This window comes from Bartonella alsatica (assembly GCF_013388295.1).
In the GTDB taxonomy this organism is placed as follows: Bacteria; Pseudomonadota; Alphaproteobacteria; order Rhizobiales; family Rhizobiaceae; genus Bartonella; species Bartonella alsatica.
Genome location: NZ_CP058235.1, coordinates 717,672 through 1,179,044 on the forward strand (window position 1 = coordinate 717,672; position 461,373 = coordinate 1,179,044).

Annotated in this window: 346 protein-coding genes, 6 tRNA genes and 19 pseudogenes (1 of these 371 cut by a window edge); 177 read left to right on the plus strand and 194 right to left on the minus strand. The window is 37.3% G+C overall.

From position 1 onward, the window contains the following. Positions 1 to 48: 48 nt before the first annotated feature. The 7 genes from HWV54_RS02985 (at position 49) to HWV54_RS03010 (ending at position 8,892) form a co-directional block, all read left to right on the plus strand. Complete coding sequence (locus HWV54_RS02985; protein ID WP_005866870.1) at positions 49 to 645, plus strand: hypothetical protein; 597 nt, start codon at positions 49 to 51, stop codon at positions 643 to 645. 3,614 nt (positions 646 to 4,259) lie between these two features. Beyond that, entirely contained in the window at positions 4,260 to 4,817 is a 558-nt protein-coding gene (locus HWV54_RS02990; protein ID WP_005866868.1) for a hypothetical protein, read from the plus strand. 1,321 nt (positions 4,818 to 6,138) lie between these two features. Beyond that, positions 6,139 to 7,071, plus strand: coding sequence for a YopJ/AvrA family T3SS effector serine/threonine acetyltransferase (locus HWV54_RS02995; protein WP_005866866.1), 933 nt, complete (start codon positions 6,139 to 6,141; stop codon positions 7,069 to 7,071). A 584-nt stretch (positions 7,072 to 7,655) separates the two neighbouring features. After that, positions 7,656 to 8,318 (plus strand): lysozyme, encoded by a 663-nt coding sequence (locus HWV54_RS03000; RefSeq protein ID WP_005866864.1) that lies wholly within the window; start codon positions 7,656 to 7,658, stop codon positions 8,316 to 8,318. After that, positions 8,315 to 8,542 carry a hypothetical protein gene (locus HWV54_RS03005; RefSeq protein ID WP_005866862.1) on the plus strand — a complete coding sequence of 76 codons (228 nt, stop codon included), beginning with the start codon at positions 8,315 to 8,317 and terminating at the stop codon, positions 8,540 to 8,542. The genes HWV54_RS03000 and HWV54_RS03005 overlap by 4 nt, the downstream gene beginning before the upstream one ends. Further along, a complete protein-coding gene (locus HWV54_RS07005) occupies positions 8,475 to 8,693 on the plus strand; it encodes a hypothetical protein (protein ID WP_040296419.1) in 219 nt (72 codons plus the stop codon). Before HWV54_RS03005 ends, HWV54_RS07005 begins: the two co-directional genes overlap by 68 nt. Continuing rightward, positions 8,674 to 8,892 carry a hypothetical protein gene (locus HWV54_RS03010; protein WP_005866861.1) on the plus strand — a complete coding sequence of 73 codons (219 nt, stop codon included), beginning with the start codon at positions 8,674 to 8,676 and terminating at the stop codon, positions 8,890 to 8,892. The genes HWV54_RS07005 and HWV54_RS03010 overlap by 20 nt, the downstream gene beginning before the upstream one ends. Positions 8,893 to 10,174: 1,282 nt before the next feature. Here HWV54_RS03010 and HWV54_RS03015 read toward each other — a convergent pair. Both HWV54_RS03015 and HWV54_RS03020 read right to left on the minus strand, forming a co-directional pair. Beyond that, on the minus strand, positions 10,175 to 10,387 hold the full coding sequence (locus HWV54_RS03015; protein WP_005866859.1) for a hypothetical protein: 213 nt from the start codon (positions 10,385 to 10,387) through the stop codon (positions 10,175 to 10,177). Positions 10,388 to 11,420: 1,033 nt separating this feature from the next. Then, positions 11,421 to 11,505 (minus strand) — tRNA-Leu (locus HWV54_RS03020). 219 nt (positions 11,506 to 11,724) lie between these two features. Between HWV54_RS03020 and HWV54_RS03025 the strand changes: the two genes are divergently transcribed. The 7 genes and pseudogenes from HWV54_RS03025 to dut (HWV54_RS03055) all read left to right on the plus strand — a co-directional run. Then, the gene (locus HWV54_RS03025) at positions 11,725 to 12,333 is read left to right on the plus strand and encodes a YqaA family protein (protein ID WP_005866857.1); all 609 of its coding nucleotides are present in this window, start codon (positions 11,725 to 11,727) and stop codon (positions 12,331 to 12,333) included. Between the two features lie 12 nt (positions 12,334 to 12,345). Further along, positions 12,346 to 12,933, plus strand: a complete 588-nt coding sequence (locus HWV54_RS03030; RefSeq protein ID WP_005866854.1) for a disulfide bond formation protein B — start codon at positions 12,346 to 12,348, stop codon at positions 12,931 to 12,933. Positions 12,934 to 14,307: 1,374 nt separating this feature from the next. Then, complete coding sequence (locus tag HWV54_RS03035) at positions 14,308 to 15,117, plus strand: VIT1/CCC1 transporter family protein (protein ID WP_005866852.1); 810 nt, start codon at positions 14,308 to 14,310, stop codon at positions 15,115 to 15,117. Positions 15,118 to 15,408: 291 nt separating this feature from the next. Then, positions 15,409 to 15,951, plus strand: coding sequence for a dUTP diphosphatase (gene dut / locus HWV54_RS03040; protein WP_176953556.1), 543 nt, complete (start codon positions 15,409 to 15,411; stop codon positions 15,949 to 15,951). A gap of 26 nt (positions 15,952 to 15,977) precedes the next feature. Further along, on the plus strand, positions 15,978 to 16,337 hold the full coding sequence (gene dut / locus HWV54_RS03045) for a dUTP diphosphatase (protein ID WP_246271238.1): 360 nt from the start codon (positions 15,978 to 15,980) through the stop codon (positions 16,335 to 16,337). A 16-nt stretch (positions 16,338 to 16,353) separates the two neighbouring features. Continuing rightward, positions 16,354 to 16,724: pseudogene (gene dut / locus HWV54_RS03050) on the plus strand (dUTP diphosphatase); the annotation flags it as partial. A gap of 16 nt (positions 16,725 to 16,740) precedes the next feature. Continuing rightward, a pseudogene (gene dut, locus HWV54_RS03055) lies at positions 16,741 to 17,101 on the plus strand (dUTP diphosphatase); the annotation flags it as partial. A gap of 73 nt (positions 17,102 to 17,174) precedes the next feature. Here dut (HWV54_RS03055) and HWV54_RS03060 read toward each other — a convergent pair. Continuing rightward, positions 17,175 to 17,702 (minus strand): biopolymer transporter ExbD, encoded by a 528-nt coding sequence (locus HWV54_RS03060; RefSeq protein ID WP_005866846.1) that lies wholly within the window; start codon positions 17,700 to 17,702, stop codon positions 17,175 to 17,177. Next, positions 17,686 to 18,585 (minus strand): MotA/TolQ/ExbB proton channel family protein, encoded by a 900-nt coding sequence (locus tag HWV54_RS03065; RefSeq protein WP_005866844.1) that lies wholly within the window; start codon positions 18,583 to 18,585, stop codon positions 17,686 to 17,688. Before HWV54_RS03065 ends, HWV54_RS03060 begins: the two co-directional genes overlap by 17 nt. 767 nt (positions 18,586 to 19,352) lie before the next feature. Between HWV54_RS03065 and HWV54_RS03070 the strand changes: the two genes are divergently transcribed. Next, entirely contained in the window at positions 19,353 to 19,679 is a 327-nt protein-coding gene (locus HWV54_RS03070; protein WP_005866842.1) for an ElaB/YgaM/YqjD family protein, read from the plus strand. Positions 19,680 to 19,682: 3 nt separating this feature from the next. Then, the gene (locus HWV54_RS03075) at positions 19,683 to 20,126 is read left to right on the plus strand and encodes a hypothetical protein (RefSeq protein ID WP_005866840.1); all 444 of its coding nucleotides are present in this window, start codon (positions 19,683 to 19,685) and stop codon (positions 20,124 to 20,126) included. A 1,517-nt stretch (positions 20,127 to 21,643) separates the two neighbouring features. Here HWV54_RS03075 and glmM read toward each other — a convergent pair. The 6 genes from glmM to HWV54_RS03105 form a co-directional block, all read right to left on the minus strand. Continuing rightward, positions 21,644 to 23,023 carry a phosphoglucosamine mutase gene (gene glmM / locus HWV54_RS03080; RefSeq protein WP_176953557.1) on the minus strand — a complete coding sequence of 460 codons (1,380 nt, stop codon included), beginning with the start codon at positions 23,021 to 23,023 and terminating at the stop codon, positions 21,644 to 21,646. 453 nt (positions 23,024 to 23,476) lie between these two features. Beyond that, complete coding sequence (gene ftsH / locus HWV54_RS03085) at positions 23,477 to 25,663, minus strand: ATP-dependent zinc metalloprotease FtsH (protein ID WP_005866836.1); 2,187 nt, start codon at positions 25,661 to 25,663, stop codon at positions 23,477 to 23,479. Positions 25,664 to 25,777: 114 nt separating this feature from the next. Then, positions 25,778 to 27,229 carry a tRNA lysidine(34) synthetase TilS gene (gene tilS, locus HWV54_RS03090; RefSeq protein WP_005866834.1) on the minus strand — a complete coding sequence of 484 codons (1,452 nt, stop codon included), beginning with the start codon at positions 27,227 to 27,229 and terminating at the stop codon, positions 25,778 to 25,780. After that, positions 27,219 to 28,934 (minus strand): hypothetical protein, encoded by a 1,716-nt coding sequence (locus HWV54_RS03095; protein ID WP_176953558.1) that lies wholly within the window; start codon positions 28,932 to 28,934, stop codon positions 27,219 to 27,221. Before HWV54_RS03095 ends, tilS begins: the two co-directional genes overlap by 11 nt. Positions 28,935 to 28,961: 27 nt before the next feature. Next, positions 28,962 to 29,483 carry a peptidoglycan-associated lipoprotein Pal gene (gene pal, locus HWV54_RS03100; protein WP_005866828.1) on the minus strand — a complete coding sequence of 174 codons (522 nt, stop codon included), beginning with the start codon at positions 29,481 to 29,483 and terminating at the stop codon, positions 28,962 to 28,964. A 206-nt stretch (positions 29,484 to 29,689) separates the two neighbouring features. Further along, positions 29,690 to 30,382 carry a DUF1013 domain-containing protein gene (locus tag HWV54_RS03105; RefSeq protein WP_005866827.1) on the minus strand — a complete coding sequence of 231 codons (693 nt, stop codon included), beginning with the start codon at positions 30,380 to 30,382 and terminating at the stop codon, positions 29,690 to 29,692. 393 nt (positions 30,383 to 30,775) lie between these two features. On the opposite strand from HWV54_RS03105, the gene HWV54_RS03110 reads away from it, so the two are divergent. Beyond that, positions 30,776 to 31,522, plus strand: coding sequence for a YebC/PmpR family DNA-binding transcriptional regulator (locus HWV54_RS03110; protein ID WP_005866825.1), 747 nt, complete (start codon positions 30,776 to 30,778; stop codon positions 31,520 to 31,522). Between the two features lie 413 nt (positions 31,523 to 31,935). Here HWV54_RS03110 and tolB read toward each other — a convergent pair whose 3' ends face one another. The 10 genes and pseudogenes from tolB to HWV54_RS03160 all read right to left on the minus strand — a co-directional run bounded on the left by tolB (position 31,936) and on the right by HWV54_RS03160 (position 41,275). Continuing rightward, entirely contained in the window at positions 31,936 to 33,258 is a 1,323-nt protein-coding gene (tolB, locus tag HWV54_RS03115) for a Tol-Pal system beta propeller repeat protein TolB (RefSeq protein WP_176953570.1), read from the minus strand. Between the two features lie 46 nt (positions 33,259 to 33,304). Then, entirely contained in the window at positions 33,305 to 34,762 is a 1,458-nt protein-coding gene (locus HWV54_RS03120) for a cell envelope biogenesis protein TolA (protein WP_176953559.1), read from the minus strand. 84 nt (positions 34,763 to 34,846) lie between these two features. Next, entirely contained in the window at positions 34,847 to 35,299 is a 453-nt protein-coding gene (tolR, locus tag HWV54_RS03125) for a protein TolR (protein ID WP_005866816.1), read from the minus strand. 12 nt (positions 35,300 to 35,311) lie between these two features. Further along, entirely contained in the window at positions 35,312 to 36,025 is a 714-nt protein-coding gene (gene tolQ / locus HWV54_RS03130) for a protein TolQ (RefSeq protein WP_005866814.1), read from the minus strand. 141 nt (positions 36,026 to 36,166) lie between these two features. Then, on the minus strand, positions 36,167 to 36,607 hold the full coding sequence (gene ybgC / locus HWV54_RS03135) for a tol-pal system-associated acyl-CoA thioesterase (RefSeq protein WP_005866812.1): 441 nt from the start codon (positions 36,605 to 36,607) through the stop codon (positions 36,167 to 36,169). Between the two features lie 401 nt (positions 36,608 to 37,008). Continuing rightward, a complete protein-coding gene (ruvB, locus tag HWV54_RS03140; protein WP_005866810.1) occupies positions 37,009 to 38,103 on the minus strand; it encodes a Holliday junction branch migration DNA helicase RuvB in 1,095 nt (364 codons plus the stop codon). 12 nt (positions 38,104 to 38,115) lie between these two features. Then, complete coding sequence (ruvA, locus tag HWV54_RS03145) at positions 38,116 to 38,733, minus strand: Holliday junction branch migration protein RuvA (protein WP_005866808.1); 618 nt, start codon at positions 38,731 to 38,733, stop codon at positions 38,116 to 38,118. Positions 38,734 to 38,746: 13 nt separating this feature from the next. Continuing rightward, complete coding sequence (ruvC, locus tag HWV54_RS03150; RefSeq protein WP_005866806.1) at positions 38,747 to 39,262, minus strand: crossover junction endodeoxyribonuclease RuvC; 516 nt, start codon at positions 39,260 to 39,262, stop codon at positions 38,747 to 38,749. A 167-nt stretch (positions 39,263 to 39,429) separates the two neighbouring features. Then, positions 39,430 to 39,948, minus strand: a complete 519-nt coding sequence (locus tag HWV54_RS03155) for a DUF1465 family protein (RefSeq protein WP_005866804.1) — start codon at positions 39,946 to 39,948, stop codon at positions 39,430 to 39,432. Between the two features lie 165 nt (positions 39,949 to 40,113). Beyond that, positions 40,114 to 41,275 (minus strand): annotated as a pseudogene (locus tag HWV54_RS03160) (OpgC family protein). A gap of 93 nt (positions 41,276 to 41,368) precedes the next feature. On the opposite strand from HWV54_RS03160, the gene HWV54_RS03165 reads away from it, so the two are divergent. The 4 genes from HWV54_RS03165 to HWV54_RS03180 all read left to right on the plus strand — a co-directional run bounded on the left by HWV54_RS03165 (position 41,369) and on the right by HWV54_RS03180 (position 44,782). Then, positions 41,369 to 42,022 carry a thiamine phosphate synthase gene (locus HWV54_RS03165; RefSeq protein ID WP_005866799.1) on the plus strand — a complete coding sequence of 218 codons (654 nt, stop codon included), beginning with the start codon at positions 41,369 to 41,371 and terminating at the stop codon, positions 42,020 to 42,022. 16 nt (positions 42,023 to 42,038) lie between these two features. Further along, positions 42,039 to 43,088 (plus strand): tetratricopeptide repeat protein, encoded by a 1,050-nt coding sequence (locus HWV54_RS03170; RefSeq protein WP_005866797.1) that lies wholly within the window; start codon positions 42,039 to 42,041, stop codon positions 43,086 to 43,088. Between the two features lie 315 nt (positions 43,089 to 43,403). After that, the gene (gene efp / locus HWV54_RS03175; RefSeq protein ID WP_005866795.1) at positions 43,404 to 43,979 is read left to right on the plus strand and encodes an elongation factor P; all 576 of its coding nucleotides are present in this window, start codon (positions 43,404 to 43,406) and stop codon (positions 43,977 to 43,979) included. A gap of 11 nt (positions 43,980 to 43,990) precedes the next feature. Beyond that, positions 43,991 to 44,782, plus strand: a complete 792-nt coding sequence (locus tag HWV54_RS03180; RefSeq protein WP_005866793.1) for an inositol monophosphatase family protein — start codon at positions 43,991 to 43,993, stop codon at positions 44,780 to 44,782. Between the two features lie 91 nt (positions 44,783 to 44,873). Here the strand turns inward: HWV54_RS03180 and HWV54_RS03185 are convergent, their stop codons facing one another. Then, a complete protein-coding gene (locus tag HWV54_RS03185; RefSeq protein WP_005866792.1) occupies positions 44,874 to 46,664 on the minus strand; it encodes an ABC transporter transmembrane domain-containing protein in 1,791 nt (596 codons plus the stop codon). Positions 46,665 to 46,853: 189 nt separating this feature from the next. Between HWV54_RS03185 and rpmE the strand changes: the two genes are divergently transcribed. Beyond that, positions 46,854 to 47,075, plus strand: a complete 222-nt coding sequence (gene rpmE / locus HWV54_RS03190) for a 50S ribosomal protein L31 (protein ID WP_005866790.1) — start codon at positions 46,854 to 46,856, stop codon at positions 47,073 to 47,075. Positions 47,076 to 47,387: 312 nt separating this feature from the next. On the opposite strand, the gene HWV54_RS03195 is transcribed toward rpmE, so the two are convergent. The 4 genes from HWV54_RS03195 to tkt form a co-directional block, all read right to left on the minus strand. Then, positions 47,388 to 48,419, minus strand: a complete 1,032-nt coding sequence (locus tag HWV54_RS03195) for a class I fructose-bisphosphate aldolase (protein WP_005866788.1) — start codon at positions 48,417 to 48,419, stop codon at positions 47,388 to 47,390. Positions 48,420 to 48,527: 108 nt separating this feature from the next. Further along, positions 48,528 to 49,721 carry a phosphoglycerate kinase gene (locus tag HWV54_RS03200; protein ID WP_005866786.1) on the minus strand — a complete coding sequence of 398 codons (1,194 nt, stop codon included), beginning with the start codon at positions 49,719 to 49,721 and terminating at the stop codon, positions 48,528 to 48,530. Between the two features lie 337 nt (positions 49,722 to 50,058). After that, complete coding sequence (gene gap / locus HWV54_RS03205; RefSeq protein ID WP_005866784.1) at positions 50,059 to 51,066, minus strand: type I glyceraldehyde-3-phosphate dehydrogenase; 1,008 nt, start codon at positions 51,064 to 51,066, stop codon at positions 50,059 to 50,061. A gap of 168 nt (positions 51,067 to 51,234) precedes the next feature. Continuing rightward, the gene (gene tkt, locus HWV54_RS03210; RefSeq protein ID WP_005866782.1) at positions 51,235 to 53,241 is read right to left on the minus strand and encodes a transketolase; all 2,007 of its coding nucleotides are present in this window, start codon (positions 53,239 to 53,241) and stop codon (positions 51,235 to 51,237) included. 311 nt (positions 53,242 to 53,552) lie between these two features. On the opposite strand from tkt, the gene HWV54_RS03215 reads away from it, so the two are divergent. Together HWV54_RS03215 and HWV54_RS03220 are read left to right on the plus strand one after the other, a co-directional pair. Then, entirely contained in the window at positions 53,553 to 53,828 is a 276-nt protein-coding gene (locus HWV54_RS03215) for a DUF4164 domain-containing protein (protein ID WP_005866781.1), read from the plus strand. A gap of 12 nt (positions 53,829 to 53,840) precedes the next feature. After that, a complete protein-coding gene (locus HWV54_RS03220) occupies positions 53,841 to 54,218 on the plus strand; it encodes a cell division protein ZapA (RefSeq protein ID WP_005866779.1) in 378 nt (125 codons plus the stop codon). Between the two features lie 770 nt (positions 54,219 to 54,988). Here HWV54_RS03220 and pyk read toward each other — a convergent pair. Together pyk and HWV54_RS03230 are read right to left on the minus strand one after the other, a co-directional pair. After that, on the minus strand, positions 54,989 to 56,425 hold the full coding sequence (pyk, locus tag HWV54_RS03225) for a pyruvate kinase (RefSeq protein WP_005866777.1): 1,437 nt from the start codon (positions 56,423 to 56,425) through the stop codon (positions 54,989 to 54,991). Further along, positions 56,422 to 56,955 carry a DUF1036 domain-containing protein gene (locus HWV54_RS03230; RefSeq protein WP_040296416.1) on the minus strand — a complete coding sequence of 178 codons (534 nt, stop codon included), beginning with the start codon at positions 56,953 to 56,955 and terminating at the stop codon, positions 56,422 to 56,424. The genes pyk and HWV54_RS03230 overlap by 4 nt, the downstream gene beginning before the upstream one ends. A 224-nt stretch (positions 56,956 to 57,179) precedes the next feature. Here HWV54_RS03230 and HWV54_RS03235 point away from each other — a divergent pair, with 224 nt between their 5' ends. Together HWV54_RS03235 and HWV54_RS07010 are read left to right on the plus strand one after the other, a co-directional pair. Continuing rightward, entirely contained in the window at positions 57,180 to 57,437 is a 258-nt protein-coding gene (locus HWV54_RS03235) for a DUF2312 domain-containing protein (protein ID WP_005866773.1), read from the plus strand. 951 nt (positions 57,438 to 58,388) lie between these two features. Further along, positions 58,389 to 58,882: pseudogene (locus HWV54_RS07010) on the plus strand (GNAT family N-acetyltransferase); the annotation flags it as partial. 130 nt (positions 58,883 to 59,012) lie between these two features. Here HWV54_RS07010 and HWV54_RS03240 read toward each other — a convergent pair. From HWV54_RS03240 to HWV54_RS03250, 3 genes are all read right to left on the minus strand, one after another. Further along, complete coding sequence (locus HWV54_RS03240) at positions 59,013 to 60,875, minus strand: ABC-F family ATP-binding cassette domain-containing protein (RefSeq protein WP_040296415.1); 1,863 nt, start codon at positions 60,873 to 60,875, stop codon at positions 59,013 to 59,015. 11 nt (positions 60,876 to 60,886) lie between these two features. After that, complete coding sequence (locus HWV54_RS03245) at positions 60,887 to 61,273, minus strand: glycine zipper domain-containing protein (protein WP_005866768.1); 387 nt, start codon at positions 61,271 to 61,273, stop codon at positions 60,887 to 60,889. A 96-nt stretch (positions 61,274 to 61,369) separates the two neighbouring features. Beyond that, positions 61,370 to 62,005, minus strand: a complete 636-nt coding sequence (locus HWV54_RS03250; RefSeq protein WP_005866767.1) for a thiamine diphosphokinase — start codon at positions 62,003 to 62,005, stop codon at positions 61,370 to 61,372. Positions 62,006 to 62,151: 146 nt separating this feature from the next. On the opposite strand from HWV54_RS03250, the gene HWV54_RS03255 reads away from it, so the two are divergent. After that, positions 62,152 to 63,687 carry a M48 family metalloprotease gene (locus HWV54_RS03255; RefSeq protein WP_005866764.1) on the plus strand — a complete coding sequence of 512 codons (1,536 nt, stop codon included), beginning with the start codon at positions 62,152 to 62,154 and terminating at the stop codon, positions 63,685 to 63,687. A gap of 456 nt (positions 63,688 to 64,143) precedes the next feature. Here the strand turns inward: HWV54_RS03255 and HWV54_RS03260 are convergent, their stop codons facing one another. After that, the gene (locus tag HWV54_RS03260; RefSeq protein WP_005866763.1) at positions 64,144 to 65,055 is read right to left on the minus strand and encodes an RNA polymerase factor sigma-32; all 912 of its coding nucleotides are present in this window, start codon (positions 65,053 to 65,055) and stop codon (positions 64,144 to 64,146) included. 563 nt (positions 65,056 to 65,618) lie between these two features. Between HWV54_RS03260 and HWV54_RS03265 the strand changes: the two genes are divergently transcribed. From HWV54_RS03265 to HWV54_RS03275, 3 genes are all read left to right on the plus strand, one after another. Continuing rightward, the gene (locus HWV54_RS03265) at positions 65,619 to 67,178 is read left to right on the plus strand and encodes a hypothetical protein (protein WP_005866761.1); all 1,560 of its coding nucleotides are present in this window, start codon (positions 65,619 to 65,621) and stop codon (positions 67,176 to 67,178) included. Positions 67,179 to 67,199: 21 nt separating this feature from the next. Continuing rightward, positions 67,200 to 67,538 (plus strand): ferredoxin FdxA, encoded by a 339-nt coding sequence (fdxA, locus tag HWV54_RS03270; RefSeq protein ID WP_005866759.1) that lies wholly within the window; start codon positions 67,200 to 67,202, stop codon positions 67,536 to 67,538. 303 nt (positions 67,539 to 67,841) lie between these two features. Next, positions 67,842 to 68,426: a CarD family transcriptional regulator gene (locus HWV54_RS03275; RefSeq protein ID WP_005866757.1), complete on the plus strand. Its 585-nt coding sequence runs from the start codon at positions 67,842 to 67,844 to the stop codon at positions 68,424 to 68,426. Between the two features lie 499 nt (positions 68,427 to 68,925). On the opposite strand, the gene rpmF is transcribed toward HWV54_RS03275, so the two are convergent. Beyond that, complete coding sequence (gene rpmF, locus HWV54_RS03280; protein ID WP_005866754.1) at positions 68,926 to 69,105, minus strand: 50S ribosomal protein L32; 180 nt, start codon at positions 69,103 to 69,105, stop codon at positions 68,926 to 68,928. A 373-nt stretch (positions 69,106 to 69,478) separates the two neighbouring features. Here rpmF and HWV54_RS03285 point away from each other — a divergent pair, with 373 nt between their 5' ends. Beyond that, the gene (locus tag HWV54_RS03285) at positions 69,479 to 70,381 is read left to right on the plus strand and encodes a polyprenyl synthetase family protein (RefSeq protein ID WP_005866752.1); all 903 of its coding nucleotides are present in this window, start codon (positions 69,479 to 69,481) and stop codon (positions 70,379 to 70,381) included. A 147-nt stretch (positions 70,382 to 70,528) separates the two neighbouring features. Continuing rightward, positions 70,529 to 70,875: pseudogene (locus HWV54_RS03290) on the plus strand (polyprenyl synthetase family protein); the annotation flags it as partial. Positions 70,876 to 71,211: 336 nt separating this feature from the next. On the opposite strand, the gene HWV54_RS03295 reads toward HWV54_RS03290, so the two are convergent. From HWV54_RS03295 to ispG, 4 genes are all read right to left on the minus strand, one after another. Beyond that, on the minus strand, positions 71,212 to 72,372 hold the full coding sequence (locus HWV54_RS03295; RefSeq protein ID WP_005866748.1) for an MFS transporter: 1,161 nt from the start codon (positions 72,370 to 72,372) through the stop codon (positions 71,212 to 71,214). Positions 72,373 to 72,431: 59 nt separating this feature from the next. Then, positions 72,432 to 73,541 carry a HesA/MoeB/ThiF family protein gene (locus HWV54_RS03300; protein ID WP_005866746.1) on the minus strand — a complete coding sequence of 370 codons (1,110 nt, stop codon included), beginning with the start codon at positions 73,539 to 73,541 and terminating at the stop codon, positions 72,432 to 72,434. A gap of 248 nt (positions 73,542 to 73,789) precedes the next feature. Next, positions 73,790 to 74,047 carry a hypothetical protein gene (locus HWV54_RS07015; protein ID WP_245256323.1) on the minus strand — a complete coding sequence of 86 codons (258 nt, stop codon included), beginning with the start codon at positions 74,045 to 74,047 and terminating at the stop codon, positions 73,790 to 73,792. Positions 74,048 to 75,014: 967 nt separating this feature from the next. Next, positions 75,015 to 76,256 carry a flavodoxin-dependent (E)-4-hydroxy-3-methylbut-2-enyl-diphosphate synthase gene (gene ispG / locus HWV54_RS03310; RefSeq protein ID WP_005866738.1) on the minus strand — a complete coding sequence of 414 codons (1,242 nt, stop codon included), beginning with the start codon at positions 76,254 to 76,256 and terminating at the stop codon, positions 75,015 to 75,017. 515 nt (positions 76,257 to 76,771) lie between these two features. On the opposite strand from ispG, the gene HWV54_RS03315 reads away from it, so the two are divergent. After that, a complete protein-coding gene (locus HWV54_RS03315; protein WP_005866737.1) occupies positions 76,772 to 77,056 on the plus strand; it encodes a hypothetical protein in 285 nt (94 codons plus the stop codon). A gap of 499 nt (positions 77,057 to 77,555) precedes the next feature. On the opposite strand, the gene HWV54_RS03320 is transcribed toward HWV54_RS03315, so the two are convergent. The 8 genes from HWV54_RS03320 to HWV54_RS03355 all read right to left on the minus strand — a co-directional run bounded on the left by HWV54_RS03320 (position 77,556) and on the right by HWV54_RS03355 (position 88,164). Continuing rightward, complete coding sequence (locus tag HWV54_RS03320) at positions 77,556 to 78,563, minus strand: HlyD family secretion protein (RefSeq protein WP_005866736.1); 1,008 nt, start codon at positions 78,561 to 78,563, stop codon at positions 77,556 to 77,558. Continuing rightward, positions 78,560 to 80,221, minus strand: a complete 1,662-nt coding sequence (locus tag HWV54_RS03325) for an MFS transporter (protein ID WP_040296414.1) — start codon at positions 80,219 to 80,221, stop codon at positions 78,560 to 78,562. The genes HWV54_RS03320 and HWV54_RS03325 overlap by 4 nt, the downstream gene beginning before the upstream one ends. A gap of 23 nt (positions 80,222 to 80,244) precedes the next feature. Further along, positions 80,245 to 80,661, minus strand: coding sequence for a F0F1 ATP synthase subunit delta/epsilon (locus HWV54_RS03330; RefSeq protein WP_005866732.1), 417 nt, complete (start codon positions 80,659 to 80,661; stop codon positions 80,245 to 80,247). 67 nt (positions 80,662 to 80,728) lie between these two features. Further along, entirely contained in the window at positions 80,729 to 82,345 is a 1,617-nt protein-coding gene (gene atpD, locus HWV54_RS03335) for a F0F1 ATP synthase subunit beta (protein WP_005866730.1), read from the minus strand. 19 nt (positions 82,346 to 82,364) lie between these two features. Then, complete coding sequence (locus HWV54_RS03340; RefSeq protein ID WP_005866728.1) at positions 82,365 to 83,276, minus strand: F0F1 ATP synthase subunit gamma; 912 nt, start codon at positions 83,274 to 83,276, stop codon at positions 82,365 to 82,367. A gap of 19 nt (positions 83,277 to 83,295) precedes the next feature. Further along, a complete protein-coding gene (gene atpA / locus HWV54_RS03345; RefSeq protein ID WP_005866726.1) occupies positions 83,296 to 84,831 on the minus strand; it encodes a F0F1 ATP synthase subunit alpha in 1,536 nt (511 codons plus the stop codon). Next, on the minus strand, positions 84,831 to 85,415 hold the full coding sequence (gene atpH / locus HWV54_RS03350; protein ID WP_005866724.1) for an ATP synthase F1 subunit delta: 585 nt from the start codon (positions 85,413 to 85,415) through the stop codon (positions 84,831 to 84,833). Before atpH ends, atpA begins: the two co-directional genes overlap by 1 nt. A 526-nt stretch (positions 85,416 to 85,941) precedes the next feature. Beyond that, complete coding sequence (locus HWV54_RS03355) at positions 85,942 to 88,164, minus strand: primosomal protein N' (RefSeq protein ID WP_005866722.1); 2,223 nt, start codon at positions 88,162 to 88,164, stop codon at positions 85,942 to 85,944. Between the two features lie 710 nt (positions 88,165 to 88,874). Here HWV54_RS03355 and fsa point away from each other — a divergent pair. Next, positions 88,875 to 89,531 (plus strand): fructose-6-phosphate aldolase, encoded by a 657-nt coding sequence (gene fsa, locus HWV54_RS03360; RefSeq protein ID WP_005866720.1) that lies wholly within the window; start codon positions 88,875 to 88,877, stop codon positions 89,529 to 89,531. Here the strand turns inward: fsa and lptE are convergent. Beyond that, entirely contained in the window at positions 89,525 to 90,115 is a 591-nt protein-coding gene (gene lptE / locus HWV54_RS03365; RefSeq protein WP_005866718.1) for an LPS assembly lipoprotein LptE, read from the minus strand. The two genes, fsa and lptE, sit on opposite strands and share 7 nt — an antisense overlap. Further along, positions 90,102 to 92,744, minus strand: a complete 2,643-nt coding sequence (gene leuS, locus HWV54_RS03370; RefSeq protein WP_005866717.1) for a leucine--tRNA ligase — start codon at positions 92,742 to 92,744, stop codon at positions 90,102 to 90,104. Before leuS ends, lptE begins: the two co-directional genes overlap by 14 nt. A 161-nt stretch (positions 92,745 to 92,905) precedes the next feature. On the opposite strand from leuS, the gene HWV54_RS03375 reads away from it, so the two are divergent. From HWV54_RS03375 to HWV54_RS03395, 5 genes are all read left to right on the plus strand, one after another. Further along, entirely contained in the window at positions 92,906 to 93,595 is a 690-nt protein-coding gene (locus HWV54_RS03375) for a YggS family pyridoxal phosphate-dependent enzyme (protein ID WP_005866715.1), read from the plus strand. Between the two features lie 2,077 nt (positions 93,596 to 95,672). Then, positions 95,673 to 97,631 carry an acetate--CoA ligase gene (gene acs / locus HWV54_RS03380; protein WP_005866713.1) on the plus strand — a complete coding sequence of 653 codons (1,959 nt, stop codon included), beginning with the start codon at positions 95,673 to 95,675 and terminating at the stop codon, positions 97,629 to 97,631. 733 nt (positions 97,632 to 98,364) lie between these two features. Then, positions 98,365 to 99,024, plus strand: a complete 660-nt coding sequence (gene ftsE, locus HWV54_RS03385) for a cell division ATP-binding protein FtsE (protein WP_005866711.1) — start codon at positions 98,365 to 98,367, stop codon at positions 99,022 to 99,024. Further along, a complete protein-coding gene (locus HWV54_RS03390) occupies positions 99,017 to 99,970 on the plus strand; it encodes a cell division protein FtsX (protein WP_005866709.1) in 954 nt (317 codons plus the stop codon). Before ftsE ends, HWV54_RS03390 begins: the two co-directional genes overlap by 8 nt. Beyond that, positions 99,957 to 100,637 (plus strand): YdcF family protein, encoded by a 681-nt coding sequence (locus tag HWV54_RS03395; protein WP_005866707.1) that lies wholly within the window; start codon positions 99,957 to 99,959, stop codon positions 100,635 to 100,637. Before HWV54_RS03390 ends, HWV54_RS03395 begins: the two co-directional genes overlap by 14 nt. Positions 100,638 to 101,397: 760 nt before the next feature. Here HWV54_RS03395 and HWV54_RS03400 read toward each other — a convergent pair. The 6 genes from HWV54_RS03400 to HWV54_RS03425 form a co-directional block, all read right to left on the minus strand. Next, complete coding sequence (locus tag HWV54_RS03400; RefSeq protein ID WP_005866705.1) at positions 101,398 to 103,380, minus strand: MacB family efflux pump subunit; 1,983 nt, start codon at positions 103,378 to 103,380, stop codon at positions 101,398 to 101,400. A 2-nt stretch (positions 103,381 to 103,382) separates the two neighbouring features. Beyond that, the gene (locus HWV54_RS03405) at positions 103,383 to 104,606 is read right to left on the minus strand and encodes an efflux RND transporter periplasmic adaptor subunit (protein WP_005866704.1); all 1,224 of its coding nucleotides are present in this window, start codon (positions 104,604 to 104,606) and stop codon (positions 103,383 to 103,385) included. Further along, positions 104,603 to 106,087 (minus strand): efflux transporter outer membrane subunit, encoded by a 1,485-nt coding sequence (locus tag HWV54_RS03410; RefSeq protein WP_005866702.1) that lies wholly within the window; start codon positions 106,085 to 106,087, stop codon positions 104,603 to 104,605. Before HWV54_RS03410 ends, HWV54_RS03405 begins: the two co-directional genes overlap by 4 nt. A 66-nt stretch (positions 106,088 to 106,153) precedes the next feature. Continuing rightward, positions 106,154 to 106,963 (minus strand): exodeoxyribonuclease III, encoded by an 810-nt coding sequence (locus tag HWV54_RS03415; protein ID WP_005866700.1) that lies wholly within the window; start codon positions 106,961 to 106,963, stop codon positions 106,154 to 106,156. A gap of 29 nt (positions 106,964 to 106,992) precedes the next feature. Beyond that, positions 106,993 to 107,601, minus strand: coding sequence for a LolA family protein (locus HWV54_RS03420; RefSeq protein ID WP_005866698.1), 609 nt, complete (start codon positions 107,599 to 107,601; stop codon positions 106,993 to 106,995). 115 nt (positions 107,602 to 107,716) lie between these two features. After that, entirely contained in the window at positions 107,717 to 110,155 is a 2,439-nt protein-coding gene (locus HWV54_RS03425) for an FtsK/SpoIIIE family DNA translocase (protein WP_005866695.1), read from the minus strand. Between the two features lie 451 nt (positions 110,156 to 110,606). On the opposite strand from HWV54_RS03425, the gene HWV54_RS03430 reads away from it, so the two are divergent. After that, on the plus strand, positions 110,607 to 111,869 hold the full coding sequence (locus HWV54_RS03430) for a ubiquinone biosynthesis hydroxylase (protein WP_005866693.1): 1,263 nt from the start codon (positions 110,607 to 110,609) through the stop codon (positions 111,867 to 111,869). Between the two features lie 965 nt (positions 111,870 to 112,834). Here HWV54_RS03430 and HWV54_RS03435 read toward each other — a convergent pair. After that, complete coding sequence (locus HWV54_RS03435; RefSeq protein WP_005866691.1) at positions 112,835 to 113,122, minus strand: H-NS histone family protein; 288 nt, start codon at positions 113,120 to 113,122, stop codon at positions 112,835 to 112,837. 748 nt (positions 113,123 to 113,870) lie between these two features. On the opposite strand from HWV54_RS03435, the gene HWV54_RS03440 reads away from it, so the two are divergent. The 17 genes and pseudogenes from HWV54_RS03440 to virB11 all read left to right on the plus strand — a co-directional run bounded on the left by HWV54_RS03440 (position 113,871) and on the right by virB11 (position 127,248). Then, entirely contained in the window at positions 113,871 to 114,500 is a 630-nt protein-coding gene (locus HWV54_RS03440; RefSeq protein ID WP_005866688.1) for a lysozyme family protein, read from the plus strand. A gap of 127 nt (positions 114,501 to 114,627) precedes the next feature. Next, on the plus strand, positions 114,628 to 114,927 hold the full coding sequence (gene korA, locus HWV54_RS03445) for a KorA family transcriptional regulator (protein ID WP_005866686.1): 300 nt from the start codon (positions 114,628 to 114,630) through the stop codon (positions 114,925 to 114,927). Continuing rightward, complete coding sequence (trwL, locus tag HWV54_RS03450) at positions 114,890 to 115,213, plus strand: VirB2 family type IV secretion system major pilin TrwL (protein WP_005866684.1); 324 nt, start codon at positions 114,890 to 114,892, stop codon at positions 115,211 to 115,213. The genes korA and trwL (HWV54_RS03450) overlap by 38 nt, the downstream gene beginning before the upstream one ends. Before the next feature lie 127 nt (positions 115,214 to 115,340). Continuing rightward, on the plus strand, positions 115,341 to 115,649 hold the full coding sequence (gene trwL, locus HWV54_RS03455; RefSeq protein ID WP_005866683.1) for a VirB2 family type IV secretion system major pilin TrwL: 309 nt from the start codon (positions 115,341 to 115,343) through the stop codon (positions 115,647 to 115,649). A gap of 475 nt (positions 115,650 to 116,124) precedes the next feature. Then, positions 116,125 to 116,433, plus strand: coding sequence for a VirB3 family type IV secretion system protein TrwM (gene trwM, locus HWV54_RS03460; protein WP_005866680.1), 309 nt, complete (start codon positions 116,125 to 116,127; stop codon positions 116,431 to 116,433). A 2-nt stretch (positions 116,434 to 116,435) separates the two neighbouring features. Continuing rightward, the gene (locus tag HWV54_RS03465; RefSeq protein WP_040296412.1) at positions 116,436 to 118,907 is read left to right on the plus strand and encodes a VirB4 family type IV secretion/conjugal transfer ATPase; all 2,472 of its coding nucleotides are present in this window, start codon (positions 116,436 to 116,438) and stop codon (positions 118,905 to 118,907) included. Beyond that, positions 118,904 to 119,692, plus strand: a complete 789-nt coding sequence (locus HWV54_RS03470) for a TrbJ/VirB5 family protein (protein ID WP_176953560.1) — start codon at positions 118,904 to 118,906, stop codon at positions 119,690 to 119,692. Before HWV54_RS03465 ends, HWV54_RS03470 begins: the two co-directional genes overlap by 4 nt. 242 nt (positions 119,693 to 119,934) lie before the next feature. Next, the gene (locus HWV54_RS03475) at positions 119,935 to 120,819 is read left to right on the plus strand and encodes a TrbL/VirB6 family protein (protein ID WP_005866676.1); all 885 of its coding nucleotides are present in this window, start codon (positions 119,935 to 119,937) and stop codon (positions 120,817 to 120,819) included. Positions 120,820 to 120,985: 166 nt separating this feature from the next. Further along, entirely contained in the window at positions 120,986 to 121,129 is a 144-nt protein-coding gene (locus HWV54_RS03480) for a hypothetical protein (RefSeq protein WP_005866670.1), read from the plus strand. Beyond that, positions 121,126 to 121,239, plus strand: a pseudogene (locus tag HWV54_RS06825) (TrwG protein); the annotation flags it as partial. The gene HWV54_RS03480 and the pseudogene HWV54_RS06825, both read left to right, overlap by 4 nt. Positions 121,240 to 121,314: 75 nt before the next feature. Next, positions 121,315 to 122,100, plus strand: coding sequence for a TrbJ/VirB5 family protein (locus HWV54_RS03485; protein WP_176953561.1), 786 nt, complete (start codon positions 121,315 to 121,317; stop codon positions 122,098 to 122,100). 242 nt (positions 122,101 to 122,342) lie between these two features. Further along, complete coding sequence (locus HWV54_RS03490; protein ID WP_005866676.1) at positions 122,343 to 123,227, plus strand: TrbL/VirB6 family protein; 885 nt, start codon at positions 122,343 to 122,345, stop codon at positions 123,225 to 123,227. Positions 123,228 to 123,393: 166 nt separating this feature from the next. Continuing rightward, the gene (locus tag HWV54_RS03495) at positions 123,394 to 123,537 is read left to right on the plus strand and encodes a hypothetical protein (RefSeq protein ID WP_005866670.1); all 144 of its coding nucleotides are present in this window, start codon (positions 123,394 to 123,396) and stop codon (positions 123,535 to 123,537) included. Then, the gene (locus tag HWV54_RS03500; RefSeq protein ID WP_005866668.1) at positions 123,534 to 124,232 is read left to right on the plus strand and encodes a VirB8 family type IV secretion system protein; all 699 of its coding nucleotides are present in this window, start codon (positions 123,534 to 123,536) and stop codon (positions 124,230 to 124,232) included. Before HWV54_RS03495 ends, HWV54_RS03500 begins: the two co-directional genes overlap by 4 nt. 13 nt (positions 124,233 to 124,245) lie before the next feature. Then, on the plus strand, positions 124,246 to 125,052 hold the full coding sequence (gene virB9 / locus HWV54_RS03505) for a P-type conjugative transfer protein VirB9 (protein ID WP_005866666.1): 807 nt from the start codon (positions 124,246 to 124,248) through the stop codon (positions 125,050 to 125,052). Next, on the plus strand, positions 125,052 to 126,212 hold the full coding sequence (gene virB10 / locus HWV54_RS03510; protein WP_005866664.1) for a type IV secretion system protein VirB10: 1,161 nt from the start codon (positions 125,052 to 125,054) through the stop codon (positions 126,210 to 126,212). Before virB9 ends, virB10 begins: the two co-directional genes overlap by 1 nt. Beyond that, entirely contained in the window at positions 126,184 to 127,248 is a 1,065-nt protein-coding gene (gene virB11, locus HWV54_RS03515; protein ID WP_198001859.1) for a P-type DNA transfer ATPase VirB11, read from the plus strand. Before virB10 ends, virB11 begins: the two co-directional genes overlap by 29 nt. Before the next feature lie 1,632 nt (positions 127,249 to 128,880). On the opposite strand, the gene HWV54_RS03520 is transcribed toward virB11, so the two are convergent. The 7 genes from HWV54_RS03520 to rimM form a co-directional block, all read right to left on the minus strand. Then, positions 128,881 to 129,660 carry a succinate dehydrogenase iron-sulfur subunit gene (locus tag HWV54_RS03520; RefSeq protein ID WP_005866660.1) on the minus strand — a complete coding sequence of 260 codons (780 nt, stop codon included), beginning with the start codon at positions 129,658 to 129,660 and terminating at the stop codon, positions 128,881 to 128,883. 14 nt (positions 129,661 to 129,674) lie between these two features. Continuing rightward, the gene (sdhA, locus tag HWV54_RS03525) at positions 129,675 to 131,519 is read right to left on the minus strand and encodes a succinate dehydrogenase flavoprotein subunit (protein WP_005866659.1); all 1,845 of its coding nucleotides are present in this window, start codon (positions 131,517 to 131,519) and stop codon (positions 129,675 to 129,677) included. Positions 131,520 to 131,524: 5 nt separating this feature from the next. Next, positions 131,525 to 131,911 (minus strand): succinate dehydrogenase, hydrophobic membrane anchor protein, encoded by a 387-nt coding sequence (gene sdhD / locus HWV54_RS03530; RefSeq protein WP_005866657.1) that lies wholly within the window; start codon positions 131,909 to 131,911, stop codon positions 131,525 to 131,527. Between the two features lie 3 nt (positions 131,912 to 131,914). After that, entirely contained in the window at positions 131,915 to 132,331 is a 417-nt protein-coding gene (sdhC, locus tag HWV54_RS03535) for a succinate dehydrogenase, cytochrome b556 subunit (RefSeq protein ID WP_005866655.1), read from the minus strand. A gap of 477 nt (positions 132,332 to 132,808) precedes the next feature. Continuing rightward, positions 132,809 to 133,249, minus strand: coding sequence for a 50S ribosomal protein L19 (rplS, locus tag HWV54_RS03540; protein WP_005866653.1), 441 nt, complete (start codon positions 133,247 to 133,249; stop codon positions 132,809 to 132,811). 212 nt (positions 133,250 to 133,461) lie between these two features. Then, a complete protein-coding gene (gene trmD / locus HWV54_RS03545; RefSeq protein ID WP_005866651.1) occupies positions 133,462 to 134,160 on the minus strand; it encodes a tRNA (guanosine(37)-N1)-methyltransferase TrmD in 699 nt (232 codons plus the stop codon). A 253-nt stretch (positions 134,161 to 134,413) separates the two neighbouring features. Next, complete coding sequence (rimM, locus tag HWV54_RS03550; protein WP_005866649.1) at positions 134,414 to 134,959, minus strand: ribosome maturation factor RimM; 546 nt, start codon at positions 134,957 to 134,959, stop codon at positions 134,414 to 134,416. Positions 134,960 to 135,080: 121 nt separating this feature from the next. On the opposite strand from rimM, the gene HWV54_RS03555 reads away from it, so the two are divergent. Continuing rightward, positions 135,081 to 135,902: a SapC family protein gene (locus HWV54_RS03555; RefSeq protein WP_005866647.1), complete on the plus strand. Its 822-nt coding sequence runs from the start codon at positions 135,081 to 135,083 to the stop codon at positions 135,900 to 135,902. Between the two features lie 3 nt (positions 135,903 to 135,905). Further along, positions 135,906 to 136,874, plus strand: a complete 969-nt coding sequence (locus tag HWV54_RS03560; RefSeq protein ID WP_005866645.1) for a tyrosine recombinase XerC — start codon at positions 135,906 to 135,908, stop codon at positions 136,872 to 136,874. Positions 136,875 to 136,896: 22 nt separating this feature from the next. On the opposite strand, the gene HWV54_RS03565 is transcribed toward HWV54_RS03560, so the two are convergent. Next, a complete protein-coding gene (locus HWV54_RS03565; RefSeq protein ID WP_005866643.1) occupies positions 136,897 to 137,175 on the minus strand; it encodes a BolA family protein in 279 nt (92 codons plus the stop codon). A gap of 122 nt (positions 137,176 to 137,297) precedes the next feature. On the opposite strand from HWV54_RS03565, the gene HWV54_RS03570 reads away from it, so the two are divergent. The 3 genes from HWV54_RS03570 to cobT all read left to right on the plus strand — a co-directional run bounded on the left by HWV54_RS03570 (position 137,298) and on the right by cobT (position 140,991). After that, positions 137,298 to 137,918, plus strand: coding sequence for a J domain-containing protein (locus HWV54_RS03570; RefSeq protein ID WP_005866642.1), 621 nt, complete (start codon positions 137,298 to 137,300; stop codon positions 137,916 to 137,918). A gap of 182 nt (positions 137,919 to 138,100) precedes the next feature. Continuing rightward, positions 138,101 to 139,087, plus strand: coding sequence for a cobaltochelatase subunit CobS (gene cobS, locus HWV54_RS03575; protein WP_005866640.1), 987 nt, complete (start codon positions 138,101 to 138,103; stop codon positions 139,085 to 139,087). Between the two features lie 14 nt (positions 139,088 to 139,101). Further along, positions 139,102 to 140,991 (plus strand): cobaltochelatase subunit CobT, encoded by a 1,890-nt coding sequence (cobT, locus tag HWV54_RS03580; RefSeq protein ID WP_005866638.1) that lies wholly within the window; start codon positions 139,102 to 139,104, stop codon positions 140,989 to 140,991. 835 nt (positions 140,992 to 141,826) lie between these two features. Here the strand turns inward: cobT and HWV54_RS03585 are convergent. Continuing rightward, on the minus strand, positions 141,827 to 142,480 hold the full coding sequence (locus HWV54_RS03585) for a VUT family protein (protein WP_005866636.1): 654 nt from the start codon (positions 142,478 to 142,480) through the stop codon (positions 141,827 to 141,829). 115 nt (positions 142,481 to 142,595) lie between these two features. After that, complete coding sequence (gene rpmB, locus HWV54_RS03590) at positions 142,596 to 142,883, minus strand: 50S ribosomal protein L28 (RefSeq protein WP_005866634.1); 288 nt, start codon at positions 142,881 to 142,883, stop codon at positions 142,596 to 142,598. Positions 142,884 to 143,154: 271 nt separating this feature from the next. On the opposite strand from rpmB, the gene HWV54_RS03595 reads away from it, so the two are divergent. Further along, positions 143,155 to 143,940, plus strand: a complete 786-nt coding sequence (locus HWV54_RS03595) for an SURF1 family protein (RefSeq protein WP_005866632.1) — start codon at positions 143,155 to 143,157, stop codon at positions 143,938 to 143,940. Between the two features lie 583 nt (positions 143,941 to 144,523). On the opposite strand, the gene purH is transcribed toward HWV54_RS03595, so the two are convergent. From purH to htpX, 4 genes are all read right to left on the minus strand, one after another. Further along, complete coding sequence (gene purH, locus HWV54_RS03600; protein ID WP_005866631.1) at positions 144,524 to 146,140, minus strand: bifunctional phosphoribosylaminoimidazolecarboxamide formyltransferase/IMP cyclohydrolase; 1,617 nt, start codon at positions 146,138 to 146,140, stop codon at positions 144,524 to 144,526. A 130-nt stretch (positions 146,141 to 146,270) separates the two neighbouring features. Continuing rightward, positions 146,271 to 147,974: a heparinase II/III family protein gene (locus HWV54_RS03605; protein ID WP_005866629.1), complete on the minus strand. Its 1,704-nt coding sequence runs from the start codon at positions 147,972 to 147,974 to the stop codon at positions 146,271 to 146,273. A gap of 63 nt (positions 147,975 to 148,037) precedes the next feature. Then, positions 148,038 to 149,405, minus strand: coding sequence for an RsmB/NOP family class I SAM-dependent RNA methyltransferase (locus tag HWV54_RS03610; protein ID WP_005866627.1), 1,368 nt, complete (start codon positions 149,403 to 149,405; stop codon positions 148,038 to 148,040). Between the two features lie 42 nt (positions 149,406 to 149,447). Beyond that, positions 149,448 to 150,488, minus strand: a complete 1,041-nt coding sequence (htpX, locus tag HWV54_RS03615; protein WP_005866625.1) for a zinc metalloprotease HtpX — start codon at positions 150,486 to 150,488, stop codon at positions 149,448 to 149,450. Positions 150,489 to 150,571: 83 nt separating this feature from the next. Between htpX and HWV54_RS03620 the strand changes: the two genes are divergently transcribed. After that, a complete protein-coding gene (locus HWV54_RS03620; RefSeq protein WP_005866623.1) occupies positions 150,572 to 150,787 on the plus strand; it encodes a DUF1674 domain-containing protein in 216 nt (71 codons plus the stop codon). 318 nt (positions 150,788 to 151,105) lie between these two features. On the opposite strand, the gene rpsP is transcribed toward HWV54_RS03620, so the two are convergent. The 4 genes from rpsP to HWV54_RS03640 all read right to left on the minus strand — a co-directional run bounded on the left by rpsP (position 151,106) and on the right by HWV54_RS03640 (position 154,301). Further along, complete coding sequence (gene rpsP / locus HWV54_RS03625; protein WP_005866622.1) at positions 151,106 to 151,489, minus strand: 30S ribosomal protein S16; 384 nt, start codon at positions 151,487 to 151,489, stop codon at positions 151,106 to 151,108. Between the two features lie 33 nt (positions 151,490 to 151,522). Next, positions 151,523 to 151,837: a chorismate mutase gene (locus tag HWV54_RS03630; protein WP_005866620.1), complete on the minus strand. Its 315-nt coding sequence runs from the start codon at positions 151,835 to 151,837 to the stop codon at positions 151,523 to 151,525. A 21-nt stretch (positions 151,838 to 151,858) separates the two neighbouring features. Further along, positions 151,859 to 153,427, minus strand: a complete 1,569-nt coding sequence (gene ffh, locus HWV54_RS03635; protein WP_005866618.1) for a signal recognition particle protein — start codon at positions 153,425 to 153,427, stop codon at positions 151,859 to 151,861. A 223-nt stretch (positions 153,428 to 153,650) separates the two neighbouring features. Next, positions 153,651 to 154,301 (minus strand): carbonic anhydrase, encoded by a 651-nt coding sequence (locus HWV54_RS03640; RefSeq protein WP_005866616.1) that lies wholly within the window; start codon positions 154,299 to 154,301, stop codon positions 153,651 to 153,653. Between the two features lie 254 nt (positions 154,302 to 154,555). Here HWV54_RS03640 and HWV54_RS03645 point away from each other — a divergent pair, with 254 nt between their 5' ends. Beyond that, positions 154,556 to 159,265 (plus strand): NAD-glutamate dehydrogenase, encoded by a 4,710-nt coding sequence (locus HWV54_RS03645; protein WP_040296474.1) that lies wholly within the window; start codon positions 154,556 to 154,558, stop codon positions 159,263 to 159,265. A gap of 148 nt (positions 159,266 to 159,413) precedes the next feature. Here HWV54_RS03645 and HWV54_RS03650 read toward each other — a convergent pair whose 3' ends face one another. The 4 genes from HWV54_RS03650 to HWV54_RS03665 form a co-directional block, all read right to left on the minus strand. Continuing rightward, positions 159,414 to 160,400 (minus strand): DUF2125 domain-containing protein, encoded by a 987-nt coding sequence (locus tag HWV54_RS03650; protein WP_005866612.1) that lies wholly within the window; start codon positions 160,398 to 160,400, stop codon positions 159,414 to 159,416. 211 nt (positions 160,401 to 160,611) lie between these two features. Then, entirely contained in the window at positions 160,612 to 161,364 is a 753-nt protein-coding gene (locus HWV54_RS03655; protein ID WP_005866610.1) for a glutamine amidotransferase, read from the minus strand. A 96-nt stretch (positions 161,365 to 161,460) separates the two neighbouring features. Then, positions 161,461 to 163,020: a heme biosynthesis protein HemY gene (locus HWV54_RS03660; RefSeq protein ID WP_005866608.1), complete on the minus strand. Its 1,560-nt coding sequence runs from the start codon at positions 163,018 to 163,020 to the stop codon at positions 161,461 to 161,463. Further along, complete coding sequence (locus HWV54_RS03665; RefSeq protein WP_005866606.1) at positions 163,017 to 164,216, minus strand: COG4223 family protein; 1,200 nt, start codon at positions 164,214 to 164,216, stop codon at positions 163,017 to 163,019. Before HWV54_RS03665 ends, HWV54_RS03660 begins: the two co-directional genes overlap by 4 nt. Positions 164,217 to 164,594: 378 nt before the next feature. On the opposite strand from HWV54_RS03665, the gene tsaD reads away from it, so the two are divergent. The 4 genes from tsaD to HWV54_RS03685 all read left to right on the plus strand — a co-directional run bounded on the left by tsaD (position 164,595) and on the right by HWV54_RS03685 (position 167,882). Further along, the gene (gene tsaD, locus HWV54_RS03670) at positions 164,595 to 165,689 is read left to right on the plus strand and encodes a tRNA (adenosine(37)-N6)-threonylcarbamoyltransferase complex transferase subunit TsaD (RefSeq protein ID WP_005866604.1); all 1,095 of its coding nucleotides are present in this window, start codon (positions 164,595 to 164,597) and stop codon (positions 165,687 to 165,689) included. Between the two features lie 473 nt (positions 165,690 to 166,162). Continuing rightward, complete coding sequence (locus tag HWV54_RS03675) at positions 166,163 to 166,597, plus strand: EVE domain-containing protein (protein ID WP_005866602.1); 435 nt, start codon at positions 166,163 to 166,165, stop codon at positions 166,595 to 166,597. A 191-nt stretch (positions 166,598 to 166,788) separates the two neighbouring features. Continuing rightward, positions 166,789 to 167,079: a hypothetical protein gene (locus tag HWV54_RS03680; RefSeq protein WP_156785833.1), complete on the plus strand. Its 291-nt coding sequence runs from the start codon at positions 166,789 to 166,791 to the stop codon at positions 167,077 to 167,079. A 119-nt stretch (positions 167,080 to 167,198) separates the two neighbouring features. Beyond that, a complete protein-coding gene (locus tag HWV54_RS03685) occupies positions 167,199 to 167,882 on the plus strand; it encodes a response regulator transcription factor (RefSeq protein WP_005866597.1) in 684 nt (227 codons plus the stop codon). Between the two features lie 386 nt (positions 167,883 to 168,268). Here HWV54_RS03685 and HWV54_RS03690 read toward each other — a convergent pair whose 3' ends face one another. The 5 genes and pseudogenes from HWV54_RS03690 to argH all read right to left on the minus strand — a co-directional run bounded on the left by HWV54_RS03690 (position 168,269) and on the right by argH (position 174,947). Then, positions 168,269 to 169,030 carry a class I SAM-dependent methyltransferase gene (locus tag HWV54_RS03690; protein ID WP_005866595.1) on the minus strand — a complete coding sequence of 254 codons (762 nt, stop codon included), beginning with the start codon at positions 169,028 to 169,030 and terminating at the stop codon, positions 168,269 to 168,271. Positions 169,031 to 169,288: 258 nt separating this feature from the next. Next, the gene (locus HWV54_RS03695) at positions 169,289 to 171,718 is read right to left on the minus strand and encodes a TIGR02302 family protein (protein ID WP_005866593.1); all 2,430 of its coding nucleotides are present in this window, start codon (positions 171,716 to 171,718) and stop codon (positions 169,289 to 169,291) included. A 396-nt stretch (positions 171,719 to 172,114) separates the two neighbouring features. Further along, positions 172,115 to 173,389, minus strand: coding sequence for a diaminopimelate decarboxylase (gene lysA, locus HWV54_RS03700; protein WP_005866591.1), 1,275 nt, complete (start codon positions 173,387 to 173,389; stop codon positions 172,115 to 172,117). 9 nt (positions 173,390 to 173,398) lie between these two features. Beyond that, positions 173,399 to 173,578 (minus strand): LPS translocon maturation chaperone LptM, encoded by a 180-nt coding sequence (gene lptM / locus HWV54_RS03705; RefSeq protein ID WP_005866588.1) that lies wholly within the window; start codon positions 173,576 to 173,578, stop codon positions 173,399 to 173,401. A gap of 36 nt (positions 173,579 to 173,614) precedes the next feature. Continuing rightward, positions 173,615 to 174,947, minus strand: a pseudogene (gene argH, locus HWV54_RS03710) (argininosuccinate lyase). A 95-nt stretch (positions 174,948 to 175,042) separates the two neighbouring features. On the opposite strand from argH, the gene HWV54_RS03715 reads away from it, so the two are divergent. Next, positions 175,043 to 175,738: a TlpA disulfide reductase family protein gene (locus HWV54_RS03715; protein WP_005866584.1), complete on the plus strand. Its 696-nt coding sequence runs from the start codon at positions 175,043 to 175,045 to the stop codon at positions 175,736 to 175,738. 18 nt (positions 175,739 to 175,756) lie between these two features. Here HWV54_RS03715 and HWV54_RS03720 read toward each other — a convergent pair. From HWV54_RS03720 to HWV54_RS03750, 7 genes and pseudogenes are all read right to left on the minus strand, one after another. Beyond that, a pseudogene (locus HWV54_RS03720) lies at positions 175,757 to 176,205 on the minus strand (YaiI/YqxD family protein). Positions 176,206 to 176,243: 38 nt separating this feature from the next. Beyond that, positions 176,244 to 177,098, minus strand: coding sequence for a YihY/virulence factor BrkB family protein (locus tag HWV54_RS03725; protein WP_005866582.1), 855 nt, complete (start codon positions 177,096 to 177,098; stop codon positions 176,244 to 176,246). A gap of 630 nt (positions 177,099 to 177,728) precedes the next feature. Continuing rightward, complete coding sequence (locus HWV54_RS03730) at positions 177,729 to 178,661, minus strand: prephenate/arogenate dehydrogenase family protein (RefSeq protein ID WP_005866579.1); 933 nt, start codon at positions 178,659 to 178,661, stop codon at positions 177,729 to 177,731. Between the two features lie 735 nt (positions 178,662 to 179,396). After that, entirely contained in the window at positions 179,397 to 180,440 is a 1,044-nt protein-coding gene (gene holA / locus HWV54_RS03735; RefSeq protein WP_005866577.1) for a DNA polymerase III subunit delta, read from the minus strand. Positions 180,441 to 180,444: 4 nt separating this feature from the next. Then, positions 180,445 to 181,239, minus strand: coding sequence for an ABC transporter ATP-binding protein (locus HWV54_RS03740; RefSeq protein WP_005866576.1), 795 nt, complete (start codon positions 181,237 to 181,239; stop codon positions 180,445 to 180,447). Next, positions 181,232 to 182,128, minus strand: a complete 897-nt coding sequence (locus HWV54_RS03745; protein WP_005866574.1) for an ABC transporter permease — start codon at positions 182,126 to 182,128, stop codon at positions 181,232 to 181,234. The genes HWV54_RS03740 and HWV54_RS03745 overlap by 8 nt, the downstream gene beginning before the upstream one ends. Positions 182,129 to 182,197: 69 nt before the next feature. Continuing rightward, positions 182,198 to 183,175, minus strand: a complete 978-nt coding sequence (locus tag HWV54_RS03750) for an ABC transporter substrate-binding protein (protein ID WP_005866572.1) — start codon at positions 183,173 to 183,175, stop codon at positions 182,198 to 182,200. 184 nt (positions 183,176 to 183,359) lie between these two features. On the opposite strand from HWV54_RS03750, the gene HWV54_RS03755 reads away from it, so the two are divergent. Next, positions 183,360 to 183,434: transfer RNA gene (locus HWV54_RS03755), tRNA-Gly, on the plus strand. Positions 183,435 to 183,826: 392 nt separating this feature from the next. Here the strand turns inward: HWV54_RS03755 and thiD are convergent. Beyond that, positions 183,827 to 184,690 carry a bifunctional hydroxymethylpyrimidine kinase/phosphomethylpyrimidine kinase gene (gene thiD / locus HWV54_RS03760; RefSeq protein ID WP_005866570.1) on the minus strand — a complete coding sequence of 288 codons (864 nt, stop codon included), beginning with the start codon at positions 184,688 to 184,690 and terminating at the stop codon, positions 183,827 to 183,829. A gap of 115 nt (positions 184,691 to 184,805) precedes the next feature. On the opposite strand from thiD, the gene HWV54_RS03765 reads away from it, so the two are divergent. The 3 genes and pseudogenes from HWV54_RS03765 (at position 184,806) to HWV54_RS03775 (ending at position 188,280) form a co-directional block, all read left to right on the plus strand. Continuing rightward, positions 184,806 to 185,612, plus strand: a complete 807-nt coding sequence (locus tag HWV54_RS03765; RefSeq protein WP_051011399.1) for a lysophospholipid acyltransferase family protein — start codon at positions 184,806 to 184,808, stop codon at positions 185,610 to 185,612. 499 nt (positions 185,613 to 186,111) lie between these two features. Continuing rightward, positions 186,112 to 187,216 (plus strand): annotated as a pseudogene (locus HWV54_RS03770) (D-alanyl-D-alanine carboxypeptidase family protein). A gap of 5 nt (positions 187,217 to 187,221) precedes the next feature. After that, positions 187,222 to 188,280, plus strand: a complete 1,059-nt coding sequence (locus HWV54_RS03775) for a CobW family GTP-binding protein (protein WP_005866565.1) — start codon at positions 187,222 to 187,224, stop codon at positions 188,278 to 188,280. Positions 188,281 to 188,729: 449 nt separating this feature from the next. Here HWV54_RS03775 and HWV54_RS03780 read toward each other — a convergent pair whose 3' ends face one another. From HWV54_RS03780 to HWV54_RS03795, 4 genes are all read right to left on the minus strand, one after another. Further along, complete coding sequence (locus HWV54_RS03780; protein WP_005866563.1) at positions 188,730 to 189,479, minus strand: L,D-transpeptidase family protein; 750 nt, start codon at positions 189,477 to 189,479, stop codon at positions 188,730 to 188,732. 38 nt (positions 189,480 to 189,517) lie between these two features. Next, positions 189,518 to 190,474, minus strand: a complete 957-nt coding sequence (locus HWV54_RS03785; protein WP_005866562.1) for an acetyl-CoA carboxylase carboxyltransferase subunit alpha — start codon at positions 190,472 to 190,474, stop codon at positions 189,518 to 189,520. A gap of 87 nt (positions 190,475 to 190,561) precedes the next feature. After that, positions 190,562 to 191,491 carry a site-specific tyrosine recombinase XerD gene (locus tag HWV54_RS03790; protein ID WP_005866560.1) on the minus strand — a complete coding sequence of 310 codons (930 nt, stop codon included), beginning with the start codon at positions 191,489 to 191,491 and terminating at the stop codon, positions 190,562 to 190,564. Between the two features lies 1 nt (position 191,492). Beyond that, positions 191,493 to 191,654 carry a hypothetical protein gene (locus tag HWV54_RS03795; RefSeq protein WP_005866558.1) on the minus strand — a complete coding sequence of 54 codons (162 nt, stop codon included), beginning with the start codon at positions 191,652 to 191,654 and terminating at the stop codon, positions 191,493 to 191,495. Positions 191,655 to 191,752: 98 nt separating this feature from the next. Between HWV54_RS03795 and HWV54_RS03800 the strand changes: the two genes are divergently transcribed. The 4 genes from HWV54_RS03800 (at position 191,753) to HWV54_RS03815 (ending at position 194,701) form a co-directional block, all read left to right on the plus strand. Continuing rightward, positions 191,753 to 192,385: a shikimate kinase gene (locus HWV54_RS03800; protein ID WP_005866556.1), complete on the plus strand. Its 633-nt coding sequence runs from the start codon at positions 191,753 to 191,755 to the stop codon at positions 192,383 to 192,385. Next, entirely contained in the window at positions 192,360 to 193,493 is a 1,134-nt protein-coding gene (gene aroB / locus HWV54_RS03805) for a 3-dehydroquinate synthase (RefSeq protein WP_005866554.1), read from the plus strand. The genes HWV54_RS03800 and aroB overlap by 26 nt, the downstream gene beginning before the upstream one ends. Positions 193,494 to 193,900: 407 nt before the next feature. Beyond that, positions 193,901 to 194,290, plus strand: coding sequence for an MliC family protein (locus tag HWV54_RS03810; protein ID WP_005866553.1), 390 nt, complete (start codon positions 193,901 to 193,903; stop codon positions 194,288 to 194,290). A gap of 18 nt (positions 194,291 to 194,308) precedes the next feature. Next, complete coding sequence (locus HWV54_RS03815) at positions 194,309 to 194,701, plus strand: MliC family protein (protein WP_005866552.1); 393 nt, start codon at positions 194,309 to 194,311, stop codon at positions 194,699 to 194,701. Positions 194,702 to 194,756: 55 nt separating this feature from the next. On the opposite strand, the gene mnhG is transcribed toward HWV54_RS03815, so the two are convergent. The 7 genes from mnhG to HWV54_RS03850 form a co-directional block, all read right to left on the minus strand. Then, positions 194,757 to 195,128 (minus strand): monovalent cation/H(+) antiporter subunit G, encoded by a 372-nt coding sequence (mnhG, locus tag HWV54_RS03820; RefSeq protein ID WP_005866551.1) that lies wholly within the window; start codon positions 195,126 to 195,128, stop codon positions 194,757 to 194,759. Beyond that, positions 195,125 to 195,406 (minus strand): K+/H+ antiporter subunit F, encoded by a 282-nt coding sequence (locus HWV54_RS03825; protein ID WP_005866550.1) that lies wholly within the window; start codon positions 195,404 to 195,406, stop codon positions 195,125 to 195,127. The genes mnhG and HWV54_RS03825 overlap by 4 nt, the downstream gene beginning before the upstream one ends. Next, positions 195,403 to 195,888 (minus strand): Na+/H+ antiporter subunit E, encoded by a 486-nt coding sequence (locus HWV54_RS03830; protein WP_005866549.1) that lies wholly within the window; start codon positions 195,886 to 195,888, stop codon positions 195,403 to 195,405. The genes HWV54_RS03825 and HWV54_RS03830 overlap by 4 nt, the downstream gene beginning before the upstream one ends. After that, positions 195,888 to 197,507 (minus strand): monovalent cation/H+ antiporter subunit D, encoded by a 1,620-nt coding sequence (locus HWV54_RS03835; RefSeq protein WP_005866548.1) that lies wholly within the window; start codon positions 197,505 to 197,507, stop codon positions 195,888 to 195,890. Before HWV54_RS03835 ends, HWV54_RS03830 begins: the two co-directional genes overlap by 1 nt. Continuing rightward, positions 197,507 to 197,848 carry a Na+/H+ antiporter subunit C gene (locus tag HWV54_RS03840; RefSeq protein ID WP_005866546.1) on the minus strand — a complete coding sequence of 114 codons (342 nt, stop codon included), beginning with the start codon at positions 197,846 to 197,848 and terminating at the stop codon, positions 197,507 to 197,509. Before HWV54_RS03840 ends, HWV54_RS03835 begins: the two co-directional genes overlap by 1 nt. Then, positions 197,848 to 200,769 carry a monovalent cation/H+ antiporter subunit A gene (locus HWV54_RS03845; protein WP_005866544.1) on the minus strand — a complete coding sequence of 974 codons (2,922 nt, stop codon included), beginning with the start codon at positions 200,767 to 200,769 and terminating at the stop codon, positions 197,848 to 197,850. Before HWV54_RS03845 ends, HWV54_RS03840 begins: the two co-directional genes overlap by 1 nt. 186 nt (positions 200,770 to 200,955) lie before the next feature. Further along, positions 200,956 to 201,417 carry a BA14K family protein gene (locus HWV54_RS03850; protein WP_005866542.1) on the minus strand — a complete coding sequence of 154 codons (462 nt, stop codon included), beginning with the start codon at positions 201,415 to 201,417 and terminating at the stop codon, positions 200,956 to 200,958. A gap of 169 nt (positions 201,418 to 201,586) precedes the next feature. Here HWV54_RS03850 and HWV54_RS03855 point away from each other — a divergent pair, with 169 nt between their 5' ends. Then, entirely contained in the window at positions 201,587 to 202,684 is a 1,098-nt protein-coding gene (locus tag HWV54_RS03855) for a carboxynorspermidine decarboxylase (RefSeq protein WP_005866540.1), read from the plus strand. A 58-nt stretch (positions 202,685 to 202,742) separates the two neighbouring features. Beyond that, complete coding sequence (locus HWV54_RS03860) at positions 202,743 to 203,981, plus strand: saccharopine dehydrogenase family protein (RefSeq protein ID WP_005866538.1); 1,239 nt, start codon at positions 202,743 to 202,745, stop codon at positions 203,979 to 203,981. Positions 203,982 to 204,125: 144 nt separating this feature from the next. Here HWV54_RS03860 and lpdA read toward each other — a convergent pair whose 3' ends face one another. The 8 genes from lpdA to HWV54_RS03900 form a co-directional block, all read right to left on the minus strand. Next, positions 204,126 to 205,532 (minus strand): dihydrolipoyl dehydrogenase, encoded by a 1,407-nt coding sequence (lpdA, locus tag HWV54_RS03865; RefSeq protein ID WP_005866536.1) that lies wholly within the window; start codon positions 205,530 to 205,532, stop codon positions 204,126 to 204,128. A gap of 32 nt (positions 205,533 to 205,564) precedes the next feature. Next, positions 205,565 to 206,797, minus strand: coding sequence for a 2-oxoglutarate dehydrogenase complex dihydrolipoyllysine-residue succinyltransferase (gene odhB, locus HWV54_RS03870; protein ID WP_005866534.1), 1,233 nt, complete (start codon positions 206,795 to 206,797; stop codon positions 205,565 to 205,567). Between the two features lie 32 nt (positions 206,798 to 206,829). Then, the gene (locus HWV54_RS03875) at positions 206,830 to 209,829 is read right to left on the minus strand and encodes a 2-oxoglutarate dehydrogenase E1 component (protein ID WP_005866531.1); all 3,000 of its coding nucleotides are present in this window, start codon (positions 209,827 to 209,829) and stop codon (positions 206,830 to 206,832) included. A 155-nt stretch (positions 209,830 to 209,984) separates the two neighbouring features. Next, entirely contained in the window at positions 209,985 to 210,887 is a 903-nt protein-coding gene (sucD, locus tag HWV54_RS03880) for a succinate--CoA ligase subunit alpha (protein ID WP_005866529.1), read from the minus strand. A gap of 3 nt (positions 210,888 to 210,890) precedes the next feature. Continuing rightward, complete coding sequence (gene sucC, locus HWV54_RS03885; RefSeq protein ID WP_005866528.1) at positions 210,891 to 212,087, minus strand: ADP-forming succinate--CoA ligase subunit beta; 1,197 nt, start codon at positions 212,085 to 212,087, stop codon at positions 210,891 to 210,893. 90 nt (positions 212,088 to 212,177) lie between these two features. After that, positions 212,178 to 213,140, minus strand: coding sequence for a malate dehydrogenase (mdh, locus tag HWV54_RS03890; protein WP_005866526.1), 963 nt, complete (start codon positions 213,138 to 213,140; stop codon positions 212,178 to 212,180). Between the two features lie 287 nt (positions 213,141 to 213,427). Beyond that, complete coding sequence (gene zapE, locus HWV54_RS03895; RefSeq protein ID WP_005866524.1) at positions 213,428 to 214,609, minus strand: cell division protein ZapE; 1,182 nt, start codon at positions 214,607 to 214,609, stop codon at positions 213,428 to 213,430. Positions 214,610 to 214,708: 99 nt separating this feature from the next. Then, a complete protein-coding gene (locus tag HWV54_RS03900) occupies positions 214,709 to 215,254 on the minus strand; it encodes an AprI/Inh family metalloprotease inhibitor (protein ID WP_005866522.1) in 546 nt (181 codons plus the stop codon). 232 nt (positions 215,255 to 215,486) lie between these two features. Between HWV54_RS03900 and dapF the strand changes: the two genes are divergently transcribed. The 5 genes from dapF to gloB all read left to right on the plus strand — a co-directional run bounded on the left by dapF (position 215,487) and on the right by gloB (position 220,380). Next, positions 215,487 to 216,338 (plus strand): diaminopimelate epimerase, encoded by an 852-nt coding sequence (dapF, locus tag HWV54_RS03905; protein ID WP_005866520.1) that lies wholly within the window; start codon positions 215,487 to 215,489, stop codon positions 216,336 to 216,338. Beyond that, on the plus strand, positions 216,338 to 217,621 hold the full coding sequence (gene mtaB, locus HWV54_RS03910; protein WP_005866519.1) for a tRNA (N(6)-L-threonylcarbamoyladenosine(37)-C(2))-methylthiotransferase MtaB: 1,284 nt from the start codon (positions 216,338 to 216,340) through the stop codon (positions 217,619 to 217,621). Before dapF ends, mtaB begins: the two co-directional genes overlap by 1 nt. A 13-nt stretch (positions 217,622 to 217,634) precedes the next feature. After that, a complete protein-coding gene (gene ftsY / locus HWV54_RS03915) occupies positions 217,635 to 218,855 on the plus strand; it encodes a signal recognition particle-docking protein FtsY (protein ID WP_005866517.1) in 1,221 nt (406 codons plus the stop codon). After that, on the plus strand, positions 218,852 to 219,541 hold the full coding sequence (locus tag HWV54_RS03920) for a septation protein A (protein WP_005866515.1): 690 nt from the start codon (positions 218,852 to 218,854) through the stop codon (positions 219,539 to 219,541). The genes ftsY and HWV54_RS03920 overlap by 4 nt, the downstream gene beginning before the upstream one ends. Before the next feature lie 68 nt (positions 219,542 to 219,609). Then, positions 219,610 to 220,380: a hydroxyacylglutathione hydrolase gene (gloB, locus tag HWV54_RS03925; protein WP_005866514.1), complete on the plus strand. Its 771-nt coding sequence runs from the start codon at positions 219,610 to 219,612 to the stop codon at positions 220,378 to 220,380. Between the two features lie 466 nt (positions 220,381 to 220,846). Here gloB and HWV54_RS03930 read toward each other — a convergent pair whose 3' ends face one another. The 6 genes from HWV54_RS03930 to rho all read right to left on the minus strand — a co-directional run bounded on the left by HWV54_RS03930 (position 220,847) and on the right by rho (position 227,829). Then, positions 220,847 to 221,752: a ParB/RepB/Spo0J family partition protein gene (locus HWV54_RS03930; protein ID WP_005866512.1), complete on the minus strand. Its 906-nt coding sequence runs from the start codon at positions 221,750 to 221,752 to the stop codon at positions 220,847 to 220,849. A 47-nt stretch (positions 221,753 to 221,799) separates the two neighbouring features. Further along, positions 221,800 to 222,597, minus strand: coding sequence for a ParA family protein (locus HWV54_RS03935; RefSeq protein ID WP_005866510.1), 798 nt, complete (start codon positions 222,595 to 222,597; stop codon positions 221,800 to 221,802). Between the two features lie 6 nt (positions 222,598 to 222,603). After that, the gene (rsmG, locus tag HWV54_RS03940; protein WP_005866508.1) at positions 222,604 to 223,251 is read right to left on the minus strand and encodes a 16S rRNA (guanine(527)-N(7))-methyltransferase RsmG; all 648 of its coding nucleotides are present in this window, start codon (positions 223,249 to 223,251) and stop codon (positions 222,604 to 222,606) included. Then, positions 223,252 to 225,120 (minus strand): tRNA uridine-5-carboxymethylaminomethyl(34) synthesis enzyme MnmG, encoded by a 1,869-nt coding sequence (mnmG, locus tag HWV54_RS03945; protein ID WP_005866507.1) that lies wholly within the window; start codon positions 225,118 to 225,120, stop codon positions 223,252 to 223,254. Positions 225,121 to 225,230: 110 nt separating this feature from the next. Next, positions 225,231 to 226,535, minus strand: a complete 1,305-nt coding sequence (gene mnmE, locus HWV54_RS03950) for a tRNA uridine-5-carboxymethylaminomethyl(34) synthesis GTPase MnmE (protein ID WP_005866505.1) — start codon at positions 226,533 to 226,535, stop codon at positions 225,231 to 225,233. 28 nt (positions 226,536 to 226,563) lie between these two features. Next, entirely contained in the window at positions 226,564 to 227,829 is a 1,266-nt protein-coding gene (rho, locus tag HWV54_RS03955; RefSeq protein ID WP_005866504.1) for a transcription termination factor Rho, read from the minus strand. Positions 227,830 to 228,463: 634 nt separating this feature from the next. On the opposite strand from rho, the gene HWV54_RS03960 reads away from it, so the two are divergent. From HWV54_RS03960 to polA, 6 genes are all read left to right on the plus strand, one after another. Beyond that, positions 228,464 to 229,288, plus strand: a complete 825-nt coding sequence (locus tag HWV54_RS03960) for a pyruvate, water dikinase regulatory protein (RefSeq protein WP_005866503.1) — start codon at positions 228,464 to 228,466, stop codon at positions 229,286 to 229,288. A 12-nt stretch (positions 229,289 to 229,300) separates the two neighbouring features. Then, the gene (locus HWV54_RS03965) at positions 229,301 to 229,897 is read left to right on the plus strand and encodes a Maf family nucleotide pyrophosphatase (protein ID WP_005866502.1); all 597 of its coding nucleotides are present in this window, start codon (positions 229,301 to 229,303) and stop codon (positions 229,895 to 229,897) included. After that, on the plus strand, positions 229,890 to 230,771 hold the full coding sequence (locus HWV54_RS03970; RefSeq protein WP_005866501.1) for a shikimate dehydrogenase: 882 nt from the start codon (positions 229,890 to 229,892) through the stop codon (positions 230,769 to 230,771). Before HWV54_RS03965 ends, HWV54_RS03970 begins: the two co-directional genes overlap by 8 nt. Continuing rightward, complete coding sequence (coaE, locus tag HWV54_RS03975; protein ID WP_040296409.1) at positions 230,768 to 231,355, plus strand: dephospho-CoA kinase; 588 nt, start codon at positions 230,768 to 230,770, stop codon at positions 231,353 to 231,355. Before HWV54_RS03970 ends, coaE begins: the two co-directional genes overlap by 4 nt. Before the next feature lie 4 nt (positions 231,356 to 231,359). Then, a complete protein-coding gene (gene dnaQ / locus HWV54_RS03980) occupies positions 231,360 to 232,067 on the plus strand; it encodes a DNA polymerase III subunit epsilon (protein ID WP_005866499.1) in 708 nt (235 codons plus the stop codon). A gap of 317 nt (positions 232,068 to 232,384) precedes the next feature. Beyond that, positions 232,385 to 235,291: a DNA polymerase I gene (gene polA, locus HWV54_RS03985; RefSeq protein WP_005866498.1), complete on the plus strand. Its 2,907-nt coding sequence runs from the start codon at positions 232,385 to 232,387 to the stop codon at positions 235,289 to 235,291. On the opposite strand, the gene HWV54_RS03990 is transcribed toward polA, so the two are convergent. The 7 genes from HWV54_RS03990 to HWV54_RS04020 all read right to left on the minus strand — a co-directional run bounded on the left by HWV54_RS03990 (position 235,288) and on the right by HWV54_RS04020 (position 243,032). Beyond that, a complete protein-coding gene (locus HWV54_RS03990; RefSeq protein ID WP_005866497.1) occupies positions 235,288 to 236,163 on the minus strand; it encodes an endonuclease/exonuclease/phosphatase family protein in 876 nt (291 codons plus the stop codon). The genes polA and HWV54_RS03990 overlap by 4 nt on opposite strands. A 111-nt stretch (positions 236,164 to 236,274) precedes the next feature. Beyond that, entirely contained in the window at positions 236,275 to 237,048 is a 774-nt protein-coding gene (locus HWV54_RS03995) for a Bax inhibitor-1/YccA family protein (RefSeq protein ID WP_005866496.1), read from the minus strand. Between the two features lie 2,955 nt (positions 237,049 to 240,003). Then, positions 240,004 to 240,507 carry a signal peptidase II gene (gene lspA, locus HWV54_RS04000; protein WP_005866495.1) on the minus strand — a complete coding sequence of 168 codons (504 nt, stop codon included), beginning with the start codon at positions 240,505 to 240,507 and terminating at the stop codon, positions 240,004 to 240,006. Between the two features lie 2 nt (positions 240,508 to 240,509). Next, positions 240,510 to 241,352: a TrmH family RNA methyltransferase gene (locus HWV54_RS04005; RefSeq protein WP_005866494.1), complete on the minus strand. Its 843-nt coding sequence runs from the start codon at positions 241,350 to 241,352 to the stop codon at positions 240,510 to 240,512. Positions 241,353 to 241,354: 2 nt separating this feature from the next. Continuing rightward, on the minus strand, positions 241,355 to 242,287 hold the full coding sequence (locus HWV54_RS04010; protein WP_005866493.1) for a class I SAM-dependent methyltransferase: 933 nt from the start codon (positions 242,285 to 242,287) through the stop codon (positions 241,355 to 241,357). 161 nt (positions 242,288 to 242,448) lie between these two features. After that, entirely contained in the window at positions 242,449 to 242,745 is a 297-nt protein-coding gene (locus tag HWV54_RS04015; protein WP_040296472.1) for a lipopolysaccharide assembly protein LapA domain-containing protein, read from the minus strand. 8 nt (positions 242,746 to 242,753) lie between these two features. After that, entirely contained in the window at positions 242,754 to 243,032 is a 279-nt protein-coding gene (locus tag HWV54_RS04020; protein WP_040296471.1) for an integration host factor subunit beta, read from the minus strand. A gap of 188 nt (positions 243,033 to 243,220) precedes the next feature. Between HWV54_RS04020 and HWV54_RS04025 the strand changes: the two genes are divergently transcribed. From HWV54_RS04025 to rlmN, 6 genes are all read left to right on the plus strand, one after another. Then, positions 243,221 to 243,865: a hypothetical protein gene (locus HWV54_RS04025; RefSeq protein ID WP_005866490.1), complete on the plus strand. Its 645-nt coding sequence runs from the start codon at positions 243,221 to 243,223 to the stop codon at positions 243,863 to 243,865. Between the two features lie 120 nt (positions 243,866 to 243,985). Further along, positions 243,986 to 244,558 (plus strand): LptA/OstA family protein, encoded by a 573-nt coding sequence (locus HWV54_RS04030; protein ID WP_005866489.1) that lies wholly within the window; start codon positions 243,986 to 243,988, stop codon positions 244,556 to 244,558. A gap of 6 nt (positions 244,559 to 244,564) precedes the next feature. After that, positions 244,565 to 245,359 (plus strand): LPS export ABC transporter ATP-binding protein, encoded by a 795-nt coding sequence (lptB, locus tag HWV54_RS04035; RefSeq protein WP_005866488.1) that lies wholly within the window; start codon positions 244,565 to 244,567, stop codon positions 245,357 to 245,359. Positions 245,360 to 246,474: 1,115 nt separating this feature from the next. Then, complete coding sequence (ptsN, locus tag HWV54_RS04040) at positions 246,475 to 246,939, plus strand: PTS IIA-like nitrogen regulatory protein PtsN (protein WP_005866487.1); 465 nt, start codon at positions 246,475 to 246,477, stop codon at positions 246,937 to 246,939. Between the two features lie 1,295 nt (positions 246,940 to 248,234). After that, entirely contained in the window at positions 248,235 to 248,738 is a 504-nt protein-coding gene (locus tag HWV54_RS04045; protein WP_005866485.1) for an invasion associated locus B family protein, read from the plus strand. Positions 248,739 to 248,778: 40 nt separating this feature from the next. Then, positions 248,779 to 250,008, plus strand: a complete 1,230-nt coding sequence (gene rlmN, locus HWV54_RS04050) for a dual-specificity RNA methyltransferase RlmN (RefSeq protein WP_005866484.1) — start codon at positions 248,779 to 248,781, stop codon at positions 250,006 to 250,008. Positions 250,009 to 250,010: 2 nt separating this feature from the next. On the opposite strand, the gene HWV54_RS04055 is transcribed toward rlmN, so the two are convergent. Continuing rightward, positions 250,011 to 250,649: a LysE family translocator gene (locus HWV54_RS04055; RefSeq protein WP_005866483.1), complete on the minus strand. Its 639-nt coding sequence runs from the start codon at positions 250,647 to 250,649 to the stop codon at positions 250,011 to 250,013. 225 nt (positions 250,650 to 250,874) lie between these two features. Between HWV54_RS04055 and HWV54_RS04060 the strand changes: the two are divergent. The 3 genes and pseudogenes from HWV54_RS04060 (at position 250,875) to HWV54_RS04070 (ending at position 255,470) form a co-directional block, all read left to right on the plus strand. Next, positions 250,875 to 251,834, plus strand: a pseudogene (locus HWV54_RS04060) (argininosuccinate synthase domain-containing protein). A gap of 397 nt (positions 251,835 to 252,231) precedes the next feature. Then, entirely contained in the window at positions 252,232 to 253,893 is a 1,662-nt protein-coding gene (locus HWV54_RS04065) for a lysine--tRNA ligase (RefSeq protein ID WP_040296469.1), read from the plus strand. Then, complete coding sequence (locus tag HWV54_RS04070) at positions 253,893 to 255,470, plus strand: peptide chain release factor 3 (protein ID WP_005866481.1); 1,578 nt, start codon at positions 253,893 to 253,895, stop codon at positions 255,468 to 255,470. Before HWV54_RS04065 ends, HWV54_RS04070 begins: the two co-directional genes overlap by 1 nt. 100 nt (positions 255,471 to 255,570) lie before the next feature. Here the strand turns inward: HWV54_RS04070 and trxA are convergent, their stop codons facing one another. The 14 genes and pseudogenes from trxA to gyrB form a co-directional block, all read right to left on the minus strand. Then, entirely contained in the window at positions 255,571 to 255,894 is a 324-nt protein-coding gene (gene trxA / locus HWV54_RS04075; protein WP_005866480.1) for a thioredoxin, read from the minus strand. A 109-nt stretch (positions 255,895 to 256,003) separates the two neighbouring features. Then, positions 256,004 to 259,477, minus strand: coding sequence for a double-strand break repair helicase AddA (gene addA / locus HWV54_RS04080; RefSeq protein ID WP_005866479.1), 3,474 nt, complete (start codon positions 259,475 to 259,477; stop codon positions 256,004 to 256,006). Next, on the minus strand, positions 259,474 to 262,596 hold the full coding sequence (gene addB / locus HWV54_RS04085) for a double-strand break repair protein AddB (RefSeq protein WP_005866478.1): 3,123 nt from the start codon (positions 262,594 to 262,596) through the stop codon (positions 259,474 to 259,476). The genes addA and addB overlap by 4 nt, the downstream gene beginning before the upstream one ends. 754 nt (positions 262,597 to 263,350) lie before the next feature. Next, positions 263,351 to 264,077: pseudogene (tsaE, locus tag HWV54_RS04090) on the minus strand (tRNA (adenosine(37)-N6)-threonylcarbamoyltransferase complex ATPase subunit type 1 TsaE); the annotation flags it as partial. Positions 264,078 to 264,128: 51 nt separating this feature from the next. Beyond that, a complete protein-coding gene (locus HWV54_RS04095) occupies positions 264,129 to 266,594 on the minus strand; it encodes a sensor histidine kinase (RefSeq protein WP_040296408.1) in 2,466 nt (821 codons plus the stop codon). Between the two features lie 31 nt (positions 266,595 to 266,625). Then, positions 266,626 to 268,023, minus strand: a complete 1,398-nt coding sequence (ahcY, locus tag HWV54_RS04100) for an adenosylhomocysteinase (RefSeq protein ID WP_005866475.1) — start codon at positions 268,021 to 268,023, stop codon at positions 266,626 to 266,628. A 782-nt stretch (positions 268,024 to 268,805) separates the two neighbouring features. Next, positions 268,806 to 269,804, minus strand: coding sequence for a complex I NDUFA9 subunit family protein (locus HWV54_RS04105; RefSeq protein WP_005866474.1), 999 nt, complete (start codon positions 269,802 to 269,804; stop codon positions 268,806 to 268,808). 43 nt (positions 269,805 to 269,847) lie between these two features. Continuing rightward, the gene (locus tag HWV54_RS04110; RefSeq protein ID WP_005866473.1) at positions 269,848 to 271,167 is read right to left on the minus strand and encodes a bifunctional folylpolyglutamate synthase/dihydrofolate synthase; all 1,320 of its coding nucleotides are present in this window, start codon (positions 271,165 to 271,167) and stop codon (positions 269,848 to 269,850) included. A gap of 4 nt (positions 271,168 to 271,171) precedes the next feature. After that, positions 271,172 to 272,092: an acetyl-CoA carboxylase, carboxyltransferase subunit beta gene (gene accD, locus HWV54_RS04115; protein WP_005866472.1), complete on the minus strand. Its 921-nt coding sequence runs from the start codon at positions 272,090 to 272,092 to the stop codon at positions 271,172 to 271,174. Positions 272,093 to 272,652: 560 nt separating this feature from the next. Beyond that, positions 272,653 to 273,375, minus strand: a complete 723-nt coding sequence (locus HWV54_RS04120; protein ID WP_005866471.1) for a sulfate transporter family protein — start codon at positions 273,373 to 273,375, stop codon at positions 272,653 to 272,655. Positions 273,376 to 274,112: 737 nt separating this feature from the next. Next, positions 274,113 to 275,510, minus strand: a complete 1,398-nt coding sequence (gene coaBC, locus HWV54_RS04125; protein WP_005866470.1) for a bifunctional phosphopantothenoylcysteine decarboxylase/phosphopantothenate--cysteine ligase CoaBC — start codon at positions 275,508 to 275,510, stop codon at positions 274,113 to 274,115. A gap of 69 nt (positions 275,511 to 275,579) precedes the next feature. After that, positions 275,580 to 277,166, minus strand: coding sequence for a 2-polyprenylphenol 6-hydroxylase (ubiB, locus tag HWV54_RS04130; protein WP_005866469.1), 1,587 nt, complete (start codon positions 277,164 to 277,166; stop codon positions 275,580 to 275,582). 2 nt (positions 277,167 to 277,168) lie between these two features. Further along, on the minus strand, positions 277,169 to 277,951 hold the full coding sequence (ubiE, locus tag HWV54_RS04135; protein ID WP_005866468.1) for a bifunctional demethylmenaquinone methyltransferase/2-methoxy-6-polyprenyl-1,4-benzoquinol methylase UbiE: 783 nt from the start codon (positions 277,949 to 277,951) through the stop codon (positions 277,169 to 277,171). Positions 277,952 to 278,067: 116 nt separating this feature from the next. Then, on the minus strand, positions 278,068 to 280,500 hold the full coding sequence (gene gyrB, locus HWV54_RS04140; RefSeq protein ID WP_005866467.1) for a DNA topoisomerase (ATP-hydrolyzing) subunit B: 2,433 nt from the start codon (positions 280,498 to 280,500) through the stop codon (positions 278,068 to 278,070). Between the two features lie 1,207 nt (positions 280,501 to 281,707). On the opposite strand from gyrB, the pseudogene HWV54_RS04145 reads away from it, so the two are divergent. Continuing rightward, positions 281,708 to 282,578 (plus strand): annotated as a pseudogene (locus HWV54_RS04145) (ABC transporter substrate-binding protein). 12 nt (positions 282,579 to 282,590) lie between these two features. Here HWV54_RS04145 and HWV54_RS04150 read toward each other — a convergent pair. Then, complete coding sequence (locus HWV54_RS04150) at positions 282,591 to 284,123, minus strand: YifB family Mg chelatase-like AAA ATPase (RefSeq protein ID WP_005866464.1); 1,533 nt, start codon at positions 284,121 to 284,123, stop codon at positions 282,591 to 282,593. Between the two features lie 394 nt (positions 284,124 to 284,517). Between HWV54_RS04150 and HWV54_RS04155 the strand changes: the two genes are divergently transcribed. Both HWV54_RS04155 and HWV54_RS04160 read left to right on the plus strand, forming a co-directional pair. Further along, on the plus strand, positions 284,518 to 286,479 hold the full coding sequence (locus tag HWV54_RS04155) for an autotransporter assembly complex protein TamA (RefSeq protein ID WP_005866462.1): 1,962 nt from the start codon (positions 284,518 to 284,520) through the stop codon (positions 286,477 to 286,479). After that, complete coding sequence (locus tag HWV54_RS04160) at positions 286,479 to 291,125, plus strand: translocation/assembly module TamB domain-containing protein (protein WP_005866460.1); 4,647 nt, start codon at positions 286,479 to 286,481, stop codon at positions 291,123 to 291,125. The genes HWV54_RS04155 and HWV54_RS04160 overlap by 1 nt, the downstream gene beginning before the upstream one ends. A gap of 1,269 nt (positions 291,126 to 292,394) precedes the next feature. On the opposite strand, the gene HWV54_RS04165 is transcribed toward HWV54_RS04160, so the two are convergent. After that, the gene (locus HWV54_RS04165; protein WP_005866458.1) at positions 292,395 to 294,161 is read right to left on the minus strand and encodes an ABC transporter ATP-binding protein; all 1,767 of its coding nucleotides are present in this window, start codon (positions 294,159 to 294,161) and stop codon (positions 292,395 to 292,397) included. Between the two features lie 213 nt (positions 294,162 to 294,374). Next, positions 294,375 to 294,893, minus strand: coding sequence for a translation initiation factor IF-3 (gene infC, locus HWV54_RS04170; RefSeq protein WP_040296407.1), 519 nt, complete (start codon positions 294,891 to 294,893; stop codon positions 294,375 to 294,377). Between the two features lie 191 nt (positions 294,894 to 295,084). Between infC and HWV54_RS04175 the strand changes: the two genes are divergently transcribed. The 3 genes from HWV54_RS04175 (at position 295,085) to dapE (ending at position 298,033) form a co-directional block, all read left to right on the plus strand. Beyond that, positions 295,085 to 295,864 carry an alpha/beta hydrolase gene (locus tag HWV54_RS04175; RefSeq protein ID WP_005866453.1) on the plus strand — a complete coding sequence of 260 codons (780 nt, stop codon included), beginning with the start codon at positions 295,085 to 295,087 and terminating at the stop codon, positions 295,862 to 295,864. Between the two features lie 33 nt (positions 295,865 to 295,897). Beyond that, on the plus strand, positions 295,898 to 296,644 hold the full coding sequence (locus tag HWV54_RS04180) for a M48 family metallopeptidase (RefSeq protein ID WP_005866451.1): 747 nt from the start codon (positions 295,898 to 295,900) through the stop codon (positions 296,642 to 296,644). 216 nt (positions 296,645 to 296,860) lie between these two features. After that, positions 296,861 to 298,033, plus strand: a complete 1,173-nt coding sequence (gene dapE / locus HWV54_RS04185; RefSeq protein ID WP_005866449.1) for a succinyl-diaminopimelate desuccinylase — start codon at positions 296,861 to 296,863, stop codon at positions 298,031 to 298,033. A 100-nt stretch (positions 298,034 to 298,133) separates the two neighbouring features. Here dapE and hemW read toward each other — a convergent pair whose 3' ends face one another. Both hemW and HWV54_RS04195 read right to left on the minus strand, forming a co-directional pair. Then, positions 298,134 to 299,333, minus strand: a complete 1,200-nt coding sequence (hemW, locus tag HWV54_RS04190; RefSeq protein WP_005866447.1) for a radical SAM family heme chaperone HemW — start codon at positions 299,331 to 299,333, stop codon at positions 298,134 to 298,136. After that, positions 299,330 to 299,980 (minus strand): non-canonical purine NTP pyrophosphatase, encoded by a 651-nt coding sequence (locus HWV54_RS04195; RefSeq protein WP_005866445.1) that lies wholly within the window; start codon positions 299,978 to 299,980, stop codon positions 299,330 to 299,332. Before HWV54_RS04195 ends, hemW begins: the two co-directional genes overlap by 4 nt. A gap of 312 nt (positions 299,981 to 300,292) precedes the next feature. Here HWV54_RS04195 and hrcA point away from each other — a divergent pair, with 312 nt between their 5' ends. Next, positions 300,293 to 301,363 carry a heat-inducible transcriptional repressor HrcA gene (gene hrcA, locus HWV54_RS04200; RefSeq protein WP_005866443.1) on the plus strand — a complete coding sequence of 357 codons (1,071 nt, stop codon included), beginning with the start codon at positions 300,293 to 300,295 and terminating at the stop codon, positions 301,361 to 301,363. Positions 301,364 to 301,486: 123 nt separating this feature from the next. Next, positions 301,487 to 302,149 carry a nucleotide exchange factor GrpE gene (grpE, locus tag HWV54_RS04205; protein ID WP_005866441.1) on the plus strand — a complete coding sequence of 221 codons (663 nt, stop codon included), beginning with the start codon at positions 301,487 to 301,489 and terminating at the stop codon, positions 302,147 to 302,149. A 109-nt stretch (positions 302,150 to 302,258) separates the two neighbouring features. On the opposite strand, the gene thpR is transcribed toward grpE, so the two are convergent. The 6 genes from thpR to HWV54_RS04235 form a co-directional block, all read right to left on the minus strand. Further along, positions 302,259 to 302,798: an RNA 2',3'-cyclic phosphodiesterase gene (gene thpR / locus HWV54_RS04210; RefSeq protein WP_005866439.1), complete on the minus strand. Its 540-nt coding sequence runs from the start codon at positions 302,796 to 302,798 to the stop codon at positions 302,259 to 302,261. Between the two features lie 649 nt (positions 302,799 to 303,447). Next, positions 303,448 to 303,744 carry an HPr family phosphocarrier protein gene (locus HWV54_RS04215; RefSeq protein WP_005866437.1) on the minus strand — a complete coding sequence of 99 codons (297 nt, stop codon included), beginning with the start codon at positions 303,742 to 303,744 and terminating at the stop codon, positions 303,448 to 303,450. A 25-nt stretch (positions 303,745 to 303,769) separates the two neighbouring features. Further along, positions 303,770 to 304,159 carry a PTS sugar transporter subunit IIA gene (locus HWV54_RS04220; RefSeq protein WP_005866435.1) on the minus strand — a complete coding sequence of 130 codons (390 nt, stop codon included), beginning with the start codon at positions 304,157 to 304,159 and terminating at the stop codon, positions 303,770 to 303,772. Between the two features lie 132 nt (positions 304,160 to 304,291). Continuing rightward, positions 304,292 to 304,756 carry an HPr kinase/phosphatase C-terminal domain-containing protein gene (locus HWV54_RS04225; RefSeq protein ID WP_005866433.1) on the minus strand — a complete coding sequence of 155 codons (465 nt, stop codon included), beginning with the start codon at positions 304,754 to 304,756 and terminating at the stop codon, positions 304,292 to 304,294. 23 nt (positions 304,757 to 304,779) lie between these two features. Next, positions 304,780 to 306,564, minus strand: a complete 1,785-nt coding sequence (locus HWV54_RS04230; protein WP_005866431.1) for a sensor histidine kinase — start codon at positions 306,562 to 306,564, stop codon at positions 304,780 to 304,782. Between the two features lie 39 nt (positions 306,565 to 306,603). Beyond that, positions 306,604 to 307,326 carry a response regulator transcription factor gene (locus HWV54_RS04235; protein WP_005866429.1) on the minus strand — a complete coding sequence of 241 codons (723 nt, stop codon included), beginning with the start codon at positions 307,324 to 307,326 and terminating at the stop codon, positions 306,604 to 306,606. 376 nt (positions 307,327 to 307,702) lie between these two features. Between HWV54_RS04235 and lysM the strand changes: the two genes are divergently transcribed. Then, complete coding sequence (gene lysM, locus HWV54_RS04240; protein ID WP_005866427.1) at positions 307,703 to 308,158, plus strand: peptidoglycan-binding protein LysM; 456 nt, start codon at positions 307,703 to 307,705, stop codon at positions 308,156 to 308,158. Positions 308,159 to 308,266: 108 nt separating this feature from the next. On the opposite strand, the gene HWV54_RS04245 is transcribed toward lysM, so the two are convergent. Further along, positions 308,267 to 308,824, minus strand: coding sequence for a copper chaperone PCu(A)C (locus HWV54_RS04245; protein ID WP_005866425.1), 558 nt, complete (start codon positions 308,822 to 308,824; stop codon positions 308,267 to 308,269). 855 nt (positions 308,825 to 309,679) lie between these two features. Here HWV54_RS04245 and dnaK point away from each other — a divergent pair. The 5 genes from dnaK (at position 309,680) to lepA (ending at position 319,517) form a co-directional block, all read left to right on the plus strand. Continuing rightward, positions 309,680 to 311,572, plus strand: coding sequence for a molecular chaperone DnaK (dnaK, locus tag HWV54_RS04250; protein ID WP_005866423.1), 1,893 nt, complete (start codon positions 309,680 to 309,682; stop codon positions 311,570 to 311,572). A 158-nt stretch (positions 311,573 to 311,730) separates the two neighbouring features. Then, positions 311,731 to 312,876: a molecular chaperone DnaJ gene (dnaJ, locus tag HWV54_RS04255; RefSeq protein WP_005866421.1), complete on the plus strand. Its 1,146-nt coding sequence runs from the start codon at positions 311,731 to 311,733 to the stop codon at positions 312,874 to 312,876. Positions 312,877 to 314,883: 2,007 nt separating this feature from the next. Then, positions 314,884 to 315,789 (plus strand): acetylglutamate kinase, encoded by a 906-nt coding sequence (gene argB, locus HWV54_RS04260; protein WP_005866417.1) that lies wholly within the window; start codon positions 314,884 to 314,886, stop codon positions 315,787 to 315,789. Between the two features lie 32 nt (positions 315,790 to 315,821). Further along, a complete protein-coding gene (locus HWV54_RS04265; protein ID WP_005866415.1) occupies positions 315,822 to 316,736 on the plus strand; it encodes a DMT family transporter in 915 nt (304 codons plus the stop codon). Between the two features lie 975 nt (positions 316,737 to 317,711). Beyond that, a complete protein-coding gene (gene lepA, locus HWV54_RS04270; RefSeq protein WP_005866413.1) occupies positions 317,712 to 319,517 on the plus strand; it encodes a translation elongation factor 4 in 1,806 nt (601 codons plus the stop codon). A 70-nt stretch (positions 319,518 to 319,587) separates the two neighbouring features. Here lepA and dapD read toward each other — a convergent pair whose 3' ends face one another. Further along, positions 319,588 to 320,436 carry a 2,3,4,5-tetrahydropyridine-2,6-dicarboxylate N-succinyltransferase gene (gene dapD / locus HWV54_RS04275; protein ID WP_005866411.1) on the minus strand — a complete coding sequence of 283 codons (849 nt, stop codon included), beginning with the start codon at positions 320,434 to 320,436 and terminating at the stop codon, positions 319,588 to 319,590. Between the two features lie 107 nt (positions 320,437 to 320,543). On the opposite strand from dapD, the gene HWV54_RS04280 reads away from it, so the two are divergent. Further along, positions 320,544 to 321,407, plus strand: coding sequence for an LOG family protein (locus HWV54_RS04280; protein ID WP_005866409.1), 864 nt, complete (start codon positions 320,544 to 320,546; stop codon positions 321,405 to 321,407). Between the two features lie 32 nt (positions 321,408 to 321,439). Here HWV54_RS04280 and truA read toward each other — a convergent pair whose 3' ends face one another. From truA to def, 3 genes are read right to left on the minus strand one after another with little or no spacing between them, the layout of a single operon-like run. Continuing rightward, positions 321,440 to 322,183, minus strand: coding sequence for a tRNA pseudouridine(38-40) synthase TruA (truA, locus tag HWV54_RS04285; RefSeq protein ID WP_005866407.1), 744 nt, complete (start codon positions 322,181 to 322,183; stop codon positions 321,440 to 321,442). Between the two features lies 1 nt (position 322,184). After that, positions 322,185 to 323,114 carry a methionyl-tRNA formyltransferase gene (fmt, locus tag HWV54_RS04290; protein ID WP_005866405.1) on the minus strand — a complete coding sequence of 310 codons (930 nt, stop codon included), beginning with the start codon at positions 323,112 to 323,114 and terminating at the stop codon, positions 322,185 to 322,187. Next, on the minus strand, positions 323,114 to 323,650 hold the full coding sequence (gene def, locus HWV54_RS04295; protein WP_005866403.1) for a peptide deformylase: 537 nt from the start codon (positions 323,648 to 323,650) through the stop codon (positions 323,114 to 323,116). Before def ends, fmt begins: the two co-directional genes overlap by 1 nt. A gap of 93 nt (positions 323,651 to 323,743) precedes the next feature. Here def and HWV54_RS04300 point away from each other — a divergent pair, with 93 nt between their 5' ends. Further along, entirely contained in the window at positions 323,744 to 324,928 is a 1,185-nt protein-coding gene (locus tag HWV54_RS04300) for a DNA recombination protein RmuC (protein ID WP_005866401.1), read from the plus strand. Positions 324,929 to 325,038: 110 nt separating this feature from the next. Beyond that, positions 325,039 to 325,626 carry a transglycosylase SLT domain-containing protein gene (locus HWV54_RS04305; protein ID WP_005866399.1) on the plus strand — a complete coding sequence of 196 codons (588 nt, stop codon included), beginning with the start codon at positions 325,039 to 325,041 and terminating at the stop codon, positions 325,624 to 325,626. Positions 325,627 to 326,487: 861 nt separating this feature from the next. Here the strand turns inward: HWV54_RS04305 and HWV54_RS04310 are convergent. After that, positions 326,488 to 326,739: a BQ00720 family protein gene (locus tag HWV54_RS04310; protein ID WP_005866397.1), complete on the minus strand. Its 252-nt coding sequence runs from the start codon at positions 326,737 to 326,739 to the stop codon at positions 326,488 to 326,490. 4 nt (positions 326,740 to 326,743) lie between these two features. Continuing rightward, positions 326,744 to 327,199, minus strand: a complete 456-nt coding sequence (locus tag HWV54_RS04315; protein WP_005866395.1) for an Hsp20 family protein — start codon at positions 327,197 to 327,199, stop codon at positions 326,744 to 326,746. A gap of 110 nt (positions 327,200 to 327,309) precedes the next feature. On the opposite strand from HWV54_RS04315, the gene nth reads away from it, so the two are divergent. From nth to HWV54_RS04365, 10 genes are all read left to right on the plus strand, one after another. Then, complete coding sequence (gene nth, locus HWV54_RS04320; RefSeq protein ID WP_005866393.1) at positions 327,310 to 328,050, plus strand: endonuclease III; 741 nt, start codon at positions 327,310 to 327,312, stop codon at positions 328,048 to 328,050. A gap of 151 nt (positions 328,051 to 328,201) precedes the next feature. Further along, on the plus strand, positions 328,202 to 328,405 hold the full coding sequence (gene rpmI / locus HWV54_RS04325; protein WP_005866391.1) for a 50S ribosomal protein L35: 204 nt from the start codon (positions 328,202 to 328,204) through the stop codon (positions 328,403 to 328,405). Between the two features lie 33 nt (positions 328,406 to 328,438). Beyond that, positions 328,439 to 328,840 carry a 50S ribosomal protein L20 gene (rplT, locus tag HWV54_RS04330; protein WP_005866390.1) on the plus strand — a complete coding sequence of 134 codons (402 nt, stop codon included), beginning with the start codon at positions 328,439 to 328,441 and terminating at the stop codon, positions 328,838 to 328,840. 94 nt (positions 328,841 to 328,934) lie between these two features. Then, entirely contained in the window at positions 328,935 to 330,008 is a 1,074-nt protein-coding gene (pheS, locus tag HWV54_RS04335) for a phenylalanine--tRNA ligase subunit alpha (RefSeq protein WP_005866387.1), read from the plus strand. Between the two features lie 42 nt (positions 330,009 to 330,050). Next, a complete protein-coding gene (gene pheT, locus HWV54_RS04340) occupies positions 330,051 to 332,465 on the plus strand; it encodes a phenylalanine--tRNA ligase subunit beta (protein ID WP_005866385.1) in 2,415 nt (804 codons plus the stop codon). A gap of 286 nt (positions 332,466 to 332,751) precedes the next feature. After that, positions 332,752 to 333,660, plus strand: a complete 909-nt coding sequence (locus tag HWV54_RS04345) for a metal ABC transporter substrate-binding protein (protein ID WP_005866384.1) — start codon at positions 332,752 to 332,754, stop codon at positions 333,658 to 333,660. Next, a complete protein-coding gene (locus HWV54_RS04350; RefSeq protein ID WP_005866382.1) occupies positions 333,657 to 334,487 on the plus strand; it encodes a manganese/iron ABC transporter ATP-binding protein in 831 nt (276 codons plus the stop codon). Before HWV54_RS04345 ends, HWV54_RS04350 begins: the two co-directional genes overlap by 4 nt. After that, positions 334,484 to 335,350 (plus strand): metal ABC transporter permease, encoded by an 867-nt coding sequence (locus tag HWV54_RS04355; protein ID WP_005866380.1) that lies wholly within the window; start codon positions 334,484 to 334,486, stop codon positions 335,348 to 335,350. The genes HWV54_RS04350 and HWV54_RS04355 overlap by 4 nt, the downstream gene beginning before the upstream one ends. Next, on the plus strand, positions 335,347 to 336,252 hold the full coding sequence (locus HWV54_RS04360; RefSeq protein WP_005866378.1) for a metal ABC transporter permease: 906 nt from the start codon (positions 335,347 to 335,349) through the stop codon (positions 336,250 to 336,252). Before HWV54_RS04355 ends, HWV54_RS04360 begins: the two co-directional genes overlap by 4 nt. A gap of 395 nt (positions 336,253 to 336,647) precedes the next feature. Continuing rightward, entirely contained in the window at positions 336,648 to 337,034 is a 387-nt protein-coding gene (locus HWV54_RS04365; protein WP_040296406.1) for a YbaN family protein, read from the plus strand. Positions 337,035 to 337,744: 710 nt separating this feature from the next. Here HWV54_RS04365 and pncB read toward each other — a convergent pair. The 5 genes and pseudogenes from pncB to aroA form a co-directional block, all read right to left on the minus strand. Continuing rightward, complete coding sequence (pncB, locus tag HWV54_RS04370; RefSeq protein ID WP_005866374.1) at positions 337,745 to 339,049, minus strand: nicotinate phosphoribosyltransferase; 1,305 nt, start codon at positions 339,047 to 339,049, stop codon at positions 337,745 to 337,747. Positions 339,050 to 339,179: 130 nt separating this feature from the next. Next, positions 339,180 to 341,254 (minus strand): annotated as a pseudogene (locus HWV54_RS04375) (glycoside hydrolase family 94 protein); the annotation flags it as partial. Positions 341,255 to 341,431: 177 nt separating this feature from the next. After that, positions 341,432 to 343,132, minus strand: a complete 1,701-nt coding sequence (rpsA, locus tag HWV54_RS04380) for a 30S ribosomal protein S1 (RefSeq protein ID WP_005866363.1) — start codon at positions 343,130 to 343,132, stop codon at positions 341,432 to 341,434. Between the two features lie 132 nt (positions 343,133 to 343,264). After that, positions 343,265 to 343,912 (minus strand): (d)CMP kinase, encoded by a 648-nt coding sequence (cmk, locus tag HWV54_RS04385; RefSeq protein WP_005866361.1) that lies wholly within the window; start codon positions 343,910 to 343,912, stop codon positions 343,265 to 343,267. Next, entirely contained in the window at positions 343,909 to 345,237 is a 1,329-nt protein-coding gene (gene aroA / locus HWV54_RS04390; RefSeq protein WP_005866359.1) for a 3-phosphoshikimate 1-carboxyvinyltransferase, read from the minus strand. Before aroA ends, cmk begins: the two co-directional genes overlap by 4 nt. A 185-nt stretch (positions 345,238 to 345,422) precedes the next feature. On the opposite strand from aroA, the pseudogene HWV54_RS04395 reads away from it, so the two are divergent. From HWV54_RS04395 to ilvD, 3 genes and pseudogenes are all read left to right on the plus strand, one after another. Then, positions 345,423 to 345,668 (plus strand): annotated as a pseudogene (locus HWV54_RS04395) (TIGR02300 family protein); the annotation flags it as partial. A gap of 129 nt (positions 345,669 to 345,797) precedes the next feature. After that, a tRNA-Ala gene (locus HWV54_RS04400) sits at positions 345,798 to 345,873 on the plus strand. Positions 345,874 to 346,400: 527 nt separating this feature from the next. Then, positions 346,401 to 348,239, plus strand: a complete 1,839-nt coding sequence (gene ilvD, locus HWV54_RS04405) for a dihydroxy-acid dehydratase (protein WP_005866356.1) — start codon at positions 346,401 to 346,403, stop codon at positions 348,237 to 348,239. A gap of 325 nt (positions 348,240 to 348,564) precedes the next feature. Here the strand turns inward: ilvD and mutS are convergent, their stop codons facing one another. Beyond that, positions 348,565 to 351,309 (minus strand): DNA mismatch repair protein MutS, encoded by a 2,745-nt coding sequence (gene mutS, locus HWV54_RS04410; RefSeq protein ID WP_005866354.1) that lies wholly within the window; start codon positions 351,307 to 351,309, stop codon positions 348,565 to 348,567. Positions 351,310 to 351,527: 218 nt separating this feature from the next. On the opposite strand from mutS, the gene HWV54_RS04415 reads away from it, so the two are divergent. After that, entirely contained in the window at positions 351,528 to 353,825 is a 2,298-nt protein-coding gene (locus tag HWV54_RS04415) for an NADP-dependent malic enzyme (protein ID WP_040296405.1), read from the plus strand. A 63-nt stretch (positions 353,826 to 353,888) separates the two neighbouring features. On the opposite strand, the gene secB is transcribed toward HWV54_RS04415, so the two are convergent. Both secB and HWV54_RS04425 read right to left on the minus strand, forming a co-directional pair. After that, entirely contained in the window at positions 353,889 to 354,362 is a 474-nt protein-coding gene (secB, locus tag HWV54_RS04420) for a protein-export chaperone SecB (protein ID WP_005866350.1), read from the minus strand. A gap of 143 nt (positions 354,363 to 354,505) precedes the next feature. Beyond that, entirely contained in the window at positions 354,506 to 355,012 is a 507-nt protein-coding gene (locus HWV54_RS04425; RefSeq protein WP_005866348.1) for an FxsA family protein, read from the minus strand. Between the two features lie 203 nt (positions 355,013 to 355,215). Between HWV54_RS04425 and HWV54_RS04430 the strand changes: the two genes are divergently transcribed. Both HWV54_RS04430 and HWV54_RS04435 read left to right on the plus strand, forming a co-directional pair. Further along, positions 355,216 to 355,908 carry a Tim44/TimA family putative adaptor protein gene (locus HWV54_RS04430; protein WP_005866346.1) on the plus strand — a complete coding sequence of 231 codons (693 nt, stop codon included), beginning with the start codon at positions 355,216 to 355,218 and terminating at the stop codon, positions 355,906 to 355,908. 55 nt (positions 355,909 to 355,963) lie between these two features. Further along, positions 355,964 to 356,563: a Smr/MutS family protein gene (locus HWV54_RS04435; protein WP_005866344.1), complete on the plus strand. Its 600-nt coding sequence runs from the start codon at positions 355,964 to 355,966 to the stop codon at positions 356,561 to 356,563. A 949-nt stretch (positions 356,564 to 357,512) separates the two neighbouring features. Here HWV54_RS04435 and HWV54_RS04440 read toward each other — a convergent pair. Both HWV54_RS04440 and HWV54_RS04445 read right to left on the minus strand, forming a co-directional pair. Continuing rightward, a complete protein-coding gene (locus HWV54_RS04440) occupies positions 357,513 to 358,514 on the minus strand; it encodes an Hsp33 family molecular chaperone (RefSeq protein ID WP_005866342.1) in 1,002 nt (333 codons plus the stop codon). Positions 358,515 to 359,452: 938 nt separating this feature from the next. Further along, positions 359,453 to 360,661: an aspartate aminotransferase family protein gene (locus HWV54_RS04445; protein WP_005866340.1), complete on the minus strand. Its 1,209-nt coding sequence runs from the start codon at positions 360,659 to 360,661 to the stop codon at positions 359,453 to 359,455. 473 nt (positions 360,662 to 361,134) lie between these two features. Here HWV54_RS04445 and HWV54_RS04450 point away from each other — a divergent pair, with 473 nt between their 5' ends. Then, positions 361,135 to 361,662 carry a GcrA family cell cycle regulator gene (locus HWV54_RS04450; RefSeq protein ID WP_005866338.1) on the plus strand — a complete coding sequence of 176 codons (528 nt, stop codon included), beginning with the start codon at positions 361,135 to 361,137 and terminating at the stop codon, positions 361,660 to 361,662. A 680-nt stretch (positions 361,663 to 362,342) separates the two neighbouring features. Here HWV54_RS04450 and HWV54_RS04455 read toward each other — a convergent pair. The 5 genes from HWV54_RS04455 to ccmA are packed head-to-tail and all read right to left on the minus strand — an operon-like array spanning position 362,343 to position 365,274. Continuing rightward, on the minus strand, positions 362,343 to 362,945 hold the full coding sequence (locus tag HWV54_RS04455) for a DsbE family thiol:disulfide interchange protein (protein ID WP_005866334.1): 603 nt from the start codon (positions 362,943 to 362,945) through the stop codon (positions 362,343 to 362,345). Next, positions 362,920 to 363,171, minus strand: a complete 252-nt coding sequence (locus tag HWV54_RS07025) for a hypothetical protein (RefSeq protein WP_005866332.1) — start codon at positions 363,169 to 363,171, stop codon at positions 362,920 to 362,922. Before HWV54_RS07025 ends, HWV54_RS04455 begins: the two co-directional genes overlap by 26 nt. After that, positions 363,159 to 363,938 (minus strand): heme ABC transporter permease, encoded by a 780-nt coding sequence (locus HWV54_RS04460; protein WP_005866330.1) that lies wholly within the window; start codon positions 363,936 to 363,938, stop codon positions 363,159 to 363,161. The genes HWV54_RS07025 and HWV54_RS04460 overlap by 13 nt, the downstream gene beginning before the upstream one ends. A gap of 47 nt (positions 363,939 to 363,985) precedes the next feature. Next, positions 363,986 to 364,651 (minus strand): heme exporter protein CcmB, encoded by a 666-nt coding sequence (gene ccmB, locus HWV54_RS04465; protein WP_005866328.1) that lies wholly within the window; start codon positions 364,649 to 364,651, stop codon positions 363,986 to 363,988. Further along, positions 364,648 to 365,274 (minus strand): heme ABC exporter ATP-binding protein CcmA, encoded by a 627-nt coding sequence (gene ccmA, locus HWV54_RS04470; RefSeq protein WP_005866326.1) that lies wholly within the window; start codon positions 365,272 to 365,274, stop codon positions 364,648 to 364,650. Before ccmA ends, ccmB begins: the two co-directional genes overlap by 4 nt. A gap of 298 nt (positions 365,275 to 365,572) precedes the next feature. Here ccmA and acnA point away from each other — a divergent pair, with 298 nt between their 5' ends. From acnA to gpsA, 11 genes are all read left to right on the plus strand, one after another. Continuing rightward, positions 365,573 to 368,260: an aconitate hydratase AcnA gene (gene acnA, locus HWV54_RS04475; RefSeq protein WP_005866324.1), complete on the plus strand. Its 2,688-nt coding sequence runs from the start codon at positions 365,573 to 365,575 to the stop codon at positions 368,258 to 368,260. Between the two features lie 234 nt (positions 368,261 to 368,494). Continuing rightward, a complete protein-coding gene (rpsT, locus tag HWV54_RS04480; RefSeq protein ID WP_005866322.1) occupies positions 368,495 to 368,761 on the plus strand; it encodes a 30S ribosomal protein S20 in 267 nt (88 codons plus the stop codon). 697 nt (positions 368,762 to 369,458) lie between these two features. After that, positions 369,459 to 371,030 carry a chromosomal replication initiator protein DnaA gene (gene dnaA, locus HWV54_RS04485; protein WP_005866320.1) on the plus strand — a complete coding sequence of 524 codons (1,572 nt, stop codon included), beginning with the start codon at positions 369,459 to 369,461 and terminating at the stop codon, positions 371,028 to 371,030. 190 nt (positions 371,031 to 371,220) lie between these two features. Further along, a complete protein-coding gene (gene dnaN, locus HWV54_RS04490; protein ID WP_005866319.1) occupies positions 371,221 to 372,342 on the plus strand; it encodes a DNA polymerase III subunit beta in 1,122 nt (373 codons plus the stop codon). Positions 372,343 to 372,362: 20 nt separating this feature from the next. Continuing rightward, positions 372,363 to 373,496: a DNA replication/repair protein RecF gene (gene recF / locus HWV54_RS04495; RefSeq protein WP_005866318.1), complete on the plus strand. Its 1,134-nt coding sequence runs from the start codon at positions 372,363 to 372,365 to the stop codon at positions 373,494 to 373,496. A 51-nt stretch (positions 373,497 to 373,547) separates the two neighbouring features. Continuing rightward, entirely contained in the window at positions 373,548 to 374,012 is a 465-nt protein-coding gene (locus HWV54_RS04500) for a type II 3-dehydroquinate dehydratase (protein WP_005866316.1), read from the plus strand. 114 nt (positions 374,013 to 374,126) lie between these two features. Then, entirely contained in the window at positions 374,127 to 375,098 is a 972-nt protein-coding gene (gene cyoA / locus HWV54_RS04505) for a ubiquinol oxidase subunit II (RefSeq protein ID WP_040296468.1), read from the plus strand. Between the two features lie 73 nt (positions 375,099 to 375,171). After that, positions 375,172 to 377,190, plus strand: a complete 2,019-nt coding sequence (gene cyoB, locus HWV54_RS04510) for a cytochrome o ubiquinol oxidase subunit I (RefSeq protein ID WP_005866312.1) — start codon at positions 375,172 to 375,174, stop codon at positions 377,188 to 377,190. After that, on the plus strand, positions 377,187 to 377,852 hold the full coding sequence (locus HWV54_RS04515) for a cytochrome (ubi)quinol oxidase subunit III (protein ID WP_005866310.1): 666 nt from the start codon (positions 377,187 to 377,189) through the stop codon (positions 377,850 to 377,852). Before cyoB ends, HWV54_RS04515 begins: the two co-directional genes overlap by 4 nt. After that, entirely contained in the window at positions 377,852 to 378,226 is a 375-nt protein-coding gene (gene cyoD / locus HWV54_RS04520) for a cytochrome o ubiquinol oxidase subunit IV (RefSeq protein ID WP_005866308.1), read from the plus strand. Before HWV54_RS04515 ends, cyoD begins: the two co-directional genes overlap by 1 nt. 546 nt (positions 378,227 to 378,772) lie before the next feature. Next, complete coding sequence (gene gpsA / locus HWV54_RS04525) at positions 378,773 to 379,795, plus strand: NAD(P)H-dependent glycerol-3-phosphate dehydrogenase (protein ID WP_005866306.1); 1,023 nt, start codon at positions 378,773 to 378,775, stop codon at positions 379,793 to 379,795. A gap of 289 nt (positions 379,796 to 380,084) precedes the next feature. Here gpsA and fabI read toward each other — a convergent pair whose 3' ends face one another. Genes fabI through fabA form a run of 3 tightly spaced genes read right to left on the minus strand, consistent with a single transcriptional unit; the run spans position 380,085 to position 382,744 of the window. Continuing rightward, positions 380,085 to 380,903: an enoyl-ACP reductase FabI gene (fabI, locus tag HWV54_RS04530; protein ID WP_005866305.1), complete on the minus strand. Its 819-nt coding sequence runs from the start codon at positions 380,901 to 380,903 to the stop codon at positions 380,085 to 380,087. A 52-nt stretch (positions 380,904 to 380,955) separates the two neighbouring features. Further along, on the minus strand, positions 380,956 to 382,176 hold the full coding sequence (fabB, locus tag HWV54_RS04535; protein WP_005866303.1) for a beta-ketoacyl-ACP synthase I: 1,221 nt from the start codon (positions 382,174 to 382,176) through the stop codon (positions 380,956 to 380,958). 58 nt (positions 382,177 to 382,234) lie between these two features. Then, complete coding sequence (gene fabA / locus HWV54_RS04540; RefSeq protein WP_005866301.1) at positions 382,235 to 382,744, minus strand: 3-hydroxyacyl-[acyl-carrier-protein] dehydratase FabA; 510 nt, start codon at positions 382,742 to 382,744, stop codon at positions 382,235 to 382,237. A 239-nt stretch (positions 382,745 to 382,983) separates the two neighbouring features. Here fabA and irrA point away from each other — a divergent pair, with 239 nt between their 5' ends. Continuing rightward, positions 382,984 to 383,523 carry an iron response transcriptional regulator IrrA gene (gene irrA / locus HWV54_RS04545; RefSeq protein ID WP_005866299.1) on the plus strand — a complete coding sequence of 180 codons (540 nt, stop codon included), beginning with the start codon at positions 382,984 to 382,986 and terminating at the stop codon, positions 383,521 to 383,523. Between the two features lie 24 nt (positions 383,524 to 383,547). Here the strand turns inward: irrA and HWV54_RS04550 are convergent, their stop codons facing one another. The 4 genes from HWV54_RS04550 to HWV54_RS04565 form a co-directional block, all read right to left on the minus strand. After that, a complete protein-coding gene (locus HWV54_RS04550; RefSeq protein WP_005866297.1) occupies positions 383,548 to 384,105 on the minus strand; it encodes an SH3 domain-containing protein in 558 nt (185 codons plus the stop codon). Positions 384,106 to 385,294: 1,189 nt separating this feature from the next. Beyond that, entirely contained in the window at positions 385,295 to 385,528 is a 234-nt protein-coding gene (gene rpsU, locus HWV54_RS04555; RefSeq protein ID WP_005866295.1) for a 30S ribosomal protein S21, read from the minus strand. Between the two features lie 202 nt (positions 385,529 to 385,730). Beyond that, complete coding sequence (locus HWV54_RS04560) at positions 385,731 to 387,404, minus strand: formate--tetrahydrofolate ligase (RefSeq protein ID WP_005866293.1); 1,674 nt, start codon at positions 387,402 to 387,404, stop codon at positions 385,731 to 385,733. A gap of 615 nt (positions 387,405 to 388,019) precedes the next feature. Next, positions 388,020 to 388,096: transfer RNA gene (locus HWV54_RS04565), tRNA-Arg, on the minus strand. A gap of 374 nt (positions 388,097 to 388,470) precedes the next feature. Here HWV54_RS04565 and HWV54_RS04570 point away from each other — a divergent pair. From HWV54_RS04570 to pgi, 3 genes are all read left to right on the plus strand, one after another. Next, positions 388,471 to 389,610, plus strand: a complete 1,140-nt coding sequence (locus HWV54_RS04570; protein WP_005866291.1) for an efflux RND transporter periplasmic adaptor subunit — start codon at positions 388,471 to 388,473, stop codon at positions 389,608 to 389,610. Continuing rightward, complete coding sequence (locus HWV54_RS04575; protein WP_005866289.1) at positions 389,607 to 392,741, plus strand: efflux RND transporter permease subunit; 3,135 nt, start codon at positions 389,607 to 389,609, stop codon at positions 392,739 to 392,741. The genes HWV54_RS04570 and HWV54_RS04575 overlap by 4 nt, the downstream gene beginning before the upstream one ends. A 191-nt stretch (positions 392,742 to 392,932) precedes the next feature. Next, positions 392,933 to 394,597: a glucose-6-phosphate isomerase gene (pgi, locus tag HWV54_RS04580; protein ID WP_005866286.1), complete on the plus strand. Its 1,665-nt coding sequence runs from the start codon at positions 392,933 to 392,935 to the stop codon at positions 394,595 to 394,597. Positions 394,598 to 394,867: 270 nt separating this feature from the next. Here pgi and HWV54_RS04585 read toward each other — a convergent pair. The 5 genes from HWV54_RS04585 to rplU form a co-directional block, all read right to left on the minus strand. Then, positions 394,868 to 394,957: transfer RNA gene (locus HWV54_RS04585), tRNA-Ser, on the minus strand. A 476-nt stretch (positions 394,958 to 395,433) separates the two neighbouring features. Beyond that, positions 395,434 to 397,938, minus strand: a complete 2,505-nt coding sequence (ptsP, locus tag HWV54_RS04590) for a phosphoenolpyruvate--protein phosphotransferase (protein ID WP_005866284.1) — start codon at positions 397,936 to 397,938, stop codon at positions 395,434 to 395,436. Positions 397,939 to 398,754: 816 nt separating this feature from the next. After that, positions 398,755 to 398,937 (minus strand): hypothetical protein, encoded by a 183-nt coding sequence (locus HWV54_RS04595; RefSeq protein ID WP_156785832.1) that lies wholly within the window; start codon positions 398,935 to 398,937, stop codon positions 398,755 to 398,757. Positions 398,938 to 399,289: 352 nt separating this feature from the next. After that, on the minus strand, positions 399,290 to 399,559 hold the full coding sequence (rpmA, locus tag HWV54_RS04600) for a 50S ribosomal protein L27 (protein ID WP_005866282.1): 270 nt from the start codon (positions 399,557 to 399,559) through the stop codon (positions 399,290 to 399,292). 12 nt (positions 399,560 to 399,571) lie between these two features. Further along, positions 399,572 to 400,051, minus strand: a complete 480-nt coding sequence (gene rplU, locus HWV54_RS04605) for a 50S ribosomal protein L21 (protein WP_005866280.1) — start codon at positions 400,049 to 400,051, stop codon at positions 399,572 to 399,574. Positions 400,052 to 400,342: 291 nt separating this feature from the next. Here rplU and HWV54_RS04610 point away from each other — a divergent pair. After that, positions 400,343 to 400,432, plus strand: a tRNA-Ser gene (locus tag HWV54_RS04610). A gap of 227 nt (positions 400,433 to 400,659) precedes the next feature. Here the strand turns inward: HWV54_RS04610 and HWV54_RS04615 are convergent. From HWV54_RS04615 to HWV54_RS07035, 5 genes and pseudogenes are all read right to left on the minus strand, one after another. Further along, a pseudogene (locus HWV54_RS04615) lies at positions 400,660 to 402,096 on the minus strand (replicative DNA helicase). Positions 402,097 to 402,562: 466 nt separating this feature from the next. Next, positions 402,563 to 402,721, minus strand: a complete 159-nt coding sequence (locus tag HWV54_RS07240; RefSeq protein ID WP_156785831.1) for a hypothetical protein — start codon at positions 402,719 to 402,721, stop codon at positions 402,563 to 402,565. A 288-nt stretch (positions 402,722 to 403,009) separates the two neighbouring features. Further along, positions 403,010 to 403,266 (minus strand): annotated as a pseudogene (locus tag HWV54_RS07030) (tail protein X). A gap of 26 nt (positions 403,267 to 403,292) precedes the next feature. Then, a pseudogene (locus HWV54_RS04625) lies at positions 403,293 to 403,671 on the minus strand (phage tail protein). A 64-nt stretch (positions 403,672 to 403,735) separates the two neighbouring features. Further along, a complete protein-coding gene (locus HWV54_RS07035) occupies positions 403,736 to 403,930 on the minus strand; it encodes a hypothetical protein (protein WP_005866274.1) in 195 nt (64 codons plus the stop codon). 1,485 nt (positions 403,931 to 405,415) lie between these two features. Here HWV54_RS07035 and HWV54_RS04635 point away from each other — a divergent pair. From HWV54_RS04635 to HWV54_RS04715, 18 genes and pseudogenes are all read left to right on the plus strand, one after another. Then, positions 405,416 to 409,801, plus strand: a complete 4,386-nt coding sequence (locus HWV54_RS04635) for a Vomp family autotransporter (RefSeq protein ID WP_176953562.1) — start codon at positions 405,416 to 405,418, stop codon at positions 409,799 to 409,801. 686 nt (positions 409,802 to 410,487) lie between these two features. Next, on the plus strand, positions 410,488 to 411,714 hold the full coding sequence (locus HWV54_RS04640) for a Vomp family autotransporter (protein WP_425483880.1): 1,227 nt from the start codon (positions 410,488 to 410,490) through the stop codon (positions 411,712 to 411,714). A gap of 638 nt (positions 411,715 to 412,352) precedes the next feature. Continuing rightward, complete coding sequence (locus tag HWV54_RS04645) at positions 412,353 to 424,202, plus strand: Vomp family autotransporter (protein WP_176953563.1); 11,850 nt, start codon at positions 412,353 to 412,355, stop codon at positions 424,200 to 424,202. A 22-nt stretch (positions 424,203 to 424,224) separates the two neighbouring features. Beyond that, positions 424,225 to 424,797 carry an invasion associated locus B family protein gene (locus HWV54_RS04650; RefSeq protein ID WP_005866261.1) on the plus strand — a complete coding sequence of 191 codons (573 nt, stop codon included), beginning with the start codon at positions 424,225 to 424,227 and terminating at the stop codon, positions 424,795 to 424,797. Positions 424,798 to 425,418: 621 nt separating this feature from the next. Continuing rightward, positions 425,419 to 425,978: pseudogene (locus HWV54_RS07245) on the plus strand (Ppx/GppA phosphatase family protein); the annotation flags it as partial. A 119-nt stretch (positions 425,979 to 426,097) separates the two neighbouring features. Beyond that, complete coding sequence (locus HWV54_RS04655) at positions 426,098 to 426,826, plus strand: RlmE family RNA methyltransferase (RefSeq protein WP_005866257.1); 729 nt, start codon at positions 426,098 to 426,100, stop codon at positions 426,824 to 426,826. 168 nt (positions 426,827 to 426,994) lie between these two features. Next, positions 426,995 to 428,008, plus strand: coding sequence for a GTPase ObgE (gene obgE / locus HWV54_RS04660; protein WP_005866255.1), 1,014 nt, complete (start codon positions 426,995 to 426,997; stop codon positions 428,006 to 428,008). A gap of 14 nt (positions 428,009 to 428,022) precedes the next feature. Further along, positions 428,023 to 429,162 carry a glutamate 5-kinase gene (gene proB, locus HWV54_RS04665; RefSeq protein WP_005866253.1) on the plus strand — a complete coding sequence of 380 codons (1,140 nt, stop codon included), beginning with the start codon at positions 428,023 to 428,025 and terminating at the stop codon, positions 429,160 to 429,162. Positions 429,163 to 429,211: 49 nt separating this feature from the next. Beyond that, positions 429,212 to 430,468 (plus strand): glutamate-5-semialdehyde dehydrogenase, encoded by a 1,257-nt coding sequence (locus tag HWV54_RS04670; RefSeq protein WP_005866251.1) that lies wholly within the window; start codon positions 429,212 to 429,214, stop codon positions 430,466 to 430,468. Between the two features lie 29 nt (positions 430,469 to 430,497). After that, complete coding sequence (locus tag HWV54_RS04675; protein WP_005866249.1) at positions 430,498 to 431,082, plus strand: nicotinate-nucleotide adenylyltransferase; 585 nt, start codon at positions 430,498 to 430,500, stop codon at positions 431,080 to 431,082. Between the two features lie 353 nt (positions 431,083 to 431,435). Beyond that, entirely contained in the window at positions 431,436 to 431,879 is a 444-nt protein-coding gene (gene rsfS / locus HWV54_RS04680) for a ribosome silencing factor (RefSeq protein ID WP_040296401.1), read from the plus strand. A 1-nt stretch (position 431,880) separates the two neighbouring features. Continuing rightward, entirely contained in the window at positions 431,881 to 432,363 is a 483-nt protein-coding gene (gene rlmH / locus HWV54_RS04685; RefSeq protein WP_005866245.1) for a 23S rRNA (pseudouridine(1915)-N(3))-methyltransferase RlmH, read from the plus strand. A gap of 96 nt (positions 432,364 to 432,459) precedes the next feature. Then, a pseudogene (locus tag HWV54_RS04690) lies at positions 432,460 to 433,744 on the plus strand (murein hydrolase activator EnvC family protein). Further along, positions 433,734 to 435,044 (plus strand): S41 family peptidase, encoded by a 1,311-nt coding sequence (locus tag HWV54_RS04695; protein ID WP_005866242.1) that lies wholly within the window; start codon positions 433,734 to 433,736, stop codon positions 435,042 to 435,044. The pseudogene HWV54_RS04690 and the gene HWV54_RS04695 overlap by 11 nt, the downstream one beginning before the upstream one ends. Before the next feature lie 48 nt (positions 435,045 to 435,092). After that, positions 435,093 to 435,614, plus strand: coding sequence for an RNA pyrophosphohydrolase (locus tag HWV54_RS04700; protein WP_005866240.1), 522 nt, complete (start codon positions 435,093 to 435,095; stop codon positions 435,612 to 435,614). Positions 435,615 to 435,720: 106 nt separating this feature from the next. Further along, positions 435,721 to 436,281 carry an invasion associated locus B family protein gene (locus HWV54_RS04705; RefSeq protein WP_005866238.1) on the plus strand — a complete coding sequence of 187 codons (561 nt, stop codon included), beginning with the start codon at positions 435,721 to 435,723 and terminating at the stop codon, positions 436,279 to 436,281. Positions 436,282 to 436,628: 347 nt separating this feature from the next. After that, entirely contained in the window at positions 436,629 to 436,922 is a 294-nt protein-coding gene (locus tag HWV54_RS04710) for a YggT family protein (RefSeq protein ID WP_005866236.1), read from the plus strand. Positions 436,923 to 436,946: 24 nt separating this feature from the next. Beyond that, positions 436,947 to 437,264 carry a DUF167 domain-containing protein gene (locus HWV54_RS04715; protein ID WP_005866234.1) on the plus strand — a complete coding sequence of 106 codons (318 nt, stop codon included), beginning with the start codon at positions 436,947 to 436,949 and terminating at the stop codon, positions 437,262 to 437,264. Positions 437,265 to 437,302: 38 nt separating this feature from the next. Here the strand turns inward: HWV54_RS04715 and ppa are convergent, their stop codons facing one another. From ppa to mgtE, 3 genes are all read right to left on the minus strand, one after another. Then, positions 437,303 to 437,833 (minus strand): inorganic diphosphatase, encoded by a 531-nt coding sequence (gene ppa, locus HWV54_RS04720; protein WP_005866232.1) that lies wholly within the window; start codon positions 437,831 to 437,833, stop codon positions 437,303 to 437,305. Between the two features lie 68 nt (positions 437,834 to 437,901). Further along, a complete protein-coding gene (gene typA, locus HWV54_RS04725) occupies positions 437,902 to 439,728 on the minus strand; it encodes a translational GTPase TypA (RefSeq protein ID WP_005866230.1) in 1,827 nt (608 codons plus the stop codon). 1,433 nt (positions 439,729 to 441,161) lie between these two features. Continuing rightward, a complete protein-coding gene (gene mgtE, locus HWV54_RS04730) occupies positions 441,162 to 442,538 on the minus strand; it encodes a magnesium transporter (RefSeq protein WP_005866228.1) in 1,377 nt (458 codons plus the stop codon). A gap of 337 nt (positions 442,539 to 442,875) precedes the next feature. Between mgtE and HWV54_RS04735 the strand changes: the two genes are divergently transcribed. Beyond that, entirely contained in the window at positions 442,876 to 444,900 is a 2,025-nt protein-coding gene (locus tag HWV54_RS04735) for a M3 family metallopeptidase (protein WP_005866226.1), read from the plus strand. Between the two features lie 162 nt (positions 444,901 to 445,062). Here the strand turns inward: HWV54_RS04735 and HWV54_RS04740 are convergent, their stop codons facing one another. Further along, entirely contained in the window at positions 445,063 to 446,130 is a 1,068-nt protein-coding gene (locus HWV54_RS04740; RefSeq protein ID WP_005866224.1) for an SGNH/GDSL hydrolase family protein, read from the minus strand. 15 nt (positions 446,131 to 446,145) lie between these two features. Continuing rightward, entirely contained in the window at positions 446,146 to 447,402 is a 1,257-nt protein-coding gene (locus HWV54_RS04745) for a lytic murein transglycosylase (protein WP_005866222.1), read from the minus strand. Between the two features lie 254 nt (positions 447,403 to 447,656). Here HWV54_RS04745 and galU point away from each other — a divergent pair, with 254 nt between their 5' ends. Both galU and HWV54_RS04755 read left to right on the plus strand, forming a co-directional pair. Further along, positions 447,657 to 448,547 carry a UTP--glucose-1-phosphate uridylyltransferase GalU gene (gene galU, locus HWV54_RS04750; protein ID WP_040296400.1) on the plus strand — a complete coding sequence of 297 codons (891 nt, stop codon included), beginning with the start codon at positions 447,657 to 447,659 and terminating at the stop codon, positions 448,545 to 448,547. A gap of 39 nt (positions 448,548 to 448,586) precedes the next feature. Beyond that, a complete protein-coding gene (locus HWV54_RS04755) occupies positions 448,587 to 449,582 on the plus strand; it encodes a KpsF/GutQ family sugar-phosphate isomerase (RefSeq protein WP_005866218.1) in 996 nt (331 codons plus the stop codon). A 241-nt stretch (positions 449,583 to 449,823) separates the two neighbouring features. Here the strand turns inward: HWV54_RS04755 and omp10 are convergent, their stop codons facing one another. After that, on the minus strand, positions 449,824 to 450,183 hold the full coding sequence (omp10, locus tag HWV54_RS04760; protein ID WP_005866217.1) for an outer membrane lipoprotein Omp10: 360 nt from the start codon (positions 450,181 to 450,183) through the stop codon (positions 449,824 to 449,826). A gap of 253 nt (positions 450,184 to 450,436) precedes the next feature. Here omp10 and HWV54_RS04765 point away from each other — a divergent pair, with 253 nt between their 5' ends. From HWV54_RS04765 to guaB, 3 genes are all read left to right on the plus strand, one after another. Beyond that, positions 450,437 to 451,822: a sigma-54-dependent transcriptional regulator gene (locus HWV54_RS04765; protein WP_040296464.1), complete on the plus strand. Its 1,386-nt coding sequence runs from the start codon at positions 450,437 to 450,439 to the stop codon at positions 451,820 to 451,822. Between the two features lie 422 nt (positions 451,823 to 452,244). Further along, the gene (locus HWV54_RS04770) at positions 452,245 to 453,816 is read left to right on the plus strand and encodes a phospholipase D family protein (protein ID WP_040296463.1); all 1,572 of its coding nucleotides are present in this window, start codon (positions 452,245 to 452,247) and stop codon (positions 453,814 to 453,816) included. Positions 453,817 to 453,959: 143 nt separating this feature from the next. After that, a complete protein-coding gene (guaB, locus tag HWV54_RS04775; RefSeq protein ID WP_005866211.1) occupies positions 453,960 to 455,459 on the plus strand; it encodes an IMP dehydrogenase in 1,500 nt (499 codons plus the stop codon). A 145-nt stretch (positions 455,460 to 455,604) separates the two neighbouring features. Here the strand turns inward: guaB and HWV54_RS04780 are convergent, their stop codons facing one another. Continuing rightward, complete coding sequence (locus HWV54_RS04780) at positions 455,605 to 455,754, minus strand: hypothetical protein (RefSeq protein WP_176953564.1); 150 nt, start codon at positions 455,752 to 455,754, stop codon at positions 455,605 to 455,607. 520 nt (positions 455,755 to 456,274) lie between these two features. Between HWV54_RS04780 and HWV54_RS04785 the strand changes: the two genes are divergently transcribed. The 3 genes from HWV54_RS04785 to HWV54_RS04795 all read left to right on the plus strand — a co-directional run bounded on the left by HWV54_RS04785 (position 456,275) and on the right by HWV54_RS04795 (position 460,150). Next, the gene (locus HWV54_RS04785) at positions 456,275 to 457,561 is read left to right on the plus strand and encodes an RsmB/NOP family class I SAM-dependent RNA methyltransferase (protein ID WP_005866209.1); all 1,287 of its coding nucleotides are present in this window, start codon (positions 456,275 to 456,277) and stop codon (positions 457,559 to 457,561) included. 132 nt (positions 457,562 to 457,693) lie between these two features. After that, positions 457,694 to 459,250, plus strand: coding sequence for a glutamine-hydrolyzing GMP synthase (gene guaA / locus HWV54_RS04790; RefSeq protein ID WP_005866207.1), 1,557 nt, complete (start codon positions 457,694 to 457,696; stop codon positions 459,248 to 459,250). Positions 459,251 to 459,427: 177 nt separating this feature from the next. Continuing rightward, on the plus strand, positions 459,428 to 460,150 hold the full coding sequence (locus HWV54_RS04795; protein ID WP_005866205.1) for a glycerophosphodiester phosphodiesterase: 723 nt from the start codon (positions 459,428 to 459,430) through the stop codon (positions 460,148 to 460,150). Positions 460,151 to 460,266: 116 nt separating this feature from the next. Here the strand turns inward: HWV54_RS04795 and HWV54_RS04800 are convergent, their stop codons facing one another. Together HWV54_RS04800 and ugpE are read right to left on the minus strand one after the other, a co-directional pair. After that, the gene (locus HWV54_RS04800) at positions 460,267 to 461,313 is read right to left on the minus strand and encodes a sn-glycerol-3-phosphate import ATP-binding protein UgpC (protein WP_005866203.1); all 1,047 of its coding nucleotides are present in this window, start codon (positions 461,311 to 461,313) and stop codon (positions 460,267 to 460,269) included. A 2-nt stretch (positions 461,314 to 461,315) separates the two neighbouring features. Beyond that, positions 461,316 to 461,373: the end of a sn-glycerol-3-phosphate ABC transporter permease UgpE gene (ugpE, locus tag HWV54_RS04805; RefSeq protein WP_005866201.1), read on the minus strand. 794 nt of this gene lie beyond the right edge of the window; 58 of the gene's 852 nt are visible here — the last part of the coding sequence; its start codon lies off the right edge, out of view; its stop codon occupies positions 461,316 to 461,318.

Here is a 461,373-nt window from a genome sequence, read left to right on the forward strand (position 1 = left end):
TCCAATTTTTTAACATAGAAGCAAACTAACAATTTTTGAGGAGATGATATGAATCATCAAACTAAAAGAGAAAATAAAGATGAACAAAAAAGAGATAGCCGCTCTTCTCTTTTCTCTCGTCACGGTAAAGAACAACCGCACATTGGCCATTTAAAAACACAAGAAATATCCATTGAAACGAACAATCCTTATTTTCAATCGTCTCATCCAGAAAGCTCTAGCAATCCGCGCACTATTAAAGCCATCGCCAATGCACAAAACCGCCCCATTGCGCTTTTATACGCGAAAGGCCATATCAGTAAAACACAATATAAAGCAGCTGAACGTTTTTATGTTTATTGGCGTCAAAGCCAAGCAGACCTTCACATGAGTCCTGACTACACACGTGAAAAAGTTGAATGCAGCCCAGGTTATATACATCCCATTGAACGTCAAATAGAAGCATCCAATCATTTAAAAACGATCAAGGTCCATCTTGGTATTCTTGGTTATTCGCTTGTGGAAAAGGTTGTTTGTTATGGTCAAACGATCAAAGAGTTAAATTCCTCAAAACGCAAACAAAACTCCCTTGCTGATCACTTAAGAGATTGTTTAGACTTGTTAGCATTTCATTGGGGATATACAAATCGCAAGATTTCTGAATAATCTCTCACTCCAAACAATATTTAAAACATCACACAACCAATCATACGGCCCAAACATTGAACAACACAAATATCGTCAACAGAAAACAGTGTAATATCCATGAAACAAATCTAAAGAACAGCAAAAACACTGGAAATCAGCTGCATCGGCAATATTATCCATAGCCACCTCATAGAGAATCATTCTACCAATAACAACCCCAGCAACAAATCTTGTGAGCTCTTCCTTACAAAACCACATTTATTTTCTTAAAAAGAAATGAAAGTGAATTTGAACATATCATATAGCTCTATTTTGTGCAGAGTGTTTTATCGCTCCATATCCCTCTCATCAAAAGCCATCTCACTGAAACCCTCACACCGACATCTACCCTATCAGTAACCACTTCCCAGAAAATACTCTTTATTAGAGAGAAAATACTCTTGATTAGAGTAAGTCCACTTTTATAAAAATTTGTAAAAAGAATCATTCTACCAACAACAACCCCAGCAACAAATCCTGTGAGCGCCTCCTTACAAAACCACATTTATTTTCTTAAAAAGAAATGAAAGTGAATTTGAACATATCATATAGCTCTATTTTGTGCAGAGTGTTTTATCGCTCCATATCCCTCTCATCAAAAGCCATCTCACTGAAACCCTCACACCGACATCTACCCTCTCAGTAATCACTTCCCAGAAAATACTCTTTATTAAAATACTCTTGATTAGAGTAAGTCCACTTTTATAAAAATTTGCAATTTGTTCAGATCTTTATCCAATGTCCTTTAATTGTTCAGATCTTTATTTATCAAATAACATGATATTATTTTGACTATTTTCATCATGCATAAGCAGATTTTCAGACTTATTCTTCTCATCGAAATTCCATTTTCGGCAAAGAACAATTTTTGTAAAGAGTAAAAGTATTTTTTATAATGATAGGCATGTTGCCCAGAACACCCTAAAATACTATTCATAAGGAATATATTTTGAATGAAATATATTACTACCGAAGTTGAGAACAAAATAAAATCAAAAAACAAAACAGTAGCACCAAAATCATCCAAATTACGACAGATTTTTCAGCCTTTTTTCTATTATACTGATTTTCTAAACTATCACATAATTATCTCAAATCTTGAAGTACAAAATAAGTATCCATAGAAAATGTAACAATCAATCAGTATAAAATACAAAAAAAATATATTTTCTTGACTATTTCTATTATCTCACACAAATATCCAATTCTTACGAGGTGCATCCAACCCTCACAGGATGCACCCCGCCTTAGGGTGCATTAAAATCCTCACAAAATGCACCCCAATCCCATAGGGTGCATCCCCAACTCTCACAGGATGCACCCCGCCTTAGGATGCACCAAAACCCGTACAAGATGCACCCCAATCTCATAGGGTGCATCCCCAACTCTCACAGGATGCACCCCGCCTTAGGATGCACCAAAACCCGTACAAGATGCACCCCAATCTCATAGGGTGCATCCAACCCTCACAGGATGCACCCCAGCCCTCACAGGATGCACCCTAACCCTCATAAGATGCACCCCGCCCCTTATAGGGTGTATTCCAGCCCTCATAGGAAGCACCCTATTTACAAGATGCACCCTAACTCACATAGAATGCATCTCACTTCTCATAAGATGTGTTTAGTTGTTATAAGTATTCCGCCCTTATAAACCTCTCCATGGCACAAAACAGAAATTTGCCAGCAGCTATTTTGTCACCCATCATATGAGTCTACGTACTAAAATCTTCAAATCCTCTTTTATAAAATAGGGTTCAAAAGAATTAATTAAGGCAAATAAGAGTAAATTTTGTCAATTTATGGGCAAATTTTATTCTTTTTTATGACTGTTGCATTTTTACTATATTTATTTAAATTAAGTTTTTATATAATACATTTTGATATTTATCAAAAAAAATAAATAATATTAAAAAAAAATAAAAATATTATTTTTTTCATAAAAAATGCAATAAAAATTATATTATATTTAGAATATCAATAATATATTATTATAGTTAATAACTATACATCGAACATTATTCATAATAATACTACCAATTAAAATAATAAATAATTTTATTATTTTAATAATATAACATATAATGTATTACAGTTACCAATAAAAATATTTATCCATCAATAATAAAGATAAATTTAAAATTTATAATAAAAATGGAAATTCATTGCATAAACAAATTGTATTTTTGTAATCTATTACTTATATTTTTATATAAATACTTTTTATATAAAAAATATAATGGAAATGTATAATATTCTTTAAAGTGAATTACAATTATTGTTATATATTAAAAAGTTAAATATTGAAAAAGTCTCTAAAAAAGATGGAGTTTTGTTTTTCTTTTTATTGACAATGATATTACTTTACTTCAAAATTTTTACCAGCTACCTCCCCTGAAGCATCTACTTAGAGCAACCTTACTGTTTTCCCCCTCAACACCAATCACTGTTTCCTCCCACCACTGTATCCCCATGTAACGCCATGTATGAGAAAAAGCCTTACATTACTACAGAATGGATAAATGTTGAAAAACCAAAAAAAAACAGTCCGAACAACACGACATTTTTGCATCTTGATCAACCAACACACATTTGAAGAAATCTGATCATTTTATGCATTAAAGCCTGTATATCAGTCTCAAAGAAAATTGAAATCGCCCTTTCAAGATTTCTTCTAAAGATAACGTAGCGTGTTTTAAACAAAACAACACACATTATTTACAAGCCAATAATCATGTTAAAAAAAAACAGCTTCTTTCAATAAGAAAAACAAGAGATACGAAAGCAGGAGCAACAAAAAAATAGAATTATGTCCCATAATTTCAGAATAGTCTTATGATAAAAACAATTTTTTATAGACAAAAAAGATAGAGAAGTTAAAATTCGTTTATCCCCTACAGAGGATATAATAAAAGATGGACAAACAAGAAAGCAGGAGTGTCAAATAGTCTTTTCATTAAGACTGCACTATTAGAGTATTATCAATATTTATTTGAAAATAAAAGCCATTTTATGATACAATAATGATGAACAAATTTTACTTATACAGATGTATTTTGTTCAATACAAGATAAAATTTCCTCGAAAAAGGATAAAAATATGCTTAACAACATGATGCACATAAAGCTTTTTGATTCTGTAGCCTATAACAAAACAATAGCTTCGCAAGTAAAGCTTAAAAATTTCTGCAAAACCTTCTCGAGCAGAAAGATCAATAAACCACCGCATCGAAACACACAACGCCCTGCCCCCATAATGGGATCCTTTCTATAATAGTCTTCAATATATTTTTGGATTCATATTTGCTAAAAATTACTTTTCAATCTCTTAACACAGGTTCAAAATTCTGTAGCAGGTAAACGGGAACTATCAAAGGAAAGAAAAATGGTGGTGAACAACTTGCAACAGAGATTATTTTGCCATCCATAAAAAACGTTGCACTTATTTGAGGTAAAAAGTCAATTTCACAATGGTTGTTTTTTATCAGTAACCATCATTCCTTATGCATTCCCAATTACAGCATTTACTCAAAAGCTTTTTGCCCCACTATTCTTCTTAAACAAACAGTTTCTTTTAAATGCAAATGGTAAATTCATGACAACACGTAAAAAACGCGGTAGACCTAGAATAACAGGGAAACTAAGAGAACCAAATGGCCGTATTTCACGTGCCAAAAACCCACGGATAGGGCCTTTTCAACATACAATTGAAATGCGTGCTAAACACTTTGGCTTAACTATAGAAGAAGCAAAAAATCCACTTTCGAGTTCCTATATTGGGCGTCTTTGTTTACTTGGATATAAGCAAGATGCATTGAGCATCAGTAAAGAGCAATATGATACTGCGCAACGATATTTGCAAATCAGAAACGACTATTTATGTGCCAAAGGTTTGCCAAACGGCTATTATGATGATTTTATGCACGCATCAGATGAAAAAGCACAAAAACAATGGCTTCAAAAAGCAACCAATCATTATGAGGATATGAAAGAAGTGATTAAGGAAGCACAACATCTGCATCGCCAACATAACTTTCATGCCGCGTTACAATATCTTGTTGTAGAAGATCAATCGCTTCCCTATCTTGTCTGTTCATTACGTATTATTCTGAATGCGCTTCGTAAACATTTTGAAGGTTCAACGAAAGAATGATCCTCCAATGTAAGCACAGATGCGGAAATATTTCTGTATTATGATTCTATATCTAGATAGCATTACACTCTATTGTTCATACAGCGACACCCTGAAAATTTAGTGCAAAAAATAAACGCTATAGTGCTAAAGATAACAAAACTGCCCCACCAACATCTTCTCACCTAAATGCTTTCTGCCAAATCAGCCTCAAGGTTTTACTCAGCCTCAAGGTTTTACCTTGGCAAAAATATATTTTTCTTCTTCCCACAAAGGGCATTAATTTTGAGCATGTCACTCAACGCTGTTTTGTGTAGAGATTTTATAGAGCAAAAGTTCTACATTGGCATCCAGCCACATCAATCAACCTAGCAACCAACCATCTACTATGCCAGCCTTTACAAAACCCCGTTATCAACAAGCCTAACTTCAAAGTTTCATCTTGGAAAAATCACACTTTTGTTTTCCAAAAGAAAAAAATCGTTTTTCTGCATTAAAAAAACTTCTCAACTGAAACAGCAGAATTTCCTGCACGATCAGCAAATCCACTTTAAAAAAACACTAAGTTACACTTTTATGTTGACAGTGTGTGAAAAATCCTATTTAATGACGGGTGCGGGAGAGGTTTTTTTGTATCTATATCTCAGTATTGTTCGTTTATAGAATTATAAATATTACACTCTCCGAGAATGATAAAAGATTATAAAAATACAATGTTCTCTGTGTCTCATTTCAGCTTTCTTTCACATAAAAAGCATTTACCGTTGGAATATTAATCTGACCTGTTAAAAATGTAATATATCTTTAGCGTTAAACCATCAGCAATAACCATAATTGCTCTATTCACCTGTGCTACTCCCATCATGAAGTAGAAGCTTGAAGGAGATATAAGGAAAATACTTGCCTAGTATATCTATGAACTAAATTATACAAGTTATCAAAAAATCGAACAAAACAAGAAAATTAGGTTAGGTTTTTAGAAATTAGGAATTTTAGATCTTTAAGGCAGAAGAAACTAACATGAAAAAATGTGATTATCAAACGCAGTATAAAAGCATAACAAGTGTAAATAATGCAAAAAGCTTTTATTTTAAAATACCACGATGACGTTACAAATACACGCCTTACTTTCCATAATTTTTTAAGATGCAGAAGACACCCATATTTTAAATACTAGAAGATTAAAATTTTAGTTTAGAAAACTTTTTTACGAAAATTTCTAAAACTTAAAGAATGATCTTATAACTTTGCTTTTTAAGGTAAAAAGAAATCAATATAAAACACTATTTAGCCAAAATTGAAAAAAATAATGAATGCCGATTTTCAACACGGAGATTCATTTATGAAACCACAAGCTTCACAAAACGACGCCCAAAATTCATCACTAACACAAGAAAGTGATAGTAAAAATGAGTCATTAGAAAGTCCTCTTGCACGATTAGAGAAGAGCGGCATCCAAAAAGAAAAGGCCCCATTCAGCCAAGAGAAATTAAAAGGCATTATTACAGACTTAGAAAATGACATCACCAGTGGTCATTGGATTAATGCTTATTATGCAGATATAGACCTTAGAATGATGCCAGCTTTGGTAGACCACGCCAATTGTAAATATCCAGAAATGAATCTTAAACTTGCTCTAACACCTGAAGATCTTTCTCGCTCAATAAAAGAAACTATCGATGCCGGGATTAAATCTTCCAGATACATAATAAACTCAGGAAGTAGCAGAATCCATTTTGCGGTCATTGATCATCAAACGATCGATAACAAGACATCCATGATATTATATGAACCTACAACATTCAGCAATATGTTTGCAGCCCTGTTAGAATTGAGTACAAAACAAGCCATTAAAGATTGCCAATTGCCTAATTGTCATTTTTCCATGGTAGAATTAGATATTCAACGAAGCTCCTCTGAATGCGGGATATTTAGTTTAGCTCTCGCCAAAAAGCTTTATCGTGAATCGAATAAATTAGAAAGAATGCACAAAGATAATATTAATGGTGTGTTATGCGAACCAGACACCCCGTTATCTTCTGAGAAATTAGATAAGTATCTTCCTGTTACTTTTTACAAACACGCACAAAGCAGAACACGTCTTGAAGAATATATAAAAACAAATCTGGAAGCTATAAACGAAAAAGTTAATAAAAAAGATGAAACTATTATCGAGAGATTTGATAAAAACTTAGTTAAAATAAACGACAAAACTGTCTCTGTTTCGTCCCATAGGAAAAGGATTTCTGAATATAAATCCATACTTACATTATGATGATTTGTTAATGTTTTTGCCAATATGTTTTGAAAATTAAGCACTGCATTTAGGTCTAGGAAAGATGACAAGTTGATTTATGATAGCAAATTCACTTCGTAATTCGATTTGTAAGATGCAAACAGCATAAACAGCTTGTCTATTAAGAAAAAACTCAATTGTTATCTCAAAAACAAACGCATCTTATTTAAAAGCAAATCAAAAATTTTAAGGATTTTTAGCAATAACCACATATTTAGCTGAACAGAGAAAACAACACTTTCTCAAAAGCATAAGGAAGGGTAGCATATGTTTTTAAAAGCCCTTTCCATAGAGTTTTTCCAGGATATCATTTTTTCATCAAAAAGAAAATTCTTATGCATTAATCCCACTCAACAATTCTAACTTTACAGGTGCTGTTAAAACGCTATCACCACACACCACCAGAACTGGACTATTCACCACCGAAACCGTTCTACATACAACCAGTCTCACAGTTTGATCAAAGTTTCACCTCTCACTCGTTTTTGAAAACCAGGAAAGAAGTTCATTTTTAATATGTCAATCTGCCCCACTAGTGGGGCTTTTTTTTAATGGAGAAGCATATGCGAAAAATATCATCAGAAGGGCTAGCACTTATCAAACAATGGGAAGGTTTGCGTTTGAATGCCTATAAAGATGCCATTGGTGTGTGGACAATAGGTTACGGACATACAAACAGTGCCGGAAAACCTTTTGTTCATAAAGGCATGACAATCACTGAAAAACAAGCAGAAGAACTGCTTTGCCAAGATTTAAGACAATTTGAAAATGCTGTAGAACAAGCGGTTCAAGTTCCCTTAACAGATGAACAATTCGCGGCATTAGTTTCTTTTTGTTATAATGTAGGAACAACAGCTTTTTGCAACTCAACCCTATTAAAGAAACTCAATAACGGTGAATATGAAGCAATACCATCCGAATTACAAAAATGGACCAAAGCCGGTGGTAAACGTTTGCAAGGTCTTGTGCACCGGCGTGTAGCAGAAGCAGGATTGTGGGCGAAAGGTGCGTTTGTTTCCTCCAACTATCAAACAGTGGAAACGCAAGCACCAACGGGACTTTTTAAGGCAGAAGCCCTTGCACCAATCATTGGATCTTTTTCGGGACTTGGTGGTTTTTTGGCAGGCAATGGTCCCATCCAATGGGCTTTGGCAACCATTATGATTTTAGCCGCATGTGCTGGTATTTTCTTTGTTGCTAAACGCTTTCAGGAGCACCGCCTATGATCTTATGGATGAAAAAAAATCTGATACTAACAGGTGCAGTTTTAGCTGCTTTTTTTATTACTTTAGCTAGAGCCTTTACCTTTGGAAAGAAGGTGGAACAGCAAAAACAAACAGAAAATACTTTAAAAGCAGCAAAAACACGACTGGAAGTGGAAAATGAAATTAATCAAAAAAGTGATGCTGATGTGCGTACTGCTCTCTCTGACTGGTTGCGGGATCCATAAATATGCTTCTTCTTGTGTTGGTTGGTTACCAATTTACTTAAGTCGACAAGATTTAAACGCCATCAGTTCAAACTTAGCAAGAGAGATTCTAAAGCATAACAAGCAGGGTGAACGCTTATGTGGGTGGAAACATGGCCAGAAGAAAAACTGAAAAATACACAGAACTTACAGAAGCAGAAAAAGAGATGCTTCAGGAAATGATCATTACCTACCAAACTATGAAAATGATGTCTCGTTTTATGAAGTGGATAGCCTTTTTTATCTTTTTGCTTATCCTCGATTTTGCCCGCTTCATAGAAGCGATAGATAATATCTATGCACATTTAAAACAGTGGTTTTCAAAGAATTAAAGACTTATTCAAAATATGGTAAAGAGCGTTCTTTAAAACAAGAAACACATTAAGCAAGATATCAAGAAAAATGCTTGAGAAGCATACCACACTTATTGTAACCAATTGCACTATATAATAAGCTTGGAAAACTTTTTTAATTGTTTACAACCATAAAACTTGCATAGTGTTTTATACCCTCCATAGTCATAGACTTCTAATTAAAAAGTATATAATGCATCGCCTATTTAAAAGAAACTAAGGGGAAAGAGAGTATATGATGAATAGAAATATTTCATTGCGATGTTTGTTATCACTTTAATGATACTACTATAGTGCAAGCAACCGGTACCGTAACTCTTCTAGAAACAAAATCAAGTCTTTCATCCATTATTATGCCTACCCTTTGTCCTAGATTAGCTTTTATCTTGTAGGATAAATTGGTAGTTTTTTTTAATAAAGACACCTTAAATTCTTCTAAAGATGTAACTACTGAAACATGAGCTTGAATGATAAAAATTTATTATCTCAATCATCAAAGTTTGTAGAAGGCCTTTTAATATGGATTTTAATATTAATCTGGAAAACAACCTTATTTCGGTGTTGATATGAACGTAGTCTAAAAAAACACAAGAATGAATAACAGAAAAAGAACTCGAGATGATGTGCCATAAATTCTATTAACGTCGTACTAAAAAAGCTGAATTCCAGTTATAAATTTACAGCTCCAGATGAAACGATAGTCAATATTAGTGATATTGTTGTGAAAAGCATCACTTTGAAAGAAAAAATGAGCTGGTGTACACGAGTACGTATTGGTTTTACTTCTGATCGTATTATACCGTATATCACTGAAGCGTATAATCTATGCAAAGATGCAATATACAGCCCATGCAAAGATGCAATCTATATATAGCCTATGCAAAGATGTAATCTATATAGCCTATGCAAAGATGCATATATCATATGAATTTTGTAAAATTACCGGAAGATCAATTTATATTTGCTTCAACCAATATGTTAGATGAAACAAACAATGATCAGTTATAATTTGATGGGAGAATTAACTTTGCAATAATTAATAGTGTTATTCTGCACACAGAACATTGCTATTTGGCTTTTAGCAAAAAGAATTTTGTGAGGGATAGCTTGCAATTATTTACAAAACTAATAATTTCCACATTGTTGTAATTTATAAATTTTAAATTGTTAAAAAACCTGCCAAAAATAGGGGATTATTTTTCATCCGTTGGGCTGTTAAACACCATCCCTCAGAGCATGCAAAGAGACCAACAAATCGAGTTTACATGCACATTTGTACGATAGTATGATAGAAATAAACACTATGCCATTTAAAATTTTTATCAATATGTTTTGTATTAATGTAATTCATTGATAATATTCCCTTTTTTAAAATCTCTTGCATATAAACTTTTGGAACCCCAATCTCTATTGGGTGAGCAAGAAGAGTTTCGGCAATTGCAAACGATAGAAGATACTCTTTTTTACCTTCCACTTTGGTAAGCCTGAGCAAAAACTGTAAGAATAATAAGCAAAATTACAAAGTTTCATGTATTATTTTGCTCTGATTGTTTCCAAAAGAAAGCGTGATGCAATTTTGCACACATTCCAGCTTCACCTGATAATATAATATCAGCCTTACACAAGACGGCAGATTATTTAATTTTAAGATTTTCCCTTCCCTTCACTCCCAAAAACGAAGATTTTTTTCACAAAACAATAATAAAATTGGTATCTCTAAAGATTAACATATTGATCTATAATGATAATTTATCGATTAGCTCTCATAAGATTTTCTCATTTCAATCTCTCATATATTGAATCAATTAAAACCATTTCCGCACAACACAGATATGATGAGGATTAGACAAAAATTATTTAAGATAGGAATAAAATGCCTCTTATGAACTGTCTCAAGACAAGAGCGGTGTAACATTGAGAGCTGGTAAATATTAAATTAATGACAAAACCAATTTGCACCTTCACAAGCGTTAAAGATGGTAATTCCCAATGAATTTTAGATCATACCATCACGGACAGTGTCATAAAATGAGCTTGAGAATATTAATAAATGTTTCTTTAAGCAAAGGCATCAATTTGCAATACAATAACGTTCTGTTTTTGAAAGAAGCATAGCCCCGTTACCTTCAAGCTTTTGCTGATTACTGATATAACCCTCTCCCCAAAACACTGGCTAAGACCTGCTTTAAATATTCTATTCAACTTTACTTTACACCTCTTTACGCCAACAATACACGCAGAGTATGTGAGTGATTAATTGTGGTTGTTTTGATGTTGTTGAACAGATATTTTAACGCCACAAAGCACATTTACGAACATATCCAATGTGTTTCAATGATTATTGTTTTCTTATATTTTAGTTAATACAAAAAATATTTTAGTTAATACAAAAAAATTGAAAAGACAGAACCGACACTGTATTTAATTTTACGAATATAACCTTGTTTTAAAGGAGAATGTTATTAGCATTACAAATAACTTACTGTAAATAAAAAAAATTCTCAAAGTGGTGCGGGTGGTCGGACTCGAACCGACACTCCTCTCGGAACCAGATTTTGAGTCTGGCGCGTCTACCAGTTCCACCACACCCGCATGTTGTTATAGAGAACAGGCTTGTCCCTTATTTCACTGCAGTATATAAAGAGAATAGATTCGTCAACAGCAGATTTTTTTGTTTTTAAGAATCCAAATTATTTTTACCTTATCAACAGTACAATATATTTTTCTATAGAATTTTTGGATTCTTTGTTCCATCGAATTTCTGGTGAATAATTTGCAAAGTTTTTACCTCTTAGACTTACAAGAGACGTCATGATATTGAACAAGTTAAAGCTTTGGACTATTTCTTTAGCAAATCGGCGTACAGCGCCACATTGGCTTGGGGTCATTGCTTTTATTGAAAGTTCTGTTTTTCCAATTCCGGCAGATGTTCTGTATATTCCGATGTCCCTTGTTCATCCCAAGCGGGCTTATTGTTATGCTTTCATTGCAACTGTATGTTCTGTTTTAGGTGGTATTGCCGGTTGGTTTATTGGACATTTTGCCTATGACACACTGGCCAAACCGATTTTAGAATTTTATGGTAAAATTGAAAGTTTTCAAGCGCTAAAAAACCGAGCAACATTGCAATTTCTTGTCGTTTTACTAATCACTTCAGGCTTTTTACACCTACCACCTATCAAGATTGTAACGATTTTGGCAGGTGTTATGGGCGTACATCTCGGACTCTTTACGATAACCTGCATTTTTGCACGAGGGATGCGTTTTTACCTTTTTGCATGGCTGATTCAACATTTCGGGCATAAAGCAATAAATTTTCTTGTCCACCATTTAAAATGGATAGTCTTGTTTGGTTGTGTTAGTCTCTTACTAGTTTATGGTGCTTTCATAGCTTTGCTAAACAAGTACCTTTTGTTTTAAGGAACATGCACAATGACATGCATTTTGTCTTTTCAGCCTATTTTAAACAAGCATCTTTATCTTCAACCCAGTAGAAAAGAACAAAGCTTATGGGCTTTTTTTCTAACCTTTTGTCTATCTGGCACAATAGGTCTTGCACTTGGTTTTGAACATATTGGAGGGTATATTCCTTGCGATTTATGCCTCATTGAGCGTTTTCCGTATTATGGTGCTATACCATTTTTAATTTTAGCAGGTTTAGGAGCATGTTTTTTTCGCATGTCTTCTGGGATACAACTTTTATTTTTTTGTGTTTTTGTTTTAATGACTATCAGCTTTGTCTTAGCAATTTATCATACAGGTATTGAATATGGCTTTTGGCCTGCTCCTCCCAGTTGTGGTTCAAATGCAGGAAGGATGATAACAGATGTCAACCAACTGTTTAACCACTTAAACAACATCCATCCTCCTTCTTGCTCTGAAGCACCAAAACGGTTTCTTTTTCTCTCATTTGCTGGTTGGAATATGGTTGCCAGTTTATTTTACATGTTTAGCAGCCTCTATATTGCTTCAAAAGGGCTTCTTTCAGGGCGCCCCCCAATTATAGCGGAAAAGCAGTAGAAACGAGACCCCACCAATGCTTACCAGCCCCACTGTACTTAGCCAACTTTTACCATACTTAATTCTCACTCTCCTGCTCATTTTTTATCAGCATCACTATAATTTTTTCACACATGTAGATTGCCCTGGAATGAAACGAAAAAAATAAAAAAGCGCGCATATTCTACCGTTTCAACCTGGTTTATTTATTTGCAATATTTTTACCCAAAACTGCTTCAAAATAGTGTAGGATATAGAGGCCCGATAAACACAAATGGTTTCTACCCAAAAATAAAAATGCTCCGCTTTCTCTTTCAATCCGGTTGCCTTCCTGAAATGAAGAATGACGTGATATGTTGGAGCATAACAGGTAACAAAAAATGATACGGGAAGAAAAGATCGAAACGCACATCACAAAAAATCACCTTGCATAAAGCTGATTGTAAATTGTGCTTTATGCATGAAACAAGATTTCCTATGCGATTTCCCCATGAAGCAATCCGGTTCAAATTTTGAAAAAACGACCTATTTTGGAAATCTCTCAAAATATAAAGCTAGATGGTAATATTGCGGTTTTACTTTTTACGAGGGACTCACAACACAATAATCCAGTTCTTTACATAATCCCCTCTCCTATAAAATATCAAAAAACATGGATTATCTGTAATTATATCCCCAAAGTCTCGCTAAACTGCTTAAATACCTCACATGACATTCCAAGATTACCTAAAGAGAATGTAACTATTATACTATATCAAAGCATTTTTCACATTTAGGCCATTGACTTTATATCAAAATGTGTATATGAATAATTTACTTACAGTTTAGAACTCCACGATTTCTATCCCTTCGAAGGGATGATCAAGTGGTGTGGCTGGTTTGCCTTCCCGCGAGGGAAGGCAATCAATGTCTCCCCGCGAGGGGAGACCGCCCTTCCTCCCCGCGAGGGGAGGAAGAGCGTTATTTTGTTATAATGCTCTATGTGAGCCAACTTTTCCCTCTTAAAAAGGCTTTTCCCTCTTAAAAAGACTTTTTTCTTTAAAAAAAAGACATTTTCCTTTTAAAAATTGTGAACCATTGAAACAAAGCAGGAGCTTTTGCGTTAAAGACTGGGATTTTCGAAACATTCTGCAATAATTGAGAGAGAAAAAAGCTTTCTAAAACCTCTCCAGAAAACATGTTAGAATTGTTAGTTTTTCCCTTTTTGGATAGGAATGCATAGTCTTACGGACTATAATTCTGCGTATTCCCACACTTGTTTACGCACAATAAGTTGTTTCTAACCATCCACATGTCTTAGTCACCATAAAGCCTTTTGGCGTTATAATTTTGGATTGACTTTCACTTTTTTTATCTTATATCTTAGAATTATTCTAAAAACATGAGTAGATAACAATGTTAAAAACTTTCTTTTCATTTTGGCAAAAGCTTTTTTTTCCTTCTTATTCAATAAGAAAAATAATAAACCGTGCTCTAAAATTAAAAGAACAGCATGCAGCTCTTTATTTAAGATACGCAAAAAGTTTAAAGCCTTATTCCTCTAAGGAAGCTGCATTTTTTACAGCAATGGGCCACCAAGAGCTTGAAAATTATAAACGACTTCTTTGTCTTTTTTATCAAAGTCATGCAAAAACTGTAAACGCATTGTATTATCGGCCTTCTTTTGCAACCAATAAGAGTCATTATGCCCCTTCACGAACCAAAACGCCAAAGCAAACCACAAAAAAGCCAACAAAAACGAACAAAGAGTTGCTTTTAACATGGATTCAACCTGGTCTTGCAGGCTTAATGGATGGCTCTGTGTCCACCCTTGCACCAATTTTTGCAGCAGCTTTTGCAACAGGTGATACCCACCAAACCTTTTTGATAGGGCTCTCTGCTTCGGTTGGAGCAGGTCTTTCTATGGGTTTCACAGAAGCAGCCCATGATGACGGGAAATTATCAGGCCGTGGTTCTCCACTTAAAAGAGGCCTTGCCAATGGTATCATGACAACACTAGGAGGATTAGGGCACACACTTCCCTATTTGATCAATTCCTTTTATATCGCAACAGTTATTGCATCTATTATCGTTTTCTTCGAACTGTGGGCCATCGTGTGGATTCAAAATAAATTCATGTCGACCCCTTTTTGGCGTGCATCTTTACAAGTTATCATTGGTGGAGCTCTTGTTTTTGCTACGGGTATTTTTATTGGCACTATCTGAAACAAACACGCAACAATCAAACACTGGGGCTTTACTTACAAATTTTTTATTATCGTGATTCAAAAATAGACTTATATTATTCTTCTTTTTGACAAATTATCATTGGAAAGATTTTTGTTTTAGCCACAGATATTCTTATAAGTAATATCTGAAACCAGTGTTCGACCAATCAGCATTGGGGACAACTTCCATCCATGGATTTTTATCAGCTTGTTTTACAGGAAGCTTTTGCTAAAGTAATATTCGTTTTATTATTTTAAACCTGCCTCATACTTTGGAAATGCCTTGATCATGCCCCACACTCAAGCTAATGCGCACTTAAACACCCCCAAAAACTCTATTTCTTCTCACCCATTACAGCCAGTGACATTGTCAATTCAGCGCCTTAAACATGGACAAGGCTTAGAGCTTCCACACTATGCGACAGCTGGTTCTGCTGGTCTTGATCTACGAGCAGCGCTTGGTGAAGAAGAAACGGTTATCCTTGCACCCGGACAACGCGCACTTATTCCAACAGGCCTCATCTTTCACCTCTTGCCTGGTTATGAAGCACAAATACGCCCACGTTCAGGTTTAGCCTTAAAACACGGGATCACATGCTTAAACACACCTGGAACAATTGATAGTGATTATCGTGGTGAAGTTAAAGTTCTTCTTATCAATTGTGGACAAGAAGACTTTTCCATTGAGCGGGGTATGCGCATCGCACAAACGGTGATCGCACCGGTTGTTCAAGTTAATGTTCGCGCCATTGAAGTGGATCAACAAGAAAGTGTCCAAAGAGATGAGAAAACCCGAGGGACAGGAGGATTTGGATCAACAGGACACGACTAAACAGCACATTGCGTAAAAGAGAACTATTGTCCTTGCACCCAGACAACGCGCACTTATTCCAACAGGCCTCATCTTTCTTTCACCTCTTGCCTGGTTATGAAGCACAAATACGCCCACGTTCAGGTTTAGCCTTAAAACACGGGATCACATGCTTAAACACACCTGGAACAATTGATAGTGATTATCGTGGTGAAGTTAAAGTTCTTCTTATCAATTGTGGACAAGAAGACTTTTCCATTGAGCGGGGTATGCGCATCGCACAAACGGTGATCGCACCGGTTGTTCAAGTTAATGTTCGCGCCATTGAAGTGGATCAACAAGAAAGTGTCCAAAGAGATGAGAAAACCCGAGGGACAGGAGGATTTGGATCAACAGGACACGACTAAACAGCACATTGCGTAAAAGAGAACTATTGTCCTTGCACCCAGACAACGCGCACTTATTCCAACAGGCCTCATCTTTCTTTCACCTCTTGCCTGGTTATGAAGCACAAATACGCCCACGTTCAGGTTTAGCCTTAAAACACGGGATCACATGCTTAAACACACCTGGAACAATTGATAGTGATAGCCGATAGTGAAGTTAAAGTTCTTCTTATCAATTGTGGACAAGAAGACTTTTCCATTGAGCGGGGTATGCGCATCGCACAAACGGTGATCGCACCGGTTGTTCAAGTTAATGTTCGCGCCATTGAAGTGGATCAACAAGAAAGTGTCCAAAGAGATGAGAAAACCGGAAAGACAGGAGGGTTTAGATCAACAGGACACGACTAAACAGCACATTGCGTAAAAGAGAACTATTGTCCTTGCACCCAGACAACGCGCACTTATTCCAACAGGCCTCATCTTTCACCTCTTGCCTGGTTATGAAGCACAAATACGCCCACGTTCAGGTTTAGCCTTAAAACACGGGATCACATGCTTAAACACACCTGGAACAATTGATAGTGATAGCCGATAGTGAAGTTAAAGTTCTTCTTATCAATTGTGGACAAGAAGACTTTTCCATTGAGCGGGGTATGCGCATCGCACAAACGGTGATCGCACCGGTTGTTCAAGTTAATGTTCGCGCCATTGAAGTGGATCAACAAGAAAGTGTCCAAAGAGATGAGAAAACCGGAAAGACAGGAGGGTTTAGATCAACAGAATAGATTTAAGCAAAACCTTATATTGATAGCCTACTATTCTAGAAGAGAAACTGTTCCTATTACAGAATATTGGCGTTTACTGTTCGCTTGCCACCGTTGCAGCTGCATCACCTGTAACGTTCAATCTTGCCGCCCCCGGAGCACCTGCATCACTTGTTGCACCTCTTCCCGCGATATCGGACGATTTTTGCAACCCTATAAGACCAATTTTGGTATATCCAGCAACTCGTATTTGATTGAGCAAGTCCATCACAGCCCCATAATTGATTTCACTATCGGCTTTAATCAAAATCTTTGTTTCTAGATTTTGGTTTGTTCCCTTCAACAAAGATTCCACAAAGGTTGTTTTGTTAACAAGATGATCACCGACATAAAGAGAATGATCTTTTTGCAAAGTCACATAAAGAGGCTCATCAGCTTGTACCACAGAAGATGCTTGACTTATGGAAGGAAGTTGAACCGGAATAACAGATGTTGCCAAAGGTGCAGCAACCATAAAAACAATAAGCAATACCAGTACAACATCAATAAAAGGGGTAACATTAATCTCATTGTGCAACCCACTCTCATCAAGTTCCCAATCATCATTAAAGTCTGTTTTCATTTTTTTTGACTTTTCGTTGTCTGTGTTTATCGAGCTCACGACTCAAGAGTCTTTCAATTGCAGCAGCAATATCACCTAAATCGTTGCGATAACCATTCAAAGCGCGCATCAAGGTATTATACATAACAACAGCAGGAATAGCCACAAAAAGCCCGATAGCCGTTGCAAGCAAGGCTTCGGCAATTCCAGGAGCAACCACATCAAGCCGCGTTGTCTGAGTTTTAGCAATACCGACAAAAGAATTCATGATTCCCCAAACGGTTGCAAAAAGTCCAACAAAAGGAGCAATAGCACCAATGGTCGCAAGAACAGCGCTCCCACATGCAACACGCCGCGTAGCAGCTAACAAACAGCGTGATAAAAGAGAATGAACTCTTTCCTTTACGCCTTTATTCATATCGCGAATATCGTGCGCAACCTCACCATCCCGATCGATCTCTTCATAGAAGAGGGGATCTTCATCAGCAATGATATGTGTTCCTTTTTGTATTCCTTGTCTTGCACCCGCTCTTTCATAAGAAGCTCCACCAATTCCTTCAGTACCAACAAAATCAATCTGTTGTGTAGAAAGATACACCTCTTTAAGAACTTCCTTAAGAAAATCCACACCAGCTCCTTTGCTTTCCTTCAAGCTAGCGGCCAAACGGGTAAGGGTCTGAGCATTAAGAACCAACTGAAGCTCACGACGCACTCTTCGTCTTGCAACAGTGATCTCAACGATTTTAACAAAAGCGATTGTCCAAGATGCAAGAGAAGCGAGCAATAAAAGAACAATAACAGTTTTCACCACAAAATCAGCCGCCATAAACATAGAAAAGGGGGAAAGATCATGCGCTGCAAATACAGCAGACGTATTCTCTAAGGATATTGTCTCAGATTCCATTTTTGTCTCACACGGTTGTGGTTTTCACTTTTTGATTTACAGCTGTGTCATCAATTCCCCTCTCGTAGCATCACTCGTCCATAACGCTACGTCCTTGTTAACATCACTCTGTTTAGCACTAAAAAATAAAACTTGATAAATCAAGCATAGTTTTATTTCAAAGAACATCTCTTTCAAGAGGAACTTTGAAGAAATTTTTCTCTAGCAAATCTAAATAACTTTATCGGACAAAACAGTTTATTAGGCAAAACAACTTAACAAACAACTGCATATTACATTCAAGTTTGATTTATAACGATAATTTATCAAATATTATCCAAATAACTGCACCAAAGAAAAGGAATATTTTCACTTTAACACTTCTACCTCAAAATCAGAAGGAACTATTTGCTTGCACACTAAAAGAAAAACGCACAGATGGATAATAACTGCTAGAAAAAAGACCATATACCACACCGCCCTCATACAAGACCAGAAGCACCATTGAAATCTGATAAAGCTTATGAAAGCATAGATTTATTTTTTTTCATAAAGTGTAAAGATACCAATACTCAATAGATTTTTTATTATCACATCGACAAACTAAAGTGATCTTACAGTCAAATAAGCTTCGTTGTATCAAAAATATTTTTAAATTGAACAAAGAAATGGAACTAAAAAAAACGTTTGACGTTATCCAGGCAGTGAAAATTTTTACTCTTAAAAAAACGATCACTATGAACATACAAATACTGACTAATAATGAATCAAGAGAAAGAAAAAGCATCATGGCAAATAATAAAATAACAGGGAATAATAAAACGGGAGAAGAAAAAGATCTACACGGACACTTAGAGAAGTTACACACTGAAATTTCAGGAATAACTTCAACATTAACAGATCTTGGAGCAAGCAAATTGAACGCAGCCAAAAACAAAGCAGAAAAACTGTATAACTCTGCCAAGGAAAACAGTGAAGACATTCTATCTCAAGCAAAAGATAAAATCGGCGAACTTGAACAAACCATGAATCAATGTGTTCGTAAAAATCCTGGCAAAAGCGTTCTGTTTTCAGCAAGTGTTGGTTTTATTCTTGCTCAATTATTGCGTCGTTAAATAATGCATAAGCTTATCGCACCTCTTTTAAATCATCTTGTCGGTGGAGGGCTGAAAAGCACTGTCAAGCGAGTACGCCTTCAAGCAATTTGCTATGGATTTATCGTCATTTCATTGTTCATGTCACTGCTTTTTTTATGCATCATCGGTTTTATTGCCTTATGTTCGGTAATGAAGCCTCTCGCAGCAGTCAGCACAATGTTTTTCATTTGGCTTTTTCTTGCAGGCTTAGGTGTTTTGATTAGCCGTATTCTCAAAGCTTACCAAAATTATGATCAACAAAAGAAATCGGAAGAACAACGCCATAAGCTTATGACAGATGCAACACTTTCCAGCATTGGGTTTTTAAGGCAACATCTCCCTTTTGCTAAATGGAGTGTTCCAATACTTGGATTTGCAACCTTTTTTCTGTGGAAAAAAGATAAAAAAAACCGATTTTCAGATTAAGATATGTCATTTTGTGTTTTTAACCCCCACGGTGTTTTCTTTCTCTTGAAAGAAAACACCTTTTTTGTTCTTCTCTCAGTAATGTAGAAAGATTAATCCTAAAAAGTTAGTCTTTATGACCGAAAAGCGAATAATAAAAGCATAACACGTTCAGCATTTTACGCGCAGTAAAATTGCTTTTATTATTGTATAATGATAAAAATAATAAAGATGTTCTAAAAGGATACAACTTAGCAATCATATATTCCAAAGCATCTGCCTCTTCTTCAACAGTGATAGCAAGTATTAACAGCCGAACTCTGTAGAAATACCCATCTAAAAGAATTTCCTGATAATAACATCAATCATCTCTATCACGCCAGCATACAGAACTTTTCGTTCAATCGCCTTCAGCCATAAGCCAGATAACCGCTTGGTTCCAGAAAAGCAGATTACCAACCCTATTTTTGCTAAAGATAAAAACACCCTTGATTATCGGTTCTGCTTTCCACTCTTCTCTTCAAGCAGTAAATTTGCTAAATTCTGCTCCCTGAAGAGCTTGCTCCTAAAGACACTTTTCCTCAAAATACCTTATAAAGTTCCCTCTGATAGTTTCAGTCATCATGTAAATAATTAATCAACTTGATTTAAGAAACTCTTTCACGGTTATCTCTAAAAATATGAATTAATTTTTTCATAGATCTTCTAAAATCATTTATGATTTCTCAAAAGAAGTAGCTACTTTTGAAAGTGCATCATGATGCATAATAACATCAATCATCTCTGTCACGCCAGCATACAGAACTTTTCGTTCAATCGCCTTCAGCTATAAGCCAGATAACCGCTTGGTTCCAGAAAAGCAGATTACCAACCCTATTTTTGCCAAAGATAAAAACACCCTTGATTATCGGTTCTGCTTTCCACTCTTCTCTTCAAGCAGTAAATTTGCTAAATTCCGCTCCCTGAAGAGCTTGCTCCTAAAGACACTTTTCCTCAAAATACCTTATAAAGTTCCCTCTGATAGTTTCAGTCATCATGTAAATAATTAATCAACTCGATTTAAGAAACTCTTTCACGGTTATCTCTAAAAATATGAATTAATTGTTTCACAGATCTTCTAAAATCATTCATGATTTCTCAAAAGAAGTAGCTACTTTTGAAAGTGCATCATGATGCATAATAACATCAATCATCTCTGTCACAACAGCATCCAAAACTTCATGTTCATCGCCTTCAGCCATAAGCCAGATAACCGCTTGGTTCCAGAAAAGCAGATTACCAGCCCTATTTTTGCCAAAGATAAAAACACCCTTGATTATCGGTTCTGCTTTCCACTCTTCTCTTCAAGCAGTAAATTTGCTAAATTCTGCTCCCTGAAGAGCTTGCTCCTAAAGACACTTTTCCTCAAAATACCTTATAAAGTTCCCTCTGATAGTTTCAGTCATCATGTAAATAATTAATCAACTCGATTTAAGAAACTCTTTCACGGTTATCTCTAAAAATATGAATTAATTGTTTCACAGATCTTCTAAAATCATTCATGATTTCTCAAAAGAAGTAGCTACTTTTGAAAGTGCATCATGATGCATAATAACATCAATCATCTCTGTCACAACAGCATCCAAAACTTCATGTTCATCGCCTTCAGCCATAAGCCGGATGACCGGTTCAGTTCCAGAAGCACGGACGACCAATCGTGCTTCTTTTCCCAAACGTTGCATTGCTTGATCTATTGCTGTTTTGACCGGAGTCTTTTTCAAGACATTTTTGTTTTTAATCGTTACATTTTTTAAAATTTGTGGCACAGGTACAAATCGCTTACACAATTGACTCATAGGGCTTTGATTTTCTTGCATACAAGCTAAAACCTGCAAAGCAGCCACCAGCCCATCACCAGTTGTGCCAAAATCACTCAATATAATATGCCCAGAAGCTTCCCCACCAACATTATACCCTTTTTGCCGCATAGCTTCGACCACGTAGCGATCCCCAACATTTGTCCGAATAAGCTCCACCCCTCTACTATTCAAGAAGCGCTCAAGCCCAAGATTTGACATAATAGTTGTAACAACGCCATTACACTGTAACCGTCCGGTTTTATGCCAATTTTCAGCAATGACAGCAATCAACTGATCCCCATCAATCGTTTGCGCTTTTTCGTCAACAAGAAGAACACGATCTCCATCGCCATCAAGAGCAATTCCCACATCGGCGCGTACTTCATGAACTTTCTTTTTTAAAGAAGCCAAATCGGTTGATCCACATTTTTGATTAATATTGGTACCATTCGGTGTATCATTAATAGCAAAAACCTCAGCTCCCAATTCCCACAAAGCGAGCGGAGCAGCTTTATAAGCAGCGCCATTGGCACAATCCACAACGATACGCAAAGCATCCAAACGAACATCACGGGGCAAAGTTCGTTTAGCATATTCGATATAACGATAAATATCGCCCTCAACCCGTTTTACATAGCCAATTTCACTACAACTTGCTAAAGATTTTGAAAGATCTGTATCGATCAATTGCTCAATTTTTGTCTCGACCTCATCTGAAAGTTTAAAACCATCAGGACCAAAAAGTTTAATTCCATTATCATAAAAGGGATTATGAGAAGCAGAAATCATTACCCCAAGATCAGCGCGCAATGAGCGACAAAGCATAGCAACAGCAGGAGTTGGCACAGGTCCCAACAAAAAAACCTCCATCCCTGCAGCTGTAAATCCTGAAACCAAGGCATTTTCCAACATATAACCAGATAATCGGGTATCTTTACCAATCACCACACGACGCAACTGATGTTGTGATCGCAACAAAACACCCACAGCCATTCCCACTTTCATGGCAAAATCTGGTGTCATGGGAAAAGCATTGGCTTTTCCCCGAATTCCATCTGTACCAAAATATTTCTGCACCATCGCTATTCCTTTATATACACTTTTTCTCTTGCAACCCTGTTAGAGCAGAATTTCTGGTACAGTAAAATCTCCTCATGTCGTGAGAGCATTCTTGACCCCTTCATTGTCAAACCTTCATCTAAACAAGATTCCCCCACTCCACCATCTAAAACTAATCTCTCATTTCTACAATAACCACTCCAACTCCACTAATTATGCTTCTCCATCCCACCGCATCAAGCAATATTATCCTCTTACATGCTTTACATATACGATTTCCCTTAAACAAAACTAAAGGACAGCGTCTCTGTTAAAAGACCAACGCTCCTCCCCTAATGTTCCAGCTCTCACACCGCAAGTATACAGTATCAAAGCCTCTACTCTCATATTCTCGCCACATTGCTGAAGGCGCAAGCTCTGCCTGCGCCTTTCTCAAAAAACCTTTGTTTAAAATTTTCCCTAAAACAAGGCTATTCAAGCATCGTCAGAAGCTTTCTGTTTTTCTTTACCAGATTCTGTAAAATTTGACTTTTTTTCAGCATTGGCTTTATGTTCAGGACGATTTATAGCTTTGGTTGTATTTTTTGCACTTTGTGTTTTTTTCTTAACCCCACGAGAGTGCACCTTTTCAAATTCAGCATCATTGGGTTTGGCATCAATGGATTTTTTTACTCCCTTTCCAACGTCTGCCTTTACTTTACTGAAATCGGTTTTATCTGCCTCTTTTTTATTGGGACCGATTTTATCAGTGTTTGTTTTCTTAACTGTTGTTGTAGAAGATTCTGCCTTAATTACCCCGGCCTTAGGCACAGAAGAAGCGCGCGGAGAAACACTATCATCTTTCTGAGTTCGTGAAGGAGGCTTTCCTGCAATGACTTCGTTAATTTCAGCGCCAGTTAAAGTTTCATATTCCAACAAACCCTGCGCCAAAGCAAACCATTCTTTCTTTTTTGTTTTCAAAATTTTGGTAGCATTTTTATAAGCATCATCAATGAGTTTACGCACTTCAGCATCGATCATACGCGCTGTTTCTTCAGAGACATTCTGTGTCCGCGTAACGGAATGCCCTAAAAAGACTTCATCTTGATTATCACCATAAGCAACGTTGCCTAAGAGATCAGAGAAACCCCATCGTGTAATCATTGCTCGTGCTAACTTTGTCGCTTGTTCAATATCGGATGAAGCACCGGATGTAATATTTTCCTTACCAAATTTCAATTCTTCGGCGACACGCCCTCCCATCATGATGGACAGACGAGAAATCATCCATCGATAGCTCATAGAATAGCGATCACCTTCAGGCAATTGCATTACCATTCCCAAAGCTCTTCCTCTTGGCACAATTGTTGCTTTATGGACAGGATCTGCAACTGGCACATTAAGAGCCACGATAGCATGTCCAGCCTCGTGATAAGCAGTGAGTTCTTTTTCTTCTTGTGTCATAGCAGTTGAACGGCGTTCAGCCCCCATCATCACTTTATCTTTTGCATCTTCAAACTCTTGCATAGTCACGACTCTTTTATTGCGGCTAGCAGCCATAAGAGCAGCTTCATTCACCAGATTCATCAGATCAGCACCAGAAAACCCTGGCGTTCCCCTTGCCAAAATTTTCAGATCGACATTAGGTGCTAAAGGTACGTTGCGTACATGCACTTTCAAGATCTGTTCACGACCGGAAACATCAGGGTTTGGCACAACGACCTGCCGATCAAACCGTCCTGGTCTTAATAAAGCAGGGTCGAGGACATCAGGACGGTTTGTTGCTGCAATAAGAATAATACTTTCATTGGGCTCGAAACCATCCATTTCGACAAGCAGTTGGTTTAAGGTTTGCTCACGTTCGTCGTTTCCACCTCCCAACCCAGCACCACGATGGCGTCCAACAGCGTCGATTTCATCAATAAAGATAATACAAGGTGCATTTTTTTTAGCCTGTTCGAACATATCGCGCACACGGCTCGCACCAACACCCACAAACATCTCGACAAAATCGGACCCTGAAATGGTAAAGAATGGCACATTGGCTTCGCCAGCGACAGAGCGTGCAAGCAAAGTTTTACCGGTTCCTGGAGGACCAACAAGCAAAACACCCCGTGGAATACGTCCTCCTAGACGTTGAAATTTCTGTGGTTCACGTAAAAATTCAACAATTTCTTGTAGATCTTGCTTTGCTTCTTCAACGCCAGCAACGTCCTGAAAGGTAACACGCCCCTGTGCTTCATTGAGCAATTTTGCTTTTGATTTGCCAAATCCCATCGCCCCACGTGATCCATTTTGCATTTGCCGCATAAAGAAGACCCATGCTCCAACGATAATAATAACAGGTAGCAAAGAAAAGAGGAGATTGAGGAAGATACTATTGCCAGAGCTTTCAGGAATAGCTTTGACATTAACATTTTTATTTTCCAATTTTTGTATCAAGCCTGGATCTCGTGGAGCATAGGTTGAAATAATTCTATGCTCAATGGTTTGTCCTGTTAACTTTTGACCTTGAATAGTCACAGATCTCAGTTCATTATTCTCAACTTTTTGCAAAAATTCAGAATAAGAGATCTCTCCGCCTCCGGAACGTTGGCTATCTCCATTAAAGAGAGAAAACGACACAATCAAAATCAAAGCAATAACTCCCCAAATAAGGAGAGAGCGGTAATTGGAATTCATATTCAGCCCACTTAGTCAAATACAGATTTTAAATAGTTTCTCCTAACATATAACCTTGTCTGCTCCTTGCCAAGAGATGAGAGAATGTTTATTGTCTTTTAAAGTGATTTTTCTTTATCTTTTTACCTCAATATTAAAAAAAGGTTCCACAACATTAACAAGAGCAGCATCTTCGCGCAAGAAAAGCCAATCGAAAGGAGCCATAATCCGCTTAACAATGATATTTTGATGAAAAACAGCTTGAGAAGTCAACTCTGGAATATCGTAACCTTTATCAGTTGAGATCATCAACAGCGATTGTAAAGAAGGAAAATGGGGAGAATCAAGAACGAAGTGAGTGTTTTGGAATAAAGATTTCAGCTGCTTTAAACCTGCTGCACCAACCTTTATAGCATTAGCTCCACAGTTGGTAATCTGATAGCGCCCATCCCATAAAAAAGTTTTTCCTGGTGCAATAAGCGCCTCTTTCATGTTTCGAGATTCGCGCCAAAGAGAGATTCCACTTTTGTTATATTCAATAACTGATCCAGCGAAAGTAAAGCGCTGCTTTTCTGAAGAATGGAAACACAACCTTTGGAAAAGAGAGAGCAATTTTTTAGCGGAGAGCAAATACCTCCCCCCTCCCATCAATACTGCGAAGAGCCCAACGACAAAGGGAAAACTTGAGTGCTGCTGTAAAAATGGTGCAGGCTTTGCAATAAAACAACGTCCATATTCAACAACAATATCCAGGGCTAAAATCAAATCGGCAATGACTCGTGCTTGTTGACGACGTTGAAGCGTAGCTTCATGAACCATTTGAGCAATGCTTGCAAACTTTTTGTGATGAAGCGATTGGCGCACACGCACGCGTTCAAAATTGCAATCTTCATTGGTTGGATCATCTATCCATGTTTTACCCTTTAAGCACAAATAAGCACGCAATGTTTTACGATTTACAGCAAGAAGAGGACGAATCAAGCGTATTTTTTGCCGCAACACCGCCTCGCGTGAGATACAAGATAAACCACGGGCATACATCATCCCATAGTTTTTTTCGGCAACGACACTATTTGCTTGCTCAATATTTTCTCTAGCTTCTATAGAACTCACCCCATCACCCACGCCCACAAAAGCCTCAGCTTGCAAAACATTTCTACTTTTAGAAAGACGTTGGTAGCGCATCTGATAGGTTTCCACCTGATCATTAAGCGTATGCCCTGTCATAATAAGCGACGCACCTTGTTTTTGCGCTTCTTTAAACAAGAGATCATAGCGTGCAATACGGGCGCTCGAAGTGATATGCGTTTTTGGTTTTTTGCCTACCCATTGTACAATGACATGTTTAATATCATGAGCATGACAAATTTCTGCAACATTTCCTGCTTCACGAGCTGATTCTTCACGCAATTGATGATCAATGGTAACAGCAATTATTTCCGGAGGAAGAGAGAGAGTTTTTAAATAGTCTTTGACTAAAAATAGCAAAGCTAGAGAATCACTCCCTCCTGAAACCGCAAGGATCAATTTTTGACACTGGATAAAATCCGACGTTTTAAAGAGATTTCCTGCTAGTCTAACGCACACCGCGAACGATTCCACTCCTCTTAAAAGATTTACAAAAGACAGACTCTAACGTTTTAGAGTGCTTTGATTTCTTTGCAAAAAATGTACAAGCCTCTTTATTCTGCTCAAGCGCAACCATACTTCTTGCTAATTTCAGCAAAATCTCAGAGGTATAAAGCCTCTCTTTATCTGCATACCACGCAGCAAGATAAACTTGTGCTGCTTCATGATAACGTTTTTGTCCCAACAAAGCTTCTGCCAACCAAAACAAAGCATCATCACTTAAAGGATCTTTTTTATAACGCTGTTGAAAAGCACAAAAGGCTTTTTCAGCATCAATATAATTGGCAGAAAGAATAAAATCATAGCCTTTTTTATACAATTCTTTGGAAGAAAGAAGAGGGAAATCATTATCCTGATACGGTTTGACATGATCACTTTCTTTATGCGTTTTCTCTAAAAGGTTATCGGCTTTCTGCAAACGGTCCTCTGTCTTTTCCGCATCTTTATACATTGTCTTTAGATATTCACCAGTTTTTTTCAAATGATCACGTATTTCTTGCAAACGGCTTTTATGATCATGGTTTTCCACATTAGCAACATCGCTCTCACCATCTTTTCTGCTATGCTCTACTACCTCTTTCTTTACAGCCGGCTTTTCATCCAAACTAGCATTCTCAAAAACACAAGAATAAACAGAAGAGTCTTTTTTATCAAAAAGGCGGTGGAATTGCTTTTGGATATTTTTCAAATTGTTATGCTCAAGCACGACTCGTATATTATGCAAAAGTTTATCCAAATCATAATCTTTAAACAAAGCCTGCTGATTTTCTAAAATAAACTTTCGACTTTGAGTCATCCCCTTAAAAGAGAGATCCATAGAAGCTTTCTCTGCTACATCAGCAGCTTTATTCACCGCTTCAGAAGCCTTTTTTGAAACACCAGACGCAGCTTTATTTGCTGCCTCAGAAGCTTTCTCTGCTACATCAGCAGCTTTATTCACCGCTTCAGAAGCCTTTTTTGAAACACCAGACGCAGCTTTATTTACTGCCTCAGAAGCTTTCTCTGGCACATCAGCAGCTTTATTCACCGCTTCAGAAGCTTTCTTTGAAGCACCAGACGCAGCTTTATTTGCTGCCTCAGAAGCTTTCTCTGCCACATCAGCAGCTTTATTCACCGCTTCAGAAGCCTTTTTTGAAACACCAGACGCAGCTTTATTTGCTGCCTCAGAAGCTTTCTCTGCCACATCAGCAGCTTTATTCACCGCTTCAGAAGCCTTTTTTGAAACACCAGACGCAGCTTTATTTACTGCCTCAGAAGCTTTCTCTGGCACATCAGCAGCTTTATTCACCGCTTCAGAAGCCTTTTTTGAAACACCAGATGCAGCTTTATTTGCTGCCTCAGAAGCTTTCTCTGCCACATCAGCAGCTTTATTCACCGCTTCAGAAGCTTTTTCTGAAACACCAGACGCAGCTTTATTTGCTGCCTCAGAAGCTTTCTCTGCCACATCAGCAGCTTTATTCACCGCTTCAGAAGTTTTCTCTGAAGCACCGGACGCAGCTTTATTTGCTGCCTCAGAAGCTTTCTCTGCTACATCAGAACCTGAATTATGAGTAAAATATTGAGATACCCACCCTGCTGCACTTTGAACAGGTGAAACAAAACAAGCTAAGAAAACAGCGACACAAAAGGTAGTTTTCCAAGTTTTTTTATGACATATCCACATATTATTTCTCCCCTCAAGAGCTAATTTTTAATCACTTTTTATATTAGTAAGAGTTGTAACAGCACGTCGATTTTGATTCCAACAGGAAATATCATCACACACTGCTACAGGTCTTTCTTTTCCATAAGAAATTGTTTGAATCCGTTGTGCAGACACACCAAGGGAAATCAAATAATTACGCACAGCAACAGCACGACGCTGCCCAAGTGCCAAATTATACTCACGCGTACCACGCTCATCAGCATGACCTTCAATCATAATAGAATAGTAAGGATAATGAAGTAACCATTCTGCTTGGCGCATTAAAATACGTTCAGCATCAGAATTAATTGAAGCAGAGTCGAGATCAAAGAAAACGCGATCTCCAACGTTAACCGTAAACTCCTGTCCTGAACCCGACACCGCATGATTAAAACCAGCTTCATTCAAATAACCACTATTTACACCACGAAGTGCACCAAAATGTCTTTTTCCACAACCAACTAAAGACAATGAGAAAAAAAGGACCATAACAAAGGAATAAAAGATAGTATTTTGGGTAGAGCGCATAATTATTGATTCTCCTTAATTTAGTAAACCTTAAAATTGAAAGGATAGATTCTTTCAAGAGCGCTTCGAGAATAGTTGCTAATTCCTAATGAAGAAAAAATTTTCTCTCATTTTTTATCTATTATCCTTTTGAAGTCTTCAGCCTTTTCTTTTTCCCATAAGCCTTTAGCATCAACGTGAAATCGTGTTTTACAGTTAACCATCTTCTATCTATCATCTTTTTGACGGCTTTTTTGTAGCGCATTCAGTTTTGCAAAAACTTTATCAGCATCAAAGCTCTTATTATGATCATCTTTCACCTGATCTTCATTAAGATCAACATTTTCCGTTACTGAAGCAGGAAGCAAAGATTTATCTTCCTCTGGAGAAACAGGACGATTTTTTGCAGCGCGCTGGAGTTCAAAATCCAAATCAATTTGTGAACACAATCCTAATCCTACAGGATCGAGAGGAACCAAGTTAGCACTATTCCAATGGGTTCTAAGGCGAATTTGTTCAATGGTTGCTTTTGTTGTCCCAATCAATCGTGCAATCTGTGCATCTTTCAACTCAGGATGGTTCATCACCAACCATAGGATACCATTTGGACGATCCTGACGTCGAGACAAAGGAATATAGCGTGCACCTTTACGTTTTTTTTCAGGAATGTGTACCCTAGACTCGGAAATTTTTAAGCGTGCATTTTTATCAGCCTCCACCCGAGCGATTTCACTGCGCGTCAACTGCCCAGAACTAATTGGATTCAGACCTTTAATACCGTGAGCAGCTTCGCCATCAGCAATAGCTTTCACCTCCAACACGTGTAACTTACAAAACTCTGCAATCTGATCAAAAGAAAGAGCAGTGTTATCAACCAACCAAACAGCTGTAGCTTTGGGCATTAAAAGTTGCGTTGCCATCTCTATAATATCCTCTTACTTCGCCTCTTTATTGGACTATTGAGGCAGGTTATTGCCCACCCTGGAGCATTGGAGTCTTTATTCTTATACATCAGGTTTTCTTCACCCCCTTCTTGCCCCTTCTTAAAATTAAAGCGAGTCATGAAATAAACCACTTTTGCCATGAAATTGTATTCTGTTATAGCCTGATTTTTGAAGAACGACAAGAGATCTGTCTCATAATGATCCTCAACAGAGTGTCTTTACCTTTGAAGTGAATTTTCTTATAAGGTGTTTATTCGATCACTTCATTTTGTGTTGCGGCATATTGATTCTGGTAGGATGCGTGTTTCATCGCCTTAAATTCAGGAACCCTCCAACCGGAAGAAAAGTCTTCAAACTGGAAGGAAAATTATGGCAGGTCACTCACAATTTAAAAATATTATGCACCGTAAAGGGCGCCAAGATGCAATACGTTCAAAAATATTTTCTAAGCTTGCACGCGAAATTACAGTTGCAGCTAAACAAGGCGCCCCTGATCCAGCCATGAATCCGCGTTTAAGGCTTGCTGTACAAAATGCTAAGGCACAGTCAATGCCAAAAGACAACATTGAGCGCGCAATTAAGAAAGCTTCAGGCAATGATGTCGAACACTATGATGAAGTGCGCTACGAAGGATATGGTCCAGGTGGTGTTGCAATCATTGTCGAAGCTTTAACAGATAATCGCAATCGCACCGCTTCAAACGTGCGGGCCGCTTTCACCAAATCAGGTGGTGCCCTAGGAGAAACAGGTTCCGTAAGCTTCATGTTTAATCGAATTGGCGAAATAATCTATAAAACGGAAGCAGGAACAGCAGACAGCATCATGGATGCAGCAATCGAAGCTGGAGCTGAAGATGTGCAATCAGAAGAAATCGGACACCATATTACCTGCGCCTTTGAAGATATTGGTGAAGTTTCTAAAATGCTTGAAGCAAAACTTGGTGAAGCAGAATCGATCAAAACAATTTGGAAAGCGAACACCCTTACACCAATAGATGAAGAAAAGGCTTTATCCGTTTTACGGCTTATTTCGACATTAGAAGAAGATGATGATGTGCAAAATGTCTATGCTAATTTTGATGTCAGCGATGAGATTTTAGCAAAACTGTCTGTATAATCTCCACGTCATTAACACTGTATATGCTCTCTTTTCCATGAGAGCTTCACTCTATTGTTTACACAAAAGCATAATCATTGTTTACACAAAAGCATAATCGCTTTTCTTTTTTACCACAACAAACACATAATCCCGTTTCAAAAGCAGGGATCTCACATAAACTTTAAAACACTCTCAACAAAAGCGTAAAGATTTTCTGCCAATTTTTTTTAAAGACTATTTTCTAAAGACATGATCTCCCAAAGAAATTTCATTATCCACAGGCCATAAAAGATGGAGTTAAAACTTACAAAATATTCAGAACAACTGGATTATGAATGCAAGAAACATCTTTTTTAAACTGTAGAAACAATTGCTGTCGCACAAGATTTCATACACTTTTGCATTGTTTATTTTTATTGATAAAATCATTTTCATTGAACATGGAGCAATGGCGACCATGCCGGATCGGAAGCATCATTAGGTGTAGGCAATTGGCGTTCATTGCGTCCAGTAATATCAATCGTATAAAGTTTTGGTCCCATACCGGGATTTTTACGAAAGAACATCAACACCCGTCCATTGGGAGCCCAAGTTGGTCCTTCATTGTGAAAACCCGTAGTTAAAATCCGTTCTCCTTGTCCATTAGGACGCATAACACCGATAGAAAATTGTCCCGCCAATTGTTTTGTAAAAGCGATATAATCACCACGTGGTGACCAAATGGGTGTAGAATAGCTTCCCTCATTTGAAGAAATACGCTGGATATTGCTACCATCGGCATTCATTGTATAGATTTGCGGCTTTCCACTGCGGTCTGATGAAAAAACAATTTGTTTCCCATCAGGCGAATAAGAAGCTGACGTATCAATGGCTGAAGTTGTTGTGAGCCGCATCATTGTGCGAGTACGTAAATCCATGGTATAAAGGTTTGCACTCCCATCATTTTGCAATAAACTCATAATCACTTTTTGTCCATCGGAAGAAAAACGGGGAGCAATGGTCATATTGTTAAAAGTCCCTATCAATTCCCTTTGCCCCATTTCAATTTGTTGAAGATAAACATGAGGCACCTGACTGCGTTCGTAAGCCATATAAGTAATTTCTTGTCGTTTAGGTGAAAAGCGGGGGGTCAAAACTAACTCGGTACCATCAGACATATAAACTAAATTTGCCCCATCTTGATCCATAATCGCTAAGCGTTTAATGCGTGCATTTAAAGGACCTGTTTCATCTATAAAAACAATTCGTGTATCAAAATAACCACTTTCACCTGTCATCTCCCTATAGATATCATCTGCTATCATATGAGCAACACGCCGCCAATGTTCTGTTGCAGTATAAAAACGCCGTCCTTTAAGTTGTCGACGCCCAAAAACATCCCACAAACGAAAATCTACCCTCAATCGTCCATCAGTTTCTCTTAAAACTTGCCCAGTAACCAAACCCTGTGCTTTTATATTTATCCAACTAGAAAAATGCGGTTGCTTATTGGGATGAGAAATTTTTTCAAAAAAAGATGCCTTATTAAGTGGTAAAAAAAGCCCTGACCGTTCAAGATCAGCTGTGATTACAGCCGCTATTTTCAATCCTATCGAATCATTGCAAATAAAATCGGTGATTGCAATAGGAATAGGATTAAAGTCAGCCCTAGAAATAGTGCCTTTCAACTGTGCATAAACTATTGAAAAACTTGAAAGCCACAAACCAAAAGTAACAATCAACCAAGAAAAAAATTTATATCTCGTCGTAGTCATCATGGAATGTATACCTTTCATTGGAGAAAAAATATCTTAGCCTATCTTACCGTATTGTTTCTTGAAGGGGGTCAACATTAAAATCAAACCCCTGCCCCCACAAATTATACTGATCCCGTGGAAGATCTGCATAAGGTTGACATGAAAAAACCGCTGCATACACCTGCCTTATCATAATAGCTTGCTGACTCTCTGCACCGCTTAAAGGATCAATAACTGGATCTCCTATAACCATTCCTTCACGGTTTAGGTAAAATCGCAAACGTACCACCGGACGATTTTTTAAATCACCACCAAGCGCTACAAGTTTAAGCTTCCGTTGAATACACCCCCCAGCAATAGTGACCAATGTTTGTGCCATTTTTGTGGTATTATCGATATTTTTTCTTGCCCCCAAAGCTTCTGGTGTACTGGAACGTTTTGCACCACCTCCTTGCGTGCGTGCACGATTGAGCAGATTATTTTCTTCCATTGCCAAAATATCTTCAACTGTCTGGTTTTTCATTTGTTGTTTTTTCTTTTTCAATACTTGAGCATTCTGAACAGTAGATTCTTTGACAGGTTTTGGTTTAAACTGAGGAAAAAGAAATTTTTCTGGTAAAGCGACTTTAGGAGTCTGCGGATGTATTTTCGTTTGCTCCATAGGTGCTTTTTGTACTGTTTGAGTTAACTCTTGTGGCGATATCACTTTTTCATTTTTGAGCATTTCTAAAGAAGAATCTGGTATAACCTTTGAGGTCCTCTCTTGAGAACTCTCCAAAGGCGTCTCTTTTTTTACATCTGATAATTCTTGTAAAACATCTTTTTGGGGCTTCTCCAAAGAAGGCTCTGGTATAACCTTTGAGGTCCTCCCTTGAGAACTCTCCAAAGGCGTCTCTTTTTTTACATCTGATAATTCTTGTAAAACATCTTTTTGGGGCTTCTCCAAAGAAGGCTCTGGTATAACCTTTGAGGTCCCCTCTTGAGAACTCTCCAAAGGCGTCTCTTTTTTTACATCTGATAATTCTTGTAAAACATCTTTTTGGGGCTTCTCCAAAGAAGGCTCTGGTATAACCTTTGAGGTCCCCTCTTGAGAACTCTCCAAAGGCGTCTCTCTTTTTACATCTGATAATTCTTGCTCTTTAAGTTCTGGCGAAGGCTTTTCCGATACTTCCTTTTTTGCTGATGACGGAGGAATTGTTTCAACAAGTTTCGGTTTTTCCTTTCGTCTAAAGGGCGCAAGATTATCTAACTGTCCTTCTCCAAAATGATGTGCATCTTCTTTTTCTTGTGTATTATTTGTTGGTTTTACTGCTGGAATAGCGCGCACAGGCGCATCTAATGCACCCTGTTGAGAGGAAAACTCTTGGGTGAGAGGAGCAAGAGTGATCGGAATTACTTCTGATTGTTGTGGTAACGAGACAGGCCTGATGAAATGAGCCCCCCCAACAGTAAACAAAAACACATGTGCTGCAAGGGATAAAGCCAAGCCTCGTTTCATGCTATGATAAGAGTCTTTGTTCATCTTCAAACCTTGCATTTTTTATTTTTAAAGACTGTTTATTGTTTTGCATACTTTGCATACAATGTATAATAGTTTATTATCATTTTATTGTGCCAAACTGGCTAAAGCAACTTGCGAAAAACCTGCTTTTTGAATATCAGCAAGTAGTTTTAGTACTTGTTGATATTCAACTGTTTTAGCAGCACGTACAAAAATACGTTGGTTTTTTTGTGTAGGATCAGACTCAAATTTAGCTTTAAGTTGTGCAATCAGAGCTTCAGGTGTATCGTAATATTCTTGATCAATGGCAAGACGTCCTTGTGCATCAAGCGAAACTGTGAGTGGTGTGTGCTGTGTCTGCACGGGACCAGCTTGGCTATGAGGTAAATCAAGAGGAACACCGTTGACCAAAAGTGGAGCAGAAACCATAAAAATAATTAACAACACCAGCATAACATCAACAAACGGTGTCACATTGATCTCACTCATGAGTTGCTTATGTGAATAACGCCTCCTACGTGCATTTTTTCGAGAAGAAGAAGCGACAACAATACCCATAAATAGTCCCTCTTATAATGACGAATTTGCTGTGCGAGTTTCATCAATACGCCGTGATACAATTGTTGAAAATTCATCGGCAAAGTTTTCTATTTGTGCAATGATCCGAACACTTTCATTGCTCAACTTGTTATAGGCAATAACTGCTGGGATTGCTGCAAACAAACCAATAGCGGTAGCCAAAAGTGCCTCAGCAATACCTGGTGCGACAATTGCCAATGAAGTATTTTGAGACGCTGAAATAGAAAGAAATGATCGCATAATACCAACAACTGTCCCAAAAAGACCGACAAAAGGTCCCGCTGACCCAAGTGTTGCAAGAAAGCCTAATTTTGATTCTATTTTCGCGCTCTCGCGTCCCAAAGTAAGATCCATAGCCTTATCAATTCTACTCTGTAAACTTATTGATGTATGAACTCCTTTTTCAAGGGATTTTCTCCATTCCACCATTGCAGCCATAAAAACTGCAGATATGCTGTTGGTGCGCTGACTTTTACATTCTGCATAAAGATCTTCAAGCGCTCTTCCTGACCAAAATAGACTTTCAAATTGTTTTATTTCACGCCGTATTCTCCGATAAGTCAAAATTCTATCAAAAATAATTGCCCAACTCCATACAGAAGCCAGCAGCAACCCAATCATAACAGCTTTAACAATAAAACCCGCTTGCATAAACAAATGCAATATTCCAATCATTTCTGGATTCGTGAGTTCTACATGCGGCATAATTTTATCCCTCTAAACGAAAAGTTTATTTATTAATGGAATAACGCAGATTGTTTTATAGTTTCTAAATTTAAGAAAACAATTCCACTCTTTCCTCTGTCAAAGAGTCCATGTAATATCAATTTTCAATAGAATACACCTTTAAACAACAATTGTCGAAAAAAGCCCTTTGGGTAAACGGCGCGGTTTTCCTATCTCATTAATAAGAGCAATTTCAACTTTTGCTGTTACCAACATCGTATTCTCATATAGAATATATTGCTCCACGAAAAAGCGCGCTCCTTGAATGCGATCAATCCGTGTTTTAATAGTTAAAAGATTATCGATTTGTGCTGGTCGTAAAAAATTGATTTCCATATGACGTACAACAAAAAACAGTTTTTCACCTTCAACACCTGCTGCCAACATCTTGTTATTAAGACCCGTATCCCGTAGAAATTCTGAACGTCCACGCTCAAAAAACTCTAAGTAGCGCGCATGGTAAACCACACCAGAAAAATCTGTATCAGCAACATAAACGCGCAACTGAAAATCATGAAAAACATTTGTAGGATTGCTTTTAAAAAGATTTGTTTCAGCCATCTACTCCAACCTATAAAATCGTCTAAAGTGGTAAATTATTTGTATATGGAGCAGTTGAATGCATTTTTGTGTTGAAGTCGTGAAAATTAGAGCAAAAATTTTTAATACCCCCAAAGCTTTTTCTGTAAGAATTCACCCACAGACAATGCAACTGTTCTAAAAAAGTATTTTACGGTTGCACTTAAAAGAAAATATTTTAATCATCTATTCCATCCCATAAAGACGTCTGAAGTGACGAATTATCTTGCATATCGAGCAGTTGAGCACGTTTTTGTGATGAAGTCGTGAAAATTAGAGCAAAAATTTTTAATACCCCCAAAGCTTTTTCTGTAAGAATTCACCCACAGACAATGCAACTGTTCTAAAAAAGTATTTTACGGTTGCACTTAAGAGAAAATATTTTAATCATCTATTCCATCCCATAAAGACGTCTGAAGTGACGAATTATCTTGCGTATCGAGCAGTTGAGCACGTTTTTGTGTTGAAGTCAGAGAAGCTGGAGCACAAAGTCCTAAATGGCTCCAAGCTTTTTCTGTAAGAATTCGCCCCCGGGCAGTACGCTGCATAAACCCCTGTTGGAGAAGATAAGGTTCAACAATATCTTCAAGAGCATCACGAGGTTCTGAGAGAGCAGCAGCAATGGTTTCAATACCTACCGGACCGCCTAAAAAAGTTTCCGCAATCAGCAACAAATAGCGACGGTCAAGTGGATCAAGACCAAGATGATCAACTTCAAGACGAGAAAGAGCTTCATCAGCAACTTTACGGTCAATTTCCCCTGCTCCTTTGACCAGTGCAAAATCACAAACCCGGCGTAAAAGTCGTCCTGCAATTCGTGGAGTCCCACGTGCTCTGCGTGCAATTTCATGGGCACCATCATCACTGATTTGTACAGAAAAAAGTCGAGCATTGCGTTGAACAATATATTCCAATTCCTCTATGGTATAAAAATTTAACCGAATAGGAATGCCAAAACGGTCTCGTAATGGTGTGGTCAACAATCCCAAGCGCGTGGTTGCCGCAACCAAGGTAAATCTAGCAAGATCAATTTTAACCGAACGTGCAGCAGGTCCTTCACCAATGATAAGGTCTAGTTGATAATCTTCCATGGCAGGATAAAGAATTTCTTCAATTGCTGGATTCAAGCGATGAATTTCATCAATAAAAAGGACATCGCGTTCTTCTAGATTGGTTAAGAGAGCTGCTAAATCTCCTGCTTTGGCGATAACTGGTCCCGAAGTAGAGCGAAAATTAACACCCAATTCTTTGGCCATAATCTGTGAAAGCGTTGTTTTTCCCAAACCAGGGGGACCTACAAACAAAACATGGTCGAGCGCTTCTTGGCGTGTTTTTGCCGCCTCAATAAATATTTTCAAATTTGCCCGAGCCGCTTCTTGACCAATAAAGTCATCGAGCACTTGTGGTCTTAAGGAACGATCTGGATCATTGGGAAGGGGAACGGCACCTAAAAGGCGTTGGTCTTCATCTTTATGCATTGTTACCCTGTGCTAAGTATGAGGAGAAAGCAATTTCAAGCTATGGCGAATAAGTAGTGCAGAGGAAACGGTTTCCCCTTCAAGAGTTTTCATCGCAGAAGTAAGCGCACGAGCTGCTTGATCACGTTCAAAACCAAGCTTGATCAAAGCAGAAAGCGCATCATTCGTTGGTTGATTAGTCACTTCCGGATGAGAAAACGAAATAGGATGAAAAGTATTGTCATTGTAGGGAAGTGCTTTACTTTTTAACTCACGGACAATTCTTTCACTGACTTTTTTACCAACGCCTGGAGCGCGACTTATCATTGCAACGTCATTTAATGCAATTGCTTGTGCAAGTTCATCTGGCGATAGAATACCCAAAATTGCCAAAGCAACCTTCGCTCCCACACCAGGAACATTTTGCAGCAAGCAAAACCAATCTTGTTCAGCTCTTGTAGCAAAACCAAAAAGGCGAATGGCTTCTTCACGAACATGGGTTTCAATAAAGAGACTTATACTCTCACCAAGAACTGGTAAAGAAGAACGCAGCCGATTTGACACAAAAACAACATATCCCACCCCCTGAACATCCACCAGGATATGATCATCAAAGATATGTTCAAGGATACCTTTTAATTTGCCAATCATGCTGTAACCTCGATCATATTGCAACCTTTGAATGATAAGATTGATTGATACTCTTACGGTGCATACTATGGCAAAGAGCAAGAGCAAGGGCATCAGCCGCATCATTACTATCGAATTCAGCACGTGGAAGCAAAACTTTTACCATCATATGAATTTGTTCTTTAGAGCCATGTCCAATACCAATAACCGACTTTTTTACTTTATTTGGAGCATATTCAAAAACTGGGAGCTTTGCTTGCGCTGGAACAAGCAAAGCAACAGCACGCGCTTGACCAAGTTTTAAAGTTGCCGTAGCATCTTTGTTAACAAACACATGTTCTACAGCAGCTTCATGGGGCATAAATTGATGCACAATTTCTGAAAGTCCTTTATAAAGTTGGCATAATCTGGAAGCAAGATCACTCCGTACATCAGAAGAAAGCGTCCCTGCTGCAACGAATTGAAAGCGATTACCAGAGCAATCGATAACGCCCCATCCTGTATGCCGTAGTCCGGGATCAATGCCTATAATACGAATCGCCTCTGCCATAAATCTAAAGTCTATACATTTTTTCCGCACTTGAACAGAGACTAGCCAGCAAAGAAAATAAAAGACGGCCCATAGAATAATAAAACAGAAGGAAGCAAATTGAACAAAATATATCTCAAGAAGGCAGACATGCGGCTAAATGAAAAAGCAACAAGCTGCAAAATTCTCTAAAAACGCCCAAATGCTGTTTTAAGCAACTCGATCTGTTTACCCACCGGATTGTCCTCTTCCAAGAGATAGGGAAAACTACTTTCTCTCCCAGTACGCATATATTTCATACGCGCCTCTAGCCGAAGTGAGCGGGCTACAAAATAGCGGAAAACTTCTGGCAACTCTTGCCAATGAGCACTTTCTAATTTCAACGTTGGTGTATGAAGCGATATTTTCGCAAATTCTCTTTCTATTTGTTCTGATGACATTTCTCCTTCTCGCTCTGCACGAAGAAGAAGAAGTTGAGAAGCGATTTGCATAAGTCGTGTACTTAAATACATAGCTTCTTTCGCATACATCGCAGAAATTTCTGTCGATAGAGAACGCGCAACCAATTTGCCTTCCGTATCAATATAAGTTGCTGTTTCTTCAATCAACGTCATCGTCTCTTCATAGAGGCGATTGAAAGCATTCTCAAAAGCACTATGCTCAATCATGATAATGGGTTCATCACAAGAATGTTTATGTACACTCACGCTTTTATACTCCAAATAACAGCACAAAAATTATGTTATTAACGAAATGAAAATAAAAAAGTTTCTTTTGTTGCTGTATAAAATGCGTTTTTATATTAACTACCTCTTTTAAAACTTTCGCGCAATGCGCTTCTTATGCTAAGGTTAACGTGTCACAAGATAGCATCACAAACGAATAAGTTTCCTTGAAGAAAACTGTTGAAGAGATCGACGTTTTTCACAATAGTAGGCGACCCCAAACTGTAAAGCAATGCCACTTATAATCAAGAAACTATCGGAAAAAAATGTTCCTGTCATTATTGTTTTTAAAACTTGTCCAAACATTGCAAACACCGTCCCCGTTACAAAAACGGGAAGACTGTGTTTACCTAAAATTGCTAAAGGATTTTTTTCTGAAACATGAAACCAATTATGCAAGCGAGGCAAAAAAAGGATCAGCGCTGATAGGGCAATAATATGGAGCAGACGGGGTAAACTCAAAAAGGTTTTATTAAAATTAATTAATGGAGAAGTCCAACCAAGCCACCCTAAAACACCCCACCAATTCAAGCGAACCCATAATAGAGAAAGCAAAAGATACACAGTTGCAACAACAACCCAAAAAGGTTGAAAGGCGATTGTTTTTCCTTGTTTAAGAAATAAAGTGATAGTCAACCCTATTACAAACAAAAATTGCCAAGATAAAGGGTTTAAAAACCACTTTCCCTGTATAGGATAAGAAGGGGGAGCAATTTCATAAAATCCACAAATCAGGTAGAGCATGAAGGAACCCGAAAGCAGCAGCCATTTTTGTTTACAACTCAAATAAAGTGCAAAAGGCGCAAAAAACATGAGAACAATATAAAGCGGAAGAATATTATTATACCCTAATTGGTGTCCAAAGCTTAAGGTACTAAAAACTGCAATGAAAGGCTGTGTGAAAAATAACCCCACATTATTCATTGATAAAAGTTTCTCTACACGCCACAAAAAAAGCACCTAAAAAAAGGCTCAAAGTTATAAATGTGGTAAAAAGATAGGCTCCATAAAGCTGAAAAGCTCTCTGCCAAAGTTTGCGTACAATGAAAGTAAAAGACGCCTGATGTAAACGCGCATGAAAGCTTAGCCCAAGAGATACCCCTGAAAGTAAAACAAAAACTTCTGCTGAATCAGAAAAACCGAAGTTTTTATGTGTTATATATTCATATAAAGTCCCAGGAATATGATTGATGAAAATTGTCAACAAGGCTAAAGAACGAAAAATATCAACGCGTGTATCACGATGAAAAGGATGTGTATTATGGTTAAAAACACTCTGATATCCCATAAATGCCCCCCTACAAATCATAAAAGTACCCGTTTATTTTAACAAAGAAGATTTATAAGAAGAAGCCTTAATTGTAAGAGTCAAATTTTTTATTTTAAGAGTTAAGGATTTTATATGACAAAACAAAAGAATAAACTGATTGATCCACCTTCTCATCCTCAATTGGTTTTAACATTAGACGTACGGCGTGTTTTACAACCTACCTTTTTGGGCCAAATATTGCAAACAAAGTCTTTTGTATGTGTCATTCTCTATGACTCTGAGAAAGATGAAGCTTTTTTACAAAAACAAGCAAAAATCTACACTGAGGATATTCAGCATAATAACATTGCCCTTCTCATTTCTGGTGACAGCCGAATTGTTGAACGCACAAAAGCAGATGGTTTGCATGTGGAGGGTGACCTTAACACTCTTGAACACTTTGCAAATCAAAAAAAAGGACAAAAAATAGTAGGTTTTGGCAATTTGCGTAATCGCCATTGTGCCATGCTTGCTGGAGAAGCAGGGGTCGATTATCTTCTGTTTGGAAAATTAGGGGCCGATAAAAAACCGCACTCTCACCCCCGCAATATCCAATTGGCGCAATGGTGGGCAGAGATTATGGAAATCCCCGCTATTGTTCAAGCAGGAAGCGATTATGAAACTTTTGATGAAGTATTAAAAACCGCCTGCGAATTTATCGCCGTTGAAGAAATCATTTTTGCACACGACAATCCTTTAATTATACTTGAAATGATGAAAGAAAAATGTAAAAATTTTCTCCTGTGATGCAGAGGAAACATCCATGATTAAAAGAAGCATGAAACTGCTTATTGTGGGAGTAATTTGGCTTGCAAGCGTTATCGCTATTGCAAATTCTGCTGGAAGCACTGAAGAATCCTCAAATCTCAAAAACTCTTTGAACACTATTCAAACAGCTTCAAGCACACAAGAGTCTTTCCATCCCTTACAAGCTGGAGAATATGATCAAGCCTACGACTATTACGTTCAAGGCTATTATTTGAAAGCCTTTCGTGAAGCACTCAGACGTGCTGAACAAAATGATCCTTTCGCACAAACTCTTCTTGCTCGGATTTACATGGAAGGATGTGCAGTTCCCGTTGATGGTGCTCGTGCTGCTTTATGGTTTGGACGTGCAGCAAAACAAGGCGAACCACAAGCACAATTGCGCTATGGACTGATGCTATTTGATGGTAATTTTATTACACAAAATCAAGAACTTGGTGAACAATTTATTCAAAAATCCGTAGAAGCCGGAGTAAAAGAAGCCTATTATTATTATGGGCAATTGCTTCTTTATAAAGCTTCACGTGAAAAGCAAATTCTTGCTGGTGTTACGATACAAAGTCGTGAAAATGAAGCGATAGAACAGGCACTAAAATGGTTCTTAAAAGGTGCGTCTCTTGGTGATCCCGAAGCAGCTTTTGCTGCAGCAAAAATTCTTTCTTTAGGAACTTTAACGCGGCCAAAAGATGATCGTAATGCACGCAAACTTATGGAAGTTGCAGCTCAAAACAAACATTCTCTAGCTCAAATTCTTTTGGCACAATGGCTAGTACAAGGTCGTGGGGGAAAAACTGATTTTCAACGTGCTTTTCATTTGCTTTTGAACAATGCGCTCAACATGAGCGCACCAGCACAGATTTCTCTTTCAAGACTTTATCGAGATGGAATAGGCACAACAGGCGATATGATAAAGGCAGCAGCATGGTATATGCTTGCAAAACAAGCAAAAATACAAGCTCCTGATCTTGAAATGATGCTTGATGGGTTAGATAACACACAATTGGAAGAAGCACGAAAAGAAGCAATAAAGCTTCTTCCTGTTTTTTAAAAAATGCTTGAAAAAATGATATCCTTTTCTTCAAAATAGATAAATTCTCACAAAATCCCCATAAAAATCTTTGTGCAAATTGTTAAAAAGCTTGCGTCTGAGCACTTTTTATGGTCTTGCAAAGAACTGAAAAGCAAGAAAAGATAAAAAAGTTCTTTAATTTAGGAGTACTTTCTAGGCTCTTCTCTCTGCAAAAACAACGAAAGAACTCACCATAAAAACAACAAAAGAGCTCGCCACAAAGACAACGAGGGGAATAGCCATACAAGGACAAAAAGAGCTCTCTTTTTGTAGGAATAGAATTGGATAGAAACGATGAAAATTAATGGCAATGAAATTCGCCCCGGTAACGTAATTGAACATCAAGGAAGTTTATGGGTTGCTGTTAAATGCAACGCGGTAAAACCAGGAAAAGGCGGTGCATTTAATCAAGTTGAAATGAAAAATTTGATTGATGGTACAAAACTCAATGAACGATTTCGTGCTGCCGAAACGGTTGAAAGAGTACGCCTTGAACAAAAGGATTTTACGTTTCTTTATCAACAAGGTGATGCTTTGATCTTTATGGATTCTCAATCCTATGAACAACTTGAATTGCTAAAGGATTTTGTTGGTGAACGTGCTGCTTTTCTCCAAGATGGGATGACTGTCACAGTTGAACTTTATCAAGAAAAGCCAATCGGCATATCCCTTCCCGATCAGGTTATTGTAACGATTGCTGAGGCTGACCCAGCCATCAAGGGGCAAACAGTCACAGCCTCTTATAAACCTGCAATTCTTGAAAATGGTATCCGTATTCTTGTTCCACCCTTTATAAATACTGGTGAACGTGTCATTGTCGACACCAACGAGTTGATCTATTTGCGTCGTGCAAATGAAAAGGATAAATAAAGGAATAAAAGATGCCCCATTCTGCAATCATGAATGTTATGGTGCAAGCTGCAATAAAAGCAGGACGCTCGTTGGTGCGTGATTACGGTGAAGTACAAAATTTGCAAGTGTCTTTGAAAGGACCTGCAGATTATGTAAGCCAAGCAGATCGTAAAGCTGAAAAAATTATTTTCCATGAATTAAGCAAAGCACGACCCAAATTTGGTTTTCTAATGGAAGAGTCTGAGGAAATTATTGGAGAAGATTCACAGCATCGTTTCATTGTTGATCCTTTAGATGGCACAACAAATTTTCTCCATGGCATTCCTTTTTTTGCTGTTTCTATTGCTTTAGAAAGTCAAGGAAAAATCGTTGCTGGCGTTATTTATAATCCCGTAAGTGATGAGCTATTTACCGCTGAACGTGGTAGTGGAGCTTTCTTTAATGACCGACGCTGTCGCGTTTCTGCACGACGAAGACTGGAAGATTGTGTCATTGCAACGGGTATGCCGCATTTTGGTCGCCCAGGTCATGGAGCATATCTTATTGAATTGCGCAATGTGATGATGGAAGTTTCTGGACTTCGTCGTTTTGGAGCTGCTGCTCTTGATTTGGCTTATGTCGCAGCTGGAAGAACCGATGGATTTTGGGAAGATAACCTACAAATTTGGGATATAGCTGCTGGAATACTGATGGTCCGTGAAGCCGGTGGTTTTGTCACAGATAAAGAAGGCGGTAATGATATATTTCGCAAAAAAAACATCATTGCTGGCAACGAACACATTCGCATCAAGTTAGAAAAAACTCTTAAGAAAGGAATTTAACTCTCAAAAAAACAGCAATCTGGAAATAGTATTTTGTGTTTCCTAAAGCGCACCGACGATAATTCCCAAAGAATTTATTGATAATATTAGTTTATTCAGGGGAAAATTGCAATTTAGCTAAATAGGCATAAATCCCGTTTTGTGCAATGAGTTCTGTATGTGTCCCTTCCTCAACAAGAGCACCTTTATCCATTACAAGAATACGATCAGCTTTTAAAATTGTTGCTAGACGGTGAGCAATTACTAATGTTGTTCGATTTTGCATCAACCCTTCTAATGCTTCTTGCACTAACTTTTCACTATTTGCATCTAAAGCCGACGTTGCTTCATCAAGCAGTAACAGTGGAGCATTTCTTAAAATCGCGCGTGCAATACCAATGCGTTGTTTTTGCCCACCCGAAAGCATGGTACCACGCTCTCCCACTTTTGTATCCAAACCGTCTGGTAAAGCTTCAATAAACTCAAGTGCGTTGGCTGCTTTAGCGGCAGCGATAATTTGTTCTTCATAAGTATTTTCTGTACCGAAAATAATATTATCGCGTAACGTGCCATCAAAAATGGCGACATCTTGTGGAACATAAGAAATTGCACTGCGTAAATCTTGTAAAGAAAGGCGATTGATCTCCCTGCCATCAAATCGAATTTGACCACTTATAGGATCATAAAAACGAAGGATCAAAGAAAAAATAGTACTTTTTCCTGCACCTGAAGCACCAACAAAAGCAACTGTTTCACCCGCTTTGACAGAAAAAGAAAGAGAGCGTAAAATCTTTTCTTGTGGCCTAGAAGGATAAATAAAATTAACTTGATCAAAAACAATAGCACCTTGAATAGGTTTTGCCAGTGGCAAAGGAACCTCTGGAGCTAAAATAGTAGGCTGTTCCTGCAACAATTCGGCAAGCCGTTCAGCAGCTCCTGCTGCTTGTATTAATTCTGCACCTATTTCCGATAATTGCGCAAAGGTTGAAGCTCCAAAAACCGCATAAAGAACAAATTGACCTAATGTTCCCCCTGTCATAGTCCCATTCAAAACATCCCGTGACCCAATCCATAAAACAGCGACCACACTGCTGAAAACCAGAAAAATTGCAAATCCTGTAAAAAAGGAACGCAAAATCACAGAAGCACGTGCCGTTTGAAAAGCACGTTCTATCAACTGTGAAAAACGTGTAGCAACAAGTTTTTCAGCAGTAAAAGCCTGCACAGTGCGAATAGAGCTTACCTGTTCTGTTGCTAAAGCATTAGCATCTGCTAAACGGTCTTGCGCAGCGCGTGTACGTGCACGAACCCTACGCCCAAAAACAACTAACGGAATAGCAACAAAGGGGATGGCAAGCAAAACAAGCGTGGACAATTTAGCATTGGTAATAACCATCATTACAATTGCTCCAATCACCACAATCAAATGACGCAAAGCGGTAGAGGCAGTTGAACCAACAGCTAATTTTATTTGCGTTGTATCCGTTAAAAGCCGGGAAACAATTTCACCAGAATGAGACTTATCAAAAAAAGCAGGCGAAAGTTTCATAATATGTACAAAAACATCACGCCGTAAATCGGCAACAATCCGTTCTCCCAAAGTGATGACACAATAATAACGGCAAGCAGAAGCAAGTGCGAGAAGCAAAGCCAAAACAAACAAAATAAAGAAATAAAAATTGATATGACCATGACTTGAAGTAGAAAAACCATAATCAAACATTTGGCGGATAGCAACGGGCAAAGCGAGCGTAACAAGAGCAGCAACAGACAAAGCTAAAAAGGCAAATATAAACAACCAACGATAACGTACAAGATAAGGACCAAAAGTTGCAAGCAACGAGAATGAAGACTTTTTTGTGGAAGGCTTTATAAATTTTTTTGAATGATTGAAAAGATTCATAAGGTTTTGCTCACTATATTTGGTTGTTTATAACACTTGCATGCAACGTTGTATCTTGAACACTTGTTTTTTGATGCGTGCTCGGTTATAGGAGTATTACTTTAATCAGTTTTAACAAAAAGACAAAGGAAGCGCACTTAAAAAGTGATAAAGTGCCATTTTACTCTATAAATACAAAAGGTTTGACGCATGAAAGCGAATATTCATCCTGATTATCACAAAATTACCGTCGTTATGACAGATGGAACTCGATATACAACACGTTCCACTTGGGGAAAAGAAGGAGATGTCCTTAATTTGGATATCGACCCCAAATCCCATCCAGCGTGGACAGGCGGGTCTCAAACACTCGTAGACCGTGGTGGACGTGTTTCTAAATTTAAAAATCGTTTTGGTAATCTTGGTATATAAAAGCCTCGCTCTGGTTCTAAAGAGAAAAAACGCCTGATAAGCTGCTTACTATACATTAAAAACGATAAAACTGCTTTGGCTTGTAAAAGGAACACCGTTTAATAGTCCTTTACAGTGGAGTTCTTATAGAAAACACTTTTAAGCTGCTCGTGAAATGCCCCACTCAAAGCAGAGTTTTTTGCATGTTAAAGAAAAATAGAAACTGATTACTTCTATAAACCATGATGATACAAAGAAAAAAGGAGAAGAGGGCTAAAAAGCCCTCGCTCGAAACGATAAAAAGAAATTTGTAAACACAAGATTTAGAGCATTTTAAGCATACGACTTTTCCTGGTCTTTTGTCCATTTTCCCAAAGCAGCAAGATGGTTCATTCGGGCACGATGACAAAAAGCCTTTTGTGCAACAGCAACATTTTCATCTTTTCCAGCCCATGCTTTTAAGGCAGCCGCTTGTAATGCCCGTCCATAAGAGAAAGTTAATTTCCAAGGTAAAGTCCCTAAAGCATTCATAGCAGATAAATGCGCCGTTGCTTCTTCATCGCACTGCCCTCCAGAAAGAAAAGCAATTCCCGGAACAGAAGCAGGTACAGTCTGTTTAAGAACCTGGATCGTCTTTTCAGCCACCTCTTCAACAGAAGCATTGCGCGCATCTTTTCCATCAATCACCATATTGGGTTTTAAAATCATACCCTCGAAAAGCACATGACACTCAAATAATTCTTTAAAAACCGTGTTTAAGACAGCTTGTGTAACCTCAAAACAACGTGCAATTGAATGTTGACGTGATGGCCCATCCATCAGCACTTCCGGCTCAACAATAGGCACAAGACCTACTTCCTGACATAAAGCAGCATAGCGTGCTAAAGCCTGTGCATTTTGACTTATTGCACCTTTTGTTGGCAAAACACGTTCATCAATAGCAATCACCGCACGCCATTTAGCAAAACGCGCTCCCAAAGCATAATAATCTTTTAAACGCTCACGCAGTCCATCCAACCCTTCTGTAATCGTTTCATGAGGAAAAGCGGCCAATGGTTTGGCACCGGTATCAACTTTAATTCCCGGCAAAGCACCCGCATCACGAATAAGATCTGTCAACATCTGCCCCGTAGAAGCTTTTTGACGAATGGTTTCATCAAATAAAATGACACCAGAGATAGCACTTCTCATAGCTTCTTTTGCAGTAAAAAGCATTTCACGATAGGCGCGACGATTATTCTCATTGCATTCAACACCAATGCTTTCAAAACGCTTTCCAATCGTCGCAGTACTTTCATCTGCAGCTAAAATACCTTTCCCTGCACTCACCAGAGTAAGTGCTATATCTTCAAGACGTTCATTCATAAAAATTCCTCTTTATTCTGTCTAATTTCTAAAAATAGCAATATAGCCAGCTACCCTATACAACCTGAGACCATACAGCTTTTTTAACTTTTCCTTCAAATCAAATCTTTAAGCCTGCATGAGAGCGAAAATACCAGGAAGCATCTTGCCTTCCATCCATTCTAAAAAAGCCCCCCCTGCAGTCGAAAGATAAGTAAAATCATTAGCAACACCAGCATGATTAAGTGCAAAAACCGTATCTCCCCCACCTGCAATTGAAATCAATTTTCTTGCCGAGCTCCGTTCTGCTGCATGACGTGCCACTGCTATCGTTCCCTGTTCAAAGGGAGGCACCTCAAAAACACCAAGAGGGCCATTCCACACAAGGGTAGCAGCCTTATCAATCACAGCATTGATATTTGCAATGGAGTTTGTACCAATATCCAGAATCATTCCCTTTTCCGGAATATCTCCAATATCATAAAGACGATGTGGTGCATTTTTTTCAAAGCGAAATCCAACCATCACATCCACAGGGAGTAGAAGCGTACATTGGTACTCTTGCGCTTTTTCAATAACTTTTTTTACAGTTTCCATCAATGCATGTTCACACAATGACTTTCCAACTTGAACACCTTGGGCTGCCAAAAAACTGTTGGCCATACCACCACCAATCACCAAATAATTGACCTTTTCAATCAAATGATTAAGCACAAAAAGTTTACTAGAAACCTTTGCACCTCCAACAATTGCAACTACTGGACGCGTCGGATTGCCAAGCGCCTTTTCTAAAGCCTGCAATTCACACTGCAAAGAACGTCCCGCATAAGAAGGCAAAAAATGCGTTATTCCCTCCACCGAAGCATGAGCACGGTGAGAAACTGAAAAAGCATCATTGACATAGAGATCCCCATGATGAGCTAAGGCTGCAGCAAAAGAACAATCATTCTTTTCTTCACCTGGATGAAAACGAACATTTTCAAGTACTAAAACATTACCGTTTTGCAATGCTTCAACCGCCATTTGCGCTGTTGTTCCAATACAATCTGATGCAAAAGCCACCGACTGATTAATTATTTTCTCCAGTACTTGTACAACGGGGCGTAGAGAAAATTCTGGCTCCCCTTGTCCCTTGGGACGCCCACAATGGGAAAGTAGAATAAGTTTAGCGCCACGTTTTTGAAGTTCAACAAGTGTCTCTTTATGTCGTTTAATACGCGTCTCATCACCCACTTTTCCTTGCACCATTGGCACATTAAAATCTACCCGCACAAGAACACGTTTCCCGGTGACATCAACATCATCAAGTGTACGAAAACCCATCACTGCACCTTCTCCACTTTCTGTGGTTACACATAAAAAGCACACCTCCCTAACTTTCTTTCCACTCAATTCTTTTTGCTTTTACATAAAAAAAACTTGTAACTGTGCTTTCTCAAACTTCGTTTTGTTTAAGCTTCACTTTTTCAAATTTTGCCCTTTCATGAAATTTTAAAACACATATTGTACAAATACAGAAAACCCTATCAATCACTTAAACAGCACCTTTTTTTTAACGTACCAATAGCGATTCTAGGCGTCTTTTTCAAAAAGAATACGCCTTTATTCTTATCATAAAATTTGACTTTGTTAAGATAAAAGAGAGGCTTCAGAACCTCTTTTATATTGTTTTGGCAAAAGCTACTGCCGTATCAGCCATACGGTTTGAAAAACCCCATTCATTATCGTACCAAACCAGAACACGACAAAGCTGACCATCAATTACCTTTGTTTGATCATTATGGAAAATAGCTGAATGCGGATTATGATTAAAATCACAACTCACAAGCTTTTCTTCTGTATAGTCCAAAATTCCTTTGAGTGACCCTCGTGCAGCAGTGCAAATAGCCATATTAATTTCTTCAACCGTTGTGGAACGTTTAGCAGTAAATGTTAAATCAACCACAGAAACATTCGGAGTTGGAACACGAATCGACACACCATCGAGCAATCCTTTTAACTCTGGCAAGACCAAGCCCACAGCTTTCGCCGCCCCTGTCGAGGTAGGAATCATAGAAAGAGCTGCCGCGCGTGTACGATAAAGGTCACGATGCATTGTATCCAACACAGGTTGATCACCTGTATAAGAATGGATCGTCGTCATAAAACCTTTTTCAATGCCAACTGTATTGTGCAAAACCTGCGCAACAGGCGCTAAACAGTTAGTTGTACAAGAAGCATTGGAAACAATCCTATGCTCTTTGCTTAGAAATTGATGATTAACTCCATAAACCACAGTGAAATCTGCACCCTCCGAAGGAGCAGAAATAAGAACACGCTTTGCTCCCGCATCTAAGTGAGCACTTGCTTTGTCACGCGCAGTAAAAATACCTGTACATTCCAAAGCAATATCGATATCTAAATCTTTCCAAGGCAACTGTACTGGGTCACGCTCTGCCAACACCTTTATCAAACCGCGTCCTATATCAAGCGCATCACCAACAACCCTAACCGCACCAGGAAAACGCCCATGGACTGAATCATAGCGTAATAAATGAGCATTTGTTTCCACCGATCCCAAATCATTAACGGCCACAACTTCAATATCTTGTCGTCCACTTTCCACAAGTGAGCGCAAAATATTGCGTCCAATACGACCAAACCCATTAATTGCAACGCGAACCGTCATTTCCCATTTTCCCTATTTTATTATAGCGCAACAAACGAGTATTTGTTTCCACCGATTCCAAATCATTAACCACTACAATCTTCAATATTTCGATCAATCACTTTCCATAAGTGAACGCGAAATACTGCTCCTAATACCTATCAACCCTATTAATTGCAATGCGAACTGTCATTTCACATTTTCCTTATGGATCTTTTCAAGTTCTTTTTCAACGGTAGCGACCACATTCTCACAAGTGATATCGAAATGTGCATAAAGTGTATCAGCTGTTCCACTGGCACCAAACCCATCCATACCAATAAACACACCATCACAACCGATAAAACGCTCCCATCCTTGTCGCACAGCAGCTTCAATAGCAATTTTAATTGGTGCATCACCAATGAGGGCACGTTGATAAGAGAGAGATTGCTGTGCAAAGAGTTCGAAACAAGGCACAGAAACCACACGTGTTGGGATACTTTTTTCTTCTAAAACCGCATGTGCCTCTACTGCAATTTGCAATTCTGAACCAGAAGCAAATAGGGTAACCTGCGCATCATCACTAGCGGTAAGTAATTCATAAGCACCCAGCATACAAAGATTTTCTTCTTCATACTCTTGACGTAAAAACGGTAAATCTTGCCGACTTAAAGCCAAAGTAGAAGGTGTTTCGCGTGTTTTCAAAGCCAATTGCCAACACTCAACTGTCTCCATAGCATCAGCAGGGCGGAAAACAAGATGATTAGGCAGAGCACGCAAAGAAGCCAAATGCTCCACGGGTTGATGCGTGGGGCCATCCTCACCAAGACCAATGGAATCATGGGTCAGGACATAAATCACCCGCAACCCCATCAAAGAAGACAGACGCATCGCAGGACGCATATAGTCAGAAAAGCACAAGAAAGTTCCCCCATAAGGAATAAAGCCTCCATGAAGAGCAAGACCATTCATTACTGCTCCCATCGCATGTTCGCGAATTCCATAATGCAGATAGCGCCCTGAAAAATCTTCAGCAGAAATACTTTTCATCTGACTGCTTTTTGTATTATTAGACCCGGTTAAGTCAGCCGAACCGCCAATAGTTTCAATAACAACCTCATTGATAACTTCAAGAGCCATTTCTGAAGCTTTACGCGTAGCAACACAAGGGCGCTCTTTAGTGAGTTGCTGCTTATAAGCATCAATAGCGCTATCAAATCCACCGAGAAGATCACCCCGCATTAGTCTTTCAAACTCCACACGTTCTAACATAGAAAGAGCAGCTAATTTTTTTTCCCATTGTTGTCGTTTTTTAGCAGCATTGAGACCAGCCAAACGCCAATTATCAAGAATATCAGCTGGAACAACGAAAGGCTCAACCTCCCATCCCAAAGCGATACGAGTTTCAGCAATTTCCCGGGCGCCTAAAGGTGCTCCATGAACTTTATTGGTGCCTGCTTTATTTGGTGCTCCAAAGCCAATGGTGGTTTTACAGTCAATCAAAGTTGGTTTATCGGAATCTCGAGCTGCCTCAATAGCACGTGCAAGTTCAGCTTGATCATGTCCATCGACTTTGTGTGTATTCCACCCAGACGCTTTAAAACGCGCCATTTGATCTGTACTATCAGTAAGAGAAATTTCTCCATCGATGGAAATATTATTATCGTCCCACAACACAATAAGCTTACTGAGTTTCAGATGACCAGCAAGGGAAATAGCTTCTTGAGAAATCCCTTCCATAAGACACCCATCCCCGACCAACACATAAGTGTAATGATTGATAAGATCTCCAAACCGCGCATTTTGCAAGCGCTCACCAAGTGCCATTCCCACGGCATTAGCCAATCCCTGACCAAGAGGGCCAGTAGTTGTTTCAATTCCTGCGGCATACCGATATTCTGGATGCCCGGCAAGCTTTGACCCTAGTTGGCGAAAATTTTTGAGATCTTCAAAGGTGATATCCTCATAACCAGAAAGATATAGTAAAGCATAAAGCAACATAGACCCATGCCCAGCCGACAATACAAAACGATCACGATTAGGCCAATGGGGATTTTTAGGATCATGAGCAAGGAACTTTGTATAAAGAACGGTAGCGATATCGGCTGCGCCCATTGGCAAGCCAGGATGACCAGAATTTGCTTTTTCAATCGCATCAATAGCAAGAAAACGGATAGCATTGGCCATCTGATTTTGTTGTTCAGTATTCGTCATAAATGATAGACCATTTCATTATTCTCTTAATTTTTTGAGAAATACTCTTTGTTTAATTCTCAAGATAAGCTTTCTTATTATCGTCACTTGAGTAATATTAATAATATTCCCCTCACACATCCTTTTACACATAATCATTTATGCCAATACACTGAAAAAATCCAGCTTTTAATTAACATGTATCTTCTGCCTTGCTTGCGAAAACATTCTACATACTTAAAAATAAAATTTACACAAAAAAAGAAAATGTATGATTCGTTTTTGCATAAAAAACTGATAAAGGATACAATTACCCAAAGGATAGAAATAGCATGAATCTAGAAAACACGGTTCTACCACACGCTTTAGAGCAATTAGAAAAAGCATTAAGAACCTTAGAAATCACTATTATAAACCGCAATGCCGTTATTGATAAAAACAATGAATGGGAAGAAGAAATACAACGAATGAACGCTGATCGTAGCCATCTTGCCCAAGCACTTGATAAAGCTGAAGCCCAAGTTGAGCGGCTAGAAGCAGTAAACAAAGAAGTTTCCAAACGTTTGATTAAAGCGATGGAAACGATTCGCGTCGTCATTGATAGATAAAGGTTTGAATGTATGGAAACTGTTTCCGTCACCATTGATGGTAAAGTTTATCGCATGGCTTGCAATAAAGGGCAAGAAAGCCATCTTATTGAGCTTGCAGCTCGATTAGACCAATATATTGCACATTTGAAAGAAAATTTTGGTGAAATTGGCGACCATCGTTTATCGGTTATGGCCGGCATTATGATTATCGATGAAATGGAAGAAATACAACGAGAAAATAAAAAACTACAAGAAGATTACGAAACTCTTTTACGGCTACATCACGAAAGAGATCGCACTATGGGAAAAATTGTACGAAACACAACAGAACGTATTGAAAAACTTACCAATCAATTGCTCAAAGATAACCAAACCAACATTGATGTTCAAGAACAAGAAAATTCATAAATTCACATTAGTTTTTAAACTAACTAAACACAGTAATTTTTTCAACAAGAGTAATTTTCAACGACCGATATAGATATAATTGTAAAAGAGTGGTGCACATTGCAATAGAAACAAATAAAACAAATTTCCTCTCGGAAAAAAGCAGTATTTGTGTTTCACATCAACTACTATTGCCTTATCAAAAATGTCTTTCACCAATGATATCATGCAAAACCCATGAACATCCCCACCTTTTACACTCTAAATAAATAGACCAACATCATTATCCTCTTTACCCGCACCTAAATATATTTACTTTGTTATGGCTGCTTTTGCAGCTAAACAGTTTATGAAAAGGATATTGTTTTTTTAACAATTCTATTCACACTTCGCTTCCTTTTATGATACGTAAGCAAATATTTTTTCGACCCTGAATAAGAAGAAGTTTACAATGAAAAAATGTTTCTCTATTTACAGTTCTCATTCAAATTGAAAAATTATGAATTATGATTATAAATCAATATATTAATTGTATAATAAATAAAGCTATACAAAAATATTTCAAAAAACAATACAGCATCAAAATCCCGGTTAAATTTTCTACTCCATCATAAACGCAGTTTTTTCAAAATAAAGATCAGATGCCGCTTCAGCAAACAATTTACAATATCGGATCCTACATATCCTCCGACCCAAGACAACCACCATGTTGTTTTCCCAATGAATAATAAAGCAATGCTAGATCTATTCAGTCACTTTCCTGCCCAAAGCAACGCGGGTAAACGTTCTCGTTAAATACCCTTTTTTCCATCTTGAGAAACAGAAGCGATACGCAATAAATTTGTAGCACCAGGCGTACCAAGAGGGACACCTGCTGTCACAAGGAATCGATCTCCTCCTTGGCAAAAGCCCTCTTGAAAAGCAATAGATGCAGCACGATCAACCATATCCTCTAAATCCTGTGCATCTTCGCTAACCACACAATGCAGCCCCCAAACCAAAGCCAACCGTCGTGCTGTTTCCACGATAGGCGACAAAGCAACAATAGGTTTACTTGGGCGTTCCCGTGATGCACGCATACCCGTTGTGCCTGAAGCAGTATAAGCAATGATAACTGCTAATTGAAGTGTTTCGGCAATTTGTCGTGCCGCAAGAGAAATTGCGTCTGTTCCTGTTGACTCCGGAGCAGGATGCTGCGCTCCAACCATAGCAGCATAAGTATGATCTTGTTCAATTTGCCTAGCAATGCGGTCCATCATCAACACAGCTTCTTCAGGATAAAGACCAGAAGCAGATTCAGCAGACAACATCACAGCATCGCTCCCGGCATAAACGGCTGTAGCAACATCAGAAACCTCTGCGCGTGTAGGAACAGAAGATGTAATCATAGACTCGAGCATTTGTGTTGCTACCACCACAGGCTTTCCAGCTAAACGACAAGCTTTTATTAACTCTATTTGGAGTGCAGGAATCTTTTCCAATGGCATTTCTACACCAAGATCTCCACGTGCAATCATAATACCATCAGAAACATCAATAATCTTCTCTATGTGCTCTAAAGCTTGAGGTTTTTCGATCTTAGCCATCAACGATACTTTGTTCTTTGTCAACCGACGTACCGCTATAATATCTTCTGGACGTTGGATAAAAGAAAGCGCTACCCAATCAACAGGCTGCTGTAAAAGAGCCTGAAGATCAAGCTTATCTTTTTGCGTCAATGAACCAAAAGGCAAAACTGTATCGGGAAAACTCACGCCTTTTCGATCAGAAATACGAGTCCCAGAAACCACACAACATTCAATAGAATGACCATCACACTTTTCAGCACGCAGTTCCAGTTTTCCATCATCAATCAACAGTCGATCCCCTGGTTTAACAGCTGCTAATACATCCCCATGTGGAAAAAAAACACGCTGTGTATCACCCGGCACATCACAATCATCTAATGTAAAGCTTTGCCCAACACGTAAATCTTCCTGACCTTTCGCAAAACAGCCAACACGCAATTTTGGTCCCTGTAAGTCCACTAAAATACCGATTGGCCGTTGAACAATTTTTTCAACCTTCCGTATGCGCTTAATCAAATCATCCATTGTTTCACGGTCGGTGTGGCTCATATTTAAACGAAAAACATCTGCTCCGGCCCTAAACAGTTTTTCAATCATAGAAATAGAAAAAGACGCAGGACCAAGAGTGGCAACGATTTTTACTTTACGTGCACGCTTCACGGTAAAGAACCTCTTAAAAGAGGGGAGGAATGGACACCTGAATCGTTGAACAAAGACTCATCGGTTAACTGCACCATCCAACTGGTTTGGTTGCCCGTATCAATTTCCTTAAACTCAGCCTTCTGATACCCTCTGGGAAAACAATCGTGAACCCCTTGAATGGTAAATTGGCTATCTTGCACACACATGGTTATAGTACCTGACCAATTACCTTTTTTCTGTGCACCCTCCGCATAAAAATAATAAAACCGTGAAGAAAGAGGCCCCTCTATTAAGGTTTTACATTCTGTCACAGGCACCACCCACCATCCTTCACTCACCCAACCTGAAAACGTACGATATCCCACAGCAACACCAACAGTCTGTTGGGTCGTATTACAAACCCGAAAATCAGCTTTTGCAAATACAACAAATGGAAACAACAGCAGAATGCTCAAGAGAAAAATCCTCAGTTTTTTCTCAAACATCCATTTCCGTTTTTTGGCAACCACAAAACTTCCTTTATAATGCAAGCCATTAAAACAAAGCATATATCTTTTTTTTCAAAAACCTTTCAAACCCATTAATGTATCTTTATCATTTTTTGCTTCTTATGGCCTTTTTATCAAGGCATATATTTAAAAATTTTACAAAATATTTAAAGTCAATTTGTAAAAAAACTGTATAGCTTGATTTACCTCTTGTTTTTCAAGCTTTCCCATAAAACTTATCGTTAAAAAACAGCTTGAAATATAAAAATCTGGAGAAAAATGCAATGAACACAGTAACTAATGAAACACACGCTATATCCGTAAACCAATTGCGTGCTTTTATCGAACGTATTGAACGATTAGAAGAAGAAAAGAAAACCATTTCTGATGATATTAAAGAGGTTTACGCCGAACTTAAAGGCTCTGGATTTGATAGTAAAGCTGTTCGAAGTATTATACGGTTACGTAAAAAAGAAGAACATAAACGCATGGAAGAAGAAGCCGTCATACAACTTTATAAAAACGCACTTGGTATGAGTTGACACCATTAATGACACTTTCTCAAAATTGAAAAGAAAATACACCTAAATTTCTCTCAGAAATGAGTAGTTCGTGAACTTATAACAAGAATATCGGCAATATGTCGCATTCTTGGAGAGTAGCTTCCTTGAGCAAGCGTAATTGTCTCTTGCACCAAGAAGTGTTCTTATACTCTAATCAATCGTTAAGATGTTGAACAAGGAGATAAGTAGGCGCAAACATCAGATGGCCGTGCATATACGATACTATATTTTGCACAAATCAACTGACAAGAAAGCTGATAAAATCACACCGTGAAAGAATTCGCTCTGAAACAGGTTGGCAAGTTTCTTAAAAAATGATTATAGAAATCCAAACAAGTTGAAGATATAATAAAAAAAGCAGAATGACTTATGGGTAAAGTGCATAATCATTCTAATTTTAAAGGAGAAGTACCTGAACCCATCTCAGAATAGGTAATATACTCACAATAATGCATCAAATCTCCAATAGATTAAACACTCTAAACTTGTTGGCAGTAGCCTAATAGGTGCACCCTATAATTTGCAAAACACGCTGGTTCAAAAATAAATTAGACATAAAAGAAAAAACTATAAAGCAATTAAAAACATCGTTAAGAAGTATAAAAATTATGTATTAAAATATCAAATCAATGATAAACAAGAAGCTTCGCATCATTAAAGTAAGCTCATAAGTTTTTTTATGAAAAGGAAAAGTTGAAAAATACAAGAACCATTGAAAAATGTAATCAAAAGTAACGATACATAATAAAATGATGTCCGGTTATTTGCAACTTTTTCCTTCATTCTACCTCCTACACAAAACCTATTGCTTGTTATGAAATCTATAATTGGCTTCCCACCTTTTGAAGTTGATTTTATTAAAAAAGAAAAAGGTATTTGAAAAATTGAATGAGAAATATGCTAACTTTCACATTTCTAGGAGAAGAAACTATAGCATTCAAAACACAACGAACAATTTCCACATTGATCAGTTGAAAAGATGCAAGTGAACTCCCTTCCTATTACCTGTACAATGCAAACTATTTATATCCTTTGGAACTGGTAAAATATGATAATTACAACACTCTAATAGCTTGGAAAACAAGAGCGAATGCATTCACTTATGAAAGTGCACAAGGATAAACATACAGATATGTCCTATGATTAAAATAAGAGCACAATTATCGCTGTCGTCAATTTTACAAATGCGGTTTGTAGTGTTTTTCAAGCCTGTCATCTTGATTTCTCTTTTGATGAAAACAACAAGACAAAGGACTCATGTCCGAGATTTTATCGCTCTGATTATCCATGTTTTTCATGTTTATCACCTGCATAAAGTGATAGCAAACTCTATGCCTAAGAACATCAGAAGTGGAATTTTGTTGGAGCGCTTTTGTTTTGAGAAAGAAGGATATGCCAGAAATTATCTGATGATTTCTGATAAATAGAGAGATCACAAACCTCTCGGATTAATGATCCGTATGAGCTTGTAATAGATCAGAATAAAGCGTTTTTACCAAATGTTAAAATGTGGATAATATTTAAGCCTTACAAAATTCGGAAGGCGTTTCTTTTTTATGTCTTTGCACATTCTATTTCTTCACGCAAAAGTTCAAGCTCTAACCATTCTTCTTCCTTTTTCCTGCAAATATCTTTCTTCTCTTCTAGTGCTGTTGATAAACGCTCGAAGCGATTTTTATCATTACAATATAGTGCTGGATCAGAGAGCTCTTGTTCAATTTTTTTTATTTCATCCTGCAAAGCAGTGATTTGTTCAGGCAATTTTTCCAGCGCATAAACCTGCTTATAAGACAGTTTGAGCGGTTTTGTTTTTTCCCGCTCCATAAAGCGATAATTTGTTGATGAGAGAGATTTTTCATGCTCGCCCGTACGAAGATTTGACAACACTTTACGCTGTGATAATTCTTTATCTTTATGCTGATACAATGCTGCTTGTTTGTTTTGAGATATCATATCACTATAACCGCCAGCATATAAAATCCAATGACCATTGCCTTGAGGTACCAACATATGGGTTACAGTGCGATCTAAAAAGTCTCTATCATGGCTGACCAATAACACTGTTCCAGCAAAATCCGCGATAAACTCTTGCAACAAATCCAATGTTTCCATATCTAAATCATTAGTTGGTTCATCAAGAATCAAAAAGTTTGCCGGTCGAGAAAGCAGTCGAGCAAGCATGAGACGAGCTCTTTCACCACCTGAAAATTCTTTGAGTGGTGTATGTGCTTGTTCGGGTAAAAATAAAAAGTCTTTCATATAAGAAATCACATGGCGCTCTTTCCCATTGATCAAGAGAGTATCTCCTCTACCATCTGTTAGATAGTGCGCTAACGTTTCTTCTTCATTTAAAATACGCTGTTGATCCAAAAACGCTACGGAAAGGTTATATCCATGCCTTACTGTTCCACTGTCAACTTTTTCCTGCCCAATCAGCATGGAAAGTAATGTTGTCTTTCCAATACCATTGGAACCAACCAAGCCGATTCGATCACCACGCTGAATGCGTAAAGAGAAATCTTTTACAATAACGCGATCACCATAAGATTTAGAAATTTGCTCCGCTTCAAGCACTAATTGACCAGAACGAGAACTTTTAGTAGCTGCCAAAAGTGCACTTCCCGGTTGCCCTTTATAGGTTTGATGAAGCTGTCTTAGCTCTTTTAACGCTCCCAAACGACGCACATTACGTTTACGTCGTGCTGTCACCCCATAGCGCAACCATTGTTCTTCACGCACAATCTGTCGCCCCAATTTATGCTGCTCCAAAGCTTCTTCCTCAAGTGCTTTATCACGCCAATTTTCAAACTCCGAAAAACGTTTTTCCAGCCTTTTTGTCGTCCCTCGATCAAGCCATACCGTTGAACGCGTAACACTTTCTAAAAAACGCCGATCATGGGAAATCACCACGATCGCCGAACGCAAAGAACACAAAGTTTTTTCCAACCACTCAATGGTTGGTAAATCAAGATGATTTGTTGGTTCATCTAAGAGAAGGATATCTGGTTTCGCCGCAATAGCCCGTAACAACGAAACACGTCGCTTTTCACCACCAGAAAGCATTGTTAACTTTTCAGTTCCTGAAAAACCAAGATTTGTGCAAAGCGTATTTATCCACTGCACATCAGGAGCATCACTCAACCCCGCTTCTACAAAGGCATGAATATCTTTAAATCCTGCACAATCAGGGTTTTGTGAAACATAACGCATAGTAACCCGAGGATGGCGAAAAATTTCTCCACCACTCGGTTCAAAAATTCCTGCAGCAATTTTTAACAGCGTTGATTTTCCACAACCATTACGACCTACCAATGCGATACGTGCTCCTTGCTCAACTGATAAACAAGCTTGGTTGAGCAAAGGAGTTGTACCAAAAGTTAGAAAAATGCGGTCAAGCCGCAACAGAGGCACTGCCATTAACGAACGCGTTAAGAACAAGGTGCCTGATACATCATACCTCTTGCATCACGATAAGTACACAATTGTGGCGTTTGCATTCTTTGCGCACAAGGTGCTTGGTAAATCCTACCTTTACGCCCACGATACGTACACAGTGTTGACTGCTGAGCAACAACTTGCTTCTGCTGTTTTTTCTGATTTACAGCAGCACCTGTTATTGTCCCGGCAAGAGCACCAACTGCTGCACCGGTTAAGGCTGCTCCAGGAGTACTTCCAGCAATTGCTGTTCCAGCTAAAGCACCTATTGCTGCTCCTCCCACACCGTAACGTGCAACTCTTTGATCACTAACAGAACACGCCACCGTACTTAAACCAATGGCTGAAACGGCTGCCACTTTCAAAATTGATTTTAACATATCAAAACCTCTCCTTATCGAGTTCAATACAATATATTATGCCGGCACTTAATCACTATGTCCCCCTCTGCCTTATTCAAATACACTGGAAGAGCTTTATGGAATAGGTACAGACGCCAACAATATAGCTTTTCCAGAACCTAAATGGCAAGAAAAGGTTCCACAAATACGATTAGAAAGTGTCAAAGAAGACCCAAAAGGCACATTTCTACCATAAAGAGGCCACCTTACCCCTGCGAGAGTTAACCCTTTTAAATCAGAAAAACCGATAATACTAAATAAACATCCATCAGGTAAATCATATGAAAAAGATTTTGGCAAAACCGGCCATCCTTCTTCAAAACCACTCGTCAATAAGACTGAAATACCCTTTTCAGCCATCATTAATGCTTGTGTTATATGAGAAAAATTATGATCACTCCTTTCACCTCCAAAAGCACCACACAAAATAAGCTGTGTAGCGCCTTTTTGCAGAGCTCTCTCACATGCCAGAACACTATCAGTTTTATCTTTATCAGAAGGAAAAACCTCACGCGGAACATCAGTATACTTATTTATTAAAGTCTGATCAGATGAATCAAAATCTCCCAACCACAACTCAGGAATCACATTTAGTGCTGCCGCATGACGCATCCCACCATCGGCAGCAATTACGCGACTATTATGAATTTGATTTAGCAAACGATCAGTGATACAAACATCTCCATTTAACAATATTGTAAATGTTGTCATGCCATACTCTGCTTTTTGTAATGTTTCTCTTTAAAGCATCTTTTTATAAAATAGCCATTTTTATAGATCATATCCGTGATATAGGCAAAAGAATCCTTTCCAAAAAGCTCTTTTATTGTAAATAAAAAAACACATACAAAATACAAATGAAATTCGCCCAAATACAATCAGAAAACAAAGAGCACAATGGTCAAAAGCATCAAATCTTTCAACACATATTTCCTTTTCGCTCCAGAATGTATAGAGCAACTCTCATAAGCTTAATGCTTCTCCTTGCTGCGTGTCATACGCGTCTTTCCCAAAACAATACGTCTTTTTCTCTAAATTCTTCTGAAACAATTAAACATACCAGCAAAGATAATATCTATGTCACATTAAGCACTATACAACACCTCCGCATTTTACAAATCTACGGCGGAGCATATCATGATGCAAAACTTGAACGTATGTTAGCAAAGATTATTCGTAGACTTGTTAGTGCATCACAACATTCTCACCAAAGCTATTCTGTTACGATCTTAAACTCAGAAAACATCAATGCATTTGCCCAACCTAATGGCTCTATTTACATTACCCGTGGCATGCTCGCATTGGCGAACGATTCTTCAGAAGTCGCAGCAATTTTAGCCCACGAAATAGCCCATATTAATGCCAATCATGGTATTTTACGCTTAAAAAAAGAAGCTGAATTAAAGATAACAAATTATATGTCATCACACCTTCTCACGCACACCAGCAGTAAACTTTATAACTCCATAGAAGGCAAGCAACAACTTGCACAATTTTCGCGCAATCAAGAACTGGAAGCCGATTCCATTGCACTGGAAATGCTTAAACAAGCAGGATATGATCCATTTGCTTCCCCGCGCTTTCTCCAATCAATGGAAGCCTATAGTGTTTTTCGTAATATCTCAGACACGACAAACGCCCCTTTAGATTTTCTAGCAAGCCATCCGACCACTCCGCAACGAATTCGCCTGGCAAGAGAAAAAGCACATAAAATTAGTATAACGAATACAGGAAATACAGATCGTAATTCTTTTCTCAAAAGCATTGATGGCATGATTTTTGGGGGAAGTTTTCATACAGGCTTTGTGCGAGATAATCAATTTATCCACCCACAATTACGCATAGCTTTCTCCGTTCCCAATAATTTCACAATAGAAAATTCAATGAATACTGTTTGGGCTAGCGGACCAGAAAAAATTGCCCTTCGTTTTGATGCATTACCCCATCCTGCTCAAATGTCTGCAAGTGATTATTTAAAAAGTGGCTGGATTATAGGACTAAATGAATCATCTGTCCGTCCAATCACAATCCAAGGGCTGTCTGGTGCACACGCCCGCGCAGCTAATGAACAATGGCAATTTGATGTAGTTGTCATTCTGTCCAACAAACATGTTTTTCGTTTTCTTACCGCTGCTCCGCATAATTCTCAAAATTTTGAAGCTGTTGCTAAGCAAACAGTACAAAGTTTTCGTTTCCTTTCATCATCACAGTTAAAAAAACTGAAACCCTTAAGAATTCGTATTTTGCGCGTTAAACAGGGGGAAAATGTGGCAAGCCTTTCAAACAAAATGCAAAACACAGCACATAAAGAAGAACTTTTTCGCATTCTTAATGCACTCTCTCCGACCCAAATTTTACATATCGGAACAAACGTTAAAATTGTAGCAGAATAGAACTAGCTTTCTTTCATCATTTCCTGCACTTTTGTTTTCTTTCTATCTTTCTTATTGTCCTTTGCACTCTAAAAACATTTTCCGCACAAATCCGATTATAGTTTGATTAGATTCTATACTAAATGAGAAAAGATTTGATCAGGTAAGAATAATAGATAACACATTGTTTTTATTGAATCTCTTACCATAAAATACGTTATTTCTCAAATTGAATTTCAACACCTAAAAATCGAAAAAGCGCGGAAAATTCCAAACTGATGGCTGCAAAATACACAGAAAACCTTGAGAAGTCTTTGAGACCCTTAAAAAAAAACAAATAAGTACAAAAGCTTGTATCAAATTATATAAAACCCGATGACAAGCTAAACCGATTAACCTTTGAAAGTAGCCATAGCACTTACATGCCTCCATTTTCCATACCAACGCCCAATTTTCTTTTCAAGAATCCTTCAACATTTATATCTCATAAGCATCTGCTGAATGAACCGTAAGTAAAGCAGAACGCAGCTTTTGCAAAGCACGTGCTTCAATTTGGCGCACCCGCTCTTTCGAGATTCCCAACTTTTCACCCAAAACTTCCAAAGTTGCTCCCTCTTCATTCAAGCGACGAAAACGAATAATCTCAAGCTCCCGTTCATTGAGAATTTGCAACGCCTCATAAAGCCACTGTGTACGCCGTTGACCATCAATCACTTGCTCAATCAATGCATCAGGCAAAGGGTTATCATCCACAAGAACATCCATTTTGGCAATGGGATTATCACTGTTCTCAGAAACAGAAACACTCAAAGAATTATCAGAACTAGAAAAACGAAAATCCATCGTTTCAACATCACGCACTGAAACGCCGAGCTTTTCAGCGATTGTGCGAAAGACATCTTGTTTTGAAAGAGCACTATCATCTTGCACTAATTTCGCGCGCAAACGCCGAAGATTAAAGAAAAGCGCTTTTTGCGAAGAACTGGTTCCTCCTCGAACGATAGACCAATTGCGTAAAATATAATCTTGAATAGAGGCGCGTATCCACCAAGTTGCATAAGTAGAAAAACGTACTTCTCTATCAGGTTCGAAACGTGCAGCTGCTTCCAACAATCCGACATAACCTTCTTGTACCAGATCTCCCAACGGCATTTTAAAACGTTTAAAACGATTAGCAATCGCAATCACTAAACGCATATGAGCCGCTGCGATTTGATGCATAGCATCATCATCGCGTTTATCTTTCCACCGCAGAGCCAAATCATGCTCTTTTTGTCGTTCAAGATAAGGTGCTTGCATAGCAGAACGCATCATATCACGCCCCAAGCTTTTATCTGCGTCGCTATAGTTTTTGCTGCTTTTGTAAACAGCATTTGAAAGATTACCCATAATAACCCCTTGCGATTAAAATTATCAAAATTGATTTGGTAATGACATCACTGTTCTTCTCAAAAAGAACGCAAAAGTTGTTTATTTACATAGCCACTACTTTAACGTGTATTTTTATAATCGCAATTGTTTTTTTGTCGTAACCGCAAAACTTATTGTCATAAGATAGAATTTTACTTACAAAACGGCAGTCAATACGCCTATTACAGGCAAGAAAATACGAGAAAGCTTTTCTCATATTCTGGTAACAGAACAGAAAAAATAAAAAGACCAGACAAAATACATGCTGTTTTGTTTAATTATCGACTTACTTACTCTTTTAAATGAAAAGTTTATTTTATGCTTTCAGCTTTACAATACAACCAATACGTGCAATGACCCTACATGAAGCATCTAAGATATATGAAAAAAGAAATACCCACAGTTAAAGGAACAAAAAGAAGCGTCAAAAAGTCATAAGAATGATTGAAGCAAACGTAACAAACGTGTTAAAGGAGCAACATAATGATGGTATTGTCAAGAATAAGCTTTTTACCAGTCTGGTACTGAGAAAGAAAATAATCATGGATAGCGAGATTGTTCTACAGAATAATATTCTTCAGGATGATGTTCTTATTGAAAAACACGAAAGAGGCAAATTTGAAGGTTTTCGTTTTTATGCCAACAAGAACAATATCGATCAAACAGCTGGCACGCAAAACTTAATAGAGAATGAAAATTTGATTCTTGCATTTTCCAAACGAGCAGCGCGTTTTTGTGCTTGTGCCAATAAAGATTTTACACTCAGTTCTGATGGAATTGTGCGCTGGATCGGTCAACCCGTGGGACAACTTGTTGCAACTGAGGATTTTTTAAAACCTAAACTCATTGTTTTAGCAGATACACAATTAACGGGAGAATCCCGCGATAACGTAGAGAAACGATTAGAGCGTTTTGTAACTTTTCATTTTGAAACGACTTTACAAGCACTTTTTGATTTGCGCAATGCCGATAATTTGACAGATTCAACAATTAGTCTCGCCTCAAAACTTGTCGATTCTTTAGGGATTTTACCACGTCGAGAAGTCGCTGGAATCGTTAAAAATCTTGATCAAGAATCACGTGCTGTACTGCGGCGATTAGGTGTGCGTTTTGGGGCTTTCCATATCTATGTTGCAGGAATGCTTAAACCAGCCCCTGTCCAAGCCATTACACTACTTTGGAACCTTCAAAATGAGGGCCATAACCAAACTGGTTTGAACGAAATTTTTGCAGCGTTATCTGCTGGACGTACCTCCTTGGTTATTGATTCTAGCTATAACCGGCAGTTTTATCAATTAGCGGGTTATCGAATCTTAGGACAGCATGCTGTGCGCATTGATATTTTAGAACGTCTTGCAAACCTGATCCGCTCTGCACTTCATTGGAAGGAAGGGAATGAACCTAAACCTGATGGAGCTTATGATGGCAAAAGCTTTTTTATCACATCAACAATGATGTCGATTCTTGGGGCCAATGGAACGGATATGGAAAAAATTCTAAAAGAACTTGGTTATCAATCGCATACCATAAGCAGTGCTGTTTTTGAACAACATCTCCTGGCAGATAAAGCCTCGACTCATACCTATACAACAGCACAAAATGTTCCTGCAGCAGAATGCGTTGGCGATCAATGGAAAACAATACATACCTCAGAAACAACTCGAGGAGAAGAAAGCGCTTTATTCTCTTGTATTGAAACACAACCCGATACTATAGATCATTTACCTGCAGCAGAACCTGTTGGCGATTTTGCTAAACAAAAATCCATTGAAACAGAAAATAAAGTCGTTTTACTATGGCGCTATAATCATCAATTTCACCACCACACACAAAAAAAGCGTGATAAATCTGGATACAAGAGACAAAATAAACTGAAAGAAGCTTTTAAAAAAGAAGCCAGCATAAATGAAAATAGTTCCCAAGAAACCACATCACACACAAAACATTTTTATAAGTTTAACAAACCCCATAGAAAACGTGCGAATAATAAATTACTTCAAAAAGAAAAACATCCTAATCCTGATTCACCCTTTGCAAAATTAGCTGCGCTACGCGACCAACTCACAAATGATAAAAATACATTTTCCTCCAAAGATCATTAAAATAACAAATGGAGTTTGATCTTGGCTTATGTAGTAACCGACAACTGCATTCATTGCAAATATACTGATTGCGTTGAAGTTTGCCCTGTTGATTGTTTTTATGAAGGTGAAAATATGCTTGTCATTCACCCAGACGAGTGTATTGATTGTGGTGTATGCGAGCCAGAATGTCCAGCGGAAGCTATTAAACCTGATACAGAACCGGGGCTAGAAAAGTGGTTAGAGCTTAACCTTCATTATGCTAACAAATGGCCTAATTTAAACACACGCAAAGACCCTCTTCCACAGGCAAAAGAAATGGATGGTGTCCCAAATAAATTAGAAAAGTATTTTTCAGAAAATCCAGGAAGCGGTGAATAAATCGATACAACACATATTATATGACTTAAAAAATAAGAGAATTCTCTTGCAAAAATAAAAATTCTTAAGCGAAATGATTGATTCTTTTGAATTTTGATGTTAATGTTACTTTAACATAATCATCTTGCTAAGTATTGTTTTTTGTCTTTTTTATAAAGCAATATATTTTTTGTTGAATTTAAAAGTACTCAACTTTTATGCTCATTCAATTAGTGTAATATACTTGGTTAAAGAATATTCAACTCACAGGTATATACCTGTTATCCGATACATTTGTTGGTCATAAAGGGAGTAAACTAAAATATGGCATCCCAACACGGAACGTCCTCCAATGCTAAAGGATTTACAACCTCTGAATATATTGTCTATCCTACCCATGGAGTAGGACAAATTATAGCGATTGAAGATCAAGAAGTTGCAGGACATAAATTAAAACTTTTTGTCATTCATTTTGCAAAAGATAAAATGGATGTTAAAGTGCCAATTGCAAAAGCTCTTTCTGTTGGAATGCGCAAATTATCTGCTGTTGATTCTGTTGAACGCGCATTAAAAATTCTACACGGAAAAGCACGGGTCAAACGCACCATGTGGTCACGTCGCGCTCAAGAGTATGATGCTAAAATCAATTCGGGTGATCTTATTTCTATTGCTGAAGTGGTTCGTGATCTTTTTCGCTCAAACCTACAGCCTGAACAATCTTATTCTGAACGTCAACTTTATACTGCTGCACTTGAAAGAATGGCCCGTGAAATTGCTGTTATTAATAGTCTTTCTGAAACAGAAGCCATTAATCTCATAGAGATGCACCTCTCAAATAAACTAAAGCGTGCATTTAAAGCTAAGAGAGATGAAACAAATACAAACGATGAAGCTGTGTACGCTGCGTAATACTAATTTGGAAATAAAATAAAATCAGCATATTACTGGTTTCAGTTTTGTTATCATCAAGCTTTTATAGACAGAGGAGCATTTAATCGAAAATCTTCTAAGTATCCCATCCGGATAATATGCGAACACTAACATGCTATAAGTATTATTGCAGTATCACAGCGCATGACGAAATTGATATTTGAATCTTTCTTTAGATCTTTTTATTCAATGCATCCTAAGCATGTTAATCAAGGAATATGATTCGGTACAAAGTTTATTTCATCAATAGCGATAGAGAGCTATTTTACCGTTCTCTCTCACAACACATACTTACAAAAATGCATATAAGTTATTTATTAAGATAACAAGAAAGCTTTAATCCATCCCACAAGGAGAAGAATTTTTGATTTAAGATTCTCAATGAAGAGAATTATTAAAAATCACACAGCCCCCCTGCATAGAGTTAGTTTGTGCATAAAATGAATGGTTCTTAGCATTTAGTAACAAAATAAAACTCTTAATCTTTTGGTACTAAAACTGAACGCCCACGATACATTCCTGTTTTCAAATCAATATGATGAGGGCGACGTAGCTCACCAGAATTTTTATCTTCGATATAAGTTGGCGCCTTAAGGGCATCAGCCGAACGGCGCATACCCCGTTTCGATGGAGAGGTTTTTCGTTTAGGTACAGCCATAAAGAGATACTCCAAATCCATTAAAATAGAAAAAGCAATGCCAAAAATGACAATGCTTTACTAAAAAACACCATAAAATTTTAAAAAGTTATACACTGATAAAAAAGAAGAGGCAATGTCAAAATGAACTTACTCTTATCAAAAACACTATAAAACTTGATATTTTGGTATACAAATGCAAAAATTTTTATGAAACTTTCATTTGATTTTTCGTTTGGCTTTACTAGGAGCTCTTGCATACAATGAGAATAAACATCAAAAGAAAAATTAATTTTTTATAAAAACCCAAGCAAATTGACGCAAATAAGAAAAAGAAATAGCCTTTCTCTTGTAAGTTTTAAGATTTTATTTTGCAAAAATAAAGGAAGCAAGAATGCATGAATTTACCACTCTTCTTGCAACGCATGGCCACAATGTTGAAAAACGACTTGCCACACTGTTCAGTGATCAAGTCCAAAATGGTGAAATTGCTCGCCCCGAAATTTTACTCAAAGCCATGCGTTACGGTGTTCTTAATGGTGGAAAACGGCTACGTCCTTTTCTCGTTATTCAAAGTGGTGCACTTTTTGACATCCCTGCTGAACATACTCTTGATGTGGCCTGTGCCTTAGAATGCGTCCATTGTTATTCGCTTATTCATGATGATCTACCTGCTATGGACAACGACACACTACGACGTGGACAACCCACCGTCCACATAGCATTTGATGAAGCCACAGCGATTCTAGCAGGCAATGCCCTTTTGACTTTTGCTTTTGAAATCATTGCCCATAAAGCTAGTGAACTCTCCTTTGAAACCAGAATCAAGCTGATCACGGCTCTTGCACAATCCGCAGGACTTGGTGGCATGATAGGCGGACAAATGCTGGACCTTGAAGCGGAAAAAAAACCGCAAGAGAGCACCAACATTATCACTCTACAACGCATGAAAACAGCCGCTCTGATAAGCTTTGCTTGCCAAGCAGGAGCAATCATCGGTAATGCTTCCAAAGAATTGACCGAAAAACTTGCTGCTTTTGGAACATATTTTGGTTTAGCTTTTCAATTAACAGATGATCTTCTTGATGTCACCGCTAGCACTAAAGTTTTGGGCAAAACCGCTGGAAAAGATGAAACAATGCACAAAGCCACTTTTATTCGTCTTTATGGTATTGAAGAAACACGAAAAAAGCGAGACGAACTCATTGCTAAAGCAGAAGCACTTTTAACACCTTTTGGCATAAAAGCAAAACCGCTTCAACAAGCCGCTCGTTTTAGTGCAACACGTAAAAATTAAAAACCCACCACAGCATAATATAAAGAGAAATGTACACAAAAAACTTTTTCTATTTCAACCTTTATTGCACTCTGTTGCAGCTTCTATTGCATACAAAGCGAAAGAACTGCAAGAGCTCTCCCGTATCACGACTTCTCTAACACATGAAAACATGTCGCTCTTATAAGCTTTTCTTGCCAAGCAAGAGCGATCATCGGCAATGCTTCCAAAGAATTGACCGAAAATTTGCTGCTTTTAGAACATATTTTGGTTTAGCTTTTCAATTAACAGATGATCTTCTTGATATCACCGCTAGCACTAAAGTTTTAGGCAAAACCGCTGGTGAAGATGAAACCGCACAAAAAGCAACCTTTGTTCGTCTTTATGGCATTGAAGAAACACGAAAAAAGCGAAACGAACTCATTGCTAAAGCAGAAGCACTTTTATACCCTTTTGGCGTTAAAGCAAAACCACTTCAACAAGCTGCTCGCTTTAATGCAACACGAAAAAATTAATCTCAGTCTGCTCCATTGTGCACCACCATCTTTACTTAATAAAAACACAAGGCAAACACTATTATTCTATTTATCAACTCTCAATGTTGCCAACAACCCTTGGCGCTTAAAAGCATTCATGAGAGATATTTATTCCTTTCTTAAACGATTTTTATACACCACCCTCCTTTGTGACGAGCAAAGATATGATTTGATTGATTCAATATACACCAATTTAAAATGAAAAAATCCCACAATAAGCCGAGACTCCTATTCAATAGGGATAGCAAATTATCCCTATAAATCAAAACGTTGTCCCACTCTTAAATCACATGAAACGTTCGCAATAATGATAAGTTAATATTCGCGCTGAGACCTTTTTAGAGTTCCTTCTAAAAAAAACACTGCAAACAAGTAAATGGATATATATATACCAAAAACATATACTAATGACAAAAAACCAAACATACTTACCATATACGCACTCATATAAAAAAATACCACTAGGCTAAGCCTTCCAACCGTTGACAAGAAAGATTCGTATGTAGCCCTAAGATTATCGCTAATACTATCGTGCAGGACAACTTCTACACGAAGATATGTATACTTAATGAGATAAAAAATCATACAGACTAAAATAACAGCAATTTCTTTTTGGGGTTCAAAGAAAACAACTGTAAAAATCGTAGCAACTGAAAGAAACAGTAGTAGAATAAAATTCACTCCCTCACTTAGTTTTGTAAAGAGAAAACTAGCCAGTAGCTGGGAGAGCAATATAAGAGAAAATGTCACACCAAGATAAAAATAAGTTACATTGATATTATAATCTTTAAATATCCACTGCCAATACTGCGAAAATATATTGAAAAAAATAAGTGAAAAATAAAAACATAGAGATATGTAAGGAACTTTAACAAAAATAGAGAACATTTCTTTTGCGTCAGAAATGAAAGAATTCGCTTTTATTGTTTTTTTCTCTCCTTTTAGATCATCCAAAAAAAACAAACCAAAGACTGTTGTGATCATCATTAAAAACGCAGATATATACCATATATATTGGCTAGAATAATCGGCAAAATATGCGCCTATCAAACTAAATATAAACATGCCAATGTAATTATATTGAGAGCTGGAACCGAGCACTTTTTTAGTGGATGCAAGTTTTGTTTTTGCATATTGAACAAGTAGGGCATTATAGGCACCAGCAATAAATGTAAGCGATAATGCATTAAAAGTTTCTGCCAAAAGAAAACCGTAAAAGTTTGTAGAAACTCCCATGAGAAAGAGCCATGCGGTAGCAAAAGCCGCTGCCAAAATTATAGATATTTTATAACTTTTTCTATCGGCAAAATATCCAAGAGGAATATCTGTAACCATCATAATAAAAGCTTGAAATGACTTAATGATACCTATGTCAATAAGAGTTAAGCCTTTTTCAAGCATATAAAATACAATAAAAGCGCCTGTTAAAATTCTTATACCGTTAAATAAAAATCCAAATGCTAATATACTATTCATTTATTCACCAATAGCGCCAATAAAGTAATGTACTAATTATTTTATATAAATATAAAAGCTTACATTTTATTACAAACATGGCAATAGCCGCTATATGGATCTCCAGTCCTACCAATTTGATACCCGGAAAAATTAATGAATAATGTTCTTTCTATAATTTGACATTTGTCAAAATCCGTTAAATATTTCACTGCTTCAAGAGCAGCCAAAGAACCAGCAACCGCATTATATGGATCTATCAAAGTATTCATATAGTTTTGCTTAATATTTTTAACAAATTCAAACACATTAACACCCTTCATATGATTCTGATTCACACATGCATAACATCTGGTTTTACCTGGAATAATAAGTGGCCCAACAATAGCATTTACCGTAGCCGAACCGGCATATAATAGCGCACCCCTCATATTAAAAGCAGCTTCGTTCATCAAATGAAAAAAATCGGGCCTTGGATTATCTGCCGCGGATATAACAAGATCAGCTCCTTCAAACAGACGGCATGCCTTCTCTATACTATCTATTTTTTCATCGTAGAACGCATATTGAGTTGAAGGGCTAATATAGGGCGCTTTATCTCTAACAACATCAACCTTTTTTTTCCCTAAGTCATTATAATTATAGAGTATTTGCCTAGACAAATTTGATTCTTCAACAATATCAAAATCATAGCTTTTAATGTGTCCTACACCCATTGCAGATAATGTATAAAAAACATAGCTCCCGCATCCACCCAAACCAGCTATAGTTATCTTAGCATCTTTCAATTTGGAGTTAGCTAAAAGAGCATTGTCAAAATTACCTGATACAGGCTTAAATAAGTTAATTTGCCTATCAAATCTGTTATATTCGCTCTCACTAAGCCCTGCTTTTCTTATAGAATCCTCCTTAGAGGAGGGAGGTTCTATTATTCTATTATCAAGCATATATTTTGTTAAATATAAAAAATCTTCGCTTTCTGCAGTATCTAGGTTACATTTTAATATTATATCACCTATGGTATTCTCTGCGTCAAAACACGCCAAAGCCTTTATAACATTCGGCGATGTACCACTCATATCAAGGGCTACAACGTTATGTATATCTGCCCCTATCAAAACCTCATCACCTTCTTGCCTCGCTGATATGGTATTCGAGTAAACATACTTGTTTTCATATAGCGAATTCATTTTCAAATCTCCCCCCAGCTAGCTGAAGATCGACATGACTCAACAAATCATGCAAATCTCTTGTGTTATCAAAATTAAAATTATCAAAACAAAAAAAATTATCAAAACAAAATTCACGCCCGTGATACTCTTCAAGATATTTTATATGGAGCCTTATAGCATTCATTTTTTCATCTATTGATAACTGGTCCAAGCTTATATGATGAAATCTACGAAAAAACGCTGCATCTCCTTGAATATGTGCTAATTCAACAGAAGTTGGTGGCTATAATGAGCTTTAAATTCTGTTCCAGCATAAAAGGCTTGAATAAATCCATAGCACCAATACCCCCATCACTTCTGGTATGAGCAATTGAATGCCCCTCATCAATAAACAGGGCGACATTTTCATATGGAGAAACAGTTTCTATTAAAACTCCGATTTTTCGTTCAAACTCCCCCCGTAACCGCGTATCAGAGATCACACTTCCTAAATTAACTTCTAATATGACATATCCATTTAACATAGACTTAGACTGATTAAGCCTACAAGCAAGCTCACGCACAAAAGAAGTCTTCCCACATCCAAGCAGAACCAGAAATGACAATACTTTTCTTATAAGCACAAAATAAAGAAACCATCGCCAATTTTTATTGCATCTTCACGACCGATATACGGAGCTTTTCTTCCTAAACCAAGAACACTCAAATTGACTCCGCACTTCCTCATGTCGCTAATTAACAGCAACGTATCTTCATTTTGTAAATACATATCCCCTCCCCCAAATTATAAATAAAAAGGGGCCATACAATCCCTTCCAATATTTTGAATTATGATGCCATAAAATCGCAAATCAAAGATTTCATTTTAGCAGATGTAGAGGAATAAGACTTGATCTTCATCCCTAATACCACTTTACTATTTGATTCTCCTTTCATTTTAAGCTCCTCGTTTTAAATACTATTTGAAAGTAACACCTCTCCCAGATGTAACCTAGTATTCGTATCAAAATATATCAATGAATGTTTTTGGTCATTTACGCAATTACAAAATTTCTCAAGCCAATGCTTTTTTATAGCATCTCAAATCTGCGATATTTGTCTAAAGCGGTTTTTTGTTTTTCAAAGATAAGGACCTTCAACCATCTGTGCAGTTTGTGATTTTATAATTTTTTGTACTTATAGATTTACATAGAAGACTATTATAGCAATACAAAGCGTTTTTGAGATAGTTGAGGCTTTTGAAAAAACAAATATAGAGCCCCATGATCCACAAACTATAAAACTTTAATCACAAAAATTAAGTAATGCGGTTTTGAAAACAACGAAATTTGCTCCACTAATTAGGAAAATTCTAATGGCATTATCCAGCTTTACAATAAAAGCCGTAAAAGTACTGAGGATAATATTACATTTAGTTTGCAGATAAATCTATTTGGAAACAGTGTTATCAAGGAGAAATGTATTGAAGACAGTGAGCTCCAAGAATCTTTTTCAACCTTGCCCGAAACGTGTATGAATATAATCACTTAAGAGAAGTTCAAATTCTTCAGCTATACGGTTTCCCCGCAAAGTTTTCACCTTCTGTCCTTCAATAAAAACAGGGGCTGCTGGACTTTCGCCCATTCCAGGTAATGAAATACCAATATCAGCATGTTTTGATTCTCCAGGTCCATTGACGATACACCCCATTACAGCAATCTTTAAACTTTCAACACCAGGATATTTTTCACGCCAGATGGGCATATTTTTGTACAAATCCGATTCAATTTTTTGCGCTAATTGTTGAAATACTGTCGAAGTTGTGCGACCACATCCAGGGCAAGCCGCAACAACAGGCAAAAATTGCCTCAACCCCATAACTTGTAAAAGTTCTTGTCCCACCTTCACTTCTCGTGTTCGATCTCCACCGGGTTCAGGGGTCAAGGAAATACGAATAGTATCGCCAATTCCTTGCTGTAACAAAATTCCCAAAGCCACAGAAGAAGCAACAATACCCTTTGTACCCATTCCTGCTTCTGTCAATCCTAAATGAAGCGCATAATCACAACGTTCTGCCAAATTGCTGTAAACAGTAATAAGATCTTGGACATCACTCACTTTAGCAGAAAGAATAATTTTATCACGTTCCAACCCTATCTCTTCAGCTAAAGCAGCAGAAAGCAGAGCCGACTGAACAACTGTTTCCCGCATAACTTCAGAAACAGATAAGGGATTTTCCTGCTTAGCATTTTCATCCATAAGCTTTGTCAACAACACATTATCAAGAGACCCCCAATTTACACCAATGCGAATAGCTTTACGATACCGACAAGCAATCTCAATAATTTGCGCAAACTGACGATCCTTTTTTGTGCCAAAACCGACATTACCAGGATTGATCCGATATTTTGCAAGCGCCTCAGCACATGCAGGATGTTCTGATAAAAGCTTATGACCAATATAATGAAAATCCCCCACCAATGGCACAAAAAAGCCTAATCTTTCCAACTGTTCACGTATTTTTGGCACAGCAGCAGCAGCTTCATCACGATCAACGGTAATCCGAACCAATTGGGAACCAGCTTTCCAAAGAGCAGCAATTTGTGCAACGGTTGCATTAACATCGGCGGTATCAGTATTGGTCATTGATTGCACAACTATTGGATTATCACCACCAACTATCACATCGCCAACCACAACACCAACAGATCGACGACGCTCAAAAGGTTTAGATAAAGAATATACTGTGCTCATCAAGTCCTCAAATTTTCAAAACCTAGCACCTATCGACCATTATTTATGTTAGCTTTCTCCATACCCTAAAGGATGAGAATTCCTCCAAACCGTCAATCTGATCACAGATGAGTTTCTCTCGAATAATTTCCACTTGCTAACCACTTATGTGATCTACTTCATATAATCCACCCCACGGAATCATTAGACAAATCTTGTCTTGAATCTCCCGTTCAAATTTACTCTTCTACACTTGGTTAACTCAAAAGGAAACTGAAATCAAACAAAGACGACACTGTATTTTATTGGTCGTCATATCAGCATCTTGAAAGACAATATTTCATACCACTGCAAATAATGCTTATCATAGTACAATTAAAATACTGAATAAAAAGTAATCCTTCATTTAAGCCTTTTTTATCTCATCGACAAATAGCGCCACAAATGCAACTTTTCAATTTTCAAACCGTTATAGCAAAGCCCCAAACACAATTCCATTTCTCATAAAACAATATATCACATGAAGGAGTCAACAAATGTGTCTATTTTCAACCAACGCCAAAAATGCTAAAATTAAAAAACGCATTGCACAACTAAAAAGTGAACTTGTCCCTGTAAGTCGTTGGCATTTTTATAACAATAGCTATGAAAACATCTCTGACATGCTTGACACATGGAAACAAAATGGTCTTCATGTGCTTTACCACCTCAATGAGCATGCCACAGAATTGAAGAAAAAAGTAAAAGAAAATCCTAAAAAAACCCTCGCATTAGCTGCAGGATTAGTTTTGGCTAGCTTCTTACTGACACGCAAAAATTGATAATACGATTAATTCCTTTAATGCCCGCTTTGAATCGGGCATTCTTCTATAGTTAAAAAACCACAACTTTAAAAAACGTGACAGAATACCGTAATCATCTCAATTTAAAACTTACTCCCCATAAAGGACGAGAATTTTATCCTTTTCCCCTAGCAATCTAATTACAGACTGATCTCTTTCGCGGTAGATTCTACGTGTTCACCACTGCTTATATAATTCGCTCATCGGATAAACTCTGCTCTGAATTTGCTATACAACTGTACACCTCTATACTTTAGTCGATGTAAAAGAAAATTAAAAATAGACAAAAACGAGACTATTAAGTTTCATTATGTACGAATGTTTCTTATACTCCCCATCTTGAAGGATATTGTTTTATAGCACTAAAAATAAAAATTTAAAGAGATGTATCATAACAAACCAAATGAAATCTTCCAAAGTGAATGCCCACTTGCTATAAGAAAACGGTATAAAAATAAAAGTCAAAAAACCCAAAATTTTATCCTCCAGAAGAAACACGCTGCGAAGTATCTACGTACGTAACCACAGACATACCAGGAATAAGCTTTTCAGCCCCTTCCTGACCAGGATCTAATGCAATACGCACTGAAATACGTTGCGCAATTTTAATAAAGTTACCAATTGTAGTATCTGTTTTTAAAAGTGAAAATTCCGAACCTGTCGCAGGTGCGAAACGGACCACCCGCCCTGTTAACTTTTTATTGTTCAATGCATCAACAGAAAAGATAACCGGTTGGCCAATACGCATCTGAGAAAGTTGCGTTTCCTTATAATTAGCAATAATCCAAATCTCATCAGAAATGACCGATACCAATTGCGCACCAGGCAAAACATATTGTCCTACCCGCGCGCCAACCAGCCCGATATATCCCGTTTTAGGAGATAAAATCTTAGTGTGACCAAGATTAAGCTTAGCTAATTCAACACCAACCTTCGCACTTGCAACCTCTGATTGTAAACTTTGCCGTTCAAGATCCAATTGTTTTTGTAATTGACGTTTTGTTTCAAGCGCCGCCAATAATTGCGAAAGAGGACGCGAAACAGAACTGGAAGCATCATTAAAGCCTAGTTTCTTGTTTTCAGGAAGAATATTGGAAAATGCTCGCGAACGTGCCAATTCAGCTTCCGCTGCATTAACTTCTCCCTGTAAAATCTGAGCCTGCAACATAATACTTGCAAGTTTTGCATTTTTTGAATCTAAAACAGCTTGTGCTCGTGCAAGCTGTTGGCGAAAGAGAGCATCATCGAGTTCAAATAACAGCATACCCTTTTCAACTCTTTGATAATCTTGCACATAAATTCGTGCAATCACCCCCGAGATCTGTGAACTTACCAGAGTAACATCGCCCTTAATTGAAGCATTGTCGGTTATTTGAATTGTACTGACAAAAGGAGGAAGCCTCCAAGCCCATAAAATTAGCAAAATACCAGTAATGCCTGAGAAGAATGCAATAAGTGTTGCTTTTGACCGTAATGCCTTTATCATTTTTTGCATCCCTCTTCACTGTCATTATACTGTTTTTCGAATAAACGAAAAAAACACAACTTTATAAATATTTTGACAAGAAAAATAGCAAATACAACTATTGCAATATAAAAATAAAGCCGAAAAACATCATCATAAGCAAAAATATTTGCTGTTAACTTAAACTCTTCAATCAATTTAGACGTACCTTGCTCTCCCCCCAAAAACTGAGGAATAGTAGTACCATAAGAAGGAGAAAATAAGGTATTCACCTCGCCTGAAATAAGAGGATCTGTAACAATAATATTTTGTGTTAAAGATTCAAAATTCTTATGAGCGAAAAAAAACTGCAAACTGCCAAAAAAAGCTGCTCCCATTAATCCGCCGCTCACTTGCGTGAGCAAAAAGACAGCAATAAAACTTAAAACGTAACGCGGTCCTCGCGCACCAGATATCACAAACCCCTTGCAAAGAGCAGGAGGTAAAAAAAGTGCATAACTAAAACTAACCAACCCTTGACTCAACATCATATCTTGGGGAAGCGTCAAGTGGTTTACGTGACTATCTAAATAAGCCCCAAGTGCCAAACACCCCAAAGATAAAAGATAAAAATAATCCTCACGCCCAACCCGTAAAAAAAAGACACAAACCGCGCCCCCTAAAAGAGTACCTAATATAATCGCAAGATACATAGGTGCCATCTCACGATTTAATAGACCAAAAAGATTAAAGAAACCCACCGCTAAAGTTGATCGTTCTAATAAGAAAACATGAAAGACCAATAAAATGAGAACAGATTGCACCATTTCTTTACTGAAAAGCCAGCGTAAATCAATCAACGGGTTTTCTCTATTAAGTTCAATAATAATCGCAATAACCAAAGAAAAAACAGCAAGTGCAAGCGCCCAACCAATCCAAGCTGCTTCATACCACCAATACAATATACCAACAGACATAATTACTGCATTGAGTCCAAGACCAAGAGCAATTAAACTATAACTCACCCAATCTAACTTTTGAATGACCTTATTGCGTACCACCGGGGTCAGTGGAAGAGCATAGATACATCCTAAACTGGCGAGAACCAACCCCATTTCCATCGCTGAAAGACTCGAAAAACCACCATTTTCCAACAAATCAGGAGAAAATAAACGCGATAAGGGCGCAGCTAAAGCAGCATTCATATAATTCAAACTAAGACCAATAGTAAATTTCTTTGCTGGTGCAAAAGCTTCCATCATATAAAGAAGCGCAAGTGAAGCCAAAGGTGCCGCAGCAATACCAGCAAAAAACCGAATAATTAGTGCAGAACGCAAATCTGTCACAAAGAGCTGCAAAACACAAACCAAAACGAAACCAAGAATTGATAACTCAGCAAAAGCACGAAGCCCAAACTGGTATCGAATTTTGATTAACATGATTGCAACGCTTACATTTGGTGCCATATAGGCCGCAACCAACCATGTTGTTTCGGTCAGAGTTGCGTGAAAGTCTCCGGTAAGGTGGACAATGTTAGACTGAACAACATTTGCCCCTAAACCATAAGCCCACTGCAAAATAAAAGAGGCAAAAATATAAACAAAACACTTTGGTAAAGGACCTGCAAAGACAGTACCAGGATGGGGAAAAGGTTTCCCTCCTCTCTTAGCAGACATAACCGTACTCCTTTTGCCGCTCATGTCGCTCTTTCCCGTATACCCCTTTACACCTCTATATCCCCAACACCAGCAGTTGTCAGTTGATGAAAAAACTCTTTGACCTTATGTTTTTTGGCATCACTTACCCCTCCTTCTAAAGCTGCTCGAAACTGCAAAATCTTCTGTTCCAATACATCAAAAGAAAGATGCTCAACAGCAACAACACTCTCCACCAGAAGAGAGCAGCACGAAAAAGTAATATTAGCAACCCCTCCGCAAACAGCGAACAGTTTTTCCCCTGAAGATGTACGAACATGAACACTCCCCAACACAATATTTGCTACCAAAGGCGCATGATAAGCCATCACTGTCAAAGCACCTGACGCTGAAGGAAGAACTACAGACAGCACCTGCTCTGAAAACACAATTTTCTCAGGCGACACAAGCTCAAACAAAAAATGCTCTTCTTTATTGCGTTCCACAAAAATCTCCACGAAGCTCGATATAGGACACTCTATTCTCTTTACAAAAAAGATTCACTATAGATTCTTATGAAGAAGCCTCTGCAATGAGACGTTTTCCTTTTTCAATAGCTTCATCAATCGAACCAACCATATAAAAAGCTGCTTCTGGTAAATCATCATAATCACCAGCACAAAGACCTTTAAAGCCTTTGATTGTTTCTTCTAAAGGCACCAGCTTGCCGGGCGAACCTGTAAAAGCTTCAGCCACATGGAAAGGTTGCGAAAGGAAACGTTCAATTTTACGTGCCCGCCCCACCAACAACTTATCATCTTCAGAAAGTTCATCCATTCCAAGAATAGCAATAATATCCTGTAACGCCCTATAGCGTTGCAAAATGGTTTGCACTTGACAAGCAACATTATAATGCTCTTCACCAACAATCAATGGATCCAACATGCGTGAGAAAGAATCAAGCGGATCAACCGCCGGATAAATTCCCTTTTCTGCAATCGAACGCGAAAGAACCGTTGTCGCATCCAAATGGGCAAACGATGTCGCAGGTGCCGGGTCTGTTAAGTCATCAGCCGGAACATAAATAGCCTGAACAGACGTAATAGAACCTGTTTTTGTGCTGGTAATACGCTCTTGCAAAGCACCCATATCCGTTGCCAGAGTTGGCTGATAACCCACAGCAGAAGGAATACGCCCTAGAAGAGCTGACACTTCAGCGCCTGCTTGGGTAAAACGGAAAATATTATCCACGAAGAAAAGAACATCTTGACCTTCATCACGAAAACTTTCCGCAATTGTCAACCCTGAAAGAGCTACCCTTGCACGCGCTCCTGGTGGCTCATTCATTTGTCCATAAACGAGTGCACATTTTGATCCTTCCGTTGAACCATTATTATCTTTTGGATTTACATTCACACGGCTTTCGATCATTTCATAATAAAGATCATTTCCCTCACGTGTACGTTCTCCAACACCAGCAAATACCGAATATCCACCATGAGCTTTTGCAATATTATTGATAAGCTCCATAATAAGAACAGTCTTACCAACCCCAGCTCCACCAAACAAACCAATTTTACCACCTTTAGAATAAGGTGCTAACAAATCAACGACTTTAATACCAGTGACAAGAATTTCTGACACTGTTGATTGTTCTATATATTCAGGAGCGTTTTGGTGAATAGAGCGCGTTTTGGTTGTTGCAATTGGACCCACATTATCAACTGGCTCTCCAATCACATTCATAATACGACCAAGTGTCGCTTCTCCAACAGGCACACTAATCTGTGTTCCTGTATCAAAAACTTTTTGCCCACGGACAAGACCATCAGTGGTATCCATGGCAATTGTACGCACAGTATTTTCACCCAAATGCTGTGCAACTTCCAAAACCAGCCGATTACCTAAATTCTCCGTTTCCAATGCATTAAGAATATTCGGCAACGCACCTTCAAATTGCACATCGACGACAGCACCAATAACTTGTTTGATTTCACCAACAGCCCCTTTTTCACGTAGACCTACAGGACTTCCATGCACATCTTTTTGAGGAGAAGTACGTACAGAACCAGAAGAATCTTTTAAACTAGTCTGAGACTTTGAAGCGGCTTTTTTTATGCCTGAACGAGTAGCCGGTTTCTTTTTCTCAACTTTTGCTGCTTCCTTACTTGATGTCACTGCTTTTACCATCAATCTTTACCTTTTCAATTTAAAGCGCTTCAGCACCCGCAATAATTTCGATCAATTCCGTAGTGATCTGTGCCTGACGTTGTCGATTATAAGCCACTGTCAATTTATTAATCATTTCACCCGCATTACGCGATGCATTATCCATAGCAGTCATCTTCGCTCCCATTTCACCAGCAATATTTTCAAGCAAAGCCTGAAAGATTTGCACCGAAAGATTGCGTGGCACAAGCGCATCTAAAAGAGAAGCAGCATCGGGCTCATAATCATAAACAATCGATTGCAGAGCTTCGCTTTTATCTGCTTTTTTAATAACCTCTATTGTCTCAACAGATCTTTTTGCAGAAACCATAGGGATCAAGCTAAAAACCGTCGGGCGCTGATTAATCACTGAAACAAATTCAGAATAAAACAATGTACACACATCAAAAGCCCCATCATTGAATAAATCAACAATCCGTTGGCTAATCAACGCTGCCTCTGCAAAACTAATTCGCTTTACAGAATGCAAATCAATATGATCAATCATTAAAGCTTTATAATCACGCGATAAAATATCTGCTCCCTTTTTGCCCACAGTCAAAATTTTAACAATTTTACCGGCAGCACGCAGTCTCTTAATTTGTTCGCGCGCACAACGAGCAATCTGCACATTAAAAGCACCACACAACCCACGCTCAGCAGTACACACCACTAAAAGATGTACATCATCACGTCCAGTGCCGCGCATAAGAGAAGGCGCATCAATGCCATCAACATCAGCAGCAACACTCTCCAAAATAGTAGCCATCCGCTGCGCATAAGGACGTGCAGATTCAGCCGCCTCTTGTGCACGATGCAACCTCGCCGCTGCAACCATCTGCATGGCTTTGGTAATCTTCTGTGTTGCCTTAACCGAGGCGATACGGTCTCTAAGATCTTTCAACGAAGCCATTCAAGCATTCCATCAATCATCATGAAAAATTCTTCGCATAAGACTTAAGAACAGTAAGCAACTTATCCTTAAGCTCATCAGTTATCTGTTTTTGGTCAGCAATTGCCTTTAAAAGATTTTGGTGATCACTGCGCAAAAGTGTCAAAAGTCCCTGTTCAAACCGTGCAACATCAGAAACAGCCAAAGAATCAAGATAACCATTAACACCCGCAAAAATGACAACAACTTGTTCTTCTGTTTTCAAAGGTGAAAATTGCGGCTGCTTCAAAAGCTCTGTCAAACGTGCACCACGATTTAAAAGACGCTGCGTTGAAGCATCCAAATCAGAACCAAATTGTGCAAAAGCAGCCATTTCACGATATTGTGCTAATTCACCTTTGATTGAACCAGCAACTTGCTTCATCGCCTTAATTTGCGCAGCAGAACCAACACGTGACACAGAAAGACCAACATTCACAGCAGGACGAATTCCTTGATAAAACAAATTAGTTTCCAAAAAAATTTGCCCATCGGTAATCGAAATCACGTTTGTAGGAATATAAGCAGAAACGTCATTTGCTTGTGTTTCAATGACTGGCAAAGCTGTCAAAGATCCGGAACCATTTTCAGCATTCAACTTTGCAGCCCGCTCTAGAAGACGCGAATGAAGATAGAAAACATCACCGGGATAAGCTTCACGACCAGGCGGACGGCGAAGCAAAAGAGACATTTGGCGATAAGCAACTGCTTGTTTTGAAAGATCATCATAACCAATCAAAGCATGTTGACCATTGTCACGGAAATATTCCCCCATCGCACATCCGGCAAGAGGTGCAATAAATTGCAATGGAGCAGGATCAGAAGCAGTAGCTGCAACGATAATGCAATATTCAAGGGCTCCACGCTCTTCTAAAACTTTCACAAATTGTGCAACCGTTGAACGTTTTTGACCAATAGCAACATAAATACAATACACTTTGTCCTGTTCGCGCCCAGCTTCTTTTTCGTGAAACGGCTTCTGGTTTAAAAATGTATCGAGCAAAATTGCTGTTTTCCCTGTTTGACGATCCCCGATTACCAACTCGCGTTGTCCACGTCCAATAGGAATGAGTGCATCAATAGCTTTCAATCCGGTCGACATTGGCTCATGCACAGATTGACGTGGAATAATTCCTGGAGCCTTAACATCAACACGACGACGTTCTGTAGCTTTAAGAGGTCCTTTCCCATCTATAGGATTTCCCAGTGCATCGACAACACGTCCAAGAAGGGCTGGCCCCACAGGAACATCTACAATAGTGCCTAACCGCTTAACACAATCACCTTCACGAATATCACGATCTGACCCAAAAATCACCACCCCGACATTATCGATTTCCAGGTTCAAAGCCATACCACGGACACCATTTGAAAAGGAAACCATTTCACCTGCTTGGACATTATCCAAACCATAAACACGGGCAATACCATCACCCACAGATAAAACCCAACCAATTTCTGAAACCTCAGCCTTTTGGTCAAAGTTTTTGATTTGCTCTTTTAGAATTTTTGAAATTTCAGATGGTCTAATATCCATCAGCTGACCTCTTTTTTCAATGCAAGCTTAAGCGAAGACAATTTTGTTACAAGAGACGTATCAATTTGAGACGACCCCACACGAATAATCAACCCACCAAGAATAGTTGGATCAATAAGGATGTGTAGCAAAATTTTACCTCCAACGACACCTTCCAAAGCCACACGCAACTCTTTTTCTTGATGAGAACTCAACGGACGAGCAGAAACAATCTGCACCGAAGTTTCTCTACGAGAAAGAGCAACACGACGCTGAAAAGCATATAAAATACCAGACAAGGCACAAAGCCGACGGTTCATTACGATAATGTGCAAAAAATGGCCAATAATCTGACCAGCGCCTTCATCAGCAAATCCGATGCTTTCACAAACAGAACGCATCACTTTAGCCTGCTCTTTTACTGAAAAGAATGGACTATGTATAAAGCGTTTCAAGTCTTCATTTTGATCCAAAACAAGCAAAAAAGATGCTATTGCCTTTTCAACCTTTTCAACAACCCCTATTTCTTGAACGAAATCAAAAAGCGCTTGCGCATAGCGTTGATCTACCAATGGCAGCGGTATAAGAGAAAATGAATCCGACACGAAATACCGCCTCTTTCCCTTGAGCAACTCTCTGATATTTATCAGATGAAATAAAACAGATACTCTGAATTTTAAGAATTCCCTTCTTAAAACCCAGAACAAAAAGCTTTTCAGTTTTTAGCATAGACACAACCGACTCGCAACACTCCAAATCGATGCTTTCTGAAAAATTTAACTAAAATATTCAAAATATTTTTAAAAAGAATTTTTCATAATATGGAGGTCACCACTACAGTTTGTCTGTCCTTCTTTTTGACATCCTCTGATAGATTTTTCAAGTAACTTTTTTAGCTCCATAGACGATGTGAAGCAGAAATAAACGACTTTTTTAATAATATTATTAAATCCTTTTCTACCAAAAGAATTTCCACTACCGAAAAATATGTTATCTCAAACTTATAGACAAGTAATAATAACAGAGTTTACTCTTAAAAAGAAGAAAACTGATGTTTTTGCATAAAATTATTCCTTCTTGTAATAGAACATTTTAAAAGCAAATAAACCTCCACATTATGCCGCTTTATTTTTAGAGAAAACTTTGTGGATCAATATCAATTTGAACCCGAACCGAAGAAGGCATTTTTGGCACACTTGCAAGCATCGTACGAATAAACCCTTGCATATCAAAAGAACGTTGTCCCTGTAGCAAAAGCCGAAAACGATAACGCCCCCGCACAAGAGCTAGCGGTGCCTCCGCAGGCCCCATTACCGAGACATTCTTCTCCCGTGGTGCCATTTGGCGTAACATACGTGCATAATATTCCGCAATTTGACGTTTTTCTGAAGATACAATCAAAGAAGCAAGACGCCCATACGGTGGGAGATGATAATGCTGACGCATTGCAATCTCATGCCTATAAAAATCCTCACGTTGTCGCGAAAGCAAAGCCTGTAACACTGGATGATCGGGTTGATAGGTTTGCAATAACCCTAAACTCTCTAAGCCCATACGCCCAGCTCTCCCTGTAACCTGAGACAAAAGCTGAAAAGTGCGTTCAGCCGCACGCAAATCGCCATTAGCAAGACCAAGATCAGCATCAATTACCCCAACAAGTGAAAGCCCGGGAAAATGATGTCCCTTAGCAACGAGCTGCGTCCCAATAATAACGTCCACATCCCCTTTCGCAATCGCTTCCAATTCACGACGCAATTGACTAATCCCACCTTTTAGATCAGTTGACAGAATCAATAACCGCGCCTGTGGAAAAAGCATCTGTGTTTCCTCAGCAATTCTTTCCACACCTGGTCCACAAGCCACGAGATGATCTAAAGTCCCACATTCAGGGCACGCTTCCGGCAGCAACTGATGATATCCACAATGATGGCATTTAAGCTGTCCTTGCGCGCGATGTTCCACCAACCAACTCGAACAATCCGTACAATGAAAACGATGACCACAAATCCGACATAAAATTAAAGGCGCATAACCACGGCGATTAAGAAAAAGGAGTGCCTGTTCACCCTTATCGAGCGTTTGTTTTAAAGCCCCCTCAAGAGCAGAGGAAATAAAACGTCCTTTTTGTACACCTCCTTTACGCATATCAACCACCCGCAACTGTGGAAGCGCAGCCGCTTTAAAACGCGATGGCAAATTTACCCGTTGATAACGTCCCCACAAAACATTTGCCTGACTTTCAATAGAAGGTGTTGCAGAAGATAAAATAACAGGAAAATGCTCAAAAGAACCTCGTGCAACCGCCATATCACGCGCATGATAAAAAATGCGATCTTCTTGTTTATAAGCACCATCATGTTCTTCATCAACAACAATCAATCCAAGCTCATGAAAAGGGAGAAAAAGTGCCGAACGTGCTCCAGCCACAACGCGCACTCGCCCTTCTGCAACTTGCCGCCATACACGTTCTCGACGACGCGGTGCTAAATCGGAATGCCATTCCGCCGCTGCTGCTCCAAAACGTGCGTGAAAGCGATCTAAGAATTGTTGTGTTAAAGCAATTTCTGGCAACAAAATCAAAACCTGCTTACCATCTGTAAGTGCTTGAGAAACCGCCTCAAAATAAACTTCCGTTTTCCCTGATCCAGTTACACCATCAAGCAAAAAAACTTGAAACTGAGAAGACAAAACACATTCTCGCAAAAGTTGTGCTACTTTACTCTGCGCTCCCTCCAGCTTAGGAGGACAAAAATCAGGTTTGGGCATCCCCACAAGTGCAGGTGGCGGCACCATAATTTCTTCAAAAATTCCAAGCGATTTTAACCCTTCAACAACAGAAACAGAAGTTCCTGCCGCATGCGCAAGACCAGAACGTGTCCAAACCGTACCATCACGCACCAACTCCAAAATCCGTGATCGCGCTGGTGTTAAACGCCCCACATTCCCCCCACAATATCGCAAGCCTGCTAGTTGCGCTTCTGGCTCTAAAGCACCTGGCACACATAAAACCAATCGTGCAACAAGACCAAAAGGAGTCATCGTATACCGGCTAACAAAACGCAAAAATGCGATCATTTCCTTCTTTAACGGCGGACAATCAAAAACATGAAGCAGAAAGTGCAATTTTTTACCCACCACAGGTGCAGAATTTTGTCCATCTTTTGCTAACTGCTCGCCAACATCCACCACAAAGCCACAAACTTGACGCCCCATTACTGGAACACGAACAAAAGAACCAACCTCACACTTCATAGAAGATGGAACCTCATAACTATAAGCATGAGCAACAGGAAGAGGCACCAAAATAGAAACAATCTTTCTCTCTGTTACATCCTTTGTCATATTTGACTTCATCTTTTGTCCTAAATTTTATACGAACCTTTTACACTAACAACGTCTCTACAACCTATCTTTTGATATCTTTGCAAAAAATCCTTTACCTGATTTATTATTCCAGCCCCATCAATAATCCCTTACCCATGGATCAACCCATCATTAAACTACAAAAAAGAGTCATGTCTTCCCCCCATAATAGATAAAATCCAATAACGATAAACTTGCACAGCAAAAAGAAATATCTAAATGGAAATAATTCTTCTCTCCATTACATTTTTCGTTATCTTCTATGCCAACTTTTATACCAATAATGCTCTCGCATTTAGTATTCTTGCAACTTCCCTGTTGACACTAATGTAGAAAACCATTTACATGATTTATTATTTTACCCCTATTGAAAATATCTTTTTCACAATAAGCGTTCTCGTGCCCCTCGTCATTGGAAAACAAACAAAAGAACCAACTTTATCTTCTATAAAAATGAAGCTCTATAACTCCAAGCATGTAATAAGAACACCCTAAGTGTTAGAATAAAACATACCTCCTTCTCACATTTCACTTTCTTCCAACTCCTAACGTCTCGTCTTCTTCCCAATTTATCTCTCAGCGCACCATATAAGAGTATGATCCTCCCTCTTGCTTTTGCTGCAAACAATAGCGCATAACAAAAAACAGAACGGAATTTCAGAGGCTTTAAATAAAAAAACTAAAAACCAAGGAGATAAAATATGAAATTTTTTGTGGATAGCGCTAATATTGAAGAAATCCAAGAATTACAAAATTTAAGCCTCGTTGATGGTGTCACAACCAATCCCTCACTTATTTTAAAATCAGGGCGCAATATTCTTGAAGTTATAAAAGAGATTTGCACTCTCGTCAGCGGACCTATTTCTGTTGAAGTTGCAGCAACAGAATTTGAAAACATGATGAAAGAAGCAGCTGTTTTAGCAAAAATTGCCAACAATATTTGTATCAAACTTCCTTTAACAGCTGATGGATTGAAAGCCTGTAAAGCTCTAACAACAGAAGGATTAAAAACAAATCTCACGCTTTGTTTTTCTGCTAATCAAGCTTTATTAGCCGCCAAAGCAGGTGCAACATTCATTTCACCATTTGTTGGCAGAATAGATGATTGCGGAATAGATGGTAGTGCTCTACTTCATGAAATTCGCACAATTTATGACAACTACAGCTTTGAAACACAAATTTTAGCAGCTTCAATCCGTACTGTTAATCATGTCAAAGAAGCAGCATTAAGCGGTGCAGATGTTGCAACTGTCCCACCAGCAATCTTAAAAACACTGGTCAAACACCCTTTAACCGATAAAGGCTTGCAAATTTTCCTAGAAGATTGGAAAAAAACGGGACAAAATATCGCTCAATGATTTGAAAGATCTTTTGAAAGTAGCAACAAAATCTCTTCGGCTAATTCTTCAGCCACACGTTTTTGCGCATCTTCCTCTGCTTGCAAAGTTGCATATTCTTGGCGGAGCCGCTCAAAAGATACGCTCATGCTTACCGTACTTTCAGCAATAAGAACATTTTTCATATCTTGCAAGACATAGGAAACTTTACCCATCACGGTTCCAACGGAAGGTCGCCCTTCTTTTTTCCTATCGCGATCCACTTCTATCTGTACAGAATTTCGTGTAAACACGGATGTTTCTAATGCCAATTGATAAACCGGAGTAGAAGGTTTGCGCCCATTTTCATAAAGGAGAAACAGCAAACGATTGCGTACCATTTGACCAAAACGATCTGACGGTTCTGCCACAACAATAGAAGCTAGTTTTTGGGACAGACTCAAAGATTTTGGTTGTGGAGATAAATCATCAAAAACAGAATCCACAGAATTTATTGTTGTCGAAATCTGCGATACCTGATGATAAAGTGGTTCAATTGTGCACCCACACAAAAGCGTAAAAAAAACAGCTAAATCTGCAAAAATAAATCTTCTAAACAACGACATTCACAATCCTTTTTGGAACAATAATCATTTTTTTTACTGATTTTTTAACAAGATGTTCCTTTACAAAGTCAAGAGCCAAAACAGCTTCTTCAATCATCGCTTCACTAGCCGTTGCTGCGACAGTCACCTCACCGCGCTTTTTACCATTAATCTGTACCGGCAAAGTATAGCATTCTTCAACAATTAATGCAGGGTCATAAACAGGCCAAGAAAGCTCAGACATTAAAGTTTTTTCCCCTAAAGCAGCATGGCATTCTTCTGCTAAATGAGGCATAATAGGTGAAATAAGTGCGAGGAAAAAATCCAATGCTTGACGCAAAGCCGCCTTCATTTCATCGTCAACACTTTCCACCTTATTTAACAAAGGTGCCATAATATTTAAGAATTCATAAAGACGTGCAATTGCGCGATTAAAAGCAAATTTCTCAAAATCATCTTCCACAGCACAAAGCGTTCGATGCGCTATCTTTGAAAGTTCCAAAGCAGCACCCTGACGTCCAGCACAGGGCGCAACCTCCCTTAAAACTAGAGCACTCAAAGCCACACAGCGCCAAACACGCTGCACAAAACGATGCGCCCCTTCAACACCAGATTCTGTCCAGATAACATCCCGTTCAGGAGGAGAATCGGATAACACAAACCAACGTACGGTATCAGCTCCATAGGATGCGATAATATCGTCAGGATCAATGACATTTTTTTTTGATTTAGACATTTTTTCGATCAAACCAATTGTCACTTCGCTTTGATCGGTTAATTTATAAGCCCGACGTTTTCCGTCTTTTTCAACAATCGAAATTTCTTCTGGCGAAACCCATCCCTGATCATCCCGATACGTTTCATGTACCACCATCCCTTGGGTAAAAAGTCCCTTAAATGGCTCATCCACAGTCACATAACCTATCAATTTCATGGCACGCATAAAAAAACGCGCATAGAGAAGATGTAAAACTGCATGCTCAATTCCACCAATATATTGTTGCACAGGTAACCATTCAGTTGTCGCGTGTTTGTCGACTGGTTCTTGTGCAAAAGGCGCGATAAAACGCGCATAATACCAAGAAGAATCAACAAATGTATCCATGGTATCGGTTTCACGTCGCGCTTGCTGCCCACAAACAGGACAAGTAACCGTTTGCCATATTTTATGACGATCAAGAGGATTTCCCGGTAGATCAAAGGTCACATCATCAGGTAATACTACGGGTAAATCAGTACGTGGCACCGGTACCACCCCACAAGAGGTGCAATGGATCATTGGAATTGGGCATCCCCAATAACGCTGACGCGAAATTCCCCAATCACGCAATCGAAATTGCACCGTTTTTTGCCCTTGAGGCTCACCATTTAGCATTTGCCCCTCAAGCCTTTTAGCTACTTCTTCAAAAGCTTGTTGTGGTGTTAAACCATCTAAAAAACCAGAATTGATCATCACGCCATCACCAGTATAAGCCGTTTCCCCAATCACAAAATTTTCTTTCTTAATCTCTTTTGGCAAAACCACCGGCTGAATGGGGAGATTATATTTATGAGCAAAGTCCAAATCTCTCTGATCATGAGCAGGACAACCAAAAACAGCTCCTGTTCCATAATCCATGAGTACAAAATTGGCGATATAAACAGGGATATGCACCGCTGGATCAAGAGGATGGACAGCCAAAAGCGATGTGCGAAAACCTCGTTTTTCAGCAGTTTCAAGTGCTACAGTTGTCGTTCCACCACATCGACACTCTTCAATAAAAGTACTAAGCGCTTTGTCTTTTTGCGCGAGAACTTGCGCAATAGGATGATCAACAGACAGCGCCAAAAAAGAAGCGCCAAAAAGTGTGTCAGGTCGTGTTGAATAACAGACAACTTCGTTCAATCCCTCACAAACCTTATCAGCAGATTCTATTGACTGTAAAGACCAACGAATTAATAAGCCTTGTGACTTACCAATCCAGTTTTTTTGCATAGTGCGAACTTTTTCCGGCCAATGCTGAAGTTTTTCAAGCCCTGTCAAAAGATCTTCACTAAAATTACTAATTTTGAAAAACCACTGCGTCAATTCACGCTGTTCAACCAACGCGCCAGAACGCCATCCTCGCCCGTCAATAACCTGTTCATTTGCCAACACAGTGTGATCAACGGGATCCCAATTTACTTTAGCCACTTTGCGCGTTACTAATCCCTTTTGATAGAGATCAAGAAACAACATTTGTTGTCGATGATAATAATCCACATCACAAGTCGCAAATTCCCGTGCCCAATCTAATGAAAGCCCTAACTGCTTTAATTGCCTGCGCATTACCGCAATATTCTCATAGGTCCAAGTCTTGGGATGTAATTTATTTTGCATGGCAGCATTTTCAGCCGGCATACCAAAAGCATCCCACCCCATAGGATGAAGCACATTAAACCCTTTTGCACGTTTATAACGTGCAACAACGTCTCCCATTGCATAATTACGCACATGCCCCATGTGAATACGCCCAGAAGGATAAGGAAACATCTCTAAAACATAATATTTTTCACGCTGATCTTCTTGAACGATCTGAAAAATTTTCCTTTCATCCCAAATCGCTTGCCATTTTTGTTCGTGGACACGGGGATTATAACGTTCCTCTAAATTACAATGTTCAATCGTCATTTCTATTATACTCTTTATAAAATTGAACTAAAAAACTTGTGTTATGCTTGACCATGGATTAACCCCTTCGTCAACATTTTCAATAAATATTTCACTAAGTATTTTTTAAAGCTCTTATAATTAATAACTTAATCGCTAATAAAAATAGAAAGTAAGAAAAGATGAGCACCTACACTACCCCCCATGCTCCTTGCGTTGAAACGTGGAAAAATCTACAAAAAAACATTATTGAAACATGTAAAGACTATCATCGCTCCGTGGAAGAAGTCCAACTTATTGCTGTTTCAAAAACTGTATCTGCAGACAGGATACTCCCCCTTTTGGAAGCAGGACAGCGCCTTTTCGCGGAAAACCGTGTGCAAGAAGCTACTGAAAAATGGCCTTGCTTACGTCAACGATTTGAAAATATTGAACTTCATCTCATCGGTCCCCTACAGTCGAATAAAACAGCAGAAGCTGTTAAAATTTTTGATATCATTCAAACTGTCGACCGCGAAAAAATAGCCAAAAGCTTAGCCAAAGAAATGCAAAAACAAAAAAGATTTCTCCCCTGCTATGTTCAAGTCAATATTGGCTTAGAACCGCAAAAAAGTGGTATTGCACCGCAAGAAGTGGTCCCTTTTGTCACCCAGTGCAAAAATTATTACGGACTTGATATTACTGGTCTTATGGCGATCCCACCTGTACAGGAAAATCCCGGCCCTTATTTTGCACTCCTAGCAAAACTAGCAAAAAAAGCTGGTCTTCCAAAACTTTCTATGGGAATGTCTAACGATTTCAAAATTGCTCTTCAATTTGGCTCTAATGTTCTACGTATTGGCTCTGCTTTATTTGGACAACGCCCCATCTGAACTTATTTCACTGAAATGTACCACAAAAAAGAACTCATTATTAAGAATGAGAAAAATTAGTTATATACTAATGAAAAAAGTACTGCAAAATAAATAATCGCCCCCAAATACCCAGCACAGTTATTACAATGACTCACTTAAAAAACTGAGAATTATATTAACTTCTTCAATCTACGTAAACAATCCACCCCCTTGCCAAGTGCATAAAACAGGCAAGAAAAGGATTAAAACATAGGTGTAGATACGACGCCCTAAATTCTCGTGCAAGCCGATTGGCTTAATAAGCCCCTAAAGTGCTAAGAGCTGTACAAAATAGCATGGATAGCAATCATAAGGACAACAATAACATAGAACCTTTCCACACACTGAAAAAGGACAAGATACGGTTTAAAAGCGTCTGAAAAAAGGATTAACCAGTGCGTGCGCACAAAACAGTGGCAACAAAACTAAGTTCAATAACGGTATGAACAATTTTCTTGTGGTTTTTATACATCAAGAGAAAGATTCCAACTTTTTAGAATTACCTTTTTGATTTTATTATTTTGTTAAGAAAAAATAGTGATCAATATCTCATATTTTAACAGTATTGTGAATAAAATATTCCTTTATTACAATCTATATTTTGAAAATATGATAACATATCTATCATCTATTCAATATTATAAATATATTTTTTGATAATTAAAAAATTATGTTTGATGTTTATTTTGAAATATATGAAACAACTTCACTACATCATAATGATACGATTTTTACAAACAGCTAATAAGAGCAGAACTGAGTAAGAACTAAAATGGATAATTCAAGTGTATCTAATAATTCACACAGAGCAACAGCAATAGGTATCGGATTAGCAACACCTCCAGCACCAATACTTTAAAAGCAGCAGATGCAGTTATAGCAATAACCCATGAATCAGAGGAACTTTAGGTCTTTACAATACAGCTAAGGAGTACCATAAGTAAGTTCAAGAAGTATTATTTCTAATTTGTATAAAATAGCCAAGCAAACTATTTATGAAGTTAGTAGTATAACAAGCATACATTTGATAATATAGTAAAACAAATGCTGATATCTATGAATAAAAATATCTCAAAGAAAGCTATTTGGTTTATAAAATTTATAGTTTAGATTTTTTGGATATTTTTTATAAAATTTTTGAATTACTATTATAAATATCTGTATTTTGATTATTAATTATAATTATTTAATAATTAAAGTATTATAATACAATAATAAATTATATAGTTAATTTTATTGCAATTTTATATTAAATAAAAGTGCAATTTATTAATAATATTAATTATATATAACCATATTTTTGCTATTTTTATAAAAACATTTTTTACACATTGGAAATGTATATATAACAACAGCATTATTGTTAAGAATTATATTGTTTAGTTCTGATAGCTTGTGTAGCTATATATATTTATATTAATACTTTTATATTAATACTTAATGAATTTATTATTTTTGAAAAAATAGAGAGCAAAACAAAGAAGATGTTAAATTAGATCTTCAATTCATTCATTCCTATCTTGTGTGGGTTTTTAAAAAACATTTCTCTTCTCTCCCAATCCCCTTTTTCGGCATTATCTATGAATGGCATAATGCAAAAATACTCAATACTACTATTTTTTACATTTATAGAAGTAATACACCTATAGCATCGTGCAATATTCGCTTTTCGAAGATAGCTTTACAATTGATATCGAAACTCTATGAACCGCTTTCATCCTTTGTATTTTTGACTTTTATATGAATTTGTTTTTAATATTAATTTCTCTATTTATTTATAAAAAAATGTACACAACAATATACTCTTCTATAGTTTACACAACTTATATTTCTTTATTATGACACAATTCGTTACATTTAAACATCTTAAAAATGCCTTCTTAAATACGAACGCAAACATAAACGCGTCAGATTTTTAAAATTGACTGTGCAAATCTTTGTAATTTATTCTAGCCTAAAAAAGTTTTTTTGAATGAAAAGCTCATTGGAGAATTCTGGCAGAAAAACACAAAAAAGTATAGCGTCTGATCTCTTCAAACAATAAGAAAGGGAACCTATGTCTGAAAAAATTTATCCAATACCAGCTGATATCAAAAAAAATGCGCTGATCAATGAAGAGACCTATCAACAATGGTACCAAGAAAGCATTAATGATCCAGAAACCTTTTGGGCAAAACATGGCCAATGCATTGAATGGTTTAAAACTTATACAAAAGTAAAAAACACTTCATTTAACGGTGATGTATCAATTCAATGGTACGAAGATGGAATAACAAATGTTGCCTATAATTGTATTGATCGCCATTTAAAAAACCATGGTGACGACATCGCATTAATCTGGGAAGGAGATAATCCTTATCATGATAAAAAAATAACCTATAATGAACTTTATGAACATGTTTGTCGTTTTGCTAATATCCTAAAGAACCATGGTGTAAAAAAAGGTGATAGAGTCACTATTTACTTACCCATGATCCTCGAAGCTGCTTACGCAATGCTTGCTTGTGCCCGCATCGGTGCCATTCATTCAGTTATTTTTGCTGGTTTTTCTGCTGAAGCAATAGCGGGACGTATTGTTGATTGTCAATCGACTTTCATTATTACAACCGATCAAGGATTGCGTGGAGGAAAACAACTTAATTTAAAGGATAATGTTGATCATGCTATTGACATTGCAGGACGCTGTAATGTGCATGTCAATCAAGTCATGGTTATCCAGCGCACCTGTGGGACAATCAATTGGGTAGAGGGACGTGATTTTTGGTACCACAAAGAAATACCTCATACCAATACGGATTGCCCAACAGAAAAAATGAATGCTGAAGATCCACTTTTTATTCTTTATACCTCCGGCTCAACAGGCAAACCCAAAGGTATTTTGCACACAACAGCTGGTTATCTTGTTTATGCATCCATAACACATAAATATGTTTTTGATTATCATCCTGGTGAAATTTACTGGTGTACTGCTGATATTGGTTGGATTACTGGTCATTCTTATTTGATTTATGGACCTTTATGCAACGCTGCCACCACTTTAATGTTTGAAGGAACACCAACCTTTCCCAACAGCAGCAGATTCTGGGAAATTGTTGACAAACACAAAGTAAATACATTCTATACCGCACCAACAGCTATCCGCGCCTTAATGGGAGCAGGCAATTCATTTGTCGAACACTCTAAAAGAACATCTTTGCGTCTTTTGGGCACAGTAGGTGAACCAATTAATCCAGAAGCATGGGAATGGTTTTACCATATAGTAGGAGACAGCAGATGTCCTATTCTCGACACATGGTGGCAAACAGAAACAGGAGGGCATATGATCACACCTCTCCCCGGTGCAACAAATCTTAAAGCAGGCTCAGCCACACGTCCTTTTTTTGGAGTTCAACCTCAAATCATTGATTCCGAAGGAAATATTCTGGAAGGGGAAGCAGAAGGCAATCTTTGCATTATTGACTCATGGCCTGGACAAATGCGCACGCTTTACAATGATCACGAGCGTTTTATTCAAACCTATTTTTCTACCTATAAAGGGAAATATTTTACAGGCGATGGTTGTAAACGCGATAGCGACGGCTATTATTGGATTACAGGACGAGTTGATGACATTCTCAACGTCTCTGGACACAGATTAGGAACAGCTGAAATTGAATCAGCACTTGTTTCTCATCCTGATGTTTCAGAAGCAGCTGTTGTTGGTTACCCTCACCCCATTAAAGGGCAAGGAATTTACAGTTTTATCACCCTAATGAAAGGAACAGCTCCAAGTGAAAAGTTGCACAAAGACCTTATTAAGCATGTCAGAAAGGAAATAGGCTCCATTGCCACATTGGATAAAGTTCAATTTGCCTCTCAGCTTCCCAAAACGCGATCAGGAAAAATTATGAGACGTATTTTGCGAAAAATTGCCGAAAATAATTTTGATAATCTAGGAGATATTTCAACCCTTGCCGAACCACAAGTCATTAACGATCTTATTGCCAACCACCAAAATAGGGAAGCCATCGCTTAACACGAAGCATGAACAGTAATTTTAGCATTTCTGCTAATGCCACTGATAAAGGTCTAACCTAATACCTCTATTCTCTTTGCCAACCTAAAATGTTGCAACTATTCTTATATTGAGAAAGTTCGTAAAAAGTCTATTTAGATTTTTTACGAACGGCTTTTATCTACACACTAATCCCTCTCATAAAGTATAAGCGAATAGTTTATATTCATTATAAAAAGGTCTGAAATGAGTGAACTTTACTGTATCCGAAGCTTTCATTATTTTTTCAAAATGATAAATTATCATTATAGATCAATGTATTTTTAGCAAAAAGAAAAAAACAAGGAGATTTTCAATATCCATGTAAACAAACATGCTTTTTCAATAACAAATGAAAAAAAATCGCAAATACAACATACCAAACTGTAAAGTGTAAATTTTAACATTGTCTGAAGCAATAAATACAAATCACCCTTCAACTGCCAAACAAAAAGGATCAAGCTAAACCAAAAACAGTAATGGCGGTTCGCATGTTTGTGCTAGAAACAGCTCAGAATTCCTGCTAAAATCATAAATAAAGAAAAATAAGGAGATATAATTATTGATTATATTCTCACAGACAATATTTCTCAATAGCAAAATAGCAAATCAGAAATATTGAAATTTGTGAAATATGAACCCAACCCAAAACTAAAACAATGAGAGCAAAAATCCTGAGAATCATACAATATAAAAGCAGAAGTGGTAACAAAGAGTGATTCATTTTGAAAACGTCGGTCTACGCTACGGAATGGGCCCTGAAGTTCTCCGTGATATCAGTTTTCATATCCCTCCCGGATCATTTCAGTTTCTAACCGGTGCCTCCGGAGCAGGAAAAACATCGTTGATGCGTCTTATGTTTTTGGCACTCAAACCAACCCGCGGACACATTGATTTATTTGGAAATGATACAGCATTGCTAAAACGGCAAGAGCTTCCTGCACTGCGCCAACGCATTGGTGTTGTCTTTCAAGACTTTCGTCTCCTTGATCACATGACCACTTATGAAAATGTCTCTCTACCATTACGCATTAAAGGACAAGAAGAAGCAACTTATCGCAGTGAAGTGGAAGATCTTCTCTGTTGGGTGGGCCTTGGTGATCATATTCATGTTTTACCACCGGTTCTTTCTGGTGGAGAAAAACAAAGGGTAGCGATTGCACGAGCGCTCATTGATCAACCTGAAATCCTTCTCGCTGATGAACCAACCGGAAATGTCGATCCTCCTTTGGCAAAACGCCTGCTACGCTTGTTTATTGAATTAAACCGTTTTGGAACAGCTGTTGTCATTGCCACCCATGATATCACCCTGATGGAACAAGTCGCAGCACGACGTATGCTTCTTTATAACGGACGGATGACAATTCATGAATAAGTCTTTCCCTATTTTTATAAATAATCAAAAAAATACAACTGCTATTATTCCTAGAGACAATATTTCTGGACAAGCACTGGTTGCAGTAATTGCTATTATGACATTTCTTTCAAGTCTTACATTGATTGGCGTTGATTTAGTACAACGCACTGCTAATAGCTGGAGTAATCAAATTAGCTATGAAGCAACCATTCAAATACGTCCCGTTGAAAATGTTGATATCGAAAAAGCCCTTTATGATGCAGTTAAATTAGTTAAAACATTTCATGGTATACAAGATGCTAAAATTGTTAACCAAAAAGCCACTGAAAAATTGCTCGAACCATGGCTTGGAACAGGTTTAAGCTTAAGTGAATTACCCCTTCCCCGCCTTATCATTGTAACACTGAAAGAAAATGAAGAAATTAATTTTCGTGCCATCAGTCACGCAATCAAAACACAAATTCCAGGAGGACAGTTTGATGATCACCGTGTTTGGGTAAACCGGTTTGCAACAATGGCACACACAACTGTTTTTATTGGTTTTTCAATTTTAACATTGGTTTTGGGTTCATTAATACTCACGGTTATCTTTGCCACACGTAATGCATTGGCAGAAAATGCGCATATTATCAATGTCTTATACTTTCTTGGTACTGAAACCCTTTTCATTGCACGACAATTTGACTGGCATTTTTTTAAAACTGCACTGCGTGGTGCATTATACGGTGGTACGACAAGCGCATTTCTGTTTACTGTGTTCACCTTTTGGACAAACTATAACCTAGGAAGAGTGGAAGCTAGCCAAATAACTGCCTTGTTTGGACACTTTTCCATAAGTTCTATTCCTTATGGAAAAATCATTGCCCTTATTTTTTTCGTTTCTTTTCTTACCATGTTTACAAACCGCATGACTATCCTCGCACAACTTAAAAAAATTGATCAATGTGAAAATGGCTTATTTTAATTTTATGATCCACAACTCATATAATCCTAACTCATTGATGCAAGACAATCTAGAGCGTACCCTAGAGAAGCGTACCCATTATCCGTGCCGTTTGTTTCGCTATTTTCCACCAACAACACTTTCTCTTTTATTGATCATTTTTTTCTTTTGGAGCGGTTTTATTGTTTTTTCTGAAAAAACTGAACAGCTTCAACCACCAAATCCTTTACCGAAAGCAGATGCAATTATTGTTCTTACAGGTGGAGAAAACCGAATAGAAACAGGGTTACAGCTCTTACAAAAGGGGCTTGGTTCGCGACTTTTGATCAGTGGAGTAAACACAACAACCAAACTGAAAAGTTTTATGCACAGCATACATATTACTCCACAACTCTTTACCTGTTGTGTTGACATTGGCCATAAAGCAATTAACACAAGAGGAAATGCCGAAGAAAGTGCAACTTGGATTAAAAAACACCACTACAAAACAGTCTACATCGTTACCCATGATTACCACGTATGGCGCTCTTTGCGTGAACTAAAATATTTGATGCCTCATACCAATTTCATTGCTTATCCTATTAAAAAAAACAAAATTGAAAGCATGATACAGCAAATCAATCAAACACGCATTCTTGTATTCCAATACATCAAAACGATTGAGGTATACATAAGAACGGCATTCTAAACTTTTCACACCGGTTTTCTGAAAATCTTGCCACCGGCTTGCTGATTGCTTCACGCGCTTCACTCTATAAGACTTAACAAGTAAACTCTGCTCTCATACAAAACAGAACACCTCAAACAAAATAAACTCGTGTTGTATACTTACGCGTTTATATTAAGCAACATTCTTCAAGACATTCCAAGCCCATCTTACGGTACTGCTCATGCGCAGTATCCTCCCTAGACTGCTAATCCATTTTATGTTTAATAAATGTACAAGCCGCACTCTCAAATTATAATATCCTCAATGCTGTAATAGCTCTGTCTATTGAAAGCGTTCACATCATGTAAATAAAAAAGAAGACCAATTTGCACAGCACTCTACAATCCATTTTCACCCTTTTTTACCAGCGTATCATTCGCTACATAAAACCGCTGGGTAGAACTTAACAAATATTTTGCCCATCCATGTTCCTTTTGTACAAACGCTTCTCCAATAAGTGCTTCATCCAATTAAAAAGCACAACAACAAACATACCTCAATTGATGACCCTTAATCGCGTGAGAAGGCAATAACGGGATCAAATTGTGAAGCTTGTCGTGCTAGCAAAAAACTAAAATATATCCCAGTAAGAGTTAAAAAGTAAAACACCCGTCTCATCATGCCAATTATTTTATTGACGCAAAGATTCTCTACAGCCTCACATCCCTCACTCATACCCTCAAATGCTTCATCCCATATGAATGCGTAACAAACAATATCCCCCTACAATTGATTACACTTAATCACGTGAAAGAGCGACAACAGGATCAAGTCGTGAAGCTTGCCGCGCAGGTGAAAAACCAAAACATATTCCGATGAGAGTCGAAAAAGTAAGAGATAAGATAATTGAATCAATCGTATAAATTAGATGGATCGGCGCCTTAAAGAGCAAAAACAAACCACCAATAGAAAGACCAAATAGAATTCCTAAAATACCACCAATCACACAAACCAAAATCGCTTCAATTAAAAATTGCTGTAAAATATCACTCTGACGTGCACCAACTGCCATACGCACCCCAATTTCATTGATTCGCTCCGAAACAGTCACCAACATAATATTCATCACCCCAATGCCACCCACAATCAATGAAATAGCTGCAATTGAAGACACCAAAAGCGTTAAAATATGTGTGCTTTCCATGATACGATCACGAAACAACTGAGAACTTCTAATGAAAAAATCTTTCTTACCATGACGCATAATGAGAAAACGTTGCACCATCATTTTTATTAAATGTGAATCGATATTATCAGCAATCCTAACTGTAATTGCCCGCACCTGTGTTGTTCCAAGAAAACGTGTTTGTAGAGTTGTATAGGGCAAATAAACCTGCAATGTATTTGAAGTGCCCCCATTATGTTGCGGATCAATTACACCAATAATACGTGCTGGAACTTTTCCCAAATGAACTACTTTCCCAATTGGACTCTCATGACTATGAGGAAAAAGTACAGAAAGAGCTTCTTTTTCGATCACAAGATCAACCGCTCGATCACGCACACTGTTATGATCAAACAATCTTCCTTGAATAACAGCAAGTCCTTGTGTCTCAAAATATTGTTCTCCCACTCCAGCAATCATAGCATTGGCTTCAACAGCACCAAAACGTATAGTAGAGCTTGCAGAAACCTGAGGCGTTACACCAATAACATAAGGCAATCTTGACAAAGCGTCTGCATCCGCTTCAACCAAACTTGTTATTTTCTCTGCTTGTGGATCAGATAAGCTTTTTCCAGGCAAGATTGTTAATGTATTAGAACCCAAACTTTTAAAATTCTCTAAGATTTTTTCTCGTGTACCATTTCCCAAAGCAACCATCGCAATAATCGCCCCAATACCGATAATCACCCCAAGCATCGTTAAAAAAGTCCGCATTCGATGAGCATTCATTGCCAACAAGGCCATAACAAATGCCTCACGAAACCGCTCAGCAAAAGAACGAAAAAAACCAAGTGTTTTTTGGTCTTTTGGATTTTGTTTTTCCTGAAAAAGTTGACCATCTGTCTTTGTTTTTGCAGTTTCTGACACATTATCAGCAATAATTTCTCCATCACTGATTTCGATAATACGATCTGCTCTTTCAGCCACCTGCATATCGTGTGTTACTATGATAATGGTGCGCCCTTCTTGATGAAGCTCTTCCAAAATACGCAATACTTCTTGGCCACTTTGCTTGTCTAATGCACCGGTTGGTTCATCAGCAAGAATGACCTCAGCATTATTCATCAATGCCCGTGCAATTGATACACGTTGTTGCTGACCGCCTGAAAGCTGATTAGGACGATGATTGATCCGATCTCCCATACCTAAACGGGTTAAAAGATCTTGAGCACGTTTTTTTCTCACCTCCGGTGCCCATCCTGCATAAATAGCGGGAATCTCAACATTACCAAGTGCCGTCAATTCATTAAGCAAATGATAGCGCTGAAAAATAAAACCAAAATGATTGCGCCGCAAAGCAGATAATTCATCAGCAGAAAGAAGAGCTGTTTTTTTTCCTGAAATCCAATAATGACCAGAATTTGGACGATCAAGACAACCTAAAATATTCATCAATGTGGATTTTCCTGAACCGGAAGCTCCCACAATCGCTACCATTTCACCGCGCTTAATGGTAAGATTGATGTTTTTCAAAACAGTGACAAATGTTTCACCGGCAGGAAACTTGCGCACAATATTTTCTAAAATGAGGACAGCATCTGCTTGCTCTGCTTTCATGCTTAGCTCTCTTCCTCAAGTTTATCAGAATTACCTGACACCACTCCATCGCGCAAACCTGTAATAACCACGTCTCCCTCACTAAGCCCTGAAACAATCTCTGCCACAACCTTGTTATTAAGCCCAACGGTTACTTGTTTTTCAACCACTTTACCTTTTTTCTCCAAAAGAGAAACCCATGCGGTATGCTCTTTTGTCTCATCACGCAAAGCACCACTTGGAACCAATAAAACATTCTGAGCACGACCTAAGATAATATGAACTTGCGCAGTCATATAAGTCCGTAGAAAATTATCTTTATTATCGACATGCACAATCCCGTTGTAATAGATAGCCGATGATGCGAGAGAGTTAGAACTTCCTACCATACCAGGGTTAATACTCACATCAGCCCGAATTGATTCAGGAGCCGGCTCTACCTTTTCTAAAATCCCCTCATAACGACGTTGTGAATCACCTAAAACCGTAAAATAAAGAGGTTGACCAGGCTGAACTTTAAGAATATCAGCTTCTGAAATTTGTGCTTTAATTGTCATTTTTGACAAATCGCCCAAAATAACAATTGTTGGTGCCGATTGAACTGCATTAACATTTTGGCCTTCCTCTACAACAGTTGCTAAAACTGTTCCCGCTGAAGGAGCGGTTATCCGTGTATACCCTAGATTGACTTGTGCGCTATCCACATCGATTTGTGCTTGTATAATCTGCTGACGAAGCTGAGCAATTTGTGCTTCACGTATTTTCACTTGTGTTGCAGCATCATCGAGATTTGCCCGTGAAATCGCACGCGCTTCAATCATTTTTTTCTGACGCTCTAAGTTTTTCTGTGCAAGAGCAAGATAAGCTTCTTGTTCTACCAAATTCGCATAATAGTGAGATAATGCTGCTTTTTTTCTTTTCAGATCATTTTCTTGATCTGTAGGATCGATTTCCGCCAAAAGATCCCCCTCTTTGACAACACTTCCCGGAAAAACACGCATAGACACCACACGCCCTGTCGTACGCGCACCAACAGCAACCAACCGATAAGGACGCACAAGGCCAGAAGTCAAAACACTTTCTTCGATATCACCACGCTTTACCACTGCTGTCATATAAACCGGCGTTGATGTTCCAAAAAAAACAGAACGTAGCCATAATAACAAGATGATAAAAACTATAGCAGTTAAAAAGAAGGATAATTTTTTGCGTCTTGTAATAAAATTTTTTATGAAATCTTTTCTCATTGCCCTACCTTTGCGCGCGTCTTGGATGCACCATCCAGAACTTCGGAACGTGACACATCAACAACACCATCCCAGCCACCTCCTAACGCCTTCATCAACGCAATATATTGAGTAACCAAAGAAACACGACTATCTTTAAGCGCCATTTGCGCAGAATAATAAGAACGATCAGCATTTAACAATTCAAGAAAACTAGTATTTCCATTTTCAAAAAGGCTCCGTGAAATTTGCAAAGAATGCAGAAAAGCTTTATTTGCAACGATAAGCTTTTCTAAACGCTGATGTTCTTTCGTCAATCTTACAAGCGCATTTTCTACATCTTCTAAAGCCCCCAACACAGCAGCCCGATAAGCAATAAAAGCCTGATCACGCTGTGCACGAGCCACTGCAACAGAAGCCATAACCTGTCCCCCATTAAAAAAAGGAAAACGAAGACCAGGTCCTAAAGACCACCCAATTGTTGAACTTTTCCATAATTGATCAATTGTTGTTGCTACTGTCGAAATATTACCGGTCAAAGTAAGTGATGGATAGCGATCTGCTTCACGTTGACCAATGCGTGCTGTAGCTTGCGCATATTGACGCTCAGCCCGTCGTAAATCGGGGCGTGTTAATAAAATATCAGCTGGAATTCCTGTTGGTATAGGCCATTTTGGTTGCGGAATCTTCGCTTGCTTCGCATTTTTTTGTAAAAGATCCTGCAAAGCCGTAGGCACATGACCAGTTAAAACGGAAAGGCGATGAATACTCATTGCCAAATTCGCTTCGATCTGGGATATATCCGCTTCTGTATTAGCCACTTGTGCTTGCGCATTTGAAACATCAAGCTCTGAAGCATCACCAGCTGTTAATTTGGTACGTATTAATTCATACGTTTTACGCTGTGATGAAGCAATTTGGCGCACAATCAATAACTTTTGTTGCCAACCACGCACTTCAACATAATTTGTTGCCACATCTCCCAACAACGTCACCATGGTAGCACGCATATCTTCCACAGCCGCTTCAAGACCATATCGTGCAGCTTCAACTCCTCGCTTATGCCCACCAAAAAAATCAAGCTCCCAACTCGCATCAAAACCACTCCGATATTGGGTCAAAAACGTATCAGATTGTCCAGAACCACTACGGGAACCAGAAATTGAATTTGATACACTTGGCAAAAGAGATCCAACAGTTTGCCCTAAACTCGCACGCGCTTCGCGAACCCGTGCCTTAGCAACAGCAACACTACTATTTCCAGCAATTGCATCATTCATTAACGCATTCAAAACAGGATCATTCAAACGCCGCCACCATCCAGCAAGCGCATCCGCACGCCCAGTTGTCTGTGCAGTCTGTTGTCCCCAATTTGCTGGAACACGAAAAGATGTCTTCTGATAATTAGGACCAACCATACATCCTGATAATATAAGAAAACACAACAAAATACTATAAAGTAATCTTTTAGAAATAACCCATTTAAGATTCCTGATATGCATCTAATCTCCCGCATTTCTTCAGAATTAACTATTATATTAATATTTTATTTACTACTTATTTCAAATTTAACATGAAAAATCAAATACAGTTTGTACTGGAACATGATCTGAAGGTTGATTCCATCCCCGCGCAGCACGAAAAATTGAAAGATCAACAACAAAAGGAGCTAAATCTTGAGAAGACCAAATATGGTCAAGCCGCCGCCCACGATCAGCAAGTTCCCAATCGCGTGCACGATAACTCCACCATGTGTAAAGTTTAGCAGGAACAGGAATATGCATACGCATCAGATCAACCCACCCACCTTGGCAACATAAAGCTTGTAAACGTTCTGTTTCGATTGGTGTATGGCTTACAACCCTTAACAATTGTTGATGAGACCACACATCCTCTGCCAAAGGAGCAATATTCAAATCACCCAGTAAAAGAGAAGAAAAACCTTTTTGCTGATCAGCGCGAATAGAAGACATTTCTTCTAAAAAGTCAAGTTTATAACGGAATTTTTCATTCACTTCAGCGTCAGGTATATCCCCTCCCGCAGGAACATAAAAATTATGAATCTGTATGTCCCTACCATAAACTTCAACAATCACTGAAATATAGCGACAATCTTGCTTTTGACAAAAGAAACGCCTTTCAACACTTTTAAAAGGTAAACGAGAAATAATTGCTACACCGTTATAAGATTTTTGTCCACACAATGCAGTATGTTTATATCCGGCTGCTTCAAAAGCCTCTACTGGGAATAAAGTATCCGGACATTTTGTCTCCTGTAGACATAAAACATCGGCAGCAAATATGTCCAAATACTGAAAAACCTGTGCAAGACGCAAACGGATAGAATTAATATTCCAAGTTGCAATACGAAAGATCATCTGTTTCAATTCCGATGAGTAACACTGCACTACTTTTTCGACGGAAGAGTAAACATCCCATCAACAAACCTAACGCCTGTCCGGACATTCATGATTTGAACAGTGGTTTCTAGATTCTGTTGATCAACAATTGTCCATTGCCGTAAAGCATAGTTTTTAGAATCAAAAACCATCCTTATTTGCCCTGCCCCAATGCTTTTATCCCGCAGAACAATTGTCACCGCCCCTGGATCTTCACGAAATGCTAATAAACGCCCCGACGATATATTAATTTTATCGTCTAACAGAAATTTCATTGGCGTTTGAAAAAGCTGTGAAAAATTCCAAGTATTGAGTGCTCGATTGTTAATTCCTACAAATTGACCATCTGCAATAATCTGCAAAGGTATTTTTTTGTAAATAAAGCGAATTTTCCCTGGGCGCTCTAAATAAAACGTCCCCTGAGACATTTTCCCCTGTGGACTAAACTGAATAAAATCACCGGTCATTGTTTTAATTGCTGCAAATTTATTCACAACATTCTGCGCCCTTGCTACTTTATTGGATGATTGCGAAAAAGCAGGAACAATTAAGCACCCCCAAATAATAATTCCAACAACCCCAAAGAATCTTCTTTGTAGTAAAAAAGATGTTTCCATAGATAATGCTCCCAAGAAATATATTTTTGTTTTATAATTTAAGTAAAATAATGAATAAATACCTTTCTCTAAAAGAGAAAGATATTGTTTGAAAACACTATTAAAAGATTTTATTTTAAAAGCATTCTTCTTTAGCAGGCACCAAAACTTCCCGTTTCCCCGCGTGATTTGCGGGACTAATAATACCTTCTTCTTCCATCCGCTCAATCAGTGAAGCAGCACGGTTATAGCCAATGCCTAAACGACGTTGAATATAAGAAGTTGAAGCCTTACGATCACGAAGAACAACTGCAACAGCTTGACTATAAGGATCATCTGCTAAAGGAGAAGTTAAAGAAACATCCGCATCATTTTCTGCAATCTCTTGCGTAACGGTCTCCAAATAATCAGGCAAGGCTTGTGCTTTAAGATGCAGTACAACCTGCTCCACTTCATCATCAGCCACAAAAGGCCCATGAACACGCTGGATACGCCCTCCACTCATCATGAAAAGCATATCTCCTTGTCCCAACAATTGTTCAGCACCTTGTTCACCAAGAATTGTTCGACTATCGATTTTTGAACTTACAGAAAAAGAAATACGGGTAGGAAAATTGGCTTTAATCGTCCCAGTAATCACATCTACCGAAGGACGCTGAGTTGCCATAATCACGTGGATACCAGCAGCACGTGCCATTTGTGCTAAGCGTTGAACAGCTCCTTCAATGTCCTTGCCGGCGACCATCATCAAATCAGCCATTTCGTCAATAATGACAACAATATAGGGCATAGGACTAAAATCAAGTGTTTCCGTTTCATAAAGAGGCTCACCAGTCTCTTGATTAAATCCAACTTGAATTGTACGTACCATAGCCTCTCCCTGTTTTTCCGCTTCCCTGATACGTGCGTTAAACCCATCAATATTGCGAACGCTTAGTTTTGACATTTTGCTGTAGCGCTCTTCCATTTCCCGAACAGCCCACTTAAGCGCAATTACTGCTTTTTTAGGATCTGTCACCACAGGCGTTAATAAATGGGGAATGCCATCATAAACCGAAAGTTCAAGCATTTTTGGATCCACCATAATGAGACGGCATTGTTCAGGTGTCATACGATAAAGAAGCGATAAAATCATCGTATTAATAGCAACAGATTTTCCCGATCCTGTTGTACCAGCTACCAAAAGATGGGGCATTTTTGCTAAATCCGCAATAACCGTTTCACCACCGATTGTCTTGCCCAAAGCAAGTCCTAATTTAGCTCTGCTCTCAACAAATTCCTGCGCTTGCAAAATTTCTCTTAAATAAACCATCTCGCGCTTTGCATTAGGCAATTCTATTCCAATCACATTGCGTCCTGGCACTACAGCAACACGAGCTGAAATCGCACGCATCGAACGAGCGATATCATCTGACAAACCAATGATACGGGAAGATTTAATACCGGCAGCCGGTTCAAATTCGTATAAAGTCACCACTGGACCAGGACGCGCATCAATAATTTTTCCCTTAACACCAAAATCTAATAAAACCCCTTCAAGTTCCTGAGAATTGGCTTTTAAGGCAGCAGGAGAAAGTCTCGCATCCCTTACTGCCGGTGGAGAAACAGAAAGATAATCTAAAAGCGGAAGAAGAAAACTACCGTTTGAAGAAGACGTTAAAGATTTCAAAGCACGGCTTTTATTAACAGGAGAAACGAGCGCTTTATCTTGATTTTTTTGACATTTTGTTTTTTCATCCAAGAAAATTGGCTCAATCCGATCAAATGACTCTTCTTGTCTCTTAGAACGACTTTTAAAAAAGAAAAGACGCAAAAAACGCGCTTGTAAAAAATAAAAAAGATGTAAAATAGCTCCAAAAGTTGTAACGAAAAAACTGTTCTGCACTCCATCTACGATTTGTTCTGTATCTTCTGACACATAGAAGAGAGGATCAACGCTTCCGCTTTTCTGGACATTTTTTACTTTTCTTTTATTTTCCTGACGCCGCCATACCACATTACCTGCAAAAGCAGCCATTAAAAAACCTAAAACGATAAAAACGATACCTAAGAGCACATTCTGAAATGGAGAAAGAAAAACAGGAAAAATTGTATAAACAGCACTTAAAACTTTATCCCCCAAAACTCCCCCTAAACCCATCGGCAATGGCCAATACGTAAAAGAAGCAACAGGTGTTACAAGAGCAAAAGAAATTAAAAAACAAATCGTTGATAGCCCCCATAAAAAAAGGCGAAAAACTAAATTGTATATATTCTTTTGTGCCAACAAAAGAAACGACCAAAATAATGGTGGCAATAAAACACCAAGGCTTGCCAAACCAAAAAACTGCATGACAAAATCTGAAAAAATTGCCCCTGGCCACCCCATAAAGTTTGTAATCTTATTTGTACTTGCATGCGTTAATGAGGGATCTGCAACATTCCAAGTTGCCAAAGCAAAAACGCAAAAAATAATGAATCCCAAAAGTCCAAGCCCAATGAAAACACCAATCTGGCGCAAAAACATTTCGATGAGCCGCAAACTATAAGATTTTTGCGCTTCTAATGAATCATAAGGAGAAGAACTCTGATGCATCTATTAATTCCAAATACAAAATTTTCGCATTAAAGAGTTGTAAAATTATGACTGCAAAATATTAACACAGTTTTAACCATCATAATCATAACCATTTTCTTACCTGTAATACCGTAAATATTTTCCTTCAAGATGATGATATAAAATATATCCATATATCAAACACTATGTCGTCTCGATCTAATTTCAGTTTTCTTTTGCCCAAATCAAGTATAGAAATATAAAATCGAATGGAATATTCGGAATAAGATTTGCCTGGAGAAGTCATAGAAATGAACTACACAAGTGATCAACAAAAGCCCCCCCAAAAAGCCAAACTATTTATCAACCAGCAAGAAAAGAAAAGCTCATCTTTTTAAGCAAAAAGAAAAAAAATATTGTATAAAAAGTAATGTTAAAGAAAAGTATCCTTTTTAAGAACAAAAAACTGCCAACAATGGAATGAAATGTTGTGTATTCTGATCTCAATAGAAATATAAAATCCAAGAAAGCTATAAGACAATGCGATCTTCTCATTGCTGGAGGAGCGGCTGTCGGATTAACATTGGCAATAGCACTCAAGCAAGCAGCCCCTGAACTAAAAATGAATATAGTTGATGCTGCCCTCCAAGAAGATATCCCTGCTTCGAATATACGAACTATCGCCCTTGCTGCTGCTTCTATTCGTATGTTAAAACAATTGCAATGTTGGCAATATATAAAACCCCATGCCCAACCCATACATTCCATGATCATCACTGATGCATGTACAAATGATCCTGTTAAACCAACTCTTTTAACCTTTGAAGGAAATGTTACGCCCAACGAGCCCTTTGCTGCTACAGTGGGACATAGAGAGCTTATCAGTGTTTTAAAAAAGCGTGTAAAAGATCTGAATATCCCCGTCATTGCTAACATGCGCGTTGTTGATTTTCACCAAGAAGAGCAACATACAACTGTCACTTTAAGCAATGAGGAAATTTGGCAAACAAAGTTACTTATTGCAGCTGATGGAGCTCATTCGAAATTACGCGAAAAAGCAGATCTTAAAAACTTTTCTCATCCTTATAAACAAACGGCAATCATCTGCACTATTGGCCATGAAAAACCCCATCATGGACAAGCAACTCAACATTTCTTCCCTGCTGGACCTTTCGCTCTTCTCCCTCTCAAAGGTAATCGGTCGGCCATTGTGTGGAATGAACCCCATAAAATCGCGCAATATTACCTCAAAGCTGACACCCTTATCTTTGAAACAGAACTCGAAAAACGCATTGGCCATCGATTTGGAAAACTCTCTTGGAATGGCGAGCGTCAAGCTTTTCCTTTGAGTCTTTCTTTAACACGCCAATGCATTAAACCTCGTTTTGTTCTGGTTGGTGATGCTGCCCACACAATCCACCCCCTGGCAGGACAAGGACTTAACTTAGGATTACGCGATAGTGCCGCACTCGCTGAAGTTATTATTGAAACAGCACGATTAGGTCTTGATATTGGTTCTCTCACTGCTCTCGAACGTTATCAAAGCTGGAGACGTTTTGAAACTGTGCGTATGGCTTTGAGTAATGACTGGCTTAATAAACTCTTCTCTAATGATAATCTCTTCTTGCGAATCCTGCGCGATACTGGTCTTGGAATTGTCAATCAAACGCCAAAGATAAAAAAATATTTTATTCAAGAAGCTGCCGGCCTCACCCCTCATTCCCCACGTTTGCTACACGGTCTCCCTCTTTGAACAAAATAAGCAGAAGTCGTACCATGTGACTTTTTGCATCCCATGATAAACCCCCTTTGTATCAAAATAAACTCTTTACTTATTTTGCAATACCAAAATTTTAGAAGAATTCCATTAGATTCACAATGAGGTTACTCGCATCCTATAATCACAGTTTTTTATGAATTATGCCAGCTACCCCTTCTCCTATACCATGAAAGAAAATAGACAGAAGCTAGAAAATTACCTCATTTTTTATATCCAATACACTATTTACAAAATGATACACATAATGAATTTTGATAACAAATACATTCAAGATGCCTTACAGAATTAAATGTGTCACAGAATTATATCAAAATACTAAAATCAACACGAATCACGGAAAAATTCACTTTTCCAAGTACTCTCTTATCTTAACCACATAAACGATAAAAAGATAAAGTTAATACCTGATATCCCTAGCCATACAAGAAAAAACCAGATCAACTTTACAAAAGCATAAAGCTACTTGTTCTATAGATCAGTATTTCAAAAATATAAAGATATTCACATGGCAAGATATAGATTTACAAATAATTGATCATTTACATATTGAACTTAGAATCCTTAATATAGTAAAATTTTCTTATTTGAGCTCTTTATTACGGTGAATTAATAAAAACCATTTACTTACATATTACAGGAAGGACCAGTATATAGATAAAAACTGTTTAAGAAAGAGGTAAAAATGTCTCTGTTAAATCGTCTCACTGAAAAAGCAATCATAATAGTTTAAACTAGCAAACAGAATGATAACACTGGCTTATTATAGCAACACACTTTGCACATTTTAAAGAAGAAATGAGTGCTTTCATAGTTTTATCTGACCCCTCAGTGCTTTAACACATCAGCCTAACAGTTTTATACATTGAACTACTGAGAAGAATACACTGACTAAGTTGATCTTTCTTGCTATTCTCATAAATGTAAATATCACATATGTATTATGTTACTTCTAGTTCTTCAAGCGTATAACCGCTTTCCAACCATTCTTTAATCCACTTAGGTCTACGCCCACGCCCATTCCATAATTCCCATTGGTTATTGGGATTTCTATAATGACGTTCTTTACTTGCAAGATCAGCAATATCAATTCCATGTGCACTAGCAATTTCAAGAATTTTTCGCCGTGCATTCTGTTTTTCTTTTGCTTGTCGTTTTTTCAATTCCACATCGATTTGGGCACGCATCTCTTGTAGCTCATAAAAATCCATATTTTTGAGGTTATTCATTTTAATTACTCCCCTTGCAAAAAAGAATTGTGCTCTGCCATATTTTAAACACAATTATAGACAATTTTTGCCTATTTATTATCGAAATTAAAATTACAACGAATATATCACCTTGACGGAGATGTGCTTTGGACCACGAAAAACTGTTTAATTGTGTCTCAATAATCACGACCGTATCCTTTTTCAGTTTGATCCTTGAAATGGATAATCAAGGTGTACAAATTTCATCACACCTCCCTGACTCACATGAACCAGCTGTCCAAAATGAATATAAATCGCCATTTTATAAACTATGGCAATATATGAAAAAGAACAAGCCTTCTCTGCATAATGATAGCGTAGTTCATTCTAGTGATAAAAAATATTCTTATATACAACGCGTTTCTGCTTCATATCAGTACTATTCAGACAAACTTAGACAGTTAGAAAATTATACAAAAAAAATAACCTCAGTAATCCCTCAAAAATGGTTCTCATTTAAGGACAAACTCTTTTTCCGCAAACATAATAGCTATAACATTTTTCGGTCTAATACGTTTGGTTTTGTCCCACAGATGTATTTGTTTGGTTGGATGCGAGTATACTTTAAAAATACTCTCAAAAGGATACAAATCTATAGTTGTAAAGAGTGTTCTAAATTCGGCAATCTCGCTTCGTCTATTAGAAATACAATGTGGCTACTATTAGAAAAACCAAACAAAATTAACGTTTGTATCAATAGATTTTTTCATCATTGGGTGTGTTGCTTATGATTGTTTCAAATTTCGTAATGTTTGCTGCTGCATACGCAGGGACTACACATACTGCAGCACTTTCAACTATCGCCATGCGAGAATCATTGGATAATACTTACACAATAAATGTAACTGACAAATTATCACCCCAACCATCTATATTTAGAGAAGCGATAGTAACAGCTGAACAGCACAAACAATTTGAACATAATTTTGACGCAAATTTAAGGCAAATTGATGTCGTCCTCTTTGATACGTTTGATTCTTGCAAAAATTTTAAAGTCGTACAGACCACTTTAAAACATTGTTATAAACAAACAAAGCCGCAATACAGCTCTGAACAAGTTGTATCGCAAACTGTATGGAGTTTTTACAACACAGGAAATTTTAAAAATGATCCTGTCAACGCTTCTATGAGGAAAATTTCTTCACCTGTCGAAGTAGTAACTTCTGCGCTTGTAGATAAGGAATCACAAGAAGTTGTTCAGCTTCACAAAGGAGAGACAGAGCAAATAATTAACGTGGAATCTCTTCCTACCTCCCCGGAAGAAGATGTGTTTACGTATAGAGCAAGTAGTGGAGCAAGTAGTGTACATGATGCTTTTACAGTAGAAAACTCTTCATTGGGGAAACAACAGGAATAATGACTATTATGTTTATCAATTAGAACTAAAATTTTGATGGGATATAGTGATGAAAGGTAGATAAAGAAATATTAAAGCTCTAATTAGTAAGATTGGACGAAATCTCTTCTAATTGAGGGCAAAAATAATGAAAATGATAGAACAAAATAGTGTTGATATAGCATTTAGTCAGAAAGCAGCACGTGAAATTACAGTTGTAATGCGCTCAAAAAGGGAGTGGTACTTTACGTTTATTGCAGATGATCCAGTAACTGGCAAACCAAACAAGTATACGCTTCTTACACAAAGAGGAAAACTAAGAACTTGGGCTGATCCGAAATATCTTTTTAAATTTCTTCATGAAAGAGGGGTTATTTATGGCAACTTTAAACTTAATCAGGATGAAAAACATGAAACAAACAAATATTCTTCAAACAGCAGTCCGTAATAAAATCACCACAACTGTTGCAGCTGTAACTGTATTTTTTATGGCTCATCCTGTATGGGTTCAAGCACAACAACAAGGTGGTTTAAATAAAGCTAAAACAGTTTTAGACACATTCAAAACTCAATTGAACGCAATCATTCCTATTGCTGCTACAATTATACTTTTGTGTTTAGCAGTTAGTTATGCAGGACGCTTCATAGAAAAAACTACATTTATGCGATGGGCAATTGGCGTTATCATTGCTGGATCAGCAGCTCAGATTACGAATATGTTCTTCACGCCTTAATTGAACATAATTATGAAGTTGTACAACATAAATATGAATTTTGTAGTTTTTTGTATCTAAACAATTGCATTACGTGCACCACAAAGAGAAAATTCTTTTTTGGTACCGTTTAATTAGGACAAACAACATGAAACAATTAAAGACTTTGGAATCAAAAATTAATAACAGTACCATCATAACTGCCGCAGCGATAACTACCTTTCTTATAACCAACCCTGTGTACGCTAATGGTTTAAAGAAAGCTGAAACACTTCTAAATGACGTAAAAACAGGATTAATGACCATTATTCCTATTGCTGCTACAATTATCCTTTTGTGTTTAGCAGTTAGTTATGCAGGACGATTCATAGAAAAAACTACATTTATGCGATGGGCAATTGGCGTTATCATTGCTGGATCAGCAGCTCAGATTACGGCTATGCTCTTCACGCCTTAATTTATTATAACTTATATGAAACGAAATGTTTCTTTTTCTTTAAAGACAAACTTCCTATTCAGTAATTGAGAACATGTCAGTAATGATTTTATCCAATATCAAAAGGAGAAATATTATTATGGCAACCTCAATTATCATGAGAGTAAAAATATGAGACGGTTAAATACTTCTGAAACAAAAGTTGATAGAAAAGTTAGTATTGTTTTTATAACTTCAATTATACTTTTAGCAACTCAATCTGCTTATGCCCAAACAATAAACAAGAACATAGACCTTCTAATGAATATACACTACGGGTTAAGTATAACTGTTCCTATTGTTGCTGTTCTTATTTTTTTCCTTTTGTTGATCAGTTATATGTGTCGCCTTATTAAAAGGGCTACATTTATACGATGGGCATTTAGTATCATCATGGCTGGAGCAGCATTCTATATTAGCAATATATTATTCTACATGAGCTAATAAGGAGCTGTTCATGAAATTACAGAAACATGAAGCATTTCCTTTATTCAAGGGGGCAACTCGTGTTCCGACCATTTGGGGCGTACCAATGATGCCGCTCATCATTATGGCTATAAGTGTAGCTGTTATTGCTATGACGATAAATATCTTTTTATGGCTAATTGCTCCACCATTATGGTTCATTATGGTACAAATTACCAAAAACGATGATAAAGCATTCCGTATCTGGTGGTTGTGGATCGATACCAAACTTCGCAATCGCAATAAAAATTTTTGGGGCGCATCAAGTTATAGTCCCTCAAATTACCGCAAAAGGAGATAAGCATGATGGCTGTTGAAAACAGCAAACGCCTCGCATCAGAGACACCAGTAAGCCTGTTCATACCTTATTCACACCATGTTACAGATACAATCATATCTACTAAAAATGCAGAGTATTTATCAATCTGGAAGATTGACGGACGTTCGCATCAAAGTGCTTCACAAGAAGATATTTTTCAATGGACAAAAGAGCTGAACAACACCTTACGTGGTATTGCATCAGCCAATTTATCTCTGTGGACTCATATCGTACGCCGGCGCGTTTATGAATATCCAGATTCAACATTTGATAACACGTTTTGCTATCAGCTTGATGAAAAATATCGGCAAAGTTTCACTGGTTATAATCTAATGGTCAATGATCTTTATCTGACCATTGTTTTTCAACCGATAGCTGACAAAGTTATGTCATTTTTTTCCCAGCATGAACGAGAAACTCTCGATCAAAAGAAATTACGGCAGGAGTCATGTATCAAATCCCTCAATGATATCAACAATACCCTAGGTCAATCATTACAACGTTACGGTGCAGAACTTCTCGGTGTTTATGAAAAAAATGGTCATGTTTATTCTTCTGCACTCGAATTTCTTGGTATGCTTATCAATGGCGAATACCATCCTATGCCCGTCTGTTATGACCGTTTTGCCGACTATATATCTATCAATCGACCTTTTTTCTCAAAATGGGGTGCTCTTGGTGAACTGCGGACAATCAATGGGATACGCCGATTTGGAATGCTGGAAATTAAAGAATACGACACGACAACCAAACCAGGTCAATTGAATGCGCTGCTGGAAAGTGATTTCGAATTTGTGCTAACACAGAGTTTTTCGGTGCTCTCACGGCATGCTGCTAAAGATTATTTGCAGCGACATCAACGTAATCTTATCGATGCTCGCGATGTAGCAACAAGTCAAATTGAGCAAATTGATGAGGCACTAAACCAGCTTATAAGTGGACATTTTGTCATGGGTGAACACCATTGTACATTGACCACTTATGGTGATACAATTCAGCAAGTTCGCGACTATATGGCAAAAGCAAGCGCAATACTTTTAGACGTTGCAGTAATGCCAAAACCTGTAGATTTAGCTATAGAGGCTGGCTATTGGGCGCAAATGCCTGCAAATTGGAAATGGCGACCACGTCCAGCACCAATTACATCACTGAATTTTTTGTCGTTCTCATCTTTTCATAATTTTATGTCAGGAAAGCCAACTGGAAACCCATGGGGTCCAGCGGTTACAATTCTTAAAACAACAAGTAAAACGCCACTTTATTTCAATTTTCATGCTTCCAAACTTGAAGAAAATTCAACAGACAAGCGATTACTCGGTAATACTGCACTTATTGGGCAATCTGGTTCCGGTAAAACAGTGTTGCTTGGATTTTTGTTAGCACAAGCGCAAAAATTTAAACCGACAACCGTTGTTTTTGATAAAGATCGCGGTATGGAAATTGCTATTCGAGCGATGGGGGGGAAATATTTGTCATTTACACCTGGTAGGCCGAGTGGTTTCAACCCATTCCAACTTCCCCCTTCACAAGACAACCTGATCTTTCTAAAACAATTTGTCAAAAAATTGGCAGAAGCTGGTGGTGAAGTTACACACCACGACGAAGAGGAAATTAACAAAGCTGTTACGTCTATTATGAGTAGCAACATTGACAAATCACTGCGTCGCTTATCTCTTCTAGTGCAGTTTTTACCAAATCCACATTTAAATGATTATAATGCACACCCATCAGTTCACGCTCGCTTGTTAAAATGGTGTGAAGGTGGTGATTATGGATGGTTATTTGATAATCCCAATGATGCACTTAATCTCTCAACACATCAAATTTACGGTTTTGATATCACAGAATTTTTAGATAACCCAGAGACTCGTACTCCGGTAATGATGTATTTGCTTTACCGCACAGAAGGAATGATTAGCGGACAGCGGTTTATGTATATCTTTGATGAGTTTTGGAAACCTTTGCAAGACCCATACTTTGAGGATTTAGCTAAAAACAAACAGAAAACTATCCGTAAACAAAATGGTATTTTTGTTTATGCTACACAAGAACCTAGTGATGCCTTAGAGAGCAATATCGCTAAAACACTTATTCAGCAATGCGCAACTTACATTTTTCTAGCCAATCCCAAAGCAAATTATAAAGATTATACAGAGGGCTTTAAATTAACAGATGCTGAATTTGAACTGATTAAAGGACTTGGTGAATTTAGTCGCCAGTTCCTCATCAAGCAGGGAGATCAATCCGCACTTGCAGAGCTAAATCTTGGTAAATTTCATGTAACAATTGATGACCAAACCATCGAACGTGACTTTAGTGATGAGCTCTTAGTGTTATCAGGTACCCCTGACAATGCAGAATTGGCCGAAAACATTATCGCTGAATTAGGTGATGATCCAGCAGTATGGTTACCAGTTTTTCTACAAAATATAAAAACTGACAGGAGGGAAACATGAGAAAAGCAATTATTACAATAGTGGTCATAGCAATTTTAGGGATTCCAAACTCAGCAATGGCCTTCTGGGGATGGGGAGCAGGAGCTGCAGATTTAAGCGCATCAGTTCCATCTTTTAGCGCTCCTTCTCCACCCCCCGAAAAACTTCAAACACAAGTAAAACCTAAACCACAACCTAAAAAACCTTCTCCGCCAAAATACTACACGGATATTATTAATTTATTACAAGAACACCTTGAAATAAAAAATAAGCAGTTTGAGCAAACAGAAAAAATGTATTCCTCTATAACAGGTGCACGAGAAAACAGCGAATCAGAAAATAGCGATGATCTTTATTTTCAAAACCCACAATCTATCTATAACAAATCTAGGAAATCCACATTACTGAAGGATAAGGATATTGTAAAGGATATTGCAGAAGAAAAAGCAGTTTTTGATTCTGTCGATAAGGCACGTAATTCTATAAATCAACGCAGTGAATATGCAGCAATTGTCGATAAAGCTGTAAGCTTGCAAACTTTTCAAGAAACAGAAAATCGTTTTAAACAAATCTCTGAACTCGTAGAACAAATAAATACAACAAACGATCTAAAAAGCATTGCAGAACTACAGACACGCATAAAAGGCATGTTAGCCATGATCCAAAATGAAGCAACAAAATTACAAATGGTTGCATATTCACGCGATGTAGAACAAGCACTTATCAGTCAGCAAAAACAGAAACGAAATATGAAAATTCTTAATAGTAAAAATAAAGAAATGCCTACTATAAGATTCGCACAATAACTTTTTCCTATGTCATCGATTTCTTTTACCATCTCTCTTAGCAAAAAGCCGGCTATGTAATATTGGTAATATTCGATGCCATCCCAAAACTACAAAAAAATATACGAAAGATTCAACCACCCTACAACACTTCCGATGAAAAAATGCCTGTGGCAAATTTCATAAAAATACAGATGAAACATACAACACGCATCAATGTCCTAAGATGATGGAAAGGTGAAAATTCGTTAAAGAGGAATGTCATGGCCTTCATAATGTTTACAGATCTATTCAATAAAATTGATGAGATAACAAAAACATATGTCACGGATATTTTATCAAAATCGATCATTACAATTACACCCTTCGTATCAATCGGTCTCTCTATTGTTTTCATTGCATATGGATGGCTCATCATCCGCGGCGCAATAGATATGCCAATCGCTGAATTCCTGAGCCGCTGCCTGAAAATAAGCATTATTACTTCAATAGCTTTGACTGCAGGACTTTACCAATCAGATATAGCAAATCTGATAACAGAAATGCCTAATAATTTGTCAAATGCATTAATAAACAACCCTCTCCCAAATAACGAATTAATCAACTTGATTGATAATGTAGCTGAAAAAGGGTTCGATTGTGCAAGTAAAGCTTTTGAAGAAGCGGCTTTTTTAAATGCTGGTGGGCTGCTCTATGGTCTCTTTGGCATTCTCATCTTGCTTGCAACAAGCTTCCTAGCCGCAATCGGTGGCGCATTCATTTTGATGGCAAAAATCGCACTAGGGCTTCTCGTAGGTCTTGGACCTTTCTTCATTATCGCCTTACTCTGGCAACCAACCTATCGCTTTTTCGAACAATGGATAGCTCAAATTTTAAGCTATACAATTTTCATTGTATTTCTAGCCTCCCTATTTAGTCTAATGATGAATATCTTTGCAAATTACGTAAGCGACCTGGCATTTGATGGTAAACAAAATGTGGGTTACGCACTTGGCGGCACTCTCATCCTATCTATTATCTCGATTATTCTGTTGCTCAAACTATCACAACTTGCAAACACTTTGGCAAAAGGTGTTACATTTAGACATCTCTGGAGATTAAGTACTCTAGGAAACAATGCTTCCCCTAACAGCCGTACAACTAAATAAAAATATCTCAGTTACATAGTAGAAAATATCTGCTCTGTAGCTGAACACTTCCATGAATTTAAAAAAAACAATAGCAAACTCTGTATTTTAATTTATAATCAAAATTGAAATAGTGATAAAAAAGTGCTAGAGGTATATAATACAGTCGGAAAAGAGGAGTTTTAAAATGAAAACAGTCATTTTTATAATTTTGATCATGAGTCTTTTATCCGCCTGCGGATTGGCTCCAAAGCTTAAGCAACCAGGTAATTGGAACCGTGTGCCTATTAATAAATCTATCCCTGCCGAAATTCAGCGAGGAGCAATATGAGAAAAAAACAAGCTAAACCAATAAAAGCTGAGAAACTTAATAGTTATTATGAAGAAAGTCGAGGCTTAGAACGTGAACTCATAAGCGAATTTATAAGGTCAGCAAAAACTCATTGATCTAATTACTTTTCTTTCTGCAATACATAAAAACTAACTGCAATACATAAAAACTAAAAGGAACAAAATATGAGAAAGCTGACGATTACAGGGATAATGATTGTTTTGCTTGGAACAACAAATTCAGCTATTGCCTTCTCTTGGTTTGGGGGAATACCAGAAGTGGCAAACACAGTTCCAGCTACTACTCAATATATTGATGATTATGTAAAACAGTTATCAGATGTAAGAACTATCGTAACAACACCAACAGTACAAAGTGAACCCAATCCGCCAAAGTATAAAATACAAATTTTAGACTTAATAAAACAACACCTTGAGATGGAAAAAAAGCAGTTCGAGAAAACGGACAAAATGTATACCTCTATAACAGGCGCACGAGAAAACAGCGAATCAGAAAATAGTGATAATCTTTATTTTCAAAACCCACAATCTATCTATAACAAATCTAGGAAATCCACATTACTGAAGGATAAGGATATTACAGAAGAAAAAATAGTTTTTGATTCTGTCGGTAAGGCACGTGATTCTATAAATCAACGCAGTGAATATGCAGCAATTGTCGATAAAGCTGTAAGCTTGCAAACTTTTAAAGAAACAGAAAATCGTTTTACCAAAATTAAAGAATTATTACAGAAAATCAGCCAAACAAAAGATTTAAAAAGCATCGCCGAACTGCAAGCACGCTTAAAGGGTAAACTGACTATGATCCAAAATGAAGCAACAAAATTACAAATGGTTGCATATTCACGTAAAGCAGAACAAGCACTTATCAGTCAGCAAAAACAGAAACGAAATATGAAAATTCTTAATAGTAAAAATAAAGAAATGCCTACTATAAGATTCGCACAATAACTTTTTCCTATGTCATCGATTTCTTTTACCATCTCTCTTAGCAAAAAGCCGGCTATGTAATATTGGTAATATTCGATGCCATCCCAAAACTACAAAAAAATATACGAAAGATTCAACCACCCTACAACACTTCCGATGAAAAAATGCCTGTGGCAAATTTCATAAAAATACAGATGAAACATACAACACGCATCAATGTCCTAAGATGATGGAAAGGTGAAAATTCGTTAAAGAGGAATGTCATGGCCTTCATAATGTTTACAGATCTATTCAATAAAATTGATGAGATAACAAAAACATATGTCACGGATATTTTATCAAAATCGATCATTACAATTACACCCTTCGTATCAATCGGTCTCTCTATTGTTTTCATTGCATATGGATGGCTCATCATCCGCGGCGCAATAGATATGCCAATCGCTGAATTCCTGAGCCGCTGCCTGAAAATAAGCATTATTACTTCAATAGCTTTGACTGCAGGACTTTACCAATCAGATATAGCAAATCTGATAACAGAAATGCCTAATAATTTGTCAAATGCATTAATAAACAACCCTCTCCCAAATAACGAATTAATCAACTTGATTGATAATGTAGCTGAAAAAGGGTTCGATTGTGCAAGTAAAGCTTTTGAAGAAGCGGCTTTTTTAAATGCTGGTGGGCTGCTCTATGGTCTCTTTGGCATTCTCATCTTGCTTGCAACAAGCTTCCTAGCCGCAATCGGTGGCGCATTCATTTTGATGGCAAAAATCGCACTAGGGCTTCTCGTAGGTCTTGGACCTTTCTTCATTATCGCCTTACTCTGGCAACCAACCTATCGCTTTTTCGAACAATGGATAGCTCAAATTTTAAGCTATACAATTTTCATTGTATTTCTAGCCTCCCTATTTAGTCTAATGATGAATATCTTTGCAAATTACGTAAGCGACCTGGCATTTGATGGTAAACAAAATGTGGGTTACGCACTTGGCGGCACTCTCATCCTATCTATTATCTCGATTATTCTGTTGCTCAAACTATCACAACTTGCAAACACTTTGGCAAAAGGTGTTACATTTAGACATCTCTGGAGATTAAGTACTCTAGGAAACAATGCTTCCCCTAACAGCCGTACAACTAAATAAAAATATCTCAGTTACATAGTAGAAAATATCTGCTCTGTAGCTGAACACTTCCATGAATTTAAAAAAAACAATAGCAAACTCTGTATTTTAATTTATAATCAAAATTGAAATAGTGATAAAAAAGTGCTAGAGGTATATAATACAGTCGGAAAAGAGGAGTTTTAAAATGAAAACAGTCATTTTTATAATTTTGATCATGAGTCTTTTATCCGCCTGCGGATTGGCTCCAAAGCTTAAGCAACCAGGTAATTGGAACCGTGTGCCTATTAATAAATCTATCCCTGCCGAAATTCAGCGAGGAGCAATATGAGAAAAAAACAAGCTAAACCAATAAAAGCTGAGAAACTTAATAGTTATTATGAAGAAAGTCGAGGCTTAGAACGTGAACTCATAAACGAATTTGTAAGGTCGCGTAAGACCGCATGGCGTGTAGCAGGTGTCGTTGGCATTTTTGGATTATTGGGTATGATGTGCGGTATCGTCGGTTTCTCCCAACCAGCTCCTACACCTTTGCTACTACGCGTTGATAACACAACTGGCGCAGTTGATATAATTTCTGTGATGCGTGAGCATGAAACCAGCTATGGTGAAGTTGTGGACAGATATTGGCTCAATCAATATGTTCTTAACCGCGAATCTTATGACTATGACACCATTCAGCTAAACTATGACACTGCAGCGCTTTTAAGCGCACCAGATGTGCAACAAGAATTTTATAAAATCTATGAGGGTGACGATGCGCGTGATAAAATACTTTCCAACAAAGCACGCATCACAGTTAAAGTACGATCGATCCAGCCAAATGGACATGGCCAAGCAACGGTGCGTTTTACAACGCAACAGCATAGCACTAGCGGTACCGTTGGACCAAAACAACATCAAATCGCAACAATTGGCTACACCTATGTTGGTGCACCCATGAAATCATCTGATCGATTACTTAACCCTCTTGGTTTTCAAGTGACAAGTTACCGTACTGATCCGGAAATACTGTTAAATAATTAAGGAATTGATTATTATGAAAAAATTTGTGTTTGTTTCCCTACTATCCTCATTTTCCTATCTTTATACGGTACCTGTGCAAGCACTCAAAACCCCATCTAATTCACAATATGATCATCGCATTCGCTATGTCATGTATAATGTAGCTGATGTGGTTCAAATTGAAACTGTCCTCGGCGTAGCAACACATATTATCCTTGAAGAAGGCGAACAGTATATTACCCACGCCTTTGGGGACTCCGATGCCTATGCTTTTGCACATAAAGGACGGCATATTTTTATTAAACCTAAAGCAGAACTTGCCAATACGAATCTCATCGTTGTAACCGACAAACGTAGCTATAAATTCCGACTCCAGTTTCGAAATGACCGTGGTGGAGCGACCTATGAATTAGCTTTTCATTATCCTGATACAAATACCCAAAAGTCGGAAGAAAATAATCAACGCCTTGCTATTGAACAAGGTTTTCACCAAGGTGTAAAAGGTTATAACCTCAACTATACCATGAGCGGCAATCAAGATATTGCTCCGATAAATGCTTGGGACAATGGACGTATTACTTATTTCAAGTTTCCCACCAACATGGATATGCCATCAATTTACGTGGTAGATGCTGAAGGAAATGAAAGTTTAATACCACGTACTATTGTAGGAAGTTCTAATGATATTATTGCCGTTCATAAGATCAATCCCAAATGGCTCATACGACTCGGAACACGTGCTTTAGCTGTTTTTAATGAAACCTATGACCCCAATGGTATACCAAACACAACTGGAACAGTGTCTTCGATGGTTCATCGCATTAATAAAGGAGTAAAGTAATGTTTGGCAGTAAGAAAGGAGATGAAAACAAAAGAAACGCAGAGCTAGGTTACTCTGAGAAAAAACATATTGAGGATGCATATGGTAGCTCTGAATTAGGTTTGGAGCGTCGTCCAACAATCCCTGGTGCACGAGCATTGTTAATGGTAGGTATCATTGGCATAATAGCGATACCGATTGCTCTGTCTTGGAAAGCTTTTAAAATGCGTAATGCCGTAGAAATTGAGGAAGAAAAGCCTCAACAGACGGTACAGCAAATCATACCAAGTTATACTCCTCGTGTCATCGAAGAACCGAAAGTTGAAGAAGAAGAAGAAAAAATAATACAAATAGAAGATTCGGCACAAGAAATTCCATCAGCTTTAGCTAAACTTCTTCATACAACAATTCCACCACATTTGATGCAAGATACTGAAGAATTAGTGCGGAAACGTATGTTCAGTTCTGGTCTTAACAACGGTGGAAGCAACCAAGGCTCTACAGAAAACTCAAAAAACAACGCATCTGATAATAATGAAAATAGTAGTGCATTATTTAATCAGTTACAACCTGTAAAGTTAGAGCAATCACGTGCAGTTCAACTGCATAACCGAGACCTATTAATTACACAAGGAACACAAATAGATTGCACGTTAGAAACAAAAATTATCACATCACAACCAGGAATGACGACATGTCATTTAACACGTGACGTTTATTCTACAAGTGGTCGAGTTGTTCTGTTAGATCGTGGTTCTAAAGTCGTTGGTTTTTACCAAAGCGGTATTCAACAAGGACAAACACGCATTTTCGTGCAATGGTCGCGTATTGAAACGCCTTCTGGTGTTATTGTCAATCTTAACTCCCCTGGCACTGGTCCTCTTGGAGAAGCTGGTATAGGTGGTTGGGTCGATACACATTTTTGGCAACGATTCAGTGGGGCAATCATGGTGAGTGTAATCGGTGATGCAGGAGAATGGATAAAAGGCAAAATGGGACGAACAAGTAAGGAAAAAGCACAATCCAAAGATGTAGATAATGCTGAATCGGTAGTGACCAGCATTCTTCAAAACTCCATTAACATTCCACCAACACTTTATAAAAACCAAGGTGAGCGAATAAATATTTTTGTTGCTCGTGATCTGGATTTCAGTGATGTCTACAGCCTCGTCACACGTTAATCGCATACAAAAAGATCAAGCTGTTGCACAACTTCTGCAACCGCTTGATCGTTTCCTAGAAGATCCGAAAATTACCGAATTATCGATCTGCCGCCCTTGTGAAGTGTGGACAAAAAGCTTTGGGGGGTGGCAAATACATAATGTACCAGAATTAACAACCGCTTTTTTGCAGACTCTTATCACGGCTATTATCGTTTATAATGGTATGGCTCCTCAAAGCATTAATTATGTACGCTTGCCCGGTGGACAACGCGGCACAATTATACAAACACCAGCTGTCATCGATGGCACACTATCCTTTATGATTCGTAAACATTCTCTAACAGTTAAAACGTTAGAGGAGCTCAATGAAGAAAATGTATTTGATGATTTTACCGATGTAAGTTTTAATAAACCTTCGGAAAAAGAAGCAAATAACTTTTTATCAAAACAAGATTTCACGCGGTTGGAACCATTTGAAGTGCAACTTCTCCATCTCAAACGTGATAGAAAAATTCTTGAATTTTTAAAAGAATGCGTACTTCACAAACGCAACATTATCATTGCTGGAAAAACAGGATCGGGTAAAACAACATTTGCTCGCTCCTTAATTGAAATAGTACCGGTAGAAGAACGCATTATCACTATTGAAGATGTTCATGAACTTTCTTTACCTAATCATCCCAATCATGTGCATATGCTTTATGGTAATGGTGCAGGTCGCGTTCCAGCCGATGAATGCCTAGATGCGTGTCTGCGTCAATCACCCGATCGTATTTTTCTTGCAGAACTGCGTGGCAACGAAGCATGGGAATATCTCAACTCATTGAACACTGGACATCCAGGTTCAATCACAACAACACACGCCAACAATGCTTTACAAACTTTTGAACGATGTGCTACGCTGATCAAAAGGTCAGAAATTGGCCGTCAGCTCGATTTAGAAATGATAAAGATAGTACTTTACACTACAGTGGATGTAGTGTTGTTCCTAAAGAATCGAAAGCTTTCTGAAGTTTTTTATGATCCGATTTTTGCTAAATCGAAAATAGTTTAAACGCAATTCTTATTTCAGTAGTATGATACAAACAACAACAGTCGTGACAATTTGCCACGGCTCTTTATTAATCTTTTCAAATAAGTTTTCTTTCTCACTTACCTTTCTGGTAAACTTTTTATATCTTACAATGGAAGAAATGAAAGCTTATGATAACAAATTCATGAAAAAATAAATCACATATGAGTTTTTTGCTTTTGATAGTTTTTTCATTTATCTTTTTAAAGTATGCATTTCATGCAAAAGAGGAAAAATCGCTACGAAATAAATATCTTAGCAAAAGAAATGACTCTCAATTCGCATCACAACGAGATTTCTACAAAATACTCGGACTCAACATTACAAATAAATTGTTTGTGACAAAAATAGTGGCTATTTAAGAATCTTACGTTTTATTTACTAGAAATCAATGAATGCTATTTCAAGTAAATAACCTTTATACTCTCTCAGAGAGCTTAATCCACTATAAATCCCAATTTAGTATATGCACACCACATTTCAATTCAATAATGAAGAATCTAATAACGTAAGAAGACTTACAATTGTATTGCTCGCATATGCAAGAGAGGTACAACGATAATCGCTTCAAAAATCTTCTTCAGTTATATTCAATCCAATTATAGCAACAACATTTATATCTGAAAATACATTAAATGGATTTTACAACTCCATAATGTACACTTACCCATTTCATGATTTTTTGACGTAAACTTTGCATAATTGCAGATTATTTTTTAACGACTAGAATAATTCTTTGTGCAAGTCACTTACTTCAAACCATATATGATCTCTCCTATGCTTGACAAAAGATTGTGTGCAGATAAATGAAAAAAATCAGAAACAATTTAATAAATTGGCTGATAAGTATATTTTATCGTTTTACGATTTAAATAAGAGTGTTGAACACAAGAATACTCTTTCACTATAAATTCTTACATTCAGAATGAACAAGCATTTTCTTACACGTCATGAATGAAAGGAATCAGTGTGTACAATAAAAATTGTTTTAAAAAAGCTACAAGTGCCTCTGATAAACCATCTCAATACACGACAATCACAACATGGGTAGCAAGAAAAAGAAAGATGGCATTAGCTTTGCTATTTCAAATATAAAAAAGAAGCTATCAAATAAATATAAACAACAAACAGTACTTGGATATATAGTCAATGCTTTCTTATAAAATTCTCTCTTTATATATAGAGAGATATTTTTATGCTGAAAAATAAGGAGTATTTTCCTTTTGCTCAAACAAATTTCTTAAGCCTATACGCAGAAAATCTTAGGTCCAATAGCATAACAAATACAGTCTAAGCACAGCTAAATCATCATCTTTCATGGATAAAAACATATAAAATTAGCGCCCATGAAATCTAATGAAACATCCTTTCCACTAATGATTGTCCAGCCAGTTAACACTAACCCGCTAAAACTTTTCATTCCATATTCAAAATCTATTTTCCTAATTAAGGTATTTATTTCACCCAAAAGACTTTCTCAAATATGATGATAGCTCTTTTAAATCCTCATACAAAAGTGGGCAAGTATAGATTAATCACCGTGAAATATCTAAAAGAGTGGCAAAAGTATAATACCTACTCGTCACTCACACTACTTCCATTAACTGATAGTTTTTAAAAACGACGCTCAACCATGAGTTTCTTAATTTCAGCAATTGCCTTAGCTGGATTTAACCCTTTTGGACAAGTCTGCGCACAATTCATAATTGTATGGCACCGATAAAGACGGAAAGGATCTTCTAAATTATCAAGACGCTCACCACACATCTCATCACGTGAATCAGCAATCCAACGATAAGCCTGGAGCAAAATAGCTGGTCCCAAATAACGATCGCCGTTCCACCAATAACTCGGACATGATGTCTGACAACAAGCACACAAAATACATTCATAAAGACCATCAATTTTTCGACGATCAGAATAACTTTGTAACCACTCTTTCGCAGGTTCAGGCGAAATAGTTTGCAACCAAGGTTCAATCACACGATGTTGGGCATAAAAGCGCTTCAAATCAGGAACCAAATCTTTAACAATCGGCATAGAAGGCAAAGGATACACTTTAATGGGATGCTTCACATCATCCATACCTTTAGTACAAGCCAGCGTATTAGTCCCATCAATATTCATCGCACACGAACCACAAATACCTTCACGGCATGAACGGCGAAATGTTAAAGTTGGATCGATATGATTCTTAATGAACAAAAGCCCATCAAGAATCATAGGGCCACAAGCAGAACGATCTATATAATAGGTATCCAGATGAGGATTTTCCTCATCATCAGGCGACCAACGGTAGACGTGAAATTCTGTCAATTGCGTAGCACCTTCAGGCTTAGGCCAAATTTTTCCCGGTTTTACTCGAGAATTTTTGGGAAGCTTAATTTGTACCATAATTTATTCTCCCCTTAATAAACACGTTTTTTAGGTGCGATACGTTTTAAGTCGATACCACCATCTGCTTCAGATGTTAACGGATCAACATGGACAGGCCGATACGACAAAGTTACCTTACCATCTTTTGACAAATGCGAAAGTGTATGTTTACGCCAATTTTTGTCATCACGCTCTGGATAATCTTCACGCGCATGGGCTCCTCGACTCTCTAAACGTGCTTCTGCAGAATAGACAGTAGTAATTGCATTAGCCATCAGATTCTCAAGCTCTAATGTTTCAACCAAATCAGAATTCCATATCAGCGAACGATCTGTTACTTTGAGATCAGACAATTCATCCCAAATTCGACTTATCCGCTTACATCCTTGTTGCAAAGAATCCTTTGTACGGAAGACAGCAGCATCTTCTTGCATAGTTCGTTGCATTTTATCACGCAATACAGCTGTTGGCGTTGCCCCTTGAGCAAAGCGTAAACGATCAAAACGTGCCATAATTTCGTCAACAGCAGCCTCATTAAGAGGGGGAATTTCTGCATTTCGATCAATCACTTCACCCGCACGAATTGCAGCAGCACGACCAAACACTACAAGATCAATTAATGAATTTGATCCCAGACGGTTAGCACCATGAACAGAAGCACAGCCTGCTTCTCCCACCGCCATCAAACCCGGTTGAATCCGATCAGGCGAATCAGTAGTTGGATTGAGAACTTCCCCATAGTAATTGGTAGGAATACCGCCCATGTTATAATGAACTGTTGGAAGGACGGGGATAGGCTCTTTTGTCACATCAACCCCTGCAAAAATTCGTGCTGATTCCGAAATTCCCGGTAAACGCTCGTGCAATACAGCAGGATCAATATGGTTAAGAACCAAATAGATATGATCCTTTCTTGAACCAACGCCGCGCCCTTCACGAATTTCAAGCGTTATACACCGTGAAACCAAATCACGTGAAGCCAAATCTTTAAAAGAAGGTGCATAACGCTCCATAAAGCGCTCGCCCTCAGAATTAATCAAATAACCACCTTCACCACGCGCCCCTTCTGTAATTAAGCAACCAGAACCATAAATCCCAGTAGGATGAAATTGAACAAATTCCATATCCTGAAGTGGTAATCCAGCACGTGCGATCATTCCACCACCATCACCCGTACAGGTATGTGCCGATGTCGCTGAAAAATAAGCACGTCCATAGCCACCAGTTGCGAGAACAACCATCTTAGAAGAAAAACGGTGGATTGTACCATCATCAAGATTCCATGCCACCACACCTGTACACACACCATCAGTCATGATTAAATCAAGTGCAAAATATTCAATAAAAAACTGTGCATTGTGCTTTAAGCTCTGTCCATAAAGTGTATGTAAAATTGCATGTCCTGTGCGATCAGCTGCTGCACAAGTACGTTGAACAGGTGGACCTTCGCCAAACTGTGTTGTATGGCCACCAAAGGGACGTTGATAAATTTTACCTTCTTGCGTACGTGAAAAAGGTACCCCATAATGTTCTAATTCATACACAGCAGCAGGTGCATTACGCACTAAATATTCCATTGCATCAGTATCGCCTAACCAATCAGATCCTTTTACCGTATCGTATAAATGCCACTGCCAATTGTCAGGTCCCATATTAGCAAGCGACGCTGCAATACCACCCTGCGCTGCCACCGTGTGCGATCTAGTTGGAAAAACTTTTGTGATACAAGCTGTTTTTAATCCTTGCTCCGCCATTCCAAGTGTTGCACGCAAACCCGCACCACCTGCACCAACAACAACAACATCGAATCTATGATCTACATAGCGATAAGGAGCATTACCTGCTACAGCGCCCAGAGATGATACTGTACTCGCCATATTGTTTAACTCCCTAACGCAATTTTCAAAAGGGCAAAAATGATAACTCCCCCTAAAACAAAACAAAACAAAATATTTAATGCCAGAAAGAATATTCGTACACCTTCACGTGGAATATAATCCTCAATAATTACCTGCATTCCAAGTTTCATATGATAAAGGACTGAAAAAGTTAGCAATCCCATTAAAATAGCCACGACAGGATGTGCAAGCCGTGCCCGCACAATGTCATAGTCCTTTCCAACAAGTGAAAGAATAAGAACAATAAAAAATATCAAAAGTGGTATATTTATAAAACCCGTCAAACGTTGTAACCAAAAGTGCTCTGTTCCTTCATGCGCACTTCCACGCCCGCGTACTTTGGCAAGTTCCGTTCGAAAATCTTTTTTCATAGTCTACTCCACCCCCAGATAAACAATGGTATATCCAATAATCCAAATCGCAAGAGTAGCAAGAAAAGAAATAAACACAGTCGCCCACGCAGTAATAGTTGCCTTTTCTTTAGCCAAAAGGCAAGGTTTCAAATCCCAAATAATATGACGAATACCACCAATCATATGATGAATGCCAGCAAGGGTATAAAGAAACAAGATACAAAGCCCAGGCAAAGAACTATAAATCTTATGAATTATTCTAAACGTCTCAGCTCCACAGCTAACTGAAATTAACCAAATAGCAAGAAAAACCATTCCGAAATAAAGAGCCATACCCGTAATACGATGTGCAATCGACATCGCCATCGTTATGGTCCAATGATAAATACTTATATGAGGAGAACGAGGGCGCTCTTTTATCTTAATTGTCTCTGTCATAAACATCCTGAATTAGCTTTTACTGCAACCACATCATGAGCGATAAGATCGCACAAAATGACCAAGTGTATTATCATTTCCATTTATTTGGCATTTCAAAATGCCAATATTATAGGTCGGTTGTCTCAAATAACGGATTAAAGGTCACGCATAAAAAAACCGAATGTTTTACAGATATGTAGCCGTAAAACGTGCCTTAATTTAATACAATTTTATCTTCACGTCAAAGGTCTAACATCGTTTCTCAAATATAAATATAATTCTTCAAGTCTACTCACACCTATTTCTGAATATCTACAACGATCTCCAGAGATTTTAAATTTCAGCCACAATTTAAGAGAAATGAAATACAGAGACTTTTGAGAAGCTTAACGTTTTACACATACTCAAAGCCACTTCTTTAACTGAAAACCGAATCAGAAAACACAAAGAAGCGATATAAAGTTGCTTTTGTATAAATTTTAGCAAATGCAGTTATTACTTAGCGATTTGCGTTGTAGAATCTGTACTCACAGTTGTTTCTTCTACAATCTCAACAATCTTTTCACCTTTTTTCCGGTAATCTCTCTTTTCAGCAATACGCGCAGCTTTACCTCTCAAACCACGAAGATAATATAGTTTTGCACGACGCACTTTACCCCGGCGCACAAGCTCAACACCTTCAATCAAAGGAGAGTAAACAGGAAAGACACGTTCAACACCTTCACCATAAGAAATCTTGCGCACAGTAAAAGTCTCATTTATCCCACCACCTGAACGTGCAATACAAATTCCTTCATAAGCTTGAACACGTGTACGTGTACCCTCGGTGACGCGCACCATCACACGAACTGTATCCCCTGGCTGAAACGCTGGCAGTTGGCGTTTTTCTGCAATTTTTGCACATTGTTCAGCTTCAAGCTGAGCGATAATGTCCATTTCCTTTATCCTTCATGTTCTTTATCGAACAGTCAGAGCGCTCAACTCTTGCCGAAAAAAGCTTTTTATAAAAAAAAAGAAGCTCTTTAAGCTATGCCTTACGCAGGAGCGAATACACCATTCCTTCATTATAATCGTAGAACTACAGAAAACCTCTCATAAGAAAATCCTTCAAAAAGAGAACCATGCAATACACCACCTTACAACATGAATCAAGTTTTCTGCAAATTTTTATCATAACGCGCATAAAGATCAGGACGACGTTGACGTGTTAACAGTTCAGCTTGCTGTCGGCGCCAATCCGCAATAGCTTTGTGATTCCCTGACGTCAACACTGGTGGAATACCTCGTCCTTCGAAAAGAGGAGGACGCGTGTACTGAGGGTATTCCAGCAAGCCATTCTCAAAACTTTCACATATTGCAGAAGCCTCATTGCCCATAACGCCGGGGAGAAGACGTATAATAGCATCCAAGAGAACCAACGCAGCTGTTTCCCCTCCCGAAAGAATATAATCACCAATGGATACTTCTTCCAATTCTCGCGCTTCTATTATCCGTTCATCGACACCTTCAAAACGTCCACAAACCAGTGTTACTCCCGCTTCACGCGCCAAAGAACGCGCATAAGTTTGGTTAAAAAGCCGTCCACGCGGACTCATTAACAACCTTGGTGAATCATTTGGACAATTATCCAATGCAGCCGCTAATACATCCGCCCGCATCACCATACCAGCTCCCCCACCAGCTGGTTTGTCATCAACACTATGGTGCTTATCCAAAGCAAAATCCCTAATCTGCACTGTTTCTAGCGACCATATACCACGCTCTAAAGCTTGGCCGGCTAAAGAATAACCCAAAAAACCAGGAAACATTTCGGGATAAAGTGTTAAAATGCGTGCTTGAAACTTCATTTTTTCATCCAAACCTTTAGCCCAAACTATACCATATCAGCACCAACCGGTTATCATCAACACCAGCAGTATTTATCCAAAGGAAAAGCGCCCATCTTCTCTATACCCAAGAGCCACATCCCCTATTTTAAAGCTTATCTGCTAATAATCCAAAAAACATTTCAAAGAAAAATGCTAACACATTTGTTTGGAAGCGTATTCTTATATTTTTTCATTTTACTTTTCGCCTTCATCTTCATTTTTCTGATTCAAGCTATTTATTACTTTTTCCCATGTCACTTAAACCAGCAGCCACTGGATCAACAACAAGAAAACCAGAAGCAATGCAAATTTCTGGCACTGCTGCCTTGCTAAAGGGAATAAGCACTGTTTTACGCGTATTCAAACGTATCTCAAGCAAATCACCAGCCCCAAAATTAAAAAAACCACTCACCTCACCCAAAATTTGACCAACATCATCCTGAACATGAAGCCCAATTAAATCGACTTGATAAAATTCATCCTCAGTCAAATCCTCCACCAATTGATCGCGAGTAACATAAAGGTGAAGCCCTTTTAAGTTCTCAGCAGCATTGCGATCTTCAATCCCTTTAAAATGCACAATCGCATTATCTTTTTGCATGCGAAGAGTTACAATTTCATAAGAACGTCCCATATCATCATAAAGAATACCATACGCATTTAAATGCTGTGGTTTAGCACTTAAGACCTTAATCAAAATGTCTCCTTTTATACCATGAGCTGAACCAACGATAGCAAGATAGACTTTATTTTTAAGCTTTTTTTTATTATATTCCATACAAAGTATTATCTCTCAAAATGAATTTTTCAATCTTGTAATTTTCTATTCAATTTTGTTGCCATAACACAAACCGAAAAGTCTCTCTTGGTAACAAAAGCATTAATAAAGGAGAAGTCTTATGGCCAATGTTATGCTGTTTTACAAAGATATCACCCCAATTAACAAAATTTCCCATAAAAACCTGAAATTTTCTCCTCAAAATGATATGTCTTTTGCCAAAGATACCCATTGGGTTCCTTTAGCAATTAGTGAATATTTTCAAGCAGCACTAGATTATCCTATTTTGTTTATGTGCGCAGAAGACGAACAAAAGAAACGGCACTATACATCCGCTGCTCTTGTAGGCCTTTCTAACGAAGAAAATGACTACATCACCTCCGATAAAAATTGGAAAAAAAATACTTATGTTCCAGCGTTTGTCCGCCGCTATCCTTTTGTTCTTGCCCAATTTAGCAATGAAAAAGAATTCTCCGTTTGCTTTGATCAAAAATCAGGCATGTTTAATGAAGTCGCAGGCACAGAACTTTTTAATTCTGATGGTTCTATTTCACCTTTTATGGAAGAGCGAATTCGTTTTCTTGAAAGCTTTAAAATTGCTATGGAAAAAACCGCTGAATTTATTGATGCCATTGTGGAAATGAATCTTTTAAGTCAAAAATCCATCAATGTGAAAAACGATAAAGGTCTTTCAGCGCAATTAGAGCACTTCTGGATTGTTGATGAAGAAAAACTGAATAAATTATCCGCACACCAGCTTGCTAAACTCCATAAAAATGGCTTTTTAGGATTAATCTTTGCGCATCTTATGTCAACGAATAATCTTGTAAAAATACTTTCTCTAAAAGGCGAGAAGCAGCTTATCAATCGTGAAGAACAATCTCAAAACAAAAACAGTTACTGTAACGATAAAAAATCTACAAAGAAAGAGACTCTTAATTAAGAAATGTCTAGAAAAGATGACACGAGAAAAAACGAAAACGTCCTTCTTATACCAGCAGATCATGCTATTTTAACCGCAAGAAAAGATTGGTTAGATAGTCTGCTACAAACACGTCGTATGGCCATAAAAACAGTACAAGCCTATGAACGTGATACACGGCAGTTTTTGTCTTTTCTCTGTCAACATTTAGGAAATAAACCAACCTTCAATGATCTCGCCAATTTGCGCATCGTAGATTTGCGAGCTTATCTTGCTTATCGCCGTGCACGCAATATAAGTGCTCGTTCTTTAAGCAGAGCAATAGCTGGTCTACGATCTTTTTTCAGCTACTTATCCCAAGAAGGAATTGTCAATATTCCTGCTGCTAAACTTATTCGCCCCCCCAAACATCCTAAATCTTTGCCAAAGCCTTTAGCAATAAAATCAGCACTGCATTTAGTCAAACAAGAAAATCAACAAGAAAATGAACCATGGATTATCGCTCGTAATACTGCTGTTTTAGTGCTCCTCTATGGCTGTGGAATGCGAATATCAGAAGCCCTAGCACTTACACCAGAACAATTTTCTGATCCCGAAAAAAAAAATTTATTCGTAACCGGAAAAGGAGGGAAAACGCGTCTTGTTCCTCTCATAAAAGCTGTTCACGAAGCTGTACAGAATTATCTCAAATGCTGTCCATATCCTTTAGTAGATAACCAACCAATGTTCCGCGGTGCTCGAGGTGCTCCTTTGCAACCCGCTATTATTCAACGAACTGTGCGGAACTTACGCGCACACCTTGGTTTACCAGAAACAGCTACCCCACATACCTTGCGCCATTCTTTTGCTACTCATCTTTTATCACGGGGAGGAGATTTGCGTACTATTCAAGAACTCCTAGGCCATGCGAGCTTATCCACCACACAAGCTTATACCCATGTTGATACAGATCACTTATTGGAAATTTATCAAAAAGCACACCCTCGATCTTAAAATATTTGAACAAAAAGAGAAATTAAACAGATGCAACCTCCAGGGCCAAAGCATGAAGACAGGTGTCTAACTCCTTCTGTAAAACTTGATAAATCGCCCGATGGATCTCCACGCGTGTCATACCTGCAAAAGAAGAAGACAAAATTTTCACCCGAAAATGTGTTTCTCCTTTACCATCAAAAACGCGCTCACTATGAGAGTGTCCCGCATGGAGGTGACTCTCGTTAATTACCTCAAGTCTCTGGGGATGAAAAGCATTTTGAAGCTTCATCTTAATCGTTGTTTGAATTGCCGTAGACATTTTTGTTCCTTCACAAAATAAATGATGCAACGCATCTTCTTTTTTATTACTAAATGAATGTGAAAATAAATTTTTAAAAGTCAATTCTTGTCAAATCAATTGATTTTGCATAAATCAAAGATATGACAATAACATCTAAATTATTCGACTCAATTCGAATCAGCTCCAATAAAAAACAAAAAGCTGAATCAGAAACTCAGAAGTGCCAGTGGGAAGGGTGTGAAAAAGCAGCATTCCATAAAGCACCAGCAGGCCGAAATCACGAAGGACAGTATCTACATTTTTGCATTGAACATGTGCGTGCCTACAATAAAAATTTTAATTACTTCTCTGGCCTTAGTGAGAAAGATATCGCAAAGTTCCAAAAAGATGCTCTCACAGGACATCGTCCAACATGGCCTACCGATTTTAGCAATGGCACATCGAAAAAAACAGCTGCCAATTATGCGCGAATTCGTTCTGGTACAGCTGCCTATCAAAATCGTATGCGCGATCCATTCACACTATTTACTCAACGTCATTCGACTAATAGTTTCTCACGAAAGTTAAAACCCTTAGAAGCCAAGGCTTTTGATACATTAGGGTTACCAGCAAATGCTTCAGCTGAAGATATTAAAACAAAATATAAAGAGCTGGTAAAAAAACACCATCCCGATTCCAATGGTGGAAACCGCTCCTCAGAAGAACGCTTTCGCGATGTTTTACACGCCTATAATTTGCTCAAAAAGTCTGGTTTGTGCTAAAGATAATTAATACCTAATACAAATTTATTTTCGTTCGAACTATTATTATTTTCGCAAAATAGTAGAGAACAGAAAAGTCTTTTTTCATATGCAAGACTTTCATTATAGGGCATTGCATAAGTGCTCTAACTCTTGTATCGTTTTTTAACGAACGAAATGCATCCTTTCCCTTCCAGAAAACAATGACAAAAACAAAGCCTACAGTCGAAAATGTACCCGATATCACACTCCGCGCTAGCAGTCTGTTTCATATTAATACAGATATGAAAGTCCCTGCTTTTAGCACAAAAAGCCCCCACGTTCCGGATATAGACCCCGATTATCTTTTTGATCAGCAAACGACTTTAGCGATTTTAGCAGGTTTTGCATTTAATCGCCGTGTCATGGTTTCCGGCTATCACGGCACAGGCAAATCGACACATATTGAACAAATTGCTGCACGTCTTAATTGGCCTTGTATCCGAATTAATCTTGACAGTCACGTTAGCCGTATTGACCTTGTGGGAAAAGATGGCATTGTTTTAAAAGATGGCTTACAAATTACTGAATTTAAAGAAGGCATTTTGCCATGGGCTTATCAAACCAATGTTGCTCTTGTTTTTGATGAATATGATGCAGGACGCCCTGATGTTATGTTTGTCATTCAACGCGTTCTTGAAGCTTCTGGACGCTTAAGCTTGCTTGACCAAAGCCGTGTTATCGCTCCTCATCCAGCATTTCGTCTTTTTGCAACTGCGAATACCATTGGTCTTGGCGATATAACAGGGCTCTATCATGGCACACAACAAATCAATCAAGCCCAAATGGATCGTTGGTCTATTGTAACAATACTTAATTATTTGCCGCATGATAAAGAGGTTGACATCGTTTGTTCAAAGGTCAAATCTTTTCAAACAACAGAAGGGAAAAAAATAGTTTCACAAATGGTTCATGTTGCTAATATGGTACGCCAATCTTTTATCAACGGAGATCTTTCAACAGTCATGAGCCCGCGTACTGTCATCACTTGGGCAGAAAACACAACAATTTTTCAAAACGTCGGTTTTGCCTTCCGGCTCACCTTTCTGAATAAATGTGATGAACTCGAACGTAGTACTGTCGCAGAATTTTATCAACGTGCTTTTGGAGAAGAACTTCCCGAATCACTCATTCATGGTGTTACGCCTTAAGGAATGTGTCAATCATGGCAATCAATACTGGCGACAACAAAAATTTAACAAATGATTCTCTCAACAGTACTCTTGATGCTAGAGCTTTTAAAAAAGCACTTTCCACCTGTATTCGTGCAATTGCTGGCACACCTAACCTTGAGGTCTCTTTTAGTCATAATAAACCAGCTTTAAGCAAAAATTATGCACATTTACCGGAATTGCCACAACATGCAACAGATAAAGACATAACAATCATCCGTGGATTAGGCGATTCCATAGCTCTCCGCACAGCATGGCATGATACGCGTATTCACACACAATTTTCTCCACTAGAATCAGAAGCACGTGCCATCTTTGATGCTCTTGAGCAAACACGTATTGAAGCAATCGGTACTTTAGCCATGAAAGGTATTGCACGAAATCTTGATGTAATGCTTGCCGATAAGTATCAAAAAGCCCATTACCAAAAGATTAGCACCCAAAATGAAGCACCTATTGAAGAAGCAATTGCGCTTTTATTACGCGAAAAAATAACAGAACGCCCTCCCCCCAAAGAAGCTGGATCTGTTTTAGAGTTATGGCGTCAAGAAATTGAACAAAAAGCTGCAACAGAACTGAATGAACTAACACATCATATTCAAAACCAACAAGCATTTGCACAAATTGTTCGTCAAATGCTTGTTGCATTAAAAATGACAGCTCAACCTGAAGAAACGTCTAACAACGAAAAACTAAGAAACGGATGTGAACTTCAAAAAGTAGCAGAACAAAAAAGCAAAAACCAAAAACACGCCAAACTTGAAGAACAAACAGGTACTGAAGAAGAAAGTGATGTGCAAGACAGAGGAAAAACTCGAGCGATACAACCAAACAGCGATGATAAAGACAAAGAAGAGCAAAAAAGAGCTTCTTGGCAAGAAAAATCGAGCCAATCCAAACGTCTTTTCACTGTTTTAGAACAAATGGAAAAACTTACTGATTATAAAGTTTTCACCCGCCAATTTGATGAAGTTTTGGAAGTAACAGATTTTTGTTCTGAAAGCGAATTAAATCATTTGCGCCATTATCTTGATAAGCAAGTCAATCATCTCCAAAATATTGTTGGGCGCTTAGCAAATCGCCTACAACGCCGTCTTATGGTACAACAAAATCGCAATTGGAACTTTGACCTTGAAGAAGGATATCTCGATACAGCACGACTCTCTCGCCTTATCATTGATCCTATGCAACCACTCTCATTCAAAATGGAAAGCAATACCCAATTTCGAGATACTATTGTTTCACTACTCATTGATAATTCTGGCTCAATGCGAGGGCGACCAATTACGGTTGCAGCAAGTTGTGCAGATATTTTGGCGCAAACTCTTGAACGTTGTAATGTAAAAGTTGAAATTCTAGGCTTTACTACTAAAACTTGGAAAGGAGGGAAATCGCGCGAACAGTGGCTCAAGCAAAACAAACCCAATCATCCTGGCCGTCTTAACGATTTATGTCACATTATCTATAAAAGTGCTGATACCCCATGGCGTCGAGCACGGCGCAATCTAGGTTTAATGATGCAGGAGGGATTACTGAAAGAAAATATCGATGGTGAAGCATTGATTTGGGCGCATCAACGCCTTTTATCACGACATGAACAACGTCGCATTCTTATGGTCATTTCTGATGGAGCCCCTGTTGACGATTCGACACTATCGGTTAACCCCAGCAATTATCTGGAAAAACATTTACGCGCAGTGATTAAAATAATCCAAACACATTCACCTGTAGAACTCATTGCTATTGGAATTGGTCATGATGTCACACGTTATTATCAACACGCTGTAACAATCATGAATGCCGAAGAACTCGCAAGTGCTATAACAAAACAATTAGAAGTGCTCTTTAGCGATAAAAAAACTCATCTTCATAAGAGACTCTAAAAAACGCGCCTTGTATTTTAAATGGCTCCTTTTCCGAAAAACTAGTTCACCACAAGATAAAAATACAAGCTAAGTTATTTCGCTCCTTTCTTTCCTCATCCCTATCATAAACAGTCCCACTGCCATTAGAAAATTGACTACAGCACAGTACCAAAACCAAACCACTATGCATTCCCTCATAAATCTCATCTACTTATGAAGGTAAAAGCTAACACCACCATTCTCTTTTCCAGCGTTCAATGCACTTTCTCTTATATTAAGATAGTTCATAAGAAACGTCATCTTTTATAAAATGATTTTTATCTACTCACCAATCCCATTTGTGACATACAATAAACAGTTTTTATTGATTCATCACGAACAGATTTCAAATAAGAAATTACGATATTTGAAACTTCCATTCAAATTGCAAACGATGAATTATCCTTACAAATCAATGTATACTTTTTTACTTGATCATTGGTAATAACTAAAATGATCATCATTTTTTAGCTTTCTAAATTTCAGAGTACAGCTTTCCCCCGAAAAGTTTTTTAAAACCACACTTCATTAAATAATAGTTATTTGTAGAACATTCTTTATGTTTTCGTCATCCCCCCAAAAAGCCACATTTGAAAGAATTAAATTGTCCACAACACACAACTATGACTCTTTGGTGGACTATTATCTCCCAAACTCAAATAATAGCTTGAGATATATTAAAACATGAAATATCTATAGCGAAAATGGTTCTAAAATGCCGCTCTTCTAAAAGGCAATAGGCAATTCTCTCACTTTCAAGAAAACAAAAAGACAAAACTTATTATTTACTACCAACAAAAGATGAATCACCTTTTTAATTACTTTGATAAAGAGAGAGTCTCACAGCTCTAAGAATTGTTCCATAAGGAATTAACATAAATAAACTCATAATGATTTTTACGGCAAAATCGCCAAAAGCAAGTGAAAACCAAACTGGAATCCCAATCCCTCCCCAAATAAAGCTCCTTACAAGTGAACTATCAGCATAACCTGTCATCTGATCGATAAAGGCAAAAGAGCTAGAAAAAGCAAGAGCAAAAAATAAAACCGTATCCAAAGCTGAACCCACAAACGCCGCTGCTAAAGGTGCTTTCCACCACGTTTTACGCCGCAAAGGAGTAAAAATAACAATATCAAGAAGTTGCCCAAATAAAAATGCCAAACTTGAAGCAATTGCAAGCCGCGGAGTAACCAAAATCCAAGAAACAAAAACACCAGCGAAAAAACCAGCATAAACCACACGCCGTGCAGCAGCTGGTCCATAAAAGCGATTAGTCAAATCATTAATCAAAAAAGCAAATGGATAAGTAAAAGCACCGTACGTCAGCAACTCATTTAAACCAAACCAATAAACAGGATACTGAACCAGAATATTAGAAGCGATCACAACAAGACACATTGCAAAGATAGAAAAAGCGATACATTTTCTCTTTTGTTGTGCTAACAAAAAACCGTATGTTGAAAACATTTTTTTACTGGAGATATGAAACCAATCAATATAACAATCTAAAAAGTACAAAACTAAAAAACAGTACCTCTATAGAACGGAAAAAACCACTTTAGGATGAACAAAAGCGATTGCACTATTTGTTTAGTTTTTTCTTAACGATCTGACGCTTTAACAAACGCGCACGTTGTGACAATTTCTTATCATCAGCTTTGAGCAAAAAACCATCCAAGCCACCGCGGTGCTCAACAGAACGCAAAGCACTTGCCGAAACACGCAAACGGAAATTTTGCTGTAACACTTCCGAAATCAATGTCACATTGCAAAGATTTGGTAAAAAACGACGACGGGTTTTATTGTTCGCATGGCTAACATTATTGCCATAAAGAACTGTTTTTCCTGTCAATTCGCAAGCACGAGACATAAACTTCACCTTATAAACTCTAAGAAACTCCTAAATCCCAATACCCGTAAAACAGAATGAATGCAACACACACCACTTCCGGAAACAGATATTATTGAGGATTTGTGTTTTTAATAGGGTGTCGATACCAAAAGGTCAAGTCTTTTATAAAACCTTTTGTATCCTTATCGACTCATTCTACTATCTGTTCCTATAAAGGCGAAGAAAATATTTTTTTTTAACTCTCACCGTGCTAAAAGAATACTTACCATCCTAAAAGGAAGCATTAATCATGAATAAAATAGATCCTTCCATGAAAAAGCTTCAACAAGAATATATCCGTTTTTCTTCACTTCTGTTTGGTATATTATGCGTGTGTTTTTTTCTTCTTTTTAGTGCACTAGGTGTATGGCAAATACAACGATTAAACTGGAAAACAAATCTTATTACCAGTGCTAAGCAACGGATTCATTTGCCTCCCATAAAAGCACCATCCCAAAATCAATGGGCACATATTACTTTTGAAAAAGACGAATATCGCCCTGTCGTTATCACAGGAAAATTTTTATCAAATAAAAATATTTTAGTCACTGCTGTTGCTCAAGATACCACGGGCTACTGGGTTTTGACTCCTTTACAAACAGCCGATAATACTCTGACCTTTGTGAATCGTGGTTTTATCCCCATGGACGCACGCAATGACTTTCAAAACTCAGAAAAATCACACACTAGTGCCCCACCTCATAAACATTCTGCAACAGATACAAAGCAAACCACAATTATAGGGTTATTGCGCATGAGTGAAAAAAATAGTTTTTTTCCACGCAAAAATAATCCTGATAAGAATTTATGGTACACGCGGGATCTCTCTGCTATGGCACAAAAACTTGGTTTATCCGATGTTGCACCTTATTTCATTGATGCTGGAAAAAAAACAGCCAAGCAAGAAGCCTTTCCCATTGCTGGTCTCACTATTGTGCATTTTCAAAACAATCATCTGATCTACGCTATTACATGGTTTATCTTAGCCGCTGGTGTTCTAGGAGCTTCTCTTTTTCTGCTAAGACAAAAAAGATAAGAAACAAGGTACCTAACCTTATGAAATATGATTGTTAACAGTATTGCTTTAAGCAATATACATTCCACAACAGATCATATCTTCTTCCTTTTGTTAAGAATTTTAAAACAAAGATATTTGTTTTTTCAAAAAACAGCATGCAATGATCACCAAAGAAAACACATTACGCCTCCCTTAAATATGCTCTATTTACCATACCCAAAATAGAGGAAAACACCCACTCTGCACCTCTTCTCACAACAAGGTGCCTGTTACAAATACCATCATAAATAATCTTAGAAAAACTTGTAGGAATAATGCCATACAATTAAATCAATATTGTCATGATAAACGCTAAGATCATTAAGTCCACACGTTGAAGATGACTCCATACATTCACCTTCCTCCAATAACAGCACTAATTACTACAGGAGCGTAAAATATTCATACTGTTATTCAAATCTGATATTACCCTTTTTGAGGCAGAGAACAGAGGAAATCACAAAAAAGAGTTGTATTATAACTTCATGATAGATATGCACTTACAACATAAGAAGTTTATTTAAAATTCATCTCGTTTAAAAAGAACAACCACCAAAATCCGTTAATGGCGAAAATGCCGTACACCTGTAAAAACCATAGCTAAACCATGTGCATTAGCAGCAGCAATCACTTCTTCATCACGCATTGATCCGCCTGGTTGAATAACTGCCGTAGCTCCTACTTCAGCAGCAACTAATAAACCATCTGCAAAAGGAAAAAAGGCATCCGATGCAACTACTGACCCTTTCGCAAGAGATTCCATTAAGCCTGCTCTTTGAGCACTTTCTTCAGCTTTACGCGCAGCAATCTTAGCCGCATCGATTCGGCTCATTTGGCCAGCACCAATTCCAACCGTTGCACTATTTTTTGCATAAACAATAGCATTCGATTTGACATGTTTAGCGACCCGAAAAGCAAATTGAAGATCACGCATTTCATCTTGACTTGGAGCCCGCTTTGTTACAACTTGCAGTTTAAGATCATCAACCACCACATTATCACGTGACTGCACTAAAATCCCACCTGCAAATGTTTTAGCAATAAATCCTTCATACCGTGGATCAGGGACACCCCCTGTTATTAGTAAACGAAGATTTTTTTTCCTCGCAATAATTTCACGTGCTGCTCTTGTCGCATCAGGAGCAATAATTACTTCCGTAAAAATTTTAACAATCTCTTCCGCACATTCTTCATCAAGGGGTTGATTTAACGCAATAATTCCACCAAATGCCGATACATTATCGCACATAAGAGCTTTCAAATAAGCCTCTTTCAAACTCCTCCCTTCTGCAACACCACAAGGGTTAGCATGTTTAATAAGAGCAACAGCAGCAGTCTTTTGGGGATCAAATTCTGCCACAAGTTCAAATGCCGCATTTGTATCATTCATATTGTTATAAGAAAGTGCTTTACCTTGCAAAAGTTTGGCCGTTGCAACACCAAAATGCTTATCTCTATTGCGATAAAATGCCGCCTTCTGATGTGGATTTTCCCCATAGCGCATAACACTTTCAAGATGACCAGAAAAGCTCTGCCAAGATGGCGTTTCAATTTTCAAATCCTTTGCAAACCACGCTGCTATCGCTGCATCATAAGCAGCCGTATATGCATAAGCGCGCATTGCTAACTGACGTCGCATGGAAAAACTTAAACACCCATCATGTTGTTTTAATTCAGCGAGAACCAAATCATAATCACTCACCGCTGTTACCACACCGGTATAAGCGTAATTTTTTGCCGCAGCGCGGATCATTGCTGGACCCCCGATATCAATATTCTCAAGAATTGTTTGTCCATCAGCTCCAGACTGGACAGTCTCTTCAAAAGGATAAAGATTCACCACCAAAAGATCAATTCCATGGATGCTATGCTTTTCCATAGCATCCTTATGGCTAGGATTCTCTCTTACTCCTAACAAAGCACCATGAATCAAGGGATGAAGTGTCTTGACACGTCCATCCATTATTTCTGGAAATCCTGTAACTTCAGCAACATCTTTTACCGGTAAACCAGCAGCCATTAAGACTTTAGCTGTTCCTCCTGTCGAAATTAATTCAACACCGTAAGCATGAAGGGCTTGTGCAAACACAACTACATCCGTTTTATCAGACACAGAAAGAAGAACACGACGAACCTGATGAAGATCAGGTATGGGAAAATTTTTTGCAACAATACCCATTACAGAAATCCTAAAAATAACATAGTAAAATTCTCGTAAAATAAGCTTATACATTCATAGCATAAGCCTTTATCAAAATACACCGAAAGAATATCTTTACGCTTTATCAGTAACTATAAGAAAAAAATCATTATTCTAATGGACAGCGGATGAAGCGCCAACGAACTTTTTCCTGAACTGCAGGGCGAAAATATAAAACAATTTGTTGTGTACGTTGCGGACCTGTTAACTCAGCAAAATCGATTGAATCTTCAAGGTAAATATCCGCATCAGGTGATATAAAATACCACACTTGCCCATCCCTCACAGCTAAACGCACACGCTTACCATCATAATTAACTTTCACTTGCGGATGAAGATGAAATCGAACAGCAACATTATTGCGTTCACTTTGAGCTACCTTATGTCCCTTTGACAACCCTTTTTTTGGCACAAAAAACCGATCAAAACCTTCGATCATTTCTCCATTTGTCGCTAAAATAAGCCCACGCTCATGAACAAGATTAAAAGGCCGCACATAACCATTATGACTAGCAATAAAACCAGTCTTTTCTGAATCTTCTACACGATGCACTTTAACATTCGTTGGTCCCTCAAGCAAAAATGAAACACCACTTCTTTTTTTATAAAAAATACCCACCGAACAATCATTAACCGTTGCTGTTGAATGTGCTGGAGTAATACGCCCTAAATGTCGATATTCTTCACGCCCATAAGGATTAACACCGGTATTGATAATAAAACGGCTTCCCTGTGAAGACATTTCAAAAGACAAACATCCCGAACCAGCATGTTCTGCGGCACAACGTGGTGGAAACTTTCCTGTATCGGCAAGCACTGTTGTTTGATTAGCTTGTAAACGCTGAAACCCTGAATAACGTGCATAACTAAAAGGTTTCCCTGCCGTCTCATCAAGTTCTAAAAGTGCCGATAACTGTTCCGACACAAGAGGACCAACCCCATTAAAATGTGCCAATGTTTGATCTTCATGGATAAAAAACCGTAAAGCCGGCAACATACGCTCAACAGAATCAATCAAAATACGCGGTGCTGTTTCATTGCTGTGCATAAAAAGATGACGTAAAGACAATAAATCCGATAACAAATTGAGCAAGACCACAGGACTACGAGAAATATGACCGCCATCAATCAAAATCTGACGTGAAAGTTCTTCAAAAAGAAAAGTTTGCACCTTTTTTTTCATTTCCACCGAAACAGGCAAAGCAAGAGATGCAAATGTCAAAGCTGCTGCTGCTTGTAAACGTTGTTCATTGTTTTCCATACTAAAAATCGTTATGCGCAAATAACGAAATTGGAAACCAAGTGCACGCAAAAAGCGCTTTTTAAACCGCTCACTTGCCCCTTGCAACAACATTTTCGAATGACAAATCCACGAAATTAAACGCCGTGCTACAACCGGCGCACTCCAAGCAAGCCCTTTTACTTTTTTGCCACTATGATTAAGCCAATCTTCTAAGAGAGATCGTGCATGTGCCGCAGCCAAATCACTCTCTGCTGCCGCCATATGCCGTAACCAATGAAAATCATGAAGAGCTGCTTCCCATTCCGGCGTTGGTGGAACTAATAAAAAAGGTGAAATAGCACCAGAATAAACAATATGGCCAGCAAAAGCAAAACGACCGTGATAAAATTCGTGCGCCATCATCGGATCAGCTACATGCAAATCAATGGGATATGCTAAAATTTTATGGGGACGAAACCCTGAAAATCGCCAACGAAACAATGGCCCAACCCATAGACGCCGTATAAATTGATGTGCCCTATACACAAAATCTGACGTCTTTACCTGTGAACCTTTTATCGCAACCGCCAAATCACATCTCCACTTGTGCTGAATCGAGCACAATTTCAGCCATTTTAGTAAATGAACCGTTAATTAAGCCACTTTTCTTAAGCGCGCTGCAAAAAAACCATCCATTCCTAAAAACATGTTTTTCTCAGCGTTAAAATTTTCCTGACAAAAATCTGCAGGCGTTGTGCGCAAAGTCCCCTTAGCAGAAAGCAAATGCGCCATAACGCCCATTTCCTCTATACGAATAGGCTCTAAAATAATGTCATTGCGTGTTGACAAAATTTTCTCAATAAGATCTTCACCTTCTTCTTTTGCCAATGAACAATTGGAAAAAACAATACACCCTCCCTTCTTCACCAAAGCAATTGCTGCCGAAAGCAAACTATATTGCAGCGCCGCTAAATTGACGATATCGTCCATAGATTTCGTCCATAAAATATCCGGATGACGACGTATTGTGCCTGTAGAAGAACAAGGAGCATCAAGAAGAACAGCGTCAAAAAGCTGTTCTGGATGAAAATTTCTCACATCTCCCTGCCAAGTAGAAACCGAAAAATGAAGTCGCTCCATATTTTCTTTTAAACGCTTTACTCGACTAGCAGAGAGTTCAATTGCTGTCACATCAGCCCCTTGTAGTGCCAATTGTGCTGTTTTTCCCCCAGGGCTTGCACAAAGATCAACAACCTGTTTTCCCTGAATATTTCCAAGTAAACAAGCAGGCAACGCCGCAGCAAAATCCTGAACCCACCAAGCTCCTTCTGTATAACCTGGTAAATCAGAAACAGAACAATCCAAATTGCTCAACCGAACAGAACCATTGGGTAAAACAATGCCCCCAAGCCGTTTAGCCCATCCCACACTATCGGATTTGACTGTAACATCAAGAGGAGGCTCAACATTTTGAATTGCTAAAATCTGTTTAGCTTTTTCTTTTCCATAAGTTGACACTAAAAGCTGTCTAAACCATGCTGGAATTCCTTCAATGCTAGGAACCAGTTGGCGCAAAAATACCGCCTCACGTGCAACATTGCGTAAAAGAGCATTTACTACCCCTGAAAAGCGGCGCAGACGTGGGTCAAGTTTAGCCACATGTACTGCCAAATCAATAGCAGCATGATCAGGAATATCGAGGTAAAGAATTTGCGCCACACTGATATGCAAAAGATGCTGAAGCGAAAACGCTTGTGAAGGCAAAGGGCGTAACAAAAAACGTGACAAAGCGGTCGTAATCTGCCCCCGATGACGCAATGCTACTACCAAAATAGCGCGACATAACAAACGATCTCGATGTGAAAGCCCTAAATATTTTGGATGTCCATGTTCATTATCTGTTAAATTTGAAAGAGATACATGCTTATCAAGCACCGCCCCTAAAAAACGAACACACAACTGCCGAACAGCTAATCCCGGAATATTCATTTCGGACACACGCCCCGCTTTTTCGTGTTTCAAAGCAACACCCTTTATGTTTTATTCTCTTATAGATTTCCATGATCAAGTCTTTTTTGAATCTTTATAATGAAGCCAAGATGGACGTTTTGTAATGCGCTGGAAATTACTATTATTCTGATCACCTGATACATGAGTTTGAGCAATGCGCTCTAGAACTCCATAATCTAAACCCTTATTTTTTTCATGCAATCTATCTTCTTCATGCCATTCTATGCTTTTGGCCATCAATCCCTTCATTTCATCCGCTTGTCGATAAAGAGCAGCAATACGATTTGCTGTCGCAGGATGCGTAGAGAAAAGGCTATCAGCTCCCTCTCCGCTCAAGGGATTAATAATAAACATATGTGCTGTTGCTGGATTATGCTCTGCTTCTTCATTATATACTCTACGTCCACTATCAGAAATTTTACGCAACGCTGAAGCTAACCATAATGGATTACCACATATTTCAGCCCCCCGACGATCAGCAGCATATTCGCGCGTGCGACTAATAGCCATTTGTACCAACATAGCCGCAAAAGGCGCCACAAGTAGAGCAATAATAGCTCCAAGCCCTCCACCATGAGAATGACCCGAAGAATTACGCGTACCGCCCATAAAAAAAGCGAAATTACCAAGCATCGAAATTGCTCCCGCAATTGTTGCAGTCAACGTCATCGTTAACGTATCACGATGTTCAATATGTGCTAGCTCATGCGCCATAACTCCCGCAATTTCCTCTTTAGTTAACTGCTTTAACAATCCGGTACTTGCAGCAACGGCTGCATTTTGAGGATTGCGTCCCGTAGCAAAAGCATTTGGCTGCACATTATCAATAATGTAAACCTTTGGTTGAGGAAGAGAAGCTTTCTTAGCTAAATCACTTACAATCTTATAATAAACTGGTGATGAATGCTGATTAACTTCACGCGCACCGTACATGCGTAAAACGATTTTATCCGAATTCCAATAAGAAAAAAAATTTAAACCACTCGCCATCAAAAGCGCAATGATCATGCCACTGCCCCCTCCAACAAGATAACCAACTCCCATAAAAAGAGCGCTCATAAAAGCTAAAAGCATTGCCGTACGCATTATATTCATTACTCAAAAAACTCCATGATAAAACGTAATCAATGTTATATGATGGGGTTTTCTTTCTGCTTCTTCAATGGAATAGGTGTAAAATGGATAAAAAAGACGAAAAAATGGGCAAACAAAATAAAACCATAAATAAACAACAATCCCTTTCTCCTGCAGCACAACGCGCCCTCAAAGAAGCTGAAGAAAGGCGTAAATATCAAAAAAACGAAGAAAAATCCTTAGAAAATGGTGGACGTAGTGGCAAAGACCCTTCACGCTATGGAGACTGGGAAATTAATGGCCGTGCTATTGATTTTTAAAAACATATTCATTTACTTAAAGAAGATAAGCTTTTGGCAAAAAACCGGCAACAATCACTGCTCTTTATATAAAGAAAATGCTTTTACAAAATATATATGAAGCTAAAATCTTAGAAAAAGTAGGTGTAGAAACAAAAATCCATCACACTAAGGAAACAGAAAATTAAAACCACACCACAACTTTTAAAAATTGTATTCATTTAAAAAAAATCAAATATCTATTTAAATAAGGCCTTTTTTCGTCTGTCAAAAACGAATAATACTTATTTTTTGCTTCTAAAAGTTTTTAAAAGCAGAATTGATTATTTTTAAACACAATCATACTTCTTGTGATACCGAAGTAGATTCTGCTTCAGCAGCCGCTGCTTCTTCAGCAGCTTGCTTTGCAGCAGCTATACGCTCTTGTGCCTTTTTACCCGGTTCACCTTTTTGTGGATTATTACGGATTGGGCGTTTTTTCAAACCAGCTGCATCCAAAAACCGTAAAACGCGATCTGTTGGCTGCGCACCTTGACCAAGCCAATATTGGATACGCTCTTCATCAAGTTTTACACGCGGACCATCCTTCGGCAACATTGGAGCCCATGCACCAACACGTTCAATAAACCGTCCGTCGCGCGGACTACGGACATCTGCAACAACGATGTGATAGTAAGGACGCTTTTTTGAACCTCCACGGGACAAACGAATTTTTAATGCCATATTTTATCTCCTATTGTCAGTCCTGGCTTTCGTTTAAATTGATTTGCTTTGTTTTTGCTCTTCAGCAATCACCTCATGGTGATGCACAACCTCTTTAATAACAAACTTCAAAAATCTTTCAGCAAAATCGGGATCAAGATGACTATCTATAGCCAATTGCCGCAATCGTGCAACTTGACGTTGCTCACGCAGAGGATCGACTGCAGGCAAATCATAACGAGCCTTTAAATGCCCCACAGCCTTCGTACACCGAAACCGTTCTGCTAAAATATGAATCAAGGTTGCATCAAAATTATCAATGGATTCTCGTAAATGTGCCAATTCATCTAATATTTTTTCTTGCTTCATACTTTTTTCCCTCTTTGCATCTTATTTCTTCTTAGGACGCAGAGGAAAATTTCCCCTATCAATAATGCTATCAGAAAGACCAGGAAATGGAATCCTATGCCCTGGAAGACCAGGTAAGGTCTTTTCTCCATAACCCCTTCCAATTTGCTTTTGAAGTGTTGAGAGGCGCTTTGAATCAAACCCCGATAAATCGGGCAAAGTTCCAGAATTTTCGCCAACATCTTCCATACCACCAAGCCCCATCTTAGAACCAAATCCACTTAACATTTTTCCCATCAAACCGCTTTTACCTTTGCCTCCTATAGCTTTGACCATATCAGCCATTTGGCGATGCATTTTTAAAAGCTTATTAATATCAGCAGCACTTGTACCAGAACCTTTAGCAATTCGTTGTTTACGACTGTGTTTTAACAGCTCTGGATTGGCTCGTTCTTTGGGTGTCATTGATGAAATAATAGCCAATTGACGATTAAACAAACGATCATCGAGGCCCGCAGCAGCAATCTGATCTTTTACCTTACCTAAACCCGGCAACATTCCCATAATGCTGCCCATTCCCCCAAGTTTTTTCATTTTCTGCAATTGTTCTGCAAGGTCATTGAGATCGAATTTTCCAGCTTGCATTTTTTTTGCAAAAGCGGCTGCTTTTTCATGATCTATCGTTTCAGCAGCTTTTTCAACTAAAGAAACAATATCACCCATTCCGAGAATACGATCTGCAATACGTTGAGGATGAAACTCTTCCAAAGCATCTATTTTTTCACCGATTCCAATTGCTTTAATGGGTTTTCCTGTAACAGCACGCATTGAAAGAGCAGCACCACCACGTCCATCACTATCCATACGTGTTAAAATAATTCCTGTAATCCCTACACGCTCATCAAAAGAACGAGCAAGGTGAACAGCGTCTTGACCAGTAAGACTATCAGCAACCAACATAATTTCATGAGGAAGGGAACACGTTTTAATTTCAGCTAATTCAAGCATCAAACCTTCATCAATATGGTTGCGCCCTGCCGTATCCAAAAGAAGCACATCATAACCACCCAATTTGGCGGCTTGAACCGCACGTATTGCAATATCGACAGGAGACTGACCCGGGACAATAGGTAAACTTGCAAGTTTTGCTTGTTCTCCTAATTGACGTAATTGTTCCTGTGCCGCAGGACGACGCGTATCTAATGACGCCATGAGAACTTTTTTATTATTTTTCTCCGTTAAACGTTTAGCAAGTTTTGCTGTTGTTGTTGTTTTCCCGGAACCTTGCAAACCAATCATCATGATAACAACAGGAGCTGGTGCATTTAAATCACTCAGAACCCCTTCATTTCCAAGGACATTAACCAATTCGTCATGAACAATTTTAACAACCATTTGGCCAGGTTTAATTGATTTAACAATTGCGGCCCCAACAGCTTTTTCACGAACCCTATCGGTAAAAGAACGCGCAACATCAAGTGCAACATCAGCTTCCAACAAAGCGCGACGAATTTCACGCAGCGCCGTAGCTACATCCTGATCCGACAAAGCTCCCCGCCCTGTCAAATGAGACAGTATGGAACCAAGCCGTTCTTGTAAGGATTCAAACATTATCTACCTCATGCTGCATAACAAACAAACCAAAGTGGCATCCAAGAACGCATCGCGCCGTTGGATGTTGACCTCTGAGATCTCTTTACACCCTTCCACTGGGGTCTCAGTCGGTGGCTCCAAGTTAATTCTGTCACTGAAAGCTTATTCTTTCAAACAATAAAACCCTACCTTTGTCAAGATTTATCATACAATTCCTTTTAAAAGACAGTAAATGTTAGACTTAAAAACTCCCCACCTCAACACGCACAAAACAACCTGTTTCCTGTTCTATACTCCATAATTCACCGCTTGAAATATCAAACCAAACTCCGTGTAATGTTAAAATGTTCTGATCTTTACGTAACTTTATCCACGGAAATGTCTCTAAATTCTTCAACGAATAACGAATAGAAAGCTGCTCTAACGCCATCTGTCGCTCTAACATAGTTAGGGATTTATTGTTAAAAATCTTTTGCGCCGCTGGTGCTAAAAGACTTATCCATTGACCAATAAAATCATTTGACGATAAAGACTTACACGTCTCCTTAAGAGCAGTACTCACCCCTCCACAATGTGCATGACCAAAAACAATAATATGCTTCACCTCAAGCAAGTGCACGGCATATTCAATCGCTGCTGATGTTGCGTGATATTGGTTATCAGGAGAATACGGAGGAACCAAATTTGCTACGTTGCGCAACGTAAAGATTTCACCTGGTTTAGCATCAAAAATCGTTTCTGGCACTGCCCGCGAATCACAACAAGCAATGATTAAAACTTCAGGTTTCTGCCCTTCAATCGCCAATTTTTGATAATGTGCTGTTTTATATGAAAAATGATTTTTTATAAAAGACTTGTAACCACTTAAAAGTTTCTCAGGTAAACGCGTCATTCTCTATTTACTTTCATTTTGTATATTTTTAAGAACAAACTATTAACATACAAAAATACTAAAAATGTCCTTTCATCGACGCAAAATAGCTTTTTAGAATAACAGATTATTACTGTAAAATGGAAAAAACAACTTTATCATGTCAAATAAATAACTATTCTCTGTAGTAAGAAGATGTTACATTACAGAGAATGATATAATAATCCGCTCCTAGTGAATAAAAAGACCCTAAGAGCAAAAAAGGGAAGATGAATGTGTTACAACAAAAAACATCAAAAACAAAAAACAACCAAGATAAAATAGAACAAATCCTTTTTGCTCATACTGATAAAGAAGATATTAGCTGTTATAAAAGCAAAGAACTCGAAAAGGCTACAACCACTGCCATTGCAGCTTTTAATTTGCATCAAGCTGGAAAAAGTATCATCTGCTTTGAACAAAATTTGACCCGCAATAACAAACCTATAACCGTTATCACACTCGTTAACGATAACAAACCTTTCCTCCTTGATTCTATTTTGAATGTCTTTAATCAACATAAAAGCCATATTTACTTGATTGCGCACCCTGTACTTGACTGCGACTCTGGACAACGCATCAGCCTAATGCAAATCCATATTGAGTCCTTAAACGAACAGCAAATACAAAAGCTTAAAGATGAACTTACCTTAGTCCTTGAACAGGTCAACGCTGCTGTGCAAGACTGGCAACCTATGCTTAAAGAAGTCAAAAAACATATCCATGCCTATCAAATAAACCTCCCATCACACTACAAACAAGAAGGTGAAAAAGCCATTGAATTTCTTAACTGGCTGATGAACAATAATTTCATCTTTCTTGGCATGCGCACTTATAATTTCATCAAAAACCAAGAGCCTACAAAAGCCTTTATAGCCAGCGATATTGAACTTGGCATTCTCACAGATGCCTCTATCCGTATTATTGGTGATGCACGCGTAGAAGAACCTCCTCAAGAAATCCTCTCCTTTATAGAAAGTGACAATCTACTTATTGTAACAAAAGCTAACAGCCGCTCAAAAATTCATCGTCCTGTTTGGCTCGATTATATTGGTCTTAAAATTTTTGATAAAGAGGGCCAACTGCACGGAGAGTTGCGTATTGTAGGGTTATTTACCTCCTCAGCTTATACGCACTCTATTTTGCAAATTCCTTTCTTAAAAGAAAAAGCAAATACCATCATTCAACGACTTGGATATAATAGTGCTGATTATTCTGGAAAAGCACTTATCAGTGTTTTAGAAACCTATCCAAGAGATGAAATGTTTCGCTCTGACATTGATACATTGACAGAAAACGCCAAACTTATCTTGCAATTAGATGAACGTCCACGTTTGCGAGTGCTTGCCCATATTGATTCTTTTGGACGTTTTGTTTCTATACTCGTCTATATACCCCGTGACCAATACAGCAGCAACATTCGTGAAAAAATTGGCGAATATTTTGTTGACCTTTATCAAAGTGATTTTCTTGAATCCTATCCTCTGTTTTTAGAAAGCACACTTATCCGCGTTCATTATATCATCCATCGCAAAAGGAGTGAAAGTGCTCCTCTTATTGAACGCACCACACTTGAACACCATGTACGTTCCATAGCACGAAGTTGGGAAGAGAGTGTTCAAGCTATCGCTCTTACCCGTAAAACAACAGAACAACAAACGCGTTTAGCCAGCCAATTCCCCAATAGCTATCGTGATCTATTTTCAACTGAAGACGCCATTGAAGATGCCGGACATATTTTAAGCCTTCATGATAAAAAACCGCTTTTTGTTACTTTTTATCAAGCACACAACAAAGAAAAACGAAACATTTCTCTTCGGCTCTTTCACCGCCATGAAGCACTTGCTCTTTCCAAACGCGTACCAGTCCTTGAAAATATGGGATTTCGGGTCATTGCCGAACAAACGCTTGAATTACCAGATAGTAACGGACATTCTGTGTATCTGCATGATATGCAATTAGAAAGTGCTTTCCAACTCTGTATCGATTTCAACAAAAATGGTCAAAAACATGCCGAAACATTCGAAGCTATTTGGTCTCAAAATGCTGATAATGATGCCTTCAATGCCTTAACTCAAACAGCTGAGCTTAATTGGCGTGAAATTGTTATTTTGCGTCATTATGGACGCTATCTTCAACAGGCTGGAATTCCCTATTCACAAGACCGCGTTGCTCAAACTTTAAACGCTTACCCTGATATTACCAAAGATCTCTATGCTTTGTTTCATTTGAAATTTCATCAAAGCCATACAAAAAAAGAGCGAGAACAAAACCAACAGATTATTCAACAACGCATTGAAGAAAAATTGCAGAAAGTATCAGGTTTAGATGATGACCTTATTTTACGCCGTTATCGTAATCTTATCGATGCAAGTTTACGAACCAATGCCTTTACCCCTCTTCAAGATGGTAGTCCACGACGTATTTTAGCAACCAAGTTAGATCCACGTCAAATTGAAGATTTGCCTGAACCACGTCCCTATCGAGAAATTTTTGTTTATGGACCAGAAGTTGAAGGAGTTCATTTACGCTTTGGTCCCATTGCGCGCGGTGGAATTCGTTGGTCAGATCGTGCACTGGATTACCGTACTGAAGTGCTTAACTTAGTCAAAGCCCAACAGGTTAAAAATGCCGTTATTGTTCCTGTTGGCGCAAAAGGTGGATTTTATCCTCATCGCCTTCCACAAACGAATGATCGCGCTGTAATTATAGAAGCTGCACGACAAGCTTATATTGACTTTATCACGGCTTTGCTCTCCATTACTGATAATCTGATTAACGATAAAATAACCCCTCCTTACAATATTATCTGCCATGATGATCATGACCCATATTTTGTTGTCGCTGCAGACAAAGGCACAGCAACATTTTCTGATACAGCCAACACCATCAGCCAAGCGAACCATTTTTGGCTCGATGACGCTTTTGCCTCTGGAGGTTCAGCAGGCTATGACCATAAAGCCATCGGTATTACAGCCAAAGGTGCATGGGAAGCGGTTAAAAGACATTTTCGAGAATTATTTAATCACGATATTCAAACAACCCCCTTCACCTGTGTCGGGGTTGGTGACATGTCTGGCGATGTTTTTGGCAATGGAATGCTGCTTTCCAAACAAACAAAACTTATCGCTGCCTTTGATCACCGCGACATCTTTATCGACCCAGATCCAAATATAGCTGAAAGCTATGCAGAACGTATGCGCCTTTTTCAACTTCCTCGTTCAAGTTGGCAAGATTACGACCAAACAAAATTATCAAAGGGTGGAGGCATTTTCTCACGCACCATGAAAACCATTACGCTTTCACCCGAAGCAGCACAAGCCATTGGCTTTGAAAAACAAACAGGTACACCCTTTGAAATTATTTCTGCGCTTCTCAAAGCGCCCGTTGATCTTTTATGGTTTGGCGGCATTGGTACTTATATCCGTGCAACAACAGAAACTGATGCACAAGTAGGAGATCGTGCAAATGATGCACTCCGCATTACTGGTGAACAAGTTCGTGCGAAAGTTATTGGTGAAGGTGCTAATCTTGGCGTTACACAACGTGGTCGAATTGAATATGTCTTAAATGGTGGACGATGCAATACAGATGCCATTGATAATTCTGCAGGTGTTAATTGTTCAGATGTGGAAGTTAATATCAAAATTGTTCTTGCATCAGCACTTCGTGCAAAAACGCTTACCCGCGAAGCGCGGGATGAACTCTTGAAAAAAATGACTCCACAAGTTGAACAATTAGTTCTGCGCAACAACTACTTACAACCCCTTGCTCTTTCTTTAGCTGAAAGCCAAGGTATCATTGATTTACCTTACCAAATACGCTTTATGCATGATTTAGAACAGAAAAAACTTCTAGATCGTCGAGTCGAAATCCTTCCTGATGAACAAAGTTTGCGGCAAAGAATCGCACAAGGACAAGGACTTGTACGTCCAGAACTTGCCGTTATTTTAGCATATGCTAAATTAACCTTAAAAGAAGAAATCGCTCACAATCCCATTGTTGATGAATGTTATTTCGACACAATCTTGTTGCATTATTTTCCGTCTCAAATTCAGACAAGCTTTGAGAAAGAAATTATTAACCATCAGTTACGTCGTCATATTATTGCAACTCTTATTGCCAATGATATTGTAAATCGCGGAGGGCCTACTTTTGTCAATCGACTACAAGATGCAACAGAACAAAAGACTGAAAATATTATTCGTGTTTTCATTGCATTGTGTGATGGTTTTGATATACCCAAATTGTCTGATCAAATTGATAAACTTGATAATAAAATACCTGGTCTTATTCAAAACAAATTCTACGCAGCCATTACTTCAATGCTTTTTGAGACGACAAGGTGGGGCTTGTGCAATATGGATCTCTCGATTTCATTAGAAGAACTTGTGAAAACAATGAAGCAGGCTCGTACTGTTATTGAAAAACTGCTTACACATTCGAATGATAAAGATATCAATCAAAAAATTAAAGAAAAAGCGATGCATTATAATGAAGAAGGAGCGCCAAAAACTTTAGCAACACAATTAGCTCTCTTGGAAGCTGCTCCAATAATTTGTGATATTTCTTTAATTGCAAAACAAAGTAACAGCGACCTTATTAAAACCGCAGAAATCTATTTCTCACTTACGCAAATCATCCGTATAAATCGCATTAATGAAGCAAGCCGAACAATTCCTGTACTTGATTATTACGATAGTATGGCCTTAAGCCAAGCAAAAGAAAATATTGCCGAAAGCTTACGGAAAATTGTTATGAAAATTCTAAAAAATTATGGAGTAAAAGAGAATCCGTTCTTAGCCTGGAGCAGAAAAAGTGAAGAACAAATTCACAATGTAACAAACCGCATTGGCGCCCTCATTGAGAATGATCTCAACATTTCTCGTTTTACCTTTGCAGCAGGGTTGATTGCTCAACTCGAAAACACTGCTTTTCAAACTTAAAGCCGTACAAAACGGCCAGATTTTAAAAGTTTCAGTCTCACACACACATGAGTAATAAGCAAGAAGAAAAGGGAAATGCTATCGGCATCTTTACCTCTCATCTATCCAGAAAGATTGAATGCACAAATTTAAAAGATGCCTTTCAGATTTAAAGCGGCGCAATACGGCCAAGTTTTAAAAACCCTAATTTTACCCATCCATGACTAACAAACAAAGGAATAACAGGATATCCATCTGCATTTTTAGGCATAGCACCTAAAACAAAAAATAAAGCTTTTAGGTTATCAGCTTGCTCAGGAAACAAATGCTGCACAGCTGTAAGAAGCTCCATATGTTTAACAAAGACAAGTTCAAATTTTGCTGACAAATATCCTTCATCATCAAAGGAAAAAGGCCCACTGATACGTAATATACCACCTGAATGAAAAATCAATTCACTGCGCTTTAAAACACCACTTTTCCCATACAAACGTTGTTTCCAATTCTCTCTACCATTTTCAAACAGATGAGATACATCATCGAAAATCCATTTTATATTGCCATCAATTTTTGGAACACCCACAAAGTAAGGCGCAAAAAACATAGAAGAATCAAAATTATCAAAAGTAATATGTCCTAATAAATGATTTTTTTCATGTTTAAGATCAAGACGTAAAAATTCTGCCGTTATTTTTTGTGGTGTATTTTTTTGATCTAATGGAGACGCAATCACATCCAGAGCATCTTTGAAAAATGCTTGATCACCAATATTTTCTTGTATCGTCTTTTTGCCTTTTTTCTGTGATTCCAATTTTTCCTGAAATTTCTGATCTTCAAGAAATGAAGCAACAACGGAAATTTCATGACCTTCAGCCAAAAGTCTAAATGTCTTAGTCGTTTTCCAATAAGGTTCTGTTTCAATTACCAGATCGCGCCAGTGTGACACTATAGGAGTTTTTCCAACGAAAACGATTGATGCAGGAGAATGAACTTTAAACTCTACCCAATGAGGTGTATAAATTGGTGCACCAACCGTTAAATGCCTTGTGGATAAAGAAAACCCGAGCAAAGGCCAAGTAAAAAGAAATCTATCACAAGTAACACCGATCCGTAATGGATAACCATTCTTACGTAAATGCTCACATACAACCGTCATATCATGGGCAGATGCTCTTGCAAATAGATTAGAAACATGATCTTCTATTTTACGTGAAAAAAAAACCAGAGTGAGCTATAAATGCATATAAGAACAAGACAAAATAATCCATAAAACAAATAGATTAAAGAAAAGCTTTTCCGTATTGATTTCAATGAAGAGAACATAGACAAAATAAAAATTTCCCTTATCTTATGATGATAAAAAATTCTTAACTCTCATGCATATGTAACGGGTACACAAAAATCTGTCGTAATGCATTTTCAAACCATTGGCTCAAAGCTTGATCATAGATTAAACGGCCTTGCAAATGTGCAGAAGCGGGTTGAGCGCCTTTTTCGGTTAATTTGTGTGCCGAACGCACTACCAAACGTCGCATCATAGCACGTGTGAACTCGGCATGAAATTGCAAACCCCATGCATTTTTTCCATAACGGAAAGCTTGTGTAGGATATACATCTCCCGTTGCCAAAAGCACTGCCTCTTTAGGTAAATCATAAATACCTTCATCATGAAAATGATAGACCATTTCTGGCCAATTCATCAATACCTTTCCTTGCGAGGTTGGTTCCAACGGATACCAGCCAACTTCAACGGTTCCATCACTTCTTGTATTCACACGCCCACCTAAATTTCGGGCTAACATTTGTGCACCAAGACAAATACCCAAAAAAGGCTTATTCTCTTTTAGCGATAAAGAAATCCAATCAATTTCCTCACCAATATAGGTATCTTTATCATTCACACTCATAGGTCCCCCTAAAATGACAACACCAGCGTAATACTTCAATGTGTCGGGGAGTTTCTGACCTAAAATAGGACGGTAAATATCAAGAACAAAACCACTTTGTTGCAAAAATTTTTCCAAACGACCAGTATATGTAGATCGACGATGAATAACCACCGCAATTCTTGGTTTGCTTTTTTTTTGTTTTTTACCAAAACACCTTGGACTTAAAAACATTTTTTAACCAATCACTTCTACAAATAAGTCAAATTTCATTTTTTAAGCACAAAAAAACACTTTCGGCTAACAATATTCACTAATAACCCTCTTTGTTTAAAAGAAACGAAATTTCTTTCTCGACAAAAATTTCTCTTCTTCTTCTGTTTTCACTCCTGGATTATCGACATTTAAATGCGTTTGGGTGAATATCTTAGCATCTTGTTTTTTTGTATCTTTTTTCTCTGTCTGCAGATTATGTAAAAGATAATTTTCAGCAGGAGGTAATTCTTTAAGCATTTTATTTTCAACATCAACATTTTTTTCCACAATACCTTCATCATTCTGCTTATTTGGCACAACATTGGCAACCTCCAATGTGAAAGGAGGCATACGGGGAGGCGCTTTCCACTCAAAGCAACCCAAACGCCCACTTATTGGAGAAACTACTGACCAAGAAGGAAAAATAGTACCGTCACACATCCACACGGGATCACGTTCAGCACGAAGTGCCAAGGAAAGCCATTGACGTACTGCTACTTGATTATTTCCTTGTGCTTCTTCAATATCTGCCAACAATAAATAAACACTCTCCCGTGGATGATACTGAAGTGCTTTCTGTGCCTGTTCCCTTGCTAATATCATTTCACCAGCATCCAAAGCTGCTTTAGCAATAAGAAAAGCCGATTCAAATGAATCTTTAGAAGAAGCAAGTATCTTAGCCTTTTTCAATCGCCCAACAGCACTTTCTTCTCTTTCAAGATAAAGCGCCGCTAAATCAGGATGAGGTTCTTTCTGCCAAGCTGTGATAATCATTTTATCAGCTTTACGTATCTCATTTAATTTATAAAGAATATCAGCAGCAATAACTGTTATTGGAACAAAATCAGGCACCAATTTATGTGCTTTCAAAATGGCTGCACGTGCTGCTGCAGGATGTGTCTCAAATAGATGACGAGCCTGCCCACAAAGCAGTAAAGCCTGTGTATGTTGACGCTCTACAGTTGAACGGATAGAGTAGGGTAAAGTTCTTTGCGCACGTTCAAAAACAGCAAGTGCTTTATCCCACTGCCCGCTCACGCTAAGCTGATCAAGCACAGCTTGATACGCCCATAAAAGTGCTGGTGATAAAGCCAGCGCTTTTTCTGCATATTGCTGTGCTGCTTCATAAGCTTTGCTCTTTATAGCTTCGTGAAACAAACCGTAAAGCCCAGCCAATTTTGTAGATGCTTCTTCTGTCATTTCCTTATAAAGACTGATGGCAGAAGCAGAATTATTTTGCAAAGACAAAGTTTGAGCTTGTAAGAGTTTCACCAACGGTTCATGTGTACCTGTAAGATATTTGTTAACACGTGCCTCCATTTTTTGCGCCAAAACACTATCACCTGCAAAAACTGCAAGCATCCCTTGTGAAAGAGCTTGATAACCATGTTTTTTATGGCGTTTATAAAAATAATTGGAAAGAGCGTTAGGTACAGAAAAAAGTACAGAAAAAAACCACCATAAAAACGCCAAACTACCAAAAAACAAAATAAGTAAGCTCAATACTGTAAGCAATGAAGCAGAAAATCGAAAATGCAAAAATGTTAAAACCACAACATCATTATAATTAGCAACCCACCCGAACGCTAAACCGAGCACACATATAATAAAACTATAAATAAAAACACGTATCATCGGGTACCTATTTGCATCTTTGTTGCCTTAAAAGATCCCTGTTGCACAGACATCAACAACTTCTGAAGCAACTGATGAACAGTAATGTGTGTTTCAAGGCGATGAACGAAATCTACCGAAACATCTTTTGCATTTTGGGGCAATGTTTGCCATTCGCTCAAAGCCTTTTCGTAATCGCCCGCTTGAATAGCAACTTCCATCCGTGCCACAATTGCCCCCAATGACGTACCTTTAACATTTCCAATCGGACGTGAAACAATAAGACCTTTTATCCATGCTAAAACCTGTTCAAAAAAACTAGCATCTGGCGCAACAATATTTTGTGTACCAACGATTTCATCTGCAACACGAGCAAAAACAGCTGAAAGTTCTGCTGGATTTTGAAGACCTACAGTAGCTGTCTTTTTCAACAAATCGAGTCCATCAATCGAAGGCGACAATTGTTCTAATAGCTTTAATTCATCACTATACGGTCCACCCCGTTCTACAGCATTTTTGAGGGAACTAATTGCAGTAAACAGTGCAATATTTATTTCTTTTTTCTCATTCTTTTTAGCTGCAATTTTTTCCTGCAGAATTTCTAACTGTTGTTTTAATACAGTAAGAGTATTTGCATTGGTTTTTCCAACGGACAAAGCCGTTTCCATATCTTTTGAAACTCCAATAAAAGCTTGCACAGATTTTTCAAGATCATTTATTTTTTTTGCTAAAACAACAAAAGTTTTTCTGCTCTCTTCTAGCGATGCTTCATCACTTTGAATTGTTTCAGTCTGTTGTGATGAAAAAGAGGCAAACTCTGCTTTCAAAGCATCAATTTCTTGAAGCATATGCCCTAATTGTTCGTTTGCTTGTTCACCTAGACTTTTCGCTGTTTCGGCAATTTGTAAAGCCTTTTCCCCTCCGACACGATTATCCATCAAAGAAAAAGGAAGCACGCCTGCCCACTGAAGTCCCATAAAAAGACCTAAAGCGATGAGACCACCAAAAATTCCCGAAATAAGTAAATAAAGCCAAATCATATTAGGCATATGTTGGTGCTGCATGCTTTCTTTGCTTTGTTTCTCTATTGTATTCGACTCTGCTGAATTTTTCGTTTGCTCTGAATCATGATTTACAGTTTTATGTTCAATCACAAGCTTTTTACGGCGCGTATCAACATAATGTGGTTTAACTTTTGGTTTTGAAGAATCTACCATCTTTGTCACTTTTTGTGCACACTTTCTTTAAAGATAAAATAATAAAATGAAAAAAGTTTTAAAAATTAAGTTTTTTTCAAACATAATAGCTTGTTTTACAACCTTTTTATAAAGAAAATAACACTCACCAAAAAGTTTAACATTCCATCTTTATTAGGAATAATTTATAATTATATACTTCAATAATCTTTTGAAAACAAAGCAGTATTTGATACCGAAAAATGCAGTTTAGTTTTTTAATTAACGAAACAATTACATCAAAAAAGAATTAAAATGCATTTTTTCCTAAAACATCAATTTTAAGAGAAGTTCTTTGCATCTTTGCCCGTCCATGATACGCACACAGAAAAGAATCTTCAACATAAGGTTTTGTCTAAAATGCGTCTGTTAGGAATAGAAACAAGTTGCGATGAAACTGCTGCTGCTGTTGTTGAATACAACAATGAAGGAAACAGTCAAATTCTTTCCAATATTGTTTGGAGTCAAATTGAACATCATGCACCTTACGGTGGTGTTGTTCCTGAAATTGCCGCGCGTGCCCATGTTGAAATTCTCGATAGTTTAATTCTGAAAGCCTTAACAGAAGCAAATATGAAATTAACAGAGATCGATGCCATTGCAGCTACGAGTGGCCCTGGTTTAATAGGAGGGCTCTTAGTAGGCGTTATGAGTGCAAAAGCAATCTCTCTTGCCACTGGAAAACCTTTTATTGCCGTAAATCATCTAGAAGGACATGCTTTAACCGCTGTGCTAACACATAATGTTAACTTTCCCTATTTATTACTGTTAGTTTCAGGTGGACATACACAAACAGTTCTTGTTCATGAGATAGGCAATTACCAACGCTTAGGGACCACCATTGATGACGCATTGGGAGAAGCTTTTGATAAAACAGCAAAACTCTTAGGTCTTCCTTACCCTGGGGGCCCAGCACTTGAAAAAGCGGCTTTATTGGGTGATAAAAATCGTATTCCCCTTCCACGACCTTTAAAAGGTGAAAAACGATTGGATTTTTCTTTTTCAGGTCTTAAAACTGCTGTGCGACAAGCCGCAACAGCCATGGCTCCTCTTACAGAAAGCGATGTTGCTGACATTGCGGCAAGCTTTCAAGCAGCAGTTACCGACACAGTGCATGATCGCGTTCATTTGGCTCTGCAACACTTCACCCATCAATATCCCCTCTCTCATTATAAAGGACGTCATCCTCCTGCTTTAGTTGTCGCAGGCGGTGTAGCCGCCAATCAAGCTATCCGTTCTACATTGCACAAACTTTCTCACCAACATGGTTTCGAATTTATAGCTCCCCCTCTTTCTCTGTGTACTGATAACGCTGCAATGATTGCTTTTGCTGGTGCTCAAAAGCTTGCACGGGGAGAAACAAGTTCCCTTGATATCGCCCCTCGCTCACGCTGGCCATTGGACGAAAAATCTAGTCCCTTGATCGGGATGGGTCGCCGTGGAACAAAAGCTTAACAAAAATAAATTAGTCTTATGTAATCCACAAAGCACAGTATGCATCACCATCATTTAACATCTTAGTTACTATTATCATTATAGATTGTAAACTGTTTGAAACCAGTTTTCCTACACCACTTTTTTCAACGCAATGCTATCATAGACAGCGTTTTCTAGACCAAAGTCAAAAAACAACTAAATTTGTCAGACCGAATGTTTTATTTTTAGTTTATTTTCCAGTTCACCTCATATCTTCTCTTTTAAAAGTAAACAAAAAACAAGACACCTTCACACAATCTATAAAACAGGTAAAAAGTATCGCGCCTTATTTTACCTCAATTCGATTATTTCTAAAAAAGAAGAAACAAATCGATAATGTGCATTCTTTGTTTCATTTTAATTAAAAATCATTTTGGTAGTGTTATACAAGTGCAATATAAAAAGACGTGTATATCTTATGAAATACAGACAATCTGAAAAAAGGAGAGCTCATGGCTTATTGGCTTTTTAAATCTGAACCTTATAAATGGTCATGGGACATGCAAAAACAAAAAGGTGCTAATGGCGAACAATGGGATGGTGTACGCAATTATCAAGCCCGTAACAATATGCGCACCATGAAATATGGTGATAAAGGATTTTTCTATCATTCCAATAAAGGATTAGAAATTGTTGGCATTGTAGAAGTATGTGCTGAAGCACACCCTGATTCTACTACTACTGACTCACGCTGGGAATGTGTAGATATCCGCGCACTTTGTGATATGCCAAATCCTGTTTCATTAAAACAGATTAAAGCTAATCCAAAACTGAAAAATATGGTTCTGGTCAATACCAATCGTTTATCGGTACAACCCGTGACTGAAGATGAATGGAAAGAAGTTTGTTTGATGGGCAATCTTAAAAGAAACACGCTTTTATTTTAGCATAATAGTCTTTGTCCGTCGATTAATATGCCGGAAAAGACGTACCATATCGCGGCGGATAAGCGCAATAGATCCTTCTGTGAGCGCATATAATTCTCTCGTGCTAAATGCATAAATATGGCACTACCTCTTGCCATTTTCCGTTCCGTAATATTCCTATCCAAAACCAAAAAATTTTAAAGTCCATCTTCATGATGCATTTTTTCAGCACTTTTACCATAAGGAAAACGTATCAAACGATTATAATTGGTATTATCACTTGCATTCGAATACAACGAAAAAACAAAACAGAACGTAGAAAGAAACGACAAGAATTGCCACAAAATCCACTCAAACAGCACATATGTGCTAAAGGTGTGGTTTTATCTCCTTTACGCTTAAAAGCAGAAATACCAGTCCGTTCTAGAGCACAAAAAAATGATTTTGGCCAACACACAAAATACCCTACGCGCAATTACCTGCTTACTGACGAACGATTATAGAAGTAACAAAATTCCGTTTTTTATAGGTTTTCTTTTTCAATTTTCCTTGCATGAAATCTCATTTTTCATGAAACTACTTTCCACCAACCGGCGCATCAATATATCTTTAAGGAAAAAAAATGAACCGCTATACCCTTTTAATTGTTGAAGAAGATAATGATCTGCGCCCTATTTTGGTAGAACAATTGCAAATCCATAAGGAATTTGAAGTATTCCAAGCAAAAACAGCTGAAGCAGGCATAAAAATAACTCAAGAGAAAAATATAGATCTCGCTATTTTTGGTATTGGACTGTTTGATCTTGCTAGCCGTGAAGCCGTTAAACAATTACGCTCTCAAGGATTTCGCTCTCCCATTATCATGATCACAAATCATGATACAGACTGCGATACCCTTTTAAATCTTGAAGTAGGTGCCAATGACTATGTAAAAAAACCCTTCCGCTTTGCGGTGTTATTGGCACGAATCCGTGCTCAACTGCGCCAATATGAGCAAAATGACGATGCAATTTTTTACATCGGACCCTATACTTTTAAACCCGGGCAAAAACTTCTCATTGATCAGCAAAACAACGAAATTCGTCTTACAGAAAAAGAAGCAGCCATTCTAAAATACCTCTATCACACCAATGACAAAATCGTGAGCCGTGAAACACTATTAGAAGAAATTTGGGGCTACAATGAAAACATCATCACTCATACCTTAGAAACCCATATCTACCGTTTGCGACAAAAAATCGAAAAAGATCCCTCCAATGCACAAATTCTCATTACTGAGCAAAACGGTTATCGATTAAACCTTTAAATCCTCCGTGATATTGACTGCTTCAAAAATATCCTGACTGTCTTTAATTTTTTCTAAAGCATAATGGATCCCCAAAAAGATACCATATTTTAGATTTACAAAGATAGTTCATGGTTTTACAATTTAAGTGAAAGTCTCTAATAGAATAAGATCTCTCATTGTGGACTCATTATATAAAAATCAATAAAAATCTTTCACTTGTACACCACCAACGGGGCTCGCTTAAAGATAAAAGTCGTTTGAGATAAAATCCAGCTATATCTCTTATGAACTGTCTCAATCAAAAGCAATAGCAACACGGTAAACTAGTAAAACGAATGATAACATTCGTTTGTACTTTGATAAGTAAAGAGATTATCCCAACAGATTTTGCGTTATATCCTTCACTAATGCTGTCGTGAAATGGAATTTGAAACAAAATGTGAAGAGCTTTCATAGGCTTGAGGCGATAATGCAGGAATAAAAACACGCCGCGATTGACGACGCTGTACAAACAAACCTTGATAAACACGTTTTTGCGCTTGACACATTAAGAGTCCACCAAAATAAGGCAAAAGATAGCGTGCAAATGGCTCATAAAAAAACGAGAATAATCGCGAAACATAACTTGAAGAAGGTGTATAGTATACAATTTCTTGCACTGGCCCAGAAATAAAATTTGTTTTTCCAAACAAACGAGCAATTTGTTGTCGGCTATAAGGTTGTCCATAACCAAAAGGTGTACAAGCGTTGCGTGCCCAAAAGCCAGAGCGATTAGGAACAATAACAATCAAACTACCATTAGGAACTAAAACACGCCATATTTCATTCAGCGTTTCGAAAGAATTCTCTGTATATTCAAGTGCATGTACCAACAAAACACAATCAACGGAAGCATCAGGAAGCGGTAAATCTTCTTCAAAAACAAGTGCTGTAGCAACTTTCTCAGCACAAGGCCAAGGCAAAGCACCTTGAGCAGCAGGCATAAAAGCAAAACATTGTTGTGCACGTATACGTAACACAGAAAGATAAGGAAGCGCATACCCCAAACCCATAACCCGTTTATCAGAAAGATCAGGCCACCATAAATTTAATTGGTCACACAATGTCGCCTGCACACGCAATCCAAGCGTTGAAGCATAAAAATCTTTCAGTGTAACTATATCCAACTCAACAGACCGTAAAAAAAACTTTAAACATCACAGACTTTCATATACCGCATTTATATGGACTTCTGCCTTTTCTTCGCAATGTCAAAAACTTTAGTATTTCATATTTTAAACCCAAATAATAAAAATCTATACAAACATTTTGATGATTACTTCAGATAAGCGCTTTAATCATGCCATTTATTTTTAAAGCTTTTGCCCTATAAAGGCTTCAATGCACTCTTTCTTTTTTCATAGGTTAATAGAAAAATGAAATGATTAATTAAAATGAAGCAACCTTTCAAGATAGTTTTTTTCTGCCTCTAGAATATGCTCCTTACCAAGACGTTTGCGAATTTCTTCCAAAATCTGCCGTGCTCGTATCTGATCACTTTCTCTTGATATAATCGTATTTTCTTGCTCTTCATCTGTTTTTGAAGAAAGTGGGCGTCCTAATGGATCTTCAAGACTGGAAGCAGCATTTCGATTATCTGCAGCTTCTTTAAAAATTTCACGCATTTTTTCTAAAACATTTTGTGCACCCAGCCGCAAAGATTCTAAAGCATCTGTCTGATTTTGCATAGATATTTTATTTTTTCCTTGATCAAGAGCATTTCCAGCAAAATTCATTTTTTCTTCTGCTTTTTTAAATGCACCATTTGATTCAAACCCTTGTGCCAATAATTCTTTTTCTAAAGTTGACAATTCAGACTGCAATTCATCTTGTTTTTGTTTTAAAGATTTTCTTTGCTGTTCTGGTATGCTTTCTCCACGTTTTTGTTCCATTTCTAATCGATGTGTTTCATTAAGAATTTCTTGTTGACGACGCATCAAATCTCCAAGTTTATCCATTTTTTCTTTCATCTGCGCAGACTGGCTCTGATGCTTTTGCCCACCTTGATCACCTTTTTGAACTTGCAAATGATCAAGAGTCTGTTCAACTTCAGCCAACAGCTGTTCAGCTGCTAAAGAGGAACCGATTTTAGCCATTTCTTCAATTAAATCGAGCTTTTTTTCTAATGTGTCCCGTGAAAGATTGGAACGGCTAAAATTGTTATTGTTAGAATTACCATTGTCTTGTGCTTTTTCACCCAAAGCGTGAATATACTCATCCATGGCTTTGCGTAAATCCGCCATAAGTCGTTCAATTTCTGTAGCTGGAGCACCATAACGAAGTGCATCACGCAAAGCAGCTTGTGCCTGCTTTAAATTTTTCTGAACGGATTCAAGCTGATTACCTTCAATACCCAAAGCAATCTGCCATAAATAATCGACCACATCACGCAAATCATCCTCTGTCTCTGCCATAGAAAGCCTTGTCCATGCACTCTGTAGAACAAGAAAATGCGCGAAATTTTGCAGCCCCTCTTCTGGCCGCACAAGTAAAGCAAAAAGCATATCGAGCACACGCTCTTGCGCAGAAACATCAAGAGCTAATATACGACGTAATTCACTCACCGCACGTGCAACAGGATTTGAAAATACACGCTGTGGCAATGTCATAACAAAAGTTTTGCTGCGACCTTGCTGCTGCGCATCATCTTCTGCCACCAAAGTAATTTTGACTTCTGAACCAGCCCATGGATGTGCTGATACATCTTGTACCATTCGCATTTTACCCTTTCCACCACGCGGCAAAAGAAGTTTTATTTCAGGTGCTTTATAAAGAGCAGAAGCACTTTTGTAATGATTCAAAAAAGGTTCCATTTCAACAAAAGCCTTTGCCACTCCATAATCATCATCTAGTTCATATTGTAATTCTAACGAACCAGTCAAAATCCGCCCTGGCTTTTCCAACCAATGAATTGTTGGGGGCTGATCTCTAATAACCTGCAAACGCCACTGCCATTGCTTATGACGTGAAGAGACAAACAAAACTATTGAATGTTCTAAATGTGTTTCAAAATGAACGATTGGATTTAAAGCCATTTTTTCATTTTTTTTTGAAAACAAAATTTCATGTGCATCTTCTTCAGAGATTGCTTTTACTGTAATGCCAGCACCATTGACAATACGTACAACTAGATTACTCCCTTCAGGAATTATCAGCTGTGTTTTCTCATCTTTTGTTAAATAAATAGGCGCAACACCGGTATAAACAGGTGGTGTTACCCAAGCATCAATTCGCATTGATGTTTCATCGACTATAGGACGGAAATCAAATGCATCTGCCAAACGTCCCCCTTGAGAACCAAACGAAAAACTAAAGGCGCATACACAAAGCAGAACAAACACAGCCCTCAGAGCTAAAGGATCATAAGCCGCACTATTAGGATAAATAAATCCTGTTTTCAAAGTGTGTAATTGTTTCGCCATACGACGTTGATGTTCACGCCAAACAATTGCACTAGAACCATCATCATTCTCAGAACATAAACTATCTGCTTGAATGCTTAAGGGTTGATTTTTAAGACCGTTTACTCGTTCAAGACGCTGATTAATTTCTCTCGTTGTGGGAAACCGAAAACGAATAAGGAAAAATAAACTCGCCAACGCCGAAAAAAGCATAAGCCCAAGTAAAAGCAAATGTGGCCAATAATCTAGAATGCTAAAAATGCCAAACCAACTAAGCGAACAAAAGAGACTAAGAACTAGGAGAAACGGCAACAACCGTACCCATATACGCTCAAATGAAAGGATAAACCACATCAAAATGCGCACACACAAAAGTTTTATTATTGCAAAACTTTCGATGTTTTCATTTTTCATAGACAAGCGTTTGTCCTCTTTTACAGTGGTAAATTTAGATCTTGACCTCCTCCTTATCTTAAAGAACGAAGACCCTTCACCCCTCTCAATCCTGTCATCAAATTGGTTTCTCTTGAGAGAATTCCACCTGCTGACTTCTTGTGTGATCACTTCATAGGCTTACCAAGCAAGTTCTGCCCTGAATATTTTATAACCGTATACTTTTACACTTAGTTGACGCAAAAGAAAACTGAAAACAGAAGAAATGACGTTGTATTTTTGATATCCATAAATGTACCTTATATTACCGTACTTAAAGCAAATGTTTTACGGTATTAAGGATAACCCCACATAAAACAATTTCCAAAAAAATAAATTATCTCATCAAAATCAAGTAAAAATTAAGATCAAAAACACTTAACAACACTTGATCCAATCTGGAATATGATCACATTCTAACAATTGTGCATAATCAAGACGTGGACGAATGACCGCATAACGTGTATCCTGAACAAGAACTTCCGGTACTAAAAGTCGGCTATTATAGGTACTTGCCATCACTGCACCATAAGCACCTGCCCCTGTAATAGCCAAAAGATCACCTGGTGCCAAAATTGGCACACAGCGATTTAACGCCAAATAATCACCGGTTTCGCAAACTGCACCAACAATATCTGCCCGAATGAGCGCTGCATCTACTGGTGTTTGTTTCACAAGTACCACATTTTGCCATGCATCATAAAGCGTTGGGCGTATAAGATCATTCATTGCCGCATCAACAATAACGAAATTCCGCCCTTTTCCTTTCTTTAAATAGAGAACAGATGTCACCAACACACCAGCTTCGCCAACAATGCTACGTCCCGGTTCCACGATAATATTGATTCCTAAAGGTGCAATATGTTTCTTCACCAGCGCTGCATAATCAAAAAAAGAAGGTATGATATGTTCTTCATTACCGTATGTAATACCAAGCCCACCACCAATATCTATATGTGTTATCGCATAACCATCGCTCCATAATTGACGCACAAAATTTGCAATAACAAGAAATGCCTCCTCAAAAGGTTTTAAATCACAGATCTGACTACCAATATGCATATCGACACCGCTAACCTGCAACCCAGGTAAAGAAGCAGCTTTTTTGTAAGCATTTCTTGCAAACAACAGTGGAATACCGAATTTATTTTCAGATTTTCCTGTTGTAATTTTTTTATGAGTTTTTGCATCAATATCTGGATTAATACGCAATGAAACACGTGCTGTTTTTGAAAGCGCTACAGCACGTTGTGACAATTGTTCGAGTTCTGGCTCTGACTCAACATTAAAACAATAAATATCCTGGGAAAGAGCAAAATCTATCTCTCTCACTGTTTTCCCAACACCAGAATAAACAATACGATGTGCAGGAATACCAACAGCAAGCGCACGCCGTAATTCACCTTCTGAAACCACATCAGCTCCCGATCCATTCGCTGCTAAAAGTTGCAAGACTGCTTGATTAGAATTGGCTTTGACCGCATAAGCAATCAAACTTGGCATCTCTTGAAAAGCCTTTTGACAGTCTCTAAAACGTGTAACTAAAGCGTTAGCCGAATAACAATAAAAAGGTGTCCCTACCTCCTGCGCAAGAGCAGAAAGCGAAAGACCTTCAACATAGAGCATACCTTGATGATAAGGGAAAAAATGCACATTTCCTCCCTACTTTATCAAACGATCAAGAATAAAAAGTTTGTCTTCTTCACTTTTAGCAACAGATGTTCCTTGCCCAGGCTTCTCCACACTTGGAAGAGGCATCTCCAATGATCCCTTACGCCCACACCCAACAAGAATAATACCCCCCAAAAGGACAATTGTTAAATTCCTTAAAATAATTTTCATATGCCCTTTTCTCTCCTATTGATATTTCTTTTTATTCTATTGAACAGTAAATCCAACTTTTAAAGCTGTAACAAGACGTTTTTTTCCATAGGTAATTTGATAAAGCATTTCTAAAAGCTCCACGCCACTAAAACTTTTACGGCTCTTATGATTTTTCAACCGTTAAAACATTAAAAGTGTTGCATTAAAGATCTGAACATATCGTTTAAAGTTCACTCAATGACAAATCATTGAGACAATATTTTTTTCTGTTAATGCCACAGCATATCCACATAAATGGTGTGCTTCACGAAAAGGAAGCCCTCATTTACGCACCAGCTAATCAGTAAGCCCCTTGCCGTTGCTAACTAGTATTAGCTACCTGTTTCACAGCGTCTTTATTGACATCAATATTCCCTATAATTCCTTTCTATTTCTGCCAACAATAATTTTAGACTCAAAACTCCATCAAACACATATTCTTTATCTCCTTGTATATCTTTTGAATAAATAAGGCTAATCCTTTCATCATGGTTAACAACCCCATAGATGCATATTCAGTTGTCCACCTTTAGCAAGCACAAATTCTGTCGCATCAGAATTTCACTTTTGTAGCATAATAGATAAGCCGATGGAAAAACGTCCGATAAACGAATAAAACTTGAACAAAAAATAATTTCTTTCGCTAAATGCAAAAGATGTGTTGCGCAACGAGCACCAGCACTTTAAAAATTTCAAGGCACAATCACAGTCCGAAACATTATCGATCGAATTGTGTGTGATCCTCAAAAGCCTAGCAACTTCTACTGTCATAAAACGACTAATTGGAAATCTTGTACCAATTAAAACCCGCACCCCTTAAAGGTGATTTATTATTCAATCACATCATGCATCTGTAATAAATCTCGACCCAATATTTCAATATAAGCCATCATATAATGACAAAATGTTACGAGTTGTGCTGTTTGTGAATACATAAATTCAAGTATAAAGGTGTCAACATGTTGTTCTGCTCGAATAAGCAATTGCTCTTTCATTCCCTTTAAAGCGTGGGTTATGCTCTGTGTTGCCTTACAAACCCACAAATGCAAATCAACGGCAATTTGATTATTGTGTAAATGAACCGTATGCAAGCATCTTACAACAGAACCAATCAACTCACTCAACTATACCTCAATATTCACAGAATATCCTCGAGCTTTCCGAAAAAACAAATGTATCGTCTTCAACTTCCTGGCAAATAAGCTTTAAACTATAAACAATTTTTTCATAATATGATTGTGAAATGATCTTCATTTGCAAAAACGTAGCTGTACGAGAAAGGAATCTACAATATCTTGTCGACAAAGTTTTTGGTCAAATCAATTGAGGTGTTAATCTTTTTTATAATTGCACCAGATTCTGCTGCAAATCAAACACTCTAAATTTGGTTCTTTAATCTCTTATTTATCGTACTCTGAAAATACCTATAAAAGGATAAAAATCATGCTTTTTCAAACTTTTATAAATCGAAAAAAGAAAAACAAAAAGAGGCTCTTTACCGCCTTCTTTTTTATTGCCATGACCTTAGCTGCTGTAAGTTTATACGCCACAAAGAACTCTTATAATAGGATAGTACCCTTTTTTACCAATTCTATTTCAGAAAAAAATACCGAAAAAATACAAGAAGAAAAAATGATATTAATAAAAAAAGCAGCAAAAGGCTTTTTTGCAAACATGCGATTTGCCGAAATCCCTTATAATATGAACAAACTTTCTTTTAAAGATATTCAAGGTAAAGAACACACACTCGACGAATTTACCGGAAAACCGTTACTCATTAATCTGTGGGCTATTTGGTGTTTACCCTGCCGTACAGAAATGTCAGAATTAGCGCAATTAAAACGTGAACTGGGAGGAGAAAACTTCGATGTCATGGCTATCAACATCGATAAAGCTACCTCTCCTGAAAAAATTCAGAAATTTTTACAGGATGTCCATGCGGATAATTTGCTTTACTATCGCGATGAAACAATGGCTATTTTCAACAGCGTCAGAAAACAAGGACTCGCTTTAGGTTTGCCTATCACATTTCTCATCGATAAAAAAGGATATCTTATTGCTTCATTCAACGGTGCAGCTCCATGGGCTAATGACGATGCCAAAGCGCTTATAAAAGCTGTCATACAAGAAACACGATAACTTAATAACTGCACCTTTTTAAATTTGTATAATAAGATCCAATGAAGACAAAAAAGTAGAACGGTCTTTGCGATAAAAAGTTCGTGGCCCTCCTATTATACTGCCTTGTCCTCGCAAATCTTCTTAAAATTGCACATCGCTAAAGCGTGACTAATTGAATTTACATCAAAAATGCGTCTTGTCGGAGAAAGACAAACACCACCCCTCCGTATAACACGCGCCGCTAAAAGAATACCACTTGTGATAACAAATACCAGCCTCATGCACAAATTCTACAATCTAATTATCTGCACTATTAGGCTCTTCAGCTACAACCACTCCTTCAAGAAGCATTTCATCCGGAAAAACCAAAAACGATTTGCCACAAAAAATATCTTGAGTTGGTAACGGTTCATAACACGATAAATTTCAGCTTTTACAGGACAAGCATCTGCATCAATCAACAAAATGATGGCAGATTTTATCATGGATTTATCTTTTGGCTTTCACACAAAAACAGATTTTTTCATTCATCTGAATGTCGCAAATAATTGCGATAAAATATTATCGCTGCGTTTATTTCGCCTCCCAAAATAAAAATTGCGCTTAACATGTAAAGAAAAATTATGGCAACCATAATAGATGCTAAACCTGCATAGGTAGAAATATAATCAAACATTGTCAAATACTGCGCAAAAGCAATAGATGCCATAAACCACACCGACATTGTCACCACAATTCCTGGTAAAACATCTATAAATCTCCGTTGCTCAGCTGGGAGCCACTTATGAACAATTAAGAGACTTACAAATAAAACAATTGCTGCAATTATATAACGCCATAAACGAATAATACTAATATATTCAGGAATGAAGAAAGAATGATTTTGCATAATTTTGATCAGCAAAGGTGCTAAAATCAACAAAAAGCTGATCACAACAAGACCGACAGCTCCAAGGATGACGAAAAACAAACTCTGAAAACGACAAAACAACAAACTACGGCGATCAACAACGCGATAAGCTTTATTCAAAGCCGTACGCAATGCCTCTACCCCATTAGAGGCAAAATAAGCTGCTCCAATAATAGAAACCGTCAACACTCCTCTCCGTTGAATGGTTAAAACATTGATAATTTCTTGTGATAAAGGCTCTGCAATGATATCAGGCAATAACTGGACCAAAGCTTTTATTTTTTGCGGCGTGTACGTAAAAGCGCCGATAAAACTAGCAAGAGATGTTCCAAAAATAAAAAAAGGGAAAAATGCTAAAAGCCCTGATAAAGTGACATGGCTAGCAAAAGCACTCCCATTATCACGCCAATAATGGCTCACTGCATCAACAAGAATACGATAGCTATACCAAAAGATATTTCTTAACAAATCTTAATACTTTCTGGTAATACTCTTTCTTAATCTATCCAAGCTTTATAAAAAACATCAAAATTAAAAAGATAGTCTTTACTATAAAGGGCAATGATCAATACGGTCAAGTTCAATTTTATACCAAAACTGAAAAGAACAAAGCAACAAATTTTACTTATCAAGAACCAAAGACGGTAAAGATTAGTAGACACCAATCATTAATATGTCGATAAAATAGATGACGCATTTCTATAAATCTACACAAGCAAATCTTGCAATGTTGCACACTTGACTAAATAATAAATGATCTTTTTTTGATTTCAGAATATGACAACTGCAGCTGGAGAAAATCTAAGTATAAACGCACCGGTATGAGCTTATCGAGAAATAACCTTTAAATAAACAAAAAAAGCATTGCGTTACAGTAAATTCTAAAACCGTTTAATTTTGAGCACCTTATTTTAGATTCTGCGTTCCTTTTTATACAATCACATATGAGCCATTAAGAATAATCCTACTCCATAAAACATTTGAACACTGGCTATCTTATACGCAAACGATCGCCTTTTTTCTTTATGGCAATGCACAACTTTAAAAGATAGAGATTTCTAGAAAAAATCAGCAAACTTCAATAAAAATTCGTTATTTTCACTCACTCTTTTTAGAAGCACTACGACGTCCAAAATCAGGAGCATCAATTTCTTGACCAGCAGCAATAATATTACGGCGTACAGCACGCATACGTGTAAAAAAATTAAACAATGTCGTACCATCTCCCAAACGAATTGCTTGTTCTAAAGAAGCAAGCCCTTCGCTAAAACGGCTCAACATTTCTAAAATAGCATCTTTATTATGCAAGCAAATATCTCGCCACATAACAGGATCAGAAGAAGCCAAACGCGTAAAATCACGAAAACCTGAAGCGGAATAAGCAATTACTTCCGAATTCGTCACTTTTTCTAAATCACTGGCCGTTCCAACAGTATTATAAGCAATCAAATGCGGCAAATGCGAAACGATAGCCAAAACAAGATCATGATGTTTAGCATCCATCTTCTCGACATGCGCACCACAAGCTTCCCAAAACGCCGTCAATCGCGTTACAGCTGTAGTATCACTTTCAACAAAAGGCGTCAAAATACACCAGCGATTCATAAACAAATCAGCAAAACCAGCATCCGGTCCTGAATCTTCTGTTCCAGCAATCGGGTGACCAGGAATAAAATGAACTGTTTTTGGCAATAAAGGTGCCATTTCCGCGATAACCAACGCTTTCGTAGAGCCAACATCACTCACAATCGCTCCAGGTTTTAAATAATCACGAATGGTTTTTGCTACCTCAGCGCTTGCCCCAACAGGAACAGAAATAATAACCAGTTCTGCTCCTTCAACAGCTTCTGCGTTATCGGTTGTATAAAAATCTCCAAGTCCCAACTCGCGCGCTCTTTTCAATGTTTCTTTCCGACGCGTTGCAATAGAAATTCGAGCTGCAAGATTTTTCTTTTTAATCACCCGTGCTAAAGAAGATCCAATCAAACCGATTCCAATGAGTGCTATTTTTTCAAACTGAATATGGAGCATCTTTCACCTTTACAAGCTCTTTGAAAACGGCAACAAAGCCAAAATACGTCAGTCTATTCGTTCAAATGTTATGTATCAAACATTTAAAAAACCACAATAAACAAAAGAAAATGAACAATTAAATCATGCGCCATTTATTAACATCTAGACAAGCCACTAACAGATTACTTTTATCTGGAAAATATATCCCTAAAATTGGTAATAGAAAATGTAACATCAAGCTCTAAAATTTGTTAATTCAGTGCTTCTAAACATTCATCACAATAAAAATCTAATGCTCTCACAAGTTTTTGATCAATAATAACAAGCGCTCTATACAAAATATTATAAATTTTAGTTCCCAAAACTCTCTGTAAGCAGATTCCAATACTTTGCAAATTAGTTGAACTACAGTAGGTAAAATCCTAAAATAGTAATAATCAAAACACTTTTTCAAATATTGAAAATTCCACTAAAAAACTCATGAAAAAGATGCCATTAACTTTAAAAGCTTATCTTCCTCCCTTCCCTCAAAGCTATAAATTAAGCTAATGAAAAGTGCCCTATCAATAAAGCGAGTTTGATAACGATAATAACTTTAAAATTGTTTTTATTAGACAGATTGATTGTAAAAATGATGCTAACTTTTTATCAAATGTGTAAACATGAAAAATAAATAATTTTATGAGAAACAATTTATTTTATAAAATCTTCAAAATCTGCAACTAAACTCCTCTCACAATATAAATCAATATTTTAAGCTGTTATTTTGCGCTGTGCAACAACTGCTAGTCCCAACAAAGCTTGACGAATGATAGCTTCACTCAAAATTGGATTTTTACGACTGTCCAAAACAGCACGTTGGATTCGTTCCATTGCATAAGAAATCTGTTCTAATCCCCAATAATTTAAAGCACGTTCAACTGTTTTTTTCCGCTGAAAAAAAATGGGCGGCTGTGCTTGAGAGATCACTGAAAAAGTGTTTTTACCTTCAACATCTATTTGATAACGTAAAAGTTGCAATTGCTGAAAATGCCTTTGTGCAGTACTTAAAATAAGAAAAAGTGCACTTTGCATACTCGTATGTCGTCTAAAGTGCGCTTCAAAACTTGCTATATCTCCCAGTAAAACAGCGTCGATTACTTCATCTTGCGAAAGCGCACTAACATCGCTTACCACAGCTTTTACATCCTCAAGAGTAATATGTGTTCTCTCCACAGCATAAAGACAGAGTTTTTCCAATTCACAACGCGAAACAAGATGATCCCCTCCCAAATGATGAAGCAACCACTTGCGTGCATCCAAAGAAAGAGTCATCTTAAACTGACTTAAGACTTCATCAATTAATGTATCAAGAGCACGGATATCATCTGCAAAACAAGGTAAAGCCATTGCTGTCGATGCCTGCTCAATAATATTACGCAGTCCTGTCCCCTTTTTGAGATCACCTGCTTCGATGAGAATAAAACTTTTTTCTGGTGGTTCTTTGATTAAAAGCTTAAGTACTGCAAGAAAGTTTTTTTGATTAGAGCCATTAGACACCCATATCAAACGATCACCACCAAAAAGCGATAAAGTACGTGCTTCATCTACCAATCGAGCGGGATCTTTATCAATCTCACCAGCATCCAAACGGACAGTGAAAAAAGGATCTTCTACAGCGATCTGGGTGAGCTTAATAAAACGCTGTACACGCTCGCAAACAAGACCCCGATCAGGTCCATAAATGAGAACAACAGGAAAAGAACGCGAAAAATGCGTTAGAAAATGTCCAACTTCATGCGCTTTTTTCTGAGCCAAAAGATTAATCCATTAAGAGTTCATCATTATCAAGAACTTCACCACGAACCTTTTGGAACATACCTATAAGATCACTCACATTCAATCCTTTACGTTCTTCTTGACGCACATCGAAAATCACTTTTCCCCCATGCAACATTAGCGTGCGATCTCCATAATCAAGAGCTTGGCGCATAGAATGCGTCACCATAATAGTCGTTAATTTCTTCCTTTCAACAATTTTTTCTGTCAATTGCATCACAAACTTAGCCATTCCTGGATCTAATGCCGAAGTATGCTCATCAAGCAATAAAACATCCGCATGTGCTAAAGTAGCCATCACAAGACAAATAACTTGGCGTTGTCCACCTGACAAACTATCCATAGAATTATGAAGATATGTCTCAAGACCAATGCCTAATTGGGCAATTTCATCTCTGAAAAATTGGCGTTTTTCATAATTTAAAGCCGAACGCAACCCATGACGCTTCCCCCGAAGAGCAGCAAGAGCTAAATTTTCTTCAATTGTTAAAGAACCACAGCTTCCCATTGATGAATCTTGAAAAACACAAGCAACCCTCCCTGCTCGCTCATTTACTGATTGTAGAGAAACATTTTGTCCATTAATCACCACTTTTCCTTCTGTAGGAAGAGTTGCGCCGGCTAAAACACTAAGTAAAGTTGATTTACCAGCACCATTTGAACCAATAATCGTAACAAAACTGCCCCGATCAATCTTAAGATTAATATCAATTAATGCTTGTTTTTTTAAAGGCGTTTGTGGGTTAAAGGTAACCCCGACATGAGAAAGCTCAATCATGTTTACAGCTCCTCCAATAGCGTGATACAGTAAGGGTCACAACAACTAAAAGCGCAGTGATCAATTGAAGATCCGTTGACGTATCAATACCAATCCCGTGTGCCTCAAACGCAAACTGTACTGCCACGCGGTAAAAAACAGATCCAATAATACAACTGATAATAATCCAAAAAATATTGCGCGTCCGAAATAATGTTTCACCAATAATAACTGCAGCTAAACCGAAAACAATCGTACCAGCTCCACCTGTAATATCAGTAGCAATCGCGGTTTGAATATAAAGGGAACCTCCAAGTGCAACACACGCATTTGAAAGACCCATACCAAAATAAATTAAGGCCGATGGATGAACCCCCTGTGCTGTAGCCATCCGCGGATTAGCTCCTATTGCTCGCATAGCAAGTCCCATCTCACTTTCCAAAAAGCGCCAAATAAAAAACACCACAACGAGTAGTACAAAACAAACAAAAAGAGGACGCACTAAAATATCAGGCAAGCCAAACATGTTATAAAAGGGAGTTAAGGCAGTATCAGCAAGTGCTAAATTAACATTCGACCCACCCATAATTCCCATAATACGAAGATTAACTGTATAAAGTGCTGACATTGTTAAAATTGAAGCTAGAAGATTTAAAATGCCAAAATGCAAATTCAGCAAAGCTGTTAATAAACCAGCCATCAAACCTGCACAAAAAGCGCATGCCATAGCCGTCCATGCACTGAAACCTAAAAGAATCAAAACACCACAAACACATGACCCAAGAAGAAATGAACCGTCGACAGTTAAATCAGGAAAATCTAAGACACGAAATGAAAGATAAACTCCAATTGCAACAAACGCATAAATAAGACCTAATTCCACAGCACCAGAAAACGCAAATATATTCATCTAAAGATCTCCCCCATTATCATGAAAACTTAAGTACTTTTATTGTATCAATATCATTTTAATGGAAGCCTATTGAATAATCTTTGTCGCGCGTTCAATAACTGCCTTTGGAATAACAATACCAACCTTTTTAGCTGCTTTCATATCAATACGGATGTCATTATTAGCCGCCTGTACAATATCAATATCGCCAGGTTTTTCACCTTTCAAAATACGCACAACCAATTTACCAGCATCAACCCCTACATCATAGAAATTCACACCCTGTGTCATAAAAGGGCCTCTTCCCATAGAGTTAGAATCGACAGTAAATAAAGGAATACGTGCTTCCTGTGTGACTTTTGTTGCTCCTTCTAAAACAGAAAGAACCGTATTATCAGCAGGAATAAAAATAACATCCACCTTACCAATTAAAGCTCGTGTTGCCATTTGAACATCAGAAGGTTTAGGCGCTGATGAAGGAATGACATCAATTCCAATTTTATCTGCTACATCCTTTAACATCTTAAGCGTTGAAACAGAATTAGCTTCAGAGGCATTATAAAGATAACCAAGTTTTTTCAAATCTGGTTTTACTTCCTTTAAAAGTCTAAGACTCTCGGCAATATCTATACGATCAGAAGTTCCTGTCACATTGCCACCAGGCTTAGTAAGCGAAGAAACTATTTTTGCCCCGATAGGATCAGAAATTGCAGCAAAAACAATAGGAATTTTTCTCGTTGCCGCAAGCATTGTCTGTGCTGAAGGTGTGCTAATTGCAATAATCACATCAGGTTTATCACCAACAAATTTACGTGCAATCTGTGTTGCTGTAGAAATATTGCCCTGCGCTGATAAAAAAGTAAGTTCGAAATTTTCTCCCTGCTTATAACCATCTTTAGCAAGGGCATCCATAATCCCCTTACGAACAGCATCTGCAGCAGGATGTGCCATAATTTGTGTCAGTGCAATTTTAATGTGTTTAACGTAATCTCCTGCTTTTGCAAAACTATTCATGATAAAAACAGTTGCAATTACAATCCATAATATGTTTACTCTTTTCAACATTCTACTCCGCCCCTCCTTTGCAACAATTTTAAAGAGAAAGAAATCTATTGAAGAGTACTATCAAAATCAATCTTTATTTTTATTTCTGAAATATTTGCAAAATAAATCAAATTGAAATGTTATTTTTTTGTTGCAATTCACTAAAGCCTACGCCATACAAGCAGCACATGTTTCGAATCGGTGAGCGGGTGTAGCTCAGGGGTAGAGCACAACCTTGCCAAGGTTGGGGTCGTGGGTTCGAATCCCATCGCCCGCTCCATGTAAATTTTGTGTTTTTATAATTAATGTAAATTTTGTGTTTGTATAATTAACTGTAGTTTGTCATCAGTGTAGCTTGCCAGCAAGTTTTGTATATTTTAGCACTAGATTTTGTACCAATTCATTTTTTTCAAAGAATTTTAAAGGTGTCCTCAAAGGGTCTCCAAAGAGCTTTCAAAGTCTTCTATCATTTTTGCTGCCAAATTCCAATTTTTGCTATTTTTCACTCTTTTTTGCAACTTTCACTGTCAAAATAGATTCTGTCAAAACATGCATTTAATGGTAAAAAATATGCATAAAAATAATAAATTACTACGTATTCCTCTCTTCCTACTTAATACAAAAGTTCAATTATAATTGCTTCTAAAATTATTCCTTTCCAAGAATTTCCCTTTATTTTTCACCCCATAATTCATAAAAATGATGGACTGGACCACGTCCTTTTCCTACTTGCAAAATACTTGAAGCCTCTAAAGCATTATTGAGGTACGCTTTTGCTCTTTTCACCGCACAAACTAAAGGCTCTGTCGGCAAAAGTGCTGCAATTGCAGCTGCAATAGTACAACCTGTGCCATGATCATTAGTAGTTATAAGACGTGAAGCTTTAAGCGTCACAATCCCCTCAGAATCACAATAAAGATCTGGACTGGAATGATCGTAATTGACCTCATCCGTGTGAGCAAGAATACTCAAATGTCCACCTTTTAATAAAACCGCATCACAACCAAGAGCCAAAAGCTGCGGACCATATTGATACATAGCATTTAACGACCATCGCACTTCACGTCCTAACAACATAGCTGCCTCAGGTAAATTGGGCGTAATCAAAGTTGACAATGGAACAAGAACATCACGCACAATTTCAACCGCATCAGGCTTTAAAAGGACATCACCACTTTTTGCTACCATAACCGGATCAAAAACAATAAAACGGGCTTTATGGTAAACTAAACGCTCTGCAATAGTTTGAGCAATCTGAGCATTTGCTACCATACCAATTTTCACTGCATCAACATGAACATCTTCAAAAACCGAATCAATTTGATCGGCAACAAAAGACGCATCTAATGCATGAAAAGCACGTACACCTTTTGTATTTTGTGCAACAACAGCTGTAACTACACTCATACCATAGGTTTTCATGGCTGAGAAAACCTTTAAATCAGCTTGCATCCCAGCGCCACCAGAAGGATCAGTCCCTGAAATAGATAAAATCCGTGGAATAAAAAATTTATCTTGGTTATCGTGTAGTCTCATCAGCCTTTTTCCTTATATTTTTAAATATCAGAAAATAGATATTTGAAAAAAAACACAGAGAGATGTTTCATCATATTAAAGTACGTTATATACATATTCTCCTTGTAAATATAAAATGGAAAACACAGTGCTTATTTTTCGTTCTCTTCTTTTTACGTTCGCTTTTTATACAACTACTTTTATACAAATGATTCTTTATGCTCCCATCTATTTTTTAATGCCACGCAAAAAAGCGTGGATCATCCCTAAAATATGGGCACGCGTCACACTCTTTTTACAAAAATACATTGCAGGCACAAATTACGAAATTGAAGGATTAGAAAATCTTCCAAATGGAGCTTATATCATCGCTCCAAAGCATCAATCTGCATGGGAAACCTTCAGTCTTATTCCCTACTTTGATGACCCCGCTCTCATCCTAAAACGTGAACTAACATGGATTCCCTTCTTTGGCTGGTATATGGCAAAAACACAAATTATCCCAATTAACCGAACAACCCCCATTAAAGCTTTAAAAACCATCATACAAAAAGCAAAAGAAAAAGCAAAATTAGAGCGTCAAATTCTGATTTTTCCTGAAGGGACACGCCGACAGCCAGGCCAAGAACCAGATTATAAATCGGGAATTGTTGCTCTCTATAATGAACTGAAACTTCAGGTTGTTCCTATTGCACACAATGCCGGTTTATATTGGCCACGAGGTAATTTTCGCCGTTATCCTGGAACAATTCGCGTTCGCATTCTCCCCCCTATAGCTACTGGTTTAAGCAAACGTGATTTCCTAGATCAACTGGTCAAAAAAACAGAAGAAGCCTGTGATGAATTACTTTTGTTAGCAGCACAAGATCCTAACCCTCCGCCTATGCCACCCTGTGCTGTTAAAAAACTTCAAAAAATGAGTCATCATGAAGCAATACATTGATTCATCAAGATAATGAACCACTTTTCCATATTGAATGGAGAATACCAAATACAGGAATATTTTTTCATTTAAAAATCCTCTGATTCAGAATCAAAAAAACGTTTGCTTACACATCACAAGAGAAATTGATGTGTAGATAAAAGTGATCTGAAAAAACTTAATATATCTTTTATGAATCATTCATTGCAAAAGCGATTAGCAATATTAAGAGATGTCTTTTTAAGTACAACTGCGAATAATAACACACTCTTTTTCGTGAAAAGCATAACCTTACTAAAAAACGTGCGAAATAAAAATGTAAGTTATTTAAAATCCCTATTTTAAAATATTGTTCTCGATATTTTTAAAATCATAAAACTGAACTAATAGATGATGGCTTTAATTTTTAAAAAACTAATATGTAATTAACCATTTCTCCTTATCTATTATGGACTCAAAAGTATTGTATGCTACATTAAAACAATCCTAAATTATTGATAAAAATATTGGACTTCACGTAATGCGTTACCTCCTCTATAATTTGTTTTTTTCTTTTTTTTTGAGTTTGTTGAGCCCCTTCGCTTTAGCCCAACCCTTTCTCTCCGTTGAAGTTGCAACTGGACGCATATTAAATCATAATCAAGCCTTTGAGCGTTGGTATCCTGCCTCCTTAACAAAATTAATGACCGCTTATATTATTTTTCGGGCCATGAGCACAGGAGAAATTTCACCCAATAAACACATCACTATCAGCGAATATGCCGCAAAAGCTCCTGCGTATCATTCAGGCTATAAAGCTGGATCCGTTCTCACACTTGATACAGCCTTAAGTATCACTATGGTTAAATCTACCAATGATTTGGCCATTGCCATGAGTGAAGCGGTTGCTGGTTCACAAAAAGCCTTTGTACAAAAAATGAATGCTGAAGCTAAACGCCTCGGCATGGTTGGTACCCATTTTTCCAATGCAAGTGGCTTACCAGACCCACAAAATTATTCTACAGCACGTGATATCGCTCTTTTAGCGGTTCAGATTCGTCGAGAATTTCCTCAATATGCACATTATTTTTCTATCCCTGCCATTGATTTTGGTGGCAAACAAAAAATCCAACCCAATTCAAACAATCTCATTGGTCGTTTTGATGGAATAGACGGCATGAAAACAGGTTTTATTTGTGCTTCTGGTTTCAATCTTGTTGCCTCAGCAACCCGTAAAAACCGCACAATTATTGCTGTCATTTTAGGATCTAACAACGTAAGTGAAAGAGAAGAAAAAGCCGCACAACTTCTTGAAGCAGGTTTTTCTCAACAAGAATCGTCCCAATTAACATTGGCAACACTGGTACCTTATGGAACAAAAATGACACAAGCGACCGATATGAAACAACAAACATGCTCACCTGAAGCCACAAAAATGCACGCTCGTTTTTATGACGATAAAGGGAATGTTATCCTTACTTCACCGTTCATCACTGCTTCACCTACCTCCTCTTTTCCTTTACCAGTACGCCTTATTTCTACACCACAAACACATAAAACCAAAAGAAAACCGCTAAAAAAATTGCCCATTCCGGATAAAAAAAGCAAAGCAACCTATAACAAAAGCAGAAAACCATAATCGATAATTAATATGGAAACAACGCGTATTCCTATTACTCTTATAACTGGCTTTTTGGGTTCCGGTAAAACAACTTTACTCAACCGGATGCTACGCGATCCTCTTTTGAATAATAGTGCTGTTATCATTAATGAATTCGGTGAAGTAAGTATTGACCATTTTCTGGTTGAAAAAACGACAGAAGGAATTATTGAACTTGCAAATGGTTGCTTATGCTGTAATTTGCGCAGTGATCTCATTGATACATTAACTAATTTGATTGATCGCATTCATGCAGGAAATCAGCACCTTAATCGCATTATCATCGAAACAACAGGGTTAGCTGATCCAGCTCCTATTGTACAAGCTCTTCTAAGCCACCCACTCTTAATTCAAGTTTTGTCGATCGATACTCTTCTTGCAACATTTGATACATTAAACACACCTACTATACTCGAACGCTATCCTGAAATACAAAAACAATTAGCACTTGCTGACAAAATTATTCTCACAAAAACAGATCTTACTGACTCCAAAACACTCTCAAATACACTCCTCAGTACACTCAAAACAATTAATCCTATAGCGCAAATTATCGATGTCCATTCTGATCATTACTGTTCAAGGGGATTAATAAGTAAAACATTATGGGATGAAAAAGCAGAAAATACACAATTTAAACAATGGCGTACCCTCGCTCCCTACGATCATGCCCACAACTGGACAATTCGTGCTTTTTCATTAAACTGCGAAGAGCTTATGGATTATACTAGCCTTAGTACTTTTTTAGATCTCCTAAAAGACCTGTATGGTACAAAATTATTACGCATTAAAGCAATTATAGCAATGCGTGATGACCCCCAACGTCCTCTTGTCTTACACGGTATACAAACATTTTTCCATCCACCAATAAGACTTCCAGCATGGCCAAAAGGAATAAAACAAACACGTTTTGTCATCATTACTGATGGTATTGAAAAAGAAACAATACAAAAACTTTTCAATGCTTTTTTAAACAAACCAGCAATAGATACTGCAGACAAAACCGCCATATTGAATAATCCCCTAATTATTCCAGGAATGAAGTTCTAATTTTTACTCCAACCTTCAATGAATAAAAATCTTTAGTGCACAATACCACTGCCTTTCGAACATACTCTATTACATACATTGCGCCACAAATGTTATTAGCACATCAGATGTTCTTCTTTTTCACCTTAAAGAACGAAGATTCTTACCCTTCATCAATCTGTAAACAGATTTGTTTATCTTGAACAGATTCTATCTATTAATCACTTATGTGTTTCAATTTACAAGTCCACCGGACAAACCTTGTGTAAATATTCCACTCAAACTATATACTTCTTCACTTGGCTAATGCAAAAAACTAAAATAAAAAAGAAATAAAATAATATTTTTAATATGCGTGAATGTACTTTATCTCAATCGCACTGAAAGACAATATCTACAGCATTACAGATAAAAGAATAAAGCATTCTGAAAAAAATTAAAGGTGAACTCCACTTTACGATAAGATAACATCACGGCTTTAAAGCACTAGAAACCTTATCAAGACCACGATTAAAAACATAATGTTTTTCATAAACATCAACCGTGGGAGGCATACGATTTTCTTCAAAAAAATCATAACCTTTCTTAAGCATAACCCAGAATTGATAATGGGGATCAGATCTATGACGTACCATATTAGCATCGGTCATGCGAAAAGGAAAAGCATGCAACTGAAATTCTTTCTGTCCCCCTCTAAAAGCATCCCGCGCAAAAGCATAAATCTGTGCCATATTTTTATCACTCATAGAGTAACAACCAGCAGAAAAGCAAGAACCATGCACCATAAGATTACTTCCTGTTCGGCCATTCGCTTGATCATAAAGGTTGGGAAATCCTATATTAAAAGCAAGATAATATTTTGAATAAGGATTCATTTGATTTGCACTAACGGTGTAAAAACCTTCTGGTGTTTGAAGATCACCTTCCTTATATTTAGGTCCAAGCTGACCTGACCATTTACAAATGCTATAACGTGCCAACAACACAAAAGCCCCTGATCGGGACTGCTTCCAAATTTCGGCAACATTCTCTTTCTTAAAAAATCGCATCATAATCGGCGCATAAGGATCAATATTATGTAGAACCATTCTATTTCGGATTTCTTGGGGAAGTGGCTGCTCAACTTTAGCACGGATAGAAGCTGGCAACCTTCCCTCACATGCCGTCAGTACTCCTATTGTAAACAATATACATACTGTGAAGAACCTGTTGAAAACCATAAAATAAAACTCCAATACCTCCCCTCACAAAAAATGACTTATGTTAAAGACCTACCAATTTGAAGATATTTTTCCCAACGGTCTTTTTTAAGAACTTCACCATCTTTTCCAGCCATAGCCTTTAAAGCTTCTGAAATAACGTCACCCGTTTCATCAATCACGGTCTCTTTGCTTCGATGTGCTCCTCCTAAAGGCTCAGGAATAATGCCATCGATAATCTTTAACTGATACAAATCTTGAGCGGTAATACGCATATTCATTGCAGCATCTTTTGCACGAGTAGGATCACGCCATAAAATAGAAGCTGCTCCTTCTGGTGAAATGACAGAGTAAATTGCATGTTCTAACATATAAACTTTGTTGGCCGCAGCAATTGCTATCGCCCCTCCTGAACCGCCTTCTCCAATAACGACCGAAACAACAGGAACCTTTAAGCGCAAAGTTGCCGCTGTTGATTGAGCAATTGCTTCAGCTTGTCCGCGTTCTTCAGCACTCACACCAGGATAGGCACCTGCTGTATCTACAAAAGTGAGTAATGGCAAACCAAAACGGTCAGCCATTTCCATAATACGTACAGCTTTGCGATACCCTTCTGGACGTGCAGAACCAAAATTATAGCGCAACCGTGTTTGCGTATCGTGACCTTTTTCCTGACCTATGTAAGCAACTGCTTCACCTTTAAAGCGCGCAAATCCTGCTTGAATAGCCTCATCTTCAGCAAACTTGCGGTCGCCTGCCAAAGGTGTTACATCACTCAATAACCGCGCAGAATAGTCCATAAAATGAGGACGATCAGGATGGCGAGCTACTTGTGTTTTTTGCCATGGCGATAATTTTTTATAAATATCGCGCAATGCCGTTTGAGAACGTGCTTCTAAGCGGGCGATCTCTTCGCTCATATCAAGACTTCCTTCTTCCTCAGAAATCTTTTTTAATTCGAGAATTTTCCCATCGAGATCAGCAACCGGTTTTTCAAAATCAAGATAATTATACATTGCACCCAACTTATTTGGTGTAAGTTATACACTCATAATTCACTTTATAAAGTATTTTTCAAAAACATCACCACCTCTTTACCTAGTCTACTGCTCATCGGCAAGTGGATGATGTTCATTAACTAAACGATAAAGACCTGCTTCCAAAACATGAGTATAAATCTGAGTGGTAGCAATATCAGAATGTCCTAACAATTGTTGAACAGCACGCAAATCAGCACCATTCTGCAAAAGATGACTAGCAAAAGCATGGCGCAACACATGGGGGGAAAAGTTATTACTTTTTATTCCTGCTCTTGTGGCGAGACTTTTCAACTCCCGTGCAACAACTTGTCGAGCAATATACCCTGTTTCTGACCGTGCAGGAAAAAGATAAAGGCTTGCCGCATCCTTTCCTTGATCACGTAGGTTCAACCACTGCAAAAGAACTTGGTATGCTTTTTTTGATAAAAGCACCATTCGTTCTTTTTTTCCCTTACCGCGAACTAAAACACTGTACCCCTTTCCCCGGACAGCCTGCACCGGAAGACTCACCAATTCACTAATACGTAATCCTGTAGCATAAAGCATTTCAATCAATACCTGAAGACGCAATGCGCGGAAATAATCTTTGGACCCATAATCTGCTTGATTCACTTCCAACTCTGCCCAATCAAGCAACTTTGTTACCGCATCTTCACTCATAATTTTGGGTAAAGGATATCCTTGACGAGGTGCGTCAATATCATGAGAAGGATCATCTGTTCTCAATCCTTCGGCATAAAGGAATTGATAAAATTGACGCAATGTTGATAAACGACGCGCTTGTGAAGACGCTGCCCAACCAAGAGTGTGCATAAGCGACAAAAGACCAATTAAATCTTTTTTTTGTGCTGAAAAAAGTGAAACAGACTGCGAAGACAATACTTCCTGTGCCCACTGTAAATCATGCTTATAAGCCGCAAGCGTATGAGAAGAAGCCCCTCGTTCCACGCTCATCATCTCAAGAAAATGATCTATCACAGCACCATTTTTCATTTTATTGATTCGCTTCTGCAGAAAGATTCCAGGAATCCAAGGGAACATTGATATACATATCTACAGTTACTGGTTCAACCCAAACCACAAGAGCACCCATTATAATGAAAAGAACAGAAAGTAAAATGAAAAGAATCATCAAAAATCTGGTCAATGTTGGCATAACACAATAACCTACCTAAAAATATTCTATCTCTTAATTATACTTCACAAAGATTAACAGGAATTGACTTTAAAGCGGATAAATGCCGAAATAAAATTATGAGAAATAATCGATCTAAACATATTCCGATAACACAAATAAAAAATCAACTCTTATCGTCTCTTGATAAACGAGCACTTGTATTTGTTGGTCTTATGGGTGCAGGTAAATCAGTGATTGGGAAACGCGTCGCCACCATGCTCCATTTACCTTTTTATGATTCTGACCAAGAAATTGAAAAAGTTGTGCAAATGAAAATTACTGAAATCTTTAAAATTTATGGTGAACCGAAATTCCGAGCTCTTGAACAGCGTGTTATACTAAACCTCATAAAAAAAAGTCCTCTTGTTTTAGCAACAGGTGGTGGTGCCTATATAAATCAAGCCATCCAAAAAGCCATTCATCAAAATGGTATATCCATCTGGCTCAAAGCCGATCTTGATACCCTCATGCGACGTGTTTCGCGCCACCCAACGCGACCACTTCTTCAAACAGCAAATCCTAAAGAAACCATGAGAAAACTCATGGAAGAGCGTTATCCTATTTATGGAAAAGCAAACTTGACAATTAACAGTCATAAAGAAAGCCGTTTTACCGTAGCAAAAAATGTCGTACGGTCTGTACAGCATTACCTCGATACAGAAAATAACGATAGGAATAACAAGTATGCAAGCCAAGACCGTTACTATTAAACTGGACAAGCACTGTTATGATATCATCATTGGACCAAATCTCATCACGCAAGCTGCTTTGCAAATTAAGCGTTCTCTTCACCATAAAGATTTTCATCAAACACGTTTAGCAATCGTTACAGATACAAATGTTGCATCTCTCCATTTGGAGACATTACAGACAGAATTAACAAAAAATAAAATTCATACTGTTCCAATCGTTGTAGAAGCAGGGGAACAATCAAAGTCATTTTCAACTCTGAAAACTGTTATTGATAAAATTCTTGCTGCACGTTTAGAAAGAGGTGACTGCATTATTGCTTTTGGGGGTGGTGTTATCGGCGACCTAGGAGGATTTGTCGCAAGTATCATACGCCGTGGTATGAACTTCATTCAGATGCCCACAACACTGCTTGCACAAATTGACTCCTCTGTTGGAGGGAAAACTGGTATCAATAGCCAATATGGTAAAAATCTTATCGGTACTTTTTATCAACCACAATGCGTTCTTGCTGATACTCGTATCCTTGATACATTGCCATCGCGGGAATTTCGGGCTGGTTACGCGGAAATGGTCAAATATGGTCTCATTAACCAACCCGATTTCTTTGAATGGCTTGAAAAAAATGGACAAAAAGTTTTTACTAATGATTCAGTACGAATAGAAGCTATTATCCGCTCATGCAAATTCAAAGCCGACATTGTAGCACGTGATGAATATGAAACAGGAGAACGCGCGTTATTAAACCTTGGTCATACATTTGGACACATGCTTGAAACAGCAACCGCTTATGACTCAAACCGTTTAATCCACGGTGAAGCTGTAGCAATTGGAATGATTCTAGCCCATCAATTTTCTGCTCAACTAAATTTAATAGATCCCGCACTCACAAATCGCATCGAAACACATCTTAAAACCGTAGGTTTACCTACGAAACTAAAGGATATCCCTGGTAAGCTGCCAGATGCTACAACTTTGATGACCTACATTGCCCAAGATAAAAAAGTTTCCCAAAACAATTTGACTTTTGTTTTAACACGTGGACTTGGCCAATCATTTATCGCAAAAAATGTTTCACCAAATTCAGTTTTAACTTTCTTAGAACAAAAATTAACGAAAATTCGTTAATTCATATTGAATATAATTGATTCGTTTTTATACTTCTATTAAAGGAAGGAATATGATGATGTCTGCGTAGCTCAGTAGGATAGAGCACAGGATTCCTAAAGAAATTGGGCGCCTTAAGGAGAAATCCTCAAAGTGGATCTGCTCAAATTCGGGGAAAGCTTCATGGGAGACCATATGTCAATCCCGAGCCAAGCCTCTCTTTAAACGAAAGGAAGGTGTAGAGACTGAACGGGCAGCACCTAAAAAGCATAAGCTTCAAGGTGAAGAGACAGTCCAGACCACAAACAGCCTACAAAGCTGGCGGTGAAAACCGAAGTGGTATGAATCCTGGGGTCGCAGGTTCGAATCCTGCCGTAGACACCATCGCATCAGTTAAATTATTCTTCTGCGCAATATAGGAAAACATTATGAAAAAAACTTTACATATTTTAGGATTTTGGGCCGCTTCAAATCTAATACTCTTTAGCTCAGGCAACGCCTTGGCTGGTTCTTTAATTCTTGAAATACCAGAAAATCCAGAAACACAAACCATAACCTATCAATGTGATACTGGAACAAATAAAGAGCGTGTTGAAGCAACTTATTTCAAAACTGATAATATTTCACTGGTTGATTTCAAATGGAAAGGTGATCGTGTCATCGCTGCTAATGTTATCGCCGCCACAGGAGCAAAATACGCAGGAGCTCAGTATATCTGGTGGGAAGAAAACAAAGACGTCACGCTTTATGATCTTGCTCAGGACCCAGAAGAAAAACAACCTATCCTCTGTAAAGATGAATCAACGTTATTATTCTAAATAAATAAAGGACATATTATGAGAAAAACTTCTTTTATTCTACGATTTTTCGCCGCTTTAAGTCTATCATTCTTCGGTTCAGTGAACGCTTTTGCGTATTCTTTAGTTATCGAGGTACCAGATGATCCAGAACCAACAAAAGAAACTGTTGTCTATCAGTGTAATATTAAAACAAAAAAAGAACGTGTTGAAGCAACTTACTACAATGCCGGCAATATTGCGTTAGTTGATCTCAAATGGAACGGAAAGCAGATTATTGCTTCCAATGTCATCGCTGCTTCTGGAGCAAAATATGTGGGAGCTGAATACATTTGGTGGACCCAAAAAGACGAGGTGACATTTTATGATCTGATTAATGATCCAAAACAGGAAATGCCCCTCAATTGTGTAGAAGAAAAAGGGACAGAATAAAGGAAGTTCTTACACACTAAAAACCACGCTGGCTCTTATTATATTGACATTTCTTCTAATGTGGAGGTTGTTCTTTTGTTTTCTGGGACAAAAGAGCCAGCGGTTTTTCTAATGTGTTTTCTGAATGGTGTCGATAAGCTGCTGCCTGTGATATCAGCATAGAAGCCACCGGTATTGTTACGAATAAAAAAATCATCAATAATATTTCATGAAATACAAAATGATGATCCACAAAAATAGAATAAAGAAACGAAGAAATGAGAATACTTCCAGCTCCCCAACTCGTACTTAATGAAAGCATGTGCAAACGCTTATAAAAACTCGAAAGACGTACCAATCCTATTGTTCCAATCAATGTGAGACCAGACCCTAATATTAAAAAAACTGTGACAGCAATAGCAGCTACAAGCGATATATCATCTTTCATTCAATAATTTCTCCACGCATTAAAAATTTTGCCAGAGCAATACTTGATACAGGACCTAACAGCCCAATAATAAGAGGCACAACGAAATAAATGGTTGTCCCTGAACGAATATCAAATGTAAGAAACAAAAGAATAGAAGTTACATAAAGAGCATCCAACCCTACAATTCGATCCTGGGCCCGTGGACCACGAATTAATCGAAACAACGCCAAAATCATTGCCAAACTTAAAAAAAACTGTGAAAGAGAAATCCCCCAATAAAGAATTATCATACTCATGAGAAAATCTCCAAAAGCAACTGCTCATAGCGTTGTTTGATCACCTGTTGGTAATTAAATCCATTTTTAAAATTTAAAACATGAAGTAAAAGCTCACCATTTTTTCTATTATAAGCAACCCAAATAGTTCCTGGAGTAACAGAAAGGATGCATGCTAAAACAGCTAAAGCGGTACGACTCTCAAGCAAAATGGGCACTACAATAAAACCGGACTGCTGTTTCTGAAACCTTTTAGTTAAAACAAAGCAAGCCACCGAAACATTGGAAATTATAGAATCGATAAATACACGAAAAATCAGAAGAAAAACTGCACGCCAACTTTTAATAGTGACCTTTTCCGGTTCAAGAAACCGCATTATCCAGCCACTAAACAAAGCAATTATAATTCCTAAAAGCAATTGGCCCAAACTAAAACCACTTAAGGCCAACCACATAAAAACAATTGCAGCACTGAAAAAAGGGAAAGGACAAAAATAATTCATCAATTGATTCCTCTATTTTCCAGAGAAAAATCATCTAAAACGCTTCCAATATAGTTTTGAGGATTATACAAAACGTTAGCTGTTTCAGACATATAATGGCTAATAGGACCGGCTATAATTGTTATAAGAAAGCAAACAGCAAGAAGAACTGCGATAGGAGCAAATTCAATCACCTGCACACGCGGTACCCTACCTTCAAGGGAAACCCAAAAAGTTCGAATTCCCGTTCGTGTCAGAGCAATTAAAGTCGCAAAACCAGATAACGTAACAAAAATCACAAAAATCCAATTCTGGTAAACTGGTAGCGAAGCAGACCAATCCCCCTTAGTGTGATTTAAAACTGCCATGAACATCATAAATTTAGCAACGAAACCAGAAAAAGGTGGCAATCCAATAATTAAAATAGCACAGATACCAAAACATCCTCCAAGAATTGCTAAGGTTACTGGTAAATAAGTACCAACCACCTCTTCTTCCTCCTCTTCATCGTCACCATACACTTCCATTGTAACAGTTAAAATATTAGCCGCTACATCTTGACAGCGTTCAACAAGCTCCACCAGAAGAAAAAAAGCACCAAGTGCTAAAGTTGACGAAATAATATAAAAGAGTGCACCTGCTGTTAGTGCTGTATTACCAATCCCGATGGCTGACAATAATGTACCAGAAGAAACAAGAACGCTATAAGCTGCCAAACGTGCTAAAACTTGACTAGCTAAGATCCCAATAAAACCAAAAACCATGGTGGCAAGCCCACCATAAAACAAAATCATATGACCAAAATGACTAAAATAACCACTCTCAGGGCCAAACCATAGCAAAGTTAAACGTAAAATAATATAAATACCTACCTTGCTCAAAAGTGCAAAAGAAGCTCCAACAGGCGCTGCTGCTGCACTATAAGTCGGTATCAACCAAAAATTAAGTGGCCACATACCCGCTTTGAGTAGAAAAGCAACACCCAAAAACCCAGCACCTATTTCGAATAAAACAATATCCGTAGAAGCTATATGTTTTATTTTTACAGCTAAATCAGCCATATTCAAGGTACCAACGACTCCATAAATAAGCGCTGTACCAATAAGAAACAAAAACGAAGCAACAAGATTAATCACGACATAGTGCAACCCGGCACGCACACGTAACTGACCAGAACCATGCAACGCAAGCCCATAAGAAGCAGTTAACATCACTTCAAAAAACACAAATAAATTGAATAAATCACCGGTCAAAAAAGCACCATTTATTCCTACCATAAAAAATTGCATCAATGACTGAAAATGAGAACCAGCTTTGCACCAATGAGCCTGTGCAAAAACCAACGCAGCAAACATCAACAAGCTGGAAAGTAAAAGCATCATAGCACTTAAACGATCGAGCACCAAAACAATTCCGAAGGGAGAAGGCCAATTACCAAGTCGATAAACGCCCGAAGCCGGCGCAACTTTAAGAGCAAACATCATTAATAAAACAGCGATAATAATCAATAATCCAGCAGAAAAAAGACTTATGAATGACTTAAGTTTTGCACGACGTTCATCATAAAAAAGAAGGAGAGCTCCAGTGATTAATGGTAAGAGAATAGGAAAAATAAGAAGATGCTGCACATCGGTTATCATCACTGCACCTCACGTCCATCAACATGATCTGAACCTGTTAATCCACGTGAAACCAGCAGGATAACTAAAAATAAAGCTGTTGTTGCAAAACCGATGACAATTGCTGTTAAAACTAAAGCCTGTGGAAGAGGATCAACGTAATTTTCTGGATTAATCACCGTGGAAGGATCAACAATTGGCGCAGCATTGCTACGCGGTCTACTCATTGAAAACATAAAAAGGTTAACACCATAGGAGATCAAAGACAAACCAAGGATGACCTGAAAAGTACGTGGACGCAAAACAAGCCAAATGCCTGATCCGATAAGAACACCGATACCCAAAGAAAGAACAATTTCCATTAATTTTCCTTCTCTCTCAAAACAGGTTTCTTACCGATGCGATAACTCCGAATTGACTGATGTGCAAGTGCAATTAAAATGAGAACAGTTGCCCCTAAAACTAAAGAAAGCACACCAAAATCAAACAAAAAAGCAGATGTCACAGGAATTTTTCCAATCAATGGAAGATGCACATATTGAAAAAAGGAGGTTAAAAAAGGATACCCAACGAACCAAGCTCCCATTCCCGTTGCGACTGACAACAATAAGCCAAAACCTAACCACCGTAAAGGCAAAACTCTCAAATGATTTTCCACCCAACGAATATCCCGTGCAAGATATTGTAAAATAAAGCCTATTGCTAAAGTCACACCACCAACAAATCCACCTCCTGGAAGATCATGCCCCCGCATAAATAAATAAATCGAAAAAACGATAATAACTGAAAAGAGCCAACTCATAATAACAGCAGGAATAGTGAGATAATTTAATACTGTATCACCCAAATTCCGATCAGACTGTGCCATATCAAAAGCTCTCTGAACACGTTGTTGAAACGGAGCATCAATACTTTCAGGAGCAGGACGAAACCGTCGTAAAAGAGCAAAAACAGTGAGAGAAACAACACCCAAAACGACAATTTCTCCTATGGTATCAAAACCACGGAAATCAACCAATAATACATTCACAACATTGCGGCCACCAGCACCAGAATAAGCATTCCTCAAAAAAAAGTCAGAAATTGTTGAACCTTGAAGGCGTGTCATCATAGCAAAGGAGAGCCACGCCACACCAGAACCTCCCACAAATGCTATAGCGAAATCACGAATACGGCGTAAATGCACCCAAAAATGAACAGAAGTCGGAGCAGGATTGTACAACCGTTTAGGCAACCACCGTAAACCAAGCAATAATAAGACTACTGTCACAACTTCAACAACCAATTGTGTTATTGCTAAATCAGGCGCAGAAAGCCATAAAAAGGTTGCACAAGTCATCAAACCAGCCCCACTTAACAGCATCAATGATGCAAGACGATGAAACTTTGCTTGCCAAGCAACTAAAAGTGCACATAATCCACCAACTAACCAAAGAGCAAGAAAAGGAATATCAAGTGGGAAAAGCGGTAATGGCCCCACTGAAATCAAACCATCCCTCCAAAGTAAAAGACTAACAAATGCAAAACACACAAAAAAAATCCAATGCAACTGTATCTGCAAACGGCGTGTTGACAAAACAGATTCCACAGCACGTGCCCATTTCCAAGAAATAATCACGAGAATACGTTCAAAAATACGCGGTCCTTTCAAGTGACGAAAAAAAGGGGCACCATCATCACAGGATAAAAAATAACGATATCCAACAACATAGAGCAATCCACCTCCTAATAAAGCCACCAAACTCATCATGAATGGAGTATTAACACCATGCCAAACAGCTAAATTATAAGGAACTGTCTTCGACCCTAAAACAGATATAACTGCATTATCCAAAATAGGCCCTATTGTTAAATTAGGAAAAATACCAACCGCCAAACAAATAAATACCAAAAGTTCCATGGGTAAACGCATAAAATGCGGTGGTTCATGTGGAGTTTTAGGTAAATTAACAGGTTTTGCTCCTAAAAAAACACCATGAATAAAACGTATAGAGTAGGTCACACTAAACAGGCTAGCCAGCGTCGCTACATAAGGTGCAATCCAATCAAGCCATGATTCCATATGCATTTCAACCGCTTCAGCAAAAAACATTTCTTTCGATAAAAAACCATTCAACAAAGGAACCCCAGCCATCGCCGCACTTGCCACCAAAGCAAGAGTTGCTGTAATAGGCATAGAACAATAAAGACCTGTCAGTTTACGCATATCACGCGTTCCTGTCTCGTGATCAATAATGCCTGCCGCCATAAATAAAGAGGCTTTAAAAGTAGCATGATTAGCCATATGAAAGATCGCTGCAACACATGCAAGCGGGCTACCAAGGCTTAAAAGCGTGGTAATCAATCCAAGATGACTAATCGTTGAGTAAGCAAGCAACCCTTTCAAGTCTTGCTGAAACATGGAAAAATAAGCACCAAGCAGAAGTGTTGCAAGTCCTGAAAAGCCAACTAACCAAAACCAAGTTTCTGTTCCAGAGAGTACGGGCCATAAACGAACAAGCAAAAACAACCCTGCTTTCACCATTGTGGCTGAATGTAAATAAGCCGATACAGGCGTTGGCGCAGCCATTGCATTGGGCAACCAAAAATGAAACGGAAATTGTGCACTTTTTGTTAAACCTCCCAATAAAATACAAATAAGGACAAGACGATAAAGAACATTTGATCGGATCATATCCCCAGACTGTAATACCTTATCTAAATCAAAACTGCCAACGATAAGGCCAATCAATAAAACTCCAATAAAAAGGGCAAAACCACCAAAACCTGTAACAGTTAAAGCCATACGCGCACCCTCACGTGCACTTGCATTATGGTACCAATAACCGATCAACAAAAAAGAAAAAACACTGGTGAGTTCCCAGAAAACAACCAAAAAGACGAGATTACCTGATAAGACTAGCCCTGTCATTGAACCCATAAAAGCCAAAAAAAAGGAAAAAAACCTCGGTACAGAATCTGCCGGATCCATATAATATCGCGCATAAACGACAACAAGCAGCCCAATTCCTGTAATGAGTAAACAAAAAAGCCATGACAAACCATCCATACGGAGAATCAAATTACTTCCCCATTCAGGAAGCCAAGAAATATCTAAACGTACTACGTGGTTCCCACGAACTTCCGGATAAAGCACTATAGTAAAAAGAAGACAGAAAAGCGCAATAATTCCAGCAAACCATGCTTCATTATTTTTTGCTGTCGAACGAAAAAAACCAATAATAGTACTTCCACCAAAGGGAAGCAAAACTAGCAATACCAACATTGCTTCCCGTATTGCCATTCTTTAAGCTCCATCTTGTCCTTAACATTTTGTCATCGACAAATAAAATTATCACCATCCCTCCCCATTTCTGCATTTACAACAACAAGATTTAATAAAACTTAAAAGTATTTAAAATTTTCATAAAACAACCACTGCACGAAAAAATTGCTCGATACAAAAGTGTTTTAAAAATTTTTCACCTTTTTATCCCTTAAAAAATTGAGAAAAACACTGCCTACGCGACCCATGAAAAGGTTGATAACTATTATCATGTTCATTGTAAGAACGATAACGAGCATGACAAGAATCAATATGTTGTTTGAACATCCATGGTTCTTTTTTCTCTAAAGAAGCTGATACCGCTTTTAATGGTATATGTTTTGCGTCTAAACCTGAAACTGCAAGGAATGCCACTTCAGGATACCACCAATTATCACTATATTTACGATAACCACGCCGATAATGGCGATAACCTTTGAATCCATTAAGTTCCTTACGTCCTGTAACAACCAAAGGGACCCAATTCTCTGGAACAGAAGATTGATGAAATATCCTAACTTCAGTATTACTTTTTTGCGCAGAACCAGTGAAATTGCTTACTATTATGAAAACACTGCCAATGAACGCGATAACCAAAGCATAATACAAACTCTTTAACATAGGCATAACACAAATCTCACAATAACTAAACCAAAATTGAATTACAGACAATTTCTCCATCACGAAATGAAAACAGATTCTCTATCTACGATTTTTTTCGCTTGAGACATTCTGCTACTCCATGTACTAAACGTCGATCTCAAGAATAAGATCCTTAAAAAAGAATGGGTAAACAATGATTAGAACTCCCTATTATCTTATCGATAAATCTAAACTCATAAGGAATATGGAAATCATCACTCGCTTACGAAAAATGTCGGGAGCAAAAATTTTATTAGCTTTGAAATGTTTTTCTACATGGAGTCTTTTTGATTTAATGTCCGAATATATGGACGGAACTACATCATCTTCCCTGTATGAATTGCGTTTAGGCAGAGAAAAATTTGGCAAAGAAACCCACGCTTATTCAGTTGCCTGGGCGGATAATGAAATTGATGAGGTCTGTGGCTATGCAGATAAAATCATTTTTAATTCAATCCAACAACTTCAACGTTTTGCCAATGCTACCAAAACTATTCAACGGGGTTTAAGATTAAATCCAGGAATCAGCGCATCAAATTTTGATCTTGCAAATCCCTCTCGACCCTTTAGCCGCTTAGGTGAAACCAATCAAGATGCTATTAAAGAAATTTTGCCACTCATCAATGGCTTGATGATCCATAATAATTGTGAAAATGCTGATTTTAATCTTTTCAACAAAATGCTTAATCATATGGAAGAAAAATTTGCAGAACTCTTTACGGCAATTGACTGGATTAGTCTTGGCGGTGGAATTCATTTTACAGCTGAAAATTATCCTCTAAAAGCGTTTGCAGAACGTCTAAAAAATTTCTCTCAAACCTACGATGTCACTATTTTTTTAGAGCCAGGAGAAGCGGCCATCACTAACAGTACTACATTAGAAGTAAGTGTGCTTGATACATTGTATAATGAAAAAAACCTTGCTATTGTTGATAGTTCAACAGAAGCTCATATGCTTGATCTTTTAATTTATCGTGAAGATGCCAAATTGAAACCTAATAAAGGTCCTCATGAAATTATGGTTTGCGGAAAATCTTGTCTTGCTGGTGATATTTTTGGAACATTTCAGTTCCCTGAAATCCTTAAAATAGGTGATAGATTATCTTTTCAAAACGCTGCAGGCTATACAATGGTCAAAAAGAACTGGTTTAATGGTGTTGCCATGCCTGCTATTGTCATAAAAGAGTGCAGTGGAGCGCTAACAATTCAACGCCAATTTAGCTACAAGGATTATAAAGAAAGCCTTTCATAATCCAAATGACATAAAAAAATCATCATGCGGCAATATTAATCAAGGAGATAATCCCCAAATGAAGAAAAATGTTCTCATTATTGGTGCTGGAGGTGTTGCACAAGTTGTTGCTCATAAATGCGCCCAAAACAACGATATTCTCGGTGATATTCATATCGCTTCACGGACACTCAAAAAATGTGAAGCAATTATTACATCAATTAAAAACAAAAAAGCAATGAAAGTAGAAGGCATTATCAAAAGCCATACACTTAATGCAATGGATGTTGCAGAAACTGTACAACTTATCCAAAAAACCAAATGCGAAATTGTTATTAACGTTGGTTCTTCTTTTCTTAATATGTCTGTTCTTTCAGCTTGTATCGAAACCAAGTGCGCTTATATAGACACCGCAATTCATGAAGATCCGTTAAAAATTTGTGAAACACCTCCCTGGTATAGCAATTACGAATGGCCTCGACGTAAAGAATGTGAAAAAGTTGGTATAACTGCCATTTTAGGAGCAGGTTTTGATCCGGGCGTTGTTAATGCTTATGCAGCATTAGCGCATAACGATTATTTTGATACAATCACCGATATTGATATCATTGATATTAATGCCGGAAAACATAATCGTTGGTTTGCCACTAATTTTGATCCAGAAATTAACTTTCGAGAATTTACAGGCCAGGTATGGTCATGGCAAAATAAAAAATGGACCTCTAATCAAATGTTTGAAGTCAGCCATGAGTGGGATCTCCCTGTTGTTGGAAAACAAAAAGCTTATATGACCGGACATGATGAGATTCATTCATTATCCCAAAATCTTGATGTTCAAAACATTCGCTTCTGGATGGGTTTTGGTGAACGTTATATAACCGTTTTTACTGTTTTGAAAAATCTCGGACTTTTATCCGAACAACCAATTAAAACAGCAGAAGGACAAGAAGTCGTTCCCTTAAAAGTCGTGAAAGCTGTTTTACCCGATCCAGCTTCTTTAGCGCCTGATTATACAGGGAAAACTTGTATTGGAGACCTTATTAAAGGTGAAAAAAATGGAAAACCAAGAGAGATTTTTATTTATAATATAGCTGATCACAAACAGGCTTTTAATGAAACTGGCGCACAAGGCATTTCCTATACAGCGGGTGTACCAGCAGCAGCTGCTGCCATTCTCATTGCTACTGGCAAATGGGACGTGAAAACCATGGTCAACGTGGAAGAATTACCACCGCTTCCCTTCCTCAAATATCTCGATCATATGGGACTTTCCACTTGCATAAGAGAACAACAAGAAGAGAAAAAATTACAGTTTTGAGTTTATTCTTTATATAAAATAAAAGGTACAAAAAATCGCCTTTAAAAAAGGCGATTTTTTAAAATATACAACCTATCAAATAGTAAAAATAAAATACATCCCCCTACTTCCTGAAGCAGCATTAGAGAACGCTAAAAAGCTTCTCTAGACATGAAGCGGTTTAGCAAATGTTGCCAAAGCTGCTTCCCGCACTGCTTCTGATAAAGTAGGGTGCGCATGACAACAACGCCCCAAATCTTCTGATGAACCACCAAATTCCATCAAAACTGCAATTTCATGAATCATTTCACCAGCACCAAACCCAAGAATATGCCCGCCCAAAACCCGATCTGTTTTTTTATCGGCAAGAATCTTAACAAACCCATCACTTTTTTGCATTGCGCGTGCACGACCATTGGCCATAAAAGGAAACTTTCCAACATTATAATCAATTCCAGCAGCTTTCAGCTCTTCTTCTGTCTTACCTACACTAGCAATTTCCGGCTGTGTATAAACAACACTAGGAATAACATTAAAATTAACATGTCCTTTTTGACCTGCCAAAATTTCGGCCACAGCAATGCCTTCTTCCTCTGCCTTATGTGCTAACATTGGCCCTTTAACAACATCACCAATAGCATAAATTCCTGGAATATTAGTTTGCCAATGGGCATCAATTGCAATAAAGCCACGTTCATCCAACTGAACACCAGCCTCCTCTAAACCAAGATCTTCTGTATATGGAGAACGTCCAGTGGCAATGAGCACAACATCAGCCTCTAGAGTTTCAGATGCACCACCTTTAACGGCTTCAAAAGTCACCTGAGCAATTGAATCAGACCGCGTAATAGCCGTTACTTTTGTACCTGTTTTATATTCTATTCCCTGTTTTTCCATTAATTTCTGAAATTGCAGTGAAACTTCACCATCCATTGATCCCAAAACTTTATTAAGATATTCAATAATGGTAACTTTAGCACCTAAACGGCTCCAAACTGAACCAAGCTCTGAACCAATGACACCAGCGCCAACCACAACCATGCGGGTTGGTACTTTTTCAAGTGCAAGTGCTCCAGTAGAAGACACAACAGTCTTTTCATCAATTTCAACATTCACACCCGGAATACCAGAATTCTCAGAGCCAGTAGCAATAATAATATTCTTTGTGGTAATCGTTTGTTTATTACCATCTCTAGCCATAACTTCAATTTGCCCTACACCTAAAATTTTGGCTGTACCAAAAAAAGTATCAATTTTATTCTTTTTCATCAAAAAAGAAACGCCACTCGTATTCGCAGTTACAACAGCTTTCTTATGTGCCATCATTTGCTCAAGATTAAGCTTAGATTTTACAATAGAAATACCAAGCGTTTCAAAACCGTGTTGCGTTTCAGCAAACACTTCTGAAGCATGCAACAATGCTTTAGAAGGAATACAACCAACATTGAGACATGTGCCTCCTAATGTTGTACGCTTTTCAATAATCGCTGTTTTAAGTCCCAATTGCGCTGCTTTGATTGCTGCTACATATCCCCCTGGACCAGCACCGATCACCACCACATCATAAGACATTCGTTTTTCCTTTCATCCCGAAAACTGCACTTTTACAAGTCAAGAACAAGACGTTCTGGATCTTCCAAACTTTCCTTAACACGTACGAGGAAAGTCACTGCTTCTTGCCCATCGACAATACGGTGATCATAAGAAAGTGCTAAATACATCATAGGACGAATCATAATTTGGCCCCCAATAACCATTGCCCGTTCTTTAATTGCGTGCATCCCCAAGATACCAGACTGTGGTGCATTCAAAATCGGTGTCGACATTAATGATCCATAAACACCTCCATTGGTAATGGTAAAAGTTCCGCCTAGCATATCAGAAACCGCTAATTTTCCATCACGAGCGAGACGACCTAGACGGCCAATTTCCTTTTCAATTTCTGCAAGCGACATCTGATCTGCATCACGAACTACCGGAACAACAAGCCCTTTATCCGTTCCAACAGCAATGCCAGCATTGACATAGTTTTTGTAAACAATATCTGTTCCATCAATTTCTGCATTAACAGCAGGAAGTTCTTTTAATGCATGGCAAACAGCCTTGGTAAAAAATCCCATAAAACCAAGCTTAACACCATGCTTCTTTTCAAAAAGATCCTTATAACGCTTGCGCAAATCCATTACCGCAGACATATCAACCTCATTAAATGTGGTTAACATTGCCGCTGTATTCTGCGCATCTTTAAGACGACGAGCAATCGTTTGACGCAATTTCGTCATACGAACCCGCTCCTCACGTATTTCCGAGACGGAAGAAGTATCCGAAGAGCTGGCTACAGAAGCAGAGCTAGCTGTAAAAGCCGTTGAGGTAGGAGCCTTTATTCTTTGCGTTAATACACTTAAAACATCTTCTTTGAGAATTTGTTCACGTTTTCCAGAACCTAAGATATCATTTTTTGCAATATTATTTTCTGCCATCAACTTTGCCGCTGAAGGTGCAGGAGGCACTGTATCGCTTGAAGAAGACTGCTTCAACCCAAATGAAGCAGCAGACATAGGTGGATCAGAAAAAGATGATGATTTAGCAACACCAACTGCTCCAGCTTCAACCGCCCCCAAGAGCGCGTTCACTGCAACCGTATCGCCTTCCTTCGCAATGATCTCAATCAGTTTTCCCCCAACAGGCGAAGGCACCTCAATTGTTACCTTATCAGTTTCTAACTCAACCAAGGGTTCATCTATAGCCACAGCTTCACCAAGCTTTTTAAACCACTTACCAATTGTCGCCTCGGTAACTGATTCGCCCAAAGTAGGAACACGAATTTCAGTAGTCATAATATTTTTCCATACATCAGAGTAGTCATAAATTAAGAGCCTAACGCATCTTCAAGAAACGCAGTAAGCTGTTCAAAATGTTTTACCATCAATCCAGAAGCCGGTGATGCACTTGCAGGACGCCCAGCATAACGTGCACGTGAATATTGAGCATTAATATGTGTCAAAACCCATTCTAAATAAGGCTCAATAAATGACCAAGCCCCCATGTTTTTTGGTTCCTCTTGACACCAAAGAACTTCCGAATGCAAAAAGCGCGACAACACATCCACCAAAGCTTTCGCAGGAAAAGGATAAAGCTGTTCAACACGAAGCAAATAAATATCATTAATACCTCTTTTTTCGCGTTCTTCATAAAGGTCGTAATAAACCTTGCCCGTACAAAGAACGATACGGCGAATTTTATTGTCTTTTTGCAATTTAATAATAGAATCTTTGAGGCATTCTGCATCATCAAGCAACAAACGGTGAAAACGGGTGTCCGGTCCCATTTCATTGAGAAAAGAAATAGCCCTTTTATGACGCAAGAGTGATTTTGGTGTCATCAAAATTAATGGCTTACGAAAATCACGTTTAATTTGTCGACGCAAAATATGAAAATAATTTGCAGGCGTTGTACAATTAGCAACCTGCATATTATCTTCTGCACAAAGTTGAAGAAAACGCTCTAAACGTGCCGAAGAATGCTCTGGACCTTGCCCCTCAAAACCGTGAGGTAACAAGCACACAAGACCAGACATACGAAGCCATTTACGTTCCGCAGAAGAAATAAATTGATCAAAAATGACCTGTGCGCCATTGGAAAAATCACCAAACTGGGCTTCCCAAAGAGTCAAACCACGTGGTTCAGCAAGCGAATACCCGTATTCAAAGCCAAGAACTGCTTCTTCAGAAAGCATAGAATTTACAACTTCATAAAGTGCCTGCCCTTTCTGCAAATGATTCAAAGGGATATAACGAGATTCATTCTCTTGATCATAAAGAACCGAATGACGTTGCGAAAAGGTTCCGCGTTCAACATCTTCACCAGAAAGACGAACTGGCGACCCTTCTAAACATAACGAACCAAAAGCTAAAGCTTCGGCTGTTGCCCAGTCAATTCCTTCACCAGTTTCAAACATTTTAGCACGGTTGCTCAAGAAACGTTGAATAGTTTTATGAACATGAAAATCTGTTGGAATTTCAACAAGCTTTTGGCCAATTTCCTTCAACGTTTTTAGCTCAATACCCGTAGCTCCAGAACGTTTTTCATCAGCATTACTAGCAACTTTAAGACCTGTCCAGCTTCCATCAAGCCAATCAGCCTTATTGGGTTTATAAGTAGCACTCGCTTCAAATTCAGCTTCAAGTTTATCACGCCACAGTTTTTTTTGCTGTTCAATCTCTTCTAAAGAAATCACTCCTTCTGCTATCAACTGATCACCATAAAGCTGAAGAGTCGTTTTGTGGTTACGAATAGCCTTATACATAAGTGGCTGTGTAAAAGAAGGCTCATCGCCTTCATTATGTCCATAACGACGATAACAAAACATATCAATTACCACTGGTTTATGGAAAATTTGACGAAATTCCGTTGCTACTTTTGAAACAAAAACAACAGCTTCAGGATCATCACCATTTACATGAAAAATTGGCGCATCGATCATCTTTGCTACATCAGATGGATAAGGTGAAGAACGCGAAAAGCGTGGATCAGTTGTAAATCCAATTTGATTATTTATAATCACATGAACAGAACCTGCAACGCGATAACCTTTTAAACCTGAAAGACCAAAAGTTTCTTGAATAACACCTTGCCCTGCAAAAGCAGCATCACCATGAATGAGCAAAGGTAAAACTTTTGAACGCTCTTTTAACGGAAGTGCATCAGTGCGCATAGGCCCCACAAGTTGATCCTGTTTAGCACGTGTCTTTCCAATAACAACTGGATCAACAATCTCAAGATGAGATGGATTTGCCAAGAGTGATAAATGAATTTTTTTACCATCAAATTCAAGATCCGCTGAAGTTCCCAAATGATATTTTACATCACCAGACCCCTCTACATCATCAGGCTTATAAGATCCTCCTTTAAATTCATGAAAAATAGCTCTATGTGGCTTAGCAAGAACTTGTGAAAGAACATTTAAACGACCACGATGAGCCATTCCTAAAACAACTTCCTGCACTCCTAAAACACTACTACATCTAATAATTTGTTCAAGAGCAGGAATCAATGCTTCACCACCATCAATACCAAAACGCTTTGTTCCTTTATATTTTGTATCTAAAAACTGTTCAAATCCTTCCGCCTCTATAAGCTTATTAAGGATAGCTTTCTTGTTTTGTGGTGTGAAAGAAATTCGATTATCTGGTCCTTCAATACGCTCTTGAAGCCATGCTTTTTGAGCAGGATCAGAAATATGCATATACTCCACACCAATTGTTGAACAATAGGTACGATTGAGAATTTCAAGCATCTGAGGAATAGTTGCATATTCTAATCCTAAAACATTATCAATAAAAATTGGACGCTCATAATCAGTAGAAGTAAAACCATAAGCTTCTGGAGAGAGTTCTTTGTAATCTTCCAATTTTTCTGCCAATTGAAGAGGATCAAGCCGTGCATGAAGGTGTCCACGAGCTCGAAAAGCACGAATCATCATGAGTGCACGAATAGAATCACGTGTTGCTTGAATAATATCCTGTTCGCTAGAAATCTTTCCCTCTTTCGTAGCATTCGTGACTACTTTTTCCTTTATCTTATCAGCAAGATTTTTTTCAAGAACAGACCAATCACCATCGAGAGCAGAAACCAATTCCCCATTTGCCTTTAATGGCCAGTGTTCATGTTTCCATGTCGCGCCTTCAGCGTTTTTGAGAACATCTTCTTTTTTATCATCAAGGTTTTCAAAAAAAATACGCCACTGTGAATCCACACTAGTAGGGTCTTTTTCATATTCGGCATAGAGCTGATTTATATAATCCGCATTTCCACCATACAGAAAAGACGTTTGTGCAAAAAGACTATTTATCTCGTCCTGCCTTGCCATATGCTTCTCCGGAACATTTATTCCGTCTCCTTGTATCTTTTTCCAATCTTAAACGTTTATAAAAAAACGAAGACCAGAAAATCAAAAAAGCTCACCTTTTACATCTAACGCTTCATTTGAATAAGGATACATTCTTATTCAGATGAAGTCTTCTTTTACCCCTTCAAAACCGACATCAAGGTCTTGCCTATCTGTGATGGAGAAGGAGAAACCCGAATCCCGGCTGCCTCCATTGCAGCAATTTTATCTTCTGCCCCACCTTTTCCACCAGAGATAACAGCACCAGCATGCCCCATTGTACGTCCTGGAGGAGCTGTACGACCAGCAATAAATCCAACCACCGGTTTTTTACGACCTTTTCTTGCCTCATCCTGGAGAAACTGCGCTGCTTCTTCTTCAGCACAACCACCAATTTCACCAATCATAACAATAGACTGGGTTGCATCATCTGCTAAAAACATTTCCAACACATCAACAAATTCGGTACCCTTAACAGGATCACCACCAATACCAATAGCTGTGGTCTGTCCAAGACCTTCATGACTTGTTTGAAAGACTGCTTCATACGTTAAAGTTCCTGACCGTGAAACAACCCCAACCGAGCCTTTTCTAAAAATAGAACCTGGCATAATACCGATCTTACATTCATTTGGAGTGAGAACACCAGGACAATTAGGACCGATAAGACGTGATTTTGATTTTTCTAATTTTGCCTTGACTCCAACCATATCCATAACAGGAATACCTTCCGTAATACAGATAATCAAACGGATCTCAGCCTCAATAGCTTCTGTAATAGCTGCTGCCGCTCCCGCAGGAGGAACATAAATAACTGAAGCATCAGCGCCTGTTTTTTCTTTTCCTTCTGCAACGCTGGCAAAAATGGGAAGAGTTTCACCTTTTGCACTTTCCCATTTCTCACCACCCTTTTTAGGATTGACACCACCAACCATTTGCGTACCATAATAAGCAAGCGCCTGTTCTGTATGAAATGTTCCTGTTTTTCCTGTAAGCCCTTGAACCAGAACTTTTGTATCTTTATTCACAAGAATCGACATCGCTTAAACTCCCTTCACGGCTGCAACAATTTTTTGAGCAGCGTCATCCAAATCATCAGCGGGAATAACATTTAAACCACTGTCACTGATAATTGCTTTACCTTGCTCAACATTTGTACCTTCAAGACGAACAACCAAAGGAACCTTTAAACCAACTTCGCGAACAGCAGCAACCACACCTTCAGCAATGACATCGCAACGCATAATACCACCAAAAATATTAACCAAAATGCCTTTAACATTCGGATCAGCAGTGATAATTTTAAAAGCAGCAGTTACCTTCTCTTTTGAAGCTCCACCACCAACATCAAGAAAGTTTGCAGGCTCAGCTCCATAAAGCTTAATGATATCCATTGTCGCCATAGCAAGTCCCGCACCATTAACCATACAACCAATTGTGCCTTCAAGAGCAACATAAGCAAGATCATGTTTTGATGCTTCGATCTCTTTTGGATCTTCTTCTGAAGTATCACGCAATTCTAAAATATCTGGATGACGGAACAGAGCATTATTATCGAAAGAAACTTTCGCATCAAGAATGCGCAAATGACCATCTTTCATCACAATAAGCGGATTAATCTCAAGAAGGCTCATATCTTTTTCACAAAACACTTTATAAAGAATTGGAAAAAGCTTTTCTCCATCTTCTCTTGCACTATCACACAATACCAATGCATCACAAAGCCTTGCACAAACATCAGAGGTAACGCCCTGTGTAACATCAATGGGTAGAGTTAAAATTTTTTCTGGCGTTTTTTCAGCAACCGTTTCAATATCCATACCACCTTCTGTTGAAACAACAAAAGCCACCCGACCAACGCTACGATCAACTAAAAGTGAAAGATAAAGCTCCCGTTCTATATCAGCACCATCTTCAATATAAAGACGATTGACCTGTTTTCCTTCTGGACCAGTTTGCTTGGTTACCAAAGTTTTACCAAGCATTTCTTTTACATTAGCAACAACTTCTTCAACGGATTTTGCAAGCCGAACACCACCCTTTGCATCAAGAGAAAGTTCTTTAAACTTCCCTTTACCACGACCACCAGCATGTATCTGACTTTTAACCACATAGAGTGGTCCAGGCAATTTCTTTGCCCATTTTTCAGCTTGCTCTACAGAATAAATAGCAACACCATTTGCAATTGGCGCTCCATATTCATGAAGCAGACGTTTGGCCTGATATTCATGGATATTCATGCATTTGTCCTTTTCTTTTATGGATCATTTTATAATACTCAAATCCTAATTTTTAAATACTCTGTTCTAATGAATAGAACCTTGCTCAATTTATTTGAGACCAGGCACAATAGTTATACAAGCTTCACAAAGCTTCTTAACCGCATTCACTGAATTCTCAAAAGCACCTCTTTCCTCTTTATCAAGATCAATTTCGATGACTCGTTCAACCCCACCCGCACCAAGTACAACAGGAACACCAACATAGGTATCACTAACTCCGTATTCCCCAGAAAGATAGGCTGCGACAGGAACAACACGCTTAGTATCCTTCAAATAGGCTTCAGCCATAGAAACAGCAGAAGCCGCTGGTGCATAAAAAGCAGACCCTGTTTTTAATAAACTAACAATTTCTGCACCACCATCACGAGTACGCTGGATAATTTGATTAATTCTTTCTTGCGTAGTCCATCCCATCTTCACAAGATCAGGCAAAGAAATACCACCAACCGTTGAATAACGCACCAGAGGCACCATTGAATCACCATGCCCTCCTAAAACAAACGCTGTCACATCTTTAACAGAAACCCTAAATTCCTCAGACAAGAAATGACGAAAACGCGCTGAATCAAGAACACCAGCCATACCAACTACTTTATGTGTAGGAAGACCGGAAAATTTCTGCAATGCCCATACCATTGCATCAAGGGGATTGGTAATACAAATAACAAACGCTGAAGATGCATATTTTTTAATCCCAATACCAACTTGCTCCATCACTTTCAAATTAATGCTTAGAAGATCATCACGGCTCATACCTGGTTTTCGTGCAACACCTGCTGTTACAATGACAACATCAGCACCTTCAATTGCCTCATAAGCATTAGCACCTTTTAAACTGACATCAAAACCGTCAACGGGTGAAGATTCGGCAATATCAAGAGCCTTTCCCTGTGACAAACCATCTGCAATATCAAATAAGACAATATCACCAAGCTCTTTAAGCCCAATCATATGTGCTAAAGTGCCACCGATCATACCCGAACCAATGAGAGCTATTTTTTTCCGTGTCATTTTATTTTTCCTAACTTTAGAAAACTCAGCGTATACTTACCAGCGCCAGTATAAATATTTCTTTGACTTTAGCCATATTTTAACAATATCTTCAAAAGAAAAAAAAGAAGAAATTCACCAAACTTCTTTACTTCATAGAAGCTATAATCCTCCATGGAAACGTGCAATTAGAAAATTATTATGATGTATCGATAAAGTGAATTTTTAAAAAATACAATAGAATTATTACACTTCTTTTAAATTCAAAAAGTTATATTCCTACAATTTACGCAAAGATAAAGTTATAATCAGTTCTTTTCCTTCAAAAGAAAACGTTCTGCCCAAAATTTTAAATAATCCTGGCTTTGCATCTCGAAAAGGCGCGATTGTGTTCTCTGAAATTCAAATGTTTCAGACGTTTGCGCATGTCCCTTATACAAATCTTCAAGCTTCACTGCCGCTGACATAAACAATCTTATATGGCGTTCATAAAGAACATCAATAAGTAAAATAAACCGTTTGGTTTCATTGCGACATGTATCATCCATCACTGGTACATTATCGACAAAAATCGTATGATAACGTTCCCCTAATGCTAAATATTCTGCTGCCGCCAAAGGTTTTGCACATAAATCTTGATAATCAAAGCGTGCACAACCCGCACCAGAGCGTGGAATATGAACAAGACGCCCTCTCATAAAAAACTCATCAGATGTTTCTTTTTGTCCTTGCAGCACCAGTGCCCAAGCTTGATCCATGCATTTATCTGCTCTCAACCCTAACGGCGTTATATACACATGTTGTAGATTCAATTTTTCAAGACGATAATCTGTTTTCGCATCAAGATTGACAACGCGAACATGTGCTTTCAAAACTTGAATAAAAGGTAAAAAGAGCTCTCGGTTTAAACCGTTATAATAAAGATTATCTGGAGCAACATTTGAAGTCGCAACAAAGAAAATCCCTTTATCAAATAAAGCAGTGACAAGACGGCCAAGCACCATGGCATCAGCAATATCGGTTACACTAAATTCATCAAAACAAAGTACTTGGGCTTCTTGTGCAAGATCTTCAGCAACGGCTAAAATAGGATTATCTTGTCTAGCTTTTTTGTGCGTTGATGTTTGACGATAAATATTAATACGCTCATGCACATCGGCCATGAAATCATTAAAATGGGCGCGTTTTTTACGCTCCTTTGGCAAACAAGAAAAGAACAAATCCATCAGCATGGTTTTGCCTCGTCCTACTTCACCATAAATATACAGTCCCTGAAAGGAATTATCTCTATTACCTCGTCTTGAAATACGTGTAAAAGTTTGTTTCTTTCTCTTGAAAAAATGCCCAAATGCCCAACGACGAGAAACATTTTGCTCTGCAATTTTTTGTAACAAATTATCAAAATGCTCTGCTAAAGCCAATTGAGCAGAATCTAAACTGATTTCTTTTTTGAGCACCAGTTCTTTATAGCGTATTGAAACTAAAGTCATCTAAACAACCTTTTTTAAACCGTTTTCAATGAGAAATACAGGCTTACTTCATAGACCTATACACATATTCCTTATTTTCTATAAACGGCTAAAAACGTTCTAACGGCTCAAAACAACTGGAAAATCATCAAGTGTACGTCCTTCAAAGCGATCAACATTGGAAGAATAAAGAGTAACAATAATGCGTCCTGAATTATTATAGAAATATAATCTTTTTCCTTTAACAGCCCACGAATTTACTTGAGAAACGATTCCTGGGCAGTGTAAAGGGCCAGCACGGTATCCTTGGCCAAATTTTGTTTGTGGTGTTGCAATTCGGCATGTCTTACCATCCATAGAAAGATTCCATACCCCAGCAATACTCGCAGGAAACAAATCAACGGCATTACCTGGCAATTTGAAATTAGCCATTCGTCCATCACTCTGAGAACTTCCTTTCTCATATATAGAAACATCTGCTGCCCCAGACGCTGATAAACGAGAAGACGATACATCAGACATCACTTCTGTTGGCATTTGTTGAAGTGGATAAAAAACTTCTAATGTGTTGCTACTCTCATAACTGTTAAACTGTGATGTTAAGCATCCTCCTAAAAATGTTACAGTTGATATTACAACGAAAAATGAAATTTTTGAAAATGACATATCTATACTCTTTCCCACGACAATAAATAAGCTCACTAAAAGAAATAGCGAACATTCGTTATATGGCATTTTACAAAGATACATTAACAAATTAAAAAAAACAGGATGAAAATTATCTATTTTGAATGACAAATAATTCTTGCCATCAGTTTTATATCTATTAAGCACTAGAAATTTATAAGATTTTCAGTCATATATCTTTGTGGGCATTCACTAAAAATAGAGAAATTTCATGAAAATACCATTCAGCAAAATGAACGGTCTTGGAAATCAAATCATTGTTGCTGATATGTGTAATAGCACACATGCTATCACACCAGAGGCAATTTTTGCTTTAGCAAGAGATCCCCAAACATATTTTGATCAAATTATGGCTATCTATCCAGCTACCCAAAAAGAAGCTGATTTCCGCATCGAAATATGGAACGCTGACGGTTCAATAGCTAAAGCATGTGGTAATGGTACCCGCTGCGTAATCGCATGGCTCATTGACCATAATTTTGGTAAAAGCTTTCGATTGGAAACACCCGCTGGAATTATTGAAGGTAAACACCAAAGTGGCAACCTCATCTCTGTTGATATGGGACGCCCAATTTTCAATGCTAAAGAGATGCCTGTTTCACGTGAAATAGTGGATACCAATCATGTAAAACTTACCGCTGGTCCTTTAAAAGATGCTTGTCTTGTATCCGTTGGCAATCTTCATGCTATTTTTTTTGTTGAAAGCAATATTCAACACATTCCATTAGAAAAATATGGACCAAAACTTGAACATGATCCCCTTTTTACAGAACGGTGCAATATTTCCATTGCTTGTGCTACATCACAGAAAAGTCTAAATTTACGAACATGGGAGAGAGGAGCAGGTTTAACGCAAGCATGCGGCAGCGCTGCTTGTGCTGGTGCGGTGTCTGCCTACCGACGTGGACTCACACAACGCCATATTGATGTAAATTTACCAGGAGGGAAACTGAATATTTTTTATCGAGAAGACGATCATATTATTATGACAGGACCAGTTAAATACGAATTTAGTGGTTTTTTTAATCCTTTAACAGGAAACTATAAAAAGGATTTTTTTTGATGACTATAGAAATTGTAACTTTTGGTTGTCGACTCAATAGCTACGAAACAGAAATCATACGCAAAGAAAGTGCTTCTTCGGGGCTAGATCAACTTAAAGATGGTGCTATTATCTTTAATACTTGTGCTGTCACAGCCGAGGCTGTGCGACAAGCAAAACAAGCTATTCGAAAAGCAAAACGTAAAAATCCACATGTTCGTATTATTGTCACGGGATGTGCCGCACAAACAGAAGCGAAAAATTTTGCCCTAATGACAGAAGTGGATCTTATTTTAGGAAATGAAGAAAAGCTCCATGCTCATTCTTACCGTCAACTCCCTGATTTTGGTATCAACCATGATGAAAAATTGCGTGTCAATGACATCATGGAAGTGCAAAAAATTGCTCCGCATATGGTTAGTTCAATGGAAGAACGCACACGCGCTTTTGTACAAATACAAAATGGATGTGATCATCGCTGTACATTTTGTATTATTCCGTATGGACGTGGACCATCACGCTCAGTACCTATGGGTACTGTAATTGAACAAATTAAACAACTAACAGGCAACGGTATTCAAGAAGTAGTTCTTACAGGCGTCGACCTCACAAGCTATGGACACGACCTTCCCGGAAAAACAACCTTAGGAAAATTAACTTCAGCCATATTACATCATGTTCCTGACTTGCCCCGGTTGCGCCTTTCATCAATTGATTCTATCGAAGCAGATCAAGAACTTATAAATCTTTTAGCTTATGAAGAAAGGATAATGCCACATTTACATTTATCTTTGCAAGCAGGCGATAATATGATTTTAAAGCGAATGAAACGGCGGCACTTGCGCGAACATGCAATTCAATTCTGCCAAGATTTACGCGCCAAACGTCCTACAATGGTCTACGGTGCCGATTTAATTGCTGGTTTTCCTACTGAAACAGAAGAGATGTTCCAAAATAGTCTCGCTCTGATCAATGACTGTAATTTAACACATCTTCATGTCTTTCCTTTCAGTCCAAGAGAAGGAACACCTGCCGCACGTATGCCACAAATCAATCGTACGGTAATTAAGATACGTGCAGAAAGATTGCGTAAAGCAGGTGAGAAAGCTTATCAAAAGCATCTTACTCACTTACAAAACAGTCAGCAAAAAATTCTTGTTGAAAAAGATGAAATTGGACGGACAGAAGATTATACCCTTGCAAAAGTTAAAGGTGCAAAAGCTGGAACAATTGTTCAAGCTCTAATTGTTGATCACGATGGCAATAAATTGATTGCTATTCTCCCGGAATTGAATGCAGCCTAAGCAGGAAATCTTTATGAAAAAGTCTTTTATCAAAAAAATGCTCTCTTTTAAAAAGCCTAAAGAGCCGGAACTGCAACGAATTTCCACTCCGTATGAAGCTGATATGAAAGACAAAAATGGAATTACAAAAAACAATTTGTCCCCTATAGAAGTTGTAAAAGAAGAGCAAACAGAAAATCAAAGTACAACACCTAAAAACCATACTGGAGAAACACGACCTTTTGAATCCCATTCTGGCAAAGTAATTGTCACAAACACAATTAGTGAAAAAAAAATTGAAGAACTTTCATCAGTATCCTCTGTCGAACAGAAAAAAACAGCGTGGTTTTGGCGCCTTAAAAAAGGTTTAGCCCTTTCTTCACAACGCTTAAACGAATCGATTGGTGACCTCTTTGTTAAAGGAAAACTTGATGAAGACACATTACAAGAGCTAGAAGATATCCTTATCCAAGCTGATCTTGGTGTAGAAACGGCTACACGTATTACCGATAATCTAGCTTCCAATCGCTATGAGAAGAATCTATCTTCAGATGACATTCACACCATTATGGAAAATGAAATAAAGAAAGTGTTGGAACCTGTTGCAATTCCACTAGAACTTGATCTTAACCATAAACCTCACGTTATTTTATTGGTAGGTGTAAATGGCACTGGAAAAACGACAACTATTGGAAAACTTGCAGCAAAACTCACCTCAGGAGGATTAAAAGTTATGCTAGCTGCCTGCGACACATTCCGCGCCGCAGCTATTGAACAGCTACACGTTTGGGGTGACCGTACAGGATCTCCTGTTATTTCAACAAAACTCGGTGCAGATGCAGCTAGCTTAGCATTTGATGCTTATGAAAAAGCAAAAAAAGTAAATAGTGATGTATTGATTATTGACACAGCTGGACGCCTACAAAACAAAACTGAACTGATGGACGAATTGGCAAAAATCATTCGTGTTTTAGGCAAACACTCTCCCCAAGCCCCCCATACAATCCTTCAAACGCTTGATGCAACCACTGGGCAAAATGCACTAAATCAAGTAGATACTTTCCGTAATATTGCTGGTGTTAATGGTTTAGTCATGACAAAGCTCGATGGTACTGCACGAGGAGGAATTCTTGTCGCCATTGCAGCAAAATATAACTTACCCATTTATTTTATTGGTATAGGTGAGAATATAGAAGATCTTCAGCCTTTTTCTGCTTCTGACTTTGCCAAAACCATCGTAGGAAGGTACGCATGAAAAAAAACTCTTTTAAGCTTAATTCACACAAAACCCCTATTTCAAAAAATATCAAGAATAACCAAAAAAAGCACCTTTCACCAACATTTAAATTTCTCTTAGAAATGGGACCATTGGTTGTATTCTTTTTTGCTAATTATAAAGGGGAATGGTTGATAAACAATATTGGAATTTTTAAAAATTTTAATAAACCTATTTTTCCTGCGACAGCTTTGTTCATGGTGGCAATCATTGTTTCTCTAAGCTTATCATGGATTTTTGTGCGAAAAATTCCTATAATGCCCCTTATCTCAGGAGTTTTTGTTCTGGTCTTTGGGTTTTTAACTCTTTGGCTTCACAATGATACTTTTATCAAAATGAAACCAACAATAATTAATAGCTTATTTGCTCTTATTCTTTTTAGTGGTATTTTTTTAAAAAAACCACTTTTGCGTTATGCTTTAGATTCTACTCTAAAACTTGACGATTTAGGATGGCAAAAACTCACCTATCGTTGGGCATTCTTTTTCGTTTTTCTTGCGCTTTTGAATGAAATCATTTGGCGTAATTTTAGCGATAATTTTTGGACCAGTTTTAAAGTATTTGGTGTTATGCCCCTAACAATTCTCTTTGCGCTTATCCAAATGCCCCTTATTCTTAAACACTCAAAAGGTTTTTTTACAGAAAAGGACAAGTCTGATTCTTAAACGTACATTGCCCATCACTATACATTATTTTGTAGATTTATCGCTGTAAACTATTTATGGAGAGTAATGTGCTAATTGAGCAATTTATCTGTAGAAAAGATAATTTTGGTATTCTCATTCATGATGAAAAGAATGGTCACACAGCCGCAATTGATGCACCTGAAAGTAAAGCGATTCATAGAGCTCTAAAACGTCGTAACTGGACACTTCAAGCTATTTTTGTGACTCATCATCATCACGACCATGTAGAAGCACTAGAAGAGTTAAAACAAGTTTATAAAGCTGTAGTTATTGGACCGGAAGCAGAAAAAGAAAAAATTAAACATCTTGACCAAACACTTCAACCTGATGAGTATTTTTTCTTTGGTACACACCCGCTTTTGGCTATTTCAACACCTGGTCATACTTTAGGCGCATTATCTTACTACTTTCCTGAAGAGGATTTACTCTTTGCCGGAGACACACTTTTTTCTCTTGGTTGTGGGCGTCTTTTCGAAGGAACACCTGCGCAGATGCTGGATTCCTTAAAAAAGCTTCGCCAACTTCCGGATGAAACGCAACTTTATTGTGGTCATGAATATACCAAAACTAATGCTCTTTTTGCACTGACTCTTGATCCACAAAACCAAAAACTTCATCAGAGAAGAGAAGAGGTTTTTTTGTTGCGTGCTAAAAATGCTATGACTTTACCTGTAACCTTAGGACAAGAAAAAGTTACCAATCCTTTTCTTCGCTGGGATGATATTGTTCTACGAAAAAAACTTGCAATGACAGATGCAACAGATGAAGAAGTCTTTGCTGAAATCCGAAAAAGAAAAGATAATTTTAACTATGTTTAAGTTTGTAGTGCATTTGTTTTTCCCTTTTATTTTTGTAATATATACTCAAGAAATAGCGACAAAGAGAATAGAAAATCGATTTTGTTTCGCCATATATCATTAGAAATTTTTCTTTAACAGAAAATTTCCTTTTAAAAATAGAATAAGCCTATAAAGGTTGTAAAGCCTTACCACAAGGACAAAAAGCACCGATATCACACTTGATAAAAGTTTTGAAAGTAGCATCTCTTTTATTTCTGCTTATCCAAAACTAATGAAAATTTTAAGAAAAAATGGGGTTACACTCAGAAACTTCGTTCTTGATCTCATAGCCTTTCAAGCAACAATTAATAATGCTTTTCCACAATCCTGAAGAATTAAAAAAGGAGAGTGTTTTTAAGAAATTTGGAATCCGGTAAAAAATATGTACAGAATAACCGAAATTTTAAGAGCATATTGTGAATAGAATTTATATTATTTTAATCACTTAGTTTTGCAAACGTCTACAGATTTCATCCAATTGTTCTAATGAGGAGTAATGTATTTTTAGATCACCACCCTTTTTACCATGTCGGATAATAACTTTCATGCCAATTACATCTGCAAGCAATTTTTCTAAAGATTTTGTCTCTGCATCTTTTTCCAAAGAAGTTCGTTTTTTGACTCTAGGATTTGCCTGTTCGTATGCAAGTATCTCTGTTTGACGCACTGAAAGACCTTCACGAATAATTTTTTCGGCAAAATCTTGAGGATTTTCGACGGTAATAAGACAGCGTGCATGACCAGCAGAAAGTTGCCCATCAGTTAAAAATTGCTGTACTTTTGATGGAAGTTTTAACAAACGAAGCGTATTTGCAACATGACTTCGGCTTTTTCCAATCACTTGTGCTAAATCTGCTTGCGTATATCCATGCTCATTCAGTAAAACTTCATATCCCATTGCTTCTTCGATAGGATTAAGGTCGGCACGCTGAACATTTTCGATAATTGCTAATTCTAAAGCCGTCTTATCATCCACATCTCGAATAATGACTGGCAATTGTTTTAAATTAGCTCGTTGTGCAGCACGCCACCGCCGTTCGCCAGCAATCAATTCAAACCGCTGTGGATGATTAGGCGAAGATCTTACAATAACAGGTTGAACAACACCATGCTGGCGAATTGATTGTGCCAAATTATCAAGTTCTGAATCGGTAAAATGGCGCCGTGGATTGTGTGGATTACACGAAATAGATTCAAGTGGGATAAGTCGCTCAGAAAATGTAGAAACTGTACTAAACTCTGCTAATTTTTCAGCATTTTGTGAACGTGTAAGACTATTATTCAAATTGATATCACCAATCAATGCTGCCAATCCACGTCCTAATCTTTTTTTTGATTGATCATCATTCATAATCTTGCTCTTTGAGTTTTCTTTACAAAAATTATTTTTTTACATTTCTAAGCAGCAGCGTATGCTTGTTTTTCACGTTGAATCATTTCCGACGCCAGACGCAAATAAGCCTGACTACCTGCACACTTTAGATCATAAAGCAATACTGGTTTACCGAAAGAAGGAGCTTCTGATACCCGCACATTTCTTGGAATAACGGTACGGTAAACTTTATCTCCCATAAAAGAACGTACATCTTCAACAACTTGATTTGAAAGATTATTACGTCCATCATACATGGTAAGAACAATACCTTGAATTTCTAAAGATGGATTAAGAACAGATCGTACTTGTTTTACTGTTTCAAGTAATTGACTTAAACCTTCAAGTGCTAAAAACTCGCATTGCATAGGTACTAAAATAGAATCTGCTGCACCCATAGCATTGAGTGTTAGAAGATTAAGTGATGGAGGACAATCAATTAAAATATAACTGAATTTTCTTTCCATCTTTGGATCATCATAAAGTGCCTTACGTAACCGTTGAATACGATCTTTTGATGAAGAAATTTCCATTTCTACACCTAAAAGATCGAGAGTTGAAGGCACAATATAGAGATTTGGTACAGCTGTTTTTAAAGCTGCTTTTGTCACTGAAATTCCCAAAACCAAAACATCATACGAGGACAAAGGACGGCTATTACGATCTATTCCTAATCCTGTACTGGCATTGCCTTGTGGATCAACATCCATAATTAAAACATTTTCTCCAATGGCTGCTAAAGCTGTTGCAAGATTAATTGCTGTGGTTGTTTTTCCGACCCCACCTTTTTGGTTTGCAATAGCGATAATCCGTGTTTCGCTCATTTTGCTTTACCCTCTACATGATCGAATATGAGAAACTTCTAAAATAACAGAATTTTCATCAATTTTACTTTTATGTTTTAGCAGATCAAATTGCCAATTGGCAGAGGCATTTTTTATTTCTGTAGAGTAATCCCGTCCTTTTTGCAAAAGAGCTATTGTTTTTTGTGTTAATAAAGGGAAAATAAGCCTTAAAAGATCATCAAGCGAAGCTAATCCACGAGCTGTTATAACTTCTGGTGTCCTTATTTTTTTGTACACATCCTCAATTCTACAGTGATAAACTGTTGCTGGAAGATCCAGTTGAGCAATAACTGTTCGTAAAAAAGCTACTTTTTTTCCATTACTTTCAACAAGGTCAATGTGTCCTGCTTTTTTTTCCTTCAGAAAAATAGCAATAACAATTGCGGGAAAACCACCACCTGATCCAAGATCACACCAATGCAGAAAATCACGATATAAAGGATATATTTGTGCCGAATCTAAAATATGACGTACCCACAGAACTGGTATTGTTGTAGCGGATATTAGATTAATATGCATATTCCACTGCATTAATAAAGTTTCAAATCGTATTAAATATTCCATCGTTTCACGTGAAACAGAAGGAACTATATTTAAGAGCGCTTGATATTTTTGTTCTGTCGAAAGATTCATTTAAGCTATTTTAGCCTTTTCACGTCGTTGACGTTGAATATACGTAATAATAAGCGATAATGCTGCAGGTGTCATACCATCAATTTTTTGTGCATCAGCAATCGAACGCGGCGAAATTTTTTGAATTTTTGTTTTAAGTTCATTTGAAAGACCCGAAATCGACTGAATATCAAGAGTAGAGGGAATTTCTAGACGTTCATCTCGCTGAAGAGAAGCAATATCTTGTGCTTGTTTTTCTAAATAAACTGCATATTGTGCTTCAATTTCTAAAGATTCAACAGTTTTACAATCAATTGACTTTAATTGTGGCCAAAAATGTGAAAGGCGTTCTAAAGTCATATGAGGATAAGAAAGAAGATCATAAGCCGAGCGTCGGATTCCATCGTGATTGATTTGTAATCCATAAGCGGATGCTTCATTAGGCGTTAGAAAAAGCTCTTGGCACATTGATCGTGCTTGATCAAGACGTTGTTGTTTTTTCTTATAACAATCCCAACGTAATTTACTTACAATACCCCATTTTTGTGCTAAAGGTGTTAAACGAGTATCAGCATTATCAGAACGCAAAGACAAACGAAATTCAGCACGTGATGTAAACATTCGATAAGGCTCACAAACCCCACGCGAAACTAAATCATCAACCATTACTCCTATATAAGCTGTAGAACGACTTATAACAATTTCACCTAAACCACCTACTTTACGTGCAGCATTCAAGCCAGCTAAAAGACCTTGTGCAGCAGCTTCCTCATAACCTGTTGTACCATTAATTTGACCTGCTAAAAAAAATCCTTTTAAACAGCGTAATTCTAAGGTTCTAGTTAATTGTTGTGGATTAACAAAATCATATTCAATAGCATAACCAGGTTGTAAGATTGTAACATTTTCTAATCCTTCAATAGTTCTCAATAAAGAAAGTTGTATATCTTCAGGAAGAGAAGTAGAAAGACCATTTGGATAAATAGTATCATCATTTAATCCCTCTGGTTCCAAAAAAATTTGATGTCCATCACGTTCTCCAAACTTAACGATTTTATCTTCAATAGAAGGACAATAACGTGGACCTAACCCTTCAATAGCTCCAGAATACAAAGCAGATCGATGAACATTTTCACGAATAATTTCATGTGTTTTTGTATTTGTACGTGTTATTGCACATTCAATTTGGGGCTGTTTAATTTTTTCTGTTAAAAGAGAGAAGGGAACTGGATCTTCATCAGCTTGCTGTTTTGAAAGGCGTTCCCAATGAATTGTTTTTTTACTAATACGTGCCGGAGTTCCTGTTTTTAATCTTCCAAGATTTATATTATAACTTTTTAAACGTTCAGCAAGTTGTACACTTGATTGATCTCCCATACGCCCAGACATTCGTGTTTTATTTCCAATATGAATAAGTCCATTTAAAAAAGTACCTGTTGTTAAAACAACAGCACTGGAAAAAAGTATCCCTTTATTTTTTAAAACAACACCTGAAACACTATTATCTTTAACAATCAAATCAATAACTTCATCTTCGATAAGAATGAGATTATCTTGTTCTTGTAAAAATTCTTGAATTGCTTTTTTATAGAGTTGTCTATCAGCTTGTGTACGTGGTCCCCTTACCGCTGGTCCTTTACGTCTATTAAGAAGTCTAAATTGAATTCCAGCAGCATCTGCTGCTTTTCCCATAAGACCATCCAAAGCATCTATTTCACGAACTAGATGCCCTTTTCCAAGACCACCAATAGCAGGATTACAGGACATTGTTCCTATGGATGCTATTTTATGTGTAATAAGAGCTGTCTGTGCTCCAACACGCGCTGAAGCTGAAGCAGCTTCACAGCCAGCATGGCCACCTCCAACAACAATGACATCATATGATTGCATTAAGCTTTATCCCATAGAGAACTGTTCCAAAGTTTCACGTGAAACAGAATATAGAGAATACATGATCTTTTTAATCTGTCTATGAAATAATCAATGTTTCACGTGAATCATTACTTGCCAACACAAAATTCCGAAAAAATAATATCAAGCAAATCCTCAACATCTATATCGCCCGTAATTTTTCCAAGAAAATCACTTGCACGACGAAGATATTCCGCACGTAAACTTAAATCAAGATCATAATTTATAGAAGCCTCAATTTCTTTAACAGCCTCTTTTAATAATTGAAGTTGCCTTTTACGTGCTGGAATAAGATTTCCAATTTCAGTAGAACGATGTGAACAAAATGACTCAAGTTCCTTAATAAAATGATCAAAATTTAAACCTGTGGATGCAGAAAACTGTATTAAAAAATGGGATTCATTTTTTTTACAAAGATCAAGCTTATTACCGACACACCATATTTCAGCCGAAGTTTCTGGTAATTTGATCTCCTTTGGCTTTACCATATCATAAACCAAAATAACCAAATCAGCGTCTCTAACATGCTGTTTTGCGACTTCTATTCCTAATTGTTCGATTTTGTTTTCTGTTTCTCTAAAACCAGCAGTATCTGTTAAAAAAACCGGCAAACCACCAAGAACAAATCTTACTTCTAAAGCATCCCGAGTTGTTCCTTCTTCTTCTGTTACAATAGCGACAGGTTTTCCAGCTAAACGATTTACAATACTTGATTTTCCAGAATTTGGAGCTCCAGCAATAACAATTTTTAACCCATCACGTAATATACTTGCACGCTCTCCTTCAGCAATATGGTTTCGAAGAGAAATACAAAGATTTTCCACATCTTTCCATACTTTATCAGATATAGAATCTGGAATATCAGCCTCATCAAAAAAATCAAGCTCCGCTTCAATAAAAGCACGTGCTTTCATAAGTTTATTGCGCCAATCGCGATAAAGTGTTGTTAAACGTCCACTTGCACCCATAATCGCTAAACGCCGCTGACTTTCTGTCTCTGCCTCTATTAAATCAGCAAGACCTTCTGCTTGAACAAGATCTAACTTTCCTTTCATAAACGCACGACGCGAAAACTCACCTGCCTCTGCAATACGGCAACCAGAAAATGTAGATAATTCATCGAGAAAACGATTTACAACTGCTTTTCCTCCATGCAAATGAAATTCTGCACAATCTTCCCCTGTGAAACTATGAGGAGCAGGAAAAAAAACAGTCAAAGCAGAATCTAAAAAGCTACCGTCACGAGCAGTAAGATTTCCATAATGCATAAACCTGGGCTTGGGTAAACAACCACAAAGCGTATTAACAACATTTATTACATGAGGGCCAGAAAGTCGAATGACAGCAACCCCTGAAGGCAACAATCCACTCGAAACAGCAAAGATTGTATCCACAGGATGTATCCTAACAAAAATAATATTTTTATGTATTCATTGAATCAAAAAACTCACTATTATTTTTAGTTTGTTTTAATTTATCAATCAAAAATTCAATCGCATCTGTAACATTCATAGGTGCTAAAATACGACGAAGTACAAAAATTTTGTGTAAATCTTGTCGTGCAACTAAGAGTTCTTCTTTGCGTGTTCCTGACTTTAAGATATCCATAGCTGGGAAAATACGTTTATCAGCAACTTTACGATCAAGAACAATTTCTGAATTACCTGTTCCTTTAAACTCTTCAAAAATAACTTCATCCATACGACTACCAGTATCAATCAAAGCCGTTGCAATAATAGTTAAAGACCCACCTTCTTCAATGTTACGTGCTGCACCAAAAAAACGTTTTGGACGTTGTAAAGCATTTGCATCCACACCACCTGTTAAAACTTTACCTGATGAAGGAACAACCGTGTTATATGCACGCCCAAGACGTGTAATAGAATCGAGAAGAATAACAACATCACGCCCATGTTCAACGAGGCGTTTAGCTTTTTCAATAACCATCTCAGCCACTTGAACATGACGTATTGCTGGTTCATCAAAAGTAGAAGAAACCACCTCTCCTTTAACAGAACGCTGCATATCAGTAACTTCTTCTGGTCGTTCATCTATTAAAAGAACAATGAGATAACACTCAGGATGATTGGTGGTGATAGAATGAGCAATATTTTGAAGTAAAACCGTTTTACCTGTTCGAGGAGGGGCTACAATTAATCCTCGCTGACCTTTTCCCAACGGAGAGATCAAATCGATCACCCGTGATGACATATCCTTTTCTGTAGGATCTTGTATTTCCATCTGAAAACGTTCATTTGAATAAAGGGGAGTGAGATTATCAAAGTGTATTTTATAACGAATTTTTTCAGGATCTTCAAAATTAATTGTATTAATTTTAAGAAGAGCAAAATAACGTTCTCCTTCTTTTGGACTTCGTATGGGACCTTCAACAGTATCGCCTGTTTTTAAAGAAAAAGACTGAATTTGTGCAGGTGAAAGATAAATATCATCAGGACCCGGAAGATAATTAGCATCAGCAGATCGCAAAAATCCAAATCCGTCTTGTAAAACTTCAACAACTCCTTCTCCTATAATTTCTACATCTTGCGAAGCAAGTTTTTTCAAGATAGCAAACATTAATTCTTGCTTGCGCATCAAAGAAGCATTTTCAACTTCCAATGTTTCAGCAAAAGAAACAAGTTCAACGGGATTTTTACTTTTAAGTTCTTGTAGTTTCATTTCTTGCATGAAAAATATGCTCTTTAATAAATAGGAAACAAACCTTGAATTAATTATGGAAATTTAGAAAGCGAAATATTCTTATAGGAAAAGATTACTGTACACTCAATTTTTTCAATCTGCAAGCACCATTTATACAAATTATTTTTGCATATAGTGAAGTAAATATATAAAGAAATCAATTATGTAAATTGATACATTCGGAAATGAATACTTTATAAAAAATTTAAATAATATTCAACTAAACTTAAATAAAACATCGTTATATATAATATAAATATGAAATAATATTTATTTTTTAAAATATATATTAAGTGAATTTACAAAATTATTTTAATTTTTCAAGCTAATTTTTATATCAATAAATTTGAAAGAAGAGAGATTATTCTTATTAAAATCTGTGTTTAATGTGAATTATTAATTATGCATTATTTATCCTCAATTTTATGCACAAATATAAAAAAGAAAAAAACAAATATAACATTATTTTAAAGATATTATCCCCATCCTTTCTTCATAAGAGGAGATTAGTTATCATAACTATACAGTTTGTGTATAATAATGGAAAGTTTTTTCTGAGTTTTAGTTTTTTAAAAATTAATGAGCATATATACACATTTGTTAACAAGGAGTTAAAATTTTTGTGACAAGAGAAAAAAAATCCTTTCATTTACACATGCTTTCTGATGCAACGGGGGAAACATTAATCTCTGTTGGAAGGGCTGTAGCATCACAATACACAATGAGTCAGGCTACAGAACATATCTATCCGATGATTCGCAATGAAACGCAGTTACAAAGAGCTCTTGATGAGATACAGCAAGAGCCCGGTATTGTTCTTTACACAATCATTGATAAAAAAATTAAACTCCTTCTTAAGCGAAGATGTGAGAAAATGAAAGTTCCTTGCGTTGACATACTGCACCCTGTTTTTGATGCTTTTCAGTCTTACTTAGGAATGCTTACAAATTTGCGTGTCAGTGCTCAGCATGATCTCAATGCAGATTATTTTCGTCGTATTGAGGCGTTAGATTTTACAATAGAACATGATGATGGACAATCTCCTAATAGCTTGTCAGATGCAGATGTAATACTTGTAGGTATTTCAAGAACTTCTAAAACGCCAACCAGTATCTATTTAGCAAATCGTGGAATAAAAACTGCTAATGTTCCTCTTATACCAAGCATTGATTTACCTGAAGCTCTTTTAGAAGCAAAAAATGCTTTGATTATTGGCTTAATCGCTTCAGCTGAGAGAATCTCACACATCCGCCAAAATAGAGCTTTTGGGAATGGTTTTTCTCTTGAAAATTACACTGATAGAATCAGTATAGCTGAAGAATTGACCTATGCAAAACGCATTTTCGAGCGTTTTGATTGGCCTATTATTGATGTAACAAGACGCTCTATTGAAGAAACCGCTGCAGCGATATTTGAACTTTTATCACGATTTCGTGAAAGAAGATGAAAGAAAACTTTTATGGTAAAAGATACATTAATATTAGCATCTCTTAGTTCTTATCGTGCACAATTGTTGAAAAAAGCAGGTTTAAGTTTTCTTATTGAAGGGGCTTCTTTTGATGAAAGAGAGGTGGAACGAACAGCAAAAGTAAAGACACCTAAAGAACTTTGTTGCTTTCTTGCAAGTGAGAAAGCAAAAACTGTTTCTGTTCGCTTTTCTAATGCTTTAGTTATTGGTTGTGATCAAATACTTGATTTAGAAGGACAGATTCTTCATAAAGTTATAAGTAACAAGGAAGCACGTCAACGTTTATATACTTTATCAGGTAAAACTCATTCTCTTCATAGTGCAGTAGCTTTATTTCGAAATGGTCAAAAAATTTGGGTTGAAGCTTTTAGTGCTCATATGTCGGTACGGCCTCTCTCATCCGAATTCATTGAACGTTATTTGGCGCGTGTAGGGACAGATGTCTTAAACAGTGTAGGAGTGTATCAAATTGAAGGAGAAGGAATTCAACTTTTTGAAAAAATTGACGGAGATTTTTTTACTATTGTTGGTTTACCAATATTACCTTTATTAATAAAACTGCGTGATTTAGGAGTCATTGATGACTAATTTATCAATAAAGTACAAAGAGAAAAATTCTACACGTGCTTTTGTTGTTGGTTATCCTATTCATCATTCAAAATCGCCGAAAATTCACAATTTTTGGCTTAAGCAATACGGTTTACAAGGTGAATATCTAGCACAGGAAGTGATACCTGAGAGATTCAAAAAATTTTTTGTATCTATGCAAAAAAGAGGTTTTTGTGGAGGTAATATTACTTTACCTTACAAGCAAGAAGCTTTTCGTTTAGCGAATCATAAAGATGAGGTGGCAACAATGATTGGTGCTGCTAATACGCTATGGTATGAAGGAAACAAACTTTGTGCTACAAATAGTGATGCTTATGGTTTTAACGCCAATCTTGATGATTTGGCTCCGGGGTGGACTGGAGAAACAGCTCTTGTTTTTGGTGCAGGGGGTGCTGCACGAGCCATCCTATATGCTTTAAAAAAGCGAGGATTTGAACGTATTTGTTTACTTAATCGTACAAAACAACGGGCAGATAGTTTAGCCGAGCATTTCGGAAAACCTGTTGAAGTTCACGATTGGAATGATGTTGATAAGATAATTTATCAAGCTGATTTGATTGTTAATACGACTTCTATAGGTATGACAAATCCACACGAAAAAAAAAGCGCTTCTTTTTTTTGCGATTTTCATAAAACAAAAACAACAACATTGGTGACAGATATTGTTTACACCCCATTGATAACACCCTTTTTACAACAAGCAAAAGCTCACGGTTTAAGGACAGTTGATGGTCTTGGCATGCTTTTACATCAGGCTGTTGTTGGTTTTGAAAGATGGTTTGGAATAAGACCACAGGTGACAGAGGCGTTACGGGCGGCAATTTTAGAAGATATGGGTGAAGAAAAAGGATGAAAATCATAGGACTAACCGGATCAATAGCTATGGGAAAATCAACAGTAGCCGATTTTTTCAAAAAAGCAGGTATTTCCGTTTTTAGTGCTGATGATACGGTACATCAACTTTATAAGAGTGAACCAACTTTATCACTTATAGAACATACTTTCCCTGGTGTTATCGAAAATGGTGAAGTTAATCGCCTAAAACTTTCTAAGATTTTAATCAATGATAATGAAAAATTACAAACATTAGAAAAAATAATTCACCCTTTAGTTCAGGAAAAAGAAAAAGAATTTATTAATGAAGCACGTCAAAAAGGAAAAAAATTGATTGTTCTTGATATTCCTTTGCTTTTTGAAACAAAAAGTGAAAATCGTGTAGACAGCGTAGTCGTTGTTTCTGCACCACTGGAAATACAAAAAAAACGCGCAATGATTCGTCCAAATATGAATGAAGAAAAATTTGCATTTATTAATGCCAAACAAATATCTGATGAAAAAAAACGGGAACGTGCTGATTTTGTCATTGATACAGGAAAAGATTTAGAGAATACATGTCAACAAGTCTTTTACGTGATAAAAAGTTTGCTAAAGAATTGAAGTAATGCGTGAAATTATTTTTGATATAGAAACAACAGGTTTGAATAAAGAAAAAGATCGCATAATCGAAATCGGTTGTGTAGAAATGGTGGATCGCTATCTTACAGGGCGACGATTCCACGTTTATTTGAACCCGCAAGGAGTTATTATTCCTGATGAAGTTGTAGCGATTCATGGATTGACTAATGAACGCTTAAAGAATGAAAAAAACTTTAGTGATATTGCCGATGCGTTTTTGGAATTTATAAGTGGTGCAACAATGATTGCTCACAATGCAAGTTTTGATATTGGTTTTCTTAATGCAGAGTTAGAACGGTCAAATAAGCTACTTATCAGTGTTGATAATGTTCTTGATACATTGGCTATGGCACGACGCAAATTTCCTATGGGACCTAATACCCTTGATGTTTTGTGTAAGCGTTTCGGTATTGATAATAGCCATCGCGTTCTTCATGGTGCTCTACTTGACGCGGAGATTCTCGCCGATGTTTATATTGAATTAATTGGTGGAAAACAGGGTGTTTTTGGTTTTGATAACAGTAGGAATATCGATGAGGACGTTCAAAATGACAAGAATGTTTTTTCAGTAGCTAAACTTCGTCCACAAATCCTATCTCCTAGACTAAGTGAGCAAGAAAAAAATATGCATGCAAATTTTATAAAACAAATGGGTGAAAAAGCTTTGTGGAATTGTTTCAAAATCTCCCAATAACTTTTTTTCCCTAAAAAGATAACTTATTGTAGAAATAGTAAAAAAAACACGGCCGTTGTGGGGAGGGGAACACCACAACGACCCTTTATCGCTACGCTGCACCTTAGCTATCATAGGAGGAGCAAAATGAAAGCTATTATGTCCTGTAACAGCAAAGAAAAGCCTTAAGTGCTAAATAATGTAACGACTTCGCACTTTATGAAAAAAAAAAATGGCTTTTTAGAGGCAATTCGATAAATTTAAAAATAATTTTTGAACTAATAAAAAAACATAAGAGTAAATTATTTTTTTAGCTGAAATCGAGAAATGGAATTTTCATGGATACAAAAGATCATCTTTTTTTGGTTGACGGGTCGGGTTATATTTTTCGTGCTTATTATGCTTTACCACCTTTAAAGCGAAAAAAGGATGGTCTTCCTGTAGGAGCTGTAGCCGGTTTTTGCAATATGTTATGGAAATTACTTTGTAATGCCCGTAATACAGCTGCTGGTGTTGTTCCAACTCATTTTGCGGTCATTTTTGATTATTCTTCTGATACATTTCGTAAACAAATTTATCCTCAATATAAGGCTAATCGAGAAGCTCCTCCTGAAGATCTTATTCCTCAATTCGAGTTAATACGGCAGGCAACAAGGGCTTTTAATTTGCCTTGTATTGAAAAAGAAGGATTTGAGGCAGATGATTTAATTGCTACCTATGCACAATTAGCATCACAGAATGGAATAAAAACAACGATCATTTCTTCTGATAAAGATTTAATGCAACTGGTGAGTGCACACGTATCTTTGTATGATGGAATGAAAGATAAGCATATTGGAGTTTCTGAGGTCATAGAAAAATGGGGTGTGGAACCTGAAAAAATGGTTGACTTGCAAGCTTTGACTGGAGATCCAACAGATAATGTTCCAGGTATTCCTGGCATTGGCCCGAAAATTGCGGCCCAATTATTAAATCAATTTGGTACTCTTGATCTTTTATTGCAACATGTGACAGAAATTAAGCAAACAAAAAGACGTGAAAATATTCAAAATTATGCTGAACAAGCAAAAATTTCTCGGGAATTAGTTAAACTTAAAACGGATGTACCTATAGATAATGATTTAGAAAGTTTTGTTTTGGAACCACAAGATGGTCCGCGTTTAATCGCTTTTCTGAAGGCTATGGAATTTACAACACTCACGCGTCGCGTAGCAGAAGCAACAGCATGTGATGCAACAGTTGTTGATGCATTTGATATAAATATTGATTGGACAAATACTGATAATGGGTTCGATCTCAATGTGCAAAAAGATGATACATCACTATCACATAATTTTTCTGAAAATTCTCCACAGATTTTAGCGCAAAAACGTAAAGATCAAGCTCTCACACAAAAAATTACAAGAGAGGCTTATGAAACTATTCTGGATGAAGAAATTTTGCGAGAATGGTTGTCAGAGGCAGAAGAACAAGGTTATTTCGCTTTTGATACTGAAACAACTTCTCTTGATCCTATGCAAGCAAAGCTTGTTGGTTTTTCATTAGCATTACAACCTGGTAAAGCAGCTTATATACCACTTGAACATGTTGAAGGAGTGGATGATCTTTGGGGAGGTGGACGTATTGCTGAACAAATTGAGTCCCAAAAAGCTTTGGCACTTTTAAAGCCGATATTAGAAAATCAAGCGGTTTTAAAAATTGGTCAAAATATAAAATATGATTGGTTGGTGATGAAGCAACAGGGTCTTATGATACGCTCTTTTGATGATACAATGCTTTTATCATATGCTTTAGATGCTGGAGTTTTAACACATAATTTAGACGCTTTATCTGAACGCTGGCTTGGACATAAACCAATTGCTTACAAGGATTTAACGCATAATGGAAAAAAGATTTCTTCTTTTGCGCAAGTAGATTTGAAGCAGGCAACCTTTTATGCAGCAGAGGATGCCGATATAACGCTTCGTTTGTGGCAAATTTTAAAACCACAGCTTGTTGCCCAAGGAATGACAAAAATTTACGAGCGCATTGATCGACCTCTGATAAAAGTTCTTGCAAAAATGGAAGAACGTGGAATTCTTGTCGATAGGCAGATTTTATTACGACTTTCAGAAGAATTAGAACAGGCTGCTTTTATTCTAGAGGAAGAGATTTATCAGCTAGCTGGTGAAAAATTTAATATTGCTTCGCCAAAGCAATTAGGAGATATACTCTTTGGTAAAATGGGGCTGTCTAGAGGAGCTAAGACAAAAGGTGGACAATGGTCAACTTCTGCTCAGACTTTAGAAGAATTGGCGGCTGAAGGTCATCTTTTACCACGTAAAGTTATTGATTGGCGTCAATTGGTAAAACTAAAATCAACCTATGCAGATGCTTTACCTTCTTATATTTTACCTAAAACAGGGCGTGTTCATACGAATTATTCTTTAGCAATAACATCAACAGGGCGTTTATCCTCATCAGAACCCAATTTACAGAATATACCAGTACGGACTGCTGAAGGGCGTAAAATCCGAAAAGCTTTTATTGCTTCGGAAGGGCATATGCTCTTATCAGCTGATTATAGTCAAATTGAATTGCGTATTCTTGCACATATTGCTGATATTGCTGCATTAAAGGAAGCTTTTGCACAAGGTCAAGATATTCATGCGATAACCGCGTCACAAATGTTTGGGGGTTCTATAAAAGAAATGCCATCAGATATACGAAGACGTGCAAAGGCAATTAATTTTGGCATTATTTATGGTATTTCAGCTTTTGGATTAGCAAATCAGTTGGGACTTTCGCGGCAAGAAGCAGGCCGTTATATTCAACTTTATTTTGAAAGATTTCCAGGAATTAGAGATTATATGGAAACAACTAAAATATTCGCACGTCAGCATGGTTATGTACAAACTATTTTTGGTCGTCGTATTCATTACCCTGAAATAAAAGCTTCTAATCCGCAAATTCGTGCTTTTAACGAAAGAGCTGCTATTAATGCATCGATTCAAGGATCAGCGGCAGATATTATTCGTCGTGCTATGATTCAGATGGAAAATGCTTTAGAAAAAGAAAAATTATCAGCAAAAATGTTACTGCAAGTGCATGATGAATTGATTTTTGAAGTACCAAACGCTGAATGTGATAAGACCATAACTCTTGTTAAAAAGATTATGGAAAATGCTACGATGCCTGTATTATCTTTATCTGTACCGCTTGAAGTAAAAGTAGTGGTTGCTCAAAATTGGGATGAAGCACATTAGTTTTCTTCACTTATTTTTTTAAGGGTGATCATTGCATTAGCAAGACTAAGACGTGCTTTAATTGGTAAATGATCTGAAGCAATACGCGCAAGAGGTGAAAAATGGTTTTCAACATTTATTACTAATTGATGGGGAAAAGCAAAAATTCTATCAAGAGCTAAAAAGGGAAAGCAAGAAGGAAAACTTGGCACAATCCCAAGTGCGCTATCGAAATAGGAAGAAAAAAGATTTAAAGACGATCTTTTACCTATCCTCCATTCATTGAGATCACCAATCAGAACTGTGGGCATAAGAGGGCGTTTTTGCAGAAGAGTAAGAAGCGTTTTTACTTGTTTATTACGAGAGTGGCGCAATAGTCCAAAATGAGCAGCAATAATACGAATTTTACCTATTTTCATCTCTAATTCTACAATCACAGCACCACGAGGTTCAATGCCAGGCAAAGTAACTTGTAAGATATCACATATACATCCCTGACGCATAAAAAGAGCGTTTCCATGCCAACCATGCCCATTTGGTGACATAGTGTTTAGGGGTATGGGCAACAAACCTGTTTTAGCTTTTAAGAACTGGAGATCAATCAAGCCAGTGCGTTCGCCAAAACGTTTATCTGCTTCTTGAAGAGCAAGAATATCAGCTTGTAGTTCAGTAATAACATGGACTATACGTGTAGGGTTGAAAACTTTATCAACACCTACACATTTATGGATATTATAAGAAGCAACGACAAGATCATAATGATGATTATCTTTGATTGTGGTTGATTGATAACCAGAACGATTACAAATAGCGTTTAATAGAGAAGTATGGAGTTTTTGCTGGATAAATGTAGTTGGCCAGAAAAATTTTCTTTTATAAGGCTTTTTTATCATTTGAATATGAATATTGAGATTTAATAGGTGAACACTTAATTAAAAATTAAAAGAACCTTGCTTCTTTTAAGAAACAAGGTTCTTTAAATTAAACAATAACTGCTGTCGTAATTAATCCCGATTCGAACCAAGAAATTGCAGCAGAAAAACAAACATATTGATAAAATCAAGATAAAGATTTAATGCACCCATAATAATTTTACGACCTCGGGTGTCATCCCGATCTCCTTCATAATACATTAATTTTATATTTTGCGTATCGTAAGCTGTTAAGCCAGCAAAAATAAAAACGCCAATTACAGAGATAGCAAATTGCAAAGCACTGGATCCAAGAAAGATATTAACAATCATGGCAAGCATCAAACCCACCAAACCGATAAAAAAGAATGAACCCATCGCTGTGAGATCACGTTTCGTTGTATAACCATAAAGTGAAAGAGCACCAAAAGCTGCAGCGGTAATAACAAATGTTTGCACGACACTTTCTGGTGTATAACGCAAAATGATTGAGGATAGGGAGAGACCAACAAGAGTAGCATAACCAAAAAAGAGGCTACGAGCTGCACTTGTACTTAATGTGTTTATTTTAAAACTAAGAAATAGCACAGCCACAAGCGGTGCGAACATAACAATATATGATAATGGTGACGTATAAAATGTCACTCCGAATGATGTTAAATAGACACTGCTATTGATTTGAGCGGCTGCTTGGCTCATATCCGTTGTTGTAGCCAATGAGGCGATCGCATAAGCGGCAGCGGCTGTAATAAGCAAACCAATGGCCATTGTATTATAGACGCCCAGCATATAGCTGCGCAATCCTTGATCGATTGATGCATCCGCATGAGAAACAGACGCCGAACGTAAATTTTTGAAATCAGCCATAATATAAAGTCCTTTAGCATATGTTCCGTTAGATGTCGGGGCTTAGAAAGAATTAACAACACAAAAAAACCACGCCACTTTAGCGGAATTCCAGCATACCTTCTCTTATTATGGAGATTTATTTGAAAATTACAAGAGACTTTTGTTAAAGGAAAGCTTACAAATTGGTAATAAAATAGTTGATATTGATCAAGGATATTTGATCTTCTTAGTAAATTTTACAAGGTTTGATAGTTTTTTTACAGTAATTAGAATAAAGTCGTTTTATTTGGATAAATTAGGAAAAAATTGTTTATTTTAGTTCTATTTAGTTGACGTGCAAAAACGAAAATTTATCTTTTTTACCTACCTTGTATTTTACTGAGTGATACCAGCAATTTGATAATTATTTTGGTATTAAGTGTGGCTAATTTTAGAACTAAGATTCCAGCTCTTGAGAATAATAAGATTATAAATCGATAACTTATTGGATCTATAAAAGAATCTTCAATAGTTTTTATGTATATTCTATAGTTGAGAAGATTTTTAATACATTCATAAAAAAGTAAAGTATACTAACTTGAAATTTAGAATACGATATTAAGCATAATATGGTATAATTATTTTCCGTCTATTTGGCAATGAGCGCGACTTTTTAGATTTTTATCAATTTTTTTAAATCAACAGGTTTATTAACAATACTACATAATTTAGAAAAAAGTTCGTAGCATTTGTGTATGTCAGAAAGACTTGAAAAAATGTTCAAATTCATAATTAGGAACAACTTTTGCTCTTGTTTTATTAATAGTTATGGCAACACATTCATAAATTTTCATGGAAACTTTTGTAGTAGAGATGCTCTTTTCTAGAAAATAAAAAATACTCTCCTTTGTGTTGCAGTATATATGAGATTGCAGTTTGTAAATGGGTGCATCAATAAGAAAAATTGATATATTTAAGAAAGAGACCAAACCACCAAAGTTCTGCAATATTAGCATTGATAGCAATGATTGAATTATACCAACTTTCTTGTTTGGCAAATAGCTAGAGCAAGAAGAACATCAAGAAAAGATACGTGATTAAAAGCTAGAATGGGAATTTTCTTGCTTTGGGAAAGTTTTCTAGGCTTTTAATTTTTAAACAAAAAAATATACAAAAAAGAATAAAAATAAAATTGTGGAAAGGATTAGTAAGCAAAATATTTTAGCATAGCAGGTGCAGCTATTAACGATGCAATGCCGAAAATAAAATTATCATATCATGTGAAGAGCTAAAATGTTGAATAAACGTAACAATATTTTCTCTTAGAAGCATAATGTCAGCATTGAGAAATATACTAGTAGCAATGAACTTGCTCGCTAGTCATGTTTAGCTCAGATTTGCAGTGCTACAAATCTAGGAACAACAAGAAAGGTTTTTGAAATTGTTGCTAAAGAAAAATAAAAAATGATGTGCAACAATTGCAGATGAGAAAAGAAATCAAAGAACCTTTTAGCTTTTAATTCAGGATGAAGGCTGTTTAGAACAACACTTAAATCGATATAAGAAAGACCATAAAAAAAGTTCTTATAACAGAATTCAACTTTACTGAAAGTCAAGCTACAGTTGAAGAATTAACAATACCAGAAATGACAAAAATATTAAGAGTTTCCTGAGAAAGGCAATTAAGAGAAGCAGTTCGTAGAGGAATATTAATGAAAATGTAGCTGTTATAAACAAAAACCAAGAAATTATGTTGCTTGCAATCAGTAAAAATTTTTCTTAAGTGTAATATTTGAGAACAAATGTTGTGGCTCGTATAAAACTGCAGTCAAAAATAATATTCAATTGTACAGGGGTATTATCTAACATAAAGCAGCTTGTAGTTTATGAAAACACAACTAAGGTAATTATTATGATGAGTGCTAGAATAGTTTGTAATTTGTTTTGAGAATCGAAACTAACTCTAGCCCATAATATTCCTAATAAAATAACGTTAAAGCCTATTATTTCTATTCATACGTTGGTACGTTACAAAATGAGATTTTTCTGTAGGAACGAGTTTTATAGATCCTAAAAGTGCTGAGGAAAAACTGAAAAGAAATAAGTATACCATAAGAAAAGTGTAAAGAATAAAAGGAGAGATATGCAGTTGCTAAAACAATGAAAGGAGCAAAAAAATCAATTAAGTTCGCAACTTTTGCTTTACTAAAACAATCAACCAATAGTCCCTTTGTTATAGAAAATGAAAGATAAGAATAAGCTAAAAAAGCTAGCTTGATATTCTAAAGCGTCACCCATAACAATGAAAAAAACAAAGTATCTTTGACAAAATTGTCATTAAAAGCAAGAAATGGCTTTAAAATAAAGGTTCAAGCACATGAACTTAACAAAAAAACGATTGTATGCACATAAAGGGTAGCGCAAAAATCGAATTCTTTTTTTCTTGTCATTTATATTTTATGTAAAAAAGTCATTATCTTCCGGGAGAAAAGAATAATACTAATGTAATTTTTTCGATTTCAAGTTAATGAAAACGCTATGCTCTCTATAATGATGAGTGGATATAAATAAGTGAAAAAAAGCAAAAAACACTATTAGTAGATTACATTTTTCTACATATATTCATGATCACATTTTTAAACGCATGGGGTACGTAGTTTGAGTATGACATAGCCAACTAATAGAGATATGATAATTTCTAATGTGCATTTTGCGAAAGAGCGCTTGTTAACTAATGTCAATGAAGTAATTAATTTACGTAAATGACAGACCGAAAAGAAAACGTATCATAATACCAAACCTAGCTGCTCAATCCATTATAATTCCATTGCGATAATTGAAATAGAGAAATATAAATCTCAAAGATAATGGCTTTAAAAAGCAAGACGATTCAATATTTTCTCAACCGAAGTTTATGATTAAAAAACATAAAATACCACCAATTTCGTTTATTGAGTTATGAAAAGTAGATTACTTGCGAAAGTAAACAGGCTTTTAGTCACAAGAAATCTTATTGGAAAGACGTTTTCTTTTTATCCAGATCCGAAATTCGTCAACAAGAATTGCAATAGTACCAAGTGTAATAAAGGTATCAGCAAGATTGAAGACAGCAAAAGAAAAAATATCATCAATATGAAATAATATATAATCGATAACATAGTGAAAACGAATACGATCAATAAGATTACCTATTGCTCCACCAATAATAAAAATAAGACCAAGACGCGATAAGAATTTTTTATACTCAGTATTTTTCCATAACCATAAAAGAAAAACAATGATGATTAATGTGAGAGCAATCAGCCCATAATGGGAAAAAGAAGAAAGAAACGAAAATGCAATACCAGAATTATGCACATGATAAAGGTAAAAAAAAGGAAAGATTGGAATAATTGTACCTAGAGGCATGTTCTGTATAATCCAATATTTGATCACTTGATCGAGTCCTATAGTGATAGCTAAACCAAAAAGAAAAAAAGACAGAGATTTATGTATCATATTTAAGTCTCGCATGATTCAAGAGTTAAATGAGAACGACGAATTTCGTAAAGCATGATAGCGGTGGCTACCGCCAGATTAAGCGAATCAGCCCGCCCACTTTGGGGAATACGCACAAGTCGATCACAACGATTTGCAAGGATATCTGATAAACCTTGTTGTTCATTTCCCATGAGAAGTATAATAGGACCATTTTTGAAATCAACTTTACGGTAATCAACATTTCCTTTGAGATGTGTACCAACAATCATGCCCTTAAAGCTCTTAGACCAACTCAAAAACGCATTTTCATCGATACAGTAAAGTGGTACGGAAAAAATAGACCCCATCGTTGCACGAACTGTTTCAGGTGAAAAAGGATCTGTTGTTTCACCGATTAAGATAACGCCTTTAGCACCTACAGCGTCAACAGTACGAATAATTGTACCAAGATTTCCAGGATCGCGGACTCGATCAAGCGCGACATAGACATCTTCAACCTGTCCTTTGATCATTTCAATTGGTTGCCATTTTTGTTTGAAGATACCAATAATTGTTTGTGGATTATCGCGACGGGTAATAGATTCCAACACCTTTTGTGAGGCTTTAATGACAAAACCACCATTGGCTACAGTGCGTGCAGCGGTTTTTTCGATAGCAGCATTACCAATTTTGCTTTTGGAAAAAATAAGTGTTTGTATTGTCCATCCAAGATTGAAAGCATCAATCACTAATTTTAATCCTTCTGCTATGAACAGCCCTTCTCGATTACGGTTTTTCTTCTGGCTGAGTGCTCGAAGGCCTTTGATAATAGGGTTGCTAAGGGAGGTAATTTCTTTAACTTTACCGATTTTTGGTATACACATATTCAGGCAATCCAACGGCTAAAAAGAGAAGTAGAAAGGGCCCGGCCGGCAGCTTCTTCACGCAAGATTAATTCTCCTGATTCGACAGTACCACCAAGATTTATCAATTCATCGCACATTAAAGTATGAAGTGCATAGAAGGAAGCACGAATAGAATAAGTAGTAAGTATGATCGCAAGAGGTGTATCAGAGAGAAGTTTACGACAGTTTGTAATCATAGCCGGTAAATGATCAAACAGTTGCCAAATTTCGCCATGAGGACCACGCCCATAGGCAGGAGGATCAAGAAGAATTATATCATAGTTTTTTTTACGACGCAGTTCTCGTTCGACAAATTTTATGGCATCATCGCAGATCCAGCGAATAGAGCGATCTGATAGTCCTGCTCTTTCTTGATTAGCTTTTGCCCAAACAATAGTTTTTTTGGATGCATCAACATGTGTGACATTTGCACCTGCACGTGCACCAATCAGAGAGGCAACACCTGTGTAACCAAAAAGATTAAGCATCTTGATGGGACGTTTAGCCTTGACAATTTGTTCTTCCATAAAGCGCCAATGGGCATCTTGTTCAGGGAAAACACCCACATGACGAAAGGAAGTAAAACGACCTAGAAAAGATAGTCCGTTCCAAGAAAGTGGCCAAGTCTCACAAAGTGGTTTTTTAGGAAAATGCCAACGACCAACACCTTCTTCATCTCGGTTACCTGTGAAAATAGCATCAACATTAGTCCATTGTTTTTGTGGTAAAGCAGGTTTCCATAGTGCTTGACCTTCTGGTCGAATAATACGGTAAGCTCCATAACGCTCTAATTTTTGCCCATTACCAGAGTCAATAAGAGCATAATCCGCACTTGTACCTGTTTCTAAAATAAGAGGCAAGTTTTCCTGCGGATATTTATTGTTTTGGTAAGATTGAAAATATTGTGCAAGCATATTGGATATCACGATATAGGTATTTTAAAAAGTTTATATTACAGAATTCTTAGACTTTTTGTAGGAATGCAAAAGGTAAGAGCCAATTCAGGCTTATCGAAAACAAGAAAAGAAGCACTTTTTTCTGTATTGAACACGACAAGAAAAGAATCCACTAAAATTTATATCATATCTGTGATTGATCTTTTTAATTTTTCGAATTCAGCGTTGCTTTTTTTCAGGGCCTTTTTGCATTTATAATATGCAAGCCAATTGATTAAGCCTCCTAATAAAATACCAAGACTGAAAAAAAGAAAGAGCCATACAAAAAAGGGAGCATGGTAAGTAAAACTTTCCGAGTTAGTTTGAAAAAGATCAAGCGTTAATGTAACCATTTGACGATTGGCTACGATAAAAGCAACCAAAAGCACTGTAGGAATCATTAAAACAATTGCAAAAATAATACGTTTTATTGTCATAAATTTTTTCATTGATTGAGTCGATCACGCAAATCCTTGCCAGTTTTGAAAAAAGGAATCCATTTTTCTTCCACTGCAACGGCTTCACCTGTTCGGGGATTACGCCCGTTACGGGCTGAACGGCTTTTGACAGAAAAAGCTCCAAATCCGCGAAGTTCAACACGGTTGCCATTTTCGAGTGCTATTGAGATTTCCTCAAAAATAGCGTTCACAATATTTTCTACATCACGTTGAAAAAGATGTGGGTTTTGACGGGCAATAATCTGTACAAGCTCTGATTTAACCAAAATAGCCTCACTTTCACACCAAAAAGGTTTTCTATAATTGTGCATTTCATGCATGAGCACTACAATATAATGAATAAAAACAAAATAAAACCAAGAAAAAATAAATTGCAAGAAACAAAATTTGAAAAAACCTCTTATAAAGGTTATACAGGTTGAAAAACACGGAATATTTAAGAGATTAGGATAGTATGTCCGTACACAATCATTATCAAGCTTTTTCAGCACAATCATCTTTAGGTGATGTTTTTAAAAAAGCATCTCGTTATTCGCGTTGCATTAACATATTAAAATTTTTTTTACTTCTCTTAGCATTGGTTGCAGCACTCATTTTTTGCCGGTTTACATTTTTTTTACCTCCTGTTTCTTCTGAGCTTGTAACTTTGAATAATGAAGAGGAGGGGATAACAAAATTAACAATGCTCCATCTTCAATTAGAAGGTTATACGCGCGCTCATGAACCTTATTGGCTTAAAGCAGAAAAAGCATTTCAAGATCGGATACGTGTTGGAACAATTGGATTGCAAAATATTACAGCTGAAGCACTTGTGGACAAAAAGAGACGGCTTTTTCTTAGTGCGCAAGGAGGATTTTACGATAATATGCATGGTTGTTTGCAGTTGGATAAGCCATTCACTATTACAACAAATGACGGAATGATTGCACAATTTATAGCAGCAAATATTAATTTATCTGAGGGACAATTAAACACAGATCAACGTGTCAATATTCAGCGTGCAGGTCTGCATCTTGCGGCAAATGCTTTGCAAATTCGAGAAAAAGGACAAAGTATATACTTTCATGGCGGTGTACATTTGATGATTGACAAGCAATAAAATCATATTAAGACGAATCTAAATGATCTTTATGAAAGAGGAATATGTGTTTTTGTGAACAAAAAAATAGTGAGAATTGATGAGATAAAGCTGAGGAAATTATACAAAAAATGGATAGGTATGCCCTTTGCTTTGAGCGTGGTAATGTTAGGGTTTAAAACAGTTGTAGGATATGCTGAAGTAGCCTATTTTGGAATTAATTTAACAAATAACAAAGAACCCGTAGAACTTTATGCAGATTCTTTAGAAATACGTGATAAAGAAGGAATAGCGCTCTTTAGTGGTGATGTTTCTGTAGTTCAAGGTGAACGTTTTCTGAGAACGGAAAAATTAGTTATTTACTACGATCAAACGTATGAAGTTGCTGATAAAACTCAAGAGGATAGAGAGACTTCATCATCTGCCTGGTTTGGTTCAACGGGTATTAAGAAGATGGAAGCTTTAGGAAAGGTTTATATAAAAGTTGCTACGCAGATCGCTACAGGTGATAAAGGCATTTTTGATGGAAAGACAAAAATAATAAGCTTGACAGGAGATAATGTTGTATTAACCGATGGGGATAATGTTGCAACAGGGTGCAAACTAACGGCAGATATGAAAAGCGGAAAAACTTTTCTAGAAGGTTGTGAGAGGTCTGAGAAAAAAGGCCGTGTTTCTATTATTTTTAAACAAAGTCAAAAGAATGGCCATTAAGGTTTCATGTTTGGAATAAAAAGAAAAAAACAGACAGATAGACATAACCTAAATAGTGAAGCTTTAAGAAAGCCTTTAAAGGGGACTTTAACTGCCAATAATTTGATTAAAGTTTATCGTGGAAGACAGGCAGTGAAGGGTGTTTCTTTTGGCATTCGTACTGGAGAAGCTGTTGGCATTTTAGGTCCTAATGGTGCGGGGAAAACGACTTGCTTTTACATGGTTACGGGACTCATTAAGTCTGATGGAGGATCCATTAAAATTGATGAATTTGATATCACTCATCTTCCGATGTATCGACGCGCTCGTTTAGGTATTGGTTATCTTCCGCAGGAAGCCTCTATTTTTCGTGGTCTTTCAGTAGAAAATAACATTAAAGCTGTTTTAGAAATCGTTGAAAAAGATCATCTTAAACGACGTGAAGAATTAGATAGCCTTTTACATGAATTTAAAATTGATCATTTACGTAAAATGCCTGCTCTTTCTTTATCTGGAGGAGAACGTCGGCGACTTGAAATTGCACGTGCTTTAGCTTCTCGCCCCAATTTTATGTTACTTGATGAACCATTTGCAGGAATTGATCCTATCGCCATTTTTGATATTCAGCAGCTCATTCGTTATTTAACTCAACGTGGAATTGGTGTTTTAATAACTGATCACAATGTGCGTGAAACATTAGGACTTGTCGATCGTGCATATATCATTCACGCCGGACAAGTATTAGTCCACGGCTGTCCTAACGATGTTATCAACAATATTGATGTGCGCAGAATTTATTTGGGAAATCAGTTTTCTCTCTGATTTTACAAATTTTATGTGTTTTCGTTTACGCTTAAATAAATTAATATGAAAACATAAGTAGTCTTTCTTACACATTCATGAAATAAAACATATTCCACAGGGGTAGATAAGACTGTGATTTTTCATAAGTTATTATGTGGTATGTATTTTCATTGTATAAGAAAACATTGTTGCTTCGTTTTAGAAACTATGACGATGTTATTAAAAACTTCAAATAAGTTGAAAGACCCAGTTGTTTAGAAGAAAGAGAGGATAGGTATTTTTTAGTTGGATTATGCATAAGATTTTTTCAGATGATTGTGTTTATAGTGTTATTGCTAAAAAGTACCTTAATTTACGCTAAGACTTTATCTTAAATTTTTTTAAATGGTAGAAAAAGGCTTTATCAAAATGGGGTGATATCATTGTTTTATATGTTTAGTTTGCTTTTGATGGTATCATGGAAAAGATATCGCTAGATTAACCTTATAATGAATGGTAAACGAGGCTCTAAGTCAATACACGTGTTGTTAGAAGGTATATAGATATTAACTTCTTTTCGAATCAAACAACATATAGATGAAGCTAGTTAGGATATTTTGATGGTAGCAGCATATAGTTTTCAAATAAGCTTTATAGTATTTGGGGAGGCCTATTTAAGGCGGGTGTACAACTGTAGGTATCAGATCAAATCTGTAAATCTCTTAAAATAATCGTTGAATAACTTAAAGCTTTTAGATTGTTGTAGTCTCACAAAGCTCAAGCTGTTCAGTAATTATCAAAGTAAAATGTTATTTTTAAAAGCTAGTTCTTAAAAGAAAGAAGAAGATCTGGTGAAGAATTTTACACTAACTGTTGTGATTAAGGAAATTCATAGATGATAGCTTTTGCTAGTATTGTAGAAAACTTAATTTTATGAACAACGCTGTTTTCTTTGTTTTTTCATGCTGTTAATTAGGAGCTGAATTACTATTTATTGTTACACTGGGAGTAATATAAGATAAATTGAACCATAATCCGCTATAAATTGAAAAGTAAAATCACATGTGATGATGCAAAAAAGTTAAAGAACTTTAAGGAACGCCGTTTACAAATTTATAGGTGAGTATTTGAACGTGTAAAAGGAAAATTAAAGTATGAATTTGAGTGAGTTAATTGCACCGGAAGCAATTATTCCGGCTCTTAAGGCGAATTCGAAGAAACAAGTTCTGCAGATTTTAGCCGAAAAAGCTGCTAAGCTGACAAATCTTAGTGAACGTGTGATTTTTGATATTGTTTTACAACGTGAAAAATTGGGTTCAACGGGATTGGGTGGTGGTATTGCAATTCCTCATGGAAAACTACCGGAGATTAATAGAATCATTGGTATATTTGCACGTCTTGAAAACCCGGTTGATTTTGAAGCTCTTGATGATGAGCCTATTGATCTTGTTTTTCTCCTTTTGGCGCCTGAAAATGCAGGTGTAGACCACTTGAAAGCTTTATCACAAATTGCGCGTGTTTTACGTCATACTGATGTTGTTCAAAAATTGCGCAACACCCATGATGCTAATGCGCTTTATGCTTTATTGATTGAGAATTCAGAGTCGAATGCAGCTTAAAAATAGTGTGGGGATATTACGGGATGGTGGACTGCAGAGCAGGTTAAAAAATTACATAATTATACATAAAAATACTAAGAATCATGAATGGTATCATGTGATTTAAAAAAACCTCTCTGTAAGGGAATCATCGTTTCTAAAGAACAGGAAACAAAAAACATCGAACTTTTGTTATTTTCACCTATAAATCTTATTATGCTCTTAGACATTCTTTATTTGGTGGCATCCGTAAATTTATTTCTTTTCGTAAATCAGTATAGTTTAAATATTTTTTATAATATTGATATTTAGGTTTCAAAAATGGATAAGAGATATTCTATCTTTTGTTTAAAGAGCAGCTTTGTTCTATAGAGTTATACTAAAAAATAATTTTGTAGGGTAAGTATGAAAATTATAAATTTTAGGTTAAGCGAAAAATTTTTATGCGTGTACAAGCTTGTCAATCACGATTTAATTAAAAGGGTGTATATAAAGGATAAAGTAGGGAGGTAGGTGCGATTGTGGAAAAGTTCGATATTTTTATTTATCAATTACATTAAAACAAGATGACAAATTTGCTTAATCAATTCCTCAGAAGGTTTTTGTGAAGGAGGAAGAAGATTATCGAATACTTAAAATAATATGGTTAAGCTAGTATAGATTACTGGATCACTTCAGAAACTGACAATAAAAATAGTAAAGCATACGGCAGAAGTAAATGGTAGGAAAGGAAGCAAAATTACGTACGGTGGTTAATACAGGAGTTATATGTTTTAGAGTTTTAAGTTCGTGTAAAGCGGTCTTTAAATGGTATTGAAGTATAAACTACTGTAGTTGATAAAATAAATATGTGTTTTGCAATTTTTATGAGTGCGAACAGATGGGTATGTTAAGTTTATGAATAATATTCGAAAACTGTCAAATTTTAGAGTGCTTCTTTATAGGATGCATTTCCAAGATTTGATAACGAATTGTTTGCGGTAAAAGAGCGTAGTTTATTTCTTAATAGGGTGATGGTATATTCATGCTTTATTTTACATTTTAATTGCTTAAAAAAATAGATTTTTATACGAGAAACAAACTTAGTTGCATAAAATCAAAATATTTTTTTAATCTGGTTATTAAGTAAAAAATTCATATTTTTGTAACAACTAGAAGGTTACAATTAAGGGTAAAGAACTGGTTTAATTAACATGCGAATGTTTCCGTTTACTAAAAGGATTGGAACAATTACACTAAAGCATCAACGAGTTTTTATTGGGATTTTTCAATGAAGAGAATCTTGTTAGATATTAAATGAAGTGAGCTAAATGAAGATGTTTGAAAAGACTGTGATTGCTGCATCTGTAGCAGTTTTTGTTATTGTCGGAGCAGTATGTGCACAAGCGCCAAGCCGTTTGAATCAATTTGAAGCCTGGGGGGCTTATTCTTATAAATCGCCAAGAAATACAATTTGCTATGTGTTGTCGGTACCTTTAGAGGCACTTCCAACGACAGTTAATCATGGTGATAATTTCTTTTTGGTTACCAAGCGTTCTCATTCACCTGTCTCGTTTGAACCGCAATTTATGGCAGGTTATACACTTAAAGAAGGCTCAAAAGTTACTGTGACCATTGGAAATAAGGATTTTGATTTTTTCACGAAAGATTCATCGGCTTGGTTAGCCTCATCAGAGTTAGAAAAGCAGCTTGTTTCTGCTATGCGTTCTGGAATAAATATGACAGTGAAAGCTATATCAAAACGGGGAACTTATACCACCTATACTTATTCCTTAAAAGGAATTACCGCTGCATTAGATGTGATCCAGAAATGCCATTAAAGCCTTTGTAACTCTACACTATGATATAAATTGGAAAACAATGGCTATTTCATATGATTATAAACGAGTTGGTTCATGTCTAGCACAGGAAACGAATAATATTGTCGTGAAAGAGAGATTCAAGCTGCCTTTAATTGGCTTATCTCAAGATGAAATGATACAAGCTTTAAAAGAAGTTGGTGTACCAGGGTATCAGACGCGTATGCGTGTACGTCAGCTCTGGCATTGGCTTTATGTGCGGGGAGTTTCAAATTTTGATGAAATGCGAAATATTTCTAAACCAATGCAAGAAATGCTTAAAAGTCATTTTTCCATTGCTCGTCCGGAAATTATTGGAGAACAAATATCAAAAGATGGCACGCGTAAATGGCTTTTACGTTTTCCAGCACGTGGGGCTGGAAGACCTGTGGAAATTGAAACGGTTTATATACCTGAAGAAGGGCGTGGTACGTTATGTCTTTCATCGCAGGTTGGGTGTACATTAACTTGTTCTTTTTGTCATACGGGAACGCAAGTACTTGTTCGTAATCTAACAGCAGAGGAGATTTTAGCACAATTATTGATTGCGCGTGATTGTCTCGGTGATTTTCCTGATAGGAATACTCCGGATGGAGCAATTGTTCCCGTTGAAGGGCGCAAAATCACCAATATCGTTATGATGGGAATGGGAGAGCCACTTTATAATTTTGATGCAGTCAAAAAAGCTTTATTAATTGCTTCTGATGGAAATGGGCTTTCTTTATCAAAACGTCGAATTACGCTTTCAACCAGTGGGGTAGTTCCTGAAATTATTCGGGCAGGAGAAGAAATTGGCGTTATGTTAGCAATTTCACTCCATGCAGTGCATGATACGCTTCGGAATGTACTTGTTCCAATAAATAAAAAATATCCACTTGCTCTATTAATGGATGCTTGCCGTAATTATCCTGGTCTTTCCAATGCAAAACGAATTACATTTGAATATGTCATGCTGAAAGATATAAATGATAGTTTGGATGATGCTAAGCAATTGGTACAGTTACTGAAAAATATTCCAGCTAAGATCAACTTAATCCCTTTTAATCCATGGCCGGGGAGTAATTATCAATGTTCTGATTGGGAACAAATTGAGCGTTTTGCTGACGTGATTAATCAAGCAGGTTATGCTTCCCCTATTCGGATACCGCGCGGGCGGGATATTTTAGCTGCATGTGGACAGCTTAAATCAGTTTCAGAGCGTTTACGTAAATCTGAACGTTTGCAATTTGAAGACACAGTAAGTGGTCAATGAACTCAATTTTCGGCTATGAGAAGATGAAGAGCAAAGCTGGTAAAAGTACCAGCAATAAGCCAGTCAAGAAAGCGCATATAAAGGGAATTTTGTTTGAGACTTTTGAAAAATTTATGGGCCATAAAAACTGTAGAAATTGTAATGGGCAAAGAAATAGGAATATAAGAAAGCCCTAGGATGAGTAATTTTTGTGTTACCATAGGATCATTAGCATTGATAAATTGTGGTAAAAAAGTAACATTGAAAAGAATAATTTTGGGATTTAAAAGATTAATTCCAATACCAGCAAGATAGTTATGTTTAGAACTTTTATGTTGAGATGATACCGGTTCAACAGAAAATTTTGAGTGTCTATATAATGCTTGTATGGCGAACCATAAAAGGTAAAAAGCGCCAGCTATTTTAAGAAGAACAAAAGCGTGCGGTGAAGCAAAAATAAGAGCTGATAAGCCAAGTGCTACAGCAGTAACTTGAATAACAAAACCTGTTGCACTTCCGAGGGCACACATAATCCCAGCTTTTTTGCCTTGTGTAATAGTTCGTCCTACAGAAAGCATCATATCAGGTCCTGGAATAAGTGCTAAAATTAACGATGCTACAGAAAATTGTATTAAAATAGGCCATTCAGGGAAAAATGACATGTAAACCTCTTTATTGTTGTGTAAAGATATTCAAATAATTTACAGCTCTTATAAAAAACGCTTCTTTACACTTTCTCGTATTTTTTGGGGTATCTTTTAAATGTTGTTCAAAAGGAATTTATTTTTACTTTTTGCATAGTTTTTGAGCTCTAAATTCAAAGAAAATAAACACAGTAAAATTTTAAAATGAAAAAATGGCAAAATGTTAAGTGAGATACATCAACTATTTTAAAATGGTTATGAAATGAAATAGTTTTGAAATTGTAACCTTTACAGCAGATTTAAGCCAAAGAAAAAATTAGAAACGGCGTTTTGTAAGCTGAAATATTGAGCATTAAAGAAATTTATATTGAAGATCTATGTGAGAAGCTTATGTGTGATTTTGTCTTTCTGATATTTCGAGCGAATACAGTTTATGAAGGCGGGTATCTTTTAGGGATGTCAATTGATCATTAATTTATTGCAAATTTTTGATTCAAATTGCTAAAGAAATGGAAGTCAGGTGCAATTGCTTACAAAGCAATGGTGAAAGGTAATGATCAAGTACGCTTTGAGCTTTCTGTTTATGCACTTAATCCTGATATAAAAAATTACTCTATGGCGTAATTGATCTTTTAAAAGTTGAAGGGATTTGATTAACTTTGCACATGCACATCAAATTCCTGTGGAGAAGGATAAGCAAAGCGAAGTGCTTTTGGGAGTTGATCTAAATTTATTGTACTCGTTATCAGAAGGAAAAATTTCGAAAGATTCGACTATTTCTGTTTCTGAATATGTGCATATGCATACTCTTATTCTTCGAAGGTTACTCCAGATCAGGCGACCAGAATCACTACTGACTTTAAAAAGGCAATGTCATATTGACTAATGAAAAAAGTTTATTTCCTGCGAATTTGATTTCTGAATTGAATGGGTATAGATGCGACAATAATATCGGCCGATTAGGGTTGATAGAAAACTGTTATGTAGATATAAAATCGCGTGGTATTTATAAGACACCAGTAGGAACTATTCTTTTGACTGCGCACTATGCAGTGAAATTTAAAGAAAAAAATCGCTTTATTCTCATAACTTGGCACTTTTTGAAAATGATCAAGGTGCTTATGATAACAAAATGCAGCTGGATTTATTAACTTAAATACCTTGCACTTGCGTACATTGGCAGTTGGTTCAAAAGAATTTTAAATAAACAATCCTATAAAATAACCCTTGCAGTATAATAAGAAGGTATTTTCATATAAAACATTTAATTCTGTCATTTTTCTAGATTATTGATGTTGATGAATAGGTTATTTGTCCAATTTTTAATTCACTATTAGAAGATTTTTTTCTTGCTGATAAGTGTAGTAAGAAGAACCTAGAGTAATGACAATTAAAACAGCAATAATCAAAATGAGTAAATTACATTCATAAACTTATATTTCATTGATGTAAAATAGCATACGGTAGGAAGAATAAGGCAAATGCTGATTATGGAAGAGTATGTTAAGAATTTTGCACCTTTTTACTTACTTGTATTGACGAATAAATCCAAGAACCATAGACCATGTTTTAAAAAAGTTTAATTTTGGGGATAAAGATGATGATGCATGATCAGTGTGATACCCTTAACCTTACATCTGAATTAAAAGATGCGGCTATTCAATCAAAAGTTTGGCCATTTGAAGAAGCACGTAAGATTGTTAAGCGGTATGAAAAAACAGGTTATCCAGAGATTGTAATATTTGAAACTGGTTATGGACCTTCTGGTTTGCCACATATTGGGACTTTTGGGGAAGTCGCACGTACAACCATGGTGCGCCATGCATTCCGGGTTTTAACTGACAATAAAGTTAAAACAAAACTACTTTGTTTTTCTGATGATATGGATGGTTTGCGCAAGATTCCTGATAATGTACCTGATCGCGAAAAAATGGAAAGCTACCTTGGTCAACCACTTAGCCGTGTACCAGATCCTTTTGGAGATATTTATCCTTCTTTTGGAGCAGCAAATAATGCACGTTTGCGTATTTTTCTTGATCGCTTTGGTTTTGATTATGAATTTGCGAGTGCTACAGATTATTATAGTTCCGGTCATTTTGACGAAACTCTTTTAAGAATACTTGCCTGTTATGACAAGGTGATGGCAATTATCTTGCCAACATTAGGTGAAGAACGACGTGCTACCTATTCGCTTTTTTTACCTATTTCCCCCATTTCTGGAAAAGTACTGCAAGTACCAATGATCGCCCGTAATATTGGCAAAGGTACTGTTACTTATATTGAGCCTGAAACAGGTGAAACTATAGAAACAGAAATCACAGGAGGAAAAGTCAAATGTCAATGGAAGGTGGATTGGGCAATGCGCTGGAAAGCGCTTGGAGTCGATTATGAAATGGCAGGAAAAGATCTTATCGATTCCACAAATCTTTCTTCTAAAATTTGTAAAGTGCTTGGTGGAAATCCACCCGAGGGATTTAATTATGAGCTTTTTTTGGATGATAAGGGACAAAAAATTTCTAAATCCAAAGGAAATGGTTTAACCATTGATGAATGGCTAACTTATGCTCCGACAGAGAGTTTAGGGCTTTATATGTTTTCAAAGCCAAAAACAGCAAAACGGCTTTATTTTGATGTTATTCCAAAAGCCGTTGATGAATATTATGCGCATCTTTCAGCCTATGGTCGTCAAAAATGGCAAGAACGGCTTAATAATCCTGTATGGCATATTCATAATGGTTGCCCTCCACAAGTTGATTTGCCGGTATCCTTTGCCATGCTTTTAAATTTGGTAAGTGCTTCAAATGCGGAGAATAAAGAGGTTCTTTGGGGCTTTATTTCTCGCTATGCTAAGGGAGCTAATGCGCAAACTTATCCCAAACTTGATCAATTGGTACAATTTGCTATTAAATATTTTGATGTCTTTGTTAAACCAAATAAAAAATTTCGCATTCCTGATGAGAGTGAATGCTCAACGTTAGCGCAAATTGATGCACAATTAGCTAGTTTACCTGAAACTACTGACGGAAATGTGCTTCAAAATGTACTTCTTGATATTGCCCGTTTAACGGAACGCTATCAAGATCATAGCAAAAAAAGTCCTGAAGGAGGACCGGGTGTTTCAAATGTCTTTTTTCAAATGCTTTATGAAGTACTTTTAGGGCAAGAACGAGGACCACGATTGGGTTCATTTATCGCGCTGTACGGGATTAATGAAATGCGTGCCCTCATTTCTGAGGCGCTTGCGCGACCTATGAGGAAATAATGGAACAGAGAACACAAGAAGTAAAGCGTCGTCGTACATTTGCAATCATTGCCCACCCAGATGCAGGGAAAACAACACTAACAGAAAAACTTTTATTGTTTGGTGGAGCTATTCAGCTTGCTGGTGAGGTGAAGGCAAAAAAGAACCGTATTCAAACCCGTTCTGATTGGATGAATATTGAACGTGACCGTGGTATTTCGGTTGTAACATCAGTGATGACATTTGAATATAGAGAACACATTTTTAATTTATTAGACACTCCAGGCCATGCGGATTTTGCAGATGATACTTATCGCACTCTCACGGCTGTTGACAGTGCTGTCATGGTACTAGATGGTGCACGCGGAATTGAACCAAGAACACTGAAACTGTTTGAAGTGTGCCGGATGCGGGATATTCCTATTGTCACTTTTGTGAATAAAATGGATCGTGAGGCACGTGATCCTTTAGAAATTCTAGATGAAATTGAAGAAAAGCTTGCGCTTGATACTGCACCAATCACATGGCCTATTGGTGTAGGTAAAGATTTTGTTGGTACTTTTGATCTTCATTATAATTGTTTTCGTCAAAAGGATGATGAGGTAACACAACAAGCGGTTTCTGGGCTTGATGAAGTTGCACTTTTGCTTCCTGAAAATCGGCGTACGCTTTTTATTGAAGAAGTCGAACTTGCTCGTAGTGCCTGCAAGAGTTTTGATTTGCGAGCTTTCCGTGAAGGACATATGACACCAGTTTATTTCGGATCAGCTTTGCGAAATTTTGGTGTTCGTGATTTGATCAACGCGCTCGTTGATTTTGGTCCAAGTCCTCGTGATCAGGTTGCAGATCAACGCAATATCATAGCGACTGAGCCAAAAATGGCAGGGTTTGTCTTTAAAATTCAAGCTAATATGGATCCCAATCACCGTGATCGTATTGCATTTTTGCGGGTGTGTTCAGGGACGCTTGCGCGTGGTATGAAGACAAAGTTAGTACGAACAGGAAAACCTATGACTCTTTCGGCACCACAATTTTTCTTTGCTCGTTCACGTCAAATTGCTGATCAAGCCTATGCTGGTGATATAGTAGGTATTCCAAATCATGGAACGTTACGTATTGGTGATACCCTGACCGAGGGAGAAGATATTATCTTTAAAGGTATACCCAATTTTGCACCGGAAATTTTACGTCGTGTTAGTTTGGGCGATCCAATAAAAGCAAAGAAACTTAAGGAAGCTCTGCATCAAATGGCTGAAGAAGGTGTTGTGCAATTATTTATTCCAGATGATGGATCATCTGCTCTTATTGGGGTGGTTGGTGCTTTACAAATTGATGTATTAATGGAGCGGCTTAAGGTGGAATATTCTTTACCGGTAAATTTTGAACCAGCGCGCTTTAGTGTATGTCGTTGGATTTTAGCAGAGGATAAAAATGAATTGCAAAAATTTGTGACCAATCATCGTTCTGCTATTGCTCGTGATTTAGATAGTGATCCAGTTTTTTTAGCAGAAAATCATTTTTCGTTGAATTATGAAGCAGAGAGAGCACCAAAAATAAAATTTTTAGCTTTTAAAGATTATCAAATACGCCCTGAATAATAGACATTTTTTTAAGTGAAAAGAATTATTTTTAAAAAAGACAGATAAAAGGAAGAGGTAAGATTCCTCTCCTTTTTGGAAAAAATTATTATGAGCAGATTTAACGAAGACTATCTTTAATCCATTCAGAAACACGTCCTTTAGAAGCAGCCCCAACCATATTTGATGAGATGTTCCCATTTTTAAACATCAATAAAGTAGGAATCGAGCGCACTCCATATTGGGTAGCCAGTTCCGGGTTTTCATCAATATTTACCTTGGCAATTTTGATTTGGCTTTGCATTTCCGTTGAAATTTCGTCTAAAATCGGAGCAATCATTTTGCAAGGGCCGCACCACTCTGCCCAAAAATCAACCACAACAGGGATGGAAGAAGTAAGAACTTCACTTTCGAAATTACTTTTATTAACTTTTATACACGTCATTAATTTATCCTTTATATTCATTTCTATAGATTGTTACAACAAAAATTCATATCAAGTTATTGTAAAAATAAATTATAAGGTTCTTTGTAAAAAGAAGTTTCTTGGTTTATCAAGCAATTTCATCAAGAAGTGCATCGAGTTTTTCTGGAGGAAGTTTAAAAATTTTTACTTCTTTACTGTAGATAAGAAGGGCTTGGATATTTTTATTGGGATGAATAGCTTGTAGCAATTTTCGGTAAAGAGCCATTTGCAACAAATAGTGTGGGGCAATAGCAGCTTCGTTTTCTGGTGGTACACCTGTTTTAAAATCAGCAAAGATAATGCTATTTTGTGTGATATATAAACGGTCAATTTGGCCGGAAACTACTTGTTCTTTTCCATGAATTTTTACAATGCCCATTAAGGAAACTTCGGCACGTGAATGGTCAGAAAAGAGGGGCTTGAGGTAGGAATCATCCAAAATCTGCCAAACATGACAGAGCGCTTTTTGTCTTTGTCTTTCATGCCAATGAGAGACTTTTGTATTGAGATAGTATTGGGCATAATCTCGACGTTGTGTAGAAGGGCAATTAGGTAAATGTTGCAGCAATCGGTGAACAATATTACCATATTCAATGGAAAAAGCTCTATTCGTATTTGTTTCTCCTAAGACAGGTGAGATACTAAGAGATTTTTGATTGGAGGAAATCTCAGTCTCAGCTTCAATAGAAAGACTAGCAACGGAAGGTTTTAATGGTTTCGGTAAGACTGGTTCTGCTGGTAGTTTATGGGAAAAAAAGTCAGGCAAAGGTGGAAATGTTTGGCCTTCAGCAGAGGATACTGCTTTGTATATTGGGGTAGAAGAAGAAGGTGTAATGCAATAGCGCCAAGCCGCAATATCCTCAGCAGGACCCTTTATGGGAACTGCATGCGGTTTGAGGGCCTTCTTTACTAATTGTAGCCATGTATCAGGAGAGGATCGCTCACCACTATATCCACAAATAAACAATCGATCTTCAGCACGTGTCATTCCTACATAGAGAAGGCGTTTATACTCTTCTTCAGCACGTTTTTTTAAATATGCAAGCGCTTTTTCAGAAAGTTTTGTGTTAAATTCTGAATTTGGATGCCAGATAAAACCTTGTTGATTACTCAATTGTTTATTGTTTAAAGAAACTTTAAGAAGGTGTGGTGCGTGTTGAGGATGCCAAATTGCACTACCAGGATCAACTAGGAAAACGACAGCAGCTTCAAGTCCTTTTGCAGCATGAATAGTCATGATACGAATTTCTTCATGGTTTTGGTCAAGTTCACGTTTAATTTCTGGTTTGCTTGCGCTTAAGATTTCCAAAAAAGCTTGTAATCCTGGTAAACCAGTTTTTTGAATAGTGAGCGTATAATCCATAAAAGCATCAAGTACATCGTTTGCTTCAGAACCTAAACGGGCTAGAATTTTTTGTCGTCCCTTATCATTGTTTAGAATATGACTATAGAATTCAAAAACAGGCATTTTATCAACTAAATTGCGATATTTACTGAGACTTTCAAAGATATATTTAAAAGATGCATGCGACGACACGTGCATACAAAGGCTTTGCCAAAGGGAACCTGTACGGTGTGCTGCAAGCTGAAAAAGTTTTTCTTCGCTAAGCGAAAAAAGAGGACTTTTTAAAACACAAGCCAGGGAAAGATCATCTTGTGGTTGTAAGACAAAACGGGCAAGTGCCATTAAATCCCGTACACTGATATGGTTAGTGAGCTGTAAGCGATCAGCACCTGCTACAGGAATATTTCGTAATTTAAGGGCACGGGAAAGCGCAGAAACAAATTGATCACGCTTACGTACCAATATCATAATATCACTAGCACACATTAAACGTCCTTTTGCTGGAAGCATTTCTCCTTTCTGTAACCAGTCTGCGATGGTTTCAGCAATTTTTTCCGCAAGACGTACTTCCGGTGTATTTAAGTGATCAACAGCTAAACACCAATCGTCAGGAAACTCATTTGTTTCTTTGGAAATAGCATCCCATAAGATAACATCACCCGGGCTGTGAATACGAATAGCTTCGTGTACCGTTTTTGTATTTTCTGCTGAAAGCCCTTTGTAATTTTCTGGTGTTTCAAAGACAAGATCGATGCTTTTAAGAACATCAGCTGTAGAGCGAAAAGAATAATTTAATTGCACTTTTTCAAATTTCTGTTTCGCTTGTTTTGCTTTTTTTTGAATCATTCGTCCATTTGCAGAAAAATTTTCTGGTGCAGCGCCTTGAAAAGAATAAATAGATTGTTTTTCATCTCCAACAGCAAAAAGAGTACGTATATTTGTGCGTTGACTATGACCCGTAAAAAATTCTTGTGCCAAAAGTTGAATAATTTGCCATTGTTCAGGATTAGTATCTTGTGCTTCATCAAGCAAAATATGATCAAGTCCATGATCAAGTTTATATTGCACCCATTGGCTTGCACCTTTGCGTTGCAACAAACAGAGTGTGCGTTCAATGAGATCATCAAAATCTAACAAGCCATTAGCCTTTTTTAAATTGTCGTAGATTTTAAGATATGTGGCACAGAGTTGAAAAGCGGCCATGTTGAGTGTAACAATTTTTACGCATTTGTATTTCTCTAAAAGAACAGAAAGTTTGCTTTGTTTGTCTTCAATCATTTGTTGAATAAAGGGCCAAATTTCATCTGATTTTTTAGGGTATAAACGTGAAAAGTTGCGAGGTTCACCTGTCGTTTTAAAATAAATATTTGAAATAATGTTGATAATGTTTGTTTCATCACAAACAGTTTCTAATTGGGAAAATTTTGCAATAATATCTTTGAGATTTTGTTTACCATAGGTTTGACAATGTGTAAGGGCATAAAGAGGTAGACGAGCAGTCTGTTGAATTTTTTCCAGCAGCCGCTGGTTTGTATCATCAGGTGCTAAATTAAATAGCGCACGCAGTTGTTCTTCTCCGTTTTCAGACAAAAGAGAAGATAAAAAATCAGACAGTTCGTGTTGCTTTTGGGTTGCTTCATACAGTAATTGATTAAAAGTGTTTTCATTGATAACTTTAAGAAGTTGTTTTAAAGCATGTTGTATATCGTTATGCATTAAAAGTTGACGGCGGGCTTCTTGTAATAATTTTTTTCGATTGATATCATCGATAAGTTCAAAATGCCCAGCAATATTGGCTTCCAACATAAATTGATGCAAAAGAGATTCACAAAATGCATGAATAGTTTGAATTTTTAATCCCCCTGGTGTTTCGAGGGCACGAGCAAAGAGTTGGCGAGCGTAGGATAATTTTTGCGCATTGATAGGTTTATTTTCAAGCTGCGATAAGATTTTCTGAAGCTGTGTGTCATCAAATTCATTCCAGCTGGAAAGTGTGCGAAAAATCCGCGATTGCATAACAGCAGCAGCTGCTTTCGTATAAGTAAGACATAAAATACGTGATGGCGGGGTCCCATTTAAAAGCAAACGAATAACCCGTTCACTTAAAACATGAGTTTTTCCAGCTCCTGCATTTGCAGAAACCCACACGTTTGTTGTTGGGTGTGTTGCCATTGCTTGAGCATCAAGGGCTGCTTCAGGAATAGAAAAAAGAGTCATGATTGATCTGCTTTATGAATATCGCTTGACCATTCCCATAAACGTGCCAGATGGTCATAGTCACCTTCATAACGTTTTTTAAAAGGGACTGCGTGCGAAAGATAGCCTTGTTGTGGGTTTTTATAATAATCCATTAATGCGATAAGATGTTTCCATGCTTTTTCACCAAGATTAATTGCGCTTTGGTACTCTTTTGCTCCTTTCTTTAAAAGAATTGATTGGCGGGTGATTTCTCCTTTTCCGTTGAGGGGAATATAAAATAAATCTGAGGGGATAAAATCTTGAAAATCTGTAAATGCACCTTTCATGAGCAAAGCTGTTTCCAGTGCTAATTGTGGAAATAATAAATCACGAACTTGTTTTGACGAGGGGGGCGTGCTGGTTTTAAAATCAAGGATTTCAACCATTTTACCTGGCAATACATCAATCCGATCAGCACGTCCTGAAAGGGTTATACCTGTTGTGCCTATAGGTATTTTTTGAGATACTACTTCGACGTGTCGTTCTCGAGATCCTAAACTTTGTTCCCATTGGATAAAAAACGGAGCAAAATTTTCAAAATTTTTCCACCAAATTATATCAATATCGATAGGTAAATTTAATTTATCAAATTCTTGTCGTCCGAGAGTTAAGAGTACATCTAACGCATTTGCGGCATTTGGATTTTTTACTTGTGTCCAAAAAGCGGCAAGAATAGTGTGATATAATGTTCCACGTTCAGTAGCGCAAGGATCATAAGTAAGTGCTTTAAGTGGTTTAAGCCGCAAAATTTTTTTGGCATAAATGGCATAAGGGTCGTACCGCAGTGTTGGTATTTCAGTAACCGAAAAGTGACGTGGACGCATTTTAAGGGATGGTGTAGGGCAAGGACGTGTTGCACAGGCAATCATATTTGTATTATCAAGCATTTTCGCCCAATGAAGTAATATTTCACCTCGTTCACGGATTTGCTTCCAAACTTGTTTCCCAACAACCGTTTCTAGGCGTTGTAGCCAACGTGAAGGAAGTGAAGGGGCGTGATTAATTCGTAATGCTCGGCTCATTACCACTTTATTCATTCCCATAGCCCACTGAAAATCATGTGCGGAAAGACCAATCCGCTGTTCGGGTGGTTCGAGAGTTAACATCATTTTCATTGGCCGTGATAAAAAAGCATCATTGCGGGTTGTAACAGGCCATGATCCTTCATTAAGACCGCCGATAACTACGGTATCAATTGTTTGTAAACGTGATTCTAAAGTGCCCCAAATGAATAAACGTGGATGCCCGCCCGGGGACGGCGTGACAGAACGAGTTGCTATCAGGGCCGAAAACATAGCGGGCCACTCACAAAGGTCAAATTTTAGTCCTGATTGATCACTCACTAATTCACGCAAAAAAGTTAAGAGGGCTTGTCCTGCTTCATGTTGATAAAGATGGGTGAGAGAATTATTTTCATCACGCCCAAAATTTTCAAAAACTTCAACTGTTGCTACCACGGCTTCATTGATAGTGCTTTCTTTTTTTTGTTTCATAAGAGATGCTAAAGGTTTGACAGCTTTACTCAAAAGATGACAAAGGAAACGTGCTTCTTCACACTTTTGTTGATCAAGGACGTTTTTTTCAGAAATATTGTGAGAATGTGCTGTTATCCATTTTTCGAGAAATTTATTACATTCGCAAAGATTAATACAGGCTGTATTTCCTCGGAGAACAAAGAGTTCAAAATTTTCTATAATCTCGCGTAAGTGATGACGATTTTGCCCTAATGTGGTGAGTGGGTGTTTGAGCAAGGAAAGAAAAGCAATTGGGTCATGAGGTTGAAACACATTTTCTAAAAGAAGACGTAACAAGGTCAAGGGGAGTGTTTGTGCAAGTGGTATTCCACTTGAATCATTTGCTTCAATTCCAAAACGCTGTAATTCAGTTGCGACACGACGAGCTAAATTACGGTCATTTGTGATAAGAGCTGCGTTTTTTTGAGGTTCTTCAATGGCATTGCGTAAGGTGACAGCAATGGCAAGAGCTTCCTCCCGCTCATTTATAGCTTCAATGAATGACCAATCTGCACAAAGTGTTTCATAATCATCGCGAATAATTTGTACCCATCGGTCTGTTGTAGAAGCTGGCCGAAGTGCTTCTGATAAAAGAGCTGCACGTTTTGCTTTTATTGCACTTTGTTGTCCAATTTCACGAACATGAATGCGATGACATTTCATGAGAGAGAGTAGTTTTTTTAAATGATATTGAGGATGACTGAAAGCGTTTGCTGCATGATCAAAAAAATCAAAATTTGTTTTTTTTTCGTTGGTTGTACCTAATGCATTCCACTGTTCTTCATCCATTTGAAGATCAAGACCTGCAAGAACAACAGCTCCTTTTGGTAGGCGAGAAATTACCTTTAAAAGATGGGAAACTGCGGGGATAGAACCTGCCACACCGGCAGCAAGTATGGGTTTATTCGATTGTGTCCGGTGAAGAGTTTCTGCGTGTATTTTGAGAGCTTGATTGCGCCATTCAACTGGATTACTTCGTTTCCTTTCTTGTAAGATTTGTGGCCAGCTCTGTGTAACGATAGTCAGAAAATTAAGGGTTATTTGCCACCATTCGGCTATCATATCAGGTGCAATTTCTTTAAGCTTTGACCAATCTGCTGCTTCTGTTTCAATTTCGTCCATCAAGTGTGCTAAATCTTGAGCAAGCCAAATCGCATCAGCAGTGTGAGCAGGAATAAGAACATCTTCTGTGCCAAACATGTCACGCAGATGAGCAGGCAAATTTTCACGCCAAGGACGAATAAGGCGCGCTAAGAGCAAGAGACGTTCACTTTCTCCAATGGGAGGGTTCAGAGTGTTGGTATGGTTTTCAATAAAAAGGAAACTATCTTCATCCAGATCTCCTAAGGGACGAATTGTTGGCAAGAAGGTTGATCGTGTATCGCTTCTTTCGACAAAAGCAGTACGTAAAGCGCGAGCAGCACGACGTGTTGGAACATAAATGAGGGTATCAGAAAGAGCAGTCTGAATATCTCCATTTGGCGCAAAGTTATCAATAAGTTCACCCGAAAGTAATGCATCAACAAAATGAGGCAAAAAAGAAGTTCCTGGAGAAATAGAAAAAACACGAGGTATATAGCTCATTTACCCTCTTTTGAGATACATGGAAAATTTAGTTGTTTTCATTTTTCTAATGTATACAATTTTTATTGAGGGCAAAACTGAAAAGCTACATTTATATGGTAGATTTTTGACTTTTATAAAAATATTAAAATACATCTTATAACTTGAGTCAGTGCGCACAATATAAAAAAATTTTCTAATATTTATCAATAAAGAGATGACTACGATTCATTATTTAGCCGGAACAACAATATAAAGAGCAAAATATTAAAGTTTTCAAAGGCTTAGGATTTGTAAGCATATTTTAAAATATTGCATATGATAAACAAGTAACTTACTATGCCATTGATACAGTGCAATATGAAAATACTCTTTAACATATTTGCATTGTTTCCAGAAAAGTCGCTTTACGATATTGCGACGTTTAAACAACTAGTTTCATAAAGAATATCTGTTAATTTCATCAAGGATTTGAGAAAAGGAAATGAAAGCAGATCTACATCTATTTTTATGTTCCATAGCTAAAATAAATTGCTTTGGTGGAAAAAGTTTTGCAGAATATAGTAAAGCATCTATTCTGTTTTTGAAAAGAGAGCTATTTCTTGATAGAAACTTTGTAAAGGTAGTAAACATTGGGTGTGAAGGATTCCGAACAAGATGATCTGGCATATAGGGTAAATTAAGATAAGATGAATTTCCATCGCATTGGTGGATGAGTACAAAAATCCCTAAGATTTCAAAACTTGTTGGACACCTGAATCAGAAGGCCTTTTTAAAAATCCGCGACAAAGATACGAGGAACAGAAAATCCATTGTCTAAAATAAGCTGATTAATTCCAACAAATTGATGAATATCTTTTGCAAGATGTACCATTTGTTAGGTAAGAAAAATCGGTGTTTTGTTTCGTCTGCATAATTAGCGTGTTCATAAGAATTTTTTAATATTACTTATCATCCAAAAGTTCATAGGTGCATGCAGAGGTATCATCAGCCAAAAAATGACAATGAATTTGGCTGTGCTTATGGGTTTTTAAAAATGTACGATTTGCAAAAGCCTGCTGTAGTCGCTCAGTAGAATGTTGTACTGATATAAGAGTCACATAACGCCCACAGCCTTCATGTTGTAAAGTCAGTGCAAAAGTGACCGGTTCTAAGAAATCAGCACCTTTTTTTGGCCATTCAATGAGCATAATGCTTTGTTCACGTGTTTCATGAAGCCCTAATTCATAAATTTCTTCTACCATAGAAAGACGATAAAGATCAGCATGAATAATTTCAAATTGTGGAAGTTGATAGCTTTGAACAAGAGTGAAGGTAGGACTTGGAACATACAGAGTGTTGTCATGGGCAAGTGTATGAATGATTGTACGTGCGATGGTTGTTTTGCCTGTACCAAGATCACCTTGCATTGTTACAAGATCACCAGGCTTTAAAGCGAGGGCTAAATCTTGTGCAAAACGCTTAGTTGCTATTTCATTTTCAAGAAAAAAACTAAAATGCATTTAAAATTCCACGAAATCGATAAAAAATTTTATAGTAATACAAAGACGCTATTAAAAAAACTTATCTTCTTTGGAGATTGGAAAAAAACATTTAACCGTTGTTCCTTGTCCTGTACCAGTGAGGATTTCAACGTATCCACCGTGAAGTTCAACAAAACTTTTAACAAGGGACAAACCAAGTCCTGCTCCTGCACGCCCACCATGATGTGAATGAGAAGAAAAACGTTTAAAAATTTGATTTAGAATATCTTCAGGAATATCAAATCCTTCATTATGGACACTGAAGACAATATTATCATCTTGTTTGTCGGCACAAAATTCAATCGTGCTTGCCTCTGTTGCAAAATTAATAGCATTACTAAGGACATTTACAAATATTTGATGCAAACGTGTTGCATCAGCAGAAATAAAATTTAAGGAAGGGGAAACTTGTTGTAAAAGCGTAATATAACGTCCATTAAGGCGCTCTTCTACACGAGTTACTGCCTGCACCATAGCATTGGTAATATTAACTGGCTGTATGTCCAATTCCATGATACCTGCATCAAGGGTTGCAAGATCAAGAATATCGTTGACAATATTCAAAAGAGTACCTGATTCTGAATGAATGTGCCGAAGATATTCCTGTTGGCGTTCATTAATAGAACCAAAAATTTGATCGCGTAAAATATCAGAAAATCCAATAATATTTGTAAGAGGTGTACGTAATTCATAGGAAACATGTTGGATAAATTGATTGCGCAAACGATCAGCACTTTCTAAAGCTTCATTTTTTTCTTGAAGAGCACGTGAAACATGGACAGTATCCGTAACATTAGCGAAAGTAAGCATTGTTTGTCCATCAGGAAGCGGTACCAATGTATAATCAATGATTATTCCATTTTTTAAGTCCATACGACCTGAATATGTGTCACGTTTTTCAGCAAAACCTGTAATAAATTTTGTAAACTGATCCCATTCTTTTCCTATGGTTAGGGCTGAACAATGGCTTTGTAATTGTGTAATGTGAGTACCTTCTACTAGTAGATTGTAAGGGAGAGACCACAATTTTGATAAAGCTGGATTCGATAAACGAAGGCGTCCATCAGTGCCAAAAACCACTACTCCTTCTGAAAGTTTGTCAAGTGTTTCGCCTTGTATTTTAATGAGTGTATTGTAACGTCGTTCAAGATCAATTTTTTCTGTAAGATTTTCATAAAGCCAAGTGGTGCCTCCTTGAGGATGAGGATTGGAGATAACACGCACCGTGCGCCCATCTGGAAGATTCCAAATTTGTTGATTCGATTCTGTTTGCCGATAGGCTTTAAAAAATTCTTCTTTCCATGCGCGCCAATTGGGGTGTTCTGCTAGGAGCCCTTTTTCACGCAAGCGTTCAAGAAGCAATGTATGACTTGGTTCATTTTCTAAAAAAGAACTCTCCAACGACCATAAAAGTTTAAAAGCGTGGTTGCAGAATTTTAATTTTTGGTTGGTATCAAAAACAGCGACAGCTGTTGAAATTTGGTCAAGTATTTCACAATGACTTTGAAGAACGCATTTTAGTTCATTAGCAAGATTTTCATATGCGCTGTCATCATGCGCAAAAGCAGCCATCCCTTCGGCTGTTGTAATCCGCGTAAGATGAAAACGGCGCCGTTCTCCATTAATGACTGTATGAACATGCTCTTGAAAAATTGTTTCTGTTCCATCTGTTTTGCATTGTGTTGTTTCATTGAAGAGATCACCTACTTCATTGCTATCTTCTCGAAAGCCTGTCATTTCTCTAAAGGCGCGATTGACAAAACAAATTTTTCCTTCACAATCTCGGATCCATATCGGTTCTTGAATACTATCAAGAAGATTGCGTTGCATTCTTAGCTCGATGAGGATTCGAGCAATATCTTTCTGTAAACGAGCATTTTCACTTTGCTGTGCTGAAATGTCTTGAAAACGGGCAATAGCTGCTGTTCCGGCGATAACCCCTGTAACTTGTAACAGCATATTATTTGTCGTGGTTATAGAAAGTTCAAAAGGGTGAGATTCGTAACGTAATTGCGTTAATGCATAGTCAAGTTCGCGCAAAGAACTTTCTTCAAGCCAAAGCGCAAAACATTGAAAATTTTGCTGGCTAATTCCTGCTTTTTGTAAAGCGGGAATGTTACCAACCACATGAGGTGATGCTGTTGGGTTTTCCCAAATAAGAAGAGATTGTCCGGTTTCTTTCAGAAGCCATTCATAATATTTAAGTTTTTCGGAAAGATTTACTTGAATTGTCTGCAGAGACCTCCACGAAACTTTTTTTGCACGCATAGTAACTGCTATACACGTGAGAAGTGAGGCACAAGAAATTCCACCACACAGTGCTAAAAGAAGCCATGGACCATCTGGCAAAATGAAAGTAAATGGTAAATGTGTTTCCAATGACTGAGCAACAACGCATGTCGGAAAAAAAAGGAAAAGAAAGCAAAAAATATGAGTACAGATTCGGATCATTTTTTGAATTTTTTCTTTGGGGTTATAATCACCAAAGCTAACCACCGTACCTTTTTCTTTTAATCCAAGAAAAGATTTAGTAACGATAATGATTTGGTTTATAGGGTCCTTGTGGCGTAACTCCAATATAGGCAGCTTGTTCTTCTGATAAAACAGTCAATTTTATCCCTAGCCGATCAAGGTGAAGGCGCGCAACTTTTTCATCAAGATGTTTGGGCAAAACAGTCACTTCATTTTTGTAATATTCTGAACGGGTAAAGAGTTCAATTTGCGCCAAAACTTGGTTTGTAAATGAGGTCGACATAACAAAAGAGGGGTGTCCTGTAGCATTACCGAGGTTAAGTAAACGCCCTTCAGAAAGCAAAATGATGCGTTTTCCATCGGGAAAGGTAATCATGTCGACTTGTGGTTTAATATTTGCCCATGGCAGATTTCTAAGAGCTGATACTTGGATTTCATTATCAAAATGACCAATATTTCCCAAAATGCACATATCTTTCACTTGCCGCATATGGTCTAAACGGACAATATCTTTATTGCCAGTTGTTGTTATGATAATATCGGCGCTAGAGGCAGCATCATCTAGAGTAACAACTTCATAGCCATCCATGGCTGCCTGAAGGGCGCAAATTGGATCAATTTCTGTCACTTTAACGCGAGCTCCAGCACCTGAAAGAGAGGCTGCTGAACCTTTACCTACATCACCATAACCACAGACAACAGCTATTTTACCGGCTATCATAACATCTGTTGCACGTCGGATACCATCTACTAATGATTCTCTACATCCATATTTATTATCGAATTTTGATTTTGTGACACTATCATTGACATTAATAGCAGGAAAAGGCAAAAGCCCTTCTTTTTGTAATTGATGAAGGCGGTGTACTCCCGTTGTGGTTTCTTCACTCACTCCTTTAATTGCTGCCCGCTGGCGGGTGAAAAAACCCGGTGTAATATCCATACGCTTTTGGATTTGTTTGAAAAAGAATCCTTCTTCTTCTGTTTTGGGATTAGACAGAATATCCTTATTTACTTCTGCACAGCTTCCTATCAAAATATAGTTTGTAGCATCAGCTCCATCATCTAAAATGAGATTTGAAGGATTGCCATCAGGCCATTGGAAAATAGCATCTATATACGCCCAATATTCTTCAAGCGTTTCACCTTTAACCGCAAAAACAGGCGTACCAGTAGCTGCAATAGCTGCTGCTGCGTGGTCTTGTGTAGAAAAAATATTGCTAGAACTCCACCGCACATCAGCACCGATTACTTTCAATGTTTCAATCAAAACAGCTGTTTGAATCGTCATGTGCAATGAACCAGAAATACGTGCTCCACGCAAAGGTTGATGAGAAGAAAACTCTTTACGACAAGCCATTAAACCAGGCATTTCTGTCTCAGCGATATCAAGTTCTTTACGACCATAAGGAGCAAGTGTGATATCTTTGACAACGTAATCTGGTGTTGTCATTTTATATTCCTTTAAAATCACTTTTTCTTCAGACGGTAGGAGAAATTAAAAAAAAATGCAAGCCAATAGAAAGACTTCTTTATGTAAAAAATCCTTTTTAAATTCTCCATAAACTTATACAAAAATATGCATTTATCTATTTAAATGATAATGTAACTGACAGAATGTAAAGGGACTCATAAAAATTTTCTTAAGTAAACAAAATTTACCGATATGTATTTTTTTAAGCTGTAAAAAAGGTGGAATGACGAGAAAAACTATGATTAAATTATATTTTTTGAAAAAAGAGTAAGACATATAACTTTCATTAAGATGCTTACTTTTCCTTTTATATAAAGTACAAGTGAATTAAATTATGAAAAATATACGTTCACGAAGCACAATACATTATTGTATTACTCATTTATATATTTGTTTTAAAGGGACGTTTCACCTTACTTCTATCGCATTTTAATACTACCTATAATGATATAATTGCAAAATTCATGGGTCACTACCATCTTTACGCTTAAGCAAAAACCATTGTTAATATTTCTTGGTTTTCAATGTTTCTCTAACTCCTATATGCCAATTCATAGGAGAGATGTTTAATTCATTTTAAACATTTTTTCTCCTTACATTTATCCTTCGTGTGATGTGCAAGTAAAAGTTTTTTATGATTCTGAATACATAAAGTGTAAAAAGAGAAAATATTACTCTATTCAATATTTTCTATTTCAGTATTGAGAAAAAGGTAAATTATTATAAACCAGTATATTGACTAGTGTTTTAAGGCTACGTACTTAGGTTAGTAAATTTGTGGAAAATTGGCCTTGTGGACGAAATCTCCAAAGATAACTTGGTAAGAAAGCAGCCATTGCTCTGGGGATAATGCCAGCACCTTCTAAAGTACGTTTATTTTCAATAGCTTCTTGAGAAACAATATTATCCACTTGCAAGAAGTGTATCTGATTAGTTGTTACGAGTGTTGGCAAGAAAGGCAATTTACCAACATTTCCCAAAAAACCACCAAACAATAAACCTATAGAAAGAGGCATAGATAAAATTATTTTTTTACGTTGAATGATTTTTAACACCTTTTCAAGGGCATTTTTGAATGTAATAATCTGAGGACCACCAAGATCATAACATTTCCCAGAGATAACTTGCCCTTCTAAAGCGCGTACAGCAAATTCAGCGATATCGCCAACATATACAGGTTGCAATTTGCTTTGTCCGCTTCCAAAAAGGGGAAAAATCGGTAAAAAACATGCCAAATTTGCTAAGGTATTAAAAAAACAATCCTCTGCTCCAAAGATAATGGATGGGCGCATAATAATTGCTTGAGGATGTGTGTTCTGTACGATTTGTTCACTCATAAATTTGACACGTGCATAAAGAAATGAGGCGTTTTTATTGGCTACGAGCGTTGACATATAAATAAGTGGCACCCCAGCATCAGCTGTTAATTCAGAGACATTTTGTACACCGTCAATTTGCGTACTTTGAAAATTTGATTGATTTGCTTGCGCTAAACTACCAGGAAGAAATACTGCCCCATCTGCTCCATACAATGCACGTGCAACAGAGGCGCGATGCTTTATATTGGTTTTAAGCATTTGAGTTTGTCCTACTTCTCCTATTTGGAGCATGTAATAAGCTTTTTGCGGACAACGAACAGCAATGCGAACGCGATACCCCCGTTTAGTTAAAGTTTCAACGATATGCCGCCCCACAAAACCAGAACCGCCAAAAACAGTGATAAGTTTAGGATGTTGATAAAGTGCACGATCGAGTTTCATGATGAAAAAGTCTATCTTTCAAAGCTTTATGAATAATCAATTTTTAACATGGTGGTGTTTTATTGTCACGTAAAATATCGCCTGCAAGGTAAAGAGAACCACCAATAAGGATGACAGCTTCTTTATACTCTGTGTTAATTCTATGTAAAGCATCTTGTAGATGTGCTTGTGGAATGGCAAGAAATCCTGCTTTTCGGGCTGATTCAGCTAAAATAGTTGGACACATACCTGCATTTTTTTCAGTTAATGGGACAGTATAAACTTTGTCTACCAGGTTTGCTAGAGGGCGAAAATAACCAACAGCATCTTTAGTATTCAGCATACCAACAATCATAATAAAAGGGCGGTTTGTTTTTTTTCTCCATTGAACAAGTTCTGCTGCAACAACTTTTCCTGCTGCAGGATTATGACCACCATCTAACCATAAATCAATACCAGGAGACAGCTGATCAACCAAATTTCCATAGGTAAGATGTTGCATCCGTGCTGGCCAGTAAATATTTTGCAAAGCATGACTTATCGTTTTTTCTGAAAGCCGAAAACCGGCTTGATGAATTGCCTCAAGAGAGGCTCCAGCATTGGCAATTTGATGAGCCCCAATGAGGTTGGGAAGTGGAAGATCCATAAGACCATGACTGTTTTGAAATACCATACGTCCATATTCTGTATAGCTTTGATAATCTTGATTAAACAGGGAATAAGGAGCTTTATTTTTAACAGCAATAGACGTTAAAATAGAAAGAGTTTCATCATAATCTTGCTTACCAATGACTATGGGAACTGCTGGTTTTATAATTCCCCCTTTTTGAAAAGCGATTTGTGCAATTGTTTTTCCAAGAAAAGCTTCATGATCGTAGTCAATAGGCATAATAAGGGAGACAGCTGGTTTGTTGATCACATTGGTGGCATCAAACCGTCCTCCTAATCCGACTTCTAAAATTACGGCATCAGCTGGATGAGTACTAAACAACATAAAAGCGGCTGCTGTGAAAATTTCAAAAATGGTAATTGGTTCTTGACGATTCACTTTTATAATTTCATGAATTGTTTCAGCCAATTGGCTCTCTGTAACAAATTTGCCACTTCCTTTTTGACCTAGACGGCAACGTTCATTCCAGTTGACCAGATGAGGTGAGCTGTATACATGAACGCAGTAACCTGCACTTTCCAAAAGAGCACGACAAATCGCTGAAGCAGATCCTTTACCATTTGTTCCAGCAATATGAATAACAGGTGCAAGCTTTAAATGTGGATTGCCAAGACGCTCTAAAAGGTTTAGAATACGCTCTAAAGAAAGATCAAATTTTTGGGGATAATTTTTCAGTAAATCATCTATCACCGTTTGTACTTGGCTTTTTTCCATAAGCTTAAGCTGCTTTTGTTGTAGAAAACGATGTTGGAGAATCTGTTGGGGATGGATTAGAAGGGTTAACAGCCGCAGGATATTTCATCATCAAGCGTAGAAGCCGTGCAATGGTTGCTTTCATTTCTAAACGTGATACAACCATGTCAATCATACCATGTTCGAGCAGATATTCACTACTTTGAAAACCTTCTGGTAAAGTTTCACGTATAGTTTGTTGAATCACACGTGGTCCTGCAAAACCAATCATAGCACCTGGTTCGGCAATATGAATATCGCCGAGCATAGCGTAAGAAGCGGTAACACCACCGGTCGTTGGGTTAGTAAGAACCACAATATAGGGAAGTTTTGCTTCTTTCAGCATTTCAATGGCTACAGTTGTACGAGGCATTTGCATCAATGAGAGTGTTCCTTCTTGCATACGTGCACCGCCAGAAGCTGCAAAAAGAACCAGCGGACATTTTTCTGCAATGGCAGTATCAAAAGCTTTGATAATAGCTTCTCCTGAAGCCATACCAAGTGATCCACCCATAAAGGAAAAGTCTTGAACAGTAGCTATAATCGGTAAGCCTTCAATAGTACCGTGTGCACTTAAAATATTATCATCAATACCAAGTTTAGAACGATAATCTTTTAATCGGTCAATATAACGTTTTTCATCGCGAAACTTTAAAGGGTCTGTTACAACTTTTGGATTTTCAAGAGGTGTATAAACACCATCATCAAAAAAATGCATGAGACGGTTTTTGGCGCTGATACGCATGTGATAACCTGAAGCCGGGATTACATATTGATTCATTTCCAAATCTTTATGGAAGACCATTTCACCACTGATGGGATCTTTAATCCACAAATTATCTGGAATTTCACGGCGTCCCAAAATAGAATTAATTTTAGGACGAACATAATTTGTAATCCAGTTCATTTTTATAGCCTCTCTTTAAATATTATACACTTTTTGCATGATTACAAAGAATATAGAACTTAAGTGATCAGACTCATTTTATAAAGGAATCTATTTAATACTTTTATCTGTATACGTATAGTTTCGACTCCATTATCCTTTAGGTTTAAAGTAACAGCTCTTCTATATTAATAAAGTATTTCTTACACAAACCTAACAGTAGTTTTAATATTTTAATAAATGACATTACTTGTTTTTTTGTTTTGATATCAAAATCTATTCCTTGCACTAGTTGGCAAATTTTTCATTTATTCCTGAGGAAAATGAATATTCAATTAGCTATTAACATTAACGCCCTTAAAACAAAGAGGCCTTATAATTATAAAAATAAAATATCAAAAAGACTACAATAATCCATAAAAATAGTGGATACGATAACGTTATGTTAACGAAACGCTACCACCAGAGCAAGATCTTTTTCAAGAGTTTGCTTTGATGAGAGAAATGAAAAGTGGTTATTATAAAGCACCTTATTTTCTATTTCTCTTTACTTATGAGCTTTGCTGGATTTTAAGTAAGTGTTATTGTTTTTGCGTAACACGTATGGTGGTCTTTTGGGAGAGCATCTTGTGTAAGTGTGTCATAAAGGCGGCTGCAAAAAGCGGTGTTGCTAAATTAAGAATCGGAATCGAAACAAAAAGTGCAATCAACAGTCCTGCACAAAAAACTGTTGTATAATGTGTGTGTAAAAAAGCATGTGCTTCTTGTTCAGATCGAAAACGGTAGGCAGCAAATACAAAGTATTCACGACCAAGCAAATAGCCATTAACAACATAAAAGGCAATAAAATTGATACCTGGTACGAAGAACAAAATAAAAGCGATTCCATTGCCGAAAAGGCTTAAAACAACAAATTTCAAGGATAGAACTAGAGAACGTTCAAACGATAGAGCATGTCCAATAGGCTCATTAGGATAATCTTCTTTTTCAATAATTTCAGCGGCAGAATCAATAAAAAATCCCCCAATCATAGCGGTAATTGGAGCAATCAAAAAAGCCATTAGCAAAGTTAAGCCAAGGTTCAAGATAATCAGTATGCCCAATCCTAACCATCCTGCCCAACTAGGTAATCCAGGAAGAAAATGAGCAATCCAAGGCCAGAAGTAAGATATAAAAAATTGGCGTACACACAGCCATATAATGGCCAGTACAACGAGGGTAATTCCCAAAGCTTTTAATATCATAGTGCGATATTGCGAAGTTATAAGACGTTGTAAAGCGAGATAGGCAGCGGTAAAAATCATAACAATTAAGTAAATAAGAAAAAAGTGAAAACAAGAGATAAATTGGAAAGTGCTTTACATATGTACTTAGTTTCATAGATCCTATAATCTTGTTGTTTAAAGGTAAACAGTCAAAAGATGGCATTTTTTATCCATAGTACCGTAAAAATTTTTCTTCAATACGGTGATATAAAGCGCATTCATGTATATTAAAAATATGGATGTTGTTTCTATGTATTTTCAATTTTCTTATGCACTAATTCAGTATAAAAGTATGAAGTTGCACAGAATATTCAGATCAGGATTTACCACAGCATCTAAGAAATAAATCACATAAGTAGTAAGAAGGTGAAACAAACTGAGAGAAATCAATCTGATTACAAATTGGTTCTAGTTAGAAAACTTCGTTCTTTAGGACGGGGAGTAGTATATCAAGCATTATAGAAATTTATGATAGAATTTTTTGTAAAGCTAATGAAATGAACAACATAAGCAAATAATAACAAATAATAATAAGAACTATTTATGCTAGTTACCTTATAACTAAATTGCAATACGTAGACATTTTTATTTCTTTCAATGAGAGAAGATTGCTTTTTGTGTAAATGTAGGCACTCTTTCAATGAATATTATGCATGTAAATAATTTTACGTGATTTAGTAAATGAGTTTCATTTTTTTGTGGTGCATTTTAGTTAAAGTATGCATATTTTGATTTCTGAAAAACTTTTAGTTTCATTAAAATATGACGTCCTTTTCTCATTGATGAGCAGGAATGTGGGGCTCAAAAAATGACACAATAACATTTGCTAGTTTTTGTGCTACTTGCTGTTTACTCATATGCGGCCATTCTTCAACATTTTCTTTACTAACAAGATAAACTTGATTTGTGTCAGCGCCCATGACATTTGTGCCATCAGCCTGGAGAGAAATATCATTCGCAAGAATGAAGTTTGCTCCTTTTTCGATACATTTTTTTTTCGCATTGGCAATGATATCACAGGTTTCAGCAGCAAAGCCAATTACGAGTGAAGGGCGGTTTGAAGCATTGCAGATTGAGGCCAAAATGTCAGGATTTTCAACCATGTGCAAGGATAGTGGTGTTTTAAAGACACGCTTTTTAATCTTGTGTAAAGATTGTGTTTGGCTGCGCCAATCGCAAACGGCAGCGACAAAAATAGCTCCATCGGCGGGTAAGGTTGCTTGAACAGCTTGTAACATTTGACATGCTGTCTCAACATGAATAGTTTTTACCCCTTGTGGATCAGGAAGGTCAACCGGTCCACAAATAAGCGTCACTTTTGCACCCAAGTTAGCTAAAGCTGTAGCAATGGCATGTCCTTGTTTACCTGAAGAACGATTAGCAAGATAACGCACTGGATCGATTGGTTCATGGGTGGGACCAGAAGTAACAATAAAATGGCGGCCAGAAAGTGACTTTTTTTGTACACGAAGAATAGTTTCGACTGTGGCGACAATGGTTAAGGGATCACTCATGCGTCCACAACCTGCCTCATCACGTTCAGCCATTTTGCCGATTTCTGGTCCGACTATATGAACACCATCTGCACGCAGTTGTGCGATATTGCGAACAGTTGTTGGATGTGTCCACATCACTGGATTCATAGCTGGCGCAATTAAAAGTGGACAACGTGCTGCTAAAAGCACACAATCAGCTAGATCTTCCCCTATACCGTTGGCTATTTTGGCAATGCGATTGGCTGTAGCAGGAGCTAAAATAATGAGGTCAGCATCACGTGCTAATCGGATATGTCCGATATCATGTTCTTCTGCGCGTGAAAATAAATCACTATACACAGTACGGCCACTCAAAGCTTCAGCTGCTAAAGGCGTAATAAATTTTTGCGCGGCTTTTGTCATAACAATGTTTAAGCATGCACCACGTTCTTGTAAACGGCGAATCAAGTCAAGCGCTTTATAGGCTGCAATACTACCACCAATAATGAGAAGAAGTGATTTTGATTGCAGTGATTGCGTTTCAACATTACTTGCCTGAGATGATAGTATAGTGGGAGTCACGGAATTACTTAAAAGGCGACGAGCTTCTTCTTCCATAGAAATACCATTCTGCGCGGCACGTATACGCAAAGCTTCTTTGGCTTCAGATGAAAGATTACGAACAGTAATACTTGCCATAAAATATTTCCCAAAAATGAATTGATTGCAATGATTTCGTTATCTATATGTTTTAACATATTGAGCAGATTAGAGAAGATGAAAAAGATAAAAAGTGAGACAAACGCAACAAAGTGCGATGATAAAGAGGCTATAACGACTATAGCGGTTAATACGACTTTGTTCGACAGCAAGTTGTTTAAGGGTAGCAGGAGAAAGATTAAATCCTATTTTTCTCATTTCGTTAAGGTCTTCTTCGAACCGTTGGAAATTTTGTATCAATTGCGGTGTTTTACGTGCCAATGAAAAAAGTGCTTGCGCTCCTTCACTAAAATCTTTTGCAACTCCTATAGGCCCTAAATTTTTGCTAATCCATTCTCTGACAACGGGTTCAGAAGCTTTCCACATGTTAAAATGAGGGTCCAATGTGCGAGCTACACCTTCAACGACAACCATAGTTTTTTGCAGTAATAAAAGTTCAGGGCGTGTTTGCATATCGAACAATTCAGTAACTTCAAACAACAGTGTAAGCAACTTAGCCATGGAAATGCTTTGCGCTGATTGCCCGTGAATTGGTTCACCAATAGCACGGTTAGCTTGAGCAAAGCTCTCAATATTATGGTGTGGAGGCACATATCCTGCTTCAAAATGAGCACGTGCCACTCGGACGTAATCACGAGTAATAAAGCCGTAAAGGATTTCAGCAAGGAAATGCTTTTCTTTTTTACCGAGTCGCCCTGTAATTCCTAAATCAACAGCAACAATACATCCTTCTGAGTCTACAAATAAATTACCGGGATGCATATCGGCATGAAAAAAACCATCACGCAATGTATGACGAAGAAAAGATTGAATGAGCGTAATTGCGAGTGTTTGCAAATCAAAACCCGCTTCTTTGAGGGCGGAAATTTCAGATATTCTTATACCATTGATCCATTCCATTGTAAGAACATTGCGTCCTGTTCGCTCCCAATCAATTTTGGGAACACGAAAACCTGCATCATGTTGAATATTTTCAGCCATTTCTGATATAGCAGCTGCTTCTAACCGTAAGTCCATTTCAATCCGTGTGGTTTGTGCCAAAGTGTCAACCACACAAACAGGGCGCAGCCTTCGAGAAGCTGGTATATAACGCTCTTGTAAATGAGCAATGAGATAAAATCCTCTAAGGTCTTTGGAAAAACGAGTTCTAATATTAGGGCGTATGACTTTAACAGCACATTTTTTTTTATGACCGGTTTCATCGAAATATTCAGCTGGATGAACCTGAGCTATAGAAGCAGCAGCAATGGGTGGATAAAAGTTTACAAATAAATCATTGATAGATCGACCAAGCGAATTTTCAATTTGTGCAATGGCATCAGGGCAAGAAAATGTTTGGACGCGATCTTGTAACTGTACCAAATCTTCCGCAATATCACGTCCAACAATATCAGGTCTGGTCGCAAGAAATTGACCAAGTTTTATGTAAGAAGGACCAAGCTTATTGATGGCATGAGAAATATTTTCAGATCGTCGCTTCTTTTTTGTTTTGCGTCGCGCCAATGCACTTGCTATACGATGACATAATGCTGGAAATCCCTGAAGATCATCGTTAGGCAGAGCACTCAAAACACCTTCACGTGCTAAAACCCATCCTGCGCGCATTAATTGAAAGTAAGTGGAAATTTTTATCATTTTTAAATTTTCCAACCTGAATGCAGTGCTGCGATTGCTCCAGTGAGATTACGGTATGACACCCGTGAAAAACCTGCATGATTAATCATATGCGCAAAATCATCTTGCTTAGGAAACTTACGAATGGATTCAACTAAATAACGATAAGCATTTTCATCATTTGCAATGATTTGACCAAGTTTAGGGATGGTATGGAAAGACCAAAAGTCATACAGTTTGTCAAGCAGAGGCATCTCGACATTTGAAAACTCTAAACATAAGAAACGTCCTCCCGGTTTTAAAACACGAAAAGCTTCTCTAAGGGCTTTGTCAATATGGGGCACATTGCGGATTCCAAAGGCAATGGTATAGGCATCAAAACTTTGATCTTCAAAAGGCAAATGTTCTGCATTGGCTTCAACAAAATCAATCAGAGGAGCAAGACCATTTTTTTGTGCACGTTTTTTACCAGCACTGAGCATTGAGCTATTAATATCAAGCACTGTAGCATGAACTTTTTGGCGTGAAGCATTAAGAATACGAAAAGCAATATCACCAGTACCGCCAGCCACGTCAAGAACCTTCCAATTTGGAAGTGCTGGGGGAGAAAGCCATGCAACCATAGAATTTTTCCACATACGGTGGAGTCCTAATGATAAGATATCATTCATCTTATCATAATTTTCAGCAACAGAGTGAAACACACTATCAACCATGGCCTGTTTTTGTGCTTCATCAATCCTTGTAAAGCCAAAAGAGTGTTCCATACCACCTTTTGCTCCTATGCGTTCTGTTTCAGCTGCCATGTGCTACCCTTCCTTATTTTTCGTTGATCGTAAATGAAAATAGAAGGAATGTTCAAATACGAAAAAACGATGTATAAAACTACGATGTTTATACAGCCAAAAACAAAAGAGTACCTTTAGATATCAAGATTAGCAACGCTTAAGGCATTATCTTGAATAAAGACTCGCCGAGGTTCAACTTCATCACCCATTAAACGAGAAAAAAGAGAATCTGCATCGGTTGCATCATTAATTTTAACTTGTAAAAGTGAGCGCGCATCGGGATCAAGAGTTGTTTCCCAAAGTTGTTCAGCATTCATTTCTCCAAGACCTTTATAACGCTGTAATGTTATACCCTTTTTACCGTTGGCAAAAATGCTTTCTAAGAGACTCATAGGTCCAAAAATACGCTCTGATTTATCTTTGCGATGTAGGAGAAGGGGAGGATTATATATTTCTGTGAAATTTTTAGAAATGCGATCAATTTGGCGTGCATCGGCTGAATTGATAAGTCCTGCATCAAGGGTAATAACATCTTTAACTCCGCGTAAAACACGTTCAAAACATAAACTTCCCTCTGATGTGTATTGACCACTCCAACCTTGTTCCATATCATCAGCAATCAAATCAAGACGATAGGCGATGTTATCGGCTGTTTTTTGCGCTTTTTCTGATGTTACAAAGGATTCAAGATTAAAAGCTCCAACAATCGCTGCTTGCTCAACAATACTGCGGTCATAACGTGTATGAAGACCATTTAAAAGTTGACGTAATACACGGGCATCTTTGACAAGCTGATATAAATCGGTATTTGTACGGACTTCTCCCGTTGAGAGCTCTAGAACTGTCTCTTCCAGCCCGGTATCGATTAAAAATTCTTCAAATGCTGCTTCATTTTTAATATATTGGGAAGATTTACCACGTGAAACTTTATAAAGGGGTGGTTGAGCGATATAAAGATGTCCACGCTCAATCAATTCGGGCATTTGTCTAAAGAAGAATGTAAGAAGTAGGGTGCGGATATGTGCTCCATCAACGTCTGCGTCGGTCATGATAATGATTTTATGATAACGTAATTTATCTGGTGAAAATTCATCTTTGCCAATGGAAGTTCCAAGAGCAGTGATAAGTGTTCCAATCATATCAGATGAGAGCATGCGATCGAAACGTGCACGTTCAACATTAAGAATTTTACCACGTAAGGGCAAAATCGCTTGATTTTGGCGCGAGCGTCCACTTTTCGCTGAACCGCCAGCTGAATCTCCCTCTACGATAAAGATTTCCGATTTCGCTGGATCACGTTCTTGACAATCGGCAAGCTTTCCTGGCAGAGAAGTAATATCAAGAGCTCCTTTTCGTCTTGTGAGCTCACGTGCTTTTCGTGCTGCTTCACGCGCCGCAGCAGCCTCTATTACCTTACTAATAAGAAGTTTTGCTTCGTTAGGATGTTCTTCCATCCATATTGAAAGACCTTCATTCACCAAATTTTCAACAACGGGGCGCACTTCAGAAGAAACCAATTTGTCCTTTGTTTGTGAAGAAAATTTAGGATCGGGAACTTTAACTGAAAGAATGGCTGTGAGCCCTTCGCGGCAGTCATCACCCGTTAAGTTAACTTTTTCTTTTTTTGCAATGCCTGAAGATTCAGCATAACCATTAATTTGACGTGTTAAAGCGCTACGAAAACCTACTAAGTGGGTTCCCCCATCCCGTTGAGGAATGTTATTTGTAAAACATAAGACTTTCTCATGGTAAGAGTCATTCCACCATAAAGCAACATCAACACTCATTCCGTCTTTTTCACTGGTAATATAAATAGGAGTATCTAGAAGTGCTCTTTTCGTTTGGTCAATGTATTTGACAAATTCAATTAATCCACCTTCATAATGTAGTTCAACGGTTTGAACGTCGGCATGGCGTTCGTCAATGAGAAGAATATGTATACCAGAATTTAAAAAAGCGAGTTCTCGCAAACGACGTTCCAAAGTTTCAAAATCAAATTCAACCATCGTAAAAGTTTCAGAACTTGGTAAAAATCTGATTTCTGTTCCACTTTCTGCATCACAATCGCCAATAATTTTTAGCGGAAAATCAGCAACTCCATGGCTAAATGACATTTCATGAATTTTACCATTACGTTTGATTTGTAATTTAAGCCAAACAGATAATGCATTAACAACAGAAACACCAACACCGTGTAAGCCACCTGAAACTTTGTAAGAATTTTGATCAAATTTTCCACCAGCATGAAGCTGAGTCATGATGACTTCAGCTGCTGAAACCCCTTCTGTTGGATGGATATCTGTTGGAATTCCACGTCCATTATCACGTACAGAACAAGAACCATCAGCATGGAGTGTGACAGTCACAAGAGTAGCATGACCGGCTAAAGCTTCGTCAATAGCGTTGTCTACGACCTCATAGACCATATGGTGCAAACCTGAACCATCATCTGTATCGCCGATATACATGCCAGGACGTTTACGTACAGCATCAAGACCTTTGAGAACTTTGATAGAAGCGGCACCGTAGTCATTACTAGATGTCGGTGAGATTATTTCATCACTCATAAGTTAATCCACTTCTGTATTCAGTTTATGATATCCAAACAGCTTTTCCTAAGCTTAATATTTTAACCAGTTATTTATGGAATAACCATATTGAACATTTATCGTATATCAGACTTATATTCAACATCTGTTAGTACATAATAGAGAGAATGATTTTTACATACAGTATTTATATAATTTGAGATGCGAAAAAATACAGACGATTGGTTCGATAAAGGTTATTTATACGAGACGTTAATGTTTGCTAGAAATAATTACTTGAGCTTTGCGACGATGCGAAAAATAGGATATTTTGTCTATTTTGTGAGAATGAAGAAAAATATATAGCGTTTTAATACACACAAGCCTTACTTTTTTATTCTTGCGGTCAGCTTATAAACTAAAGACGTATTTTTGCATTATTCTTTGTTGGTATACAAAAAGTTTTAATGAAAATATGTAAGAATTTCACAAAGTATGTAGGACTTATAGCTTATATGAGCGGCAAGATTAAAACACTTTGATTTATAATGATAGTTGATCATTGTACATGTTTAATGAGAGATCTGAATATACCGTAGAATTCTCTCGTTTCAAATTCTCTCCTGACGGATCAGAAAACACCATTCGCTTGTACCTTCACAAGGGCGAACAACATATGGATAAAAACCGTTTAATACAAAAAATCAAAATACTTCTTACGAACCGTTTCAATATAGGGGCTGACGCAACATAAGATAATGGTGTGCGGGCTTTTAGCTTCATAAGTGTAAAGATAGTCAAGATGGTGCTGTGAGATAAGATGGGTAGCAACGAAGAACGTTTTTTAAAAAAGTGCATGAGTTAGCAGCACAATGCTAATCTGTTCTTCATATAAGGAGCGTGAACCTTCATGAAAAAAAAACCAAGAAATATTTCTGATATTATCAAAGAGATTTAGGAAAAAACAGAAAGAGCGATAATATAGGAATTTTTATTGCTATTTATGCTAGAAAATCGCTTTCCTGCTGAAAAGGCTTTTTTACGTGTTTAGTTGGGGAAGTGGAAGCAAAAGTTTTGTTATCACTAAATCTATTCTGAAAACTATAGAAAAATATTAAATTTTTCAACGGTTTAGAGAAACACGAAAATTTTAATTCGTTAGAATAGCAGATATTTCAGTTCAATGCATTAGATATGATAACTGAGAAAAGTTATATTTTAGCTTTGAAAATGAGAGGACAAGATTTTGAAAATAAAGAAATTTATAAATGGATTAAATGTTCTTATTGGAGTTTTATTTGGAGCATGGGGATTTTTGTTTTTCTCGATTGCAGAGGCTGAAACGGCTGTAAAGCTACCTTCTTTTTTTGATTCGCATAAACATTTTATACAACCTGATACAACAGATATAATTCGTTTACGTTTTGTAACAACTTTTGATTTTCCTCCTTTTAACTTTCTTGACAAAACAGGGCGTCTTGCAGGCTATAATATTGACTTACTGCGTGCTATTTGCTCAAAATTAAACCTTGAAGAACTCTGTGAAGTAGAAGTTGTTCCTTGGGAGGATCTCCTAGATCATGTCAAAGATGGTGAAGCGGAAGTAATTATTGCAGGTTTAAAAGAAACAATTGAAACACATCAAGATCTTATTTTCACGAAATCTTATTTACGTTTTCCAGCTCGATTTGTTGCTTCTCGATTTTTGAATCTCGATGAGCCAATAAGCGATAAATTAATACATTTAAACAGTGGCGTTTTGTCCAAAAGTGCTCACGAAAAAACTGTTTCGTAGTTATTTTCCTGAAGCTAAATGGCAAGGATTTAAAGAAAGAGAAGAGCTCTATAAAGCACTACAAGATCGTACAATTGATGTTATTTTTGATGATGGATTTGCTTTATCTTTATGGTTAAATGATTCCAAATCCGCTGATTTTTGCCATTTTGTTGGAGGGGCATATATGGCTCCACAATTATTGGGGCAAGGAATGCGACTTGCTGTTGCAAAAAAGAACGAAAAATTAATTGATATACTCAATTATGCTCTGCAATCTCTAGAAGATGATGGCAAACTTACAGAACTTTATCTGCGTTATTTTCCGATTAGTTTTTATTGATGAATACTTTCCTTAGGGAAGCGTTGTTAATCTTTCAGTTCCCAATCGATAAGAAATAGCTTCTGCGAGATGATGACGTGCAAGAAGGTCTGCTTCATCGAGATCAGCAATGGTGCGTGCAACTTTGAGAATACGATGATAGGCACGGGCAGAAAGGTGCATTTTTTCACTCACGTCCCGTAAGAGTGTGGTAGCATTTTTATCAGTTAAAGCAATTTTTTCGATGATTTTGGCAGGACAATCACTGTTGGTGTGAATATGGTCAAGCCCCAATGTCTTAAAACGTTTGGCCTGAATAGCACGACACCGTGCAACGCGTTTTGCGACATCGCAGCTTTTTTCTGATTTTTCTGGTTGCATAAGGTCCATAGCTGTTAAAGCAGGGACGTCAATTCGTAGATCGATTCGGTCAAGCAGAGGACCAGAAATACGGGATTGATAATCGATTTGGCAGCGTATTCCTTTAGCACAAACATGGTTTTTTTCGCCTGCCATACCACATCGGCAAGGGTTCATTGCAGCAATGAGTTGGAAACGCGCAGGATAGCTGATATGGTGATTAGCACGGGCGATAACACATTCTCCACTCTCTAAGGGTTGGCGAAGAGAATCGAGAACCTGTGGAGAAAATTCAGGTAATTCATCAAGAAATAAAATGCCGTTATGTGCGAGTGAGACTTCTCCTGGACGTCCTTTAAGGCCACCACCTATCATTGCTGCCATGGAAGCAGAATGATGTGGTGCGCGAAAGGGGCAGTGCCGTGAAATAGTATTATGGACTGTTTCTCCTGTAATAGATGCTATGAGAGAAACATCTAAAAGTTCACGGCTATTAAGGGGCGGTAAAATGGAAGGTAAGCGTTGAGCTAACATAGATTTTCCTGCACCAGGAGGACCTACAAACAAAAGGTTATGCCGCCCAGCTGCACAAACTTCTAATGCACGTTTGGCGGTTTTTTGTCCTTTAATTTCGCAAAGGTCTGGAAGTTCAGTTTGGATAGTATATTGACGCGGTTGTGGACGTTTTTGAATTTGAGTTCCTTTAAAATGGTTAACCATAGTGAGAAGAGTTTCGGGTGCAAGGATATTCATTTCTGCATTTGCCCATGCTGCTTCAGGTCCGCATTGATAGGGACAAATAAGTCCTTTATCGAGCGATAAAGCTGTCATTGCAGCTGGTAAAACACCATTGACAGCTGTAATCGAAGCATCCAGTGATAATTCACCTAAAATGACGTAGTCTTGTGCTACTTCAGGAGGAAGAATTCCCATGACAAGCATTAAGCCTACAGCTATGGGTAAATCATAATGTGACCCCTCTTTAGGTAAATCAGCTGGAGCAAGATTAATAGTAACCCGTTTATTGGGCATAGAAAGCCCACAAGCATGAAGGGATGCTTGCACGCGTTCACGACTTTCTGCGATTGCCTTATCGGCTAATCCAACAATAGCCATTCCTATTTTACCGGGAGAAATCATAACCTGTACATCGACAGGCACGGCTTCTAGACCGCGAAAAGCAACAGTTGTAATCCGCGCGATCATCAATTATTTCTCCCCCCCCTTTAACTTAGAAGAGACAATCATATCTGCACGTAAAAATCAAGAAGGTCTATATGGTTTTGGGGATAGAAAGATCTATATACGTGTCCAAGCTTTTGTAGTATTCTCATGGAAAAGTGATTTGCACAAATTTAACTATAATTATATGCGGTTAAATAAAACGTTTATAATGAGCTAAATGAATATGCTAGTAAAAAAGGAGTGAGACTGTTTGGTCGCACGGGAGGGCAGGGTTTTGTGAATTAAAGCAAAGATAAGTATGCATCACAAAAAGAGCTTTATTTGATGTGATAAAACGTGTGAAATATCTATTTTTCGTGTTCGATATTATTTAGAATACAAAGTGATATGAAGTGTATTGAAGGTATCTGATTTGATGATATACCAGATAGGAATTTTTTTAAAATCAGGGACCATGCGCAGTGTATTTATAGGTCTATGCTTTGTCTGTGCTTTTCCTCAATCACTTGCAGCATTTGAATTTTTCGGCATTCCTCTTTTTAGTCAAAAGAAAACAAATTTTTCTTCGTATAGTGCCAGTGCTACAGAGAAATTTTATAAGGTTGATGTTGTTGCCCCACCGGGAGCGCCATTAAAAGGTATTAAAATAGTCAAGTCTGTTTCTTCTCTTGTTGCTGATAAAGATAAAGCATTTAGTTCTTCTGGTTTGTTAGCTAAAGCCCGTTCAGATTATCGGGCCATTCTTTCTGCCCTTTATGCTGATGGTCGTTATGGCGGTGTTATTAGTATCAAAATTAATGGTTTAGAAGTTGCTGATTTAAGTCCTGTGACTCAACTCCCAGCGCAATCCCATGTTGTTATTACGGTTGATGCCGGCCCACAATATGTTTTTAGTGTTGCAGGTATCGATAGAGTTGCTCCATTCGTAAAATATAAAACCAATAGAATGCCCACAATTGAAGAATTGGGTTACAAAGTTGGGACTGTTGCCAAATCTGAAATCATTCTGAAAGCAGAAGAATGGGCAATTGAAGGGTGGCGTCGGCAAGGTTATGCTAAAGCTAAAGTTATGAAAAGTGAAGTAGTTGCTGATCATACAGCACGTTTCATTGATGCGCAGATTGCTGTTGTTCCTGGACAAGAAGCTTATTACGGACCTTTAAGCGTGCAGAATGTTAGTAAGGAGCCTCGCGTAGATTCAGCCTATATTATATGGATGACAGGGTTGAAGGTAGGCAAAAAATATGATTCTAATGCATTAACCAAGGCGAGTGAAAGACTTGCACGACTTAATGTTTTTCGTGCTGTAAATATACGTGAATCTGATACGATTAACTCTAATGGTAGTTTACCGCTTACGCTTGTTTTAGAAGAACGTAAATTACGTCGTTTCGGTGCAGGTGGTAGCTATTCAACATTAGATGGTGCTGGTTTTGAAGCTTATTGGATGCATAATAATCTTTTTGGCCATGCAGAAAACCTTAAGATTGAAACGAAAATAAGCGGTATTGGCAGCAGCAAAGGGGAATCATATAATCTGAAAAATTTTGATTATCTTTTTGGCAGTACATTTGTGAAGCCTGGTATAGTTACTCCTGATACAGACTTTAAGGCAGAACTAAAAATACAGCAAGATGTTTTAGACAATTATACGACAAAAGCTATCAGAGGAAAGTTAGGTATAACGCATATTTTTAATGATAATTTATCGGGACAAGTTGCTGTAGAAGTTTCTAATGGTTATTCACGCGATATTTATTTTGGGAACCGTAATTTTACAACGATTGGATTACCGAGTGGTTTAATTTATGATAGCCGTAAAAATAAATTCAATGCAACAAAAGGCTTGTATGGTGAAGTAGTTGTTGAACCTTTTTATGAAATGCGCTCTAACGATTTTGTAGCAAAACTGACTGTGGAAGGTCGTTCTTATTGGGCATTGGATGAAAAGGATCATTTTGTTTTTGCAGCACGGGCAAAGTTTGGTACAATTCTTGGGAGTAATATAGCACAAGTACCTTCCGATACGCTCTTTTTTGCTGGTGGTGGTGGATCTGTTCGCGGTTATGCTTATCGTAATATTGGTATCAAAACAGAAAAGGGTGCTATTGTTGGTGGTCGGGCACTTATTGAAGGGTCGGCAGAATTACGTCTTTCTTTAAATGATAATATAGGGCTTGTCAGTTTTCTTGATGGAGGTCTCGTAGGGGAAAAAGCGCGTTTTGATTTTTCTCAAAAAATAAAATGGGGAGTGGGTATTGGAGGTCGGTATATGACAGGTCTTGGGCCTCTACGCGTTGATTTAGCCTTTCCTTTTAAGCGAGAGAAAGGTGATCCTCGCATTGGTTTTTACGTAGGTATAGGGCAAGCGTTTTAATGAAAAAAACTATGCGTTTATCGACTTTCTTATTAGGACTTTTGTTTCTTTTGGTGAGTGCTCTTGTTTTTGTGCAATATGGCAATTCACCCTCTAGCGAAGCAGATACGGATGAACGGTCATGGTTTATCTCTTTGGTTGAACGTGGACTTTCAGCACCTAATCATCAAGTCCGTTTATATAATGTGCAAGGAGCGCTATCTTCTCAAACATCAATTAATACCATTACTGTGAGTGATAAAAAAGGTGTTTGGCTAAAAATTACCAATGCTAAAATGGATTGGAATCGCTTAGCATTGCTGAAGGGGCTCATAAGTATTAATCAGCTTTCAGTGGAACGGATTACGTTTTTACGCAAACCGCAGGGTAGCTCTTCTTTTATTTCTGCCCTTAAAGCAGCGAAATTTTCTTTACCAAAATTGCCACTTTCTATTTCTATCAATACACTTACAGCTAAACATATGGCGTTTGAACAAGATCTTTTTGGTTTTTCTGCTAATGTGTTCTTAACAGGACATCTAACTTTGGCAAATGGTGACTTTGATGTTGATATAATGGCTCACTGTTTAGATAGACCAGGATCTTTTTCTGTTTTAACGAAGATATCCAATAGCAACCGTACGGCTAATATTGATATTTCTGCTGATGAACCGCAAAATGGTATTTTGGCAAATGTTTTTAACATTGAAGGGCGTCCTGCATTAAATATTGCCATTAAAGGTGATGGTACTTTTGATGATTTAGTTATCAAACTTTATTCGGAAGTTGATCACTACCCTGTTTTAAATGGCAATGTTATTCTTGCAAGGTTTGCAGAAGGACATAGTTTTTCTACAAAACTTGTGGGCGCTTTTGCTCCTTTAATGCCTCTTCAATATCGTGATTTCTTCAAATCTGATGTAACGTTGAAAGCAGAGGCAAGAATGACAAAAGAAGGTGTGACACACCTTGATAACATGGTGCTTCAGAGTAGAATAATGAATATTGTAGCCAATGCTGAAATAACAGCAGATGGGTTTTTGCGGCGGCTTTTTGTTGATGGAAAAATGGCTCTTGATAAAGAAAATGGAGCAGGACATTTATCTGCATCAGAAGCGCCAATGCGTGTGAATAATCTTGCTTTAAACATTGATTATGGCCGCGAAGGGAAACAATCTTGGAATGGACGGCTTATTGTACATCATATAAGTGGTAAAAATATTCATATTCGTAATGCAATTTTTGATATGGGTGGAGTAAGCGAAAATCTTGATAATGTAGCTACTCGTCATGTTGGTATTCAGATAAAGGGAATACTTAGAGGAGTTGAAAAACGTAAGGATACATTGAGAGAAGATTTAGACCAAATAGTTCATGTACATCTAGATACAGATATTTTTTCTAAAAAACCAGTTTTGATTCATGATTTTAGTATTACGGGTCAAAATTTTTCTGCTTGGTTAAAAGGGAAAATGGAGAGTTTTATTTTTAAAGGCGATCTTGGTTTAAAAACTCAAACAATAGCTCCTTTTAGTCTGTTGAGTAAACAATCACCTTCTGGTAACGCAGATATTAAAGCCAAAGGAGCTATCAATTTATTAAGTGGTGTTTTTGACTTTGAATTATCAGGAATGGCTGAAAATATAAAAATAGGGATGAAACCTTTCGATCGTTTTTTCAAAGGGGCTTTCACCTTTTCAGGTGGTGCTGCTTACAATGCGACGAATTTGTTTTTACGTCGTTTGGATGTGAAAAGTCAGTACGCAAACATAAAGGCTGATGGATATTTTTCAAATGAGAGCGCTAAAATGGATTTCTATGCTCAAATATCTGATCTTGCCAGATTGGATCCCAGAGTAAACGGTGCACTTACAATTCAAAGTACTGCTAGAGGGCATAATAGTCTTATAAAGCTTAACACACGTGTTCATGTTGCTGAAGCATTTTTAATGGGGAAAAAGTTGCAGAATACAACACTGACTATGAAAACACTGGTGGATAGAACATCGCCGATTGTTTCTTTAATGGGTTCTGTAAAGGGTGAAGGAATTTTTGCTAAGAAGCCATTGTATTTATCTGCTTCTTTTAAGGATTCTGAACAGATTCGAAGACTTGAAAATATCGAGATGAGAGGGGGAAGCGCAAAAATAACAGGTGATCTTTCTCAAATGGAAGGTTTTGTTAAAGGTGCTTTGCATATTGATGCTGATGATATTTCAGTGCTTTCTGCGTTATTTTTGCAAGAAGGCAGTGGAAAAGTAAAAGGAGATTTTATTTTTGACAAACAAAATGGCAAACAAAAAGCCAATTTAAAGGCACATGTTGACCGTTTAAGTTTTGCAAAGAATAAAATTAAAAATTTGGAAATAGAAGCAAACGTGTTTGATCCTTTTAGCGTAACACAGTTTGAGGGTTTTATTAATGCAGAGCACATCCAAACACCTTTGATGATGATTAATCGTTTAAAGGCTCACGCTAATAGTAAAGATGGGCGAACAGTTTTTACTGTTCGAGCGATGTTACCTAATAATACAAATGCACAGCTTTCTGGCCATATGGTTGCGATGGGATATCCAGAAAATATAAAACGTGAAGTACAGATTAAAACCATAGATATTAAACAAAACAACCTGCATGCAACATTGCCTAAAGTGGCTACGATTGTTTTTGATGAAGATGGAATGACATTAGATGAATTAGGAATTGCAATTAACGGAGGTAAAATTATCCTTGCAGGAAATATTAAAGATACTCTGAATTTGCATCTTACAATGAATATGTTTCCCGCTGGGTTAGTCAATCTATGGAAATCCGATCTTGGAGTGGCTGGTACTGTAACAGGGCAAGTTATGATTCGTGGTAGTTTTCAAAAGCCTGATGTAATCTATGATATAAAAGGTGAAGGACTGACGACTGTTGCACTTCAATATAAAGAAATAAGGCCTTTTGTGCTTACTGCTGCAGGTAAAACAATAGACAAGAACCTTATTGTGAATGCAACTTTAACAGGAGAAGAAGTGCAAGCACAAGCAAAGGGGCGTATATCTTTAGATCACAACAAACTTGATCTTCATGTTAACTTGCAAAGTTTGCCTGCACGTTTGATTAATAATTTTATTGAAAGACAAGCGCTTGGAGGAACAATTGTAGGTAAGGCCGATATTACTGGAACCATGAAGGATCCATCTGCTCATTTTGAGCTTTCTAGTCAAAGTTTGACTGCTATGACACATAAAGGACCTATGTTGATTAATATGAATACTCGTGGTTCTTATAAAAAAGCAATTTTTCATATTGAGAATATGGTAGCAACTGGAGATAAAGGATTAGATCTCTCCATAAATGGACCTGTTTTCTTAAATAGTTCAGAGGTTAAATTAAATATTAAAGGGACAATGCCCCTTGCTTTTGTTGATCTATTATTAGCGAAGCGTGGAGCGTATATAACAGGCATGGCCAAAATTGATACAACTATTAATGGTGCATTACTTAAGCCACAATTGATGGGAAGTTTTTCTATAACCAATGGTAACTTTTTTGATTCAAAAACAAATTTAGGACTGAACGATGTGACAATTGAAGGTAAACTAAATGGAGATCATATTTTTATAGAGAAAGCTTCAGCTTCTTCATCTAAGGGGGGATTAGTTTCTGCTTCAGGTCGTATCTCTAATAATCTACAACCAGATTTGGTACTTCATCTTGACCACGCTAATTATAATGATGGTTCTATGATTTTTGCAACATTGTCAGGAAAAATGACAATGAGAGGTGATTTTTGGGATGATCTTGTGATTGGCGGTGATATCACGGTTGAAAAAGCTGAAGTTTTTGTGCCTGATCATTTTCGAAATGCAAAGTTTCTTGATATTAAAAATAAGAACTTAACAAAATCAATTCAAAAAACGCTTAAACGTGCTGATGTTAAGGACACAAACGCAAATCGTAGTGTTTCTCAAAAATCTTCATCTGTTGTGCTATCAAATATGCGTATTACAGCGCGTAATCAGTTTTTTGTACGTGGTCGAGGATTAGATACTGAACTAGGAGGACGCATTAATATAGCAGGTCCATTGAATGATGTGCACCCGGTTGGTGAGTTTCAGATGATTCGTGGACGTTTTGATATTCTTTCACAGCATCTTAATTTTGATCAAGGACAAGCGAGTTTTAGCGGTAATCTTAACCCTACCGTTTATTTTGTGGCAAACAAGAATAGTGGTGATATTCGCGTTACTGTAACTGTAAGTGGAACGATTGATAGTCTTGATGTTAATTTTTCTTCACAACCAAATTTGCCACAGGACGAGATTTTAGCACGTTTGATTTTTAATCGTTCTCTTAATGAATTATCACCATTTCAGATTGCCCAGCTCGCGGCAACGGCAGCTGATTTTGCAGGTGCTTCTAATACATCTTTATTGAATACTCTACGGACTAAAATTGGTCTTGATGATCTTGATGTTATCGTTGATGAAAAGGGAAATACTGGCTTACGTATTGGACGTTATATACACAACAACATTTATTTAGGTTTTGAAGCGGGATCAGATGGAATGACAAAGGGAACGATTAATTTGGATATTTCGCGTCATCTTAAAGCTAAAGGTGCCGTAGGAAATGAAAAGAATTCTAGTGTTGGTCTATTTTATGAAAGAGATTATTAAAAATTCAAGTTCTTAAATTCCAGCTTCTTAAGTTTTATGCACTTAGCGCTTTTGATTAGAAAAAGATTTAAGTATGGATTGGAAATTCCATAAAAGAAAAATACTTCTATCAAATCGCAAAAAAATATATCCGAAGTGTTTGATTTTTTTGTTTATTGTGTTCTTTAATAGAGTCGTACTCTTTATGAAAAACGGCATACCATTATATTTTTCATTTATATACTTATTTTAGCATTTCTCGTTACTTCCAACTCTATTTCGTGAGCAACTGACCATGAGGTAGAACGTAAAACCCACTAGGTGGTGATATTTTTACGCAACAGCATCATCATTTATGTGCTATCTTTCAATGTTGTATTACTTTTCCATTGCAATAGTTCATGAGTGGTATTCTTAATTCTTTCTTAAAAGGTTTTTTATTCACACGTTGACCTTTTTTATGGTGTGCAAGCGAACAATTTTTTTGATTTTGAATGCAAAGATTTAACTGAAAAAATTTTGCATTATTTGAAGTTCTTATTCAAATTATAAAATGATAAATTATCATTATAGGTCAATTTGTTTATATATTATTGAAGATGCATTTGATAAAGTAATGTTTTTTGTAAAATATCCATCATAGTTATGTAGTATTTCCCTGCTTAAATGGTAAGAAATGATAAAAATATAGCTTTTATCACTAATAACATGTGTATTTTTAAATTATTCAAGAAGGTTAGGTACTCGAGTAATAGCGTTTCCGTTCTTAGATGTGAGAATAAAACGAAAATTTGATCCAAAATACCCACTACAGCAAAAAGTTTTAAACTAAACCTTTCCGTGCTTTTTTTTAATGCTTTCTTCGCATACTGAGTTTAGTTATAGTGTATAGTGCGAACTATAACTGACAGCACAGGGAGGGATTTAGAAAAAGATGTATAGATCATTACAGCTTTACTACCATAGTCCTTAACAAGTTTTTACAAAACTTAATATGAATTTCCTTTACGCATATTAGAATTGATAAAATTTATGGCTATTTACCTAAGGAAAGGGGAATCCCTTGCTATCAACCCCCTATTTTAAAAACAAAATAAACGCTTTCAATAAAACAATAAGTAAGATTTTCAATTCTCATACAAATTCTAGAAACGCATTTCAATAAACCATAAATTTTTTTCTCGTAGCTATACTTTATATAATACTTTTTTATGCTACCTCTCTGTTCTTTGCAAAAGAAACTGATCATCTATCTAGTTTTATCTTAAATCTTACTTAAGAATTTAGAAATTAGAACGTGTGCTTTTTGAATTGGTCATTATACAGTTTTTTATAAAAACTATTTTCCTTTGCCAACAATTCTTCTTGGGTACCTTGTTCAATAAGTTGACCATTTTTTATAACAACAATTTTATGAGCACGAGAAATCGTTGAAAGACGATGGGCAATGATGATAGTGGTGCGTCCTTTGGTGAGGTGATGAAGCGCTTCATTAATTTGTGTTTCAGTACGCGAATCTAACGCACTTGTTGCTTCATCAAGAATTAGAATTTCACTGTTATGAATGATAGCTCTAGCAATAGCGATTCGTTGTTTTTGTCCACCTGAAAGATTACAGCCATTATCACCGATCTGTGTATTATAACCATTCGGTAGATTCATAATAAAGTCGTGAGCATTGGCTGTTTTTGCTGCTTTGATAATGTCGTCGTCACTGGCTCTGTCTTTTCCAAGTCCGATGTTATATTTAACGGTTCCTTGAAAGAGAAAAGTATCCTGCCCTACATAAGCCATCAGCTTTCTAAGAGAGCGAAATGTAGTATAGCGGATGTCTTGTTCATTGATCAATATGCGCCCCTTTTGGGGGTCATAAAGGCGCATAATAAGGTTGATAACGGTTGATTTTCCTGAACCAGATGGTCCTACCAACGCTGTCATTTTTCCAGGTTCTATTTCTAGATTGATGTTCTTTAATACCATTTGGTCATCCGTATATGCAAAAGAAACATCTTCGAAACGGATACTTCCTTGTATTTTAACCAGATCCTTAGCTTTTTCATGTTCTATAACTGTAAGAGGGTGATCAAGTACGTCAAACATTGTACGAATATTAACTAAACCAGCTTCAATTTTAACTCGTACGTTTGCTAGCCTTTTGGCCGGCTCATAAGCAAGAAGCAAAGCAACAATAAAGGACATAAATTCACCTTGAACGCCTGTGCGTTGGGTTGCAAGGTAGCCAGAAAAACAGATAATACCCGCAATGGCAATACCAGCTAGTGTTTCCATAATCGGATTTGTAATAGCTTGAAGTGTTGCAATAGTGTTTGCTTGTTTTTCCACATCGCTAATAGCTTTGTTCATACGTTTTTTCATTAATTCTTCTAATGAAAAGGCTTTGATGACTCGAATACCAATAGAACTTTCTTGTACAATTTTGATGATTTCACTGAGTGAAAAAAGTTCTTTTTCGACAAGGCATCGAATACGTTTTAAAGCCATTCGAATTCCTAAAAAAGCTAGTGGTCCTACTATTAAAGTAATAGCGATTAAAGTGCAATTTTGAATAAACATGACAAGCAATAGACCACTAACAGAAAGCAAATCACGCACAAAAGTTGTGATAATTGTATCAATAATATTACGCACTGCTGTAGCATTGTGAGTTACGCGGACAAGAAGATCAGATGAAGTATTATTGTGATAAAAAGAGACACCCTGTTCCATAAGGCGCGCGTAAATTTTACGCTGTTGTTCAGCAACGATGCTGTTACCTGCTTTGCTCAAAAAATAAGTTTGGGAGAAAGTAGCAATTCCTTTGAGAATGAAAATGAAAGCAATGATGCTAGAAATAAAAACAATCATAGCAAAATTCTGCGCATCAATAATATAATTGACAACGTCACGCATAATCCATGCGCTGGCTGCAGTTGTACAAGCAATGATGATCATTGAAAAAATAGCAGCACTGTACCAACGCACGTGTTTATAAAAATTTTCTTGTAAAAGACGGATTATAAGATATTTATCAAGAGTAGAAATTCGTTTTTTTATCATGAAGTGCTTCTATATTCTATCGTTGTTTTATGCAAGATTGAAGCACTCTTATTAAAGGCATTTAGTTTCTTTGATAAAAAGATGTATTCTTTTTAATAAAGAGGTCGCTAAACAGTTACTACTCACTTAAAAGCACCACTACAACATTCTGTGGTGCTTTCAAAGCACTTAATTCTGAATGATTTGTATTTTATACATGCTTCCAATAAAAAATCATTTAGCTGCTATCACCATCATCATTTGACGGCCTTCGAGCTTTGGCTCAGATTCGATTTTAGCAATTTCACTTGTATCTTCTTTAACCCGCTGAAGAAGCTTTAATCCAAGATCTTGGTGAGCCATTTCACGACCACGAAAACGCAAAGTAATCTTTACTTTATCACCATTACCAATAAAACGATGGATAGCCTTAAGCTTTACGCCATAATCATGAACATCAACATTCGGCCGCATCTTAATTTCTTTGATTTCAATAATCTTTTGTTTTTTACGTGTCTCAGCTGCTTTTTTTTGGGTCTGATATTTTAATTTTCCCAAATCAATGATTTTACACACGGGTGGTTCTGCATTTGGGACAATTTCAACCAAATCAAGCCCTGCATCTGCGGCCATAGCAAGCGCTTCCTGTATTGCAACGACTCCCTGATGTTGTCCCTCGTCATTGATAAGTTGAACACGAGGAACTCGAATATCCTGATTTGAACGCGGTCCATCTTTCTGGGTAGGTGTTATTTTAAAGGGTCTGCGAATGGTTTATGCTCCTTAATTTTGATTCATCTACAGGTAATTAATATACAATTATACACAGAAAAACAACTAGAATTCATGCTTTTACATATTTGATTTATGACTTTTGGATTTAATTAGGAGTATAAAAATTTTTCTTTTACAAGTATTAAAATGTTTTATAGAGGAAAAACATTATGGAACAAAATATTCCTTGCCAATTTTTTTCGTTTGAAGGCACTCCTCTTGCAGTACGCCATCGCAAAGGGCATTGCTTCCCTGGTTTAGTTTGGCTTTCTGGCTATCAATCCGATATGTTAGGGAAAAAAGCTGTATTTATTGATAGTTTTGCTCAGAAGAATGAGTTGTCTTGTTTGCGTTTTGATTACTCTGGCCATGGAGAATCGAAGGGTGATTTTTTTCAAGGCACGATTTCACGTTGGCTTAAGGAAAGTGTAGCGGTTTTTGAAACCTATTGTGAAGGTCCACAAGTTTTGATTGGTTCTTCTATGGGGGGATGGATTGCACTAAAGCTTGCTATGATGCTAGCGCAGAAAAACAAGAGGCTTGCTGGCATGGTGTTGGTTGCACCAGCTCCTGATTTTACACAAACCTTGGTGGAACCAGCATTAGGTCTGGAGGAATGGAAAATTTTGGAAGAAAAAGGATATGTTGAACGACCTGCGGTTGGTGATGATGAGCCGATGCCTTTTACAAAAGCGTTGATTGAAGATGGACGAGATAACTGCGTCATGAAGGGATGTATTGATGTTGGGTGTCCTATTCATATTTTACAAGGGATGGAAGATGAAGATATACCTTATCAGCATACATTGTCTTTACTTAATCATTTGCCTTTACATGATGTAACATTAACACTTGTTCGTGATGCAGATCATCGTTTTTCTCGTCCACAAGATTTGGAGTGCCTTGAAACGGTGCTGAAATTATTAATTGATCGAATTAATACAAGGTAAAGGCCAAATTTATTATTGATAAAGACATGATATATGATCGTTTATGAACAGCCTTTTATTTTCTCTGATCGCATTATTCCTCTACGTGTACGGGAACATAAACATGCGCGCCGTCTTACATTACGTATTGATAGGAGTGGTAAGGGGATTTGTATAACAACACCACCAGCGATAAATCTCTATTCGATTCAAGGTTTTATTGAAAAACACCGATCTTGGATTGAGGCACGTCTTGCTCACGTAAAAGTTTCTCATGAAAATTCTTATCTTCAAGAAGGTGTAACGATTTCTGTATTAGGTGTTCCACATACTATAAGACATAAAGCAGGACGCGGGATAACAGAGATCATTACACAGGATGTGGGGCAAGAGTCTCAAATTATCGTTTATGGTCAATTAGAATATTTACCAAGACGTGTTGCTGATATTTTAAAAAAACAGGCTGCGCTCACTATAACGCCATTGGTTGTATATTATGCGCATAAAGTAGAGCGTAAAGTGAAATCAATTTGCTATAAAGATACTAAAAGTCGCTGGGGTTCTTGTTCAATAGGAGGACGCCTTTCTTTTTCTTGGCGTCTTGTTATGGCGCCAAAAGAAATTGTTGAATATGTTGTTGTGCATGAGGTCGCCCATCTTGTTGAAATGAATCACGGACCAAAATTTTGGGCTCTTTGTGAAAAACTTTATCCCGCAAGTAAAATATATCGTGCTTGGTTAAAGGAAAATGGTCATACGCTGCAAATGATCAATTTTCACTCATATAAGTTAGAAATATGAAAAAAACCTGAAGAAGATAATCTTCGATGGAACTTTTTATTTAGCATTCCATTATGTGTGTACTTCGTCGCATGATGAGGAATTCATTGAAGCCTCAGCAATACTGTCTTCCCCTGCTTAGTTTGCTGAGTGTCTTCAATGTTTTTGCTTTATTTTTTGTGTAATTCAGCTTAATAATTTCTGATAATTCTTTCATTTTAGATTGGAAAAGCGCTTATGTCTGTTCTTACAGATCCTATTCAATTATTACAGGCGCTTATTCGTTGCCCTTCTGTAACACCTCATGAAGCGGGTGTCTTATCAAAATTGGAACAATTTCTAACAAAGATGGGGTTTTGTGTTGAGAGGCCTGTTTTTTCAGATAAAAATACAGAAAATGTTGAAAATCTTTATGCCAAGATAGGGAAAGAAGGTCCGCATCTTATGTTTGCAGGCCATACAGATGTTGTGCCACCAGGGGCATTGGAATATTGGACGTATCCTCCTTTTGAAGCTGTAATAGATCAGGGGAAATTATATGGGCGAGGGGCTGTAGATATGAAGGGCGGGATTGCTTGTTTTGTAGCGGCACTTGCTCGAGTTCTTGAAAAACAGTCTATTAAAGGTATGATAAGCTTTTTGATTACCGGTGATGAAGAAGGTCCTGCACTTAACGGTACTGTCAAACTTCTTAAATGGGCAGAACAAAAAGGTGAAAAATGGACCGCCGCTCTTGTAGGAGAACCAACAAGCGTAACAGCTGTTGGTGATGTGATCAAAATTGGTCGTCGGGGATCAATTTCTGGTATTCTTACCGTTAAAGGTCGTCAAGGTCATGTAGCGTTTCCTGAGCGAGCAGCCAATCCATTGCCTTTAGTAAGTAAGCTTATCCAGGCATTGACACAAGCTGCTTTAGATCAAGGCACAGAAAATTTTCAACCAAGTAATTTGGAATTAACAGCTATTGATACGGGTAACTCTGCAGTGAATGTTATTCCAGCGCAGGCAACAGTTCGTTTTAATATACGCTACAACGATCTTTGGACAAAAGAAACGCTTATGAGGGAAATTGAAGAACGACTAAGAACAGTGCAATCAAAAAACGATTCTTATCATTTGCCTTCCTATCAGCTTGAGTGGATTCCAAGTTTGGGGGATGTTTTTTTATCCCAAAATGATAAACTCATTAATACATTATCAAATGCTATTAAAAGTATAACAGGGAATATACCAGAATATTCAACTTCGGGGGGGACTTCGGATGCACGATTTATAAAGGATTATTGCCCAGTAGTTGAATTTGGATTACCAGGGCAGACAATGCACATGGTGGATGAGTGTGTGACTCTCGATGCAATGGAAACTCTCACGGCTATTTATGAGCGTTTCATTGTTGATTTTTTTGCATAAAATAAAAAGGAATTAATTTTTTTCAACAACATTTTTGCCACGAATTGAAAACTGTATTATGTCACAATTGACGTGATAATAGGTTAGAATTGTAGAGATTTTAGGTTGCTAATTGGCTAATGATGTGATCAAGAAGGATTCGTCCTTTATTGGTTGCTTTTAAGCGTTCGTTTCCTATCATTTCTACCAACCCTTGTTGTTGTAAATCGATAAGTTTTTCCATTGGTAGGCTTTTGGGGTTTAAGATTTTATAACGCGAAAGATCTAAACCTTCGCAAAGACGCAAACCCATGAGGAGCATTTCATTTGCTTGTTGTTCAGTGGTCAATTGTTCTGTTTCAATACAGCCATGTCCCAGAGTTTCTACCAATTCAAGCCAATGTTCGGGATATTTTTCATTTATTGTGACATAACGTTTACAGTTTTCAAGTTGAAAATCAGATTCTTTTGATGAAGCAGAGAAGGAATTTGGTGAGTGCTCAATAAAGCGACCATGGGCTCCTGGACCAAAGCCTGCATATTCATAATAACGCCAATAGAGAAGATTATGCGCTGATTCGGCACCGGGGATTGCATAATTTGAGATTTCATAGGCAGGAAATCCCTTTTGTGAAGTTATTTCTTGGGTAAGATGATATAGATCTGCTGCAAGTTCTGATGCGGGAAGGATAAGTCTTCCTGTGGTATGAAGCCGTTTAAAAGCGGTTCCTTCTTCTATAGTCAGTTGATAAAGAGAAAGGTGGTCTGTTGCCAAATCAAGAGCTTGAAAAAGTTCACATTTCCATTGTTCAAGGGTTTGTTCGGGACGAGCATAAATTAAATCAAAGGATAAACGTGGAAAAATCTCCCGCGCTAAAGTAATAGCGTGAAGAGCTTGTTTTACATCATGAAGCCGACCAAGTTGTCGCAATGCTTTGTCATTGAGAGCCTGTATGCCGAGAGATAAGCGATTAACACCTGCTGCTCGGTATTCACGAAAGCGTTGTACTTCCACGCTTGATGGGTTAGCTTCTAATGTGATTTCAACTTTATCATCGATTGTCCATTTTTTTGTAAGTGCTTGCAATAAGGCATCAACAGTCTGAGGCATCATAAGAGAGGGAGTTCCTCCGCCAATAAAAATACTGGTAATATGACGCGGTCCTATTTTATGGGACTGTGTTTCTATTTCACGTTCAAAGGCGGTTACAAAACGTGGTTGATCAACACCATGAACACGAACATGTGAATTAAAATCACAATAAGGACATTTTGCAGTGCAAAAGGGCCAGTGAATGTAAATACCAAAGAATTCATTCATGAGAGTGTCATGAGGTTTTGGGCTAAAAGTTTAAAGGCACGTGCGCGATGTGAGAGCGGGGGTGTTTTATCATTGAGTTTCCAGCCATGTTTTTGTTCCATTGACATTTCACCAAAGGTATTGGCATATCCATCTGGTAAAAAAATAGGATCGAAACCAAAACCTTTATCTCCACGTGGAGGCCAAATGAATGTACCTTCAACATTACCATGAAAATAATCTGCATGAGCATCAGGCCATGCAATGCATATGACTGATATAAAACGGCATTTTCGTTGGCTTTTTTTATGCGCTCCGATTTTTTGGAGTTCATCTTCTATTTTTTGCATAGCTTTTAAAAAATTACGTGAACCATCAGGTTGAAGAGCCCAATCAGCGGTATTAACGCCTGGTGCATTACCCAATGCGTCCACTTCCAAGCCTGAATCGTCAGAAAGGGCAGGAAGCCCTGTATTTTTTGCTGCTGAAAAAGCTTTAATATAAGCATTTTCTTCAAATGTTGTTCCCGTTTCTTTAGGTTCTGGCAATCCAAGCTCTTTTGCTGATTGTATAGTTAAACCGAAGGGAGAGATCAAAGTGATAATTTCGTGCAATTTACTGGTGTTGTGTGTAGCAATGACAAGTTTTTGGGTTGCTATACTTCTCATGTAAATTTCTCCAGAGGTAAAAAGAGAGGGGTACTATTTTTGTACTAAAAATCAGTTTAAACCTTATATAGACAAATTTTGCCAGATTTTACGGGATACATCTTTTTGCATGTTTATTAATATTCCACTTAAATGAAATCTTTTGTATTTTGTGATGGCAATAATTAAAAAGATATATAGACGATACCTTTTTTTGATGGTAGCATTTTTACTATAAATATATGATATACTTTTGCACTGCTTTAGACTATTTGACCAAACCTTGGCAAGACTTATATAAAAGAGGTGTTTTAAAGTAATGAAACAATTGTGATGAAGCACAAACCTATTGATGATGAACTAAAATATCTTGATGAGCGTTCGCGGGATATCTTTCGCCATATTGTAGAAGCTTATCTTAATGATGGTGAACCTGTAGGATCACGAAATCTTTCTAAGCTTTTGCGACAGACATTATCACCAGCAACGATTCGCAATGTTATGAGTGATCTTGAACATCTCGGTTTGATTTATGCACCTCATGTATCTGCAGGTCGTATGCCGACACAATCAGGGTTACGATTTTTTGTTGATGCGTTTATGGAAGCGGGTGATTTGCCAAACGAGGAGCGTGAGAGTATTGAAATGCAAGTCAAAGAAGCTGGCCACGCGCAATCAGTTGAGCATTTTCTCGTTCAAGCAAGCCGTGTTCTTTCAGATCTTTCACGTGGTGCAGGACTTGTTTTAGCAACGAAATATGAAGGGACGTTGAAGCATATTGAATTTGTACGCCTTGATAGGGAACACGCTCTTGCTGTTTTAGTAACTCAACAAGGTGAGGTTGAAAATCGTATTGTTCATTTACCGGAAGGGGTTACCCATGCACAATTGACAGAAGCAACGAATTTTCTTAATGCTCATATTCAGGGGCGTACATTGAGTGAAGCTAAAGAAGAAATTGTACGTTTATGTTCAGAAACACGAGCCGCGCTTGATCGTTTATCCCAACATCTTGTTGAAACGGGATTAGCTCTTTGGGGCGGAGAAGATGCTGATCATAAAATACACCTTATTGTTCGTGGGCGTAGCAATTTGCTTGAAGATGTGAAAGCAGAAGAAGATTTAGAGCGGTTACGGCATTTGTTTGATGACCTTGAAACGCGTGAAAGTATGGCACAGCTTCTCGACTTAACCGATGAAGGTTCGGGCGTTCGTATCTTTATTGGTTCAGAAAATAAGTTGTTTTCGCTTTCTGGCTCTTCTTTAGTGGTAGCACCTTATCGTGATTCAAAACAAAGAGTTATTGGTGCTTTAGGAGTTATTGGGCCTACACGGCTTAATTATGCAAGGATTGTGCCTATGGTTGATTATACAGCTCAACTTGTATCACAACTGTTGCGTTAAAATGACTAAAAAATTTATACTATAGATATTCGTTATATTAAGATTGTGTAAATACCCCCTTGATTTTTGTCTGTGAAATTTCGATATCGAGAATAACAAATCTTATGAAGGAATGGAATTTTTATGTCTAATGAAAAAAACAAATTTACTGACGCTTCATTTGAAAACTGTGATTTAAAAGATCCAGCTGATCGCGATGCACTTAAAAAAGCAGCTGATGAGTTTTTAAAAACGCGTGAAACAGAGACTCGCGCAGAGATTGAAGAGGAAAAAAATGAGTTTGTTGATCCGTTGGTTGCTTTGCAGGATGAAAATCAACAGCTAAAAGATCAACTTTTACGTCTTGCTGCAGACATGGAAAACCTTCGACGTCGTACTGCACGTGATGTGGCAGATGCGAAGGCTTATTCAATTGCTAATTTTGCACGTGATATGTTATCTGTTTCTGATAACCTCAATCGTGCTTTGGAGGCTATTCCGGAAGGGGCAAAGGAGAATGATGTTGGTTTAAAAACATTAGCTGAGGGTGTAGAAATGACTGAGCGTGCAATGATAGCAGCGTTAGAACGTCACGGAGTGCAGAAAATTCATCCAGAAGGACAAAAATTTGATCCTCACTTTCATCAAGCGATGTTTGAAATCCCGAATACCGATGTACCAGATAATACTGTTCAGCAAGTTGTTCAGGCAGGTTATGTTATTGGTGACCGTGTATTACGTCCAGCTATAGTAGGAGTAGCCAAGGGAGGGATGAAAGAGTCTACTGTTGAATCTGATCCAGTTTGATACATCTAGTAAAAATGCCCCCGCGCAAAAATATGATATCACACACAATTGTCCCATTTTTGTGAAGCATTTTATAAAAAAGAGCTCTAGACAGTAATAAAACACTCTTTTACTTTTGAAGTGACCAACTTCCTTTCAAAATATACGGAGCATCGCTTGAGGGGGATGGCGATAACAATAAAACGAAATGATCGACTTTGAAAGAAGGAAATGAAAAATTATTTTGAGAAGATATGTAAGAAGGAAGATCTTCCGGCTTAATATTGAGCAGTCGCGCAATAGTAATATGCGGAATAAACTGTTTTTCATCAGGTGTTAAGCTCAAGCTGTTCCGAATACATTGCATCTTTTCGTGTAAAAGATTGAGAGTTTCACAAGGTTCAATAAGAACAACAAGAGAATGTGGAGCGTTTTTTGAACCAAAGACTTCAAAACCCTTTGTTTTTAGCACAAAAGGAGGGATCTTTATTGTATCAAAGGCGCACATAAGTTCATCTGCTACTGAACTTTTAACTTCACCAAAAAAAGATAAAGTAACATGAAAATTTTGTGATTTGATCCACTGCGCGTTCGGTAAGCCCTTTTGCAGCGATATGAGTGTTTCAGTTGTTTTTTGAGGAATCTGAAGAGCACTAAATAAACGGCACATATTATCTCCTTAAAGTTGAAAAAATGCCATAGCAAATGCAATGGCAAATAATAAAGAAATGTACCAATAATAAGTTGATTATGTAGAAAAATAATGTCTAAAAAGTGTTATAATGAAGAGTTGAATTCATAAAGCTTTATTAAGCTTAAAAAAAAGAATGGTTATGTTGAAAACAAAAATCGTATTAATGTGTGTTTCATTGTAAAGATATGCAGTAAAGGGGAGATATTTGTGCTTTCATTTATAACACTACAAATCCAGCTATAAGATAAGGAAAGTTGATGGATTTGTAATTTTGGGATCATTTTTACATTTTTTAAAATAGCTTAAAAGTTAACATATCCAATAAAGAATGAATGTTTCTCTTTTTGTAAATATTTCAGCATACATGTTAAGTAGTATAACACCTAGAATACATAACAAACATTTAAATCGACCAAATGTAGTTTGAAACAAAAACAAAAATAAATCATTGTGCACAACACAACTGTCTAGCAAACATTTGCGCCTACGATAACTGTAACACAAATCCATAACGGATATGAATATTAGTACTTTTAAGAAGAAAGCAAGGAAGCGAATCAAAATAATAATGACGAGAGTTTTTGCTTATTTTAGGGATGATCATACCTTTTGAAGATAAGAAACTTTAATTCTCTTCTCCAAATTTATTATTTATGAGCTTTTCAAGAGCATCGAGAGCATCAGTTGCTTCTGGTCCCCAAACGCGAATAGTGAGGTTACAACCAGAGGAGGCTGCTAACATCATAAGTCCCATAATTGATGAACCGCCAACAATTTTCCCATCTTTTTCAACTTCAACAATTGCATTAAAATTATCAACAGTTTGAACAAATTTTGCAGAAGCACGTGCATGCAATCCACGTTTATTACAAATATTGAAATGACGACTTAGTTTAGATGGAAGAGGGTCTTTAAAAAGCATAAGTGATTAATTATCCGCTATAAAATTATACTGGTACATTAATATATTTACGTCCTGCTTCTTGCGCTATTCTTAAAGCTTCTGATAATGAAATATCAGGGCATTGGCGAATAGAGATCAGTTTAATGAGCATCGGAAGATTAACACCTGCAATCATTTCAACACGTCCTTTTTCAATAGCAGGAATAGCCATATTTGATGGTGTTCCACCAAACACGTCTGTTAGTATAATCACGCCATGGTTTGTATCTGTAGAGGAAACCGCAGCTATAATATCACCTCGGCGTTGATCTATGTCATCATCAGGGTAGACACATATTGTTGCGAACTTTTCTTGTGTTCCAACAACATGTTCTACTGCATGTAGAAATTCAATAGCCAACTCACCGTGCGTTACAAGCACGAGACCAATCATTTACACGAACTCCTGTTAACTAAAGATCCGACCATATTGGTGGGAAGCATATTTTACAAAGCTTTGTTCTTCTGCCAAGAAAAATTTGCAAAAAAAGGCAAAAATAATGATTTTTTTATATTTAGAAAAAAATTAAACTGATTTATGCCATATTTTTCTAAAAAAGAATGCTTCAATAGCCTGACAAATGGCTGTACAATCGGCTTCATGAAGGCTAGGAAGTTTTAAAAGAGGGATATGTAGATCTGCAAATTGGAAAGTTTGATTTGTGGAAAAGCGTTCATATTCAGGGCCGAGAAGAATGACACAATCGATAGCCGTTTGCTTTTCAAATTCTATCATATAAAGGCCAACACCACGAATCTCAATACCACCTTGTAAACCTTCTGGAGTGTATCCGTATAGTTTTCCATCTTGCACTCGGAGCATTGTGTAATCATCACTGATAAGTTTCGCTTCACGTTTTGACCACTCAGCGCGATCGAGCAAAGAAAGGGTAAGAGTTGATTTACCTGATCCTGATGGGCCTATAATCAATAGCCCTCTTCCTCCCAATTGAAGGCAATTTGCGTGGAGTATTTCATTTTTTGTTTTCATGCCTTTTGCTTTGGGTAAATAATTTATTTAGCGAAGGGAAGCATAATAATAAAACGAGCACCAGTTTTACTATTTCCAAATTCAGGGTCAACAATATTTTCAGCTTTGATTGTCCCATTATGAGCTTCAATGATTTGCCGACTAATAGAAAGGCCGAGTCCTGAGTTTTGACCAAAAGCATCTTCGTTTGGTCGATCCGTATAGAAGCGTTCAAAAATGCGTTCAATATTCTCTGAACGAATACCAGGGCCATTATCTTCAATGGTTAAAATGAGGGTTGAAGCATGACTTTTCATGGTTATATAAATTTTACCGTTATCATGGGGAACAAAAGAACGTGCGTTTTCAAGGAGATTGGAAATAACTTGTCCTAAACGGAGTTCATGTCCTAACACAAGATAGGCTTTCCCATGAGAACGTGGGACAATATTGAGATTTATATCAATGGTTTGTGTATTTCGGTATACTTCCTGTACAGCGTGAACAAGACTCTCCAAAAGCTGTTTCATATCAACAATCTGTGCAGTTTCACGAGCAAGCTCTGCATCGAGCCGTGAAGCATCAGAAATATCAGTAATCAAACGGTCAAGACGACGTACATCATGTTGAATAATTTCAAACAATTGTTCTTGTGCTTCTTCATTTTTAGCCAGTGGGAGCGTTTCAACAGCACTTCGTAATGAGGTAAGTGGATTTTTTAATTCATGGCTTACATCAGCAGCAAAACGTTCAATAGCTTCAATACGCATATAAAGAGCATTGGTCATGTCACGAATAGAGGTCGAAAGGTGACCAATTTCATCTTCACGCATTGAAAAATCAGGAATTTCTATGCGCTTATTATGGCCTTTACGTACACGGTTGGCAGAAGCAGATAATTTGCTTAGTGGATGCGCAATCGTATGAGCTAAAAATAGAGACAGTACAAAAAGCACACTACCTACAACGGCAAAGACTTTAAAGATGACCAATCTTTCGCCTTTTACAATGTCATCAATATCTGAACCAGTGGTTGAAAGAAGAAGCGCTCCCACTACTGCACGATAACGTTGAACAGGGACAGCAACAGAAACGATTAATTGACCTTGTCTATTACGTCGTTTAGCGGTAGCAAGAGATCCATTTAATGCTCGATAAACTTCTGGATAAGCAATACCACTGTTCTTTGCTTTTTCTCTATCAATAGTAATACCCTTGTCATAAAATACGCTTGAAAACCATAAAGAGAAGCGTTCCCATATGTTTTGTTTAATTTTTAACGGGGGTAAATCATAGCTAAAAACTTCGCCACTAGAATAAAGAACACGCGAATCAAGAAGTAAAGTAGCATCCCGATCATAAATACGTGCCCTTGTTGTTTTGGGTGTGATAAGACGTCGTAAAAGAGGGGCAACTTGTTCAGGGTTAATGGGAAAGTCCCAAGAATCGGTTGATTGCGGAGCAGGTGTAACACTTTCTCCAGCTTGTAATTCTAGAAGTTTTTGCGGATCAATGAGGATGGAATTCGTATCTATTGTTGCAGAAGCAGCAATAGCGCCAGCGATAATTTTTCCTTGGGTGCATAGACTTTTTATTTTCGCTTCAATTAAACCATCGCGAAATTGATTAAGATATAAAATGCCTGTAACCAGAACAGCAAGAGCAGCAATATTTAATATAACAATGCGGCGTGTAAGACTAGAAAAAAGCAATTGTCTAAGAAGACGCTGTATCCTGAGATGCAAATGGGCAAACATGGGAAATGGCGTTGATGGGATACCATTTTGTGACGTTTTTTGCAGAGTTTCCAGTTGAATATTTTTTGTCATCGATTTGATCGCCGTTCAAACTTTTGCGACAAAATAGTTTCATACCTCGTGAAAACGATAGCCTACACCATAAAGTGTTTCAATCATTGCAAAATCATCATCCACTTGTTTAAACTTTTTACGCAGACGTTTAATGTGACTATCAATGGTGCGGTCATCTACATAGACTTGATCACTATAAGCGGCATCCATCAAAGCATCACGACTTTTTACCACTCCTGGCCTTTGTGCTAAGGTCTGTAGAATCAAAAATTCTGTAACAGTTAAGATAACAGGTTTATCTTTCCATGTACAGGTGTGGCGCTCTTGATCCATCACCAGATCTCCTCGCTTAAGAGAAGAAGTGGGAGAAGTTCCTGTTGCAATTGGTTGGTTACGTGCATTAGAACGACGCAAAATAGCTTTCACGCGTTCTATGAGAAGACGTTGAGAGAAAGGTTTTGTAATAAAATCATCTGCTCCCATTTTGAGACCAAACAGTTCATCAATTTCATCATCCTTAGAGGTAAGAAAAATAACAGGAATATCAGATTTTTGACGCAATCGACGCAAAAGTTCCATTCCATCCATTCGGGGCATTTTAATATCAAAAATAGCTAAATGTGGGGGATGGAGTGTTAGACCTTTGAGTGCAGATGCTCCATCTGTATAGCTTTCAACCCGATAGCCTTCTGTCTCAAGCGCAAAAGATAAAGATGTCAAAATATTGCGATCATCATCAACAAGTACAATCGTTTGCGTGATTGTTGGTGTATCTTTCATGGCTCCTTAGACCTTTCTATTGCTGTGGTAGCAAACTATCCACGCTATTTATATGGGAGTTCACATTTTTTTTGCAAAACAAATGTGGTACAAATTATAGCAAAGTAAACCCCCTTTCATTTTTACGATAAAAGCTTGTTTTATCTTTGCAATTTCATAATGCTTTTATGCATGTAAAGATCCCTTCGTTTAAAAGAAAATTTTCATAGAGATGTTTTTTATCAAAGTTTATTATTGTTTTTGTCCCAGAATTGAACAGGTTTGTTTTTAATTGTTGAAGTTTAGAAAAACCGCCTATCTGTTTTTAAGAGCAAAGAAAAGGGTGTAGTGATATATGCGCAAAAAATTTGCTTCCACTGCACGAAAGGAGACCATAATGGGATTTTTTAATTTTATTAAAACGGTTGGCGAAAAGCTTGGTGTTGGAGATTATGAGCCAAAAGAAAAAGATTTTAAGGCTGCATTTGATAGTTTTCAACTTGACACAGAAAAAGTAAATATCCAGATTGAAAATGATAAAGCTATTTTAAGTGGTGAAGTTCCAAATAGAGAAACACTTGAAAAAGCACTTTTGGTAGTTGGTAATGCGCAAGGTATCTCTTCTGTTGATATTGATCAATTAAAGATTGCTGATACTGTACCTACAAAAGCTTCTCGCTTTTATGAGGTTAAATCGGGTGATAATCTTTGGAAAATTGCTGAAGAAGTTTATGGAAAAGGGCAAGGTGATAAAAATACATTTATTTTTGAAGCTAATAAGCCAATGTTAAAATCTCCCGATAAAATTTATCCTGGACAAGTTTTGCGTATTCCTGAAATTAATTGCACTTAAAAACAGAAAAATTTTTATTTCTTTACAGTATATTTTACAGCATTAAACAAAAGAAGAGTAGATATTTTTTCTACGCTTCTTACTTTAATGGAGTGGTGGTAAAAGAATTTAGTGAGTAGGGGCTGATTGGGAAGGTGATTTTCTTCTCATAGCGTTTACAGAAAAGAAAATATTAATAGTTCCAGCTTTTTCAAACGTCAATTTTGCCTTAATTTTGTCACCTGGTTTGAATGGTTGTGAAAGCCCTATGAACATAATATGATCACCACCGGGTTTAAGGGTAATTTCACCATTGCCGGGAATTTCAATGCCTTGGTGCATTTTGTCCATTTTCATAATATCATTAACAACGGCCATAGAGTGAATTTCTGTTGTCTGTACCCCTTTTGTTGAAACGGAAACCAAACGATCTGGGATATTACTGTGATTAATGATGTAGAGATAACCGCTAGCAACTTTTATACCTTTAGGTGTTTCGCGCGTCCAAGGATGAAGGATTTCTATATCTCCTACTTTATATTGGTGTGCGGCTGCAGGTAGGGTTATGCAAGTAAAGAGAAAAGCTCTTAGGAGATTTCTGACAACCTTTTTGACTGGATGATATTGTGCGTAAGTTGTATATTTAGATACAAGTTTTTTTGTTTTCTCGATAATTGATATTATCATTGATTCACCCTCCTGCATTAGATTCATTTTTGAATAATTCTTGTCGTATTTAGCAGAGTTTTTATTAAAAATAAAAGAGAGAATTGCTAAAGTTATATGAACGAGGCAAGAATAAATAGATTTTTTATTTTAACGATACATTTAAAGGCGAAAGAATATTCTTAACTATATTAAAAATTTAATATGTAGATTAAAGAGAAGAAGATGTTGAGTGTATGCAAAGCAGAGCCTTTAATAGCAGTTAATAATTAGGAGCCTAGAAGTAGAGTTGTTAAGAATAGATCGACAGATAATATTCTCACAAACAGTGTATTTAATAATATGAGGTTTAACGCTATAGATTAGGTGATGTAAAAAACATCAGCATTTGTTTATCGTATAAAGAATGTTTATTATAAAGGTTTGATTAAGGCAGATTGTGATATTTTGGGTATAGAATATTTACTTCTGAGTGATATTTCAAAAAGTTTTCCTACCAGAATCTTATATAACTATGAGAATTTAAGGGAAAATTCGTAATTATTGTTTTCAATTTTAAAGGTTGGTACGATTTGGTATGATTATAAGAATCGTAAGAAAGATATGCTTATGACGCTATTAGTAAAGAAGGCGTTTGCACATGAGTAGCATGCCTACTTTATTAAAGAAAAATTTTATTTTGCGAATGTTTCTCTCATTACTCTCTTGTAGCAGTAAAAGCCTATTCTTATATACAAAACAGAAAGGCTTGTTGAGACTTGTGGTTTATTGTTTGTGTAACTTGAAGTGAGGTACAGGCTTTGAGTGTTATGAGGAGCTGTCTTAGAAAGATGCTTGATGAAGGTTGAAGTAGCTTGCTGAAATGGAGATTATAATATGGCAAAAGTAATTGGAATTGATTTGGGGACAACTAACTCTTGTGTCGCTGTCATGGATGGCAAAAACGCAAAGGTTATTGAAAATTCAGAAGGAGCGCGTACAACACCTTCGGTTGTTGCCTTTACCGATGGGGGGGAGCGACTTGTTGGACAACCTGCTAAACGGCAAGCGGTAACAAACCCTGAAGGAACGGTTTTTGCAGTTAAACGATTGATTGGCCGCCGTTTTGATGATCCGATGGTTGAAAAAGATAAAGCGCTTGTGCCTTATAAGATTATTAAAGGCGATAATGGTGATGCGTGGGTTGAAGAGGCAGGTAAGAAATATTCTCCGTCACAAATTTCAGCTATGATTTTGCAAAAGATGAAAGAAACTGCCGAGTCTTATCTTGGTGAAAAAGTTGAGCAAGCCGTTATTACTGTTCCTGCGTATTTCAATGATGCACAACGTCAGGCTACTAAAGATGCAGGTAAAATTGCTGGATTAGAGGTTTTGCGGATTATCAATGAGCCAACAGCTGCTGCTTTAGCGTATGGTTTGGATAAAAAAGACGGAAAAACTATTGCTGTTTACGATCTTGGTGGTGGTACATTTGATATTTCTGTGCTTGAAATTGGAGATGGCGTTTTTGAAGTTAAGTCGACCAATGGAGATACTTTTTTAGGGGGTGAAGATTTTGACATGCGCTTGGTCGGTTATTTTGCCGATGAATTCAAGAAAGAACAAGGAATTGATCTAAAAAATGATAAGCTAGCATTGCAACGTTTAAAAGAAGCAGCAGAAAAAGCAAAGATTGAGCTTTCTTCTTCACAACAAACGGAAATCAATTTGCCATTTATTACAGCTGATCAATCTGGTCCCAAGCATTTAACGATGAAATTGACTCGTGCAAAATTTGAATCTCTCGTTGACGATTTGGTTCAGCGCACTATCGAGCCTTGTAAAGCTGCATTGAAGGATGCAGGGCTGAAAGCTGGTGAGATTGACGAAGTTGTTTTAGTGGGTGGTATGACACGTATGCCCAAGATTCAAGAAGTTGTGCAAAGCTTTTTCGGCAAGGATCCACATAAGGGCGTTAATCCCGATGAAGTTGTAGCAATGGGGGCGGCCATCCAAGGAGGTGTATTACAGGGCGATGTGAAAGACGTATTGCTCTTGGATGTGACACCTTTGTCTTTGGGGATTGAAACATTGGGTGGGGTTTTCACACGTCTCATCGAACGCAATACCACTATCCCAACTAAAAAATCACAAGTTTTTTCAACAGCTGATGATAATCAGAGTGCTGTAACTATTCGTGTTTTTCAAGGCGAACGTGAAATGGCGAATGATAACAAGTTATTGGCTCAATTTGATCTTGTTGGTATTCCACCAGCACCACGTGGTATGCCTCAGATTGAGGTTACTTTTGATATTGATGCGAATGGTATTGTCAATGTTTCGGCTAAAGATAAAGGAACCGGTAAAGAACATCAAATTCGTATTCAGGCATCAGGTGGTTTAAGTGATGCTGACATTGAAAAAATGGTCAAAGATGCAGAAGAGCATGCAGCTGAAGACAAAAAACGCCGTAAAGGTGTTGAAGCTAAAAATCAAGCGGAAGCTCTTATCCATTCAACTGAGAAATCGTTGACTGAATATGGCGATAAAATATCAGCAGAAGATAAAGGCCAGATTGAAACTGCAATGTCTGATTTAAAGTCTGCACTTGAAGGCACGGATACTGAAGAAATAACAGCAAAAATGCAGAAATTGGCAGAAGTTAGTATAAAGCTTGGCCAGGCTATGTATGAAGCTTCACAGACAGCAACAGACAATACTGAAACAGATACAAAGGATGATGATGTGGTCGATGCTGATTTTGAAGAAATTAATGATAAGAAGAAATAGTGGAAGCAAATGTATTGATCACTTGATAAACCCGGCCTTTGAAATAGAAGGCTGGGCTTTATTATTTAGGATGAGTTGTAACTTTTTTGCTAAAAATATAAATTGAAAGTAAATATTATCCATGAAAATGGATACAAAAAATTTATCAGGAATACATGATGAAAGTAGATTATTATGAAATTCTTGGCGTGACTCGCGAATGTGATGATAAAAAGTTGAAATCTGCTTTTCGTAAGTTGGCAATGCAATATCATCCTGATCGCAACGCAGGAGATAAAGAGGCTGAACGGAAATTTAAAGAAATTGGCGAAGCTTATGAAGTTCTGAAAGATCCTCAAAAGCGTGCTGCTTATGATAGATTCGGTCACGCGGCTTTTGAAAATAGTGGACGAGAGGGAGCAAATCCCTTTAGTGGTTTTGCTGCGGGTGGTGGATTCGCTGATATTTTTGAAGATTTTTTTGGTGAAATCATGGGAGGGATGCACCGTAAGCGCAATGATGGTCGTGAGCGTGGTGCTGATCTGAGTTATAATATGGAAGTGACGTTGGAAGAAGCATTTTCAGGAAAAAACGCACAAATTAATATTCCTAGTTCCGTTACTTGTGATGTTTGTGAAGGATCAGGAACGAAAAAAGGCTCTAAACCACAAGTTTGTAGATCGTGTCATGGAGCTGGTCGGGTGCGTGCTGCACAAGGTTTCTTTTCTATTGAACGAACATGTCCTACATGTCATGGACGTGGTGAAACGATTACAGATCCATGCTCAAAATGTCAGGGAACAAGACGGGTGGAGAAAACACGTTCATTAAGTGTGAATATTCCAGCTGGTATTGAAGATGGTACCCGTATTCGTCTTTCTGGTGAGGGAGAAGCTGGCATTCGTGGTGGTCCTAGTGGCGATCTTTATATTTTTCTTTCCATTAAACCGCATGAGTTTTTTCAGAGAGAAGGGGCAGATCTTCATTGTCGCGTTCCTATTTCGATGGTTACAGCTGCTTTAGGAGGTGAATTTGAGGTTTCTGATCTTGATGGTGTCAAAGCGCGTGTTAAGGTTCCAGAAGGTACACAAAGTGGACGACAGTTTCGCCTTAAAGGAAAAGGAATGCCTATGTTGCGTCGTCAGCAAGTAAGGGGTGATCTGTATATTCATATCACTATTGAAACACCACAGAAATTAACACAAGAGCAACGCGAATTATTACAAAAATTTGCAGAACTTTCAAACCATGAGAATTCCCCACAGTCTCATGGTTTTTTTTCACGTATGAAAGAATTTTTTGAAAATATTTCAGGACAAAGTTGATGCATGGGTGTCAGAATTAATTGTGAGAAGAGTATGGTTGAATGATTATGTTCATTAAATTTTTTATTACATCACAATCTGTAAAAGGATTAGGGCCCTCCTACTTAAAGAAAGAAGAATTTCTTTTAGCTGTTTTAAGATGAGTTTCTGTTATAGGGTGATTTTTGCATTTCATTTCATAGCTCTATGGGTAAGTATTATGTCAAGGGTCTCTGAGGTTTGCAAAAGAGCTTATCCATGTGATAAAAAATGCTGAGTTACTGAGAACATTTCCAATATTACTATAGCTGCACTTTAGGCATGAGAGTTTTTTGTGATTTTTTTAGTTTGTAATCAAGCTGTCATTTAAATTGTATATTTGTACAATCGTTTGATTAAAAATAAAATTTGATAAGATTGTAAATGCACAAAGCTAAGGCCTAACATGGATTTTAATAGTATGCTTTAATATACTATCAATGATTATTGATATAGGTGAGTTACAGAGAACTTTGCATTCGAGTTAGCAAATATATTGTTGTATATTCAAGGATATCTGAGATGATAGAAGTGGATTGAAATTTTCCTTGTGCACTCTGTTATGCTTAATTTTGTTATATGAAAAAATTATAAGCCTGCATAAATTTATAATTTGAGGATTGTAATAATGTTTCAAACACCTCATTTAGATTGTTTTTTGAATATGAATGCTTATAAATGAAAAGATTGTGTCCTCTTGTAAACTAACAGAAAGAGTGATTTTCATTTTGGATATTTTAATCTTAAGGAATAGTTTTTACGATTAATTTTTACCTTTTATTGAATCGAATAAGTGTTGAAGAAGTTGAGATAGAATTTAGTTACTACTTATGAGGAGAATCCTGCTATTCTTTGAATGAACAGATGGTTTATGAATAAGGAAAAAAATTAAATTTGGTGATATAGATTTGATTTAAATAGTTTATGCTAACTATGCTGATTTTGTTTATTTCGTAAATAGAGTAAATAAAGAATAATTCTTATATCATATGAGTAACTCAAAGAATAAGTATATTTATCATTTACTTTTTTTCATACTTTTTAAGTTATTATAAGAACTTTCTATATAAAACAAATTGTTTTTTCATAAAAAAAGGAAAGTACAATTTTATTCTTGATTAATTTAATAGAGCTACCTTCATGTGATGATAAGGTAAAGTTTATGAAGAGGTATTTGAGTCTCTTCAAAGAAATTTGAATAGTTTGATCAGAGTAGAATGCTAAATCATGCTAGAGGTTTTCTGATATGACACTGTAAATATGCCAATACTATCTCATTTATTTCCAATGGTACGATTGCAATAGCATTTTAGGGATTAAGAAGAGACATTCTTAGTCCTTTTTTAAAAGGTGTTATCCATAGACCAATTCTACTTATAATGGCAAGCAAACGTTTTTTATTGATTCATCATAAATGGGTTTGAAACGGTGAGGATATTTTTATACTTGGTACTCTCTTTTAAGGTTCAAAATAGCAAATTATCATTATAAATCAATATATTGTAATTCTCCGTAATATGTATAGGAGTGGATCATTCAATTAATATTTTTAATTTTCAGTTATTGAAAAAAGACACTTTTTAAAGTCAAGGTTATATAGTTCACTTAGATAGAATATATCTCTATGGGGGAATCTGATATTGGGAAATATTGGGATATGTCGGTGTCTATATTCATTGTTAAAAATTCCATTATAGGGTAAAATCAGTAAATTGGATGTGAAGCATGACTTGAAAGTTCTTCTAAACTCTGCTGCCATATTTTATAAATAAAATATGGGACAATAATGTTTTTTATACTTATTTTGTTCAATTTTTTGATGCCAATTCTTTTTAAGAAAGCTGTTTTTGATTCGTTCCATTATCACTTTTATCGTAATTTAAAGAAAAATTGACAATATTTAGGGGGGATAGATAAAGTAAAATTTATTTTCACTTTTTCTAAACTCCACTAAAAGAGAAGATAAACAGTAATGAGGAGACTCTTTTAATGGATGATATTAAAAACAATGCTGCAGATGTTTTTGAAAAACAAGCCGCATTTTTGTCGTCTGCTTTACCCTATATGCAAAAATATGAAAATGAAACAGTTGTTGTAAAATATGGCGGTCATGCTATGGGTGATCCTGCTTTAGGGCGAGCATTTGCGCGTGATATTGCTCTGTTGAAGCAATCAGGCATTAACCCTGTTGTTGTTCATGGAGGAGGTCCTCAAATTGCTGAAATTTTGTTGAAAATGGGGATTGAATCACGGTTTGAAAATGGTTTACGCGTAACTGATGAACGGATCGTCGAAGTTGTTGAAATGGTTTTAGCGGGTTCCATAAACAAGGAAATTGTTGCTCTCATCAACGCTGAAGGTGAATGGGCAATAGGGCTGTGTGGCAAGGACGGCAATATGGTTTTTGCTGAAAAGGCTTATAAAACTGTAATTGATCCGGATTCGCATATTGAACGTGTTTTAGATTTGGGATTTGTTGGTGAACCTATTGAAGTTGACCGTAGATTGTTGGATCTTTTGGCATGTTCTGAAATGATTCCAGTTCTTGCTCCTGTGGCTCCAGGCCGCGATGGCAAAACCTATAATATTAATGCTGATGTTTTTGCTGGAGCTATTGCTGGTGCATTAGAGGCCAAACGTCTTTTATTTTTAACAGATGTTCCTGGTGTTTTAGATAAACAGGGTAAACTTTTCAAGGAATTGACGATTTCTGAAGCTGAAAACCTTATCAAAAATGCTACAATTTCAGATGGTATGATCCCAAAAGTAGAGACTTGTATAAAAGCTCTTCAAAATGGTGTGGAAGGTGTTGTCATTTTAAACGGCAAAACTCCCCATTCTGTCTTGCTAGAACTGTTTACTGAACAGGGAATTGGAACGCTTATTGTTTCATAAGGTATGTGAAGAATTGGAGGAAAAGACCTTTCATGACTAATATAAAACAGTTGAAATATTCTTTATTAAGAAAGCCGGAATTAGCATTATTTGTTGCGACAATATTGTGGGGTATTACATTTTTAGTGATTCACATTGCGGTACGCTATAGCGGTCCTCTTTTTTTTGTTGGATTTCGTTTTATTATTGCATCGCTTATCTGTGGGGCAATTTTTGGGCGCTCTATGAAAGGTATAACTGTTTATGAAATTTTTGCTGGGATGGCTATTGGTTTAGGAATGTTTTTGGGCTACGCTTTACAAGCTACGGGGCTTCAAACAATTATTAGTAGTCAATCGGCTTTTATCACGGCGCTTTATGTTCCGATGGTTCCAATACTGCAATGGATTGTTTTTAGAAAACCACCCCGTTTAGCCTGTTGGGTTGGTATTATTTTTGCTTTTCTTGGGCTTCTATTTATTTCTGGACAAAAACCAGGAAGTTTTGATTTTTCAAAAGGTGAAATTTTGACTTTATTGGGTGCTTTAGCGATTGCTGGAGAAGTTATACTCATTGGGGTTTTTGCTAACAAGGTTGATAGCCGGCGCGTAACGATTATACAGTTATTTTTTAGTGGTATTTTTTCATTTTTTTGTATGCCTTTAATGGGTGAAAGTATTCCTGAATTTTCATGGATATGGTTGAATATCGGTATAGGATTAGCATTAATGAGTGCTATCATTCAATTGGCAATGAATTGGGCACAACAATCTATTTCACCTACGCGTGCAACACTTATTTACGCAGGCGAACCTCTATGGGCTGGTATTGTTGGGCGTTTGGCTGGTGAACGTTTATCTCCTTTAGCTTTATTGGGTGGTTTGCTTATTTTGATTGGGATCGTGGTAGCTGAATTACAACCTTCACAATGGCGGAGGAAAGTTAAGATATCTGAAAAAATTGATTAATTTTTTCTCTTTTGTCATGATTTCATTTCATGCTATTTCCATCTAAAGAGTTTTTATTTTTCTATTTCTTTAAAGAAATTAAGTATGGTCTTTATGTTTTTTCACCTTTAAAGCAAGGTATTACTTTATAAGAATAATCCATCTTTTTGCATGTTGAACAAGAGATCCAGTAACGTACAATTCTCGCATTTCAAACCTCTTTATGTTGAATCAATCAAAATCATTTGCTTGCACGTCAAAAGCAGGAATAACGTATGGATAAAACTATTGAAGGAAGAAAGGAGTAAAATGTTTCTTATGAATTTTCTAAAGGCAGGGGCTATCAAGAATATTGAGAGCTGATCAAAGTAATGATGATACCGGTTGGCACCTTCATAAATGTAAAGATGGTGGTGTCCAATGGCTTTTACATTATACTATCCACGAGCACCATCATGAGATGGGCTTGGGAATATTATGAGCTTGTTTCTTTAAAATAAGTGAATGAATTCGCAACACAATGATATTCTATGTTTTGTGAGTGGCGTGCCCCTATTAAAGAAAGAAGGAAAGAAAGCTTTTAATAATGTGTGAACTTTTTAAAAAAATATTGCGCAAGAGAGCATATTTCTAAAATTTTCGCAGTTACAAAGATCATCTGCTCCAATATGAGACTTTTATTGTATAAGGGTAATAAAAGGGTTATTGTGTACAAAGATAAAACAATACTCCTTGTGAATTTTATCACAAGTCTAAGCTATATATGCATTTCTAATAATGTACAGCATATGAATGGTAAGATCAATGAATATGAAAAAGTTAAGAGCATTTTGGTATTTTGAACCAGTTGTATAAAATTTAGCAAACAAAAGCCTCATTTTTTAAGTTATGATGAAGTCATGTTTTAAGAAGCTCTTTTTTATATTCTTTTGAAAGGCTTTCGAAGAAGCATAATTGGTCTTTGCCTTTTGTGCTATTCTTTGCTAAATCGCCCATATGACAGTAGATCGTAATTATATCCGTAATTTTTCTATAGTGGCGCATATTGACCATGGAAAATCGACTTTAGCTGACCGTTTGATTCAAATGACAGGAGGGCTTGATATCCGCGAGATGAAAGAGCAAGTGCTCGATTCCATGGATATTGAACGCGAACGTGGAATTACCATTAAGGCACAAACGGTACGTTTACACTATAAAGCAAAAGATGGTGAAACCTATATTTTAAATCTTATCGATACACCTGGTCATGTGGATTTTGCTTATGAAGTTTCACGGTCATTAGCAGCTTGTGAAGGTTCGCTATTAGTAGTGGATGCGAGCCAAGGTGTAGAAGCGCAGACGTTGGCGAATGTTTACCAGGCTATTGATAATTCTCATGAGTTGGTTGTTGTGCTCAATAAGGTCGATCTTCCTGCGGCAGAACCTGAGCGTGTAAAAGAACAAATTGAAGATGTGATAGGCATCGATACATCTCAGGCAGTGGAAATATCAGCAAAGACAGGTCTAGGTATTTCTGATGTTTTAGAAGCAATTGTTACACAATTGCCACCTCCACATACTGGTAACAGTAATAAACCTTTAAAGGCGATGTTGGTTGATAGCTGGTATGATGCATATCTCGGTGTGATCGTTTTGGTGCGGGTAATTGATGGTGTGTTGAAAAAGGGTCAAACTATTCGCATGATGGGGACTGGGGCAAAGTATCCAGTTGAACGGGTAGGAGTTTTTACTCCAAAAATGATCCAAGTGGATGAATTAGGTCCTGGAGAGATTGGTTTTATAACGGCCTCTATCAAAGAAGTTGCTGATACACGGGTTGGTGATACCATTACGGAGGAGCGCCGTCCTTGTGAAGAGGCTTTGTTGGGTTTCAAACCGGCACAACCAGTTGTCTTTTGTGGACTTTTTCCCATTGATGCAGCTGATTTTGAAGATTTGCGTGCAGCCATGAGCAAATTGCGTTTAAATGATGCAAGCTTTTCATTTGAAATGGAAATGTCAGCAGCTTTGGGATTTGGTTTTCGTTGTGGCTTTTTAGGATTACTTCATCTTGAAATTATTCAAGAGCGATTGGAGCGAGAATTTAATTTGGATTTAATCGCGACAGCACCTTCGGTTGTTTATCGCATGAATATGAATGATGGTTCTGTCAAAGAACTACATAATCCAGCAGATATGCCTGATATGGTAAAAATTTCTTCTATCGAAGAACCATGGATCCAGGCTACAATAATGACTCCTGATAATTATCTCGGTTCAATTTTAGAACTTTGCCAAGAACGACGGGGGATACAGGTTAGTTTGTCCTATGTTGGGACGCGTGCCATGGTGATATACGATTTGCCACTGAACGAAGTGGTTTTTGATTTTTATGACCGTTTAAAATCAATCTCAAAGGGTTATGCTTCTTTCGATTATCAAATGACAAATTATGTGGAAGGCGATTTAGTTAAAATGTCTATTTTGGTGAATGGAGAATCTATTGATGCATTGTCTATGCTTGTACATCGCACTATTGCGGAAAAGCGCGGACGTTCTATGTGCGAAAAACTGAAGGATCTTATTCCTCAGCATATGTTTCAGATTCCGATTCAAGCAGCAATTGGTGGTAAAATCATTGCACGCGAAACAATTCGTGCTTTGCGTAAAGACGTAACAGCTAAATGTTATGGAGGCGATATCACGCGTAAACGCAAACTTTTAGAAAAGCAAAAAGAAGGCAAAAAGCGGATGCGCCAATTTGGAAAAGTAGAGATTCCACAGTCAGCTTTTATCCAAGCGCTTAAAATGAGTAAATAAGAAAAATTGTTCCTTCATTAATTTCATTCTTATATTTTGCTTATTTGCTAAGTTTTTGAAAAATATCTTTTTAGTCGCGCAATAGATCATTAATAGATGTTTTTTCCCGTGTTTTTTGATCAACGCGTTTTACTATGACAGCACAATAAAGATGAGGACCTGGTGCACCATTTGGTAATGGTTTACCAGGGAGAGAACCTGGAACAACAACAGAATAGGGAGGTACTTCACCTATAAAAATTTCTCCTGTTGTGCGGTCAATAATTTTGGTGGATTTTCCAATAAACACTCCCATACCTAAAACAGAACCTTCACGGATAATACAACCTTCAACGATTTCAGAACGTGCACCGATAAAGCAATGATCTTCAATGATAGTTGGATTTGCTTGCAGTGGTTCTAAAACACCTCCGATTCCAACTCCACCAGAAAGGTGAACATATTTTCCGATTTGTGCACAAGAACCGACAGTTGTCCATGTGTCAACCATTGTCCCTTCATCGACAAAAGCACCAAGATTAATAAAGGATGGCATTAATATAACATTGGGTGCAATATAGGCAGAATGGCGCACAATCGCTCCCGGAACGGAACGGAAATTAGCTTTTTTAAAATCAGCTTCTTGCCAACCGGAAAATTTGGAAGAGACTTTGTCCCACCAATATGATTCATTAACACCACCAGAAATGATGCGCATGGGATTGAGGCGGAAAGACAAAAGAACAGCTTTTTTCAACCATTGATGAACATGCCATTGTTCATTTTTTTGTCGTTCCGCAACACGGATTTCGCCTTTATCAAGAAGGTTTAATGCATATTCGACACTTTCACGAATTTCACCCTTTGTGCTAGTATTGATAGAATTGCGGTCGTCAAATGCTTTTTCAATAATCATTTCAAGTTGTGTAAGATGAGTCATGATCAGAGTTCCGTTAAACAAGTTGAAAGCTTCAAGATTTATTACTTTATGAACTACGCGAAGAAATATGTTCAGTCAATGAAACGATGAGGAAACAGGATAAGTATATGAAAAAAGATTATAAAAAAAAAAGGGAAGAAGAGCAAAAAAAGTTAACCTCTGTTCTCTGTGCGAAGGGTGCTTTACAACAGGTAAAAAAAGTTTCTTATTCAGCACAAGTGCGTTCGCCTACTTATCGTTTAGCTTATATTGATCAAGATTTTATAATGCGTCCTGAATTACGTTCACAGCGTATTGGTCTTGAGTTTTTAAAACCGGAAATAGCTCTTCAGGAGTGTAATATTCAATCGACTGTTGTTTTATTTGGTGGTGCACGTATTCCTGAATCTAGGAAAGCAGCATGGGCAGAAAAAAGTGAAATACAAAAAAACAATTTGCTTTCTATGTCCCATTATTACAATGATGCGAGAGAATTTGCCCGTTTATGCTCACATTATTCTGCCACGACTGAATATCGTGAATTCGTAGTTGTTACAGGGGGAGGACCAGGAATAATGGAAGCAGGAAACCGTGGTGCTGCTGATATTGGAGCACCGACGATTGGGTTGAATGTTGTTTTACCACACGAGCAAGAGCCAAATCCTTATGTAACACCACATTTGTGTTTTAATTTTCATTATTTGGGGGTACGTAAAATGCATTTTTTAATGCGGGCAAAGGCGTTAGCAATTTTTCCTGGAGGCTTCGGAACTTTGGATGAGTTATTTGAGACGTTAACTTTAATGCAAACAGGACGTATGAAAAAAGTTCCAGTTTTAATGTTTGGTAAAGAATTTTGGAACAATGTTGTCAATTTTGATTATTTATCCGCGCAAGGAACAATTTCTCCTTCGGATGTGGATCTTGTAACATTTGTCGATACAGCAGCGGAAGCTTTTGAACAAATTCGTTCCTTTTATAAGCTTCGTTAATCGCTTTTGATGAAATGACTTTTAAAAGATAATTAATAGTCAACTTGTGTTAAATAGAGTCCTGAAGGAGGAGCAACCATACCACAGCGCATACGATCTTTAGCATGGAGAGCTGCTTCAAGATCTTGTATCGTCCAACGTCCAATACCAACTTCCATGAGACTTCCTGTGAATGAACGGATTTGATGATGAAGAAAAGAGCGCGCTTGTGCATAGATGAAAATCTCCTCTCCGTTTCTCTGAACATCGAGGCGTTCAAGGGTGCGAATAGGACTTTTGGCTTGACAGTGGGCTGAACGGAAAGTGGTAAAATCATGTAGTCCTACAAGTTTTTGTGCAGCTTCATGCATAGCTTCAGCATTGAGAGGTTTTGGCAACCACCACACACGTTTGGCGTTTAGAGCTGGTGGTGAGCGGCGGTTGAGGATTTTAAAAAGGTAATGGCGTTTGATTGCAGAAAATCGTGCATCAAAACTATCTGGAACGTTTTCTACATTCAAAATCGAAATATCTTCACCCTCTTTCCGCAAATGAACATTGAGTGCATCACGCACAGTATGCGTCGGCCAGTTTTTTATGAAATCAACATGTGCAACTTGTCCTGTAGCGTGAACACCTGCATCAGTTCTACCAGCTGTCGTTATGGTTAATTGTTGTCCACTAAAATGAAAAATAGCTTGTTCAAGGGCATTTTGTATGGTGCGAAGCCCTACTTGGCGCTGCCAACCAGCATAATTTGTTCCATCATATTCAAGAGTGAGTTTAAAACGTGGCATATCAAAAAACAGAAGAAATACGAGCGCCTCGCAAAAATGTTACGCTATCGAGAATTTTACCACCAGATCTTTGGAGAGAGGTTATTTCTATACGCCCTTGTCCACAATGTATAACCAAAGAATTCGGTTCTATCCAGCAAATTTCAAGAGAAGGGCCTGGCATTAAATGACTTGCAAGAATTTTTACGCGTTCTTCTCGACCGTTGATATTCATGTTGCACCAACAACCAGGAAAAGGAGAGAGAGCACGAATATGCCTATGGATAAATTCTGCAGGTTTTGTCCAATCAATACGTGTTTCTTCTTTTTTGATTTTGAAGGCATAGGTTATTTTTTCTCCTGATTGTGGGGTAAGTTTAAGTTGGCCTTTTTCAAGAACCGATAAAGTTTCTATCATAAGTTCTGCACCTATCTGTGAAAGTTTGGTTGAAAGTTCACCAGCGGTGGTGTGATCAGTAATGGCGATGGAATGGGATAAAGCGATAGGCCCCGTATCAAGCCCTTCATCCATTTTCATAATCATGACTCCCGTTTCCCTATCACCAGCCATAATTGCACGCTGAATAGGAGCAGCACCACGCCAGCGTGGTAGTAATGAAGCGTGGGCATTGAAACAACCAAAACGCGGAGCTTCGAGAATAGCTTTCGGTAAGAGTAATCCATAAGCGACAACAATAGCAGCATCAACAGAAAGTGCTGCAAATTGAGCTTGTTGTTCGGCTGTTTTGAGTGTTTGAGGCGTGAATACGGGAATGGATTTTGCCTTTGCTGCATTTTGAACAGGTGAGGGGATCAGTTTAAGACCACGACGTCCTGCTGGGCGAGGAGGTTGGCTGTAAACAGCTACAATATCGTGGCCAGCATCCAATAAAGCATGTAAAATAGGAACAGAAAAATCCGGTGTTCCCATAAAACTTAATCGTAGTGCCATTACAAAATTGTTTCCTGAGCATTTTTTTCTTTTATTCGTGCTCGTTTTTTGAATTTTCGTATCACCATATCACGTTTAATCTTTGAAATGTGATCAATAAAAAGGCGACCATTTAAATGATCGATTTCGTGTTGTAAGCAAGTAGCTAGGAGGTGATCTGCTTCAATTTCTGTTTGTTTTCCTTCACGATCTCTATAGCAAACACAGAGACGTTTAGGACGTTCAACTTCTGCATAATATTCAGGAATAGAAAGGCAACCTTCTTTGCAAATATTATGCTCATTTGAAAGCCATAAAATTTCAGGATTAATAATAACAAGCGGATTTTTTTGAGCATCATTTCCGGAGACATCTATGACTAACATGCGTAGTGGTATACCAATCTGAATAGCAGCAAGACCTACACCTTTGGCATCATACATCGTGTCTAACATATCATCAGCGAGCTTCTGTAGAGCTGTATCGATATGCTCAACAGGTTTGGATACTTCCCGTAAAATCGGATCAGGTAAAGTAACTAACGGTTTAATTGGCATAGCTGTAGATTAATCAATGGTTTGTTATGGGTCAATATTGAATAACGAATTCTTGCGTTTTTTTACAAATAAGAGCGTTATACTCATTTTTCCATGTTTGATTCGTTTTTTTCTTTCATGCTCTTTGATGAGTTTTTTGCTAAACTGATGGTTCTGCTTTTTCTTATATTCGTCTGCTTAGCATTTTTTATGCTTATACGATCTTATCGAAAAAAGGAATTTTTGGAAAGTAAAATTGCTGAACATGCTCGTGAGTCACAAATGCAAATGGCTATATTGCTAAAAACACAAGCTGAAATGCAAGGACGGATGCAGACTATGGCAGAAATTTTTGGTCAAAGACAAGCTGAATTGAATAAATCTATCAGTGAACAACTTAATGGGATGACAACCAATTTGGGTCAAACCATCCAGGTGCAAACCAAATCTACTTATGAAAATTTGACTCGTTTGCAAGAGCGCTTAGCGGTGATCGACGCGGCACAGAATAATATTCAATCGCTTGCGGGGCAGGTTGTTCAGTTGCAGGCCATTTTAAACAATAAGCAGACACGTGGTACTTTTGGTCAGGGACGGATGGAAGCAATTGTTGCCGATGCTTTACCAGCTAATGCCTATGTATTCCAAGCGACTCTTTCAAATGGAAAGCGACCAGATTGTCTTATTCATATGCCTAATAAAGCTCCAGCTCTTGTTATTGATGCTAAATTTCCTTTAGAGGCTTGGAATGCGATACATAAGGCAGCTTCACCTCAAGAACGTCAAGAGGCAGAGCGCCAATTTCGTACTGATATGGATGTCCATATTCGCGATATTGCACAAAAATATTTAATTCCTGGAGAAACACATGACACCGCTTTTCTCTTTGTGCCATCAGAATCGATTTTCGCAACAATCTATGAAGATTTTGAGCCACTGGTACAAAAAGCTAATCGGGCACATGTAATTATTGTATCGCCGTCTTTGTTGATGTTATCTATTCAGGTTGTACAAACTATTATGAAAGATGCGCGAATGCGTGAACAAGCACATTTAATCCAATCAGAAGTAGCAAAATTAATGGAAGATTTTGAGCGAATGGATATACGTGTTCGCGCTTTACAGAAGCATTTTTACAAAGTGGGTGAGGATATTGAGGGAATTTTAACATCATCTTCTAAAATTATGAAAAGAGCTAATCGTATTGAAGCTTTTGAATTAAAAGAGGACGATTCTGAACTGGCATCAATTACAACCTCTGTTCAATCGCAAACATTGCGTTTAATTGATGAAGAGTGAATCAAACTACTTAAGACAACAAAGTGTGATCATATTTTTCATTGATTGATAAGAGTTTTTTAGTATTTTTACGTTTCATTTTATTTCTTAGATCAAAGAGGAATAAAAATATGCAACACCTTTTGTTTTTAGGAGCATTGGTGTTTCTGCTAGGGGGATGTGTAACAAGCACTTCCCTGAACACAAACAATGCTTGTGCTATTTTAGCTCAAAAAAATGGTTTTTTTGATAATTGGGGAAAAGCTTCTAAAAACGCAGAAATGCGCTACGGAATTCCCATTTCTATTATTCTCGCAACCATTAATATGGAGTCAAGCTTTCGTCGCAATGCACGTCCTCCACGCAAAAAGCTACTTGGTTTTATTCCATGGAAACGCCGTTCAACAGCTTATGGTTATTCTCAAGCGCTAGACAGTACATGGGAAATGTATCTTCGTTCTACAGGAAGGTCTTTTGCATGGCGTACCAATTTTGCAGATGCCGCTGATTTTGTTGCTTGGTATCATCGTCAAAGCGTTAAACGTAATGGTGTTAGGTTTGATGATGCCTATAACCTTTATTTAAATTATCATATGGGACATGGTGCTTATGCGCGAAGTAAGGGGTATGCAACTGCAGCGCTTGCACAGGCAGCAGAGCGTATGGCAAGAATATCTAAGCGCTATGAACAGCAATTAAAGGCTTGTGGTTGGCATTAGAGGGGAAGTGTAAAAATTTCTAAATTAAGAATTGGGGTGATACTGAAATTAGTTTGAGAACAGAATAATCAGGTATAGTTTTAAAGAGACATTTCTTAATGCTCCAAAACCCATTTTACGTGTGCACTTATGAATGGTATGACATAAAATCCATAGGGCAGCGCCATTTTTGCGCTTAGGAAAGTACAAGCTGGCACTGTCATTTTGTTTATCAGCTTCCAATGTTGTAACGTCCTTTCATTTAGATGGTTCATAAGAAGCATTTTTATTCTTTTCTTAAATAGTTTTATTTACACGCCATACCCTTTGTGACATGCCAGGAAATGATTTTGCTCGATTCAATATTAAGAGAGTTTGAAATGAGCGAATCTTACTGTATTCAGGTGTTTTATTCAACATGTAAAAAGATGAATTATGATTATAAATCAATATATTGCCGTAATGGTTACACGAATTACATAACTCCATCTAACAAGCAACTCTTGCAATGCATTTGAGAACATGATGGAGAAAATTTTTTCATCAAAATCTTTGTTAAAAAGAAAATGCAATATCAAGGTGTAAAAAGTTTAATATAAAAACTTGCTAACAGAATACATGAAATAGCACTAATCAGAAAAGCTTTCTCTTTTAATAAAAAAGTAAAAAAGAAAAAACAGATATAAATCCTCAAAAAGATTGATAATATAAAAAGATACGTGAAATTAAACCCAACCATACTTTTGGGTCAAAAAAATTACAACATTCCTAAAACTAGAATGATTTGCTTCCAATTTATTCACAAAAAGACTTATCATCATCCTTTTTCAGGTAAGATCGACAGAGTTTAGAAAAATACCCGGTTATTTTTCGTAAAATAATTTAGTGCAGAGTTACAATTTGTAGCTCATGCTCATTAGCTCCTGCAAGAGCGATAGAGCGCTCATCAGACAAAATAATCGGATAACCTGTTTCACCGAACAGCGCCCATATTGTGATGCCTGGGGTCATTGGTGGAAGATCTGGAAAGTTTTTAGCGAGATCATCTGTACAAACTTTTTTTAAGTAAGCGATTTGCCCCACTTCAGAGTAGGACATGTTTTGCAACGACGAGCTCTGTTTATGTTCTCCCATTTTCCTATTCCTTTACGCTTTGACTTTGATATAATTCACCACTGCTAACTTTAATCGGAATCTGCTTTATTTGTTTTTTTGATTTTGGTTGATGTAAGTTAATTGATAAAAGGCCATTTTTCAACTCGGCATTTGTAACATACATTCCCTCGGCGAGAACAAAGGTTCGTTGGAATTGGCGTGCCGCTATACCGTGATATAAATATTGATGATTTTGATTATCTGTTTGCTTGCCATGAATGATTAATTGATTGTCATCGAGCAAGATATTGAGATTATTAACTTTAAATCCAGCAACAGCCAAAGTTATGCGTATATGATTTGTGTCATCGTTTTTGTGTAATCGTTCAATATTATAAGCTGGATAAGCCTCACCAGTTTTACTAATACGTCGCAATGTTTTTTCTACTGTTTCAAATCCTAGAAGAAAGGGATTAGAGAAAGGCGTCACATGTGTCATTGTGAATATCCTCTTCAAAGCGGCTTTGCTTGACCAAGCTCTATAAAAAGTGTTTGTTACATTTCTCTCATATGGCGAGTGTAAATAGTAACTTCAAGAGAGAAGATTCAATGACTCAAAGAACAATAAAATTGTCAAAGACGCGAATATCTTCTGGAATGTTGTATAGCAAAGATGCAATTGAAGAAATATTTCACCGTTTTTCTGTTCAACGTCCGATTCCAAAGAGTGATCTTATCTATACAAATGTTTTTACCCTTTTGGTTGCTGTTGTTCTTTCGGCTCAGGCTACAGATACGAGTGTTAATAAAGCAACAAAAGAATTATTTCGCCTCGCTGATCGACCGGAAAAAATGGTTGCATTAGGAGAAGAAGAAATTGGACGCCATATTCGTACAATTGGTCTTTGGCGTGCAAAAGCACGTAATGTGTATGCGCTTTGTAACTTTTTAATTAACCACTATAGCGGTCAAGTACCTGATAAACGTGAAGCACTTATGGCACTTCCTGGGGTGGGGCGTAAAACAGCTAATGTTGTTTTGAATGTTGCTTTTGGACAACCTACACTGGCAGTAGATACGCATATTTTTCGTCTTGCGAACCGTCTTGGTTTAGCTCCTGGTAAAACACCGGAGATTGTTGAAGAAAAGTTACTAAAGATTATACCGATTCATTATCTCCGCCATGCACATCACTGGCTCATTTTACATGGGCGTTATATTTGCCAGGCGCGCAAGGCACAATGTACGCGATGCATTATTGCTGATTTATGTAAAGCAGCAATCAAAACAAATACAATTCCAGCACCTTTGGTTGAAGTTCAAGATAATGGGCCTCCAATTTTTTTTTGATACGCTCTTGCTATTTTGTATATACTAGCTTATGAAAATACTGTTGGGACCGTCCGGCAGGGCATGCCGTGGCTGTTTAAATGCTTGTTCAAGCGTTGGTCCGCTTGAGTGAATAAATCCACTTTAATGAAAAATTGTATGGAGTAGCAAAATGCCCAAGATGAAGACCAAATCATCCGCTAAGAAGCGGTTTAAAATCACTGCGTCAGGCAAAGTGAAGGTAGCAGCTGCAGGTAAACGCCACGGCATGATTAAACGCTCGAATAAATTTATTCGCGATGCACGTGGAACGATGGTTTTGAGTGAACAAGATGCCAAAAAAGTTATTCAGCATTATTTGCCAAATGGTTTTTAAACCTTACGCTTTTGATTTTTAGGAGAGTATTACATGGCACGTGTAAAAAGAGGTGTAACAGCGCACGCTAAACACAAAAAAGTTCTGAAACAGGCTGAAGGTTTTTACGGGCGTCGTAAAAATACCATTCGTGCAGCTAAGGCTGCGGTTGATCGTTCAAAGCAGTACGCTTATCGTGATCGCAAAAATAGGAAACGCACTTTTCGTGCTTTGTGGATTCAGAGAATTAATGCGGCTGTTCGTGCAGAAGGCTTAACTTATGGGCGTTTTATTGATGGTTTATCGAAAGCAGGTATTGAGGTTGATCGTAAAGTTCTTTCAGATATAGCAATTCATGAAGAAGCAGCATTTCGTGCTTTAGTTGCTTCTGCAAAGAAGGCTTTGGAATATTTAAAAAACACAACGCCTAATGCTTTTGAAGGCGCTGTCAAATAAGCCAGTCGTGTTCTCTTAAAGCATTCATTTGTTCAAGTTCCCGTACTGGTTGTTGCTAGTGCGGGCTTTTTTCTATCCCAAAATAGGCAGAGATATGAGCGACATTAAGCATCTAGAACAAGAAATTCGTTTAGCTTTAGAGGCAGCTAGTGATGAACAAGCACTTGAAACAGTGCGTATTGCGGCGTTAGGCAAAAAAGGTAGCATCTCTGAAAAATTAAAAGCATTAGGAAAAATGGATGCCGAAGAACGCCAAAAAGTTGGGCCAGCTCTTAATGAGTTAAAAAATCGCATTTTAAAATTATGGGCGCAAAAGCGTGATTTTCTGAAACGTCAAGCAATGGATGCGCGTCTTTCTCGTGAAACGATTGATGTAACTTTGCCTGTACGTTCTTCACCTATGGAGCGGGGGCGTATTCATCCTATTTCACAGGTAATTGAGGAAATTATAGCCATTTATACAAAAATGGGTTTTTCCCTTGCAGAAGGGCCAGATATTGAAACAGATTATTATAACTTTACGGCATTGAATTTTCCTGAAGGCCATCCAGCACGTGAGATGCATGACACTTTCTTTTTTGATGTTAATAAAATGGGAGAGCGAAAATTATTACGCACTCATACATCACCTGTGCAAATTCGTACAATGGAAAAACAAAAAGCTCCGATACGTATCATTATTCCTGGGAAAACTTACCGTATGGATTCAGATGCAACGCACTCGCCTATGTTTCATCAGGTAGAAGGTCTTGTAATTGATAAAACCTCTACCATTGCACATATGATATGGCTTCATGAGACTTTTTGTAAAACCTTTTTTGAAGTTCCAACTATAAAGATGCGTTTTCGCCCATCTTTTTTCCCTTTTACTGAACCGTCTATGGAAGTGGATATTCAGTGTGATCGTTCTGGTTCAGAAGTGAAGTTCGGGGAAGGAGAGGATTGGCTAGAAATTTTAGGATGTGGCATGGTGCATCCTCATGTATTGAAAAATGTTGGTTTAGATCCCGATGAGTATCAGGGTTTTGCGTGGGGAATGGGCATTGATCGCATTGCCATGTTGAAATACGGTATGCCTGATTTACGGGCTTTTTTTGATGCTGATCTGCGTTGGTTAGATCATTATGGCTTTCGCTGTTTTGATATGCCTATTTTTTCCCTGGTTTAAGAAATGTGTGATCTTGTCATAGCTTTGATGTGAGGTTTTAAAATGAAATTTACATTGTCTTGGTTGAAAGATCACTTAGAAACAAATGCACCTTTGAATGAAATTTGTGAAAAACTGACGGCTATAGGCCTTGAGGTTGATCATGTTGATGACCGTTCTTTTTTAAAAGGTTTTATAATTGCGAAAATTTTAACAACAGTAAAACATCCTGATGCGGATAAACTTCAGATTTTGTCGGTAGATACGGGGGCTGGTGCACCTGTACAAGTTATCTGTGGTGCACCAAATGCACGTGCTGGGCTTGTTGGTGTTCTTGCTTTACCAGGGACTTATGTGCCAGGGCTTGATGTGACGCTATCGATAGGCAAAATTCGTGGTGTTGAAAGTTTTGGGATGATGTGCTCACAAGCGGAGCTTGAGTTATCAAATGAACACGATGGCATTATTGAGCTTCCAGAAGATGCTCCTATTGGAGGATCATTTGCGAATTATGCTGGTTTAGATGATCCTATCATTGATATTAGTTTGACCCCCAATCGTTCTGATTGTACAGGTGTTCGTGGTATTGCCCGTGATCTTGCTGCTGCTGGAATTGGAAAATTAAAAGAATTATCCTTGCCACAATTCGATCTCTCTTTTGAAACACCACTTGATGTTTCTTTCGATTTTTCACAAAGCGTGTCGATATGTTTAGGTTTTGCTTGGCGTGAAATTCGTAATGTTCAAAATGGTGCTTCACCTCAATGGATGCAACAGCGTTTGAGTGCGATAGGTTTGAGACCGATTAATGCATTAGTTGATATGACTAATTACATAAGTTTTGATCTTGGCCGCCCACTTCATGTTTTTGATGCAGATAAGATTAAAGGCAATTTGTGTGTGCGTTGCGCTCGTGAAGGTGAAAAACTTCAGGCACTTAATGGTAAAATTTATAATTTGTGCGTTAAAGATTGTGTCATTGCAGATGAAGAAGGGGTTATTTCAATTGCCGGTATCATGGGTGGTGAAAGGACGAGCTGTGATGAGATGACGCGTAACGTTATTATTGAGTCAGCGCTTTGGGATGCACAGAACATTGCGCAGACAGGGCGTGCATTAGATCTTATAAGTGATGCCCGTTATAGATTTGAACGGGGAGTTGATCCAGCTTTTATGGAAACAGGGCTTGAGGTTGCGACAGAATTAGCTTTGCGTCTTTGTGGTGGTGAAGTATCTAGGATGAAAGTTGTTGGTTATCAAAAACCAGAAGTCAAACAGATTGCTTTTTCTTTTTCTGAAATTAAACGCTTAACACATTTGCAAATAGAGCGCGATCAAGCTTTAACTATTTTAACAAAGCTTGGGTTTTGCGTTGAAGGTAAGGGAGATGTGGTTACGGTTAAAGTACCAACATGGCGCTCTGATGTTGCTGGTAAAGCGGATTTAGTAGAAGAGGTAATAAGAATTTATGGGCTGGATAAAATTAAGCCTATTCCATTGGAAAATTTTACAGAAGGCAAACATCCAGTTTTAACAATTTTGCAATTTCGTTCACGTGTTGCTCGTTTGGCTTTGGCATATCGCGGTATGAAGGAGGCTGTGACTTGGTCATTTATTTCTGAAAAACAAGCGCTTGCTTTTGGAGGCGGTCAAGCACAACTTAAATTAGTCAATCCTATTTCTGCTGATATGTCGGTAATGCGCCCCTCTCTTTTACCTGGTTTACTGATAACGGCACAACGAAACGCTGATCGTGGATTTCCAGATCTTGCTTTATTTGAAGTTTCCAGCATTTATGAAGGCAATACTCCTGATAAACAACAACATGTTGCTAGTGGAATTCGCCGTGGAACAGAACGATTTGAAGGAGCCGGACGCTTTTGGAATGGAAATGCGGCGGTAGTTGATGTTTTTGATGCAAAAGCAGATGCATTGGCTGTTTTAGAAGCATGTGGTATAGATATTAACAAGGTTCAAATTGAAGTTGGAGCACCTGATTGGTTTCATCCTGGTCGTTCAGGAGTCATAAAGCTTGGGTCAAAGATGATCCTTGGTTTTTTTGGTGTTTTTCATCCTGCCACATTAGAAAGATTAGACGTCAGTGGTTCTTTATGTGGTTTTGAAATTTTTCTTGATCGAATTCCAGAATCAAAGAAAAAAGCAACAAAAAATCGTTCTCCGTTAAAATTATCGCCTTTTCAAATGGTGAGACGTGATTTTGCGTTTGTTGTTGATAAAACGGTTGCCTCTTCTCTTATCGTTCGTGCTGCAAGCAGAGCGGATAAAAAACTTGTTCATTCAGTGCAAGTTTTTGATGTTTTTGAAGATTCAAGCCTTGGGGAAGATAAAAAATCTGTTGCGATTGAAGTCACTATTCAGCCCATTGAACGGACTTTAACTGATGAAGATTTAGAAAAGCTTGCTTTGCAGGTAGTGGAAAATGTTACCAAGATGACAGGCGCATATCTGCGCTGTTAATTTCTTTTGATCAGACTGTTTTATAAAGAAGGAGCATTTGGGGAGTGCTTCCTTATTTTGGCGGCATTCAAGAGCTATAGAGCTTTTTGAAAGAGAATTTCTATACCAAAGTAGGCCGGCTTTAAAGCATTAATTTTTTCAAAACGAAAAAGAATGTTTTTAAACATCTTAAAAAGTTATTATTTTTCATAATCCTTCATTGTAAATGTAAAAGATAACTGTTATTGTTACACGTTAATGCTAATTATTTGCAATAAATAGAGCATATGAAGGAAAGAGAAAAGCAATGAACGTAAGAACATTTTTCACTATAGTTTTGGGAAGTGTTATTTTTTTTACACCCAGTTTTGCTTTGTGTGCTGGTAAATTTAAAGCTGTTACAACATTCACTATCATTGCTGATATGGCACGGAATGTAGCAGGTGATGCTGCTAATGTTGAATCAATCACTAAACCAGGCGCTGAAATTCATGAATATCAACCTACGCCTCGCGATCTTATGCGTGCACAAGGAGCTAATCTTGTATTGTGGAACGGATTAGAGTTGGAGCTTTGGTTTGAAAAGTTTTTTCAAAATATCAAGGATGTTCCAAGTGTTGTTGTTTCAAAAGGTATTATACCGATTAAAATTGGTGAAGGCCCCTTTAGTGGGAAGCCCAATCCTCATGCATGGATGTCGCCGACCTCTGCTTTGATTTACGTTGATAATATTCGCGACGCTTTTATAAAGTACGATCCTGAGCATGCTGCTATTTATAAAGAGAATGCTGAGATTTATAAACAGAAGATTCGTGCAACGATTGATCCAATCAGAGCTGAATTAGAAGCAGTACCACAAGATAAGCGTTGGCTTGTAACCAGTGAGGGTGCATTTAGCTATTTGGCACGTGATTTTGATCTGAAAGAGCTTTATTTATGGCCCATTAATGCTGATCAGCAAGGAACACCACAGCAGGTTAAGCATGTTATTGATATGGTTCGCAAATATAATATCCATGCAGTTTTTTCTGAGAGCACTATTTCCCCTGCGCCTGCTAAACAGGTTGCGAGAGAAACAGGGGCTAAATACGGTGGTGTTCTTTATGTTGATTCTCTAAGTGATAAAAATGGTGAGGTACCCACATATATCGATTTATTACGTGTCACAAGCAGGCGTATTAGCAATGCCTTATTAGATGGAGTAAAAGGTCAATGATAGAATCTGGAATATTTGCCCAAGGGGTAACGGTAACTTATCGTAATGGACATACAGCTTTACGCGAAGTAACTTTTGAAAGCCCCACAGGTTCTATTACGGCATTAGTTGGCGTGAATGGGTCAGGAAAGTCAACGTTATTTAAGGCTATTATGGGGTTTGTGCGACCTTCAAAAGGAAAAATTCGCATATTTGGTTTGCCTGTTGATACGGCTTTGAAAAAAAGCCTTATTGCTTATGTTCCTCAGAGTGAAGATGTTGATTGGAATTTTCCTGTACTCGTTGAAGATGTTGTATTGATGGGACGGTATAGTCACATGAATTTCTTTCGTTATGCACGTGCACGGGATTATGAAGCTGTCCGTGTTGCATTAGAACGGGTCGATATGTTAGCATTTGCCAAGCGCCAAATTGGTGAACTTTCTGGTGGGCAGAAGAAGCGAGTTTTTCTAGCGCGTGCTCTTGCACAGCAAGCAAAGGCTATTTTATTGGATGAGCCATTTACAGGGGTTGATATCACAACAGAAGATAAAATCATTGCTTTGTTACAAGATCTTCGTAAAGAAGGGGCAGTGATATTAGTTTCTACCCACAATTTAGGTTCTGTTCGTGAATTTTGTGATCACACGGTCTTAATCAAGGGGACGGTTTTGGCTTCTGGGTTAACTGAGACCGTCTTCACACAGGAAAATCTAGAGAAAACTTTTGGTGGTGCTTTGCATCATCATATTTTTGATTTTCAAGGTGTGAAAAAGGATGATATTTTCACCGGGGGAAAACGATCTACAGTTCATGAAAATGTTCAAAGAATGGAGCATGTTGCATGATTTCTTGGTTGCTTGAACCGCTGAGCTATCAATATATGGTTAATGCGATGTGGGTTTCGGGATTAGTTGGGTGTGTTTGTGCCTTTCTTTCTGCTTTTTTGATGTTAAAAGGCTGGTCGTTAATTGGCGATGCACTTTCCCATTCGATTGTTCCTGGTGTAGCAGGGGCTTACCTTTTAGGATTACCTTTTTCGCTTGGAGCTTTTTTTTCTGGTGGGCTTGCTGCGGCAGCAATGCTGTTTTTTAATCATCGTACAAAATTAAAAGAAGATACCATTATTGGCCTAATTTTTTCTTCCTTTTTTGCTTTTGGGCTATTTCTTAAATCATTAAAGCCAATGGCGGTTAATATTGATACGATTGTTTTAGGAAATATTTTAGCAGTCAGTTCATCAGATATTATACAATTAGCTTTTATTGGTTTTTTCTCTTTATTTATATTGCTTTTGAAATGGAAAGATCTTCTTGTTTCTTTATTTGATGAAACACATGCACGTGCTATTGGATTGAACGTAAAGTTTTTAAAAATTCTCTTTTTTACATTGCTTGCTGCTTGTACTGTTGCTGCTATGCAAACAGTTGGAGCATTCTTGGTTATTTGTCTTGTTGTGACGCCTGGAGCAACAGCTTATCTTTTAAGTGATCGTTTTATAAATATTTTAATTATTGCAGTTATAATTGGGACATTCACAAGCATATTAGGTGTCTATGTGAGTTATTTTTTGAATGCGCAAACAGGTGGTGTTGTTGTGCTTTTTCAAGCATTTCTGTTTATTCTAGCTTTTATTTTTGCTCCTAAACATGGCTTTATTGCTGCGCGTTTACGTATAAAAGCGGCAAAAAAAGGTGTGATGTTATCATGATTGATCAATTACTACTTCCTTTTCAATTTTCTTTTATGCTTAAAGGCATGCTTATCGTTACGATCCTTTCTGTTCCAATGGCGATGCTTTCTTGTTATCTCATTTTGAAAGGATGGGCGCTTTTAGGTGATGCTATTTCTCATGCGGTTTTTCCTGGTGTTGTTGTTGGTTATATGACAACTCCGTGGATAATAACATTTTTGACTTCTTTGCCATTTGCTTGGTTTCAGTATGTGCGCCCAGAGAATGTTACAATGGCTTTAATTACTTGTGGTGCTTTTGTTGCGGGTATGATTTGTTCTATTCTGACAGGTTTTTTAGGGAGCAATAGTCGCATTAAACAAGACACGGTAATGGGTGTTGTTTTTTCATCGATGTTTGGTTTAGGGCTTGTTTTGGCAACGGCGATTTATAGTAATTTAGATTTGAATCATATTCTATTTGGTAATCTTTTGGGTGTTAACTGGCTTGATATTACGCAGACAGCTATAATTTCTATTATTGTCACTTTTATTCTAGGAGCAAAATGGCGCGATTTTATGCTTTATATTTTTGATTCAGTTCAAGGACGTGCAATGGGATTGCGAATATCGATACTCCACTATACTCTTTTGACGTTGATTTCTCTCACGATTGTTGCAGCTTTGAAAGCTGTTGGTATTGTTCTTGTTATTTCTTTATTAATAGCACCGGGAGCAATTGCTTATCTTATTACGAAGAAGTTTTCTTTTATGTTAGTGATCGCTATACTTGTTGCAGCATTTTCTGGTTTTTTAGGAATTTATCTCAGTTTATTTATAGGCTCTGATTCGGCTTCCACAATTGTATTAATTTTAACTTTGATTTTTATTACCATTTTCATGTCAATTTTTTTTCGTCGAGTCACAGTTCAAGAAGTTTGAATTTTCTAAGTTTATGCATATCAGCCATGCATTTTTATATATTGTCCCTCATGTTTGTTTTGAATAGAAAATATAGTGCTAGGTTATTTTCCTCCTAAACATCTAGCAGGTGAGTGCAGTATGTATTCTCCCCCCCAAGCTGCATTCGTAATTAAGAGGCTGCATTGAGTTATTCTGCAGCCTTTTTATTTTTTCTTTTCCTGAAAATTTATTTATGTTTCTTGAAAATTTTAAAATGACCATCATATTGCGTAAACTGTTTTGTGCTTTAGAGAAGGGGTTACCACAAAAATATACTTACGAATAAAGTAGTATAACAAGTGATTGGCGCTAAAGCATGTGAAAAGTAAGAAAATATAGTAATGGTCTTGTTTAGATAAAAATAGTGCTAGAGGATGAAAAAAAATTTTAAGATATCTCGCTCTTTGCGTATTTGCACGTCTATAATAGGCTGGGCAATGATTGTATTGGCTGTTATCGGTATATTGTTACCTATTATGCCAACTGTGCCATTTTTATTAATTGCTTCATGGTGTTTTGCTCGTTCATCACCACGTTTTCATCGTTGGCTGAAGAATCATCGCTTTTTAGGTCCACCTATTAAGCAATGGGAAGAAAAAAGGGCCATTTCCGTATTTGTTAAAGTTTTTGCGGTAATGAGTATGGCAGGTGGTTTTTTATCTTTTCTAATAATAGTGCATCCAGCTTTGTGGTTTGCTGTATTAGTTGCTGCTATTCTGCTGTTTATTGCCATTTATATTATAACACGTCCATCTTTATAATGGCAGAAATAAAAGGTTTTATGAAAAAATATTTTTTTGATTTTTCTAATTCGTGATAGCTAGTGACAGAGTTTTTCTGCTCTAAAATTCAAGGATAATATCTAAATAGCAAAAATACATCTAAGATAATAAACTGTTTAGAACGATTTATGAGATAGGATGAGAATACAAGAAACAATTTTATGAGTAGAGAGGTCGTATGCAAATACTTCAACCAAATACTTATAAAGCCCTTTTGTAAACAATAATGGATCACATTCATAGGAAGTTATTTGGGTCAGTTAATAATTAGCAAAATCTATATTTGTCGTATCTATCAGTGACGAATTTCATTGTCGTTTGTTTTGAAGAAGATATGTCTATTTGTTTTTATTTTTCAATGTTATCCATAAATAATATGGAAAAGAATCCTTTGGATATCATCATCTTTCTACTTATAAGTAACAGATCAGTGACATTATTATATTGATCTTTTCCTAATATTATACCTATTTTTCCATTAAAGATGGATTATAAAAGGCAATATAGGTTTTTCTCAAATGGTTTATTATAATTCATTCTTTTTATGGCATGAAGTAAACAGATTCTTTTCCGATAATTAAAAGCATACAAAATAAAAGACACTATTCTATATTGTTGTTTTCATTCTCTGTAGAAAGGGAAAAATAGTAATTGTAATCAATATATTAATTTTTTAATTCAGCTAGAAACTAAGTTTTTATAGAACTAACAACATATTTTTTATTACCAAAAAAATTGAGATAACGTTGTACTTCTTGTTGATCACCGACAGTTTTTTCAGAATTATCTGAAAGTTTTACAGCTGGTCGACCATCGGCATGGGTGATTTTACAAACAAGGGAAAGAGCATTAAGAGTTGCAATTTCTTGGGGTGCACAACCTTCAAAATCATTGGTAAGGTCTGTTCCCCATCCAAAACTCATACGCACTCTCCCACGGAAGTGATGGTAGGTTTTTTCAATTGTATCGACATCGAGTGCATCAGAAAAAATCAATAATTTTTCACGAGGATCTTTTCCTTTCTCTTGCCACCATTGAATAATACGTTCACCCCCCTCAATGGGAGGAGCACTATCAGGTCTAAAGCCTGTCCAGTCGGATACCCAATCTGGTGCATTGCGTAAAAATGCTTCTGTACCAAAGGTATCAGGCAAAACAATGAGAAGATTTCCACCATAATAGCGGTTCCAATCTTGCAAGACTTGATATGGTGCTCTTCCTAAATCATCATCATTTTTGGCAAGAGCGGCAATGACCATGGGCAATTCATGTGCATTGGTTCCAAGAGCTTCTAAATCTGTATCCATGGCAAGAAGAACATTGGAAGTCCCGGTAAAAGAATCGCCAATACCTTCTTTTAATGCTTCAACACACCAACGCTGCCATAAAAAAGAATGACGACGCCTTGTACCAAAATCAGATATTTTAATCTCAGGTAATTTTTTAAGACGTTCGACTTTACTCCATATTTTTGCTTTAGCACGCGCATAAAGTACATCGAGAGCGAAACGATCTAAATTTTTCATTGCAGCACGTGAACGTAATTCACTGATAATAGCAAGGGCGGGAATTTCCCACATGGAGCTATAGGCCCACGGACCATGAAAATGAAGGATATATTGCCCATCTTTGCGAGAGAGCTCATACTCTGGTAGTTGAAAATTCTCAAGCCAGTGAAGAAAATCTGGTTTAAAAATTTGTTTACGTCCATAAAATGTATTACCAGCAAGCCAGATCATTTCTTTTTTTGTAAAGCGCAAACTAAGAGCATGATCGAGTTGGGCACGTAGCTCACCTTCATCAATATTATCGGCAAGACGTATTGTTTTGGTACGGTTTATGAGGGAGAAAGTAACATTAACATTGGGATAAAGCCCCCAAATCATCTGTACCATAAGAAGTTTATAAAAATCTGTATCAAGCAGCGAACGAATAATAGGATCAAGTTTCCAGGTATGATTGTAAACACGTCTAGCAATGTCTGTATGATTCATAACCCTCTATTTCTTCCAGTTTTGTGAAATCTAAAATTACTGTCCAACCAACACAATCAATATAGAGAATGTAAATATAATAATTTTACAAGTTTGAGCAAGGATAAAAAGCATTTTATCTTTTTTGTTTTTAAGATTTAAGAGTACATATAATTTCATGTTTCCCCATTTTATGTAACTGTATTGCTGTATAAATCTCGGCATATTTTTTACCATCAACACTAAGCATATTTTCGGATCCCCATTTTACTTTAATAGTGTAAACAGCGTCATGAAATTTTACTTTTGCTTCATATTCGGGCCATGAGGAGGGCAAATGTGGATGTAAAAATAATTGATGAGCTTGACGATTAATTCCAAGAATGGCGTGGATTGCGGCGCGGTAGAACCAGCCTGCTGAGCCTGTATACCATGTCCAACCACCTTGTCCACGGTGTGGTTCAACGGCGTAAATATCTGCGGCCATAATATAAGGTTCAACACGATAAATTTCAGGATCTTGCCCATGAGTGATTGGATTAATCATAGAAAATAAAAGCATAAGCTTTATCGCTTTCACCCATTTCAGCAAGAGCTAAAATACTCCAAATAGCACCATGTGTGTATTGACCACCATTTTCTCGAATGCCAGGAGGATAACCTTTTATATAACCGGGTTCGAGAGTAGTTTTATCAAAAGGCGGCCAGAAAAGACGTATAAGACCACCTTTTTCATCATACAAATGTTCAAGCATTGATGTCATTGCTTGTTTTTGGCGCTTGGGAGATGCCATTTGAGAAATGACAGACCAAGATTGAGCAATCGTATCAATTTGACATTCATCATTTATTTTAGAGCCAAGAGGAGTTCCATCATCAAAATAACCACGTCGATACCAAGCACCATCCCAACCATTTTTTTCTAAGGATTTGGTTAAATGTTTAAGATATGTACTCCATGCTTGTATATGGCTGTTGTCATTACGTTTTTTAGCAAGGGGTATAAACGCCTGTAGTGTTGTACCAAGAAACCATCCTAACCAAATGCTTTCACCTTTCCCTTCAATACCTACTAAATTCATACCATCATTCCAATCACCACCTAAAATAAGAGGAAGACCATGTTGTCCACAGCGTTAGATAGCAAGATCTAAAGCCAAAGCACAATGTTCATAAAGTGTTGTAATCTTTGAGGATTGTGTGGATTTAAAATAAGAGTCTTGTTGTCCACTGCTTAGAGTAGCTCCTTCAATGAAAGGAATTTGGGTATCAAGAAGTGTATCATCACCAGTAGTACTGACATAAAGAGCTGTTCCATATGCAAGCCAGACAATATCATCAGAAATACGCGTGCGAACGCCTTCATTGGTGTCAGGTAACCACCAATGTTGTACATCACCCTCAAGAAATTGATGTGCTGCGGCATTTAACAATTGTTCACGCGCCAGTTGTGGTTTCAATAATAACAAGGATAAGCTATCTTGTAATTGGTCGCGGAAACCAAATGCACCACTGGCTTGATAAAAAGCTGCACGTGCTATGATACGGCAAACATAGATTTGATAAGGAAGCCAATAATTGACCATAATATCAAAAGAGGGATCAGGTGTTTTTACTTGAAATGGAGAAACAAAGTTACTCCATTGCTTTTTTGTTGTGTGTGTAGAATTTCAAAATCCCATACACGCACTTGATCTAGTAATTTTTCAGCTTTTTGCCTATTTTCAGTACTACCAAGATAAAAAATAATTTCTTTTGTTTGCCCTGGTGACAGATCAATATCATAGGCGAATGCTGAACAAGGATCACATCCTGCTTCAACTGTATTTGAAAGGGAGCCAGCGTTACGAATCGCGTGTGGATGTGTAACCGTTCCCGTTACACCAATAAATTGAGTGCGATCGGTGGTAGTACTTGTTGGTATTTCGGAAGCTGATAAAAAGGCTACTTGTTGCGATTTTTCGATGTGATAGGGATTTTGGATAAAATGTGCACCACGTATGGGATCATACGAGGGGAGTATGAAAGGTGCATATTTTGTACGGACATTACCCAAAACCCATTCAACATAATTATACAAGCGTAAACTGCGTGTTTTTTTCCGGCCTTTTTAAGGATGAGGCGTGAAAGACGAACTGGTTGTTCTTGATCGAGTGTATGAGTAAGTTCTAAAGTAATTTCTGAATGTGTGGATTTAAAGGTTGAAAATCCAAAACCATGGCAAGTTATCTTAATAATGAACATTTCATAGAAAAAATAAACTTTTTATTTTTCTTTGAGAATATTTGTAATTTTTAACAAGACAAATTGAAAAGATAAGCAAACAATTTTCTTTAACAAATAAAAAAGGCCGCTAGAAAGATAAGCGACCTTATTTTTAAATAATTTTTAAACAACAGGACTTTAATCTTGTTCTTGTTTTTTTAAGGCTGCACCGAGAATATCGCCAAGAGAAGCACCTGAATCTGTAGAACCATATTGTGCAACTGCTTCTTTTTCTTCTGCAATTTCTAAAGCTTTGATAGATACTGAAAGTTTACGTGTTTTTTTATCAAATGCTGTAATACGGGCATCAACTCTCTGACCAACGGAAAAACGTTCAGGGCGTTGTTCATCACGGTCACGGGCTAAGTCAGCACGGCGAATAGTTGTTTCAAGATTATGGTCAATCAATTTTACATCAATGCCATTGTCATTAACAGCAGTCACTTCACATGTTACGACAGCACCTTTGCGAAGTTCACCAGAGGCAGCTGCTTCTCCAACTTTATCGCTGGAAAGTTGCTTAATTCCAAGGGAGATACGCTCTTTTTCAACGTCAACATCAAGGACCACAGCTTTAACAACATCGCCTTTATTGTAAGTATCAATGACTTGTTCACCAGGACGATTCCAATCAAGATCAGAAAGATGAACCATACCATCAACATCACCTTCAAGGCCAATGAAAAGACCAAATTCCGTTTTGTTTTTGACCTCTCCTTCGATTTGTGAGTTGACAGGAAATTTATTAGCAAAAGCAACCCATGGATTTTCAAATGTTTGCTTTAAGCCAAGAGAAATACGTCGTTTAGAAGGATCAATTTCAAGTACAACCACTTCTACCTCTTGTGATGTGGACAAAATTTTTCCAGGATGAACATTTTTCTTTGTCCAACTCATTTCAGAAACATGGATCAGCCCTTCGATTCCTGGTTCTATTTCAACAAAACCACCGTAATCAGTAATGTTGGTAACAGCACCAGTAATTTTTTTGCCAACGGGATATCTAGCGCTGATGCTTTCCCAAGGATCACTTTCAAGTTGTTTCATGCCAAGAGAGATACGGTGTGTATCTTGATTGATGCGAATAATTTGAACTTTAATTGTTTGGCCAATCGTAAGTACTTCAGATGGATGGTTAACACGCCGCCACGCCATATCTGTGACGTGTAAGAGACCATCAATTCCACCAAGATCAACAAAGGCACCATAATCAGTGATATTTTTAACCACACCTTCAACAATTTGATTTTCTTCAAGATTTTGTACAATTTCTGAACGTTGTTCAGCACGGCTTTCTTCTAAAACAGTACGACGTGAGACGACAATATTACCACGACGACGATCCATTTTTAAAATTTCAAAAGATTGTGAATTGTGCATTAAAGGTGAAACATCACGAATTGGGCGAATATCAACTTGGCTGCGAGGCAGGAAAGCAACAGCACCGTCAAGATCAACTGTAAAACCTCCTTTTACTTGGCTAAAAATAACTCCTTCAACGCGTGCACCGGCATTAAATTTTTCTTCCAAACGAATCCAACTTTCTTCACGTCGTGCTTTCTCACGTGATAGAACAGCTTCACCCATTGCATTTTCAATGCGTTCGATATAAACCTCAACTTCGTCACCAACTTGCAAGGATCCATCTTTTCCTTTAGCTCCAAATTCTTTAAGTGGAATACGACCTTCGACTTTAAGTCCAGCGTCAATAATGGCCATATCTTTTTCGATTGCAATGACGCGACCTTTAACAACCGATCCTTCATTAAGATCCTTTGTTTGGAAGGATTCCATAAGAAGAGCTTCGAAATCCGCTGTTGTGGGATTGTATTGTGACATAAGAACTCCTGATACATACCTTATTTTAAAGGTATAAGCGCTAGGTTAGTGTTAACACAGGATAACTTCCTGCCTTTTTCCCTAATACAGGAAGAAAAATTAGCGCTCGGCCGGAAATCACCTTTGACGACTTTATTCAATTATACGCCCTTTTATGATGGGATCAATAAAAGTGCATGCAACTGCAAATGTTGCTTCTATACTCAATTCTGACGTATCAAGCAAGTGGGCATTTTTTGCTGGTTTTAGCGGGCTTTGTTTGCGGGTTATATCACGGTTATCACGCTGTTCAAGATTGGCAAGAATTTCATAATAATCTGCTTGGGCTCCTTTTTTTAAAATCTCTTGATAGCGACGTTTTGCACGTGTTTGAACATTAGCTAGAACATAAAACTTAATATCAGCGTTGGGGCAGACGACAGTACCAATATCGCGTCCATCCAGCACACTGCCGGGTAGAGTTTTAGCAAAGTTACGTTGTTTGGCGATAAGAATTTCACGTATAGCGGGATTGAGGGCTATTTTTGAAGCAGCTTCACCAAGTTTATGAGAAGAGAGAAGAGCTGGATTTAAAGTGTTAAAATCGAGTTCTTTAGCACAGGCAAGAGCACTTTTTGCATCATTAAGAGCTAATTTTTGTTGTAAAAGTGCATAGGCAACACCACGATAAGTGAGACCGGTATCGAGATGGTGTAGACGATAATGTGTAGCAATTTTGCGTGCTAATGTTCCTTTGCCTGAAGCTGCTGGTCCATCAATTGCAATCACAAAAGGTTTCAAGAAATTTTCCCCCCAAGCTGTTTTATGAAAGGAATAAATTCTGGAAAGCTGGTAGCGATCATTCGTTTATCATCAATGGTAACGGGTTTTTCTGATGCAAGTCCAAAGACCAAAAAGCACATAGCAATTCGATGATCAAGATGTGTGGTGACATTTCCACCACCCAATCCTTTTTCAGAGCCTTTTCCATGAACAATGAGAAAATCTTTACCTTCTTCACACTCTACGTGATTAATTTTTAGTCCGTGAGCGATAGCAGATAATCGATCTGATTCCTTAACACGCAATTCTTCAATTCCTAGCATAGTTGTTTTGCCTTCAGCAAAAGCTGCTGCTACCGCTAAAGCAGGATATTCATCAATCATTGATGGAGCCCGTTCTTTAGGTATAGTGACACCTTTTAGCATTGATGATTGAACCCGCAGATCAGCAACATCTTCTCCTCCTGTTTGGCGTTGGTTCAAAAGCTCAATTTGAGCGCCCATTGCCCATAATGTTTCGATAAGTCCCATCCGAGAATGGTTTATAAGAACATTTTCAATGGTGACATCAGAGTCTTTTACAAGAAGGGCAGCGATTAGCGGAAAAGCTGCTGAAGAGGGATCGCCTGGGATATTAATAGTTTGTCCGGTAAGGTGTGGTTGGCCATTGAGATGAATAAAACGCGTACCTTTTGCATCTATTTCTATTTCAAGTTCTGCACCAAATGCTTTTAACATCTTTTCCGTATGATCTCGGGTGAGGACAGGTTCAATAACAGTTGTAGTACCGGCTGTATTAAGAGCAGCAAGCAGGATAGCTGATTTTACTTGGGCAGAAGCCATTGGAATACGATAGCGAATCGGATTAGCCATTTTCGGGCCATAAAGCGTTAAAGGAAGAAGATCTCCATGGGTAGCTTCAATTTCAACACCCATTAATCGTAGCGGATCCAGAATACGTCCCATGGGGCGTTTGGAGAGAGAAGCGTCACCGATAAAGGTTGTTTTCATATGGTATGGACCAACCATCCCCATAACCAAGCGAGCACCTGTGCCAGAATTACCAAAATTTAAAGGTTGTTGTGCAGCTAAGAGACAGCCATTCCCAGTTCCACGAATGATCCAGAGATCACCTTTTTTATAAATATAGGCACCTATACCTTGCATAGCAGCAGCTGTTTTTAGAACATCATCGCTTTCAAGCAGTCCGTGAATATGTGTTTCACCACTTGCTAATCCTCCTAATATAAGAGATCGATGGGAAATTGATTTATCTCCTGGTATTTTAATTTTTCCAGAAAGACTAGTAGATTTGTAGGCGGTTATAGGTATTGCTTTTTGCATAGAAGTTCTATCTAATTTGGTCTAAATTTATTAATAAGTTTCCTTTAGCACATGCTTTGAAAGGCGTCATAAAGAAATCCATGTGGAATGATGTATTTATCTTTGACAAAGACATTATTTTTTGATTAAGCACCATGAAATTTATTTTTTAATGGAATTATAGTTAACTGAAAGAGGCACGGTTCATGGCAAAACAGGAACTTGGAACTAAGCGTGTTGATCCAGAAACGGGAAAGAAGTTTTATGATCTCAATCGCGACCCCATTGTGTCGCCTTATACAGGGATTTCTTATCCACGTTCTTATTTTGAGGTTGCAGCAGCTGAAGCGAATAGTGAAGAAGATGTTGATACTGAAGAGCTTGATACAGCGCTTGAGAAATCTGCTTTTATGCTTCTTGAAGAGGATGGTGACGATTCTAAAGATGATGATTCTTAAGAAAAATTTGAAGTTATTCTTTTCGTTGAATGCAAATTCTTCTTGATCTTCGATTTTTATCGTTCTAGAAATTTTTTCTAAGATTTTTTTGCCATCCTTTTAAGGGGATATCTGTCTTTATGTGGGGCTATAGCTCAGCTGGGAGAGCGCTTGCATGGCATGCAAGAGGTCAGCGGTTCGATCCCGCTTAGCTCCACCAAAAAAACCAGAAATTTTTCCGATAATATATCGACATTTTAATATGTGTTTAGTCAGTGATATCATATTATCTATAGTAATTTTTCCTGATGTTTTTCAATGATTATATAGTATGTTTGTTCACAATTGTTCGCTATGCATCTTTTGTTTGTTTATAACATTCATTGGAATTTTAATTGTAATGAAAACAAAAGCGCAGGTTAATGATATTTTGTGGTTTTTGCAAATATTCCTATAACAAAAGTGAACGCCTGTTCCAATATTATTGCTTAGGTCTAAAGATTTTTGTGCAGCTAAAAGGTTTCTGTTATGGGTTTCTAAAAGACCTAGTGATTATTTTTTTGAAGAAAAGTTTATTTGAATGATAAACAATAGCTGTCGAATGGAGCTTATGCTTGGCTTTTAATTTGTGATTTAAATGTCCCAATTATATAATAGGCTTTTTTTATTTTTCACGGGAGAACTCTTGTTTTTAGGACAGGATTGCAACACAACAAAGCAAATGAAATTATTTGAGGGGAAAAAACAATGCCTTCTTACCGTTCAAGAATATCGACTCATGGGCGCAATATGGCAGGAGCTCGCGGTCTTTGGCGTGCAACAGGAATGAAAGATACTGATTTTGGTAAACCCATTATTGCCATTGCAAATTCTTTTACCCAATTTGTACCAGGACATGTACATTTAAAAGATCTTGGACAATTGGTAGTACAACAAATAGCGGTTTCTGGCGGTATCGCGAAGGAGTTTAACACGATTGCTGTAGATGATGGAATTGCTATGGGGCATGATGGAATGCTTTATTCTTTGCCTTCACGTGAAATCATTGCTGATTCTGTTGAATATATGGTCAATGCCCATTGTGCTGATGCACTTGTCTGTATATCCAATTGTGACAAGATTACGCCTGGTATGTTAATGGCTTCTTTACGCTTGAATATTCCAACAATCTTTGTTTCAGGTGGTCCTATGGAAGCAGGTAAGATTAAATGGAAAGGTCAAGATCTTACTGTTGATCTCGTTGATGCAATGGTTGCTGCAGTTTCAGAGCATAATTCAGAAGAAGAAGTTGCTGAAATGGAGCGTGCTGCTTGTCCTACATGTGGTTCTTGTTCAGGAATGTTTACTGCTAATTCTATGAATTGTTTGACTGAAGCATTAGGACTTTCTCTTCCTGGAAACGGGTCAGTATTGGCAACGCATGCAGATCGCCAGATGCTTTTTGAAGAAGCTGGACGACAGATTGTTACATTGGTCAAGCGTTATTATGAACAGGATGATGAAACAGTTTTACCGCGTTCTATTGCTTCACGCGAGGCTTTCGAAAATGCAATGACTGTGGATATTGCTATGGGGGGATCAACCAATACTGTTTTACATCTTTTAGCAGCAGCGCAAGAAGGTGAGGTGGATTTTACCATGTCGGATATTGATCGCCTTTCGCGTCGCGTTCCTGTTTTGTGTAAAGTTGCACCTTCTGTTGCCAATGTGCATATGGAAGATGTTCATCGTGCTGGTGGTATTATGGGTCTTTTAGGTGAATTAGATGCAGCTGGACTCATTGATACTACTGTTTATACGGTTCATGCAAAAACAATGAAGGAAGCTCTTTGCCACTGGGATGTGAAACAGACACATGAACCAACAGTTCATAAATTTTATCGTGCAGCCCCAGGTGGTATTCCAACACAAATAGCGTTTAGTCAATTTTGTCGCTATGAAACCCTTGATCTAGATCGTGAAAAAGGTGTGATTCGGGATAAGGAACATGCCTATTCGCAAGATGGAGGGTTAGCTGTTCTTTATGGGAATCTTGCGAAAGATGGCTGTATTGTAAAAACAGCAGGCGTTGATCAATCAATTTTAACTTTTAAAGGCCCAGCAAGAATTTTTGAAAGCCAAGATTCAGCTATTTTAGCAATCTTAAATGATAAAATTAAAACAGGTGATATTGTTTTAATCCGTTATGAAGGTCCACGTGGTGGACCTGGAATGCAAGAAATGCTTTATCCAACAAGCTATCTCAAATCCAAAGGATTAGAGAAAGTTTGTGCGCTTATAACGGACGGTCGTTTTTCAGGGGGAACTTCGGGACTTTCTATAGGACATATTTCTCCAGAAGCTGCTGAAGGAGGAGAAATTGCTTTGGTGGAAGAGGGTGATATCATAGAAATTAATATACCTAATCGTACCATTCATATGTTGGTCGATGACGTTGAGATGATACAGCGTCGTGCTAAAATGGAAGCAAAAGGAAAAGCTGCTTGGCAACCGGTTGAGAAGCGTGAGCGTAAAGTCTCAAAGGCTCTCAAAGCGTATGCAGCGATGACGACCTCTGCAGCTAAGGGTGCCGTTCGTAGCATATAATTGAGCGAAGAATCCAATTTATGGAAAATAAACAAAGTTGTTGGGGATTTTGTGAGCATTTTTCATACTATTCTAAGCTGCTTATTTTACATGCTCTAAAAGTATATTTTATATCAGAGTAAATAAAATTTGAAAAAAATAGGATGATATGATTGTTGAGCAATACGAATTGCTTTTTACAGAGAAAATAAACAATTGGTTGCAGGAAGTGTTATGCATTTGTTTTCTCGGTATTTACTTTAATGCTTCTTAAGAGAAACGATAATAATACAGTGAATAGTTATATGAATTAAAATAATCAAAAAAGAAAACCTTCTTTGATTTTCTATAAAGTATTTGTTTTTTCCAATTGTTTGAGACGATAAAGTGCTTCTAAAGCCTCTTTAGGTGAAAGTTCATCAGGATGGATATTTTTTAAAGCTTCATGAAGCACGCAACGTGTTTGTGTTTCTTTATTTATGGAAGATACTGCTTTAAGGGAAAAGAGCGGTAAATCATCAATTAATTTATGTCCTTTCCCAGCCATTTCACCTTGTTCTAATTGGTGTAGAACATCTGTAGCGCGTGTAATAACCGCTTCGGGAAGTCCAGCAAGTTTTGCAACTTGTACGCCGTAGGATCGGTCTGCAGCTCCTTTTGTGACTTCATGAAGAAAAACCACATCACCATTCCAATTTTTGACTTTCATTGTTACATTATGAAGGCGATTAAGCTTGTCAGCTAGTGCTGTCATTTCATGAAAATGTGTGGCAAGAATAGCACGACAGTGATTAATTTCATGAAGATATTCGACAGCTGCCCAGGCAATTGAAAGTCCATCAAAGGTTGATGTTCCTCGTCCAATTTCATCAAGAATAACAAGAGAACGGCTACTAGCATGATTAAGAATTGTTGCTGTTTCAACCATTTCCATCATGAAGGTTGAGCGTCCTCGTGCAAGGTCATCGGAAGCACCAACACGACTAAACAAACGATCAATAACTCCAATATGTGCTGAAGTTGCTGGAACAAAGGAACCCATCTGCGCCATAATAGCAATAAGAGCATTTTGCCGTAAAAAAGTTGATTTTCCTCCCATATTAGGACCTGTCAAAAGCCAAATTGCTGGATACTGATGATTTTCTTGTACAGAGAGATCGCAGTTATTGGCAACAAAAGGTTCTACTGCTTGTTTGCGGAGTGCTTGCTCTACAACAGGATGACGTCCTGCGGTAATATTAAAGGTAAGGGAATGATCAATTTTAGGGCGACAATATCCTTGTTCTTCAGCAAGATGAGCTAATGCAATGGATACATCCAAAATAGCAAGTGCCTCAGCAGCTTTACGAATAAAATCAACCTGTTCGGTAATTTCATGTACAAGAGTATCAAAGATTTCCAGTTCAAGCGTTATAACGTGATTAGCGGCGTGGGCAATTCGGCTTTCAAGGTCGGCAAGCTCTGTTGTAGTAAAACGCATAGCATTTGCTATTGTTTGCCGATGAATAAAACGCGCTTTAGCTTGTGGGCTATTTGTGAGTGCAGATGCTTGTACATTAGTTACTTCAATAAAGTAACCTAGAATATTATTATACTTTATTTTAAGAGTCTTAATATCTGTTTCTTGAGCATATTGTGTCTGAAGTTCAGCAATGACACGGCGAGACTCATCGCGTAGAGCACGCATTTCATCAAGCTCTTTATGATATTGAGGACGAATAAAACCACCATCACGTTTAAGCAGTGGGAGGTCATCAGCTAATGCTTGTTCTAAATGACAATGTAGAGCAGTAGGCAAATGTGAGAAAACCTGTTGTACGTCACTTATTTCTTGAGGAAGCAATTGATTGTTAAGAAGTTGATGAATTTCATGAATGATTTCAAAGCCGCGCTGGATTGCAGCTATATCACGAGGACCTCCTCGACCAAGAGCCAAACGTGAAACTGCGCGGGGCATATCTGGTCCCCCTTTTAAAATGAGCTTTATAGCTTCTGCAAAGGAAGTATTGTGCAGAAAAAAGGCGATTGAATCCAAACGTTTATCAATAGCTGAAGGCGTAGTTAAAGGAGCAATTAAACGATCCACAAGAAGGCGTGATCCTCCTCCTGTTATAGTACGATCAATGGCTTTTAGTAAGCTTCCATCTCGTTGACCAGATGTGGTTCGAACAAGTTCAAGACTCAGTCTGGTAGCAGCATCAATAAAGAGGGTAGCACTTTCGTTTTGACGTTCAGGCCACATGAGTGGAGGATGATGAGTGATTTGCGTTTTTTCGATATAACGGATAGCAGCGGCTATTGCGGAGAATTCTGTACGCGAATAATCGGCAACACCTTCGAGGGTTGAAAGTTTAAAATAATTGCAAATATCGTGTTCAGCGGTGATTGAGTCAAAAAGACTAGCTGGTTGGGGTGAAACGATACGATCAAGAGTATTAAAAAGTGATTTATGCGATTTATCATAGAAAAAAGAGTCAGCTACAATGATTTCCTGTGGATCCACGCGCATAATATCTGCCAAAAGTCTTTCATGACGGCTTTCTGTTACACGAAATATACCTGTTGAGATATCAATCCAGGAAAGGGCAAATTCCTCTCCTTCGTTGGTCTTGATGCGAGCAAGCGTCATCAGATAATTTGCACGTGTTGGATCAAGAAGCTTTTCTTCTGTTATAGTTCCAGGTGTAACAAGGCGAACAACATCGCGCCGAACGATTGATTTTGAACCACGTTTTTTAGCTTCTGCGGGATCTTCTGTCTGTTCACAAACAGCAACGCGATAACCGCGCGAGATCAACTTTTGCAAATAATCATCTGCAGCATGAACGGGAACACCACACATAGGAATATCTTCACCTAAATGCTTTCCGCGTGTTGTGAGTGTGATTCCTAAAGCCTGAGCAGCTTCGATTGCGTCACTAAAAAATAATTCATAGAAATCTCCCATACGATAAAAGAGAAGGGAATCGCTATTAACTGCTTTGATTTCTATATATTGCTCCATCATCGGTGTAAGACGTTGTTGACGGGAAGAAGATGAAGGTGCGAGCTGTGGGACTAAATCATTTTTATGGTTACTCTTATTATCCATTTTTACGTGCTCGTTTCCTTCAAGTGAGGCTTTGATGCCCTTTTTTGTTTACTTCAATGTTTATCTTCATTATCTCTATTATTTTGAATTAAAACGCATGAATAAGGCTATCAGAGTAAGCATAGCGATTTCTAGCATATGAATCAAATTTTAAAAATCGAATAATGATAGGCATTATCGAACAGAGTTTACACTGTTTTTGGAGAAAATTAGGTGAAATGAAAAAAAGTGAGCAGGATCAGAAAACGCATCAATTAGTTTATAATACGAGTGAGCGAGAAGCTCTTGATTTTCATAGTCGTGGTCGACCAGGCAAGCTTGAAATTATCGCAACAAAATCCATGGCAACGCAACATGATTTAGCGCTTGCTTATTCACCAGGAGTTGCTGTTCCAGTTAAAGCAATTGCTGAAAATCCAGCGTTAGCTTATGAATATACAGCAAAGGGTAATCTTGTGGCTGTTATATCAAATGGAACAGCTGTTTTGGGTTTAGGCAATTTAGGTGCACTTGCATCTAAGCCAGTGATGGAAGGCAAAGCAGTGCTTTTTAAACGCTTTGCCGATATTGATTCAATCGATCTGGAAATTGATACAAACGATCCAGAAGATTTTATCAATCTGGTGCGTCATTTAGAACCTTCTTTTGGAGGCATCAATCTTGAAGATATTAAAGCTCCAGAGTGTTTTATTATTGAGAGTCGCTTACGCGAAGTCATGAATATTCCCATTTTTCATGACGATCAACATGGTACAGCAATTATTGTAGCTGCTGGTGTGCTCAATGCCTTGTATTTGACAGGGCGTGATATGCAAAATACCCGATTGGTCTGTAATGGTGCTGGTTCTGCTGGAATTGCTTGTCTTGAGTTGATTAAAGCGATGGGATTTCGATCTGAAAATATTATACTATGTGATACAAAGGGTGTTGTTTATGAAGGTCGTAAAGAGGGAATGAATCAGTGGAAATCTGCTCATGCTGTTCGAACCGATAAACGTACTCTCGCTGAAGCGATGGAAGGCGCAGACATATTTTTTGGGGTTTCTGCTAAAGGTGCAATTACTCCTGAAATGGTAAAGTCAATGGCTTCTCAACCGATCATTTTTGCTATGGCTAATCCTGATCCAGAAATTACGCCAGAAGAAGTTATGCAAGTGCGTGATGATGCCATTGTGGCAACAGGCCGTTCGGATTATCCTAATCAAATTAATAATGTCCTTTGTTTTCCTTATATATTTCGTGGTGCGCTTGATGTACGTGCGACAGTTATTAATGAAGATATGAAGATTGCTGCTGCAAAAGCTCTTGCAGGTTTGGCGTATGAGGAAGTGCCTGACAGTGTTGCGGAAGCTTATCAAGGAAAGCGATTGAAATTCGGACCCAATTATATTATTCCCGCCCCTTTTGATCCACGTTTATTTACGGTTGTTTCAATAGCGGTGGCAAAAGCTGCGATGGAAAGCGGTGTTGCTCAAAAGCATATCGATGATTTAGAAGCTTATGAGCGTGATTTGAGGGCAAGACGTGATCCCATTTCGTCAATGATGCGTGGAATTTATAATCATGTACGTCAAGCGCCAAAACAAATTGTCTTTGCAGAAGGTGAAGAAGAGCAGGTAATTCGGGCAGCTGTTTCTTATGTTCATCAAAAACTAGGATCAGCGATTTTGATTGGTCGTGAAGAACAAGTGAGAAAAACTGCTGCTATTGCTGGTATTAATCTTGAGCGTGAAGGTATTTCTATTATGAATGCTAAGCTCTCCTGTCGCACGGATGCTTACGCGAATTATCTTTATAAAAAAATGCAACGGCAAGGTTGGCTATTACGTGATTGTCATCGTCGTATCAATAATGATCGCAATTATTTTACCGGATGTATGGTAGCATTAGGGGATGCTGATGCAATGGTTACAGGGGTAACACGCAATTATGAAACAGCGTTGATTGATATACGTCGGGTGATTAATGAAAAACCAAAAGAGCGTTTGATTGGTATTTCAATGGCTATTTGCCGTGGAAGAACTGTATTTATTGCAGATACAGCTGTGTATGAGAATCCTAACGCTGAAGAACTTGCTGATATAGCAGAACAAACGGCCTCTTTTGTTCATGGGTTGGGATATAAACCACGAGTAGCATTTGTAGCATTTTCTACTTTTGCTTATATGAAAGGGCAGGTCATGCAACATATTCAGGATGCTATTAGTATTTTGCATGAACGCAAAGTGAGTTTTGAATTTGATGGAGAAATGAGTGCTGATGTAGCACTTAATTTGAAATTGATGCAGCAATATCCTTTTATGGGATTAACGGAACCAGCTAACATTTTAGTAATGCCTGGGTATCATGCCTCTTCTATTGCTAGCAAAATGTTGCAAGAGCTTGGTGAAGCAACTCTTATTGGACCTATTCTGATTGGATTGGAGAAATCTGTCCAAATTGTACCGTTTAGTGGAAACGATACGGATGTCGTCAATATCGCAATGCTAGCAGCTTACCATGCGATAAAGTTGTAAAAAAATAAAGGCCTCTGGTATTTCAAGGCCTTTTTGATAATAAAAAACAAATTTTTAAGATAGTTATGCCTGACTCTGATTATCTTTTTGTTCTTCAGCAAGACGTTTTTGAAACAATGCTGCAAAATCAATTGGATCAATCCACAAAGGTGGAAAACCACCATTTTGGGTGGCTTCAGATATGATTTGCCGAGCAAATGGAAACAAAAGACGAGGACATTCAATAAAAACAAGAGGCATAACATGCTCTTGTGGAATGTTTTTAATATGAAAAACACCACCATAAATTAATTCTACATGAAACAGTGTTTCAGTGTCATCATTAGCCTTAACGGAAAGGGATAAGATGACATCATAATTATCATCACCAATTGGGTTTGCGTTGACATTAATATTGATATCGATTTGTGGTGTTTTTTCACGTGGCCGTAGTGAACGAGGAGCACTTGGGTTCTCAAATGAGAAATCTTTTAAATATTGTGTCAATACAGCAAAAACTGGCTCTCCACCACTGTTATTTATTTCACCTTCGGCCATAGTATAAACCTTCTCATTATTATAAATGTATATTTCTATTAGATCTAAAGATTAAGGTGGTTATCACGCCTTATAAAAGGTTGCAAGAAACGCTATCCCTATCTCAATTATTTTTTTGAGTTCGTTATAGATTTTTTGGCATTTCAATGATTATCATCATTTTGACGCCAAGGAGATTCTGTAATATCATAAATTTTGTAGTCTTCTGCTTTAAGATCAATTATTTTTTCGGAATCATTTTGTGCATTAGGTTTATTTTTAGTGTGAGTGTTTAATTTTTTTCTAAATGATTCGAATAAATGCCAGATAATAGAACGGATTGGCTTGATAAGGAGTAATATTCCCAAAATATCGCTTACAAATCCCGGCAAAATAAGCAAAATCGCGCCAAGGATAATGAAAGCATCATTGATAATATTGTTTTTCAGTTTATGTCCTTGGATAAGTTCATATTGTATATTTTTTAAAAGGCTAAGGCCTTGAATTCGCAACAAAAAACTTCCAACTATTGCTGTGAAAACAACTAAACTCAAAGTTGCTAAAATCCCAATTTCTTTACCAATAAAAATAAAACCGGCGATTTCGATCAAGAGGGCACTAAGGAAGATAATGATAAAAAAGCGAAGATTTATAGGGTAAAACTTTATCACATGAAGATTTCCTTCTCAATGTTTGAAGTAGAAAATTATAAGAGTCATTCATTTAAACATACATGAATAAAATAAACATACATGAATAAAAGCTATAAAAATATTTTGAATAGTAGATTCCTTATTTTACATATTTATTGATAAATGATATTGACAGCAATGTTTATTACAGATCAGCGTAGGTTTGGAGATTGACAGCACCCATGGAATTTGACGTTATACTTGTCATAGCTCTTGTTATTATGGTTATCGTTTTTGTGCAACTCCGTAATGTATTAGGGAAACGAGTTGGTTTTGAAAAGCCTCCTTTCGATCCTTATTCGGGTTGTTCTAAAAAACAGGCTGAGGCAGAAACGACAGATGATCTTGTTTCGTTCCCTTATCAAAACAATTTACAAAAAGGTGATTTTAGTGAAATTGATGCTATTTCACCAGAAGGAACTGCACTGAATGAAGGCTTGCGGGCGCTTTGTAAAGTTGATTCTCATTTTTCTCCTCAATTTTTTATAAAAGGTGCTCAAGTTGCTTATGAAATAATCGTCACAGCTTTTGCTAAAGGTGATCGTGAACAACTTAAAAGATTGCTTTCTCAAGATGTTTTTGAAAGCTTTTGTGCTGCCATTGAGAAACGCGAAAACAACAATGAAAGAGTCCAATTTACTTTTGTCGGAATTAATAAAATAGAATTTGTTTCAGCGGCAATACAAGACACGGACGAATTTATAACTGTGCGAATTATCAGTGAAATGATTTCTGTAACTTATAATGAACAAGGAAAATGTATAGATGGTGATCCTGATGCTATTGTAGAAATTAGAGATGTTTGGACTTTTGTTCGCAATAGCCTATCATTAGATCCCAATTGGAAGCTTTTTGCAACAGAAGATGAAAATTAAGATCTTTTTTCCATAAGATCGTATAAATAAGCTTTATAAGAAAGTGAAGATTGAAATGTCCACATATAAATCGAGACAAAAAAGACATTTATTGGCTTCACAAGATTATCTTTTATGGGAGATGGTTTGTCGTACGACAATACCGCTTCATGATAAGTATCATTCTTCTCTTACAAAAGAAATTGCAAATATTAATAATAAAAAACAGTGCGTAACATCGATCTTTTCTTTGTCTCAAAGAAACCAACAGAAACAAACAGTAATTAAAAAAGGAAAGGGGGCAGTTGCACAGGTACATAAAATCCATTGCTTCAATCGTGTTACGTATCGTAAAATTGCCAAAGGTAATTATCCTATAGAGGCGCGTCTTGATCTTCATGGTTGTATGCAGGAAGACGCTTATTTTTCCTTAAAAAATTTTTTACAATCATCTCAGGAGAACGGATTGCGTTATGTACTTGTTATCACAGGAAAAGGCCAGTCACCTGGGAGTGTTGGTGCTTTGTATAAGTTTGTCCCTCATTGGTTATCAACACCAACTTTTTGTTATTATGTTCATGCCTTTGAAAAAGCAGCTCGCCAACATGGTGGGGAAGGTGCGCTTTATGTGTGGTTGCGCCGTTTTGTTCCGGACCAAGGGCATGATGTTATATGAACTGTTTCAGGTTCAATCTTGATTTTATCGGCTATAATATTTTGAAAGCCTTATTTTTTGAAAGAGGCGTGAGAACGTAAAATTTTGTCATAAGTTTTGCACCAGTGCATCCTATTTTTACAAACAATCATTTTGCTTAAGTCATTTTATAGGGAAATTACATTCTCTATAGCAAAAAAATATTTGTAACATAGAGTAATTTGTAAAAGCCCTATACAAGTTTTAAGAGGATCTAATTTTCTTCAACAGTTAAATATTTTTCTAGCTTTGTTTTTATTATCAAGTTAGTATAGTAGTATATTCAAGTTTGTTAATGTTATATCAACAGATTTTTTATCAAAAAGTATACAATATTTTGATTTTTTCTTCACTTTTTTATTTGTATCGTGAACGATAATAAAGGTTTGTCACTATTATTTTTACGTTTATAAAATAATAAAACAGCATCACCATCGTATTTACTATTCCCATTCTTGTTTTTTATATTAATCTGATTCATAAAAATTATATTTTTTTATTTCTTCAATAATTTCACTTGTAATGTGGAAGTAAATAATTTTTTGAGTTTTAATAGAAAGATTCGAATAAGAAATATAATTATAAGTCAGTGAGTTGATTGAATCTAAAAAAATAATTTATCATTAAAGATTAATATATTGATAGTTTATAAAGGGATTTAATGGAATTTTTTCATTGTAAAAAACTAATTTCTGATATGCACGTGTGGAGGTAAAATATGTCCAAAAAGAGTGAACTATTTTTGTAAAAAACATATTGTGCGAGAGATGGTTTGAACAAGCATATGATTGAGTAGGCAATAAAAAAGCGGTTAACTCTAAAAGGGTAGGCTATACAAAGTGTTTTAAAAATTGATGTGGCTGTATCTAAATTTCAGTTATGTAATTAAATAGAAACTGTATAGGCATTTTTTGTTTGTAAGAGATATTTGTTAAGTTTTATTTTCAGGGAATTCTTGTAGTTTAAAACGATAAGTTGTTGAGCAAAATTCGCATGTGACTGAAATATATTTGTTTTTGATCATTTTATTCCGTTCATCAATAGGAAAGCCTTCCAGTATTCCTTTAATTTTTTCACGTGAACAAGAGCATTGGTTTACAAGAGAAAATGGATTAAAAACTCTAACACTGTGTTCATGGAAAAGGCGGAATAATAGCTGTTTACTGCCGACTTGGGGATCTGTCAATTCTGTATTTTCAATGGTCGCCATCAGTGCTTTTGTTTCTTGCCATTGGTCTTCAAGTTGTGCGAGGTTTTTCGTTTCTTCCAGTTTTTTATGGGGATCATATATTTTACGATGAGATAATGCTTTAGGCAAGAATTGGGTCAAAATACCTCCTGCTCGCCAGTTTTTATGTGTTTTTCCTTGTTGGTCGCGGTTGAACAATATAGCGACTGCCAAACGGATATCGGTGGGAATTTGTTCTGATTGATCAAAATAAATACGGGAAGCTTCTTGTAAATCTGTTCCATCTAATGTGACTATTCCCTGATAAGGCTGGGTATAGGAGCCTTGGTAGATGGTAAAAGCTAAAGTGCCTTTTCCCAAAAGAGCTTCTGAAGATGTTTGATTATTGGCGATTGCTTGTTTTAATTGTTCTTTGTTAAAACGGGCATAACCGCGTAGATTGGAGGGAGGAGAGAAATTGCATACCAACATATTAACCGGTCCATTGGAATGGGTTTGTAAAATAAATTTTCCCTTAAGTTTTACGGAAGTTCCAAGCAGAACGGTCAAAACCAAAGCTTCTGCTAAAAGATAAGAAACCGGTTCAGGATATTGATGTCTTGTAAGAATAGAATTTAAAGCTTCACCAAGTTGTACAGCACGCCCACGAATATTAAGTTCTTCAACTTGAAAAGGAATAACAGTATCATCTTCACACAAGTAGATATCATTAAGAGAGGCCTCATCTGTGATTTGTTTGTGCATATCTATGCCTTTTATATGATTAGTATTGGCTAACTATTGTGTAAAGAAAAATACATCTTGTAAACACCATGCAAGAATTACTTTTTAGGCATGAAGATGGTTTTCAGCTTTGTTAAAAACAACGGAATAACTTATATAGTATCGATAAATTCTTCACCAAGAAAGCAATTATATGAAAAAAGCATCAGGTTTGGTTATTATCATTAAAGCTACATTGATTTAATAAGGTTGAAAAATAGAATAATTGCAGGCAAAAAATTTTTGTTTCATAGAAATCCATATGATGGTTATCATGTAGTCAGCAGCTTTTGGGGGATTATAAGTCAATGTAATATGAGTTCCTTATTTATATGCTCAGCGAACAAATTTTTCTTATGGTTCGCTACCTTTTGGTATGACAATACGCAGCTGAAAGTTAAAAAGGACAGTCGCTTTGATCAAGGAATGAAGCGCTGATTACCATTTTCCATTCACGCAAATATTTTTCTCACAACTGGTTTGTGATATTTTTCATAGGTTAGGGTATCTGCTGGAATTTGTCTAGGATGTGCATTACTATAAGGGCATTAAAGGCAGGAATTTGTGCATATTATACCTTATACCAATTTTGAGTATTCGGTTATGTGTTTTGTTGGTAATGTAACGATATCCACAAAACGCGACAAAATATGTGCTCTAAGCTATGATTTTACAATGACGAAGTTGCATTTCTAAACTCGTTAGCATGATTGTGTTTTCACCAAACTAGCGCATGTTGATATCAAATAAAATACCGGTTCGTGTGGATGTTTTTTTATCATCACGAGAATTTTACCAATAAAAAATTTTTAGTCTTTCTCTATTTTGAAATGTGCTTTGAGATTTTTCGCATAATCGATAATTGCGTGTGCTATTGACGGGTAAAACGGTAAAGTAGCGAGGAGCATTTGTCATGTTTATTATGATACTTGTCCTTTTTTATTTTTTTGCGAAAGATAAGCAATTGCTTTTTCAATGCGATGCAAGCTTTCATCTATTTCTTCTTCTTTGATGATAAGAGGAGGCAATAAGCGCACTACATTATTATTGGCTCCAACACTGAGAACATATTCTTTTTCTAAGGCACTTACGACAATATTTGAGGGAATGACACACTGAATGCCTATCATAAGACCCATACCCTGAATTGCGCAGATAATATCAGGATAGGTATTGATAATCCTCGAAAGTCCACTTTTTAGCTGATCGCCTACGTACTGAACATGATGGAGAAAGCTTGGTTCTAATATGATATCAAGAACACTATCGCCTACTGCCATTCCAAGCAGATTCCCTCCAAAGGTCGATCCATGGGTTCCTGGTGTCATACTTTTTGCAGCTTTTTCTGTTGCAAGACAAGCTCCCAATGGAAATCCACCACCTAGACCTTTTGCGAGGGTAAGAATATCAGGTACGATATTACTCCATTCATAGGCAAACAACTTTCCTGTTCGTCCGATACCCGTTTGGACCTCATCTAATATCAATAATAAATTATGATCATTGCATATTTTGCGCAAAAACTCCAAATATTCATGAGAAACTATTCGTATTCCTCCTTCTCCCTGAATGGGTTCAATAAGAATAGCAGCGGTATTTTTATTGATAGCGTTACGCAAAGCCTTTTCATCACAAAAGGGAATTTGAATAAATCCACCGGTTTTGGGTCCAAAGCCTTCAAGATATTTTTCGTGTCCGGTAGCAGCAAGCGTTGCAAGTGTGCGTCCATGAAATGCACCTTCAAAAGTAATAATTTCAACGCGTTTTGGATGCCCAGATGCATAATGATAGTGACGAGCAGTTTTAAATGCACATTCTAATGCTTCAGCGCCAGAATTGCAGAAAAAAACCTTATCGGCAAAGCTGTTTGCACAAAGACGTGCAGCAAGAGATTCTTGCTCAGGTGATTGAAAAAGATTGGACACATGCCAAAGTCTTTCAGCTTGTCTTTTAAGGGCTTCGACCAATTTTGGATGTGCATACCCTACTGCATTGACAGCAATGCCAGATGTTAAATCAAGATAACGCTCCCCTTTATCGGAAATAAGCCACACACCATCGCCTTTTTTGAAATGCAAGTTACGTCGAGTAAAGCACTTGTAAAGTGGCTGTATAGCAGGAGTGTGCATCATATTTCCTTTAACATTATACAATAAATCAAGACAATATTGTATCCAAAACAGTCTTGGGTCTTTAGATATAACCCAATCAGTGTTTCATTAAGATCAATTATCATACCTTCATGAGTAATCATTACAATGATTAGAAAAAAGTCAATAAAGGTTTTACAATAAGCATTTGTGGGAAAAGTCTTAAAGAAAATACGATAGTTTGGTCTATGCTTGATTTGCAAGTTGGGGAAAACATTCTAAATAAACTCTTCAAGAGGGAAAGACTCTTGTCAGAGAGTCAGTGCATATTGTAGTTTAAATCAGCAAGCAAGATTGTATTGGGGGGGGTGTAAGTTTCTTAGGTTGAGTGAATTTTTTATGCTTTGAAAGGAATATAAAATTGTTTCATTCAATTCATAGAAAACATCATGCAAATATTTGAAGATGCAAAGGGGCGCATCTCAATGAGATGATCAGGATGGAGTGCTGATATGGGTTGGACATGTGAACGCGTAGAACTTCTTAAGAAGTTTTGGAGTGAAGGGTTAAGTGCAAGTCAAATTGCAGTTCAGTTAGGTGGGGTCAGCAGAAATGCAGTAATAGGTAAAGTACATCGGTTAAAGTTGCCGGGACGTGGTAAGACAGCACAAGGGGTGTCGCGTGCACAAAAGACATCTACTAGCCCATTATCTCCGCGTGTGCATCGCACTACATCAACTGTATCGCCAGCAAATTCTGCGTCTTGCAGTGTTGTAGCAACAGCTTTAAAGATGGAATTTGTAGCGGAGGATATAAAAGAAACCGATGTGTCTGAGAAACAGAATGTTGTTGTGCCTATATCACGCCAACTTAATCTTTTACAATTGAGTGAGAATACATGTAGATGGCCCGTTGGGGATCCTTTGTCATCAGATTTTCATTTTTGTGGTGCTGATTCTGGTGAAAATAGTCCTTACTGTACTTTTCACGCTAAAATAGCATTTCAGCCAATATCTGAAAGACGGCGGATAAGAATATAATGTTCATGATGTAAGCTTATATTTTCTTCATTGTTTTATTGTTAAATACATAATTTTATAATCTGCTTTACGAAGATAGGACTTTGAATGAATATAGAATTTTTTTCTCACAAAGTTCATTAAAGTTTTATTTTTTGTATTATTACATGATGATGTGTCGTAAAGATGCAAACGGTTGTCCATTTCCATTGTTTCCTTTAATTTAACTTTATGGATTTTCAAAAGAACTACAGTAATATCTTTTGAATAATATATAGAGCTTTACTTTTTTATTGTGCGCATTTTTTAAATACGTAAGATCGTGTTTATCACAAATAAGAGCATATCACTTGTTTATTTACGCATTTGTTGTAAAGAGTTATATTTCCTTATTCCCAATTGCTTTACTTGTGAGAATAGCACCACGCAAGAACCATGGAGTATAGCTATCTTTACGTTTGTGAATGTACAGTACAGTATCATTATATTTTTTGTTTTTAATATTCCGTTTAACTTTTGCATTAAAAGAATTCATAAGGAATATATTCGATCTTTTCTCAAATGCTTTTTATCTCCACACAGTACTTCTTATTATAACATGCAAGTAAACATTTTTGAGAATTTATCATTAAAAGAAGTTGAAATGAGAAACTAGCTATGTTCTCGTTTAATTATGAGAACATAATGAATATTTTTATGAATCAATGTATTGATGTTTCATTTGTCTTTATAGCCTGTTCGATTTTGGGTAGGATTTTTTGCTGATAAATTTGCCATGTTAAAGTACCAACATGTTTAGCAATAATGACGCTTTCTTTATTTAAAAGAAAGGTTTCTGGTGGTCCATACACCCCCCATTTAATGGCAGTATGTCCTGAAACATCAAAACCAATAACTTTGAAAGGATTACCAAAATTATTTAGAAAACGTTGAGCGTTCTCTTTGTTATCTTTATAATTAATGCCAACAAGATCAAAACGTTTATCTTGGGCAATCTTCATAAGAAGTGGATGCTCTTCACGACAGGCTAAGCACCAAGACCCCCAAAAATTAACCAATGTTACTTGTCCTTTAAATTGTTCTGAATTGAGAAAGTGATTTTCACTACCAAGTAGAGGGAGACTAATTTCGGGAACAGGTTTTTTGGCTAATGTGTTTGAGAGAAGAGAAGTATTATTAGAATGTTTACTATCCAAAAAATGGAAGAAAAGCGTCATCAGAAGAATAAAAAACACAAATGGTAAAAAACCAAAAAAGATAGCTAAAGAGAAGTTTTTTTTAGGTTTTTGAAGGGGGATATTCATTACATTTTTCTTTCCGAGACAGCTCTTTTTTATTCAGCTGTTGTAGGATTTTTTTTTGGTATATAGCTTTATAAAGAATATGTCCAGTGAAACACAGGAGGGAGATTGCAGAAAGTATATAGCTCAGAACAACAATTTGCTCATGGTGAAGAGTACCAAGAAAAAAATCAATTTGCTGAGATAAATTTCCTAAAAGACCATTATGAGTGCTATTTAGGTCGAGCATGATGAAGAATCCTGATATTGAGCACGGTGGGCTTTTTTAATCTGGAGTATTAGGATATAACGGTTATTGATTTCATTGCGCATAGCCATCAAATAAAGCGAAATGAACATAAAGCTAAAACAAAATATCATGGTTATGAGGGGCCATAACATAGCGCGCTCGATTGTTGGCCCTCCTAAACGTAAAAGTGATGCTGATTGATGGAGTGTATGCCACCAATTAACGGAAAATTTAATAATAGGGATATTCACAAGTCCAACGAGTGTAAGAATTGCTGTAGCGCGTGCAGCTTTTTCTTGGTTTTCAAAAGCGCGTGCAAGCATAATAATGGCAAGATAGATAAAAAGCAGGATTAAAACTGAAGTTAGTCGGGCATCCCATACCCACCATGTCCCCCATGTAGGATGTCCCCAAAGCGCGCCTGTCATAAGTGCCAAAGCTGTAAAGATTGCTCCAATGGGCGCACCACATTTGAGTGCTACATCAGCAAGGTGGTACTTCCAAATCAGACTTCCTAAAGCGGCAGCACTTATTATGATATAACAAAATGTAGATAACCATGCGAATGGCACATGAATATACATAATCTTTACAGTGATGCCTTGCTGATAATCATCAGGGGAGTACATAACTAGAGTAAGTCCTAAGATAATAAGGCACAATGTTATACCGGTTAACCAAGGTAAAACGACGCTGCTTATTTTCATAAAACGGGTTAAACTTACCGGGAGTGACTTCATTTTATAGGTGCGAGTTATTTCATTCATGAGAATTTATAATAGGCAAAGTTTTGCTGTACAGCAATCATCTTTTATTATTCTGATAAAAGCTTGAGCGTTATAGCTGCAACAAAAGAGCTAAAAAGACTCAAAAGAAGTGAAAAAGCAATAAGAAGAATCAAGGAAGTGAGAAAAGAGACATTAGGATTTGTTGGAGCTGTAGCAGCTGAAACGCCAAAAATCATGATTGGAATGATCCAAGGTAAGATAATGATAAAAATGAGAAGAGAGCTATGTAACAATGATGTTGCGAGTGCAGATCCTATAGCGCCAATAAAAATAATAGCAGGTGTTCCGCATAAGAGGGTAAGTGTTGTTGTACAAGTTATCGTGATATCTAAATGGAGCATGAATGCTAAAATCGGAGTAGAAAAAATAAGGGGAAGCATTGTTCCTACCCAATGAGCAAGGCATTTGGTAAATACAATCAGTGCAAGACTTTGTCTTTGTCCAAAAAGGATGAATTGATCAAGATTTCCATCATCATGGTCGGTTTGAAAAAGCTTATTGAGATTGAGGAGTCCTGCAAGAAGGGCTCCAAACCATAGTAAGCCGGGACCTATTTGTGCAAGAACTTTAGGATTTGGCCCAATGGCAAAGGGGGTTATTATAATAACAGAAATGAAAAATAAAAGCCCTGTTAACGAAGAGGCTTGTGGAGTTAAGGTTAATTTAAGATCACGCCAGAACAGTGCTTTCATTTTTTTCTCTCTTGAAAAGGTGAGAATTTTTCCAAAGCAATTTTATGGTTTTCTGCAATGCCAAGAGGATTATGGGTTGCTGCAATAATCATACCGCCTTGGTTTAAATGACGCTGAAAAATATTAGCAAGGAGAGTTTGAGCATGGCTATCAATTCCTAATATTGGTTCATCTAAAATCCAAATAGGACGATAAGAAAGCAAAAAGCGAGCAATGGTTACACGTCTTTTTTGTCCGGTTGATAGAACATTGAAGGGTAAGTGTCCAAGATCAGAAAGACCAATATCGGTAAGGGCTTCATGTGGATAGCGAAGATGTTGTCCATAAAATGATGACCAAAACTGCAGATTATCAATAACAGATAAGGGAGGTTTCATAGCATTTTGGGGACCAAGATAATGACATGCAGTTGCTATCGGGTATGTTTGTTCTTGGTCTTTAAGTATGATATTGCCTTCAGCGGCTTTAAGAAGACCGACAATGATTCGCAGTAATGTAGATTTTCCAATTCCATTTGGGCCTGTGATTGTCATAAGTTGTTTTGGGAATAAACAAAAAGAAAGACCTTGGAACAAAACTTCTTCGTTTCTATAAGCGGCTAAATTTCTGCCCATTAACACCATGTCTTTACCTATTTTTGCTTTTATTTTTATAGACTTTATTACATCATAAGATAAAAAAACACATTTTTTTATGTAATTGTACCTAGAATAGTTCTAGAAATAGTTCTATAAAGCATGTGTTACATCAAGATCTGGTGGAGAATGGTTTTTTGCGTCGATTTCCTAATTTGCTAATGAAAAAAAGGGGGGGGAAATCGATAGCGGAGGTAATTACGTCTGCACTCAAGCTGCGACCTTGAATCGTGGTTTGTGGTTCTTCCAGGAAATTGGGTGGTTTGTAGTATGAGGGTAGACAGTTGTGACTCAAATTGATAGCTTTAATTGTCGTAAAATTTTAGATGTTAGTGGCAAGAAATATATTTATTACAGCTTGATCGAAGCCGAGAAGAACGGGCTTAATGACATTTCTCGCTTGCCGTTTTCAATGAAAGTGATTCTTGAAAATTTATTACGGTTTGAAGACGGCCGTACGGTTAAGAGAGAGGATATCTTAAATGTTGCTAAGTGGTTAAATGACAAAGGCACGGCAGGCGCAGAAATTGCTTACCGACCTGCTCGCGTTCTAATGCAAGATTTCACAGGCGTTCCAGCGGTTGTTGACCTTGCTGCGATGCGTGAGGCTATGGTCAAACTTGGAGGGAACGCTGAAAAAATCAACCCTCTCATTCCTGTTGACCTCATCATCGACCATTCAATTATCGTTGATGATTTTGGTAATCCTATGGCTTTTAAGGAAAATGTTGAACATGAATATGAACGCAATGGTGAACGCTATCGTTTTCTTAAATGGGGTCAGCAAGCATTTCAAAATTTTCGCGTTGTACCTCCAGGAACAGGGATTTGCCACCAGGTTAATCTCGAATATTTAGCGCAATGCGTATGGATGAAAAATGAGGAAAAGCATCAAACAATTTATCCTGATACCTGTGTGGGAACTGATTCGCATACGACTATGGTGAATGGTTTGGGTGTTTTAGGTTGGGGTGTTGGCGGTATTGAAGCAGAAGCGGCAATGTTAGGCCAGCCTGTTTCTATGTTGTTACCTGAAGTGATTGGCTTTCGTCTAACAGGTAAACTTAAAGAAGGTGTGACGGCGACCGATTTAGTATTAATGGTGACGCAGATACTGCGCAAGAAAGGTGTTGTTGGAAAATTTGTTGAATTTTTTGGTCCTGGTCTTGAGCACATGACGCTTGCTGATCGGGCGACTATCGCGAATATGGCTCCTGAATATGGAGCGACGTGCGGTTTTTTTCCAATTGATAAGGAAACAGTACGTTATCTCAATATGACGGGGCGTGATGAAAATCGAATTGCTTTAGTAGAAGCTTACTCTAAGGCACAGGGTATGTGGCATGATGAAATAGCAAATCCTCCTGTGTTTAGTGATATAATTGAATTAGATATGGAAAGTGTTGTACCTTCTATGGCTGGACCTAAGCGTCCTGAAGGGCGTATTGCATTAGAAAATGTTGGGCAAGGTTTTGAAAAAGCTTTGATCAATGACTATAAGAAGGCGAGTGAGCAAGATGATCGTTATCGAGTCGAGGGTAAGGAATATGATCTTGGGCATGGTGATGTGGTTATTGCTGCGATTACCTCTTGTACGAATACATCAAATCCAAGTGTCCTTATTGCTGCAGGTCTCTTAGCGCGGAATGCTGTTGCGAAAGGTCTTAAGAGCAAGCCGTGGGTTAAAACGTCTCTTGCTCCTGGCTCGCAAGTCGTTGAAGCGTATCTTCTTAATTCAGGTCTCCAAAAAGATTTGGATGCACTAGGATTTAATTTGGTGGGATTTGGGTGTACAACATGCATTGGAAACTCTGGTCCTCTTTATCCCGCTATTTCTAAAGCAATTAATAACAATGGTTTAATTGCAGCTGCGGTTCTTTCAGGAAATCGTAATTTTGAAGGGCGTGTATCACCTGATGTGCAAGCGAATTATTTAGCGTCACCACCTTTAGTTGTTGCGCATGCTTTAGCAGGAACAGTACGTAAAGATTTAACTAAGGAACCTCTTGGAGAAGGTTTGGATGGTCAACCAGTGTATTTGAGGGATATTTGGCCAACTTCTAAAGAAATACAAGAGTTTATCGAACAGAATGTCACGCGTAAAATTTTTGCCGAAAAATATTCAGATGTGTTTAAGGGAGATGAGAATTGGCAGAAAGTTCAAGTTCCGACAGGAGCTACCTATTCTTGGGATGAGCAATCGACATATGTGCGTAATCCGCCCTACTTTGATGATATGCGAAAGACTCCTGATGTCTTACCAGACATTAAAAACGCACGTATTTTAGGTTTATTTGGTGATAAAATCACGACAGATCACATTTCTCCTGCTGGTTCTATTAAGTTTGATTCTCCTGCGGGTAAATATTTAACAGATCGTGGTGTTAAAGTCGCTGATTTTAACCAATATGGAACACGTCGTGGGAATCATGAAGTGATGATGCGTGGGACTTTTGCCAATATTCGCATTCGTAACTTCATGTTAGGAGAAAATGGTCGTGAAGGAGGTTATACAGTTCATTATCCATCAGGAACAGAGCAAGCAATTTACGATGCAGCAATGGCGTATAAACGAGAAGGTGTTCCGCTTGTTATTTTTGCCGGTATTGAATACGGCAATGGATCATCTCGTGATTGGGCGGCTAAGGGTACTAACCTTCTTGGTGTAAAAGCAGTTATTGCTCAATCTTTTGAGCGTATTCATCGTTCTAATCTTGTTGGTATGGGAATTGTTCCCTTTGTATTTGAAGAGGGAATGAGTTGGCAATCTTTGGGCTTAAAGGGAGATGAAAAGGTAACGATTGCAGGGATTAATAACTTGAAACCTCGTCAGAAAATTGTTGCCACAATCAGTTTTTCTGATGGAATGATAACAACCGTTCCATTATTGTGCCGTGTTGATACTGAAGATGAGTTGGATTACTTGCATCATGGTGGAATTTTGCAATATGTTTTGCGTAATCTAGTAGTTTAAAACGCATTTTTTAGTTTAGGGGTATCTTTAAACTATTAAGGTAGGATCCAAACCGTTAGGCTCTTCTTTTTTATATCTATATTTGAAAATTCGATTGACGTTTGCTTAAAGATTGCGCTATAAAACGCCTGATTATTAGCAACTTTATAGTATTGCTTAGATTGGGTTTACTTAGATTGATAGGGATATTGTTGAGACTAACTGTATCCGATGCGTTGAAAGAGAGATATATTTATGGCGAATACACCTTCGGCTCGAAAAGCGGTGCGCAAAGTTGCGACACGCACGCAAGTTAATAGGGCCCGCCGTTCACGCGTTCGTACTTTTATGCGTAAGTTTGATGATGCTTTGGCTGGTGGCGATAAGGCATCTGCAGAAATAGCATTTAAAAATTTTGAACCTGAAATTATGCGTGCAGTTTCTAAAGGGGTTTTTCATAAAAATTCTGCTGCGCGGAAAGTATCGCGTTTAGCGAAGCGTTTGAAGGCCCTTAGCGTTTAGGCTCTTTGCGTTTTATTAAAAATCAAACCAGCATTTGTGGATGCTGGTTTTTTTATTTCAAAAATATTTCATTATTTAAAAAGAGAATCAATAACGATTTTTTTCTATGAGAAAGAAGAGAAGATTTGTAGAGTTTGTGTGGTTATCCACAAGCTTTGTGAATTTTTGCAGAGTCTTTTTTGTCAAGCATTTTTATTTTTTTTTTTAATTGGAGGAGATTCTTTAATTATTAGTAAATTGAGAGCAAAAAAATGAATTGAATCAATAATTTTTCTCATCCTTGATTTATATAAGAAGGTTTATAGGGTTTTTTGATTTTATTTTGACCTCTTGCATTTTACCTCTGCTGTTTTGTATGGTTCTTGTGAAAACTAAAAACATACAGGGTTCACATTGGTTCGTTATCCTGTGTTATGTTGAGTGTAAGATGCTTTGATGCACGGTGTATGAGCTCACATGTTGGGTGAATTCTGACACGTTTTTCAGTTTTCTTGGTTGGTATGTTTGCCATTTTAAGAAGAATGGATCATATCATGAGTGCAAGTAAATCTTATTGGTCATCTTTGTTGGAGGGGTTGTAATGAAACTATCCTGGGGGAGGATAAGTAATCTTATTTTGGGTAGGGCGTTTTGCCTTTGCTAAGTTGATTTTTAGCTGTTTGGCAGGACAAAATTTTTATTTTTATCAGGATGAAAGATGGTGGATAAATTGAACTCTAGAGCTAATACCTTTAAAAGGGTTTCGGTGAATGTCCTGTCGGCAGAAAGAATAATAAAGATGACGGATAGTAATGAAGCAATTAATAAAAATGCTTCTGCTTCTGGGGAGCATCCTATTATTTCAGAGGAAGAGGGTGCTGCAGCTTTCGCGCGTGTAATGGCACAATTAAAGGTGCAGGTTGGTATTGAAGCTTATACAAGTTGGTTTGGTCGCGTAAAACTTGCTGAATATAGCCGTAATCTTGTGAAACTTTCTGTTCCTACAGCATTTTTACGTTCATGGATTAATAATCACTATGGTTCTCTTTTGACAAATTTATGGCAACAAGAGAATTCAATGATTCTTCGCGTTGAAGTTGTTGTTCGCGGTATGAAACGCGTTTCAGGAGGTGTTGTTTGTAAAACAAGTTCAGCTCCTGTTGTTCTGGAAGAGCAAACGACTCCATCTTTTGTTGAGAGTTACACAGAGAGTTCTGTAAAAACTGTTCAAACAGGTGTTTTTGGTTCACCACTCGATTCTCGCTATACTTTTGAAAGTTTTGTGGAAGGTTCTTCTAATCGTGTTGCTTTAGCTGCTGCACGTTCGATTGCGGAGGGGCATAAAAGTGCCTTAAGATTTAACCCGCTTTTTATTCATGCATCTGTTGGTTTAGGAAAAACACATTTACTTCAAGCTATTGCAGCCGAAGCGCTGAAACGTTTAACGTCTGCACGGGTTATTTATCTGACTGCTGAATATTTTATGTGGCGTTTTGCAACAGCTATTCGTGATAATAATGCTCTTTCTTTTAAAGAGCAGCTGCGTGATATTGATCTTCTCATTATTGATGATATGCAGTTTTTGCAAGGCAAATCAATTCAGCACGAATTTTGTCATTTACTTAATATGTTGCTTGATAGTGCAAAACAGGTTGTTGTAGCTGCAGACCGTCCACCAGCAGAATTAGAATCGCTTGATCTTCGTGTTCGGTCTCGTCTTCAGGGAGGCGTGGCGCTTGAAATTGAAGCACCAGATTATGAAATGCGTTTGAAAATGCTGCACCAACGATTGAAGGTAGCACAACAAGATGATAGTTTGCTCTCAATTTCTGATGATATTCTGGAGTATATTGCTAAAACAGTTTTAGGATCAGGACGTGATATTGAAGGAGCATTTAATCAACTTTTATTTCGCCAGTCATTTGAGTCTGATTTATCTTTAGAACGAATTGATGAGTTGTTAGGTCATTTGACACGTTCCGGTGAACCTAAGCGCATCCGGATTGAAGAAATTCAGCGTACAGTTGCGCGCCATTATAATGTTTCTAAGCAGGATTTATTGTCTAATCGTCGAACACGTACAGTTGTCAAGCCGCGACAAGTTGCGATGTATTTAGCAAAAGTGTTAACACCTCGTTCTCTGCCAGAAATTGGACGCCGTTTTGGTGGTCGTGATCATACGACAGTTTTACACGCGGTACGTAAAATTGAAGATTTGGTTTGTGGCGATCAAACATTAGCTAAAGAGCTTGAGTTACTTAAGCGGTTGATTGGAGAGCAGGCTGCATAGTGTTTAAGTCTTTCCTTTCTTTTAAGAAGTAACACAGAGAATTTGTAGATGGGAGCTATTTTTTCTTATACAGGAGTTGCTTGCCATTTTAAGAGAGGTTGAATAAAATTTGAAAGAATGATTCTTAAGAGGATTAGGTTATTTTTCTAGAGAGTTTCTATAGTTTTTGGTAAATTGTAACGGAGATTTTATGCGTATTACAGTTGATCGCAGTCAATTTCTTAAATCTCTTGGTCGTGTTCACCGTGTTGTGGAACGTCGTAATACTGTTCCTATTTTATCGAATGTACTGATTGATGCACATAATGGTAGTGTACAATTAAAAGCAACAGATCTTGATTTAGAGGTTATGGAATCTTTGACAGTCAATGTTGAACAAGACGGAGCAATAACCGTTCCAGCATATTTGTTGTATGACATAGTTCGAAAACTACCTGATAGCAGTGAAATTGTATTATCAGTTGATGAGAATCAAACAAGTACGATGTCTGTTGTTTCGGGTTGTGCGCATTTTCAACTTCAGTGTCTTCCCAAGATGGATTTTCCAGAGTCGCTTGCGGGCCAGTTTAATTATTGTTTTACTCTATCAGCAACAGGGTTAAAACATTTACTTGATTGTACGCAATTTGCTATTTCTACTGAAGAAACTCGTTACTATCTTAATGGTATTTATTTTCATGTTATTAATGATGGTGTTTTGAAGTTACGTTTAGTTGCGACTGATGGGCATCGTTTAGCACAAGTTGAGATGGAAGCTCCATCAGGTATTGATGATATGCCAGGTGTTATTATTCCTCGTAAAGCTGTAGGAGAATTGCAAAAGCTTCTTTCGGAAGAAATTGACGATGATGTGTGTGTAGAACTTTCAGAAACAAAGATTCGTTTTTCTATAGGGTCTGTGGTTTTTACATCGAAATTAATTGATGGAACATTCCCAGATTATCAACGTGTTATTCCTCTTGGAAATGATAAAAAATTGATTGTGAACAGACAGAATTTTTCTTCTGCTGTTGATCGTGTTTCAACAATTTCGAGTGATCGTGGGCGTGCGGTAAAGTTAACGATTGAGCATGGGCAATTAAGGCTTGTCGTTAATAATCCTGATTCGGGAAGTGCGGAAGATCAATTAGTGGCAACTTATACAGCTGATCCGCTTGAGATAGGGTTTAATTCACGTTATCTTTTGGATATTGCTGAACAACTTTCGAGTGATGAGATGGTTTTTATGTTGGCAGAAGCTGGAGCACCAGCTCTAATTCGTGATAATGATGAAGCGGATGCGCTTTACGTGCTGATGCCTATTCGCGTTTAGGGATAATTATTTTGCAATGCATGGCTGATCATGTGCACAAAGTGGCAGTGAGGCAGCTAAAGCTTGTACGTTATCGCAATTATTCTTCCTTGAATATTCATTTTTCAGGTCAACATGTGGTTTTTACTGGCCATAATGGTGCTGGTAAGACAAACCTTTTAGAGGCGTTATCTTTTCTTTCTCCTGGTCGTGGTTTACGGCGTGCTGCCTATTCTGATATTAGTTTTGCAGAGGGCGGAGATGAAGGGTTTGTTGTATTTGCACGTCTTGAATGTGCTCTATATGGTGAAGTCAATATTGGTACGGCTTTGGAAATTGGTAATAACAGTCGCAAAGTACATATTAATGGTGTAAATGAAACAAGTGATTGCTTAACAGATTATTGTCATATTAGTGTACTGACTCCTGCTATGGATGGGCTTTTTACAGGTTCTTCGCTAGAGCGCCGTCGTTTTTTGGATCGTATGGTATTGGCTATTGATCCTTTGCATAGTCGCCGCATAGCAGATTATGATAGAGTTATGCGTGCGCGCAATCGTTTATTTTTGGATGGCAATGAAGATTATGCTTGGTTTGATGCTTTAGAAAAGCAGATGGCAGAACTAGCGACTGCTATTGCTGCAGCACGTATCGATGTTATTCGGCTTTTAAATGACATGTTTGCACAAACTCCATCTCAGATACCTTTTCCACGAGCTTTTTTACAAATTGATGGTTTTTTAGAGACGGCTCTAAGTAAAATATCAGCGGTTGAGGTTGAAGAGCAATTTTGTGATCGATTACGGCATAACCGTGCCATAGATCGTGCTGCTGGACGGACATTAGAAGGATCGCATCGCACAGATTTGCAAGTCTTTTATGCTGATAAAAATATAGCTGCAACATTTTGTTCAACAGGTGAACAGAAGGCACTGCTAACAGGTTTGATTTTGTGTCATGCGCGTTTAACAGGTATGATGTCGGATAGAGCCCCCATTCTTCTTCTTGATGAAATGGCAGCACATCTTGATTCTCATCGGCGTGCTGCTTTATTTGATATTCTTGATGACTTAGGGGGGCAAACATTTATGACAGGAACAGATCGCATTTTATTTGAAGCCTTAAAAGGACGAGCAGAGTTTTTTGAGATTAAAGATGGAGCTTTATTGCAGTAAAAACTTGCTAAAATTTTTTGATAAATAATGGTTGAAAAGAAAAGGCTTACTATGTCTACAATTATAACAGTTTTAAATGGTCCTAATTTAAATTTTCTTGGTAAACGTGAGCCAGAAATTTACGGAACTGAAACTCTAGAAGATATTGAAAAATTTTGCAAGGAATGGGCAACGAGAGCTGGTATATTAGTGCATTTTCATCAAAGTAACTGTGAGGGGCAGTTGGTAGAGTGGATACAAGAAGCGATTGGAGTAAGTGTTGGATTGATTATCAATCCTGCTGCTTATAGCCACACATCAATTGCAATTCTTGATGCTTTAAAAATGTTTACAGGGACAAAAGTAGAGGTTCATTTGTCTCATATTTGTCAGCGTGAAGCTTTTCGTCATTATTCTTATACATCCACTGGTGTCGATGCGGTCATTACCGGTTGTGGGAGTGATGGATATTGGTTTGCGCTTGAATATATCGCTAAGAGGCTTAAATTTGGCATAGAGGTAACAAAACTTGTATAATATCAATGAGGGTATTTGAATTTACTTGCTAATTCTTTTTAAATGGGTAAGCATATCATTGAGATTTTGTCATTTTTTGTGGCAATTTCCGATATGTATAACGGGGCAGATGAAATGAGAAACTTTGTTAAACAAATAAAGATGCTCGTAATTTTAGGGGTGGTATTACTTTTATCAGGTTGTAAGTTTGACGTTCTTTACCCAGCAGGATATGTTGCGCGGCAACAGCTTATTTTGATTGTTATTTGTGTTGCTGTTATGCTTTGCGTTGTAATTCCAGTTATGGTGAGTGTAGTATTTTTGGCTATTAAGTATCGTGCGTCGAATGTAGCTGAAGAGTATTTACCTGATTGGGGGCATTCAAATAAAATTGAAACGTTTATGTGGAGCATTCCAATTATTATCGTATCGGTTTTAGGTGCGTTGACAGCTTATTACACCTATAAGCTTGAACCGGAAAATCCGCTTCCAATGGAAGTTGTTGGCAAAGAGAAACCGTTGCAAGTAAATGTTGTGGCTCTTGATTGGAAATGGCTTTTTATTTATCCTGAATATGGTGTTGCATCAATCAATGAGATTTACGCACCTGAAGGCCGTCAAGTTTTGTTGCAGTTGACATCAGAGAGCTCTGTTAATGCTTTTTGGGTACCAAAACTGGGCACAGTTCTTTATGCTATGCCGCAAATGAATTCTAAATTGCATTTGATAGCTGATAAACAAGGGGTATTTAAAGGAGCTTCAGCAAATTACAGTGGTGATGGTTTTGCAGGAATGCGGTTTAAATGGCATTCTGTATCTTTACAGGATTTTGATAATTGGATTGCTAAAGCTCGGGCTCATGGCCAAGTTCTTGATCGTGCATCTTATCGTCAGCTTTCTATTGCGCCTCGTATGGGTGATGTTGCTGCGAAGAAGAAGGATGCTGAGGTGCGTTATTTTGCACCTGTTGAGGAGCGGCTATACTACCGTATTGTTAATCGATGTGTCGATGAAAATACGGTGTGTAATGAAAACTTAATGAAGCGTGCTGCGGCTCAGACACTTTGGGGTGCACTTTGTTCAGTTTTTGATCCTGGTGTTATTTAGGCATCAATCGAGAAAGAGCTCTTTTTAAAATAAGGTCTCTTTAAAATGAAATTTATCTGATACGGGTTGAGAAATGTTTGGAAGACTTACAGATCCTACTGCGGGTGCTTTTCATGCACTGGCACATGAGCCGATCGTTTTATACACATGTATCGCGATTGGTATGGGTGGCTTAATCACTATTATTGCTTTGACAATACTTGGGTGGTGGGGAGTTTTATGGCGAAATTGGATTACAACGGTTGATCATAAACGCATTGGCATTATGTATATTGTGCTTGGTATTATTATGCTTGTTCGCGGTTTCGCGGATGCGATTATGATGCGAACACATCAAGCTTTGGCTTTTGGGAGCGAAACAGCAGGTTATTTGCCACCTGAGCATTTTGATCAGATTTTTTCAGCCCATGGCACCATTATGATTTTTTTCATGGCTACGCCGATTTTATTTGGTCTTTTCAATTATCTTATACCACTTCAAATTGGTGCTCGTGATGTTGCCTTTCCTTTTGCAAATAATTTGGGTTTTTGGATTACAGCTGCGGGAGCAATGCTGATTAACATATCACTAGGTATTGGGAATTTTGGTCGTGGTGGCTGGTTGATGTATCCACCTTTCTCAGAGTTGCAAAATAGTCCTGATACAGGAGTAGACTATTATCTGTGGTCACTTCAGCTTTCTGGTATTGCAACGACAATGGGAGCAATCAATTTTATTGCAACCATTGTTAAGATGCGCGCTCCTGGGATGACGATGATGAGAATGCCCGTCTTTTGTTGGAGCGCTTTCGTTAGTAATGTCCTTATTTTGGTTATTTATCCTGTTTTAACTGTAGCATTTGCACTTTTGGCATGTGACCGTTATTTGGGCATGAATTTCTTTACTAATGTTGGTGGCGGGAATCCAATGGTGTGGATTAACTATGTTTGGATTTTTGGGCATCCTGAAGTTTATGTTTTAGTTGTTCCTGCTTTCGGGATTGTTTCTGAGGTTGTCTCAACTTTTTCTTCAAAACGCCTTTTTGGTTATACTTCAATGGTATGGGCAATGTTGGTTATTTTAATTCTTTCACTTGTTGTTTGGGGGCATCATTTCTTTACAATGGGTGGGGGTGAAGCTGTGAACACTTTCTTTGGTATTGCCACTATGATCATTGCGGTTCCAACGGGTGTAAAAGTTTTTAATTGGTTGCTAACTATGTATAAAGGGCGGATTCGTTTTGAGCCTCCAATGCTTTGGTGTATGGGGATGATCTTTACGTTTGTTGGTGGTGGATTAACGGGCGTTTTGTTATCTATCGTGCCTGCTGATTGGCAATTTCATAATTCGCTATTTTTGGTGGCTCATTTCCATCACACGATTATTGGAGGTGTCGTTTTTGCTTATTTAGCTGGGATTGCTTTTTGGTTTCCAAAAGTTTTCGGTTATAAACCGAACCGAATGCTAGGTATTGCATCTTTTTGGTGTTGGTTTATTGGTTTTTACCTTGCCTTTTTTCCAGTCTATGCACTTGGTTTAATGGGCGCGACACGTCGTCTTCAACATTACATGGAACCTAGTTGGCAGCCAATGTTTATGATTGCGGCCCTGGGCGCCTTTATTATATTGCTTGGTATCCTTTGTTTTGTACTGCAAGTTGTTTTGGCAATTTGGTACGGTATTAAGCATAAGGGGCGCTTGCCAGTAACGTTAAATGATTCTTGGGGTGATGCACGTACACTTGAATGGTTTACTTCTTCACCGCCCCCTTCTTACAATTTCGCAATTATTCCAGAGGTGCAAGCTGATGATGCTTATTGGAATATGAAGAAGAATGGTTATCAGCGTCCAACAAGTGGATTTTCAAAAATTCATATGCCGTCAAATACGTCAGCCGGAATTATTGCAGGGTTCTTTTCGTTAGTTGTCGGTTTTGCACTTGTTTGGCATATTTGGTGGCTCGTTGCGATTGGAATGATTAGCTTTGTTGCAACAATCGTGCATCATTCGTTAACAGGTGACCACCATGGTTATTATATTCCAGCTGAGGAAGTGCAAAAAACAGAAGATGCTTTTACAGCTGTTCTTAAAGAACAAGGAGTAACAGTATGAGTACAATGGCAATGAGTAATGCTCAAACTGATGAGCATCATCACGACAATAGCTCGGTAATGACATTTGGTTTTTGGATCTATATTCTTTCAGATCTGATCCTGTTTTCGACACTTTTTTCAAGTTTTGCTGTCTTTTCTGCTTCTTATGGTGGAGGAAAAGCGGGTAGTGAATTTATTGATTTAAATTTTGTCTTGATTGAAACTGCTATTTTATTATTTTCATCGATTACTTATGGATTTGTGATGGTACAAGCGCATAAAGGTAATCTCCGTGGTGTGCATTTATGGATAGCTATTACCTTTGTACTTGGATGCTGCTTTGTTGGAATGGAAATTTACGAATTTCATAAACTTTTGAATGAGGTATTTTATTACGATCCTGGTGCTTATGCTGGTATTGATCCTGCAACAGGTTTACAGCTTTTTGGGCGAGAGATTTTATCCGCATATTGGTCAGCATTTTTTGTTTTGGTTGGTACTCATGGTCTTCATGTAAGTGTTGGTCTTTTTTGGATGATCGTAATGTTTTTTCATCTTCGTCGTTGTGGTTTGGATCAGGATAATAAAACACGTTTGGCATGCCTTTCCATTTTCTGGCATTTACTTGATATTGTGTGGGTTGGTGTTTTCACCATGGTTTATCTATTAGGAGCATTGTAATGAACATGCATAACGAAACACATGGTCCCAATACTGGTTCCTACTTAATTGGCTTTATTCTAGCTATATTTTTCACTTTAGGTTCTTTTATTCCTGTGATGTATGGAATGATGGAGAGCTGGGCAATCAGCACAAAAGTTGCCTATCTTATTGGGATGGCAGTTATTCAGATTATAGTGCAGATAGTTTTCTTTTTGCATTTAAATTCTGGTCCTGATGCCAAGTGGAATTTAAGCGCTTTATGGTTTGCAGCCATCTGCGTTTTTATTATTATTGGAGGTACTTGGTGGGCTATTTCACATTTGAATTATAATATGATGGGAGGTTCAGGACGTGTTGTTGAGCCAGAAATGTCAGGTAAAAAGAGTCTTTAGGGGTTAGGGCTATTAGATGTACGAAAGCTACAAAAACATACCTAAGGAGAAAATTTCAACTATCGAAATGCCTTTAAAAAAAATGTTAGACTCTGAAATCTCTTTAAGACAAATGCCGGCTGTGCAGATTCCGGTAAAGTGATTGTTGTGCATGGAAATTCCTGTGCAAAAATTACCAGATACGAAAGTTTTCGTAAGAAGATGCTCGCATAGAAATGTTTGTGGAATAGCCATTCGGGATTTTGTTATAACGATTTTGGGTCTGGTTTTATTTTTAAGAAGAGAATCAAGATATGTTTTAGCGAAATATTGTTTTTGTTTGAGACAAACGGTCATTTATATATAACGTAGAAGCAATGATATTTATACAATTCAGTATATATAATGTGAGGATCTTTAAAGGATCATTCATGTTATATCGGAATAAAGTGGTGAACAGGGTAGCGTTTCAGATTTAGTGAATTTATAAAAGTATTATACTTGAAAGTATTTGCTACAATAGCATACAATTAAAACCAAAGATTTGAGAAATCATCAGGATACTTAATGAATGCCGTTTCAATAACAGTTATTGGTGCTGGCTCTTATGGTTCTGCATTAGCTATTGCGCTTGCACGTAACGGACATCGTGTTTTACTTTGGGGATATGATCCTGAACATATCAGAAAATTGCAAGAATATCGTTGCAATCAGGCATTTCTACCCGATATTCGATTTCCTGATAATTTATTGCCTGAAACTTCTCTTGAGATCGCAGTAAAAACGAGCCACAATATATTAATTGCTGTTCCAAGCCATGTATTTCATCAGGTATTGTATAATATCCAACCCTATTTAGATCAATATTCACGCATTATTTGGGCAACGAAGGGCTTAGAACCTGGTTCAGGGCGCCTTTTACAAGAAGTTGCACGCGAGATTCTAGGAGATAAAATTCCTTTAGCTGTCTTTTCTGGACCAACTTTTGCTAAAGAACTTGCTATTGGCTTACCAACTGCAATTACGGTAGCAGCTTCTGAAGCTGAATTTGCTGAAGAACTACAGAAACTTTTCCATTGTGACAAAAACTTTAGAGTTTATAAAAATCCAGATATGATCGGTGTTCAATTAGGTGGAGCAGTCAAGAATGTCATCGCTATTGGAGCAGGGATATCAGATGGTATGGGATTTGGAGCGAATGCTCGAATAGCTCTCATCACACGAGGATTAGCTGAGATCAGTCGTTTAGGTATTACTATGGGCGCTAAGCTTTCCACATTTATGGGAATGACAGGTTTAGGTGACTTAGTTTTAACATGTACTGATAACCAATCGCGTAATCGCCGTTTTGGAATGCTTCTTGGCCAAGGAATAGGTATAAAAGAAGCGAAAAAACAAATTGGTCAAATTATTGAAGGCTACTCAAATACTAAAGAAGTACGCATGTTAGCACAACATATCGGGGTAGAAATGCCAATTACAGAGCAAATTTATCATGTTCTCTACTGTGGTAAAAGTGTATTTGAAGCGGCCAATACACTACTAAGTCGTTCACTTAAAGACGAAATGCATGATACTATGCACTTTTAAATTATTTCAAATACATGAAAAATAGTAATACGACAAAAATTAAAACAGATTGCATTAATCCTTAAAGAAAAAGAGGGAGCATACTTTAGAAAACTATAAGCTTATATAAGCGAGTTCTTATGCACTATAACTTAAGCATATAAAAATTTTACTTATTATCTCAGTCATGTCTTTAAAAATAGGCTATTTCTTGCAATTATACGCATCATTTACGTTAGAGAAAACGCTTAATATACTTTATAAAATAGTATACGAATACTCCTTGTACCATTTTAATTACTATGGATAGTCATTCTCCTTGAGTATCATCACTTTTTTTTAATTCTTCAAGTGTTGGCATAGACATAATATTATAACCTGAATCAACATAATGAATTTCACCAGTAACACCTGATGATAAATCAGAAAGTAAGTAAAGAGCGGATTTTCCGATTTCATTAATGTTTACTGTGCGGCGTAGCGGTGCATTCCGGCGTTGATATGAAAAGATTGCCCGCGCTGAGGCAATACCATTTCCAGCTAAGGTTCTAACAGGACCAGCTGAAATTGCATTAACGCGAATATTTTGAGGGCCAAAATCTGCTGCTAAATAGCGTACCATAGCTTCTAGAGCAGCTTTAGCTACTCCCATGATATTGTAATTAGGCACAACTTGTTGTGAGGCCCCATAGGTAAGTGTTAAAAGTGCACCTCCACGGGGCATAAGCTTGCCAGCACGTTGTGCAATTTCAGTAAAGGAATAAGCTGAAATAACCATTGTGCGTTTAAAATTTTCGCGTGTAGTTACATCAACATAACGCCCTTTTAGTTGATTCTTATCTGAAAAACCAATGGCATGAACAACAAAATCAATCGTTTTCCATTCTTTCTCAAGATGTTCAAAAACACGATCAATATTTTCAATTTTCTCAACATCGCATTCAAGTAACAATTTGCAACCAAGCTGTTCTGCTAAAGGTTGAACTCGTTTTCCGAAAGCATCTCCTTGATAAGTAAATGCTAATTCAGCTCCAGCCTCTGCTAGTTGACATGCGATGCCCCAAGCAATTGAATGATCATTTGCAACCCCCATAATAAGGCCACGTTTGCCCTCCATCAAACCTTTCATATGTAATCTCCGTATGATCGTGCTTTTTTCAACGAGCTAAAAGAACTCCTGTTCATGCATAGCGTTGGAAAATGAGCGTTGCATTGGTACCGCCAAAGCCAAATGTATTTGACAATACAGTATTAAGTTGTTGATGATCACGACGCGTACGAACAATAGGCATATCTGCAAAAGCTGGATCAAGCTCTTCAATGTGAGCGCTCTCGCAAATAAAATTATGATTCATCATTAACAGTGTATAAATTGCCTCGTGAACACCTGCAGCTCCCAATGAATGACCTGTTAGAGACTTTGTGGCAGAAATTGGAGGACATTGATCACCTGCTCCAAAAATACGGCGGATCGCTTCTATTTCAGGAGGATCACCAACGGGTGTTGCTGTTGCATGAGGATTGATATAATCAATTTTATTACTTACGGTTGCAAGCGCCATGCGCATGCACCGTTCTGCTCCTTCGCCAGATGGAGCAACCATGTCGTGCCCATCAGATGTAGCACCATAACCAACAATTTCTCCGTAGATTTTTGCACCACGTGCTTTGGCAAGTTCTAGTTCTTCAAGAACTAAAACGCCAGCTCCACCAGCAATAACAAATCCATCACGATTAGCATCATAAGCACGTGAAGCTTTTGCAGGCACATCATTATATTTACTGGACATAGCGCCCATAGCATCAAATAAAACAGATAACGTCCAATCCAAATCCTCGCAGCCACCAGCAAAAATGCGATCTTGCTTGCCATATTGTATTAATTCATACGCATTTCCAATACAATGATTAGAGGTAGCACAGGCCGAAGAGATCGAATAGTTTACTCCTTTAATTTTAAAAAAAGTTGCGAGCGTTGCAGATGCTGTAGAACTCATTGCTTTAGGTACAACAAAAGGACCAACACGCTTTGGACCTTTTTGGCGTGTAATGTCAGCAGCCTCAACAATTGACAGAGTTGAAGCACCTCCAGAGCCCATAATAATACCTGTGTGTTTATTTGATACTTCATGAGGTTCTAAACCCGCATCAACAATTGCCTGGTCCATAGCGATATGATTCCAGGCTGTTCCACGACCGTGAAAACGCAGAGCACGTCGATCAATTAATTCTTCTATATTAATATCAGGCTTACCGTAAACTCTGCTACGGAAGCCTAATTTGGCATACTGAGGTGCGTAAGAAATCCCGGATTTTGCTTCACGTAAACTGGTTAAAACGGCTTCAGGGTTATTTCCAATAGCGGAAACGATTCCCATTCCAGTTACAACGACTCGACGCATCCATACCTCCTTGTTTTATACAGAATAACAAAATATCATCTTGTGATGGAAATAATTTTTAGTCGTCTTTAAATAAAGCAACGCGTAAATCATTAGCTTTATAGATGGTTTCTCCATCTGCTTTCACCCATCCATCGGCTATTCCTAATACCAAATTTCCACGCCGAATACGCTTAAAATCTATTCCATATTCGAGAAGTTTGGTTTTTGGAGTTACCATACCTGATAATTTTACTTCACCCGTTGATATAGCTCTTCCTTTTCCTGGTTCACCTAGCCATCCAAGAAAAAAACCTGTTAATTGCCACATGCCGTCCAGACCGAGACACCCTGGCATAACAGGATCGCCTATAAAGTGACAATCAAAGAACCATAGATCTGAAGTAATGTCGAATTCGGCGCGAACCATTCCTTTATTGTATTCACCGCCAGTTTCATTGATTTTTGTGATTCGATGAATCATCAACATAGGTGGTGCTGGTAATTGCGCATTACCTTTACCAAACATTTCGCCGCGAGCGCAACTTAGAAGCTCTTCATAAGTGTAGTGAGACTTTTGTTCAGTCATTATTACTCCATTTATTTGCGTATATTTTTATTTTGCGCTTTCTCCCCCTCCCAAATATACTTTTAGAGCAAATTTAAAGGAGAGGGAAATGATTTTATATCATTTTTAATGACAAAAGCCCTTTTTTATGTATTCTGGTAAGGTGGGTTATTTAAAATGAAATAAGGAATTATAACATACTATCCCCATTTTTTTGTATTTTAACTTTATTATAACAAAAATGTATTGTGATTTATAATATGGCATTGAGCGCGAACAATTTAGATTTTGGTGAAGAGGAGCAATCTACAAAAGATTGTGGAAAGGAGATGGGTTATTATTCCATATCTGTGTTAGAAAAGCATTTGCGTCAAAATGGTTTGAGACCAACACGTCAGCGGCTAGAACTTGCCAATATGATTTTTTCTAAAGGTAACCGTCACATTGCTGCGGAAGAACTTTATGAAGAGGCAATTAAGTTGGGTGTGCCTGTATCCTTAGCAACTGTTTACAATACGCTTCATCAGTTTACAGAAGCGGGGTTGTTACGGATTATTGCTGTAGAAGGTTCAAAAACTTGGTTTGATACCAATACGTCTGATCACTATCATTTTTATATAGAAGGCGAAAATCGTATTCTTGATATTCCTTGTAATTTGGAAGAAGCTCCTATTATTGCGAATTTGCCTCAACCACCAGAGGGGATGGAAATTTCGCATGTTGATTTGATAGTTCGGTTAAAACCCATAAATTCACCAGATTATAAGATTTCAGAGAATTCAATAAGGAATAAAGATTAAATTTGGATTGATTTTAGAAGTTCACTAATCGTTTATTTTTTCATCAGGATAGATTCCCCATAACTGAGGTTGTTGAAGCCATCCGCGCGTATTATGAATATTGAGTTCGCACCAATATCCATTGCATTGCCGAATATTAACAATAACATTAGGCTCTACTTCTGCAACAACTTTTGCATTGTCTGTGGGATTTTTGCGTAGCATAAGCCTTTTTGTTTTATCTTTTTGCCATGGAATGGTTATAGCGGTTCGCTTTCCTGATAAAAGCGATTGATAAACCCACCCTTCATCGCCTTCTGCATCGCGAATTTTGCGCCATTGATCGTATTCTTGTATGATTTCAATAGGTAAGCCCTGCTTTTTGTAAGTAAAGATGATAGAATAATTGCTCCCTGGTCCGATGCGTACATTAACACGAGTAGGTTTAATCGAAGCAAATCGCGGGAGTGGTAAACCACTTGGTCCTAAATTTTGATTGAATGTTTGTGCGAACAAAAAACGGGGTGAACTAAATACAAAAACACTTGCCATTAAAATACATGATGCGAGCACTGGAAATCGAAACCAAATAAAATGTTGCACACTTAAAGCCTTTATTTCTTCGTTTCTATATATTGGCCATTTAACTAAGATCTGAAAGTTGGATCAAGAACTGATCAAAATTATGGCATATCGCTAGTTAAAGAGATCTAAATAATGAGAAAATTGTTATAAGAATCACAGAAGTTAAGATAAAATGAAATTTTTAGTGTTTGCTTTATTTATGAGAACATGTTTTTAAAGCAATATTGAGCTTGCATGCAGTCGCATGTTTGAGACAAACATTAAGGTGATTGGATATCTTGCAAGTTGTGTCAGCTTTTATATGACAGATAGTAGTAAATAAAGTTGTCTCTATTTATTTTGTTTTTTCTGAAATGAAGATATAGCTGTGTTCGTATTATGATCAAAAATTGTCAATGATAGATCAATAAAGATTAGTATGTAATTTGAAAAGCAGTTTGAGAATAGGTGAAACATATAATTCGTGAATCATTCGAATGTAAAAACATTCGCAACATTGAGGATAGGCGAAAATATGAGAAATAATTTATGACTTCACAAGCATATAGCGGTTTTCGGTGTCAACGTTTCTTACAAACTTTTCAATTTGGTTATAGGATAATACATCTGATTTATTGGTGATGTTATAGTACGGTAAACAGCCAGAATAGCTATATGAGAACTGATTAATCCCGAATTTTTATGAAATATCAAAAGTTATAAAATTTCATTGTATTATTTAATCAAGATTAAGAAGAAAAACTTCATATCTGATATTTTACCTCTGCGCGTGCAATTACATATTGTGATAGCTAATTTATATTTCACATACTGAGCTGATCCAGGGAATTTGAATAGATGTTGAATGCTTACTATAAAATCAGAAAACTACCAAGGAATGTATAGGTAAAGAAAAAATGACATTGAGAGACATCAAAAATATCTTACATTCAATATGCATTATATATAGAAACAGGTGTATATATAGAAACAGGTGTGCTTGTTAACTTCAAATGATGATTTAACTTGACATAATTAAGAGTCAAATAAAATCCACCAACATTATTATAAGAAAAAACCACTACTAGGCTTTAAAAACATACATAACAAACACTAGCGAGTAAACCAAACTAAAAACAACAAAAACACCCACCACCGCGTTATACAAATCACTTTATGCTATATTTTTGTTACTGCTAACGTGACTCTATGAGATTCCCAAAATGTACTATTTTACCACAGAAGCCCGACCGTTACTAACAACACCTTCCCTTTGCGCACGTTTACGAGCAAGCTTACGCGTGCGGCGAATAGCTTCAGCTTTCTCACGAGCACGCTTTTCGGATGGCTTTTCATAATAACCACGCATTTTCATTTCACGGAAGATACCTTCACGCTGCATCTTTTTTTTCAACGCGCGTAGCGCCTGATCAACATTATTATCACGAACGAGTACTTGCACTATTTACCCTGCTTTGTTTCAGTATCATCAATAATAGAATAATAGGAAAAATCCAATTACTTTTAAATAGGTGTCTAAAAGACCCACACTATGAGACATATATCACATAAAGGAGATGTTTGTCTATATCGCTTTTTAAAATTTTATTCTTTGTAGCTAGAAGATACTATTCGTAAAAAATGATTAGATGTATGGATAAAGCTTATGAAAGTCCTTGTATCTGTTCATTTTCGTCAAGATGAATTTTCTCAGCGATAGGGTAATGTGGTAAGCCAGGCATAGTCATAACATCTCCACAAATAACAACAATAAAACCCGCACCTGCCAAAAGGCGAACTTCACGTACAGGAATCTCAAAATCAACGGGAGCACCGTATTGAGTAGGGTCAGAAGAAAAGGAATAGGGTGTTTTTGCCATACAAATAGGGTATGTCCCATAACCTTCTTTTTCCCAGGATTCAAGCTGTTTGAGAATAGAATCAGTGATTACAGCTCCACGACCACCATAGAGATTTTTTATAATGGAATTAATTTTTTGAACGAGTGGCAGTGTATCTTGATACAGAAATTTAAAATGGAAATCTTTTTCTTCAATCAAGGTAACAAGTTCTTGCGCAAGTTCTATGGCACCTTTTCCACCCTTTTTCCAATGTTTGCAGATAACAGCTTTATGTCCGGTTGATGCAACTATTTTTTGTAACGTACTTATTTCAGCATTGCTATCGGTATCAAAATGATTAATAGCGACAATACAAGGGATGCCGTAGTGTTTCATGTTTTTGATATGCCGTAAAAGGTTGGCTGCACCCTTTTGTAAAGCAGTGATATTCTCTTCTGTCAGATTATTTTTGGCCACACCACCATTCATTTTTAGAGCGCGAATTGTTGCAACAATCACTGTGGCATTGGGTATAATATCCGCTTGTCGACATTTAATATCAAAGAATTTTTCTGCTCCAAGATCGGCTCCAAATCCTGCTTCTGTAACAACATAATCAGCGAGCTTTAAAGCGGTTTTTGTTGCTATAACTGAATTACAGCCATGAGCAATGTTGGCAAAAGGCCCTCCGTGAACAAGAACAGGATTATTTTCAATTGTTTGTACGAGATTTGGCTGTAATGCTTCTTTGAGGAGAACTGTCATTGCCCCCTCTGCATTGAGATCAGCGACCGTCACAGGTGTTTTATCATAACGATAGGCAACAATAATTTTTTTGAGTCTTTGCGTAAGATTTTCTAGATTTTTAGCAAGGCAAAAAATAGCCATAATTTCTGATGCAACAGTAATATCAAAACCTGTTTGACGAGGGAAGCCATTGGTTATTCCACCCAATGAAACAACAATATCGCGTAATGCACGGTCATTCATGTCAAGAACTCGTTTCCAAACAATGCGGCGTGGATCAATGTTCAGAGTATTTCCCCAGTAAATATGGTTATCTATCATTGCGGCAAGAAGATTATGAGCAGCTGTAATGGCGTGAAAATCACCAGTAAAATGCAAATTAAGGTCATCCATTGGTACAACTTGAGCATAACCACCTCCAGCAGCACCACCTTTTATACCAAAACAGGGACCTAAAGATGGTTCTCTTAAAGCAGCTATCGTTTTTTTTCCAATGAGATTGAGAGCATCATTGAGGCCAATCGTTGTTGTTGTTTTTCCTTCTCCGGCAGGTGTTGGATTAATAGCCGTGACAAGGATAAGTTTACCATCCGGATTTTTATTGAGCGATTTTATGTATGCAGAAGAAATTTTAGCTTTATCATGTCCATAAGGAATAAGATTTTCATGAGCGATACCAATTTTTTGAGCAATTTTAGTGATGGGTTGCTTTTGAGCAGTGCGAGCAATTTCAATATCTGTTTTGGGCATAGAAAAATTCTTTAAATTTGGCTTTTGTTGACATTGAAGGGGTGATTATAATTAACCGAGAGAAATCATAGCATATTAAAGAGGTACTAAACATCATAAAAGCCTATAACATATCGTATAAGAGGGAAAATTAAAGTAGAAAAAGAAGAAGTTTTATAGTTTTTAGTTCTGATAAGCTTTTACATGCAGGATTCAGGAAAAGTACGTTTCTATAAAAATCTTAAACTTTTCATGAGATACCGTGTTGCGCTTTTTGATCTCAAAAAAACTCATTTTATGCAGATTTTCTAAATTTTACTAAGAAAGAAGTTATAGCTCTGGAAATTTTGTGGAAGAGATTATTGTTAAACTTTTGGAGATTCTTCAAAAAAATGATGAAGACAAATATTTTGTTTTGAGTTTTAAAAGGTGGAAAAAATCTTCAATATTTTTCATTTTTGAGTAGTGAAAACACGTTAGATATCTGATGTGTCTAAAAATATCTCAGAAAGAAATTCTGATTCATAATCGAAAGAGCAAGTATGATGCTATCTGATTGCTATCTAACAACGCAATAAGTATATAATGAAAAGCAATTCAATAAAGGAAGTATTACTAAAAAATAGAATTTAATAATGGCGCACCCGAAGAGATTCGAACTCCTGACCCCCAGATTCGTAGTCTGGTGCTCTATCCAGCTGAGCTACGGGTGCACACATTTTCAATTTTCTATCTTATTAAGACAAAGGGTTCCTAATCGTTTCATTGAGGAATTGCAAGTGAAACTTAGTAGAAATAAAAAATTTTATCTCTTCGTTGATGATATATTTTTTAAAAAAAATCAGATATTTCTAGTTTCAGCTGGATTTTAGTAGGCTATTTCTTTAAGTCATATAAACGGTTTCAAGATGAACGATAGTTAACTTGACGTTTTAATTTACGAAAGATAATCAATAAAAAGAAATATGTGTTTCGGTGGGGGTAAGGCGTACTACCTACAGTTCGGTTTTTATGTGAAACGCGGATGTTACTGTTGAGGGCTATTTCAGACAAATTTACATATTCATGACACAGCAAGGACAGATATATGCTGTTAAAAAAGACTTTTCCACTCGTGTTTCTCGTTGTTATTTTGATGGTTACATACTGGGCTGGGAAAAAGAGTTCAGAACAACGCATTTCTGTAATGGATAAAGCAACAAATACATCACATAAAATTTCAAAAACTTCTGTGGCAAGATCGCCCACGAATGTTGTTGTTGATCTTGTAAAAATTCAAGATTTTTATGTACAGCTGAATGCGTTGGGAAGTGGACAAGCATTAGCTTCGGTGAAATTGACTCCTTGGTCAACAGGCATTGTTGATAAGCTTTTTATGCCAGCTGGTACAAAAGTACAAGTGGGTGATGTAATTGCAAAGCTTGATTCTAAAAAGGAAGAAATAGCCGCTGCAAAAGCAAAAGTACAACGCGATAACAGTGCTTTAACACTTTCACGTATTCTTAAATTACGTGCCAGCAAGACAGCAACAAAAGTCCAAGAAATCACTGCACGCTTAGAGCTGGATAACGCAAATTTAGCCTTGCGTAACGCTGAACTAGATCTTGATCGGCGAACAATTCGTGCACCGATTAGCGGAATTATAGGCATCTTACCCATTGATGAAGGCAATATTGTGACTCTTAATACTGTAATAGGTCGTATTGAGAATAGAGAACGTATTTTAGTGGATATATGGGTTCCTGAACAGTATGCATCGCATATTCATAAAGGAGATGAAGTGACTGCAAAGTTAGTAGCACAGCCGGATAAAACTTTTGTTGGTCATATTTATGCGATTGATAATGTGATTGATCCAGAAAGTCGAACACTTCACGTTCAGATTGAAATCAAAAATGAAAAAGATACTCTTATGTCTGGTATGTCTTTTTCTATTGCATTACAATTTTATGGTGGTTCTTTTCCTGTCGTTAACCCCCTTGCTGTTCAATGGAATAGCAAAGGATCATTTGTTTGGCGGGTGAGAGAAGGGAAAGTAGATCCCATTCCAGTATCAATTATTCAGCATAAAGCAGATCAGGTATTTGTGAAAGCACCTCTAAAAAATGGTGATCAAGTAGTCATCAAAGGAGTACAGATGCTGCATCCAGGAAGACAGGTGACGATTGATGAACCAAAAACCCATCAACAGCAATTATCAGCAGTTTATGGGCAAGATATACGATGAATCAAGAATTTAGCACGAAACAGCCTATAGCACAGGCGGAGCAAGGCGGTATGATTGCATTATTTATTCGCAGGCCAGTTTTCACCTTTGTTTTGAATGCTATGATCGTAATTGCAGGGATTACCGCGTGGTTGAATGTTGATGTACGCGAACTGCCGAATGTTGACACTCCAGTAACGACAATTATGACAATTTTTTCTGGTGCATCAGCGGAAACAATTGATCGAGAAATTACAAGAGTTATAGAAAATGCTGTCTCTCGTGTTTCAGGTGTTAAAACGATTTCATCAAGTTCTTCTTTTGGTCGTTCTCGAGTGGAGATTAATTTTAATGTTGGTGTTGATTTAAATGTTGCGGCATCTGACATTCGCGATGCTCTCTCTCGAATTGCCTACTCTTTGCCAAAAAATGCGGATTCACCTATGATTATTAAGGCGGATTCGAATGCAGTGGCGATGATGTATTTGGTTGTGACTTCATCAACAATGAATATTGATGATTTAACAACAATTGTAAATGATCAAATTGTTGATGCACTTTCTGCTGTTGACGGTGTTGGTGATGTACAGGTTGATAGTGCTCGTAAGAAGATTTTTCAGATTGATGTCGATCAAGCAAAACTTGCTCGCTATGGGTTAGACATAGCCGATATTTCACGTGTACTTGCTGATATGACAACGGACGTACCGGTAGGGTCATTACGCAATTCTAAGCAAACTTTAATCGTACGCGCTACTGCGCGTTTAACAACACCAGAAGCTTTCGAACAAATTATCTTAAAACCACATGTGCATCTTGGTGATGTTGCGCATATTACTTTGTCTCCTGATGTAGAAACGGTTATTCTGCGTGTCAACGGAAAAACTGGAATAGGGTTGGGAATTGTGCGTAAAGCACAATCTAATACCCTTAATATTTCTCAAGGTGTTCGAGCGGTTCTCGATAATCTTAAAAGTGTTATTCCTTCTTCTGTGCATGTGAGTATTATTAGTGATGATTCACTTTTTATTAAAAGTGCACTTCATGAGGTTGAGGTTGCATTAATTGTTGCTATTCTCAGTGTTATCGTGGTTATTTTTCTTTTTCTTAGAGATATTCGTGTAACACTTATTCCTGCTTTATCTATTCCGGTCGCTTTGATTGGTACAATTGCTGCCATTTATCTTGTAGGATTTTCGTTAAATATTCTCACATTTTTAGGACTTGTTTTGGCAACAGGGCTTGTGGTGGATGATGCGATTGTTGTTCTTGAGAATATTGTTCGGTGGCGTAATATGGGATTAGGTTCTCGGGCAGCAGCAGTATTAGGAACACGAGAAGTATTTTTTGCTGTTTTAGCAACAACCTTAACTTTAGTTACCGTTTTTGTGCCTATTTCATTTCTTCCTGGGCAAGTAGGAAGGCTTTTTAGAGAATTTGGTTTTGTATTGGCAATTTCTATTCTGCTTTCTTCGATCGTAGCTTTAACTCTTTGTCCTATGTTAGCTTCACGCTTTCTTAAGGGACATATTGAGGGTAATGGAGAAGGGGCATATTACTTTTCTTTTCTGGTTAAATTGGGCTCTTTTTTTAGCAAGTGGTATGCTTATAGCTTGCATAAATGTTTAGAAAAACCTTGGACAGTTGTTTTTGCTTCACTTATTTTCGCATGTCTTTGTGTTGTAGGTTATACTAAATTACAACAGGAATTGACGCCAACAGAAGATAGGGCTCTTATCTTTTTAGTCATTAATGGACCACAGGGTATTTCAACACAATATCTGAATGAACAGGTAGAGCAGATTGAAATGAGTTTAAAACCGTTACGTGATGCTGGAGAAATTGCTAATAGTTACTCAATCGCTGGTATTGGTGGTTCATCGAATACTGCTTTTTTGATTTTGTTGCTTTCACCTTGGGATAAGCGGCTTCGTAGTCAACAAGAGATTTTAAAAGATGTTAATGCAAAAATTAAACAATTTCCAGCAGTTTTTGTGTTTGCTGCACAGGGTAATTCTTTAGGTGTGAGAGGAACTGGTCAAGGATTACAATTTGCAATTCTTGGGAATGATTATACAAAATTACAGCCAATCGCTAATAAGCTTGTTACTGCTTTACAAGCTAATCCATATTTTATTCATCCACGGCTTACTGTTGAGGCAACACAACCACAATTTTTTATTGATATTAATCGAGAAAAAGCTTCTGATTTGGGAATTGATATAGCTAATTTGGGTAATACCCTACAAGCAATGTTAGATGGAAAAAAAATTGGTTCTGTTTATGTGAATGACCGTTCTTATGATGTGAAACTAACATCACGTAAAAATCCTATTAATAATCCTAACGATTTAGAAAATATTTTTTTAAAAACCAAAAGCAACAAATATGTTCCTTTATCGATTGTTGCGAGCTTGCATGAAAAAGCTATTGCGCCTCAATTAAAGCGGGAGAAACGCATGAGTGCTGTTATTTTAAGTGCAAATCTTGTTCCAGGTGTTACTTTAGGGAGCGCTTATCAGAATGTACGGAAAATTGCTGCTCCTTTGTTGTCAGAAGGAAATTATATTGTTCCTTTGGGAGAAGCTGCTACACTTGATGAAGCATCTTCCAATTTTATGATTGTTTTTGGAATTGCCTTTGTGATCATTTTATTGGTTTTAGCTGCACAGTTTGAAAGTTTTATTTCAGGACTTATTATTATGGCTACTGTACCATTAGGAATTGGTTGTGCCGTAATTGCTATGCTTTTAAGTGGAGTAAGTCTTAATATTTACAGTCAAATTGGTTTAATTTTGTTGGTTGGAGTTATGGCCAAAAATGGGATTCTCATTGTTGAGTTTGCAGATCAATTACGTGATCAAGGTAAAAGCGTGCGTGAAGCTGTAGAAGAAGCAGCAAATATTCGTCTTCGTCCAGTTTGTATGACGATGATTTGTGCTATTTTAGGGGGGATTCCTTTAGTTTTAGCCAAAGGTGCTGGTGCAGAAGCGCGTGTAGCTTTAGGTTGGGTTATTGTAGGTGGTTTGGGGTTAGCAACTATTTTTACGCTTTATGTTACACCGGTTGTTTATCTTTTTCTTGGGCATTTTATAAGATCGAAAGCAGAAGAAGCTGTGCGCTTAACAAAAGAACTCAGTCAGAATGAATGATGTATCTAATAGGAAGGATTTGTTTTTTAGCTTTTGTTTTAAAAATGTCGTTTTCGGATTTTATCTTTCCACTTTTGTATTCCTTTTTTGTATGCGAGTAGTAAAAATTGGTTGCAATAAAGGAGGTGCTTTCTGTTTTGTTATTATTCGTGTGTAGATATCATTATCAATGATAATGGAGAAATAAGACCATGGGAGATGGCTTATTGATTCGAAATGAAAAAGCTTTTAAAGCAGCTTTGAAAGCTTTAAGAGAACATGCTACAAAGGATGGTGTGAGTGACATCCGTAGGCATTTCTTGGAAGATGCGCAACGTTTTTCACATTTTTCTTTAAAGCTTGATGATCTCCTTTTTGATTTTTCGAAATGTGGCGTCACATTTAAGACATTGCAACTTTTAGACAATTTGGCTATTGCAGCAAATGTTTTAGGCAGGCGTGAAGCAATGTTTTCCGGTAGAGCTATTAATACAACTGAAAAACGCTCAGTTCTTCATATTGCATTACGTTTGCCTGCTGATGAAGTTTTCATGTTAGATGGCCATGATTTGATTCAAGATATTCAAGCTGTTCTTAACAATATGGAAAGATTTTCTGAAAAGGTGCGTGATGGCAGTTATAAGGGAAACAGTGGTGAGAAGATAATCGATATTGTAAACATTGGTATTGGTGGCTCGGATCTTGGACCTGCGATGGTTACACGTGCTTTAAAACCTTATCATGATGGACCGCATTGTCATTTTGTTTCTAATGCTGATAGTGCTCATATTTCTGATACTCTCTCCGTTTTGAATCCAGCAACGACCCTGTTTGTTATTGCTTCTAAGACTTTTACAACGGCTGAAACAATGGCAAATGCTCAAGTCGCACGTCAATGGATTAGCTCAAATTTAGGGGAAAAGGCTGTTTGCACGCATTTTGTTGCTGTTTCGAGCGCCCTTGATAAAGTAACAGAATTTGGCATAGATTCTTCAAGAGTTTTTCGATTTTGGGATTGGGTTGGAGGGCGTTATTCAATTTGGTCAGCGATTGGTCTTGTTGTAATGATAGCAATAGGAGGGCATAATTTTCGTCAATTTCTCAAAGGTGCTCTGCAAATGGATCAACATTTTAAAGCAACGCCTTTGTATAAAAATATTCCTATTCGATTTGCACTTTTAGGATTTTGGCATCGTGTTCTTTGTGGTTATTCAACACGTGCTATCATTCCTTATGCACAGCGTTTAGCGCATTTTCCAGCTTATTTACAACAACTTGATATGGAATCAAATGGTAAGCAGGTTTCTTTGGATGGCAAACCGTTAAATTTTTCAAGTGGTCCAGTTGTTTGGGGTGATTCAGGTACAAATGGTCAACATGCTTTTTTTCAGCTTCTACATCAAGGAACAGATGTTATTCCTGTAGAATTTATTTTATTCATAAAAGGACATGAACGAAATTTACATCCTATGCATGACATGTTGGTAGCGAATTGCTTAGCGCAATCAAAGGCTCTAATGAAAGGACGCAGTGTCGAAGATACTCGGCGTATCCTTGTAAAAAATGGTATTAATGAGCGTGAAGCAGATAACTTAGCACTGCATAGAAGTTTTGAAGGAAACCGTCCGAGTATTATGCTGATTCAGGATTTGTTAACACCTTTTGCGCTCGGTCGTCTCATTGCACTTTATGAGCATCGTATTTTTGTCGAAGGTATTTTGATGAACATTAATTCATTTGATCAATGGGGAGTTGAACTTGGTAAAGAGTTGGCAAATGAATTGTTACCAATACTTCGCGGCGAAAACAAAGCAGATAAACGCGATAGTTCAACATCAGGATTGTTGTCACATATTCAAGTAAGACGTGCAGGATAGGAGTAATTTAACTGTAGGTTTACTGAGTAGAAATGGGGTTTATTAGATTCAAGAATATATGATAATTCATTATTTATGCGCATTTTACTATTAATGTGCTATTTGCTAGATTGAATTTTAACAGCAAAAAATCAAAATGATAGGCAAACAAAAGAGCGAAGAGTTTGAAAACTCTTTAAGACCTCCTTTAAAACTTTTTGAAAAAAATAAATTGCTGCAAAACTTGGTGTCAAGCTACAAACATTTATAATTCATTGATTTTATTGAAACTGGCGGAGAGAGAGGGATTCGAACCCTCGATATGGTTTCCCATATACACGCGTTCCAGGCGTGCGCCTTCAACCACTCGGCCACCTCTCCAGAGTTCTGCACTATATCCAGAAAGAAATAACGTGCAAGCCTAAACTATATACTCAAAATTCAAAAAACAACTTCATGTGCTCAAAAAAATGCTATATTTGTTGAATAATAAGCGTATCTTTTTCTTAAGAAGTAAATTTTCCGTGGATAATATCTAGAATGCAATAACTCAATTATCATAAAATTGAAATTTTCATATTCATTTGCACCTCTATCAAATAAATAATATTGCCCACAAATTGATCATGCTACCCATGTTTTTTAACAGAGGATAAAACACTACTAAAAACCAATTACTACTGATTGTATTCGATAATCAATAGGATAAGCGGTTACTTTAACCTCTTGTTTCCAAACATTAAAACATGTTTCACGGGGTTAATAAACTTTATTGCAACAAATATGATTTATAATGTGATTGAATTGCTGTCCAAATTGCAAGATTAACTAGCTGTTCTTTCTTTAAAACTTCAACATCATCTTATATTATTACTGAGAGCACGTACAGCTTGCGCAGTTTCACACTGTAATGCTTTTTTTGCTAAAATTTTCATATCTTCAAAACTATGTGTCTGTAAACACGCTTTTACGGAGGAAATATCACAGAATATCATAGAAAGTTCATTAATCCCCAATCCAGTCAAAATCATCGCTGCAAAAGGATCTCCAGCCATACCGCCACAGACACTAACCCAACACCCATGTTTTGCTGCTCCCTGAATAGTTTGATGAATCATGCGTAAAACTGCTGGATCAAGACTATCAGCTTCAGATACGAGGTAAGGATTTTGTCTATCAATAGCCATTGTATACTGTGTTAAATCATTGGTTCCAATCGAAAAAAAATCAACATAAGCGCTCAAAATATCTGCCATAATAGCTGCTGCTGGAACTTCAATCATAATACCAAGTTTTAATTTTGGTGCATCAATATCGTTGCGAATTTCTTCTGTGATCTTTTTTATAGCAAAAACCTCTGAAACAGACATGATCATTGGAAACAAAATCCATAGATCTCCACCCTCTTTTGCAGCTCGATACAGAGCACGTAATTGTGGAACCAAAAGATCACGTCGACGTAATAAAAGCTGCGTTCCACGAACACCTAAAAAGGGATTATCTTCTTTAGATAAATGTAAATGTGTAATCTGTTTATCTCCACCAATATCGAGTGCCCGAATAATTAATGGCTTATCCCCTACTGCTGCGATCATTGCGCGGTAGACATCAAATTGTGCTTGTTCATCGGGAATATGCGAACTATCTAAAAACAAAAATTCTGTACGCATAAGTCCAATACCTTCAGCCCCAAAATTTAGTGCCATAGAGACCTGATTTGTGTAGTTAACATTAGCCATAATACGAATCTTGTGACCATCTACCGTTTGCACTGGTAATTTACACACATGTGTTTCATTATTACGTTTTTGCGCAATAATACTCATATGCCTTTGGACATTTTCAACATCTTCAGGAGTAGGATCAAGATAAATGAACCCATTATCGCCATCAATAATAGCCTGAACATCACACTTAACTGCTAAAACATCTACACCTGTAGCAACGACCATTGGAATACCAAGAGTACGCGCCAAAATGGCCGTATGAGATAGTGGACCTCCCCATGCTGTTACTAACCCTTGTATTTTTGTACAATCAAGCTGCGCTATATCAGAAGGAGAGAGATCATCTGTAACAAGAATAACACCACGCGGAATATCATTGAAAAAGAATGATCTATATGATGGATTGATTTCACCTAAAACACGACGACCAACATCAATTAAATTAACAGCACGCCCGGCTAATAAAGGATTATCTACCCTAGAAAACACATCTGCAAATTGCCGAACCGCTCTATCCCAGGACCATGCCACTCCATGACCTTCTTCCATAAAACGACAAGCTTGAGCTATCAGATTTTCATCTTCAAGTAAAACCATTTGCGCTGAAAAAATCGCTGCAGAATCTGCTCCCATACGCGCTGTGATATCAGCAATAACGGATGCCATTTTATGTTTTGTTTTCGTAAGAGCATTTTCAAGACATACTGCACCAGCTGCAAAACCTATTGGCTGGTCCATTATAGAAATATCATTTTTCCTTAAAACAAAAATCTTACCCAACGCTAGCCCTGAACTTGCTCCAACACCAGAGATGCTTTTTTGTTTGGAACGTGGATACCAGCCATGAAAAGCCTTTGTTTGAGATTCCACTCCTCTCACCATACATTTTTCGCTTGTGCTCACTTTCTTCACGACAGAAATTGCATCCTTAAGAAGTTGCGCACCTTCTGCAGCATCTGTCGAAAAAACTAAAACATCACCGTTTTTTGCTCCTAATTGCAATAAACCAACCAAATTTTTCATTTCAACGGCATACTGACCATGGCGAACTCTGATAGAGCTTTGAGCTTTTTTTGCAAAGTCAACCCAAAGTGAAGCTGGTCGCGCATGAAGACCACTTGGATAATCTAAAGTCCATTCCTGGCACACTGAAAGATCACCTATTAAAGTCTTTCCTGTTTTCATGTCCTGATCAAAAAGAGTCTTAATAATTTGTTGTTTGTCGGCAGTTGTCAAAAGTGCTTTAAGCCGTTTTTTATCAAATAAAAGAGGCGTTAATTGTTTGCAAATTTCTCTATAGCGATCTGGACAAGCTGCTATAGCAATAACCAAACGCGCTTTATTTCCATCCCACCACTCAACACCAGCAGGAATTTGTATAACAGAAACAGCATCTCTGATAATCAAATCACGATTTTCAAGCATTCCATGGGGAACCGCTATACCATTTCCAAGCCAAGTATTCGTTATTGTTTCTCGCTTGAGCATGCTTGCTAGATAACATTTATTAACTGCGCCAATTTGCACAAGCAATTCAGCAGCTGCATGAATCACTTCATTTTTATGATCAAAAGTAGCTGCAAGTTGTACAGACCTTACAGATAAGATACCTACCGCATTAAAATCTGTATTCATTACTGCTATTTGCTCCCTCTCATGATAAATTTAAACTACCTCACATTTAGATATGAGTATGTCTGATAAATTTCATTTCAAAGCGCATTTCCCAAAATACAAACTACAATAAATAACACTCTTATTTTCCTTTGTTATACGGAGTATAACTAAATAAGGCGTTTAGATATCCAAACATGACTTACCAAACAATAGGGGAGCGACGATACCAAAACCTTCAAAACCATTACCAGAAAATCTAATTTTTACTCTTTACTTCACAAGGACAAATGCCTCAATCTTTAAATACCCAACTAACTGAAAAGTTATTTTTTAACGACGCTCTCATTATCTCAAGTTGCTCTACATAACTTGTCATTATTTCTTATATAAGAAAACGGCTATCCAATCATTCACATCTTCAACTGACATTTTAACTGCCTCCAACTGAGCAACCCATCTTTGTCTTTCTTTGATTCATTACAAGAGAACAGATTTCTATACGTAGCCTACCTTTTTAAAATTCCACATAGCCAAATATCTCGTGACATAAAATCCTTAAGATATAATCTTAACGAGATTGTGAGGCTCCTTTTTATCAAATGAATACAACACCTCTAGATTGTTCTTTATCTTCATACAAGATCAAATAACTCTATCTAAAAAACAGCATGCCTGACAGATAAACCAACAAAGCTATGAAAATGCTTTTACCTTAACATAAATCTTTTCTCTTAAAGACTGGTAGAGCTTATGTTCAACAACACCCAATATAAAGAGCATTAAAATCACTCTTAATGTTGCTGATTATACATCTATCATTTCGATCACCTAAAACTAAGTCCCCTTAAATTTAACTTTCTTTACACTAGATTGATTATCTCCTGAACGCACATCACTTGTAAAACAGCTTTGATCAATAATTTTATTAACCTCTTTTACATGTTTCTTCTCTTCCAAACGGATAACCTCACCAAAACCGTCTTCTGAACACCATAAATACCCAATAAATTGGTCCACTTCTTGCAAGTAATCGTGTAAATATTCTCATCGAAAGTTCTCTAAAAAATAAATTTTTTAATGCTTTTTCGCGTATAATAAAAAGAAAACTTTGCTTACTGCTATCATACACCAATTTATCGGTAAATTCCATCATCACATCAATGTTTTCAATACAAACTAAATATAGCCATCAACTTTTTAGTTATTTGAGGAAAATAATTGCCCAAATATTGTCTTTTTCAGTTTCCTATATTTTATTAAATATCAACACAAAAAAGGAAAGACAGCAATCTATCTCTCCTTTTTAAGATTCATAATTTTACAATTGAATTTCAATGAAATACTGATTTATGCAGAAAACATTACAAGCCTATTCGGCTGTTTTTACCATAGGAATAACCGAGACATATGAACGGTTATTTGCTTTCCTTTGAAAAGAAACCACGCCATTTGACAATGCAAAAAGAGTATGGTCTTTTCCAATACCGACATTATCACCAGGATGCCAGCGCGTACCCCGCTGACGGACAATAATATTTCCAGCGATAACGGTTTCACTACCAAATTTTTTAACACCAAGACGTTTCGATTCTGAATCGCGACCATTACGCGAGGAACCACCAGCTTTTTTATGTGCCATGGATATTCTCCTTTAATCTTTTTTACTTTTTGATGCTACAGCTGTTTTCTTCTGCAGCCTGGTCTTTGTTTCAGCTATTTTCTTAACAGAAGAAGTCGCTTTTGTTTCCTTTGCCGTCTCTTTGAATGCAGTAACTTCCTCTTTAATCGGTTTTGCAGCTACTTTTTTAGGCTTTGAACCACCCATTAAAACTTCTAAAATGCGAAGTGTTGTAAGTTCTTGACGATGACCACGCGTACGTTTCGAATTTTGACGACGACGCTTCTTAAATGCTATAACTTTACGCCCACGTGTTTGCTCTACAATTTCAGCTGTAACTAAAGCATCGGCAACAACAGGTGCACCAATAACTGCATTACCCTCTTGCCCCACCATTAGTACATCATTGAATTCAATAATGTCACCGGTATTACCAATAATTTTTTCAATTTTAACTACTTGGTTAGCAATAACACGATATTGCTTACCACCGGTTTTAATGACTGCGAACATTTTTTATCCTTTCGTTCACTCCAGCTCTTATTTGATTTCTACCTTAGCCAATAAGGGAAAAATAGGCTGCTTTTTATCAGTCGTAATAAATTTAAAGAAGGAAAAAACACTCTTCTAAAAGCAAAAACACGCAGATTTCTCCGCGTTTGCATTTTACATATATGGCGGAATTTCTATCCTCTGTCAATAAAGTCTCACAAAAAAGCAAAAAAGGGTTGTACTAAATGCAATTGAAAGTTATTTACCCCGCATATACTTAAACAGTGTGTAATGGTACTGCGCTTTAATATAGGAGAGATGGCTGAGTGGTTGAAAGCACCGCACTCGAAATGCGGCATAGGGGAAACTCTATCGGGGGTTCAAATCCCTCTCTCTCCGCCAAATATTAGCTAGAGTGATCTTTAAAAAATATCTTTAGTTGTACGTAGTTTGATACCATGTTTTGTACCAATTTATTTTTTTCAAATCCCTTTAAAAGGTTATTTTAAAGTTTGTAATTTTTTGTGAGAACACTATTAGATTTTAATTTCTTAATTTCAAAGTGTCGGGTAACAATTTGGGGGGCAATAAAGAATGATAGGAACTTATATTAAAGTAATTTACCAGATTTATTCTGGAAGATAATCACTATCTGCCAGATCACTAAAGCGTGTAAAATCAGACTGAAACGCAAGATGGACGGTTCCTGTTGGTCCATGGCGTTGTTTTGCAATAATAACGTCGGCTTTTCCAAAAGCTTTATCCATCGCATTTTACCATCTTTCATATTCAAGAGTACCTATTTTGGGTTCTTCATTTTTGAGATAATATTCTTCACGGTACACAAAAAGAACAATGTCTGCATCTTGCTCAATCGAACCAGATTCTCGCAAATCTGAAAGTTGTGGACGTTTATCTGTCCGATTTTCGACTTGGCGCGAAAGTTGCGAAAGAGCGATAATGGGAATATTCAATTCTTTCGCTAATGCTTTTAATCCTGTGGTAATTTCTGTAATTTCTTGAACACGATTTTCAGATGAACGTTTTGAATGGCTTGTCATTAACTGGATGTAGTCAATAATCAAGACATGCAAACCATGTTGCCGCTTGAGACGTCTTGCGCGGGCTGCCAATTGCGTGATTGATATACCGCCAGTTTGATCGATATAAAGCGGTGCTTTTTGTAAGCGATTCATAGCACGAATGATTTTGGAAAATTGCTCTTCTGAGATATTCCCCCGTCGAATATCAGAAGAAGAGACCTCTGTTTGTTCAGAAATAATACGGGTTGCAAGTTGTTCTGATGACATTTCAAGGGAGAAGAAACCAACAATGCCTCCTTCATTTTCTTGTGTTTTAGCATTATAATTGCAAGCATTAGCAATTTTAAAGGCAATATTGGTTGCAAGTGAAGTTTTCCCCATACCAGGGCGTCCAGCGAGGATAATTAAGTCAGATTTTTGTAATCCTCCCATTTTTTCATCAAGTGTTTTAATATGAGTAGCTATTCCTGATAAGCGTGATGAACGCTTTTTGGCAGCACTTGCCATGTCAACAGCTTTTTTGACAGCCTCATTAAAATTTTCAAAACCTCCACCATATTTGCCTTTTTCAGCTAGTTCAAACAGATGTTGTTCAACCATTTCAATTTGTTTGGCTGGCGTAAACTCTAGTGGAGCCTCAAAGGCTGTATTGACAACTTGAGTTCCAAGATTAATTAGGGAACGTCGGATAAAAAGATCATAAATGACCCGTCCATAATCCTCAGTATTAATGATTGTTATCGCTTCTTTAGCTAAACGAACAACGTAAGTGTATACAGTGATATCACTAATTTTTTCGTCGGCTGGAATAAAGGGCTTAATGGTAACCGGATCTGCAACTTTTCCTTTTTCGATAAGGTGAGATAAAACATCGTAAATTTTTTGATGTAGTGGTTCAAAAAAATGTTCTGGTTTAAGAAAATCTGAGACGCGGTCGTGAGCATCATTGTTAATGAGAAGTGCACCGAGCAATGCTTGTTCAGCTTCAATATTGTGCGGTAGTTGTTGAAAAGAAGGGGAGATATCCCTTTGATTTTCATAGCGGTGGGAAACAGTTGCGGCTTTCCATGTTCCATTGATTTGTTCACTCCTCCTTGCAGCAGAAGAAGTTGATTGGCCATGATTACTGGACACCCCTCTAAGGACAAAGAACCATTACCCACAGCATGGGCACAGCCTATCCGATTTCTGATGCAGCCGCAGCTTGTGCCTCTTCTTTGCGTGGATAGCAACTGCGCAGACGGCACACGGAACAGCTAAACCCTATTTAATGCTTAATTTGGCATTACTGCCCTTGTGAGCGATCAAAATAAGTGGCTTCAATAGTATCGTATCGGGTGTGTGGGGGGCTCTAACGTAAATTCCCAACTAGAAAATCATATTCTATGGATTGCTAATACTGATAAATATCTCCACTTAAAAACTTATTGTCCTTGATCAAAAAACGCGCCTGCATTCGTTTAGCAAAGCGGGTTAAAAAATCAAACGGTCAATGATCCGTGCAAACCACATAGAACAAAGTTTGTTCAATGAACTGTTGACTAATCTTTGCTTGATAGCCATGGCGCTTGGCTAGAGTTTTAATAATCTCACCAATGGTTTTGTCAGAAAAATGCTCACTGCTTTGTTCTTTGAATTCTTTATGCATCGAAACACTTATGCCACAAAAACACAAAATCCTCCATCACTGCTCCCATAACTTACAACCGGCTCGATAACAAAACGCCCCAATAAAAGCACTGATATTGTTCTCATAGTCAAAGATCTGTTGGCTTTGTGGAGCTTCTAAATCATTGCCACTATCGTCAAACGCTGCTTCAAATGTATCAGCTTCATTGCTGGCACGATTAATGATGCTTGTATTTAAAAGATGCTGGTAAAAAACCTCATAGACAAATTTATCTCCTACCTTGACCTCAAAAAGAGTGTATGCGCATTAATTCCATAACTGCTTCACCATACTTCGGGGATTGTGAAATGCGAATTCAGGCAGAATAACAGTTAAGCCCTGTGATAAAAGAGCACCATATTTTGCAGTTTCTCTGGATTGGCTTCCAATGTGGCTTCTAAATAGCCCCTTAGTGCTCCAACTTGGGAAAAGTCCTCTAATAGAGCTATGGCATGTTAAAAGTAGATTAAGTCTAAGCTCATATCCTCTAACTCTACAACAAGGTGCTTTTCTGGTATCTTCATAAGGTTTGTCCCTCTTGATATTGATCCTACTGATATTGTCCTTGGGGTTTATCCCTATCAAAAAATGGCAAAGACTGATGAAATAACGGATACGCTGGGATTGACCAGAGCGGTTGATAGTGTCTAGTCTTTAGGGATACTGGTGATCACCACGGACCCATGGAGAATGGCACTATAGATCGTATCATTGATCCAACAAAGCATCTGAACAGGCTTAACTCTTCGAATAGTGTGAATGATGGCATCAATGGCTACACGATCACCAAACTCTTCTGGAAACAACACGCCATGAATGGTTTTGGGGTCATTGCCATAGCCAGTAAATTGCAAACTGGAGGACCTACTAAAACGGCTCGATGGAACCCATGAGATAAAAAACTCTTCCTTAAAGGATTGAAAATTCAACCAGTCTACATAAGGTTAATACGCTCCTAACATTAGCAAAGAATCTCTCATACCCTTCCTTCCCTCATTCTGTTCCCTCATGCAGGGCATTAGCGTGTGCACGTTGAATAGTGTGGGCAACTGCACGACCGGTGGCAACAGGATCGTGTGTTCCATTGATATGTATTGTGACATTTTGATTATATGTAATGGTGGAGCGGTCTTTCTCTCTTTGCTCTCTACCCAATGGATTTACATGATCAGCATCTGCAAATTGCATAATGGGTTGGATAGCTGTTTTGCCGTTAAGCTAACTCTAGAAAATGGAAAAAATCGAATAAATCAACGCTATCAATCCATGCTTTGATGCAATCCGATAAGAATTTAAAAAATTGTAGAGGAATTTTTTAAGTTAGAACCAACATGAAAATGTTAGATAATAAACCCAAATATTTTTGATATATTTTTTATTTATCTCAAACCGGGAATGCTTTCTATCGCAGTAAAGATAAGAAAGCTTAATGCTCACGCCATAGTGCTTATTCTTATTGGTAGCTAATATATTAAGTTAACGAAGTTCATTAATACTGCTCATGTGGGTGAGAACACTTTTCTTTAGCACAAGTGACAAGTTTTTAGTATTTTTGCAAGGGTTATTTAAATGATACGGTAGTTAGAAAATCCGACAACCAAAGCGATTTTGGATTAGTCAGTAGAGCCGGCCGCTATGCTTAAGAAAAAAGGAAATGTTGACAATTGCTGATGAATATTAGTGGCTTATTTTTATCGGAGTACTCTCAGAGTCGAAAATAAGAAGGGAAAATCGGCATGATTAGAGCGATTGATAGATTTTTGCGGTTTGAATGATATATTGTGAAATTGTTTTTATGTGTCATGATTGGATTATTGATCCTGACGGCTATATTGTCTATTCAGCTGGTTACTAATAAACAGAAACTAGTTGAAAAACGGTTCTGTTTAGTATTATGCAGAGAATTGAATAAATAAATTAGTGCTTGTGATATAAGCGAGAATACTTATTTTAAAATATACAGCAAGTTTTTAAATATGCAGCAAGCAGTTTAATTCACAAAAACTACGGACACTTCTAATATTCTAAAATTATGTAAATTGCTTGCGTGAAAAATTTATTTTCACTCTGAGCTCATGTTATTGTTTTTTCAACGATAGTAATACCTTTGTATGTATTTTTAAATTTTGAAAACAATATAGCGAATTGTATTTAGTAGAGCAGTTAGATTTAGCGATATAAAATTCTAGCTAGTGTCCATAAATTTCACGGAAGTATACTATAAGATATCGTTTAGTTTAAATATATCTTAATATTCAAAGGGATTTAGTTTCGCAAATCAGTAAAAATATTTAACTGTTTTACTCTTGCCATTCTGTTTGTGTGCTTTATTTGAAAGATAAATTAGTCTTTAATGAGAGATCGTTTTGTAAAAGAAACAGATTACACTATTTCTTAATGGAGGTTGTGAAGTAGATTGCGTATTTATTTTTTTGTTGCGGGCCTTTTTTTATAAGGTAGAGGGGGCTTTTCTGCCATCCGAAATTCTTTCGAAGTTTTAGGGGGGGGGGAGCTCTACGATAGCTCGTAGTGCTGAAGCCGTTTTCTTATCTTTTTTGCATTTTTCTAGTGCGCAAAGCTGCTTTTGCGTGGGGGTTCTTGTTGTCTGTTGTGATGATGTTGAACTTCGTTTTTGTATTTTTTATTATTTGTTCTCTTAATTAGGGGGGTATTATGAAAAAATTATATTCAACATCAAATTTGGTTAAAGCTGTTTCGTTAAGCGCTGCAATGGCTACATTTTTATCGAGTGTCTCTCCTATTGTTGCTTCGAATGTTGCGTTAACAGGACACACTATTCAAAGCTCGAATACTTATGTAAATTATTCATTCGGAAGTCATGGTAGCGTTGTTTTTGCTGGCGATGAATCTTTCTGTGGTGCGGATAATGTCACTGGTCGTGGACATCCTACTGAGAGAACTAATAATATAATAACTGCAGAGGAACAATTTAGGAGATTTGTTGAAAATCAAACATTTGATAATCGTACTCCTTATGGCACGACCACTGGACAAGTCTTGTGGCATGGCGATAGTATAACATCTCCTGACGGTGGGTATATGGGAGCGCTTACTGGTGGTGACACTAATGCTATGCCTGTAGCATATGGTATTTATTCTTTTGCAACTGGTTGTGGATCTTATGCAACAGGGAATTATTCAACAGTATTTGGTGCAAATGCAACTGCAACAGCTGGTGGAGCGCAAGCCTTTGGTGTTGCTGCTCTTGCAGCTGGAAGAGCAAGTGTTGCTATGGGTATGAGTTCAGAAGCGTCAGGAGAAGCAGCGATTGCTTTTGGTGGGCTTGCAAGTGCATTAGGTAAAAATAGCATTGCTGTAGGGACTAAGACAAAGGCAGAACAGAATTATGGCATTGCTATAGGTTCAGAGGCAGAAGCTTTGGGGTCAGGTGCTATTGCAATAGGAAGCAGGGACTCTGACAGAACAGAACCTGCTAATCCTAATAGAAAAGTTACAGCGAAGGCAGAAAATTCGATTGCTATAGGTACGCATACCTACGCTGAAAAAGAAGATTCTGTTGCTATTGGTGCAAATGCACAAGTAACTGTTAATGATGGTGTTGCTATAGGTGGGGGTTCTCTCTCTGATAGAGCCAAGGGGATTGTTGGTTATGACCCTTATCTGAATAGCGAGTCAACAGAAACTGGTATAGCATGGAAAAGCACTACAGGCGCTTTTAGTGTTGGTGAAGTTGGTGGTCGTGATAATGGAAGGCTAACACGGCAGATTACAGGGGTAGCAGCGGGAAGTGAAGATACTGATGCGGTCAATGTTGCACAGCTAAAGGCTATGAGAGATTTAGTGACAGGAGCATGGAGTTTTTCTATTAACGGTGAAAATGCTACAGAAATTCAATCTGGCAGTACATTAGATTTTTTTGCGGTTAAGCATGACGATTTTAGTGATAACAGAAATATTAAAATTGTAAAAGGTCCAGACAAACAAATAACCTTTGATTTAAATGACTATATTAAGGTTAATCGGATAGAAACAGGAATTAGCAGTTTAAGCAATGCTGGTTTAATGATTACTGGTGGTCCAAATGTAACTGAGGGCGGTATTTTTGCTGGAAATAAAAAAATCACAGGTGTCGAACAAGGTACGAATGATAACGATGCAGTAAATTTTGCACAGCTAAAGGCTATGCAAGGCTTAGTGACAGGAGCATGGAGTTTTTCTATTAACGGTGAAAATGCTACAGAAATTCAATCTGGCAGTACATTAGATTTTTTTGCGGTTAAGCATGACGATTTTAGTGATAACAGAAATATTAAAATTGTAAAAGGTCCAGACAAACAAATAACCTTTGATTTAAATGACTATATTAAGGTTAATCGGATAGAAACAGGAATTAGCAGTTTAAGCAATGCTGGTTTAATGATTACTGGTGGTCCAAATGTAACTGAGGGCGGTATTTTTGCTGGAAATAAAAAAATCACAGGTGTCGAACAAGGTACGAATGATAACGATGCAGTAAATTTTGCACAGCTAAAGGCTATGCAAGGCTTAGTGACAGGAGCATGGAGTTTTTCTATTAACGGTGAAAATGCTACAGAAATTCAATCTGGCAGTACATTAGATTTTTTTGCGGTTAAGCATGACGATTTTAGTGATAACAGAAATATTAAAATTGTAAAAGGTCCAGACAAACAAATAACCTTTGATTTAAATGACTATATTAAGGTTAATCGGATAGAAACAGGAATTAGCAGTTTAAGCAATGCTGGTTTAATGATTACTGGTGGTCCAAATGTAACTGAGGGCGGTATTTTTGCTGGAAATAAAAAAATCACAGGTGTCGAACAAGGTACGAATGATAACGATGCAGTAAATTTTGCACAGCTAAAGGCTATGCAAGGCTTAGTGACAGGAGCATGGAGTTTTTCTATTAACGGTGAAAATGCTACAGAAATTCAATCTGGCAGTACATTAGATTTTTTTGCGGTTAAGCATGACGATTTTAGTGATAACAGAAATATTAAAATTGTAAAAGGTCCAGACAAACAAATAACCTTTGATTTAAATGACTATATTAAGGTTAATCGGATAGAAACAGGAATTAGCAGTTTAAGCAATGCTGGTTTAATGATTACTGGTGGTCCAAATGTAACTGAGGGCGGTATTTTTGCTGGAAATAAAAAAATCACAGGTGTCGAACAAGGTACGAATGATAACGATGCAGTAAATTTTGCACAGCTAAAGGCTATGCAAGGCTTAGTGACAGGAGCATGGAGTTTTTCTATTAACGGTGAAAATGCTACAGAAATTCAATCTGGCAGTACATTAGATTTTTTTGCGGTTAAGCATGACGATTTTAGTGATAACAGAAATATTAAAATTGTAAAAGGTCCAGACAAACAAATAACCTTTGATTTAAATGACTATATTAAGGTTAATCGGATAGAAACAGGAATTAGCAGTTTAAGCAATGCTGGTTTAATGATTACTGGTGGTCCAAATGTAACTGAGGGCGGTATTTTTGCTGGAAATAAAAAAATCACAGGTGTCAAACAAGGTACGAATGATAACGATGCAGTAAATTTTGCACAGCTGAATGATTTCAGAGATCAAATAACAAATGGTCTTCTTATTAAGCAAGATGGAGAGGACGCTCCTATCACTATTGGTCAGGCAACGAATGGCATTGAAATTAATATTGCAAACAAATTAGGTGATGCTCGTAAAATCTCCGGTGTAAAAGCTGCAGAGAATGATGATGAAGCTGTTAATAAAAAACAATTTGATAAAGAATTGAAAGATATTTCTAAAAATATTGAGCTCGCAAATGCTTCTGCAGTTCTCTATGATAAAAATGAAGATGGTACTGTCAATTATGGTAGTGTGACTTTGGGTGGTACTAAAAGTGAAGGACCAGTTTTTCTTCATAATGTTAAAGACGGAATAATTGCTGCTAATTCAACTGATGCTATTACTGGTAACCAGCTTTATCTCATAAGTAATCAATTGGCTAGATATTTTGGTGGTGGTGCTGGTTATAGGGAAGGTGTATGGACGGCTCCTAATTTCAGTATTTCTCAAGTCACTGCGAATGGTACTGTTAATGAGCAGGCATATCAGAATGTTGCTGAGGCTTTGGATGGAATTAATGGCAGTATAGTAAATATAAATAACCGTATTGGTGAAATTAAGAATCAAGTTAATTCAGATAGTTTACATTGGAGTAATGAGCTAGGAGCCTATGATGCTAGTCGTGATGGTCAGCCAAGTAAGATTATCAATGTAGCTGATGGTGAAATTTCTCAAGATTCGAAAGAAGCAGTAAATGGTGGGCAGCTTTGGGAAACAAATGAACGTGTTAAAAATGTTGCAAAGAAGGTTGATCATATTGAAAACAGAGTTGACAATATTTCAAATACAATTGCTGATATTGGTGATACAATTGCTGATATTGGTGACACCGTTTTAAATATTGAAAATAAAGTTGATAATATTGAGAATACGGTTGGTGAACTTGCAGATGGAGTTGTAAAATATGATAGAGATGAAGAAGGAAACAAGATTAATAAAGTCACTTTAGCGGGTGGTAATGAAAGTGAACCTGTATTAATTGATAATGTTGCCGATGGCCGCATTGAACAAGGATCAAAAGAAGCAATAAATGGGGGCCAGTTGCATGATTATACAGACCAGCAGATGAAAATTGTTCTTGAAGATGCGAAGAATTATACAGATAAACGAGTAAACAATATCGTTGTTGATGCTATTGATGATGCTGTTGAACGGGCTAATAAGTACACCAATATGAAATTTGAGGCTTTAAGCTATAGCATTGAGAATGTCCGGAAAGAGGCAAAACAAGCTGCAGCTATTGGGTTGGCTGTGTCGAACTTACGCTACAATGATATACCTGGAAAATTAAGTATTGGATTTGGTAGCGGTTTATGGCGTAGCCAATCTGCATTTGCCTTTGGTGCCGGTTATACATCTGAAAATGGTGCTATTCGGTCTAATATATCTGTTACTACTTCTGGTGGTCATTGGGGTGTAGGTGCCGGATTCAATATGACACTGAATTGATGCAGAAAACTTTTCTTAAATATACTCCTTGCCCTTGCTTTGATTAAGCAGGGGCTTTTTATAAAAAGTTTTAAATAAATTCTTATAATGAAATAAAAATTCTATCCAAAATAAATTCACTCCCAAGTTAAGGGTGATGTAGCTGTTAATAAAGAACAATTTGATAATTAGATTGCAGATATTACTAGACAGTATTAAAGACATTAAAGAAGCAAATACCTTTGCCATCCTATACAATAAAAGAGGGATGATATTGTTAATTACAATGGTATAACTTTAGATAGTGGTAAAGGTGCCGAACCAGTTTTTCTCCATAATGTTAAGAATAGCAAAATTATTGAGATTCGCATGATGCGATCAATAGAAACCGATATTAGTTGATATTAATAAAATATCCCAAGATGTTGCAAAACTATTTTATGGAGGTGCCGTATTATGCAATGGTGCTTTTATGGGATTACCGTATAATTTATCTATCGTTTTTTCAGATGGTAAGATAAAAGAGAGAATATTTAACGGTGTTGGTTTAGCCTTGACTGAATATGAGAATGGACAGCTCCTGATTTTAAGATAGCGCAATTTAGTGAAGAGATACTTCTGGTGAGGAGCAGAGCTATAATGATGTTGCCAGTGCGTTTGCTGGTATGAATGTTTCTTTCAACAATCTTAATAATGACCTTATTAATATGAAGAACAAGCTCCTTATTGTACAGGATGAGGGAGTAAGTCTGCTCAGAAGTTTTAAAGCTGATGGTAAAGGAACAGGTATAATTTCCATAGGTAAGGGAACTGGTGGAACAGAAATCAGTATTTTGAACAAAAGCAATCGGGAGCGGACAATTTCTGGAGTGAAGGCTGGAGCAGTCTCTGAGAATTCAACTGAAGCAATGAATGGTTCCCAACTCTATTCTTTGAGTAAGACATTAGCGACCTATTTAGGTGGGGATGCTAGGTATGAGTATGGTGCGTGGACCGCTCCTACTTTCAGGGTTACGACATTCAATGATGATGGTAGTTCTGAAAAGAAGAGCTATAATGATGTAGCGAGTGCCTTTGATAGCGTCAGTGATAGTATGACGAGTATCAACGACCGTATAAAAGAGGTTTCGGATAATATAGATACGAATGGTATGAATTGGAATGAGGAAACGGGAGCTTATGAAGCGAAACATAATGGAGCGTCGAGTAAGATAACCAATATAGTGGCTGGTAAAGTAGAAGAAAATTCGCAAGATGCTGTTAATGGTAGTCAGCTTTGGACAACAAATAAGAAGGTAAAAGAAGTTGAAAACAAGGTAGATGCGATTGATAAACAGGTAAAAGATATAACGACTGCAGTAACGGATGGAGCTGTTAACTATGACAAAAATGAGAAAGGGAAGAAGACCAATAGCATTACGTTAGCAGGAGGAAATGAAAGTGAACCAGTTTTGATTGATAATATAGCAGATGGTAAAATTGAAGGAGGCTCTAAGCAATCTGTAAATGGTGGTCAGTTACATGATTATATGGATCAGCAGATGAAGATAGTTCTTGAAGATGCGAAAAAGTATACGGACGATCAAGTTAGTGATATAGCCAATAATGGGGTTAACGAGGCAAAATCCTATACAGATATGAAGTTTGAAGCTTTAAATTATGCCATTGAGGATGTCCGGAAAGAGGCAAGACAAGCAGCCGCTATTGGTTTGGCAGTGGCGGGTTTGCGTTATAATGATACACCAGGGAAGTTGAGTGTTTCATTTGGTAGTGGTGTGTGGCACAGCCAATTTGCCTTTGCTTTTGGTGCTGGTTATACGTCTGAAGATGGAAGAATTCGCTCTAATCTATCTGCTACGAGTGCTGGTGGTCATTGGGGTTTAAGCGCAGAGCTAAGTTTGACAGAGTTGATATTGACAAAACCAAACACCTGAAAAAAAACTCCTTGCCACTTTTCTGATTGAGAAAAAAAGAATCTTAATAGAAAATTCTATTTACAATGTAAAAAGATTTTTCTTGCTATTTAATCTAATATCCTGTAGCTAACAAATTTTAGTAAGATTCATTTTGGTGCAAACAAAATATCCATTGATAAAGGCAGGGTATTTGTCCTATTCATTCCGTGGTTTAACTAAACTTTTTCAAAACTATAATCTATCTTCTGTAGGCAGGTAAATATTCTACGAAATAAAAACACAAATCCACCCGTTCTCATTTTAAGTTCTTTAAACAACGAACCCTTTTTCAAAAATGCCAGCAACATTCAAAATACACAAAATGACGCACCTTACTTTAAAAACCGAAAACTTCTTACACAAGGTAGTACACAAATATGTCTTTTTTATGCTCACTCAATACTTCCTACTTTCAAGTTTTAGAAATACACAAGAAAAAATATCACTTAAAAGCAAAAGACACCAAAACCTCATTAATAAATCGCCAACATCACTAGAAATTAAGATAATTTCTTTTTCCATTATTGTACAGAAAGCAAGCTACTAGGACCTAGCTAGCGCAGAATTGTGTCTTTTTTATGTTATAAATATATTTTTCCTTACTTGGAGATTTTGTTATGAAAAAATTATCTGCCACACTCTTCCAGAATGATGTGAAGTACCTTTGTTTTCCTTATTCGTTTGTTAGGAGAGAAGGATTGGCGGCAATAGTTGCACTCTTAACGCATGTTGCACCTGTTTGGGCTGCAAATCTTGCAATAACAGGAGCAAAAGTTTCGAGTCAAAATTCTCCAGCTGTGGCTTATCCTAAAGCGAGTCATGGTAGTATTGTTTTATCTGGTGATGATGATTACTGTGGTGTGGATTATGTTGAAGGGCGTTATGGAAATAATAATATGCGTACTGCGCCTAAGATAACTGCGGAGGAGGAATATCGCAGATTTGCCGAATCAACAGTGATCAATGGCACTTCTCCTTATGGTTTTAGTTCAGGGCAACAAGTTTGGACTGGTGATGGACTAACAAGCAAAGGTTCTGGTTATATGGGAAAAAACTCCTCTGGTGGTGATACAAATATCCTGCCTGAGGCTTATGGTATTTATTCTTTTGCAACAGGTTGTGGTTCTAGTGCACAAGGGAATTATTCAGTAGCATTTGGTGCAAATGCTACTGCCTATTCTGGGGGATCGCAAGCTTTTGGTGTTGCTGCACTTGCAGTTGGGAACGCAAGTATTGCTTTCGGTATATCATCAGAAGCGACGGGAGAATCTGGTATTGCTTTAGGTGGACTTGCACAGGTAAAAAAGGAGCGTGGTATTGCTATAGGTACGCGAGCTGTATCTCAAGGTGAAGAATCTATCGCAATAGGTAGTGGCTCTAAGGGCGGTGAAGAAAACAATTCAGCAATAGCACAGGGTAACAAAACGATTGCTATAGGCTCTCATACTGCTGCTCTGGGTGATTATTCACTTTCTGTTGGGGCGGATGCGGTTGCAGCTGTCTCAAAGAGTGTTGCTATAGGTTGGGGATCTGTGTCTAGAATTGCAGGTTCTATTTATGGTTATGATCCTGTGAAGAAAGCTCCATCAGAAAATGATAACATTGCATGGAAAAGCACCGTAGCTGCTTTTAGTGTTGGTGATCCTAATCAAAAAATAACACGGCAAATTACGGGGGTAGCGGCTGGTACTCAAGATACTGATGCTGTAAATGTTGCACAGCTGAAAGCACTGGCGCAGGTTGCAGGAGGAGGTTGGGAGGTTTCAGTTGATGGAGCAGATAATACAGTTATTGATTCAGGCGATACATTAAATTTGGCAGCTGGAAGTAAAAATTTCAGTATTGTAAGTGATGAGAAAGAAAAGAAAGTAACATTTGATTTAGCAAAGGATATTGCACTGGATAGCGTAAAGCTAGGAGGAGAAGCTTTAACAGGTGCAGCAGGCTCAGTAACTTTAGATGCAACGGGCTTAGTTATTTCTGGAGGTCCCCAAATAACGATTTCTGGTATTAATGCTGGTCATAAAAAGATTTCAGGATTAGAAGCCGGCACATCAGATACTGATGCAGTAAATTTTTTACAACTGAAGACAGTTGAAAAAGAGGTTAAAGAACAAGTAGCAGCTAGTAGTTTTGTTAAACAAGATGCACAGACGAAACACATCAGTATAGGTAAGAATACAGATGGTGGTACAATTGATATTGTAAACCATGAAGGGCAAGAGCGCACTCTTACTGGTATAAAGAAAGGCGCACTTACAGAAGAGTCACATGATGCAGTTACTGGTTCGCAGCTTTTTGCAACAAATCAGAAAGTAGAAACTGTAACAAATGATTTGAAAAAAGTTGCTGAAAACACTTCCCAATATTTAGGTGGTGGAGCAAATGTGCTACAAGGTCAGAAGCCGGCTTACATGATAACTGACATTAGGCCAAGTGGAGACATTGGTCAAACAAAAACTATGCACAATAATGTTGGTTCAGCATTATCTTCGCTTGATTACAGTCTGACGAATGTGAATAAACGTGTAACAAATGTAGTTAATGATTTTACACAAAAACTGACTGAAAGTTCTCAACATATTGAGAAGGATGCCTTGTTATGGAACGATGACGCGCACGCCTTTGTAGCAGATCATGGTAAGGAATCTGCAAGAACAAAGAGTAAGATTACCCATATTTTAGATGGTGCTATATCTCATGGATCAACGGATGCAATTACGGGTGGTCAGCTTTATTCATTGGGCGGTAAGGTTGCAACATACTTAGGCGGGGGAGCTAAATATGAGGGCGGTGAATGGACTGCTCCTACTTTCAAGGTAAAGCAATTCGATTCTGAGGGTAGTATTTCTGATGGAACCTATACTGATGTAGCTTCTGCGTTTGCAGGTGTAGGTGATTCATTCGAAAAAGTTAAAGATTCATTTAAGACTATTAAAGATGAAATTACCAAAGAGATTGAAAAAGACATTACTATTGCTCAAGGTGATAGCTTGTTGTGGAGTAAGGAAGAACAAGCTTTTGTAGCTCTACATGGAGAAGGTGACACAGCAAAAACCAATAGCAAGCTTAAGCACTTAGCAGACGGCAATATTGCGTCTGGTTCCACTGAAGCTATAACAGGTAATCAGCTTCATACTTTTGGCGACAAGATTGCAACATATTTAGGTGGAGGAGCGGAGTTTAGTGATGGTACTTTCACAGAACCAACTTATAAGATAACTAGCATTAGACCAAGTGGAGTAGTTGGTGGGGAACAAAGTATTCACCATAATGTTGGTTCAGCGTTATCTTCGCTTGATTACAGTCTGACGAATGTGAATACACGTGTAACAAATGTAGTTAATGATTTTACACAAAAACTAACTGAAAGTTCTCAACATATTGAGAAGGATGCCTTGTTATGGAACGATGACGCGCACGCCTTTGTAGCAGATCATGGTAAGGAATCTGCAAGAACAAAGAGTAAGATTACCCATATTTTAGATGGTGTTATATCTCATGGATCAACGGATGCAATTACGGGTGGACAACTTTATTCGATGAGCAATACGCTTGCGACGTATTTTGGAGGCGGAGCAAAGTATGAGAATGGAAATTGGACAGCTCCAAGTTTCAAAGTTACGACAGTTAAAGCTGATGGTGAAGCCGAAGAACAGACTTATAAAGATGTAGCGGAAGCTTTAGCTGGTGTTGGAAATTCTTTCACGAATGTTGAGAAAAAACTAACTGAACAGCTTAATAATGAAATAGGCAATGTAAAAGGTGATAGCCTTGTTAAGAAGAATGCAGGAACCAATGAAATTAGTATAGGTTCAGAAGTAGAAGGTAGTAAAATTACCATTGCCAACAAGAATAGTGAGGATCGGACGCTTTCTGGTGTGAAGGCAGCAGAGAAGGGTAATGAGGCTGTTAACAAGGATCAACTTGATGAAAGTTTGAAGCAGCTTTCTAACAATCTTCAATCTGATGATTCAGCGGTTGTTCACTATGATAAAGCAGGAAATGGCAATAGCATTGATTATACGAGTGTGACTTTTGGTAAGGGTAAGAATTCTTCTGCTGTAGCTCTTCATAATGTAGCTGATGGCCAAATTTCTGAACATTCACATGATGTGGTTACGGGTGGTCAGCTTTATTCATTGGGCGGTAAGGTTGCAACATACTTAGGCGGGGGAGCTAAATATGAGGGCGGCGAATGGACTGCTCCTACTTTCAAGGTAAAGCAATTCGATTCTGAGGGTAGTGTTTCTGATGGAACCTATACTGATGTAGCTTCTGCGTTTGCAGGTGTAGGTGATTCATTCGAAAAAGTTAAAGATTCATTTAAGACTATTAAAGATGAAATTACCAAAGAGATTGAAAAAGACATTACTATTGCTCAAGGTGATAGCTTGTTGTGGAGTAAGGGAGAACAAGCTTTTGTAGCTCTACATGGAGAAGGTGACACAGCAAAAACCAATAGCAAACTTAAGCACTTAGCAGACGGCAATATTGCGTCTGGTTCCACTGAAGCTATAACAGGTAATCAGCTTCATACTTTTGGCGACAAGATTGCAACATATTTAGGTGGAGGAGCGGAGTTTAGTGATGGTACTTTCACAGAACCAACTTATAAGATAACTAGCATTAGACCAAGTGGAGACGTTGGTGGGGAACAAAGTATTCACCATAATGTTGGTTCAGCGTTATCTTCGCTTGATTACAGTCTGACGAATGTGAATACACGTGTAACAAATGTAGTTAATGATTTTACACAAAAACTAACTGAAAGTTCTCAACATATTGAGAAGGATGCCTTGTTATGGAACGATGACGCGCACGCCTTTGTAGCAGATCATGGTAAGGAATCTGCAAGAACAAAGAGTAAGATTACCCATATTTTAGATGGTGCTATATCTCATGGATCAACGGATGCAATTACGGGTGGACAACTTTATTCGATGAGCAATACGCTTGCGACGTATTTTGGAGGCGGAGCAAAGTATGAGAATGGAAATTGGACAGCTCCAAGTTTCAAAGTTAACACTGTAAGTGCTGATGGTAGTAAGGTTGAAGAAAAGAGCTATGATAATGTAGCGAAAGCCTTTGCTAGTGTTGGAAGCTCTTTCACGAATATTCATAATGAGATTAAGAATGAGATTAACAAAGTTGTTAGTGATAATCTTGTTAAGCAAGATGAAAATACGAAGGTTATTAAGATAGGATCTGAGAACGATGGTACAGAAATCACTGTTGCGAACAGTGAAGGAGCAGCACGTAGCATTACAGGTTTAAAGGCAGGCACCCTTTCAATGGCTTCGACAGAAGCAGTAAATGGTGGACAACTTTATTCGATGAGCAATACGCTTGCGACGTATTTTGGAGGCGGAGCGAAGTATGAGAATGGAAATTGGACAGCTCCAAGTTTCAAAGTTACGACAGTTAAAGCTGATGGTAAGGCTGAAGAACAGACTTATAAAGATGTAGCGGAAGCTTTAGCTGGTGTTGGAAATTCTTTCACGAATGTTGAGAAAAAACTAACTGAACAGCTTAATAATGAAATAGGCAATGTAAAAGGCGATAGCCTTGTTAAGAAGAATGCAGGAACCAATGAAATTAGTATAGGTTCAGAAGTAGAAGGTAGTAAAATTACCATTGCCAACAAGAATAGTGAGGATCGGACGCTTTCTGGTGTGAAGGCAGCAGAGAAGGGTAATGAGGCTGTTAACAAGGATCAACTTGATGAAAGTTTGAAGCAGCTTTCTAACAGTCTTCAATCTGATGATTCAGCGGTTGTTCACTATGATAAAGCAGGAGATGGCAATAGCGTTGATTATACGAGTGTGACTTTTGGTAAGGGTAAGAATTCTTCTGCTGTAGCTCTTCATAATGTAGCTGATGGCCAAATTTCTGAACATTCACATGATGTGGTTACTGGTGGTCAGATTAATAGTATCTCTCAAGAAGTTGCAAAATTCTTGGGTGGAAACGCATCATTTAACAACGGTACTTTTACAGGACCAACGTATAAATTGACGAAAGTTGATGAAAATGGTGATGTTAAACAAAGCGAATTTAAAGATGTTGGCTCAGCCTTTGAAGGTCTTGATACAACTATCAAGAATGTGAATAGTAATGTAACGAATAAGTTTAATGAGCTTACACAAAATATAACAAACATTACTCAAGAAGTTAAAGGGGATGCTTTGTTATGGAGTGAATCGGATGGCGCTTTTGTAGCAGATCATGGTAAGGAATCTGCAAAAACAAAGAGTAAGATTACCCATATTTTAGATGGTGTTATATCTCATGGATCAACGGATGCAATTACGGGTGGTCAACTTTATTCGATGGGTGATGCACTTGCGACGTATTTTGGAGGCGGAGCAAAGTATGAGAATGGAAATTGGACAGCTCCAAGTTTCAAAGTTACGACAGTTAAAACTGATGGTAAGGCTGAAGAACAGACTTATAAAGATGTAGCGGAAGCTTTAGCTGGTGTTGGAAATTCTTTCACGAATGTTGAGAAAAAACTAACTGAACAGCTTAATAATGAAATAGGCAATGTAAAAGGTGATAGCCTTGTTAAGAAGAATGCAGGAACCAATGAAATTAGTATAGGTTCAGAAGTAGAAGGTAGTAAAATTACCATTGCCAACAAGAATAGTGAGGATCGGACGCTTTCTGGTGTGAAGGCAGCAGAGAAGGGTAATGAGGCTGTTAACAAGGATCAACTTGATGAAAGTTTGAAGCAGCTTTCTAACAATCTTCAATCTGATGATTCAGCGGTTGTTCACTATGATAAAGCAGGAGATGGCAATAGCATTGATTATACGAGTGTGACTTTTGGTAAGGGTAAGAATTCTTCTGCTGTAGCTCTTCATAATGTAGCTGATGGCCAAATTTCTGAACATTCACATGATGTGGTTACTGGTGGTCAGATTAATAGTATCTCTCAAGAAGTTGCAAAATTCTTGGGCGGAAATGCATCATTTAACAACGGTACCTTTACAGAACCAACGTATAAATTGACGAAAGTTGATGAAAATGGTGATGTTAAACAAAGCGAATTTAAAGATGTTGGCTCAGCCTTTGAAGGTCTTGATACAACTATCAAGAATGTGAATAGTAATGTAACGAATAAGTTTAATGAGCTTACACAAAATATAACAAACATTACTCAAGAAGTTAAAGGGGATGCTTTGTTATGGAGTGAATCGGATGGCGCTTTTGTAGCAGATCATGGTAAGGAATCTGCAAGAACAAAGAGTAAGATTACCCATATTTTAGATGGTGCTATATCTCATGGATCAACGGATGCAATTACGGGTGGTCAACTTTATTCGATGGGTGATGCGCTTGCGACGTATTTTGGAGGCGGAGCGAAGTATGAGAATGGAAATTGGACAGCTCCAAGTTTCAAAGTTACGCAATTTTTTGACAATGGTGAATCTTCTGAGAAGACATATAATAATGTTGCGGATGCCTTTGCTGGTATGAATAGTTCTTTTGAGGGTATTCATAATGAGATGACGAATGCAGTCACAAATATTAACAATCAGATTGGTCAAGTTGTTAGTGATAGCCTTGTTAAGCAAGATAAGGAAACAAAACACGTCAAGATAGGATCTGAAACAGATGGCACTGAAATTAACATTGCAAATAACAATAAAGCCGATCGGACGCTTTCTGGTGTGAAGGCAGCAGAGAAGGGTAATGAGGCTGTTAACAAGGATCAACTTGATGAAAGTTTGAAGCAGCTTTCTAACAATCTTCAGTCTGATGATTCAGCGGTTGTTCATTATGATAAAGCAGGAGATGGCAATAGCATTGATTATACGAGTGTGACTTTTGGTAAGGGTAAGAATTCTTCTGCTGTAGCTCTTCATAATGTAGCTGATGGCCAAATTTCTGAACATTCACATGATGTGGTTACTGGTGGTCAGATTAATAGTATCTCTCAAGAAGTTGCAAAATTCTTGGGCGGAAATGCATCATTTAACAACGGTACCTTTACAGAACCAACGTATAAATTGACGAAAGTTGATGAAAATGGTGGTGTTAAAGAAAGCGAATTTAAAGATGTTGGCTCAGCCTTTGAAGGACTTGATACAACTATCAAGAATGTGAATAGTAATGTAACGAATAAGTTTAATGAGCTTACACAAAATATAACAAACATTACTCAAGAAGTTAAAGGGGATGCTTTGTTATGGAGTGAATCGGATGGCGCTTTTGTAGCAGATCATGGTAAGGAATCTGCAAGAACAAAGAGTAAGATTACCCATATTTTAGATGGTGTTATATCTCATGGATCAACGGATGCAATTACGGGTGGTCAACTTTATTCGATGGGTGATGCGCTTGCGACGTATTTTGGAGGCGGAGCAAAGTATGAGAATGGAAATTGGACAGCTCCAAGTTTCAAAGTTAACACTGTAAGTGCTGATGGTAGTAAGGTTGAAGAGAAGAGCTATGATAATGTAGCGAAAGCCTTTGCTAGTGTTGGAAGCTCTTTCACGAATATTCATAATGAGATTAAGAATGAGATTAACAAAGTTGTTAGTGATAATCTTGTTAAGCAAGATGAAAATACGAAGGTTATTAAGATAGGATCTGAGAACGATGGTACAGAAATCACTGTTGCGAACAGTGAAGGAGCAGCACGTAGCATTACAGGTTTAAAGGCAGGCACCCTTTCAATGGCTTCGACAGAAGCAGTAAATGGTGGACAACTTTATTCGATGAGCAATACGCTTGCGACGTATTTTGGAGGTGGAGCAAAGTATGAGAATGGAAATTGGACAGCTCCAAGTTTCAAAGTTACGCAATTTTTTGACAATGGTGAATCTTCTGAGAAGACATATAATAATGTTGCGGATGCCTTTGCTGGTATGAATAGTTCTTTTGAGGGTATTCATAATGAGGTGACGAATGCAGTCACAAATATTAACAATCAGATTGGTCAAGTTGTTAGTGATAGCCTTGTTAAGCAAGATAAGGAAACAAAACTCGTCAAGATAGGATCTGAAACAGATGGCACTGAAATTAACATTGCAAATAACAATAAAGCCGATCGGACGCTTTCTGGTGTGAAGGCAGCAGAGAAGGGTAATGAGGCTGTTAATAAAAAGCAACTTGATGAAAGTTTGAAGCAGCTTTCTAACAATCTTCAGTCTGATGATTCAGCGGTTGTTCATTATGATAAAGCAGGAGATGACAATAGCATTGATTATACGAGTGTGACTTTTGGTAAGGGTAAGAATTCTGCTGCTGTAGCTCTTCATAATGTAGCTGATGGCCAAATTTCTGAACATTCACATGATGTGGTTACGGGTGGTCAGATTAATAGTATCTCTCAAGAAGTTGCAAAATTCTTGGGCGGAAATGCATCATTTAACAACGGTACTTTTACAGGACCAACGTATAAATTGACGAAAGTTGATGAAAATGGTGGTGTTAAACAAAGCGAATTTAAAGATGTTGGCTCAGCCTTTGAAGGTCTTGAAACAACTATCAAGAATGTGAATAGTAATGTAACGAATAAGTTTAATGAGCTTACACAAAATATAACAAACATTACTCAAGAAGTTAAAGGGGATGCTTTGTTATGGAGTGAATCGGATGGCGCTTTTGTAGCAGATCATGGTAAGGAATCTGCAAGAACAAAGAGTAAGATTACCCATATTTTAGATGGTGCTATATCTCATGGATCAACGGATGCAATTACGGGTGGTCAACTTTATTCGATGGGTGATGCGCTTGCGACGTATTTTGGAGGCGGAGCGAAGTATGAGAATGGAAATTGGACAGCTCCAAGTTTCAAAGTTACGCAATTTTTTGACAATGGTGAATCTTCTGAGAAGACATATAATAATGTTGCGGATGCCTTTGCTGGTATGAATAGTTCTTTTGAGGGTATTCATAATGAGATGACGAATGCAGTCACAAATATTAACAATCAGATTGGTCAAGTTGTTAGTGATAGCCTTGTTAAGCAAGATAAGGAAACAAAACACGTCAAGATAGGATCTGAAACAGATGGCACTGAAATTAACATTGCAAATAACAATAAAGCCGATCGGACGCTTTCTGGTGTGAAGGCAGCAGAGAAGGGTAATGAGGCTGTTAACAAGGATCAACTTGATGAAAGTTTGAAGCAGCTTTCTAACAATCTTCAGTCTGATGATTCAGCGGTTGTTCATTATGATAAAGCAGGAGATGGCAATAGCATTGATTATACGAGTGTGACTTTTGGTAAGGGTAAGAATTCTTCTGCTGTAGCTCTTCATAATGTAGCTGATGGCCAAATTTCTGAACATTCACATGATGTGGTTACTGGTGGTCAGATTAATAGTATCTCTCAAGAAGTTGCAAAATTCTTGGGCGGAAATGCATCATTTAACAACGGTACCTTTACAGAACCAACGTATAAATTGACGAAAGTTGATGAAAATGGTGGTGTTAAAGAAAGCGAATTTAAAGATGTTGGCTCAGCCTTTGAAGGACTTGATACAACTATCAAGAATGTGAATAGTAATGTAACGAATAAGTTTAATGAGCTTACACAAAATATAACAAACATTACTCAAGAAGTTAAAGGGGATGCTTTGTTATGGAGTGAATCGGATGGCGCTTTTGTAGCAGATCATGGTAAGGAATCTGCAAGAACAAAGAGTAAGATTACCCATATTTTAGATGGTGTTATATCTCATGGATCAACGGATGCAATTACGGGTGGTCAACTTTATTCGATGGGTGATGCGCTTGCGACGTATTTTGGAGGCGGAGCAAAGTATGAGAATGGAAATTGGACAGCTCCAAGTTTCAAAGTTAACACTGTAAGTGCTGATGGTAGTAAGGTTGAAGAGAAGAGCTATGATAATGTAGCGAAAGCCTTTGCTAGTGTTGGAAGCTCTTTCACGAATATTCATAATGAGATTAAGAATGAGATTAACAAAGTTGTTAGTGATAATCTTGTTAAGCAAGATGAAAATACGAAGGTTATTAAGATAGGATCTGAGAACGATGGTACAGAAATCACTGTTGCGAACAGTGAAGGAGCAGCACGTAGCATTACAGGTTTAAAGGCAGGCACCCTTTCAATGGCTTCGACAGAAGCAGTAAATGGTGGACAACTTTATTCGATGAGCAATACGCTTGCGACGTATTTTGGAGGTGGAGCAAAGTATGAGAATGGAAATTGGACAGCTCCAAGTTTCAAAGTTACGCAATTTTTTGACAATGGTGAATCTTCTGAGAAGACATATAATAATGTTGCGGATGCCTTTGCTGGTATGAATAGTTCTTTCACCAAACTTCACCATGAGCTTTCTGACAACATAGAGCAGAATGCATTGTTGTGGAGCGAAACTGAAGAAGCCTTTGTTGCACTTCATGACAAAGGAGATGGGAAGCACAATAGCAAGCTTATTCATCTAGTTGATGGAGATATTTTGTCTGGTTCAACAGAAGCTGTTACCGGCAATCAGCTCTATCAATTGCACCAGACGTTGGCGATGTATTTAGGTGGCGGAGCTGGTTATAAAGATGGGCAATGGACAGCACCGCAATTTCATGTTTGGCAGTTTCAGAGTGAAGGTAGTAAGGTTGAAAAGAAGAGCTATGATAATGTAGCGGACGCATTTGAAGGTGTTAACGGCAGTATGTCAGGTATCAATGACCGTCTTAATGCTGTTGCCCAGAATATGACGTCGAACAGTTTAAACTGGAATGAAACAGATGGAGGATATGATGGACGTCACAATGGACAGGACAGTAAGATTACCCATGTAGCGGATGGAGAAGTAGCAAAAGGATCGAAAGAGGTTGTGAATGGAGGACAGCTTTGGGAAACGAACGAGAAAGTATCGGCTGTTGAGAAGCGTGTAGACAGTATTGATCAACATGTTCAGGATATTGAAAAGACAGTTACGAATGATGCTGTAAAGTATGATAAAGGAGAAGATGGGAAGAAAACGAATAAGATTACGTTAGTGGGAGGCAATGAAAGCGATCCTGTATTGATAGATAATGTATCGGATGGTCATATTGAAAAGGGTTCGAAAGAAGCGATTAATGGTGGCCAGTTACATGATTATACGGATCAGCAGATGAAGCTAGTACTTGAAGATGCGAAGAAGTATACTGATAAGCAGGTTGGTGATATGTTAAGTAATGGAGTTAACGAAGCTAAAGCTTATACAGATATGAAGTTTGAAACGTTAAGTTATGCTGTTGAAGATGTCCGGAAGGAATCAAGACAAGCGGCTGCTATTGGTTTGGCTGTATCGAACTTACGTTACTATGATATTCCAGGATCCTTAAGTGTTTCATTTGGTAGTGGTGTATGGCGCAGTCAATCCGCATTTGCTATTGGAGCAGGTTATACATCTGAAGATGGAAATATTCGTTCTAATTTATCTGTTACTAGTTCTGGAGGTCACTGGGGTGTAGGTGCAGGAATTACTCTGAGGCTGAAATGATAATGAAAAAAAAACTTATATCATGATGAAAAGACAAAATATTCTTATGAAGATTTTTTTCGTTTTTGCCTTATTGTGCAAGAGTGAAAGCTTTGCCAACGAGAATAGTAATATTTATACGGTGCAACCACCGCATTTATCTATTCCTAAGGGAGAACCTGGTGAAACGCGCCGAATCATTATGCAATTTTATCATTGGACTTTGATTTGTGATGAAACACAAAAATTTAAGCAGGGCATATGTAATGTAACGCAGACTGTTCATGATCATGACGATAACACTATTTTTAGTTGGTCTCTTGTTGCTACAAAAAATGGTCAAGCAATAATGCTTTTTCGAACACTACCAAATGCTGATATAAATGTTCCTATCCGAGTGTTTATGGAGGGTGTTAAAAAGCCTATCCTCATTGATTATACCCAATGTAATGAAACGGTCTGTTTAGCGCAATCACCTGTAGGACCAATTCTCAGTAAACAAATAGAGAAAGATAAAAAAGTGCGTATTTCCTATAAGATTAAAGAGGGAAAGATATTTTCTTTTATTGTGCCATTTAAAGGGTTAAGGGCGGCACTTAATTCTCTACAACGATAGATTATATAGAGTGTTTAATAAGTTTTTTCATAAATTGTTGTATTTCATTCCAGATTTAAATAGAAATGAAGATTCAAATCGAGAATAATGAATGTAAGATTCTAAATAAAGTATAAAGGTGGGTTCACCAAAAATACATTTTATAAATGTAAAATCACAATCAGGTGTTTAATTTATATATAAATATGTAATAGAAAAGACGAATTAAAGTTTTTCTAAGAGACTTTTAGAGTAAATCACGTTGGTGGTTAACAGTAAAAAACATAAAAATCATTAAAATAGCCGGTTTAAGAAATTCATAATGTAGTTTTTTAATAACAAATAAATGGGTTACTTTGTTTCAATAAAAGCTCCTTACAATTTTTTAGAATAATCTTTTTTGATATTAATAATTTCAAATTAAAATGCTGTAGTCGTTTTGCAAAATGCAATTACAGTGCCGTGGTCTTATGAGTATAAAGAAAAATTATAGTTGAAAAAACACTCTAACCCTTTTTTTCTTTACGATTTTTTCAATTAAAGTCTCCATCTCTTTAAGCAATATCTGATTTAGGAACGAATAAAATTCTACCTCCTTATAGTATCTCTTAGTAAATGAGAGTATTTTTACGTTTTTGATGCTTTTCACGTATTGTACGATTGGGAGAGGGTTTAGTAAATAGTAGTTTTCTAAATACACAAGCAATAGATCGCGCGATTAAAACACTAAAGATTTGTCATTTAAAGTTGAGACAAAGATGTATTAAGCATTATAGCTTGGTTACTAATTGAAACTTGCCATTCGGTGAAAAATAGTAGGAATTTATTCAAGGTATTTTGGATAAAATTAGTCTTGAATTGGAAGTTGTTGATTAGAAAATAGAAGCGCGTTTTGCTGTTTCAGAGTGTGGTACACTCGTTAATCCGAATACTGATGGAATTGTATTTTTTGATATTAAAGGAAAGGCATCGGAAATTGTGCTCCTTGATGTTTTCAAAAAGCGTTCTTTATGTTTAACTGAGCAGATTACAGCATGAACTTCAGTTTCTGTTTCTGTTGTCACGTTTGCTGAATGTTTTGAGGGGAAATAAGATTAATTTGGATGATTTTGAAGAAGTGAAAAGTTATGTGTGGAGTTTTTTTAAATAATTTTTCAAACCGTTACAAGTTAGAGAGTCTAACTGAAGATTCAAAATTTTATTTCTGGTTGAGAGGAGGAATTTGGATAGAGCTTATGTTAGGCGGTAGTGTATAGGTATCACCATAGGAAGGGGAGAGGCTTCAAGGATCATTATCAGAATATGGAGACAACGAATAGCTATGAAAAAAACGATTAAAACACCGACTGGAGGATATGGTGGTTCAGGATCGCATGAATTATATCAGCGTGTAAAGAAAAAACCAGGAACCATTAAAGCATCATCACGGCGATGGTTAGAAAGGCATTTAAATGATCCTTATGTTCATCAATCGAAAGTGGATGGTTATCGTTCGCGTGCCGCTTATAAGCTAATCGAAATTAATGAGCGCTATAAGTTTCTCAAGAAAGGTCAAAAGATTATTGATTTAGGAGCAGCACCGGGTGGGTGGTGTCAAGTAGCTGGACGTATAGTAGAGACAAGTGATAAAAAGCCTAGTGTGGTTGGTATCGATTATTTGCATGTTGACCGATTACCTGGGGTTGTTATGCTGGAAATGGATTTTTTACATGCAGATGCATCGCAAAAATTAATTGATGCTTTAGGAGAAAGGCCGGATGTGGTACTTTCTGATATGGCCGCACCGACAACGGGGCATCGCCAGACGGATCATTTGAGGACAATTTTTTTATGTGAAGTTGCTGCCGATTTTGCTCTTTCTGTTCTTAAACCTGGAGGACATTTTCTAGCAAAAGCCTTTCAAGGTGGAACAGAAAACACCCTACTTACTACATTAAAACAGAACTTTAAAACAGTCCATCATGTTAAACCACCTGCGAGCCGAACAGAATCAGTAGAGCTTTATCTTCTAGCTCTTGAGTTTAAAGCAAAAACAGAAATCCAACAGTAACTTCTTCTTTTCAGAAGGTTTAAGTCTACTTACTAAGATGTAAGGATATTTTCAACCAGCATTCAGTGATATTATTTATAGTTTTTCTGTAGTAAATGATGAAAAACTGGTAAAATTAGTGCATTGCCTGTAGAGGTAAAGGAATTGATTTCTCGGTGAGCGTTTCCAATGAAATTTCTTGATCAAGCTAAAGTCTATATTCGTTCTGGTAATGGAGGAGCAGGAGCAGTATCATTTCGTCGTGAAAAATTCATAGAATTTGGGGGCCCTGATGGGGGCAATGGAGGACGTGGTGGTGATGTTTGGGTCCTCGTTGTAGATGGGCTTAATACGCTAATTGACTATCGCTACCAACAGCATTTTAAAGCAAAAACAGGTGGGAATGGTAAAGGGCGTAACATGACGGGTGAAAGAGGTGAAGATATCATCCTTAAAGTACCGGTTGGAACACAAATTTTTGAAGAAGATAATAAGACGTTAATCTGTGATTTAACAAAAGTGGGACAACGATACCGTCTTGCAAAAGGAGGGAACGGTGGTTTTGGGAATCTTCATTTTACGACATCTACGAATCGAGCACCTCGTCGCGCAAATCCGGGATTGGCTGGAGAAGAGCGCACACTGTGGCTTCGTTTAAAATTAATAGCTGATGGCGGCCTTATTGGTTTGCCTAATGCTGGAAAGTCAACTTTTTTAGCGTCAGTAACCGCTGCAAGACCCAAAATTGCGGATTATCCTTTTACCACTCTACATCCTCATCTTGGTGTTGCGCGCATTGATGCTCGTGAATTTGTTTTGGCTGATATTCCCGGTCTAATCAAAGGAGCACATGAAGGTGTGGGAATTGGGGATCGTTTTTTAGGACACGTAGAACGTTGTAGTGTTTTACTCCATTTGATTTCTGCTCAAGAAGAAGATGTGGCGAAGGCATACCAAATTTTGCGTAATGAATTAGAAGCATATGGGAACAGTCTGAGTGATAAGGCTGAAATTATCGCTTTAAGTCAGATAGATACTCTCACTGCTGAAGAACGTAAAGCTAAGCAAGAGATTTTACAAAAAATAACAGGTAAATCTGTGCTGATGTTTTCTGCGGTTAGTCGTGAAGGTTTAGAAAATGTACTACGCGCTGTTGCACATATTATTGAAATGGCACGCAAAAAGCATGATGACGGAGAATAGCAGGATTGATTAAAATGGTAGTTGGGTTGCAAAAACTTGCACATTATAAACGCATTGTGATCAAAATTGGATCTGCACTTTTGGTTGATCCGCAGACAGGTTTACGGGCTGATTGGCTCAATAGTTTGATAAATGATGTTGTCAAGTTGCGTCAAAAAGGTGTTGAAATTTTATTAGTGTCTTCAGGTGCTATTGCTTTAGGAAGAACATTGTTACAACTTCCTAAAGGAACTTTGAAATTAGAAGAGAGTCAGGCATGTGCTGCTTTGGGGCAAATTGAATTAGCGAAGACATATGGTGATGCGCTTGCTCAGTATGGATTAAAAACAGGACAAATTTTACTCACTCTATTCGATACGGAAGAACGACGGCGTTATCTCAATGCACGTGCTACGATTAATGTACTTTTGCGTTTTGGAGCGGTGCCCGTTATTAATGAAAATGATACTGTCGCAACAAGTGAAATTCGCTATGGTGATAATGATCGTTTAGCAGCACGTGTAGCAACGATGATGGATTCAGATCTTTTGATACTTTTATCAGATATTGATGGCCTCTATGCGAAGTCTCCCCATCGTGATCCAAAGGCTGAATTTATTCCCTTTATTGCATCGATTACTAGTGATATCGAAAAAATGGCAGATGTTACTGTTTCAGAGATTTCTCGCGGAGGAATGAAGACCAAGCTTGAAGCCGGTAAGATAGCAAATTCTGCTGGAACGGCTATGGTTATTACTTCAGGCAAACGTATGAATCCTCTTACAGCACTTGATAGGGGGGAACGCAATAGTTTTTTTGCTGCCGGTGAAAAGCCTGTCAATGCTTGGAAAACATGGATTTCTGGCCATTTAGCTCCATCTGGTTTTTTGACGATTGATTGGGGAGCGGTGAAGGCTCTTGAATCTGGAAAATCATTATTAGCTGTAGGAGTTATTGCGGTTGAGGGAAGATTCAATCGTGGAGATACGGTTGCAATTGTTGATGTAAATGGAGTTGAGATTGCTCGGGGACTTGTAAATTATGGTAAAGATGAAGTTGTACGTATTATGGGGTGTAAAAGAAAAGAAATTGAATCTATCCTTGGATATGAAGCACGCTCTGCTATGGTGCATCGTAATGATATGGTTTTACGCTGCTTGACCGATTCTGCTTGAAAAAGTTATCTTTTATCTTGTTTATTGTTTTAACAGAGTGAATAATATTATGACTTTAAAAGAACAGATGAAGGAAATGGGGCGAAAAGCGCGCCATGCTGCTGCGGCGCTAGCTATTATGTCTCCTAAACAAAAGAATAAAGCATTAGAAATGATAGCTTTAAGTTTAGAGGCTCAATCAACTGAAATTTTACGAGCTAATCAGCAGGATTTAGAAAATGCTGTTCAGAATAATTTGAAGGCAGCGATGATTGATAGGCTCAAGTTAGACGAGTTGCGTTTGCGTGCAATTATAGAAAGTATCCAAAAAATTGTTTCTTTGCCTGATCCTGTTGGGCAAGTGATGAGTGAATGGACACGTCCAAATGGGCTTCATATTAGCCGTGTTCGTACACCACTTGGTGTGATTGGCATCATCTATGAAAGTCGACCAAATGTTACAATTGATGCAAGCGCTTTGTGTTTAAAAGCTGGAAATGCTGCAATTTTACGCGGTGGCTCGGATAGTTTTCATTCTGCCCATGCACTTCATTCGGCGTTGGTGAGAGGATTGGAGGAAGCTGGTTTTCCTAAAAATGCTATTCAAATGGTTGAAACGACAGATCGTAGTGCTGTTGGAGAAATGCTCAAAGGATTGGATGGTATGATTGATGTTATTGTACCTCGTGGTGGAAAAAAACTCGTTGCACGCGTTCAGTCTGATGCACGTGTTCCGACTTTTGCACATTTAGAGGGACTCTGTCATATTTATATTGACCAATCAGCAAATTTAGATATGGCACGCAATATTGTTTTAAATGCGAAACTGCGGCGTACAGGGATATGTAGTGCTGTTGAGACAGTCCTCATTGACCGCCAAGCATTAAAAAAATTTCTTCCTGTTCTAACTGCTTTACAGGAGAAGGGGTGTGAAATTCGTGCAACAGAAGATATTATTTTTCTGATGCCAGACTTCAAATTAGCTTCTGAAGAAGATTGGTCGTACGAATATCTTGATGCAATTCTTTCTGTCAAAACAGTTGAAGGTATTGAGGGAGCTATTGCACACATTCAACGTTATTCATCAGGGCATACGGAATCGATTATAGCTGAGGATATGGGGGTGGTAAAAATATTTTTTAATCGTTTAGATTCGGCTATTTTACTTCATAATGCATCTACTCAATTTGCTGATGGAGGTGAATTTGGTTTTGGGGCGGAACTTGGTATCGCAACAGGAAAAATGCATGCGCGTGGCCCTATAGGTGTTGAACAGCTAACATCATTTCAGTATCATATTAAAGGAAATGGACAGATTAGGCTTTGAAAAATCTATTTTTTGCATGGAAGGATCGTATGCCCTATGTTGAAAGGTCTAACGTTGTAGGCCTTTTAGGTGGGTCTTTTAATCCACCGCATGCTGGACATCTTCTTGTTGCAAAAATTGCAATTCGGCGTTTGTGTCTTGATCAATTATGGTGGATGGTAACTCCAAGAAACCCCCTAAAAGATTGTACGTACTTACCCTCTTTACATGAGAGAATGCGACTAAGTATTGAACTCGTTGATCATCCGAAGATTCGCGTAACGGGTTTTGAACAGGCTATAGGTAGTAAACTATCAGTAGATACGATTTCTCATATTCTTGCACATTATCGCGGTGTGCATTTTGTCTGGGTTATAGGTGCAGATAGTTTTGCAACGATTCATCATTGGTATCGCTGGCATGATATTGTATCTATGCTTCCTATTGCGATTATTGATCGTCCTTTTTTGCATATGTCAGCACTCTCTTCTCCTATGGCACACATTTACCGTTCTTTTCGTTTAGATGAGAAAGAAAGCAGACGATTACCTTTTATGAAACCACCAGCTTGGACTTATTTGCATGGGCCTTTGTCTTTTCAGTCTTCAACGAATCTTCGTTTAAAAAAAGCATGATTTTTTTGAGTATTTTATCTTTGAGGACCTAAAGTATTGTCTTTCTGGACGGTAATATAAAACATATCCGATGCAATGTAAAAATACGATGGCATCCATGTATGATTTCAATTTTCTTTTACATCAATTAAGTGTAGAAGAGTGAAGTTAAACGGGACATTCAGAGCAGGATTTATTCCAGTAAGCTTATAAGGTGAAGGGTAAGAGTTAGAGTCGGTAGAGTGAATCTGAGGGCAACCAATTGAATGTTAGATAGGTGGGGTAGGGAGATAAAAATTTTCGTTTTAAAGGGTGAAGCAAAATTCGAAAAAGTTTGCTTCTCTTTTAAGAGGGGGTACTTTTTTATACTTTAAATAATAAGAAAGAATATAGGTCTGGAAAACGTGTTACAAAAACATTTTTACAGTATTGCATCTTCGACAGAAAAAAAAATCTTTTCTGCTCGTGATAGTCTCAAAATTATTCTCAAGAGTTTAGAGGATACAAAAGCAGAGGATATAGTCTCTATTGATATTCAGGGGAAATCAGCTTTAGCTGATTACATGGTCATAGCTTCAGCATATTCACAGCGTCATGTAGCTGCTGTTGCTGATCATTTATTACGTACTTGGAAAAACAGTGGCAGCGGTCTTGCAAGTGTAGAAGGGCTTGCGGGAGGTGATTGGGTATTGATTGATACAGGTGATATTATTGTCCATCTTTTTCGTCCAGAAATTCGTCTCTTTTACAATTTAGAAAAGATGTGGCTTGCTCCAGATTTTAACAATACAAAATCGGTACTCTTTGGAGATCATTAACATGCAAATTTCTATTTTTGCTGTTGGTCGCATGAAAAAGGGAGCGGAACATGAATTAGTTCACCATTATTTGGATCGTTTTTCTAAAAGTTCTGGAGCTATAGGGGTTCATTTAAAAAAATTAAAGGAAATATCAGAAAGTCGTGCTCAGACAGCATGTCAGCGTATGGAAGAAGAGGGAAGAAAGCTTATCGAATTTCTGCCTGAAAAATGTCGACTAATCGTGTTAGATGAGCGTGGAAAGTCGATTTCGTCATCTGCTTTTGCGGAAAAAATACAGTTTTATCGTGATGAAGGTATCCGTGATCTCATAATTGCTTTAGGAGGACCTGATGGGCATAATGAACAAATAAGAAGTCGTGCTGACTTTCTTTTGTCTTTTGGTTTTATGACATGGCCGCATCAAATTGCGCGTATACTTCTTACAGAGCAGCTTTATCGTGCTGTAACAATTGTGAGTAATCATCCTTATCATCGTTTTTAAAGTTTTTGTGCGATTTTTAGTACTTAACTATGTATTTATTAATATTGTTTTAGCTGACATCATTTAAAGCAACGTTAGTTTATGCGATGATGCTTAATGGTTGGGCAAATGAAGAAGCTTCTTCATAGAAAGATACGATATTTATACGAGAAATGCGCGATATTTGTCACGCTGTTTTTGAGTACAGGATTTTGCTTTTCTGTATCGCATGCTGAAGATAAAATTAGGAGTGTAGAAGCAGCACATAAAGCGTTGGTAGAAATTCGCCAAAATATTTCCATCTCACATGAGCGTGTTGCTTTTCTTACGCGTCAGGTTGAGCGTTTAAAGAAAGATCAACTTGTTTTGAGTAATGCACTCATAAAAGCTGCTAAAGCAGAACGTGCAGTAGCAAATGATATTGCTGAAAAGGAAGAAAAGCTAAAAAAAATGATAGAAAAGCGGGCACAAGTTTATCAAAATTTGAAAAGTCGTCGTGCTGAATTTGCGGAAGTTCTTGTCATTTTAGAACGTATGGGATTAAAGCCACCTCCTGCTCTTATGGTACGGCCTGAGGATGTGTTAGCTTCTGTACGTAGTTCTGTTTTATTGGGGGCTGTCGTACCTCAGATGCAAGAGAAAACACAAGCTTTAACAGAAAGTCTCAAGGAATTGACTACTTTGAGCAATTCAATTGCTACAGAATATGCAGCATTAAAAATTAAAATGCAAAACCAAGCAGAGCAGCAAAAGCATCTAGAGCTTTTATTAGAGGAAAAAGCCAAACTACAAACAAAAACAGAAAAAAAACTTACAGAGCAACAACAAAAAAACCTTGTTCTTGCGAAAAAAGCCCAATCTTTGGAAGAATTAATTTTAGAACTTGATCGTCAATCAAAACTTAATTCTGATATATCAATACAAGTGCGGAAAAATTTACAATTGTTAGAGCGATCCAATTTTGAAAATAGAAAAGGCTCTTTGCTTTTTCCTGTTTTAGGAACAAGAATTCAGCATGCTCATAAAAATTCGCAGTTTGCTCGCTTTGGTGAGATGATTGAAACAGAAGCAGCAGCAGTCGTTATATCTCCTGCTGATGCTCTTGTTGCTTTTGCTGGACCATTTCGTTCTTACGGACAGTTAATTATCCTCAATGTTGGAAATGGTTATCATATCGTGCTTATTGGTATGTCCAGAATCAATGTCGCTCAGGGGCAATTTGTTCTTGCGGGTGAGCCTCTTGGGACGATGGGGATGCAATTTATTGCGAACAGTGTTGCATTGGATATAGGCAAAACTGCTCCGATGCTTTACATTGAGTTTAGAAAGCAAGGGAAGCCTATAAATCCAACTCCTTGGTGGCGAACTGAAAAAAACGAAAAGGAACCAAAATGATTCGTAAAGTTATTCTTTGGGTCGCTGGGGTATTGCTCGGCGCCAGTTCAATGATTATGGTGCAGTCTTTTGCTGCTAAGAATGAAGGTGAAGCATATAAAGAACTAGCCCTATTTGGTGATATTTTTGAACGAGTACGTATGCAATATGTGACGGTTCCAGATGATAAAAAGCTTATTGAGAATGCTATCAAAGGAATGCTCATATCACTTGATCCCCATTCGTCTTATATGAATGCGCAAGAAGCCAAGGAGATGCGGGATTCTACAAAGGGAGAATTTGGAGGCCTTGGTATTGAAGTAACCATGGAGAAAAATTTAATTAAAGTTGTTTCTCCAATGGATGATACACCTGCTTCAAAAGCAGGGATTTTGGCGGGAGATCTTATTTCAAAAATTGATGGTGTACAGACCAATGGTTATACGTTAAATGAAGCTGTTAATAAGATGCGTGGTGCTCCTGGAACACCAATTACGTTGACGATTATTCGTTCTGGTGTTGATAAGCCGATCGATATTAAGGTCGTTCGTGATATCATCAAAGTGAAGGCGGTGAAATATCGTGTTGAAGGCGATATTGGTTATTTAAGAATCATTCAGTTTTCTGAACAGACTTTTGGCAATCTTCAGGCTGCAATTAAAGATATTCAATCTAAAATTCCTCAAGATAAATTAAAAGGGTATGTTCTTGATTTACGGCTTAATCCTGGTGGTCTTTTAGACCAGGCTGTTAATGTTTCAAGCGCTTTTCTTAATAAAGGTGAGATTGTATCAACTCGTGGGCGTAAAAAGAGTGATGTGACAAGATTTGATGCTAAGCCAGGTGATATCATCAATGGAAAACCTCTTATTGTGCTGATTAATGGTGGTTCGGCAAGTGCTTCTGAAATTGTTGCAGGAGCATTACAAGATCATCGTCGTGCTACAATTTTAGGAACGCAATCTTTTGGTAAAGGATCTGTTCAAACAATTATCCCTTTGGGTGAAGATGGTGCTTTACGTTTAACAACAGCACTTTATTATACGCCGTCTGGCACCTCAATTCAAGGAACAGGGATTACACCTGATATTATTGTAGAGCAACCACTACCTGAAAAATACAAAGGCTATGATGTAAAGGTTGGTGAATCTGCATTAAAAGGGCATATCAAAGGAAAGCAAGAAAGCAATAAAGGGTCTGGCTCAGCTGCTTTTGTTCCCCAGGATCCTAAGGAAGATATTCAATTACATGAGGCTTATAAGCTGTTACGGGGTGAAATGGCAAATGCGGCATTTCCACCAGATCCCAATAAGGATGTTTTAAAGTGAGAAAAGGTGTGTAACAGCTGACAGCTTATAAATTTGGGAGATAATTGAATGGATGCAGTGATTAATTTGAAGGCTCTTCCTTATAGAAAATCTGTTGGGATTGTTGTCTTTAATCATGTAGGTAAAGTTTGGGTTGGACGCCGTTTAATGACGTGTGCACACGTTGATACCGAAATATCTCATCGTTGGCAGCTTCCTCAAGGGGGAATCGATGAGAATGAAAAGCCATTCGATGCAGCATGTCGTGAACTTTACGAAGAAACAGGAATTCGATCTGTAAGGTTGATTAAGGAAGCACAGGATTGGTTCCATTATGATTTTCCACAAGAACTTGTTGGGTGTACCTTGAACAATAAATACCGTGGACAGATACAAAAATGGTTTGCTTTTCAATTTACAGGGGATCTCTATGAAATCAAGATAAATCCTCCGCCAGATGGCAATAAAGCAGAATTCGATCAGTGGAAATGGGTTGATTTGGAAATACTTCCTTCAATTGTTATTTCTTTTAAAAAGCATGTTTATATGAAAGTTGTCGATGAATTTCGAGGTAGCCTTAGAAGATTATAAAAGCTATATAGTGGTAGAAAGCTCTTTTTTTATTAAGATGCTTTATGTTATGTAATCGTTAAGATAATAGAATATTTCTCTTTTATGTAAAGAACTGGAATATAAGATGAAAAAGTTATTTAATTTACTTATAGTTTTTACTCTCTTGAGTATTTCTTCTGTAGCATTTGCTTCAGATTCGAAACCAGCTGCAACCAAGCCTGCAGCAGCTACCTTGCCGAATGGTGCTTCTTCTTTGACCGAAACCTATGGTTTGTGGAGTATTAGCTGCGGTATACAGGAAGGAAAGAAGGTTTGTTTTATAAGCCGTCAGGAAGTGAATGATCAGGGCCGCGTCGTTGTGGTTATGAATGTTATTATCAATGCTGATGGTGTTGTATCTGGTAATTTGACAGTTCCTTTTGGTATTTTGGTTTCCAAGCCTGTTCGTTTACAAGTTGATGAAGGAAAAGCTGTTATCGAGACTGGTATTCGGACTTGTGTACCAGCAGGTTGCATTGTTCCAATAGTTTTTGACAAAAATTATGTGGCTGCTTTACGTGCTGGAAAACATTTGAAGTTGGCTATGACAGTTGCTGCTCCAGGTGAACCAGCTTTAAACGATTTATTCGTTCAATTGAATGGTTTTAGCAATGCACTTAATCGTTTAATTGCTTTGCAAAAATAATCTAAAAGATAAAACGAAGGCGGCCTTTTAAGGCCGTTTTTAGTTTAAGAATTTTGTGTAGTAGGCTTACGGTTAAAACGACGAAATTATTATGTAAGAGATATTCAGAGTTTTTTTAAGATTGTCAGGTTATTTGCTACTGTTGCTATTTTGACCAGCTGTTTTTTATTCGGATACTTGCTTGTTAGGTTCATCATCATAATTATAGAAATGAAGAATTAGAATGTTTCGATTTTCTATTCATGGAAAAAGAAGGTGGAGTATAAAACCATTGTTTGATAAATGGGCTTATTTTAGTGAAAGTTCTATAAAAATCTTTGTTTCTTTAATTGAAAGAAGGATAAACTATGGTTTATACATTGTTTCAAGTGATTGATCTCATTTTCAATATTTATATTAATATTTTAATCGCAAGTGTCATTTTTTCTTGGCTTTGTGTATTTAATATAGTCAATGTACGCAATCGCTTTATTATTTTAATACGAAGCTTTTTGTATCGTCTCACAGAGCCGGTTTTAAACTGTATTCGGCAGGTTTTGCCGAATCTTGGAACAATTGATATTTCACCTATTGTAGTGTTCATAATTATTTATTTTATTCGTATGTTCATGTGGAATGCTTATGCAAACATGTATCTATAAAAATATTGCATGAGATGAGTAAAAATGTTTCATCAGTTTGGTACGGATGGTTTAATTTTGTTTATATATCTCATTCCAAAATCTCCCGTAGATCGAATAATGGGAGTTGAATGTAAAGATAATGGAAAGCAATATCTGGTTGTACGCCTTCGTGCTGTTCCTGAAGATGGAAAAGCAAATAAAGCGCTTATCAAATTTTTAGCGAAGCAATGGAAAATTCCATCGTCTTGTATTTCTCTGAAAAGTGGTGCACAATCTCGCTACAAACAGCTTTACTTTTCCACACATTTGGAAGAACTAAAGCAAATATGGAAATCTTTAAGAGATTGCATCTCAAAATAAAAACTCATTTAAAAACAGGCTTTATTTTTTTGAAAGAGTCACACTTCTTTATTGCGCTCAATAGCTTGCTTAATCAGTTCACATGCAAAACTTTTATCACGCCAACCTTCAATTTTAGCCCATTTCCCTGGCTCAAGATCTTTGTAATGTTCAAAAAAATGCTCAATTTGTTTTAATGTAATTTCAGGAAGATCTGTATAGTCATGAATATTAATATAACGTTTTGTTAATTTTGGAGTAGGGATAGCAATAATCTTTTCATCTTTACCACCGTCATCTTCCATAATTAGGGCCCCGAGGGGACAAACATTAATAACACAGCCCGGAAGGAGTGGACGGGTATTACAAATAAGGACATCAATTGGATCACCGTCATCTGACAGTGTATGTGGGACAAAACCATAATTTCCTGGATAAACCATCGATGTATAAAGAAAACGGTCAACAAATAATGCACCCGATTTTTTATCCATCTCATATTTTATTGGTTGACTACCAAGAGAAACTTCTACGATGACATTGATATCTTGTGGGGGATTTTTACCAACGGGAATTTCTTTAATATTCATGTAAATATCCTTTCCGAAGTATGGTGAAATTAGGTACAATAAAAGGTTTGACCGAAGAAGTTATAAAATTAGCTTAAAACTGTTGAGCGTGTTTTTTCAAAACGTTTGCGTTCATTAGGATCTAGATAAAATTTGCGGAGACGAATATTTTTAGGAGTCACTTCTACAAGTTCATCATCTTGTATCCACGATAGAGCACGTTCTAATGTCATTTTAAGAGGAGGAGTTAATTTTACGGCTTCATCTTTTCCAGCAGCACGCATGTTTGTTAGTTTTTTTCCTTTTAAAACATTCACTTCTAAGTCGTTATCACGTGAGTGTATGCCAATAATCATGCCTTGGTAGACTTTAACACCAGCACCGATTATCATAGGTCCACGATCTTCAAGATTAAAAAGAGCATAAGCGACAGATTCACCGTTATCATTTGAAATCATCACACCATTGACGCGGCCATCAATGTCTCCCTTATAAGGTTCATAAGCGTGAAAGAGGCGATTCATAATTGCTGTACCACGTGTGTCAGTTAAAAGCTCAGATTGATAGCCTATAAGGCCTCGCGTTGGTGCATAAAAGACAAGACGTACACGATTACCGCCAGAAGGACGCAATTCAACCATTTCAGCTTTACGTTCAGACATTTTTTGAACGACCGTTCCTGAATATTCCTCATCAACATCGATGACAACTTCTTCGATTGGTTCAAGAGTTGTTCCGTTTTCATCTTTTTGCATAACAACGCGTGGCCGTGAAACACTGAGCTCAAATCCTTCACGGCGCATATTTTCGATGAGAACTGCAAGCTGCAATTCTCCTCGTCCTGAGACATAGAAAGAATCTTTATCAGCTGATTCTTCAATTTTAAGAGCTATATTGCTTTCTGCTTCTTTTAACAAACGATCACGGATAACACGGCTTGTTACTTTATCACCTTCAGTTCCTGCAAGGGGGCTATCATTGACGAGAAAGCTCATAGTAACAGTGGGAGGATCAATTGGTTGAGCGGTAAGAGGTTCATTGACCGTGGGATCACAGAAAGTATCAGCAACAGTACCTTTTTGTAGCCCAGCGATTGCTACAATATCACCGGCAATGCTTTCTTCAATAGGTTGCCGCTCTAACCCACGAAATGCTAAAATTTTCGAAATACGCCCAGTTTCTAAAAGCTTTCCATCTTGTCCAAGAACTTTAATACTTTGATTGGGTTTTATAGAGCCCGAATGAATACGGCCTGTAATAATTCGCCCAAGAAATGGATCTGCTTCAAGAATAGTTCCGATCATACGAAATGGTCCTTCTGCTACATTAGGAGAAGGAACATGGCGGATTACAAGATCAAACAGAGGGCTAAGTCCTTGATCTTTTGGTCCCTCAAGGGCTTCAGCCATCCATCCATCGCGTCCTGATCCATAGAGGATGGGAAAATCAAGCTGTTCATCGGTTGCATCAAGAGCAGCAAAAAGGTCAAAGACTTCATTAATAACTTCGTCAGCACGCGCATCAGGGCGATCAATTTTATTAATGGCAACAATAGGACGTAAACCTACTTTCAATGCTTTGCCGACAACAAATTTGGTTTGCGGCATAGGCCCTTCAGCGGCATCAACAAGCACAATTGCTCCATCTACCATATTGAGGATACGTTCAACTTCACCACCGAAATCAGCGTGGCCAGGAGTGTCAACAATATTAATTCTGGTATCTTTCCAAACAACAGACGTTACCTTCGCTAGAATTGTAATTCCCCGTTCTTTTTCAATATCGTTTGAATCCATCATACGTTCGCTGGTACGTTGATTGTCACGGAAATTTCCTGATTGCTTGAGCAGTCCATCTACGAGCGTTGTTTTCCCATGGTCAACGTGGGCGATAATGGCAATGTTACGCAATTGCATAAATTTTCTTCTTTTCGTTTAATGAAATTCCATTTGAGGTAGAGCTTTTGCGTCCCTTACCTTAACTATTACAAAACATTTTACATGTTTTTTAATACTTTGGGAAGAGGAGGAAATATTTTTATGGAAAAGTGTTTTAAAGGCTTTTGATGTTCTATTAAATCTGAAAATTTTTGAGTTTATGAGCATTTCACATAAGGGATGCATTAAGAAACAAATTGTTCTTTTATGATAAGGCATGTGCTTTAGTTGTAGCGTATAAATAATATTAAAATCCAATACAGAACTGTGTTATTAAGATATTGATTTATAATGATATAAACATTATTTTCTATATTGAATTAGAGTGCTCAGTAGAGTAACATTCTTTCATTTATACCTTTATTATTTATTGAAGCAAAGATTATTTATCTGCATATTTTAAGAGGTTTAATGTATTAATGAAAATTTGTCTGAGAAAGGATTAAATACGTCAATCTCTCATTTTATTTGTCGGTAAGCAGTTTTTTCTTATTCATAAATGAAATTATAGTATATTTATCTCGAAAAAATAATTTAAATTATATCAAATGTCGATAATATTTAGATAATAACAATTTTAAGATATTTAAGCATTTTATATATAAACTGTTAACTTAGAAAACAGAGATTTTTTAATTAATATACAAATCGAGTTTCATCATTAAACTAGTATTTAGAGGTGTGTGAAGCACCTTAATAAAAAAAGAAATGGTGAAAAAGTAATTGATTTTGTAAATGTATGATTTTTATATCAAGATAATGAAGATATATTATTCATATATTTTTTGTAGTGAGAAATTTTTGAAATATTTAAAATATTTGCCATTCTATATAAAAACAAAAATTTACAATTTTGATAGTAAAAAAAACCTGATACATCATTGAGCGTTTAAATATTGGGGAATTTGTAAACATAATTAATAAAAAAATCAGTTTGTCAGATAGTTCTTTCATTTATGATTGGAATAGAATTATCTATAACTTAGAGTAATAATAAATTTTCTAAAGTTACAAAATTATTATTTTTAAATTAAAATATTTAATTAGAAACTTTATTTATAATAACAATTATCTAAAAGTAAAATTAAAAGTTTAAGAATAAAAATTATTTTTTATTGTCACTAGTAAAAAAATGTTCTTGGAAATACTACAGCACCAAACGAATCAAGTGGAAAAAGCTTCTTGCAGCTTAAAGAAAATTGTCTAATTAGATTCAGACAGGTTTAGTGAAAAAAGCTCAGACGCAAGTATATCATTTAATGCTATTAAAGTAGAAAATAATAAGAGGATTTGAAATAACGTAATATAACAGTATTAAGAAATCTAATTTAAGATGTATAGTGCTGTTTTATGTTCTTTAAAATCAAGGTTTTCTCAACTATTTCTAATAGAAGCATTTTTGTTTTCCCGTGTTAGAGTAGAGTCCCAGATAAAATGAAGGCAGCAACAGAAAAATAGATTACAATCCCCATGACATCGACTAAAGTTGCGACAAGGGGAGCTGAAGCACTTGCTGGATCAAATCCTAAACGTTTAAGAATAAAAGGAAGCATAGAACCGGATAAGGATCCGAATGTAACGATTCCGACTAAAGCTGTGCCTACTGTTATGGAAACAGCAATCCAATGTTTACCATAGTCATAGATACCCAGTTGTTGCCAAAAAACAATACGCATAACTCCAATGATTCCAAGTAAAAGACCAAGGGACAACCCTGTTGGAATTTCGCGAATGATGACTTTCCACCAATCCTTAAGCGTCAGTTCACGTAAAGCTAATGCACGAATAATAAGAGATGTAGCTTGTGAGCCAGAGTTTCCTCCTGAGCTCATAATAAGAGGAATGAACAGTGTAAGGATAATAGCTTTTTTAAGTTCTGTTTCAAAATATTGCATAGCACTGGCTGTCAACATTTCACCGACAAAAAGTAAAGCAAGCCAGCCTCCACGTTTTTTCATCATTCCAAGAAAGTTGATTTGCATATAGGGTTTATTGAGAGCTTCCATACCTCCAAATTTATAGGCATCTTCATTCATTTCATCAACCATTGTATCAAGGACGTCATCGACTGTCACAATACCAATAACATGGTTTCCGTCATCAATAACTGGGACAGAGAGAAGATCATGGCGCTGAAAAAGACGAGCAATGTCTTCGTGATGGGTGTAGGGAGATATTGTAATGGGAGTGTCATGCGTGACGACGTTTAGAATTTGTTCATCAGGTGAAGCAAGAATCAAATTACGGAGTGAAATAGCTTTGAGGAGAGTCCCTGTTTTAGGATCAATGACATAGCTTGTGTAAACTGTTTCACGTGTACGCTCAACATCACGAATGTGATCAAGAGTTTTTTTGACAGTCCAATTTGCTGGTACCGCTATAAATTCTGTTGTCATTAGCGCACCAGCTGTGTGATTAGGATAACTTGTAAGTTTTTTTAGTTCGGCTCGCGTTAAGGGTTTAAGTAAAGCATAAAGCCGCGTACGGGTTTCTTTATTCATCTCTTGAAAAACATCCGCAGCAGCATCTGCGGACATACCGTCAAGAATTTCAACAGAACGGTTCACTGGCAGGAGTTCAAGAATAGCTGCTGGTTGTTCAAGTTCTGGTTTATCAAAGAGTTCAATAACATAATCAAGAGGTAGAAGGCTAAGAATAGCTACACGCTCCATGATATCGAGATCATTTATGATATCAATTGAGTCCGCAAAATGATAATTTTTTAATTCTTCGGCAAGAGCTTCAGGAGAAGAATTTTTGAAGTCGAAGGTCGTGCTGATTTCAGTCATGATAAAGTACCTTCCGAAGGATTGGGAAATTGCGAATTTAGGTATATGAATAAGGCAGAACAAAAGTTATAGAAGATTTAAAAAAAGCTCCCAATTATTAATATTTAAACTAAAGTCAAGGATAGATTGCAGGTTATAAACAATTTCATGAATCAGGTACGTAGGGATTTTTATTTTTGTTTATCTCCTTATGATAAAAAACATCTTTTATTTCTTCTACTAAAATACATGTCTGAAAGGCACTTTTGAAGCATACTAAATAAGTTTAATAATATTATAATGTGTGTCGTAAAGACAATTGTTATACCTTAAATTTATAATGGAGATAGAGAATATTATGACAAAAGCAGCAATGTTGGACTGGAAGCGATTTTCAGAGCTTCCTAATTTTTCTTTAATAAGTGATGAAGATTTTAAACCTGCTTTTGAACAAGCGCTTAAAGAAGCAGAAAAAGAAGTAGAGACGATTGCAACGGTGCAAGAACCACCAACACTTGAGAATTTTCTGCAACCTTTTGAGCTTTCTGGTAAAGCGCTTGATTGTGTATGTTCAATATTTTTCTTACGTTCAGGTGCTCATAGTAATGCGTTGATTCAGCAGTTAGAACAAGAATTTGTTGTAAAACTTTCTCGTTATTCTTCGAAAATTATGATGGATGAACGGATATTTGCAAAAATAGATGTGCTTTATAAGCAGTCGCAGCAGAATATGTATGATAGTGAAACAACACGTGTGCTTGAGTTATGGTGGAAAAAGTTCGTTTGCAATGGTGCAAAACTTGATGAAAAAGGTAAGAAACGGCTCGTTGAAATTAATGAAAGACTTGCTTTTTTAAGTGCTAAGTTTGGTCAGCATGTCTTAAAAGATGAAGCTGAGTGGATTTTATTTTTAAAACAAACAGATTTATCTGGTTTGCCAGATGATCTCATTGCTTCAATGAAGGAAATAGCTCGTGAAAGGGGCAATGAGGGAGCCTATGGGTTAACATTGGCACGTTCAGTGATTGAACCTTTTTTAAAATTCTCTCATCGTCGAGATTTACGTGAAAGTGCATTTCAAGCTTGGTCTAAACGAGGTGAAAATAATAATGATAATGATAATAGAGCGATTATTGTAGAGATTCTTGCACTTCGAGATGAACAGGCTAAATTACTAGGATATAAATCCTTTGCAGATTTGAAGCTTGATAATACTATGGCGAAGAATGCTGATTCCGTTATGGATTTACTCATGTCGGTATGGGAACGAGCAAAAGCTAAAGCAGTTAATGAACAAACTGAATTACAAGATTTTGCAAAAAGTCAGGGAAGTAATGAATCCTTAGCAGCTTGGGATTGGCGTTATTATGCTGAAAAATTACGCGCTGAAAAGTTTTTTTTCGATGAAGCTGAAGTTAAACATTATTTGCAACTTGATCGCATAATTGAAGCAGCTTTTGCAGTAGCAAAAAAACTCTTTGGGATTTCATTTGAAGAAAAAAAGACTGTTACGCTTTGGCATCCTGATGTACGTTTGTGGGAAGTAAAAAAGTCTGATGGAAGTCTACTCGGGCATTTTATCGGTGATTATTTTGCTCGTTCTTCAAAACGGTCTGGTGCATGGATGAGCAGATTGCAATCGCAGCATAAATTAAATGGCGGACAAAAGCCTATTATCTATAATGTGTGTAATTTTGCTAAGCCACCTAAAGGAGAGATTGCTTTTTTATCCCTGGATGATGCACGTACACTTTTCCATGAATTTGGTCATGCATTGCATGGTTTGCTTTCTAATGTAACATGGCCATCTGTGTCTGGAACATCTGTTTCACGTGATTTTGTTGAACTTCCTTCTCAACTTTACGAACATTGGTTAACTGTACCAGAAATTTTAAAGTCTTATGCTACGCATGCAAAAACAGGACTTCCTATGCCGCAAACATTAATAGATAAGGTTTTGTCAGCACAGACATTTAATGCAGGTTTTGCTGCAGTTGAATTTACTTCATCAGCTTTAGTAGATATGGCTTTTCATCAAGGACAAAAGATAACTGATCCGACAGTGTTTGAACGTCAAGAGTTAGAAAAACTGCAAATGCCTGATACAATTATTATGCGTCATCGACCTCCACATTTTACGCATATATTTTCAGGTGATGGTTACGCCGCTGGTTACTATTCTTATATGTGGTCGGAAGTACTTGATGCTGATGCTTTTCAGGCTTTTGAAGAAACGGGAGATGTTTTTAATTCAGAGCTTGCTGATAAGTTGAGACGTTTTATTTACTCTGCAGGAGGAAGTCGTGATCCAGAAGAACTATATAAAGCTTTTCGGGGACGGTTGCCTTCATCAGAGGCAATGATTAAAAAACGTGGATTGTAAATGATAACGGTAGGTATGGTTTAGACTATACCGTTATTTCTTTTTGGTCTTTATTTCTGTTAAGGTTTACCAAACCCCTATCATGATCATGTGAAAAGAGGGCTTTTTATTTTATTCGACTTTTGGTTTGTGAAAAAAATGAGACTCTGTGTTTTTAACAGATCATGGAAAAGAAAAATTATCAGCTCTCTCTTTCTGATGGCCATTTGGGGGTGACCATGATTTTTTCATAAGACTTTGATCAATTTTGTTTAGTAAGTAGGTGTTTTGTTGTGTCATCTCATCGAGGCTTATAGGTGGTTGGCGTTCAATATTATGTAAGCCTTGTACAGATTGCAGAGTATTTGTGTTGGTAAGAGGTATGTTTTCATGAGAAAAGACAGGAAGCTTTAAAATAGCTTCTAATGGTTTCCTTAAATAAGAGACAAGTTTTTGCTTTCCTTCAAAAGTAAAATTAATGCCATCATTGGTGCGAAGTCTGGTTATTTTCCCATTGACATTATAACCTGAAAAAGAAAATTGACCTTGTGCGCTAATAAAACCATCCCAAATATTGATAAAATATCCTCCTGCAGCTTCTGTTGCATTTTTATAAAGTTCATTAAAGGTTTGTATTTTTTGTGTTAAACTATTATTTTCAAAGGCTGGCTGTCCCATCCAGATCCATGGTTTTCCAGAGTTATGTAGGCTTTCAGTAATTTCGATAATTCTTTGCTTATAGATATTCATCCATTCTGGTTGGAGAGGACTGAATACGCCATGAGAGTTTGTGATTGGTTGGTTATCATTTGCGCCTATTATCATAACAATGACATCAGGTTTATTTTTATCGATAAGTTCAGGAATACTATTTTTCCAAGAAATGTGATCAGTTCGAACTAAGCCAGAAGATGGGACTGCATTGTTTATGATGATAATATCGTTATCATCAATAAAAAGTTTGCTCAGTTCATTGGCAGCAGTAGAAGCTACAAAGTCACCTATAACGAGAATTCGTTTTGCGTTTGTATCTTTCAATTTTTGTACGGTTTTTTGTATGATAGCCTTTTTCTTTGGTTGATATACTTTAGGTTCCATAGTTCGCGGCTGTTGTTGTGGTTGCTCTTGTTTGTTACGTTCTAACAACCATTTAAAAAAGTTCGTTGCTTTGCTTGAAGATGGTTGTATAACACTCACAGCAAATAGAGAGAAAAACAGGAAGATTAAGTGTATCGAGCGGAAATAAGACAAACACTTTACTCCAAATTATTGTTTTCGAAGAAGGAAGAGAACTTCACGAGTTGGATATCCATTTGCTGTTAAGCCGTGTCGCAGTTGAAAAGCTTTAAGCGCTTTCTTAGAAGCTGGACCAATTTTTCCATCAATTTCTCCATCATAATCACCCAGCGCAGCTAAGCGAGATTGTAATTCCATACGCTCTTTGAAAGTAATAGGCTTAAATGGTCGTTCCCAATCTTGGACTAATCCCGGATGTCCAGCAATGCGATCAGCTAGTAGAGCAACAGCTAAAGCATAACGATCCGAATTATTATAGCGTTTAAGAACAAAGAAGTTTTTTGTTATTAAAAATGCAGGTCCTTTGGGGCCATCAGGATATTTCAATATTGCATGCTCAGATGGAGAAGGAAAAGGTTTTCCATGTGCATGCCGAACTCCCAACTTTTTCCATTGTTTAAAGGAAAGCCAATTTTCAGGAAATGTTTTCCCGTGTGGTAATTTAACCTCAATTCCCCAAGGAAGGTCAGATCGCCAACCATTTATATGAAGTAAATTAGCTGTAGTAGCAAGGGCATCTGGAATTGATTCCCAAATATTGCTGTATCCATCGTTATCCATGTCAATAGCATAGGCAAGGTAACTAGTTGGAATAAATTGCGTATGTCCAAGAGCACCTGCCCAAGATCCAATCAGTTGAGAGCGCTGAATATTACCATTTTGTAAAATTTTCATAGCTGCAATAAGTTGCACACACGCGTATTTTTTACGCTTTTGGTCTGCATAGGCTAAGGTTGCTAATGAACGGATAGTATCACGCATCACAACTTTATTTTCTAAAACTTTTCCATAATTACTTTCCACTGACCAAATAGCGAGAAGAATATTGCGGTTAACACCAAAACGCTTTTCAATTTTTGGAAGCCACTTCGCCCATTTTTTCGCTTGATATTGTCCTTCTATAATTGCGATATCATTAACCCGATTGTCAAAATAGTTCCATGAAGGATCAATAAATTCTGGTTGATATGCTGCTCTTTTTAAAACTTCTGTGTCAATTGCAGTGACATCTTTAAAAGCCATATCAAATATAGTTGGTGAAATATTGTTGGCTAAAGCTGTTTTTTTAAATTCTTCAACCCAGCGTTTAAAGCCATTATCAGCGTGTGAAAGTGAAGAAAAGAATATTGAGAAAGCAAAAAGAATAAAAGCTGAACCAATGATATAAGTTCTTTGGTTTATGAATTTCTCCAACGATGAAAATACTTTAAATTCTATTTTTTGCATTTTAAAATTCCCGCTAAGGTTAAATGATTTTATTTTTGTATTTGGTTTAATTGAGTATGTTGTCAAGTTTCCAGAAAAGCTGAAAAGGATTATTTATGTTGAGAAAGTACTCTTCAATAATATTGTCTCTTTTTTCATCTTTTTGCTATGCATTATAACGATAGTTACAATAGATAAGACAGCTTTTAATAATTTAATTATGACATATGATAAACAAAATCGGAAATCTATATAGTAAACTAAGAATGAACAGAGTGCAGAAAATCCGTAAAGCAGTATTTCCCGTAGCAGGTCTTGGTACACGTTTTCTTCCTGCAACAAAAACGATACCTAAAGAAATGCTGACAATTGTTGATAAGCCTGTTATTCAATATGTTGTAGATGAGGCACGTGAAGCGGGTATTGAGCATTTTATTTTTGTCACTGGACGCAATAAAGCAGTAATTGAAGATTATTTTGATGCACAAGTTGAATTATATACAACACTTGCTGAACATGGCCGCAGAGAGGAGCTTGAGCATTTACAAGACTTACAACCTTCACCAGGTATGACTTCCTTCACAAGGCAACAGAAACCTTTAGGATTGGGGCATGCTCTTTGGTGTGCGCGTGAGTTAGTGGGGGCGGAACCTTTTGCTTTATTGTTGCCGGATATGCTGATTCAAGCTAAAAATAACTGCCTTTCTGAAATGATGAATCTTTATGAAAAAACAGGAGGAGGAAATATTATTGCTGTTCAGGAGTGCGATCTTGAGGAAGCACATAAATACGGTATCGTTGGCAAAGGTAAACAAATTGCAAATGGTTTTAAAATTACAAAAATGGTAGAGAAACCAACAAAAGGAACAGCTCCATCGAATTTGTACATCAATGGGCGTTATATTTTGCAACCAGAAATTTTTAATATTCTCTCCAACCAAAAACGAGGAGCAGGAAATGAAATTCAGTTAACGGATGCGATGGTACAGCTTTCAAATGAGCAAGATTTTTTTGGTTTCCAGTTAGAGGGATTCGCTTTTGATTGTGGTTCTAAAACTGGTTTCATTGAAGCCAACGTTGCATTTTCTTTGGCACGGGCTGATATGCATAGTCAAGTTTCTGCTTCATTAAAAAATTTACTAGAAACAATTAAAGTTGAAAAATGATATAGATTCCTCATTTAATTTTATATATCAAATTTGATCATGACAATACAGTCTTCTCTTCTGTCGGGTTTGCAGAGTGCCGTTACATCGGCACTTAAAACACTTGCGAGTGAAAAACAGGGGCTTGAAGCCCTTGAAACTGCTCTTCTTGGAAGCCTTTCTTCCTCTTTTAAAGCTGCTGTACAAACTATTAGAAACGCCAATGGTCATGTGGTGATTACTGGCCTTGGTAAAAGTGGTCATATAGGTACAAAAATTGCTGCAACCTTAGCTTCAACGGGGACACCTGCTTTTTTTGTACATGCTGCAGAAGCCAATCATGGTGATCTTGGTATGATTGGATCTGATAATGTTATTCTCGCTTTGTCGTGGTCAGGCGAAACCTTGGAATTAAGTGGTATTATAAATCACGCTGCGCGTTTTCACACGCCACTTATCGCAATGACATCGGGTGAGCACTCTACATTGGGACGACAAGCTGATATTGTACTATTGTTGCCGAAGATAGAAGAGGCTTGTCCCCATGGGCTTGCTCCTACAACTTCAACAGTTATGCAATTAGCAATGGGAGATGCATTAGCTGTTGCGCTTTTAGAAATGCGTGGTTTTACCGCAACGGATTTTAAGATTTATCATCCTGGTGGTTCTCTTGGTGCAAACCTTAAATACGTGCGTGATATTATGCATGATGGTGACAGTATTCCTTTGGTTGTGCAAGGTACAAGTATGACTGAAGCTATGAGTGTTTTGGTTAAAAAACATTTTGGTTGTGTTGGCGTTGTGAATCAAGAAGGTGAGTTAATTGGGATTGTGACCGATGGTGATCTCGCACGCAACATTCACTTTAATTTGTCAAAATTTAATGTAGATGAGGTGATGACGAAAGATCCAAAAATTGTGGAGCCAAATACATTGGTTGGTGCGGCGACAGCTTTTATTAATGATCACCATATTGGTGCTTTTTTCGTGGTTGAAAATAAGAAACCAATAGGGATTGTTCATTTTCATGATCTTTTGCGCATTGGTGCAGCTTAGGTGAAGGAGTATCCATACCAGATAAAATTTTGTCTGTGAAACAACTTTATTGAGACGTTTGTTGCAAAAGGTGATAGTTTTCGTATTTCATGGCTTACTACAAATTATTCTCGTAGAGGATTATATAGGGATCTTTGTGTAACTTAGAGAAGACTTTTATCAGGAGGAAGATTTTACCGCTTCTTGTTATGCGTTACCCTACATTTTTCTAATAAAATAGAAGCCTTGGCTTTTATGTTATTTAAAATTTTCGCTTAAGAAAAAATTGCGTCCCTGTATGTGATGTACAGAGAAGTTGTGTTGCATTATGCGATATCGTACAATTGACTCGGGATATTGTTCCACGGAGAATGGAGCGTATTTCAATTTCTATGTGTTGAGTACTGACATAATTATATGTACCTTCTGATAGCTTTTCTTCTGTATCTGCTGCTCGGGTTTCAAAAGCACCATTATGGAACGAAGAAATAATACCATTTTCATCAATCCATTTACCATCAATTCCAGTTAGCATATTTTGTTCATAATATTGCAAAAAGCCACAGGAACTTAATACAGAAGCGGTAATTGTAAGACATAAAATACGGCAGATGCGTTTCATTTGATTTACTCTATTTATATCACTTTGCTCTCTAGGCTCTATAACATTGTTAAATTACTCCATGAGTCAAGATGAAAAATATGATAAAAATCAATCAAAAAGCAAAAAAATAGAAAAAAATGCCTTAATGTTGTATTTAATTAACGGCTTGCTAAAATTCGTGGATAAAACACAAGAGGTGAAATATTTCTTATGGTTTACAACAATTTTTATATTAAGCCGCTTAGTAATCTCAAAGGAGATTATTAAAATTATGGTTGGTCCCATTCTTGTTGCGGGTGAAGATTATGGAAGGCGTATAGAGCTTTCTGCTATGCTCCGAGGTTTTGGTCACCGTGTCATTGAAGCAGAAAATGGCCTCCGTACGATTGATCTTTTACACAGACGTAAAAATATTGTGCTTGCGCTCCTTGATGTCGCTATGAGTGATTTGAGTGCGGGTGATTTGATTAAAATGATTAGAGTTGCGGGTGTTTCTATTCCTATTGTTGTGGTAGCACAACAAGAGAATCAAGATTTACTCCAGAAAGCTTTAACAGCTGGAGCTATTGATTATTTGATTCATCCAGTTACATCACTACGGTTGAAAGTCACTTTGGATACTCTTTCTCTTATTTCTGCATTGGAGCGTGAGATTAGTTATATTCGGCGAAAAAATGAGAATCACTTGCGATTTTCTGATCTCTGTATAAAAAGTAGGGCAATGCAGATAGTTCTGGAACAGTCCAGGAGTGCAGCGGCTTCTTTACAAAATCTTTTGATAGAAGGTGAAGAGGGCACTGGACGCGAAACATTAGCCCGTATTATTCATCATGAAGGGTTGTTATCAGAAGGACCTTTTGTTCGCTTCCAATGTTCAGCTATCGTTCATCCAGAAGAAGAAAGCTGCCAGTGGTTTAAAAAATTTCTACCCCTGGTCTCTTCTCTTGAAAAGGGGACGCTTTGTCTTTGTGATGTTGATCGACTCGAGCCCATACAGCAAAAGCGTTTCACAAATTATCTTCAAGAGAGAGAAAAGGCAATAAAGAATAATCCTCCTTCTTTTCGTATCATGGCTATTTCAGCGTCGCGGCTTTCAGATCTAGTTAAAGAAGATTTTTTTTCACGCGGTTTATTTGAACAGCTTTCCCAATTATCGATCAACGTTCCTGCTTTACGGGAATTGAGAGATGATTTTCCAGAGCTTACACAACGTTTGATTAATCGCATTATTAGTGAAACAGGGCGATCTCATGTACATGGTTTAACAGGATCAGCTCTCTCATTGCTTATGCAGTATGACTGGCCTGGTAATCGGGATGAACTTGAGAATTTTCTATTTCGTGCAGTTTTACTCAGTAAGGGACCATTATTAACTGTTCGAGATTTTCCCCAATTAATGGGCAAGCCATTAATAAATATTCCAAATATCATTGAGGGTAATATTCAAGAAGATCATGAACAAGAGTCAATACAATTTTTAAATGCTGAAGGGCACGTTCGCACTTTTTTAGAGATGGAACGTGATATTATTGAGAAAGCGGTTAAACATTATAAAGGACATATGAGTGAGATTGCTCGTCGTCTTCATATTGGTCGCTCTACACTTTATCGAAAAATAGAGGAATTGAGAGCAGTAAAAAGCCAAGAACGGAAATAAAATCGACGATAAATTTCCATTTATAAAAAGTATAATTTTCAAAAATTGTAGTGGCTTTTGGTAAAGAAAGTAGAAAACTTCTGACTTTTAAAAAGGTATTGTGTATTTTAAATATTAGGTATTAAGTATAATTTTGAAAATTTAATAAGTATTGATTTTATTTGGTTGGGTTATTTTTAACTCTTTTTCCTTTTTTAGTTGTCAAAACTTTAGCTCAGTTTACATTCATTTAAATCGAGAGATAGTTTTTATACTTTTTAGTATTAGAGCTAAAATTTTGAAATTATCGATTAGATTTATATTCTCTTAAGTAAGAGATGGCATTCTGTCTATTGCAATGATTAAGGTATGATCATTAATTTTAATGTTGCGGTTTGTATCGATGATGGTGCAATGGCTTAAAAATGGAAAGTTTATCTTCTTTGACTCTGTTACAGTTTGTTATCAGTTTTATCATATTTTTTTTTATTGCGTGTATGTTGGCGATCTATACATATGGACGTTTTGTTAAAAATGCTAAGGGAGAATGTTCTTATGCTTTTAATGTTAAAAAAGATGAAACACAGTTTGATCGTATAGTAAGTCAGTTAGCAAAAGAAACAGGAGGATTAGGGGTTGACAAAGATGCTCTTTCACTCATCATCAGCAATTTGGATGCGTTTTGTGTTCGTGCAATAGGCGCAGCACAGGCTGGGCGTAGTCTTGATTTAATGTATTATATTTGGGATGATGATTTAACCGGCCGTTTGTTATTAAGTGAAATAGTGGAAGCAGCTGATCGGGGTGTTCGAGTACGCCTTCTTTTGGATGATATTAATGCTCAGGGGCGTGATCCAGCTTATATTGCGCTGGATAAACATCCTCATATTGAAGTAAGAATGTTTAATCCAGGGCGATCACGTAAGGGTGGTTTACGCCGTGGTTTGGAGATTATATTGCGGGCAATTACTGTAACGCGCAGAATGCATAATAAAGCTTTTATTGTAGATGGCCGGGTAGCTTTTGTAGGAGGACGCAATCTTGCAGATTCTTATTTTGACGCTGGTAAAGAATCACATTTTCGAGATTTGGATTTGATGTTAATTGGCCCTTCGGTTAAAAAGGTGGAAACTATTTTTGATAACTTTTGGAATAGCTCTGTCGTTTTACCGATTCACTCTTTGGTTATTCCTAAAAGTGCAAGCGACCTTAGTTATTGGAAGGATAAGTTGCGCAAGTTTCGTAATTCCAAGGTTGCGAAAGTTTATTTAGACTATATCAAAGAGCATATTAACTTTAATTATTTTATCCAGACAGGAAAGCGATTATTTTTAGCAGATAAAGTTATTGTTCTTTCTGACCCTCCTGAAAAAGTATTGCGCAAAAAAACAGGAAATTGGCTCATGAAGGCTCTCTCACAGGTTATTGGTGAAGCCCAAGAAACGATCCAAATTACATCACCTTATTTTGTTCCTGGTAAGGTAGGTACGCAGAATTTTAGCAATTTGGTCTCAAAGGGTGTTGATGTCAAAATTCTTACGAATTCTTTAGCAGCTACTGATGTTGCATTAGTGCATGGTGGTTATGTACCGTATCGTAAAGCGTTATTAAAAAGTGGTGTTAAACTTTATGAGTTGAAACCAGATGGAGGTAATCAAGGATTGCGATTATTTAGGTCAAGTAAGGCAAGTTTACACACCAAAGCTTTTTTAGTTGATCGTAAAACTGCTTTTATTGGATCTTTGAATTTTGATCCACGGTCAGCTGCATTGAATACAGAAATGGGTATTCTTTTTGAATGTGCACCGATTACAGCTAGGTTGGATTTGCTTTTTTCTGAGGAAACAACTGGTGAAATGAGTTATCATCTCCGTCTTGGTGATGATAACCGTATTTATTGGGATTTTATTGAAAATGAAAAACAATACAGTATTGATTTTGAACCAGAAAGCAATTTTTGGCGTCGGGTTTTTACAAGAGTAATGAGCTGGTTACCCATTGAATCGCAATTATAAATCTTACAAATCATACATCAAAAAATTATTTTTCTTTTCATTTTATTTTTAACATGGCATAATTCGTTGCCAATCCTCAACTTATGAGAACCGCAGTTGTATTAAAGTCACTTGCGGTGCTTTTTTATTAAAGGAATTTGGCTATGGCAAAGATTGTTGAAACAGGGACAGGAGCGTTAGCCCTTACTTTTGATGATGTGCTTTTACAGCCAGGCCATTCTCTTGTTATGCCTAGTCAGGTAGATCTTAAAACGCGTATCGCAGCTAATATTGAACTGAATTTGCCATTGCTTTCTGCTGCAATGGATACAGTAACGGAATCGCGTTTGGCAATTGCTATGGCTCAAGCTGGTGGTCTTGGTGTTATCCATCGCAATATGTCTTCTGCAGAACAAGCTGAGGAAGTTCGTCAAGTGAAAAAATTTGAATCCGGAATGGTTGTTAATCCGGTAACAATTAGGCCAGATGCAACACTTGAAGAAGCAAAAGCTTTGATGCGCTCCTATAGTATTTCGGGTATTCCGGTTGTTGAAGATGGGGCTAACGGTGGAATTGCTGGTCGGCTTGTTGGCATTTTGACAAATAGAGATGTGCGTTTTGCATCAAATCTACAACAAAAAATTTATGAATTAATGACGCATAAAAATTTGATCACAGTGCGTGAAAATGTTCAACTTGATGAAGCAAAGTATCTTTTACATAGTCATCGTATTGAAAAATTATTAGTTGTAGATGAACAAAATCGCTGTGTCGGTTTGATAACAGTTAAGGATATTGAAAAAGCACAATTAAATCCAAACGCCGCTAAAGATTCGCAAGGTCGCTTGCGTGTTGCAGCTGCAAGTAGTGTAGGAAACGATGGTATTGAGCGGGCTGAACGATTAATTGACGCGGGCGTTGATGTGCTAGTGATTGATACCGCTCATGGACATTCTCAGCGCGTATTAGAAACAGTTAAGCGTATTAAAAAAATGGCGTTTTCTCCAGCTATTATTGCTGGTAATGTAGCAACACCACAAGCTACACAGGCTTTGATTGATAGTGGTGCAGATGCTGTAAAAGTTGGTATTGGTCCTGGTTCTATTTGTACGACGCGAATTGTTGCAGGTGTTGGTGTTCCCCAGCTAGCAGCTATTATGGGTGCTGCAGAAATTGCTGATAAGGTAGGTATTCCTGTTATTGCTGATGGGGGAATAAAAGCTTCGGGTGATTTTGCTAAAGCCTTAGCGGGTGGGGCTTGTGCTGCTATGATTGGTTCTCTTTTAGCAGGTACGGAAGAAAGCCCTGGTGAAGTTTATCTTTATCAAGGGCGATCTTTTAAAGCTTATCGTGGTATGGGATCAGTTAGTGCTATGGCAAGGGGTTCAGCTGATCGTTATTTTCAGGATGAAGTGCGTGATGAGCTTAAATTGGTTCCTGAAGGTGTGGAAGGACAAGTGGCTTATAAAGGTCCGATAGCATCGGTTCTGCACCAACTTGCTGGTGGGTTACGTGCTTCGATGGGCTATGTTGGGGCTAAAAATTTAGCAGAGTTTCGTGAAAAAGCGACGTTTGTTCGTATCACTAACGCTGGACTTTATGAAAGCCATACACATGATGTTGCTATTACACGGGAGAGCCCGAATTACCGAGGTCCTATTTAATGTTTAATGTATAAGAGCTTAGAGCTATATTATATGGTATAAAATCTTTTTGAGAATTGCAGGGAAGTTGTATAATAATTCTTAAAAGAAAGAATTGGAGATTGATATTCCAATTCTTTCAATAGGTTATATGAAATTAAGGAAATTAACTTTTTGTCGTCTTCCGTTCCGATTTTGACGCGCGTTGGCGAGTGTTAGCCTGATCACTCTGGATGGATTTCTTTCCATTGTTTGAGGGCGTTGTATTGTGACGACTTTTAGATGAAGCTGTTTTCCCATTGTTGTAAGTGTTCATTATTTTCTCCTTTTAAATTATCTGGCTTGAAGCCAGTATAATAAAAACGGTTTTGCCAAATAGTGGTTCCAAACCTTTTCTAAAAAGTTAATATTTTGTCAGAAATAAGATGGGTGTGCTGGTCTTAGTAGAAGTGTTTTTTCGTTTTTCAAAAAGATAGCATTTTCGAGATATAAGATATTTAGATACTACATGCTATTTATAGAAAGCCATGAAAATTTAATTTAGGAGGAAACTAAGGGGAGTATGGCTTTTATGTACCGATATTGGGTAAGAAATTTAAGAGTACATTCTGCCTTACAGTATCAAGATAGAATTATATATTTTAGAATGAGAGAAATGTAAAAGGATAGCACATGAAATGAAGGATTTAAAATGCTAAAAAAAGTGCGATCAGAATTATTCAGCTTCCAATGTGAATTTTTCACAGTCTTCAAAAAATCCTATTGGCATTAAGAAAGATAATTTTGTTTTTACTTAAATTGTTTAGTATCTTGTAAAAATTTAATGGGAGAAATGAATGCGCTTAGGTGGGCGTTTGCGTGCAGCAATAGATATTCTACAAGAAATAGAAACTCGGCGTTATCCTGCAGGTAAAGTTTTAAGAGCTTGGGGGCTTTCTCATCGTTTTGCTGGAGCAAGTGATCGTGCAGCAATTGGTACAATCGTTTATGATGTCTTAAGACGGCGTTATTCTTTACAATGGCGTATGGAGAGTGATGATATTCAGGATATCGTTTTTGGTACCTTATTAGATACTGGGAAAATGACAATTGAACAAATTGACAGTGAATTAGAAAGGGATCGATTTGCACCACAGCTATTAGGGATTAAACAGCGTCAATCGTGGCAAAAACGACAATTAATTGATGCGCCAGACTATATTCGTGGTGATATTCCCCAATGGTGTCAAGCTCACTTATATCCTTTATTTGCCGAAAATTGGGTTGTTGAAGCTGCTGCATTAGCAACACGGCCTTCTTTAGATTTACGCGTGAATAATTTAAAGACAACGCCAGAGAAGGTGCTTAAGGAATTAGCAAAGACAAAAATTCAACCATTATCATGGTTTCCGCAAGCCTTAAGGATAGCACCGATTGAAAAGTTTGACCGCCATCCTAATGTTCAAGTTGAACTTGCTTTTCAAAAGGGGCATTTTGAAATACAGGATTTGGGGTCTCAGATTGTTGCTTATCTTGTTGAAGCAAAAGCAGGTATGCAGGTTTTAGATTATTGTGCTGGAGCTGGTGGCAAAACGTTAGCTTTAGCTGCTAGTATGAATAATCAAGGGCAAATTTATGTTTATGATTCAGATAAAGCCCGCTTAGCTCCTATTTTTGATCGTCTTCGACGCGCTGGTGTTCATAATGTACAGCCACGTGAGCATGTAGAAACATTAAAGTCATTAGTAGGTCAGATGGATATAGTTTTACTAGATGCTCCATGTAGTGGTACAGGCACATGGCGACGGCGGCCGGATACAAAATGGCGTTTGACGTTAGAGGAGGTCAAAAAATGCCAAATAGAACAGAAGGCTATTTTGAATGAGGCTATAGATTATCTTAAACCAAATGGACGTTTAGTCTATATTACATGTTCTCTTTTTATGGATGAAAATGAGGAACAAATTTCCTATTTTCTTCGACAGCATTCCAATTTTTATACAATAAATATGCGTGCACTTTGGCAGAAACATTTTAGTTTTTCATCTATTCAACCGATCTTTTCAGATTATGGACTGACTTTATCGCCAGCAACAACAAAAACAGATGGTTTCTTTTTAGCTGTGTTGCAAAAAAAACATTGATACATATTTTCGTATTTTTTATCTTAAATTTTATCAAAAGAACCTTTTTCTCAAGTAAACAGACTTGTGAAAAAAGAAAGATTGAATAATAAATCTTATAGGTTCTCTTTTACAATTATTGATTGGTTTTCTATGAACATATCACATCCAGACACTGTTCTTATTATTGATTTTGGTTCACAAGTGACACAGCTTATTGCACGGCGGGTGAGAGCAATGGGGGTCTATTGTGAAATTGTTCCTTTTCAGTGTGCTTTAGAAGGTATCAAGCGAATAAAACCTAAAGCTGTTATTTTATCGGGTAGCCCTTATTCAGTTGTTGATGATAATTCGCCGCGTGTTCCGATGGAAATTTTTGAAATTGCTGTTCCAGTTCTTGGTATTTGTTATGGTGAACAAGTGATGTGTATTCAACTTGGGGGAAAAGTTGAAGCAGGACATGAGCGTGAATTTGGGCGTGCTTTGTTGGAAGTACAAGAAGAGAGTGCCCTTTTTGATGGTGTATGGGTAAAGGGTTCTTGCTATCAAGTATGGATGAGTCACGGTGACCGTGTTACGGTTTTACCAGAGGGTTTTCGTGTCATAGGAACATCAAAAGGTGCTCCCTATGCTGCTATTGCTGATGAAATAAGGCGCCTTTATGCGGTACAGTTTCATCCTGAAGTTGTGCATACACCAGATGGTGCAAAGCTATTGCAAAATTTTGTTTATAAAATCTCTGGCATTCAAAGTAATTGGTCAATGGCTTCTTATCGTGATCGGGCAATTACTGAAATACGCAAAAAAGTTGGAAAAAATCGCGTGATTTGTGGTCTTTCAGGTGGCGTTGATTCATCAGTTGTCGCTATCCTTCTTCATGAAGCGATAGGAGACCAACTGACATGTATTTTAGTAGACCATGGGTTGATGCGTAAAAATGAGGCTAAGGAAGTTCTTACACTATTCCGAGATCATTATAATATAGAGCTTGTACATGTTAATGCCGCCAATATGTTTATCAACGCTCTAGCAGGTGAAACAGATCCAGAAAAAAAGCGCAAAACGATTGGCCGCCTTTTTATTGAAGTTTTTGAAGAAGAAACAAAAAAAATAGGGGGTGCAGAATTTTTAGCGCAAGGAACACTTTATCCAGATGTCATTGAAAGTGTATCAGCTATTGGTGAAGCACTAACAATTAAGAGCCATCATAATGTAGGAGGATTGCCAGAACGGATGAATATGAAACTTCTAGAGCCGTTACGTGAGCTATTTAAAGATGAGGTTCGCTCGCTAGGGCGAGAGTTGGGATTACCTGAGCAGTTTATTGGTCGTCATCCTTTTCCAGGTCCCGGTCTTGCAATTCGGTGTCCAGGAGAAGTTACACGGGAAAAATTAGAAATTTTACGTGAAGCAGATGCCATTTATCTTGATGAAATCCGTAAAGCGGATCTTTATAATGAAATTTGGCAGGCGTTTGCTGTTCTTCTTCCTGTTCAGACTGTTGGTGTTATGGGTGATGGGCGCACTTATGAATTTGTTTGTGCTCTTCGCGCGGTAACATCTGTAGACGGAATGACTGCTGATTTTTATCCGTATAAGATGGAATTTTTAAGCAAGGTAGCAACACGCATTATTAACGAAGTAAGGGGTATTAATCGTGTTGTTTATGATGTAACATCAAAGCCTCCCGGTACTATTGAGTGGGAATGATTAAAATAAAGTACGACCATTTTAAAATAGGATGTTTTTTAAATTTTGATATTTGGTAGAGTGAGCAATAGCAAACAATTTCTTAAAAAATTATTATATATCTGGTATGATTTTTTAAAATTATTATCTGATTATGTTAGTCAATCTCATTTAAAATTGAGAAGTGTGAAATTTTAGATGTCTGAAAAAAAAATTGTTGCACATCGTGGTGGAGCTAATCTTCATTCTGAAAATACACTTTCGGCGTTTCGTCATGCAATTGCGTTGGGAGTTGATGAAATTGAATGTGATGTTCATCTTCTTAAAAGCGGTGAAGTTGTTGTATTTCATGATTTTTATCTTGAACAATTGGTTGGAAAAAAAGGATATATTTACGATATTGATAATGCAACACGTAGAAAACTTTGCGTGAAAGGAAGTACTGAAGCTCCTCCTTTATTAGAAGAGGTGCTTGATCTTTTAAAACCAACCAATGTTGCTCTACATCTCGAAATAAAAACATGCGGTGAAATTGAGCGTGAAACAATTTTATCTCAAAAAGCGCTTGCGTTGATAAAAAGCCGGAATTTAGAAAAAAGAGTTTCTGCCATCAGTTTTGACCCTACGAGTCTTCGTCCTTTTATTGAATCAGGAATAGCATCTGGTCCATGTATTGATAACTTTGAAGGTGACATGCACCGTCATTTTTCTGAATGGAAACAATTGGGGTATTCTGATCTGAGTTTAAATGGTTCCATTGTCTCACGGGACTTTATTGAATCTGCGTTGGAAGTTGGCTTTACTGTGGGGGTTTGGACAATAAACGGGAAAGCTCGATTGTCGTATTGGCTCAATATGCCTGTACATTATATCACAACAGATCAACCTGATCTCGCTTTACAATTACGTGCACAAAGATAAGCAATAAATTTATAATAATACAGAAGAAACTATATATCTTGACAAAAATAAGGTTAATAGGAAAAAGCAAGAAATATTCGCTTAAGGTGTTAAGAAGAGCAAGATTTTTACTTTATTTACTTATTATTTGTTCGTTTTCCAGTAATTTTATTAAAAGTATGAAAATTCTGATGAGGGACAGTAAAGCTTAATTTTTTACCATAGTCGCTTGTAAGGCGCTCTTTTATTTCAATAGTAAAAATAAGACCATTCCAACGTGTTAAAACATGACATCCTGCTCCTATAGGCTTGATAAATTCAATTTGTGTGTGAAAGACAGGTCCTTTATCTGGATGTTCGCCTAACAAGATTATTTCTGGTCTGAATGCTAAAAGATCAGTTTCTTCATTATAAGAAAGTAAATAATCTAAATGTTGTTCTAGGATTTTTCGATCAAGAAAATTTATAGGGGGAGAACCAATAAAATCAGCAACAAACGTTGTTGCTGGGTAGTCATAAATTTCCATTGGGGTTCCAATTTGCTCGATAGCTCCTTTATTCATAACAACTATTCTATCAGCCAATGTCATCGCTTCTAATTGATCATGGGTAACATAGAGACTAGTTGTGTTCAATGAACGCTGAAGTGTTTTAATCTCAATACACATTTGTGCTCGTAATTTTGCATCAAGATTTGAGAGAGGTTCATCAAAAAGAAAGACACGTGGTTGACGCACAATCACACGTCCCATAGCCACACGTTGACGTTGTCCTCCTGATAATTGTCGTGGTTTACGGTCAAGAAATGGCTCTATCTCCAAAAGTTTTGCTGCATGCGTGATACGTTTATTTATTTCATCCTTAGGTGTTTTACGATTTTTAAGACCATACTCTAAATTGCCACGAACTGTCATATGGGGATAAAGGGCGTAATTTTGAAAAACCATAGCAACATCGCGATCAGCGGGTTCACGATCATTGATACACTCGTTGTCAATATAGAGTTCACCTGAAGTAACTTGTTCGAGTCCTGCTATAATGCGTAACAAGGTCGATTTGCCACATCCTGAAGGACCAACAAAGACAAGAAATTCGCTATCTGCAACAGTTAAATTTAAATTTTCAATGACTGGGATACCATTGTCATACTGTTTTTTTATATTTGATAACTGGATTGTAGCCACAGTTATTTCTCCGTTTCAATAAGGCCTTTGATAAAAAGCCGTTGCATAAAAATGACAACA

What these genes read in the sequence shown, in the direction of transcription:
- HWV54_RS02985 (WP_005866870.1), top strand. Translation starts at nt 49, where the DNA reads ATGAATCATCAAACTAAAAGAGAAAATAAAGATGAACAAAAAAGAGAT.
- HWV54_RS02990 (WP_005866868.1), top strand. Translation starts at nt 4,260, where the DNA reads ATGACAACACGTAAAAAACGCGGTAGACCTAGAATAACAGGGAAACTA.
- HWV54_RS02995 (WP_005866866.1), top strand. Translation starts at nt 6,139, where the DNA reads ATGAAACCACAAGCTTCACAAAACGACGCCCAAAATTCATCACTAACA.
- HWV54_RS03000 (WP_005866864.1), top strand. Translation starts at nt 7,656, where the DNA reads ATGCGAAAAATATCATCAGAAGGGCTAGCACTTATCAAACAATGGGAA.
- HWV54_RS03005 (WP_005866862.1), top strand. Translation starts at nt 8,315, where the DNA reads ATGATCTTATGGATGAAAAAAAATCTGATACTAACAGGTGCAGTTTTA.
- HWV54_RS07005 (WP_040296419.1), top strand. Translation starts at nt 8,475, where the DNA reads ATGAAATTAATCAAAAAAGTGATGCTGATGTGCGTACTGCTCTCTCTG.
- HWV54_RS03010 (WP_005866861.1), top strand. Translation starts at nt 8,674, where the DNA reads ATGGCCAGAAGAAAAACTGAAAAATACACAGAACTTACAGAAGCAGAA.
- HWV54_RS03025 (WP_005866857.1), top strand. Translation starts at nt 11,725, where the DNA reads ATGATATTGAACAAGTTAAAGCTTTGGACTATTTCTTTAGCAAATCGG.
- HWV54_RS03030 (WP_005866854.1), top strand. Translation starts at nt 12,346, where the DNA reads ATGACATGCATTTTGTCTTTTCAGCCTATTTTAAACAAGCATCTTTAT.
- HWV54_RS03035 (WP_005866852.1), top strand. Translation starts at nt 14,308, where the DNA reads ATGTTAAAAACTTTCTTTTCATTTTGGCAAAAGCTTTTTTTTCCTTCT.
- dut (WP_176953556.1), top strand. Translation starts at nt 15,409, where the DNA reads ATGCCCCACACTCAAGCTAATGCGCACTTAAACACCCCCAAAAACTCT.
- HWV54_RS03060 (WP_005866846.1), bottom strand. Translation starts at nt 17,702, where the DNA reads ATGAAAACAGACTTTAATGATGATTGGGAACTTGATGAGAGTGGGTTG.
- HWV54_RS03065 (WP_005866844.1), bottom strand. Translation starts at nt 18,585, where the DNA reads ATGGAATCTGAGACAATATCCTTAGAGAATACGTCTGCTGTATTTGCA.
- HWV54_RS03070 (WP_005866842.1), top strand. Translation starts at nt 19,353, where the DNA reads ATGGCAAATAATAAAATAACAGGGAATAATAAAACGGGAGAAGAAAAA.
- HWV54_RS03075 (WP_005866840.1), top strand. Translation starts at nt 19,683, where the DNA reads ATGCATAAGCTTATCGCACCTCTTTTAAATCATCTTGTCGGTGGAGGG.
- glmM (WP_176953557.1), bottom strand. Translation starts at nt 23,023, where the DNA reads ATGGTGCAGAAATATTTTGGTACAGATGGAATTCGGGGAAAAGCCAAT.
- ftsH (WP_005866836.1), bottom strand. Translation starts at nt 25,663, where the DNA reads ATGAATTCCAATTACCGCTCTCTCCTTATTTGGGGAGTTATTGCTTTG.
- HWV54_RS03095 (WP_176953558.1), bottom strand. Translation starts at nt 28,934, where the DNA reads ATGTGGATATGTCATAAAAAAACTTGGAAAACTACCTTTTGTGTCGCT.
- pal (WP_005866828.1), bottom strand. Translation starts at nt 29,483, where the DNA reads ATGCGCTCTACCCAAAATACTATCTTTTATTCCTTTGTTATGGTCCTT.
- HWV54_RS03105 (WP_005866827.1), bottom strand. Translation starts at nt 30,382, where the DNA reads ATGGCAACGCAACTTTTAATGCCCAAAGCTACAGCTGTTTGGTTGGTT.
- HWV54_RS03110 (WP_005866825.1), top strand. Translation starts at nt 30,776, where the DNA reads ATGGCAGGTCACTCACAATTTAAAAATATTATGCACCGTAAAGGGCGC.
- tolB (WP_176953570.1), bottom strand. Translation starts at nt 33,258, where the DNA reads ATGACTACGACGAGATATAAATTTTTTTCTTGGTTGATTGTTACTTTT.
- HWV54_RS03120 (WP_176953559.1), bottom strand. Translation starts at nt 34,762, where the DNA reads ATGAACAAAGACTCTTATCATAGCATGAAACGAGGCTTGGCTTTATCC.
- tolR (WP_005866816.1), bottom strand. Translation starts at nt 35,299, where the DNA reads ATGGGTATTGTTGTCGCTTCTTCTTCTCGAAAAAATGCACGTAGGAGG.
- tolQ (WP_005866814.1), bottom strand. Translation starts at nt 36,025, where the DNA reads ATGCCGCATGTAGAACTCACGAATCCAGAAATGATTGGAATATTGCAT.
- ybgC (WP_005866812.1), bottom strand. Translation starts at nt 36,607, where the DNA reads ATGGCTGAAACAAATCTTTTTAAAAGCAATCCTACAAATGTTTTTCAT.
- ruvB (WP_005866810.1), bottom strand. Translation starts at nt 38,103, where the DNA reads ATGCATAAAGATGAAGACCAACGCCTTTTAGGTGCCGTTCCCCTTCCC.
- ruvA (WP_005866808.1), bottom strand. Translation starts at nt 38,733, where the DNA reads ATGATTGGCAAATTAAAAGGTATCCTTGAACATATCTTTGATGATCAT.
- ruvC (WP_005866806.1), bottom strand. Translation starts at nt 39,262, where the DNA reads ATGGCAGAGGCGATTCGTATTATAGGCATTGATCCCGGACTACGGCAT.
- HWV54_RS03165 (WP_005866799.1), top strand. Translation starts at nt 41,369, where the DNA reads ATGACAAAACAAAAGAATAAACTGATTGATCCACCTTCTCATCCTCAA.
- HWV54_RS03170 (WP_005866797.1), top strand. Translation starts at nt 42,039, where the DNA reads ATGATTAAAAGAAGCATGAAACTGCTTATTGTGGGAGTAATTTGGCTT.
- efp (WP_005866795.1), top strand. Translation starts at nt 43,404, where the DNA reads ATGAAAATTAATGGCAATGAAATTCGCCCCGGTAACGTAATTGAACAT.
- HWV54_RS03180 (WP_005866793.1), top strand. Translation starts at nt 43,991, where the DNA reads ATGCCCCATTCTGCAATCATGAATGTTATGGTGCAAGCTGCAATAAAA.
- HWV54_RS03185 (WP_005866792.1), bottom strand. Translation starts at nt 46,664, where the DNA reads ATGAATCTTTTCAATCATTCAAAAAAATTTATAAAGCCTTCCACAAAA.
- rpmE (WP_005866790.1), top strand. Translation starts at nt 46,854, where the DNA reads ATGAAAGCGAATATTCATCCTGATTATCACAAAATTACCGTCGTTATG.
- HWV54_RS03195 (WP_005866788.1), bottom strand. Translation starts at nt 48,419, where the DNA reads ATGAATGAACGTCTTGAAGATATAGCACTTACTCTGGTGAGTGCAGGG.
- HWV54_RS03200 (WP_005866786.1), bottom strand. Translation starts at nt 49,721, where the DNA reads ATGGGTTTTCGTACACTTGATGATGTTGATGTCACCGGGAAACGTGTT.
- gap (WP_005866784.1), bottom strand. Translation starts at nt 51,066, where the DNA reads ATGACGGTTCGCGTTGCAATTAATGGGTTTGGTCGTATTGGACGCAAT.
- tkt (WP_005866782.1), bottom strand. Translation starts at nt 53,241, where the DNA reads ATGACGAATACTGAACAACAAAATCAGATGGCCAATGCTATCCGTTTT.
- HWV54_RS03215 (WP_005866781.1), top strand. Translation starts at nt 53,553, where the DNA reads ATGAATCTAGAAAACACGGTTCTACCACACGCTTTAGAGCAATTAGAA.
- HWV54_RS03220 (WP_005866779.1), top strand. Translation starts at nt 53,841, where the DNA reads ATGGAAACTGTTTCCGTCACCATTGATGGTAAAGTTTATCGCATGGCT.
- HWV54_RS03230 (WP_040296416.1), bottom strand. Translation starts at nt 56,955, where the DNA reads ATGCTTTGTTTTAATGGCTTGCATTATAAAGGAAGTTTTGTGGTTGCC.
- HWV54_RS03235 (WP_005866773.1), top strand. Translation starts at nt 57,180, where the DNA reads ATGAACACAGTAACTAATGAAACACACGCTATATCCGTAAACCAATTG.
- HWV54_RS03240 (WP_040296415.1), bottom strand. Translation starts at nt 60,875, where the DNA reads ATGGCAGTGCCTCTGTTGCGGCTTGACCGCATTTTTCTAACTTTTGGT.
- HWV54_RS03245 (WP_005866768.1), bottom strand. Translation starts at nt 61,273, where the DNA reads ATGTTAAAATCAATTTTGAAAGTGGCAGCCGTTTCAGCCATTGGTTTA.
- HWV54_RS03250 (WP_005866767.1), bottom strand. Translation starts at nt 62,005, where the DNA reads ATGACAACATTTACAATATTGTTAAATGGAGATGTTTGTATCACTGAT.
- HWV54_RS03255 (WP_005866764.1), top strand. Translation starts at nt 62,152, where the DNA reads ATGAAATTCGCCCAAATACAATCAGAAAACAAAGAGCACAATGGTCAA.
- HWV54_RS03260 (WP_005866763.1), bottom strand. Translation starts at nt 65,055, where the DNA reads ATGGGTAATCTTTCAAATGCTGTTTACAAAAGCAGCAAAAACTATAGC.
- HWV54_RS03265 (WP_005866761.1), top strand. Translation starts at nt 65,619, where the DNA reads ATGGATAGCGAGATTGTTCTACAGAATAATATTCTTCAGGATGATGTT.
- HWV54_RS03275 (WP_005866757.1), top strand. Translation starts at nt 67,842, where the DNA reads ATGGCATCCCAACACGGAACGTCCTCCAATGCTAAAGGATTTACAACC.
- rpmF (WP_005866754.1), bottom strand. Translation starts at nt 69,105, where the DNA reads ATGGCTGTACCTAAACGAAAAACCTCTCCATCGAAACGGGGTATGCGC.
- HWV54_RS03285 (WP_005866752.1), top strand. Translation starts at nt 69,479, where the DNA reads ATGCATGAATTTACCACTCTTCTTGCAACGCATGGCCACAATGTTGAA.
- HWV54_RS03295 (WP_005866748.1), bottom strand. Translation starts at nt 72,372, where the DNA reads ATGAATAGTATATTAGCATTTGGATTTTTATTTAACGGTATAAGAATT.
- HWV54_RS03300 (WP_005866746.1), bottom strand. Translation starts at nt 73,541, where the DNA reads ATGAATTCGCTATATGAAAACAAGTATGTTTACTCGAATACCATATCA.
- HWV54_RS07015 (WP_245256323.1), bottom strand. Translation starts at nt 74,047, where the DNA reads ATGTTAAATGGATATGTCATATTAGAAGTTAATTTAGGAAGTGTGATC.
- ispG (WP_005866738.1), bottom strand. Translation starts at nt 76,256, where the DNA reads ATGAGCACAGTATATTCTTTATCTAAACCTTTTGAGCGTCGTCGATCT.
- HWV54_RS03315 (WP_005866737.1), top strand. Translation starts at nt 76,772, where the DNA reads ATGTGTCTATTTTCAACCAACGCCAAAAATGCTAAAATTAAAAAACGC.
- HWV54_RS03320 (WP_005866736.1), bottom strand. Translation starts at nt 78,563, where the DNA reads ATGATAAAGGCATTACGGTCAAAAGCAACACTTATTGCATTCTTCTCA.
- HWV54_RS03325 (WP_040296414.1), bottom strand. Translation starts at nt 80,221, where the DNA reads ATGAGCGGCAAAAGGAGTACGGTTATGTCTGCTAAGAGAGGAGGGAAA.
- atpD (WP_005866730.1), bottom strand. Translation starts at nt 82,345, where the DNA reads ATGGTAAAAGCAGTGACATCAAGTAAGGAAGCAGCAAAAGTTGAGAAA.
- HWV54_RS03340 (WP_005866728.1), bottom strand. Translation starts at nt 83,276, where the DNA reads ATGGCTTCGTTGAAAGATCTTAGAGACCGTATCGCCTCGGTTAAGGCA.
- atpA (WP_005866726.1), bottom strand. Translation starts at nt 84,831, where the DNA reads ATGGATATTAGACCATCTGAAATTTCAAAAATTCTAAAAGAGCAAATC.
- HWV54_RS03355 (WP_005866722.1), bottom strand. Translation starts at nt 88,164, where the DNA reads ATGAAGTCAAATATGACAAAGGATGTAACAGAGAGAAAGATTGTTTCT.
- fsa (WP_005866720.1), top strand. Translation starts at nt 88,875, where the DNA reads ATGAAATTTTTTGTGGATAGCGCTAATATTGAAGAAATCCAAGAATTA.
- lptE (WP_005866718.1), bottom strand. Translation starts at nt 90,115, where the DNA reads ATGTCGTTGTTTAGAAGATTTATTTTTGCAGATTTAGCTGTTTTTTTT.
- leuS (WP_005866717.1), bottom strand. Translation starts at nt 92,744, where the DNA reads ATGACGATTGAACATTGTAATTTAGAGGAACGTTATAATCCCCGTGTC.
- HWV54_RS03375 (WP_005866715.1), top strand. Translation starts at nt 92,906, where the DNA reads ATGAGCACCTACACTACCCCCCATGCTCCTTGCGTTGAAACGTGGAAA.
- acs (WP_005866713.1), top strand. Translation starts at nt 95,673, where the DNA reads ATGTCTGAAAAAATTTATCCAATACCAGCTGATATCAAAAAAAATGCG.
- HWV54_RS03390 (WP_005866709.1), top strand. Translation starts at nt 99,017, where the DNA reads ATGAATAAGTCTTTCCCTATTTTTATAAATAATCAAAAAAATACAACT.
- HWV54_RS03395 (WP_005866707.1), top strand. Translation starts at nt 99,957, where the DNA reads ATGGCTTATTTTAATTTTATGATCCACAACTCATATAATCCTAACTCA.
- HWV54_RS03400 (WP_005866705.1), bottom strand. Translation starts at nt 103,380, where the DNA reads ATGAAAGCAGAGCAAGCAGATGCTGTCCTCATTTTAGAAAATATTGTG.
- HWV54_RS03405 (WP_005866704.1), bottom strand. Translation starts at nt 104,606, where the DNA reads ATGAGAAAAGATTTCATAAAAAATTTTATTACAAGACGCAAAAAATTA.
- HWV54_RS03410 (WP_005866702.1), bottom strand. Translation starts at nt 106,087, where the DNA reads ATGCATATCAGGAATCTTAAATGGGTTATTTCTAAAAGATTACTTTAT.
- HWV54_RS03415 (WP_005866700.1), bottom strand. Translation starts at nt 106,963, where the DNA reads ATGATCTTTCGTATTGCAACTTGGAATATTAATTCTATCCGTTTGCGT.
- HWV54_RS03420 (WP_005866698.1), bottom strand. Translation starts at nt 107,601, where the DNA reads ATGGAAACATCTTTTTTACTACAAAGAAGATTCTTTGGGGTTGTTGGA.
- HWV54_RS03425 (WP_005866695.1), bottom strand. Translation starts at nt 110,155, where the DNA reads ATGCATCAGAGTTCTTCTCCTTATGATTCATTAGAAGCGCAAAAATCT.
- HWV54_RS03435 (WP_005866691.1), bottom strand. Translation starts at nt 113,122, where the DNA reads ATGAATAACCTCAAAAATATGGATTTTTATGAGCTACAAGAGATGCGT.
- HWV54_RS03440 (WP_005866688.1), top strand. Translation starts at nt 113,871, where the DNA reads ATGATTGTTTCAAATTTCGTAATGTTTGCTGCTGCATACGCAGGGACT.
- korA (WP_005866686.1), top strand. Translation starts at nt 114,628, where the DNA reads ATGAAAATGATAGAACAAAATAGTGTTGATATAGCATTTAGTCAGAAA.
- trwL (WP_005866684.1), top strand. Translation starts at nt 114,890, where the DNA reads ATGAAACAAACAAATATTCTTCAAACAGCAGTCCGTAATAAAATCACC.
- trwL (WP_005866683.1), top strand. Translation starts at nt 115,341, where the DNA reads ATGAAACAATTAAAGACTTTGGAATCAAAAATTAATAACAGTACCATC.
- trwM (WP_005866680.1), top strand. Translation starts at nt 116,125, where the DNA reads ATGAAATTACAGAAACATGAAGCATTTCCTTTATTCAAGGGGGCAACT.
- HWV54_RS03465 (WP_040296412.1), top strand. Translation starts at nt 116,436, where the DNA reads ATGATGGCTGTTGAAAACAGCAAACGCCTCGCATCAGAGACACCAGTA.
- HWV54_RS03470 (WP_176953560.1), top strand. Translation starts at nt 118,904, where the DNA reads ATGAGAAAAGCAATTATTACAATAGTGGTCATAGCAATTTTAGGGATT.
- HWV54_RS03475 (WP_005866676.1), top strand. Translation starts at nt 119,935, where the DNA reads ATGGCCTTCATAATGTTTACAGATCTATTCAATAAAATTGATGAGATA.
- HWV54_RS03480 (WP_005866670.1), top strand. Translation starts at nt 120,986, where the DNA reads ATGAAAACAGTCATTTTTATAATTTTGATCATGAGTCTTTTATCCGCC.
- HWV54_RS03485 (WP_176953561.1), top strand. Translation starts at nt 121,315, where the DNA reads ATGAGAAAGCTGACGATTACAGGGATAATGATTGTTTTGCTTGGAACA.
- HWV54_RS03490 (WP_005866676.1), top strand. Translation starts at nt 122,343, where the DNA reads ATGGCCTTCATAATGTTTACAGATCTATTCAATAAAATTGATGAGATA.
- HWV54_RS03495 (WP_005866670.1), top strand. Translation starts at nt 123,394, where the DNA reads ATGAAAACAGTCATTTTTATAATTTTGATCATGAGTCTTTTATCCGCC.
- HWV54_RS03500 (WP_005866668.1), top strand. Translation starts at nt 123,534, where the DNA reads ATGAGAAAAAAACAAGCTAAACCAATAAAAGCTGAGAAACTTAATAGT.
- virB9 (WP_005866666.1), top strand. Translation starts at nt 124,246, where the DNA reads ATGAAAAAATTTGTGTTTGTTTCCCTACTATCCTCATTTTCCTATCTT.
- virB10 (WP_005866664.1), top strand. Translation starts at nt 125,052, where the DNA reads ATGTTTGGCAGTAAGAAAGGAGATGAAAACAAAAGAAACGCAGAGCTA.
- HWV54_RS03520 (WP_005866660.1), bottom strand. Translation starts at nt 129,660, where the DNA reads ATGGTACAAATTAAGCTTCCCAAAAATTCTCGAGTAAAACCGGGAAAA.
- sdhA (WP_005866659.1), bottom strand. Translation starts at nt 131,519, where the DNA reads ATGGCGAGTACAGTATCATCTCTGGGCGCTGTAGCAGGTAATGCTCCT.
- sdhD (WP_005866657.1), bottom strand. Translation starts at nt 131,911, where the DNA reads ATGAAAAAAGATTTTCGAACGGAACTTGCCAAAGTACGCGGGCGTGGA.
- sdhC (WP_005866655.1), bottom strand. Translation starts at nt 132,331, where the DNA reads ATGACAGAGACAATTAAGATAAAAGAGCGCCCTCGTTCTCCTCATATA.
- rplS (WP_005866653.1), bottom strand. Translation starts at nt 133,249, where the DNA reads ATGGACATTATCGCTCAGCTTGAAGCTGAACAATGTGCAAAAATTGCA.
- trmD (WP_005866651.1), bottom strand. Translation starts at nt 134,160, where the DNA reads ATGAAGTTTCAAGCACGCATTTTAACACTTTATCCCGAAATGTTTCCT.
- rimM (WP_005866649.1), bottom strand. Translation starts at nt 134,959, where the DNA reads ATGGAATATAATAAAAAAAAGCTTAAAAATAAAGTCTATCTTGCTATC.
- HWV54_RS03555 (WP_005866647.1), top strand. Translation starts at nt 135,081, where the DNA reads ATGGCCAATGTTATGCTGTTTTACAAAGATATCACCCCAATTAACAAA.
- HWV54_RS03560 (WP_005866645.1), top strand. Translation starts at nt 135,906, where the DNA reads ATGTCTAGAAAAGATGACACGAGAAAAAACGAAAACGTCCTTCTTATA.
- HWV54_RS03565 (WP_005866643.1), bottom strand. Translation starts at nt 137,175, where the DNA reads ATGTCTACGGCAATTCAAACAACGATTAAGATGAAGCTTCAAAATGCT.
- HWV54_RS03570 (WP_005866642.1), top strand. Translation starts at nt 137,298, where the DNA reads ATGACAATAACATCTAAATTATTCGACTCAATTCGAATCAGCTCCAAT.
- cobS (WP_005866640.1), top strand. Translation starts at nt 138,101, where the DNA reads ATGACAAAAACAAAGCCTACAGTCGAAAATGTACCCGATATCACACTC.
- cobT (WP_005866638.1), top strand. Translation starts at nt 139,102, where the DNA reads ATGGCAATCAATACTGGCGACAACAAAAATTTAACAAATGATTCTCTC.
- HWV54_RS03585 (WP_005866636.1), bottom strand. Translation starts at nt 142,480, where the DNA reads ATGTTTTCAACATACGGTTTTTTGTTAGCACAACAAAAGAGAAAATGT.
- rpmB (WP_005866634.1), bottom strand. Translation starts at nt 142,883, where the DNA reads ATGTCTCGTGCTTGCGAATTGACAGGAAAAACAGTTCTTTATGGCAAT.
- HWV54_RS03595 (WP_005866632.1), top strand. Translation starts at nt 143,155, where the DNA reads ATGAATAAAATAGATCCTTCCATGAAAAAGCTTCAACAAGAATATATC.
- purH (WP_005866631.1), bottom strand. Translation starts at nt 146,140, where the DNA reads ATGGGTATTGTTGCAAAAAATTTTCCCATACCTGATCTTCATCAGGTT.
- htpX (WP_005866625.1), bottom strand. Translation starts at nt 150,488, where the DNA reads ATGAATATAATGCGTACGGCAATGCTTTTAGCTTTTATGAGCGCTCTT.
- HWV54_RS03620 (WP_005866623.1), top strand. Translation starts at nt 150,572, where the DNA reads ATGGATAAAAAAGACGAAAAAATGGGCAAACAAAATAAAACCATAAAT.
- rpsP (WP_005866622.1), bottom strand. Translation starts at nt 151,489, where the DNA reads ATGGCATTAAAAATTCGTTTGTCCCGTGGAGGTTCAAAAAAGCGTCCT.
- HWV54_RS03630 (WP_005866620.1), bottom strand. Translation starts at nt 151,837, where the DNA reads ATGAAGCAAGAAAAAATATTAGATGAATTGGCACATTTACGAGAATCC.
- ffh (WP_005866618.1), bottom strand. Translation starts at nt 153,427, where the DNA reads ATGTTTGAATCCTTACAAGAACGGCTTGGTTCCATACTGTCTCATTTG.
- HWV54_RS03640 (WP_005866616.1), bottom strand. Translation starts at nt 154,301, where the DNA reads ATGACGCGTTTACCTGAGAAACTTTTAAGTGGTTACAAGTCTTTTATA.
- HWV54_RS03650 (WP_005866612.1), bottom strand. Translation starts at nt 160,400, where the DNA reads ATGACGGTTGTATGTGAGCATTTACGTAAGAATGGTTATCCATTACGG.
- HWV54_RS03655 (WP_005866610.1), bottom strand. Translation starts at nt 161,364, where the DNA reads ATGTTTTTAAGTCCAAGGTGTTTTGGTAAAAAACAAAAAAAAAGCAAA.
- HWV54_RS03660 (WP_005866608.1), bottom strand. Translation starts at nt 163,020, where the DNA reads ATGATACGTGTTTTTATTTATAGTTTTATTATATGTGTGCTCGGTTTA.
- HWV54_RS03665 (WP_005866606.1), bottom strand. Translation starts at nt 164,216, where the DNA reads ATGGTAGATTCTTCAAAACCAAAAGTTAAACCACATTATGTTGATACG.
- tsaD (WP_005866604.1), top strand. Translation starts at nt 164,595, where the DNA reads ATGCGTCTGTTAGGAATAGAAACAAGTTGCGATGAAACTGCTGCTGCT.
- HWV54_RS03675 (WP_005866602.1), top strand. Translation starts at nt 166,163, where the DNA reads ATGGCTTATTGGCTTTTTAAATCTGAACCTTATAAATGGTCATGGGAC.
- HWV54_RS03680 (WP_156785833.1), top strand. Translation starts at nt 166,789, where the DNA reads ATGATGCATTTTTTCAGCACTTTTACCATAAGGAAAACGTATCAAACG.
- HWV54_RS03685 (WP_005866597.1), top strand. Translation starts at nt 167,199, where the DNA reads ATGAACCGCTATACCCTTTTAATTGTTGAAGAAGATAATGATCTGCGC.
- HWV54_RS03695 (WP_005866593.1), bottom strand. Translation starts at nt 171,718, where the DNA reads ATGAAAAATGAAAACATCGAAAGTTTTGCAATAATAAAACTTTTGTGT.
- lptM (WP_005866588.1), bottom strand. Translation starts at nt 173,578, where the DNA reads ATGAAAATTATTTTAAGGAATTTAACAATTGTCCTTTTGGGGGGTATT.
- HWV54_RS03715 (WP_005866584.1), top strand. Translation starts at nt 175,043, where the DNA reads ATGCTTTTTCAAACTTTTATAAATCGAAAAAAGAAAAACAAAAAGAGG.
- HWV54_RS03730 (WP_005866579.1), bottom strand. Translation starts at nt 178,661, where the DNA reads ATGCTCCATATTCAGTTTGAAAAAATAGCACTCATTGGAATCGGTTTG.
- HWV54_RS03740 (WP_005866576.1), bottom strand. Translation starts at nt 181,239, where the DNA reads ATGATTGAGCTTTCTCATGTCGGGGTTACCTTTAACCCACAAACGCCT.
- HWV54_RS03745 (WP_005866574.1), bottom strand. Translation starts at nt 182,128, where the DNA reads ATGAATATATTTGCGTTTTCTGGTGCTGTGGAATTAGGTCTTATTTAT.
- HWV54_RS03750 (WP_005866572.1), bottom strand. Translation starts at nt 183,175, where the DNA reads ATGTTGAAAAGAGTAAACATATTATGGATTGTAATTGCAACTGTTTTT.
- thiD (WP_005866570.1), bottom strand. Translation starts at nt 184,690, where the DNA reads ATGAGACTACACGATAACCAAGATAAATTTTTTATTCCACGGATTTTA.
- HWV54_RS03765 (WP_051011399.1), top strand. Translation starts at nt 184,806, where the DNA reads ATGGAAAACACAGTGCTTATTTTTCGTTCTCTTCTTTTTACGTTCGCT.
- HWV54_RS03775 (WP_005866565.1), top strand. Translation starts at nt 187,222, where the DNA reads ATGGAAACAACGCGTATTCCTATTACTCTTATAACTGGCTTTTTGGGT.
- HWV54_RS03780 (WP_005866563.1), bottom strand. Translation starts at nt 189,479, where the DNA reads ATGGTTTTCAACAGGTTCTTCACAGTATGTATATTGTTTACAATAGGA.
- HWV54_RS03785 (WP_005866562.1), bottom strand. Translation starts at nt 190,474, where the DNA reads ATGTATAATTATCTTGATTTTGAAAAACCGGTTGCTGATCTCGATGGG.
- HWV54_RS03790 (WP_005866560.1), bottom strand. Translation starts at nt 191,491, where the DNA reads ATGAAAAATGGTGCTGTGATAGATCATTTTCTTGAGATGATGAGCGTG.
- HWV54_RS03795 (WP_005866558.1), bottom strand. Translation starts at nt 191,654, where the DNA reads ATGCCAACATTGACCAGATTTTTGATGATTCTTTTCATTTTACTTTCT.
- HWV54_RS03800 (WP_005866556.1), top strand. Translation starts at nt 191,753, where the DNA reads ATGAGAAATAATCGATCTAAACATATTCCGATAACACAAATAAAAAAT.
- aroB (WP_005866554.1), top strand. Translation starts at nt 192,360, where the DNA reads ATGCAAGCCAAGACCGTTACTATTAAACTGGACAAGCACTGTTATGAT.
- HWV54_RS03810 (WP_005866553.1), top strand. Translation starts at nt 193,901, where the DNA reads ATGAAAAAAACTTTACATATTTTAGGATTTTGGGCCGCTTCAAATCTA.
- HWV54_RS03815 (WP_005866552.1), top strand. Translation starts at nt 194,309, where the DNA reads ATGAGAAAAACTTCTTTTATTCTACGATTTTTCGCCGCTTTAAGTCTA.
- mnhG (WP_005866551.1), bottom strand. Translation starts at nt 195,128, where the DNA reads ATGAAAGATGATATATCGCTTGTAGCTGCTATTGCTGTCACAGTTTTT.
- HWV54_RS03825 (WP_005866550.1), bottom strand. Translation starts at nt 195,406, where the DNA reads ATGAGTATGATAATTCTTTATTGGGGGATTTCTCTTTCACAGTTTTTT.
- HWV54_RS03830 (WP_005866549.1), bottom strand. Translation starts at nt 195,888, where the DNA reads ATGAATTATTTTTGTCCTTTCCCTTTTTTCAGTGCTGCAATTGTTTTT.
- HWV54_RS03835 (WP_005866548.1), bottom strand. Translation starts at nt 197,507, where the DNA reads ATGATAACCGATGTGCAGCATCTTCTTATTTTTCCTATTCTCTTACCA.
- HWV54_RS03840 (WP_005866546.1), bottom strand. Translation starts at nt 197,848, where the DNA reads ATGGAAATTGTTCTTTCTTTGGGTATCGGTGTTCTTATCGGATCAGGC.
- HWV54_RS03845 (WP_005866544.1), bottom strand. Translation starts at nt 200,769, where the DNA reads ATGGCAATACGGGAAGCAATGTTGGTATTGCTAGTTTTGCTTCCCTTT.
- HWV54_RS03850 (WP_005866542.1), bottom strand. Translation starts at nt 201,417, where the DNA reads ATGCCTATGTTAAAGAGTTTGTATTATGCTTTGGTTATCGCGTTCATT.
- HWV54_RS03855 (WP_005866540.1), top strand. Translation starts at nt 201,587, where the DNA reads ATGATTAGAACTCCCTATTATCTTATCGATAAATCTAAACTCATAAGG.
- HWV54_RS03860 (WP_005866538.1), top strand. Translation starts at nt 202,743, where the DNA reads ATGAAGAAAAATGTTCTCATTATTGGTGCTGGAGGTGTTGCACAAGTT.
- lpdA (WP_005866536.1), bottom strand. Translation starts at nt 205,532, where the DNA reads ATGTCTTATGATGTGGTGGTGATCGGTGCTGGTCCAGGGGGATATGTA.
- odhB (WP_005866534.1), bottom strand. Translation starts at nt 206,797, where the DNA reads ATGACTACTGAAATTCGTGTTCCTACTTTGGGCGAATCAGTTACCGAG.
- HWV54_RS03875 (WP_005866531.1), bottom strand. Translation starts at nt 209,829, where the DNA reads ATGGCAAGGCAGGACGAGATAAATAGTCTTTTTGCACAAACGTCTTTT.
- sucD (WP_005866529.1), bottom strand. Translation starts at nt 210,887, where the DNA reads ATGTCGATTCTTGTGAATAAAGATACAAAAGTTCTGGTTCAAGGGCTT.
- sucC (WP_005866528.1), bottom strand. Translation starts at nt 212,087, where the DNA reads ATGAATATCCATGAATATCAGGCCAAACGTCTGCTTCATGAATATGGA.
- mdh (WP_005866526.1), bottom strand. Translation starts at nt 213,140, where the DNA reads ATGACACGGAAAAAAATAGCTCTCATTGGTTCGGGTATGATCGGTGGC.
- zapE (WP_005866524.1), bottom strand. Translation starts at nt 214,609, where the DNA reads ATGACTTTAGTTTCAATACGCTATAAAGAACTGGTGCTCAAAAAAGAA.
- HWV54_RS03900 (WP_005866522.1), bottom strand. Translation starts at nt 215,254, where the DNA reads ATGTCATTTTCAAAAATTTCATTTTTCGTTGTAATATCAACTGTAACA.
- dapF (WP_005866520.1), top strand. Translation starts at nt 215,487, where the DNA reads ATGAAAATACCATTCAGCAAAATGAACGGTCTTGGAAATCAAATCATT.
- mtaB (WP_005866519.1), top strand. Translation starts at nt 216,338, where the DNA reads ATGACTATAGAAATTGTAACTTTTGGTTGTCGACTCAATAGCTACGAA.
- ftsY (WP_005866517.1), top strand. Translation starts at nt 217,635, where the DNA reads ATGAAAAAGTCTTTTATCAAAAAAATGCTCTCTTTTAAAAAGCCTAAA.
- HWV54_RS03920 (WP_005866515.1), top strand. Translation starts at nt 218,852, where the DNA reads ATGAAAAAAAACTCTTTTAAGCTTAATTCACACAAAACCCCTATTTCA.
- HWV54_RS03930 (WP_005866512.1), bottom strand. Translation starts at nt 221,752, where the DNA reads ATGAATGATGATCAATCAAAAAAAAGATTAGGACGTGGATTGGCAGCA.
- HWV54_RS03935 (WP_005866510.1), bottom strand. Translation starts at nt 222,597, where the DNA reads ATGAGCGAAACACGGATTATCGCTATTGCAAACCAAAAAGGTGGGGTC.
- rsmG (WP_005866508.1), bottom strand. Translation starts at nt 223,251, where the DNA reads ATGAATCTTTCGACAGAACAAAAATATCAAGCGCTCTTAAATATAGTT.
- mnmG (WP_005866507.1), bottom strand. Translation starts at nt 225,120, where the DNA reads ATGCAATCATATGATGTCATTGTTGTTGGAGGTGGCCATGCTGGCTGT.
- rho (WP_005866504.1), bottom strand. Translation starts at nt 227,829, where the DNA reads ATGCAAGAAATGAAACTACAAGAACTTAAAAGTAAAAATCCCGTTGAA.
- HWV54_RS03965 (WP_005866502.1), top strand. Translation starts at nt 229,301, where the DNA reads ATGGTAAAAGATACATTAATATTAGCATCTCTTAGTTCTTATCGTGCA.
- HWV54_RS03970 (WP_005866501.1), top strand. Translation starts at nt 229,890, where the DNA reads ATGACTAATTTATCAATAAAGTACAAAGAGAAAAATTCTACACGTGCT.
- coaE (WP_040296409.1), top strand. Translation starts at nt 230,768, where the DNA reads ATGAAAATCATAGGACTAACCGGATCAATAGCTATGGGAAAATCAACA.
- dnaQ (WP_005866499.1), top strand. Translation starts at nt 231,360, where the DNA reads ATGCGTGAAATTATTTTTGATATAGAAACAACAGGTTTGAATAAAGAA.
- polA (WP_005866498.1), top strand. Translation starts at nt 232,385, where the DNA reads ATGGATACAAAAGATCATCTTTTTTTGGTTGACGGGTCGGGTTATATT.
- HWV54_RS03990 (WP_005866497.1), bottom strand. Translation starts at nt 236,163, where the DNA reads ATGATAAAAAAGCCTTATAAAAGAAAATTTTTCTGGCCAACTACATTT.
- HWV54_RS03995 (WP_005866496.1), bottom strand. Translation starts at nt 237,048, where the DNA reads ATGGCTGATTTCAAAAATTTACGTTCGGCGTCTGTTTCTCATGCGGAT.
- lspA (WP_005866495.1), bottom strand. Translation starts at nt 240,507, where the DNA reads ATGATACATAAATCTCTGTCTTTTTTTCTTTTTGGTTTAGCTATCACT.
- HWV54_RS04005 (WP_005866494.1), bottom strand. Translation starts at nt 241,352, where the DNA reads ATGTGTATACCAAAAATCGGTAAAGTTAAAGAAATTACCTCCCTTAGC.
- HWV54_RS04010 (WP_005866493.1), bottom strand. Translation starts at nt 242,287, where the DNA reads ATGCTTGCACAATATTTTCAATCTTACCAAAACAATAAATATCCGCAG.
- HWV54_RS04015 (WP_040296472.1), bottom strand. Translation starts at nt 242,745, where the DNA reads ATGACAATAAAACGTATTATTTTTGCAATTGTTTTAATGATTCCTACA.
- HWV54_RS04025 (WP_005866490.1), top strand. Translation starts at nt 243,221, where the DNA reads ATGTCCGTACACAATCATTATCAAGCTTTTTCAGCACAATCATCTTTA.
- HWV54_RS04030 (WP_005866489.1), top strand. Translation starts at nt 243,986, where the DNA reads ATGCCCTTTGCTTTGAGCGTGGTAATGTTAGGGTTTAAAACAGTTGTA.
- lptB (WP_005866488.1), top strand. Translation starts at nt 244,565, where the DNA reads ATGTTTGGAATAAAAAGAAAAAAACAGACAGATAGACATAACCTAAAT.
- ptsN (WP_005866487.1), top strand. Translation starts at nt 246,475, where the DNA reads ATGAATTTGAGTGAGTTAATTGCACCGGAAGCAATTATTCCGGCTCTT.
- HWV54_RS04045 (WP_005866485.1), top strand. Translation starts at nt 248,235, where the DNA reads ATGTTTGAAAAGACTGTGATTGCTGCATCTGTAGCAGTTTTTGTTATT.
- rlmN (WP_005866484.1), top strand. Translation starts at nt 248,779, where the DNA reads ATGGCTATTTCATATGATTATAAACGAGTTGGTTCATGTCTAGCACAG.
- HWV54_RS04055 (WP_005866483.1), bottom strand. Translation starts at nt 250,649, where the DNA reads ATGTCATTTTTCCCTGAATGGCCTATTTTAATACAATTTTCTGTAGCA.
- HWV54_RS04065 (WP_040296469.1), top strand. Translation starts at nt 252,232, where the DNA reads ATGATGCATGATCAGTGTGATACCCTTAACCTTACATCTGAATTAAAA.
- HWV54_RS04070 (WP_005866481.1), top strand. Translation starts at nt 253,893, where the DNA reads ATGGAACAGAGAACACAAGAAGTAAAGCGTCGTCGTACATTTGCAATC.
- trxA (WP_005866480.1), bottom strand. Translation starts at nt 255,894, where the DNA reads ATGACGTGTATAAAAGTTAATAAAAGTAATTTCGAAAGTGAAGTTCTT.
- addA (WP_005866479.1), bottom strand. Translation starts at nt 259,477, where the DNA reads ATGACTCTTTTTTCTATTCCTGAAGCAGCCCTTGATGCTCAAGCAATG.
- addB (WP_005866478.1), bottom strand. Translation starts at nt 262,596, where the DNA reads ATGAGCTATATACCTCGTGTTTTTTCTATTTCTCCAGGAACTTCTTTT.
- ahcY (WP_005866475.1), bottom strand. Translation starts at nt 268,023, where the DNA reads ATGACAACACCAGATTACGTTGTCAAAGATATCACACTTGCTCCTTAT.
- HWV54_RS04105 (WP_005866474.1), bottom strand. Translation starts at nt 269,804, where the DNA reads ATGAAACTCGATCGTGCACTTTATCAACATCCTAAACTTATCACTGTT.
- HWV54_RS04110 (WP_005866473.1), bottom strand. Translation starts at nt 271,167, where the DNA reads ATGGAAAAAAGCCAAGTACAAACGGTGATAGATGATTTACTGAAAAAT.
- accD (WP_005866472.1), bottom strand. Translation starts at nt 272,092, where the DNA reads ATGAACTGGATTACAAATTATGTTCGTCCTAAAATTAATTCTATTTTG.
- HWV54_RS04120 (WP_005866471.1), bottom strand. Translation starts at nt 273,375, where the DNA reads ATGATTTTTACCGCTGCCTATCTCGCTTTACAACGTCTTATAACTTCG.
- coaBC (WP_005866470.1), bottom strand. Translation starts at nt 275,510, where the DNA reads ATGGCAAGTATTACTGTTCGTAATCTTTCATCTGAAGCCAAAGAAGCT.
- ubiB (WP_005866469.1), bottom strand. Translation starts at nt 277,166, where the DNA reads ATGATAAAAATTTCCACTTACTTTCAATTAATGCGCGCAGGATGGGTT.
- ubiE (WP_005866468.1), bottom strand. Translation starts at nt 277,951, where the DNA reads ATGGCAGCTGAAACAGAACGCATAGGAGCAAAAGGTGGTATGGAACAC.
- gyrB (WP_005866467.1), bottom strand. Translation starts at nt 280,500, where the DNA reads ATGAGTGATGAAATAATCTCACCGACATCTAGTAATGACTACGGTGCC.
- HWV54_RS04150 (WP_005866464.1), bottom strand. Translation starts at nt 284,123, where the DNA reads ATGATCGCGCGGATTACAACTGTTGCTTTTCGCGGTCTAGAAGCCGTG.
- HWV54_RS04155 (WP_005866462.1), top strand. Translation starts at nt 284,518, where the DNA reads ATGATATACCAGATAGGAATTTTTTTAAAATCAGGGACCATGCGCAGT.
- HWV54_RS04160 (WP_005866460.1), top strand. Translation starts at nt 286,479, where the DNA reads ATGAAAAAAACTATGCGTTTATCGACTTTCTTATTAGGACTTTTGTTT.
- HWV54_RS04165 (WP_005866458.1), bottom strand. Translation starts at nt 294,161, where the DNA reads ATGATAAAAAAACGAATTTCTACTCTTGATAAATATCTTATAATCCGT.
- HWV54_RS04175 (WP_005866453.1), top strand. Translation starts at nt 295,085, where the DNA reads ATGGAACAAAATATTCCTTGCCAATTTTTTTCGTTTGAAGGCACTCCT.
- HWV54_RS04180 (WP_005866451.1), top strand. Translation starts at nt 295,898, where the DNA reads ATGATCGTTTATGAACAGCCTTTTATTTTCTCTGATCGCATTATTCCT.
- dapE (WP_005866449.1), top strand. Translation starts at nt 296,861, where the DNA reads ATGTCTGTTCTTACAGATCCTATTCAATTATTACAGGCGCTTATTCGT.
- hemW (WP_005866447.1), bottom strand. Translation starts at nt 299,333, where the DNA reads ATGAATGAATTCTTTGGTATTTACATTCACTGGCCCTTTTGCACTGCA.
- HWV54_RS04195 (WP_005866445.1), bottom strand. Translation starts at nt 299,980, where the DNA reads ATGAGAAGTATAGCAACCCAAAAACTTGTCATTGCTACACACAACACC.
- hrcA (WP_005866443.1), top strand. Translation starts at nt 300,293, where the DNA reads ATGAAGCACAAACCTATTGATGATGAACTAAAATATCTTGATGAGCGT.
- grpE (WP_005866441.1), top strand. Translation starts at nt 301,487, where the DNA reads ATGTCTAATGAAAAAAACAAATTTACTGACGCTTCATTTGAAAACTGT.
- thpR (WP_005866439.1), bottom strand. Translation starts at nt 302,798, where the DNA reads ATGTGCCGTTTATTTAGTGCTCTTCAGATTCCTCAAAAAACAACTGAA.
- HWV54_RS04215 (WP_005866437.1), bottom strand. Translation starts at nt 303,744, where the DNA reads ATGCTTTTTAAAGACCCTCTTCCATCTAAACTAAGTCGTCATTTCAAT.
- HWV54_RS04220 (WP_005866435.1), bottom strand. Translation starts at nt 304,159, where the DNA reads ATGATTGGTCTCGTGCTTGTAACGCACGGTGAGTTGGCTATTGAATTT.
- HWV54_RS04225 (WP_005866433.1), bottom strand. Translation starts at nt 304,756, where the DNA reads ATGAAAACAAAAAATGAAATACTCCACGCAAATTGCCTTCAATTGGGA.
- HWV54_RS04230 (WP_005866431.1), bottom strand. Translation starts at nt 306,564, where the DNA reads ATGACAAAAAATATTCAACTGGAAACTCTGCAAAAAACGTCACAAAAT.
- HWV54_RS04235 (WP_005866429.1), bottom strand. Translation starts at nt 307,326, where the DNA reads ATGAAAGATACACCAACAATCACGCAAACGATTGTACTTGTTGATGAT.
- lysM (WP_005866427.1), top strand. Translation starts at nt 307,703, where the DNA reads ATGGGATTTTTTAATTTTATTAAAACGGTTGGCGAAAAGCTTGGTGTT.
- HWV54_RS04245 (WP_005866425.1), bottom strand. Translation starts at nt 308,824, where the DNA reads ATGATAATATCAATTATCGAGAAAACAAAAAAACTTGTATCTAAATAT.
- dnaK (WP_005866423.1), top strand. Translation starts at nt 309,680, where the DNA reads ATGGCAAAAGTAATTGGAATTGATTTGGGGACAACTAACTCTTGTGTC.
- dnaJ (WP_005866421.1), top strand. Translation starts at nt 311,731, where the DNA reads ATGAAAGTAGATTATTATGAAATTCTTGGCGTGACTCGCGAATGTGAT.
- argB (WP_005866417.1), top strand. Translation starts at nt 314,884, where the DNA reads ATGGATGATATTAAAAACAATGCTGCAGATGTTTTTGAAAAACAAGCC.
- HWV54_RS04265 (WP_005866415.1), top strand. Translation starts at nt 315,822, where the DNA reads ATGACTAATATAAAACAGTTGAAATATTCTTTATTAAGAAAGCCGGAA.
- lepA (WP_005866413.1), top strand. Translation starts at nt 317,712, where the DNA reads ATGACAGTAGATCGTAATTATATCCGTAATTTTTCTATAGTGGCGCAT.
- dapD (WP_005866411.1), bottom strand. Translation starts at nt 320,436, where the DNA reads ATGACTCATCTTACACAACTTGAAATGATTATTGAAAAAGCATTTGAC.
- HWV54_RS04280 (WP_005866409.1), top strand. Translation starts at nt 320,544, where the DNA reads ATGAAAAAAGATTATAAAAAAAAAAGGGAAGAAGAGCAAAAAAAGTTA.
- truA (WP_005866407.1), bottom strand. Translation starts at nt 322,183, where the DNA reads ATGCCACGTTTTAAACTCACTCTTGAATATGATGGAACAAATTATGCT.
- fmt (WP_005866405.1), bottom strand. Translation starts at nt 323,114, where the DNA reads ATGGCACTACGATTAAGTTTTATGGGAACACCGGATTTTTCTGTTCCT.
- def (WP_005866403.1), bottom strand. Translation starts at nt 323,650, where the DNA reads ATGCCAATTAAACCGTTAGTTACTTTACCTGATCCGATTTTACGGGAA.
- HWV54_RS04300 (WP_005866401.1), top strand. Translation starts at nt 323,744, where the DNA reads ATGTTTGATTCGTTTTTTTCTTTCATGCTCTTTGATGAGTTTTTTGCT.
- HWV54_RS04305 (WP_005866399.1), top strand. Translation starts at nt 325,039, where the DNA reads ATGCAACACCTTTTGTTTTTAGGAGCATTGGTGTTTCTGCTAGGGGGA.
- HWV54_RS04310 (WP_005866397.1), bottom strand. Translation starts at nt 326,739, where the DNA reads ATGGGAGAACATAAACAGAGCTCGTCGTTGCAAAACATGTCCTACTCT.
- HWV54_RS04315 (WP_005866395.1), bottom strand. Translation starts at nt 327,199, where the DNA reads ATGACACATGTGACGCCTTTCTCTAATCCCTTTCTTCTAGGATTTGAA.
- nth (WP_005866393.1), top strand. Translation starts at nt 327,310, where the DNA reads ATGACTCAAAGAACAATAAAATTGTCAAAGACGCGAATATCTTCTGGA.
- rpmI (WP_005866391.1), top strand. Translation starts at nt 328,202, where the DNA reads ATGCCCAAGATGAAGACCAAATCATCCGCTAAGAAGCGGTTTAAAATC.
- rplT (WP_005866390.1), top strand. Translation starts at nt 328,439, where the DNA reads ATGGCACGTGTAAAAAGAGGTGTAACAGCGCACGCTAAACACAAAAAA.
- pheS (WP_005866387.1), top strand. Translation starts at nt 328,935, where the DNA reads ATGAGCGACATTAAGCATCTAGAACAAGAAATTCGTTTAGCTTTAGAG.
- pheT (WP_005866385.1), top strand. Translation starts at nt 330,051, where the DNA reads ATGAAATTTACATTGTCTTGGTTGAAAGATCACTTAGAAACAAATGCA.
- HWV54_RS04345 (WP_005866384.1), top strand. Translation starts at nt 332,752, where the DNA reads ATGAACGTAAGAACATTTTTCACTATAGTTTTGGGAAGTGTTATTTTT.
- HWV54_RS04350 (WP_005866382.1), top strand. Translation starts at nt 333,657, where the DNA reads ATGATAGAATCTGGAATATTTGCCCAAGGGGTAACGGTAACTTATCGT.
- HWV54_RS04355 (WP_005866380.1), top strand. Translation starts at nt 334,484, where the DNA reads ATGATTTCTTGGTTGCTTGAACCGCTGAGCTATCAATATATGGTTAAT.
- HWV54_RS04360 (WP_005866378.1), top strand. Translation starts at nt 335,347, where the DNA reads ATGATTGATCAATTACTACTTCCTTTTCAATTTTCTTTTATGCTTAAA.
- HWV54_RS04365 (WP_040296406.1), top strand. Translation starts at nt 336,648, where the DNA reads ATGAAAAAAAATTTTAAGATATCTCGCTCTTTGCGTATTTGCACGTCT.
- pncB (WP_005866374.1), bottom strand. Translation starts at nt 339,049, where the DNA reads ATGAATCATACAGACATTGCTAGACGTGTTTACAATCATACCTGGAAA.
- rpsA (WP_005866363.1), bottom strand. Translation starts at nt 343,132, where the DNA reads ATGTCACAATACAATCCCACAACAGCGGATTTCGAAGCTCTTCTTATG.
- aroA (WP_005866359.1), bottom strand. Translation starts at nt 345,237, where the DNA reads ATGCAAAAAGCAATACCTATAACCGCCTACAAATCTACTAGTCTTTCT.
- ilvD (WP_005866356.1), top strand. Translation starts at nt 346,401, where the DNA reads ATGCCTTCTTACCGTTCAAGAATATCGACTCATGGGCGCAATATGGCA.
- mutS (WP_005866354.1), bottom strand. Translation starts at nt 351,309, where the DNA reads ATGGATAATAAGAGTAACCATAAAAATGATTTAGTCCCACAGCTCGCA.
- HWV54_RS04415 (WP_040296405.1), top strand. Translation starts at nt 351,528, where the DNA reads ATGAAAAAAAGTGAGCAGGATCAGAAAACGCATCAATTAGTTTATAAT.
- secB (WP_005866350.1), bottom strand. Translation starts at nt 354,362, where the DNA reads ATGGCCGAAGGTGAAATAAATAACAGTGGTGGAGAGCCAGTTTTTGCT.
- HWV54_RS04430 (WP_005866346.1), top strand. Translation starts at nt 355,216, where the DNA reads ATGGAATTTGACGTTATACTTGTCATAGCTCTTGTTATTATGGTTATC.
- HWV54_RS04435 (WP_005866344.1), top strand. Translation starts at nt 355,964, where the DNA reads ATGTCCACATATAAATCGAGACAAAAAAGACATTTATTGGCTTCACAA.
- HWV54_RS04440 (WP_005866342.1), bottom strand. Translation starts at nt 358,514, where the DNA reads ATGCACAAACAAATCACAGATGAGGCCTCTCTTAATGATATCTACTTG.
- HWV54_RS04445 (WP_005866340.1), bottom strand. Translation starts at nt 360,661, where the DNA reads ATGCACACTCCTGCTATACAGCCACTTTACAAGTGCTTTACTCGACGT.
- HWV54_RS04450 (WP_005866338.1), top strand. Translation starts at nt 361,135, where the DNA reads ATGGGTTGGACATGTGAACGCGTAGAACTTCTTAAGAAGTTTTGGAGT.
- HWV54_RS04455 (WP_005866334.1), bottom strand. Translation starts at nt 362,945, where the DNA reads ATGAATATCCCCCTTCAAAAACCTAAAAAAAACTTCTCTTTAGCTATC.
- HWV54_RS07025 (WP_005866332.1), bottom strand. Translation starts at nt 363,171, where the DNA reads ATGCTCGACCTAAATAGCACTCATAATGGTCTTTTAGGAAATTTATCT.
- HWV54_RS04460 (WP_005866330.1), bottom strand. Translation starts at nt 363,938, where the DNA reads ATGAATGAAATAACTCGCACCTATAAAATGAAGTCACTCCCGGTAAGT.
- ccmB (WP_005866328.1), bottom strand. Translation starts at nt 364,651, where the DNA reads ATGAAAGCACTGTTCTGGCGTGATCTTAAATTAACCTTAACTCCACAA.
- ccmA (WP_005866326.1), bottom strand. Translation starts at nt 365,274, where the DNA reads ATGGTGTTAATGGGCAGAAATTTAGCCGCTTATAGAAACGAAGAAGTT.
- rpsT (WP_005866322.1), top strand. Translation starts at nt 368,495, where the DNA reads ATGGCGAATACACCTTCGGCTCGAAAAGCGGTGCGCAAAGTTGCGACA.
- dnaA (WP_005866320.1), top strand. Translation starts at nt 369,459, where the DNA reads ATGGTGGATAAATTGAACTCTAGAGCTAATACCTTTAAAAGGGTTTCG.
- dnaN (WP_005866319.1), top strand. Translation starts at nt 371,221, where the DNA reads ATGCGTATTACAGTTGATCGCAGTCAATTTCTTAAATCTCTTGGTCGT.
- recF (WP_005866318.1), top strand. Translation starts at nt 372,363, where the DNA reads ATGGCTGATCATGTGCACAAAGTGGCAGTGAGGCAGCTAAAGCTTGTA.
- HWV54_RS04500 (WP_005866316.1), top strand. Translation starts at nt 373,548, where the DNA reads ATGTCTACAATTATAACAGTTTTAAATGGTCCTAATTTAAATTTTCTT.
- cyoA (WP_040296468.1), top strand. Translation starts at nt 374,127, where the DNA reads ATGAGAAACTTTGTTAAACAAATAAAGATGCTCGTAATTTTAGGGGTG.
- cyoB (WP_005866312.1), top strand. Translation starts at nt 375,172, where the DNA reads ATGTTTGGAAGACTTACAGATCCTACTGCGGGTGCTTTTCATGCACTG.
- HWV54_RS04515 (WP_005866310.1), top strand. Translation starts at nt 377,187, where the DNA reads ATGAGTACAATGGCAATGAGTAATGCTCAAACTGATGAGCATCATCAC.
- cyoD (WP_005866308.1), top strand. Translation starts at nt 377,852, where the DNA reads ATGAACATGCATAACGAAACACATGGTCCCAATACTGGTTCCTACTTA.
- gpsA (WP_005866306.1), top strand. Translation starts at nt 378,773, where the DNA reads ATGAATGCCGTTTCAATAACAGTTATTGGTGCTGGCTCTTATGGTTCT.
- fabI (WP_005866305.1), bottom strand. Translation starts at nt 380,903, where the DNA reads ATGAAAGGTTTGATGGAGGGCAAACGTGGCCTTATTATGGGGGTTGCA.
- fabB (WP_005866303.1), bottom strand. Translation starts at nt 382,176, where the DNA reads ATGCGTCGAGTCGTTGTAACTGGAATGGGAATCGTTTCCGCTATTGGA.
- fabA (WP_005866301.1), bottom strand. Translation starts at nt 382,744, where the DNA reads ATGACTGAACAAAAGTCTCACTACACTTATGAAGAGCTTCTAAGTTGC.
- irrA (WP_005866299.1), top strand. Translation starts at nt 382,984, where the DNA reads ATGGCATTGAGCGCGAACAATTTAGATTTTGGTGAAGAGGAGCAATCT.
- HWV54_RS04560 (WP_005866293.1), bottom strand. Translation starts at nt 387,404, where the DNA reads ATGCCCAAAACAGATATTGAAATTGCTCGCACTGCTCAAAAGCAACCC.
- HWV54_RS04570 (WP_005866291.1), top strand. Translation starts at nt 388,471, where the DNA reads ATGCTGTTAAAAAAGACTTTTCCACTCGTGTTTCTCGTTGTTATTTTG.
- HWV54_RS04575 (WP_005866289.1), top strand. Translation starts at nt 389,607, where the DNA reads ATGAATCAAGAATTTAGCACGAAACAGCCTATAGCACAGGCGGAGCAA.
- pgi (WP_005866286.1), top strand. Translation starts at nt 392,933, where the DNA reads ATGGGAGATGGCTTATTGATTCGAAATGAAAAAGCTTTTAAAGCAGCT.
- ptsP (WP_005866284.1), bottom strand. Translation starts at nt 397,938, where the DNA reads ATGAATACAGATTTTAATGCGGTAGGTATCTTATCTGTAAGGTCTGTA.
- rpmA (WP_005866282.1), bottom strand. Translation starts at nt 399,559, where the DNA reads ATGGCACATAAAAAAGCTGGTGGTTCCTCGCGTAATGGTCGCGATTCA.
- rplU (WP_005866280.1), bottom strand. Translation starts at nt 400,051, where the DNA reads ATGTTCGCAGTCATTAAAACCGGTGGTAAGCAATATCGTGTTATTGCT.
- HWV54_RS07240 (WP_156785831.1), bottom strand. Translation starts at nt 402,721, where the DNA reads ATGCATAAAGAATTCAAAGAACAAAGCAGTGAGCATTTTTCTGACAAA.
- HWV54_RS07035 (WP_005866274.1), bottom strand. Translation starts at nt 403,930, where the DNA reads ATGCAATTTGCAGATGCTGATCATGTAAATCCATTGGGTAGAGAGCAA.
- HWV54_RS04635 (WP_176953562.1), top strand. Translation starts at nt 405,416, where the DNA reads ATGAAAAAATTATATTCAACATCAAATTTGGTTAAAGCTGTTTCGTTA.
- HWV54_RS04640 (WP_425483880.1), top strand. Translation starts at nt 410,488, where the DNA reads ATGAAGAACAAGCTCCTTATTGTACAGGATGAGGGAGTAAGTCTGCTC.
- HWV54_RS04645 (WP_176953563.1), top strand. Translation starts at nt 412,353, where the DNA reads ATGAAAAAATTATCTGCCACACTCTTCCAGAATGATGTGAAGTACCTT.
- HWV54_RS04650 (WP_005866261.1), top strand. Translation starts at nt 424,225, where the DNA reads ATGATGAAAAGACAAAATATTCTTATGAAGATTTTTTTCGTTTTTGCC.
- HWV54_RS04655 (WP_005866257.1), top strand. Translation starts at nt 426,098, where the DNA reads ATGAAAAAAACGATTAAAACACCGACTGGAGGATATGGTGGTTCAGGA.
- obgE (WP_005866255.1), top strand. Translation starts at nt 426,995, where the DNA reads ATGAAATTTCTTGATCAAGCTAAAGTCTATATTCGTTCTGGTAATGGA.
- proB (WP_005866253.1), top strand. Translation starts at nt 428,023, where the DNA reads ATGGTAGTTGGGTTGCAAAAACTTGCACATTATAAACGCATTGTGATC.
- HWV54_RS04670 (WP_005866251.1), top strand. Translation starts at nt 429,212, where the DNA reads ATGACTTTAAAAGAACAGATGAAGGAAATGGGGCGAAAAGCGCGCCAT.
- HWV54_RS04675 (WP_005866249.1), top strand. Translation starts at nt 430,498, where the DNA reads ATGCCCTATGTTGAAAGGTCTAACGTTGTAGGCCTTTTAGGTGGGTCT.
- rlmH (WP_005866245.1), top strand. Translation starts at nt 431,881, where the DNA reads ATGCAAATTTCTATTTTTGCTGTTGGTCGCATGAAAAAGGGAGCGGAA.
- HWV54_RS04695 (WP_005866242.1), top strand. Translation starts at nt 433,734, where the DNA reads ATGATTCGTAAAGTTATTCTTTGGGTCGCTGGGGTATTGCTCGGCGCC.
- HWV54_RS04700 (WP_005866240.1), top strand. Translation starts at nt 435,093, where the DNA reads ATGGATGCAGTGATTAATTTGAAGGCTCTTCCTTATAGAAAATCTGTT.
- HWV54_RS04705 (WP_005866238.1), top strand. Translation starts at nt 435,721, where the DNA reads ATGAAAAAGTTATTTAATTTACTTATAGTTTTTACTCTCTTGAGTATT.
- HWV54_RS04710 (WP_005866236.1), top strand. Translation starts at nt 436,629, where the DNA reads ATGGTTTATACATTGTTTCAAGTGATTGATCTCATTTTCAATATTTAT.
- HWV54_RS04715 (WP_005866234.1), top strand. Translation starts at nt 436,947, where the DNA reads ATGTTTCATCAGTTTGGTACGGATGGTTTAATTTTGTTTATATATCTC.
- ppa (WP_005866232.1), bottom strand. Translation starts at nt 437,833, where the DNA reads ATGAATATTAAAGAAATTCCCGTTGGTAAAAATCCCCCACAAGATATC.
- typA (WP_005866230.1), bottom strand. Translation starts at nt 439,728, where the DNA reads ATGCAATTGCGTAACATTGCCATTATCGCCCACGTTGACCATGGGAAA.
- mgtE (WP_005866228.1), bottom strand. Translation starts at nt 442,538, where the DNA reads ATGACTGAAATCAGCACGACCTTCGACTTCAAAAATTCTTCTCCTGAA.
- HWV54_RS04735 (WP_005866226.1), top strand. Translation starts at nt 442,876, where the DNA reads ATGACAAAAGCAGCAATGTTGGACTGGAAGCGATTTTCAGAGCTTCCT.
- HWV54_RS04745 (WP_005866222.1), bottom strand. Translation starts at nt 447,402, where the DNA reads ATGCAAAAAATAGAATTTAAAGTATTTTCATCGTTGGAGAAATTCATA.
- HWV54_RS04755 (WP_005866218.1), top strand. Translation starts at nt 448,587, where the DNA reads ATGACAATACAGTCTTCTCTTCTGTCGGGTTTGCAGAGTGCCGTTACA.
- omp10 (WP_005866217.1), bottom strand. Translation starts at nt 450,183, where the DNA reads ATGAAACGCATCTGCCGTATTTTATGTCTTACAATTACCGCTTCTGTA.
- HWV54_RS04765 (WP_040296464.1), top strand. Translation starts at nt 450,437, where the DNA reads ATGGTTGGTCCCATTCTTGTTGCGGGTGAAGATTATGGAAGGCGTATA.
- guaB (WP_005866211.1), top strand. Translation starts at nt 453,960, where the DNA reads ATGGCAAAGATTGTTGAAACAGGGACAGGAGCGTTAGCCCTTACTTTT.
- HWV54_RS04780 (WP_176953564.1), bottom strand. Translation starts at nt 455,754, where the DNA reads ATGAACACTTACAACAATGGGAAAACAGCTTCATCTAAAAGTCGTCAC.
- HWV54_RS04785 (WP_005866209.1), top strand. Translation starts at nt 456,275, where the DNA reads ATGCGCTTAGGTGGGCGTTTGCGTGCAGCAATAGATATTCTACAAGAA.
- guaA (WP_005866207.1), top strand. Translation starts at nt 457,694, where the DNA reads ATGAACATATCACATCCAGACACTGTTCTTATTATTGATTTTGGTTCA.
- HWV54_RS04795 (WP_005866205.1), top strand. Translation starts at nt 459,428, where the DNA reads ATGTCTGAAAAAAAAATTGTTGCACATCGTGGTGGAGCTAATCTTCAT.